Annotated in this window: 353 protein-coding genes, 4 tRNA genes and 1 pseudogene (1 of these 358 only partly in view); 125 read left to right on the plus strand and 233 right to left on the minus strand. The window is 34.6% G+C overall.

The features are described from left to right. Positions 1-2902: SusC/RagA family TonB-linked outer membrane protein (locus tag H7350_RS00005; RefSeq protein WP_204343820.1), on the minus strand; the 2902-nt coding region annotated here is incomplete at its 3' end. Between the two features lie 360 nt (positions 2903-3262). On the opposite strand from H7350_RS00005, the gene H7350_RS00010 reads away from it, so the two are divergent. Then, positions 3263-3940 carry a DUF4386 domain-containing protein gene (locus H7350_RS00010; RefSeq protein WP_204343821.1) on the plus strand — a complete coding sequence of 226 codons (678 nt, stop codon included), beginning with the start codon at positions 3263-3265 and terminating at the stop codon, positions 3938-3940. Positions 3941-4089: 149 nt separating this feature from the next. On the opposite strand, the gene H7350_RS00015 is transcribed toward H7350_RS00010, so the two are convergent. Next, positions 4090-5646: a helix-turn-helix domain-containing protein gene (locus H7350_RS00015; protein ID WP_204343822.1), complete on the minus strand. Its 1557-nt coding sequence runs from the start codon at positions 5644-5646 to the stop codon at positions 4090-4092. A gap of 248 nt (positions 5647-5894) precedes the next feature. Between H7350_RS00015 and H7350_RS00020 the strand changes: the two genes are divergently transcribed. Next, entirely contained in the window at positions 5895-7148 is a 1254-nt protein-coding gene (locus tag H7350_RS00020; RefSeq protein WP_204343823.1) for a type IX secretion system plug protein, read from the plus strand. Here the strand turns inward: H7350_RS00020 and H7350_RS00025 are convergent. Further along, positions 7145-7675: a cysteine dioxygenase gene (locus H7350_RS00025; protein ID WP_204343824.1), complete on the minus strand. Its 531-nt coding sequence runs from the start codon at positions 7673-7675 to the stop codon at positions 7145-7147. The genes H7350_RS00020 and H7350_RS00025 overlap by 4 nt on opposite strands. 94 nt (positions 7676-7769) lie before the next feature. Here H7350_RS00025 and H7350_RS00030 point away from each other — a divergent pair, with 94 nt between their 5' ends. Together H7350_RS00030 and apaG are read left to right on the plus strand one after the other, a co-directional pair. After that, positions 7770-9131 (plus strand): pyridoxal phosphate-dependent decarboxylase family protein, encoded by a 1362-nt coding sequence (locus H7350_RS00030; protein ID WP_204343825.1) that lies wholly within the window; start codon positions 7770-7772, stop codon positions 9129-9131. Between the two features lie 112 nt (positions 9132-9243). Beyond that, a complete protein-coding gene (gene apaG / locus H7350_RS00035) occupies positions 9244-9630 on the plus strand; it encodes a Co2+/Mg2+ efflux protein ApaG (RefSeq protein WP_204343826.1) in 387 nt (128 codons plus the stop codon). On the opposite strand, the gene H7350_RS00040 is transcribed toward apaG, so the two are convergent. Continuing rightward, positions 9627-10631 carry a DUF6695 family protein gene (locus tag H7350_RS00040; RefSeq protein ID WP_204343827.1) on the minus strand — a complete coding sequence of 335 codons (1005 nt, stop codon included), beginning with the start codon at positions 10629-10631 and terminating at the stop codon, positions 9627-9629. The two genes, apaG and H7350_RS00040, sit on opposite strands and share 4 nt — an antisense overlap. 138 nt (positions 10632-10769) lie before the next feature. On the opposite strand from H7350_RS00040, the gene pruA reads away from it, so the two are divergent. The 3 genes from pruA to H7350_RS16990 all read left to right on the plus strand — a co-directional run bounded on the left by pruA (position 10770) and on the right by H7350_RS16990 (position 14863). Beyond that, positions 10770-12395, plus strand: a complete 1626-nt coding sequence (gene pruA / locus H7350_RS00045) for an L-glutamate gamma-semialdehyde dehydrogenase (RefSeq protein WP_204343828.1) — start codon at positions 10770-10772, stop codon at positions 12393-12395. A gap of 142 nt (positions 12396-12537) precedes the next feature. Next, positions 12538-14340 (plus strand): T9SS type A sorting domain-containing protein, encoded by a 1803-nt coding sequence (locus H7350_RS00050; protein ID WP_204343829.1) that lies wholly within the window; start codon positions 12538-12540, stop codon positions 14338-14340. A 235-nt stretch (positions 14341-14575) separates the two neighbouring features. Beyond that, on the plus strand, positions 14576-14863 hold the full coding sequence (locus H7350_RS16990; RefSeq protein ID WP_338105760.1) for a DUF6029 family protein: 288 nt from the start codon (positions 14576-14578) through the stop codon (positions 14861-14863). A gap of 47 nt (positions 14864-14910) precedes the next feature. Here H7350_RS16990 and rsmG read toward each other — a convergent pair whose 3' ends face one another. Beyond that, positions 14911-15540, minus strand: a complete 630-nt coding sequence (gene rsmG, locus H7350_RS00055) for a 16S rRNA (guanine(527)-N(7))-methyltransferase RsmG (protein WP_204343830.1) — start codon at positions 15538-15540, stop codon at positions 14911-14913. A 143-nt stretch (positions 15541-15683) separates the two neighbouring features. On the opposite strand from rsmG, the gene H7350_RS00060 reads away from it, so the two are divergent. Then, the gene (locus H7350_RS00060) at positions 15684-16781 is read left to right on the plus strand and encodes a fatty acid desaturase family protein (protein WP_204343831.1); all 1098 of its coding nucleotides are present in this window, start codon (positions 15684-15686) and stop codon (positions 16779-16781) included. Positions 16782-16799: 18 nt separating this feature from the next. Next, positions 16800-17987: a pyridoxal phosphate-dependent aminotransferase gene (locus tag H7350_RS00065; protein WP_204343832.1), complete on the plus strand. Its 1188-nt coding sequence runs from the start codon at positions 16800-16802 to the stop codon at positions 17985-17987. A 65-nt stretch (positions 17988-18052) separates the two neighbouring features. On the opposite strand, the gene H7350_RS00070 is transcribed toward H7350_RS00065, so the two are convergent. The 4 genes from H7350_RS00070 to trkA form a co-directional block, all read right to left on the minus strand. Continuing rightward, the gene (locus H7350_RS00070) at positions 18053-18319 is read right to left on the minus strand and encodes a hypothetical protein (protein WP_204343833.1); all 267 of its coding nucleotides are present in this window, start codon (positions 18317-18319) and stop codon (positions 18053-18055) included. A gap of 165 nt (positions 18320-18484) precedes the next feature. Continuing rightward, positions 18485-18739: a hypothetical protein gene (locus H7350_RS00075; RefSeq protein ID WP_204343834.1), complete on the minus strand. Its 255-nt coding sequence runs from the start codon at positions 18737-18739 to the stop codon at positions 18485-18487. A gap of 161 nt (positions 18740-18900) precedes the next feature. Then, the gene (locus tag H7350_RS00080) at positions 18901-20394 is read right to left on the minus strand and encodes a TrkH family potassium uptake protein (protein ID WP_204343835.1); all 1494 of its coding nucleotides are present in this window, start codon (positions 20392-20394) and stop codon (positions 18901-18903) included. Positions 20395-20403: 9 nt separating this feature from the next. Next, positions 20404-21753: a Trk system potassium transporter TrkA gene (trkA, locus tag H7350_RS00085; protein ID WP_204343836.1), complete on the minus strand. Its 1350-nt coding sequence runs from the start codon at positions 21751-21753 to the stop codon at positions 20404-20406. A 124-nt stretch (positions 21754-21877) separates the two neighbouring features. Here trkA and ubiE point away from each other — a divergent pair, with 124 nt between their 5' ends. Together ubiE and porT are read left to right on the plus strand one after the other, a co-directional pair. Further along, complete coding sequence (gene ubiE / locus H7350_RS00090) at positions 21878-22606, plus strand: bifunctional demethylmenaquinone methyltransferase/2-methoxy-6-polyprenyl-1,4-benzoquinol methylase UbiE (protein ID WP_204343837.1); 729 nt, start codon at positions 21878-21880, stop codon at positions 22604-22606. Between the two features lie 33 nt (positions 22607-22639). Continuing rightward, entirely contained in the window at positions 22640-23353 is a 714-nt protein-coding gene (gene porT, locus H7350_RS00095) for a type IX secretion/gliding motility protein PorT/SprT (RefSeq protein ID WP_204343838.1), read from the plus strand. Here the strand turns inward: porT and H7350_RS00100 are convergent. Further along, positions 23340-24065 carry a TrmH family RNA methyltransferase gene (locus tag H7350_RS00100; RefSeq protein ID WP_204343839.1) on the minus strand — a complete coding sequence of 242 codons (726 nt, stop codon included), beginning with the start codon at positions 24063-24065 and terminating at the stop codon, positions 23340-23342. The genes porT and H7350_RS00100 overlap by 14 nt on opposite strands. Before the next feature lie 139 nt (positions 24066-24204). On the opposite strand from H7350_RS00100, the gene tamL reads away from it, so the two are divergent. From tamL to accD, 3 genes are all read left to right on the plus strand, one after another. Next, positions 24205-26751: a translocation and assembly module lipoprotein TamL gene (tamL, locus tag H7350_RS00105; protein ID WP_204343840.1), complete on the plus strand. Its 2547-nt coding sequence runs from the start codon at positions 24205-24207 to the stop codon at positions 26749-26751. Between the two features lie 141 nt (positions 26752-26892). After that, positions 26893-27960, plus strand: a complete 1068-nt coding sequence (gene fbaA / locus H7350_RS00110; protein ID WP_204343841.1) for a class II fructose-bisphosphate aldolase — start codon at positions 26893-26895, stop codon at positions 27958-27960. A 36-nt stretch (positions 27961-27996) separates the two neighbouring features. Then, positions 27997-28854 carry an acetyl-CoA carboxylase, carboxyltransferase subunit beta gene (accD, locus tag H7350_RS00115; protein WP_204343842.1) on the plus strand — a complete coding sequence of 286 codons (858 nt, stop codon included), beginning with the start codon at positions 27997-27999 and terminating at the stop codon, positions 28852-28854. A 58-nt stretch (positions 28855-28912) separates the two neighbouring features. Here the strand turns inward: accD and H7350_RS00120 are convergent, their stop codons facing one another. Next, on the minus strand, positions 28913-29752 hold the full coding sequence (locus H7350_RS00120) for a hypothetical protein (protein ID WP_204343843.1): 840 nt from the start codon (positions 29750-29752) through the stop codon (positions 28913-28915). A 171-nt stretch (positions 29753-29923) separates the two neighbouring features. On the opposite strand from H7350_RS00120, the gene rpsO reads away from it, so the two are divergent. From rpsO to H7350_RS00160, 8 genes are all read left to right on the plus strand, one after another. Then, on the plus strand, positions 29924-30193 hold the full coding sequence (rpsO, locus tag H7350_RS00125; RefSeq protein WP_204343844.1) for a 30S ribosomal protein S15: 270 nt from the start codon (positions 29924-29926) through the stop codon (positions 30191-30193). Between the two features lie 229 nt (positions 30194-30422). Beyond that, positions 30423-32672, plus strand: a complete 2250-nt coding sequence (locus H7350_RS00130) for a polyribonucleotide nucleotidyltransferase (RefSeq protein ID WP_204343845.1) — start codon at positions 30423-30425, stop codon at positions 32670-32672. Between the two features lie 178 nt (positions 32673-32850). Continuing rightward, entirely contained in the window at positions 32851-34299 is a 1449-nt protein-coding gene (locus H7350_RS00135) for a glycosyltransferase family 2 protein (RefSeq protein WP_204343846.1), read from the plus strand. A 149-nt stretch (positions 34300-34448) separates the two neighbouring features. Continuing rightward, the gene (locus H7350_RS00140; RefSeq protein ID WP_204343847.1) at positions 34449-35408 is read left to right on the plus strand and encodes a hypothetical protein; all 960 of its coding nucleotides are present in this window, start codon (positions 34449-34451) and stop codon (positions 35406-35408) included. A 12-nt stretch (positions 35409-35420) separates the two neighbouring features. Next, positions 35421-35984 carry an RNA polymerase sigma factor gene (locus H7350_RS00145; protein ID WP_204343848.1) on the plus strand — a complete coding sequence of 188 codons (564 nt, stop codon included), beginning with the start codon at positions 35421-35423 and terminating at the stop codon, positions 35982-35984. Further along, entirely contained in the window at positions 35974-37146 is a 1173-nt protein-coding gene (locus H7350_RS00150; protein WP_204343849.1) for a porin family protein, read from the plus strand. Before H7350_RS00145 ends, H7350_RS00150 begins: the two co-directional genes overlap by 11 nt. 59 nt (positions 37147-37205) lie before the next feature. Further along, a complete protein-coding gene (locus H7350_RS00155; RefSeq protein WP_204343850.1) occupies positions 37206-37580 on the plus strand; it encodes a hypothetical protein in 375 nt (124 codons plus the stop codon). A gap of 92 nt (positions 37581-37672) precedes the next feature. After that, positions 37673-38536 (plus strand): sigma-70 family RNA polymerase sigma factor, encoded by an 864-nt coding sequence (locus H7350_RS00160; RefSeq protein WP_094967995.1) that lies wholly within the window; start codon positions 37673-37675, stop codon positions 38534-38536. 198 nt (positions 38537-38734) lie between these two features. On the opposite strand, the gene H7350_RS00165 is transcribed toward H7350_RS00160, so the two are convergent. Further along, complete coding sequence (locus H7350_RS00165) at positions 38735-39127, minus strand: hypothetical protein (RefSeq protein ID WP_204343851.1); 393 nt, start codon at positions 39125-39127, stop codon at positions 38735-38737. Between the two features lie 73 nt (positions 39128-39200). Between H7350_RS00165 and H7350_RS00170 the strand changes: the two genes are divergently transcribed. After that, on the plus strand, positions 39201-39482 hold the full coding sequence (locus H7350_RS00170) for a hypothetical protein (RefSeq protein ID WP_204343852.1): 282 nt from the start codon (positions 39201-39203) through the stop codon (positions 39480-39482). 204 nt (positions 39483-39686) lie between these two features. After that, positions 39687-39908, plus strand: coding sequence for a hypothetical protein (locus tag H7350_RS00175; RefSeq protein WP_204343853.1), 222 nt, complete (start codon positions 39687-39689; stop codon positions 39906-39908). 65 nt (positions 39909-39973) lie between these two features. On the opposite strand, the gene H7350_RS00180 is transcribed toward H7350_RS00175, so the two are convergent. After that, positions 39974-40393: a hypothetical protein gene (locus tag H7350_RS00180; RefSeq protein WP_204343854.1), complete on the minus strand. Its 420-nt coding sequence runs from the start codon at positions 40391-40393 to the stop codon at positions 39974-39976. Between the two features lie 21 nt (positions 40394-40414). Then, positions 40415-40858 carry a hypothetical protein gene (locus H7350_RS00185; protein ID WP_204343855.1) on the minus strand — a complete coding sequence of 148 codons (444 nt, stop codon included), beginning with the start codon at positions 40856-40858 and terminating at the stop codon, positions 40415-40417. Between the two features lie 353 nt (positions 40859-41211). Between H7350_RS00185 and rpe the strand changes: the two genes are divergently transcribed. Next, positions 41212-41874: a ribulose-phosphate 3-epimerase gene (gene rpe / locus H7350_RS00190; RefSeq protein WP_204343856.1), complete on the plus strand. Its 663-nt coding sequence runs from the start codon at positions 41212-41214 to the stop codon at positions 41872-41874. Here rpe and H7350_RS00195 read toward each other — a convergent pair. From H7350_RS00195 to wecB, 27 genes are all read right to left on the minus strand, one after another. Beyond that, entirely contained in the window at positions 41871-44198 is a 2328-nt protein-coding gene (locus tag H7350_RS00195) for a GumC family protein (RefSeq protein WP_204343857.1), read from the minus strand. The genes rpe and H7350_RS00195 overlap by 4 nt on opposite strands. 3 nt (positions 44199-44201) lie before the next feature. After that, positions 44202-44957 (minus strand): polysaccharide biosynthesis/export family protein, encoded by a 756-nt coding sequence (locus H7350_RS00200; RefSeq protein ID WP_204343858.1) that lies wholly within the window; start codon positions 44955-44957, stop codon positions 44202-44204. Positions 44958-45039: 82 nt separating this feature from the next. Then, positions 45040-46158 carry a glycosyltransferase family 4 protein gene (locus tag H7350_RS00205; RefSeq protein WP_204343859.1) on the minus strand — a complete coding sequence of 373 codons (1119 nt, stop codon included), beginning with the start codon at positions 46156-46158 and terminating at the stop codon, positions 45040-45042. A 172-nt stretch (positions 46159-46330) separates the two neighbouring features. Continuing rightward, the gene (locus tag H7350_RS00210; protein ID WP_235989232.1) at positions 46331-47086 is read right to left on the minus strand and encodes a glycosyltransferase family 2 protein; all 756 of its coding nucleotides are present in this window, start codon (positions 47084-47086) and stop codon (positions 46331-46333) included. A gap of 56 nt (positions 47087-47142) precedes the next feature. Beyond that, positions 47143-47964: a glycosyltransferase family 2 protein gene (locus tag H7350_RS00215; RefSeq protein WP_204343860.1), complete on the minus strand. Its 822-nt coding sequence runs from the start codon at positions 47962-47964 to the stop codon at positions 47143-47145. Then, positions 47957-48517, minus strand: a complete 561-nt coding sequence (locus tag H7350_RS00220; protein WP_204343861.1) for an LbetaH domain-containing protein — start codon at positions 48515-48517, stop codon at positions 47957-47959. Before H7350_RS00220 ends, H7350_RS00215 begins: the two co-directional genes overlap by 8 nt. 3 nt (positions 48518-48520) lie before the next feature. After that, on the minus strand, positions 48521-49669 hold the full coding sequence (locus H7350_RS00225; protein WP_204343862.1) for a glycosyltransferase: 1149 nt from the start codon (positions 49667-49669) through the stop codon (positions 48521-48523). A gap of 36 nt (positions 49670-49705) precedes the next feature. Then, positions 49706-50449 (minus strand): polysaccharide deacetylase family protein, encoded by a 744-nt coding sequence (locus H7350_RS00230; RefSeq protein ID WP_204343863.1) that lies wholly within the window; start codon positions 50447-50449, stop codon positions 49706-49708. Positions 50450-50452: 3 nt separating this feature from the next. Then, complete coding sequence (locus H7350_RS00235) at positions 50453-51610, minus strand: glycosyltransferase (RefSeq protein WP_204343864.1); 1158 nt, start codon at positions 51608-51610, stop codon at positions 50453-50455. 2 nt (positions 51611-51612) lie between these two features. Beyond that, positions 51613-52776: an O-antigen ligase family protein gene (locus H7350_RS00240; protein ID WP_204343865.1), complete on the minus strand. Its 1164-nt coding sequence runs from the start codon at positions 52774-52776 to the stop codon at positions 51613-51615. 3 nt (positions 52777-52779) lie between these two features. After that, complete coding sequence (locus tag H7350_RS00245; RefSeq protein WP_204343866.1) at positions 52780-53922, minus strand: glycosyltransferase family 4 protein; 1143 nt, start codon at positions 53920-53922, stop codon at positions 52780-52782. A 17-nt stretch (positions 53923-53939) separates the two neighbouring features. Then, positions 53940-54647 (minus strand): sulfotransferase family 2 domain-containing protein, encoded by a 708-nt coding sequence (locus H7350_RS00250; protein ID WP_204343867.1) that lies wholly within the window; start codon positions 54645-54647, stop codon positions 53940-53942. Beyond that, on the minus strand, positions 54631-55164 hold the full coding sequence (locus H7350_RS17150; RefSeq protein ID WP_204343868.1) for an acyltransferase: 534 nt from the start codon (positions 55162-55164) through the stop codon (positions 54631-54633). The genes H7350_RS00250 and H7350_RS17150 overlap by 17 nt, the downstream gene beginning before the upstream one ends. Then, positions 55164-56663: an oligosaccharide flippase family protein gene (locus H7350_RS00260; RefSeq protein ID WP_204343869.1), complete on the minus strand. Its 1500-nt coding sequence runs from the start codon at positions 56661-56663 to the stop codon at positions 55164-55166. The genes H7350_RS17150 and H7350_RS00260 overlap by 1 nt, the downstream gene beginning before the upstream one ends. Next, positions 56663-57733 carry a glycosyltransferase family 4 protein gene (locus H7350_RS00265; protein WP_204343870.1) on the minus strand — a complete coding sequence of 357 codons (1071 nt, stop codon included), beginning with the start codon at positions 57731-57733 and terminating at the stop codon, positions 56663-56665. The genes H7350_RS00260 and H7350_RS00265 overlap by 1 nt, the downstream gene beginning before the upstream one ends. 19 nt (positions 57734-57752) lie before the next feature. Then, positions 57753-58625, minus strand: coding sequence for a sulfotransferase (locus H7350_RS00270; protein WP_204343871.1), 873 nt, complete (start codon positions 58623-58625; stop codon positions 57753-57755). Then, on the minus strand, positions 58622-59800 hold the full coding sequence (locus H7350_RS00275; protein WP_204343872.1) for a hypothetical protein: 1179 nt from the start codon (positions 59798-59800) through the stop codon (positions 58622-58624). The genes H7350_RS00270 and H7350_RS00275 overlap by 4 nt, the downstream gene beginning before the upstream one ends. Positions 59801-59847: 47 nt before the next feature. Beyond that, on the minus strand, positions 59848-60591 hold the full coding sequence (locus tag H7350_RS00280) for an SDR family oxidoreductase (protein WP_204343873.1): 744 nt from the start codon (positions 60589-60591) through the stop codon (positions 59848-59850). Continuing rightward, complete coding sequence (locus tag H7350_RS00285; protein ID WP_204343874.1) at positions 60584-61507, minus strand: Gfo/Idh/MocA family protein; 924 nt, start codon at positions 61505-61507, stop codon at positions 60584-60586. The genes H7350_RS00280 and H7350_RS00285 overlap by 8 nt, the downstream gene beginning before the upstream one ends. Further along, positions 61504-62226, minus strand: a complete 723-nt coding sequence (locus H7350_RS00290) for an acylneuraminate cytidylyltransferase family protein (protein WP_204343875.1) — start codon at positions 62224-62226, stop codon at positions 61504-61506. The genes H7350_RS00285 and H7350_RS00290 overlap by 4 nt, the downstream gene beginning before the upstream one ends. Before the next feature lies 1 nt (position 62227). Continuing rightward, positions 62228-63274, minus strand: coding sequence for a nucleotidyltransferase family protein (locus tag H7350_RS00295; RefSeq protein ID WP_204343876.1), 1047 nt, complete (start codon positions 63272-63274; stop codon positions 62228-62230). Then, positions 63267-64370, minus strand: a complete 1104-nt coding sequence (gene neuC / locus H7350_RS00300; RefSeq protein ID WP_204343877.1) for a UDP-N-acetylglucosamine 2-epimerase — start codon at positions 64368-64370, stop codon at positions 63267-63269. The genes H7350_RS00295 and neuC overlap by 8 nt, the downstream gene beginning before the upstream one ends. Further along, on the minus strand, positions 64367-65389 hold the full coding sequence (neuB, locus tag H7350_RS00305; RefSeq protein ID WP_204343878.1) for an N-acetylneuraminate synthase: 1023 nt from the start codon (positions 65387-65389) through the stop codon (positions 64367-64369). Before neuB ends, neuC begins: the two co-directional genes overlap by 4 nt. Before the next feature lies 1 nt (position 65390). Next, the gene (locus H7350_RS00310; protein ID WP_204343879.1) at positions 65391-66014 is read right to left on the minus strand and encodes a NeuD/PglB/VioB family sugar acetyltransferase; all 624 of its coding nucleotides are present in this window, start codon (positions 66012-66014) and stop codon (positions 65391-65393) included. Beyond that, positions 66004-67146 (minus strand): LegC family aminotransferase, encoded by a 1143-nt coding sequence (locus H7350_RS00315; protein WP_204343880.1) that lies wholly within the window; start codon positions 67144-67146, stop codon positions 66004-66006. Before H7350_RS00315 ends, H7350_RS00310 begins: the two co-directional genes overlap by 11 nt. Continuing rightward, on the minus strand, positions 67146-68336 hold the full coding sequence (locus tag H7350_RS00320; RefSeq protein WP_204343881.1) for a UDP-N-acetylglucosamine 4,6-dehydratase: 1191 nt from the start codon (positions 68334-68336) through the stop codon (positions 67146-67148). Before H7350_RS00320 ends, H7350_RS00315 begins: the two co-directional genes overlap by 1 nt. Positions 68337-68478: 142 nt before the next feature. Further along, positions 68479-69582, minus strand: coding sequence for a non-hydrolyzing UDP-N-acetylglucosamine 2-epimerase (gene wecB, locus H7350_RS00325; RefSeq protein WP_204343882.1), 1104 nt, complete (start codon positions 69580-69582; stop codon positions 68479-68481). Positions 69583-69956: 374 nt separating this feature from the next. Between wecB and H7350_RS00330 the strand changes: the two genes are divergently transcribed. The 7 genes from H7350_RS00330 (at position 69957) to H7350_RS00360 (ending at position 86345) form a co-directional block, all read left to right on the plus strand. Next, positions 69957-73499, plus strand: a complete 3543-nt coding sequence (locus tag H7350_RS00330) for a T9SS type A sorting domain-containing protein (RefSeq protein ID WP_204343883.1) — start codon at positions 69957-69959, stop codon at positions 73497-73499. Between the two features lie 205 nt (positions 73500-73704). Further along, positions 73705-80523 (plus strand): T9SS-dependent choice-of-anchor J family protein, encoded by a 6819-nt coding sequence (locus H7350_RS00335; RefSeq protein ID WP_204343884.1) that lies wholly within the window; start codon positions 73705-73707, stop codon positions 80521-80523. A gap of 320 nt (positions 80524-80843) precedes the next feature. Then, positions 80844-83075, plus strand: a complete 2232-nt coding sequence (locus H7350_RS00340; protein ID WP_204343885.1) for a T9SS type A sorting domain-containing protein — start codon at positions 80844-80846, stop codon at positions 83073-83075. 75 nt (positions 83076-83150) lie between these two features. Further along, the gene (locus H7350_RS00345; protein WP_204343886.1) at positions 83151-83312 is read left to right on the plus strand and encodes a hypothetical protein; all 162 of its coding nucleotides are present in this window, start codon (positions 83151-83153) and stop codon (positions 83310-83312) included. Between the two features lie 15 nt (positions 83313-83327). Next, positions 83328-84464 carry a phosphoenolpyruvate carboxykinase (ATP) gene (locus H7350_RS00350; RefSeq protein ID WP_204343887.1) on the plus strand — a complete coding sequence of 379 codons (1137 nt, stop codon included), beginning with the start codon at positions 83328-83330 and terminating at the stop codon, positions 84462-84464. Between the two features lie 41 nt (positions 84465-84505). Next, on the plus strand, positions 84506-85555 hold the full coding sequence (locus H7350_RS00355; RefSeq protein ID WP_204343888.1) for a nucleotidyltransferase family protein: 1050 nt from the start codon (positions 84506-84508) through the stop codon (positions 85553-85555). A 205-nt stretch (positions 85556-85760) separates the two neighbouring features. Then, the gene (locus H7350_RS00360; protein WP_204343889.1) at positions 85761-86345 is read left to right on the plus strand and encodes a hypothetical protein; all 585 of its coding nucleotides are present in this window, start codon (positions 85761-85763) and stop codon (positions 86343-86345) included. Here the strand turns inward: H7350_RS00360 and H7350_RS00365 are convergent, their stop codons facing one another. The 16 genes from H7350_RS00365 to mraZ all read right to left on the minus strand — a co-directional run bounded on the left by H7350_RS00365 (position 86346) and on the right by mraZ (position 103652). Further along, positions 86346-87203, minus strand: a complete 858-nt coding sequence (locus tag H7350_RS00365) for a zinc-dependent peptidase (protein ID WP_204343890.1) — start codon at positions 87201-87203, stop codon at positions 86346-86348. Positions 87204-87501: 298 nt separating this feature from the next. Further along, positions 87502-87575: transfer RNA gene (locus tag H7350_RS00370), tRNA-Arg, on the minus strand. 43 nt (positions 87576-87618) lie between these two features. Then, a complete protein-coding gene (locus H7350_RS00375; RefSeq protein ID WP_204343891.1) occupies positions 87619-88065 on the minus strand; it encodes a GatB/YqeY domain-containing protein in 447 nt (148 codons plus the stop codon). A 150-nt stretch (positions 88066-88215) separates the two neighbouring features. Continuing rightward, complete coding sequence (ftsZ, locus tag H7350_RS00380; RefSeq protein ID WP_204343892.1) at positions 88216-90162, minus strand: cell division protein FtsZ; 1947 nt, start codon at positions 90160-90162, stop codon at positions 88216-88218. An 81-nt stretch (positions 90163-90243) separates the two neighbouring features. Next, complete coding sequence (ftsA, locus tag H7350_RS00385; protein ID WP_204343893.1) at positions 90244-91578, minus strand: cell division protein FtsA; 1335 nt, start codon at positions 91576-91578, stop codon at positions 90244-90246. 3 nt (positions 91579-91581) lie between these two features. Continuing rightward, positions 91582-92301 (minus strand): cell division protein FtsQ/DivIB, encoded by a 720-nt coding sequence (locus H7350_RS00390; protein WP_204343894.1) that lies wholly within the window; start codon positions 92299-92301, stop codon positions 91582-91584. After that, positions 92291-93643, minus strand: coding sequence for a UDP-N-acetylmuramate--L-alanine ligase (gene murC, locus H7350_RS00395; protein ID WP_204343895.1), 1353 nt, complete (start codon positions 93641-93643; stop codon positions 92291-92293). The genes H7350_RS00390 and murC overlap by 11 nt, the downstream gene beginning before the upstream one ends. After that, positions 93644-94738, minus strand: coding sequence for an undecaprenyldiphospho-muramoylpentapeptide beta-N-acetylglucosaminyltransferase (murG, locus tag H7350_RS00400; protein ID WP_204343896.1), 1095 nt, complete (start codon positions 94736-94738; stop codon positions 93644-93646). Continuing rightward, entirely contained in the window at positions 94738-95931 is a 1194-nt protein-coding gene (locus H7350_RS00405; RefSeq protein WP_204343897.1) for an FtsW/RodA/SpoVE family cell cycle protein, read from the minus strand. Before H7350_RS00405 ends, murG begins: the two co-directional genes overlap by 1 nt. A gap of 8 nt (positions 95932-95939) precedes the next feature. After that, positions 95940-97271 carry a UDP-N-acetylmuramoyl-L-alanine--D-glutamate ligase gene (murD, locus tag H7350_RS00410; RefSeq protein WP_204343898.1) on the minus strand — a complete coding sequence of 444 codons (1332 nt, stop codon included), beginning with the start codon at positions 97269-97271 and terminating at the stop codon, positions 95940-95942. Then, positions 97272-98513, minus strand: a complete 1242-nt coding sequence (gene mraY / locus H7350_RS00415) for a phospho-N-acetylmuramoyl-pentapeptide-transferase (RefSeq protein ID WP_204343899.1) — start codon at positions 98511-98513, stop codon at positions 97272-97274. It lies immediately after the preceding gene. 1 nt (position 98514) lies between these two features. After that, a complete protein-coding gene (locus H7350_RS00420) occupies positions 98515-99978 on the minus strand; it encodes a UDP-N-acetylmuramoyl-L-alanyl-D-glutamate--2,6-diaminopimelate ligase (RefSeq protein ID WP_204343900.1) in 1464 nt (487 codons plus the stop codon). Beyond that, complete coding sequence (locus tag H7350_RS00425; protein WP_204344920.1) at positions 99978-101927, minus strand: penicillin-binding protein; 1950 nt, start codon at positions 101925-101927, stop codon at positions 99978-99980. Before H7350_RS00425 ends, H7350_RS00420 begins: the two co-directional genes overlap by 1 nt. Before the next feature lie 57 nt (positions 101928-101984). Beyond that, complete coding sequence (locus H7350_RS00430) at positions 101985-102302, minus strand: FtsL-like putative cell division protein (protein ID WP_204343901.1); 318 nt, start codon at positions 102300-102302, stop codon at positions 101985-101987. Then, entirely contained in the window at positions 102299-103195 is an 897-nt protein-coding gene (gene rsmH / locus H7350_RS00435) for a 16S rRNA (cytosine(1402)-N(4))-methyltransferase RsmH (RefSeq protein ID WP_204343902.1), read from the minus strand. The genes H7350_RS00430 and rsmH overlap by 4 nt, the downstream gene beginning before the upstream one ends. Then, a complete protein-coding gene (mraZ, locus tag H7350_RS00440) occupies positions 103182-103652 on the minus strand; it encodes a division/cell wall cluster transcriptional repressor MraZ (RefSeq protein WP_204343903.1) in 471 nt (156 codons plus the stop codon). The genes rsmH and mraZ overlap by 14 nt, the downstream gene beginning before the upstream one ends. A gap of 299 nt (positions 103653-103951) precedes the next feature. On the opposite strand from mraZ, the gene H7350_RS00445 reads away from it, so the two are divergent. Both H7350_RS00445 and yihA read left to right on the plus strand, forming a co-directional pair. Next, complete coding sequence (locus tag H7350_RS00445; RefSeq protein WP_204343904.1) at positions 103952-104716, plus strand: alpha/beta fold hydrolase; 765 nt, start codon at positions 103952-103954, stop codon at positions 104714-104716. Positions 104717-104746: 30 nt separating this feature from the next. After that, positions 104747-105355, plus strand: coding sequence for a ribosome biogenesis GTP-binding protein YihA/YsxC (gene yihA / locus H7350_RS00450; protein ID WP_204343905.1), 609 nt, complete (start codon positions 104747-104749; stop codon positions 105353-105355). A gap of 3 nt (positions 105356-105358) precedes the next feature. Here the strand turns inward: yihA and H7350_RS00455 are convergent, their stop codons facing one another. Next, positions 105359-106453, minus strand: coding sequence for an ABC transporter permease (locus H7350_RS00455; protein WP_204343906.1), 1095 nt, complete (start codon positions 106451-106453; stop codon positions 105359-105361). Between the two features lies 1 nt (position 106454). After that, positions 106455-108641 carry a carboxy terminal-processing peptidase gene (locus tag H7350_RS00460; protein ID WP_204344921.1) on the minus strand — a complete coding sequence of 729 codons (2187 nt, stop codon included), beginning with the start codon at positions 108639-108641 and terminating at the stop codon, positions 106455-106457. Between the two features lie 214 nt (positions 108642-108855). On the opposite strand from H7350_RS00460, the gene surE reads away from it, so the two are divergent. From surE to lpxB, 3 genes are all read left to right on the plus strand, one after another. Beyond that, on the plus strand, positions 108856-109635 hold the full coding sequence (surE, locus tag H7350_RS00465; protein WP_204344922.1) for a 5'/3'-nucleotidase SurE: 780 nt from the start codon (positions 108856-108858) through the stop codon (positions 109633-109635). After that, complete coding sequence (locus tag H7350_RS00470; protein ID WP_204343907.1) at positions 109625-109909, plus strand: hypothetical protein; 285 nt, start codon at positions 109625-109627, stop codon at positions 109907-109909. The genes surE and H7350_RS00470 overlap by 11 nt, the downstream gene beginning before the upstream one ends. A gap of 62 nt (positions 109910-109971) precedes the next feature. Then, positions 109972-111081, plus strand: coding sequence for a lipid-A-disaccharide synthase (gene lpxB / locus H7350_RS00475; RefSeq protein ID WP_204343908.1), 1110 nt, complete (start codon positions 109972-109974; stop codon positions 111079-111081). On the opposite strand, the gene H7350_RS00480 is transcribed toward lpxB, so the two are convergent. After that, the gene (locus tag H7350_RS00480) at positions 111066-111404 is read right to left on the minus strand and encodes a hypothetical protein (RefSeq protein ID WP_204343909.1); all 339 of its coding nucleotides are present in this window, start codon (positions 111402-111404) and stop codon (positions 111066-111068) included. The genes lpxB and H7350_RS00480 overlap by 16 nt on opposite strands. A 169-nt stretch (positions 111405-111573) precedes the next feature. Here H7350_RS00480 and H7350_RS00485 point away from each other — a divergent pair, with 169 nt between their 5' ends. Further along, positions 111574-112089: a C40 family peptidase gene (locus tag H7350_RS00485; RefSeq protein WP_204343910.1), complete on the plus strand. Its 516-nt coding sequence runs from the start codon at positions 111574-111576 to the stop codon at positions 112087-112089. A gap of 39 nt (positions 112090-112128) precedes the next feature. Beyond that, the gene (locus tag H7350_RS00490; RefSeq protein WP_204343911.1) at positions 112129-114171 is read left to right on the plus strand and encodes a ComEC/Rec2 family competence protein; all 2043 of its coding nucleotides are present in this window, start codon (positions 112129-112131) and stop codon (positions 114169-114171) included. Position 114172: 1 nt separating this feature from the next. Here H7350_RS00490 and H7350_RS00495 read toward each other — a convergent pair whose 3' ends face one another. The 4 genes from H7350_RS00495 to H7350_RS00510 all read right to left on the minus strand — a co-directional run bounded on the left by H7350_RS00495 (position 114173) and on the right by H7350_RS00510 (position 120489). Continuing rightward, entirely contained in the window at positions 114173-114721 is a 549-nt protein-coding gene (locus H7350_RS00495) for a thioredoxin family protein (protein ID WP_235989233.1), read from the minus strand. A gap of 88 nt (positions 114722-114809) precedes the next feature. After that, positions 114810-116594, minus strand: coding sequence for a peptide MFS transporter (locus H7350_RS00500; RefSeq protein WP_204343912.1), 1785 nt, complete (start codon positions 116592-116594; stop codon positions 114810-114812). A 71-nt stretch (positions 116595-116665) separates the two neighbouring features. Then, positions 116666-118237 carry a peptide MFS transporter gene (locus tag H7350_RS00505; protein ID WP_204343913.1) on the minus strand — a complete coding sequence of 524 codons (1572 nt, stop codon included), beginning with the start codon at positions 118235-118237 and terminating at the stop codon, positions 116666-116668. A gap of 41 nt (positions 118238-118278) precedes the next feature. Further along, the gene (locus H7350_RS00510) at positions 118279-120489 is read right to left on the minus strand and encodes a S9 family peptidase (protein WP_204343914.1); all 2211 of its coding nucleotides are present in this window, start codon (positions 120487-120489) and stop codon (positions 118279-118281) included. 179 nt (positions 120490-120668) lie between these two features. Between H7350_RS00510 and H7350_RS00515 the strand changes: the two genes are divergently transcribed. Both H7350_RS00515 and H7350_RS00520 read left to right on the plus strand, forming a co-directional pair. Beyond that, positions 120669-121985 carry a hydroxymethylglutaryl-CoA reductase, degradative gene (locus H7350_RS00515; RefSeq protein ID WP_204343915.1) on the plus strand — a complete coding sequence of 439 codons (1317 nt, stop codon included), beginning with the start codon at positions 120669-120671 and terminating at the stop codon, positions 121983-121985. Then, positions 121986-122960 carry a GYDIA family GHMP kinase gene (locus H7350_RS00520; protein WP_204343916.1) on the plus strand — a complete coding sequence of 325 codons (975 nt, stop codon included), beginning with the start codon at positions 121986-121988 and terminating at the stop codon, positions 122958-122960. It abuts the gene before it with no gap. A 48-nt stretch (positions 122961-123008) separates the two neighbouring features. On the opposite strand, the gene H7350_RS00525 is transcribed toward H7350_RS00520, so the two are convergent. The 6 genes from H7350_RS00525 to H7350_RS00550 all read right to left on the minus strand — a co-directional run bounded on the left by H7350_RS00525 (position 123009) and on the right by H7350_RS00550 (position 130893). Beyond that, positions 123009-125165, minus strand: a complete 2157-nt coding sequence (locus tag H7350_RS00525) for a peptidylprolyl isomerase (RefSeq protein ID WP_204343917.1) — start codon at positions 125163-125165, stop codon at positions 123009-123011. A gap of 177 nt (positions 125166-125342) precedes the next feature. After that, positions 125343-126632: a hemolysin family protein gene (locus H7350_RS00530; RefSeq protein WP_204343918.1), complete on the minus strand. Its 1290-nt coding sequence runs from the start codon at positions 126630-126632 to the stop codon at positions 125343-125345. A gap of 255 nt (positions 126633-126887) precedes the next feature. After that, positions 126888-127457 carry an LPS export ABC transporter periplasmic protein LptC gene (lptC, locus tag H7350_RS00535; RefSeq protein WP_204343919.1) on the minus strand — a complete coding sequence of 190 codons (570 nt, stop codon included), beginning with the start codon at positions 127455-127457 and terminating at the stop codon, positions 126888-126890. Beyond that, complete coding sequence (locus H7350_RS00540) at positions 127458-128840, minus strand: tetratricopeptide repeat protein (protein WP_204343920.1); 1383 nt, start codon at positions 128838-128840, stop codon at positions 127458-127460. Positions 128841-128857: 17 nt separating this feature from the next. Beyond that, the gene (gene bamG, locus H7350_RS00545) at positions 128858-130162 is read right to left on the minus strand and encodes a BamG family beta-barrel-assembly machinery protein (RefSeq protein WP_204343921.1); all 1305 of its coding nucleotides are present in this window, start codon (positions 130160-130162) and stop codon (positions 128858-128860) included. Continuing rightward, positions 130162-130893: a type III pantothenate kinase gene (locus H7350_RS00550; protein WP_204343922.1), complete on the minus strand. Its 732-nt coding sequence runs from the start codon at positions 130891-130893 to the stop codon at positions 130162-130164. Before H7350_RS00550 ends, bamG begins: the two co-directional genes overlap by 1 nt. Positions 130894-131084: 191 nt before the next feature. Between H7350_RS00550 and H7350_RS00555 the strand changes: the two genes are divergently transcribed. The 17 genes from H7350_RS00555 to H7350_RS00635 all read left to right on the plus strand — a co-directional run bounded on the left by H7350_RS00555 (position 131085) and on the right by H7350_RS00635 (position 150963). Next, a tRNA-Phe gene (locus H7350_RS00555) sits at positions 131085-131160 on the plus strand. A 323-nt stretch (positions 131161-131483) separates the two neighbouring features. Further along, complete coding sequence (ilvD, locus tag H7350_RS00560) at positions 131484-133163, plus strand: dihydroxy-acid dehydratase (RefSeq protein WP_204343923.1); 1680 nt, start codon at positions 131484-131486, stop codon at positions 133161-133163. Positions 133164-133173: 10 nt separating this feature from the next. After that, positions 133174-134910, plus strand: coding sequence for a biosynthetic-type acetolactate synthase large subunit (gene ilvB / locus H7350_RS00565; protein ID WP_204343924.1), 1737 nt, complete (start codon positions 133174-133176; stop codon positions 134908-134910). Positions 134911-134929: 19 nt separating this feature from the next. Next, a complete protein-coding gene (gene ilvN / locus H7350_RS00570) occupies positions 134930-135460 on the plus strand; it encodes an acetolactate synthase small subunit (protein ID WP_204343925.1) in 531 nt (176 codons plus the stop codon). 13 nt (positions 135461-135473) lie between these two features. Then, on the plus strand, positions 135474-136973 hold the full coding sequence (gene ilvC / locus H7350_RS00575) for a ketol-acid reductoisomerase (protein ID WP_204343926.1): 1500 nt from the start codon (positions 135474-135476) through the stop codon (positions 136971-136973). 107 nt (positions 136974-137080) lie between these two features. Continuing rightward, positions 137081-138349 carry a threonine ammonia-lyase gene (gene ilvA / locus H7350_RS00580; RefSeq protein WP_204343927.1) on the plus strand — a complete coding sequence of 423 codons (1269 nt, stop codon included), beginning with the start codon at positions 137081-137083 and terminating at the stop codon, positions 138347-138349. Between the two features lie 77 nt (positions 138350-138426). Continuing rightward, positions 138427-140019, plus strand: coding sequence for an NADP-dependent glyceraldehyde-3-phosphate dehydrogenase (locus H7350_RS00585; protein WP_204343928.1), 1593 nt, complete (start codon positions 138427-138429; stop codon positions 140017-140019). Positions 140020-140445: 426 nt separating this feature from the next. Next, positions 140446-141072: a GNAT family N-acetyltransferase gene (locus tag H7350_RS00590; protein WP_204343929.1), complete on the plus strand. Its 627-nt coding sequence runs from the start codon at positions 140446-140448 to the stop codon at positions 141070-141072. Further along, positions 141065-142246 carry an argininosuccinate synthase gene (locus tag H7350_RS00595; protein WP_204343930.1) on the plus strand — a complete coding sequence of 394 codons (1182 nt, stop codon included), beginning with the start codon at positions 141065-141067 and terminating at the stop codon, positions 142244-142246. The genes H7350_RS00590 and H7350_RS00595 overlap by 8 nt, the downstream gene beginning before the upstream one ends. 3 nt (positions 142247-142249) lie before the next feature. After that, complete coding sequence (gene argC, locus H7350_RS00600; RefSeq protein ID WP_204343931.1) at positions 142250-143227, plus strand: N-acetyl-gamma-glutamyl-phosphate reductase; 978 nt, start codon at positions 142250-142252, stop codon at positions 143225-143227. Positions 143228-143243: 16 nt separating this feature from the next. Continuing rightward, entirely contained in the window at positions 143244-144044 is an 801-nt protein-coding gene (gene proC / locus H7350_RS00605; RefSeq protein WP_204343932.1) for a pyrroline-5-carboxylate reductase, read from the plus strand. Further along, positions 144041-145171, plus strand: a complete 1131-nt coding sequence (locus tag H7350_RS00610) for an aspartate aminotransferase family protein (protein ID WP_204343933.1) — start codon at positions 144041-144043, stop codon at positions 145169-145171. Before proC ends, H7350_RS00610 begins: the two co-directional genes overlap by 4 nt. Before the next feature lie 61 nt (positions 145172-145232). Continuing rightward, positions 145233-146168, plus strand: a complete 936-nt coding sequence (locus H7350_RS00615) for a Rossmann-fold NAD(P)-binding domain-containing protein (RefSeq protein WP_204343934.1) — start codon at positions 145233-145235, stop codon at positions 146166-146168. Positions 146169-146367: 199 nt separating this feature from the next. Then, positions 146368-147144, plus strand: a complete 777-nt coding sequence (gene argB, locus H7350_RS00620) for an acetylglutamate kinase (RefSeq protein WP_204343935.1) — start codon at positions 146368-146370, stop codon at positions 147142-147144. After that, a complete protein-coding gene (locus H7350_RS00625) occupies positions 147141-148202 on the plus strand; it encodes a M20 family metallo-hydrolase (protein WP_204343936.1) in 1062 nt (353 codons plus the stop codon). Before argB ends, H7350_RS00625 begins: the two co-directional genes overlap by 4 nt. A 30-nt stretch (positions 148203-148232) precedes the next feature. Then, complete coding sequence (gene argH / locus H7350_RS00630) at positions 148233-149507, plus strand: argininosuccinate lyase (protein ID WP_204343937.1); 1275 nt, start codon at positions 148233-148235, stop codon at positions 149505-149507. A gap of 64 nt (positions 149508-149571) precedes the next feature. Beyond that, entirely contained in the window at positions 149572-150963 is a 1392-nt protein-coding gene (locus tag H7350_RS00635; RefSeq protein ID WP_204343938.1) for a hypothetical protein, read from the plus strand. Here H7350_RS00635 and H7350_RS00640 read toward each other — a convergent pair. Together H7350_RS00640 and gltB are read right to left on the minus strand one after the other, a co-directional pair. Continuing rightward, complete coding sequence (locus H7350_RS00640) at positions 150960-152426, minus strand: glutamate synthase subunit beta (RefSeq protein ID WP_204343939.1); 1467 nt, start codon at positions 152424-152426, stop codon at positions 150960-150962. The genes H7350_RS00635 and H7350_RS00640 overlap by 4 nt on opposite strands. Positions 152427-152429: 3 nt before the next feature. Next, complete coding sequence (gene gltB / locus H7350_RS00645; protein ID WP_204343940.1) at positions 152430-156929, minus strand: glutamate synthase large subunit; 4500 nt, start codon at positions 156927-156929, stop codon at positions 152430-152432. 441 nt (positions 156930-157370) lie between these two features. Here gltB and H7350_RS00650 point away from each other — a divergent pair, with 441 nt between their 5' ends. From H7350_RS00650 to H7350_RS00660, 3 genes are read left to right on the plus strand one after another with little or no spacing between them, the layout of a single operon-like run. After that, positions 157371-158408: an outer membrane beta-barrel protein gene (locus tag H7350_RS00650; RefSeq protein WP_204343941.1), complete on the plus strand. Its 1038-nt coding sequence runs from the start codon at positions 157371-157373 to the stop codon at positions 158406-158408. A gap of 13 nt (positions 158409-158421) precedes the next feature. Further along, positions 158422-158760: a P-II family nitrogen regulator gene (locus H7350_RS00655; protein ID WP_204343942.1), complete on the plus strand. Its 339-nt coding sequence runs from the start codon at positions 158422-158424 to the stop codon at positions 158758-158760. Positions 158761-158765: 5 nt separating this feature from the next. Then, a complete protein-coding gene (locus H7350_RS00660; RefSeq protein WP_204343943.1) occupies positions 158766-160007 on the plus strand; it encodes an ammonium transporter in 1242 nt (413 codons plus the stop codon). A gap of 157 nt (positions 160008-160164) precedes the next feature. On the opposite strand, the gene leuB is transcribed toward H7350_RS00660, so the two are convergent. From leuB to H7350_RS00680, 4 genes are read right to left on the minus strand one after another with little or no spacing between them, the layout of a single operon-like run. After that, positions 160165-161283, minus strand: coding sequence for a 3-isopropylmalate dehydrogenase (gene leuB / locus H7350_RS00665; RefSeq protein WP_204343944.1), 1119 nt, complete (start codon positions 161281-161283; stop codon positions 160165-160167). Between the two features lie 9 nt (positions 161284-161292). Next, positions 161293-161880 (minus strand): 3-isopropylmalate dehydratase small subunit, encoded by a 588-nt coding sequence (gene leuD / locus H7350_RS00670; protein ID WP_204343945.1) that lies wholly within the window; start codon positions 161878-161880, stop codon positions 161293-161295. 1 nt (position 161881) lies between these two features. Then, the gene (gene leuC / locus H7350_RS00675; protein ID WP_204343946.1) at positions 161882-163279 is read right to left on the minus strand and encodes a 3-isopropylmalate dehydratase large subunit; all 1398 of its coding nucleotides are present in this window, start codon (positions 163277-163279) and stop codon (positions 161882-161884) included. Continuing rightward, positions 163279-164454 carry a 2-isopropylmalate synthase gene (locus H7350_RS00680; protein ID WP_204343947.1) on the minus strand — a complete coding sequence of 392 codons (1176 nt, stop codon included), beginning with the start codon at positions 164452-164454 and terminating at the stop codon, positions 163279-163281. The genes leuC and H7350_RS00680 overlap by 1 nt, the downstream gene beginning before the upstream one ends. A gap of 147 nt (positions 164455-164601) precedes the next feature. On the opposite strand from H7350_RS00680, the gene H7350_RS00685 reads away from it, so the two are divergent. From H7350_RS00685 to H7350_RS00705, 5 genes are all read left to right on the plus strand, one after another. Next, positions 164602-166146, plus strand: coding sequence for a hypothetical protein (locus H7350_RS00685; RefSeq protein WP_204344924.1), 1545 nt, complete (start codon positions 164602-164604; stop codon positions 166144-166146). A gap of 86 nt (positions 166147-166232) precedes the next feature. Beyond that, positions 166233-167249 carry an XdhC family protein gene (locus H7350_RS00690; protein WP_204343948.1) on the plus strand — a complete coding sequence of 339 codons (1017 nt, stop codon included), beginning with the start codon at positions 166233-166235 and terminating at the stop codon, positions 167247-167249. Beyond that, positions 167246-167839, plus strand: a complete 594-nt coding sequence (locus H7350_RS00695; protein WP_262891162.1) for a nucleotidyltransferase family protein — start codon at positions 167246-167248, stop codon at positions 167837-167839. Before H7350_RS00690 ends, H7350_RS00695 begins: the two co-directional genes overlap by 4 nt. A 91-nt stretch (positions 167840-167930) precedes the next feature. Next, a complete protein-coding gene (locus H7350_RS00700; RefSeq protein WP_204343950.1) occupies positions 167931-168392 on the plus strand; it encodes a (2Fe-2S)-binding protein in 462 nt (153 codons plus the stop codon). A gap of 11 nt (positions 168393-168403) precedes the next feature. Further along, on the plus strand, positions 168404-170563 hold the full coding sequence (locus H7350_RS00705) for a xanthine dehydrogenase family protein molybdopterin-binding subunit (RefSeq protein WP_204343951.1): 2160 nt from the start codon (positions 168404-168406) through the stop codon (positions 170561-170563). Between the two features lie 13 nt (positions 170564-170576). Here the strand turns inward: H7350_RS00705 and H7350_RS00710 are convergent, their stop codons facing one another. After that, entirely contained in the window at positions 170577-171344 is a 768-nt protein-coding gene (locus H7350_RS00710; RefSeq protein WP_204343952.1) for a M90 family metallopeptidase, read from the minus strand. 105 nt (positions 171345-171449) lie between these two features. Between H7350_RS00710 and H7350_RS00715 the strand changes: the two genes are divergently transcribed. From H7350_RS00715 to H7350_RS00740, 6 genes are all read left to right on the plus strand, one after another. Further along, on the plus strand, positions 171450-172904 hold the full coding sequence (locus H7350_RS00715) for a membrane dipeptidase (RefSeq protein ID WP_204343953.1): 1455 nt from the start codon (positions 171450-171452) through the stop codon (positions 172902-172904). Positions 172905-172931: 27 nt separating this feature from the next. Continuing rightward, a complete protein-coding gene (locus H7350_RS00720; RefSeq protein WP_204343954.1) occupies positions 172932-173405 on the plus strand; it encodes a nucleoside deaminase in 474 nt (157 codons plus the stop codon). Positions 173406-173408: 3 nt separating this feature from the next. Beyond that, on the plus strand, positions 173409-174818 hold the full coding sequence (locus H7350_RS00725) for an FAD binding domain-containing protein (RefSeq protein WP_204343955.1): 1410 nt from the start codon (positions 173409-173411) through the stop codon (positions 174816-174818). Further along, a complete protein-coding gene (locus H7350_RS00730) occupies positions 174811-177144 on the plus strand; it encodes a xanthine dehydrogenase molybdopterin binding subunit (RefSeq protein WP_204343956.1) in 2334 nt (777 codons plus the stop codon). Before H7350_RS00725 ends, H7350_RS00730 begins: the two co-directional genes overlap by 8 nt. A 5-nt stretch (positions 177145-177149) precedes the next feature. Next, on the plus strand, positions 177150-177719 hold the full coding sequence (locus H7350_RS00735; protein ID WP_204343957.1) for a GNAT family N-acetyltransferase: 570 nt from the start codon (positions 177150-177152) through the stop codon (positions 177717-177719). A gap of 85 nt (positions 177720-177804) precedes the next feature. After that, positions 177805-178215, plus strand: a complete 411-nt coding sequence (locus H7350_RS00740) for a hypothetical protein (RefSeq protein ID WP_204343958.1) — start codon at positions 177805-177807, stop codon at positions 178213-178215. 4 nt (positions 178216-178219) lie between these two features. Here H7350_RS00740 and H7350_RS00745 read toward each other — a convergent pair whose 3' ends face one another. Genes H7350_RS00745 through xdhC form a run of 3 tightly spaced genes read right to left on the minus strand, consistent with a single transcriptional unit; the run spans position 178220 to position 180476 of the window. Beyond that, positions 178220-178705 (minus strand): hypothetical protein, encoded by a 486-nt coding sequence (locus H7350_RS00745; RefSeq protein ID WP_204343959.1) that lies wholly within the window; start codon positions 178703-178705, stop codon positions 178220-178222. Further along, on the minus strand, positions 178702-179709 hold the full coding sequence (locus H7350_RS00750; protein WP_204343960.1) for a hypothetical protein: 1008 nt from the start codon (positions 179707-179709) through the stop codon (positions 178702-178704). The genes H7350_RS00745 and H7350_RS00750 overlap by 4 nt, the downstream gene beginning before the upstream one ends. After that, positions 179706-180476 carry a xanthine dehydrogenase accessory protein XdhC gene (gene xdhC, locus H7350_RS00755; RefSeq protein ID WP_204343961.1) on the minus strand — a complete coding sequence of 257 codons (771 nt, stop codon included), beginning with the start codon at positions 180474-180476 and terminating at the stop codon, positions 179706-179708. Before xdhC ends, H7350_RS00750 begins: the two co-directional genes overlap by 4 nt. Before the next feature lie 179 nt (positions 180477-180655). Between xdhC and H7350_RS00760 the strand changes: the two genes are divergently transcribed. The 12 genes from H7350_RS00760 to H7350_RS00815 all read left to right on the plus strand — a co-directional run bounded on the left by H7350_RS00760 (position 180656) and on the right by H7350_RS00815 (position 193442). After that, complete coding sequence (locus H7350_RS00760; protein ID WP_204343962.1) at positions 180656-180991, plus strand: arsenosugar biosynthesis-associated peroxidase-like protein; 336 nt, start codon at positions 180656-180658, stop codon at positions 180989-180991. 116 nt (positions 180992-181107) lie between these two features. Next, on the plus strand, positions 181108-182172 hold the full coding sequence (gene arsS / locus H7350_RS00765; protein ID WP_204343963.1) for an arsenosugar biosynthesis radical SAM (seleno)protein ArsS: 1065 nt from the start codon (positions 181108-181110) through the stop codon (positions 182170-182172). 3 nt (positions 182173-182175) lie between these two features. Next, positions 182176-182859, plus strand: a complete 684-nt coding sequence (locus tag H7350_RS00770) for a TIGR04282 family arsenosugar biosynthesis glycosyltransferase (RefSeq protein WP_204343964.1) — start codon at positions 182176-182178, stop codon at positions 182857-182859. Between the two features lie 57 nt (positions 182860-182916). Next, complete coding sequence (locus tag H7350_RS00775; protein WP_204343965.1) at positions 182917-186111, plus strand: SusC/RagA family TonB-linked outer membrane protein; 3195 nt, start codon at positions 182917-182919, stop codon at positions 186109-186111. 10 nt (positions 186112-186121) lie between these two features. Continuing rightward, positions 186122-187564 (plus strand): SusD/RagB family nutrient-binding outer membrane lipoprotein, encoded by a 1443-nt coding sequence (locus H7350_RS00780; protein WP_204343966.1) that lies wholly within the window; start codon positions 186122-186124, stop codon positions 187562-187564. A gap of 5 nt (positions 187565-187569) precedes the next feature. After that, positions 187570-188904, plus strand: coding sequence for a sodium:solute symporter family transporter (locus tag H7350_RS00785; RefSeq protein WP_204343967.1), 1335 nt, complete (start codon positions 187570-187572; stop codon positions 188902-188904). Further along, on the plus strand, positions 188889-189716 hold the full coding sequence (locus tag H7350_RS00790) for a metallophosphoesterase family protein (RefSeq protein WP_204343968.1): 828 nt from the start codon (positions 188889-188891) through the stop codon (positions 189714-189716). The genes H7350_RS00785 and H7350_RS00790 overlap by 16 nt, the downstream gene beginning before the upstream one ends. Before the next feature lie 4 nt (positions 189717-189720). Next, positions 189721-190242 carry a rhodanese-like domain-containing protein gene (locus H7350_RS00795; protein WP_204343969.1) on the plus strand — a complete coding sequence of 174 codons (522 nt, stop codon included), beginning with the start codon at positions 189721-189723 and terminating at the stop codon, positions 190240-190242. Continuing rightward, complete coding sequence (locus H7350_RS00800) at positions 190239-190847, plus strand: TIGR04282 family arsenosugar biosynthesis glycosyltransferase (protein WP_204343970.1); 609 nt, start codon at positions 190239-190241, stop codon at positions 190845-190847. Before H7350_RS00795 ends, H7350_RS00800 begins: the two co-directional genes overlap by 4 nt. Beyond that, positions 190840-191652 carry a purine-nucleoside phosphorylase gene (locus H7350_RS00805; RefSeq protein WP_204343971.1) on the plus strand — a complete coding sequence of 271 codons (813 nt, stop codon included), beginning with the start codon at positions 190840-190842 and terminating at the stop codon, positions 191650-191652. Before H7350_RS00800 ends, H7350_RS00805 begins: the two co-directional genes overlap by 8 nt. Positions 191653-191924: 272 nt before the next feature. Then, positions 191925-192725, plus strand: a complete 801-nt coding sequence (locus H7350_RS00810; protein ID WP_204343972.1) for a DUF547 domain-containing protein — start codon at positions 191925-191927, stop codon at positions 192723-192725. Positions 192726-192752: 27 nt separating this feature from the next. Next, complete coding sequence (locus H7350_RS00815; RefSeq protein ID WP_204343973.1) at positions 192753-193442, plus strand: TIGR04283 family arsenosugar biosynthesis glycosyltransferase; 690 nt, start codon at positions 192753-192755, stop codon at positions 193440-193442. Positions 193443-193512: 70 nt separating this feature from the next. On the opposite strand, the gene H7350_RS00820 is transcribed toward H7350_RS00815, so the two are convergent. The 9 genes from H7350_RS00820 to H7350_RS00860 form a co-directional block, all read right to left on the minus strand. After that, the gene (locus H7350_RS00820; protein WP_204343974.1) at positions 193513-194964 is read right to left on the minus strand and encodes a nicotinate phosphoribosyltransferase; all 1452 of its coding nucleotides are present in this window, start codon (positions 194962-194964) and stop codon (positions 193513-193515) included. Between the two features lie 49 nt (positions 194965-195013). Then, positions 195014-195772, minus strand: coding sequence for a metallophosphoesterase family protein (locus H7350_RS00825; RefSeq protein ID WP_204343975.1), 759 nt, complete (start codon positions 195770-195772; stop codon positions 195014-195016). 1 nt (position 195773) lies between these two features. After that, positions 195774-197687, minus strand: coding sequence for a TPR end-of-group domain-containing protein (locus H7350_RS00830; protein ID WP_204343976.1), 1914 nt, complete (start codon positions 197685-197687; stop codon positions 195774-195776). Positions 197688-197697: 10 nt separating this feature from the next. Then, complete coding sequence (gene prs / locus H7350_RS00835; RefSeq protein WP_204343977.1) at positions 197698-198534, minus strand: ribose-phosphate diphosphokinase; 837 nt, start codon at positions 198532-198534, stop codon at positions 197698-197700. Positions 198535-198597: 63 nt separating this feature from the next. After that, on the minus strand, positions 198598-199290 hold the full coding sequence (locus tag H7350_RS00840; RefSeq protein ID WP_204343978.1) for an NUDIX hydrolase: 693 nt from the start codon (positions 199288-199290) through the stop codon (positions 198598-198600). Between the two features lie 117 nt (positions 199291-199407). Continuing rightward, positions 199408-200667 carry a POTRA domain-containing protein gene (locus H7350_RS00845; protein WP_204343979.1) on the minus strand — a complete coding sequence of 420 codons (1260 nt, stop codon included), beginning with the start codon at positions 200665-200667 and terminating at the stop codon, positions 199408-199410. Positions 200668-200731: 64 nt separating this feature from the next. Continuing rightward, positions 200732-201727, minus strand: a complete 996-nt coding sequence (locus tag H7350_RS00850) for a glycoside hydrolase family 113 (protein ID WP_204343980.1) — start codon at positions 201725-201727, stop codon at positions 200732-200734. Positions 201728-201764: 37 nt separating this feature from the next. Beyond that, positions 201765-202634 carry a transporter family protein gene (locus H7350_RS00855; protein ID WP_204343981.1) on the minus strand — a complete coding sequence of 290 codons (870 nt, stop codon included), beginning with the start codon at positions 202632-202634 and terminating at the stop codon, positions 201765-201767. 30 nt (positions 202635-202664) lie between these two features. Further along, on the minus strand, positions 202665-203372 hold the full coding sequence (locus H7350_RS00860; RefSeq protein ID WP_204343982.1) for a DUF547 domain-containing protein: 708 nt from the start codon (positions 203370-203372) through the stop codon (positions 202665-202667). A gap of 203 nt (positions 203373-203575) precedes the next feature. Between H7350_RS00860 and H7350_RS00865 the strand changes: the two genes are divergently transcribed. The 6 genes from H7350_RS00865 to H7350_RS00890 are packed head-to-tail and all read left to right on the plus strand — an operon-like array spanning position 203576 to position 210539. Next, positions 203576-204886 (plus strand): NAD(P)/FAD-dependent oxidoreductase, encoded by a 1311-nt coding sequence (locus tag H7350_RS00865; RefSeq protein ID WP_204343983.1) that lies wholly within the window; start codon positions 203576-203578, stop codon positions 204884-204886. After that, positions 204883-206472, plus strand: a complete 1590-nt coding sequence (locus H7350_RS00870) for a 4Fe-4S binding protein (protein WP_204343984.1) — start codon at positions 204883-204885, stop codon at positions 206470-206472. The genes H7350_RS00865 and H7350_RS00870 overlap by 4 nt, the downstream gene beginning before the upstream one ends. A gap of 29 nt (positions 206473-206501) precedes the next feature. Continuing rightward, positions 206502-206978 (plus strand): toxin-antitoxin system YwqK family antitoxin, encoded by a 477-nt coding sequence (locus tag H7350_RS00875; protein ID WP_204343985.1) that lies wholly within the window; start codon positions 206502-206504, stop codon positions 206976-206978. After that, positions 206975-207673 carry a glycosyltransferase family 2 protein gene (locus tag H7350_RS00880; protein ID WP_204343986.1) on the plus strand — a complete coding sequence of 233 codons (699 nt, stop codon included), beginning with the start codon at positions 206975-206977 and terminating at the stop codon, positions 207671-207673. Before H7350_RS00875 ends, H7350_RS00880 begins: the two co-directional genes overlap by 4 nt. After that, the gene (locus H7350_RS00885; protein WP_204343987.1) at positions 207670-209160 is read left to right on the plus strand and encodes a cellulose synthase family protein; all 1491 of its coding nucleotides are present in this window, start codon (positions 207670-207672) and stop codon (positions 209158-209160) included. The genes H7350_RS00880 and H7350_RS00885 overlap by 4 nt, the downstream gene beginning before the upstream one ends. Next, the gene (locus H7350_RS00890; RefSeq protein ID WP_204343988.1) at positions 209160-210539 is read left to right on the plus strand and encodes an MptA/MptB family glycosyltransferase; all 1380 of its coding nucleotides are present in this window, start codon (positions 209160-209162) and stop codon (positions 210537-210539) included. The genes H7350_RS00885 and H7350_RS00890 overlap by 1 nt, the downstream gene beginning before the upstream one ends. A gap of 13 nt (positions 210540-210552) precedes the next feature. On the opposite strand, the gene H7350_RS00895 is transcribed toward H7350_RS00890, so the two are convergent. The 6 genes from H7350_RS00895 to H7350_RS00920 all read right to left on the minus strand — a co-directional run bounded on the left by H7350_RS00895 (position 210553) and on the right by H7350_RS00920 (position 216331). Continuing rightward, entirely contained in the window at positions 210553-210897 is a 345-nt protein-coding gene (locus H7350_RS00895; RefSeq protein WP_204343989.1) for a hypothetical protein, read from the minus strand. A 164-nt stretch (positions 210898-211061) separates the two neighbouring features. Then, the gene (locus tag H7350_RS00900) at positions 211062-211391 is read right to left on the minus strand and encodes a hypothetical protein (RefSeq protein ID WP_204343990.1); all 330 of its coding nucleotides are present in this window, start codon (positions 211389-211391) and stop codon (positions 211062-211064) included. Between the two features lie 42 nt (positions 211392-211433). Beyond that, positions 211434-212963 carry a bifunctional GNAT family N-acetyltransferase/carbon-nitrogen hydrolase family protein gene (locus H7350_RS00905; protein ID WP_204343991.1) on the minus strand — a complete coding sequence of 510 codons (1530 nt, stop codon included), beginning with the start codon at positions 212961-212963 and terminating at the stop codon, positions 211434-211436. Further along, positions 212963-213937 carry a deoxyhypusine synthase family protein gene (locus H7350_RS00910; RefSeq protein WP_204343992.1) on the minus strand — a complete coding sequence of 325 codons (975 nt, stop codon included), beginning with the start codon at positions 213935-213937 and terminating at the stop codon, positions 212963-212965. The genes H7350_RS00905 and H7350_RS00910 overlap by 1 nt, the downstream gene beginning before the upstream one ends. After that, a complete protein-coding gene (gene speB, locus H7350_RS00915; protein ID WP_204343993.1) occupies positions 213927-214868 on the minus strand; it encodes an agmatinase in 942 nt (313 codons plus the stop codon). Before speB ends, H7350_RS00910 begins: the two co-directional genes overlap by 11 nt. Positions 214869-214876: 8 nt before the next feature. Continuing rightward, positions 214877-216331: an arginine decarboxylase gene (locus H7350_RS00920; RefSeq protein ID WP_204343994.1), complete on the minus strand. Its 1455-nt coding sequence runs from the start codon at positions 216329-216331 to the stop codon at positions 214877-214879. Positions 216332-216888: 557 nt separating this feature from the next. Here H7350_RS00920 and H7350_RS00925 point away from each other — a divergent pair. The 3 genes from H7350_RS00925 to H7350_RS00935 are packed head-to-tail and all read left to right on the plus strand — an operon-like array spanning position 216889 to position 219189. Next, entirely contained in the window at positions 216889-217311 is a 423-nt protein-coding gene (locus H7350_RS00925) for a carboxypeptidase-like regulatory domain-containing protein (RefSeq protein WP_204343995.1), read from the plus strand. A 19-nt stretch (positions 217312-217330) separates the two neighbouring features. Further along, complete coding sequence (locus tag H7350_RS00930; RefSeq protein ID WP_204343996.1) at positions 217331-218344, plus strand: transglutaminase domain-containing protein; 1014 nt, start codon at positions 217331-217333, stop codon at positions 218342-218344. A gap of 8 nt (positions 218345-218352) precedes the next feature. Beyond that, positions 218353-219189, plus strand: coding sequence for a peptidylprolyl isomerase (locus tag H7350_RS00935; protein WP_204343997.1), 837 nt, complete (start codon positions 218353-218355; stop codon positions 219187-219189). A gap of 5 nt (positions 219190-219194) precedes the next feature. Here H7350_RS00935 and H7350_RS00940 read toward each other — a convergent pair whose 3' ends face one another. The 9 genes from H7350_RS00940 to H7350_RS00980 form a co-directional block, all read right to left on the minus strand. Continuing rightward, on the minus strand, positions 219195-220073 hold the full coding sequence (locus tag H7350_RS00940; RefSeq protein ID WP_204343998.1) for a pseudouridine synthase: 879 nt from the start codon (positions 220071-220073) through the stop codon (positions 219195-219197). Positions 220074-220112: 39 nt separating this feature from the next. Beyond that, on the minus strand, positions 220113-221063 hold the full coding sequence (locus H7350_RS00945) for a carbon-nitrogen hydrolase family protein (protein WP_204343999.1): 951 nt from the start codon (positions 221061-221063) through the stop codon (positions 220113-220115). Beyond that, positions 221064-221966, minus strand: a complete 903-nt coding sequence (locus H7350_RS00950; RefSeq protein ID WP_204344000.1) for a geranylgeranylglycerol-phosphate geranylgeranyltransferase — start codon at positions 221964-221966, stop codon at positions 221064-221066. Between the two features lie 46 nt (positions 221967-222012). Then, positions 222013-222942 carry a mevalonate kinase family protein gene (locus H7350_RS00955; protein WP_204344001.1) on the minus strand — a complete coding sequence of 310 codons (930 nt, stop codon included), beginning with the start codon at positions 222940-222942 and terminating at the stop codon, positions 222013-222015. A 38-nt stretch (positions 222943-222980) separates the two neighbouring features. Beyond that, positions 222981-224072, minus strand: coding sequence for a diphosphomevalonate decarboxylase (locus H7350_RS00960; protein WP_235989234.1), 1092 nt, complete (start codon positions 224070-224072; stop codon positions 222981-222983). 63 nt (positions 224073-224135) lie between these two features. After that, positions 224136-225638, minus strand: a complete 1503-nt coding sequence (locus H7350_RS00965) for a hypothetical protein (RefSeq protein WP_204344002.1) — start codon at positions 225636-225638, stop codon at positions 224136-224138. Between the two features lie 78 nt (positions 225639-225716). Next, on the minus strand, positions 225717-226247 hold the full coding sequence (locus tag H7350_RS00970; protein WP_204344003.1) for a DUF1697 domain-containing protein: 531 nt from the start codon (positions 226245-226247) through the stop codon (positions 225717-225719). Then, positions 226247-227458: a BaiN/RdsA family NAD(P)/FAD-dependent oxidoreductase gene (locus H7350_RS00975; protein ID WP_204344004.1), complete on the minus strand. Its 1212-nt coding sequence runs from the start codon at positions 227456-227458 to the stop codon at positions 226247-226249. The genes H7350_RS00970 and H7350_RS00975 overlap by 1 nt, the downstream gene beginning before the upstream one ends. Beyond that, on the minus strand, positions 227455-228141 hold the full coding sequence (locus H7350_RS00980; protein WP_204344005.1) for a glycerophosphodiester phosphodiesterase: 687 nt from the start codon (positions 228139-228141) through the stop codon (positions 227455-227457). The genes H7350_RS00975 and H7350_RS00980 overlap by 4 nt, the downstream gene beginning before the upstream one ends. A gap of 125 nt (positions 228142-228266) precedes the next feature. Here H7350_RS00980 and H7350_RS00985 point away from each other — a divergent pair, with 125 nt between their 5' ends. Continuing rightward, entirely contained in the window at positions 228267-229076 is an 810-nt protein-coding gene (locus tag H7350_RS00985) for a hypothetical protein (RefSeq protein WP_204344006.1), read from the plus strand. A gap of 19 nt (positions 229077-229095) precedes the next feature. On the opposite strand, the gene H7350_RS00990 is transcribed toward H7350_RS00985, so the two are convergent. The 8 genes from H7350_RS00990 to H7350_RS01025 form a co-directional block, all read right to left on the minus strand. Continuing rightward, on the minus strand, positions 229096-229695 hold the full coding sequence (locus H7350_RS00990) for a DUF2652 domain-containing protein (protein WP_204344007.1): 600 nt from the start codon (positions 229693-229695) through the stop codon (positions 229096-229098). Positions 229696-229716: 21 nt separating this feature from the next. Then, on the minus strand, positions 229717-230994 hold the full coding sequence (locus H7350_RS00995; protein WP_204344008.1) for a DUF2254 domain-containing protein: 1278 nt from the start codon (positions 230992-230994) through the stop codon (positions 229717-229719). Positions 230995-230999: 5 nt separating this feature from the next. Next, the gene (locus H7350_RS01000; RefSeq protein ID WP_204344009.1) at positions 231000-234707 is read right to left on the minus strand and encodes a metallophosphoesterase; all 3708 of its coding nucleotides are present in this window, start codon (positions 234705-234707) and stop codon (positions 231000-231002) included. A gap of 75 nt (positions 234708-234782) precedes the next feature. Further along, entirely contained in the window at positions 234783-235727 is a 945-nt protein-coding gene (locus H7350_RS01005; RefSeq protein WP_204344010.1) for an L-histidine N(alpha)-methyltransferase, read from the minus strand. 1 nt (position 235728) lies between these two features. Next, positions 235729-236874, minus strand: coding sequence for an ergothioneine biosynthesis protein EgtB (gene egtB / locus H7350_RS01010; RefSeq protein ID WP_204344011.1), 1146 nt, complete (start codon positions 236872-236874; stop codon positions 235729-235731). Between the two features lie 21 nt (positions 236875-236895). After that, a complete protein-coding gene (locus H7350_RS01015) occupies positions 236896-238113 on the minus strand; it encodes a bifunctional alpha/beta hydrolase/OsmC family protein (RefSeq protein ID WP_204344012.1) in 1218 nt (405 codons plus the stop codon). Continuing rightward, positions 238106-238363 (minus strand): peptide methionine sulfoxide reductase, encoded by a 258-nt coding sequence (locus H7350_RS01020; RefSeq protein WP_204344013.1) that lies wholly within the window; start codon positions 238361-238363, stop codon positions 238106-238108. The genes H7350_RS01015 and H7350_RS01020 overlap by 8 nt, the downstream gene beginning before the upstream one ends. After that, on the minus strand, positions 238363-239925 hold the full coding sequence (locus H7350_RS01025) for a protein adenylyltransferase SelO (protein WP_204344014.1): 1563 nt from the start codon (positions 239923-239925) through the stop codon (positions 238363-238365). Before H7350_RS01025 ends, H7350_RS01020 begins: the two co-directional genes overlap by 1 nt. Positions 239926-240068: 143 nt before the next feature. Between H7350_RS01025 and H7350_RS01030 the strand changes: the two genes are divergently transcribed. Next, positions 240069-241343: a Pycsar system effector family protein gene (locus tag H7350_RS01030; RefSeq protein WP_204344015.1), complete on the plus strand. Its 1275-nt coding sequence runs from the start codon at positions 240069-240071 to the stop codon at positions 241341-241343. Here the strand turns inward: H7350_RS01030 and H7350_RS01035 are convergent. From H7350_RS01035 to H7350_RS01090, 12 genes are all read right to left on the minus strand, one after another. Beyond that, positions 241340-243715, minus strand: a complete 2376-nt coding sequence (locus H7350_RS01035) for a GAF domain-containing protein (RefSeq protein ID WP_204344016.1) — start codon at positions 243713-243715, stop codon at positions 241340-241342. The two genes, H7350_RS01030 and H7350_RS01035, sit on opposite strands and share 4 nt — an antisense overlap. A 93-nt stretch (positions 243716-243808) precedes the next feature. Further along, entirely contained in the window at positions 243809-244285 is a 477-nt protein-coding gene (locus H7350_RS01040) for a hypothetical protein (RefSeq protein ID WP_204344017.1), read from the minus strand. A 1-nt stretch (position 244286) separates the two neighbouring features. Then, positions 244287-246404, minus strand: a complete 2118-nt coding sequence (locus H7350_RS01045; RefSeq protein WP_204344018.1) for a glycoside hydrolase family 97 protein — start codon at positions 246402-246404, stop codon at positions 244287-244289. Positions 246405-246411: 7 nt separating this feature from the next. Continuing rightward, positions 246412-248076, minus strand: coding sequence for an alpha-amylase family glycosyl hydrolase (locus H7350_RS01050; RefSeq protein ID WP_204344019.1), 1665 nt, complete (start codon positions 248074-248076; stop codon positions 246412-246414). A 1-nt stretch (position 248077) separates the two neighbouring features. Further along, positions 248078-249976 carry an alpha-amylase family protein gene (locus tag H7350_RS01055; RefSeq protein ID WP_204344020.1) on the minus strand — a complete coding sequence of 633 codons (1899 nt, stop codon included), beginning with the start codon at positions 249974-249976 and terminating at the stop codon, positions 248078-248080. 6 nt (positions 249977-249982) lie between these two features. Beyond that, the gene (locus tag H7350_RS01060; protein ID WP_204344021.1) at positions 249983-252370 is read right to left on the minus strand and encodes a glycoside hydrolase family 31 protein; all 2388 of its coding nucleotides are present in this window, start codon (positions 252368-252370) and stop codon (positions 249983-249985) included. Positions 252371-252399: 29 nt separating this feature from the next. Next, a complete protein-coding gene (locus tag H7350_RS01065) occupies positions 252400-253365 on the minus strand; it encodes an alpha/beta hydrolase (RefSeq protein WP_204344022.1) in 966 nt (321 codons plus the stop codon). Between the two features lies 1 nt (position 253366). After that, on the minus strand, positions 253367-255340 hold the full coding sequence (locus tag H7350_RS01070; protein ID WP_204344023.1) for a glycoside hydrolase family 13 protein: 1974 nt from the start codon (positions 255338-255340) through the stop codon (positions 253367-253369). A gap of 34 nt (positions 255341-255374) precedes the next feature. Continuing rightward, complete coding sequence (locus H7350_RS01075) at positions 255375-257681, minus strand: glycoside hydrolase family 65 protein (protein WP_204344024.1); 2307 nt, start codon at positions 257679-257681, stop codon at positions 255375-255377. A 12-nt stretch (positions 257682-257693) separates the two neighbouring features. Then, on the minus strand, positions 257694-258395 hold the full coding sequence (gene pgmB, locus H7350_RS01080) for a beta-phosphoglucomutase (protein WP_204344025.1): 702 nt from the start codon (positions 258393-258395) through the stop codon (positions 257694-257696). Then, positions 258388-259917: an MFS transporter gene (locus H7350_RS01085; RefSeq protein ID WP_204344026.1), complete on the minus strand. Its 1530-nt coding sequence runs from the start codon at positions 259915-259917 to the stop codon at positions 258388-258390. The genes pgmB and H7350_RS01085 overlap by 8 nt, the downstream gene beginning before the upstream one ends. Positions 259918-260047: 130 nt before the next feature. Beyond that, positions 260048-261100, minus strand: coding sequence for a LacI family DNA-binding transcriptional regulator (locus H7350_RS01090; protein ID WP_204344027.1), 1053 nt, complete (start codon positions 261098-261100; stop codon positions 260048-260050). A gap of 314 nt (positions 261101-261414) precedes the next feature. On the opposite strand from H7350_RS01090, the gene H7350_RS01095 reads away from it, so the two are divergent. The 6 genes and pseudogenes from H7350_RS01095 to H7350_RS01120 all read left to right on the plus strand — a co-directional run bounded on the left by H7350_RS01095 (position 261415) and on the right by H7350_RS01120 (position 272398). Further along, the gene (locus tag H7350_RS01095; RefSeq protein WP_204344028.1) at positions 261415-264318 is read left to right on the plus strand and encodes a SusC/RagA family TonB-linked outer membrane protein; all 2904 of its coding nucleotides are present in this window, start codon (positions 261415-261417) and stop codon (positions 264316-264318) included. Between the two features lie 5 nt (positions 264319-264323). Continuing rightward, positions 264324-265922 carry a RagB/SusD family nutrient uptake outer membrane protein gene (locus tag H7350_RS01100; protein ID WP_204344029.1) on the plus strand — a complete coding sequence of 533 codons (1599 nt, stop codon included), beginning with the start codon at positions 264324-264326 and terminating at the stop codon, positions 265920-265922. 12 nt (positions 265923-265934) lie between these two features. Beyond that, positions 265935-267071: a SusE domain-containing protein gene (locus tag H7350_RS01105; protein ID WP_204344030.1), complete on the plus strand. Its 1137-nt coding sequence runs from the start codon at positions 265935-265937 to the stop codon at positions 267069-267071. Positions 267072-267082: 11 nt separating this feature from the next. Beyond that, a complete protein-coding gene (locus H7350_RS01110; protein ID WP_204344031.1) occupies positions 267083-268879 on the plus strand; it encodes a SusE domain-containing protein in 1797 nt (598 codons plus the stop codon). A 62-nt stretch (positions 268880-268941) separates the two neighbouring features. Next, complete coding sequence (locus H7350_RS01115) at positions 268942-271869, plus strand: alpha-amylase family glycosyl hydrolase (protein ID WP_204344032.1); 2928 nt, start codon at positions 268942-268944, stop codon at positions 271867-271869. Between the two features lie 247 nt (positions 271870-272116). Then, positions 272117-272398: pseudogene (locus H7350_RS01120) on the plus strand (helix-turn-helix domain-containing protein). A gap of 911 nt (positions 272399-273309) precedes the next feature. Here H7350_RS01120 and H7350_RS01125 read toward each other — a convergent pair. The 6 genes from H7350_RS01125 to H7350_RS01150 all read right to left on the minus strand — a co-directional run bounded on the left by H7350_RS01125 (position 273310) and on the right by H7350_RS01150 (position 282049). Then, positions 273310-274437, minus strand: coding sequence for a formylglycine-generating enzyme family protein (locus H7350_RS01125; RefSeq protein ID WP_204344033.1), 1128 nt, complete (start codon positions 274435-274437; stop codon positions 273310-273312). A 108-nt stretch (positions 274438-274545) separates the two neighbouring features. Beyond that, complete coding sequence (locus tag H7350_RS01130; RefSeq protein ID WP_204344034.1) at positions 274546-275955, minus strand: purine-cytosine permease family protein; 1410 nt, start codon at positions 275953-275955, stop codon at positions 274546-274548. Positions 275956-276001: 46 nt separating this feature from the next. Next, a complete protein-coding gene (locus tag H7350_RS01135) occupies positions 276002-277150 on the minus strand; it encodes an alpha-hydroxy acid oxidase (protein WP_204344035.1) in 1149 nt (382 codons plus the stop codon). A 28-nt stretch (positions 277151-277178) separates the two neighbouring features. Continuing rightward, a complete protein-coding gene (locus H7350_RS01140) occupies positions 277179-278552 on the minus strand; it encodes an FGGY-family carbohydrate kinase (RefSeq protein WP_204344036.1) in 1374 nt (457 codons plus the stop codon). Between the two features lie 10 nt (positions 278553-278562). Beyond that, positions 278563-279843, minus strand: a complete 1281-nt coding sequence (locus tag H7350_RS01145; RefSeq protein ID WP_204344037.1) for a sugar isomerase — start codon at positions 279841-279843, stop codon at positions 278563-278565. Positions 279844-279943: 100 nt separating this feature from the next. Continuing rightward, positions 279944-282049: a bifunctional aldolase/short-chain dehydrogenase gene (locus H7350_RS01150; protein ID WP_204344038.1), complete on the minus strand. Its 2106-nt coding sequence runs from the start codon at positions 282047-282049 to the stop codon at positions 279944-279946. Between the two features lie 332 nt (positions 282050-282381). On the opposite strand from H7350_RS01150, the gene H7350_RS01155 reads away from it, so the two are divergent. Next, on the plus strand, positions 282382-283428 hold the full coding sequence (locus H7350_RS01155; protein ID WP_235989235.1) for a GntR family transcriptional regulator: 1047 nt from the start codon (positions 282382-282384) through the stop codon (positions 283426-283428). A gap of 91 nt (positions 283429-283519) precedes the next feature. Here the strand turns inward: H7350_RS01155 and H7350_RS01160 are convergent, their stop codons facing one another. The 26 genes from H7350_RS01160 to H7350_RS01285 form a co-directional block, all read right to left on the minus strand. Then, entirely contained in the window at positions 283520-284674 is a 1155-nt protein-coding gene (locus H7350_RS01160) for a lactonase family protein (protein WP_204344040.1), read from the minus strand. Positions 284675-284683: 9 nt separating this feature from the next. Then, positions 284684-287179 (minus strand): endo-acting ulvan lysase-like protein, encoded by a 2496-nt coding sequence (locus H7350_RS01165; protein WP_204344041.1) that lies wholly within the window; start codon positions 287177-287179, stop codon positions 284684-284686. Positions 287180-287209: 30 nt separating this feature from the next. Continuing rightward, complete coding sequence (locus tag H7350_RS01170; protein WP_338105749.1) at positions 287210-288664, minus strand: sulfatase family protein; 1455 nt, start codon at positions 288662-288664, stop codon at positions 287210-287212. Positions 288665-288700: 36 nt separating this feature from the next. Further along, positions 288701-290107, minus strand: a complete 1407-nt coding sequence (locus tag H7350_RS01175) for a sulfatase (RefSeq protein ID WP_204344043.1) — start codon at positions 290105-290107, stop codon at positions 288701-288703. A gap of 15 nt (positions 290108-290122) precedes the next feature. Further along, the gene (locus H7350_RS01180; RefSeq protein ID WP_204344044.1) at positions 290123-291583 is read right to left on the minus strand and encodes a sulfatase family protein; all 1461 of its coding nucleotides are present in this window, start codon (positions 291581-291583) and stop codon (positions 290123-290125) included. Positions 291584-291613: 30 nt separating this feature from the next. Next, a complete protein-coding gene (locus H7350_RS01185) occupies positions 291614-294169 on the minus strand; it encodes an InlB B-repeat-containing protein (RefSeq protein WP_204344045.1) in 2556 nt (851 codons plus the stop codon). A gap of 124 nt (positions 294170-294293) precedes the next feature. Beyond that, the gene (locus tag H7350_RS01190) at positions 294294-295811 is read right to left on the minus strand and encodes a sulfatase (protein WP_204344046.1); all 1518 of its coding nucleotides are present in this window, start codon (positions 295809-295811) and stop codon (positions 294294-294296) included. 12 nt (positions 295812-295823) lie between these two features. Beyond that, the gene (locus H7350_RS01195; protein ID WP_204344047.1) at positions 295824-297164 is read right to left on the minus strand and encodes a sulfatase-like hydrolase/transferase; all 1341 of its coding nucleotides are present in this window, start codon (positions 297162-297164) and stop codon (positions 295824-295826) included. Between the two features lie 48 nt (positions 297165-297212). After that, a complete protein-coding gene (locus H7350_RS01200; RefSeq protein ID WP_204344048.1) occupies positions 297213-298637 on the minus strand; it encodes a BNR-4 repeat-containing protein in 1425 nt (474 codons plus the stop codon). 7 nt (positions 298638-298644) lie between these two features. Further along, the gene (locus H7350_RS01205; RefSeq protein ID WP_204344049.1) at positions 298645-302136 is read right to left on the minus strand and encodes a glycosyl hydrolase; all 3492 of its coding nucleotides are present in this window, start codon (positions 302134-302136) and stop codon (positions 298645-298647) included. A gap of 6 nt (positions 302137-302142) precedes the next feature. Further along, positions 302143-304260 carry a polysaccharide lyase family 8 super-sandwich domain-containing protein gene (locus tag H7350_RS01210; protein WP_204344050.1) on the minus strand — a complete coding sequence of 706 codons (2118 nt, stop codon included), beginning with the start codon at positions 304258-304260 and terminating at the stop codon, positions 302143-302145. Between the two features lie 38 nt (positions 304261-304298). Then, the gene (locus tag H7350_RS01215; RefSeq protein ID WP_204344051.1) at positions 304299-305486 is read right to left on the minus strand and encodes an alginate lyase family protein; all 1188 of its coding nucleotides are present in this window, start codon (positions 305484-305486) and stop codon (positions 304299-304301) included. Beyond that, positions 305479-307743: a glycoside hydrolase family 78 protein gene (locus H7350_RS01220; RefSeq protein ID WP_204344052.1), complete on the minus strand. Its 2265-nt coding sequence runs from the start codon at positions 307741-307743 to the stop codon at positions 305479-305481. The genes H7350_RS01215 and H7350_RS01220 overlap by 8 nt, the downstream gene beginning before the upstream one ends. Positions 307744-307912: 169 nt before the next feature. Next, entirely contained in the window at positions 307913-310957 is a 3045-nt protein-coding gene (locus H7350_RS01225; protein ID WP_204344053.1) for a glycoside hydrolase family 2 TIM barrel-domain containing protein, read from the minus strand. 127 nt (positions 310958-311084) lie between these two features. Beyond that, positions 311085-312530 (minus strand): sulfatase, encoded by a 1446-nt coding sequence (locus H7350_RS01230; RefSeq protein WP_204344054.1) that lies wholly within the window; start codon positions 312528-312530, stop codon positions 311085-311087. A 36-nt stretch (positions 312531-312566) separates the two neighbouring features. Next, positions 312567-314567 carry a hypothetical protein gene (locus tag H7350_RS01235; RefSeq protein ID WP_204344055.1) on the minus strand — a complete coding sequence of 667 codons (2001 nt, stop codon included), beginning with the start codon at positions 314565-314567 and terminating at the stop codon, positions 312567-312569. A 9-nt stretch (positions 314568-314576) separates the two neighbouring features. Beyond that, a complete protein-coding gene (locus H7350_RS01240) occupies positions 314577-317348 on the minus strand; it encodes an alpha-L-rhamnosidase (protein WP_235989237.1) in 2772 nt (923 codons plus the stop codon). A 3-nt stretch (positions 317349-317351) separates the two neighbouring features. Next, a complete protein-coding gene (locus H7350_RS01245) occupies positions 317352-320153 on the minus strand; it encodes an alpha-L-rhamnosidase (protein ID WP_204344056.1) in 2802 nt (933 codons plus the stop codon). Between the two features lie 196 nt (positions 320154-320349). Next, complete coding sequence (locus H7350_RS01250; protein ID WP_204344057.1) at positions 320350-322803, minus strand: T9SS type A sorting domain-containing protein; 2454 nt, start codon at positions 322801-322803, stop codon at positions 320350-320352. A 236-nt stretch (positions 322804-323039) separates the two neighbouring features. Next, positions 323040-323861 carry a T9SS type A sorting domain-containing protein gene (locus tag H7350_RS01255; protein WP_204344058.1) on the minus strand — a complete coding sequence of 274 codons (822 nt, stop codon included), beginning with the start codon at positions 323859-323861 and terminating at the stop codon, positions 323040-323042. A 177-nt stretch (positions 323862-324038) separates the two neighbouring features. Beyond that, a complete protein-coding gene (rhaM, locus tag H7350_RS01260; protein ID WP_204344059.1) occupies positions 324039-324353 on the minus strand; it encodes an L-rhamnose mutarotase in 315 nt (104 codons plus the stop codon). 92 nt (positions 324354-324445) lie between these two features. Continuing rightward, positions 324446-325375 (minus strand): T9SS type A sorting domain-containing protein, encoded by a 930-nt coding sequence (locus H7350_RS01265; RefSeq protein WP_204344060.1) that lies wholly within the window; start codon positions 325373-325375, stop codon positions 324446-324448. 181 nt (positions 325376-325556) lie between these two features. After that, positions 325557-327143, minus strand: coding sequence for a sulfatase (locus H7350_RS01270; protein ID WP_235989239.1), 1587 nt, complete (start codon positions 327141-327143; stop codon positions 325557-325559). A gap of 17 nt (positions 327144-327160) precedes the next feature. Beyond that, positions 327161-328168: a T9SS type A sorting domain-containing protein gene (locus H7350_RS01275; protein WP_204344061.1), complete on the minus strand. Its 1008-nt coding sequence runs from the start codon at positions 328166-328168 to the stop codon at positions 327161-327163. 34 nt (positions 328169-328202) lie between these two features. Further along, on the minus strand, positions 328203-330374 hold the full coding sequence (locus H7350_RS01280) for a beta-xylosidase (RefSeq protein WP_204344062.1): 2172 nt from the start codon (positions 330372-330374) through the stop codon (positions 328203-328205). A gap of 22 nt (positions 330375-330396) precedes the next feature. Further along, on the minus strand, positions 330397-331788 hold the full coding sequence (locus H7350_RS01285) for a cellulase family glycosylhydrolase (RefSeq protein ID WP_204344063.1): 1392 nt from the start codon (positions 331786-331788) through the stop codon (positions 330397-330399). 280 nt (positions 331789-332068) lie between these two features. On the opposite strand from H7350_RS01285, the gene H7350_RS01290 reads away from it, so the two are divergent. Further along, the gene (locus H7350_RS01290) at positions 332069-333016 is read left to right on the plus strand and encodes a hypothetical protein (RefSeq protein WP_204344064.1); all 948 of its coding nucleotides are present in this window, start codon (positions 332069-332071) and stop codon (positions 333014-333016) included. 79 nt (positions 333017-333095) lie between these two features. Here H7350_RS01290 and H7350_RS01295 read toward each other — a convergent pair whose 3' ends face one another. From H7350_RS01295 to H7350_RS01410, 24 genes are all read right to left on the minus strand, one after another. Next, complete coding sequence (locus H7350_RS01295) at positions 333096-335969, minus strand: alpha-L-rhamnosidase (RefSeq protein WP_204344065.1); 2874 nt, start codon at positions 335967-335969, stop codon at positions 333096-333098. Between the two features lie 31 nt (positions 335970-336000). Next, positions 336001-337101, minus strand: coding sequence for an NHL repeat-containing protein (locus H7350_RS01300; RefSeq protein WP_204344066.1), 1101 nt, complete (start codon positions 337099-337101; stop codon positions 336001-336003). 15 nt (positions 337102-337116) lie between these two features. Then, on the minus strand, positions 337117-338595 hold the full coding sequence (locus H7350_RS01305; RefSeq protein ID WP_204344067.1) for a DUF1501 domain-containing protein: 1479 nt from the start codon (positions 338593-338595) through the stop codon (positions 337117-337119). Between the two features lie 19 nt (positions 338596-338614). Continuing rightward, entirely contained in the window at positions 338615-341452 is a 2838-nt protein-coding gene (locus H7350_RS01310; RefSeq protein ID WP_204344068.1) for a DUF1549 domain-containing protein, read from the minus strand. Between the two features lie 53 nt (positions 341453-341505). Beyond that, positions 341506-343422: an ulvan lysase-like protein gene (locus H7350_RS01315; protein ID WP_204344069.1), complete on the minus strand. Its 1917-nt coding sequence runs from the start codon at positions 343420-343422 to the stop codon at positions 341506-341508. 137 nt (positions 343423-343559) lie between these two features. Then, positions 343560-345563: a T9SS type A sorting domain-containing protein gene (locus H7350_RS01320; protein WP_204344070.1), complete on the minus strand. Its 2004-nt coding sequence runs from the start codon at positions 345561-345563 to the stop codon at positions 343560-343562. A gap of 150 nt (positions 345564-345713) precedes the next feature. Beyond that, positions 345714-349187: a glycosyl hydrolase gene (locus H7350_RS01325; protein ID WP_204344071.1), complete on the minus strand. Its 3474-nt coding sequence runs from the start codon at positions 349185-349187 to the stop codon at positions 345714-345716. A gap of 106 nt (positions 349188-349293) precedes the next feature. Continuing rightward, positions 349294-351039: a sulfatase family protein gene (locus H7350_RS01330; RefSeq protein ID WP_204344072.1), complete on the minus strand. Its 1746-nt coding sequence runs from the start codon at positions 351037-351039 to the stop codon at positions 349294-349296. A 75-nt stretch (positions 351040-351114) separates the two neighbouring features. Next, positions 351115-352257, minus strand: a complete 1143-nt coding sequence (locus H7350_RS01335) for a glycoside hydrolase family 88/105 protein (protein WP_204344073.1) — start codon at positions 352255-352257, stop codon at positions 351115-351117. A gap of 3 nt (positions 352258-352260) precedes the next feature. Further along, positions 352261-354528, minus strand: a complete 2268-nt coding sequence (locus H7350_RS01340) for a glycoside hydrolase family 3 N-terminal domain-containing protein (RefSeq protein ID WP_204344074.1) — start codon at positions 354526-354528, stop codon at positions 352261-352263. A 29-nt stretch (positions 354529-354557) separates the two neighbouring features. Continuing rightward, entirely contained in the window at positions 354558-355901 is a 1344-nt protein-coding gene (locus H7350_RS01345) for a family 43 glycosylhydrolase (RefSeq protein ID WP_204344075.1), read from the minus strand. A 68-nt stretch (positions 355902-355969) separates the two neighbouring features. Continuing rightward, positions 355970-359497, minus strand: coding sequence for a sulfatase-like hydrolase/transferase (locus tag H7350_RS01350; protein WP_235989240.1), 3528 nt, complete (start codon positions 359495-359497; stop codon positions 355970-355972). Positions 359498-359706: 209 nt separating this feature from the next. Further along, positions 359707-360903 (minus strand): Gfo/Idh/MocA family protein, encoded by a 1197-nt coding sequence (locus tag H7350_RS01355; protein ID WP_204344076.1) that lies wholly within the window; start codon positions 360901-360903, stop codon positions 359707-359709. Positions 360904-360906: 3 nt separating this feature from the next. After that, positions 360907-362250 carry a Gfo/Idh/MocA family protein gene (locus H7350_RS01360; RefSeq protein ID WP_204344077.1) on the minus strand — a complete coding sequence of 448 codons (1344 nt, stop codon included), beginning with the start codon at positions 362248-362250 and terminating at the stop codon, positions 360907-360909. 4 nt (positions 362251-362254) lie between these two features. Then, positions 362255-363613: a 3-keto-disaccharide hydrolase gene (locus H7350_RS01365; protein WP_420825361.1), complete on the minus strand. Its 1359-nt coding sequence runs from the start codon at positions 363611-363613 to the stop codon at positions 362255-362257. A 216-nt stretch (positions 363614-363829) separates the two neighbouring features. Further along, complete coding sequence (locus H7350_RS01370) at positions 363830-364990, minus strand: DUF5627 domain-containing protein (protein WP_204344078.1); 1161 nt, start codon at positions 364988-364990, stop codon at positions 363830-363832. 38 nt (positions 364991-365028) lie between these two features. Next, on the minus strand, positions 365029-366753 hold the full coding sequence (locus H7350_RS01375) for a RagB/SusD family nutrient uptake outer membrane protein (protein ID WP_204344079.1): 1725 nt from the start codon (positions 366751-366753) through the stop codon (positions 365029-365031). Positions 366754-366780: 27 nt separating this feature from the next. Further along, complete coding sequence (locus H7350_RS01380) at positions 366781-369852, minus strand: SusC/RagA family TonB-linked outer membrane protein (protein WP_204344080.1); 3072 nt, start codon at positions 369850-369852, stop codon at positions 366781-366783. Between the two features lie 44 nt (positions 369853-369896). Continuing rightward, positions 369897-371807 carry a RagB/SusD family nutrient uptake outer membrane protein gene (locus tag H7350_RS01385; protein ID WP_204344081.1) on the minus strand — a complete coding sequence of 637 codons (1911 nt, stop codon included), beginning with the start codon at positions 371805-371807 and terminating at the stop codon, positions 369897-369899. A 12-nt stretch (positions 371808-371819) separates the two neighbouring features. Continuing rightward, entirely contained in the window at positions 371820-374951 is a 3132-nt protein-coding gene (locus H7350_RS01390) for a SusC/RagA family TonB-linked outer membrane protein (RefSeq protein WP_204344082.1), read from the minus strand. Positions 374952-375395: 444 nt separating this feature from the next. Further along, positions 375396-375518 (minus strand): MFS transporter, encoded by a 123-nt coding sequence (locus H7350_RS17155; RefSeq protein ID WP_420825357.1) that lies wholly within the window; start codon positions 375516-375518, stop codon positions 375396-375398. Between the two features lie 73 nt (positions 375519-375591). Beyond that, positions 375592-377178 carry a solute:sodium symporter family transporter gene (locus tag H7350_RS01400; RefSeq protein WP_204344083.1) on the minus strand — a complete coding sequence of 529 codons (1587 nt, stop codon included), beginning with the start codon at positions 377176-377178 and terminating at the stop codon, positions 375592-375594. A 66-nt stretch (positions 377179-377244) separates the two neighbouring features. After that, positions 377245-378570: a xylose isomerase gene (gene xylA, locus H7350_RS01405; RefSeq protein WP_204344084.1), complete on the minus strand. Its 1326-nt coding sequence runs from the start codon at positions 378568-378570 to the stop codon at positions 377245-377247. Between the two features lie 16 nt (positions 378571-378586). Continuing rightward, positions 378587-380077 (minus strand): xylulokinase, encoded by a 1491-nt coding sequence (locus tag H7350_RS01410; protein WP_204344085.1) that lies wholly within the window; start codon positions 380075-380077, stop codon positions 378587-378589. 302 nt (positions 380078-380379) lie between these two features. Between H7350_RS01410 and uxaC the strand changes: the two genes are divergently transcribed. The 4 genes from uxaC (at position 380380) to H7350_RS01430 (ending at position 385047) form a co-directional block, all read left to right on the plus strand. Then, positions 380380-381786, plus strand: coding sequence for a glucuronate isomerase (gene uxaC / locus H7350_RS01415; protein ID WP_204344086.1), 1407 nt, complete (start codon positions 380380-380382; stop codon positions 381784-381786). 1 nt (position 381787) lies between these two features. Next, positions 381788-382759: a Gfo/Idh/MocA family protein gene (locus H7350_RS01420; RefSeq protein WP_204344087.1), complete on the plus strand. Its 972-nt coding sequence runs from the start codon at positions 381788-381790 to the stop codon at positions 382757-382759. Between the two features lie 108 nt (positions 382760-382867). Next, entirely contained in the window at positions 382868-383995 is a 1128-nt protein-coding gene (gene galK / locus H7350_RS01425) for a galactokinase (protein ID WP_204344088.1), read from the plus strand. Positions 383996-383997: 2 nt separating this feature from the next. After that, positions 383998-385047: a UDP-glucose--hexose-1-phosphate uridylyltransferase gene (locus H7350_RS01430; RefSeq protein ID WP_204344089.1), complete on the plus strand. Its 1050-nt coding sequence runs from the start codon at positions 383998-384000 to the stop codon at positions 385045-385047. A 110-nt stretch (positions 385048-385157) separates the two neighbouring features. On the opposite strand, the gene H7350_RS01435 is transcribed toward H7350_RS01430, so the two are convergent. The 8 genes from H7350_RS01435 to H7350_RS01470 form a co-directional block, all read right to left on the minus strand. After that, positions 385158-386462 (minus strand): TRAP transporter large permease, encoded by a 1305-nt coding sequence (locus tag H7350_RS01435; protein ID WP_204344090.1) that lies wholly within the window; start codon positions 386460-386462, stop codon positions 385158-385160. Between the two features lie 2 nt (positions 386463-386464). Continuing rightward, positions 386465-386956, minus strand: coding sequence for a TRAP transporter small permease (locus H7350_RS01440; RefSeq protein ID WP_204344091.1), 492 nt, complete (start codon positions 386954-386956; stop codon positions 386465-386467). Further along, complete coding sequence (locus H7350_RS01445; protein ID WP_204344092.1) at positions 386956-387945, minus strand: TRAP transporter substrate-binding protein; 990 nt, start codon at positions 387943-387945, stop codon at positions 386956-386958. The genes H7350_RS01440 and H7350_RS01445 overlap by 1 nt, the downstream gene beginning before the upstream one ends. Position 387946: 1 nt before the next feature. Continuing rightward, a complete protein-coding gene (locus H7350_RS01450; RefSeq protein ID WP_204344093.1) occupies positions 387947-389128 on the minus strand; it encodes a DUF4861 family protein in 1182 nt (393 codons plus the stop codon). Between the two features lies 1 nt (position 389129). Beyond that, complete coding sequence (locus H7350_RS01455; RefSeq protein ID WP_204344094.1) at positions 389130-389924, minus strand: gluconate 5-dehydrogenase; 795 nt, start codon at positions 389922-389924, stop codon at positions 389130-389132. 1 nt (position 389925) lies between these two features. After that, positions 389926-390768 (minus strand): 5-dehydro-4-deoxy-D-glucuronate isomerase, encoded by an 843-nt coding sequence (gene kduI / locus H7350_RS01460; protein WP_204344095.1) that lies wholly within the window; start codon positions 390766-390768, stop codon positions 389926-389928. Between the two features lie 73 nt (positions 390769-390841). Beyond that, positions 390842-392029, minus strand: coding sequence for a mannonate dehydratase (gene uxuA / locus H7350_RS01465; protein WP_204344096.1), 1188 nt, complete (start codon positions 392027-392029; stop codon positions 390842-390844). Positions 392030-392039: 10 nt separating this feature from the next. Beyond that, positions 392040-392867 (minus strand): SDR family oxidoreductase, encoded by an 828-nt coding sequence (locus H7350_RS01470; RefSeq protein ID WP_204344097.1) that lies wholly within the window; start codon positions 392865-392867, stop codon positions 392040-392042. Between the two features lie 298 nt (positions 392868-393165). Here H7350_RS01470 and H7350_RS01475 point away from each other — a divergent pair, with 298 nt between their 5' ends. Continuing rightward, positions 393166-394065: an aldose 1-epimerase gene (locus tag H7350_RS01475; RefSeq protein ID WP_204344098.1), complete on the plus strand. Its 900-nt coding sequence runs from the start codon at positions 393166-393168 to the stop codon at positions 394063-394065. Between the two features lie 236 nt (positions 394066-394301). Here H7350_RS01475 and H7350_RS01480 read toward each other — a convergent pair. Next, positions 394302-394383 (minus strand) — tRNA-Leu (locus H7350_RS01480). A 120-nt stretch (positions 394384-394503) separates the two neighbouring features. Between H7350_RS01480 and H7350_RS01485 the strand changes: the two genes are divergently transcribed. Next, positions 394504-395895: a dipeptidase gene (locus H7350_RS01485; RefSeq protein WP_204344099.1), complete on the plus strand. Its 1392-nt coding sequence runs from the start codon at positions 394504-394506 to the stop codon at positions 395893-395895. A gap of 59 nt (positions 395896-395954) precedes the next feature. Here the strand turns inward: H7350_RS01485 and H7350_RS01490 are convergent, their stop codons facing one another. After that, the gene (locus H7350_RS01490) at positions 395955-397319 is read right to left on the minus strand and encodes a M28 family peptidase (protein ID WP_204344100.1); all 1365 of its coding nucleotides are present in this window, start codon (positions 397317-397319) and stop codon (positions 395955-395957) included. Positions 397320-397597: 278 nt separating this feature from the next. Between H7350_RS01490 and H7350_RS01495 the strand changes: the two genes are divergently transcribed. Together H7350_RS01495 and H7350_RS01500 are read left to right on the plus strand one after the other, a co-directional pair. After that, the gene (locus H7350_RS01495) at positions 397598-398413 is read left to right on the plus strand and encodes a hypothetical protein (protein ID WP_204344101.1); all 816 of its coding nucleotides are present in this window, start codon (positions 397598-397600) and stop codon (positions 398411-398413) included. Between the two features lie 133 nt (positions 398414-398546). Next, on the plus strand, positions 398547-399647 hold the full coding sequence (locus H7350_RS01500; RefSeq protein ID WP_204344102.1) for a DUF4407 domain-containing protein: 1101 nt from the start codon (positions 398547-398549) through the stop codon (positions 399645-399647). Positions 399648-399669: 22 nt separating this feature from the next. Here the strand turns inward: H7350_RS01500 and H7350_RS01505 are convergent, their stop codons facing one another. Further along, positions 399670-399951, minus strand: a complete 282-nt coding sequence (locus H7350_RS01505) for an STAS domain-containing protein (RefSeq protein WP_204344103.1) — start codon at positions 399949-399951, stop codon at positions 399670-399672. Between the two features lie 370 nt (positions 399952-400321). Here H7350_RS01505 and H7350_RS01510 point away from each other — a divergent pair, with 370 nt between their 5' ends. After that, positions 400322-401641: a S28 family serine protease gene (locus H7350_RS01510; protein ID WP_204344104.1), complete on the plus strand. Its 1320-nt coding sequence runs from the start codon at positions 400322-400324 to the stop codon at positions 401639-401641. Here H7350_RS01510 and H7350_RS01515 read toward each other — a convergent pair whose 3' ends face one another. The 7 genes from H7350_RS01515 to H7350_RS01545 all read right to left on the minus strand — a co-directional run bounded on the left by H7350_RS01515 (position 401642) and on the right by H7350_RS01545 (position 410843). Further along, on the minus strand, positions 401642-402889 hold the full coding sequence (locus H7350_RS01515; protein ID WP_204344105.1) for an NAD(P)/FAD-dependent oxidoreductase: 1248 nt from the start codon (positions 402887-402889) through the stop codon (positions 401642-401644). Further along, positions 402890-405145: a S9 family peptidase gene (locus tag H7350_RS01520; protein ID WP_204344106.1), complete on the minus strand. Its 2256-nt coding sequence runs from the start codon at positions 405143-405145 to the stop codon at positions 402890-402892. A 53-nt stretch (positions 405146-405198) separates the two neighbouring features. Further along, positions 405199-406209 (minus strand): 4-hydroxyproline epimerase, encoded by a 1011-nt coding sequence (locus H7350_RS01525; protein WP_204344107.1) that lies wholly within the window; start codon positions 406207-406209, stop codon positions 405199-405201. Further along, positions 406202-407932 carry a DUF885 domain-containing protein gene (locus H7350_RS01530; protein ID WP_204344108.1) on the minus strand — a complete coding sequence of 577 codons (1731 nt, stop codon included), beginning with the start codon at positions 407930-407932 and terminating at the stop codon, positions 406202-406204. Before H7350_RS01530 ends, H7350_RS01525 begins: the two co-directional genes overlap by 8 nt. Beyond that, positions 407929-409512 carry an aldehyde dehydrogenase (NADP(+)) gene (locus tag H7350_RS01535; RefSeq protein WP_204344109.1) on the minus strand — a complete coding sequence of 528 codons (1584 nt, stop codon included), beginning with the start codon at positions 409510-409512 and terminating at the stop codon, positions 407929-407931. Before H7350_RS01535 ends, H7350_RS01530 begins: the two co-directional genes overlap by 4 nt. A 19-nt stretch (positions 409513-409531) precedes the next feature. Then, positions 409532-409798, minus strand: a complete 267-nt coding sequence (locus H7350_RS01540) for a DUF1272 domain-containing protein (protein WP_204344110.1) — start codon at positions 409796-409798, stop codon at positions 409532-409534. Between the two features lie 130 nt (positions 409799-409928). Continuing rightward, on the minus strand, positions 409929-410843 hold the full coding sequence (locus H7350_RS01545) for a dihydrodipicolinate synthase family protein (protein ID WP_204344111.1): 915 nt from the start codon (positions 410841-410843) through the stop codon (positions 409929-409931). A 156-nt stretch (positions 410844-410999) separates the two neighbouring features. On the opposite strand from H7350_RS01545, the gene H7350_RS01550 reads away from it, so the two are divergent. Next, positions 411000-411857 carry a helix-turn-helix domain-containing protein gene (locus tag H7350_RS01550; RefSeq protein WP_204344112.1) on the plus strand — a complete coding sequence of 286 codons (858 nt, stop codon included), beginning with the start codon at positions 411000-411002 and terminating at the stop codon, positions 411855-411857. On the opposite strand, the gene H7350_RS01555 is transcribed toward H7350_RS01550, so the two are convergent. From H7350_RS01555 to H7350_RS01570, 4 genes are read right to left on the minus strand one after another with little or no spacing between them, the layout of a single operon-like run. Beyond that, entirely contained in the window at positions 411844-412422 is a 579-nt protein-coding gene (locus H7350_RS01555) for a PhnA domain-containing protein (RefSeq protein ID WP_204344113.1), read from the minus strand. The two genes, H7350_RS01550 and H7350_RS01555, sit on opposite strands and share 14 nt — an antisense overlap. Before the next feature lie 60 nt (positions 412423-412482). Then, positions 412483-413484 (minus strand): type I phosphomannose isomerase catalytic subunit, encoded by a 1002-nt coding sequence (locus tag H7350_RS01560; RefSeq protein WP_204344114.1) that lies wholly within the window; start codon positions 413482-413484, stop codon positions 412483-412485. A 13-nt stretch (positions 413485-413497) separates the two neighbouring features. Next, positions 413498-413992 carry a glycosyltransferase gene (locus H7350_RS01565; RefSeq protein ID WP_204344115.1) on the minus strand — a complete coding sequence of 165 codons (495 nt, stop codon included), beginning with the start codon at positions 413990-413992 and terminating at the stop codon, positions 413498-413500. 15 nt (positions 413993-414007) lie between these two features. Continuing rightward, entirely contained in the window at positions 414008-415195 is a 1188-nt protein-coding gene (locus tag H7350_RS01570; protein WP_204344116.1) for a response regulator, read from the minus strand. A gap of 177 nt (positions 415196-415372) precedes the next feature. Between H7350_RS01570 and H7350_RS01575 the strand changes: the two genes are divergently transcribed. The 3 genes from H7350_RS01575 to H7350_RS01585 are packed head-to-tail and all read left to right on the plus strand — an operon-like array spanning position 415373 to position 421193. Then, positions 415373-418462, plus strand: coding sequence for a hypothetical protein (locus H7350_RS01575; RefSeq protein ID WP_204344117.1), 3090 nt, complete (start codon positions 415373-415375; stop codon positions 418460-418462). After that, positions 418462-419679 (plus strand): hypothetical protein, encoded by a 1218-nt coding sequence (locus H7350_RS01580; protein WP_204344118.1) that lies wholly within the window; start codon positions 418462-418464, stop codon positions 419677-419679. Before H7350_RS01575 ends, H7350_RS01580 begins: the two co-directional genes overlap by 1 nt. Then, positions 419673-421193: a glycoside hydrolase family 2 TIM barrel-domain containing protein gene (locus tag H7350_RS01585; RefSeq protein WP_204344119.1), complete on the plus strand. Its 1521-nt coding sequence runs from the start codon at positions 419673-419675 to the stop codon at positions 421191-421193. The genes H7350_RS01580 and H7350_RS01585 overlap by 7 nt, the downstream gene beginning before the upstream one ends. Here the strand turns inward: H7350_RS01585 and H7350_RS01590 are convergent. From H7350_RS01590 to H7350_RS01600, 3 genes are all read right to left on the minus strand, one after another. Further along, positions 421180-422400 (minus strand): glycosyltransferase, encoded by a 1221-nt coding sequence (locus H7350_RS01590; protein WP_204344120.1) that lies wholly within the window; start codon positions 422398-422400, stop codon positions 421180-421182. The two genes, H7350_RS01585 and H7350_RS01590, sit on opposite strands and share 14 nt — an antisense overlap. A gap of 121 nt (positions 422401-422521) precedes the next feature. Further along, positions 422522-423775 (minus strand): oligosaccharide flippase family protein, encoded by a 1254-nt coding sequence (locus H7350_RS01595; RefSeq protein WP_204344121.1) that lies wholly within the window; start codon positions 423773-423775, stop codon positions 422522-422524. 25 nt (positions 423776-423800) lie between these two features. Beyond that, positions 423801-424079, minus strand: coding sequence for an STAS domain-containing protein (locus H7350_RS01600; protein WP_204344122.1), 279 nt, complete (start codon positions 424077-424079; stop codon positions 423801-423803). Positions 424080-424232: 153 nt separating this feature from the next. On the opposite strand from H7350_RS01600, the gene H7350_RS01605 reads away from it, so the two are divergent. Beyond that, positions 424233-426296 (plus strand): tetratricopeptide repeat protein, encoded by a 2064-nt coding sequence (locus tag H7350_RS01605; protein ID WP_204344123.1) that lies wholly within the window; start codon positions 424233-424235, stop codon positions 426294-426296. Between the two features lie 791 nt (positions 426297-427087). On the opposite strand, the gene H7350_RS01610 is transcribed toward H7350_RS01605, so the two are convergent. The 16 genes from H7350_RS01610 to H7350_RS01685 all read right to left on the minus strand — a co-directional run bounded on the left by H7350_RS01610 (position 427088) and on the right by H7350_RS01685 (position 442053). Beyond that, positions 427088-429685: a DUF6923 family protein gene (locus H7350_RS01610; protein WP_235989241.1), complete on the minus strand. Its 2598-nt coding sequence runs from the start codon at positions 429683-429685 to the stop codon at positions 427088-427090. A gap of 400 nt (positions 429686-430085) precedes the next feature. Next, complete coding sequence (locus H7350_RS01615; RefSeq protein ID WP_204344124.1) at positions 430086-430796, minus strand: LytR/AlgR family response regulator transcription factor; 711 nt, start codon at positions 430794-430796, stop codon at positions 430086-430088. Positions 430797-430811: 15 nt separating this feature from the next. Then, complete coding sequence (locus H7350_RS01620) at positions 430812-431129, minus strand: Hpt domain-containing protein (protein WP_204344125.1); 318 nt, start codon at positions 431127-431129, stop codon at positions 430812-430814. 2 nt (positions 431130-431131) lie between these two features. Beyond that, positions 431132-432178, minus strand: a complete 1047-nt coding sequence (locus H7350_RS01625) for a sensor histidine kinase (RefSeq protein WP_204344126.1) — start codon at positions 432176-432178, stop codon at positions 431132-431134. Further along, a complete protein-coding gene (locus tag H7350_RS01630) occupies positions 432178-433311 on the minus strand; it encodes an FIST signal transduction protein (RefSeq protein ID WP_204344127.1) in 1134 nt (377 codons plus the stop codon). The genes H7350_RS01625 and H7350_RS01630 overlap by 1 nt, the downstream gene beginning before the upstream one ends. A 2-nt stretch (positions 433312-433313) precedes the next feature. Then, complete coding sequence (locus H7350_RS01635; RefSeq protein ID WP_204344128.1) at positions 433314-435272, minus strand: PAS domain-containing sensor histidine kinase; 1959 nt, start codon at positions 435270-435272, stop codon at positions 433314-433316. Then, the gene (locus H7350_RS01640; protein ID WP_204344129.1) at positions 435272-435811 is read right to left on the minus strand and encodes a heme NO-binding domain-containing protein; all 540 of its coding nucleotides are present in this window, start codon (positions 435809-435811) and stop codon (positions 435272-435274) included. Before H7350_RS01640 ends, H7350_RS01635 begins: the two co-directional genes overlap by 1 nt. Beyond that, a complete protein-coding gene (locus H7350_RS01645; RefSeq protein WP_204344130.1) occupies positions 435811-436224 on the minus strand; it encodes a response regulator in 414 nt (137 codons plus the stop codon). Before H7350_RS01645 ends, H7350_RS01640 begins: the two co-directional genes overlap by 1 nt. Before the next feature lie 125 nt (positions 436225-436349). Continuing rightward, on the minus strand, positions 436350-436643 hold the full coding sequence (locus H7350_RS01650; RefSeq protein ID WP_204344131.1) for a hypothetical protein: 294 nt from the start codon (positions 436641-436643) through the stop codon (positions 436350-436352). Positions 436644-436762: 119 nt separating this feature from the next. Next, positions 436763-437128: an MmcQ/YjbR family DNA-binding protein gene (locus tag H7350_RS01655; protein WP_204344132.1), complete on the minus strand. Its 366-nt coding sequence runs from the start codon at positions 437126-437128 to the stop codon at positions 436763-436765. Then, positions 437125-437736, minus strand: a complete 612-nt coding sequence (locus H7350_RS01660) for a DUF4230 domain-containing protein (RefSeq protein ID WP_204344133.1) — start codon at positions 437734-437736, stop codon at positions 437125-437127. Before H7350_RS01660 ends, H7350_RS01655 begins: the two co-directional genes overlap by 4 nt. Before the next feature lie 98 nt (positions 437737-437834). Then, positions 437835-438584, minus strand: coding sequence for a cyclase family protein (locus H7350_RS01665; protein ID WP_204344134.1), 750 nt, complete (start codon positions 438582-438584; stop codon positions 437835-437837). Continuing rightward, positions 438584-439714, minus strand: a complete 1131-nt coding sequence (gene hemW / locus H7350_RS01670; protein WP_204344135.1) for a radical SAM family heme chaperone HemW — start codon at positions 439712-439714, stop codon at positions 438584-438586. The genes H7350_RS01665 and hemW overlap by 1 nt, the downstream gene beginning before the upstream one ends. Then, positions 439714-440859 carry a leucine-rich repeat domain-containing protein gene (locus H7350_RS01675; RefSeq protein WP_204344136.1) on the minus strand — a complete coding sequence of 382 codons (1146 nt, stop codon included), beginning with the start codon at positions 440857-440859 and terminating at the stop codon, positions 439714-439716. The genes hemW and H7350_RS01675 overlap by 1 nt, the downstream gene beginning before the upstream one ends. Before the next feature lie 4 nt (positions 440860-440863). Further along, on the minus strand, positions 440864-441418 hold the full coding sequence (ruvC, locus tag H7350_RS01680; RefSeq protein ID WP_204344137.1) for a crossover junction endodeoxyribonuclease RuvC: 555 nt from the start codon (positions 441416-441418) through the stop codon (positions 440864-440866). Then, complete coding sequence (locus tag H7350_RS01685; RefSeq protein WP_204344138.1) at positions 441418-442053, minus strand: outer membrane beta-barrel protein; 636 nt, start codon at positions 442051-442053, stop codon at positions 441418-441420. Before H7350_RS01685 ends, ruvC begins: the two co-directional genes overlap by 1 nt. 45 nt (positions 442054-442098) lie before the next feature. Between H7350_RS01685 and H7350_RS01690 the strand changes: the two genes are divergently transcribed. From H7350_RS01690 to H7350_RS01705, 4 genes are read left to right on the plus strand one after another with little or no spacing between them, the layout of a single operon-like run. Then, positions 442099-443073, plus strand: coding sequence for a lysylphosphatidylglycerol synthase domain-containing protein (locus H7350_RS01690; RefSeq protein WP_204344931.1), 975 nt, complete (start codon positions 442099-442101; stop codon positions 443071-443073). Then, on the plus strand, positions 443073-444200 hold the full coding sequence (locus H7350_RS01695) for a glycosyltransferase (RefSeq protein WP_204344139.1): 1128 nt from the start codon (positions 443073-443075) through the stop codon (positions 444198-444200). Before H7350_RS01690 ends, H7350_RS01695 begins: the two co-directional genes overlap by 1 nt. Positions 444201-444253: 53 nt before the next feature. Continuing rightward, complete coding sequence (locus H7350_RS01700; protein WP_204344140.1) at positions 444254-445126, plus strand: outer membrane beta-barrel protein; 873 nt, start codon at positions 444254-444256, stop codon at positions 445124-445126. Continuing rightward, the gene (locus tag H7350_RS01705; protein ID WP_204344141.1) at positions 445126-445863 is read left to right on the plus strand and encodes a Bax inhibitor-1/YccA family protein; all 738 of its coding nucleotides are present in this window, start codon (positions 445126-445128) and stop codon (positions 445861-445863) included. Before H7350_RS01700 ends, H7350_RS01705 begins: the two co-directional genes overlap by 1 nt. Here the strand turns inward: H7350_RS01705 and H7350_RS01710 are convergent. Genes H7350_RS01710 through H7350_RS01725 form a run of 4 tightly spaced genes read right to left on the minus strand, consistent with a single transcriptional unit; the run spans position 445860 to position 449637 of the window. Then, a complete protein-coding gene (locus H7350_RS01710; RefSeq protein WP_204344142.1) occupies positions 445860-446336 on the minus strand; it encodes a hypothetical protein in 477 nt (158 codons plus the stop codon). The genes H7350_RS01705 and H7350_RS01710 overlap by 4 nt on opposite strands. A 50-nt stretch (positions 446337-446386) precedes the next feature. Continuing rightward, positions 446387-447523, minus strand: a complete 1137-nt coding sequence (locus tag H7350_RS01715) for a tetratricopeptide repeat protein (protein WP_204344143.1) — start codon at positions 447521-447523, stop codon at positions 446387-446389. After that, on the minus strand, positions 447524-449272 hold the full coding sequence (locus H7350_RS01720; protein ID WP_204344144.1) for an energy transducer TonB: 1749 nt from the start codon (positions 449270-449272) through the stop codon (positions 447524-447526). 2 nt (positions 449273-449274) lie between these two features. Continuing rightward, positions 449275-449637 carry a BlaI/MecI/CopY family transcriptional regulator gene (locus tag H7350_RS01725; protein WP_204344145.1) on the minus strand — a complete coding sequence of 121 codons (363 nt, stop codon included), beginning with the start codon at positions 449635-449637 and terminating at the stop codon, positions 449275-449277. 118 nt (positions 449638-449755) lie between these two features. Here H7350_RS01725 and H7350_RS01730 point away from each other — a divergent pair, with 118 nt between their 5' ends. Then, entirely contained in the window at positions 449756-450253 is a 498-nt protein-coding gene (locus tag H7350_RS01730) for a DUF456 domain-containing protein (protein WP_204344146.1), read from the plus strand. Positions 450254-450506: 253 nt separating this feature from the next. Here H7350_RS01730 and H7350_RS01735 read toward each other — a convergent pair whose 3' ends face one another. The 4 genes from H7350_RS01735 to H7350_RS01750 form a co-directional block, all read right to left on the minus strand. Continuing rightward, positions 450507-451175, minus strand: coding sequence for a response regulator (locus tag H7350_RS01735; RefSeq protein ID WP_204344147.1), 669 nt, complete (start codon positions 451173-451175; stop codon positions 450507-450509). Positions 451176-451179: 4 nt separating this feature from the next. Further along, positions 451180-453198: a tetratricopeptide repeat-containing sensor histidine kinase gene (locus H7350_RS01740; RefSeq protein WP_204344148.1), complete on the minus strand. Its 2019-nt coding sequence runs from the start codon at positions 453196-453198 to the stop codon at positions 451180-451182. A gap of 122 nt (positions 453199-453320) precedes the next feature. Next, positions 453321-453497: a hypothetical protein gene (locus tag H7350_RS01745; RefSeq protein WP_204344149.1), complete on the minus strand. Its 177-nt coding sequence runs from the start codon at positions 453495-453497 to the stop codon at positions 453321-453323. Between the two features lie 304 nt (positions 453498-453801). Then, a complete protein-coding gene (locus H7350_RS01750; protein ID WP_204344150.1) occupies positions 453802-454563 on the minus strand; it encodes a hypothetical protein in 762 nt (253 codons plus the stop codon). A 181-nt stretch (positions 454564-454744) separates the two neighbouring features. Here H7350_RS01750 and H7350_RS01755 point away from each other — a divergent pair, with 181 nt between their 5' ends. Beyond that, a complete protein-coding gene (locus H7350_RS01755) occupies positions 454745-456232 on the plus strand; it encodes a hypothetical protein (RefSeq protein WP_204344151.1) in 1488 nt (495 codons plus the stop codon). Next, the gene (locus tag H7350_RS01760; RefSeq protein WP_204344152.1) at positions 456229-458478 is read left to right on the plus strand and encodes a tetratricopeptide repeat protein; all 2250 of its coding nucleotides are present in this window, start codon (positions 456229-456231) and stop codon (positions 458476-458478) included. Before H7350_RS01755 ends, H7350_RS01760 begins: the two co-directional genes overlap by 4 nt. Positions 458479-458663: 185 nt before the next feature. On the opposite strand, the gene H7350_RS01765 is transcribed toward H7350_RS01760, so the two are convergent. The 4 genes from H7350_RS01765 to trxA all read right to left on the minus strand — a co-directional run bounded on the left by H7350_RS01765 (position 458664) and on the right by trxA (position 460701). Continuing rightward, positions 458664-458737: transfer RNA gene (locus H7350_RS01765), tRNA-Asp, on the minus strand. Between the two features lie 77 nt (positions 458738-458814). After that, positions 458815-459744, minus strand: a complete 930-nt coding sequence (locus H7350_RS01770) for a DUF58 domain-containing protein (RefSeq protein WP_204344153.1) — start codon at positions 459742-459744, stop codon at positions 458815-458817. Positions 459745-459748: 4 nt separating this feature from the next. After that, positions 459749-460294 (minus strand): ClpP family protease, encoded by a 546-nt coding sequence (locus tag H7350_RS01775; protein ID WP_204344154.1) that lies wholly within the window; start codon positions 460292-460294, stop codon positions 459749-459751. A gap of 86 nt (positions 460295-460380) precedes the next feature. Beyond that, positions 460381-460701 carry a thioredoxin gene (gene trxA / locus H7350_RS01780; protein ID WP_476705363.1) on the minus strand — a complete coding sequence of 107 codons (321 nt, stop codon included), beginning with the start codon at positions 460699-460701 and terminating at the stop codon, positions 460381-460383. 308 nt (positions 460702-461009) lie between these two features. Here trxA and H7350_RS01785 point away from each other — a divergent pair, with 308 nt between their 5' ends. Beyond that, positions 461010-461373, plus strand: the 5' portion of a protein-coding gene (locus H7350_RS01785) for an SRPBCC family protein (RefSeq protein WP_204344156.1). Its footprint extends 68 nt past the window's final position; 364 of the gene's 432 nt are visible here — the first part of the coding sequence; it begins with the start codon at positions 461010-461012; its stop codon lies off the right edge, out of view.

Genomic DNA, 461373 nt, shown 5'->3' on the forward strand with positions numbered 1-461373 from the left:
ATCCGATTTTGTCTAATACTTTTTTAGGTACATTGTATCCAAACTGGATAAAACGTAATCTTAAGTAATCTGACTCTCTAATATTTCTATCAGATAAGAATTCATCACTTGCATTTGTTGCATTAAGCGAAGGAATATCAGTAATATCTCCTGGTTGTGACCAAGCTCTTAAGATATCTCTTGAATGTCTAAACTGACCAATAGATGTAGGATCTAAGAAACCTTGCATATCAAAATCTGAACGGTAAACACCTATCGTATAGTTGAACTGTGTTGTAAAGAAGAAATTCTTATAATCAGCATCAAATCCGAAACTACCCTGATAATCTGGGAAGATGTTCTTTCCTGTTGCTCTTTGATCGTTTGTTGTGATATCTTCTGTTAAGTTTCCATCGATATCTAAGAACAATAAGTTACCATTTGCTGGATTAACACCCATATATGGTGCTGCAAAAATTTCTCCGATGACACCTCCTTCTCTAATTGAAAGTGGCACATCGCCTCCAGCACCTAAGCTAACAATTTCTTGCTTGTTGTAGTTCCCTACTAAGTTAAGTGTCACATTTAAACCGTCTTCTTCTTTAGACTTGAAAAGATCATAATGTAATTCTAAATCAAAACCACTGTTTTTTAACTCACCTACGTTTGCACTTAAGTTTGTTACACCACCATTTAATGATGGAGCAATTGGAGTTCCGAAGAATAAATCTTCTGTGGTTCTTTCATACACATCAAAAGCACCTCTTAATCTATTATTGAAAAGCGCGAAATCTAATCCGATATTGGCCTGTACAATAGTTTCCCATTTTAAGTCATTGTTTCCAATCTGACCTACTGTTAAACCATTTACACCACCATACTGTCCTCCTGTGTTAAAGAAGTTCTCTGTTAAATCTGGTGCAGCAAAGTATGCAAACTGTCCTGCTACTGCGATAATTCTCTGGTTACCTGTTGTACCATAAGACGCTCTAAGCTTTAATTGATCGAAGATTGAATCTTCCATAAACGCTTCGTTTGAAATATTCCAACGTCCTGCAACAGACCAGAATGTTCCCCAACGGTTTGACGCTGCAAATCGGTAAGATGCATCTCGACGTAATGTTGCTGAGAATCCATATTTTGAATCGTAATCATAATCCACAAATCCAAAGTATGAGAATAATCCAGCATCTCTTACAGTTGCTCTACCTGTATCTACATAGTTATCATTGTCTGCATTATCATTTACAAACGATGCTCCATCGCCTGGTGAGAATGTTGCTGGATCAAAACCTAATTGTCTAAATCCGAAACTACGTCTGTGTGCTTTAAAGTATTCTGAAAATAATGACACCTCTATAGAGTGCTTATCTGCAAATACTTTACCCCATGTTAATGAGTTATTGAAGTTCATCGCTACAGATCTGAATGAATCCTGATCTGAGAATCCTGGCGTATTATCTCCATCTGCAGCAAATAATGCAGCATTGAATGAGTATGGAGCCTCTACACGTAATAATTGCTCATCTGTAAAATCACCACCAAAAGAAGTTCTAAAAGTTAAGTTATCTGTAATCTTATAACTTGCATTTACGTTTGCGATGATCTTAATCTCATCCTCACGTCTTGTATAAGTATCTCTTCTATCTAATAAGAATAAAGGCGTATTAGCAAATTCTACTGGAATGTTAGCACCTTCTCCTGGCACATAAGATGCAGGTGAAATGTAAGGTACCGACTGGTTTGCTCCTAATACGAAGTTTCTGTTAATTGCTCCTGCAGAAGTTCCTCCAATAGCATTAGGCTCATTAGACTCTGAGTAGTTTAAAGTAAATGATGTTCCGTAGTTAAACTTACCATTACTTGATTTACCAGAAATATTATTTCTGAAGTTAAAACGCTTAAGCGTACTAGCCTTCTTTAAGATACCTTCCTGATCTGTATATCCAAATGATGTGAACGAGTTAATGTTCTCTCCACCTGAAGCTAAATTAAGCGTATGACTCTGTGTTAATCCTGTTCCAAAGAAAATATCTAACCAATCTGTATTGGTCTGTTGCGCTCTTATTTCAAGTTCTGCATCTGATAACGTTGCTCCAAATCCTGATCCAAAATCTTTCTCTAACTGTAACTGCTCTCTCGAGTTCATTAAGTCATAATCGTGATTTTGTAATGTTGAGAACGCTGTTGTTCCGATGTAGTTGATTTTAAGTCCAGAGTTATAAGATCCTCGTCTTGTTTTAATAAGTACAACACCATTTGCACCTCTATTTCCATAAATAGCAGTTGCTCCAGCATCTTTTAAAACAGATAATGACTCAATGTCATTTGGGTTTAAACTCCTAAAGTTATCCTCATCTACTGGCACACCATCTATAATGAATAAGGGCTCAGTATTACCTGATAACGAAGATACACCACGTAAGTTAATGGTACTATCGCCTCCTGGCTGACCACTTCCTGTTGTAATGTTAAGTCCCGCTACCTGACCTTGTAAAGTCTGTGCGAAAGATGCATTTGGTCGGGCTTCAACCGTTTTTGATGTAATCGTTGTAGAAGAAATGTTTGATTTCTCTGCTGTTGAAGTCCTGTAGGCTTCAATGACAACCTCATCTAATGCAGCAACATCTTCTGCCATTGCAACATTAATAGTAGATCTATTCCCTACTAATTCCTCAACGGTTTTGCTTCCTACATAGCTAAATACTAATGTTTCATTAGCACTAGCTTTGATAGAGTAATTACCATCAAAATCTGTTTGAACTCCACGCGTAGTTCCTTTTACGATGACACTAACACCAGGCAATGGCAATGCGTCAATAGCTGATGTAACTGTACCTGTGACCGTTTTCTCCTGAGCCAACATTACTGCTGTATTTAAAAAGAAGAGCACCATCACTAAAGCATAATTTTTTACTTTCATAAATTCTAATTTTAATTATTACGAGTTAGTTATAGTGCAATATGAAAAGGCAGGCCGTGAAGTGGTTTATTTTTGAAGACTAACTCAAAATAATTACTCTTATGAAATTAAAGTTAACATGATTTAATGCATAATAAGTCACACTAGCACCACCATGCCTTTTGCAATTGCTGGCACAAAAAAAGAGAGTTAATGCCTGTAATAGTGTAAGCCCGATAATAATTTCCTTATTTCCGATAGTAATTTACTTCGTCAGTTTTTGAAATATGATTATGTATGCAATTTAAAATTTGTATACATTGTAACATTCAAGAATTTACACCGTCATATACTCAATCAATCAATAAATCAATCAAAAAAATGAAATCCAATAAAAAAACAGGAAGACTTGTAGGACTATTGTTCTTATTCTTATTTATAACAGGAATTATAGTGTATCAATTCTTACAAGGTCCAGTATTATTTTCAGATAATTTTCTATCCATTACTTCTGAAAACTCAAATAAAATTATAGTATCGACATTACTTTTATTTTTTAGTGGAATAATTTCTATTGTTATAGCTGTAATTTTATTACCAATTTTTAAAAAATATAGTATCACTCTGTCTTATTTGTATTTGGCATCAACTATACTAGGATTTATAGCTATATCTATAGACAATATTAGTGTACTATCGATGTTAGAACTGAGTTTAGAGTATACTAAAAATGAATTTGGTAATCCTGATATATTAAGTACATTAGGCAATGTGTTTTACAAAAAGCATTGGTGGACACACTATTTGAGCCTCCTTATGTCTTGCTTCCCTGTATTTATTTTATACTATACACTTTTTGTATCCAAATTAATTCCAAAAGTCATTTCGATTATTGGATTAATAGCTGTATTCCTTATGTTTATTGAAGTAGTATTGTCTCTTTTTGGACATAGCATTAGCATGAATATGCTACTGCCTATTGGACTCATTCAACTGATGCTTCCTTTATGGTTAATTTTCAAAGGATTGAATTCGACAGCTCCAGAAACAAAACTATAAAAACAGCATTTAATTAGAGAAAAACGGTGCACAACAATGTGCATCAGTAATTGACAGGAATTTGCGTACTTGAAAAACATGCTACGGATTTATTATCTACTTACTAATGTAACCAGCTATAACACAACCTCGTTCTGAAGCCAAAAGTTTTAAGCAGAGCTTAGCATATGGTTTTTGTATTGAGTCGGAGTCAACCCAGTACGCTTTTTAAACGCATTATTAAATGAAACTTTATTATTAAACCCAACTTCATATAAAATTTCGGTAATGTTTAAATGGTTATGATCATTAACCAACAATTCTTTTGCCTCTTCAATTCGAAAATCGTTTAAAAACTCAAAGAAGTTCTCCTTAAAATGCTCATTAATAACCTGTGAAGTATTATGTTTTGAAGTCCCTAGCTTTTGAGATAATCGTTCAAGATTTATTGTGTTTTCTTTATATACTTTTTCGTTAATCATTAAGGATAATAATTTTTGTTTGAGTTCTAAGGACAAACTTTCACTCAAACCAGATTTTTTATATTTCACAAATGTGAATACTTGCTCCATACTAAACCCCCAAAACACATCAGGTTGCATATATCCCATAACACTTATTAAGATAATAAAGAAAGAGATCATAAATGATATCATATAAGCCCAATCTAAATTAAAAAACGAAAAATTAATCAAAATAAAATACGATATATAGGACAATATCAAACCGAAAAACGAATAGGTCAAATAGTGTAACCATACTTTAACATTATCGGCTACGTTAGTTTTTTCCTTTTCAACATAAAAATATATTAACACTAAATAGATGAGCATATGTGATACGCGTACCCAGGGATTAAACAACATTGCAATTAAAGGTGCAAAAATTGTATCTGAAATATCAAAAAACAGCCTTGAAGTATATAACAGAAAACAGATTATATATGGAATGAAATGATGGAATATCGTCTTAAAGTTCAACCTTTCCGGGAATAAGGATTGTATGTACATAAACAAAAGCGGACCAAACAAATAACTTATAACTCTAAACAATCCATCAAAGTATGTAAACGGATACACATATATGTAACCACTCCAGTACAAAACAAAAATAGCAAGGGTTATAGCAAATGAAAGTACGAATAACCCTAAAATTATATTAGATCTCTTATTCCCTTTTTTTCTAAAAATTAAAATTGAGAAGACCAAAAGACCTTGAAAGACAATAAATAAAAATACACTTGTCCACCGATTTAAAGACGGCTTGTACTTGGTCATAAGCTGTTGAAACCTTGTATTTCCTTCCAATTCACTAAAATTACCATCTTGAAAAATTGGCGAAGGCACTTTCTTAGGTTGCAGTGCTTTTTCAATATATGCTAGACTTTCATTGGTATTATGGAGTTTTAATTCACTTAATGCCAAATTATAGTAAAGTCGTTCGGAAGTCACCTTACCGGTTTCAACGACATCCAATTGATTTGCTATTAAAAAACTTTGTTTTGCGGCCGAATAATCTTCAACTTGAGTTTCACATAGCCCTTTGTTAAACCAGAATAACGGATTGTCTGAATTTTCTGAAATAACCCCTTCAAGTAATGGTAAAATTTCATAGCAGTTTTCAGATTCGTAGTGCTCCATTAATTCATCTGCAATAGTATTTTCTAAGCCATTCAAATAGAAAAAAGGCAAAAGAAACAATACGGTAAGCAGGCAGTTTAACTTCATGTTTTTTTTAAAAACAAATATATCATTGACGCTCTAAAAATAGTCCAGATTGGGTTAATCCCGATAATAATTTACTCTATTTATGATTTCTATAACATATGAAATACAAATGGAAAATTTCTTAAGTTTTACTTAACAAAATTTTAGTGATTAATTAACAGGTTATTACTTGGTTTAAATAAATGTCAGTAAACAACTACATGTGTAAGGCATAGATTTTGTTTATCTTTACATATCAAATTATCACAATGATCAAGAATATTCATTTTTTCCTGTTAGCAATTTTAACAACAGTTCAAGGATTTAGCCAAGTTGAAGAAATCAATCCGCCAGACTATATTAAAACAATTACCTTTCGAAGTCGAACATCTTCTCAAGGCCAACTTCCTATCATAAGATTAGGAGAATCATTTCATTTAGAGTTTGATGTCCTCACAACTGATGAACCTGACTTTTACTATACTATTGAACACTATAATTATGATTGGACTCGATCAAATTTGGTTAAAATGGAATACATGAATGGCTTTGATAATTTTAGAATAGTGAATTATGAAAATTCATTTAATGCTTATCAACTCTATTCTCATTATGATTTACAAATCCCAAATCAACAAACCAGAGGCCTTACAAAAACCGGCAACTATATCATTACCATCTATAACGAAAATGAAGATATTGTATTTACCAGAAAATTCATGATTTATCAAGAGCAATTAGGTGTTGGCGTTGCTGTAAAACGCTCTCGAGATGTGAGGTTTATAGAAAGTAAACAAAGTTTAGATATCACCATAAATTCTGGAGCATTACATTTAAACAACCCAAAACAAACTGTTAATACTTTAATTATTCAAAACAACAACTTAAATACTGCAATTAAAAATGTAAAGCCTCAGTATACTATCGGTAAAGAATTGATTTATAAATACACCAGTGAGACTGCTTTTTGGGCTAGCAATGAATTTCGTTTTTTTGAGACTAAGGATGTTAGAGGTGCTAATGTTGGAGTACAATTTATTGACTTAAAAGACATTTATAACAGCTATCTCTTTGTTGATGGTCCTCGAGACAACCAACCCTACACCTACAATCCAGATATTAATGGTAATTTTTTGATAACTGCAATTGATCGCGACAATGTTGATATTGAAGCCGATTATACCGATGTTCACTTTTCACTATTATTTCCTGAACTTACCGATGGCAGCTCAATATATATCTACGGAAATTTCAACAATTACGCTCTAGAACCACAAAACAAACTCGTTTATAATGGTGATAGCAAACGATACACTGGAGTCATTAGACTAAAGCAAGGGTTTTATAACTACAAATATGTGATAGTAGATGCTAAGGGAGCTATAGATGAAGGTCGAATTAGCGGAAATTTCTGGCAAACAGAAAACAATTATAAAGTGCTTGTATATTACAGAGACTTAGGTGCACGCTATGATCAACTTTTAGGTTTTGGTGAAGCCAGTTCGGTTGATATCTCCAATTAATCCTTTAGCAATAATTGTTTGTGAGTATCATAACTAAGTTCTCTATTATTAAATACCTGAGAACGTTCATCAAAACACACACAATTATCGATAGGTTTAGCATAAAGATGAAGGCTTAGCGATTTTCCTTTACAAACATTCTTCAGTTTATGAAATCCAAGGCGGTCATTCATAAAAGAGAGTTCATTTGCCTCATATTTTTGTGAATTTACTTGACGCAAAACACTACTGTCATCATAGGCATAATAAACTTCTTCTATTTCACCTTCTAATAGATATACCCAACAGTCTTCACCATCATGACCATGAATAGCAGTAGCTTGGTTTGGATTCCAGCACAACAACAGAAGTTCAAAGTTTGAATCTCTGTAAATACAATTTCGAGTATAGTGTTTTGAAGACCAGCTCTCAAAATCGGTGAAATCAATCAAACTAAAATCAAAATCTTTTAGTACAGCATTGTAATCTTCTATTGGAGACTCCGACAATTGTGTTATAAGCTTTTGAATATGCGTTTGCGGTTTCAATGTCTGAAATAGATATTTAAAGGGATTTATATAATATTCCGAAAAAATAGGAATAAATTTACACAGAGCCAAAATTTTAGAACAATCTCCTAATATGAATAAAGACTTACATTTGTTTAACGAACTTGTTGAGTTTCTAATTTCTGAAGAACAAAATCACCCTGTTGCTTCTCCAATTAACACAAACGAACTTTATCAAACATTAGATCTAAATCTTGACGATAATCCAACTATTGACAATAGCTTTAAAAACACACTTAAAGCTATCATTAAAAGCACTCCAAAAACGGCTTCAACTTCATTTTTCAATCAATTGTTTGGCGGACGAATGAGTAAGGCTACACTTGGCGATTTATTGGCAGTCATGCTTAATAACAGTATGTACACTTATAAGGTTGCTGGACCACAGGTAGGGATTGAAAAAACCATTCTTAAAAAGATTTGTAGCATGATTGGATATCCCGAAACAGCAGATGGCACTTTTGCTCCTGGCGGATCTATGAGCAATCACATGGCTGTTTTAATGGCTAGAGATAATTACAATCCGTCTGTAAGAAATGAAGGTATTTCCACTAAAATGACACTGTATACATCAGACGTTTCTCATTATTCTATTGCAAAAAACGCTTCATTCATAGGTGTTGGAAGAGATCAGGTTAGAGCTATTAAAACTAATGAAAAAGGCGAAATGCTAGCTCATGACCTCGACCATCAAATCATCAAAGATATTGAACTGGGCTATCAACCTTTTTTTGTAAATGCAACAGCAGGAACTACTGTTCTAGGAGCTTTTGACAATATCGAATCGATAAGTAATGTCTGTAAAAAGCATAACCTATGGTTACATCTAGATGGTGCTTATTGTGGCTCGGTTATTTTCAGCAAAGAATATAAACACCTTGTAAAAGGAATAGAACACACTAATTCATTTAGCGTAAACGCCCATAAAATGTTAGGGACACCTTTGAGTTGCTCGATAATTGTTACCAGAGACAAAAAACACCTATACGAATCCTTTTCAAATGAAGCCGAATACCTGTATCAAACTAGTGATGATGGTTTCAATTTAGGAAAAACATCACTTCAATGTGGTAGAAGAAATGATGCCTTAAAACTATGGACACTCTGGAAATCTGTTGGTACCACAGGATTAGAATCTATTGTTAATCATCAATTCAAACTAGCCGAAATTGCCAGACTTTATATTAAAAACAACCCAGACTACACCTTATATAGTTTTGATGATTCTATTTCGGTATGTTTTAACTATAAAGACATTCCTGCAAATACATTATGTACAGCATTATATGAAAATGCACAACTTATGGTTGGCTTCGGAAATTTTAGAGGCCAGGAATTTGTTAGAATGGTGACTATAAATTCTTCACTTCAAGAAGATGATATTCACAACTTTTTTAAAACGCTTGAGAGTTTTGCTATTTCAACTGATTTTTAATTCAGTTTATCGGTTGTTTTTCTAAATTTTGTTAAAAATTTGCATTATTATAAAAAAGTCACCAATTTAGAAAGAAATTACTTATTTTTGTAGGCTATTATTGGGATAATTCATGGTTCAACAAGTTACTAGCGGCATTAAAATTTCTGTCGAAACATCATTTGAGGGTACATTTTATAAAAATTATAAAGTGCACTTTGCTTTTGGATATAAAGTAACTATTGAAAACCAAAGTAAAGATTCTGTACAACTCAATTCTAGATATTGGAGAGTACTAGACGCTCTTAATAATGTAGAAATTATTGAAGGCGAAGGCGTTATTGGAAAAAAGCCTGTTTTAAAACCTGGTGAATCTCACACTTATAATTCGGGATGCTTGTTAACTTCTCCTTTTGGCGCTATGCAAGGTCATTATAACATGATTAACTTTACAAACACTAACAAGTTTAAAGTTATTATTCCAACCTTTAAATTAAGTGCTCCTTTCGCTATTAATTAAGGTCTGTCAAAATTTTCCTGGAACTCAAACCTAAAAGTCATATCATTTTGCTCGATATGAAAAAACTGGCAATTTGAATAATGAATAAACTCATACTTTGATTGGATATCAAAACCTTCTGAACAAACTTTGTAAACACCATCACAATCAATATTTCCGTAAGGAGAAATACGCCGAAATCTAAACTTATCATCTAAATTTAAATCATAAATTTCAAACCAGGCACCAGCAGCAATACCACTTAACCATTGTGCGTGAGACCCCTTTATATTATTATGTTTAGGTTCAATAGTACCATTTAAACTTGGCTTATACCCTTTTAAAACATCTAAAAACAGACGTCTGTTCTCTTTACTTACTGTTGAATTAAATTCTGAAATTTCGCCAGCTTCAGAAACAAGATACACCTGGTTTTCAGTATTAGCAATTACCACATTTCCTATAGTACTGGGAGTAAATGCCTTTGATTTTATAAGCTTTCTAACTATGTCACCATTAGTTACACTTGCAATTAAACTATCGGTTACAAAACGTGCACAATTACAAGCCTTTTTAATAAATGCGGCATAACGAATAAAACCTTTGTTTTGCATTTTATCAATATGTAAACGCGCTTTTTTATAATCTATAGCATTACAAACAGAAGCGTATAAATCACCATCACCATGTGTTAATTTTGGATGGGTTGCTAAAAACTTCAAAATCGTTTCTAAATTTTTTATGTTACCGTTTTCAATTTGGGCTACAACAGGAAAGTTGAGTTCGAAATCAGTTTCTCTACCTCTAACTCTTCCATTTGGCGATGATGTGATGTAGCGACCAAAATCATGATATTCTAAAACCCCTGTAGATTTATCAATTAATACTAATGCTGCATGACCAGCTCTTACATGAGATTTACTTCCAATAAAAAAGAATCTAAGAAATGGAGAATACCATTCTTCGGCATGAGAGACAATAGTTTCAGGGTATGCAAGGGTTAGGATAATTCCGTCGTTCATATAAAAAATATTAGCAGCAACTTACAAAAAAATACTGATTATTTTAACCTCGTTTTAATAGTTGAGAATTCATTAGTCGTCAAAAAATCGTAACTTTGCACCTCAAAATAATAAAGGATTTTAAAAACTAAAATTAAAATGGGAAAAGGATTTTTCAATGTACCAATAGCTATAAATGAACCTGTTAAATCGTATGCTCCTGGCTCTACTGAACGAGAAGCAGTTTTAGCAGCCTATAAAGAGATGTGGAATTCTAAAATTGATGTTCCATTATATATAAATGGTAAAGACGTAACGACTGGAAATACAAAAACCATGTCTGCGCCTCATGATCATCAGCATGTAGTTGGCTCGTATCATTTAGCTGAAAAATCTCATGTAGAAGATGCTATTGCTACAGCTTTAGAGGCAAGAAAAACATGGTCTCAATTACCTTGGGAACATCGTGCTGGAATATTCTTAAAAGCCGCAGAATTAATAGCCGGACCTTATAGAGCTAAAATTAACGCAGCTACAATGATTGCGCAATCTAAAACGGTTCACCAAGCTGAAATTGATGCTGCTTGTGAGTTAATCGACTTTTTACGTTTTAATGTACAGTTTATGACTGATATTTACCATGAACAACCTGAAAGCACAAGCGATGCCTGGAACCGATTAGAATATCGTCCGCTAGAAGGTTTCACTTATGCTGTAACTCCTTTTAACTTTACAGCTATTGCTGGAAATCTTCCAGCCTGTATGGCACTTATGGGAAATGTTGTTGTTTGGAAGCCTAGTGATAGTCAGATATTTTCCGCTAAAGTAATTATGGATGTATTTAAAGAAGCAGGAGTTCCTGCTGGTGTTATCAATGTTGTATTTGGCGACCCGGTTATGATTACGGATACTGTGATGGATAGTCCAGACTTTTCGGGCTTACACTTTACAGGTTCAACATATATTTTTAAAGAACTTTGGAAAAAGATTGGAAATAATATTCACAATTATAAAACATACCCGAGAATTGTAGGTGAAACAGGTGGTAAGGATTTTATCATTGCTCACAAATCGGCAAATCCAATTCAAGTAGCAACAGCTATCACAAGAGGTGCTTTTGAATTCCAAGGACAAAAGTGTAGTGCTGCTTCAAGAGCCTATATCCCATCAAATTTATGGGAAACTGTAAAAGCACGCGTTATTGAAGATGTTACATCGTTTAAAATGGGTTCTCCTGAAGATTTAAACAACTTTATTACTGCTGTAATTCATGAAGGCTCATTTGATAAATTAGCCAAATACATAGACCAAGCTAAACAAGATACTGATGCTGAAATCATCGTTGGAGGAAACTATGACAAAAGTAAGGGGTATTTTATTGAACCAACGGTTATAGTTACAAAAAATGCAAAATATGCAACAATGTGTACTGAATTATTTGGCCCAGTAATTACCATTTATGTCTATGATGAAGAAGCCTATTCTGAAACTTTAAAATTAGTAGATTCAACAAGCGAATATGCATTAACTGGTGCAGTATTAGCAACCGATAGATATGCAATTGATGAAGCCACAAAAACACTTCAAAATTCTGCTGGAAATTTCTACATCAATGACAAACCTACTGGAGCTGTAGTAGGTCAACAACCTTTTGGTGGTGCTAGAGCTTCAGGAACGAATGACAAAGCTGGTAGTGCTTTAAACCTTTTACGTTGGGTTTCTCCGAGAATGATAAAAGAGACATTTGTAACTCCAACAGATTATCGCTATCCATTTTTAGGGTAAAACACATCAATAATTATAAAGAAAGTCCTCAGATTTAACAGTTTGAGGATTTTTTTTGCTTTTAATCCTAAAACATTAACTAACATCTAATTAACTAATTGAAACTTTGTATCTTGTTGCATAATCAATTAATTAGTTAATCATGATAAAAAAATACGCTTTACTTTTTTTAACCCTCCCTTTACTTGTTCAAGCTCAAACTATTGAGTTTGAATCTACACAAGTAGCACCATTGGGAGATTATTCTGGAGCTACAGATTTTGCTGGGCTTGGTGAATACGAAATATTTTTAGATACTGAAACAGGAATCTTAGATAAACCTATCATTTTAGTAGATGGGTTTGATCCTGGAGATACACGAACAATTCCTGGTCTTTATAGTTTATTAGATTTCACTGGGTCAGGTGGTGATCAAAACCTTGCTGATTTAGTTAGAGCTGAAGGCTTTGATGTTGTGATACTAAACTTTCCATCTTATTTCAGATTAAGTGACAATACATTATTAAATATTGATGATGCTACTGACACCAATGCTGATATGGTAATCGATGAACTTGACTATCCTGGAAGCACATTAGTAAATGGTGGCGCAGATTTTATCGAACGTAACGCAATGCTACTTATTGATTTAATCAACACGCTCAATACAGATAAAGTTGGTGAAGAAGAATTAGTAATTATTGGCCCAAGTATGGGCGGATTAATTTCACGATATGCTCTAAACTTCATGGAAAATGCATCAGAAAATCATGAAACCAGATTATGGATTTCTTTTGACTCTCCACACCTTGGTGCTAATGTCCCTTTAGGATTTCAACATCAATTTAATTTCCTTGGTTTTGGCTTAGGTGAAGATTTGAACATTGTAGAACTTCAAGGGGTTGTTAACGGACTTCTTAAATCTCCTGCAGCAAGACAATTATTAATAGATCATTTTGAAACTCATCTTTTAGCTGGTGAAGATGCCCTTTTTGATGATACTAAATTATTACCAGAACCTCATCCATACAGAACAACCTTTGAAACTCATATCAACGGACTAACGACAACGGGTTATCCAGAAAACACACGAAATGTTGCCATAATTAACGGTAGCGGTATTGGAACTCCTTACAAGTCTATTGCAAATACTGATGTTACTCCAGGGTTCTCTGCTTTAGCCATTCAAGATTTAGCACTTCCTGATGTTCCACCATTATCAGATGTGAATGCTGATATCAATATTAATTTAACTCCTGCCACAGCAGATGGTGCTCAATTAATTAGTAAAGTAAATGTTTCTGGATTTTTTATTTTCCCTATTACTTTAATTGATGTTGAAGTTGATGCACAAGCTCCTACGTTTACAGATGGTGTGGACGCTGCCTCAGGTGGATTATTTGATTTAGGCGGATTTACAAGTGGACTTGGTGGTGACCCTCTAATTGATAGCTTTCTTACAGCATTACAACTGGATAAGTTCAGCTTTATTCCTTCCGTTAGCGGAATGGCTCTGTCTTCTTCTCCTCAAGGAGAATCAAACTGGTACCATACGATAGATTTAGGCGATCCAGGAAGCACTGGAGACACATTAAATGAAACACCTTTTGTTAATTGGTATATGCCTGATGACAACGAAAATCATGTACAATTAACTGAACAAAATGTCGCTTTTGCTTTAAGCGAAATTATGCCTGAAACCTTATCAAATTCTGATTTTGAAAATATTGCATCAATAAAAATTGAAAGAAACCCAATTGAAGATGATTTAACCATCTTAAGCAATAAAGTTATAGACGACGCTACTATTTCAGTAATAGACCTTACTGGTAAAAGTGTTTTCTTATTACGTCAAACTTTAGAAAAAAGAACATCATTACCATTACATCTAGATTCTGGAATGTATATTCTTAATATCGAAACTAAAAATAATTACAATTATAGAACTAAGGTTATTGTGAAATAAATCGACATCAAACTATTAAAAAAAGCGGCTATAATTATTGTAGCCGCTTTTTTTTATGCCTGTTCTAGTGTTATCGTAAGTTATCGTAAGTTATCGTAAAGGAATGATAATTGCCTACTAAACAGTTCACAATTGCATAGTTAAATTGATAACTCAATTACATGAATAAAAAAAGACCAGATAAATATCCAGTCTTTTTTATATGTTATAAATGTATATTAGTTACTAAAATCAGATTTCTCACCAACTCTCTGAAAGAGCTGAAGACTGGGCTGGCGGCACTATAGAATATAACTTTAATAGCAGGTTAAGTATTTATGCCAACGACATATGGAATTACGGCAATCCTGATGAAGATAATCAAATACACTATTACACTTTTGGCGGAAGCTATACTAAAGGCGCTACTCGCGTTATGGCTAGTTATGGCAGACAGCGTGGAGGACTTGTTTGTGTTGGTGGTATTTGTAGATTTGTTCCAGAAAATACAGGCTTCTCTTTAAGTTTATCAACCTCATTCTAAATCTTAAATACATAAAAAGAGCTCCATTAAAAAAATGGAGCTTTTTTTTACCCTTTATATTTTAACGGTAAATGCACTACTTTTTTAGTTTCAAAAAAAGGATCATTAAAATAATCACTCAAATTGTATATCGTTGCCGTTTTATAACTGTCTAATTCTTCGGTTAAATCACCACCTTTAAGATATAAAATACCATTTTTAAGTGTGTGGTTTTGTTTTTTAGCTATTTTCCCTTTAACCCAATGTACAAAGGTTGGCATTGCAGCAACTGCGCGACTCACAATAAAATCAAACTGTTCATCAATATCTTCAACACGACTATGAGTCGTTTTAACGTTTGTAAGCCCTAAGCCCTCTACAACTTCATTAACCACTTTAAGTTTTTTTGCAATACTATCTACCAGATGAAATTGACATTCAGGGTGTAAAATTGCCAATGGGATACCAGGAAATCCACCACCTGTTCCAACATCCAAAATGTTAGAATTTGGTTGAAAACGCATCACCTTAGCTATTCCCAACGAATGAAGCACATGCCTAAGATATAATTCGTCAATATCCTTACGAGACACGACATTGATTTTAAGATTCCAATCTTTATATAAATCTTCTAACTTTTTAAATTGAAGGATTTGGTTTTCAGTCAAATCTGGAAAATAATGCTGTACAAACTCCATTTCTTTAAAATTTCCACAAAAGTATACATTTTTATGTGGATATTTTTAGCATTTTATTACCAATACGGCAGCATTTATTAATTATATTTGCTCCGAAATATGAAACCGTCTTTTCAGACGTTAGTATTCAAAAATTAATAGCAATGACTAAACAAACGTTATCTTTCTCTAGAACTGATTCAGCAAAATTCTTCAGAACGTTAAACAAACGTGTTAACGATTACTTCAAAGAAAATAATATAAAGCGTACGGGAAATTGGAAAATATGGCTAAAAACGGTTGTGATGTTTACAATGTTTTTATTGCCTTATTTTTTAATTCTAACACTGGACATTCCGGGCTGGTTGCAATTACTACTTACCGTTGTAATGGGAATTGGTATGGCTGGAGTTGGAATGAACGTCATGCATGATGGTAATCATGGCTCGTATTCAAACAAAGAATGGGTGAACCGCCTTATGGGAAGCAGCATCTACATTCTTGCCGGAAATGTGTACAACTGGAAGGTTCAGCATAATGTATTACACCACACCTATACAAATATTCATGGTCATGACGAAGATTTAGAAGCGGGACGCATTTTACGTTTTTCTAAACATTCTGAATGGAGAAAGCATCATAGATTTCAGCATTACTATTCTGTATTACTTTACGGTTTACTAACAATCAACTGGGCTATCACTACAGATTTTCAACAAATGTATCGATACATGAAGCGAAAACTATCTTATGGTAAATTACCAAATCCGATTGTCAACTGGAGTAAACTGGTAATTTCTAAGATTATTTATATTTCTATATGGATTGTCATTCCAATGCTTGTTTTAGATATTGCCTGGTGGAAAATTTTACTTGGTTTCTTTGTCATGCATTATGTTGCAGGTTTAATCCTAAGTGTTGTATTTCAACTAGCTCATGTTATGGATGAAGCTGAAATGCCATTACCTGAGGAAAGTGGCACAATGAAAAACACCTGGGCAATACATCAGTTAAAAACTACAGTGAATTTTGGAGCTAAAAGTAAAATCATAAACTGGTATACTGGCGGATTAAATCATCAAGTAGAACATCATATTTTTCCACATATTAGTCATATTCACTACGGAAAAATATCTAAAATTGTTAGAGACACAGCAAAAGAATTTAATCTACCGTATAAAGAATACAAAACCACTAGAAAAGCAATTGTAGCCCACTTTAGATTTTTAAAGCAAATGGGAATGAAACCTGCAATGAGCTAACTAATCAACTTATTTTAAATGACACAACTTTCAGATAGAGTTCTCAATATGGCAACATCTGCTACTTTAGCCATGGCTGCCAAGGCTAGAGAACTAAAAGCAGAAGGAAAAGATATTATTGGCTTAAGCTTAGGTGAACCTGATTTTAATACACCTGATTTTATAAAAGATGCTGCCATACAAGCTGTTAACGACAACTATAACTCATACACTCCTGTTGATGGTTATGTTGAGTTAAAAGATGCAATTATCACCAAATTTAAAAGAGATAATAATCTTAACTATGAACGCTCGCAAATTGTAGTATCAACTGGAGCAAAGCAAGCCTTAGCTAACATTGCAGCTGTATTATTAAACAAAGGAGACGAAGTGATCTTACCTTGCCCATATTGGGTGAGTTACAGTGATATTGTAAAACTTAATGAAGGTGTTCCTGTAGAGGTTAAAACATCTATCGACAACGACTTCAAATTAACACCTCAACAATTAGAAGCAGCTATTACTCCTAAAACTAAAATGATTTGGTATAGTTCGCCTTGTAACCCAAGCGGATCTGTATATAGCAAAGATGAGTTAAGAGGCTTGGCAGATGTGTTACAAAAACACCCTGACATAGTCGTCGTATCTGATGAAATCTATGAGCATATCAATTTTGTGGGAGGTCATGCAAGTATGGCTCAATTTGATGATATGTATAACCGAACTGTTACAGTAAATGGTGTTTCTAAAGCTTTTGCAATGACTGGTTGGAGGATTGGTTATATTGGTGCTCCTGAAACTATAGCTAGAGCATGTAATAAAATGCAAGGTCAAATTACCAGTGGCGCAAATTGTATTGCTCAACGTGCCGTGATTACTGCGCTTAACGAATCACCTTCTCGAGTTCAGTATATGATTGATGAGTTTAAAGTAAGACGAGAATTAATTTTAGGCTTATTGAACGAAATTGAAGGTTTTAAAACAAATGTTCCTGAAGGTGCTTTTTATGTCTTCCCTAATATTTCATATTTTTTCGGTAAGACCTTAAAAGGCCATAAAATTGAAAATGCAACCGACTTTTCCTTATACCTTTTAGAACATGCAAATGTTGCTACTGTAACTGGTGTCGCTTTTGGAAATCCTGATTGTATAAGAATATCCTATGCTGCATCTCAAGAGCAAATTATTGAGGCAATAAAAAGAATTAAGGACGCTGTGGGTTCTTAACACAGAACTAAATAACATAAGAAAAGCCGAATCTGTTAAGATTCGGCTTTTTATGTGATACGCACCTAGAAGCTATATAAATAATATAACATTATCAAACTCACAATCAAACCTATAATAACTTGTTTGATTAGTAAACGCTTGTTTTCTCTTCTGGTTTTAATACGTACTCGTCGTAATACATGAGGCGATACTTCTGGCATAACATACCTTTTATAATTCACCTTTTTACCTGAGCCACCATTCATTTTAGTAAAGGGCTCTCGCTTTCCGTTTTTTAATAGCTTTCTGTTATTATTAATAACAGCATTCATTGATCCTATTGAGCTCATAATATCTTTTTTATTCTGAAATAGTTTCAGAAGTCCAACAGTTAACTTTATAGTACATCAAGCCTTTCGGAATACAGTTGTACGCCAAAATTGTGTTGATTGAAAATGTAAAAGATAGTTTGAGTGAGAACTCAATCGTACCAGTTAAAATGTCTATGTTTTAGCTTAGATAATAAAAGCTAATACTATTGCAAAAACAGACAGTTTTAAAAGTGTATCGATATTTGAAGTAAATTGATATTGTCTGCTTTTTACACGCTGCTTAATACCAAAGATTGAAGTTGAATTTGTGTTGCTTAAATTACATCTAACAACAGACTTGTAGTTTGAATTTAATAAACCTTCTGGTCTAACAAATTCTGTTTCTAATCTACGTTTGGGTGAAGGCTCTAATTTTTGTGATGTTAATACTAATTCCATGATTGATTAATTTAATTGGTTATACAAATAAGACGCACATCTGAAATAAATGTTACAGACAATCTGAGCTCTAACCTCTTAAAAATCAACACAAAATTCCCGAAATACCTATAAATATTAATATTTCCGAAGTAAAAAAATTATTAAAAAAAAGTTGAAATTTATCTGTTTCGCCAGAAAAAAGGTGTCAATAATATCAAAACTGTAAACAGTTCTAAACGTCCAATAAGCATCAAAAATGCAGACCACCATTTTCCTAATGCAGGCAATTCGGCATAATTATTTACTGGTCCGTAATTACCTAATGCAGGACCAACATTACCCAAACTAGAAGCCGATAAACCAATAGCCGACTCGAAATCGATTTGAAACATAGAAAAAACTAAGGCACCAACAATAAATGATAACATGTACAATATGAAAAACCCAAGAATATTAAAAACAATACCCTTTGATACCGCCTTTTTATTATAGCGTACAGGAAGAATGGCATTTGGATGTAGCGCTCGTTTAAATTCTAAGAAACTGTTTTTTATCATAATCATATGACGAACCACTTTTACACCTCCTGATGTACTACCAGCTGAGCCACCTAAAAACATTAAGCCAAAGAAGAACACCACTAAAAACGGCGTCCATAATGTATAATCTGCAGTAACAAAACCTGTTGTTGTTACAATAGCGATAACCTGAAAAAGACCATGTCTAAAAGACGCTTCACCTTTACCTAAAACCATAGGATGATCTATAGAGGATATAGAGAAATCTGCTCTAAAATAAATGATTAATGCCGCTATAATTGTAAAAAAAGCTATGAATTTAAAATACAATTTAAACTCCTCATCGCGTATAGCCTTTTGTACTTTACCTTTAAAAGCAAAATAACTTAAAACAAAATTAGTTCCTGCAAGAAACATAAATACGATTATAATATATTGAATTACAGGTTGACCATTCCAGTAAGCTACACTTGCATTTTTAGTAGAAAACCCTCCAGTAGACAAAGTACACAACGAGTGGTTAATTGCATCAAAAAACGACATTCCGGCAACTTGTAACAATATAGTTTCTGCAGCTGTATATCCAAAATAGATGAGCCATAATCGCTTAGCTGTATCTGTAATTCTGGGATGAAGCTTATCGGCATTTGGTCCGGGAGCTTCGGCAGCAAACAGTTGCATGCCTCCAATACCAAGCAAAGGCAATATAGCAATCGCTAAAACAATAATTCCCATACCACCAATCCAATGCGTCATACTTCTCCAAAACAACACACCTTTGGGGATCGATTCAATATCATTTAAAATACTGGCTCCAGTTGTGGTATAACCAGACATTGTTTCAAAAAAGGCATTAGTAAAACTCGGAATAGCGCCAGTAATCACATAAGGTAATGTTCCGGTAAGAGCCATAACAATCCAACCAAAAGCTACTACAATATAACCATCGCGCTTATTGAGTTCTTTTTTATGCTTTCTAGTAAGCAACATTGCAATTCCACCTAGTAAAAGCACAATTAGACCTGCTCCTAATAATTCTAAAGTTACACCGTCTTTATAAATCACACTAATTAGTGTAGACAGTAACATAAAACCACCATTGAAAAGACATAGCAATCCAAAGAAATGAAAAATGATTTTATAATTAAGTTTCATGATTTGGTATTAAAAAAAGAAGCGTTCTACTTGAGTTATCGATCTTGGCAAACAACACACAACAACTTTATCTCCCATTTCTATTTGAAAATCTCCTAAAGGGATAATACCGATATCATTTCTTATAACTCCACCAATAATTGCTGAACGCGGAAAATCTAAATCTTTGATTTTATTTTGAGTGATTTTAGATTTAGAAGTGACTTCAAATTCCAACAACTCAGCATTCATATTACTTAACTTCGTCATTGCCAAAACTTCTCCTCGCCTTATATATCTAAAGATATTATTGGCTGCCAGTAGTTTTTTATTAATTAAGGTATCTATTCCTATAGATTGCGATAATTGGTAATAATCCATATTCTCAACCAGAGCAATTGTTTTCTTAACACCTTTTGATTTGGCTACCAGACATGACATGATATTAGTTTCAGAGTTACCAGTCACAGATATAAAAGCATCCATACCTGAGATATTCTCTTCTTCAAGGAGTTCTACATTTCTACCATCACCATTAATAACTAAAGCTTTGGGTAAATCATCGGCACATTCAAATGCAATTTCTTTATCACTTTCGATGAGTTTCACCTTAAACTTGCTAGCACATAGGTCTTTAGCAGTTTTATATCCTATTTTACTACCACCAAGAATCATGATGTTCTTAAGTTCGGTTTTGACTTTCCCAGATAATTCGAATAGTTCTTCATCACCACCTTTTGATGTCATAAACACCACTTTATCACCTTCTTTAAATTCGGTATCACCTCGCGGAATGATGGTATATTGTGTTCCAAATCGCTGAATCGCAATAGGTACAAAGTGTAACTCTGGAAAAACTTCGGCAGCTTCTCTCACAGTTTTACCTACAAAACTTGCGGTTCTCGATAAGCGTAAACTCAACATGGTTAACTTGCCTTCTTCAAACTCGTAGGTATCGTTAAATCCGTATTGATTGAGTAAAAGTTCAATTTCAGATGCGGCTAATGTTTCAGGAGAAATCAATTCATCAATACCAAACTTGGTAAAACCAATATCATCTTTTTCATCTAAAAACTCCGAATTTGATATTCTGGCAATAGTTTGCTTAGCTCCTAACTGCTTGGCAAGTACACAAGCTGTAATGTTTGTTGTTTCTGAAGACGTTACTGCTATAAATAATTCAGACGTGTTTATTCGTGCTTCATTTAATATGGAAATAGACGTTACATCGCCTTTAATAACCCGAATATCTAAATGGTCGTTAGCATAAGCTAAGCTATTCTTATCCGTATCTATAAGTGTAATCTCCTGAGATTCATAAGACAATAATTTTGCCAAATGAAATCCTACTTCTCCTGCACCTGCAATTATTATTTTCATTGATTATGTATATTCAAAAAAACATACAAATATACTACATTATTATGTGATTGACAGACTTCTAAAAGTAAGCTACAAATTATTTAAAGCTATTAGTTTTGAGTATATTTGCCAAAAAAAAGTAATGTCCTCAAAAGTTACTCCATATAAGGATAGTGATTTGAATAAAAAGCAACAAGTCACTCAAATGTTTGATAATATTTCAAAAGAATACGACGGCTTAAATCGTGTTATTTCTTTTGGAATAGATATAAAATGGCGTAATAAAGTAGTCGATATCGTCTCTAAAACAAAGCCTGAACGTATTTTAGACATTGCTACTGGCACGGGAGATTTAGCTATAAGTCTCGCCAAAACTCAGGCTAAAGAAATTATCGGCCTAGACATTAGTGACGGCATGCTAGAAGTAGGTAGAAAAAAAATTAAACATAAAAACCTCGACAACCTCATTAGTATGGTTATTGGTGATTCTGAAAATTTACCATTTGAAGATAACAGCTTTGATGCCATTACAGTAGCATTTGGAGTTCGAAATTTCGAAACACTAGACAAAGGGCTTGCCGAAATTTACAGAGTCTTAAAACCCAACGGTATTTTTGTTATTCTTGAAACTTCTGTTCCTACCAAAACACCTTTTAAACAGGGCTATAAATTCTACACAAAATATGTATTACCAACCATTGGAAAACTCTTTTCTAAAGACCAATCTGCGTATTCTTACTTGTGTGAATCTGCATCTGTTTTTCCTTATGGTGAGGTTTTAAACAATATTTTACGTAAAATTGGGTTTATTAACGTGCAAGACAAACCTCAAACTTTAGGTGTTGCTACAATTTATACAGCATCAAAATAGTAAAAGTGTTAACACGTCATTATCGTGATATTTATGAAGAACATACTTTTAGTTTTAACCTTATTGATAGCCTCGCAAAGCGTCAATGCTCAGTTATTTAGTAAAGAGAAAATAAAAAATATAGAGAACTTTGATAAGAAAACCTTGTCTTGGGGATTTTATCTCGGACTTAACAGTTATGACTATCAGTTTAATTACGAAGAAGACTTAAAAGATATTTTAGTCGAAACCAATTTAGGATTTAGTGTTGGTTTAATATCAAACCTTCGAATAAATGACCACTTAGACTTAAGATTTGAACCCGGATTATTTATTACAACCCGAAACATACAATACGACCCTAGTTATTTTACAGGAATAGAATTTTCAGATAACGATTTGTTACGTGAGGTAAAATCTACCTATGTTCATTTTCCCTTACTACTAAAAGTTTCTACTAAGCGTTTAAACAACTTCAAACCATTTGTTATTGGTGGTTTATCTATGGCTTTAAACTTGTCGAGTAATGAAGAAAACCCTGATGATAATGCTGCCGGACAATTTAGAACAAAGAAAAATGTCCTCTTCTACGAATTAGGAATTGGTGTCGATTTCTACAACCAGTGGTTTAAATTTACACCATCAATTCGAGGAGTATTTGCTCTTAATGACGAACTTATTAGGGATGAAGATCCTGATAGCCCATGGACCAGCAACATCACGACAATGAAAACTCGTGGTATTTTCTTGAATTTTACATTTCAGTAGAAAAACGCCTAAACTCACTCAATACAATAGCAGCAGCAGTTGCTACATTTAAGCTTTCTGTCGCTTTAAGGCTACCAAATCTTGGGATACTCAATCGTGTAGTTACTAGCTTTTCAGTGGCTGAAGAAATCCCATTAGCTTCATTGCCCATTATAATCACACCTTGCTCTGGTAAAGCTTCAGAATAAATGGAGTTGCCGTCCATAAAGGTTCCGAAGATATCAAACTCATAAGCACTGAGATAATCTTCTAAATCTACATATTGAATCGCCACACGTGTTAAAGATCCCATGGTAGCTTGCACAACTTTGGAGTTATAACAATCGACTGTAGCTTTACTACATATCAATTGCTTAATCCCAAACCAATCACATAATCTGATAATGGTTCCTAAATTCCCTGGATCTCTTACATCGTCTAATGCCAAAATTAATCCGCTAGAATCTGTAGGTTTTACATTCGGAATTCTAAAAATAGCTAAAGCTGTATTTGGCGTTTTTAAACTGCTTATTTTTTGAAGTTCTTCTTCTGAAACCTTTATGATTTCTGCATCAAAAATAGCTTCTGTGGAAAATAACTGATACAACTCAAAACTAGAGCTCAAAAACTCCTGTATGCCTTTAATACCTTCTACCACAAATAACTGATGCTGAACTCTAAACTTTTTTTGACTCAGACTTCTTATTAATTTAATGTGATTTTTTGATAGCATTAAAATGTATTTATGATCGGGATGTGTTAACTAAAATACAAAGTAATACTTTTTTGGTCTATTATTTGTTATCATAAAGAGTTTAGAATATAATAAAACTGTAAATTTGAATTGAATTTAAATGCAAACACCTTCTTTTTTGAAATTACGTTTTTCTAAGATACTCATTTACTGCCTGATATACACCTCATTGTCTTGTGATGTGATGAAGCGCGTCAAAAAAGATGAGCACTTATTGGTGAGCAACACGGTTTTGGTTGATGATAAAAAGAATAATACCGAAACCGTTAACAATTTAATCTATCAAAAACCTAACGGTAAACTTTTAGGCATTCCGCTTCGTGTTCATATTTATAATTTAGCAAGACCTAATATTGATTCTATCCTCAATGCTAAATACAGAAACCCTGAAGATCCTAAAACCGGACTTAAAAATCTGTTATCAATCAAACAATATGAAGCCCTTATAAGATCTAAGAAAAACTTTAATAGCTGGCTCAAAAAAACAGGAGAACCTCCTGCAATTTATGATGAGAGACGTGCTGAAAAAACAGCTCTAGCGCTTAAAAAATATTATTTTAGTAAAGGCTGGTTCAATGTCAAAACCGATTTTGAAACTGAAAAGGACAGTAATCAACGGGCTAAAGTCACCTATAAAGTAACTACTGGTGACCCCTACATTTTAGACTCCATTACATCAAACATACAAACTCCTGTTATTGATTCGCTGTATCAATTACGTCTCAAGAGTAGTTCTTTAATTAAAAAAGGACAGCAATATGATGATGCTAATTTTTCTGCTGAACGTGATCGATTAACTGAGAAACTTAGAAATTCTGGATTTTACCATTTTGGTCAGGATTATATCACTTTTGAAATTGACACCATAGACACTAATAAAAAAGTATTTACCGATTTAATTATTGCTGACAGAGCAATCAGAACTGAAGATTCTGTGCAACGCATTCCATTTAAGATCTATAAAATTAAAGACGTTAATATTTATACCGATTATAAAAACGAAAACCGCAATTCGATAATCACCGATTCGGTTCAGTTTAAAAATTATAATCTCTATAGTTTTGAAAAATTAAAGTTTCGTCCAAAAGCTATAACTGATGCTGTATTTATTAATAAGGACGACGTATTTAAAGATCTTGACCGAACGCGAACCTATCGTTACCTCAGCCAGTTGCAGGCTTTTAGGTACCCGAGAATTGAATATGTAGAAAACGAGAACGATACAACGCTCACTGCAAATGTGTATTTAATTCCGAAGAAAAAATTTGAGCTCACAACCAGTTTTGAAATCTCGCAAAGTAATATTCAAACTGTCGGTTTTGCTTTTAACACAGGTTTACTGATTCGAAATATTTTTAGAGGTGCTGAAACTTTAGAAATTTCCGGACTTGGCGCTATTGGATCGTCTGTAGATGCATCTGATACTAAAGATCAGTTTTTTGACATCAATGAAATTGGTGGTAATCTACGATTAAATATCCCTAGGTTTTTTCTTCCTTTTAATACCGAAAAAATCATTCCGAAATACATGTCTCCAAGTACGCGAATCAATCTTAGTGCTACGAGTCAGCAAAATATCGGATTAGACAAACAAGCCTTTACTGGAACCGTAAATTACAATTGGTATCCTACAACTAAAGTGACTAATAATCTGGATTTGTTTAATGTTCAGTATGTGAAAAATCTAAATACAGCTAACTATTTTGGTGTATACACCACCTCTTTTGACAGGTTAAATACCATCGCTCAAGACGTTGGATATATTGGTAATGATGAGAGTTTGGTTGATTTTAGTCTGGCTAACGAATTTGATCCTGCCGATGATTTTATTGATGATGTTATTAACCAGAATACCTCATTAGTTCCTACAGATGACGATTATATTGATGTAAATAACATCAAACAGCGTAAAGACCGACTAACAGAAGACAACCTTATTTTTTCATCAAGTTTCAATTACATTAAAAACAGAAGAGAAAACATCTTTGATAATGATTTCTCCATTATCAGACTTCGTGCAGAATTTGCCGGAAACCTACTTTCTAACTTGTCGAGTGTTTTAAACTTAGACAAAAATGATGATGGCAGATATGAAATATTTGGCGTTCCGTTTTCTCAATATGTAAAAGCCGAAGTTGATTATATAAAACATTGGGATTTAGGCAGAAAAAATGAATTTGCTATTCGCACGTATTTTGGAATAGCTATTCCTTACGGAAATTCTAATAGTATTCCATTTGCCGAAAGTTTCTTTGCTGGAGGCCCAAATGACATTAGAGCATGGACAGCCTATAATTTAGGGCCAGGGAGTTCATTATCTACAAATGAATTTAATGAAGCCAATCTGAAATTAACATTAAGTGCCGAACAACGTTTTAATCTATTAGGGCGATTTAATGGCGCAGTATTTATTGACGCAGGAAACATCTGGAATGTTTTTGACAATGTTGAAGACGACAAAGCAACTTTTGATGATTTCAGCTCATTAAAAGATATCGCTGTTGGTTCTGGTTTTGGTATTCGCTACGATTTTAGCTTCTTTGTTTTAAGGGGAGATATTGGGTTTAAAACTTATGACCCGTCTAGACCACTTGGCAACCGTTGGTTTAAAGATTATAACTTTGGAAATGCCGTCTACAATATTGGTGTAAACTATCCTTTTTAACCGCTTTAACAAGATTGTATTGCAATTCTTAAACTATAACGTTTTCGTGCGTTTCACCAACTTCAAAGTCTTAAAAAACCTAACATATTAGCCAAATTTTACTTATTTTTGGTTTTTAAATTTTCAACTTAAAACGAAATCATGAGTCACAATATTAAAGCAGGAGTTGCTACAGGTCGCGAAGTTCAAGACATCTTTAATCTAGCTAAAGAAAAAGGCTTTGCCTTACCAGCTGTAAACGTTATTGGGTCTAACACAATTAACGGTGTTTTAGAAACAGCCAAAGCATTAAATGCACCAGTAATTATTCAATTTTCAAATGGAGGCGCTCAATTTAATGCCGGAAAAGGCTTAAGCAATGAAGATCAAAAAGCAGCTATTGCCGGATCAATAGCAGGAGCTAAACACGTACACCTAATGGCTGAAGCTTATGGTGTTCCTGTTATTTTACATACCGATCATTGTGCAAAGAAATTATTACCGTGGATTGACGGTTTGTTAGATGCGAGTGAGCAACATTTTAAAGAAACCGGAAAGCCGCTTTACAGTTCTCATATGATTGATTTATCTGAAGAACCTCTTGAAGAAAACATTGAAATTTGCAAAACTTACCTTGAGCGTATGAGCAAAATGGGAATGACTCTAGAGATTGAATTGGGAATTACTGGTGGTGAAGAAGATGGTGTTGACAATACAGATGTTGATGATTCAAAATTATACACGCAGCCTGAAGAAGTCGCCTATGCTTATGAAGAATTAATTAAAGTTAGTGATCAATTTACAATTGCTGCTGCCTTCGGAAATGTACATGGTGTTTACAAACCAGGAAATGTAAAACTTACTCCTAAAATTCTTAAAAACTCTCAAGAATACTTATCTCAGAAACATAATTTACCACATAATCATATTGATTTTGTATTCCATGGTGGATCAGGTTCTACCGTAGAAGAAATTAGAGAAGCCATAGGGTATGGTGTTATAAAAATGAACATCGATACCGATATGCAATACGCCTTTATGAGTGGTATTCGTGATTATATGGGAGAAAAAGAAGCTTATTTAAAACAACAAATAGGAAATCCTGATGGTGATGATGTCCCAAATAAAAAGTATTATGATCCAAGAGTTTGGCTTAGAAAAGGAGAAAATGCTTTTGTTGAACGCTTAAAAAAGGCATTTGAAGACCTAAATAATGTAAATACTTTATAACTTTGCATAATTAACTATTAATTAAAATCGTTTTTAATGTCTTGGTTTAAAAGGAAAGAAAAAGGAATTACTACCTCTACCGAGGAGAAGAAAGACACACCCAAAGGGCTGTGGTACAAGTCTCCAACAGGTAAAATAATTGATACTGAAGAACTCGAAAAGAACTTTTATGTGAGTCCGGAAGACGGTTATCACGTTAGAATAGGAAGCAAAGAATATTTCGAAATTTTGTTTGATGACAACAAATTTAAAGAGTTAGATGCTAGTTTAACATCTAAAGATCCTTTAAAATTTGAAGACACAAAAAAATATCCAGACCGTTTAAAAGCTGCACAAGAAAAAACCAAACTCAAAGATGCTGTTAGAACTGCAGTTGGAAAATCTAAAGGCAATGATTTAGTCATTGCTTGTATGGATTTCTCTTTTATTGGAGGTTCTATGGGAAGTGTTGTTGGAGAGAAAATTGCCAGAGCTGCTGATTACGCTTTAAAACATAAAGTTCCGTTTATGATTATCTCTAAGTCTGGAGGTGCTCGTATGATGGAAGCTGTACTGTCATTGATGCAGTTAGCCAAAACGTCAGTGAAACTTGCGCAATTAGCAGATGCAGGTATTCCATATATCTCATTATGTACCGATCCAACTACAGGTGGTACTACTGCTTCTTTTGCCATGTTAGGAGATATTAATATTAGTGAGCCAGGTGCTTTAATTGGTTTTGCTGGACCTCGTGTTGTAAAAGATACGACGGGTCAAGAATTACCAGAAGGTTTCCAAACCTCAGAGTTTTTATTAGAACATGGTTTTCTAGATTTCATCACACATCGTAAAGATTTAAAAGACAGAGTGAATTTATATATTGATTTAATTACAAATCAACCGATAAGAGCATAAAAAAAGCGAGCCAGATGGCTCGCTTTTTTTATGGACTTGATTTAAATTAACAATCCAATTAATTTAATAATACATCAATCACATTCCCATTATTTGTAGTAAATGTAGCTTCGTTATCACAATCACCTGATCCATAATCAAACACACCTCCAAAGTTCGTTCGCTGTACATCTACACTTCCGCTTACAAAATAGAAACAAATTACTTCGCGTCGTAAAGGTGTTACAACTTCATACGAGTGCATATTTCCATTAACAAAAGTCGTTGTCCAATACCCTGAAATTTCAAATACATTATCACTCCAAACACCACTTGCAAAACCTTCAACCCATTCTTTTTCTTTAACCCCTTCTCTACTCGCCTGAGCTCCATTTGGCCAGATGACTGTTAAATCTAGAGTATGTGTAAATTGTGGATTACCATTGTCATTAGATAATTGTTTCAGTAGTGTTTTACTTCCAATGATATTTTTTGTATCAAAGAAAAAGTCTACCAAACTGTAGCTTATTAAAATTTCTTGAGCTTCTGGGTCTCTGGTATAAGAAAATACGATTTGACCTTTGAGCACATGTCCATGCACCTCACAGCCTTCGGTACCAAAGTCGACGGTTACTTCTCTAAATCCTTGTTGAACTACAACAGTAATAGTAACACAATCGGGCAAACCAGATTGCTGTCCATCTGTTCGGTTTAGAGCATCAGACTCTTGCCCTTCGTAAGCATCGATAATAATATCACCAATAACACTTGCTGCGGCATCAACTTCTGAAGATAAAGCTACTTCAGAAATATCTACACTTTGTTCTTCTTCTGGTAATGATGAGCCGTCATCACTACAACTTGTAAATGTCAAACCTAAAACCACTAAGGTGAACATTAATTTTGTCATTGCTTTCATAATTTAATTTTTGATGTTAATATAATGTTAAGACCAAACAAAACTGAAAACGTTTAATTTCAGACTAAAAATAAAAGTTTGAGCATCTTGTAAATCATTAAAAATTACTATATTTGCCGCTTGAAAGAAAGACTTTCAACGTACATAACAATCATTTACAACAATATTAGCATGTATTTAGATCAAAAAGAAAAAGAAGCCATCTTTAAAAAACACGGCAAAAGCGCACAAGACACAGGTTCTGCTGAAGGACAAATTGCTTTATTCACTTACAGAATTAACCACTTAACTGAACACTTAAAAAACAATCGTAAAGATTTTAATACTGAGCGTTCATTAGTAAAATTAGTAGGAAAGCGTCGTGCTTTACTTGATTACTTAACGAAGAAAGATATCATGAGATATCGTGCGATAGTTAAAGAATTAGGATTAAGAAAATAATATTAAAGAGGCTTCGTGCCTCTTTTTTTTATATAACAACTCGTACGATAGAGTATAAACATCGTAAATAAGAAGCTAGATTTCGAATCAAGTTCGAGACAAAAGGTTTTTCATTGGTCATGACTTTCGAGTCTTACAACAACAACTACAACACAACGACCATTGTTTAACATTTTTGCTGTGCACTATGACATTGCTCAATGCCCAGCAAAATAGAATTAAAAAATTTATGATTCCAAAAGTTTTTAGAGAGGTCATTGACCTAGGTGACGGTAGAGAAATTTCTATCGAAACCGGAAAATTAGCAAAACAAGCACATGGTAGTGTTGTTGTGCAATCTGGAAAATGTATGTTATTATGTACAGTCGTTTCCAATTACAAACAGGCAGATGTAGACTTTTTACCTTTAACAGTAGATTACAGAGAAAAATTTGCTGCTGCGGGACGTTATCCTGGAGGATTCTTCAAAAGAGAAGCCAGACCAAGTGACGGTGAAGTTTTAACCATGCGTTTGGTAGACCGTGTTTTACGTCCGTTATTCCCAAAAGATTATCATTCTGAAACACAAGTTATGATTCAATTAATGTCTCATGACGACGATGTAATGCCAGATGCTATGGCTGGATTAGCGGCTTCTGCTGCAATTCAGTTATCCGATTTCCCTTTTGAATGCCCAATTTCTGAAGCCAGAGTTGGACGTATCAATGGTGAATTCGTTATCAACCCAACACGAGCACAATTATTAGAATCTGATATCGATATGATGATTGGAGCTTCTGCTGATTCGGTCATGATGGTTGAAGGTGAAATGGATGAAATTTCTGAAGAAGAAATGACTGAAGCAATTAAGTTTGCTCACGAAGCTATCAAAGTGCAATGTGCTGCTCAAGTAAGATTAGCTGAAGCTTTCGGTAAAAAGGAAGTTCGTGAATACGAGCCAGAACGTACCGATGAAGATTTAGCAAAGAAGATTCATGATATGGCATACGATAAAGTATATGCTGTAGCAAAAGCAGGATCTTCAAAACACGAAAGAGGTGCTGCATTTGCAGAAATTAAAGAAGAAATCAAAGCCTCTTTTTCTGAAGAAGAAATAGAAGATTTTGGTGGTTTAATTTCCAAATATTACAGTAAAGCTGAAAAAGCTGCTGTGCGTGATTTAACATTAAATGAAGGCTTGCGTTTAGACGGTCGTAAAACTGATGAAATCAGACCAATCTGGTGTGAAGTAGATTATTTACCATCGACGCATGGATCTTCAATTTTCACACGTGGAGAAACTCAGGCATTAGCGACAGTTACTTTAGGAACTTCTAGAGAAGCCAATCAAATCGATATGCCATCTTTTGAAGGTGAAGAACGTTTCTATTTACACTATAACTTCCCGCCGTTTTCAACTGGAGAAGCACGACCAATTCGTGGAACATCTCGTAGAGAAGTTGGACATGGTAACTTAGCACAACGTGCATTAAAAGGAATGGTTCCTGAAGATTGTCCGTATACAGTACGTGTCGTTTCTGAAGTTTTAGAATCTAACGGTTCGTCTTCTATGGCAACTGTATGTTCAGGAACAATGGCATTAATGGATGCTGGTGTACAATTAAAGAAACCGGTTTCGGGCATTGCAATGGGATTAATTTCTGATGCTGATTCTGGAAAATACGCGGTTTTATCTGATATTTTAGGTGATGAAGATCACTTAGGAGATATGGATTTTAAAGTAACAGGTACTGCTGATGGTATCACTGCTTGCCAAATGGATATCAAAGTCAAAGGATTAAGCTACGAGATTTTAGTGAATGCATTAAAACAAGCACGCGACGGTCGTTTACATATATTAGAAAAACTGACTGATACGATAGCTGTGCCAAATGCAGATGTTAAAGATCATGCACCTACAATGGTAACCAGACGTATTCCTAATGAATTTATTGGTGCGTTAATTGGACCAGGAGGAAAAGTTATTCAGGAACTACAAAAAGAAACTGATACAACTATCGTTATCAACGAAGATCCTGTTACTGAAGAAGGAATCGTTGAAGTTTTAGGTGTTGGTAAAAAAGGAATTGATGCTGTTATGGCAAAAATTGATGCCTTGTTATTTAAGCCTGAAGTTGGTAGTGTTTACGAAGTTAAAGTCATCAAAATGTTGGACTTTGGAGCGGTTGTTGAATATACTGAAGCACCAGGAAATGAAGTTTTATTACACGTTTCTGAATTAGCTTGGGAACGTACTGAAAATGTATCTGATGTCGTTAACATGGGAGACGTTTTTGATGTAAAATACTTCGGAATAGACTCTAGAACTCGTAAAGAGAAAGTATCTCGTAAAGCTATTTTACCGAAGCCTGAAGGTTATGTCGCTAGACCTCCTAGAGACAATAATCGCGGTGGACGTGATAATAACAAAGGAAGAGATAATCGCGGACGTGATAATCGTCGTGATGATCGCAAACCAAGAGAAGACAAAAAAGATTAAGTTCTTTTTATAATAATCGATAAAAAACCTTACTAGCTATTAGTGAGGTTTTTTTTATGCCTTCTTTAAACAAACTCAATAACATCATTTATCATAAAAAAATATTAAAAAAAATCTAAATCCTTACTGCAAACGTAAATCTTGGAAAGTGCAACATTTAAAACATCAAGATTAATTTATGATTTTAAAAAAAATTACTTCAAAACAACCAAAATCAGTTTCAAAAATAAACCACCAAACATTCTCAGAAGCCTACTCCTGCTTTTTTAAACGCTTCAATATAGACATTCGTGATAATGCTCAGCGTCGTAACTTATCTGCAATATTCAGTTCTTTTGTATTGATAAGTATTGGTATTTATTTTTTTAGCGTCTTTCATAACGATTTCAACATAATAAACTCCAATCGCCTTAAGTCATTTTGGGGCGCACTTTTCATTTCAGTAACAACTGGTTTAGTTGCTTTTAGAATAGTATTATTCTTTATCATGCTCTATAACTATTTTAAATACAAACCTGTGGCTTCCGTTTCAGATGATGAGCTGCCAACTTGCACAGTTATTGTTCCAGCTTACAATGAAGGAAAACAAGTTTGGGATACTTTAATGAGTTTAGCAGAGAGTGATTATCCTAAAGATAAGATTGAGTTATTATCAATTGATGATGGAAGTTTAGATGACACATGGGAATGGATGCAAGATGCAAAACAACAGTTAGGTGATCGCTTAGTTATACTCCAGCAACCTGAAAATCAAGGAAAACGTCATGCTTTATATCGTGGGTTTAACCTCGGAAAAGGTGAAATATTTGTAACTGTCGACAGTGATTCTATTGTAAACAAAGACACCTTAAGACATTTAGTTAGTCCCTTTGCTAAGCATGAAGATTGTGGTGCTGTTGCAGGAAACATCAGAGTACTAAACAACAAAAAAGCAATGCTTCCTAAAATGCTGGATGTTAGTTTTGTTTTAAGTTTTGAATTTATTCGCTCTGCCGAAAGCAACTTAAAATCTGTACTATGCACACCAGGAGCTTTAGCGGCATATCGTAGTTCTGCTGTGCATCAGTGCTTACCGGAATGGATCAACCAGACCTTTAGAGGCAAACCTTCAGATATAGGTGAAGATCGCGCAATGACAAACATGATATTAAAGCAAGGTAAACATGTACTGTTTCAAAGAAACGCAGTAGCTTATACCAATGTTCCTGAAGAATATACAGGCTTATACAAGATGTTTATCAGATGGGGACGAAGCAATGTAAGAGAGAACATAGAAATGGGAAAATATGTGTTCACAAATTTTAGAGATGGAAAAAAAGCTGGAACCCGCTTGCTATTTATAAGTCAACTGTTAGAAATCGTTCTAAGCTATCCATTTTTACTCATTATGCTATTTTTCATCATCACACATCCTCTGTTATTTCTGGGCTCTACATTTATGAGCATTTTAGTATTATCAACCTTTTCTGTCATTTTTTATGCGAATCGCTACAAGATATCAGAGTCTATTTGGGCATATACTTACAGTATTCTCTATACCTTTGGCTTGTTCTGGATTACACCTTATGCCATTGCAACGGCGAGCAGAAGAGGATGGTTAACTCGTGGGTTGGTGACCAAAAGCTAACTGTTCCCATCATATACGATAGAATTTTTATTCAATTAAACAACGCCTTTTATCTAAGATGAGAGGCGTTATTTGTAAATAATTTTAAAATAATTGACGATACCACGCAACCTTTTTTGATGTTTTCAGACTATAGGTAAACAATCAATATGAAAACATCAATTTACATTTGCATCCTCTTTTTGACATTAGTTAACCTATCCTGCTCATCTGATGATACAGAACCAGTAGCAGAACCACAACCTATAGTAACAACATTTATTGTTGAGAATTACAACACACAAAACGAGCCCAATACCGTAACTTTAAGAAAAACCTATACTGTTGAAAACAATAAAATCATTGCCTCTCAAAGAGAAAGCCTTGAAACGGGTTCTAGCGGACATAAAATTTATGCCTATGAGAATGATAGAATTTCAGAAATTTCAAACTTTTCTGATGGTTTACTTATAGAAAAAAAGCATTTTACTTATGATGACGATGGCCATCTTATTGAGTATTTCAGAGAAATAACAGAAAATTCCAGTCCGCAAGCCTTATACATCAAAAGCAATTATATTCATACCCAAGACACCATTTATAGCATCGCTAGTCAAAGTACAGACGGCATCACCTATGAAACTAATTACACCAGTAAGATTGTATTAGACAGTAATTTGAATGCTATATTTACTGAATCCACTGGAATTTCTACAGATTATACAAACCGAACAATACATACTTACGACTCTAACAATAATATTATATCTTCAATGGGTTATGAGCTTATAGACAATGGTACTTTTTTTAATACTATTTCAAGCACATACACTTATGAAACTGGTATAAACACGCTTGGTATCATATATGACGCTACGTTTGGTAGAGAAGTTTTAATGTTAAGCAGCCAGCATCAGGATAATTCGAGTGCCTTAAATAATTACAATTCAAAATATAAAACATTTAACACGTTTGATACTTATGATTCATCATTCTTCGGTAATGTTGACATGGCAGCAGAATTCATCAATACATATAACGAACAAAACTATAGTACACTAAGCGATTATCGAATGATAATTGAAGGTGATATATTTAGTAGATTTACAATAGAATACATATTTGAATAGAGCAGCTAATAGTTGGGATTAGAACAGTTAATTAAAGCTTGTAAAAAGCATAACCTAAAGGCACAAAGTCAGTTATACCAAATGTATAAAGATGACCTCTTTACTTTATGCCTAAAATACTGTAGAAACAAAGAAGAAGCTCAAGATAATTTACAAGATGCCTTTCTGGAAATCTTCGGAAAAATAAAAACCTACAAAGGTGTGGGTTCTTTTGAGGGCTGGATAAAACGAATCACGATTAATAAAGCCATAGATAAGTATAAAAAGGATAGTCATTTAAATATTGTGATTAATAACGATATCCTTGAAGATCAGTCCTTGATGGATATGGAGGCACTTGAGCACATTCCGTTAGATCTAATTTTAAAACACATTCAAGACCTCCCGCCCCAATATCGATTGGTATTTAATTTATACGAATTAGATGGCTATTCTCATAAAGAGATATCAAAACTCTTGAACATAAGTATAAGCACCTCAAAATCTAACTTACATAGAGCTAAAACTATATTAAAAACCAAGATGCAAAATTCGACTCGTGTATCTCCTAAAAACCTGACATCTAATGGATACTAAAAAAGATTTCGGAGCTGCTGTTAAACAAAAACTAGACTCCTTTAAGGATAGTCCAGATGATATGGTTTGGACTCATATTGAAGCGCAGCTAAAAAAGAAAAAAAAGAGACGCATATTTATTTTGCTATTTTCAGGCTTAGGGCTATCGGCTCTACTACTTGTACTATGGATAAAGTCTCCTTTACAATCTGATATCCAACATAAAAACAACAATTCAATAATCACAAATCAAACGACTGAAGCATCAACTATTAAGGATATAAAGACTAAAGATATTAGACCTACTCCACTAATACATTCTGAAAACAAGGACTCAATAAACACCTATAAAAGGAGCAATAAAAATGAAGCACCAACTGCTTTAATTTCAAAACAGGATGATTCAAATACCAAAACAAATACGGTTGCTAGACCAACAAACTTTTCGATAGCAGGTCAACATAAGGTTAAATCAAATTCAAACACTCCAAAAGACAATAGTTCACAACTGAATCAAATTTCAAAAACACCTCAAACTAGAAGTCAGTTAAAGCTGCTAAAATCTGCTAATGACAGTCTGATTGCTAAAATCACTACAACACAAGAACAAGACTCCGTATCGCAAACTGATATATTAGATAAGCTTGTCACTGAAGACAAAACCAAGGATAGCCTTATTGAAGACAATGCATCACGATGGAGTGTGACACCACATGGCATGCTAACGTATTATGGTGCTTTGAGCTCAACAAGTAGCGATAATTTTTCATTTGACTACGGACTTCTATTAAGTTATAAAGTGAGCAATCACACCTACTTAAGATTTGGTGTCAGGCCATTAAATCTAAAGCAACGTATTGAGGGTTCTCAAATTAATATCAAGTATTTAGAATTTCCGTTAGACATTAAATATGCGCCATTTAACAATAATTTAAATCCTTATTTTACTGGTGGAATTAACTATTTTGTGCTACAAAGTGCGACCATAAACGGATTTAACAATCCGGATTACAATACCACTTTTGGACTTCATTTAGGAGTAGGTGCAGAATACAAAGTCTTTAAAAAGTTGTATTTGAATATCGAATCAAATTTCAATTATCAAATCAAGCCTATTTCAGATAATTCAAATATTAATCCTTTTATACTTTCAGTAAATACAGGTATTGAGTATCGGTTTTAATCCCAATTAAACACGTCTGAAATTTGCAAATGTCTTAATTTTTCCGTATACTATTAGCTATGATACAAGCAGACAAAGAAAAATACCAAGACATTTTAGAAAGTTCAGTTGAATATCTTGAGCAACGCGGCTATGAAAACATAAAAGCCGATACTGAAGGTTATGAGACACCAAAATCTTTTATAAAAAAAGGAAGTGAAATTACTGTAACACCTGATATCGTTGCCGAAAAAGAAGGCAGAAAATATTACTTTGATATTAGTCTGAAAAGTGTAAAGCCAAAACTATTAAAGTCAAAATGGCTATTTCTCAATACATTAAGCGCTTTAAAATCGCATCGTTTCAGATTAATCACTACAAGAGGTCATTTCAAATTCACAAATGAAATGCTAGATGATATTAACCTCAACGACAAAAAATTAATCAAAATTTAAATTAATTTAATTTTCTTGTAACATTTTATGTACCTATTACGTATAACTATATAGAATTGTACATATACCCAAATTTTAAAGGAGATAATTAAATGAGACAACTAAAAATTACGAAGCAGGTTACCAATAGAGAAACCGCATCGTTAGACAAATATTTACAAGAAATTGGTAAGGTTGATTTAATTACTGCAGACGAAGAGGTTGAATTAGCTCAACGCATCAAAGCAGGAGATCAAATTGCTTTAGAAAAATTAACTAAAGCTAATTTACGTTTCGTAGTTTCTGTAGCTAAACAATATCAAAACCAAGGTTTAACACTTCCTGATTTAATTAACGAAGGTAACTTAGGTTTAATTAAAGCGGCACAACGTTTTGATGAAACTCGTGGATTTAAATTTATATCTTACGCTGTATGGTGGATTCGTCAGTCTATTCTTCAGGCTTTAGCGGAGCAATCTCGTATTGTACGTTTACCTTTGAACAAGATTGGATCGATTAATAAAATCAATAAGACCTTTGCCTTTTTAGAGCAAAGTCACGAACGTCCGCCAAGTGCAGAGGAAATTGCTAAAGAGTTGGATATGACAATCAACGACGTTAAAGAGTCTATGAAAAACTCTGGCCGTCACGTATCCATGGATGCACCTTTAGTTGAAGGAGAAGATTCTAACCTTTACGATGTATTACGTAGTGGAGAGTCTCCTAATCCTGATAAGGATTTATTACATGAATCTTTACGTACGGAAATTGAACGTGCCTTAGAAACATTAACGCCTCGTGAAGCCGATGTAATTCGTCTTTACTTTGGTCTTGGAAATCAACATCCAATGACTTTAGAAGAAATAGGAGAGACATTTGATTTAACTCGAGAACGTGTTAGACAAATTAAAGAAAAAGCGATTCGTAGATTAAAACATACGTCTCGTAGTAAAATATTAAAAACCTATTTAGGATAGTAATTATTTTAGTATAATTACGACTAAATTACCGTAACAAACAGTTACACATAACTGTTCGTTTTTTGATTGATGAAAGAACCCAGAGCTGATTACTTTGGGTTCACTCATTTTATAGGATTAAGTAATTGATTTATAGTGTTTTAAAAAATAAGAAAATACAATTTTAACAACAATTTGTACCCCTTAGCGTATCCCCTAAAAGTTTAGTATAGTCCAGGAGTCAAAGGACTTCGGTACAATTGCGCCAATATCTCTTAGGTACTTTCTAAGAGCAAACTCGATTTTATGTCCTGTCATTTCAATTAATTTAAAAATTGCCTCACGTTCAGTAAGACCCGATTTTATAAGATTTATGTAGATATCTATGGTAATGGTGTGTCTGAAAGAGTACAAGGTGTATTCTTTTCCGTAGCCCAGCTCGTTAAGCACAGCTCTAAATCGGTCACTCATTACACGTTTTTTTCGCTCAATAGTGCTTTTCCAAAGACCTGTCTTACTGGTTTCGTTGTGAATAATGAAGTGTTCATTAGGTGAGCTGGATATGTTCAGGTTATTTACAAGTACATGCCTAACGTTGTCGTGTATCAATTTAAAGGTTAAAAGCTCGTTCTTAGTAGGTATAGATAACAGGTTGTTTTTATATTCACTTAAAATAAATCACATGAAATTATTCGGAAAAGAATTTAACCCTATAAGATCCGATATTGCTACACATATAGTTTTCTTCGGAGTGCCAAGCTGGGCAATTGTGTTATGGGTTCAGGTTGCTGCTAGTATATTGCCAGCTTTAGTTACTTGCGCAGTACTCGCAATTGTATTTGCTCTTTTTGAAATTGCTCAATGGCTATTTAAGTTCGGCACAGGAAGTGTAACTGATTGGTTTGCGAGTTGCTTTGTGGTATTCATAAAGGGTTCAAGCCTACTTATCACTTACACTAAGTAATGTGGATAGGAGAACTATTATAAATATAACTGGATTATCTATAGCTACTTTTGTGGCGTATAACTACGTGCAAAAAAACAACGATAATCCAGCTATTATAGTTCGCAAGAAGCTAATGAGAGGATTTAATGCTCAAACAATACCTCCTTTGGGATATTTGTAACCGAAGCTAAAAAGAATAATATTTCGCTTATTGAGCATGAAATGATGCATTGGAAACAGTATCAAAAAAAAGGTTTGATAGGTTTTTATTATGATTATTACAATGAACTTAAGATTTACGGATATGATAAAATGCCTATGGAGATTGAAGCTCGTTTCTGGGAAAGTGATAATTGTAAATTAAATTACACAGAATGCGTAAGAAGTGGAAAAAGCGTCACGGTTTTTAATCCTGATTTTAGAGATGATTACCTTTCTGCATAAGTTATTGATTTTATTTATTAATAATAAGGGAGAATTATTTTTATAAAATAGGAGAATTAAACCAGTTAAGGAGCTGGTGCTATATAAGCAGTTTGCACCTCGCATATCTCAGCACAGCCACCGTTATCAACACATTGAATAATAGCCTCAGACGCACAATCTTTGTCAGGACATATAGTGTAGCTGGTTTCGTTGCCCTCGTCATCATAACAGGCTACATGGAATCTGTCACCTTGTCTTCTTGATTGGGCTAAATCTGATCGCATCACCTCGATAGTGTTTATGGTATAAAGGTTGTTCTCATGCTTTAATGTGAATGATACGTTAGCGTCGTTGTTATCTTTACTGTATTGTTCGACTTCTAACAAGGCGGCCTCTAATGATTGTTCAGGAGTAATTCCTGAAGATTCCTCTGACTGAGTGCAGTTAAAATTTAAAGTAGCGACAAACGCTATCAAGCATAATTTAATTATTGTGTTTTTCATGTTTAAGTATTTTGGTTTTAGTTATTGTGCAGGTGTAAATGACAGCTCAGCTTTATTGTTACATATGGTAGCGCAGCCTCCTCCTTCAAGACAGTCGTATGTTGCCTGTCCAGCGCAGCCAACATTCTCACCACATTCGGTTACAACAACTTCTCCATCACCATAAGTACAGGTAACTTTGTAGTTGTCTCCTTCTTCTCGGGCTTGAGGGTTAGTGCCATTTGTGAATGCAATAATTTTTTCAGAATTTTCAAGAACATCAAAGTAACTCATGTAGTCATCTTTTTTTAGGTTTTCGAACTTGTACTTTACAATTTTCCCACTCTCATTTCCTATTGCTTTGATTTCGGATAAAATGTTGTCAATCCTGAGTTTAATCTGTTCTTCAGAAAGAGTTTCTTTTGCCGAATCACTGCTATCACATGACGTGAAGCTAAAGGCGGTTGCAAATAAAATAAGTGCCATGTAACACCTAATTTTGTGATTAATTGTTTTTCTCATAATAAATAAATTAAGCCCCATTAAAGGTCTTGGGCGGTTAGTATTGACCTTAATTGCTAATTATCAATAAATTACAATAAACAATGTACAAATTATATTTAATTTTATCGAATAAATCGCTGCTTAATCGATGAAAATTTAACAACAGTCTGTACCCCCTTTTTCGATAAAAAGCAAATTCAAAATCCTTCAAAACCATTGCTACCACTACTCTAAAAGAAAATAATGGTTTAAATTAAAAATCCATTAACTAAATGCTGATTACTCTGGGTTCATTTTTTTATCTACTTTTGCATAAACGTATTTAATATCTATTTATGCCTTCAAAATTAATTGCACCTTCGATGCTAGCAGCCGATTTTGGCAACCTACAACGTGATGTGGAAATGGTAAACAACAGTGAGGCCGACTGGTTTCATATTGATGTAATGGATGGGCATTTTGTGCCTAATATTTCTTATGGAATGCCAGTAATTCAAGCCATTAAAAAACATGCAACCAAACCTCTGGATGTACATTTAATGATTGAAAAACCTGAGCGTTATATTGAAGCATTTGCAAATGTTGGTGCAGACATCATTACTGTGCATCATGAATCTACAGTTCATTTGCACAGAACACTACGCCAAATAAAAGATGCTGGCTGTAAAGCTGGTATAGTACTTAATCTTACTACACCTGTATCGGTTCTTGAAGATATACTACCCGAATGCTACATGATCTTACTCATGTCTATTAATCCTGGCTTTGGTGGACAACAATTTGAAACCATTACCTATAACCGTGTTAAGAAGTTACGTAAAATGATAGACGAACAAGGTTTAGAGACGCGTATAGAAATTGATGGAGGTGTCACTGACAAAAACATCAAACAACTTGTTGAAGCAGGTGCAGATGTGTTTGTTGCTGGTAGCCACGTTTTTAAAAGTGACAACCAAACTGAAACAATCAAGCGCTTAAAAGTATTAGCTAATAGTTAATTTTTACTACCATAACCATAGTTATAGCCATAGTTATAACCATAAGACTTATTACTACCTACACCGTTGATAACATAGGCCATATTTTTTATTTTGCCACTATCAGACAGGTTCTTAGAAAACTCTAACAGATTCTTTTCCGTATGATCAGCTCGTAATAAATAAATAGTGGCATCAGCATGTTTAGAAATTAACAGCGTATCTGTTACTAAGATTGTCGGAGCAGTATCTATAATAATATAATCATACACTTGCTTTGCTTCATTTAGCAAAGTTTCAAACCTACCATTAGTTAATAATTGTGTTGGATTTGGAGGAATATCTCCAGACAATAATATTTCGTGATTAGGATGTTTCTCAAAGCCTCTTACGACAATACGCTTCCAGTCTAAAGTATCATCATGTAAATAATTAGACAAGCCCTGAAGGTTTTTATCTTTAGATATATAAGAATGAATTTGAGGATTTCTTAAATCTGCTCCTACAAGTAAAACCTTTTTATTAATACTCGATAAAGCCAGTGATAAATTGATACCAACATAAGTTTTACCTTCACCTTTAATCGTAGAAGTACAATAGATGACTTTCCCCATGGCATCTTCTCCTGTCGGAATGATGTAATTGACATTTGCGCTTAAAATTCTAAATGCTTCAGATTGCACCGAACGGTCTGTAGGATTATCAAATACCAGGTTTTTATTGTTTTTAATTCTTGGCAATTCAGCTAAAATAGGAATGTTGCCAACGCGAACAGTAACATCATCTTTCCCTTTAATTTTAGTATCTAAAAGATTATATGCATAAATACTTGCGAACGGTAAAAATAATCCAGCAACCAATGCGAATAGATAAATGTTTTTAGAATTAGGTGATATAGGACTTCCGCTAGAAAGTGCATATTCCACAACTTTTATAGAAGGTTCGGTTATCGCTAAGTTAATAGCTGCCTCTTCTCTTTTTTGAAGTAAAAACAAATACAAACTTTGCTTAATTGCCTGTTGACGCTCTCGGGAGCGCAGTAGCTTTTCTTTTAATGGCAAACTAGATACCTGATACGCATACTTCTGGTTTTTTCTGACCAATTGCTGCTTCGTAGCATTTAACTGCAACTCATACGAGTTTAAAGATGTTTTGATATTTGATTTTACACTCGCTAACTTATCATTCAATATTTTAACTGTAGGATTGTTTTCACCAGCACTTGTAACTAGCTTATTACGCTCAAAAACCAAATCATTGTGCTGACTTATGAGTCCGTTAATATTAGCATTATCAATCCCAACATTTGCAGGTAATAAGTCGGAATCAGATTGATTCATTGTATCACTTAATAAATCAGAAATCACCAATTGATTTTCGACTTCAAACACCTGATTTTCAGAAACCGTTCGTTGGGAAAGTCCAAGATCTGCATCCGTTTCAATATTGATTATATTGTTAGACTTTTTGAAATCTTTAATTCCAATTTCGATAGAATCCAATTCAAAAGCTAAATATTTAAAACGTTCGTCAATAAAATCGATTGTGCGTTTAGAGACTTGCTGCCTGTCTGTTACACCATCATTATTAAATACCTCAACAACATTATTAATTGTAGTACTCGCAAGAGATCGACTCTGGCTCGAATAACTCAAAGTTAATAAGTCACTATCCTTTCCTAGTTTATTGACATTAATATTAGACTTTAGCTTCCTTGTCGCAGTAGGTACCGGAATAAATTTCAGTAAATATGTTTTATCAACCGATGCTGAAACTTGCGAAGGATGTTCAAATTGTAACTCAAATGGCAAATTGTGATTTACATTGTAAGAGTTGTGGTTTGGAATAACAATAGCTTTGTCTGACTCACCTCTAAATACCTGAAATTCATTGGCCTTGACCACAATTTTATATGAAGAAAAATTGATGATGCTATCGTTAGATTTGGTCTTTGTAAATTTAAAAGGAAACTGATCTATCTGCGTTGTTAGAATATTTCCCTCTTCATAGTACTCCACTGTCAAGTCTAATTTTTTAACTACATCTTCAATTATACGATAAGACTTTAATATTTCAATTTCATTTTCAAGATTAATATTTGATCGGTTAAACACAAAAGCCGATGAAGGTAATTCTAAGCCTTTAGTTTTATTTAAAATTTTAATCTTAGCAGATGACGAATATATTTTAGGTGTATATCTCAAATAGAGATAGGCACCAATAAATGCCAGAATAATACCTAAAACAAACCAATACCAATAGCTGAGATATTTTTTAATCTCGTGCTTTATAGTTTCACCTTGATCATTCCTTCTAGGAGTCAGGATATTTTGTTCTTGATTCATAATTTATCTTGTAATAAGAACTATAGTCGTTAAAAGAATCGATACTACCGATATTACAGTTGAAGTGTTACCTACAAAACCAGCGCTTTTTACTTTTGGATTATTAGGATTGACAACAATGACATCGTTTGGCTTAATTTGATAAAACTCACTATTTAAAAACTCTCCAGAAGTAATATCAACCGTAGAAATTAATCGGTTTCCATCTACTTCACGAATCACTTTAATATCATCTCGCTTACCATTAATTGTCAAATCTCCTGCATAACCTAAAGCTTGTAATAATGAAATACTATACTCTGTAAAGTTATAGGTTCCTGGTTGTTTTACTTCTCCTAAAATGGTCACTTTAGCATTTAACAATCGTACATTTACTGTTGGGTTTTTTAAATGATTTCCTTCTTCAAGCAAGTTTCTAATATGTGATTCTAACTCAATAACTGTTTTGTTTTCAGTTGAAATCTCACCTAATTCCGGAAAGCTAATCGTATTATCTTTAGATACCAGATAGCCGTCTAACTGCATAATTTCTACAGAAGCACCACCAACTACTGACGGTTTATTATAAGGAATAGCGGTGTCTGCTACCAAAGCACCAACGGTGATTTTTAAAATATCATTTGCTTGAATTTTTGGACTAGAAAAATTTATGGCTGTGTTTGTATAATTTTCAGAGTCTTGAATATACAAGATTTCTTTTTTTGATGCGCATGAACTCACAAGCATTACAACTAGACAAACACCTAAAATATACTTCATTAATATAGAGTTTTAATCGGATACAAATATAGGTTCAAATAAGTGATTGGCAAAAGTTAGGCCAATATTAAGTTAAAAGCCCTTAAGTTCTCATAGAATCTGGCAACCATTTTTTAATGATTAGCCAATTGTAAATAAATAAAGAAGAATAGAGCAAAGTTCCGACCAATGCCATCAACAAAAACTGAACTATAGTATCTAAATGTCCTATTTGATACACAAATGCTATCAGCATTAAATTTAAAACAACAATATAAATTGTGGTTTGCGCATGTGAAAGCCCTAATTTTAAATAGCGATGGTGAATATGGTTTTGATCTGCTGTAAACGGGCTAGTTCTTAAAACAACAAGCCTGATTATGAAAATTCTGAGTGTATCTAACAACGGAAAAAAGGCTATTGACAATGCTAAAATTGGAGCAGATTTAAAAAACTCTGACTTCGGATTAAGCTCTGTGGTGTTTATAAATCTCACAGCACAAAAAGCAATTAAAAACCCTACAATCATTGAGCCTGTATCTCCCATGAATATTTTTTTCCGTTTCGAAAAATTCAATCGTAAAAAAGGAATAATAGCACCTATAGCACCTACAGTTAATGTAGACATCGTTATGTCTCCCGTTTTAATAAATAAGTAAGCAAATGATGCACAACCTGCAACAGCGAGACAGCCTGCCAAACCATCTACACCATCAATAAGATTATAAGCATTGATAAGTAATACATAAACGAAAAGCGTAAACAAAACCGACAACCAATATGGCAAAATGGTAATACCAAAAACTCCTGATAAGCCTAAAATTCGCGTATCTGTAAATATGATTAGTAATGATGCAGCCATGAGCTGACCAAAAAACTTTTTTCGAGGCGATAAAATGAGTAGGTCATCTTTTAAACCCAAAAAGAAAAGAACGGTCATACTCCCTAAAACTAAGAGTAAGATTTTAGTATCCAAAAGAGCGCCAACAGTGGTGATAACCACAGCAAGGCTTATAAATATACCTACACCTCCTAATGTTGGTGTTTTTCTATCGTGAACACTTCTATCATCTGGTTCATCCATTAAATGTTTAGCAATTGCCACATTGAAAATAGCAGGAAAACTAGTTAACGATACAAAAAAAGCAATGAGAAAAGCTAACAAAAGCCATATCTCTAGGTAATCTAGAGGGTTAAAATGTTTGACTAATTCTTGTATCATAGTAATTTAAAAAGTGTTGAATGCTATATGTGTGTTACACATACAAGCATGCAAATATACGTCATACTGATTGCTTTTCAGAAAAAAAATGGCAAAAACCTATCGATGTGATTTAAAATACAATCTAATTTTGTGATGAATAATCTTACAAATAATTGATGTCTTTTAACTTTTATTTACTAAACCATTGTGGGATTTTAGATAAATTTTTCTTTAAGATAACTGCCAAAGGAAACGTCAAACCATTGGTTTTTGCAGCTTTTAAATCTTCTTTTGTTTTTCTAATAAGATTCTTAAGACTTTTGTTACTAGCTCCTCCAACACGCATCTTTACTATAGTTTTTGGTAAATAGTGATAGGTATACTTCGGATTATTGAAGATTCTAAGTATAAAATCATAATCTGCTGCAATTTTATACTCCAAATTGAAGTTTCCTTCAGCTTGATACACCGCATTTTTTAAAAATAATGTAGGATGTGCTGGCATCCAGCCACGCTTGAGCAGTTTAGGATAAAATGGCTGACTGACCCAATTTCTAACGATATGTTCAGGGTTTTCAAAAGACACGTAATGCAAATTTCCGTAGACACCATCAACCTGATGCGTTTTAAATGCTGCTACTATGTCTGAAATGCAATGCGTATCAGCCAAATAGTCGTCAGAATGTACAAAACCTACAATGTCACCTGTTGCTTTTTGAATGCCTTTATTTAAAGCATCATAAATACCTTTATCGTGTTCTGAAACCCAAACAATATGAGGAGCATTTTTAGCCTTTGAAGTAATCAAATCTACTGTGTTGTCTGACGAATTGCCATCAATAACAATATACTCTATATCTGAGTACGTTTGATTCAACACAGAATCCATACAGTATCCGAGTGTTTTTTCGCTGTTATAAGTTGCCGTAATTATTGATACTTTCATTAAAATAAAATATTAAAAATAGCCACACTCAACTCCTTATCTTGTGTTTCCATAAACTACTTACTCTTTTTCAATTGTCTTTTGAGCTCCTTAAATTTGATATCAATCATCCATTCATAGGTTTTTCTCAATTTGCAAAATGCATATCCTGCTTTTCCGTTTAAAAATCCGCCTCTTAAAACATAAAATGCGATAAACACTATAGTAGGCCTAAATGGTAATCGGTAACTGATACGCTTTTGTGTTTTTCGTCTGACAGTTGGGTCTTTAGAAAATAAATTCTTAAAATATACAGGCTCTTTAATCTCATCAATCATTTTTTGAGCCTCCATTTCAGAATAACGATTATGTTTGTCTAACCACCAGGTTAAGCCCTTATTGAAAGGATAATGAATTAAGTGCTCCTGAAGCAAATCTTCGGTTCCTGTAGTTATATATTCTTCATTGATTTCTCTTGCAACTGTAACTGTACCATTTTTGAATAAGCGTGGAAACCAGGTAGGATAGCCACTACTCTGCTTGATCCATTGATCTTGAAACATATCTTTTCGCCTTACACGATACATGGTAGTATCGTTTTGCATTGTAACAACCTTTTCGATTTCTTTTTTTAATTCAGAAGTAACGATTTCATCAGCATCAACCATCAATATCCACGAACTGGAATTGGACACAGCCTGTAATGCTGCATTTCTCTGACTGGCATAGTTATCGAATTTCCGCTGAATTACTTTTGCATCAAAAGATTTTGCAATATCCAGAGTACGATCTGTACTAAAAGAATCAAAGACTATAATTTCATCTACAAAGGTGAGAGCCGACAAACAATCTTTAAGGATATTCTCTTCATTATATGTTAAGATAACAGCGCTAATCATTTATAATACGTTCTTTTATAAATTTAGCTGGATTACCTCCAACGATGGTCCAAGGTTCTACATCACGAAATACGCAGGCTCTGGCTCCTACGACTGCGCCTTGTTTAATTGTTATTCCCATACCGCCTACAAAGGCATCTGTAGCAATCCAAACTTGATCTTCGATAGTTAAAGGCGCACAAATCATAGGGAATTTAGGAGAATTAAAATCATGTGATCCAGGACATAAATAAGCACCTTGCGATACTGTTGTATGCGCACCTATTTTAATCATTCCGGTATTATAGACATTAACTCCAGCAGCGAGCGCAGAATACTCTTCCATTTGAAGATTCCATGGTGCCCAGATTTTCACCGAAGCATACACATGGGCTTTGGGATGTAATTTGGCTCCGAAACAGCGTAATAAAAATAACCTCCACGGATTAAAAACACTTAAAAAAAACGGTTTAAATAATATAAGATTTACCAGAATCCACGCGGCTCTACCCATTTTATTTTTTCTACTTAACCAATTTTCAAATTTGGAAAGATCTACTTTTAAGTCACTCATTGTTTATGATTTTATATCTACAAAAGAAGGTTGTGTTTCAGTATTAGAAAGTAGCCACTGATAAAACTCATACATCATCGCACTTACAGCATCTACCGAATATTTTTCTTCAACTAAAGCACGTCCGTTTTTACCCATTTCTAAACGTTGGGTTTCATCTAAACGCAATGCTTCATTTATGGTTGTACTTAGGGTTTCTAAGTCATTATCAATCCACCAGCCACAAGAATGTGTTTTTAATTCTTCCCAAGGCGTTCCCTTTGAAGCAATGACAGGAATTTGTCTGGCTAATGCTTCTGGTACAACCATTCCGAAGTTTTCACTTTTGCTTGGTAATATCAAATAACTCAGCTGCTGCATGACTTTTTCTTGCGCTTCACCAGATAAGAATCCTGTAAAAGTAATATTTTCAATATTCTTTTTTGTGATTACTGTACGAAGGTGCTCCATATAATGTTCTTCGCCATCTCCAATAATAACTAACTCGGCTTGCCTTGTTAAAGCCTCAGAGGCATGCCATGCTTCAAATAATACCTCAAGGTTTTTAATTGGAGCCAATCGTCCCAAAAACCCAATTTTTATAGGGTCAGACTTTTTATGCGTTGATGCAGTTTGAATCGTATTAACGTCAATTGCATTAGGGATTACAGCAATAGGCTGTTGTAAGCCAAACGCTCTTAAATATTTCATTTCCCTATGGCTTGTTGCATGAAATGCAGTTGCTTTCTTAAGGTCTTTTTTTTGAAATAAAAGCAGGGCTACTTTCTTAAACCATTTAGAGGTATTTAATCCTTCGGGATACAACATACCATGTGGCGAAATGATATAAGGTTTATTATGTTTTTGAGCGAATACGGCTGCTGCATGTGCTGGATATTGCCATAATGCATTGGTATGATACAAATCATAATCGTTATGCTCTTCTAACCATAATTTCAAAGCTTTAGAATAACTAAACCTCGGTTTTTTTGGAGGCGGTAAAATCTTCATAAAAGCTTCTCTACTTATGATTTTGTCGTTTTCAACAGCATCAAATGTTAGAAGATCAACAGCCATAGAGGTATCCTGAAGTCCTTTTAACAAATTATAGGTACAGGTTGTTGGACCTCCAGATTTTAAACTCATCCCTGAAATGACTTGAAGTACTTTCATACCTTATTCTGCTTTGAATTCATGATACACTCTCAATTATTTATATACTTCGGTTTTTACGTATTGTTTTTTTCTGTACCACCATAAAAAAGAATCCATAGCACCTTTGACTATAGCTTTAAATTCTTTAGGTGAAGAAAACTGAACCAGATTTCGATACATCAGTCCATCGGTTCTTTTATTAAAATAGCGTCCAGGTAAAGAACTGTACAATACTGTATAACCAGCCTCTTTACAGAATTTAAGAACACGGTCTGAAAAATAACCTATAGGGAAACAAATTTCATTAACAGGCTTATTAAGTAAGGATTCCAGATAGCTTTTAGAAGCTTCTAACTCATACTTTAATTCGGCATCATTAAACGTTGTTAAGTTTTCATGAGCATAGGCATGCGACTCAAAAATAAACCCTAATGTTTGTAATTCAATAATTTCTTCCTCGTTTAAATAGCCTTCCTGACCAATTAAACTTATAGCCAAGAATACTGTTGGATATATCTGCTGTTCTATAAAATATTGTTTATTATCATAAATGCCTCTAAACCCATCATCAAAACACACCTGAATTTGATACTGCTCTTGTTCTATTTTAGGCACTATGGCATAGCCTTCGGCTTTCAAAATTGCCATATGTTCTTTAAACAAACTCATATCAGTAGACATGTCTGTATATCGCTGTTGTGGCAAATGAACATCATGATAGAACACAATAGCACTTTGGGTACTAGAAGCCAATTTTCCGCTTAAAACAAAAGTTATTTCTTTAATTTTTTGAAGCATGTACTAGTGATTTTGTTTTTGATGTATCGATTTATTCTGCATATCTAATTGAAATTTCTCCCAAGGTGGCAAAGGCCTTTCATTCGTGTTGTGGTAATGAAATGCTAAAATATCAATTAGGTATTGAGCAACATAATCGCCTTTAAGATAATTACTATAGTTTAAAACATAAGCTCGATCCATATCGTCTTTTTCTTCAATAGACTGCTCTAGTGTTTTAGTCAATTCCTTGGTGTTATTTGATGGAAACACATACCCAATCTTTTCATTTACAACTAATATTGATGCACCACAAGTAGAACTGCATATTACTTTTAAACCAGATGCAAGCGCTTCATTAACTACTGCTCCCCAACCATCAAAGCGACTTGGTAAAATTAAAATATCATGCAATGCAACTCGTTGTCTTAGTTCTTTATTTGTGACGACACCATGCATATTTACCTTATCAGTCAGTTTTAAGTCTGTAATCAAACTCGACAATGTCGCTTCGTCCTCGCCTTCCCCATATACATCTAGAGTCCAATTGCTATGCTTCACCTTAGATAGCGATTGTAGCAATACATCTAAACCTTTCCGCTGTATTAATTGTCCGATAAACAAAAAACGCATTGTTGGTGATTTTTCAACCGCATTAGAAGCATTAAGAGTTTCAATACTGTAAAGAAACGGATAAAAATTAGCAGGTTTCACACCACATTCTACATACCAGCTTTTTGTATTAGCTCCAGAACCCAAGACGATATCATAATGTTTAAGATAACGTCGTTCTATAAAAACAGATGCCAGACGTCGTGTTACAGCTCTTGAACCAATCAAATTAAGGGATTCGGTAAGTAGTATTCGACGTATGGGATAGGCTAAGCTTAACTGGAGTACGTTTAAAACCATGGGAATGGCTCTAATTCCTGAAAACACATGATAACTGGTATCGATATCTTCTTGAAGTAAAGCTGTAATACTGTTATTGGATGGATTGATATGCAATTCAAATGTATCAGATTCTTTTACATCATTTTCCCAGCCTTGTTTTTTTAATTTTTCATAGAGTAATTCTTCGACAACCAGTACAAACTTCGAGACCTTAGGAGATGCTGCTAAAGCGTTCCAATAGGGCAATTTATGCTGACTTACGATATTTTCCCAAAAAACAATTCTCATTACTAATATACTATTATGTCTTGACCTCTATTTCTATTTTTTATAACACCAAGCAGCAACCAAATATAAAAAAACATGAAGCTACCAGAGCCTAAAATATAGCCTTCAACAACCATATGAACACTAAAAAACAACAACATTGCAAATAACAGCTTTCCTGTATTAAATTCGTCTTCTTTACGATACAACTTTTTAAAATAAGCTACAAATAAATACAGTATTGGTATGGCGCCTAAAATTCCTAATTGAGAAAATAACACGCCCCAACTCGTACCCGGTTCAATTTGACCATTTACAGTATTGATTTCACCTTTATTAGCCGAAGCAAATCCAATCCCTATCACAGGAGATTGCTGAAATTCTTCATAGCGATAGCCCCATAATTCTCTTCGTGAAGCAAAATCGTCACCTTGTTCTTCAGCATATTGATTTTTACGATCAATATTAGCCGTATAAGCACTCCAATACGGTATTGTTGCTACTACAAGTAAAATAAGGACTGTAACTAATTTAACAATTTTACTAAAAGACGTTCTAAACACAAGAAATAATAATACAAATGATGAGCCAACACCAGCAATAAGGGAGCCTCTTGACCCAGAAATTAAAATGCTATATAAACAGATTAATGCCAATATTATACAAACAGCCAATATGGAATGCTTTGTATTGTTTTGACTACCTTTCCATACCGACATCAACATGACAAGTGCAGCAATAGGTCCGAGAAGCATGGAGTGCGATGTCAAACCCTGATACATTTCTGAGCGTCCCAAACCTGAAAAAACTCCTGAAATATGGCCAAAAAATGAAAGTATTACAACAACAATTAATAACAGATTAGTGTACTTAAAAATAAAAGTTCTCAGTTTGACAAGCGTCATATTAAAAAACCAGGGACTCAATAAACTAAACACCAGCAAAAACGACACAAAGCGGAATTCTGCTTGAAAATACTTAGGAATGTCATTACCTATAAGACTAAAAATAATGGTCAGAACAAAGAAACTCAGAAGTCCGTCAAAACGAGGCTTCCCATTAACAACACCAATAACAAAGACAAGTCCGAAAAGCGCATAATACACTGGCATTGGCACACCTGGAGTGACAGTAATAATATTATTTACTGCCAAAATAGCTATTAATAGTCCTATCTTTTTATACAATTACTACTGTTTTAACTGTTGCAAATATGCCTTAACAAGCACATTGATATCAATAGATTTCACCAGATTTTGCGGTGTTCTCTTATGATAAAATTCTTCGATACATTGTGTTAACTCCTCAACACTTTTAGGTGTAATGAGCCATTTATGTTTTTCATTTTCTGGTATCAATTCTGAAATACCTTGATCTTTAACCGCTATAAATGGCACACCACAAGCATAAGCTTCGGTATACACACAACCAAAAGCCTCGTAAAACGATGGCATGACATACAAGTCTAAGGTATTATAAAATGTATTTAGTTCTTGATGAGAAACTTCTTGCTGAAAACTGATATAAGATTCTAATTGATGAGCCGAAACATACGCCTCACAAGACTCTAAGAGTTGCCCACTTCCTATAAACACTACCCTTAGATTGGTTAATCCTTTATGCACTAAAACTTCGGCTGCTTTAATCAAGGTCATTTGATCTTTTAAAGGCCAGAAATTAGCAATGCAGCCTATTTTAAAAGTCTTAGCGTCTTTTAATCCACTAATTGGGTAAAACTTATTGGGATCCACACCATTATACAACACATACTGTGCTTTCATCGTAATCTCTGGTATTGATGACACGTAACCCAAGGTTTTTGCACTCACTCCTAAATGTAAATCTATTTTATTACAGATGGCAACACCAAAGGCTTTAACCCATTTTTTATGCCATGACTGTTGTCTTAAAACACCATTCTCTAAGCTTAATACATCAAATCCATGATGTTGTAAGACCGTTTTAATTTTAGGGTTTTTAGCTTTCAAACTATTGGCATACATACCATTTTGGGTGACGTGAGCGTGAACCACACTTACCTCATCAGGCTTAATCCCTAAGTGCTTTATTTTTTTAAAAAACAAGTACTTACTTAAGCCTTTACATAAACCAGGCAAGATGTTGGAAGGCAAGACAACGCGTTTAAAATAATGCACGTTAATACCATCAAACTCATAATCCTGCTCGCTAGAAAATAAAGCTTTGGGTTTTAAAACCGTTACTTTATAAGCACTGTTAGTTTCAATCGCTTTGACTTGGTCTAACACATAAGGCCCTCTAAAATTAGCTTCAGAAGGAAAAAATGGTGTTATGACTAAGTAGTTATTACCCATGGTTAGCAGAATTCGGTTTAAAAGTTATATTTAAACAATTCAATATCTGTTTTGTACAACTCAGCAACTCTAGATTTCATCTCATTAGTGTATGCATCTCGATAGCTATGTTGCTTTTTATCCTTTGTTTTATTTAAATGAATTAAAGGTTGATTGACACCAATATGCTTGCTTATGGTTGTAAAATCCTCTTGAAAGTTTTCGAACCGCCCCACGAAATCAACCATAATTTTGTTAGAATCGTTTGTTATAAATGTAAATTGAGGTATAAAATGAATCCAGGAATTCATACGCTCTGGTGTTAACCAATGCATGACGAAATCTTCAAAGGTATCTACTTCAGTCATTACTTCTTTAGAAAATTGAGCATCGAGATGATTCATTCCACCTTTTTTTAAAAAACTATAAGCCGAATATAATCGGTCCCACGGATTTCTAACAAAGGTAAACTTGTAATACGTATTGAAACGACGATTTCCGTATAGCTTTAAAAAACGTCTGTAGGTTGGATGTCCAAAACCACCAGCAGCTTCTCCATATAAACTTTTTATGATTGAAATGCCTCCAGCTTTTGGTATGTGTACAAAAATGCTTTGCGTAGCATCAAACTGCTGATACACATGACCTTCTTGTTGTCGTAACTTTTGATAGCCTTGATACTCCTGATAGGTTTTAACTTTTTCTCTAAAACGTACCGGAACTAGTGCTCTATATAGTTTTTTCATGAGTATCTACTTCAATTGGTTTGATTTTCTTTGCTGGCACACCACCATATACCCAATAAGGCTCTACATTTTTTGTTACCACAGCTCCAGCAGTAATAACAGCGCCTTCGCCAATAGTGACCCCTTGTAAAATAATAGCTCCTGCTCCTATCCAAGCTTTATCATCAACAACAATTGGCTTGTAAAAAGTACCTCTACCTTTATTGTCTTCATAAATCAACCCATGATTTACAGTTTCAAACAACACATTGGGTCCGATAGCAACTTTGTTTCCAATGGTGATTGTTGAACCAGGACATGCAAATCTACAAGACATATTAATAAATGTATTTTCACCAATATAAATATTACCACTTCTACCTGATGGCGCAATAATTACTGGAGGTAAAATCATAGACTTTCCTTTGATATTCACGCCTGCCATTTTGAGTAACACATAACGCCTTTCATTGAAAAACTTAACTCTAGGCAAATGGTTGGCTAACCAAATTATCAGAATACTAAAAAGAGTTTTCATTATGCTTTAACTGATTTATTCATCAACGATTTTATAAACTGTCTGTCTTCTTTAGCGCTAAACACCAGAAACAGACTTACAAAAATAAGATAAGTGACGCACAATCCAACGAATAACCATAAGGGATGTGCCAAATCGTCTAAAGTACCTTCCCCTAAATAGTAATATGCAAAAGCAGAAATCAAAAACACTATAATAATTTTCACATAGGACATGTTAAATGGTTGGATATGCTGTTTTGAATATAACATAAAAACAGCATAGCCACTTTGCACTAAAACGACCACTAGTTTTGTAATACCAATTCCTATTAAACCATATTTAGGTATGAGCAGCAAATACCCAATAATACTCAATACTGCAATAATAATGGCGCTGTTTCTGCTGACGCGTTCAAGACCTGTCATGTTGAGCATCATACCAACCGAACCTGTACTGGTATTAATAACCTGGGCTATTAACAATAAAATCAAAACCTGACCTCCTAGCTTAAATTCTTCACCAAACACATTTAACATAGGTTGATTAAACACTATTAAAAACACAATCAAAGGGATAGTTAATACAAAGATATATTTACAACTGGCTTGGTAGTATTTTTTAAGTTCTTGCATGCGTTTTTCGGTATGCAATTGCGATATAATTGGTGTGAAAATAGCATTAACAGATAATAAAATTGTAGGCACAAAAGCCGTTAAGGTCAAAGCAATAGAATAAATCCCTAAGTCTGTAGTCGTTAAATAAATTGCTAATACAATCTTATCACCTTGTCCCTGAAGTAAGCCAATGGTATTAATCAAGAGCATATTATTACCAAAAGTGCGTTCTTCTTTAGTAATTAAAGTGCTGGGTTTAAGTGTTAATTTAGGCATTTGCTTTGGCAGCAATTTTTTAATTAGCCCAAAAAATAATCCTAAAGCTACGATGGCTCCGATAATTTCTGCCCAGATATACCCTTCTAATTGATATCCAATCGTTATAAAGCCTACAGCTATTGCTATTTTTAAAGGTAAACGAATAAAATGACCAATTAAGGTGCTTTTCCGAACTTCCTGTAAACCTCTAATGGTTTGGTCGCAGAGCGTTATAATAGCGTTGATGAATAGTAACACACCAAAGTAAGGCAAATAAGGCGTGAGTTCAGGAGAATTTAAAAGCGTACCTGCAATGATATCTGGAATTATAAAAAACAACGACGCACTTATCACAGACATCATTACAGTAATGCTAAGCGTCTTTCTCAAATAGGTATGCAACTGGGTGTAATTTTCTTGAGCGATATATTTAGATACAAAACGCACTAAGCCATTACCCAAACCCAAACTTAAAAACACTGAAAGGATAGTGACTACTGTCATCCCAAGCGCATAAATACCCAACATATCGGCACCAAGTTCTTTTGAAATATAGATTTTAAAGAAAAATCCAATAGCCACAGAAAACAGCGTTCCTGCAAAGTAAATTCCTGCTTGTCCTGTTATTTTTTTAGCAATCGACATTAACTATGGTATAGGTTTGAGATTTCTTGTTCCCATTGTTTGATAACAATGTTCCAGTCAAATTGTTTGGCCAAAGCTATGGCGTTTTTAGAGTTTAACTGTAATAACTCTGGTTGCTCTAATAATGATTGAATGGTGTTGCCTATTTCGGTAGGACTTTGAACAATAAATCCATTTTCAAGATGACTTATCCATTCTGAAGCACCATAATCGTTATAAACTATGGAAGGTACTCCAGCTGCAGCCGTCTCTAAGATAACTTTAGGGAAGCCCTCAGAACGCGATGGCAACACGTGTAAATCTATAGTTTTTAAAAGGTCATTCAATACGGAATGATCTATAATGCCGTGAAGTTTTACATTGGCTAATTGCTCCTGAGTAATATGCTTTTTAATAGCTTCTCTTTCCTGACCATCGCCTACGAGATGAAACTGTAACTCTGGAAACGCTTTAGCAGCATCTAAAACGTCATAAACCCCTTTTCTTTCTAGTAATCTTCCGATGTAAATCACATTAGAAAGCTTCGTGATTTGCTTTTCAGTATTTAAAAATGTTTTAGTATTTGTACCTAAATATAGTGGTTTTGACTCTGTCGTTATATGATGCTCTAATTGATTATATGTTTTTAAGAATTTAGTTATAGAGTATAACCTATCAAACATTTGAAAAGAACGAATAACGTTATCATAACTTCCTCTGGCCTGAATAGCCGATTCAAGGTTTTTTTCATCCAGAATTCCCTCAACAGTACTAAAACTTTTTTTATGTAATAATCGTAACCAAAAGGAAGTCCAACCCACAAGTTCTCGTTTTGGTAAATAAGCAACATCACAGTTTAAAATGCCCCAAAAGTAGCCTAGATATTTTGAAATTCTCAGAGGGTTAAAACATCTGAATATTGACACTCCTTTTATAGGTTCAAGTTTTAAATTTCCGCTATAGAGGCTCAAGCCAAATACTTTAAACCTTGACTTATCTAAATGATGAGCCAATGCCAAAGCATTTAAATTTTGAGCATTTGTGCTGTTCAAATACGCTCCTAAGAATATTTTGATTTTTTGGGAACTCAATACGTTTGATTTTAATAGACTATATCTTTAAGCTTGATTTATATTGAAGCGCTGTATCTAAAATATTACGCGATATTTTTGTCTTTAACAAATGAGAATTATCCTTTTCATTAGTCCTAATGGTTTTTAATAATTCGTGGGTTTTAGCTGTTGGATTAACATTTAATCTTTCAAAGTAATCTAATAAGACTTTTGGGTTTTCTACAAACTTATTATAGTCAACTCTTGTATAATTTTTAAGCTGCGACAAATATTTAAATTGTTCATTCATATAAATCATTGCGCGTTCAATCTCATTTAATTGAGACCAATCCTTGTGCCAATCTGATGAAATGACAGTTGGTATTTTAGCACCATCGACTGTGACGTAAGGTGTAATTTTATTTTTGTTATCATCATTAAACCATCCTTTTACCAATATAGAATTTAAGATATCTTCATAGGTTCTAAATACGATAACCAAATGCCAGTTTGAATAATAATCTAATACAGTCTGCAAATAATTGGATACGCCTGGTGTTTTGAAAGCGAAAGTATAGGAATTGAGTTGCTCTTCTAATTCAGCTGCTCGCCAAGATTTTTCTAAACGAGTATCAATTTCAGCTTTAGACTTATAGTTAAAAATGTGACTATCATCATTTGCATTGAAATTTAGTCTTCGCCCTGCAATTGAATTCGCCAATAATTCATTTAAGCAGTAGTCTTCAAATATATCTTGCCATACCGTTTTATCAATATCGTTGACATAGGTAAATAATTTGTTGACCATTGGAGGCTCGAAAAAATATTCTACGCCTTCACATGAACCCAAAATATTGCCAAAAAAAGTTGTTCCTGTTCTGGGTAATCCTGAAATTAATATTTTATCAATTGCGTCTAATCGTTGTTTCATAATATTTTAAGACATTTTTGGTTCACTAATTTTAGAAATAAATTTTCATCATAAGGCGCATAAAATTTTTGATACCAGTTTGTCATGATCGTGTCTATTTCTGTGGAATCAGAACCTTCTATTTTTTCTAACCAATCTGAGATGGTTCGTATTGCTTTATATGGGTATTGATATTCGTCTTCAAAAATAGTCTTTCCTTCTGGAATCAAATCTGAAAACAAAAATAAAGACGGAATTCCTTTCGCTGCATACTCGAAAGCTGTAGTTGAGAAAAATGTTACATGCAATCCTATGCTTTTACTTTCGTCACTTCCATCGTAGGGTTTTACAAATGGAAATTGAAATAATTTAGACATATCAAAGCGTTGTAAACTTCTAGGATGTTGCTTAATAAAAATAATTCGGTTTTTATAGGCCTTATTCTTTTCAAGCAATACAAACTGCTCATGTAATAAATCTACCTGCTCTTGAAACCAGGCTTGAGATCTGTTTTCAGTTTCTATAATTTGCATGGCAACCAAGATATGCGGACCTCTGTTAATTTTTGGCTTGATAATAGAACTCGTTCCTATAGGATGAACTTTCCCTTTATAATATGGAGCATCGACAAGCATAAATGGCTTTACAAACCCAAGACCATGTACAAGTACTTCTTTAGTATTGCAGCGCATTAATTGGGTTGCCTCTCCATTAAAAAAATAACCTGGTTGTTTACTATTGATGATGCCATGTTGATAATCAAATATTCGCGCTTTTTTATTAATACCTCTCAATACACCACCCATAGAGTTTGATATGGTTATGTAAACAGGTGCTCTAAAATGACCTAGAGAACTGAGGTTAATGATTTTCCCAACAAGATGTTCACGTTTCTCGAAATTACTAAAACAGCGTGCAGGAATTAATTTTCTTAGTATCCATATTTTCAAAAAGAACATGTCGAATGCCAGCGCCTTTTTATTTCTAGGGTTTTGACTTTCTATGGAAGGCTCTTCAATTAACAAATAAGATATTTTGTAAGTCTTACAGGTTGCTATAAAATCTAAAAAATAAGGATTTTCTCCGTTGGTTCTATTAAAGTGTTGCGGATAATAAAATATCACATCATAACGCTTCCCCAGTATCCTAAGGAATTGAAACCAAGAGGTTAAAATTTTATAATTAAAAATTTTCATGACAAGCGTTATAGTTAGAATATCAAATTGTGATTAGAGTCTGAGAACTAAATTGCAGTCCAACCACCATCAACAATTAAATTCTGACCTGTGATATATTGCGCGTCTTCAGACAATAAAAACGCGACAGATGGTGCGATATCTTCAGGTGTGCCCAAACGTTTCATAGGGACTTTCTTTTCATAATTCTCAACAAAGGCCTCATGCTGATGGTCAAAAATGCCTCCTGGAGAAACACAATTAGTTCTAATGTTATAACTTCCGAAGTAAGACGCCAGATAACGTGTGAAATTTATAAGTCCGCCTTTTATCGCTGAATACGCAGCTGGTGATGTGCCGCCTGTACCTTCATATACTGTAAAATCATTGCCTACGACACCATAAATAGATGTGATATTGACGATAGATCCGCTTCGTTGTTCTTTCATCTGCTCGAGTACTTTCTGACAAGTATAAAACGAACTATTCATTTGCATATCGACATTATCTTTCCAGGATTGAAATGGAATATCTTCAAATTTAGTACCCCAATCTTTAGTTCTTGGATAAGCATTATTTACTAATCCGTCAATAGTTTTATATGTATCTACCACCAAAGCAATAGCTTTATCAATAGAATCTTGATTTGTAATATCACAATACAATTGAGACAAATCTTCGTTAGTCTCATGATTGATGTCCATATTAACACAAAAAGCACCTTCCGCTTTAATTCGGCTAACCATTGCTTTTCCTAATAAGCCATTGCCTCCAGTAACGATGATGATTTTGTCTTGTAATCTGTTAGTCATGTTGTAAACAAATTTTCAGGTTTTTTATAGATTCGTTAAACGAGTTCATAGGCTGTATGTTCTGTTTCAGCATATCTGTAAAATACTTTAATTGTGATTCATAAGTGCGTTGGATAGAGTAATCTTTAGCTTCAAATAAAGTCTTTCCTAAATCACTTACAACCGTATTGTTAATCAAATCTACAGTTATCGTTTCTGTATCCAGAACCAATTCAATCTCTCGTTTTGCTTTCCGTCTGTAATAATTTAACACGATGTTTGCTGTAAAGGTATCATATTCCAGAATGTAATTCGCATAGTCATATGCATTGATATCTATGGAAGATGCGCTTCGCAACACCGATGAACTTGTATTAGGAAAGCCAAACAACCATGTTGTATAGTCTATTTCATGAAACAGATCTAAATGAACTCCGCCACCCATATCAGCATTGGCACTGTAAATAGATTTATAATCTTTATTAGCACGCCACTCTGGTAAGTAAGAGCCACAGTACACATTAACTTCATTAACACGTAATTGCTCCCTTTGTAATGTATCCCATAAAAATGATAAGCAAGGGTGAAACCTCAAGTTACAGGCAACATAAGTAATAATGTTGTTATCTTTAATTATTTGAGTTAAAGTTTCTGAATTATCCAACGTGTGAACTGCAGGTTTTTCAATAAACAACGGAATATGTTTTAAAGCTAAGCGCTCTATAAACTCAAAATGTAAATGTGTTGGATTAGAAATTATGGCAAAATCAAAGGAAACATCTACAGCTTCTAAATCGAAAACATTAATAACGTTTTCAACTTTTGACGCATTGGCATCAGATCGTAATGCATAAATTGTAGCATCCAAATTTAGATGCTCTAAAGCTTTGATATGCTTTTTTGCAATAGACCCTAAACCAACGATTAAGATATTCATAATTCAAAATCTAATTTATCATTTTTAAGCAAGTATTCCATAAACAAGAAATCAACTGGATGATCCAAATCAAAACACATATGTTTCATCTCATATATAAGTGCTTTATCTGTAAATACACTTTTGGTATCTAAATCAAAAAAACGACGTCTATACCAATAAAACGAGGCATTTAAATCATAAACTTCTGGAGCTGCTTGTCGTGACATTACGGTTCCATTTGGATTCGTTTTCACTAGACCATAGTAGCCTTCACTGTTTATTTCAACCATATTAAAATAGGGATTTCTCGCAGCTTTATTCACTGAAAACAAATTATAAGCTTCAGGATTATCCAGCAATATTTGTAAAGCATTTTGTAAATCTTCGATGGTTCTTAAAGGTGAAGTCACATCCAAGTCTAAGATAAAATCAAAACGTTTATTAGCTTTAGCTTCTTCGTACTTTACAATATCGGCTATGGTTTCTATTTTACCAACAGTATCGGTTGCCAATTCATCTGGTCTTCTATAATCTGAAAAGACACCAAATTCTTCAGCTGTCTTTTTTATCGCAGCATCATCCGTAGATATAGCGATTTTAGCATTGATGCGTTCTGACAGCTTTTTGGCTTGCTCAATCGTGTAACCAATAAGCGGTTTACCTGCTATAGGCTTTATATTTTTTCCAGGAATGCCTTTTGAACCTCCTCGTGCACAAATTGTAATTAAGGTTTCCAAATTAAAATTTTATAGTGTTAATATCCCTTTGCGCTTTTTCAAAATCTTCATGCTTACCAACATCAAGCCAGTAACCTACTAAGGGATAAGATACAACCTTTTTATTTTCTGAAATTAATTTCTCCATCAAATCTGTAGCGTTAAAATGGGTGTTTTTAGGGATATACTCTAACACCGAGCGTTTCATAAGGTAAATTCCGCCATTAGAATAATAGGTATAGGTTGGCTTTTCTTTGAAATCCATAACATGTCCGTTAGACGTTTCTAAAACAGCATAAGGAATGCTCACATTATACGGAATGGTCACCACAGCAAAATCGGCTTCCTTACTTAAAAAATCCAGATAGAAATCTTCATAATCTAAATTGGTCAACACATCAGAATTAGACACCAGCACATGCTCATGTTCAAAATTATCAATTTTGGATACCGAACCAATCGTTCCCATAGGTTCATCTTCCCAAACATAGTGAATAGACCTGTTTTTATCTGTTCCGTCACCAAAATAATCCACAATTTGATCTCCTAAATATTTTACTGAAAACCAAAAATCATCAATCCCATACAGGGCTAAGCGATCTACATTATGCTCCATTATAGATTTATCACCAACTTTTAATAAGGGTTTAGGTGTTGTATCTGTTAACGGTCTTAAACGCTGACCTCTACCTCCAGCCATAATGATGGCATCGATAGGCAAATAGGATCGCATAAATCTGAAATTGACAATATTGACCACTTTATCTTGTGCATCAATCACAGGTATGATTCTGAAATTTTCATTTCTATACGTAATAATCTGACGCACATCTCTGGCACCTTTTCTAATAAATTTAGGATGGTCCTGAATAATTTCACTCACAGGTTCTTCGATAGTGATCCCTTTTAATAAACCACGTCTCACATCACCATCAGTAAGCGAACCTTTTAATCGGCCATCCTCATCAACCACAAACACAATGGCATCCCTTGCCAAAACATCAAGGCGTTTTAAAGCGTCTCGAATAGACGTTCCAGTTGTAATTAAATGATCTCTAAAATTAACCATGCTGTTTAATTGTATTTATAATTGCTTCAGCTGTTGCAGCTTTATAATATATATTACCATCGACAAAATTAGGCATCTTTAAAACTTCATGTGTTTTTTCGACAATCTTTTTTGAATCAAATGCCACATCAAACACATTTGAGCCTTGAGCTCTTCCTTGTTGTCTAGATCCTACATTAATCACATACTTACCAAATGAAGCGGCTTCAATAATACCACTAGATGTGTTTCCAATTAAAACTTCAGCATAATGCATGGCTGTAAAATAATTAGCCTTTCCAAAATTTTCTATTAGTGTCACTTTCTCTGGAATCTCTGAGTGTAGTTGCTCTAATTGCTCACGATAAACACTTCCAAGCGTATCAGCATTAGGCATTGTGACAATAATATGAATCGTGTTTGAAAGTTCAGCTAAAGCCGATTTCATATGCAATGCATAAGTTTTATTTGAATGGACTGCCACCGTTTCCGGGTGAAATGTAACAAGTGCATAAGGTGCATCTTTAAGCTGAAAGGTTTTCAAAAACTTAGACTTTTCAATAGGCTCAAAGTTGTTGATATTATCCAAACTCAAGGCACCTACATTGTATATGTTTTCTGAAGTTCCCGTTAGCGCTGCTACTTTTCTCTTATAATCGACTGTAGAAACAAAGTGCAGTTGTGATGCCAGCGTTATTTGATGGCGATAAATATTATCGATAGCACCTAATGTGGTTTCACCACCATGAATATGTGCTAATTTGACGCCAAAAGGAATACTGGCTTGAACTGCAGCACTCATTTCAAAACGGTCTCCTAAACAAAACACCAAATCGAAACTATGGTTTTGCCAAAAATCAGCAAATTTTAAAACCGTATTGCCATAAGATTTAGCGATCCCTTTTGTACTATCGTCTGCTTCTAAGGATTCAATGCTATGAATCACCTCAAAAGCATCATTTTCAATAGCTGTTAAGGTGTAACCATGAGTTTTAGACAAATGAGTTCCGAAGGCAATAATTTCTAATTGAAAAAAATCGTCTGTTTTCAGTTGCTGAAGTAATGGCAGGTAAATTCCATAATCGGCTCTCGAACTTGTTAACACTCCTATTTTCATGATAAATCTTCCCAAGTTAGTAAATCATGCTTTTTTAAATCTCTGGTTGTGATTTTACCTAAAACCGTATTCCACTGCATAGGAGAAATCCCATGTCCTGGACGCAGTGGAATTAAATCTGCTTCAGAAATCACTGTCCCAGCTTTTAAGTCTTTAGATAAATGAATACTTTTTCGGGCAATAGAAATATTCTTTTGCTCACTTGCTGAAGGTGCTTTAATGCCATCACCAGAAACAGCAGCCTCTATATTTCTAATAGCAAGAACCATAGCCTTTAAAGCGTCTGGCTCTAAGGATGCTTTATGATCTGGACCAGGTAATGTATTATCCAATGTAAAATGCTTTTCAATCACACAAGCTCCTAAAGCAACTGCCGCAATTGGAACTTCAATGCCTAAAGTGTGATCGGAATATCCAATATTGACATCAAACTGCTTTTTTATGCTGTTCATAGCATGTAAGTTCACATCGGTCATTGGCGTTGGATATTCGGTATTACAATGTAATATGGTGAGCTGTTCTTTCACTGTCCCGAAGTTTAAAAGCACCTCAATAGCCGCTTCTATATCATTTAAACTTGCCATTCCTGTCGATAAAATTACAGGTTTTTGGGTTTGGGCAATAGCTCGTAAATACGGAAAATTAGTAATCTCTCCACTTGGCACTTTAAAAAGCTGCAATCCTAAATTATTCAAATAAGTCACGCCTTCAACATCAAAGGCACTAGACAAAAACTTAACGTTTTTGAATTTGCAATACGCCATTAATTCGTCGTGATCATTTTCACTTAACTCCAGCGTTTTAAGCATTTCATATTGCGATTGCTCATGATCTCCAGTATTTTTAGACTGATAATCGGCTTTTTGTGCTGACCGACTTACAATAGTGTCAGCTTTAAAGGTTTGAAACTTCACATAATCAACCTCAGCATAGGCTGCTGCATCAATTAATTGTTTTGCTGTATTTAAATCGCCATTGTGATTGACGCCTGCTTCAGCAATTATAATAACTCTATCCATATTATATAGATCTACCTGGATTTCCTACAATTTTTGAACCTTCAGGAACATCGTTTAACACGACTGCTCCCGCTCCAATAATAACATTTTGCCCTATGGTTACATTTTCTTTTATCACTGCATTTGCGCCAATAAATGACTGCGCCCCAACACTTACATTACCGAGTAAAACAGCACCTGGAGCAATATGCACGCCATTTGAAATACGACATTCATGCTCCACAATACAACCTGTGTTTAAAATGCAATAATCACCAATAGCAGCCAAGGCATTCACTACTACATTTTTAGCAATAAAGTTGCCTTGCCCTAAACTTATCACTTCGGAAATATTAGCACTTGGATCTATCGCATTTAATAGTGTTTTATTCTTACTAAGAATTAATTGTGCTACTTTTTTTCGGATAGCATTGTCTCCTATTCCTAAAATATAATCATAGGATTGGTCCCACTCTGAAAAGGATGCATCACTCTCAAATCCGAGATATGTCAGCCCAAAAGGATTCGTTGTCATTTGTTCTTTTTCAGTATAAAACTGAAGATTCATCAAACCAGCCTTAGCCGTTTCAGCAACAACAAAACCATGACCTGAATATCCTACTAAAACAATTTTATTACTTGACACTACTTGGAATATTTACAATTCGTTCCTCTAAAAATATAGCATTTTTTTGACTATCCCTTTGAAAGTCCTTATACATTGGCAATCTAAACATCAATTGCCAAATAGGTCTGGTCATGACATTTTCGCTGTTTGTATATTTTAAAAAGGCTTCTCTTTCTTGTTTATTTTCAAGCTCAACACACATGAGCCAATAGTTGGCTTCTGTGCCTGGTAACTCGGTTCTAAACTTGATACCCTGAGTTTTAAAAAAGTCGGCATAGACTTGAGCGATGCTTCGCTTTTCAGCTAAAAAAGCATCCAGCTGTTCTAATTGCGCACAAGCTAAGGCTGCATTCACATTAGGCATTCTAAAATTATAGCCCAATTCATCATGAAAATACTCATAAGGATGTGGTTGCTTTGCGGTTGTAGTAAGATACTTTCCGCGTTCGGCAAGAGCAATAGAATTACTCACAATAGCGCCTCCACCTCCTGAAGTGACAATCTTATTACCATTAAATGAAAACACACCTAAGGCTCCAAAACTTCCTGTAGGTTTGCCTTTGTATGTACTTCCCAGAGATTCGGCGGCATCTTCAACGATAGGAATATGCCATGTGTTACAAACTGAAATCAGTTCTTCTAAATGCACAGGGAATCCGAAAGTATGCATAGGCAAACACGCACTGATTTTTCGGCCTGTTTTTTTATTGTAACAGCCATCAGCTCTCAGTTCGCCATTTTCTTCTAAAAAAGCAGCGACAGCCTTTGGCGATAATCCCATCGTATCTAAATCGACATCTAAAAATACTGGATGTGCCTGATTATAAATTATGGCATTTGCAGTAGCAACAAATGTGAGTGCTTGGGTGAGCACCTCATCACCTGGTTTCACACCTGCTAAGCGAAGTGCAACTTGTATTCCGGCTGTACCATTAACAACAGCAACTGCTTTTTTTGTTTTTGAAATTTGCGCCATCTGCTCTTCAAACTGATCTACAAATTTTCCTACGCTAGACACAAAGGTAGTATCGATACACTGTGCCAGGTAGTCTTTTTCTTTGCCTCGGAATTTTGGCACATGAAGCGGAATAAAATCCTGCGTGCCATATAATGATTTAATATATTCTGTGACGGTGTTATAGTTTCCCATTACATTTTTGAATCTAGATATTTACCAGTCTCTTTGTGACCAAAATCGGGTATCATATGATGGAATAAAGCGACTAAATCCTGCTTTTTCCATGATTTCTTAGATTTGAGTTGTTGAATCGTTTCCGAAAAATGATTTAGCTTGTCATTGTCGTAGTTAGGTTCATTTTTAATAATCCCTATGCCGCTAAATCGATTCATATCCAAAACTTCAGCATCTGTAAAAAATTCTTCATAATCCTTCTCTCCTGTGGTATCACTTTTAGTGAATAAACACGGCCATTTTTTATTAGCAATATGGGTTTCAATATCGGCTCTTGCTTCATCTTCACTCTCGCACAAATACGGTTCGTATCCTAAGTTTTTTAAATATTTCACTGCAATATCAGCAAAGGAAATTAAGTGTAAAGACTCTTCAAGTTTCGGGAAAAATATATCTCTATTATCTCCTAACAAACAAGACGACAAGCACAATTCGCCAGCTTCCTGAGGCACTACAAAATAACGTTTGATATCATTTGGCGCTACAATGGGTTGCTTTTTTTGAATACGTTGATTAAAGCCATGCAATAAAGAGCCGTCAGAAAAAGCCACATTAGCAAAACGCGCTGTAGATATCTTGATGTCTTTACTCCTACGCATTAAAAACATTTCCATAATGCGCTTAGAAGCGCCCATCATATTGACAGGATTAGCTGCTTTATCGGTAGAGACACAAAAATATTTTTTAGCCTTATTATCGATAGATTGCTGTATGGTTTTATCGGTATTAAAGATATTTACATTAATCATTCGCATTAATGTATAAGGATCTTTTTCGCTTCTTACATGTTTTAAAGCCGACAAATTTAAGATGTAATCATATTGACCATCAGCTTCAATAAAAGCATCGTATTCTATGGAGCCAATATCTAAAGCAAAGGTTTTAAAATCACCTTTGATGTATCCAAATGAGCTTCGGATATCTCTAACCAATTCGACTAAATTATTCTCACTAATATCAACAACGTGTAACTTTTGAGGATCTCTTTTAAATATTTCTTTAGTAACTGCCTGACCTATAGAGCCTGCGCCTCCTAAAACTAAAAATTTTGACGTAGATACTTTAGTGTATAATTCTTTTTGATTAAACTGAATATCTTTGGTAAACAACATGTTTTCTCTACCAATAAGTCCTAATGGTACACTCATAAATTATTACAATTGTTTTAGAAATTTTAAATCGTTTTTTTACTTGTAATTAATTGGGTACAATGATACGACAATTTGCCAAGGCTTAAAAGGTTAAAGCCATTCTTTCTCTAGTTTGAACCAGTTAACACACCGCTTATAATTAGACAGCCAGATGTTTTGAAATCACTTCTAAAACACGCTGTGTTGCTTTACCATCCCATAGCTGAGGAATTTGACCTTGCTTATACTGTCCTGAAATTATCTGTTGAACACGATCTAAGATTTTATCCTGATCAAAATTCAATAAGGTATTAGACCCGATGTCAATAGTGCTAGGTCTTTCGGTATTTGGGCGAAGCGTTAAACAAGGAATTTGCTTATAGGTCGTTTCCTCCTGAATGCCGCCACTATCGGTTAATACCATAGCACTATTATGAATTAAATTCTGAAAACTAAAATAATCCATTGGTGCAGCAATAGTTAAATGATCTACAGCTTTAAAAGCATCTTCTAAACCGTGAGACTTTATATTTTTAAGCGTTCTGGGATGCATCGGAAACAGGACACGTTTCTCTGAAGGCAAACTTTGAATAAGTGCCAAAAGCTGATCCAAGCCTTTTTTGTTATCAACAGTCGCAGGCCTGTGAATGGTCATTAAAATGTAGTCACCTTTATTTAAATTGTAGGTCGATAACAGTTCCTGATTTTCAATATCATTTTCAAAAGCACATAAGGTATCGATCATCGTATTTCCTACAAAATGAATCTGATCTTTAGATTTGCCTTCATTGATAAGGTTATCAATCCCGCTTTGTTCGGTCACAAAATAAAAATCGGTAATCTCATCTACTAAAATCCGGTTAATTTCTTCAGGCATGGAGCGATCAAAACTGCGTAGTCCGCTTTCCAGATGCCCTAATTTCACGCCCAGTTTGTAAGTTGTCAATGCAGCTGCTAATGTAGAGTTGACATCACCAGGCACCAACACCATATCGGGTTGGAAAGTGTTTATAATATTTTCGAGTTTGATCATGATCTCACCTACTTGCGAATTGGCTGATGCAGGTTTTATATTGAGAAAAAAATCAGGCCAAATATCTAACTGATGAAAAAAGACATCTGCCATTGAAGCATCAAAATGCTGACCAGTATGCACAATTTTAATATCGAATTGATTCGGAAATTGCTTAGCAGCAATCGTCTTAAATTGAGTGATTTTAATATAATTTGGTCTTGTACCAACAACAATTAATAGTTTCTTCATCTATAAATGGATCTAAATCTGCAACAAAGATATTTTAATATTTGAAATCAACTAATAGTCACTACAATAGCTACATAAGACTTTCAACAAACGTCAGTATTTATTTTCATACTGAGCATTAGAATCATGCTATATAATACGGCATTGAATCAGGACTAATGATTATGCAAAAACTACAAAAGTTTTAGCGAATTACCTCAAAAACATCTATTGCGTTCAAAAAAATTGCAAATAAGGCAAGATTTCCTCAGAAAAGCCGATAAATAGATTTAATCGACAAAATCTTTTAGTATCTTTGCCAGACCCTCTGTTTACTCACAATCTCAAACAATATAACAATAGATTGAGATTTTAAAATGACAAATTTAAACGCTATGAAACATTGCTACTTAACAACATTAACTTTACTTGTTTTTGCCTTTGGCTTCAGCCAATCTACAATCGTTACTGTTGACAGACCAAATATCATTGGACCTACAGCTACAGGAAATTCACCTGAAATAGCTTCAACAGGACTCGTTAGAGGCTCTGGAGTGTCACTGGCTAGTTCAGGAGCTAATTTCACATCAAACCAATGGAATGGAACTTCTCAAGCAGAAGCTGTAACTAACAACGACTATATTGAATGGTCGGTTAGTGCTAGTGCAGATAATAGTATTGAAATTACTGAATTTGATATTCGTAATAGAAGAAATGCTAACGGCCCAACTAATTGGCAAGTATTTTACAGTCTGGATAACTTTACTACTCCAGGAATTGCGGCCATTCCTGTACAAACGTCGACTGCTACAGCTTCTAACTTCAATTTTAACGGCTTAAGCATTATTTCAGGTACTGCTGGAACTGTAACCTTCAGGTTATACGCATGGAATTCGGTTACCAATAATGGCTGGTTTAGAATTGCAGCCAGAAATGCCTGGTCAGATTTTGGAATCGCCAGTCCAGGTTTACGTATCATTGGAACCATAACAACAACGACATTAAACAGCACTGAATCAAATATTATTGCTACGGCTTTTGATCCAACAGACAATATTGATTATACATCTTATAATGCGACCTCTGGTTTAACAACGTCTAATGCGATTAAAATAGGTGAATTTACAATTCAGGATGGTGGTAATGATTTAACCGATACCGATGTAGTTTCAACAATTTTAACCGGATTAAGTTTCGACATTACTAATAATGAAAATATTGCTGCATTAGCTCTATTTGATGGTTCGACTAATATTTCTGAAGTCACTTCAATTTCAAGCACAGTAGATTTTAGTGGAATTATAGGTCTTTCTGCTCCAGACGAAAGTTCAAAGACTTTTGATGTTTACGCAACATTCAATTCTGTAGTTACTGATAATGATCAAATCCAACTTACAATCAGTTCAGCATTAGCCGATGCTGTACTTGGTTCAACGTTCAACGATTTTGATGGTGGTGGTGCTCAAACACCAATTGCAGGAGACGACAACCGTATAGAAGTTACGGCGACCGCATTCGAGTTTGAACAACAACCAACCGATACCTACCAATTTGAAATCATGACACCTTTCCCAATTGTTATTGCTGTTGATGGAAATGGTAATCAAGATTTAGATTACAATGGTACTATTTCTGTAGTCGCTGCTGGTTCTTTAGAGCCTTCTCTTATAAATTACACGATGACTAATGGTAGTGCAACATTTGATTCCATTGTATTTACTGAAAAAGAAACTGTGACGACCTTATTAGCATTTGGAGGTGGCTTATCACCTGCAGTAAGTGATCCTTTTGATGTTAATGGCCCTTTAATTTGCATTGCTGTTCAAGATTTTGATGCTTCAACACCAGAATGGAACTACTCTTCAAACGTTGCTACATTTGATAACGGTTGGGGAACCGATGGTTATTATGGTCTCATTGACATTTCAAGTGCTTCTCCTTTAGATAACTCTTCTTTTTCTAATACTATATTTGGTGAAAATGACCTTAACGACGAAGGCGATAATGGCACAACGGGGTTTGCGACCTTATCATTTGACCCAATAGACATTAGCAGTTTTGAGAATGTTAAATTATCATTTGACTGGGATGTTCATGGTTATGTCAATAACAGCGACGATGCACAATACAGACTTGTGTATGATGGTGTTAACCAACCTGTCGTTTTTCTGTTAGACGGAAATGGAGCAATAGATACTGATGAAGGAACAGTTTCGATAGATATTCCTGATGCTGTTTCAACTATAGCTTTACAAATTAGAGTAAGAAATAACGGTATAAACGGTTACTCAGGTTTTGATAACTTTAAATTAGTAAGTGTTTTTGACGGACTTCTTTATGTTGATAATGGCTGGTCACCTAACCCACCTTCAGACACAACAGGAACCGATAATGCCTATGTATTAGATGGCACTTACAATGTCGCAACAAATATCGAGCTTAACAATTTATATGTAAATATTGATGCTGCAACATCAATTAGTGCCGGACAATCGATAACCACTAACTCAGGACTAGTTAACAATGGTACTTTTGAGTTAAACTCAGTTTCAACTTCTTATTCTAGTTTAATTGTTAATGGTGCAGTGGATGGCGATGTCATTTACAAAAGACATGTTAATACAACATCTGATCCTGGTGAAAGTGGTGAAAACGATTTAATATCTGCTCCAGTTTATGGTCAGACCTTTGGAGATTTTGCTGCTGCAAATTCCAATATCGTAGAAAACCCAAGTGATGTATCAGTTAAGCTATTTGGACCTTTTAATAAATTCACAGGACTTTACCAGTCTTATGATCTTGATGTCCCAGCCGATGCCAATGCTATTTTAGATGTAGCTAATGGTTATAGAGCGGCTTCAACAAATTCTGATACATTTACTTTTGAAGGATTGGTTGCAAATACTGTAATATCAAAACCTATAGTTGTTTCTGGTCCAAATTCTCCTGAATGGAATCTTATCGGAAACCCTTATCCATCTTATTTAAAACTATCTGACTTTTTAGCTAGTAATAATTCTGAGTTTGACCCTCCTAGTGCTGGTATTTACGGTTATGACGGAGATGCTTCTGATGGATGGCAAATATGGAATTTAGCCTATTCGGATGCAAACCCTAATGCTAAAATCACACCTGGCCAAGGCTTTTTAGTAGCGTCTAAAGCAGGAGGCGCAACCATAACTTTTACGCCTACCATGCGTACTATTGGTACAACTGATGATTTTATTGCTGGAAGATCGGGCAGCCAAACTTTAGCACATTTAAAACTTCAAATGCGAACTACCGATGCATCATACAATACTGACATTTATTTTAATGATAATGCGTCGCTAGGAATGGACATTGGTTATGATTCATCCCTTTTTAGTAATTATACACCATCATTTTCACTGTATTCTCATTTAGTAAATGATAATACTGGATTAAATCTAGCTGTTCAATCCGTGAATTATGATGCTATAAATGATGTCGTCATTCCATTAGGAGTTCATGCAAATCAAGGTGAACAAATAACAATAAGCATTTTTGAAACGAATATTCAAAGTGATATAGACGTTTACTTAGAAGACACTTTAGCAAATACGTTTACTTTATTAAATGCTTCAGATTATGTATTTACATCTAATACTAGCTTATCTGGAACAGGGCGTTTCTTCTTAAGGTTTTCTGGAGATGCTTTATCAACTCCTGAAACTAACTTTGATACCATTCAAATTTATACGACAAAAACACCTAAAGTTCTTCATATAAATGGTGTATTACAAAATGACACAAAAACTACAATCTTTGATATTCAAGGGCGCTTAATTATGAGCGAAACTTTAAATCAAAATAATAGCGATCATCAAATTGATATTTCGAACATAAAATCTGGTGTATATATTGTAAGACTGGATAATGGTTTACAACAAAAATCTCAGAAGGTAATTATTAGATAAATATTCTTCCCTAATAAAATTTAAAAGCACGCATTTTAATGTGTGCTTTTTTTTGGTCTATAATCAACTTTTATGTTTCGTAACTATTTAATAACAATACCAAATATTGTAATTAAGAAGAATTACTATATTTGCAATCCCTTATTCTCAAAGCGTTTAGGGGATTTTTAAGGTTTTACCGATTAACGACATATTTTATCGATATATGAAACATTTTTACACTTTTTTACTACTTCTTTTATTAGGGAATTTAGGATTTGGACAGACGACAATCTGGGTTGAAGATTTTGAAACAGATGGTGACTCTGGCATTCGTTATAGTTCATCTAACACTTTCAACGACGGAACTAATGACCATTTTGGAAGAACAGACGGCTCTGATATTAGTGGAACTTATAATTTACCAAATAACTCGTTTTTTTGGGCTGGTGAAGATTTAGATGATAATGGTGGAGATGGATCTCCTACAAAAACTATTACTTTCAACTCAATTAATATCTCAGGATATACGGATATTACATTTAAAGGATTATTTGCATCTGGAAATGGTGGTTCTGGTTGGGATGATGGTGACATTCTTTATTTAGAATATAGCCTTGATGGTGGCCCATATCAGAAATTTATACAGTTTGCTTCTCCGAGTGGCGGTTCTAATGTAGGATTGAATCATGATCCTAATTTAGATGGTACTGGCGAAGGAGCAGCAATTACAACAACTTTCACTGAATACTCTTCTTTATTAGGAGTTACAGGAAATTCTATTCAAATAAGATTATTTGTGAGTGCAAACTCAGCAAGTGAAGAATTTGGATTTGACAACTTGATTCTAGAAGGAATTCTTGCATCATCTGGCCCTAACAACCCAGATGCTTTTTCAGCAGCTGTAGTATCCTCATCGCAAATCAATTTAAACTACGACGATAATGCAGATGGTGATGATGTGGTGATTGTATTTAATACCGATAACAATTTTGATACACCATCAGGAACACCAACTGTAGGTAATGATTTTGGTGATGATGAAATCTTATTTATAGGCAATACCTCAGGAACGTTTAACCATACCGGATTAACCGAAAACACCACCTATTACTATAGAGCCTATTCTTATGATGGCACTGATTATTCTGTAGGATTAAGTGCTGATGCTACAACGCCTTGTAATGCTATTGTCGTTACCAATTTAAGTCCGTTTCAAGAAGGATTTGAAGGCGGAACGGTTCCTCCGAGCTGTTGGGCATCTTTTAGAGGTACGAATGGTTTGGGAACTGCTCAAGATTGGGAACTTAGTACTACTCCAAATTCTGGAATCAATGCTGCTTTTGTGAGATACGAGAATGTAAGTGGCGGAAATGCAGAAGACTGGTTAGTAACACCAGCATTAGATCTAAGCACATTGACAAATACAGAATTATCTTTTTTCACTAGAGATGCTGGTTTTGGTGATGATAGTGATTATTCTATTAGAGTTTCTACAACATCACAAACAGATCAAGGGACATTTTCAACAGTGAATTCATATACCGCTTTTGGAAATACTTACATTAATGAAATAGTTGACCTATCTAGTTTTGATGGTCAAACCATTTACATCGCCTTTGTAATGTCCCAAGATAATGGAGATAGTTGGTACCTTGATGATATTGAAGTTAAAGAAGGAACTTCAAAACTATCTGATATCGTTGAAGCAAATTATGACGAACCTAATAATATTGATTATACCTTATTCCCTAACGCAACACCTTTAACAACTAGTAATGCTATTAAAATTGGAGAGTTTACTATTAGAGATGAAGGCGGAGCACCAGATACTGATGGATTAGGAACAACACTTACAGATATTACGTTTACTGTTGATGGATTCGAAAATATAGATGCGATTGCTTTATTTGACGGACCAGCAAATGTAGGAGAAGTGACTAATGTTACTGCAAGCACAACATTCAATAGTTTAAATTCTGGAAGTGGAATTACAGCTACAACTGGCTCAAGTACTACATTTTGGGTATATGCTACATTTAAAACAACAGTTACTGATAATGATCAAATTCAATTAACAATAAGTTCAGCTACGGCAGATTCAAGTGGTTCAACCTTTGCGACATCAGATGCTGGTGGCGCAACAAATGATCTTACTGAAACAGATGATAATAGAATTGAAGTTACAGCTAGTCAATTAGTATTTTCTCAACAACCACCTTCTTCAGTTGCAATCAATGCAGCTATGGCTGACGTCATTGTTGAAGCTCAGGATATCAATAATAATGTTGACAGTGATTTTATTTCTAACATAGATATTACCTCAACAGGTGCATTAAGTGCAAGTCCAGTTTCTGAAACGGCTATAGCAGGTATTGCTACGTTTAGCACGATAACACATACAGCTGCTGATACAAATTTGGAATTAACAGCGACTGACGGTACTTTTCTGGTAACTAGTACTACATTTGATGTTTCTGTTTTACCATCAGTAATTGCAATTCAAGATTTTGAGACGAGCCCACAAACACCTGTATTTAATTACTCAAATACAAATGGAGGGTTTGCCACAGGATCTGGCCCTGTACCTAATGATGATAATTTCGTATCTGGCACCAGAGGATGGGAAGCAAATAATGAGACTTCAACACTTACTTTTGGACCTATTGATGTTTCGGGCTACACTGATATTGAATTAGATTTTAGACTAGCTGCTTTTGCCACATCTACAAATGGACTTGATGTTGGAGATAACGTTCTTGTAGAAGTTAGTTTAGATAATGGAGCTACATTTTCTGATGAAATTGAGATTAATGGTAATGATAATGCCAAGTGGTCTTTTGATACTGGTGAGGCTTCTGCAACTGTTGTTTATGATGGTGATAATAGTCAAGCTAGTTTTGCACCTGCTGGAGGAGGAAATAGAACTACTGATGGCTATTCATTTATTTCAGTTACTGATATTACAAATTCAAGTCAATTAGTCATACGAATAACAATGGCTAATAATAGCAGCAATGAATTTTGGGTTATAGACGATGTAATACTAAGTGGTATTTTACTTCAAACTAATGACAGTGACTCAGAAATTTATGCAGCTACTCCACAAATAGGCAATTCAACAATAATTGCTGCTAACTCAACTACAATTGCAACCGATGCTGAAGTATTTGGTTTCGTTATCGATGACCAAGGTTCTGGTGATGGTTTAGCAACCAACGTAACAAAAATGCGTTTTGTACCTGGCTCAGCCAACACGGCTTTATGGTCAACAGCTATTGAAGGTATTACGCTTTACGATGAAAATTTAGTGGATTATACGCCAGCAGTTACTATTTCTGACACTGAAATTATACTAGATTTTGGTACGCCTATTTCTATTACGGACGGTGGTTCATTAGAGTTTGTATTAGGGTTCTACTTAAAAACTACAGGTATTGTCGATAATAGTATTGTTCAATTTCAAGTCGATGATTCTGCCAATGGATTTACAGCTGATACTTCAGGTTCTGGTTTTATTGACCCATTGACTTCAGGAACCTTCACTGGTCCAGAAACGACAATTAATGTTGTGGCTAGTGATCTCGTATTTGGTCAGCAACCTACAAATACTGAAATCAATATAGCTATTGATCCTGCAGTAATTGTTGATGCTGTTGATACTAATGGCAATCTAGATTTAGACTATACGGACCCTATTGACTTAACTATAACTACGCTTACGTTTGCTGGGAGCGCAACAACATCTGTAAACGCCATCAACGGTAGTTCTACGTTTGATAATTTATTAATAAATTCAACAGGAGTTGGCAACTTAACTGCTAGTTCAACTGGGTTGAATGACAGCTCGTTAAGTGATCCATTTGGTGTGGCTCCAAACCGCTCTAACATTTGGTGTGAAACTTTTACGGATAACTCTTTATACAATGTGACTCTTGGAGGTGAAGGAAAAGGTCCTGATACAATTGAAACCGATTATTTCCATATCACTGACGGTTCAGATATTGACATAGCTTATAATGGAAATAATGGAAACTTTTTCGCTGCTCAGGATATTGATGATGGATCATGGACTGGAAGTGCTAACCCAAGTCAGTTAACATGGACTGGCATTAACATTGAAGGCTATAGTGGCATACGCTTTTCAGGAAAATTTGCTTCTGCTGCTCTAAACTCAATCGATCCTGCTGATGAAGTTTTAGTTGAATACCGAACAAATGGAACTGATCCATGGGTAAGCTTTTTAGCTTTTAAAAACAACGGCATAGATAATAATACTTTTTTCCAAGAAGACACAGATTTTGATGACATAGGAGATGGAATACAGTTAACTGATACATTTCAAACATTCAATAAATTATTATTGACAACGGCTTCAGATACAACAATTGATTTGAGATTAACTGTAAGAGTGAATTCTGGAGCAGAGGATGTCGCTTTTGAAGACTTTAAAATAGAAGGTATTGGAGGAACATATCCAGGAAATGCTGCTACAGGTTTTGATGGCCCATTAGGCACTGGGAGTTTTGAAATTGATGCTAGCTCTGGCTCTACAATAAATTTCATCTATAATAGAGGTGTAGGTGGTACTCTTGGATTGTTTGAAAACCACATCGTAGTATATATAGATAGTAAAGCAGGTGGAATTACTTCAACTACTAACTTAATTGATGCAGGTGACGATGGAAGAAAAGCTATCTCTGGATTTGATGGTAATCTTTTAAGATCTGTTGTGAATTTTCCTCCAGGTTTTGAACCTGATTATGCTATATCACTTCATAAAGATTTTGCAGGCTTATTTGAAATAATTGAAAATGGGTCTCACAACTTTATACAAAGTGCAAACTTAAACCCTTTAGGAAGTAATAACAATGCTAATTATACCTTTAATATCGACTTTTCTAGTATTAATGCATTAGCAGGAGGTGAAAGCTTTAAGTTTTTAGCTACATATATTAATGCTGCTGGAGCATTTAGATCTAATGAATCTATAGGTGATAACACTGCCACAGGCAATCCTGGTACAAATCCAATTGAATTCACAACCTATTATCAAGCATCTAGCAGAAAGAAAGGTGGATTAGCACCATCTACAGCTAATGGATTATGGACAACAAGTGAAACTTGGGTTAATGGTAATGCGCCTTTAGATGGTGATGAAATTATAATCAACAATACGGTTAACCTTAACACAGATTACACCACAAATGACATAGAAATTACTGCTACAGGAATTTTCACTGTTAATTCGGCTTCTGATTTTGAAATCACTGGAGGTGTTGTTGGTAGTGGACTATTTAATGTGAATGGTGATTTAATTATTTCTGAAGGTGGATTCACAAACATAGTACCAACATACACAACAGGTTCTAGTTTAACTTATAATAATATTCTTGCAACATATAATAGATTTAACGAATGGCAACCTGGAACAACAGTTGGATTAGGCGTACCAGACAATGTTATTATTGATAACTCTGATTTAGATCTAAGCAATCCTAGTGCAAATATAACTGTTGAAAATTTCGCTGTCGGTAATAATGTATCTGTATTCAATGGCGGAAACCTAAATATTGACCCAACAAAGTCATTAACTGTAAACGGTGATTTCGCTAATGTGATTTCAACAGTTAATATGAATTCAAATTCGCAGAAATATTCTAGTTTAATAGTTGGTGGAACTTCTATTGGTGAGGTAACATATAAACGTCACGTTAATACATTTAATAATACCACTGGAACTACTACTGGTCAAAACGATTTAATATCAGCCCCAGTTACCAATAGTAGTCAAACATTTTTAGCTTTTAGAACAGTAAACACTAATATTCCTACAGGAACAATTGGTGGTGTTCCATCATTTTTATTCGGTCCTTTTGATAATGACGCTAACACTTATATTAACTATAATGCATCTAATGATAGTGATGTTTTAACTGCTGGAGTTGGATATCGCTCTGCTTCTACTAATACTTCAACATTTACATTTGTTGGAGATGTCGAAACTAATAGTGTTACAGTTGGTATTGATGTTGGTGCATTAAGCGAATGGAATCTTATTGGTAACCCTTATCCATCTTACATCTCAATGTTAGAGTTTTTAACAGAAAACGATGGTGCTTTTAACAGTTCATCTTCTGGAATTTATGGATATGATGGTGATGCTACTGACGGATTTGTTGTTCGTAATTTAGGATACTTTGTGTTAAACCCTGACGAGCTTATAGCACCAGGACAAGGGTTTTTAGTAGCCTCTGTTAATCCTGCAGCTACAGTTAATTTTACACCAGCTATGAGAATGACTGGTTCTTCTGATGATTTTATTATGGGTAGACAAGGCTTTTCTGAAAATGCCTTTATCACTTTAGAAATAAGTAAAGACGATCTAATGTATATGACAGATTTGTATTTCTTAACAGAAAATGTATCTCTAGGGCTTGATCCAGGATATGACACTAGTGTATTTGGAAACGTAGCTCCTGATGATTTTGCAATTTTCTCTCATCTTATTGAAAGCAATGAAGGGATTGACATGGCAATTCAATCATTACCTTCATCTAGTTTGTCTAGTGTAATTGTTCCTTTAGGTGTTAATGTAAATAATGGTGAGCAATTTACTATCAGTATCAAAGCGTCGAGTTTACCTGAAAGTATTGATGTATATTTAGAAGATACTATAAACAATACACTTACACTACTAAACAATAGTGACTATGTGTATACAGCAACTACAGATATTAATGACACAGGGAGATATTTTTTAAGATTTACTGAAAACTCATTATCAACTCAAGAAAACAGTTTTGATAACTTAAACATCTACAATTCGAAAACAACTAAAGAAATTGTAGTTAATGGACAATTATTAGAGAACACTATATGTAACATCTATGATATTCAAGGTAGAATTATATTCTCTACTACTGATTTAGATTACACCTCTCTAGAAAACAGAATAGATGTTTCAACAGTAAGTACAGGAGTTTATATTATTAAGTTACAAAGTAATAACTTAGAAAGAACTCAAAAACTGGTTATTGAGTAAACATTCAAGTTACAAATAACATAAAAGACATATTCTGTATTTTGGAATATGTCTTTTTTTTATCGAATAATTAGTACATCAACATGTGACCTTTTTTCATAAATAGGTCTAAATAATGAATACTTATCAACACGAAAACGTTTTCGTGTTATAAGTATATACAAGTTAATGTATCTTTACATGCCTCTTAATTAGAGGCTAAAGTTTAAAATAAAAAAATGATGAAAAATTACGCATCCCTTAAAGTTAATTATCTTTTATTTATAACGTTTTTGGTTTCTTTATTGACCTTTGGACAAAACACACCAAAGACTGTTAGCATGAGTTCTACCGAAAATAACAGTACTGCTTTTTCTGCCGAAGGAACCATTGCAACATCTATAACAACATTCTACACACATTGGGATACTAATTATTTATACATAGGCTGGTCTGAAGGACAAACAAATTACTCTTCAGATTTATATTATGTAGCCATTGATACCAATCCTAACACAGCATCAGGAACTAGCAATGCTATAGAAGGAGTCGGTTTTGCTACAGGAAACAGCTTACCTGATTATTATGCTGTATTTGAAAACAATTCATCTTTTTATGGCATACCTGCAAGTAATGGTAATGCAATTGAACTCTATGACGGGACTTCTGGCACATGGAATTTTGTAAGCAGAATTGATGGAAATGACAATATCGAATCGAAAATAGATTTTCAAAATTCACCAAATGGCGAAGTACGTATCAGAATAGCTTGGTCTACTATTGGATTTACTCCTGGAAACAACAAACCTTTAGGGATTACTTACTGGACCAACAATAGTAATGGAAATTTTATGTGGTCGAGATTTCCAAACTCAAATCCTGCAACGGGATCAACTTCAAAAACTTTAACTCACCAAATCATCTTTAACTCAACTGGATCTGGTGTGAACCCATCAGCATCTTACTATGAAAATTCATTTTCAGAAAACACCAAATATGCATCTAATAATGATGGAAATTGGAATGATATAAACAACTGGATTTATAATGGAATTCCAACAGATGGTGGAGACATCACTGTAAATAATGACTTAACTTTAGATATCGACGCCTCACTTGATTCAGCTACAATTAACGCTGGTTCTAGTATTACGATTAATTTGGGTACAACATTAGCAACAACTGATGGTTTAACCTTAGAATCTACATCAAATAGTTATTCTAGCTTACTTCCTAACGGTACAATCTCTGGTCCTGTCACCTATAATCGCTATGTAAACAGTAATGCTGAAACTGGAGGAAACGACTTAATTAGTGCTCCTGTTACAGGACAAGCTTTTGATCTGTTTATTGACAATAATCCAAATATTTTAGCAGAACCAGACCCTGGAATTCGTGTCCTATTTGGAGGGTTTAACATCAATGATAATGCTTACGAATTATGGGATGAAACAGACACAACTCCATTAGCCCCTGGAGCTGGTTATAGAAGCGGTATTGACCCTGCTGCCTCTAGTAATATTGTACAATTTCAAGGTACAGTTAACACGTCTACAATCACGACATCTATTAGTGAAGGTACAGGTAGTAAATGGAATTTAATTGGTAACCCTTACCCATCATACCTCAGCGCTCAAGGTTTTTTAGCTCAAAATTCAAGTTTACTAGACCCTGCAGCTACAGCTATTTACGGTTATAATGATGATACCGATGCTTTTGCTGGTGGAAAATATACAATCATCAACAATTTTAGTACTTATAACTTAACTCCTGGACAAGGTTTCTTTGTAGCCTCTAATGCTACTGGAGGTACAGCTGAATTTCAACTTTCTATGCGTTCAATTTCTGGAGGTGATGACTTTATACAAGGAAGGGAAACTAATGTTGTTACGAACTTAAAATTAATGCTTAGCAATACCAGTGATAGTTTTTTAACAGATATTTATTTCTCTGAATTCTCAACGTTAGGCTTAGACCCTGGCTATGACGCCTCACTTTTTGGTGGAGTTGCTCCTGCGTTTTCTATTTATTCTCATTTGGTTGAAGAAAACTCTGGGGTTCCTTATGGTATACAAGCGGTTGGTGAAACCGATTATAATGATGTCACTATACCATTAGGTGTCAATGCTAATCAAGGAGAGCAAATCACATTTACAATAGACTCGTCAACAATACCAAGTTCTGTTGATGTATATCTTGATGATACTGTTGCAAGTACATCCACCTTATTAAATTCGATGGACTATATTTTAACTCCAAGCACAAATCTCTCTGGTACTGGGCGTTTCTTTTTAAGGTTTACTGATTCATCATTATCAACTCAAGAAAACGATTTTGAAAACATTCTAATTTATACATCCAGACCAACTAAAACTATAAATGTTCAAGGTGTGTTTACTCAAGCCACAACACTTCAACTTTATGATATACAAGGTCGATTGGTAAAAACAAGTAAAATAGATAATACATTAACTGAAAACCGAATTGATATTTCTAACGTAAATACAGGTGTATATATAGTAAAACTTGAAAACAGTAATAGAATAGTTACTCAAAAATTAATTATTCAATAGTTTTACATCAAATTAAAGTTAATTAGTGATTTAATAATATAATTTTATTATTTTTGACCCCAATTATATTACGTAATGAACAGAAATAGTCCTCAAAATAAGATTACTCGTAAGGAAGCCATGAAAAAAATGGGCAGGTACGCTGCACTCACTGCAATGGGTACTTTTCTTATACTTAACCCAAAAAAGGCTCATGCATCTTCTCCACCTGATCCAGGAGGAAACCCTTTTGATTAATTATTAAATTTTACTTTGAAAACGGATTTAGCTCCGAAGTACATTAAATCTATTGGAAATGAAACTTCTATTCTATGGTTTCAACATTCTAACAGATATGTTGTGGTGTCTGAAAGTTTGCTTACACTAATACACTTGTTTTTTAGTGCAGAGGATTCCTTATCTTATATTAAAACATTACAAGATTCACTTCATTTGGATGTCACAGAAAGTAAAGCTATCTATGATGACATTTCTAGCTTTATAAAAGAAGCCAACCAATTCAGCACACCTGATGAAGATCTTAATCTGCGTTTAGACATTCCTTTACCAAGTTATACAAAGACTTATATTTTTGGAGACAAAACAATCACTATTAATTTTGAATCAGACATTTTAAAAGATTTAATTCATCCTCAAATTGCGCATCATGCTGTTGCCAACCAAAATGAAGGTGATACTGTTTTTGATATTTTTAAAACTGATGATGATCTACATTTATACAAAGACAAAAATTTAGTTGGATCTTACAAAACTTCAATGTTTCATTTGCTTCAGGGTCGATTTGCTTTAGAACTAACTAACGAGATTCATCACAAATCGATAGACAACTGGATTGCCACATTTCACGCTTCAACAATTACCAACGGAAATGAAGCAATTATGATTATAGGAGACTCTGGAAATGGTAAAAGTACCCTTTCAGCTATATTAATGGCTAATGCTTTTGACCTACTTGCAGATGACTTCACTCCGCTTCATCAAGACACAAATCTATACCGATATCCAGCAGCTGTTTCAATTAAAAAAGGTGCCTTTGAAACTTTGAGTCCGATTATAAAACACTTTGATTCTTTTGAAGTCATAACCAATGGTCCCAAAAAGGTTAATCTTAAATATGTTCCGCCAATTTCAGATTTCAATCAAAGCAAGCCTTTTGTAAAATGCAACAAAGTGGTGTTTGTAAAATATGATTCTGAAAGCCCTTCTTCATTACAAGAAACATCTTTGGATAATATTCTAAACACTTTAATTCCTGAATCATGGGTTTCACCGGAGGAAACTCATGCTCTACAATTTATAAACTGGTTAAAAACGTTACAATGTTACGAGCTTAATTACTCTGATAACGATTTTGCAATCTCTAAATTTAAAGCACTTTTTAATGAGTAAACTTTTGTTTGTTTACTTTTGAAATGTCAAACACCTTTAGATTGTCTTCAACTAAAACCACATATAAAGATACACTGTCATTAATTGCCGAAATTTTAAGTTTCAGCAACTCAACCACCCAGTTAAGACATAAACTTGAATCAGAGCCAATCAATTGGGACAAGTTTGTAGAACTCTCCAGTGGCCAATTGGTTTTAACAACTTGCTATTGCAGGCTAAAAGAAAAGCAGTTGTTAGATCTTATTCCTAATGATTTAGTGTTATATTTAGAAGAACTAACATCAATTAATAGAAACAGGAACTTAACATTAATAAATGAAATTAAAGCTATCACGCAAGCTTTCGATGTACATAATATAAATTATGTATTACTAAAAGGCGCTGCCATATTAATAGGCCATCAATTAAAGGACTTGGGAGAACGTATGGTTGGAGATGTTGACATATTGGTCACTCCCGATCATATTTCAGAAGCATACCAATTGATAAAAGACTTAGGATACAATCAAAGTAAAGGCTTTAATTATGATGTGACAAATTTCAGACACTTACCCAGACAATTTACAGATGATAAAATGGCTGTTATTGAACTCCATAGTTCGATACTCGATTTAAAATTTAAGCATCTTATTGATGAAGACTTAATTTTCAATACTAAAATTAAACATCAGGATGGTATAATCCCGAGTGCTTATGCTATGAATATTATTAATATTATGGGGCTTCAGATCAATTCGAAGGGCTATCAATATAAACATTGGTTTTTACGAAACTTGTATGACAGCTTGGTGTTGAAATTAGATCAGCAAACCGATTTGCTAAATGATTACAAAAACAATAAATATTTCATCGACTACTTATCTAAATATCATGCTGTTTTTAAATGTTTGCCTTTAACTGTTTCCAATAGAAAGTTAAATAGACATATACGCTATTATGATTTCAAGTTTAGGCAGTTTTGGTTGCACCAAATAATCTATAAAACAAGTTATATTTTTTATAGTATTTATGACAGAATCACCTTGTTTTTAAACAACTCCAGTTATAGATCTCACGTATTGAAACGTTATATTTCAACATCAAAGGTGTAAATTTATAACAACTCTGAAGGTAAGATTATCCATATTTTAAGTCATACTGCTTTATGCTTTGTATAAATTACGTGATATTTAGTAAATGAGCTAATTAATTATTAAAAAACGAACGCTCTTTATTTAAAAAATTATAACTTTGGCTTTTTATTTTGAGACTCGAGTTTTAAATAACTGTTTTTAAAATATTTTAATTTTTTTAAATATGAAAAAGATAATTTTGCTGGTATTTTGTTTTGTAGCTATTGGTTTAGACTGCAATTCACAATCTTTAACAAAAAGTCAAATTAGAGGTGAAGACACTTGGGTTGTGAGTGTAGGTGTTAATGCCATAGGTAGTTTAGGAACCAGAAACCCTGTAAAAGACTTAGGTGACTTCCAGTTTAAACGCCCTCTTGCTATTGCTGTTCAACACAGATGGTCTAGAATTTTTTCTATTGAGCAAGATTTCACTATGAATCGCTTTACTGAGAATACTATTATAGATGGTAATCCAGTTCCTGAAGACTATAACTATTACTCAACTAACACGTATCTTAAATATTATATTTCTGATGATTTATTCCGAACAGCGACCTGGTTTGATTTATTTATTGGTGGTGGTTTAGGTGTGTTCTCAATAGATGAGTTTAACACCTCTGCAAATGCTGTTATTGGTGGTACGTTTTGGATTAACGATAAAATTGGTATCCGTTTACAAGGTGTTGGTAAGTTTGCTTTTAATCACAAAGACAATTTATTTGACAATAATCACTTACAATATATGTTACAAGCAGTATTTAGATTATAACTAGTATTGCGCATAATTAAAGTTTAACATTTCCCTAGTTTTATTATATATTCTAGGGAATTGTTGTTTAAAATCATCAGGACTTTCTATAAATGTTTCAATGATAACGGCTATAAATTCAAAATGATTTGTAAACGCGTAAGGCCTGAAATACTTTGAAGCAATTAACTTTTGACGCAATAATGCTTCCGCAGACAATAAATCAGTAAGTTCGCTAAACGCTCTTTTAAATATCAGTGAGCTCACATCGTTATTTTTAAGACTATTAATATGAATGGCGTGAGTGAATTCATGAATCCCCAAGTTTATATTATCATCTTCGATATCATAACCTTCTAAAAAGTCTTCCCAAGATAACACCAAAGCTTTAAGTTTTGGATTCAATTCGCCTTTGTGATGCGTTTCGTTTGAAGTCGAATAGTACTTTCCTGGATAGATAATAATTTTATCTATTAACTCTATTTTATAATTTCTAAACCCAAAAGTTAGCATAATAGCAGTAGCAGATATTAAAACTTCCATTTCTGTCGTCACTTGCAAATTCTCCCTCCCTAAAAACTGTTTGTCTTTTAGGAATGTAGCTAATCTATGCTCAAATTGAATTTTTTGCTTTCTATTTAATCTGTTATAAAAACTGAATTTTCGCTGTAATATATATCGCTCTTTAGCTTTTAGCTGCCTTTTAAACATGTATAAATGCACAAAAAACGGGCGCTTATATTTTATAGCATACTGCTGTTCAAAAAACATATAAAACCTTGAAAACACTACGCCTGCCATACCAGCAAAAAACACAGCTAATCCTAAAATTCGAAATGTAGGTGAAATCTCTTGATCTTGAAATAAGGCTATAATCATTATTTAAATATACTGAATATTTGTTGGCTTGAAAAGAACAAGACTTCCTCAGGTTTCAACTTAAGCAAGCCTGATTTTAGAGGATTGAATCGCCTTGCTCACCTTTCCTCAAAGCTTCGCTTTGAAAATAAAAAACCTAAGCTTATAAATTCAAGCTGTTTGTATTCTGAAATACAAATATTATGGCGGATTGACTCACTTTGTTCGTCATTCCTCAAAGCTCCGCTTTGAAAATAAAAAACCTAAGCTTATAAATTCAAGCAAGCTTGATTTAACACTTAGGTTTTTTATTTATTCGTGACCTCGAGAGGATTCGAACCTCCAACCCTCAGAGCCGAAATCTGATATTCTATCCAGTTGAACTACGAGGCCAAAACTTCCTGCAAAAAAGCAGGATGCTATTTTTTTAGTATGATTACGACAATTTAGCTTTGACTATAGCTGAAATGGTCTTACCATCGGCTTGTCCTGCAAGTTCTTTGCTTACAATTCCCATGACTTTCCCCATATCTTTCATTCCTTCAGCTCCAACCTGATCGATAGTCATTACTACCACTTTCTCAATCTCTTCTTCACTTAAAGCTTCTGGTAAAAATTGACTAATGACTTCTGCCTGGTCTATTTCTGGTAGCGCCAAATCCTTTCTGTCTTGTTCCAAATAAATCGCAGCACTATCTTTACGTTGCTTTACCAGTTTAGATAAAATTTTTATCTCTTGCTCTTCAGATAATGTTCCGCCTTCTCCTGATGTTTGTGCTAATAACAATTCAGATTTTATAGCTCTTAATGCTGCTAAAGCCGTTTGATCCTTCTCTTTCATTGCTGCTTTCATAGCAGTCATTACATCATTTTGTAAACTCATAATAAGTGTTTTTATTTGAATTACGAAGATATGAAAAAACTCAATCCTTTTTGCAGTAATATGCAATAGGAATAAAACATAAAAAACCCGAAAAGTCTATGATAACTTTTCGGGTTTGACAAAGTGTGAAACACTAAACTAAATTTGCTACTAATCTACGTTGTCGTGTAAAAATGAATTGTTACTTCTCAATTGAATATCATCGTTTTCATCTATAGAAACAGATGTTCTGGAAGCGTTGGTTTCTGATGAATGCTGTGCATCCTCTAAATTCACACCTTGTCTTTTATATGCAGGTTCTTTTTCAATTTCATCTATTTTCGCTGTATTGAACTTGTAATTGAAATCTTTCATCTTACGACGCCTTTCATCAGCTCTTTCTTTTAGCAATTCTGAAATCGGACTGTTCATTGGATCAATTTCTTCTCCGACTTGCGCTTCACTAACCTCAGATTCTACCACTTTTTTCTCAAATACTATCTCCTCTTCAACTTCAGGTTGTGACTTAACTTTAGCTTCACTGTCATTCATTGCCGACTCGTAAGTCATAAAATCATCTAAAGCATAACGCTTCTCTCCTTCTTCATTAGCTTCGGTCACCGGAATGACTTCAACATGCTCCTTAACTTCCATATTATTAAGGTCTTCATCTAAAGCAAATACGGTCTTCTCCTCTTCTTCTACTTTATTTTCAGGTGCAGCTTCGTCTTCAGAAGCACCAAAAGATAACGGCAAATCGAATGTTAATGTAATTTGTTCTTCTTCAACCTCTTCTACAACTGGCTTTTTGACCTCCTGAACCGGAGTAATCACAAAGTCTTCCTCCTGAACTTTATGATCTAAAACCTCATCATAAACCACATTTATATTTTTGATAATATCAGTAGTGGCGATTAAATCGGTTTCAAAATTATCAGACACGTCTGAGAGATCATCCTCATCATCTAAAAGTGTATGCACGACAACCTTAGGCTCAGACTCTTCTTTTTCGAGAATAATATCTGGTCTGATGATAGCTGGATCGTTATCTTTTACATGAACATCATCATTTCTGTCATCCTCTAAAGCATGAACAACTTTCTTTTGTTCGGTATTTGAAATTTCATGTTGTTGGTCTAAATCAAAACCCGTAGCAATAATGGTTACCGAAATTGATTCTTGTAAAGACTCATCTTCACCAACACCCATAATGATATTAGCACCATGACCTGCTTCAGTTTGAATATGGTCATTGATTTCACCGATTTCATCAATTGTAATTTCCTGAGAACCTGAAACGATAAGCAACAATACGTTTTTAGCTCCAGTGATTTTATTATCATTTAACAATGGCGAATCTAAGGCTTTCATGATGGCTTCCTGAGCTCTGGTTTTTCCTGAAGCTGTAGATGATCCCATGATAGCAGTTCCACTATTACTCAATACTGTCTTAGCATCGCGTAAATCGATATTTTGAGTATAGTGATGCGTAATAACTTCTGCGATACCTCGAGATGCAGTTGATAATACTTCATCAGCTTTTGAGAAACCTGCTTTAAAACCTAGATTTCCGTATACTTCGCGCAGTTTATTATTATTTATTACAACTAAAGAATCAACATGAGAACGAAGCGTTTCTATACCCTTTTGAGCTTGTTCGTTTCTTGTTTTTCCTTCAAATTGAAATGGCATCGTTACAATACCTACTGTTAAAATATCTAATTCTTTAGCGAGTTTAGCAATGATTGGAGCAGCTCCTGTTCCTGTTCCACCACCCATTCCTGCCGTAATAAATACCATTTTTGTATTGGTATCTAACATACGACGTAAATCTTCTAAACTCTCTACTGCAGCCTGTTCTCCTACTTCTGGATTTGCACCTGCACCTAAACCTTCGGTTAAATTAACTCCTAATTGGATTTTGTTCGGGACACCACTATTTTGTAGTGCTTGGGCATCGGTATTACATATCACAAAATCAACACCTTTAATCCCTTGTAAAAACATGTGATTAATGGCATTACTTCCGCCTCCACCTACTCCAATCACTTTGATGACGTTTGACTGGTTTTTTGGTAAATCAAATGCAATGTTGCCTAACTCATTGTTGTTGCTCATAAAATTTCTTTTACTGTATTTATAATTTATTTTCCCCAAATATCTTCGATAGTCCTACCCAATCGAAGACGTTGATTATATTTATTCTGCGTTATCTAAAAAATCTTTAACGCGCTCTGTTAATTTGTCTAAAAAGGATTTGCGTTCCTTTTTTTGTGCTTCAATCACCTCTTCTTCATGTACAGTAGTTTCTTCAGAATGTTCTGCGACCACATGTTCCATTTCTTCGACTTCTTTCTCAATACGTTTACGTTCCTGACGTTTTAATCCGTCCATCACTAAACCTACTGCTGTTGCAAACAACGGACTCGCAATTTCATTATCGCTATCGCCTGCCAGATGTTCATTTGGATACCCAATTCTGGTGTCCATTCCAGTGATATATTCTACAAGTTGCTTTAAGTGTTTTAACTGACTTCCACCTCCTGTTAATACGATTCCTGCAATTAATTTTTTCTTCTGCTCTTCATGACCATAGTTCTTAATTTCCACATAGACTTGCTCAATAATTTCTACAACTCTAGCATGAATAATCTTAGACAGGTTTTTTAAAGTGATTTCTTTAGGATCACGACCTCTAAGCCCTGGAATAGATACTATCTCATTGTCTTTATTTTCTCCTGGCCATGCAGAACCGAATTTTATTTTAAGCAATTCGGCTTGCTTTTCAATGATTGAGCAACCTTCTTTAATGTCTTCTGTCACGACATTTCCTCCAAAAGGAATAACTGCCGTATGACGAATAATCCCGTCTTTAAAGACCGCTAAATCGGTTGTACCACCTCCTATATCTATCAAAGCAACACCTGCTTCTTTTTCTTCCTGACTCAACACGGCATTTGCTGATGCCAATGGTTCTAAAGTGATCCCTTCAAGTTCTAGACCTGAACTTTTCACACATCGTCCAATATTTCTAATGGATGACACCTGACCGACAACAACATGAAAATTAGCCTCCAGTCGCCCACCATACATTCCGATAGGCTCTTTAATCTCAGCCTGTCCATCGATTTTATATTCCTGAGGCAGCACATGAATAATTTCTTCTCCAGGAAGCATCACTAATTTGTGAACCTGGTTGATTAAGCGATCAATATCTTCTTCATCTATAACCAATTCTGAATTAGCTCTAGTGATATAATCACTATGCTGTAAACTTCTGATATGCTGTCCAGCTATACCAACAGTTACATCTTCAATATGCAATCCAGCCTCTGCCTCAGCTTCTTGAACAGCTTGCTGTATAGACTGAATTGTTTGTGTTATATTATTTACCACACCTCTATGCACTCCCAAACTTTTGGATTTTCCAATCCCTAAAATTTCGGCTTTGCCGTATTCGTTTTTACGACCAATCATCGCCACAATTTTTGTGGTTCCGATATCAAGTCCTACTGAAATTTTATTATTCTCCATCATTTACTTTTTGGTGCAAATCACTTGCTTATCAAATTTTAAATTCACTAGCTCATACGTATCTAGCGTTTTATCTTTCATGGCTTTCTTGTAAAAAGCTTTCAGATTATTTATTTTCTTATCCAATAATTGTAACGTTCCTAAATGGACATTAAAATCATGTGATCTAAATTTCAAGTCAATAGTTTTATCTTGGTTTTGATGAATCTCAACAACATGCTTAAGCAAAAATTCATCGGCTTGAACTTTCGTAGCAATCTCATGTACATTTGCTAAGTCATTCTTATCAATATTACCAGTAACTAAAGGCACGCGTGCAGTATAATTTGTTGATAAAGGCATAAATGAACCTGCTTCATCAATGTAATAAGATGCATTTGTGCTTACTCTTGCAATAGGTTTTTTTTGTTCAATTTCAGCTGTAATTAAGCCATCAACACTCATAAACACTTGTGCCTGCTTAATCATTGGATTAGAGTTTAGGGCAGATTCCAATCCGTTCAAATCTATAATATCTTTAGGCTTATTCGTAACAGTCTCTTGATTTTGTATTAACAATTTACTAACAGTCTCATGAGTCACAAAAAGATGATCATCTCCAATAAATTTTATATCAGGCGCTGCTACTTTTCTTTCCGAATTTCTTACCGAAGAAAAGGCATACAAAAAGCTCACTAAAACCAGTAGCAATCCAACTTTTATGTAGTTATAATTAACTCGCAAGACTCAATCCTTTTTTTATATGTTTTACTTCTTCTCCAATATCTCCTGCTCCAATGGTTAAAACCACTGATGCGTTTTCTGATTTTATTGCTTCAATTAATTCTGATTTTTGAACCAACTTTTTATTTTTATTTTCAATTTTATCTAATAACCATTCAGAATTCACACCGTCAATTGGCAATTCTCTAGCTGGATAGATGTCTAATAAAAAAACGGTATCAAATTGTGATAAACTTTCAGCAAACTCATTAGCAAAATCTTGTGTTCTGCTAAATAAATGTGGTTGAAACACTGCCAGTACTTTTTTATCAGGATACATTTCTCTTACAGCTTGATGTACGGCGTTGATCTCTTCTGGATGATGCGCATAATCATCGATATATACTAAATTATCAGTCTTAACATGATAGGTAAACCTACGTTTTACACCTTTATAAGATGCTAATCCCTTGGCGAGCTGTGGATGAGGGAGTCCGTATTCTACAGACATCGCCAAGGCTATTAATGCATTCGACAGGTTATGTCTACCAGGTAGGCTAAATTTGAAATTTTCTAGTAGTGCATTTGGCGTTTTGACATCAAATACATAACTACCATTTATGATTTTTATATTTTTAACCGAATAATCTGAATCGTCTTCAATGCCATAGGTGATCCCTTTGATTGGCAATCCGTTTTTAACGAACAGTTTTCCGTTAGGTTTTATTTTTTTTGAAAAATCTTCGAACGATTTTACCAGTTCTGAAGCATCGCCATAGATATCCAAATGATCTGCATCCATCGAGGTAATACAAGCAAAATCAGGCGACAAGGTTAAGAACGAACGATCAAATTCATCGGCTTCTACTACTGTGACTTCCGTTCCGTTTAGAATGAGATTAGAATTATAATTTTCGCTTATTCCACCTAAAAAAGCAGTGACTTCTACATTGCACACATTCAACAAATGTCCTAGTATACTTGTTGTAGTTGTTTTTCCGTGGGTACCCGCTACAGCCAAGCAAAAAGTTTGCCTCGTAACCTCACCAAGCAACTCTGAACGCTTAATGACTTTAAATTGATTAGACCTGAAATAATTTAATTCGCTATGTGATTTTGGGATTGCAGGCGTATATACAACTAATGTCGTTTCTGCATCTAAAAACCGATTATCGATATGTGTTACATCATCATCAAAATGAATGGAAACCCCTAAATCTTCAAGCGTATCAGTTAGGTCTGTTTTGGTTTTATCATAACCACCAACATTGAATCCTTTAGCTACAAAGTAACGTGCTAGTGCAGACATACCTATGCCTCCAATCCCAATAAAATAAACGCTATTTGTATGTTCTATATTCATTTAGTGTTGTAACAATTTTTCAACTTCGTCTGCGATATCTTTTGTAGCATTAATTAATGCTAATTTTTTTATGTTTTGCCCTAATTCTTGTCTCTTTTCAAGAGATAACATTAGAGTGTTGAATTGATTTTCAAACACATCATCCAAATCACTTTCTTTAATCATAATAGCTGCATTTTGATCAGCTATGGCTTTGGCGTTTTTGGTTTGATGATCTTCGGCGACATTAGGCGATGGTATAAAAATTACCGGCTTTCCTACGACACAAAGCTCAGACACCGAACTTGCGCCAGCTCTTGATATAATTATATCTGCAGCAGCATAAGCCATATCCATAGCATTTAAAAAGGCATGAACCTGTACATGTTCTAAGTCATCATAATGCTTGTATTGCTGATAATACAACTTACCACATTGCCAAATCACTTGTATGTTTTGTGATTGAAAATAGTCTAATTTCTCCTCTATTAATTGATTGACACGTCTCGCGCCTAAACTTCCGCCCAATACTAAAAGTGTATGCTTACTATGAATTAAGCTAAATGCATCTTTACCTTCAATATGTTTGTTTTCTATATCGAGTAAATCTTTACGAATCGGATTTCCTGTAAGGATGATTTTTTCCTTCGGAAAAAACTGTTCTAAACCTTCATAAGCCACACAAATTTTATCTACTTTTTTTGACAAGAGTTTATTAGTGATTCCTGGATAAGAATTCTGCTCTTGTATCAAAGTAGGCACACCTTTTGACGTTGCTGTTTTTAATAAAGGTCCGCTAGCATATCCTCCCGTTCCAATCACAACATCGGGTTGAAATGTATTGATGATTTTACGCGACTTTAATAAACTAGAAATTAGTTTAAAAGGAAACATGAGGTTTTTAAGTGTTAACTTCCGTTGTATCCCTGAAATCCAAAGCCCTTCAATTTGGTAACCTGCCTGAGGCACCTTTTCCATTTCCATTCGATCTGAAGCACCTACAAATAAAAATTCTGCATCAGGAAAACGAGCTTTTAACTCGTTTGCAATCGCAATCGCAGGATAGATATGTCCACCTGTTCCGCCGCCTGATACTATGATTTTATAATTACTCATTAAATGGTTTCACTTAAAATTTCTAACGGGTTATCTTCATTAAGTTCTTGTTCTTTCATTTGTTCGCGCTTAGCACTTACACTTAAAATAATTCCTATTGCCAGACAGGTCATCCAAATGGATGTTCCGCCACTACTAATTAAGGGTAAGGTTTGTCCGGTAACTGGAAATAATTCTACAGCCACAGCCATGTTTATTAGAGCTTGAAATATAATAGGCAAGCCAACACCTAAAACTAGAAGTTTTCCGAAAACGGTATCCGACTTTTGTGATACGATAACTATTCTAAATAACAGCCAAGAATATAATACCAGTAAAAACAAGCCTCCAATTAAGCCATATTCTTCTATTATAATGGCGAAAATAAAATCTGAAGACGATTGAGGTAACACATTCTTTTGTCGGCTTTTTCCTGGTCCTAAACCCTTTACACCACCAGAGGCTATAGCGATTTTAGCATTTTCAATTTGATAATCGGCTTCGGTATCTTCTCCATTTGCAAAATTTTCTATTCTGCTCATCCAAGTATCGATTCTATTAGGCATAGCATCTGGAAATGCTTTAGCGACCAGTACAAACAGTGCCAACCCTAGTACACCTGTTCCTATAATAACTGCTAAATATTTTAAAGGATAACCTCCAATAAATGAAAGCATCATTACCATTAAAAAGATAATTGCTGTTGTTGATAAATTGGCAGGTAATATCAATATGAGTATAAAAAATACAGGAGCCCAAAGCGGCAATAACGTTTCTACAAATGTTACTTTTTTGTCTTGAATTTTAGACAAATATCGTGCTACATATACCATCAAAACTACAGCTGCTAATGTGGATGTTTGAAAGGACATACCAACAAACGGGATTTGTATCCAGCGACTTGCATTTGCACCTTCAATAGTTGTGCCCTGGAGCATTGTAACAATCAGCAATACAATGACTATTGGAATCATCACCATCGACAAACCTCTGAAATAACGGTATGGAATTTTATGAACGCCATACATAATGGCAAAGCCTAAAAACAAATGCATAAAGTGCTTTACAAAATACCCAAACGTATTTCCTGAGCCACCAACATAAGCTAAATTACTCGCAGCACTATACACAGGAAGAAATGAGAATATTGCCAGTAAAGCAGCAATAGCCCAAATTAACCGATCTCCTTTTATGTTTTTAAATAGTGCTTGCACGTTTTCTTTTATAAATTTCTTACTGCGTCTTTAAATTGACGACCTCTATCTTCATAGTTTTCGAATAAATCAAAACTTGCACAAGCAGGCGACAACAACACATTTTCTCCAGCTTCGGCTATTTTGTAAGCAATCTTAACAGCCTCGCTCATAAATTGAGTTTCAACTATAACATCAACCATACCACCAAAACTTTCGAGTAACTTTTCATTATCTGTACCTAAACAAATGATGGCTTTAACTTTCTCGTTTACAAACTGAAAAAGCTCTTGATAATTATTTCCTTTATCAACACCACCTACAATCCATACTGTTGGAGCATCCATACTTTCCAGAGCGTAATAAGTAGCGTTAACATTGGTCGCTTTAGAATCATTGATATATTGTACTTTATTGATTTTAAGTACATGCTCTAAACGATGTTCTACACCTTGAAAATTCTCTAAACTTTCACGAATCGTCTGCTTTCTAATCTTGAGCAAATGCGCTACTGTAGAAGCAGCCATTGCGTTTTTAATATTGTGTTTTCCCTCTAATGCTAAATTTGCTGTTGGCATAATTATCTGATTGTTATCTATTGTTATTTTTATATTGTTATTGTCTAAATACGCGCCATTTTCAATAGTTTTAGTTAATGAAAATGGTAATAATCTGGATTGAACAGGGTTTGCTTTTAACCAATTAGTAATAACCTCATCATCGGCATCGTAGATGAAGTAATCGTTTTGGGTTTGATTTTCAGCAATCCTAAATTTTGAGGCGATATACCTTTCAAACTGATAGTCATATCGATCTAAATGATCGGGCGTGATGTTGGTTAAAACAGCTATATGTGGTTTAAAATCAATGATATCATCTAACTGAAAACTGCTTATTTCCAGCACATAGTTTGGATAGTCTTGTTCTAAAATTTGCTTTGCAAAACTATCGCCAATATTGCCAGCCAAACCCACTTTTATGTCTTGTTTAAGCAAGTGATGTGTTAGCGTTGCTGTAGTTGTCTTACCGTTGCTTCCGGTAATTCCAACTAATGTTGCATTGGTGTATTGTGCTGCAAACTCTATTTCAGACACCACTGCTATTCCTTGTGCTCTAATTTGTTTTATCAAAGCCACTTTATCAGGAATACCAGGACTTTTCATCACGATATCTGCATTTAGAATTTTTTCTTCGGAATGCTTACCATCCTCAAATTCAATCTCATTATGTATAAGAACGTGTTTGTACTTTTCTTTTATTGGTCCTTTATCTGAAACAAAAACTTCAAACCCTTTTGCCTTTCCTAAGAGTGCCGTACCAACACCACTTTCCCCTCCTCCAAGAACCACTAATCGTTTCATTTATCTAATTTTCAATGTCACAATCGAAATGATAGCCAGAAGGATGCCTATAATCCAAAACCTTGTGACTATTTTACTTTCATGATATCCAGATTTCTGATAATGATGGTGCAAAGGCGACATCTTAAAAATGCGTCGTCCTTCACCATATTTTTTTCTTGTGTATTTGAAATAGCTCACTTGCATCATGACTGATAAATTTTCAGCCAGAAAAATTCCGCACAACACTGGAATAAGCCATTCTTTTCGAACTGCAATTGCTATGACAGCTATAATCCCACCTATAGTCAAACTTCCGGTATCACCCATAAACACTTGAGCTGGATATGCGTTATACCATAAAAAACCAATGAGAGCACCAACAAAGGCAGCGATATAAATTGTGATCTCTTCAACTCTTGGGATATACATGATATCTAAGTAATCTGAGAAAATTATGTTACCCGAAACCCATGCAAAAATGCCCAGCGTAAGGACAATTATAGCCGATGTACCAGCAGCCAATCCATCAATACCATCGGTAAGGTTTGCACCGTTTGAAACTGCTGTAATAATAAAAATGGAAGCCAGAATAAAAATAATCCAGGCATATTTTGACATTTCCGGACTGATCCATGTGATTAAATCTGCATAGTCAAACTCATTACCTTTTACGAATGGAATGGTCGTTTTAGTTGATTTCCCTTCAACCTCAAAAAGTTTTGAAGGCGAAATATCTGGATCTTCAGCTAAAAGCACACTTTGTTGTTCTTCAGGTAATTTTTCTTTGATTGTTACATCGTCATGAAAGTACATTGTTGCTCCAATTATAATACCCAACCCAACCTGACCGAGCACTTTAAAGCGTCCTTTTAAACCTTCTTTATTATTCTTAAACTTTTTGATGTAATCATCAATAAATCCAATGGTACCCATCCATATTGTTGTGACAACAAGTAATATGATGTAAATGTTTTCTAGCTTAGCAAGTAAAAGCACAGGAATTAATGTCGCTAAAATGATAATGATACCACCCATTGTTGGCGTACCTGCCTTTTCAACTTGACCTTCGAGACCTAAATCTCTAATAGTCTCACCTACTTGTTGTTTTTGGAGAAACCGAATGATACGCTTTCCAAAAATTGTAGAAATCAATAAAGACAGAATAATAGCTACAGCAGCTCTAAAGGTTAAAAAACCAAAAAGAGATGCTCCAGGAAACTGAAACTGCTGTTCTAAATATTCAAATAGGTAATACAACATATTATTTTTGCAACTGTTTTAAAAATTCTTCTACTATTTTATAATCATCAAAATCTGTACGTTTTCCATTCACCTCCTGATAGGTTTCATGACCTTTTCCTGCTATGAGAATGATATCGTTGGAATTGGCTAACTGACAAGCCGTTTTAATGGCTTGTCTTCTATCGACTATAGCCATTGTCTTTTTAAAATTTTGAGGCTCGACACCCTTTTCAATATCTTCAATAATTGCTTCAGGAACTTCACTTCTTGGGTTATCACTAGTAAAAATCACTTTTGTACTCAAAACCGATGCGATGTGTCCCATTTTAGGTCGTTTGGTTTTATCTCTATCGCCTCCGCAACCAACAACAGTTATCAATTCTTCATTATTAGTGCGAATACTGTTTATGGTTTCTAGTACATTTTTAAGAGCATCAGGTGTATGCGCATAATCAATAATAGCTGTCACTTTTTCTTCGGAAATGAAATACTGAAAACGACCACTAACACTCTCCAATTCACTAATTAATCTGAGTATCTCAACTTTTTCAAGACCTAATAATTCAGAAGCACCATAAATAGCTGTCACATTGTAAGCATTGAAACTTCCGATGAGCTTAGTCCACAATTCACTATCATTTAACTTTAAAAGCAAACCACTGAGTTCATTTTCTAATACTTGTGCTTTATAGTCTGCATAGGTTTTAAGTGCGTAGGTGTACTTTTTAGCTTGGGTGTTTTGCAGCATTACCAAACCATTTTTATCATCGATATTGACTAATGCAAAAGCGCTTTTTGGCAACTGATCAAAGAATACTTTTTTCACATCACGATACTCAGCAAAGGTGTCGTGATAGTCCAAATGATCGTGCGACAGGTTTGTGAAAATACCACCTTGAAAATGCAAACCATCTGTACGATGCTGATGTATGCCATGCGAGCTCACTTCCATAAAGCAGAATTCTACACCTTCATCATTCATCAACTTTAAATACTTATTAATTGTTAACGAATCTGGAGTTGTATGTGTGGCTTTATACTCTTTATTATCTACCATAATTTTCACAGTAGACAAGAGTCCAACCTTATAACCTGCTTTTTTAAACAGCTGATATAACAATGTTACGATTGTTGTTTTTCCGTTAGTTCCTGTCACACCAACAAGTTGGAGGTTTTCTGAAGGATTTTCATAAAAATTAGCTGCCATAAAAGCCAGTGCCTGACTTGCGCTTTCAACTTCTATATATGTAACACTATCTTTTAATACTGAAGGCAATGACTCGCACACAATGGCAGTCGCACCATTTTCAATAGCCGTTTCAATAAAATCATGACCATCTACAACGGTTCCTTTTATCGCAACAAAAACATCGCCTTTTGACACTTGGCGAGAATCAAAATGCAGCGCATTACAGTCTATGCTCGTGCTTCCTGCAACAGCATTAATGGTAACCTTGTATAATATGTCTTTTAATTGTTTCACTAAGTTCCTAATACTATGATTTGGTTTGGCTTGACTTTATTTCCTTTATTTACAGATTGAGACTTTACAGTTCCTACACCTTGCATTTTAACTTTAAGTCCCATATTTTCTAACAGCGCCAAAGCATCCATTGCAGGAAGCCCAATGACGTTTGGCATAATGGTTTTATACGTTTGAGCAGTTTTATAGAAGGATTCAAACTCTTTTTCAACCTCAGCATTAACCACTTCTAAAGATTCTATCTCATCAATAAGCGGAGTTTCGGTATAAATTTTTTGAGCAATGCGTTTAAAAACAGGCCCAGAAACATCTGCTCCATAATACCCAACACTTGTGCTAGGACGATGAATAACTACAATACAAGAGTACTTCGGATTATCTGCTGGAAAATAACCTGCAAACGAAGAGATATACCTCGGATTCTCTTCCCAATCTTTCATCCAGTATTCAATTCTAGCCGTACCAGTCTTACCTGCCATAGAAAAGTTTTCAGAATACATACGCTGTCCTGTACCTCGAATAACTACATTCTTTAAGATCTCACGAATTTCATTTAACGTTTTATCAGAACATATTTTTTGATTGGTTACTTCTTTTTCAAATACTTCAATCTCTCTATCAAACTCTTTAACCGCTTTTATAAACCTAGGCTTAACCATTTCGCCATTGTTAGCAATAGCATTATAGAACGTCAAGGTTTGTAGTGGCGTAATATTCAATCCGTAACCATAAGCTAAAGACGGCAATGCATTTTTACTCCATTTTGTATCTCCTGGCTCAGGAATATCAGGCTCACCTTCACCAATAATTGAAACACCAAGAGCTTCATGAAGTTTCCATCCTTTAATTCGGTTAAGAAACTTTTTGGGTTGTGCTGCATAATTATCATCAATCAATGTTGCCAAACCAATATTTGACGACACTTCTAATGCACGAGCAGCAGAAATCTTACCATACCCTCCTCTACGAGAATCATGAACATTGTATTTGTAAAATCGCTTCCTTCCATTTTTTGTATCAACTATTGTAGACGTATCGATTACCTTATCTTCCAGAGCTGCCATTAATGCCATAACCTTAAATGTAGATCCTGGTTCATGACTTTCTCCTACAGCGTAATTAAGGCGTTCGTAATAATTTCCATTCTTATTACGTCCTAAATTAGAGATTGCCTTTATCTCACCTGTTGCAACATCCATCACCACAGCGCAGCCATGTTCCGCCTCATACTTTTCTAATTGTCCTAAAAGCGAGTGATGCGCGATATCCTGAATATTAACATCAATAGTCGTATAGACATCATAACCATCTTGTGGTTCTACCTGATTATAATCCACAATAGGCTTCCACTGCCCATTTCCAATTTTTTGTTTTAAACGTTTTCCATTCGTACCTCGTAAATATTTAACTCCAAAAGCACCATCAATTCCAGGTCTGGTCACATTTCCATCGTCATCAATTTTTTCATACCCGATAGTTCGTTCGGCAATCCCTCCCATTGGATGCTCACGTCTGGTTGTTTGCTCTACAATGAGTCCGCCTCGTATCGCACCAAGTTCCAGCATAGGAAAATTGCGTATTCTTATATAATCTGAATAACTAATATTACGCGCTAGGAGGAAATAGCGGTTCTTATCGAGACGCGCTTCTTTAATTGTATTTTGATGATAACTTGATGGCTTTCCTGTGTACTTAGAAAGTGAATCTGCCAAAGGCTTTATCAACTCATTAAAAACTTCCTGCTTAGGCTGCATGGCATCGATACGAATATCATACTTAGGAATAGAGGTCGCTAATAAGCTACCATCGGCAGAGTATACATTACCTCTGTTTGCAGGAATCTCAACATTTTTTACCGTACGTTGTTGTGCCAAACTCCTGTATTCATCGCCTTGAATAAACTGAATACTGCACAATTTGAATACCACAGCAAGCGCGAAGACAAACATACTGCCAGCTACGAAATACAATCTGTTTAATATGTTAGTTTCGGTTGTTGCCACTTATTAATTTTGTGTTTTTACTTTTATTTTTTTTGGCGGAATCTCTGAAATTTTGAGCCCCTTTTCTGCTACTTTTTTTATTATTGAAGACTCCATCTTGAGCCTCATAAGTTTTGATCGTCCGTCCACAAAAGCAGACCGATACTCTTTAGCTTCATTTTTAAGTCTTGCAATCTCATAGACTTTTTGATCTGCACTATGCGAGCTTGCAATCATTACAATGGCTAATACTGAAATAAAAATGATGACTCTCCAGTTTTTAAAGGAATCATCACTGACCAAAAACTTACCTCTTAATATGCTGTAAATGTTTTTTTTCATAGCTTTTCAGCAATACGAAGCTTAGCACTTCTAGCCCTATTGTTTAATTTTATTTCTTCTTTTGTTGGAACAATTAAACCGCCTACTTTTTTTAGAGGCACTTCAAAATTCCCAAAAACATCACGCTCAGGCTCTCCTTCAAACAGCCCATTTCTTATAAAACGCTTCACCAATCTATCTTCTAACGAATGGTAGGATATCAAACTTAATCGACCACCTTCCACTAGTACTTCTGGTGTTTGCTGCAAAAATTCTTTAAGCGCTTCAATCTCCTGATTAACTTCTATTCGAATTGCCTGATAGATTTGCGCTAACACTTTATTTTCTTTTTTATGATTAAGAAACTTTCGCAATGTTTCTTTAAGCTGTTCGCTTGTTTTTATCTCACCGTCTCGTCTTGCATCAACAATTGCTCTAGCCATAGCTGGTGCTTGCCTCAACTCTCCATACTGAAACAAAACCTTACGAATTTGTTCTTCTTCATATTCATTAATGACATGGTAAGCAGACAAATTACTATCCTGATTCATTCGCATATCTAAATCGGCTTCAAAACGCGTTGAAAAACCACGCTCTGCAACATCAAACTGATGCGAGGACACCCCAAAATCTGCCAGAATACCATCCACTTGTTTGGTGCCATAAAATCTTAGAAAACGCTTGATGTATCTAAAATTTTCATTAATCAATGTGAATCGCTCATCATCAATTGTATTTAAAAGAGCATCTTTATCCTGATCAAAAGCATATAACTTCCCATTAGGTCCTAAATGTTTCAATATGGCTTTACTATGACCACCACCTCCAAAGGTTACATCGACATAGACGCCATCTGGTTTTATACTCAAACCTTCAACAGTTTCCTTAAGTAATACTGGGTTATGATATTCCATTGTCATCATCATCTTGTCCCATTACTTCTTCAGCTAAATCAGCAAAATCACCAGTTGCATCATCAATAGCTTTCTCATAACTATCTTTATCCCAGATTTCAATAATATTGATTGCCGAAGCCACCACGATGTCTTTTGTGATTCCAGAAAAAGCAACTAAATCTTTCGGAATCAATAATCGACCAGCAGCATCAATTTCAACATGTTTTAATCCAGCAGTAAATCGGCGTATAAAATCATTATTCTTCTTTTTGAAACGGTTGAGTTTGTTCACTTTTTGCATTAAAACCTCCCATTCGGTCATTGGATACAGTTCTAAACACGGTTGAAAAACGGCACGCTTTAAAACAAACCCATTTTGCAATGCAGGCAACAACTGCTTTTTAATAGCAGCAGGCAGCATCAGCCTTCCTTTGGCATCCACTTTACACTCGTATGTTCCGATTAAAGGGTTCAAAATGATTGATTTACTATAAATAACGATTAAGATTCAAATATATTGAAAATTTTACCACTATTTACCACTCTATCCCACTTTTGTTGATAAATTTATAATTTCATAAAAATCAGATACTGTCTAAGCCCACAAAAACCTACTGTAAAAACTTTATTATCAGTACAGTAAAATCAAAAATCAAAATCCCATTTCCATTGTTAACATCTCAAGTTTCAAATTAAATTGAAGGCTTAAATAATATGCGAATGTTTTAACGGAAATACCTATATTTGTTTTTGACGAAAATCACTAACTAGTACATGGCGCACCGTTTAAAGAAAGAGAAAGACTACAGGTATATTGAGGTTGGAGAAGGCACACCAATAATTGTGCTTCATGGGTTAATGGGCGGACTGAGTAACTTTGACGCTGTTACTGATTATTTTAGTCAGAAAGGCTATAAGGTTTTAATTCCGGAGCTTCCAATTTACACAATGTCACTACTTAAAACCAATGTAAAAAACTTTGCAAAATACCTTCATGATTTTATAGAATTTAAAGGATTTGACGAGGTTATTTTATTAGGAAACTCGCTAGGCGGACATATTGGTTTGTACCATACCAAATTATATCCTGAAAAAGTTAAAGCACTTATCATTACCGGAAGTTCTGGCTTATACGAAAGTGCTATGGGAGGCGGTTATACCAAGCGTGGTGATTATGAAGTTATAAAGAAAAAAGCTCAAGAGGTATTTTACGATCCTGCTGTAGCTACAAAAGCTATTGTTGATGAAGTTTATGAAACTGTAAATGACAGAAATAAGCTTATAAAAACACTTGCCATTGCTAAAAGTGCTATTAGACATAATATGGCAAAAGATTTGCCCAACATGAAACTTCCTGTATGTATCATTTGGGGTAAAAACGATACGGTTACACCTCCAGAGGTCGCAACAGAATTTAATGAGCTTTTACCAGATTCTGATTTATTTTGGATTGACAAATGTGGTCATGCGGCAATGATGGAACATCCAGATGAATTCAATACAATTCTCGATGCCTGGTTAACAGATAAAAAATTATAGTTCTATCAACTACTAATTTAAAGAACTATCATGATTATAAAAACTGCTGAATTTATTATAAGTAATTCTGATGTGGACAAATGTCCGTCAAATCAGATTCCAGAATATGCTTTTATAGGCAGGAGTAATGTTGGGAAGTCATCATTAATCAATATGCTCACAAATCACAAAAACCTTGCTAAAACTTCAGGAAGACCAGGAAAAACACAGCTTATAAATCATTTTTTAATTAATAAAGAATGGTTTTTGGTTGATTTACCAGGCTATGGTTATGCACGTGTTTCAAAAACTGCAAAGAAGAAATTTCAGAAGTTTATTACTAATTATTTTGAGAGAAGACGACAGCTGGTTTCAGCTTTTGTATTAGTTGACATCAGACATGAGCCTCAAAAAATCGATTTGGAGTTTATGGAATATTTAGGCATTAATCAAATACCGTTTTCTATCATTTTTACAAAGGCAGACAAATTAAAACCTATGGCTATAGAACGCCATGTTGAGACCTACTGTAAAGAGCTGCTAAAAACCTGGGAAGAAGTTCCTAATTACTTTGTGACTTCCTCTTCAAAAGCTATAGGAAGAGATGATGTTCTGGCATTTATTTCGGATACTAACGCTGAAATCGAAGCATTGCGATAATCATCAAGATTTTACATCTAAAGCATCTCTTAACGCGTTACCAATTAACATAAATGCCATGACTAAAATCATGATGCACACACCTGGAATTAACGCCAGATAAGGTTTTCCTAAGATAATATAATTATAATGATCTTTTATCATTGCGCCCCAACTAGCCATTGGTGGCTGTGCTCCTATACCCAAGAAACTCAATCCGCTTTCTATAAGAATGGCTGCAGCAAAATTAGCAGCAGAAATCACAATAATCGGAGCCATGATATTTGGCAAAATATGCTTGGTGATAATTCGGTAATCATTAAATCCTAAAGCTCTGGCCGCTGTAACATATTGCATTTCTTTAGCACTTATAATTTGCCCTCTAACAACTCTTGCAACTTCAACCCACATGGTTAGGCCAACTGCTATAAAAACCTGCCAAAATCCTTTACCTAAAGCCAATGTAATTGCTATAACCAACAAGAGGGTTGGAATAGACCAGGTGACATTTATAATCCACATAATAATCGCATCAACCTTTCCACCATAATATCCTGCGATGCTCCCCATGCATATTCCAATAACTAAAGAAATAAATACCGCAATAAAGCCAATTGAAAAAGAGATTCTTGAACCAATCAGTATACGACTTAACAAATCTCTTCCGTATTTATCGGTTCCGAAGAGAAAGGTTTTCTTTTTAATGAAAGCACTATGATCTTTATTTGGGAAACGATTTAAATCTATAGTTTTTTCTACGCCTATGAGTCCGTCTGATGCATATTCAGTATAAGTTAAAACTTCCTTATCAATACTATAAGATGAGATTGGAATCTCTATATCAGCATTAGCATTACCAAAAAACACTCTAGAAAAACCATTCTGTTGCGTTTCAATTCCTGAAGGTAAATATAGCATTTGCACTTCAAAACCTGGTCGTTGAGAGTGAATAGACAAATGCATTTGATTTGCATTTTGAGAATTATCGGGAGCAATCGCATAGGCAAACAATGCCAAGAATCCAATCGCTACAATAAGCCAAAAACTTAAAACGCCCCAAAAGTTCTTTTTAAACTTTTGGAGCGCTAATTGTGTTAATGAGCCTTTTGTATTACTCATTTTAGTTTTTTACTGATGTTGCTACTTTTTTAATTTCGTAAGTCATTTTAAGGTCATTCAATACATTTAATGCCTCTTCAATATAAACATCCTTACTTAAACTTGCATGCCAACGTTCACGCTTCTCTTTAAGCACAGAATCTTTGTCCATTAATTTCATTTCATAAGGTAAGGACTGAAATGATAAGTTTGTTTTATAATCTGACAGTTTTTCGAAACGCTTAGATTCTTCTTCATTATTCTGCAAAGCCTTTTTATAGTCATCATAGTTTAATGAGTACACTTCTCTATCTCTGATTTTTTTAACCCATTGCGCATTGGCATCTATCAACTTTAACTGTTCATTGTTTGCCATTCGCTTTTTGCTTTTTGCTATCGTTGTATCATAATCATAATAGCTACTCCACAGTGTATAATCTACAGCACCAATCTTATCCCACTCTAATGGGTTTTCTTGATCTTTCTCTCCGATATCAATATAACTATAACGATCTGGAACAACAACATCACTTTTAACACCTTCTAACTGTGTAGAACCTCCATTAATTCTATAGAATTTTTGAGTTGTAAATTTTAAAGCACCCATATCTCCATTATTATTTTGCCTAACCATTCGGTTTAGGTCCAAAACGTTTTGTACTGTTCCTTTTCCGTAGGTTTGCTTACTACCAATAACAATAGCACGCTTGTAATCTTGCATAGCAGCTGCTAAAATTTCAGAAGCAGAAGCTGATAATTCGTTTACAAGAATAACCAAAGGACCATCCCATACAATAGACTTGTCTCTATCTTTTAAGACTTCTTTAGGCTCTCCTGCTGTTTTGACCTGAACGATCGGACCTTCATCAATAAACAATCCTCCCATATCAACAACAGTTTGCAGAGAACCACCACCATTGTTTCTTAAATCTAAAACTAAACCTTCGACACCTTCAGCCTTTAATCTTTCGATTTCCAATTTAATATCTGAAGCTGCATTACGCTTGTTATAATCTTCAAAGTCGACATAAAATTTTGGAAGGTTAATAACTCCGAATTTTTTATCGTCTTTAATTACTGTAGAAGACTTCGCATAAGTTTCTTCTAATTCTACAATATCTCTAGTGATTGTGATATCTTCGATTGTTCCGTCTACTTTTTTCAAGGTTAAAGTCACATCTGTTCCTTTAGGACCTTTAATAAATTTTATAGCATCATCGAGACGCATACCTACAATGTTAACAGGTTTTTCTTCACCTTCCTGGCGCACCTTCATAATCTGATCACCAACTTCTAATTCATTCTGTCTCCAAGCTGGTCCACCACTTATAATTTCATTTACGGTAATGGCATCCATTTTTTTCTGGAGTCTTGCACCAATACCTTCAAAATTACCAGACATAGCTACATCAAAACGATCTTTATCTTCTGGAGCAAAGTAAAATGTATGTGGATCAAACTCTTCAACAATCGCATTGATATAAACTGAGAACCAGTCTTTGCGTTGTCTGTCATCAATAAAGTCATAGAGTTCATCAAGAGATCTCATGGTAACCGCTCTTGCTTCTTCTTCTAATTCTTTAAGTGATTTCTTTTCTTTTTTTGCGTTTTGTTTATCAAGTTTTTCTTTATCTGCATCACTCATTCCATCAATTGAAGCAGTTTTAGAATTCATGAGTTCTTGATCTGTAAGCAAATCATCATAATTAGCTATTGTAGAAAATTTGAGTTGTTTTCTCCAACGCTCTTTCATATCTTTTTTATTCGTTACATAGCCTAACTTATCATAATCTGTAGAAAACTCTTCAGGTATCGAAAAATCGAAAGGTTCAGACAATACTTCCTTATAAACCGCTTTAGACTCTTCAATTCGTTTTAGTAAACGGTCATGTGTTAAATTGAAAAAGCTGATATCATAAGCATTGATTTGATCATCTAACTGAAGCTTATAATTTTCAAACTCTTTAATGTCTGAAGCATAAAAATAACGTTTGAATGGATCTAATTGTTCTAGGTAATCACTAAAAACCTCTTCAGAGAAATGGTCATTAATCTCTTGAGGGTTAAAATGTCCTTGCTCAAGCACATAGGTAATCAACTGAATTAACAGTTTATCTTTATTAGGATCTTCAAATTTTTTTGTCGTAAAACTGCATGAGGCAAAAGCTAATAGTAATACTAACAGCAGCAGTTTATAATTCCTCTTCATCATATTTATCATATTTTTTAATGTAAAATGAGAATGACAGCACACTAATACGCTGCTAAAACTCACAGTAGATAATTTACATAATTTCTACTAAAATAAAAGAAAAAACCATGCCATAAAAAAAGCAAGCTAATAAATTTTTGTTAAACCTTTATTTATAGGAATTTCGAGCGTGTTTGCGTACTTTTGTAACTCTATGAATTTAGATCTTTCTATGTCAAAAAAACCACTTATTTTAGTTACTAATGACGACGGAATTACCGCACCAGGAATTAGAGCTCTAATCACAGTGATGAACACCATTGGTGATGTTGTCGTTGTAGCTCCAGATAGTCCTCAAAGCGGAATGGGTCATGCGATTACAATCAACTCAACACTTCACATTGAAAAAATTACTGTTGACGATGGACCACAGGAGGAATACAGTTGCTCTGGAACTCCTGCAGACTGCGTAAAACTTGGTGTTAGAGAAATACTAAAACGACGACCAGACTTATGCGTCTCAGGAATTAACCATGGTTCTAACTCATCAATAAATGTGATTTATTCTGGAACTATGAGTGCAGCTATTGAAGCTGGTATTGAAGATATTCCTGCTATAGGCTTTTCACTTTGTGACTACAATTGGAGTGCCAATTTTGAGCATTGCAAATCTTATGTAAAGACCATTTCTGAACATGTACTTAAACATGGTCTAGATAGAAGAACTGTTCTAAACGTTAACTTTCCAAATTTAGAGAAAAGCGCTATTAAAGGTATAAAGATTTGCAGACAGGCATTAGCAAACTGGGAAGAAGAGTTTGACAAACGCCAAAATCCCTATGGAAAAGATTATTACTGGCTTACAGGAAAATTTGTAAACCTTGATCTTGGCGAAGACACAGACGAATGGGCTTTAGCAAATGGTTATGTTTCTGTGGTACCTATTCAATTTGATTTGACAGCGCATCACAGTATTCAAAAATTAAACACATGGAATTTTAATGAAAAATAAAGAACTAATTATTGGAATCCTAGTAGGCTTACTTGCAAGTGCTATAGGATTATTACTTACCTTATTTATTTTCGGAAAAGGAAATTCGGTAGGCGACTCACTTCATATTGCTATTCGTAATGGCGTATTAACCAAATTAGTAAGTATGGGAGCCATATTAAATCTTGGTGCTTTTTTTCTTTTTCTCAAGCAAAAGAAAGATTTAAGAGCCAGAGGTGTACTTATTGCAACTATTGTCGTTGCGGTTATCACCTTAATTATTAGATTTGTTTAAACGAAATAACTGATTACCATTAATTTCGAAATTTGAAATTTGGATTTTGAAATTTTAAATCTATGAAATACTATATCATTGCTGGCGAAGCCTCTGGAGATTTACACGGTTCCAATTTAATGAAAGCACTATTACGACAAGATGTAAATGCTGAATTTAGATTTTGGGGTGGCGATTTAATGCAAGCAGTTGGAGGCACATTAGTAAAACATTACAAAGAGCGTTCTTTTATGGGTTTTGCTGAAGTGATTCTCAATCTGAAAAAGATATTAGGACTCATTAAGTTTTGCAAACAGGATATAGATGCTTTTAAGCCTGATGTCATTATTTTTATAGATAATTCTGGATTTAACCTTCGCATTGCGAAATGGGCAAAAGCCCAGAACTACAGTACTCATTATTATATTTCGCCTCAAGTTTGGGCATCTAGAGCTAGTCGCGTTGAAAAAATCAAACGTGATATTGATGCTATGTATGTGATTCTTCCTTTTGAAAAGAAGTTTTATGATTCTTATGGTTATGATGTTCATTTTGTAGGTCATCCGCTTATCGATGCCATTGCTGATAGAACCCAAATTAGTGAATATAAATTTAGAGCCGAACATAGTTTATCTGACAAACCGATAATAGCTTTACTCCCAGGAAGCCGAAAACAAGAAATCACAAAAATGCTAGGCGTCATGCTGAGTTTGGTTAACGATTTTCCAGATTATCAGTTTGTCATAGCTGGAGCTCCAAGTCAGGAATATAGTTTTTACAAACCTTTTATCAAACAAGACAATGTTGCATACATTGCTAATAAAACCTACGATTTATTAAGTGTATCTACTGCTGCCTTGGTAACTTCTGGTACTGCGACTTTAGAAACAGCACTATTTAAAGTCCCACAAGTGGTTTGCTATAAAGCCAACGCTATTTCTTATCAAATTGCTAAACGTATCATTACCCTTAAATTTATATCACTCGTTAATTTAATTATGGATCGTGAAGTAGTGACTGAGTTAATTCAAGGTGATTTAAATAAAAAGCGCCTCAAAAAAGAACTAGAGCGTATTTTGGATGAGGATAGTCGTATTACGTTTTTTATAGACTATTACGATTTAGAGAAAAAGCTAGGTGGAAAAGGTGCCAGCGACAAGGTTGCTAAATTAATTTTTCAAGGTAACAAATAAGTCCAATAATAATCATAAAAGCCTATTCTCAACAATTCTTTCAAAGGTGAGAATAGTAATATAACTATTAATACAAATAACACAATCTTAGTTGGTAAAGACACTGTCTTTATTTGTGTATGTGTTTCTTCAAAACCGAAAGTATAGTGCTCTAACTCTAAGTTTTTTGCTTTAGGAAACTGTAAAGGGTCTTTTCGCATTAGTTTTCCTATCAACAATAAAAACCCTAAGGCTAACAACATCATGGTAACGCCTTTGAGTGACATAGATTCAAATCTATTACCATAAAGTCTACCAATAATATTATAGGCTAATAAACTCATAAGTTTTGTCTTTAACTCTAATTTACAAAAAAAATGGCGAATGCTTTAGTATAATTACATCCTAACTAAAACATTTTTTTAGTGCTGTAAATAAGATTGTTGAAAACACATACATTATCCTATAGCAAAACTCACAGAAATCTATATTTTTAAACTTTATTTGCTATCTATGAGAAAAATTATCCTACTTCTAATTTTAATTATTGGTTTTACGAGTTGTAAATCTTCGAAACGTGTGGTCACCAAAAAAAGTAAAACAACTACAACCAAGCGTCCAGCTGCTCCAACCACAGTATCCTCAAAAGAAATTAAAAATATTATTGACTATGCCAAAACCTTTGAAGGTACACGTTATAAATATGGAGGCACTACAAAACGAGGCATGGATTGTTCTGGACTTGTAGTCACTGCATTTAAGAAAGAACACATTGTTTTACCACGAACAACTGCCGATTTATCTAAACGCGGTGAATGGATAGATGTTAAAGATGTTCAAGAAGGTGATTTGCTATTTTTTGCAACCAAAAAAAATAGCCGAAAAGTGAATCACGTAGGTATTGTAACTAAAACCAGACCAGGACATGTGGAGTTTATTCACTCAACAACCAGCAGAGGAGTGATTACTTCTAAATTATCTGAACGTTATTGGTACCTAGCCTACGTACAAGCTAGACGTATGTTGTAGATTATTTTCTACATATAGAATATTTACTATATTTGAGGTGTGAAGCCTCTAAACTATACCATAATAAAGCTAACAGGCTGTCTTAGTCTGGGCATACTCCTTTCTCATATATTTTCCATATCATTAATACTTTCACTGTATGCAATCGCATTAGCTTTGACAGGTTTCATTCTAACCTACTTATTAGCTAATAAACAATTTAAAAAAACGCTATGGTTTGGCATTACAACTTATATGGTCATGTTCTGTCTCGGCATTCTGACTTTAAACCTACACGATCATAAAAATTTTGAAAAACACTATTCTAACCATATTGAATTTAATTCTTCAGAAATACTAACAATTACTTTTAGAATAAAAGAACGTCTAAAACCGAGCATGTATCACAATAAATATGTCGTAAATATTATTAAGATAAATGAGACACCTACTAGTGGTAAGTTATTATTAAATGTAGAAAAAGACAGCATAAATCCAGACTATCAAACTGATGATATGCTAGTCACTTTTTCAAATCTGGAATCTATTCGAGAAGCATTAAATCCGAATCAATTTGATTATAAATCGTATCTAGAAAAGCAATACATCTATCATCAAATTTTTACGTCATCATCTTATTTACTAAAGCTAAAATCAAATCAAAAGACATTATCTGGCTATGCAGCATCATTTCGTGAGCTTATCAATAAAAGATTAAGCACCTATAATTTCAAAGCTTCAGAATTAGCCATAATCAATGCTATACTACTCGGTCAACGACAAGACATGAGCAAAGACATCTACAACAGTTATGCAAACGCTGGAGCCATTCATATTCTAGCTGTATCAGGATTACACGTAGGTCTTATTTTATTATTATTAAACGCTTTCTTAAAACCTATTGAACATCTAAAATTTGGCAAACCTATAAAAGTTGGCTTAATCATTTTCTTATTATGGACTTTTGCTATTGTTGCTGGACTTTCTGCGTCGGTAACAAGAGCGGTAACAATGTTTAGCATTGTTGCTATAGCTATGCATTTAAAGCGTCAAACCAATATATATAATACCTTATCAATTTCAGTGTTTATATTACTTTTATGTAAACCGATGTTTTTATTTGATGTTGGTTTTCAAATGAGTTATCTGGCTGTTTTTGCCATAGTTTCTATTCAACCATTATTATATAAATTATGGATACCCAAATGGAAAGCCCTAGACTATTTATGGCAGATTTTTACCGTAACTATTGCAGCTCAATTTGGTGTAGTACCCATAAGCCTATACTATTTTCATCAATTTCCAGGTTTATTTTTTGTATCCAATCTGGCTATCATTCCTTTTTTAGGTCTTATACTGGGTTTAGGAATAGTAGTCATTGTATTAGCAATATTCAATATACTACCCAATATATTAGCAAATATCTACGGAAGTATTATAAGTTTAATGAATACGATTGTTGATTGGGTAGCCCGACAAGAAACCTTTTTACTACAATCAATAGCTTTTGATATTGAACATGTCCTGGTTTGTTACCTCTTAATAGTATCTTCAGTATTATTCTGGAAAAAGCAAACTTTCAGAACTATTATGTTTTTGTTATGCTCAGTGTTGGCTATTCAAGGGGTTTGGATTTATTCAAATTATAAAAATGCCAACCACACCTTTACTGTTTTTCATAAAAGCAGATACAGTCTTATAGCAGAAAAGGAGCATTCTAAACTGAAAACTTATCATAATCTTGATAGTTTAACAGCATCCAAAGACCGAGCAATTGACAATTACATCATCGGAAATTTTATTACAAGTAGTTCTACAGACAGTTTGACTTCGGTATATCAATTTCAGAATAATATCATACTCGTCATAGATAGTTTAGGTGTTTACAACGTTAAATCCTTTGGAGTCGATTATGTATTACTTCGAAATTCGCCAAGAATAAATCTAGAGCGCATGATCGATTCCATTAATCCAAAACTAATCATAGCCGACGGCAGCAATTACAAGTCTTACGTTAAGCGATGGGAAGCTACCTGTTTAAAACGAAAACTCCCTTTCCACCATACAGGTACAAAGGGAGCATTTATATTAAAAAATGACTGAATTATTCGCTAAACTCAGGCTTAAATGCTTTGTAATAGGCATTAAACTGTTCTTGAGTTTTGATGGCTTTATAATCATCGGTATGAAATAGCTTTAAATACAATTCAATTTGTTGTGGCTTCATATAACCACTTATAGGTTGAATTTTCTCACCTTGTTCGTCAAAATACACTATAGTTGGATAGGCTCTAATTCCTAGAACATTAGACAACTCGTGATTCCCATTTCTACGGTTTTTTAATTCTTCTTTATAATTAGGATTCGTATACGTAATCCCTTTATATTTTACCGTTGAATTCCCTTCGGCATTAAATTTTACAGCATAATAATTTTTGTTAACATAGTCAACAACATCCTTATTATGGAAGGTGTTTTTATCGAGCATTTTACAAGGACCACACCAGTTGGTATAGACATCCATCATAATTTTTTTAGGTTTTTTCTTTTGAGCCTCTAGAGCCTCTTCAAAAGTCATCCAGTTAATTTCTTGTGCTGATGCAGTGATTGATGTCATCAATGCGACTGCAAATATTAAAACTATTTTCTTCATAATCTGATTCGTTGCAAAAGTTATTCCGAACTTACAAAAAATGCTCCTAATGAGGAGCATTTTGCGTTATTTTAACGATTTTATTCGATTATCGTACACCATGCATTAATCTTTTCAGTACGGGATTAAGCACCATTGAAATAAGACCAACGGCTGCCGGAACTAATGTAAAGATTAAAAAGAATGTACTTAGTGAATGCTCTTCAGTGATTTTATCAATCATTCCTCCCATTTTTCCTGCAGACTTTTGTCCAATAGCAATCGCTAGATACCAGATACCAAACATAAATCCAATCATACGACCAGGAACCAATTTACTAAGGTAAGATAAGCCTACTGGTGAAATACATAGTTCGCCCATGGTATGAAATAAGTAAGCTAATATTAAAAATATCATACTAACAGAGGCTGTTTTTGCACCTTGCGGAATGCCCATAGTACCAAACACTAATATTCCAAATCCTAAACCTAAGAGAATCAATCCGATACCATATTTCATGGCAGCACTCGGGTTATATTTGCTTTCCCACCACCTTGAAAAGAATGGTGCTAGCGTAATGATAAAGAAGGAATTTAATATTCCAAACCATGATGCTGGTACTTCGGTAGCATCTTTACTGAATTCGTTATTCACTTTATAAAACACAACGTACCATAAAAACACAAAAGTAAGTGCTAATACTATATTTGAGTAAGGAATTTTTTTATACGTCTTTTTGAATAGTAAATACAACACCCAAGTAATGATTGCAAGTGGTACAACCGTTAGAATCAAATCTATAATTTTGAAAATTGTTGCAGAACTACCTGTAAGTGCACGTTCAGTATAATCACGAGCAAATAAGGTCATCGACCCTAGTGATTGCTCGAAAGCAGCAAAAAAGAACACAGTAAAAACACCAAAAACAGACACGGCTATAATTCGATCTCTAACAATTTTTGAATACCTCGAAATTCTTGAAATTATTAAATACAGAAACAAAGCTAATGAGGCTAGGATAGTAACATTTGAACCATTCATATCTCCAATAGAAAATGGTAAAAGATCGACATCTCCTATAATTGACAAGGGGTCATTGAAAAGATAGAGTAAGCCGCCCAATGAAGATAAAGCAATTAGAACCTTATCTAAGGTCGTAAATGGATTTAACTTTTCAGCATCATCGTCTCTAACATGTGCTTTCGGACTCTCTTCAGTAATGTTTTGAGGTAGCTCAACTTCATGTATTTTAGTAGGTCTTTCCCCAATTTGACCAAATAAGTCTTTAGCCAACCAAAACTGAATTAATCCCAATAACATAAATATCCCAGCCAAACCAAAACCATAACTCCAACCTATATTTTCGGCTAAATAACCACAAAGCATCATTCCAAAAAAGGCTCCTGCGTTTACACCCATATAATAAATGGTGTAAGCTCCATCTTTTTTAGATTCTTTGCCTTTATACATTTCAGATATCATCGATGTCATATTAGGCTTAAAAAAACCAGTTCCTATGATTAATAAAGCAAGACCTAAATACAAAGACCAAGGTGTTTCAAATACCATTGCTGCATGCCCTAGCATCATGATAAAGCAACCAATAATTACTGCCCATTTATAGCCTGTAAATTTATCAGCAAGCCAGCCGCCAACTATTGGTGTTAAATATAATAAAGCACCGTAAGTACCAATGAGTGACAAGGCATGTTCTCGCGGCCATTCCCATCCAGGGTTATCACTTATAATTGGAGCTGTAAGGAAAAGCACCAAAAGAATTCGCATTCCATAGAATGAAAAACGTTCCCACATTTCGGTAAAAAATATCACAAACAATCCAGCAGGATGCCCAATAACTTTGTCTTTAAATAGATTTTCAATATCAGTATTCATAGGAAGAATATTTAGTTAGAATAGTAAAACCCTAGCACTTAGATATAGGCTAGGGTTTAAAGAATTTATGTTTAGTTATTAATCTCTGGGTCTGCTAATTCAAACCCTTCTGTCTCATCATTATGCATGATACGCTCATTGTCTTCAGCACCATGAGTTAAACGCTTAAGTGGTTTCAGAATTAAAATAAATAACGTACCTACTATTACAGTAAATATCAATATGCCTAGAAAAATAGTATACTCGCCAAAATCACTTGCAGCTTCTCCAACGATACCAGCAACTTTACTTCCTAATCCGGTCGCAGCAAAGTATACACCCATCATTAAAGAGGCATATTTTACTGGTGTTAGTTTTGTAATAAACGATAACGCAACAGGCGACAAGCATAATTCACCAATGGTATGAAATAAATAAGCTAGTACTAACCAAATCATACTTGATGTTCCTGATTTTTCATATTCCATAGCTGCAAATACCATAAACAGAAAACCAAAGCCCATAATTATAATTCCTAAAGCCATTTTAAAGAGTGAAGATCCTTCTTTTCCTTTTAGCTTTCTTTTCGCCCAAAATGATGCTACGGCTGTTGCAAAAAGTATAATAAATCCTGCATTCAAACTTTGAAACATGACCGTAGGTATTGTCCAACCAAATAATTCGCGATCAATTTTTGTATCTGTATATAAGTTCATAAGGCCTCCTGCTTGTTCAAAAGCGCCCCAAAAGACAATTACCATTATAAAAGACAACAGCAATACCATAAATCGATCTTTATAAATTTGCGAGTCTAATTCTTTATAAATCATCATTAATAAACTTACTACAGCCGTTAGAAATATAAATAACAAGCCATAACCCCATTCTAGAGTATACCAGCCCCAAACAGATGCAATTAATAAGATAATTGTAAATACCAACTGTGTTGGTGACTTAAATAGTTTCCCATACAATTTCCCATAAGAAATCTCATTTGGATCATCTTTTTTAGGTGGTACAAAGTTTCCTACTTGTGTTAAGTATTTTTGACCGTATAAGTAGTTCATCAATCCTAAAAGCATTACGATTCCTGCAAGACCAAATCCTGCATGCCATCCCCATTTTAAAACAACTAAACCTACAATCATTGTTGCCAATAAAGACCCTAAGTTAATGCCTATATAAAATATACTAAAGCCTTTATCTCTTCGGATATCTCCTTCTTTATAGAGTCCACCAACCATAGTAGAAATGTTTGGCTTTAACAATCCAACTCCCAAAATTACCAGACCCAAACCTGTATAAAACGCCCAGATATCTGTCATCACCAAAACACCATGTCCTAGGCACAGAATAATTGCGCCATATAAAACCGCTTTCTTTTGTCCGATTAATTTATCTGCTATCATTCCGCCAGGAATTGACATCACATAAACCAACATTGTATACCATCCGTAAAGTGCTAATGCTTCTTTACTTGTCCATCCCAATCCTGCTCCCCTTGGATCTGTTCCGAGCGTTGAAGATGTCATATAAAGTACTAAAAGTGCACGCATTCCATAATAAGAGAAACGCTCCCACATTTCAGTAAGGAATAAAATATAAAGACCTATTGGCTGTCCAAATAGCTCTTTTTGATGTGGTTTGAGTTCAGTTGCTGACATAATTTATAATATTAGTTAGTTATTTTATGAATTTATTTCGACTAGTTATTTTCTGACTCCTTTTGGCTTTTTCTATCTTTTCCCAAAGTTTCATGAATAAAACGGGTCATTTTTTTATATAAATGTGTTTTAGTATTTGCACCTGTATTGATACTGTGTTTTTTATCAGGGTAAATCATCCATTCAAACTGTTTATCAGCCTGAACAAGCGCTTCTACCATTCGCATCGTATTTTGTACATGTACATTATCGTCGCCAGAGCCATGAATTAATAAAAATGCTCCTTCCAATTTATCAACGTGATTAATTGGTGAATTTTCATCATAGCCTGAAGGATTTTCCTCAGGTGTCATCATATAGCGCTCTGTATAAATAGTATCGTAAAATCTCCAGCTTGTTACAGGAGCAACTGCTATTGCCATAGAAAAGGTATCATTTCCTTTAAGCAAGGCATTACTACTCATAAAACCACCATAACTCCAACCCCAAATACCTATATTATGCTCATCAATATACGGTAATTTTGCCAATTGCTTAGCGGTTGCAATCTGGTCTTCTACTTCGTATTTTCCTAATTCATTTTGAGTCACCTTTTTAAAGGCAGCACCTTTAAAGCCAGTTCCTCTACCATCTACACAAGCTATAATATAACCTTGCTGGGCCAAATGCTGATGCCAGTAGTCTTTATCGCCATTCCATGAATTGGCTACTTTCTGAGATCCTGGACCCGAATATTGAAACATCAGTAAAGGATAAGTTTTAGACGCATTAAAACTTGAAGGCTTGATTGTCCACATATTTAAATCATACCCATTAATCTTTATCGTACTAAATTCCTTAGCTGAAATGTCATAATCAGATAATTTCTGCACTAATTTATCATTGTCTATGATAAGTTTTATCACATCACCTGTCTTGGCGTTGTTTAAGGTATAAACTGGTGGAGTTTCAGCACTCGAATAGGTATTGATAAAGTATGTGAAATCTGTACTAAATGCAGCAGAATTTGTTCCAACGTCTTTTGTAAGACGCTTTTTTTGTTTCCCGTTAAGTTTAACTGAGTACACACTTCTATTGATAGAACCATCTTCGGTAGATTGATAAAATATACGCTCAGTATCAGTATCGTACCCATAATAACTGGTCACTTCCCAATTACCTGAAGTGACTTGGTTGATGAGCGTTCCACTTTTATCGTAGTGGTAAATATGATTATAACCATCTGTTTCGCTGGTCCAGATAAAACTATTATCCTTTAAAAAAGTTAAATTAGAAGTCACATCAATATATGCTGTATCGGTTTCAGCTAAAACCAAATTACCTTTTAAATTTTCAGCATTAATCAACCATAAATCCAATTCATTTTGATGCCTGTTCATAAATTGAGCACTTAATACATTGGCATCATTAGTCCATTTAAATCGTGGAATATAATAATCGGCATAAGCTTTAGTTAAAACCACTTCCTTAGCTTCATCACTAGCCAGGTCATAAACATGTAAGGACACTTCCGAATTTACCTCTCCAGCTTTTGGATACTTAAACACTTGCTGTGTTGGATATAATTCTTGCCCGTAAATATCCATTGAAAATTCTGGTACATCTTCCTCATTAAATCGTAAAAATGCAATTTTTGAACCTGTAGCATTCCATTCAAAAGCTTTCACAAAGGCAAATTCTTCTTCATACACCCAATCTGTAATACCATTTATAATTTTATTTTTCTCACCATCATAAGTCAACTGAGTGGTTTTTCCTGAGTCTAAATCTTTATAATAGATATTATTATTGAGACCGTAAGCAACTTTAGTTCCATCAGGGGAAAATGTAGGTTCTTGTATTTTTGCTTCTGAAATTAGCATTAGTTTTTCAGACACAGTATCATAAACGTAGTAATAACCCAGTTTAGAATGTCTGTATATTGATTCTACATCAGTTGCTAACAACACTTTTTTTTCATCATCACTAAATTTATAATCAGAAAACATCTCAATCCCTTCAAGTTGTTCTGAACTGACCAAAGTTGCAACCTTAGTTAAGGTTTTATAATCGTAAATATCGATTTGTGAATTGTGTTTTCCTGAATTTAAAACAGAATATTGTTTTCCGTTTTTCATCGAGTGCAAGGCCGTTAATTTTTCCGTTTTAAAGGCATCATTCCAAATCTCTTCGAGTGCTATTTCTTTTTGTTGTGCTGACACTAAAGTCGTTACAAAAAAAACAATATACATGAAGGATTTCAATATATTCATAGAGGCTATTTTTTTGACAAAATAATGTCAAGTTTACTAAAAATAATGCAAAAAACAGTAACTACACTGTGTTAAATATGCAATATTCATTTAATGCATCAAAAATAATACCGAGAATAGTATCTTTGTATTTTGTATTTCACCAGATGCAAAGGGTTGTAAATTATAAATTTCAGCAAATGAGCAAAACTATTAAGGGCTTTTCAAAATTATCAAAATTAGAAAAAATAGATTGGATTCTTAGCACCTATTTTACAGATTCAAAATCAGCAAAAGCGCTCATAAAACAATATTGGAATACTGACCAAAAATTACAACAACTCCATGACGAGTTTATTGAAAATACTATAACAAACTACTACCTTCCTTTAGGCGTTGCGCCTAATTTTTTAATCAATGATCAGGTGTATGCTATCCCAATGGCGATTGAAGAAAGTTCGGTGGTTGCTGCAGCAAGTAAAGCTGCAAAATTTTGGTTTGATCGTGGCGGTTTTAAAGCCAAAGTCATTTCAACTCAAAAAATTGGACAAGTTCATTTTATATATCATGGCAATCCAGAAACGCTAAAAACGTTTTTCAAAACCATAAAACCCAAATTAATTGACGATGCCAAACCCATTACCAAAAACATGGAACAACGTGGTGGTGGTATTACATCTGTCGAATTAAGAGATAAAACAGATGATATAAAAGGCTACTATCAATTGCATGCCACTTTTGAAACGTTAGATGCTATGGGAGCTAACTTTATTAACTCCTGCTTAGAGCAGTTTGCTAAGACCTTAGAAAACGAAGCACAGCAGTTCGAGTTGTTTTCTGCGGAAGAAAAGGACATCGAAACTATCATGTCGATTCTTTCTAATTATGTTCCTAATTGTTTAGTTCGTGCTGAAGTGAGTTGTGCTGTTGAGCAATTAAATGAAAACCAAAATATTTCGGCTCAGGAATTCGCTGAAAAATTCGTTCAAGCAGTTAATATTGCTGAAATTGAGCCTTACCGAGCTGTTACACATAACAAAGGAATAATGAACGGTATTGATGCGGTAGTTTTGGCTACAGGCAATGATTTTAGAGCCGTCGAAGCAGGTATTCATGCTTATGCCTCAAGAAAGGGAAGCTATAGCAGCCTAACTCATGCAAAAATTGAAGATGGCATATTTACGTTCTGGATGGAAATTCCTTTAGCCTTAGGAACTGTTGGAGGCCTCACAAAATTACATCCGTTGGTTAAACTTTCTTTAGAATTACTGGGCGAACCATCTGCAAAAGAACTCATGCAAATTGTAGCTGTCGCTGGATTAGCTCAAAATTTTGCTGCATTACGTTCATTAACTACAACAGGAATTCAAGAAGGTCATATGAAAATGCATTTGATGAATATTTTAAATCAGTTTGAAGCCTCTTCAGAAGAAAAAACTAAACTCATAGCACATTTTAAAACCAATACAGTGACTCACAATGCTGTTGTTGAAGCTATTGAAAACCTAAGACGCTAAATGAAACGCTTCTACAGTCATGGAAAATTATTAATTACCGGAGAATATGTCGTACTTGATGGCGCTAAGGCATTAGCGGTTCCTACAGTATACGGACAGTCCTTAATCGTGGAAAAAGGAGATAAAGGAAAACTAAAGTGGCAGAGTTTAGATGACAACAATACCATTTGGTTTGAAGCAGCTTTTGATATCCAAAGTCATAACATTTTAGAATCAATAGCATTCAAGTCTGAACAACAAACAGAAGTCAATCATTCAGTCGTTGAGCGTCTCTTACAAATACTAAATACTGCAAAACACCTAAATCCAGAATTTTTAACCACTGGAGGTTACAGTGTAACAACAGCATTAGAATTTCCAAAGTTTTGGGGACTTGGTACATCGTCTACATTAATCAATAATATTGCTAATTGGGCAAACGTAAATCCGTATCAGCTCTTAGAAGCGACTTTTGGTGGTAGTGGTTACGACATCGCTTGTGCAAGTGCTAATTCTAGTCTGACATATCAATTACATACAATCCACTCAGATGAGACCCTGAAACCAGTTCAGGGTGACGAGCAACGATCAATAAAAGCTGTAGATTTTAATCCATCCTTCAAAAATCACATCTACTTTGTACATCTTAACCAAAAACAAGATAGCAGAGAAGGCATAGCGCAATACAGAGCAAATCATTCCAATGTATCTACTTCAGTGACGGCAATCAATGCTATAACTGAGCAAATGCTCTCTTGCAATTCTCTAACGGCTTTCCAAAAGCTAATGAACATCCATGAACGGCTCATTTCAGACCTCATCAAAATCCCACCTATTAAAACGTTACTGTTTAATGATTTTAAAGGCAGCATTAAAAGTTTAGGTGCTTGGGGAGGTGATTTTGTAATGGTGGCTTGTCATGAGAACCCATCTCCTTATTTTGTCTCTAAAGGCTACCACACTATTCTTACCTATTCTGAAATGGTTAAAAACTAAAAAGCCTCACATAATGCAAGGCTTTTTTAAATATAGTATCAAGCAAGATTAGTAAAATCTAGCTCTATTATCTTCGATATCTGCAGTTTCTTTTAAAGCGTTATACACTTTAGTTTGTGCTGATGACGTTCGTGTAGTACTTAGTCGATTTGCAATAGCTTGGTAATTATCAAGTTTTGTTGCATCCTCTACTTTCGTTACTGTTACCATAAAGACACCTCTATTACCATCAATTAATCCAGATGTTTCACCTTCATTTAATGAAAAGGCAACTCCGACAACTTTAGGCTCTAAACCAGCACCAGAAATTGTTGGATTTTTCATGTTTACAGCTGCAGCAGTACCTGTTGGTCTATTTTGGTTTTTAGACACTTCATCAATTGTGGTTCCTGTGATTTTTGCACGAATCATTTCAGCTTTCTTCTTGTTTCTTATTTCAGTTAAAGCTGTCGCTGATGCATTCTCAGGATCCATCAACCCTTTTTTACTAGACTTAACCAATTGAACAACAGCATATCCACCTCCAGGCACTGTAAAACGCTTGTAGTCTCCCACTTTAGTACCATCTTCAAAAGCCCAACGTACAATTGGTCGTTGTGAATTTAATCCTGGGATATTTTCATCTAATATTTTAATACCGTTTACTGGTTTAACTTCTAGGTTACGTTCTTTAGCAACATCTTGAAAATCACCTTTACCAAGAGCGATTTCAAACTTTGATGCCTCTGTAAATATATTATCTATAGTTTCAGTTGATGGCTCAATTTTTCTAGCTATTGTTGCCACTTTAACAGCTTTAGACGATCCTTTTTGATCTAATATTTCAATCACGTGGAAACCAAATTGTGTTTTAACAACACCAATATCTCCAACCTTATTTTGGAATTCGAAATCACTAAATGGTTTTACCATTTGAGTACTTGGGTGAAAATCATAAACACCTCCATTTGGTACACTAGCCACATCTGAAGATAACGCCGTTACCAATTCAGGGAATTTAGAAGGATTAGCTCTTACAACAGCAGCAACACTATCGGCAAGTTGTTTAGCCTGAGCTTCAGTTCTTGTAACATCAGCAGCTGCTCTATTAGTTCCTACATGAGGAATTAATATGTGACGCACCTTTGCAGAATCTGGAACTGTAGTTTCAGCGACTAATTTAGTCAACTTCATCATCCCGTTATCTTTGTAAGGTCCATATACGGCTCCAACATTTAAATTAAATAAGGTATCAGCTGCGACAGCTGGTAAAGCAGATTTCTTTACAAAAGAATCATTATAATTTTCATCAGATCCAGCTCTAAAATTCACATAATCTTCGAGGTTTTGAGCTTTAACCTGTGCAAATGCTTTAATCGTATCATTTTGTCCATTTTCAAAAACGACCTTTCCGTCAATAAATGCATTAAAACTTGCCTTTAAGTCTTCTTCATCTTTTAAACTAGGAGCTTCTTTAAATTCGACATAAACAATATCACGAGAAGCTTCAACTTCAAACTTCTTTTTATTTTCATTAATATAAGCTTTGATATCTGCTTTAGACACTTCTACTAAACTATCTGCTATTGTAGAGTAAGGAATTTGAACATATCTTAAATCTCTGGTTGAGTTTTCAAGAAGGTAGTCAACTTCTGCTTCATTTAGCGTTGCATTGACACTCGCCTGAATCATATTGAAATACGTTCTCTCTTTAGCACCAATAGCAATAGAGTTTTCATTGTTTACCCAATCATCATAATTTAACTGAAAGTTTCCTAGTAAAGCTCTTTCAGGATAAATTGCTTTTAAGTTAGCAATGAACTCTGTTAATTTATTTTCATCAAAAAGTCCAGCTTCATTTTGAAATTCAGGATATGCTGAAAAATTTTGTTTTAACAAATCTTTCATTTGATCTTGTTCTACGGTAAGTCCAAGCTCATTAAACTGAGTATTCATAATTGCACGACGTACTTCTTGATCATAAACTCTATTCATGGTTTGTGTAGAAGTTGAGTTCGGAAGTTGTCTTTGCATGTTCTCAACTCTATTCATAAAGTCGATTCTGTTAATGTTTTTACCATTAACTGTTGCAACTACATCTTGTGATCCACCAAATAATGCATCACTATTTCTGAATAAATCTGTAAGTACAAATGCGAATAACGCCATTGCTATGATAAAAATCAAAAACAAAGAACGTTGTCTAATTTTATTTAAAACTGCCATTTTAGTGTATAATTTATCTAATAATAAGTGGGCGAAAATACCATTTTCTATCAAATAATGAAAGTAGATTTATGTTTTTATTCCCGATTTTTAATAGCTTTCATCGAATGTTTGTAAGGGAAACGCTATTTCCTGCATTCAGATTAAAAAACAAACACATCAATTTTATTAAATTTCTTAATCTTCTTCAATGATATCAAGAGATACGATATCAATTTTAGTTGAAGACACTTCGAGTATCGTAAATTTAAACTCACCTATTGTAACCACATCTTTTTCCTGAGGAATGCCTTCAGTTTCATTTACAATTAAACCTCCTATCGTTTCATAGGTTTCGTCTTTAGGTAAATCGAGTTTATAGGTTTCATTGATGTAATTCACTTCTAAACGTGCAGAAAATTTATAACTGGTATCACTTAACTTCTCTTCAATAAGTTCGACACTATCGTGTTCATCTTCTATCTCTCCAACCAGTTCTTCTACAATATCCTCAATAGTCATAATTCCAGCAGTACCTCCATATTCGTCGATAACTACAGCCATACTTTTACGTTTTTTTGTTAAGATATTTAAAACATCTTTAACTAACATTGTTGCTGGCACATAGACGACCGGTTTAGTGACAGATTTGATGGATTTAGGTTTTTTAAATAAATCAAACGAATGTACATAACCTAAAATATCATCAATACTTTCTTTATACACCAAAATTTTAGACAAACCAGAATCTATGAACATCTCACTAATATTCTGGATGGTATCATTAACTTCTACAGCAGTAATTTCGGTACGTGGCACCATAACTTCACGCGCTTTCACTTCGGAAAATTCTAATGCATTTTGAAAAATCTGAATTTCACTATCTACCTCATCATGCTCTTCTATAGACTGCATTTGCTCACTGATGTAATTTCCAAGTTCTACTTTAGTCATTGCAAGTTGCACATCATCACCTTCGGTTTTAAAAAAGCGCTTTAAAATGATATCAGATACCCAAATTATGAACGACGACAAGAACCAGAACAGCAAGAAAAACAAATAGGCTGGAAAAGCAAAAATCTTCAAAAACGAATTGGCGTAGATTTGAAAGAAGACTTTGGGTAAAAACTCTGCTGTAATTAAAATAATTATAGTAGAAATTATTGTTTGTGTCAGGAGACTTAAATCGGTTAAAAGATAAGTGACAACCTGATATTGTGATGGCAACATGGTTTGAAACCAATTGACCAGCACATCTCCCATTACAAATCCATAAATTACCAAGGCAATATTATTACCAATAAGCATGGTTGCTATAAACTTGGATGGTTTTTCGGTAAGCTTGGTTAAAATTCGAGCTAAAAAATCATCTTGTTTTTTCTCAATTTCAATGTGAATTTTGTTGGAAGACACGTAAGCGATTTCCATTCCGGAGAAAAAAGCCGAAAGCAATAGCATAACAATAATGATTACAATGCTAAAGTCCATAATGGTTATTTGTTTCTATTTTCGAATTTTTTTCGAAACTTCTTTCTGAAGAAAAACATAAATATAGCTAACGCTGCAAATATAAAAGAGATAATAACTCTATTGCGATCTACACCTATATTAGATACTGCATCATAAATAAAAAGTACAGCAAAGAAAAGATAGATGTATTGAAAAAACTGAAGGATTTTCATTTTAATTTTTAAGTATTACGATACAAAGATAACCATGTTTTGTTAACTATCTTATTTGGTTTTAATCTTTTAGTAACATATCACCTCTTCCTTCTAAAATGGTATAATTTTTAAACTTTGTATCTGAATCGAAAATATCACCATGACCATTATTAGCTGTAGCCGATTTGAGCTGTACAGGCAAATTTGTAAATAGCCATTCATTTTTTTGGTCATAGTATAATTGCTCCGCAAATAAGCTATCCTTTTGTGGTGTAATTAAAATTACGTTACCCTGAAGATCTATCAAATCGGTCGCATTATAAACGATGCCATAATCGGCAAGTACAATATTTTTTTGATTGTTTTCATCATAGAGTGACAAACGCAGGCCGTCTGGAAATTCTGAAAACGAAAAATCACGATTAGAATAATCCAGCATTTTCGGACTCTCTAAATTAGCGATTACGCGACCTATGGAATCTTCGGCTTCGGTATATTTTAAATTGATATTCTTAGCCTCACCAATAGGTTGATTTTGAAGCACACCTATTTGTTGTACTTCTTTAAAGTTGTTTTTACATGAAAAAAACATAGTCACAACAATTGCTGTGACTATGTATATATTAGTATGTAAAACTTTCGTTTGCATTTATAGGTTTGGAACTTTTACGCTTCCACCAATCCAGCATCCAATGCTTATAGTTGATCCTGCATTACCTTCTGTAAAAATTTCAGATTTAGTAGGAGCATTAGCGTTATACGATGTAGCCGCTTGATTTGCTGCTCCTTTTAAACTAGGATCCACTCTTCCCGCTTTTAAAGCTTCTTGGGCAGCATACCAGAATACAGCTCTTTTGTTAAAGTTTGTGTCTCCACAGCTATTAGCACTCTTAGCGTACATTGCTGCAATTTGCAAGTGAGGTGTACCGTCTGAAGGGTTTAACTTCAATACTTCTCTATAATATTGTCTTGCTGCACCATAGCTTCCTCTCTTCTTGAAACCGTTTGCGATTTTCTTAGCTAATCTTGATTTCTTAAAAGCATCTGTCTCTAAATCATAAGCTTGCTTGATATAGCTGTCACCTTCTTTATTTTTTCCTTCTTTGTACAAAATGGTAGCGACAAAATATTTGGTATCTGCAGATGGTGCTGTTGCATCATAAGCTTTTACTAAATCAATATAAAGCGGGTCATCAGTACATTCTTTATTATACATTCTGCTTACAGCTCTTTTTAACCAAACTGCATCGTTTTTGTATGTAGGAAAATCTTTTTGGTACAGTGGAATTAAATTCTCACAGTTTGCTAACTGTCCTAAATACGTATCTAAACTTCCAGCAATCTTATCATTAGCTTCAAGCTTTGCCTGGTAATAATCTTTGTACTTACCTTCTTTTTTACTTAACGTTGTTCCTGCTTCTTCTTTTTCGATTAATTTATTCAAAGACTTAGTATAACCTTCGTTTAAGTTTTCAAGTAATTCGTTAACATCATCATACTTATCAAATACTTTTTGAAGTTCAAACTTACCAGCTTTAAATAAATCTACTGTTTTAGTAAAATACACATACAATCCTTTTGTGCTTGTAAAATCTTTTGGGTATTGTTTGTACACCATATCAAAAGCCTCATAGATTTGCATATCTGTTAAACCTAAATCTTTTTGATTTTCGTATTTTAACAATGCTTTTTGCTCTGCGACTTCTCCAGCACTATATTTACTTGAAAAATGTTCGGCTCCTTTATCTAAAAGCACCATGTAATCTTCAATAAAACCTACCTTTTCAGCACCTGATGAATTTTCGATTTTATGATCTAATATTTTCTCTCCATACTTGTAGATAGACAAGTTAAACTTTGGGCACTTGTTTCTTACTTTCATCCAAGGCTCGAAAGCTTCATCGTATTTCTTACTCTTAACAAAGTCATTCATCAAGGTTAAGTTAAGCATACATTCTTCGTCTTGTTGTGCAAACCCAAAGTTAGTTGCTAAGAACAAAGCCGCTATGATTAATGTAATTCTCGTTTTCATCTTCTGTTTATTTTACGTTAGTTATATTTTCTTTTTTGGAACCATCTATCATTAAGTGATAGACTTATGTTCACGTTGAAAAAGTTTTCTTGAATTAAATTCTGCTTATTAGTTCCTCGTCTTCCGAACTCAAAACCAATATTCGCATTTGAGAATACTTGTCCAATCGGTAATCCTACTCCAAAAGATATGCCAAACTCATTAATAGCCTCATTATTAATTTCTAAGCCTGTATTTTCAAAATGAAGTCCAGCCCTATAGGTTGCTCGCTTCCAGTAACTTGAAAACGATGTATAATCTGGAATATAAAAACCTCCAACTGAAAAATTTGAAGCGTTTACAAAATTAGCATTTTCTATTGAAACAATCGGATTTGAAAACTCACTTGTGGTTTGACTAGTAAATTCGGCTCCAATAAACCAATGTCTAGGCTTTCCTATTCCAGCTCCAAATGAAAGTCTAGAAGGCAATCTAAGATCGGTTTCATCAAGACCTTCTGATTCTAAATCGGCATCAAATTCATTAACAACAAATTCTTCTCCTGTAGATTGATTGATTAAAATTGTGGCAAAGGAACGCTCATTAATTGAAGACAAATCACTAACTGGCGAATATGTTGCTCCGGCTTGAAGTTCTAATTTGTCACTAATCATGGTTTTATAGGTTAAACCTATATTGAAGTTTAAACCACTTAAATCTGAACGATTACTTTCTCTGGATTGATATTGAACAGGGTTACCATCTTCATCATACACGAATTCAATAACACTGTTTTGGATGTTTCCGAAGTTATAATTGGCATCAACACCAATGCTTAACTCATCTGTAATTCTGTAGCCGAGCCCTAAAAACGCTCTGTTAAGTCCTCCTTCTCCTCTATATCTATTTTGAATAATATCATCATCTGAATCTTCAAGTTTGTAACCTACAGATGTATAAGGCAGAAGTCCGAAACCAAAACCAAATTTTCCCATCGGCATAGACAATGCTAAATAATCAAATGTAGTTGCATTAACTTTAGCTTCACCTGAATTAGTTTTTAAGTTTGAACTGCTATGACTAGCACCTACTGAAAATTTTACTGGTCGACTTTCTTCATTATAGAACTTTAAATTAGGTCCAGCATAAGCTGCAGGGTTTCTCAAATTTACATGAATACTATCAGTAAAAATGCTTAAACCACCCATACTTCTATTTTCGACTGTTCCTTTAAATTTTAAGCTTCCAATTCCGTAGAACGAATATGGAGACGCTGTCCCTTCTTGCCCATAAGATTGTAGTGCAAAAAAAGCGATGAAAACTATAACAAGTTTCTTTATCATTATTGTGAGTTATATTCTAAAATAAAATTCAAACCTTCTAAAAGAAAATTTGAGTTGGCAAATATGCTATTTTTTAATTGGTTTGACAAGAATTTGGTATCTCCTCCTGTTAAAATAACTGTTAAATCTGAATATTTTTTAACATATTCATCAATTACACCATCAATTTCTTTCAAAACTCCAAACACTACACCAGAATGAATTGAATTTTGTGTAGAGTCTCCCAAAATGTCTTGTGGCATTTCTGTATCCAATAACGGCAAATTAGCGGTTAAATTATTGAGTGTTCTATATCGCAATCTAATTCCTGGAGAAATGGCTCCACCTAAATATTCATTTTTTGTATTGATAAAATCATAAGTAATACAAGTTCCGGCATCAATAACTAATACGTTATGATCTGGAAACTGTTCTACAGAAGCGCTTACCAGAGCAATACGGTCAACACCTAAAGTTGTAGGAGTAGCATATAAATTTTTAAAAGGCAATTTAATATTATGAGATAATTCTATGACTGGAACCCTTTTTTTGAGTGCATTAATAGAAGTTGATTTCAACTTTCCAACGGAAGACACTATTGCTTTATCAATATAATTAAGGTCACTGTTAAAGATATCAGACAGCATATTTTCAAAGTCATCTAGCTTTCCAACCACCTTCTCTTTGAGTTTATTTTGATTGTAAACCGCAAACTTGACAAATGTATTACCAACGTCAATAATTAAATTCATAAGTTGTATAAAAGTGTTAAAACTACAAAATGAAGATTCATTTTCAGCTAGTAATTAACCAAATTATAACATTATTTTGAGCAAAACTCACGATTTGAGTAAAGAATAAAATTTTTACATTAAATTTTTATTGTTTCTTTTTGTGAATATTAAAAATGAGTCTATATTTGCACTCGCATTTTTATGCAACTGGTGCCTTAGCTCAGTTGGTAGAGCAAAGGACTGAAAATCCTTGTGTCCCTGGTTCGATTCCTGGAGGCACCACCATCAAAAACCCGATTCAGATGAATCGGGTTTTTTGGTTATTACACTTATTTTTATGGCTGGATTAGAAATATCACTTCAATTTCGAACAGCCATTTACCTCACACTTCTGCATAAAATGGATAAACCCTCACTAGCCTTATAAATTTATTAATCAAAATTTCTACACTTGAACATCATAATAATACATTGTTAAAAAACTGATTATCAATATTATAAATAAATGTTCCCACAATTGAATTTAGCTTAATAGGCAAAAGTTAATCAACAAAATGTACCGCAAAAATTAATTTTAGTGCTGCAAATGATTTTGCCAAAATAAAACTATGAGTCAATTAAACAAATTTAGTAAGACAGTTACCCAGGATCCAACCCAACCAGCAGCTCAAGCCATGTTGCATGCCATTGGATTATCTAAAGAAGATTTTTTTAAACCTATTGTAGGCATTGCCAGTACAGGCTACGAAGGCAATCCTTGTAACATGCATTTAAATGATCTTGCAAAAAAGGTAAAAGAAGGCACTAAAAATGAAGATGTTGTAGGCTTAATTTTTAACACTATTGGCGTTAGTGATGGGATATCTATGGGAACACCAGGAATGCGTTACTCATTACCATCTCGTGATATTATTGCCGACTCTATGGAAACCGTTGTTCAGGCAATGAGCTATGATGGACTGATAACGGTTGTGGGTTGCGATAAAAATATGCCTGGAGCTCTAATGGCTATGATTCGTTTAAATCGTCCTTCAATACTAGTGTATGGAGGCACAATTGATTCAGGGTGTCACAATGGAAAAAAACTAGATGTAGTTTCAGCTTTTGAAGCTTGGGGAAGTAAAGTTGCAGGCACCATGACTGAAAACGAATATCAAAGTATTGTCGAGAAAGCCTGTCCTGGCGCAGGTGCTTGTGGCGGTATGTATACAGCAAATACAATGGCTTCAGCAATTGAAGCTTTAGGCATGGCTTTACCATTCAATTCTTCAAACCCTGCATTGAGCAATGCTAAACAACAAGAATCGACAAAAGCAGGAGAAGCAATAAGAACTTTACTAGAGAAGGACATAAAACCTTCAGATATCATCACAAGAAAATCTCTTGAAAATGCTGTTAGATTAGTGACAATTCTAGGTGGCTCAACAAATGCAGTACTTCACTTTTTAGCCATTGCAAGAGCTGCTCAAATTGACTTTACACTCAAAGATTTCCAAGACATTAGTGATAACACACCGTTTTTGGCCGATTTAAAACCTAGTGGAAAATACCTTATGGAGGATGTGCATGCTGTAGGAGGAATTCCCGCAGTATTAAAATACCTGTTAAAGAAAGGACTCATTCATGGTGATTGCTTAACGGTTACAGGAAAAACAATTGCTGAAAACTTATTAGATGTTGAGGATTTAAAAGAAGGTCAGGATGTAATAAAACCTATCGAAAAGCCAATTAAAGTTTCCGGACATTTAAGAATGCTCTACGGAAATTTAGCAACCGAAGGAAGTGTTGCCAAAATCACTGGTAAGGAAGGTTTAAATTTCAGAGGAAAAGCTAAAGTTTTTGAAGGAGAATATGCTGCTAATGATGGTATTCGAAAAGGTAAAGTTGAAAAAGGAGATGTGGTGGTCATCCGATATGAAGGCCCTAAAGGTGGCCCAGGTATGCCTGAAATGCTAAAACCTACAGCTGCCATTATGGGTGCAGGTTTAGGGAAGGATGTAGCACTAATCACCGACGGAAGATTCTCTGGCGGAACACACGGGTTTGTTGTAGGACATATCACACCTGAAGCTCAAGAAGGCGGAACGATAGCTTTAGTTAAAGATGGTGATATCATCAGTATTGATGCTGAAACCAATTCTATTTCATTAGAAGTTTCTGAAGTTGTCCTCCAAAAAAGACGTCAAAAATGGAAAGCACCAGAGTTAAAATTTGAACGTGGTGTGTTATATAAATATGCAAAAACAGTTTCATCAGCGTCAAAGGGCTGTGTTACTGATGAATTTTAAAAGAGAGCTAATGAAAGAAATTCAAACCATACAAAGTCAAACTAAAACTATAAAAACAACTGAGCGTATCTCAGGAAGTGAAGCCATCATAAAATGTTTATTAGCCGAAGGCGTTGATATTATTTATGGTTATCCAGGTGGCGCGATTATGCCAGTTTATGACGAATTATACAAGTATCAAGATGACATTCATCATGTATTAACCCGTCATGAACAAGGTGCAACACATTCTGCTCAAGGCTACGCAAGAATCTCTGGAAAAGTTGGTGTTGCAATAGCTACTTCTGGTCCTGGAGCAACAAACTTAATTACTGGTATTGCTGATGCTCAAATTGACTCTACCCCAATGGTTTGCATAACAGGTCAGGTTGGCTCTCATTTACTTGGAAGCGATGCTTTTCAAGAAACAGATATTGTTGGAATTTCAACTCCAGTGACAAAATGGAATCATCAGATCACAAAAGCATCTGAAATTCCTGAGGTATTTGCCAAAGCATTTTATATCGCTAAAAGCGGAAGACCTGGTCCGGTTCTAATAGACATTACTAAAGATGCTCAATTTGAAGAGTTTGATTATTCATATGAAAAATGCACAGGAATTAGAAGCTACAAACCAGTTCCTGAAACCGATATAACAACTCTTGAAACAGCAGCAGACTTAATTAACACAGCTAAAAAACCAATGGTAGTTTGGGGACAAGGTGTTATTTTAGGTGAAGCAGAAAACGAATTCAAAGCTGTGATTGAAAAAGCAGGATTACCTTCAGCTTGGACGATATTAGGTGCTTCTGCAATTCCGACGTCCCATCCCTTAAACGTAGGAATGGTAGGTATGCATGGTAATTATGCACCAAATGTATTAACAAATGAATGTGATGTTCTGATAGCTATCGGAATGCGCTTTGATGATCGTGTAACTGGAAATTTAGCCACCTATGCCAAACAAGCCAAGATCATTCATTTTGAAATCGATCCAGCCGAAGTTGATAAAAACGTAAAAACTGATGTCGCCGTATTAGGAGACGCTAAAACCAGTCTAAAAGCTTTACTGCCATTATTGAATGAAAATTCTCATACAGAGTGGCATCAAAAATTCAAAGATTTATATCAAATAGAATTTGATAAGGTTATCAAAAATGATCTTTACCCAACCAAAGAAGGTTTGACCATGGGAGAAGTATTGAAAGAAATCAATATTCAAACTAAAGGTGAAGCTGCTATTGTTAGTGATGTCGGACAGCATCAAATGATTGCTTGTCGCTATGCCGATTTTAATGTTTCTAAAAGCAATATTACATCTGGTGGCTTAGGAACTATGGGGTTCGCTTTACCTGCCGCAATAGGTGCTAAAATGGCTGCACCAGAACGAGAAGTCGTCATGATTGCTGGAGATGGCGGTTATCAAATGACCATACAGGAATTAGGTACGTTATTTCAACAGCGAGTTCCTGTAAAAATTGTCGTTTTAAACAATGAATTTTTAGGAATGGTTAGACAATGGCAACAGTTATTCTTTGATAAACGCTACGCCTCTACCGAAATGGTAAATCCTGATTTTGTAGCCATTGCAAAAGGCTATCATATTGATGCAAAAAAAGTAACACAAAGAGATGATTTAAAAAGTGCTGTAACAGAAATGATTGATTGTCAAGGCCCATATTTCCTGGAAGTATGCGTAGAAAAGGAAGACAACGTGTTTCCTATGATTCCAACGGGAGCAAGTGTTTCTGATATCAGACTAGAATAGTTTTAATAAGACAAAGAGAATGAGCATAGAAAAAAACTTATATACTGTTTCCATTTATACCGAAAACAACATCGGATTACTAAATCGTATTTCGGCAATATTTCAACGCAGGCATATTAATATAGAAAGCTTAAACACATCTGTTTCGGAAATTGAAGGTGTTTCAAAGTTTACCATTTTGGTTCGAATGCACGAAGAACAGATTAAAAAAATTATCGGTCAGATTGAGAAACAGGTCGAAGTAATAAAAGCATATTACCATTCTGAAGAAGACACCATATACCAAGAGTCTTGTTTGTTTAAAATCAAATCAGATTTATTGTTTGATGAACGCCAAATTCAGAATATCATTAAAGAAAGTAATGCCAGAATTGTCACCGTTAATAAAGAATTCTTTGTTCTAGAAAAATCGGGCAGAACACAAGAAATAGAATTATTATACAGAGAATTAAGTGCCTTTGGCATCATGCAATTTACACGTTCTGGTCGTATTGCAGTTACCAAAGACGAGATGAAAATTTCAACAATGCTAAAAACATTTCAACATTAAAAAAGAAAAGAAAATGTCAAATTATTTTAACACATTACCATTAAGAAACCAACTTGATCAATTAGGAAAATGTCGTTTTATGAATGCTTCAGAATTTGAAGATGGCGTCAACGCATTAAAAGGAAAGAAAATCGTCATTGTTGGTTGTGGTGCTCAAGGTTTAAATCAAGGACTAAATATGCGTGATTCTGGTTTAGATATCTCATATGCTTTACGTCAAGTAGCCATAGATGAGCAACGTGATTCATACAAAAATGCAATTTCAAATGATTTTAATGTTGGGACTTATGAGGAATTAATTCCGACAGCAGATTTAGTATTAAACTTAACTCCAGACAAACAACACACCAATGTTGTGAAGGCTGTCATGCCATTAATGAAAAAAGGAGCAACCTTAAGTTATTCTCATGGCTTTAATATTGTTGAAGAAGGCACTAAAATTCGTGAGGATTTAACCGTAATCATGGTCGCGCCAAAATGTCCTGGCACCGAAGTTCGTGAAGAATACAAACGTGGATTTGGTGTACCAACTCTTATTGCTGTTCACCCTGAAAATGACCCGGAAAATAAAGGTTGGGCTCAAGCTAAAGCTTATGCAGCTGCGACTGGCGGACATAGAGCTGGCGTTTTAGAATCGTCTTTTATTGCTGAAGTCAAATCTGACTTAATGGGTGAGCAAACCATTCTTTGCGGCTTATTGCAAACAGGAGCTATCCTATCGTTTGATAAAATGGTTGAAGAAGGTATTGAACCTGGCTATGCAGCAAAATTAATTCAGTTTGGATGGGAAACCATAACCGAAGCGTTAAAACATGGTGGTATTACTAACATGATGGATCGTTTATCAAATCCGGCAAAACTTAAAGCCTACCAATTATCTGAAGAATTAAAAGATATTATGCGTCCTCTATTTGAAAAACATATGGACGATATTATTTCTGGTCATTTCTCAAAAACCATGATGGAAGATTGGGCTAATGACGATGTCAACCTCTTAAAATGGCGAGCAGAAACAGGTGAAACTGCTTTCGAAAAAACAGCTTTAACGTCTGATCATATAAGCGAGCAAGAATATTTTGATCATGGTGTTTTATTAGTTGCTTTTGTCAAGTCTGGTGTAGAACTAGCTTTCGAAACCATGGTAAGCGCTGGTATTATTGAAGATTCTGCTTATTACGAATCGCTTCACGAATTACCATTGATTGCAAACACCATTGCTAGAAAAAAATTATTTGAAATGAACCGTGTCATTTCTGATACAGCTGAATACGGTTGTTACTTATTTGATCATGCCTGTAAACCTTTATTGACAGATTTTATGAAAACTGTTGACACATCGATTATTGGAACATCTTTTTCAAAATCAAATGGGGTTGATAATGTTGAATTAATTGCTGTAAATGATGCTATTAGAAATCATCCAATAGAAGCGGTTGGAAAGCGCTTACGTGCAGCTATGACAGCCATGAAGGTCATTAAATCAACAACCGTTGAAGACAGTGTATTAGCATAAACAGAAATAGACTTAATGTCCTACTCTTGTAAGAAGTTGAAACCAGTTTCGACAGGATTAATCAGACAGTAAGTATAATTTGATTCTCATAATCATGAGACATAATTATGGAAAACACTACAACCACATACAAACCAGCCTTAAAAGCGATTGAAGCTGCTGCTGAAAAATTAAAAGGAATAGCTTCGATCACGCCTTTAATTAAAAACGCACATTATTCTAAGCAGTTTGGTGCTAATATTTTCTTTAAAAGAGAAGATTTACAAGAGGTGCGTTCGTATAAAATACGTGGTGCATATAATAAAATCTCATCCTTAACAGCCTCCCAAATAGAAAATGAAATTGTATGTGCTAGTGCTGGAAACCATGCTCAAGGTGTGGCTATTTCATGTAAACTATTAAAAATCAAGGGCACTATTTTTATGCCTTCACCAACACCAAACCAAAAAATTGAACAGGTCAAAATGTTTGGTGAAGACTACATCGATGTGATTTTGGTTGGCGATACCTTTGATGATGCCTATCATGCTGCTATGGAGACATCTGAACGTTTAAACAAAACGTTTATCCATCCGTTTAATGATGAAAAAGTTATTGAAGGACAAGCAACTGTTGGCTTAGAGATTATTGACCAAGCAAAAACACATCCTATTCATTATGTGTTTGTTCCTATTGGTGGTGGAGGTTTATCCGCAGGACTATCGAGTGTTTTTAAAATCTTATCACCTCAAACAAAAATCATTGGCGTCGAACCTAAAGGTGCACCATCCATGTTGACCTCCTTAAAAAACAATCGAAACACCGAACTTAAATCTATCGAAAACTTTGTAGATGGCGCAGCCGTAAAACGTGTTGGTGATTTAAATTTTGCTATCTGTAAAGAGACCTTAAGCGATGTGGTTACTGTTGATGAAGGTAAAATTTGTCAGACTATTTTAGATTTATATAATAAAGATGCCATTGTAGTAGAGCCTGCAGGTGCTTTGAGTATTTCTGCACTTGAGCAATTTTCAGATGACATTAAAGATAAAAATGTCGTATGTGTAATTAGCGGCAGCAACAATGATATCACACGTACTGCAGAAATTAAAGAACGCGCTCTACTCTATGCAAATCTGAAACATTATTTCATTATAAAATTCCCGCAACGTGCCGGAGCTTTACGTGAATTTGTGGTCGATATCTTAGGCCCAACAGACGACATTACCCATTTTGAATATACTAAAAAGGTAAATCGCGAAAATGATGTTGCTGTTGTTGGTTTAGAACTCAAGTCTCCTTCAGATTTAGAACCTTTAATTACTAAAATGAAACTTCATAATTTTTATGGTGATTATCTAAACGATAAACCCGATTTATTTCAATTCTTAGTATAACTTAACATTGACGTAAACCATTCAATAGATACATTTGGTACATTTATTTTTTAATGAAAACGTAAAAACAAGTGATTATGACTTCAACATTTGTAGACATTCCTGAACAGTTTCAAATCAAAGACTTAACCCATCAATCCACCTATTTAGTTGATGGAAATCTAATAAAATGGGAAGGCGAAACGTCTGAAGTCTATTCCACAATTTCTTCAACTAAAGATTATAAACCAACCGTATTAGGAAGCATTCCTACACTTACTGAAAAGGAAGCATTGAGCGCTTTAGATGCTGCTGTAAATGCTTACGACAAAGGGCAAGGCTTATGGCCAACAATGAAGGTAGCCGATAGGATTGCTTGCATGGAAACGTTTGTCGAACAAATGAAATCCAAACGCGAAGAAGTCGTTAAATTATTAATGTGGGAAATCGGAAAAAACTTACCAGATTCTCAAAAAGAATTTGATAGAACTGTCGAATACATCTATGACACCATTGAAGATTATAAACAAATGGATCGCGATAGTGCCAAGTTTGAAAAACATGATGGTGTTCGAGCGCATATCAGAAGAGGTCCTTTAGGTGTTGTATTGTGCTTAGGTCCTTATAATTATCCTTTAAATGAAACCTTTGCCTTATTAATACCTGCCATCATGATGGGTAACACAACTATCTTTAAACCTGCTAAACACGGTGTTTTATTATTAACACCATTGTTAGAGGCTTTTAGAAATAGCTTTCCTAAAGGTGTGGTTAATATTATCTACGGACGAGGACGTACTGTTGCATCTCCAATTATGCAATCTGGTAAAGTTGATGTATTAGCCTTAATAGGAAACAGCAAATCTGCAAATGCCTTGCAAAACCAACATCCTAAAAGTAACAGATTGCGTCTAGTACTTGGTCTGGAAGCTAAAAACCCAGCCATTGTATTAAAAGATGCAGATCTGGATTTAGCTATCGACGAATGCATTGCTGGAGCGACCTCGTTTAACGGACAACGTTGTACCGCTTTAAAAGTGTTATATGTACATGAAGCCATTGTAGATGAGTTTAATAAGCGTTTTTCTGAAAAAGTAGATGCACTTAAATTTGGAAACCCATGGGAAAATGGTGCCAAACTAACGCCGTTACCTGAACCAGATAAACCCGCTTATATTCAAGAGTTGATTGATGATGCTCTGGCAAAAGGAGCTAAAATCATTAATAAAAAAGGTGGAAAAACTACCGAAAACTATATTTTCCCAGCTGTATTATATCCCGTTTCAAAAGACATGCGTGTTTATGAAGAAGAACAATTTGGGCCAGTAATACCTGTTATTCCGTTTTCAGATATTGAAGAGCCTTTAGACGACATGGCTGCTTCAAATTATGGTCAGCAAGTGAGTTTATTCGGAAAAGACATTAAAACCTTAGCACCTTTAATTGATACCTTGGTCAATCTAGTTTGCAGAGTTAATTTAAATAGTTCTTGCCAACGCGGACCAGATGTGTATCCGTTTACAGGAAGAAAAGATTCAGCAGTTGCAACACTGAGTGTGCACGATGCTTTACGATCATTTTCTATTAGAACTTTTGTCGCATCAAAAGACAATGACTATAACAATGCTATTTTAAAAGATTTATTAGACTCCAGAGCTTCAAATTTTGTAAGCACTGATTATATACTTTAATGAAAAACAGTCTAATTATGAGATATTTATAATATTTAAGTCAATTATTTAGAATATCGTAAATCTTATAAGAAACTCGTTTTTAGGTATTGTTGTTAAAAATTTAATATGTAGTTTAGCCATATGTTTACACTAAGACACAAATATAGAGTACCCAGACCCACAGGTCTTGATTTGACAAAACGCCGTCGCTAATTCTTCTATTTAGCAAACTCTATATTCATTTTTATTTTTTTACTGTGTACAACTCAACATTTAAATATCAAACTCAATCCTTAATTATCTCAACAGATAATCATAGCGTATTGCGTCCCATTTTGCGTCGTCGCCCTTAAGGGTGTACATCTATTTATGGAGCTTAGGTGAGTCCGGCTCTGCTTTCAAAAAACCAAAATCTTTACATATTTAACAAACACATCAATTACAATGGAAATTGTTATTGCTAATAAATCGCATAGTATTTATGCAGACATTATTTGCCAAACTATTGCAGATGCCGCTTTAGTTAGAGGAACAGGAATTGCAAAACGCAAACCTGAATATATCATTACCAAACTGGAAAATGGCAATGCTGTGATTGCGTTAGATGGTGATAAGTTTGCAGGTTTTTGCTATATCGAACAATGGAGTCATGGGAAATTCGTAGCTAATTCTGGATTAATCGTTCATCCCGATTACAGAAATCTAGGCTTAGCCAAGCAAATTAAACAAGTCATTTTTGAGCATTCCAGATCAAAGTTTCCTGAGGCAAAAATATTCAGTATTACGACCGGACTTGCGGTTATGAAAATGAATAGCGATTTAGGTTACAAACCTGTTACGTTTTCAGAGTTGACCACAGATCAAACTTTCTGGAATGGCTGTCAGACTTGTAAAAACTACGATGTTCTTCAACGAACAGAGCAAAAAATGTGCTTGTGTACAGGGATGCTATATGACCCTTCAAAAGAAACTAGTAACACACCCAAACATACTTATGACAAAAAGGTATGGACCAGATTGAAAAACATTAAACAAACAAGATTCCTTAAAAAAGAAAAGAAAAATGAATAACAAATTAGTCATCGCCTATAGTGGCGGTTTAGATACGTCTTACTGTGCCGTAAGTCTGAGTAAAGCTGGATATGATGTACATGCTGTAAGCGTAAATACAGGTGGATTTTCTGAGGAAGAAATTGCTTCAATAGAAAAAAACGCCTACAAAATGGGTGTGTCGACCTATAAAAACATAGACGCCATTTCATCGTATTACCATAAGGTTATTAAGTTTTTAATCTTCGGAAATGTGCTAAAAAACAACACCTACCCACTATCTGTTAGTGCCGAACGTATTATTCAAGCCATTGAAATTATTGAATATGCAAAAAGTATCGACGCTCAATATATTGCTCACGGAAGCACAGGTGCCGGCAACGATCAGGTACGCTTTGACATGATTTTCCAAACCTTAGCGCCAAACATCAATATCATCACGCCAATTAGAGATGGTCAATTAACGAGACAACAAGAGATTGATTACCTCAAAGAAAACGGCATTGATATGTCTTGGGAAAAAGCGAAATATTCAATTAACAAAGGACTTTGGGGCACAAGCGTTGGCGGTTCTGAAACTTTAACATCGGAACAACCATTACCTGAATCAGCATTTCCTTCGCAATTAAAACATGTCGAAGACGAAAAAGTTACGCTTACATTTTCTAAAGGTGAATTGGTTGCTGTAAACGGAATAAAAAACAATCCAGAAGTCAATATTGAAGTGCTTAGCAATTTAGCTTCGGCTTATGCTATTGGCAGAGACATTCATGTTGGAGACACTATTGTTGGTATTAAAGGACGTGTTGGTTTCGAAGCTGCAGCAGCCATCATTACAATTAAGGCACATCATTTATTAGAAAAACATACGCTCACCAAATGGCAATTACAACACAAAGAGTACTTGGCTAGTTTCTACGGAATGCATCTTCATGAAGGTCAATATCTGGATCCCGTAATGCGAGACATGGAGGCCTTTTTACAAAGCAGTCAAGCAAAGGTTTCAGGCGATGTTTTTATCACACTTAAACCTTATCATTTTAATTTAGATGGCATAGACTCTAAGCACGATTTAATGAATGCCCAATTTGGAAGTTATGGTGAAGAAAATAAAGGCTGGTCAGCTGATGAAGCGAAAGGGTTTATAAAAATTATAGGCAATCAAAACAAAATCTATCAACAAGTAAATTCTTAAAGCATGTTAGACATAGGAATCATTGGAGGCGCAGGTTACACCGCAGGAGAACTCATTAGATTGTTGCTGAATCACCCAAAAGTCAACATCAATTTTATTTACAGCACCTCAAATGCTGGCAATAAAATATCAAAAGTGCATCAGGATTTGATAGGTAGCACAGATGTAGAGTTTACTAATAAAATTAATCCTAAAGTAGATGTGCTATTCTTATGTTTAGGACACGGAAATTCAAAAGCATTTTTAGAAAATAATTCGTTTGCTGCAGACACTAAAATCATTGATTTAAGTAACGATTTCAGATTAACCAAAGACAATGTTTTTAAAAACAAAACTTTTATTTATGGCTTACCTGAATTGAATAAAGAAGCAATCACAAAAGCAAATTATATTGCCAATCCGGGATGTTTTGCTACGGCAATTCAATTAGCATTATTGCCATTAGCTAACGCCAAAATTTTACATGACGACATACATGTGAATGCCGTTACAGGAGCCACAGGCGCTGGCACTTCCTTATCGTCAACAACTCACTTTACATGGCGAGATAATAACGTTTCACATTACAAAGCATTTATGCATCAGCATTTGGGTGAGATTAATCAGTCGGTGACATCATTGCAATCAACTTTTAATTCAGATATCAACTTTTTACCAAACCGAGGAAATTTTTCCAGAGGAATTTTCGCCACATTATATACCAAATATGAAGGCAGCTTAAGTGAGGCCAAACAACTGTATTCAGAATTTTATAAAGCTGCAGCATTTACTGTAGTTTCAGACGAAGAGATTCATTTAAAACAAGTGGTAAACACAAACAAATGCATTCTTCATCTACACAAGCATGACAACAAATTACTGGTAACCAGCATCATTGATAATTTGTTAAAAGGTGCTTCAGGACAAGCCATTCAAAACATGAATTTGATGTTTGGTTTTGAAGAAACTGAAGGCTTACAATTAAAGGCCAATTATTTTTAAAGACAACAAGAAAAACATGAAAATAGCAATCATAGGAACAGGAAACTTAGGAAAATCTATCGCCAAAGGATTAATCACCAATAACGCAATCACCAGCTTGTATTTAACCAAGCGGAATCTAGACGCTATTCAAGAGTTTGATGGGTATAAAAATGTATATTTAACCACAGATAACCTTGAAGCTGTTAAACATTCAGATATTCTGATTTTTGCAGTTCAGCCTGCCCATTTTGAGCATATTTTAAATGACATCAAACCGCATCTCACCGAAAATCATGTGTTGATTTCAACCATTACCGGTTATGTGATTTCTAAAATCGAAAGTCAGCTTGGCACAAATCAATTTATCATTCGCGCTATGCCAAATACCGCCATTGCCGTAGGCAAATCGATGACTTGTTTGTGTAGCAATACCAAAGGTGAAAAGCGCATTAAAATTGCTGAAGCTATTTTTAACCGATTAGGACATACACTCGCCATTCCGGAATCTCAAATGCAAGCAGCAACTGTAGTGTGCGCTAGCGGAATCGCCTTTTGGATGCGTCTAATCAGAGCGACAACACAAGCTGCCATTCAACTGGGATTTGATGCCAAAGAAGCTCAGGAATTAGCCATGTACACTTCCGAAGGTGCTGCCAATTTATTAATCACTAACGGAAATCATCCTGAGGAAGAAATTGACAGAGTCACCACTCCTAAAGGTTGCACAATTGAAGGCTTAAACGAAATGGAGCACAAAGGCTTAAGCTCATCTTTAATACAAGGCATGGTGGCATCGTTTCAGAAAATAAACAATATTAAAAAAGAACAGATATGAGTTTATTTAATGTTTACCCGCTTTTCGACATTACACCTGTAAAGGCTAAGGACGTGTATGTTTACGATGAAAACGGTGTTGAATACTTAGACTTATATGGTGGTCATGCTGTGATTTCTATTGGACATTCACATCCTAAATATGTCAAAAACATCAGCGATCAGGTTGCCAAACTAGGGTTTTACAGCAATTCGATTCAGAATCCGTTGCAAGTTAATTTAGCCGAAAAACTCGTACAATTATCTGGCTGTAAAGATTACGAATTGTTTTTATGCAATTCTGGTGCTGAAGCCAATGAAAATGCCTTAAAATTGGCATCCTTTCACAACGGAAAGAAAAAAGTCATAGCCTTTAAAAACGGATTCCACGGTCGAACCTCAGCAGCCGTGGCTGCAACAGATAATGCAAAAATCATTGCACCAATTAACGCTCAGCAAGAGGTAGAACTATTAGACTTAGGTGATTTGGACGCTTTGGAAAAAGCATTAGCCAACAATGATGTTTGCGCTGTAATTATTGAATGTATTCAAGGTGTTGGTGGTTTGGATGAAAGTACTGCCGAATTCTACGAAGGCATCGACAAACTTTGTAAAACCTACAATACCTGTTTTATAGCCGACGAAGTCCAATCTGGTTTTGGAAGAACTGGTGACTTTTTCGCCTTTCAGCAGTACAATGTCACTCCAGATATAATTGCTATGGCGAAAGGCATGGGTAACGGATTTCCGATTGGTGGAATTTTAATTCATCCGAATATAAAAGCGTCTTTTGGTTTATTAGGCACCACTTTTGGCGGTAATCACCTAGCATGTGTTGCCTCGTCTACCGTTTTGGAAGTCATTGAATCAGAACAATTGCTGCAAAATGCAAAAGACATTTCTGCATATTTCATAGAGAAAGCACAAGGTATTTCAGCAATAAAACATCTAAAAGGACGTGGTTTAATGTTAGGTTTAGAATTCGATTTTCCTATTGCTGAACTTCGGAAAAAGTTAATCTTTAAGCATCAGATCTTTACCGGAAGCGCTAAAAACCCAAATCTAATTCGCATACTTCCGCCTTTAACCATTCAGAAAAAACATATTGACCAACTTTTTGAAGCTCTAAAAACTGAATTAGAAACGTGATTCAGAAGCATGCCATTTCAATTGAAAAAGGATTCAAATTCAGCTTGACCAAAATTAAACCATGAAACATTACACCAACATAAAAGACATTAGCAACCTCACCGACACGATAAAGGAAGCTATTTTATTAAAAATGAATCCCTATGAGTTTTCAGATTTAGGACAACATAAAACGCTCGTTATGCTGTTTTTTAATGCCAGTTTACGTACGCGATTAAGTACTGAAAAAGCAGCTAAAAACTTAGGTATGAATGTTATGATTTTAAATGTAAATGACGCCTGGAATTTAGAGTTTGAGGATGGTACCATCATGAATGCAAATACTTCGGAACACATTAAAGAAGCCGCTCAGGTGATTTCACAATATGCCGATGTGATTGCTGTAAGAGCATTTCCGAGTTTAACAGACAAACAAAAAGATGAAAGCGAATTGGTGATGAATAGCTTCATGACACACGCAACGGTTCCTATAGTAAATATGGAAAGTGCCACTGCACATCCTTTGCAAGCTTTAGCCGATGCGATTACTATTTCAGAATTGACCGAAAAGGCGAAACCAAAGGTCGTTCTATCCTGGGCACCTCATCCTAAAGCATTACCTCAGGCTGTTGCTAATTCGTTTGTGGAAATGATGCAAAACATGGCTATTGACTTAACCATTACACACCCTGAAGGTTACGAATTGAGTGAAGCAATCACAAAAAACACACCCATTATTTACGATCAAAATGAAGCCTTAAAAGATGCCGATTTTGTCTATGTAAAAAACTGGAGCAGCTATAAAGACTATGGAAAAGTTCTAAATCAAGATGAAAACTGGATGATGACCAAAGTAAAATTAGGCCACGCAAAATTTATGCATTGTTTACCTGTAAGGCGTAATGTTGTGGTTGAAGATGCGGTTTTAGACAGTGAGCAATCTGTAGTGATTCAACAAGCAAATAACAGAACCTTTGCTGCACAAATTGTATTGAAGCAAATTTTAGAAGAATTATAAGATATGATAATGACACACAGTAACGTCATTCTGAATTCATTTATTCATAGATATCTAATTTAAATAAAAGTATTCATGAATCTTTGATTTCAGAATCACATCAAAAAATAAAACACCGTCATTCTGAACTTGTTTCAGAATCACACACGAAAAACAAATAATGAAAAGCTATAACTAATTCAGCTTGACGAGTAAAAGCATGGAAACATTAAAAATCATAAAAATAGGCGGAAACATTATCGATGACGATACTGCGCTACACTTATTTCTGAAAGATTTCGCCACCCTAAAATCGCCTAAAATTCTGGTACATGGCGGCGGAAAATTAGCGACAAAACTAGCACAGCAAATGCAAGTTGAAGTTAAAATGGTGGATGGACGACGCATAACTGACGCTGAGACTTTAGATATCATCACCATGGTGTATGCAGGAAAAATCAACAAGTCCATTGTAGCACAATTACAAGCTCACCAATGTAATGCTATTGGGTTTTCTGGAGCCGATGGCAACACCATAGTTTCCCAAAAAAGACCTGTCACAACTATTGACTATGGTTTTGCTGGAGATGTAAAACAAGTCAATACAAAACCTTTAGAGTTACTGTTAAAAAACGATTTAACACCTGTATTTTGTGCGATGACTCACGATGAAAACGGACAATTATTAAATACCAATGCTGATACCATAGCTTCTGAATTAGCCATAGGCTTATCCGAAATTTTCAATGTAGAATTGTATTACTGCTTCGAGAAAAATGGCGTTTTAAACGATGTAAATAACGACGACTCTGTTATCGAATTAATTACACCTGATACTATTCAGCAATTAATAGATGACCACATTATTTTTGAAGGTATGCTACCAAAAATTAAAAACTGTTTACATGCTGTTTCGAATCGAGTTTCAAAAGTTTGTATTGGCAAATCGGATATGCTTTTCAATAAAAATAACAAACACACAACCATTACAAGATGATAGATAAATTAACAACAAGAGCAATTCAGCTGTTAAAAGCGCTCATTGAAACACCGTCCTTTTCTTCGGAAGAAGACAAAACTGCGCAACATATCGAGCAATGGTTTAGCCATCAAAACATCGCGTTTAAACGAACAAAAAATAACATTTGGGCAACGAACAAATATTTTGACGACAGCAAACCCACACTATTATTAAACTCGCATCACGATACGGTAAAACCTAACAGCGGCTACACCAAAGACCCTTTTAAAGCTATTGTAGAAGACGGCAAATTATACGGCTTAGGGAGCAATGATGCTGGAGGTTGTCTGGTGAGTTTGTTGGCGGCTTTTGGGTATTTTTATAATAAAAAGAACCTAAATTACAATCTGGTGATAGTCGCTTCCGCGGAAGAAGAAAGTAGCGGAAACAATGGCTTAAACAGCATGTTAAGTGTCATTCCAAAAGTTGATGTCGCTATTGTAGGCGAACCTACTTTAATGAATTTAGCAGTGGCCGAAAAAGGCCTGGTGGTTTTTGATGCTGTTGTAAAAGGAACACCAAGTCATGCCGCACATCCTAATGATGACAATGCAATTTACAATACGATTTCAGTTTTAGAATGGTTTAAAAATTATACGTTTGATAAATCATCTGAAGCGTTGGGCGATGTAAAATTAACCGTTACACAAATCAATGCCGGACAACAACATAATGCGGTTCCTGCAGATGTAAAATTAGTAGTTGACGTTCGAGTTAATGACAAGTACACAAACCAAGAAATCGTTGCAATTTTACAAAAAGAAGCGCCTTGTGACCATATTATTCCGAGAAGCACAAAACTTAATTCGTCATCCATTCCTATCGATCATCCATTAGTGATTGCAGGAATAGAAATTGGAAGGAGCACTTATGGTTCACCAACTCTATCAGACCAGGCTGTATTAAGTTGTCCATCTTTAAAATTAGGACCTGGTGATAGTACACGATCTCATTCTGCAGATGAATTTATTCATATCAATGAAATAGAAGAAGGCATTAAAATTTATATTAAATTATTAGAAAAGGTATTGTAAAAAAGAGTCCAAAACAAAAAAAATCAAATTATGAAACTCTGGGATAAAGGCATAAGTATCGACAAAAAAATTGAACAATTCACAGTTGGAAACGATAGAGAAATTGACTTACATATTGCAAAATACGATGTACAGGCATCCTTAGCACATGCCATCATGCTGGCGTCTATAGGGATTATTTCTTCGGAAGAATTACAGCAACTCAAAAACGGACTACACCTCCTTTCTGAAGCGATTGAAAATGGCACGTTTAGTATTGAGGCAGCATTTGAAGATGTACATTCAAAAATTGAATATGAACTAACACAATCCCTTGGTGAAGTTGGTAAAAAAATCCATACAGCACGCTCCAGAAACGATCAAGTTTTAGTGGCGCTTCACTTGTACTACAAAGACAATTTAAATGAGATTCACCAAAAAACCAAAACACTTTTTGACACACTTCTTAGTTTAGCAGACACACATAAAAAGGCTTTACTTCCAGGATATACGCATTTGCAGGTTGCCATGCCTTCTTCTTTTGGATTATGGTTTTCGGCTTATGCAGAGTTACTGATTGATGATCTTTACGTTCTTAAGTCTGTTTCAAAAATTGTAGACCAAAACCCTTTAGGTTCTGCAGCTGGTTATGGCAGCTCATTTCCTATTGACAGAACCATTACTACCAGAGAATTAGGCTTTGCTACCTTAAAATACAATGTGGTTGCTGCACAATTGAGCAGAGGCAAAAGTGAACGTGCTATAGCAAGTGCTTTAGGAGGTTTGTGTAATACAATGTCTCGATTTGCTATGGATATTTGCCTATATATGAGTCAGAATTTTGGGTTTATCAGTTTCCCAGATGAACTAACTACAGGAAGTAGTATTATGCCTCACAAAAAGAATCCTGATGTATTTGAACTCATCAGAGGTAAAGCTAATAAGATTCAAGCTTTACATACTGAAATGCTCTTAATTACTAATAATCTTCCGAGTGGTTACCATAGAGATTTTCAGTTACTGAAAGAAAACATCATTAATGCTTTTGAAGATGTAAAAGATATTTTAGACATTTTTAATTATGCCATTCAGCAAATTATAGTGCAAAATATTGACCTCAACGATGACAAATACAAATATTTATTTACAGTAGACAGCATCAATAATCTTGTTGTTGATGGAATGAGCTTTAGAGAGGCTTATCAAAACATAGGCAAGCAAGTACAAGATAACACCTATCAGCCAGACTTAGGAAAAGAGCATTCGCACATTGGCAGTATACATAATTTATGCTTAGATGACATTCGGAATAAGTTTCCAGAATAAAATTGTATTGAGATAGATTTCATTAATTTTATAAAATTTTTCTCATAAATAACCTATCATTTTAATGAGCTACATTCAGCATTTAAAGTATATTCAAGAGACAACTACGACTGACTTAAGATCACTTTCAAAGGTTGACATCATTAAGATAGAAAAGATTTTAAAAGCGCAACAACAGTTAAATCATGATTCAAAAAACACAGAAATAAAGCCATTCATTGACTCACTGTACAAAGAGCAAAAGGGATTGCTTTTTTTGTTAGACAATCCCAATTTAATAGCGATTTTATCAAATAGTGCAAGCTTTAAAAAAGTCCATAAGATTAACTATAACCCAGAAGATGAAACACCTATACAACTATTTTTTAGCACCTATTTGGAACAGGATTTAATTGGATGTTGCAATTTGGCTTTTTCTGAAGATCAATATGGAGTGGTTACCGAATTATTGTATTACCGAAACTTTCTTCCAGAATCTGTCATCCATCTCATTGAATCAAAAACAGAAACAAAACTCGACTACTTTTTAACTATTGCCGATAAGGTTGTTGAAAACCCTTCAATTTTAAGTGATTCATTTGTTGCCTTAGTCAAAACTCTGAATCTCGAACGACTAAACAGTAAAAAAAGACAGCTAATGTCTACAACGACATCTTATGCTTTTAAAGCATTAAATCGCTCAGGGTTAAGTCATTTTTTTTATGTTATGACAACTGGATTAACTTGGATAGGTAGAGACGCTGAAACAGTTGAAGAAAAAATAGAAAAAAGTGAAGTTCTGAAAGACTTCAAATTTATGTCGAAAATTCTGGCTGTAATCGGTATTCTGTTTATCTCAGTAGTCATTTATAAAAATGTAAAAGACAACGAGCGACAACAAGCCAAACAAACCTTAGAAGTAGATGCTTTTAAAAAAAGCATCTATGGCTATCTAACGCATTACGATTCAACTCAGATTAACAACCTAACACCATGGAAACTTAATACTTCAGGCCAACTGAATATCAATTATTTTAAACCCTCATTAAAGACAAACGCACTGACGAGGCAAGTCATGGTTGTTAACAATTCGGATTATGAATTGATTATTTTTCCAGATAGTGACTTGATGTCTCAATTTGGCCTGCCCTTAAACAGTTATTATATAAAGCCAAACGACTCTACACAAGCCAGCTTAATGTTCAGTAGAATATATGTTGGGAAACAACTCGCGTTATTTAAAACGACATCTTCTGATTTGGAATTAGACAAATTTTACAACACCTATTATTTAAGGCATTTACCTCGTTTTTCAGAACTACTTCCATCATCTGAAACTCTGATAAAAAAACGTTTTGAATTTGGAAAACGAATTGAACTATCTCAACGCAACGACAGTCTGCTTCTCGAAACCAATGGCCGATTTAGAATTGATGGTGCATCATACAACACTTTCCCTCTATGGGTCAAGAATTAAACTCGAGGCAAATCACTATCATCTTTCAATGGTAAGTGTGATTCTCCCATCAAATACGCATCTACATGATGCGCTGCCTGACGACCTTCTGAAATCGCCCAGACAATTAATGATTGTCCGCGACGCATATCACCAGCAACAAAAATCCCAGAAACATTAGTTGCATAGTCTTTAGTTGAAGCTTCAATATTGGTTCTAAAATCCATTTGTAAGCCAAACTGTTCGGCTAATGTTTTTTCGGCACCTGTAAAACCTAGCGCTAATAATGCTAAATCGCATTTCCACTCCTTTTCAGTACCTTCAATTTCCTTTAGTTGCGGACGCTCACCAGACGCAAATATCCATTCGACTTCAACAGTTTTTAAGCCTGTTAAATTTCCATTCTTATCCCCTAAAAATTCTTTAGTCGAAATACTAAAAAAACGCTCTACTCCTTCTTGATGCGAAGATGTCGTTTTTAACTTCATAGGCCAATATGGCCAAGGTTGATGTGCTGGTCGCCCTTCAGTTGGTTTACTTAAAATTTCAAAATTTGTAACCGATGTGGCACCATGACGGTTGGAGGTTCCTATGCAATCTGAACCTGTATCTCCTCCTCCAATAACTATAACGTTTTTCCCTTCAGCTGAAATCACATCTTTAAAATCTACCAACCCATCAACATATTGATTGTTGAGTTTTAAAAAATCCATAGCCTGAGTGACACCTTTTAAATCTGATCCAGGAATAGGGATATGTCGTCTTACTGTAGCACCTCCACATAAAACAACAGCATCAAACTCGTCTTTAAGTGCATGTGCATCTATGTTTTTTCCGACATGTGCATTGGTTTTAAATAGAATGCCCTCGTCTTCTAAGATTTTAATCCGTCTATCGATGACATGTTTTTCCATTTTAAAATCTGGAATCCCATAGCGTAATAAACCGCCAACTTTTTCGTCACGCTCAAAAACCGTTACCTTATGCCCTGCACGATTTAACTGTTGTGCAGCTGCCAAACCTGCAGGACCTGAACCTATAATTGCAACCGTTTTACCTGTTCGCGCTTGTGGAGGCTGAGCAGCAATCCAACCTTCTTTAAAAGCAGTTTCTACAATATTTTTTTCAATATTTTCAATAGTAACCGGATCTTCATTGATACCTAGCACACAAGCTTCTTCACATGGCGCAGGACATAAGCGACCTGTGAATTCAGGGAAATTATTGGTTTTATGTAAAATTTCGGCTGCTTCTTTCCATTTTCCCTTGTAAACTTTATCGTTAAAATCTGGAATAAAATTTCCTAGCGGACAACCACTATGACAAAATGGAATTCCACAATCCATACATCGTGCACCTTGATCTTTTAACTTTTGCTCATCTAAAGGAATGGTAAATTCTTTATAGTGCTTGATACGCTTCTCTGGCGTTATATAGCTTTCATTTTGACGCTTATATTCTAAAAATCCTGTTGTCTTTCCCATGGCTTAAGCTATTTCTAATTCTTCTTGTTCTAATCTTAATAAGGCTTGCTTATACTCTTCTGGAAGTACTTTTTTGAACTTCGGAAGATAGGTTTCCCAATCTGCAAGTAAGCGTTTAGCTAGCGGACTTGTAGTCGCGATATAGTGATTTTCTATCAGCTGCTTTAACTGATTGACATCCTCTTCGGAAGTTATAGGGTCAATATTTAAATCGGCCGAATTACAATGATCTTGAAAACTATTATCCTTATCCAAAACGTATGCAATGCCACCACTCATTCCTGCTCCAAAATTTCGACCAACCTGGCCTAATATCACTGCAATGCCACCAGTCATATATTCACAACCATGATCTCCAATTCCTTCAACAACTGCTTTAGCACCTGAATTTCTTACACAAAAACGTTCGCCTGCTTTTCCGTTGATATAAACTTCACCTGCTGTAGCACCATATAAGGTTACATTACCTGTGATAATATTATCTTCAGGAGTTATAGTACTTTTTGCCGGAACTTTAATAATCAATTTTCCGCCAGACAAGCCTTTTCCGAGGTAATCGTTTGTATTTCCATGTACAGTCATACTTACACCTCGCGTAGTAAAAGCACCAAAACTTTGACCTGCCGAACCACTAAAGTCGATATTAATTGTATCTTCTGGTAAGCCCTGAGCACCGTAAATTTTAGATATTTCATTACTCACAATCGCACCAACAGCTCTATCAATATTAGTAATAGGCAAATCTAAATGCGTTTGCTGTCTTCTAAATAAGGCTTGATGCGCTTGTTTGATAATTTTGAAATCTAAATGTGTTTCTAGATTATGATCCTGCTGCTTGGTGTTATACAATTTCACCATTTCGGAAACTTCAACTTTATGAAGAATCGGCGTTAAATCGATACCTGAAGCTTTATAATGTTCTATGGCTTTATTACGGTTTAATTTTTGAACCTGGCCAACCATTTCATTGATTGTTCTAAATCCGAGTTTTGCCATAATTTCTCGTAACTCCTGAGCCACGAAATACATGTAGTTAACGACGTGTTCTGGTTTTCCTTTGAATTTTTTTCGCAGTTCTGGATTTTGAGTTGCGATACCAACAGGACAGGTATTTAAATGACAAACTCGCATCATAATACATCCAGAAGCGACTAATGGCGCTGTTGCAAATCCGAATTCTTCCGCACCAAGCAAACATGCTATAGCAACATCACGACCCGTTTTTAATTGTCCGTCGCATTCTAAAACAATACGATTTCTAAGGTCATTCATTACTAAGGTTTGCTGTGCTTCGGCAATACCAAGTTCCCAAGGCAAACCAGCATGACGTAAAGATGTTAAAGGTGACGCACCTGTTCCGCCATCAAAACCAGAAATTAAAATCACATCAGCTTTAGCTTTAGCGACACCAGCTGCAACGGTTCCTACGCCAACTTCGGAAACAAGCTTTACATTAATTCGCGCTTCTCTATTGGCCGATTTCACATCATATATAAGTTGAGATAAATCTTCAATAGAATAAATATCATGATGTGGTGGCGGAGAAATTAAGCCAACATAAGGTGTTGAGTTTCTAGTTTTAGCAATTTCCGGATTCACTTTAGCGCCAGGTAATTGTCCGCCTTCTCCTGGTTTTGCACCTTGAGCAATTTTAATTTGAATTTCGTTAGCATTTGTCAAATAATTTGAGGTCACACCAAAACGACCAGAAGCCACTTGTTTTATTGCCGAATTTCGCCAATCACCTTGCGAACTTTTATAGAACCGCTCCTGATCTTCACCACCTTCTCCGGAATTAGATTTTCCACCAATCCTGTTCATCGCTACAGCTAAATTTTCATGAGCCTCTTTACTTATCGATCCATAAGACATTGCTCCCGTTTTAAAACGCTTAACGATTTCGGTCCAAGGCTCGACTTCCTCTAAAGGAATAGGATCAAATTGATCAAATTCAAACAAACCTCTTATGGTCATTAAGTGTTTTGATTGGTTATTCACCAACTCTGAATACTCCTTAAATGTAGATGCTTTATTGGTTCTTACAGACTCCTGGAGCTTTGCCACAGTTAGTGGATTAAACATGTGTTTTTCTTGTCCGCGTCGCCATCTGTAATCACCACCAATTTCAATATCAACATTGGTATCATTAACGTGAAAAGCTTTTTTATGACGTTTTACAATCTCTTGTTCGATTTCTCTTAAACCAATACCTTGAATACGTGTTGGCGTGTTTGGAAAATATTTTTCTACCGTTGCTGTATTAATTCCAATACATTCAAACAACTGTGAACCACGATAGGAATTTAATGTCGAAATTCCGATCTTATTCATCACTTTTAAAATCCCTTTTCCTATAGCTTTATTGTAATTTTTAATTGCTGTGAGGTATTCTAAATCGGTGACATCATTACTATTAATTTGTTCTTGAACAATTTCGTTGACGATATATGGATTTACCGCACTGGCACCAAATCCAAATAACAGCGCAAAATGATGTACTTCACGAGGTTCGGCAGATTCAATGATAAGACTTATTTTGGAGCGCTTTTTTAATTTATGTAAAGCATGGTTCAAGTAAGAACAGGCTAAAAGTGCTGGAATAGGTGCATGATTTTCATCGACATACCTATCAGATAGAATGATAATATTCGCACCTTCATCAATAGCTTTTGACGCCTTAGTCACTAAGTTTTCCAATGCAACTTCCAGTTCATTCAAACCTCTGTTAACTTCATATAACATAGATATAGATTCGACCTTAAAATCTGGATTAGCATCGTAGTTTCTAATTTTATCTAAGTCATGCTTTGAGATAACTGGATTTTGAATTTTCAGCTTTTTACAATGCTCTGCATTAATATCAAATAAATTTACATCACTACCCAATGTAAGACTGATATCGGTTATCAATTCTTCACGAATTCCATCTAATGGCGGATTGGTAACCTGAGCGAATAATTGCTTGAAATAGTTATAGATTAATTGCGGACGTTCAGATAAAATTGCAATTGGTGCATCGCTTCCCATAGACCCAATAGGTTCTTTGCCTAATTGAGCCATTGGTCTAATAATAGTATTTAAATCTTCTTGTGTATATCCAAAAACAATTTCTCGCTTTTTTAAATCTATTTCATCATAATGTATAGGTCCTTTTTTTGCTGAAATATCTCTTAAATGAATCAAATTATCATCGAGCCATTGTCGGTAAGGATGCCTTGAAGCAATTTCTTCTTTTATTTCTTCATCATTAACGATTCGACCTTCATTCATATCTACCAAGAACATTTTCCCTGGCTCTAAACGTCCATGAAACTCTACATTTTCAGGCTTAATATCAACCACTCCTGTTTCAGAAGACATGATTACATTTCCTTTTTTAGTTACAGTATAGCGCGATGGACGCAGTCCATTTCTATCTAAAACAGCACCAATATAATTACCATCTGTAAACGGAATAGATGCAGGTCCGTCCCAAGGCTCCATCAAACACGAATTATATTCGTAAAAGGCTTTTTTTGCATCAGACATATTAGGGTTTTTCTCCCAAGCTTCAGGTACTAACATCATCATGGCTTCAGGAAGCGAACGACCTGACATCAATAACAATTCAACAACCATATCCAATGTTGCAGAATCTGATTTTCCTTTTAAAATTGTTGGAATGATTTTTTTGATATCATCACCAAAAGCATCGCTCTTCATGATTTCTTCACGAGAAAACATACGAGACACATTTCCTCTTAAGGTATTGATTTCACCATTATGACAGATATATCTAAATGGCTGAGCCAAATCCCAGGTTGGGAATGTATTGGTAGAAAAACGTTGATGTACTAAAGCTAATCTCGTATCTAAAGCCGAATTGAACAAATCGAGATAATACTCATTAATATGCTCAGGTTTTAGTAATCCTTTATAAATGATAATTTTTGTAGATAAACTCGGTACATAAAAGAACTTAGATTCTGATAATTTAGAATCATATATAATATGCTCAGTAATTTTACGAGCAGCAAATAATTTTAAATTAAATTCCTTATCAGATTGGTCAGCATCAGATTTTCCTATAAAGATTTGCTTTACAAATGGCTCAGTTTCTTTAGCAATTTCACCTAAGATATCACTATTAACCGGGACATCTCTCCAACCTATGAGTTTAAGACCTTGATTAGCGATTTCTTTTTCAAATACATCTATACAGAATTGTCGTTGATTATCCTTTCTGGGAAGAAACACATTACTCACAGCATATTCACCTGGGTTTGGCAATTCAAAATCGCAAAATATTTTAAAAAACTTATGAGGAATATCAATTAAAATCCCTGCACCATCACCTGTAACACCATCAGAACTCACAGCACCTCGATGCTCTAATTTCACTAAAATCTCAAGTGCTTTATGAATGATATCATTAGACCGTTTTCCTGTTAAACTACATATAAATCCTGCACCACAATTATCGTGTTCAAATTCTGGCAAATAAAGTCCTTGTTTCTTCAGCATATTTCAGAAAATTTAATGGTTTTTCAAACCTTATTAAACAACTAAGATATACCCTTGAATTCGATTAAAAAAAAAGCTGAAACACTTTTCATGAATTCACAAAACACCTCTGTTTAATTACACTATTTACAATTTGAAATGCTTTTAACTGAAAAATCAATAATGAAAAGAAATCAAAAAAAACACACTTTTATTGCGAAAACGTTTTCGCAAAACAACAAAAATTAAACATTAATCAAATAATTAACCAATTCACCTATTTTTTTTCAAAAACAATATTGTTGATTTTTTAAAAAAATACGTTTAAATCATTTCAACCCCTAAATTTTAGGGGTATAAAATTTCATATTCATAAAAATGAAATATTAACCCCTATTTTTTAATAGGTATAAATGCTTTTTATATAGTTTTATCGTTTTCAAACTATAAATACTAACTTTTATGAAACATTTATTTACCCTCACATTACTGTTAACATCCATACTGTTAACTGCACAAGAATCTCAAGAAGAGACTTCTGAAAAAAAATTCTCAATATCTGGAAGTGTAGATGCATATTTTAGAACCAATCTCACTGGTCCTAATGAAGCTTTTGAAGATGGTGATGATACTTTTTTCCTTAACCCAGGAACATCTTTTGCAGACAGAAGTGGTTTTAGTCTTGGTATGGCTAACGCTATTATTTCTTACGATGGCGATAAAGTAGGTTTTGTAGCAGACTTAGTATTTGGACCCAGAGGTGAAGACGCAGTATTCTTATCAGCAGGATCATCAAATATTGTCAACCAATTATACATGTATTACAATGTAAGTGAAAGTGTCACTTTAACCCTCGGAAACTTTAATACGTTTTTAGGTTATGAAGTAATTTCTCCAACTGGAAACTTTAACTACAGCACATCTTACATGTTTTCAAACGGACCATTTTCACACACAGGTCTAAAAGCTGACATAGCTTTATCTGATGACTTTTCATTAATGCTTGCCGTTATGAATAGTACTGATTTTACCGAAATTAACCTTGACGGAAGCTATACAGGTGGTCTTCAGTTAGGTTACAAAGATCAATACTTAAATTTTGTTTATGGCGACCAAACAGGATCAAGCGGTTCTACGTTTCAGGTTGATTATACAGGTGGAAGCAATTTAAGTGACGACTTTTTCTTAGGAATTAACGCGACATATAACGATACTGACGGAAGCGGTTTTTATGGTGCTGCATTATACCCACAGTATACCGTTTCAGAAACATTTGCCTTAGGCTTAAGAGGAGAATACTTTGGCGTTCATGCTGAGGATTTTGATGACGAAACTGTATTTGCCGCTACGCTATCTGCTAACTATAGTATAGACGACTTAACAATTATTCCAGAAATACGACTCGATAGCTGGTCGGAAGAATTCTATTTTGACAACGATTTAGAGCCAAGTAAAAGCCTGGCATCTTTCTTAGTAGCTGCCGTATACAAATTTAACTAACACTAATAAAATTATGAAAAAAGTTGAAGCAATCATCCGGAAATCAAAATTTTCCGCAGTAAAAAAAGCATTACATGAAGTAGGTGTGAATTTTTTCTCCTACTGGGATGTTACAGGATTAGGCAATGAAAAAGAAGGCCATGTTTACAGAGGTGTTTCGTATAGCACAAGTGACATTCAACGCCGCTACCTTTCTATAGTTGTGAATGACGATTTTGAAGACGTTACCATAAAAGCCATACTCGAAGCAGGTTCAACAGGAGATGTTGGCGATGGTAAAATATTCGTCTCAAACATAGAGGAAGTATACAGAATACGAACAGGAGAAAAAGGAGGAAACACTTTAAAATAAAACACATGGAATTACTTACTACAAATAATGTATGGATGATGATCTGTACAGCACTCGTTTTCTTTATGCATTTAGGATTTGCATTCTTAGAAATCGGATTGACTCGTCAAAAAAACACTATTAATATCCTATTTAAAAACATCTTTATAATCACTATCGGACTTTTACTTTACTGTCTGGTCGGATTTAACTTAATGTATCCTGGTTTTGCTGATGGCGACATAGGCCTCTTTGGTTTTGCAGGTTTTGGATTAGATGCACCATTAACTGATGCTGGTGCATTAGATTTGGCTTATAACGAAGGCTACACGTATTGGACCGATTTCTTATTTCAAGGTATGTTTGCAGCTACAGCAGCTACTATTGTATCTGGAGCTGTTGCTGAACGTATGAAAATTGGACCTTTTATGGTATTCACGATACTATATGTTGGTCTCATTTATCCAATTGCTGGGTCCTGGAAATGGGGAGGCGGTTTTTTACAAACATTAGAAACACCTTTTTATGATTTTGCTGGTTCAACATTAGTACACTCAGTTGGCGGATGGGCAGCTTTAGTTGCTGTTTGCTTATTAGGTTCTAGAATTGGAAAGTTTAAAGACGGAAAACTACAAGCAATACCTGGACATAATATTCCTTTAGCAACCGCTGGTGTCATCATTTTATGGTTAGGCTGGTTTGGATTTAATGGCGGCTCGGTATTATCTGCCGATCCAGGTCTAACCTCTTTAACCTTAGTTACAACTTGCTTGGCCGCTGCTTCAGGTGGTGTTATTGCTGCACTAGTATCATTCATAAAATATAAAAATATGGATTTAACCATGTTTTTAAACGGAATTTTAGGTGGCCTTGTCGGAATCACAGCTGGTGCAGATCAAATGAGTCCAACAGATGCTATCATCATTGGAGCTGTTGCCGGAGCAATTATTGTATTTGCAGTATCCTTAATTGATCGATTAAAATTAGATGATCCTGTTGGAGCTATTGCTGTACATTTAGTTTGTGGTATCTGGGGAACATTAGCTGTTGGAATCTTCGGAGAACTTGCCAGTGGTTCACAATTTGTTAGTCAGCTTATTGGTGTTGCCTCTTATGCAGGAATATGTATTATCTCTTCCTTCCTTATCATTTTTGTCATGAAGAAAACAGTAGGAATAAGAGTTTCAGAACGTGAAGAATTAGAAGGTCTTGATGCTCATGAACATGGTATGGATGCTTATCCAGACTTTAGATTAAATGAGCACTAAGTTTGTTATTTTTATTAGTTAGGGAATAAACCCTCTAATACTACATTAGAGGGTTTGTTAGTATTGACATTTAATAAAGTAAATTGTGACATAAAAAAAATGCTTGGTAATTAATTGCCAAGCATTTTTTTATCACTTATTACAATTCGAATATACCTCAAATAATTGTCGATTGCCCTAAGTGAATATTCTTAAAATTTCGATTACTATCGTTTGGATTAAAAATAAAATCTTCAATGAAATCTCCAACATTAGATGTTGTTATAGAATCAAATTCAGAATTAATATCAGGCGTTGTTATTTTTAGTTTAAGTGACTTATCAACGGCTAATCTAACCAGTTCAGCTTCGTTATAAAGTTCAAAATGATCCAATAACATTGCCGCAGATAAAATTGACGCTATCGGATTGGCAATCCCTTTACCTTCAGCTTGCGGATACGAGCCATGAATTGGTTCAAACATCGCATGAGTTTCACCTACTGAAGCTGATGCCAGCAAACCTATTGAGCCACCAATTACACTTGCTTCATCACTAATAATATCACCAAACATATTTTCAGTCAAAATGACATCAAACTGTTTAGGGTTAAGTATCATTTGCATTGCAGCATTATCAACAAATAAAAAATCTAAATCGACATCTTTATAATCAGCAGCAACTTCGGTAACAATTTTACGCCAGAGTCTTGAACTTTCCAAAACATTAGCCTTATCAACCAAAGTTACTTTTTGCTTACGGGCTCTTGCTGCTTTAAATGCTAAATGTGCAATTCGTTCAATTTCTATACGCGAATACTCACATAAATCTGATGCTGTATTTCCATCTTCACTCAATTCCTTTTTTCCAAAGTAAATTCCGCCAGTTAATTCGCGATAAATACTAATATCTGTGCCATCAATAATTGCCTTTTTTAAAGGTGACTTATCTAATAATGGCTTATAAGCTTTAACCGGTCTAATATTTGCAAATAACCCTAATTCCTTTCTCAATTTAAGCAATCCTTGTTCTGGTCGCACTTTTGCAGATGGATCGTTGTCATATTTAGGATGTCCGATAGAACCAAACAGAATAGCATCTGTCGATTTACATAAATCTAAGGTTTTATCTGGTAGTGGATCACCATATTTATCGATTGCTATAGCACCAACATCTGCAGTTTTAAAACTGAATGTATGATCAAATTCTGAAGCTATAGCTTTTAAAACCTTTACAGCTTGATTAGTGACCTCAGGACCAATTCCATCTCCTGGCAATACGGCTATTTTTAATTTCATTTGTACTATTTAATATGTTTTTTGAACTTCAAAAGCTTTAATTAATTCTGTTTTGCTCAACAAATAGTCAATATCATCATAACCATTAATTAAGCATGTTTTTTTATAAGGATCTATTTCAAATGTTTCTGAAATAGCCCCTTCAATTCCTATAGTTTGCATTTCCAAGTTAACACTAATTTGTGTACCTGGATGTTTCTTAATGATACTCATAAGTTCTGCCAAAAATTGCTCAGACACCTGAATAGGTAACAAACCATTATTTAATGCATTTCCTTTAAAAATGTCAGCAAAGAAACTTGAAACAATAACTTTAAATCCATATCCAACCAGAGCCCACGCTGCGTGTTCTCGACTTGAGCCACAACCAAAATTATCGCCAGCAACTAAAATACTACCCGAATACTTAGGGTCGTTTAATATAAAGGTACTGTTTTTTGACTGGTCTTCGTTGAAGCGCCAATCTCTAAAAACATTGTTACCAAAGCCTTTCTTATCAGTTGCTTTTAAAAAACGCGCAGGAATGATTTGATCGGTATCCACATTAGCGATATCTAATGGAATTGCAGTAGATGTAAGTGTTGTAAATTTTTCCATATTATACAGCTTCTAATGTTTCTATTGCTTTAGTAACATCAATAATTTTTCCAGCAACAGCAGTTGCAGCTGCCACTAACGGACTAGCTAAAATAGTTCTTGCCCCTTGCCCTTGACGACCTTCAAAATTTCTATTGGAAGTAGATACACAATATTCACCTTGAGGTATTTTATCATCGTTCATTGCCAAACAAGCTGAACAGCCTGGCTGTCGCAGTTCAAAACCTGCAGCATCAAAAATGGTTTTTAAACCTTCATCTATAATTTGAGCCTCGACTTGCTTACTTCCTGGCACTAACCACGCTGTAACGTTATCGGCTTTTTGCTTGCCTTTAATATAGCTTGCCGCAACTCTAAAGTCTTCTATTCTGGAGTTAGTACAGCTTCCAATAAACACATAATTAATGGGCTTATTTATCAAACTTTCACCTGATTGAAAATTCATATAATCAAGTGACTTTTTAAACGAAGCGTCTGTTTCCTGTGGAATAGATTCTGAAATTTTAATACCCATTCCAGGATTTGTTCCGTAGGTAATCATTGGCTCAATATCTTCAGCATCAAAAACATATTCTTTATCAAACTGAGCATCTTTATCTGTAGCCAAAGTTTTCCAATACGCTACCTTTTTATCAAATTCGCTTCCTTTGGGTGCAAATTCTCTTCCTTTAATATAATCATAAGTAGTTTCATCTGGCGCAATCATTCCGCCACGAGCGCCCATTTCAATACTCATATTACACACAGTCATTCGGCCTTCCATGCTCATATTTTCAAAAACGTCACCAGCGTATTCACAGAAGTAACCTGTTCCAGAGTTAGTTCCTAATTTTGAAATAATATAAAGAATGACATCTTTAGGCAAGACACCATTCTTTAACTTGCCATTAACCGTGACTCGTAAACTTTTTGGTTTAGTAAGCAACAAGCACTGACTTGCAAAAACCTGTGCAACCTGACTCGTTCCAATCCCAAAAGCAATAGCACCAAAAGCACCATGTGTTGAAGTGTGACTATCTCCACAAACCATGGTCATTCCAGGTTGTGTAATACCTAATTCAGGCGCCATCACATGAACTATTCCATTATATTTATGACCTAACTCGTATAAGGTTATATTATTAGCTTTACAATTTTCTGAAAGCTGAGCTAGTTGTTTTCTTGATAATTCATCCTTAACAGGTAAATGTTGATTCTGCGTTGGCGTATTATGGTCTGCAGTTGCTACTATTTGATCTGGTCGGAGGACAGGAATATTTCGTGCTTTTAATTCGTTAAATGCCTGAGGACTTGTAACCTCATGAATTAAATGCTTATCGATGTATAAAATTTGTGGACCATTTGTAATAGAATCTACCACATGCGCATCCCATACTTTGTCAAATAAGGTCTTTCCCATTAGGCTGAAATTATTTGTTGATACACATTGCTTGTCTCAATAATTTGATGAATATCATTATCATTAATTTCTTTCTTTTTATCTGCAAAACTCAAAAAATTAGCATAGACCTCATCCAGTTGAATTTTAGTTAATTCATAACCAACATGCTTTGCGCGATACGCTAATGCCGCTCGACCACTTCTTGCTGTAAGAACAATAGCCGATTCGGTAACACCTACATCTTTAGGGTCAATAATTTCATAGGTTTCACGATTTTTAATAACACCATCTTGATGAATTCCAGAACTATGAGCAAATGCATTAGCACCAACAATTGCCTTATTTGGCTGCGTATAAATACCCATGCTATCACTCACCAACTGACTCATACCATACAACATTGAAGTATTGATATTGGTATCTAAATTAAGGTAAGGATGTTGCTTTAATACCATCACAACTTCTTCTAAAGCTGTGTTTCCGGCACGCTCACCAATACCATTGATTGTACATTCAATTTGTCGGGCACCATTGATAACGCCTTCTATCGAATTTGCAGTGGCTAAACCAAGATCATTATGACAATGACATGATAATATTGCTTTATCAATACCTTTTACGTTTTCTTTTAAGTATTTAATTTTTGCACCATATTCACTAGGCAAACAGTAACCTGTAGTATCAGGAATATTTAAAACTGTTGCTCCAGCTTTTATCGCAGCTTCACACACTCTTGCTAAATAATCGTTATCTGTTCTGCCAGCATCTTCAGCATAAAACTCAACATCTTCAACAAAAGATTTTGCATATTTAACAGCGCTCACTGCACGCTCGATAATTGCATCTCTGTTGCTTTTAAACTTGTGTTTGATATGTGAATCAGACGTCCCTATTCCTGTGTGGATTCTAGCATTTTTAGCATAAGTCAGGGCCTGTGCAGCCACTTTAATATCATTTTCTACTGAACGGGTTAAACCACAAACCGTAGCATGTTTTACGATTTTTGAAATCGCTTCTACCGATTTAAAATCACCTGGACTCGACACAGGAAAACCAGCCTCAATAACATCTACACCCAGTAAATCTAACTGTTTGGCGATAATGACTTTTTGATCGGTATTCAGTTTACAACCTGGTACTTGTTCGCCATCGCGAAGTGTGGTATCGAAAATTTTTACGTTGGAATCAGACATTTATCAAAATATATTTTTCTTTTGTCTTACGAATGTATATTTTGGATTTGTTTTAACACATACAACTCTATTTAGTTTTACGATGTTCAAACAAAATTTAATTTATTATTAATCTGATTTTCAATATATTAAAACAACATTTGTTTGATGACTAAGGACCAAAAAGATAATTTGTTTTTACTAATTAAATCGCTTTCAAAATCTGAAAAGCGACAATTTAAATTATATGTTGGTCGACTTGGCGTCAATTCGGATTCTAAATTCCTGAATCTTTTCAATCTCCTTGACAAATCAAATGTGTATGATGAGACTGTAATTTTAAAAAGCGGAATTGTAAAAAAACAGCAACTGGCTAATGTAAAGTCACATTTATACAAACAAATATTAATCAGTTTAAAACTCAATCCGTCACATCAAAATATCAGATCTCAAATTAGAGAACAATTAGACTTTGCATCGATCTTATACCACAAAGGACTGTATAAACAAAGCTTGAAAATCCTAGATAAAGCCAAAGATGTTGCCATTCAGAATGAAGAAAAAAACCTGGCTTTTGAAATTGTAGAACTCGAAAAAATTATTGAAGCTCAATACATTACGCGAAGCATCAGTACCAGAGCCGATGAATTAGCTATTCAGGCTAAAGAATTAAGTTCACTTAATGTTATTGCCAGTAAACTTTCAAATTTATCACTTCAGCTTTACAGCATCATATTAAAAACAGGCTACGTAAAAAATGAAAAAGAAAGCGAGGAGGTAACTAAATATTTTAATGACCGACTTCCAAAAATCAAATTAGCACAACTCGGATTCAGAGAAAAACTCTGGCTTTACAAAGCACATTTATGGTATAGTTTTTTATTACAGGATTTTTTAAACTGCTATAGATATGCAGCAAAATGTGTCGATTTGTTTTCGCAATATCCTAAGATGGTGAATCTGAATCCCGTGTTTTTCTTAAAAGCAAACAACTATTTACTGGAGTCTATTTTTTTTATCAAAAACAAACCTAAGTTTACAGAGGTTCTTTCTAACCTAAAATCGAAAGTCGAAGGTAAATCCTTCCCAAAAGACGAAAACGTTCAGGCTTTAACCTTTTTGTATTTCAATTTTCACGACATCAACAAACATTTTATTGATGGGAGTTTTCATGAAGGTTTGAAATTAATTCCGAGTATAGAAAAAAACTTAACACAGTACCAAAATCGTATTGACGAACATCATAAAATGATTTTTTATTACAAGTTTGCAAGTATGCATTTTGGAGCTGGAAACAATAAAGAATGCATCAAATATTTAGATAAAATTATTTCCAACAAATCCCTTTCTATGCGCGAAGATTTACTTTGCTTTTCGAGAGTTCTAAACCTTGTGGCACATTATGAGGCTGGACTAGACTACCATTTAGACACCTTATTGAGAACGACTTATAAGTTCTTAATCAAGATGAATGAACTTCATGAGGTTCAAAAAGAAATGATCAAATTCATTAAAGGCTTACAAGATATTTATCCGCATGAACTTAAAAATGCTTTCATCGAGCTACATGCCACACTAAAACAATATGAAGATCATCCTTTTGAAAGACGTGCTTTTTTATATTTAGATATTATTTCGTGGCTAGAAAGCAAAATCACAAATACACCTGTCGATCAAATTATAAAGACTAAATATCTAGAAAACTACGCCTAGAACACCACAGTATTTCAATTTCTTTAATTTCAGCAAAATAGTAGCCATAAAAACAGTAATTTAGTAAGCGTTGACTTATCAAGACAATGACTCACGAATTTAAAAATATCGTATATCAGGCAAAACTCAATCAGCAAAACGGATTGAAAAACGTACTCGCTACTGTAGTTCACCTCGAAGGATCATCTTACAGAAAACCTGGTGTGAGAATGCTTATTTCTGAAAACGGAACCATGGTTGGTGCTGTTAGTGGTGGCTGTGTTGAAAATGATATCAATACACGCGCGCAATCTGTGTTTGAAACCAACACGTCAAAAGTCATGACTTATGATGGTCGTTACCGTTTGGGATGCGAAGGCATTTTGTACATTTTAATTGAACCCTTTTATATTTCTGATGTGTTCTTAAAAGCCTTCCAGCATATTTTAGAGTCACGTCAAGAGTTTCAAATCCAGTCATATTATCAAAAAAAGGATGATGCTATCGGTGCTTTTGGAAGTTGCTTTTTAGTAGATAATAATCAAAGTTTTACCTTTTCCGAAGCTATACATCCAAAAAATAATGGCTTAGATGTCTTTTCTCAAAGCCTAAAACCAAGTCTCAAACTGCTTATTATTGGTGGCGAACATGATGCTGTAAAACTTTGTGTTATGGCGAATTTACTGGGTTGGGAAGTAGATATCATCACATCGATTAAGGATCCAAAATCTCTTTCCGATTTTCCTGGAGCCAAATCGGTTACGGCTTTAACGCCCGAAATCGCCGATTTACATATAGATTCGGAAACGATCGTTGTACTCATGACACATAATTATGTTCAGGATTTAAAATACCTTTTAAAACTAGAGCCTTTTCAACTTAAATACATAGGTATAATCGGATCTTCGAAACGGCGAAACCAATTGGAAAGCGAACTCTTAAATTATAATCCGGATATAAAGGAAGACTTCCTCAATTCTATTTACAGTCCGGCAGGATTACACATAGGCGCCATTACACCAGAGGAAATCGCACTAGCAATAGTTTCTGAAATTTTAATGGTCATCAGACAAACCAAGCCTATGTCCTTACGCTCTATAACTGTAAAATCAGTGAAAAAATGAGAATTGCTACATTGATTCTTAGCGCTGGAAAATCCACCCGAATGGAAACTGCTAAACAGATATTAAAAGTTGGTGACACAACGCTTTTGGGACGAAGTATTGAACAAGCTTTACAATCGAAAGCTAACAATGTCTTTTGTGTGCTCGGTTCAAATTATGAGGTTATAAGTGATGCTATCAAATCATATGACGTGACACCTATTATCAATACAAACTACAACAAAGGTTTAAGCACTAGTATTTATGCTGGAATTGACCACATCAAAGACAAAAATTTCGATGCTGTTTTAATCCTTCTTGGAGATCAACCTAAAGTAGATGCAGATTTCATCAACGTACTCATTGATTCATTTGAAACCAGTCCTAATCAGATTTCAGCTTCGGGTTATTCGGGTAGCATCGGTGTTCCGGCGATATTTCCGAAGACTTATTACACACAGCTTCAAGACTTAAAAGGCGATAAAGGCGCAAAAGAACTCCTCAACAAATCGTACACTAAAGTAATTCCGATTAGCAATGACCAATTAATAGATATTGACACCAAAGAAGACTACCATCAGTTCTTAAAATCTCTTGGCAAAACATCGTAATCAAAAAGCGTTAAGTTCAAACATAAAAATATCATTATCAGTTATTTTAAGGGAAATATTCTTTAACTTTAGCTGAATAATTCTAAGTTCTATGGCAAGTTATAATTTAAAGATTAACGGAAAGGCGGTTGCTGTAACTGTCGATGACGATACACCGCTACTTTGGGTGCTTCGTGACGAACTCAATTTAGTAGGTACCAAATTTGGCTGTGGCATTGCGCAATGTGGTGCTTGTACTGTACATCTCGATGGCACTGCTGTACGAAGTTGTTCTATTCCTATGGCGAGTTTAGAAGGCGCAAATATCACAACTATTGAAGGATTATCAGATGACAAATTACATCCGGTTCAAGAAGCCTGGAAAGAGCTTGATGTTCCACAATGCGGATATTGTCAAGCCGGTCAAATTATGACGGCAACCTCATTTTTAAAACAAAATCCTAATCCTAATTCCGAACAAATCAGAACTGCCATGAACGGCAATTTATGCAGATGCGCAAGTTATAATCGAATTGAAAAAGCAGTGGCTTTAGCTGCTAAAAAAATGTCTTAAGCTAAGAAATCATGGAAAATCAAAACAAATTTACCTTAAGCAGACGAAACTTTATTCGTACATCTGCCCTGGCTTCTGGAGGCTTATTAATTGGATTCAATTTCTTAACATCTTGTGGGGAAACGGCTGCACCTCCTGTCGATATTTCAAAATTAGATTTTAAAGATTTTAATGCCTTTATTAAAATTGCTGAAAACGGCTATGTCACTATTTTTTCACCAAACCCTGAAATCGGTCAAGGCGTCAAAACATCTATGCCTATGATTATTGCTGAAGAACTAGACGTCCCATGGGATCATGTTTCAGTTGAACAAGGCGCTTTAGATACTACCAATTTTTCCAGACAAGTGGCTGGCGGAAGTCAATCCATACGTTTTGGATGGGATGCTCTGCGTCAAACTGGAGCTACTGCAAAACAAATGCTCATTAATGCTGCTGCTGCAAAATGGGGTGTTGAAGCTTCTACGTGTTCGGCTTCTAACGGCATTATTAAAAATTCGAATGGTGATGAATTAGGCTATGGCGATGTGGTTAATGAAGCAGCACATCTTGAAATTCCTGAAGATGTAGCATTGAAAACAACTAAAGACTATAAAATTATCGGGAAAGATGCGATTAATGTTGACATCGATGCAATCATAACAGGAAAACCACTTTTTGGTTTAGATTATGTCGCCGAAAACATGTCCTATGTTTCCGTAATTAGACCTCCGGCTTTTGGTCAAAAAATAAACACATTTGATGATACTGCAGCTAAAGCTGTTAATGGTGTTTCTGAGGTTGTTCAGTTTGGTGATAAGATTGCCGTTTTAGCCTCAAACACTTGGGCTGCCATGAAAGGAAAAAAAACATTGAAAGTGCAATGGACCAACGACAGTAATTTGGAAAATACGGCTGATCATGATGCTGAATTATTTAAAATATTAGACGGAAAAAATCTTGAAATACGTCGAGAAGATGGCAATGTAAAACAGGCTTTTGCAGAAGCAGATAAGGTGTTAGAACGGACTTACGAGTCGCCTTTTTTACCACACAACTGTATGGAACCTATGAATTTTTATGCCAATGTCACTGCTGATAAAGTGCATTTGGTTGGTCCTATTCAAACACCTGCAGGAACCGCAAGACGAATTGCTGATCTAATTAATCGCAGTGAAGAAGATATTCATCTGGAGATGACTAGAATGGGTGGCGGATTTGGCCGACGACTCTATGGTGATTTTGCACTAGAAGCTGCCGAAATATCCAACCTCACAAAACAGCCTGTAAAAGTAATTTTCTCCAGAGAAGATGATATGGCTGCAGGTATTTACAGACCTGCGATAAAATATCGAATTGCAGCCTCTATTAAAGACGGAAACGTGACAGGCTACCATTTAAAAGAAGCCGCCATCAACTCTAATATGTATGGACTTATTCCGCATTTCTTTCCAGCTGGTGCGATAAAAAACTACAAAGTTGAATCTGGAAATTACCAAAGCAATATTACCACAGGAGCCTGGCGCGCCCCTTATACCAACTTTCTCGCATTTGCCGAACAAAGCTTCTTTGATGAGCTTGCCGAACTTCTGGAAACAGACCCAATTCAATTGCGTTTAGACTTGTTGAAAAACGTCAAGGATGGTGAAGATCCGAATATTCAATACTCTGCTAAACGAATGACAGACACTATAAATCTAGTGGCTAAAAAAAGTAATTGGGGCAATACAAAAGACGGCATTTACCAAGGCTTTGCAGCGTATTACAGTCATAATACTCATGTTGCCGAAGTTGTTGATATCACCCTAAAAAATGGCTTACCTTTGGTTGAAAAAGTGACCGTTGCAGTCGATTGTGGTATCGTAGTGAATCCAACAGGTGCAAAAAATCAAGTTGAAGGTGGTGTTATTGACGGAATTGGACACGCCATGTATGGTGATTTTTCATTTGAAAATGGCCAGCCTCAGCATGTTAATTTTAACACCTATCGTTTAATCCGAATGAAAGAAACACCTATTATAGAAACGTATTTTGTTGACAACAACTTATCACCAACTGGTTTGGGAGAACCTGGATTACCGCCTGCTGGAGGCGCTTTGGCAAATGCTATTAAAGCAGCTACAGGACAATTATTAACGAAACAACCTTTTGTAAAATCCATACAGAAATACGAAGCGAATCTTAAGGTATAATAAGAAAAGTAAATCAAATTTTAATTCTGAAACAATCCGCCATCATCTTGTAAAGTTCTGGGTGCTTTCGTTTCATGAGTTTAGGGTTTTCAAAAAAATATTCTGATGCCACCGCAAAAAACTCCGCTTGTTTGGTACCACCATAAGCTCTGATATCAGATGTATCTTTATTAATGGCTTCCATTTCATCATGAACTAATTTCAACCACGGAATTGTATACGCATTCTGCATTAATACTTCAGGAATTCCATCGACATTATCATCCATTTTATCAATTAAATGTACAAATTCGTGAATGGCGGTATTGCGTTTATCATTAGCATTTTTAAATCCGTGATACAACGCTTTTCTAGATAAAATCATCTTCTTTTCTAAACGCCCTGTACCTACAACACCTGCTATTCGTTTAGATTTACTTTGATCTGAAAACTGAAAATCTTCATTAAAATTGTCTGGATAAAGTATTATACCACTAAGCGTTGGGTAATGCCATTCAGCAAACGAAAACACAGGAATTACAGCACTCGATGCAATTAAAATCTTATCTAATTCTTCTATTTCAAATCCGACACTATCTATATAAACTTCGCTCAAAAATTGCATCATCCTAGTTTGAAAACGCTTCTGTTCACTTGGTTCTAAGTTTTTATAATACCTGACTTCTTTAAGCAATATAGCATGCCAATGACTAGGAAATTGCTCGATATTTCTGGAGTATTTCTTATAAAAGACATACACAACAAAAACTAAAAGCAAAATAAAAACAAGAATATACAGCATAAAAACAGTCAATTAAATAAGACTTCTAAACTAATGATTTTCACTCGTATTAAGCTTAAATCTAACAAAAAATGAATATCTTTTCAGTACCATAATCGACCAACAATGAAAAAGTCATATATTGATATTCACTGCCATCCTTCTTTAAAACCTTACGGAAAGAGCTTTAAGTACACGCCTACAAAACAAAACAATTTAAATGCTGGCAGAAAAAATTCCATTTGGCATTATAGTCCGCCAAACTTTATAGAGCGACAATTCAATAAATTACTCACGCTAACAAAATTCACACAAACCGATTTAACCGCGTTAGCCAAAGCCGATTGTAATATTGTGGTAATTTCCCTGTATCCTTTTGAAAAACATTTCCTCAAAGACAAAATGCTCGGTGTAAAATTTATTCCAGATTTGCTCGTTAATCTCGCTGCTGGTGTAAGCCAGAAACGCATTGACAACCTAAGAAATCACAACAGCTATTTTCAAGATTTAAATGATGAATATAACTTTTATAAGCAGCTTAACAATTTCGCTCAGGTTATCGATGGGATTACGTTTACCTATCGCTTGGTAAGCAATTATACTGACATATCCACAAACATTACTACCTCGACCAATAACAGAAAAATCATCAGTCTCGTCCCAACTATAGAAGGAGCTCACGCTTTTGAAACTGGGCTACACAAAGACAAAGACACTGCTGATGAAACTACTGTTTTAAAACATATAGACACTGTAAAAAACTGGGAACACAAACCCTTTTTTATCACTTTAGCGCATCACTTTTACAATGAAATTTGTGGCCATGCTAGAAGCATCAGTATTGGATTGATTAAGGACAATCAAAATCGCGGACTTAATAAAGACATCACTCCTTTGGGCTTTAAAGTCATAGATAAATTATTAGATGATTCTGATAATAAACGCATCCTTATTGATATTAAACACATGAGTACTGCTTCCAGAAAAACGTACTATCATCTATTAGAAACTACTTATGCAAATCAGAACATTCCAATTATAGTCAGCCATGGCGCAGCAAACGGCAGAAGGTCCATTGTTGAATGGGATGTTTCAGATTCTAAATTTAGCAAGCATTTTAGACAAGATGATATTAACATTTATGATTCAGAAATCTTGCGTATTGCAAAATCAAAAGGTATTTTTGGTTTGCAATTAGATGAAAGACGCATTGCGAGCAGAAAAGCAATTGCAAGTTCGAGAATATACTGGCCAAGCAAAAAAAGACGCTATAAAAATAAATCCAATTTAATCTGGAGGCAAATTCGGCACATTGCTGAATTACTAGATAAAAACGGCTTGTTTTGTTGGGAAACTGTAGCAATAGGCTCAGATTTTGACGGTATCGTTAATCCGATAAAAGGACTTTGGACAGCCGAAAATCTTGAGGACATTAAACCTTATCTCATCAAAAAAGCTGAAGAATACCTTAATGCGTATCAATCGAACTTGCAACCACAAAATCAAATTTCTGCAACCGAAATTATAGATCGCGTGCTATTTATAAATGCTAACGAATTCTTGAAAACAAACTTCAAATAAAACATCAAATTTCAGAAGAGAACAACTATGACTGATAAAGAACAATTTATGAAAGAAGCTGTAAATGCAGCATTAAAAGGAATGAACAACAACGAAGGCGGCCCATTTGGTTGTATCGTTGTTAAAGATGGAAAAATTGTAGGACGTGGCAATAATAAGGTAACCTCAACAAACGACCCAACAGCACATGCCGAAGTAACCGCGATAAGAGATGCCTGTAAAAACCTGGATTCTTTTCAATTAGATGGTTGCGAAATTTACACCTCATGCGAACCTTGCCCAATGTGCTTAGGTGCTATTTACTGGGCACGACCAGACAAAGTATATTACGGCAGTAATCAGGTAGATGCCGCAAATATTGGTTTTGATGACGAATTTATCTACAAGGAAATTCCGCTACCATACGACAAAAGAAGTATACCCTTTGAGCAACTGGCACGTGACATTGCTTTAGAACCCTTTCAGGAATGGACAAAAAAAGAAGATAAAACGGAGTACTAATCTATGATTACATTCATCCTAAATAACAAAACCATAAGAACTACAGAGCATTCAGGGATGACCTTATTGGATTTTGTACGCTATGAGCAACGTCTAACTGGTACCAAAATTGGCTGTCGTGAAGGTGATTGTGGTGCTTGCACTGTTTTGGTTGGCACACTAAGTCAAAACTCAATGACCTATCAAAGTATAACGTCTTGTATTTCGCCTTTAGGAAATGCGCATGGCAAGCATATTGTAACGGTTGAAGGTACCAATCTAAAAGACAAATTAACTAAGGCTCAAGAGGCCATGAAAGCAAATTACGCGACACAATGCGGATTTTGCACACCTGGCTTTGTGGTTGCGCTTACGGGTTTTGCATTGTCAAATTCTGAACATAATTACAACACTGCTCTGGATGCTATTAGCGGAAACATTTGTAGGTGTACTGGTTATAAAGCGATTGAAAAAGCAGCGTATCAGCTTGTTGACAACTTAGAAAATCAAGACAAACACACTGTCAATTGGCTGATTAATAATGAATTTATTCCAGACTATTTTGAAACTATTCCGCAGCGTATAAAAGATATTGAGGCTAAAGACTTCAACCAACCACAAGGCAAATTTGTGTCTGGCGGAACCGATCTCTATGTACAACAAGCGGACCATCTAGCAGATAATGAAGTACATCTTATTGCAGCTAAGGATAAATTAAAAGGCATCACGATTGAAGATAAGAACTGTACCATTGGCGCAAACTCTACAGTGTCTGATTTATGGAATCATGCTGAAATTAACAGCTACTTTCCAAAACTAAAACAACATCTTAAACTCGTGTCATCTGAGCAAATTAGAAATATGGCTTCATTTGGTGGCAACCTCGTAAACGCCTCTCCTATTGGTGATATGACTATTTTCTTTTTAGCTTTAAATAGTGACGTCACCATTTCAAATGACCATGGAAATGAGCGCACAATGCCACTTAAACATTTCTATCAAGGCTACAAAACCTATGATTTAAACGACGGTGAACTCATCAAAAGCATTCATTTTAAATTACCAACGAATAGTACATTTTTCAATTTTGAAAAAGTCTGCAAACGAACCCATTTAGATATTGCAAGTGTCAATTCTGCAATACACCTCACCATTGAAAATAATAACATTTCAGAAGCCCATGTATCTATTGGTGGTGTTGCAGCTATTCCAAAGTATTTACATGAAACTTCAACATTTTTAATTGGCAAACCCTTGACTTCAGAAACAGTAATAAATGCCAATGCTGTACTTCAGGATGAAATCGCACCTATCAGTGATGTTCGAGGAACAAGTGACTACAAACGACTGTTAGGTCGGCAATTATTTTTTGCTCATTTTACGGCTTTATTTCCGAAGCAATTCACCTTAAACGATTTTGTTCAGCATGCATAAACACAACTCAAATAAGGCCTTAGACTCAAAACTGAATGCGGTTTCCATGTCGATTAAACAAAGTATTAAAAACTTAGATTCGTATACGCATGTTCGCGGCAAATCCTTATATGTTGATGATGTGAACATTAGACAAGGCACTTTTCATGCTGTTGTTTTTGATTCGCCAAAAGCTCACGGACATATAAAACATATCGATTATTCTAAAGCCGAAGCACTTGAAGGTGTTGTCCGTATTTTTACTTATAAAGATATTCCTGGTAAAAATCAGATTGGCGGCATCATTCCTGACGAACCTTTATTTGCAGAAGACGAAGTTCATTTTTGGGGCATGCCCATTGCTTTAATCGTTGCTGAAACTGAATTTATTGCACGAAAAGCCCGAAGTTTAATCGACATCGATATTGAAGAATTACCTGTTATTACTAGAGCTAAACAAGCCAAAGCGAAAGGAAGTTTTATCAACGCGCCACGATCATTTAGCTTAGGCGATACCGAAAAAGGATTTGCAGCTTGTGATTATATTTTTGAAGGCGAAACCTTCTCTAACGGCCAAGAGCATTTATATATCGAAGCTCAAGGTGCCTATGCCGAACCTTTAGAAAACGGAAACATAAAAATCACCTCATCAACACAAGGCCCAACAGCTGTTCAAAAAACAACGGCTCAGGTTTTGGGTGTTGCCATGCATAAAATTGAAGTGGATGTCACGCGCCTTGGTGGTGGATTTGGCGGCAAAGAAGATCAGGCTACTCCTTGGGCTGTCATGGCGGCTTTAGCGACGTATCACCTTAATCAGTCGGTAAAACTAATACTGAATCGTCATGACGATTTACGAATGACAGGCAAGCGTCATCCTTATGAAAGTACTTATAAAATTGGCCTATCCAAAGATTTGAAAATCCTGGCTTACGAGGCTGAGTTTCTCCAAAACTCTGGTGCTGCTGCCGATTTATCACCTGCTATTGCTGAGCGCACCTTATTTCATGCGACCAATAGTTATTTTGTTCCTAATGTAGAAACCACTGTCATTAGCTGTAAAACAAATTTACCACCTAACACTGCCTTCCGAGGTTTTGGTGGTCCGCAAGGTATGTTCGTCATCGAATCTGCCATCGCCAAAGCGGCTCATGAAATTGGCGTAACGCCCAGACAAATTCAGGAAGCGAATCTTTTAGATGAAAATGACACCTTTTCCTATGGTCAAATTGCAAAACAGGTCGAGGCAAAAAACACATGGAATTCTGCAACAGCCATATATAATATTGAAGCTTTAGAGCAAGAGGTTGAAGACTTTAACAAACAGCATTCAGACTTTAAAAAAGGCCTGGCGTTGATGCCTATTACTTTCGGAATTTCATTCACCAACACACCCATGAATCATGCACGTGCTTTGGTTCATATTTATCTCGACGGAAGTGTTGGTATTAGCACAGCTGCTGTCGAAATGGGACAAGGCGTAAATACCAAAATGATGCAAATTGCAGCACAAGTATTTTCGATTCCTATAGAACACATAAAAATTGAAACCACCAATACAACACGAGTTGCAAACACCTCGCCTTCTGCTGCAAGTTCTACGGCCGATCTTAACGGAAAGGCAACTTTAAAAGCTTGTAACGCACTACTCCAACGATTAATACAAGTCGCTTCAGAAGATCTGGATGTTTCCGAAGATACAATTGAACTAAAAGATGGATTTGTTTATTGCAATGGTAAAAAATCAGAATTATCATGGACAACACTCATCAGTAAAACTATGCTAAAACGTGTTGCACTGACTGAAAATGCCCATTATGCAACTCCTGAAATTCATTTCGATAAAACTAAAGAAAAAGGCCATCCGTTTGCCTATCATGTTTACGGAACCGCCATCATTACAACCACAGTAGATTGTACACGTGGCACCTATGAATTTGATTCGGTTAAAATTGTACACGACTACGGAAAAAGCATGAGTGAAGGTATTGATTTGGGACAGGTTGAAGGCGCTTTAGCTCAAGGAATTGGCTGGATGACCATGGAAGAAATTGCCTATAACGATGATGGTAAGTTACTTTCAAATGCGTTGTCTACTTATAAAATTCCGGATATTTTTTCGGTACCAAAAGAGGTTGAAGTGATTCCCGTTGAAACTAAAGGTCACGACTTGGCGATTTTAAAATCGAAAGCTGTTGGTGAACCGCCTCTAATGTATGGCATTGGTGCTTATTTTGCGATTCAAAATGCTATCAAAGCTTTTAATCCCAATTATAATTTAAAGTTTCATGCACCTATGACACCCGAAAAAGTATTACTAAGTTTATACGACAATCAGCCAATATAATACTTATGAGCACACAAGTTAACGAGTTGGTTTTTGAGACGTTTCCAGAGTTAGAAAGTGAACGCCTGCAATTTAGAGCTTATAACTTAAATGATGCAAAAACATTGTTAGACCTTAGAAGTCATCAGGCAGTTTCCAAATATATGGATACTGCAATTCCGACTTGTACCGAAGATACCGAAAAACGCATCAAAGGCTATCATACAGCATTTGAAGAACGCCAAGGTATTACTTGGGCAATCATCGAAAAAAACAGTGGGAAACACATTGGCGATTTTGGTATTTGGCGTATTGATAAACAAAATTCCAGAGGTGAAATTGGATACATTTTACATCCCGAGTATTGGGGAAAGGGATTTATGACTGAGACGCTAAACACTTTAATCCGTTTTGGATTTCGCAAACTAAACCTTCATAGCTATGCAGCCAATGTCAATACTGAAAATGAAAACTCTAAAGCGTTGTTACTTAAATTCGGTTTTAAATTAGAAGCGTATTTTAGAGAAAATTTTTATTATGATGGTCGCTTTTTAGATAGCGAAATTTATTGCTTACTAGAATCCGACTTAAACTAAAACTGCTATCGCACTATACTATAAAAAATCCAACATTCTTAAAGGCGCATTAATTTATAGTGCTGGAGATACAATTGCAGCTTTATTGCTGAATGAATTTTCATGGTATCGTCTCTTGGGAATGATGTGTATTGGCGCTACAATTTACGCCTTTGAAATCCCAAACTACTTTGATTGGATTGTCAAAAAAACGCATTTTTTAAAGGGGATTAAGGCGACTTTAAGCAAAACGCTTTTGGCAATCTTGTATTTTAATCCGCTGTGGATAGCCAGACATTTAGTATTTATTAAATTATTTTCTGGTCAATTTGAGTCTATTGGCTGGTCGCTTTTAGAGATTGCCTTTTGGTCGTTTTTGGCTAATATTCTGATTTCATTTGTGGCCAATTACATCATTCAGAATCGCTTTAAACTCAAATGGCGTTTTTTGGGATCTGCGATATTTTCGGCTTTAATGGCGATTTATTACGCCTTAAGTGAAACGCTGTTTAGCTAACACATCACTTCAATAGCTTTAAATCGGTTGTATTTAAAAGTGAATATTCGGTAATGTCATAATGCTTTATAATATCATCAATTAAATAATCACGTACAACCAGAATGAGATGTTGCGTTTGATCCTGCTTATATGTTGTAATTAATGTTTGAGCTGCAGCATGCAAACCTTCATTCTTTAACTCCAGCTTTCCTAATTCATCAAGGATGAGATATTGAAATACTCTAGATTTCGCAGCTTCTAGCAGGTATTCATTGGCAGTCTTAAAAGCAGATTTTAAAAACTTAAAACTTCCTATGGCAATGACCTCTTCAGTTTTAAGTTCAGTTTCAAATTCAAATTTGGTTTTAGACTTTAGTTCTAAAAAATAGCGTTTTCCATCACTTCCATCAGGACAAAGCAATCCGTCAACATCAGTTCTAGAGGCACACCAATCTAATAAGGCTGTTGTTTTTCCTGAACGAATGGCTCCTTTGAGAATATAAATCATTCCGAAGGGATTTTAAAATGAATACAATTTGAAATACTATTTGCCATAAAATGTTTAAATCGGGTATAGCCCTTTAAATGCTTGGTATCACGCCAAGAGTACGAAATAATTTGCCTGAAATACGGAAATAGATCCATCGCATTACTGATATCTTCTTTATACTGTGACTCTTTTTTGCTGAGATATTTTTGAACCAGTTTCAATAAAAAAGGTCCGATAACCAGATACCAAAGCAATAATATTAAGAAGCTACGCAACATCAGATACACGCCTTTTTTCCAACCCAATAAATCGCCTCCAAAAAAAGGAAAAGCTAACACCATACCAGCAATGGTTATCAACCACACCCAAATCACTTTGGTTTTAAATTTTACTTTTGAAGGGCTGGCATTTTGAGTCAAATCTTCGGGTTCAATATAAAAATCACCGTCTTTATGTTGCGCTATAATTTCAATTAAACTCTTTATAAACAATCCGGCAAGAATACCACAAATACCATACACCAAAAGATAAAGTGTCACTAATAATGAAGTGGTAGACGTTTCTGAAACAAAATTCATCTTGCTCTGAACCCAGGCACCATAAATATTGATAGCATCCCAGAGTGCCGTTCCGTAGACAATGGTAAGTATTAATAACTTCTGAAGTGCCGATTCTAAAAATGTCACCATTCCTAAAATCACTAAGGTAACCCCTTTCCATGAAAATTTAGAAAACAAAAATGCGCCAAATATAGCCTGAAAACTCACAGCAACATAGGCACCAAATGGTGAATACGGACTTACAGCCATCTTTATAATTAAAACAATAAGCAATGCTTTTAATATAGCTTGCCATTTATTTTCGGCATAGTAAGCAATTAAACTAATGAGCAAAATAGCAATGCCGCCAACAATTAAACCCGTAAAAGGCGTATTGAACACATGCAAAAATCCACCAAGACCCGACTCGTTTAAAGCCCAGAGCGCTGTTAATTTATCAATGATAGATTTGTTGTTCTTCATTTCTTATAATGCACTTCAAGCAACTGCGCAGCAACATCAATCGCTATTTCTTTAGGAGAATCACCACCAACTTGTAAGCCTATCGGACAAACAACAGTGTTCATACCGTCCTCAATATTCATATCTTTCACCAACATATTATGAAAACGTACACGTTTGGTTTTACTCCCAATCAATCCTAAAAATTTGGTTTCATTTTGGAGTGCCATAGCAATAATTTCAAAGTCGATCGAATGATCATGAGTCAAGACCAACACATAGCAATTCTTTCCCCAATATACTGCGTCTCTAAAGGTTTTAAAATCGTTCACAGATACTTGATTCAAAATAATACTTTCGTCTAATGTCAGTTGTTCAAACCAGTCTTCCCGCGAATCTATAAGATGAACGCGAAAAGGCGTATCTACTAAAATTTTGGCGATTTCTTGTCCGATATGTCCAGCACCAAATAAAAATAATTCAGGAGATTGATTCATAGGTTCTATAATAAATTCAACTTTTCCGCCACAGCATTGTTCAAACTCAGGACCCAATGTATAACTCGATTCTATAATTTGATTCTCACGAAGTGCCTTTATCGCTTCATCGGTCGCTAAAAACTCGAGTTTTCCACCACCAATGGTTCCATAAAGTGTTTGGTCTTTTGTAATCAGCATTCGAGACCCAACCACGCAAGGTGTTGAACCTAAGCACTTCGTAACCGTCACCAAAGCAACAGGTTCGCGTTTGCGTTTAAATTCAGATAATAAATCAATCCAGTTCTTCATGCTAAGCCTAAACAGGTTTTAAAAGTAAGACTTTTTTACTGCAAACCATATTTCGTTTTTGTGATAAAAAATAAATTAGCTTTCTGCTAAATTTTCTGTTAAGTTTGATAATTAATAGCGACAAAAACTCGACATCTCTTTTTTACGTAAATAATAATAACCACTGAAATTTTAAAACCATGTCAAAAACATATTACGATCCTGCCGACCTTAGAAAGTTTAGCAAAATCACCGAATGGAGTGAAGAATTAGGCAACAAATTCTTTGAATATTACGGAAAAGTTTTTGAAGATGGCGCACTTACAGCTCGTGAAAAATCCTTAATCGCCTTAGCTGTAGCGCATACAGAGCAGTGCCCTTATTGCATTGACGCCTACACCAAAGACGGTTTGCAAAGAGGTGTGACCAAAAACGAAATGATGGAAGCCATTCATGTTGGTGCTGCGATAAAAAGCGGAGCAACCTTGGTGCATGGCGTTCAAATGATGAATAAAGTAAATAAATTAGACGGTTAATAGTTTAGCGTTACCACAAGGGTCAGGCTCTCGGCAGTCGCTCTCTTCGAGGAGCTCCAACAAAGCCTCCATCCTTAACGCAAATGGTAATACTTAAGCTTAACCTTAGCATAGCTATGACAAAAGTAAAAACCCAATCCCTACAAAAAAAAGGAAGCGATTTAGCGCAAAGTAACAGGCAGCTTGAAATTTTATCTAACGGTATTTTCCAAAATGGCGAACTCCCGACGTTTAAAGCTAAAATTTCTGAAACGAGCCAGTTTCCACTTAAAGCTAAAAAGCTTGAAATTCTGCAAATTAATGTAGGTTACATGTGCAACCAAGTCTGCGAGCATTGTCACGTCGATGCTGGTCCAGACCGAAAAGAAATCATGACGCGAGACACGATGAGACAGTGCTTAGAGGTCATTAAAAATTCTGGTGCACATACCCTAGATTTAACTGGAGGCGCACCCGAAATGAATCCAGATTTTAGATGGTTTGTCGAAGAAGCGGCCAAAGTTGGGATTAAAGATTTTATTGTACGCTCTAATTTAACCATTATCAGAGCCAATAAAAAATATTACGATTTACCCGAATTTTTCAAAAAACACAATGTTCATGTCGTGAGTTCAATGCCACACTGGACACGTGGTAAAACCGACAAACAACGTGGTGATGGTGTTTTTGACAAATCGATAAAAGCCTTGCAAGAACTCAATGCAGTAGGCTACGGAATGCCCGATAGCAATTCGAGATTAGATCTGGTATATAATCCGTCAGGTGCCTTTTTACCAGGTGATCAAATGTCTATGGAAAAAGATTTTAAAAAGGCTTTGATGGAAGATTTCGGCATCCAATTTCACAATCTTTTTGCGATTACCAATCTTCCTATCGCACGTTTTCTGGATTATTTAATTGCTTCAGAAAACTATGAAGATTATATGTATCAACTGGTTGATGCCTACAATCCTGCTGCTGTAAAAAATGTAATGTGTACCAATACCTTATCTATAAGTTGGGATGGTTATTTATTTGATTGTGATTTTAATCAAATGTTAGAACTGCCTGTAAACAGTAAGGCCAAGCATATATCAGAATTTAACGAAGAATTATTAGAAGGACGTAATATCGTCATTTCACAACATTGTTACGGTTGTACTGCTGGTGCAGGCAGTAGCTGCCAAGGTGTTGTTGCTTAATCTATGAATAACAAAACAGCCATATTAATCTTTGCAAATTCTGCCAGATTTGAAGCGCAGCAAAAACCGTTTCAATCGTCAGAGGTATTGTTCAATGCACTTAATGCACACACCTTAAAGATTGCAAAAAAAACAGGGCTGCCTTATTTTTTATCTTCTGAAACCAACCAGATTGGATCAACCTTTGCCGAACGATTTACAAATGCGATTCAAGCAGTATACAACCAAGGTTTTACATCGGTGATTAGTATTGGAAATGACACACCACACTTACAGTCTGAACACATTTTAAAAGCCGCACATCGCTTACAAGACAAGGCTATTGTTTTGGGGCCATCAAAAGATGGCGGTTTCTATTTAATGGGATTACAGCAATCGTATTTTAATTCTGAGACCTTCTTAACGTTACCATGGCAAACCTCGGGATTGCGTCAAAGTTTTTCGAGAGCAATGGCGTCGCAACAGTTAGACGTTTCATATCTAGAGCAACTTTCAGATATTGATACCATTTCAGATATACGACCAATTCTTGAGAGTTTCCGAAGGCTTTCAGCAACCCTAAAACAACTTTTACAACATTATATTTCAGTAGTAAAAAAGAGGATTAACTCATTTTTTATTGCTATTGAATCGCCTTTACAAACCCTTCAGTTTAATAAAGGTTCTCCACAATTACTTCATTTATAAAAGCCATAAATTTCTGATTCTTTCAGAATAATTTTCACCCTTTACTAATCTAATTAAATGAAGCAAATCTATGTTTGCATCTTGCTATTACTGTCTGGTTTTAGCTATGCACAAATCACAATCACAGGCACAATCACAAGTGAACTTGACGGGAAACCTCTGGCCTATGTAAATATTAGTTCCACCTCTGGAAGCGGCACCATCTCTGATGAATTTGGCAAGTATGAAATCGAGGTAGCATCTCCTGAAGATCAAATCCGCTATTCGTATTTAGGATACCATCTCATTATTGCTGTGGTTGGCAATCAAACAGTCATAAATATCACGATGACCGAAGACACCTCATCTTTAGATGAAGTAGTCATTACGGCACTTGGTCTCGAACGCGAAACTAAAGAATTAGGTTATGTTGTTCAAGAACTAAATTCTGAACGCTTGACCGAAGTTAAAACCGTAAATTTCTTAGATAATATTGCCGGTAAACTTGCAGGTGTTACCATTTCACAAGGTGCCACAGGTGTTGGTTCTTCTTCAAAAATTACGATTCGTGGTGAATCATCGTTTTCTAATAATAATCCGTTATTTGTAGTTGACGGTACACCAATTAATAATGAAACTGTTTTCAATTTTACCAACGAAGCTGCTGCTGGTTTTCAGGAAGTTGACTTCGGAAATGGTGCTATGGAAGTTAATGCAGACGATATCGAATCGGTGACTGTTTTAAAAGGTGCTAATGCTGCAGCACTTTATGGCACAAGAGCTTCAAACGGTGTTATCGTCATAAAAACGAAAGATGGGCAAAACACAAAAGGTCTTGGTATTAGTTTTAACACCTCACTTTTTGTAGATACGGCTTTTCGACTGCCTGATTTTCAAAATCGATATGGTCAAGGGCAATCTGGAGCTTTTGAATATGTTGACGGTTTAGGAGGTGGTATCAGTGACAACATCACCTACTCATGGGGACCAGAACTGGATGCTGGAATATTAATTCCGCAGTTTGACAGTCCGGTACAACTCGCCAACGGCACTTTTGTTCGTGGTGGTGATACGGCATTATATTCTGGATTACCTATAACGGCCACGCCTTTTCAATCCCATCCAGACAACCTTAGAGATTTCTATCAAACTGGTGTGACTACTATTAATAATGTATCCATTTCCAACGGATTTGAAACTGGAAATTACCGCTTATCCTTTACCGATTTACGTAGCGAATCTATCATTCCGGGAGTGAATCTCGACCGACAAACTGTGGCAGCAAAGTTGAACTTTGAACCGTCTAAAAACACGACGATAAACACTTCAATAAACTACACCAATTCTAATAGTGATAATCGACCTTCAAATGGTTATGGAAGTGAAAACGTCAACTATTCGCTAGTAGCCTGGGGACCACGCTCCTTAAATATTAATAGTCTGAAAAACTACTGGCAACCTGGTTTAGAAGGTGTTCAGCAATACTCGTTTAACTATACCTTTTTTGACAATCCGTATTTTATTCTGTTAGAAAACAGAAATGCTTTTGAACGTGATCGTATCTTCGGAAACATTAATGTTAAGCATCAAATCACCGAACATCTAAGCCTCTCGCTACGTTCGGGAATGGACTATAGTAGTGAAACGCGACAGTTCAGGCGTAATTTCAGCAGCAACCGATTTCAAAATGGTGCGTATGCTGAACACGATGTTAAGTTTAGAGAAATTAATACCGATTTTTTAATTAATTATAACAATCAATTTGGAGCTATTTCTTTTGATGCTTCTCTTGGCGGAAATCGTCTCGATCAAAATGCTTCAACCAAACAATTACAAACCGTAAATTTAGCACAACCCGGAATATTTAGCTTAAACAACGCAGCATCTCCAATTGAAGCTTTTGAATTTGAAAGCAAAAAACGTATCAATTCACTTTATGGACTCATCAAACTAGGCTATAAAGACTTTCTCTTTTTAGATATAACAGGACGAAATGATTGGTCTAGTGCTTTGGCAACGCCATTTTCGGTTGATGGAACATCTTTCTTTTACCCTTCGGTATCTACAAGTTTTATAGTCTCAAATGTGACTGAATTGCCAAAAGCTATATCATTTGCAAAATTAAGAGCCAGTATTGCTCAGGTTGGTAACGACACTGGCGCCTATCAAACGTCAGGAGCGTTTGTGGCTCAAACCCCTTTTAATGGGCAACCAACTTTTAGCGATCAAAATTTTATTCCGAATGCTAACTTAAAACCCGAACAAACCACCTCGTTTGAAATTGGTACAGATTTACGATTCTTTAAAGACCGTTTAAAATTTGACCTAAGCTATTACAATGCAACGACTAAAGATCAAATCATCTCCTTACCTATTGCAATTTCTTCTGGATACAACCAACAAGTCGTAAACGGCGGAAAAGTAAATACGCAAGGTGTCGAAATCATAATGGGAATTACGCCTGTAAAAACTCAAAAATTTAGATGGAACAGTCTCTTCAACTTTGCCACAAGTCGTGCTACGATTAAAGATCTACCGCAGGCGGATGGCCGTTTGACACTAGCTTACAGCCGAATTTATGACAGTGCCAACCAAACGGTATGGTTCCAGGTTGAAGAAGGCGGACGCCTTGGTGACATCTACGGAACAGGATATCTAAAAAATGAAAATGGCGATTTTATAATTGATGATAACGGTCGCTTTATAGCTGATAATGACCTTAAAAAATTAGGAAATTATAATCCTGATTTCACCTTAGGATGGTCAAATAATTTCACTTATAAAAACTGGAATTTGAGTTTCCTGTTCGACTGGAGACAAGGCGGCGAAATAGTGTCACGAACCCGAGCACTCGGCAATGTTGGTGGCCAGTTAGCCGAAACCGCTTTTAGACCAGAAGATGGCATTATCGCCCAAGGCGTTAACCAAACGACGGGATTACCTAATACGGTTTCGGTTTCTGCTGAAAGTTATTACCGCCAGTTTTATGATAGAAACCATGAAGAAAACAATATTTATGACGCCTCTTTTTTAAAACTTCGACAGTTTTCAATTGGTTATGATTTTAAGCTGAAAGAGGGATTTTTGGGACTTAAAGAAGGTGCCGATTTAAGTTTATCGATCATCGGAAACAACCTTTTTGTCATTACTGAGAATCCACATTTCGACCCAGAGCAACTTGCCGTTCAAGGCAATAATTTTGTGAGTGGCGTTGAAGATATGAGTTATGCGACGTCACGTAGTATCGGATTTAAAGCTGGGTTTAATTTCTAAAAAAAAGATTATGAAAAACATTAAATATATATTCATTTTACTAAGTTTTTTCGCAACCCTAAGTTGTACTAAAGACTTCGAAGACATTAATACCAATCCGAATGCTCCAGGAATAGTACAACCCAGTTTACTACTTCGTCAGGTCATTTACGATTTTGGTGAAAATATGAGTTACGAAGGCTTTGTGGCTGGCGATTTACTTTCACAACATCGAACCGCTTTAGATTTCAACCTGTTTGATCGGCATGCTTTAAAATCACCACAATTGGGTGGTAATCCGTGGCCAGTTTTTTACACAAATCTTCGGGATAATGAGATTATATTAAACCAAGCCAGAACCGTTGAAACCTTTTCGGTTTATGAGGGTCCAGCACTCATTTTAAAAGCCTATATGGCTGCAGGTTTAACCGATTTATTTGGTGATGTTCCTTATTTTGAAGCTTTTAATGGCGTCAATGGAACTGTAACACCTGCTTACGATTTACAAGAAGACATTTACTTGGACGACAACGGGATTTTAGATAATCTCGACAAAGGCATTACAGCCATCGAAAATTACACCGATGTTATTCCGCTGGAAGGTGATATATTATTTGATGGTGATTTAAACGCCTGGATACGGTTTGCTAATTCATTAAAAATAAAACACCTACTTCGTATATCTCAGCAAGTGGATGTTTCCGAAGCGCTTCAAACTATTTTTAACGACGGAAACTATATTATTTCTAACGATCAAAATGCCATTTTTAATTTCACCAATACAGATCCTAACAGTTTTCGGTTAGCGCAGTTGCGCATTGGCGACTTTAATAATTTTGTCTTGTCTGAAACTATGGAAGACCTTTTAACCGATTTAAATGACACAAGAATTGAAACACTTTTCAGACCCTTTTCAAATTCGGATGCAAATGAGTTTAACGGATTACTAAACGGAATTGACCCTTCGGAAACTACGGTAGCTTTAGCCGATTATTCCTTAGCTGGAACTATGTTTCGCGAAGACACATCGACACTAGATGCTAATTTTATAACCGCTTGGGAAGTTCAATTTGCACTGGCCGAAGCGGCTGCTAGAAATCTCATTGCAGCAGATGCTCAAGCACTTTATGAACAAGGTGTGGTACTCGCCTTCGATTACTGGAATACCGAAATGCCTTCAAATTATTTAACAGGAAATGCGGCCTTCAATGCTCCTGATACTACACCTGTACAGCAAATCATCACACAAAAATGGATTGCCAATGTGATTAATGGTTATGAAGGCTGGATTGAATATCGCAGAACAGGATTTCCAGCATTGCGAACTATTTCAGCAAGTTTCAATAATGATATTATTCCGACTCGTATGCCTTATCCCGCTGAAGAAGAAGCTTTAAATAACGAAAATTATACAGTTGCTGCGGCTGCAACCAATGATAACAGTATTAATGTTCCCGTTTGGTGGAATGAATAAATAATATGGAAACACTACACTGGCAATGGACCTTAATAATCGTATCAAGTTTGATACTGTTCTTGGTGTCGCCTTTAGCAAAAACCAGAGATCAGTTTTTTAAAGCTGTAAACAACCGAAAAGCACCCAATACGTTAGTACTTACTGGTAGTTTAATTATCTCATGGATTTTTGCTAAAAGTATCACCAATGCAGCAAATCTCGGACTCGATTTTGGGATAGTTGGTGGTGTGGCTTATGCTGGTTATTATTTGTCGTTTGCGGTTGCCGGACTTCTTATTTACCAGATGCGAACTAAAGGTGGTTTTGAAAGTATTCATCAGTTTTTAAGTTCGAAATTTGGAAAAGGTGCAATGGCCATTTTTTCTATTCTTATTGCTATTCGGTTGTTTAATGAAGTATGGAGTAACACCATGGTTATTGGAAGTTATTTTGGTAATACCGGAAGCCTGCCTTACTACACAGCCATTATTGTATTTACCGTTCTCACATTGGCTTATGCCATTAAAGGCGGATTGAGTAGTTCGATATTTACAGATGTCATACAAATGGTCCTGTTTTCGGTATTATTGATTGTCATATTATGGAATGTCTTCTCTGCCGATGATTTTTCAGTGCAGACAGTAGTTTCCTCCGGAACCTGGAGTTTTGAACTAGGACTCAATTTATTTTTTGCCGCTATTATTCAGTCATTTAGCTATCCGTTTCACGATCCCGTTTTAACTGATCGCGCGTTTATTAGCTCCCCAAAAGTAACCCGTCGAAGCTTTATATTGGCTAGCATTTTGGGCGCTTTATGTATTGTCTTATTTAGTCTTATTGGTGTTTATGCACAGTCACAAGGCATGAATGGTCAGGCAGCTGTTGAAGTTGGAAAAGCCTTTGGTGTTGTTATTTTACTGGTGATTAATTTCATCATGATTACCTCAGCAGCATCCACCTTAGATTCTACATTTTCATCATTTTCCAAATTGCTGGCTATCGATTTAAATATGGGAAAAGATCTCTCGTTTGGTCGTGCCAGTATGGCTGCCATTGCCATTTTAGGAACACTACCTGTTTTTCTAGATGCTGAAATCTTATCGGCAACGACCATTTCTGGAACCATGGTTATAGGCTTAACACCTGTATTTGTGTTTTGGAATATGAAAGTACCGAAAGTTAGTTTTTACTTGAGTGTTATCTGCGGATTGCTATTTGGGTTTGTACTAGTATTTGAGTTATTTCCTAAAGCTTTAATCCTTACTGAAGGTAAATACGCCGATTTACTTTGGGTTAATGTTTGGGGCATTTTAAGTTGTATCATTTTATATATCATACCAAAATGGATAAAAAAATAGACGATATAGGAACACTTTCGGGTAAAGTATTGCTCTTTGGAGGTGTGTATAGTAATCTTCAAGCACTAGAGGCTTTAAAACAAGTTGCAGAACGCGAGCATATCTCACCCGAAAACTGCATTTGTACTGGAGATATTGTAGGCTATTGCGCGCAACCTGAAGAAACTGTTCAGTTGTTAAAACTATGGCGTGTAAAAAGTATTGCTGGAAATGTTGAAATTCAATTGCGAGAAGGAGCCGAAGATTGTGCTTGTGATTTTAGAAAAGGTTCACGTTGTGACGGATTTTCACAGCAGTGGTACCCGTTTGCACAAAGTAAACTATCTAAAAATTCTCTGGCGTTTATGAAAACTCTTCCAGATCACATCACCTTTAGATATGCTGAAAAACAAGTTACTGTGGTTCATGGCTCCTATTTTAATACTTCCGAATTTATCTTCAAATCAACAGACTGGAAACGTAAGCAACCTAACTTTGAAACGACTAAAAGTGATGTGATTGTTGCCGGACACTGCGGACTCCCATTTCAGCAAAAAAACAATGGGAAACTCTGGCTAAATCCTGGAGTTATTGGAATGCCAGCTAATGACGGAAATCCTAGTGTTTGGTATGCTATTTTAGAGGATGCTTCAGGAGAATTTAAGGCCAAACATCACACCTTAGACTACAACTATAAACTCACAAGCCAATTGATGGATAACGGATTACTGCCAAAAGAATATGCTCGAACCATCGTCACTGGCATTTGGGATAATACCGAAATTTTACCTGAAGTTGAAAGTGGTTTGCAAGGCTTCGGGATTCAATTATAAAACAATGAAAATACAACTCATCTTTCTATTAGGACTATTCACGTTTACGCTTCAGGCGCAAGAATCGTTAGACGATTTACTGAAACGTTATAATAAAAATGATATTCCTTACATTTCGGTTCAGGAACTCGCCATGCCTAAAACTAAGTGCATAATATTAGATGCTCGCGAACCTGAAGAATACGAAGTAAGCCACCTTAAAGACGCTGTTTTTATTGGTTACACGCATTTTAAACTGAATGATTTTATGACTAAATTCCCTAATAAAGATGAAGCAATCGTTGTATATTGCTCTCTGGGAATTAGATCTGAAACTATTGCTAATCAACTTAAAAAAGCAGGCTATACCAATGTCCAAAATCTATATGGCGGTATTTTTGAATGGAAAAACCATGATTTTAGCATTTATAATTCCGAAGACAAAGAAACCGATAGTATTCACACCTATTCTAAAGCCTGGAGTAAATGGTTAAAAAAAGGACAAAAAGTATACCCTAAACTCTCAACTAAAAGCAACCAAAATTGAAAAACGCCTTAATTATATTTACGAGAAATCCTGAACTCGGTAAATGCAAAACACGCTTAGCCCAAACTCTTGGCGATGTATCAGCACTTCATATCTATAAATATTTGCTTCAGCATACTGCAAATGTAGCTAAGACTGTAAAGTCAGATCGCTATGTATTCTATTCTGAAACTATCAATCCTAATGATATTTGGAGCGGTGACTATTTCAGCAAAAAACAGCAAAAGGGTGAGGATTTAGGAGAACGCATGCATCATGCTTTTAACGAATTATTAGATTCGGGTTACGAAAAAGTCATCATCATTGGCAGTGATTTATTAGATCTAAACGCAGCCATCATTGAACAAGCCTTTTCAGAATTAGAGGCTAATGATGTGGTTATTGGTCCTGCTGTAGATGGTGGTTATTACCTGTTAGGAATGAAAACCTTACATCCTGAATTATTTAAAAACAAAGCCTGGGGCACAGAAACAGTTCGTCGTGACACTTTAAAAAATTTACAAAATAGTAAAGTCTTTTTACTGAAAGAATTGAATGATATTGATACATTTGAAGACATGAAACATTATGACCAACTCAAACAATTTTACACCACCAATGATTAAATTTATTACTGAAACAGCCGATTATTTAAAATCTAAAGGTTTTGACAATCCTGAAATTGGTATTATTCTGGGCACAGGTTTAGGCCAGTTAACCAATGACATTGATATAATTCAGGAAGTGAGCTACAATCACATTCCAAACTTCCCAACAGCTACTGTAGAGTTTCATAAAGGCAAACTCATTTATGGAACCTTAGGCGATAAAAAGGTCATAGTTATGCAAGGTCGATTTCATGTTTATGAAGGCTATACGCTTCAAGATGTGACTTATCCTGTTCGCGTCATGAAAGCTTTAGGTATTTCAACTTTATTGGTTTCTAATGCATCTGGAGCCATTAATTTAAACTTTAAAAAGGGTGAATTGATGCTTATTGACGATCATATTAATCTACAAGGTAGTTCGCCTCTTGCGTTTAAAGGCGTTGCCGAATTAGGTGAACGTTTTGCCGATATGAGTGCACCTTATAACCTCGAGATTAATGCTAAATTTAAAGCGATTGCTAAGACGCATAATATCAAACTTCATGAAGGTGTTTATGCCAGTGTTGTTGGTCCGCAATTAGAAACCCGAGCCGAGTACCGCATGCTTAAAATTATTGGTGCCGATGCAGTTGGCATGAGTACAGTCCCTGAGATTATCGTTGCCAATCATTTAAATCTTAAAGCTGCAGCGATTTCGGTGCTAACCGACGAGTGTGATCCCGACAACTTAAAGCCTGTTGATATTGGAGAAATTATTGCTATGGCTGGAAAAGCCGAACCAGACATGATTACCTTATTTACCGAATTGATAAAGATCTTATAATGATTCGAAATTGTTATTACAATTGAAAATCTAATAGCAAAAGGAGCTTAATTAAGTTCCTTTTTTTTATTACTTCTGACTAACTTTTCTTGATATCATAGCATAGTGGTCTTATAATAATTTCCATACCTGTTAGGTTTGAAATAAATTACAGACTAACCTTACATAACCTATTTATAGTTGTATTTTCAAAAATAACACCAAAAATTATATCCGCTTAAAACCAAAAGTTAAAGATTTCCGTAAGTGTTTATAATTGAAAACCTTATAAAATGAGATATTTACTTGCGGTATTACTTTTAGTGTGTACATATAGTTGCTTTTCTGCAAAAGGGCTTCCTATAAAAGAAGTTAAAGCGCCAAAGACTACAGAAACTGAAACCGAAAACATTAACTCTACATCTAACACCTCAACTACTGAGGCTTTGTTAGATCATTCATCTTGGGATGCTTTGTTAAAAATTTACGTAGCTAAAAATGGAGATGTTGACTATAAAGGCTTTCAAAGCGATGCTCAAAAATTAGATGAATACATCAACTATTTAGCCTCAAAAGTTCCTACAAACAACTGGAGTTTGAATGAACAATTAGCCTATTTTATTAATGTATATAACGCCAATACAATTAAGTTAATTATTGATAATTATCCTACAAAAAGCATCAAAGACATTAGTAATCCGTGGATGAAAAACCGACTTAAAATTGGAGACGAAGACTACTCCTTAGCAGATATTGAAAACGGTATTCTTCGGAAAATGAACGAACCAAGAATTCATTTTGCTATTAATTGCGCCTCTTATTCTTGTCCAAAATTACTAAACACCGCCTACACTACCGACAATGTGCAAGAGCTCATGGAGCGTGCGACAAAAGAGTTTATTAATAATTCTGAAAAAAATAAACTATCGGCAATGCAACCTAAATTATCCGAAATCTTTAAATGGTATAAAAGTGATTTTACTGAAAATGGTTCGTTAATTGATTATATCAATCAATATGCTGAGACTAAAATTTCAGCATATGCTAACATTGATTATATCGATTACGACTGGAATTTGAATGAACAAAACTAAACCTCCATTTTTTTCGTATAGATTTATATGATAAGCATTATTATTCCCATTTTAAACGAAGCTGAAACTATTGAAAATTTACTTTTTCATTTGATTGACCATGCGTCTTTAGATCATATTTCAGAAATTATTGTTGTTGATGGTGGTAGTACTGATGGATCTCAAGCTATTGTTCAAAACAGCGGTTTAAAAATCAAATTATTACATGCACCAAAAGGTCGCGCTAAACAGATGAATTTTGGTGCCAAACATGCAACAGGACGCATTTTGTATTTTCTGCATGCCGATTCTTTTCCGCCAAATCGCTACGATCAACTCATTATTGACGAAGTAAAAAAAGGGCATCAAGCGGGTTGTTTTCGTCTAAAATTTGACAGCAATCATTGGTGGTTGCGACTCGCTAGCTGGCTCACTCAATTTAGCTGGAGAGCCTGTCGTGGTGGTGATCAGAGTCAGTTTATCACCCGAGAATTATTTGATGACATTGGTGGCTATGATGAACGTTTTATCATTTATGAAGACAATGTGCTAATTAATGAGTTATATGCCAGACAGCAATTTGTGGTCATCAACAAACAACTAAAAACTTCGGCACGTTTATATCGCAAACATGGGATTTGGAAACTTCAGTACCACTTTTGGACCATTTATGTCAAGAAATGGTTTGGTGCTTCGGCTGATGATTTATTTGTGTATTATAAAAAGCATATTTGCTAAAAACTAACACTGCAAAAATCTCTATTATGGTTAAATTTCTTAACCATCTTCCGAAAGAATAATATCAGATTTAAGATTTTATACGCTGTCTAATATGCTTCAAATCTTCATCAATCACTAATTGCCCATCACGAAAGACCTCTTTTAACGCACCACGTTGCTCTTCTTCCCAGGACACCTGATCCTTGAGCTGATAACTTCCATCGCGTTTTTCAATCGTAATTAAGCCTTTCGCAGATTTTTTTGTGCCATCATCAGTAATCGGATCTTTATAAATTGCGCGACCTTCACCATTCACTTCGCCATAAGTTGCTTTCATCGCAAACCCAAAAGTATCACGCGTATTATACTGATAGGTAAAAGACCCAATACCTAAAACCACATTAGTCGACGCAAAGCCTTTTTCTTTCAGACGTTCACAAATTTGAGTGGCTCTGTATAGAGTGATACTATCGCCATAAATAGCACCAATATGTGAGTCGAGTTCTTTATAACCTTTTGCATTTGTGGCACCACCAAAAATGTCCCAAAGGAGTTCAATAACCCCTTTTTTCTCTTCGGAAGTTGTTCCGTGTTTATTTCCACAGATAATATCCACAGGATCACCAGAATCTGGTCTTATTACTACTTTTCCGTCACGCGCTAAGACTTCATTTTTTAAATTCGGAAGGTATTCTGTGAGTACTTTCCAGAGGTCCCATGTATCAGAAACAATCGAAACAATGCCGTGAGGATAGACTTCAGTAATCAAACGCTTGAAGGTTTCTTCTTCGCCAGAATTAGTTCCCATACACATTACAGAATGTTCGGTCGCAGCGACAGAACCGCCTACCAATTCGGTATCCGAATTAGCATTATAATAAGTTTCCAGAAAATCGATCGTAGGAATTGTATCGGTTCCTGTAAAACTCAATAAGTGACCAGCAGCAGAAAGCATAGCGGCTTCTAAACCTGCCATACCACGCATTGAAAAATCGTGACCTTGCCAATCGACAAACTCTGGAATCGATGACGTTTCATTAGCATAAGCATCTAAAATTTTTCGGTATTGTTTAGCTATGGTTGCCGAATTACAAGGCATCCAAAGTGTCGTTGACAATAGCGTTTCAAAATAATTAGTGAGCCAGAAAAACTCAGCTTTGGTATTATACATTGTTACCATTGGCACACGAATAGGTACTTGAGCACCTTCGGGTAAGGCTTTGATCACCATTGGCAAATAGCCTAAATCGTGGAGTGCTTCGATATGGGAAATCCCAACTTGATTCGGACCTAAATAATTATTGATGCGTCTAGTGTAGCGTTTACAAATTTCGGCTTTGGGCTGACTGAAAAAGTTGGTATTAAAATCTTCTATCATGTATTTTTTGATGAAGTATTGCAATCCGAAAAACACCACCTCGTCAACGCCTTCGATACGGCTTTTTCGTGGTGTCCAGTTAGAATATACAAGTGTTGTGCCTTCTGGATATTGTCTTCTGTGGTCAACTTTGTAACCGTCGGTATATAGGAGTGGGTTCATAGGTTTTTTATAATTTCTACAGTAGTAGTTCCGAAACTTCGGAATGGTTTTAGTTGGTCTTTAATTCATTATAGGTTTGGCTATTTCGTCCTGTTTCATCAGGATAGAATGACATGACAGCATCACTTTGAAATACGGTTTTTGTTGCTAAATCTAATGCCGACAATTTTCCTGTAAATGCAGCGCCAGTATCGACATTCCACACATTAATTGCATTCATGGGTTGATCTTGATTGAAATTAATAGTTGGTGTGTGGCCAATATAGATTTCATGGTAATGTTTTAATCGGTTTGGATACAATTCAGAGTGCTTTTCAATGCGCTTATCCATCGTTAAAGCCATTTCCCATAGCGTACGGTCAAAATAAAAATTTTCTTTATGCACTTCACGTTCTACACCATGCATCGATGTAAATCCTGCGTGAAGGAATAATCGGTTTTGAGCATCGATATGGTACAAATTCATATCCTCAAAAAAGTACAAATGTTGTTTTTTATCGGCTTTGGAAAAGGTTTCATAACTTTCAATCGTCTCTTTACCGCCATGATTAAACCAAACACCATTGATATCGCCAGTGCGTAACCATTGCTCACACCACACATCGTGATTGCCTTTGATAAAAACACAATCGTTGGTCTTTGAAAGTTCGATGATATACTGAATTACTTGAGCAGATTCGCTCCAACCATCTACATAATCGCCCATAAAAATGAGTTCATCATCTTTGGTAAGTTGCAGTCGTTCAAGCAGTTGTTTTAAGGCTTTTAATCCGCCATGAATATCGCCTATGGCTAGTGTTCTTTTCATATTAAAACTGAGCTATTAATGACTTAAAGTCTTTATCTGTCATATAACCAGCCCAATCATTATCGTTGAGTACATAATCTGTTTTTACAAATTTACGCTCTAATGATTCAGACAAATGTATCAATGCTTCTCTTTTTTTCTTAAGTCTTGCATACACACAAGATAAATTATATGGATTCCCTCCATTCTCATAAACTTGGATAGCTTTATTTTTGGATTCATTTAGAATTAATCTTTTTTCTTTTTCTGAAAGATTAGTACAGTAATGTAAATAATTAAGGTTAGTACCTACCCAATTATTTAGTACCCTATCATTTTTTGGGTTGATTTCAAAAGCTTTCTCAAATTTATCAAAACACTCTATATAAAGTTTTTCATTTTTAATAAGTTCTGCATATTCTGATAATGCAATAGCCCAATTACTATATGCACTGTCATTATCAGGAAATAATTGAATTGCTTTCTCATAAAGTTTAAAACTCTTTTCGTATAAACCCTTATCTTTTTTCATTTTTGCTAGATCTTTAGTAGCAACAGCATAGTTATTATAGACCGGAGCGTAACTAGAGTTAAATATTATAGATTTTTCATATTTCTCAAAACTTTCTTCATATAATGACCAACTAGTTTTATTATTCCCCTTATTTCTAGCTTTTTTAGCTAATATATTTCCCCATGAAAAGTAAGCAAATGCATTTTCAGGATTTATATCAATAGCTCTTTTAAACTTATCGAAGCAATTTTTATAATAATTATCAATATTTTCCAATTTAGCAGACTTTATTATATGATTCCCCCAACTTGTAAAGAAATTTGACAGTTCTTCTTTTGCATCCCTAAAAGGGGGTTTATTAAACTTTCTCAAAAACTTTGTTGAATTATCAATATATTCTTCCTTTACTGTAGCTTCAATGATTAGCTGCTTAAATTTTTCAACAGAGTCTTCTTGTTCAATACTATATATAGCCCTATCAATCCAATTATTATTAATTTCCATACGCTCAGTAAGGCTATTATATAAATCTTCATGATCTTCAATATATTCGTCCTTATCAGGAAACTTTACTTCATCAACCATAGTTTTCAAAAAAGAAAATGGTTTGTCAAAAATTTGTGGAGTTGGTAATCCTAATTTTGAATGTAAATCTAAGAAGAATGTATCTGCATCATATCCAGAAATTAAATGAGCATTCTTAGTCGGAATTTTCAGCATGTTTTTGTCTACTATTGGATTTGGTTTACTATCTAAATAACTAACCCAGTACAAATCATTATCAAAACTTGAAAAAGTATTTAACTCTTCAAAAACCTCATCCTGACCACTGTAACCGACAACAATCCAAGTCCTATTATGGCATATTTTATGTAAAAGCTTTGGAATTTGTTCTCTTACTTTATCTAACTCTCCTTTTGCATTCAATAACCATTCGCCATAATGTTGACCATGTAAATAAACTATTGACTGTTTATGAAATGTAGTTGTTGTAAAGTCTTGAATGTTAGATATATCATAAGTAGGCATAGTATAATTAAACAACCCGCAGGCTCTTAACAATAAGTCATCAAAATTTACAGTTAACACATAGTCCACATATCCTTTTTTCACTAACTGGGCTAAGTAAATATGTGCAACATTAACTTTTGCCTTTTTGATATAGTCCTGAAATAATTTCTTACGTTCTTTAGAAGTTAAAGCAGACATCAGCTCATAATAATCTTCCTTTTTATTTTTAGGTAAATTATCAATAGCTGGTTTATCTTTAAATCTTTCTAAAATATCTTTTATTATTCCACTTGCTTGTGGTATTCCCCCTGAAACTGAAACACCTGCCCCTAAAATAACAATTGGTTTTGGTTCTCCGCTTTTCTTAGCTTCATTAATCAAATAAGCTAAATCATGTATCCCTTTTTCCATAATTAATTTTTTATATTAATTCTTTTAATATTATCTGCACAATACCATCTTCTTGTAAATCTTTAAAACTATCGGTCGTATACATTGTAGTGAAATATTTATTTAACACACTAACGCCTTTACTAAAAATACCATGACTTACTGCAAGATATAAACGACCTGCATTTTTCGTTTTGAGTTCTTCAGCTAAACCGATAAATGTTCCGCCGCCATCACAAATATCATCAACAATAAGACAATCTTTTCCGAAGAGATCATCTTCATAAACTTTAAAGCCTTCAAGTTTTCCGTTTTTGACATTGCGTTTTTTAGAGCATTCGACAACAGACAAACCGCCTAATAATTCAGACACCTTATAAATCTTTTTTAAAGCACCTCCATCTGGTGAAATGAGAATAACTTCAGAATTGATATCTTTTATCACCTGCTCAATAAACTTAAAATTTGAAATCACTTTACAGTTGTTAAGTAAAGCTGGTGCGACTTCAGAATGCGGATCAAAAATGGTAACCGATTCTAAATTCAGGCTATTAATTATGTCAGCGTACACCTTAACCGATAAACTTTCTCCTGGAATCATGACACGATCCTGACGTGCAGCTGGCATATATGGCAACAGCAAATGAATGCGCTTGATAGTCATTCTGCGTAGAGCATCAATAGCTATTACTAGTAATCCCATATCATTAAACGATTGGATTCTTGTAGTTACCGAAACCTCATCAATGTCATTTAAATTGGAAAGGATTTTGATATGTGGCTCACCTCCCGAAAAGGTAAAATTTTTAAACTGAATCGTGTGCTCTTGTCCTAAAGGCTGAAACGAAGGATCTAAATTTAAAATCATTTGCGTTAATTTTACACAAATGTAAATCGAATAAATGTATTGACAAAATATTTTGCGTAAAATTTACACAAACTTAATATCGAAGTAAAAGCCGTCGTCTAATAACGCATCATATTTTTGCTTATTAAACTTGAAGAGCTTTGCAGGTCTTCCGCTACCTACCTGTTGAATTTTATCGGTTGCTTCTACAAAGCCGAAGCTCATAATTTTTTTTCTAAAATTACGGCGGTCGATGTCTTGACCTAAAATAGTAGTGTACAGATGTTCTAAATCTGAAAACGGAAACTCTTTACTCAGTAAATCAAACCCAATAGGCTGATATAATAATTTGCTTTTGAGGCGTTTTTCTGCTGTTTGAAAAATGGTATTATGATCAAAGGCCAATTTTGGTAAGTCATTTACAGGAAACCATTGGGCTTCATCGGCATCGGTATCAGCTTTGATTTTAAAATGGTTGGGACGTACTAAGCCAAAATAACTCACAGAAATTACTCGGTTTCTGGGGTCACGCTTCGGTTTTCCAAAGGTATACAACTGTTCTAAGTAATCTATGGTAACACCTGTTTCTTCTTTTAACTCGCGTTTTACAGCAGTTTCTAATGCTTCATTTTCCAATACCAAACCGCCTGGTAAAGCCCAAGTATTCTTGTAAGGTTCAACACCTCTTTTGATTAATAAAACCGATAAGTTTCCTTTAGATTCGTAACCAAAAACGACGGCATCGACTGCCACTTTGATTTCTTGTTGTAAGGTCATTTTATTTTGTGTACTATGAACACAAATGTAGTAATTTTAAAAGAGACGAGATTGACCAAAAAGATATTTACAAGTAAAATAAAATTCGAGCATAGCTCTCGTTTGTTTTGGGTCTTATTAAAAGTACTGACCAATGCCAAACACCAACCCTTGGGTAGAATTATCTGTAATTCCTATTCCGTAATCGATTCTAAAAATAGCATTAAAGATTCTTTTATGAATAAACCGGAGTCCGATACCAGGATACACACGAATATTTTGGGATTCACTAAAATCACCAAAATCGCCACCTGGATTTCGCCAGCTTCCAGCATCAACAAAGGCATTACCTTGCAAGGAAAACCACCCTTTTTCATATAAAGTCTGACGGTATTCGGTATTTAAAACGATTGCAGCAGTACCACGATCGATGGTATTACCAACACCTCGTATATTCAAATTATTATCTACGGAAAATGGTGCAAATGGTGTGTCGTTATTTGTAGCAACGCCTAATCGCAAACGGTTGGCCCAATTGCCTTTAGAGCCAAAGCGTTTGAAATATTGAAAGTCATTCCATCCAATTAAAAAATCTGGCAACTGTGTTTCATTTCTAGACGTAACATATTGAAAATTTAAGATACTTCTAAAGCCTTCTACATATTGAAAATCATAATCTAAGGTATTGTATTCATAAATCAATTTATAGAGTAATTTATGAACACGTAACTCCTGAGGAATATCTGGACTGATAGCTCCAAACTTGTATTCGTAATCTTCAGTAAAATAATTAACACCTATTTCAAAACGATTATTAAAATTAAGCTGAAATAAAGCCAGCACTTCGGTAGAGTTATTATTATATTTATAATCTGCGGTTGTATTATCAAAAAACACAGGTTCTTGTGTGGTTAAATCCTGGTAATTAATGGCCAGACCCAATTGTCTTGAAAATAAGTATGGTGCTCTAAAATTTAAGGCATAGGAACTGTAAATATCTTTCTGATAAAATCCTCCAAAGGTCATATTTTGACCAAAAAGATTAAACTCATACAAGCCTAAACGGTATGCAAATTCGTCGTCATTGGTAGTATACACATTCGCTGAAGGAATAATGGTAAAATTTTCTTCTATATTATAAAATACATTGTAGCTATTGTCTCCTGCCGGAAAGACCTGATAATATGCATGCGCAATTGATGGCAGTCGTTTAAGGAGTTTGATATCGGCTTCAATAACTGAAGAGTCGAGAACAACGCCTGCCTTTATATTTGATATTTTTTTTACAAAAGAAGTTTTAAGTTTCTTATTCCCTTGTACTTTTAAATCGGCTACTTTATATTCTTGGGCGTGTGCAAAAGTAAGGCACAAAAGTGTGATAGTGATAAGTTGTTTCATGTGACTGATTATTACGGTAATTGGTCGGTCACATCCTATTTCCTTACGTAAAAAATAGTAAAATTTACTGTCTTGAATAATAGGTTTGAATAACTGTCTCTGCAGGTTTATTTTGCGGTGTAAATTGATTGTCATTTTTACCACCAACCCTATCATGAGCGTGAAACCATTTCCAAACAAATCCTCCTGCGAACCAGTCTTCATCCCAAAATTCTTCAAATAAAGCTTGCGTGGCATTCGCTTGAGCCTCAAAATTTAAAGATTCAATTTTGTGGTCACTAACCCAAGGTTCTTTTCCTGTAAAATCCATACTACGATAGCCATATTCGGTAAACAAAATGGGTTTATTATGTTTTTCTGAAAGGGATTTAATAATGGCTTTATGGTCTTTCCATCCGGTTTTACAATCTTCAACACTTGGCGTTTGTTTGTCACTTACTGGAAAGTAGGCGTCAACACCTATAAAATCGACAGCACTCCAAAATGGCGTGCGTTTAAATTCGTCCCAGTTGGCGGCATAAGTTAGTTTTCCTTTATAAACAGTTTTTATTTTTTTAATGAGATTGTGCCAGTAATCGGGACGCTCTTTAATGAAGTTTTCTAATTCGGTTCCAATACATAAAATTTCGGCCTTGGTTTCCTGAGCTAATTCGGCATATTCTAAAATAAAACTCGTATAGGAATCCTCAAATACTTTCCAATCGGCTTCACTCGTCATTTTAATAAAACCTGTAAATTCGCCATGTCGAATCCAAATTTGAGGTTTCACCATGATTTTAATCTGTTTTTTTCTGAGCTCTTCAATGTACTGTTTCCCTCCAGGTCGTGTTTCACCAAACCATTGGCGATTGGTATTATGAACAATTTCGGGATGATCTATACTTTTAACAAAGCCAAAAGGCATAATTGCAGCATAATTAGCGCCTACCTCAACTACTGGATTGGTATGCACATCGGAAACCGCATCACGAGAAGCCACAAAACTTACACCATTAATTTTCTCTTGCTGAGCAGCGCATGATGAGAGGATACAGCATAAAAAAAGGAGTCTAAAAATCATATATAAAACGTTTAGACTCCTAATTTACTACTAATCACTAAAACAAGGCTCTTAAGCCTATGTTAAATGTTTGTCCGAGACCTGTATTATTCCCGCGAACAAAGTTGGTATATAAGGTTTCAATATTGAGTACTTTGGTTAACTGATACTTTGCACCACCACCAACTGCTGTAAAATCCTGTTCAAAATCATTTCCAGTATCAATACGTTGCGAGTGTTGTACTAATCCTAAAATGGTAAATTTCTGACTTGGGAAATAGCTCAAGAACACACCAGGTGTTAACGATAAGCTATTATTAGCAAAGCTATCTTCTTTTTTTCCGAAGTTATATTCGGTATTTAACTCGGTAAACACTTGCCATTTGTCTCCTGGAAAAGTATAATCATAGAAAAATCGGTTTTGAAAAATGAATCCTTTTTGATCAAGAAACACTCCATTTTCAGTTTCGTTATCGACCAGCGGAATATGAAAAGCCGTTTGAATTGTAAAATTGCTTATACTTTTAATCGGGTTAAATTTTACTGCAGGAGCAAAGGATGTAAATCCCGAACGCGCTGTTCCGCTTTCGCCATCAAAAGCAAATACATCTAGGGCATTTCGGTCATTTATCACATTAGATCGAAATTCTAAAAGCAGACCTATATTAAAGTTGCTTGAATTTGAAATCCCTGTAAAAATATCTACAGTCGAGGTAAAAAATGTTTGTCGTGGCTCTGTGCCTTCAGAAAATGTGCTTTCGGTTTGGGTGTATAAATTGTTAAACCATTTGATATCCCATTGGCCTTTATTTAATAATTTAGATGGTGTATACTCTTGAATAACGCTCTTTTCCTGATTAGATTCTTCTTGTGAAAACCCTGAAAAGCTAAGACTAAGTGTAACTAAAAATGTGATTATTTTTTTCATTTCAATTTTGTTTGGTTCTTTTAATATGATTTATTGTTGGTTTAAATTCCAGTTATAGGCGTAGTAAGAAATTTTAGTTTTCGGAGCAATTTTTTCGGTTCTAAATCTGTTGATATAATCAATTTCATTACCTTTTTTTACAAAATCCTCCTTATACCATTTAAAAATTTCTGAGAGCTCGACTTTAGATTTCTTGACCTTTATAAAATTTGGATTGTTTAAGGCTAGTTCTGTTTGCTGCTGCAGTTGCGTTTCTAAAGTATCTGGCAAATAGGCTTTGTTAATTAAGGGCGGACAACCCACAGCGCCACAAACCAATACAAAATGAAATCGTGCATCAGAAAATTGAGCTCTTAATTTTTTGTTTTCAATGGTATTTAGCGTTAGAGATTCGCCCGCAATTTTGTAAACTGTTTTATCAAAAAAGCCGACTTTATCCAGTGGTGAATTGATAGGATAATGATCTATAATTCCTTTTATGACAGAAATATTATAAGCGTTAATCCAAAACGCCTGATAAGTTTTTGCATCTGATATTGGTACTGAAATCGTTTCAGCTAAGTTTACTAATTTGTCTAATACTTCTGGGTTTTCATGTAGTTGTGCATAAGCGACTTTTCCGTTGGAAACATGAGCTTTGAAGAAGGCATCTGCGGTTTTAAAAAATTCGGCAGTGCTTTGAGAAAATACAGCACTATTAATTCCGAAAATTGCGATTAAGATGATTATTTTTTTCATTATTACTGAGTCTTAAATTAATAATTTCATAATCGCTAAGTCGTTCAAAACACCTTTACTTACAAGGTTTTTAAAAAAATTTGAGTGTCTTATTTCCGAAGAAAACCTTACAAAAAATTTTAATTTAAAATTGATATAAATTAGAAAGCGTAATTAAGTTCTTACCTTTAGTTTCGACAGAAGCGTCATAACAACCAAACTTTATGGAACACATCGTTATAATAGGAAACGGAATTTCTGGTGTCACACTTGCGAGACATATTAGAAAACTTTCTGATAAAAAAATCACAATCATATCTGCAGAAACCGATTACTTCTTTTCTCGTACAGCATTGATGTATGTGTATATGGGTCATATGAAATTTGAACACACACAGCCTTATGAAAACTGGTTTTGGAAGAAAAACAGAATTGAACTTCGTAAAGCCTATGTTGAACAGGTTGACACCGACAACAAAGCGTTACAGTTTGCAAACGGTGAAACGCTCAACTATGACAAACTTATCATTGCCACTGGAAGTAAGCCCAATAAATTTGGCTGGCCAGGTCAGGATTTAAACGGTGTTATGGGCATGTATCATAAACAGGATTTAGAAAATCTTGAGAAATATGCTCCAAATAATAAGGTTTGTAAACGTGCTCTTATTGTTGGTGGTGGATTGATTGGAATTGAGCTGGCTGAAATGCTAAACTCCAGAAATATTCCTGTAACCTTTTTAGTAAGAGAATCCAGCTTCTGGAATGGCGTATTACCTGAAGGGGAAAGTCAAATGATTAACAGACATATTAAAAATCATCATATAGACTTACGTTTATCTACCAATTTAAAAGAAATCAAATCTGATGAACACGGAAACGTTAAATCGGTAGTCATAGAGGAAACAGGTGAAGAAATTCCTTGTACTGTTGTAGGACTCACGGCTGGTGTTTCTCCAAATATTGACTTTTTAAAGTCTTCAAAAATTGAAACAGATCGCGGTGTGAAAGTCAATCGTTACCTTGAAACAAACATTCCAGATGTCTATGCTATTGGCGATTGTGCAGAGCAACATGAAGCTATTGGAAACCGCAGACCTATTGAAGCTGTTTGGTACACAGGTCGTATGATGGGAGAAACATTAGCGCAAACCATTTGCGGAAATCGTATCGCATATAAACCAGGTCATTGGTTTAATTCGGCTAAATTTTTAGACATCGAATATCAAACCTACGGATGGGTTTTTGGTGAACGTGGTCGTCCAGATTACGAATCTCATTTTCACTGGAAACATGATGATGACACCAAGTGCATTACTGTAGCTTATAACAAAAACAACAATGAGTTTTTAGGAATTAACACCTTCGGAATACGGATGCGTCACGAAACTTTTGACAGATGGCTTACCGAAAAACGAGATGTAGATTATGTGATGACGCATCTCTCTGACGCAAATTTTGATCCTGAATTTTACACACATTTTGAAAAAGACATTTTAAACGCTTACAACAACCAACTACAAACCGCATCATCATGAGTAATAAATTAAATCCAAGTATGTCTTTAGCAAAACCTGATGCTCAAGATCTATCTCTAAAACAAAAAGTAGCTGTAGGAATGGGAGTTATCGGACTCTTTATTCTGGTGTTGGCATTGTTCAATTTAGACTTACCTAATAAAGCTATCTTTTTAACCATTTCATTATCCTTGATTACCATTGGAACTATTATTTATGCAAATGATGCTTATCTCACCAAATTAAAAGGGATTAAAAATGATGGTGTATGGTTTAAATCGATATCGTCAAGAGGGACTTTAGGCTGGATTACGGGTCTCGTATTAACCTCATTTTACGTTGTACTCTATTTTTATGAAGGTCTCTTAGGTGCTGGAGCTGATGGCGCAGAAAACACAGGCTTAATTGCTTTATTTGATCCTTTGAGCAAACTACTTAGTGGCAGACCTGCAAGTCAGTGGTTTGTATATGGCACCTTATATACAGTAGCCATTCTAGCCTTTGGTTATAAATTTATATTAAAATATCGTCACAATCGCTATGAGCAAATTAGAACCATTTCGGTGATGTTTTTTCAATTAGCTTTTGCATTTCTAATTCCGGAATTTATGTATGTTATGAATTCTGATTTACCCTATAACGACCTTAAAAACGTATGGCCTCTTAACTACTATAACTTTGAGCAGTATCGTGTAGATTCATTTATTAATGGTGGAACTATAGGAATGGTGATGCTTATTTTTGGAATCCTTTCCATTTTTGTAATTACACCTATTCTTACCTTTAAATATGGTAAACGCTGGTACTGTTCATGGGTTTGTGGATGTGGTGGTTTAGCCGAAACTGCTGGAGATTCGTTTAGACAATTAAGCGATAAAAGCCAGAATGCTTGGAAAATAGAACGTTGGGTGATTCACAGTGTTCTTGTTTTTGTTGTATTAATGACCACAGCCGTAATTTATACTTATCTAGGCTATGACCCAAATAAATACTGGCTCACAAGAGATGTTTTCTTGTTTTCTGTTGCTGGGTTTTTAACCTTGGTTTTCGCACTCACTATGATTTTTAAACGTCAGGAATTAGGGAAAGATGCCAAATATGGTGCTATTGGTTATTTTGTTATCATCATTGCACTTATAGGGATTCATGTATTTAGTTCGGAAACGAAACTATTCCTTTTTAAAGCTGAAACGCTAAGATCTACTTACGGCTTTTTAATTGGCGCCATTTTTTCTGGTGTTATTGGAACCGGCTTCTATCCTATCTTCGGAAATCGCGTTTGGTGTCGTTTTGGTTGTCCGATGGCAGCAATTTTAGGATTTCAACAGCGCATGTTTTCGCGTTTCAGAATAACAACTAATGGCGGACAATGTATTTCATGTGGAAATTGTTCGACCTACTGCGAGATGGGAATCGACGTACGTGCTTATGCTCAAAAAGGTGAAAATATTGTACGTTCTAGTTGTGTTGGCTGTGGCATTTGTTCGGCTGTTTGCCCAAGAGGTGTGTTAAAATTAGAAAATGACAGTATGAAAGGGCGAATTAATCCGACTGAAGTTTTATTAGGTAACGATGTTGACTTAATGGATTTAGTCAATCAAAAATAAGCCTCAACTCATTTTAATCAAAAAAAAATATGAAGTTCATTGCTAGTATATGTCTACTGTTACTAAGTTTTAACAGTACGGCACAAAAAACATATCAAAAAAATTATTTTGATGATGGCACCTTAGCGTCCGAAGGATGGCTACTTAATTCTAAAAAGACTGACTATTGGAAATTTTATCATGCTAATGGAACCATTCAACGCGAGGGACATTTTGCTTTAGGAAAAGAAACCAAATACTGGACATACTATAGACATGATGGCACTAAAGAAAGTGAAGGTCATTTTGAACATGGTAAAAAACATAAATGGTGGCTTTTTTATGATTCCAATGGAAAAATAAATCATAAGTGTCAGCTAAAAAACAATCAAAAAAACGGATATTGCCTCATGTATAAAAATGAAAAGTTGGTTGCAGCTGTAAAATTTTCCGAAGGAAAGAAGATTAAAACATGGACCGATTATCGTTCATTTAAAAAAGAGAATAGCTTAAAAGACCTTCAATGACCAACATAAAAGTCATCATTCCGGCTTATAACGAAGCCGATTCTATTGCACATGTGATTAAGGATATTCCAGACATTGTTAGCGAAATTATCGTGGTGAGCAATAACTCTAACGATGATACCGAAATTAATGCTAAACATGCTGGAGCCACAGTTCTTAAAGAAACCAATAGAGGTTATGGTTATGCCTGTTTAAAAGGCATGGATTATATAGCAAATTTAAATACTGAACAGCAACCAGACATCATCGTTTTTTTAGATGGTGATTACAGTGATTACCCTGAAGAACTCACAAAAATTGTACAACCTATAATAGCAAATAATACCGATTTTGTTATTGGCGCTCGTGTGAAAGCCTTACGAGAAAAAGGTGCGATGACTGTACCTCAAATCTTCGGAAACTGGCTTGCAACAACGCTTATGTCGATTTTATTTAGAGCAAAATTTACAGATTTGGGTCCATTTAGAGCAATTAAATATGATAAGCTGCTTCAGTTAAAAATGGAAGACAAAACCTATGGCTGGACGGTTGAGATGCAACTTAAAGTCTTACGCCAAAAACTGACCTATGTTGAGGTCCCAGTAAACTACCGAAATAGAATAGGTGTCTCAAAAGTTTCAGGTACGGTAAAAGGTGCTATATTTGCAGGCGTAAAAATCTTAGGTTGGATTTTTAAATACAGTTTTAAAAAATGATTCTTGAAACTATCATAATTGCTATATATACCGTAGCTATTCTGCTCATATTTTTATATGCATTAGCTCAGTTAAATTTGCTCTATAATTATCTGTCTTCAAAAAAATCAGATACAACCTGTGAGACATTTGACTTTTCTAATCCAGATGAAGTGCCTTTGGTAACAATTCAACTTCCTGTATTTAATGAAATGTATGTTATGGAGCGTTTGCTCGATAATATTGCCTGTATCGATTATCCCAAAGACAAACTTGAAATTCAGGTGCTTGATGATTCTACAGATGAAACTGTTGAAACGACCAGAAAGCATATAGAAACACTTCAGGCTTCAGGTCTAGACATACATCATATTACCAGAACTGACCGAAGTGGTTTTAAAGCAGGAGCACTTAAAGAAGGACTTAAAATTGCTAAAGGCGAATTTATTGCCATATTTGATGCCGATTTTCTTCCGCAGAAAAGCTGGTTAAAACGTACAATTCCTTATTTTAAAGATGCTAAAATTGGCGTGGTTCAAACCCGATGGGGACATATCAACAGAAACTATTCGATACTTACAAAAATTCAAGCCTTTGCTTTAGATGCGCATTTCACACTCGAACAGGTCGGAAGAAATAGCAAAGGTCACTTTATAAATTTTAATGGTACAGCAGGCGTTTGGCGTAAAGCATGTATTATTGATGCCGGAAACTGGGAAGGCGACACCTTAACCGAAGATTTAGATTTAAGTTACAGAGCACAACTTAAAAACTGGAAATTTAAGTATTTAGAACATGTTGAAACACCTGCCGAATTACCTGTGGTGATTAGTGCTGCGCGTTCGCAACAATTTAGATGGAACAAAGGTGGAGCTGAAAACTTTAGAAAAATGCTTTGGCGCGTATTAAAATCTAATAATATTTCGACCAAAACGAAAATTCATGGCTTGCTTCATTTGCTTAACAGTACTATGTTTTTAAATGTATTTATCGTTGCGATATTAAGCATCCCGATGTTATACATCAAAAATGAATATGCACATTTACGGTTTTACTTTTACTTTATGAGTTTCTTCGTTATGAGCACTGTTATTTTCTTTATCTGTTACTGGTTTATGTATAAGCAGATTTATGGAAGCGGGTTTAAGAAATTCTTTGGATATATTGGTATGTTCTTTACTTTTTTCTCAATTGCCATGGGCTTTTCTTTGCATAATTCGATTGCGGTTATAGAAGGTCATGTTGGTAAACGCAGTGAGTTTGTTAGAACACCCAAATTTAATATCAGTTCAATTAAAGACTCCTGGAAAGGCAATAAATATTTAAGAAAAAAACTCTCCTTAAACGTTGCTATTGAAGGACTTCTGATGTTGTATTTTGGATTTGGGTTGTACTATGCTTTTGTTGTTGGTGATCAAGGTGGAGATTTTGGATTATTTCCTTTCCATTTGATGCTCTTTTTAGGCTTTGGCTATGTGTTTTTTAAATCTATATCTTCTAAAGTGTAATGCAGTTCTGGAAACTTTATAAAGTTCCTCTATTGCTCACCTGTGTTAGCTTTTTTCTCTATGGTTTATTTGCTTATGATTTAGTAAGAACCGATTACACAAAACTGATTGTTCTCTACAGCTTACTTTGGGTTGTCTTTCTTTTACTACTGAAATATGCCAAAAACAATATTAAGTTTTTAAGTATTGTTGCGTTTATAAGTCGTGCTATTTTTATTCTAGCCATTCCGAATCTGTCCCAGGATTTCTACCGATTTATATGGGATGGACGCATGATTTTAGAAGGATTAAATCCGTATTTATACCTACCACAATCGTTCATAGAAGCAGGTGGTGAGTTACCCGTGGCTGAAGCTGAAGCGCTTTATGCTGGCATGGGAGAACTCAACGGAAGCCACTACACGAATTATCCGCCAATTAATCAATTGTGTTTTGTCATTGCTGGTTTGTTTTCGGGGCACACAATTTTAGGTGCTGCCATTGTGTTGCGTCTATTAATCATTGCTGCAGATTTTGGAACATTAGTCTTTGGAAAGCGATTACTCAAACATTTAAATCTATCTGAAAAAAACATTTTTTGGTATATTCTCAATCCGTTTATTATTATAGAATTAACCGGAAACCTTCATTTTGAAGCTGTAATGATTTTCTTTTTAGTGTGGAGTTTATACCTTCTACATATAGGCAAATGGAAATGGGCAGCCGTGGTATTTGCCATATCCATTTCGGTAAAATTAATTCCGCTACTGTTTTTACCTTTATACCTTTTCTGGTTCAAAAAGACTTCAAATACGAGGTCTATTGATTTCAAAAAACTGCTTTCTTTTTATATCATAGTTGGAAGTATTACTCTTGTATTATTTGCTCCGTTTTTCTCTTTAGAATTTGTAAATAATTATGCGCAAACCGTCGGACTCTGGTTTCAGAATTTCGAATTTAATGCCAGTGTATATTATGTTGCTCGTGAAATTGGGTATCTATTTAGAGGCTATAATGAAATAGCTGTGATAGGAAAAGTATTAGCTATTTTGGTGTTTTTAATTGTGATAGGCTTAGCCTTTTTCCGAAGAAAAACAGAGACCCAACACCTCATCATAACGATGCTATTTGCATTTACGATTTACCTGTTTTTAAGTACCACTGTTCATCCATGGTATATTGCCACGCTTTTGATATTAAGTGTTTTTACTAATTACAAGTTTCCTTTGGTTTGGAGTTTTGTTATTATATTAAGTTATCTGGCGTACATCCACCTCAACAAAGCTGACAAGTCTGAAAACTTATGGATTATAGCTTTAGAATATATCGTTGTGTATTCTGTTTTTATATGGGAAGTGTTCATAAAAAAGCCAACTCAAAAAGAGTTGGCTCCATCATAAATTGATATTAAAACTAGAGTTTTTTTAGGGCTACAATTGTAAGTATTTCAGTTTCATCATCCATACCATACTCATCCTTTTCTATTTCTATTTTAGTAGTATAAGTCACTTGAAACTTTGTCCCAATCTGATTAGCAGAGTTAAGATCAAACGTTTTTAAAACAGAAGCTTCTACGTTATGAAATGACATATTATACTCCTCACCTGCTGCATTGATTCCAGTAAAACTGTAACCATATTCTTCGCGACCATCGTACTTTCCTTCAAAAGTAGATGAATCTTGTAATGTATTCATTGAAGTTAATGCAATAAAAGACATTACTAAAAAACTAATTAAAACTACTGATTTTGTTTTCATGTTACACGTTAGTTTGTGTTGTTAATATTATGTTTTTTTATAAAAATTTGCCGTTTGTATCTAAAGTCATTTTTAATTCTATCGCATATCGATTCGTGTACGGTATATTAGATATACGTTTTTATGGTACGTTTAGATGTTAAAATTTCAAGGATGCCTTACAATTAATCCATGTCATCTAAATCATCATCATCTCCTGCTAAATCTGGATCTTGAACTGCATCTGGATCATCGTTATCAAAATCTTCATAATCATCTTCATCATAATTTTCCATAGTCACTTCTAATTTTGTACTTACTTTAACTAGGTACTTTGTATCCTCGGTTGTGACTTCAACAGCTTCAACAATTTCATTATTGGCATTTCTAAATGATATGATATGATCATCATCATATCCATCGGGATATTTATCAACCAATAGTGCTAAGATTTCAGGTGTTAACTTTTTAAAATCTACAATAACTCGTTTTAAGTTTGCGTCTTTGTGTTTCATTTTTTTATAATAATTGGAGCTAATTTATGATAAATATACTATTTATTCTTTTACACGTATAACGTCATAAACATCTTTTCTTCGGTCTTTTAAATTTTTCACCGCACCAAAAGAGTGTAATTCTCTCAATAAGCTCAAATCGACATCTGCAACCAGTATCATTTCAGTATTAGTTGTGGCTTCAGCTTTGATTCCATTACTTGGAAATGAGAAATCACAAGGTGTAAATACTGCAGATTGCGCATACTGGATATCCATATTATTTACGTTTGGTAAATTACCAACGCTACCAGCAATAGCAACATAACACTCATTTTCTATGGCTCTTGCCTGCGCACACAAACGTACTCGAGAATATCCGTTTTGAGTATCGGTTAGGAAAGGCACAAACAGAATATCCATACCTTCATCAGCTAATAATCTTGATAATTCTGGAAACTCAGAATCATAACATATTAAAATGCCTATTTTACCAGCATCTGTTTCAAAAGTATTTAATTTATGACCTCTTTGCATGCCCCAAACTTTAGCTTCATCTGGAGTGACATGAATTTTTTCATAGCGTTCTAAACTACCATCTCTACGACATAAGTAACCAACATTAAACAACTTATCTTCTATAAGTTCTGGCATGCTTCCAGTAATGATATTGATATTGTACGAAATAGATAATTGTTGCATTTTTTCAACAATAACCTGAGTATATTTAGCTAATTCTCTGATAGCATCTGGTTCGTGCATGTGATTATACTTCGCCATCAATGGTGCATTGAAAAACTCTGGAAACAACGCAAAATCAGATCTGTATGCTGCTACGCTATCCACAAAATATTCGACTTGCTGCATCAACTCCTCTAAGCTGTTATAGGTTCGCATTTGCCATTGAATAAGACCCAATCTCACGACTGTTTTTACAGTACTAGCAACTTTTGTTTTTTTTGTGTAATAGATATTATCCCATTCCATTAATACCGCATACTCATTAGAAGCTGTATCACCTTCCAGATAGCCTTTTAAAATGCGAACCGGATGAAAATCATTAGAAATTTGAAAATTCAAAACAGGATCATGTATTTCCTTTCGTTTTACTTTTTCAATATATTCTTTAGGTGTTAATGCTTTATGTTTATGGTAATTAGGCATTCTTCCTCCAAATACAATACCTTTCAAATTTAAGTTTTCGCAGATTTCCTTTCGGTAATCATACAAACGACGACCTAAACGCAAACCTCTGTATTCGGGTTTGATAAACACATCTATTCCGTATAAAATATCACCATCAGGATCATGATTTTTGAAAGAATCCCCTTTAATAATATCGGCATAGGTATGATTATCGTCAATACTATCGTAATCTACAATTAATGACAATGCGCATCCTGCAATATTTCCATCTATTTTGATAACGACTTGTCCTTCAGGAAATATTGATGTTAATTGTTGGATATGCTGTTTTTTCCAATAGGAATTCAATACACCTCCATAGGATTCGAGTGTTGCAGATTTCAATTCTTCGAAATCATCAACAGTCAAATATTTCAGCTCTATATTTTCAATTTTATGGTCTTCCATTACAGTCCTAGAAGGTAAGCAAATATTAATGGTGCTACAATTGTGGCGTCACTTTCGATGATAAATTTTGGTGTATCAATATCAAGTTTACCCCAAGTTATTTTTTCATTAGGAACAGCTCCAGAGTACGATCCATAACTGGTTGTAGAATCACTTATCTGGCAAAAATAACTCCAGAAAGGTGTGTCTGTACGCTCCATATCCTGATACAACATTGGCACTACACAAATAGGGAAATCTCCTGCAATGCCACCTCCAATCTGAAAGAACCCTATCCCATTATCTGAATTATCGGTATACCAATCTGCCAAAAACGTCATGTATTCAATTCCTGATTTCATGGTACTGGCTTTTAATTCGCCTTTAAGTACATAACTGGCAAAGATATTCCCCATCGTGCTGTCTTCCCATCCTGGACAAACAATAGGCAGGTTTTTTTCAGCAGCTGCATACATCCAAGAATCTTTTAAGTCGATTTCATAATGCTCTTCTAACACACCAGAAAGTAATAGTTTATACATGTACTCATGAGGCAAATAACGCTCACCTTTAGCTTCGGCATCTTTCCATATTTTCACGATATGCTCTTGTATTCTTCGGAATGCTTCTTCTTCAGGAATACAAGTATCGGTAACTCTGTTTAAGCCTTTTTCTAATAAATCCCATTCATCTTGAGCTGTTAAATCACGATAATGAGGCACGCGCTTATAGTGTGAATGTGCGACTAAATTCATGATATCCTCTTCTAAGTTGGCTCCAGTACAGGATACAATATGTACTTTATCCTGACGAATCATTTCTGCAAATATCTTTCCTAATTCGGCTGTACTCATGGCACCAGCAAGAGACACTAACATTTTTGACCCTGAATTTAACTGGGCTTCATATCCTTTTGCTGCATCTACTAAAGCTGCTGCATTAAAGTGTAAATAATACTTTTCTATAAATTGTGAAATACTTCCTTTAGTTGTCATCGTCGTCATTAAATTTAGAAACCTTGTTATTAGCTATTTTAGATGCGTTAAAATTGTTATCAAAATCATCATCTGCATCATCATTCAAAAATTTATAAGTAAGCATTTTATAATACAATTTAGCCGCTAAAAAATCTGAAGATTTTTCTTTTGGATTAGGACATAATTCTACAATATCAAAACCTACTACATTTTTTTCTTCAAACACCTGACGTAAAAACTCTATCGTTTCATACCACAATAATCCTCCAGGCTCTGGAGTTCCTGTTGATGGCATAATTGAAGGATCAAAAGCATCGAGATCAAAAGTGATATACACATTATCGGTCATTTGATCAATTGCAGAATCCATCCAGCTATCATCTTCAGCCATTTCGTGAGCAAAGTATGCTTTTTCAGTATCCATTACTGTTGTTTCCATAACATCCATACTACGAATTCCAACCTGAATCAAATTTGTTGTTTGACTTGCTTCATATACAGCACAAGCATGATTACATCGACTTCCCTGATATTCTTTTCTGAGATCGGCATGTGCATCAATTTGTAAAACCGTTAGATTATCGAAACATTCGTTAAAAGCTCTAATGGTTCCGATAGATATAGAATGCTCACCTCCAAAAGTCGTAACAAATTTGTTCTTTTTAATATAAGTTTTAGCTGTTTTATGAACAGCATCAACCATCTGTTCTGGCGATGAATTTTCAGTCACAGGTTCGGCTAAATACACACCTTGCTTATACACTTCTGTTTCAGTCTCAATGTCGTAAAGCTCCATGTTTTCGGAAGCATTCAAAAAAGCTTCAGGTCCTTGATCTGCTCCTTTTTGCCAGGTACTTGTACCATCATAAGGTACTGGAATTAATACAATTTTAGAACTGTCTAATTTAGAATACTGGTCTTCTATTCCTGCGTAAGTTTTAGTTTTCATTTTTTTAATTATTGAGTATTTAAGGATGTTTCTAATATTTTGGATGTAGGTTCTGAAGTCTCCATATTATTTTCATATCCTAGTATTTTAAGTAAGTCTTCACTTTTTTGTTGTTCATTAAATAGTTTTGTGGTGATGTTACCTTCATCATCCTTATCAATTAAAATATGCTTTGGTGATGGAATTAAACAGTGTTGTAATCCTCCAAATCCTCCAATAGTTTCCTGGTAAGCTCCTGTATTGAAAAATCCAATATATAAGGGTTTGTCTTTATTGTACTTTGGAAGGTAAATAGCATTCATATGCTGTTCGCTATTGTAATAATCATCACTATCACAAGTTAAACCACCTAAGAGGACACGTTCGTAACTATCATGCCATCGGTTGATTGGAAGCATGATAAAACGCTTGTTGATGGCCCAAGTATCTGGTAATGTTGTGATGAATGACGAGTTAATCATATTCCACTTTTCACGATCGTTTTGTTGTTTTTGATATAATATTTCATAGATCGCTCCGCCACTTTCACCTACTGTAAAGCTTCCAAATTCTGTAAAAATATGAGGCACATCAACACCTTCTTCTTCACAAACTAGTTTGATTTGATTTACAATTTCATCAACCATATATGCATAATCAAAATCAAATGCTAAAGAGTTTTTAATCGGAAATCCGCCACCAATGTTTAAACTGTCTAATGAAGGACAAATTTTCTTCAGGCTGGTATACACCTTTAAACACTTGGACAATTCGTTCCAGTAATATGCATTATCACGAATTCCTGTGTTGATAAAAAAGTGAAGCATTTTAAGTTCTACGTTCTCATTATTCTGAATTTGATTCTTATAAAAAGGCACAATGTTTTTATAACCAATACCAAGTCTAGACGTATAGAATTCAAATTTAGGTTCTTCTTCCGAAGCTATTCTAATTCCAACATTAAACTTCCCGTTGATTTCAGCTGATAAGAGTTCAATTTCTTCGTAATTATCAATAATAGGAATTGCATTTTTATGACCATTATTAATCAATCTTGCAATATTGGTCACATACTGAGCACGTTTAAATCCGTTGCTAATCACAAAAGTGTCGTTAGTTATCTTTCCTTCTGCTTTTAAACGTTCAACAATATCAATATCAAAAGCTGATGACGTTTCGATATGAATATTATTTTTTAAAGCCTCATCTAAAACATGCTTAAAATGTGAACTTTTGGTACAATAACAATAGTTGTATTTACCCTTATAATTGTTCTTTTCTATAGCATCGGCAAACCATTGTTTAGCACGATTTATATTATTAGATATTTGAGGTAAATAGGTGAACTTTAATGGAGCGCCATACTGTTCAACCAATTGCATAAGGTTGACGTCATGAAATTCTAAAGTTTTATTTTCAAGTTTAAATTCTGGTTGTGGAAAATCAAAAGTTTGATTTACCAAATCAATATATTTTGTATTCATTATATGTTTAAAAAAGTTAAATGTAAAAGGTAAAGGTTAACACGAGGTTAAGCTAAAATGAAATTGATATCAAAAACTAACGACATGTAGCCCTTTTGAAATCAAAACATTAAACACAAATAGATATCATACCTGCAGTTGAGGATGAGTAGTAGGAATAAAGCCATACAAGTGTTGGCTCATAAAAATGTAGTAAGCGGAAGTTAGCTCTAAAATTCGGTTACTTAATCTATAAGCAGCTTTTGAATATGACTTCCTGATGTTCAAAAACCCGAACGTAAAAACACGTTTCAATTTGTTCAGCTAAATGCTATGATCTTTTGTAATATTATTTCAAAAGATGGCGCAAATTTAATTTATTTTTTGACACACAACATTTTTTTATGTTTTTTTTGATTTTATTTTTAACTATTATTTTCTGTGTATTAGTGATTTAATCTTTAATTTTATAAATCACTCAGTGAAAAGTGGTTTTCACTAACCCAAGTCTTGCATTACCTAAAAGGTATTTTAATACTATAACAAGAGTTATTAGATTTGATTAAAACACTATAATTATGAAAACACAATTTAATTTTCCAATGAAAAGCTTTGGCTTAATTGCTATGATGATGATAGCAATATTAGCATACAACCCTATGTATGCGCAAACCCAAACAACAGCCACTTCAACACAATCTAATCAAGAGGTTACTGTTAAAGGAACTGTCAATGATGAAAACGGACCTTTACTAGGTGCGAGTATTACGTTAAAGAATAGTAAAATTGGAACTGTTTCTGATGAGAACGGAGCATTTACTTTTCCTAAAGCTTTACAACCTGGTGATGTATTAGTATTTAGTTTCTTAGGCTATGAAATGAAAGAAATTAAAATTCAGAAAAACACAAGCTTTTTAAAAGTCGTATTAGAAACAGACATTGTAGAAATCTTAGGAGCTTTAGAGTCTAATAAGCCTTACAAATCTAAACGCTCAAATTAACACCTATAACCTTATTTAAATGACATTGATAAGGTACATAGCACTCTTCATTATTGCATTCCAATCTAATGCTCAAATTTCTGATTTTGATCATATAGATTTTCGAAAAGCAGATAGCATTGCATTGGCATGCAAAAGTGAAGGGCTAGATAATTTACCTCAACTTTCCTATAAACTGACATCGAATTTACATACAGATGTAGAACGGTTTAGAGCGATTTATATGTGGGTGTGTACGAATCTTACAAATGACTACGGGCTTTATGCTAAGAACATGAAAAATCGAGACAAGTATCGCAATGATAGTCTTAGTCTTCAAGCATGGAATGACGAGGTTACAAAAGATATTTTTCGTAAGCTAGTAAAACATAAAAAAACCATATGTACTGGATATGCCTATATTCTGAAAGAGTTATCTAAATTAGCCGATATACAATGTGAAATCATCCATGGTTATGGCCGTACAAGTACCATTAATGTAGCTAAACTTCATGCACCTAACCATTCCTGGAATGCTGTTATGCTGAATAACAAATGGTATCTCTGTGATCCAACTTGGGCCAGCGGACTAGAAAATCCTGTTTCCGATAGTTTAAAATATGAATACATCAAAGGCTTCTTTTTAGTAAACCCAAAATTTTTTGCAGTAAACCACTATCCTATTGACCAAAACTGGACACTTTTAGGTGATCAAGCGCCTTCTTTTGAGAGTTTTATGGAAGCGCCAATTATCTATGGCAAGGCTTACAGAAACCTCACAATGCATAGTACTCCCAAAAAATTTCATAACTTCATCAATAGATATCAAACGGTTAGGTTTCAATATCAACTTCAAAAATCTGTAACTCAACAACACATCAGATTGGAAATTGACGATGGATTTAACAGTAAAAAAATACGACCTGAAATCATTTCAACACATGACCAGTCATTAACCTTTGATTATACATTTAATTATGATGGTTTTTATGATGTACATTTGTTTATAGGTGATGATTTGGTATCAACATATACCTTTAAAGTTAAAAGTTAATCAAGCTTATGAAAACACACTATAGACTAGTACTGATTTTATCTGTATTTGCACTATTATGCAATTGTAAACCTAAATCAGAATCTGTTAACATACCTATTGATGAACGGCAAAAAGTAGAGATGATTACCAGTCATGGTACAATGACATTAGAGTTATATAATGAAACCCCATTGCATCGCGATAATTTTATAACGCTTATTTCTGAAAAAGCATATGACAGTTTACTGTTTCATAGGGTCATTGAAAATTTCATGATTCAAGGTGGTGATCCTGATAGCAAGTATGCAGCATCAGACAATTTGCTAGGTGAAGGTGATTTAAACTATAGAGTAAATGCTGAATTTAATCCTGATTTATTTCACAAAAAAGGTGCACTCGCTACTGCACGGGAAGAAAGTCCTAATAGAGCTTCAAGCGCTATGCAATTTTTTATTGTACAAGGAAAAATTTTTAACGATAGCCTTTTAGATAGTGCACAGTCAAGAATTAATAAAATGCTTGCCAGACACTATGTAATCAATGATTCGGCATACAAAACACTTTGGGATAGTTTTTCAAAGGTCATAGATACAGATGATGATGCTCAAATACAAAAACTGAATGATAGTATTAATGTTCTCGCGGAAGACTATACTAACTTTGAGCCTTATACAATTCCAGAATCACATCGTAAGGTGTACAAAACCATTGGAGGCACACCTCATCTGGATCAAAATTATACTGTTTTCGGACAAGTTATTGATGGAATGGAAGTAATTGATTCTGTTGCTAAAACTAAAACTGGAGCGTATGATCGTCCGATTTCAGATGTCAGAATTCTTTCTGTACGTTTAAAACATTAAAACAATTACAGCATCTGTAAGGTATTCGCCTCTTGTTGCGTTAAATGTTTCCAGTGACCTCGTGGTAAATCTTTTTTAGTTAGATGTGCTATTTGAACACAATCAACACGAATAATATCGTATTTAAAATAGTCGAAAATAGTATGCAAAATGGTATTACCTGTGTTTTTGATTTTTAGACCAATTTTATTTTTTGGTTCTCCATCAATATAACTCACTTCTTCTACAGACACGAGTTTACCTTCAATTTTAAAACCTTCTTGAATCTTCTTAAAGTCATCATGCTTTAAGTTTTTATCCAACTCAATTTCAAATAAACGGCTCACACCATTTTTAGAGTTTGTAAACTTTTTTACAACTGCATCATCATTAGTAAATAAAAGTAACCCTGTTGAATTTCGGCCTAATCGACCTATAGGTTTAATACGTGCATTGGTAGCATTGGCAACCAAATCCATAACTGTACGTCCTTTACTTTCACTGGTTGTGGTAGCGAATCCTTTAGGCTTATTTAATAGTATGTATTCTTTCCTTTCTGGGTTAATTCGAGCACCATCAAAGCGCACTTCATCATCTAATTTTACTTTATAACCCATTTCAGTGATCACTTTTCCGTTAACGGTTACACTACCTACGGAAATGTGCATATCAGCATCTCTACGCGAGCAAATTCCAGAATTAGCAATGTATTTATTCAATCGGATTTCATCTGGATTAGATGACTTTGATGCAGAAGCAGGTTTCTTTTTCACTGGCGCATTTCCACGAGCAAAGCTTTTACCTTTGACATGTTCTCCTCCTCTACCTGATCGCTTATTGGTAGGCTTACTTTGTCCTCTCCCTGAAGATTTTCCCTTTTCACTACGTCCTTGCTGTCTGCTCATGATAACTAAATTTTGCGCAAAGGTAGTATATTAGTTGAACTAATCTACAAATTTAATTGTAGATTGTCGTTCACGATGTACTGTTAATTGAGTAACATCTGGTCTGGAATAATGACCTACAGGATCAAAATTTTGACGTTCTTCTAATACACGATTAAAATCAATGGTGTGATAAATCAATCCTTCTGTATGTAAAACAGGAGCTACAAGCCACTCACCATCTGGACCAGCAATACAGCTACCTCCATTAGCCAAAACTTGTGGTGCATTTTCTAATATTCGATTTAAATGAGGCGTATCCTTCGGAAAATCTTCAACAGTCATTAGGCTCGATACTGAAATCACAAACGAACGTGATTCCCGAGCTATAAAACGTGTAATATCCTTAGTATTATGCTCACTGCCTGGCCATACAGCTACATGTAAATTTTCACCCAAACCATAAAGTGCCGCTCTGGGCAAAGGCATCCAGTTTTCCCAACAATTCAATCCACCAACAGTAAATGCTTTTAAATTGTGAACTTGCAATCCGTTACCATCTCCAGGAGCCCAGGTTAAACGTTCATCATAAGTAGGCTGAAGTTTTCGATGTACAGATTGAATAGTTCCTTCCTGATTAATATAAACCAATGACGCATAAACACTGTGACCTCCGCGATCTTGAGGACGTTCAATAACACCCAAATATACTGCCATTTCATAGTGCTTTGCCAGTTTACAAATGGCATCTAAATCTCCTTTTTCTATGGTAATAGCATTATTTACATAATGAGCATGTAATTCTTTATTGACCTTTGTATTCCATTCTGCTCCTCCAGTTAAAGCTAACCAAAATGGATATCCAGGCACTAAGCCTTCGCCAAAAACAATAAGTTCAGCCTGCTCTTGAGAAGCCTCAACAATAGAACGCTCAACTTTTAAAAGTGTTTCCGATTTATTCAGCCAAACTGGTGCAATTTGAGCTAAGGCAACTTTAAGTTTATGATTCATTTAAATACGATTTAAAACAACATTGACATTTATTAAGACAATACAAAATACACCTGCGACAATAATAAATTTTAAGATATTATGTAATATCAGGTAGTGTGTTTTGGTTTTTGACTTCCAGAGTAGTAGTAGAAAAATAAGAAGTAAAATTACAGAGAGGTAAAAAAATAAATCCATGTGCCCAACATCAAAACGACGAAGTAATAGATACACCGGCACACTTGTTAATACGATTAAAAGTGTCAACATGATTTTTGAGGCTTTCTCTCCGTAAACAATAGGGATGGTTTTATAGTTTAGTAATAAATCACCCTTCATATTTTCTAAATCTTTGGTTAACTCTCGCATTGAAATCATTAGAAACAAGAATACTGCATGAACAAAAATGACCGTTTCGAAGTTTTTATAATAAAGAAAAATGGCAAAAAATGGTAATATGGTCAATACAGCAGAGGTCAGGTTTCCAATGAAAGGCAGCTTTTTCAACTTATGTGAGTAGAACCAAATGCTAAAAATGTAAAACGAAAAAAATAATACGGCATTAAATGAGACATAACTTGCCATGATGACAGCCGCAAAATTGAGCACAAAATAGAACGAGAGTTTTGTGTTTTGACTAATGAGTCGATCTAACTTTGACTTATTAGGTCGGTTGATTAAATCTTTTTCAGAATCATAAAAATTATTAATAATATAACCTGCTGCTATGGTTGCTGCAGAAGCCAAAACCAACATCAATAAATTGACATCAAACAGTACTTTTTTTAGTGGTTTATCATGGGCTAAAATATAAACCGACGTCAAGTATTGTGCAATTACGACAATAAGAATATTGTACCCACGAACGACAGAAAACATGCTAAAAAACTTAAGTAGAATATGTTTTTGTCTTCGGTTAAACATAAAAAAGGTTGATGAAATTCTGAAATAGTTTCAGAATGATAAGCGATTAGAAGTTATAAACGACTTCTAATTTATAATCTTTAAGTGATTGCTTAGCTCTTTCAATATCTTGTGTAAATCCTAAGATATAACCTCCTCCTCCAGAACCACAAAGTTTAAGATAATATTCATTAGTTTCAATTCCCTTTTTCCAAAGTTCATGAAATTGTTTAGGAATCATAGGTTTAAAATGGTTAAGAACCACTTTTGATAATTGCTTCGTATTTTTAAACAATGACTTTACATCACCTTTTAAGAAATCATCTACACAGGCATCGGTATGTTTAATGAACTGATCTTTAAGCATACTTCTAAAGCCTTCTTGCTTCATGTTTTCCATAAAAATACGAACCATAGGAGCCGTTTCTCCAATAATTCCTGAATCTAATAAAAACACAGCACCTTTACCATCCGTTTGTTGCGCTGGGATTCCTGTGGCTTCAATATGATCTTTTGAATTGATTAAAATCGGAATACTTAAATAACTATTTAAAGGATCTAATCCAGATGATTTCCCGTGGAAAAATGATTCCATTTCAGAAAAAATAGCTTTTAATTTGAGTAATTTTTCTCGTGTTAGATTTTCTAAAACTGTGATTTTATCAAAGGCATATTTATCATAAATCGCAGCGACCAATGCACCACTACTACCAACACCATAACCTTGAGGTATAGAAGAGTCAAAATACATACCAGCATTGACATGCTGAGTTAAAGTCTCAATATCAAAGGTTACCAACTCAGCATCGATATCTTTTAAATAAGCGACAAAGCGTTGTAAACTTTCATTAGATCTAATAGCCTCTTGAGACGGATTTTCATCTGTCTTTAAAGCACCTTTATAAAAGTTATATGGAATCGATAAACCTTTAGAATCTTTAATGATTCCGTACTCACCAAAGAGTAAAATTTTTGAATAAAATAATGGTCCTTTCATGTATTTAGAGCAATTTCCTTTAACAAATATACGTATTATTATTGTATTTGGTTTGCACCAAAACCAATTTGGTCGCTAATATAATGCCTGTTTTGACAATAGACAACTAATTCATTATTAATGAATTCCATAACCGCATCCTTTTCATTTTCCGGATATAATACATGAACATTGGCTCCTGCATCTAAAGTGAAACAAATTTTGGACTTGGTTCTATTTCGATAAGCCCAAATAGCATTAATGATTTCTAAAGTATTGGGTTTCATTAAAATAAAATAAGGCAAGCTTGTCATCATCATGGCGTGCAAAGTAAGTGCCTCGCTTTCAACAATTTCAATAAAAGCATCTAAGTCTCCTGTTTTTAATATCGCTATTAACTTAGACATATGTTCATGCGCTTGCTCAAAACGACGCTTGGCAAACGGATGGTTATGCATTAAATTATGACCTACAGTGCTACTTACTTGCTTTTCGCCTTTATCGACCAGCAAAATTGTATCCTGATAGTTTTTAAAATGGTCATGAACTTCGTAAGGATATACGATACCATAAGCATCAGAACTCCCTTTAATTTCTTTATGTTCGCCCCAAACGATTAAGTCGCCTTCAATACTGCGACAAGCACTTCCGGAACCTAAGCGCGCTAAAAATGAAGCTTTTTTGTTGAAATAACTTTGAGACATCTGATCCTCACTTGAAGACGTCTCAGACAAGGCTTTCTCAATACTCATGATACATAATGCTAAAGCACTCATTCCAGAGGCTGAAGACGCAATTCCTGAACTGTGCGGAAATGTATTAGAGGTTTCAATTGTAAAATGATACTCTTTTAAAAAAGGGACGTAATGTTCAATACGCTTAAAAAACGTTTCGATTTTTGGTTTAAAATCATCTTTTTGTTCTCCATCTAAATAGATTTCAAATGAAAAATGATTGACATCCTCTTTTTTAGCATATTTAAGAGTTGTTGTCGTTTTACAATCATTTAATGTAAAACTAATAGACGGATTCTCAGGAATTTGACTTTCCTTTTTTCCCCAATACTTAATGAGAGCGATGTTACTTGGAGAAGACCAAGTGACAACACCCTCATTTATGTGATTTATTGCTGACTTAAAATTGAAATCCAATATATTTTTTTTTCAAAGATAAGTCTTTCCTGTTATATGTAAAGACAAATATAAGTTTGCAAATTACTTTTTGTCTTCAACTTTTTCTTCTTTAATTGCTTCAGCAGACTCAGCTTTACGATCTTCTAATTGTTTGGTATTAGAGTTTCTTACTTTCGTAAGTTCTTGCTTCTCTTTATTTGCATTATAAAACATCCCTTTTTCCTTTGGCTGATTGTACAATTCTGGATTGAAATACTTACCATTTCTAGATCCTTCTTTAGTTACAACATCCTGTTTTTTTTCAGGGTTTTGCTGGAAATACGGGTCATTACGTTCTGCCGTAATTTGCCATGATACTTTTTTGTTAGGCACACCGCCTGCAATTACAAACTGCCCGTTAGCAATTTCAGACTCTATATAGAGATTAGGCATTGCTGCTCCAATTGGTGTTAATTGATATGAAGGGTTTATATTGATACTGTCATAATAATCTGGTAAACTCACAATAGCTTTTCCACTGGCATCAAACGCCTCAACACCTCTGTACATATTTAAAACCTCATTAGATTCAACCGAAAAATGTTTTAACATCATATTGGCTGGATCTTGCGGATGATCTATGGTAAAAGCCTTAGCTCCAGTTGCTGTAAAATCTCCTATAGAAGCAACTCCATACCAATTTCCTGTCCCAAGCATACCTATTCCCCATCCTGCTGCTGGAGTTGAAGCACCTTCTATTCCTATATGATCATCTATATCTGTACCTGTATAGGCAAAATCTGCAACCGTAATTGTTCCTGTAATCGCATTATTTTGGTTTTGAGCTACAATAGCAGAGCCTTGTCCTAAATGAACCGAAAAAATTGCGGCATCTGCATTAGCAGCGTTAGTGATATTAAACTCGGCATTACGACCAGCAGTACCAGAATGTGTAATAATGGTTCCATGACCTACACCAAATTGTTGTCCTGCTAAAACGCCTCCATTAACAAAAGCTCCTGTTGCCGTATTTGTTCGAACTATACCATTAAATGCAAATACATCACCTCCACTCGTTGGCGCTGCACCATTATCTACACCATAAACTAATACTCCGGTTCCATCATTATCATCTAAATCTACAAAATCACCAATACCACCATGGTCTGATAAATCATTGTAAACACCAACAATACCTGAACCATTAATTTGGTTGTAAATACCATCACCAGCTCCATTTTGAAAAACAGCTAATGCATAGGCTCCAGTTGTAGCATCCATATTTATATCAAGTCCACGAGAAATGGCACCTGTACCAAATTGAGTAATGCCCAAACTAGGAAAATTACTTCCAGTATTTAAGGTTTGTAAATTAATACCATAACCTAAACCTGAATTTCTTACCCAGACCGATGAACTAGCATTAGTAGTATTGTCATCGTTAACTTGCAGTGCATTTCCTGTTGCAGCAGGAGCAACAATATCTAATTGTGCATCAGGTGTTGTAGTCCCAACACCAACTTGTGCATTAAGACTAAAACTAGAGAATAAAAAAACCATACAAATGGTTAATGTAAGAGCTAATGAATTGTAACTTTTCTTCATAATATTCTATTTTAAAGACTAAAGATAATTAATCCACTAGTAATCAAACAAATAATTCGTCAAAAGATGAGTTTTTATCTATAAACTCAATTCTAACAACTTAACAGTAGTTTTAAAATTTCTTGAAGTTGCTCTGACTTTCAGTTTGTTTTCAAACGTAGTCATATTAAACTTAGAGTTACCATATCCTGCAGCTGAAAACAGATAAAGGCAATCATTTACTATATGAAATTCTTCATTAAGGTAGTTTATCGTATGTACCTCATCAACTAAAGTTTTAAGTGGAATTTCGCTTAACAAAATAAAATAACTGGCCTGCTTTTTTTCAAGCGGAAATGGGCAAGCATCAAATATTTGCTGCAATTCACTTCTTGTTTTAGCGATAACAGGAACATCAAATCCGAAATGAGATTGAATGACTTTATGGATTTTAGTTTCAACCGCATCTGTCGTCTCATCTAAAGATTGTAAAATGATATTTCCTGTTTGAATATATGTTTTAACAGCTTCAAATCCCGATTTTGAGAGTATTTCGCGTAATTGAGCCATTGGGATTTTTTTATGACCTCCAACATTAATGCCTCTTAAAAGTACAATATACGTGTTCATTATTTTGACATATTACAAGCGGCAATATAGGCTCCAGACCAGGCATTTTGAAAATTAAATCCTCCAGTAATGGCATCTATATTTAAGATTTCTCCAGCAAAATAGAGGTTGTTGTGGTGTTTACTTTCAAAGGTTTTGAAATTAACCTCTTTTAAATTAACACCTCCAGCAGTGACAAATTCTTCTTTAAATGTGCTTTTACCTGTCACCTGAAATATTGCTTTTGTTAGCTGAGATGCTAAGGCTTCTAACTGAGATTTGTTAAGGTCTGCCCATCTGACATCATCATTCACATGAGACGCTAACACCAATTTTTGCCATAAGCGTTTTGGCAATTCAAATTGTGCCGATTTGAGCACTAATTTTTTTGCTAAATCTTGTTTTAAGGCTTTTAAATGCTCAAAACAATCGTCATAAGATTGCTTTATGAAATTGATTTCTATTTGAAAATTATAGTTTCGCTTGGCTAATTCGATAGCTCCAAAAGCTGATAATTTTAAAATAGCTGGTGCACTCATTCCAACATGAGTAATTAGCAGAGGTCCTTCACTGTATAAATTTGTACCAAGTACCTTTACCTCAACATCTAATGCTACAACTCCTGGGATACCAGCAATACGTTTGTCTTTGATATCAAAGGTGAAAAGCGAAGGAACGGGCTGACTAATAGTATGCCCGAGATTTTCTAAGAGTTTCCATATTTTAGGATTACTCCCTGTTGCCATCAGTACTTTTTCAGTAAAAAAATCACCTTGAGATGTTTCTAAAAGCCATTGATTCTCAATTGGAGACAAGGATTTTAAAGCATGATTATACAAGATATCCACCTGATGTTTTTTAGCTTCACTAAGAAAACAATCAATAATAGTTTGAGAACTGTTACTAACAGGGAACATACGACCATCATCTTCAATTTTTAGTGCTACGTCTCTATCTTCAAACCATTGAATGGTATCTCCGGTCATAAACTGATGGAAAGGACCAAGCAATTCCTTTTCGCCTCTGGGATAGTTTTGCACTAACTCTGAAGGGATAAACTCGGCATGTGTCACATTACAGCGTCCTCCTCCAGATACTTTCACTTTTTGAAGTCCTTCTTTTCCTCGTTCGAGAATGGCAACTTTTAAATTTGGGTTTTGCTCAGCACAGTTAATCGCGGCAAAAAATCCAGCAGCGCCTCCACCAACTATTATAATATCGTATTGGGTCATAGGTTTTCAGGGTTATCAGAAATTATAGCATCTACTCCATAAGACTTCATTCGTTTGATGGTATTCACGTCGTTTACGGTCCATGTAATTACTTTACACCCCTCTTTTTGAGCTTGTTGCACATTGTCTCTAGATACTAAAGCAAAATTAGGATGTACAGCATAAGCGTTTATCGTCTTTGCAAATTCTAAAGCATCAGAAACGCTAGCTTTTGTGAGTACTCCTAAGCGTAAATTTTTATTATAATTATATACATCTTCAAGTTCATGATGTTGAAAGCTCGATATGATAAAATCATGGGCAGACCAGCCTTTTACATTCATATAATGACTGATAATTTCACAAGTATCAAGTGCTGTGTGTTTACCTTTGAGTTCAATATTGACTAAACATTGGCGATCAACACAATCTAAAACCTCTTCTAAAGTAGGTATTGAAAACTGACCATTTACTTTAAGCTCCTTTAATTGGGGTAATGTCGCTTTTGATAGTTCTCCAGTACCATTTGTCATACGATCTAAGGTAAAATCATGAAAGACAACCAGTTCTCCTGACGCACATTTATGCACATCAATTTCGATACCATCAACACCAATGTCAAGTGCTTTTTTAATAGACTCAATAGTATTTTCGGCTAGGTGGTTTTTAGCACCTCGATGACCTATTTTAAGTGGTTTTTGCATAGGATATAAAAGTATTAATTTCAGATAAGAAATTGTATCAAATCTATTTTTATAAAACCTTTAAGAGTTTAGATTTTTAATTGTAATGAAAAACCTATTTATTTAATGGCTCATAAATACATGATATGCAATTTAATACAACACTTTTATTTATAATCTTTTTTTTAACAAACTCCTGTTATTCAGGAAAGCTCACACCTCTTGCCGATTTACCTTCTGGATTGAAAGAAATTTCAGCGATTGAAAAAACGTCAAAATCAGATATATTATGGGTTATTGAAGATGCTGGTAATAACAATCATTTGTACGGACTGGATGCAAAAGTTAAGATTACTAAGGATATTGAAATAGAAAATGTACAAAATATAGACTGGGAAGATTTAACTTCAGATACTGACGGAAACATCTACATAGGTGACTTTGGTAACAACTCAAAAAAACGAAAGAATTTTGCCATATATAAAGTTTCACATCCTGAAAATGCTGAGTCTTCAGCTAAGGCTGAAGTTATTAGTTTTAAACTTCCAAAGGATATGAAATCTGAAGATTTTGAATCTTTTTTCCTTTATAATGATGCCTTTTATATGTTCAGCAAAGACCATAAAAAATGTGAACTTATAAAAGTTCCAAATCAGGTTGGAGATCATGTAGCCGAGTACATTTCCGAAGTAAAACTTAAAGGAAAAAAAACAAAAGTAACTTCAGCAGATATAAGTCAAGATGGTAAAACTGTTGTCTTGCTAAATCATGATAAACTGTGGAAACTTAGTGATTTTGCTTCTGATGATTTTTTTAGTGGAACCATTGAAGCCATGGCGTTTGAACATGAGTCTCAAAAAGAAGGCATCAATATATTAGACTCTAATGAAGTCCTTATAACAGATGAAAAAACGAAACATGAAGGCGGAAAACTTTACCTGTTTGGCCTAGATTGATTGCAATCGAAACTTCGAATCATTCTAAAAGTTTACGCATTTTTACATAACTATAATTGATATCGCCTAAATGCTTATAGCGTTCGCCTTCATCTTGTAAATCTCCCCAACCAAAATTGCGTTTTATTACTTCATCTTTGTATTGATTTAATACCTGTTCTGAAATGAGCAAGTATTCGTCTTCTTTGATATCGTTTTTGAGCAAACGATGAGCAATAATCACATCTTCACCCATAAGTTTAATACGGTTTCCTATTTGAACAGACTCCACATTTTTTCCAAAGTGAAGAATAATTTTCAACCCAAGTTTTGGTACTTGATCAATACCACGCTCGTCACTGTATTGCTGAGACAACACCTCTAATTGCTGATAAAATTGAGTGAAAAACGATTTACATTGATTTATTAAATCCTGAAAAGGAGGTAGTGGCCCTTTTTTAAAGAACAAAATCGCATCGCCTTCAATTTCGGAGACTCGTAACCCAATTTCGTTGGCATAGATAATTTTATTTAAGAGTGCTGGAATAACTTTAGCACTTAGTTCGATATTGGTATCACTCATAAAACGCGTAAATCCGCTGATATCAGGAATACAAATTAATGTTGGATTAGAAGCCATAATGGTCTTTTATAATAAGGTTTAAGTATGTATAAGCATTTGCTTAACTAGTTTTATATCGGCTTCATTTTTCAAACTTTCAGTAGCATCTTCAACAAGGTTATTTAGCTCTTGCTCAATAGCAGTTTTATAGCTTTCTATTTTAAACTCTTCACGGGTTTTAAGAAAATTTAGCATCAAAACGAGTCTTTGTACGATAATCACATCATGTTTACAGTAGGTTCTCAAAGCTGCCATGACCTGAAATAACAGATCTTTAAAATCAACCGAATTGATTTTTAAAACAGGTACTTCATCAGAATCACAAACGATATTAGTGTCATACTTTTGAAGCCTAATTGCAAATAACTCAGTTAAATAATCAATGGCATTAATTGCCGTTCCAGGATCATTTATTCCTGGAGACATCGCTTTTACTGCAATTTCTGAAATCTGTTTAAAGGCGAGTAAATAATTATCTTCAACCAGTTCACTTCTTGAAAAATGAAATGCGCTACAAACTTCTTCTATCACATCATCATCCAATTTCTCACTCGATTTAGCTAAAGGTAAGCCTTTTAATACGTACCTACCTTTAATAGGCATAATTTCTAATTTGAAATTTTTAGAATGGGAAATATCCTTAAGTGCATTGATATTTAAATCTTGAAAATAGCCTGACGTGTTTGAATAAATGACGTTCCAATCAGAAGTATCTTCAAAATCTGTATTTGATTGCGACTCGATAAGAATTTGCAATCTACATTTAGCGGTTTCAAAGATGCGGTCCATGATGTTATTAACCTGGATTTCCTGAGATATAGAATGTATAAAATATATAAAAGCTGCCAGGCAGCATGTCATTGCAAAAATAGCCAAGAGTACAGAAAATCCAGGCAACTGGTATTTATTACCATCGGGTTCTATTGACACCAAAGTAAAAATGCAATACAGTAAGGTAAAATTATAGACACCAAGTATAATTTGATGTCTTCTATTGGAAATTAAACCGGGTAGGATTCTCGGAGAAAAATTACTTGAGGCCTGATTGAGTAATATCATTACCATTGAAAAACTAAAGACCATTATTGAAATCAAACCTGCTATAAACGTAGTGAGCAGGTTTCTTGCGGTTTCGGTATCATTTACCACCAAAACAGGTGCATTTTCAAGTAAGTATTTAGAAATTCCTTTACTTTCTAAATAAAACATTATAAAGGCGAATAGCAGTCCGACAAGACTCAATACCGAAGGATAGAACGCTATTTTGCTTTCGAGTTTAAAGATGTATGATAATGTCGAACTAATATAGCGTTTCATCAGACTTAGAAATTAAGTCCAAATCCAAACGAGAATCGCAGACCTTCGGTACTGTTAAAGAGGTTAAATGTTCCTGAAAGGCTATCGGCAGCTGTTATCCAAAATCCACCACCATAATCGTTGTGCCATTTATCTGAAAAATCGCCTTTTATCCAAACACGACCAACATCAAATCCACCAAAGACTCCAATTTGAAGTGGTAAGGTTTTCGTTTTGAACGACTCAAAACTATAGCGTAAATCAGCACTACCTACAAAAGAATTTTTTCCTGTAAAACGTTCGGTTCTGTAACCTCGCAATCCATTTCTACCTCCAATATTTGCCGCCTGGTAGAACACCAAATCATCTCCTACTCTAACTTGTAATCTTGCGTCAGTTTTTAAAACCAGTTTTCGGTTTCGGCTTAATGCGTTGTAAAAACCTAAATTTGAATTTAAATAACCATAGGTATTTTTAGTATCCTTAAATTCGGTTTTACCACCAACATTAATTAAAAATGTCATACCTCTAGTAGGATTGAGTTTATTATCAAAACTTGCATATTTATACTCGGCTTCTAAGGCACCAAAGAGACGTCTTTCATAAAATTCTTCAAATGACGACGGCACTAAATCGGTTATAAATCGATTGTCAGTATCTTCTATTTCAATGGCTTCAAAAATGGCTCTAAATCCATAATCACTACCAAAATTTCCTTTTTTCAGAATTCCGGCTTTAGCCATATAAATACTTGTTTTGACTCGGTTATAATCGAGATCTAATTCATCGTCTAAATTTTCAGTTTCATTTCCGTAGCCAAAAAAGTTATTGGTGAAATTTTCAGATGTAAACTGACCACCTACATGCAAGTTCCAATCATTCATGATATTAGCAAACTCACCATCATACAAAAGTGAAAACCCGCTGGTAGCAAAAAAATAGCCTCCTCTAAAACGGTGTTGCTGAGAATAAGGATTGCGCTGAAATCCTTTTTTAGTTTTTACAAATTGTAAGCCCAGAGACACACCATCGTCAGGATTGAATCCAATGGCAGGTGTAATGACACCAGTATTTACAATATTTTTTTGATAATCAAAAAGATTGAGTTTATAGATATCGGTTAGCCTGATTGTTCCGCCTTTATTTTCTTTAATAGTATTAGGTTTACTTTCGTGATCATAGACTTTAACTCTTCGACCAGATGTAATGATATAGGTGTCATTTTCCTGTCCGCCAATAAGTCTTGTAAAAATGAGATTATTCGCTTTTCCGGTAACTTCAAAAATATCTTTGTCGTCTAAACCGTAAATCCAAAGCTCTTTAGTGACATCTTTGTTAAACGTTTTATCAACGATAACTTCCCCTTTTTCGCCATCTATAATCCTCGATATTTTAACATGGGTTTCGTTATCGCCAATTCTGGTAACTTCGATATAATCATCTTTATCAGTACCTGTCAGAATAACCAGTTCGTTTAATACTTGATAATATCTGGCAGCGATATCCAGTAAATTAGCACGTCTTCCTCTAAGCTTCTTTTTTATATCTTCTAAGGTTTCATCCTGTACAGCTTCAGGAACTTTTGAGAAGGCTTTTTCAATGACTTCATCTGTTATATGTTCCTGTAAAAACTTAGCATGTTCTAACCATTTTTCTTTGGTTGACTGCTGAACCATGACTCGGTCTAGTTTTATTCCGGCAGCATTCATCCACTCAATATCTTTTAACTCTTCATCATAAACCTGCAATTGTTTAGTAGAACCTGAAATAATTCGCATCACATCTAATAAGGCACCATCAAAATTAGAGAATACCTGATCTCTGTCTCTAGGTATTGGGCGATACCACTTATCGCCATTTTCCTGATCAAATTGTGCCCAACGCCATTGGTCCTGATGTCGATCCCAGTCACCAATAAGCATATCAAATAAACGAGCTCTTACATAGGCATTTTCATCAATTTTATATTTTTCATCCTCTCTAACTTTTTCAATAATATCGTGAGTGCTTTCAATATCATCGGCATAACCAAAGTTACGCTCATCTGTATAATTTTCTTCAGGACGCTCTTCAATCATATACAATTCATCACCATAGTCATTATTGTATTTTCCTAGATGCTTATGCTTTGGTATATAATAAATTTTTGGGTTAGTGTGATATATTTGTGCAGCATCTGATAAATCAGGAACAGCCATAAATGCATAAGGATGAGCAGCAGTATAAAAATCTTGTATTAATCCTTCAACGGCAGTTTTTTCAAATTCATCTTCAATATAAGTATCTTTAAACACTACGGCTTGCAGATATTGCGTTGCACTCTTTTTTAAGGCACGCATATTGAGTTCTCGCCCATCTTTGGTTTTTAAACGTATAGATCGTGTTTGATGACCTCCACCTGCTCTAACGACTTCAAGTCCGCCATATAGAGTATCTAATGTTGCAACTTTGGCTGTAACTGTCGTACTGTATATATCACGATAATGGTCACCCCAAACAGATTCAAAAAATCTCGATTTATCGGTAGCTTCTTTAGTATAAATCGATGTTTCTATTTCCTGCGGAAATGTATCTGGCAGTTTAGATACATCATAGTTTTTTGTAGGTTCATAAATTTCTTTAGCGAAAAGTCGTTTAGGCTGCCCGTTTTCTTCACCATAGATGCTTACCCAACTACTACCATCTTTAAAAACAGTTAACTCAGCAAATCCTTGTTTTCCGTAAGAAAAGAGTCCGTTATGACTTAATTGAGCAAAGGATTCTTTTGCTCCAGAACCTGATACAATTTGCTTGATCTGTTCGTTTTCAATATACTGAAGTGTATGCTCATGTCCTGAAACGAAAATTAGATTATTGGCATCAAAAGCTAAAGTTTCAAGACGCTTCATTAGCTTGTTATATCGTTCATTAAATCGATCTTGAATAGACACGCCACCTTGTGTTCTAATTTGTGCAATTAGAGATGCAAAAATCGGCACTGGAATTTTACTTTGAGTTGGATACAAGTGCTTTTTAGCAGCATAGTAACCACCATGAACACCATTAGTGTACATAGGATGGTGCATTGCAAATACGATTGTTTTGTTTTGAGCTTTTTTTATCTCGCCTTCAATCTCTTCGAAAAAACGTTCTCTGGTTTTGATTTCACACTCATCATTTATCGTGGGATTCTTATTCCAGTTTTCAAGATACCATTGGGTATCTATTGCTATTAACTGAATTGTTTCACCAACATCGATACTTTCTAAAGGACAACCATTTTCTGGTTGAAACGTGTTTTTACCGAGAGCATCTTCAATATATTTTTCTTGTCGCTTAAGCCCTTTTAGTTTATCGGCATACCAATCGTGATTTCCCGGAATAAATAATACCTCTCCTTTAAAGTCTTTAACAGCTTTTATTTGACCGTTGAGCGCATTTTCGGCCTCGCTTCTTCCCGCTGAATTCTTAGATGGCAAACCATCTGGATAAATGTTGTCTCCCAGAAAAATAGCATAATCATCTTCTGTATTTTTGTTAACAATATGGTTTTGTAAAGCAGTTAAAGCTTTAGACATACCGCCTTGAGGTGATTTTCCAGCATCTCCAATGAGATAAAATGTTCTATCTATCTCTTTATCTGGCATGGTTGCCTCTGCGCTACCTTCTTCTTTATATTGCGCTTTATAGGTTGCACAGGCGTTTATAAAAAAACTGATGATAAAAAGTGTGATTAATTTCTTAAAGTTGGTCATTTTAGTTTAGTTTGAGTTACAAAAAAAAGTATTCTATTTAATACTTATTATCTGTATCCCTAAAGATATTGATTCTTAAGCTAATTTTTCCCAAAGACTATCTGTAAAATAATGCTTACAATCTAAAAAATGATGTTTGACGCTAAAATTGGCTTTATGAGCTAAAATCTCAATTTCAGAAAGCGCATACTTTTTTGAAAGTTCTGTCCATATCAATTCATTTTGCTTAAAATGTATTGAAGTGTTCAAAGTGTTGATATGAACTGTTTGCGCTTTTAAACTTACAATATAACTTTTCACCTCGCCATTTAAGGGGTTATAATGACAATAAAAATCAAAATCATCAATTTTAAAATCGGCATCAAACTCTCTGTTAATTCTAATTAATAAGTTTAGATTAAATCGTTTTGTAATACCCAATGAATCATAATAAGCATTGTGAATAGTGATTGGGTTTTTCTTTAAATCCAAACCAATAAGTAGCTTATCATTACTATTCATATTATCATTAAAAAGTTGTAGAAGCTGACTCGCTTTTTCTTCAGAGTAGTTTCCAATATTACTTCCTAAAAACAATAACAGACTTGGTATTTTATGCTCTGAAGTTTCACGTAATATCTCAAAATAATCACCAACCTTTGGCTGTAGAGATAATTTAGGTAAACGCTCTTTTAACTTTTCAGAAAGTAAGGTGATGGCTTCTTGAGAAATATCGATAGGCACATAATTAAATGGTATGTCTTTATTCACTAAATACTCTAGCAGTTTAAACGTTTTTAAACCATCTCCAGCTCCGAGTTCAATGATATTAAAAGCTTGATTAAATCCTAGAGCCTCAACAATTTGCTGAGCCTGGAGTGAAAGAATTTCAAATTCTGAATCGGTAAGATAATATTCAGGCATTTGCATTATTTCCTGAAAAATACGGCTTCCATTATCATCATAAAAATACTTTGAAGATAGATACTTGTTTTTGGCCGTTAAACCTTCTATAATGTCTTTTGCAAATGTATTGTTCATATTATTTTACGAGTCTGATTCCTGAAAATTGCCATCTCATTTCTGGATGAAAAAAATTGCGATATGTTGGTCTGCTATGACCTTCGGCTGTAGCTACTGAAGCTCCTCTAAGCACCATTTGGTTAATCATAAACTTGCCATTGTATTCGCCTAAAGCACCTGGTGCTTTTGAAAAATTCGGGTAAGGCAAATAGGCGCTATTGGTCCATTCCCAAAGTTGTCCGTAAGGAAATTGCTTTGAGGCTACTTCCCATTCAAATTCTGTAGGTAATCTCATGTGTTTCCATTCGGCAAAAGCATAAGCTTCATAAAAGCTAATGTGACTAACAAGTTGGTTAGGTTTAACTTCCTGAAAACCCTGAAGCGTATAATAATGCCACTTACCTTCGATTTGATGCCAATATTCGGGAGCCTTAATATCGTTTTGCTGTATAAAGTCCCAACCTTCAGCATGCCATAAATTGAAATTTTTATATCCACCTGCATCAATAAACTCCATATACGCTTTGTTGGTTACGAGTTGATCTGAAATCTCAAATTCGTGTAAAAACACCTTGTGATATCCCATTTCATTATCATAACAAAAGGCATTGTTATCATGACCAATAGGATAAACCCCTTCAGAAATTTTTAACCATTTTGAAGGTTGTTCAATTTCAGTTAATTCTATCTTATTTTCTATGGTAGGAAACGTTGGTTGATGTCCTAAAATATATTTGATGTCGTAGTAAAACAATTCTTGATGTTGCTGTTCGTGCTGAATCCCGAGTGTGATAATATCTTTTATAGTTTCTGAAGGCTGAGTGTCTAAAAACAGAAGCATTTGTTCATCAACATACTTTCGGTAAGCGTACACCTCATCTACTGTTGGTCTTGTCATCAAGCCTCTGTTTGGCCGCAATACCCGAGTTCCTGCATTGTTGTAATAGCTATTAAATAAATAGGCGAAATCTTCATCAAAGACCTTATAATCAGGCATGAATTCGGAAAGTACGAATTGCTCAAAAAACCAGGTGCTATGTGCTAAATGCCATTTTGGCGGCGACACAAATACTTCAGGTTGCACCGAATAGTCTTCAGTTTTAAGGGTTTTACAAATAGTTACAAACCGTTTCCGAGTGTATATATACGAATCTTTTAATGTCATTGATATTTCTGAAACTATAAATTAAATAAGTTCTGTGTCGATAATAACTTCACTTTGCAATGTTTTATGAACAGGACATTTGGAAGCAATTTCTTTTAAGCGTTGTTTTTGAGACTCGTCTAAGTTACCAATAAAAGTCAACTTTTTTGATAAATGATCTAATCGTGTTGGTTTTTCAAGATCTAACATTAAATCGTCACTGTGCTTTTTAGAATACGTAATATAGGCATACACTTCTTGTAAATCCCATTGTTTACGTTCTGCATATAATTTTAAGGTCATTACTGTACAAGCTGCCAAACCTGCACTAAGAAAATCATAAGGCGAAGGTCCAAAATCATCACCTCCAACCGAACTAGGCTCATCGGCAATGAAGCTATGCTTAGCCGTTTGAATGGTTGTTGTAAAATGATTTTCCTTTAAATCTAAATGTGCCACCAACTGTTCACCAGAGGTATCGAGCATGGTATTGTCTTGTTCTGGAAAATAGCGATTGACCCAACTTCCAATCATATCGCCTACATACAAACTATCTTGAGTATTACTCAATAAATGATCGGCATTATCTAAACTTATAAAGCTCTTAGGGTGATGTGCGTTAACGTATAACTTTTCGGCATTTTTAATTCCTACAATGGTATCAATTGGAGAATGTAAAATGAGTAATGGCTTTCGTAAGGATTTGACAATAGAAGGTAAATCAGTTTTATCAAAATCGGACACAAAGGCTTCATCAATCTTAAATGGGCGTCCGCCAATATTAACTTCTACTCTTCCTTTATCTTTAATTTCCTCTATACCATGAGAAAACAAATGTTTCACATGGCTCACACTTGCTGGAGCACCAACAGTCGCGACGGCTTTTACATTATCTAATTTAGATGCTGCAACTAAAACAGCTGCACCTCCCAGGGAATGTCCAACTAAAAGCGAAGGCGCTTGATACTCTGCTTTTAAAAAGTCGTTTACCGCTATTAAATCCTCAACATTAGCTGAAAAATGACTTTCGGCAAACTCACCTTCACTACGTCCTAATCCCGTAAAATCAAAACGTACAACACCAAAACCATGTTGCGTTAATGCTCTGCTTATATTTTTCACAGCATTTAAGGAACTGCTACAAGTGAAACAATGCGCAAAAATGGCAAAGTGTTTTGGCTTTTGGTTTGCAGGTAATTCTAAATAAGCTTGAAGTTTAAGCCCTTTTTTATTTTCTATTTTAAGTCGTTCGTTATTCATAAATCTTTTGGTAATTATTTAAAAATTGAATTACTTTTTCTTCTGGCATTTCACAAGGTTTTAATACTTGTTTATTCGACGTTATGTAATAATTAAAACTAATAACGTTGTTTCCAGATAATGCTTCGGCATAAATTTTTATACTTTTCCCCTCATTAAAATTGGTTCTGGTGACGCCATATTTTGTATTCTGAAATATCACTTCACTATAACCTTCTGGCAATGCTTGAATTTGCTTTAACACAGACATTAGGAACTACAAGATAACATCGAACAACCTACCTTATGTTTTGCCCAATCTGGTCGTTTAGCAAACCACTTCTCATATTCAGGTTGTTCGGCATAAGGTTGTTTTAAAAGCTGAAACAGCTCATCAATGCGTTTGTAATCTCCTTTATTGGCATCGTCTATGGCTAATTGCGCCATGTAATTTCGGAGCACATATTTAGGATTGGTTGCATTCATATTGACTTTCCGTTCTTCATCTGACAGCAGCTCATTTTCTAATCTCGAGTCATAGGCCTTAAACCAATCGCGCCATTGTTGCGCTACATTATCTGCAATATCATTAGGTATATAAAAGGCGTCTTTTACAATATCTAAACCTTTTGCGCCATCTCCTTTTTTGAAGTTGCTCAAATTTCTGAAGAACAAAGTCATATCCGTTTCCGTTAACAACAAGGCATCTTCTAAATCCTGAATCAACATAGAATCTTGGTCGTCATTTTGTGCTAAACCTAATTTGGAACGCATCATTTCCAGAGATTTTTTTTCAAAATCGTCTTTATAAGTCTCCAATATATCTTCTAAAGGCTCAGTATCTTCTATGAGCGGATATAAGGCATTGGCGAGTTGATACAAATTCCAGAGCCCTATATTAGGCTGATTCCCATAACGGTAGCGCTTATGCTGGCTATCTGTAGTATTTGGCGTCCACCCAAAATCAAAACCTTCCAGCCATCCATAAGGTCCATAGTCAATAGTTAATCCGAGAATAGACATATTATCAGTATTCATCACACCATGAACAAAGCCAACACGTTGCCAGTGGATAATCATTTCTAACGTACGTTGAGACACTTCAGCAAAAAACTGAATATAAGTTGCTTTTGAGGGTAATCCTAAATGTGGGAAGTGATGCTTAACGGTGTAATCAACTAACGTCTTTAAGGTCTTATGATCTTGTCTCGCGGCGAAAATTTCAAAACTTCCAAAGCGTAAAAAGGAAGGTGCAACACGGGTTACAATAGCTCCTTTTTCATATGCTGCATTACCATCATACATCATATCTCTCAAAACGTCATCTCCCGTCAAAGCCAGAGATAATGCTCTTGTTGTTGGTACTCCCAGATAAAACATAGCTTCACTGCATAAATACTCCCGAATGGATGAACGCAACACCGCTAATCCATCGGCTGTTCTGGAGTAAGGTGTTTCACCAGCACCTTTAAGTTGTACTGCCCAATGTTTATTGTCATGTTCAACTTCAAACAAATTGATAGCTCTTCCATCACCTAATTGGCCTGCCCAATTTCCAAATTGATGACCTCCATAACACATCGCATAAGGTCTTGTATTCTCTAAAACTTGTTGTCCTGAAAAAACATTTAAAAAGGCTTTAGTGGAAATATCAGCCTCTGTAATTCCCAAGTTCTTAGCCATATCTCTCGACACATGGAGTATTTCAGGCTGACTCGGTGACTTAGGAATAACGTATGAAAAGCAAGCCGACTTAACTTGGCGTCTGGAGTTCTCTAAAACAGGATCTGCAGGCAGGTTTTGAGTAAAAGATTTTTTTGTGTTTAGTTGCATTTTATTGCTTTAATCGATAAGATTAATATTTTTAGTCATAAAGACATAATTTACGAATTATTTTGTCGTTTTTGCTGATTGGAAATTACATATTATGTTAATTCTTAATTTCGTAATTTTACTTTAATCTATAATTGATGTTTATGGCTACTGACCTTATTAAAAAGACTGAAGAATTTGTATTTGATTTATTAAAAAAAGAATTAGATCCTATATTTCTTTATCACAATTTCAAACACACCGAACGTGTTTTAAAAAGCACTCGAGAGATTATCGAAAATACAGATGTCACTAAAGACGAGGCGCAAATTCTTGAAATAGCAGCTTTATTACATGATACGGGCTATACACAAGGCGCAGAAAATCACGAAGAAAAGGGGGTTAAAATTGCTACAGATTTTTTAACTAAGCATGATGCAGACCAAACCTTAATTGATGCTGTAAACACCTGTATCATGGAAACTAAATTTAAGGAGGTCCCAAACACAAAACTTGGCAAAATCATAAGAGATGCTGATGCGTCCCATTTTGGAAAAAAGTATTTTGAAGAAGCGAGTGAGTTTCTAAGAAAAGAACTCGAATTAAGAGGTGTTGCTACGTATTCGCCAACAGAATGGCGTAACGAAAACATCAAAGTACTTGCTAAAAAACATCAATATTATACAGATTATGCTTTAAAAAACTGGCAATCCAGGAAAGATAAAAATCTTGCCAATTTAATGAAAGCCAAGAAAAAGCAAAAAGCAAAATTTAAAAAAGAGGAAATAAAAGCTAAATACAAAGCACAATACAAAAATGAAAGTCCGGAACGTGGTGTCCAAACATTTTACAGAGTTGCATTAAGAAACCATATCAAACTCAGTGATATTGCCGATACCAAAGCCAATATTTTACTGTCGGTTAATGCCATTATCATTTCAGTAGTTTTAGCTAATTTGATTTCTAAATTAGACACCAATCCATATCTAACCTGGCCAACAGTAATCTTTACTTTATTTAGTGTAATCTCAATGGTGATGTCTATTATCGCTACTCGACCAAATGTAACCAGTGGACAATTCACAAAAGAAGATGTAAAAAACCAAAAAGTGAACTTGAGTTTCTTCGGTAATTTTCATAAAATGGAACTTGAAGATTTTGAGTGGGCTATACGAGAATTGGTAAACGATAAGGATTACATCTACAAAGCTTTAACCAAAGATTTATATTTTCTAGGCAAAGTTTTAGAACGTAAATATCGATTATTACGTATCACCTATACGGTCTTCATGGTTGGGATTATTGTGTCACTAATTGCCTTTGGTATTGCTGTAAAAAATAACCCTGGAATTGATATCCAAGAAGTATTGGATCCTGAAAATCAAAGTCAACTTTTAAAGCCTGAACTAGATGACAAAGATCTATATGTTGTCAATTAGGCTTTAATTTCTTTCATCAAGTCCTCGTAGGTATAAAATGATTTGTCATCTGGATCTTTATGATATAGTACGCTTACTCTGATCGCTTTTAAACCAGTTACTGCTTGTAAATCCTGAAGCTCTACGATTTCAACATCATCATCCAGATATTTTTTAGACTGTAAAAATCTAATATATCTCATGTATTCTATTTCATCTTGCTTTTGAGAATAGACAATACTAATCTTCCCTTTTTGTGTAACTCGCTCTTTCGTACCTTTAATATAGGCTTTGTCTACACGTTTTTTTACAATTTCATATCTGGCGTTGTAAGTACCATCAACATCAAATTGCTTTTCATCCATTCTAAAACTAATCGATAAAGGCTGATTAAATACCAAGATCATCGAAGCAACATCAAGTTTGACAGGGAAATTTGACTGCATTAAATAGAATGAATTTTCCATTTCGCACATCACCTGTAACTGCCATAATCTTAAATTATATAAATAAATGGGATTAAACGATTCTTCTTTGGTGATAGACTCTCCAATGTACATATTATGCTCAACACCATCGGTTTTAAAACGCTCAAAATAGTGCGGATACATCGCTTGGGCGTCGACTTGCTTTTTATCTAAAAGCGCAGCCATTTCTTTATTAACCAAAGCTATAGTATCATCATAATCTTTTCGGTGTTTATATAATACATCTACTTTTTCATCGATACTTTTAAAATAAGTATAGACCTCATCTTTTAAAGACGGAATCACTTTTAAATGCTCAAATAACGGGTCAATATCTTGTTTAATAAACGATGAAATTTGTTGTTCACTATCGACTTGAAAATGTTCATCTAAGCCTTCAAGATATTCATTTATCTGATATAAAAACTGTTCGTATATTGGTAACTTTTCCAATTCAAAAGCATTTAATATGATAGACTTTATCATATTTAGCTGAATTTGTAAATCCTTTTGAGTTGCCGAATTTCTGGCTTCAGAAGATCCTTTTATATCAATTTGACCGTAAAGCGGATAAATATTTTCGAACGCAATTTTATTAAAATTAGGTTCATTACCGTTCATTTCATCTTTAATAAATTGTCGCGCTTCTTTTTCAAAACGCCAGTTGACACTCGGATGAATTGATGTACACTCTTGTTGAATAATAGCTTCAATTAAGTTTTGCTCTTGGTTTTTAGAACGTTCAACAGCCGTGACGATAAACGGCATTACATCCACCAATTTATTAGCATTGATACTGTTTAAAACCTTAGGTTGTTCTGAAACAATTTCTAGAATACCCATGAGACCTTCATCATTAGCTATAGGAGCTAAGATTGCACTTTGTATGTTCTGGTCTTTGAGTGATTTATATTGTGGTGCTTTACCTTTAGAAAGGTCGTAAAACTTATTAACATCAGAAATGGTATAAAACTTCTTTTCTTTGAGTAAGGTATTATAGGACATTTCACAAAGTGCGCCACAACATGATTTAGACTCAGAATCATTCAATAAAAAGCTATTCATTCCGACGCCATATACACGCTCAAAACTATCTTCTTCTTTATTATAAATAGAAAATCCTACTTTGATATCTTCAAGGCCTAGGAGTGATTGGAAAATTTTATGAAAATCTTTCATAAACCCTTCATCTTTCCGTTTTTCCTCACCAATTAAACTCGACTTGATATTTGAAATAGCCTGATCTGCAGTGACATTAAAAATATTAGAAATTACAAACCCTTTAAACGTATAACTGTTTGGTGGAAATTTCTCTTTCCATAAGGCCATGTTTTCATAATTATCTAATAATTCATCAACATCTTCCTGCGTGATCTTTGGTGCATTTTCAGAAGGTACAATTTCAGTAAAATCGGCATTATATAGGATTTTATAAAATTGAATAATCCCATTTTTATCAGGGATTTCATAATAAAACGGACGTTTAAAATTAATGGTATAACCGTAACAAAAATCTAAGATAATGGTACATGCAATGATATATGTATCATCCTTTGGCATGTTTTTTATTTGCAATTCAAAATCTTCTCCAGCAGTTTCAATTATAGATTTAAAACGCTCAGATGAATTAAAAATGAGATTATGAAACGGTACAGAAGCCGTTTTAATTTCATTTTTTGTGAGCACAGGACTAAATGAATCCTGAAGTATGGTACTGATTTCTTTTTCTCGTTCTTTTAAAATAGATACATCACTAAACCCTTCGCGAAGAATAGGGTAAGCATCAGCAGTTTTAATTACACGACGTGCCTTTGCAGCAATAAACTCATCGTCACTTTGAGAAAGCTCCTCATAGTGTTTTAAGAGTTTATCGAAACTCACTTTTAAACTAAAAGGAGATTCAATATTTTCATTAATATCAGTCATTGTAACACTTAGTAACATGCAAAGTTACGAATTAAAAGATTAGTCGTTTAAAGTAAGACTATCTTACAGACATAATGTTACAATTGTAATATGTTAAAAACCGATATGACCATAGGTCCAATTAGATCCATCACTAATAAACATTAGAGTTTTGGTGCGATCGCCTCCATCATTTCCAACATCGGCAGTCATGGTCACAGATTTTGAACTTACCCGACTATCTCCTGGAAAGAATTCCACACCATTTCCTGGTCCGGCTACAAATCCAAACGAATAAATCACAGCATCTACAGCATTAGAGATATTACGTACAATATAAACTCTACCTGGAACCGTTGTGGCATCTGGTAATATAAATTCTACATTACCAGCTGTAGGTGTGAAATTAAGATATATACCATCATCAATTACAGTTGCACTACCGCCAGGACCGCCATTATAATCAACAACTTTCAATGATAAATTCCCATTGATATCTAATGTACTCCTAGGGTCTGTAGTACCTATTCCAACTTGAGAAAAGCTCATTCCTGAACATAATAAAATCACTAATACCACTATCCTATTCATCCTATTCCTTTTTAATTATACTTATAGCACAACCGCCACCTTCAGCAAGAACTAATGTTAATTTGGAGCTATTATTAACTGTCTTTTTTTCTATATCTATGGCCAAAGGATTGTTATTCCAATGGGCATCTTTTCCATCTCTATAAATGGTTGCTTCATACTCTTGATTGGCATCCAAAAAATTTAAATCTATTTCAAATGTTCTGGCATGTTCATCAGTAATACTTCCTAAAAACCAGTTATTTGTTAGACGCTCTTTACGAGCAATAGTCACATAGTCGCCTACTTCACCATTTAAAACTTTGGTAGTCTGCCAATCGACTCCTACATCTTTAATAAATTGTAAAGGCTCGGGATTAGCTTCATAATGTTCTACCAGATCAGCAGCCATTTGTACAGGGCTATAAATCACAACATACAAAGCTAATTGCTGAGCTAATGTGGTATTAACCTGATTGTCTTTTTTATATTCGTCGAATTTGATATTGAAAATTCCAGGTGTAAAATCGATTGGTCCAGCTAACATTCGTGTAAAAGCAACGATTGGCAGATGCTCTGGAGGATTGCCACCATCTTCAGCCCAAGCATTAAATTCTTGTCCGCGTAAACCTTCTCTAGATATAATATTTGGATATGTTCTGCGTAACCCAGTCGCTTTAATAGGTTCATGTGCATTGACTGCCACCTGATAGTTTGCCGCTTTAATCGCCGCATTATTATATTGATTCACCATATATTGTCCATGATGGTATTCGCCTTTAGGCAAAATTTTTCCAACATAGCCTGATTTCACAGCATGCATGCCGTATTTCTGCATGAGAGCATAAGCTGTGTCTTGTTGTTGTTCGTAGGTTTCGGTTGCGGCAGAAGTTTCATGATGCATAATAATATCTACACCTTTCTCTTTTCCATAGCGTACAACCTCATCAATATCATAATCAGGATACGTAGTCACAAAATCGAAGACACCTTCGCGATCTTCAAAACCAATCCATCGTTCCCAGCCTGTATTCCAGCCTTCTACTAAAACTCCACCGATGTTATTTTCAGCTGAAAAATCAATAAAGCGTTTTACATTTTCGGTCGTTGCGCCATGTCTGCCATGTGCTTTACCAGTGTCTTTCCATTGGCCATCGACCATTTCCATACCGTAATCCCAAGATGATTTTCCAAGATGCATTTCCCACCAAACCCCTGTATATTTCATCGGTTTAAACCATGACACATCTCCTAGTTTATTAGGCGCATTCAAATTAACGATTAACTTCGATTCAATTAAATCTGGTGCGTTATCTGTAATTTGAATTGTTCGCCATGGCGTATGAAAGGGCAAGCTGCGTTTGACTTTAAAATCTGTGTTTTCTGAACCCACTAAGTGACTTTCAAGATTGAGATTTTTAGTGTCTACTTTTAAGGTCATCCCAGAATAGTCCACTAATGCAGCTTCATGAAAACTTAAATGCAGCCCATCTTCACCAACCATTGTGACAGGTGTATTTACTGCATTTTCGGGAATATACGTTTGTGCTAAATTCACATGACCAACATATTTTAAAGCATCGATTTCTGAAAGTTTTGTCGTGCTATATAAATGCTCATAAATATCCCAATCACCAGGAATCCAGAAGGTATTGTAATCTTGAGTCAGGTTAAACTGTGTATGTTCTTCGGTAATTTCAACCTCACTTAAACGGGCTTGTTTAGGGAATTCATAACGTAAGCCTACACCATCATCGTAAACTCTGAATATGATATTAAGAAAACGTTCAGGAGTCACCTTTTCTTGAAGCATCACCCTAAGTTCTCTGTAATTGTTCTCAACAGTTTCTTGTTCGCCCCAAGGCATTTCCCAACTTTCAATATGGGTTTCTGTCTCGGATTTTTTAATGATAAAGTGTTTATCAAATGCAGGTGCATTTTTAAATTCAAATCCCAAATAGGAGGTATCTATCACCACTTTATTATTTCGAGTCACCAGATAGTAAGGTTTACCGTCTTCGGAAAGATTAAAATTAAGTTTTAACAATCCGTTAGATGACACAGCTTCAAAAACCCGATCTTCGGATGAGTTACAACTCCATAAACTAAAGGCTAATACGACTAATACGAGGACTCTCATAGGTATATTATTTTTGTTCTAAAAGCACGATATCAAATTCGGAATCAATAGTTACTTTTCCGTCTTTAACAGTAACATTCTGGTTTGAATAGGCATCGTGTAACACCAGACCATCTTTGAAAATTTTGGCAACCTCAAGTGTTTTTTCTCCAGACTGTAAATCTAAACCAACAACCACGACATCTTTAAAATTTCCATCAGAAAAACGTCTAGAAAATGTATACGGTTGTTGTGAGATCATTTGATGCTTTCCTGCTCCTATTGCCGGGTGATTCGCTCTAAATTGTCCGAGTTTTTTCCAATGCGCTAAAACCAATGTCGTTTTCTCTTTATTTTTAAGCGCATCCCAATTCATTTTGGAACGCAAATTCGCATCTCCAACGGCACTATCTACTACTAAAATTCGAGCCGATTCATCACCATAATACACCTGAGATGTTCCCGGACCTAATAACAATTTGGTTCCGGTTTCAAAAGGCTTATCTCTTAGCGGGTCAAAAGGTTGTCCGTCATCATGCGAACTTAAATAGTTAAGTATTCCAAAGCCTTTCAATTGGTGATGTAAAATACTGTCGTACTTTGAAAACATTGCTTCAACTTCCATTTGCTTGACATTCCATTTGTATTCAAAATTGATTTGACTTGTAAATTTATCATCGTAATAATTCACTTCTTTATCTCCAAAATTGAAAAGTTTTCCGCTACTAATTCCGTAGTTATACACTTCACCAACCAGATAAAAATTGTTATCGTCTAAAACCTTATCAGGATGGTTCTTTTTATATTCTGAAAACGCATAATCACATTCGGTTTTGAATTCTTCCCAAACAAATTCTTCGGTGTGCTTAACTGTATCACATCTGTAGCCATCTATACCGAATTCTGTGATATAATCGGTTAACCATTTCATGATATAAAAGCGTGGTGCTCTTGGGTGACCAGTACGTTCAAAAAAGGCATCCAACTCTGCAACTTCTTGTTCATAGCGTCCTTCGGTTTTCCACTTTTCAACGAGTTGTGGCGGTAACTCTACGGCTTCGTTACTTTCGGTTTTAATATCTGGTAAATTCTTTACCAGTGTACAAGTAATGGTGTTTTCGTAATTATTATATTGGCATTGAGGCTCTGTTCGTACCCAATCGCTAGGCCATACAGGGTCTTTATCGGTTACTGGTCCTGTATGGTTAATTACAGCATCCAATACCACTCGAATTCCTTTAGAATGTGCCGCTTCTACCAACTGTTTTAAATCTTCTTTTGTACCATAATTGGGATCGATAGCGGTCCAATCTTTAGCCCAATAGCCGTGAAACCCATAGGTGACTCCTGTGCCTTCATCGGTTCCACCATGGATTTGCTCTACAATTGGTGTCATCCAAATTGCATTAATTCCCAGGTCTGTAAAGTAACCCTCTTCAATTTTTTGAGTGATTCCTTTTAAATCACCACCTTCAAAACCACGAAGTTTTCCTGTTTTTTTAGTTCTGTCAAAATTAATATCATTAGAAGGGTCACCATTATTAAAACGATCGGTTAGCAAAAAGTATAGATTTGCAGCTTCCCAGACGAAAGGTGTTTCTGGAGTTTCAATAGGATGATCAGCTTTGCTGACTTTAGTTTGACAACTAAAGCATACTGCAATTATTAGAATTAAAACGAAACTTCTTTTCATGTTACTTTTTTAATTTAAGTATCAACGATTGCAATGGCTTTAAGGATATCTTAGCCAAACCTTCGCCATTGGCAACCGTTAATTCTGTTGAGTATGAATCATTCAGTTGATCTGATAACTCATACGATTGATTGTTTAATTCCCAAGTTTCTGTAATACCTTCCGGAATTTTGAGTTCAAAATCACGTCCGTTTTCGGCATCAAAATTGGACATTATAATTAAGTGTTCTTTGTCACTCCATCGAACAAACGACAAGACTTTATCATCATAATTTGGAGTATTTTCTCGGTTATAGTGATGGATATCCTGATAGTTTCCAGCCAACGCAGAGCTTTGAATTGTAAAATTTAATAAGCGTTTGTAAAACTCACGAAGTTCTTTTTCTTCAGTGGTTGATTGTCCGCCATCAAACTGTTTATTATTAACCCATCTTACGAGGCTTGGCACACTTCCGTAGTCAAAAATTGAAGTCCGCGTCGGATCCCCAAAACCTAAATCTTCGGCGCCTGGCTCTCCAAATTCTTGTCCGAAATACACCATCGTTGGCGATGTACTTATAGTTGCAGATACAACCATTGCAGGCTTTCCTTTTTCGGCACTTCCAGCAAAATCGGGACTCGCTATTCGTTGCTCATCATGATTTTCAAGGAAATGAAGCATATGATGTTCAATATCTTTTAAATCGTCTTGAATTGGCGGAATATTATCCGTTTTCCCGTGACCTTGCATGACATGTTTGATTGTATCATACAATTGTACTTTGTCGTAGAGGTAATCCATTTTTCCTTTTTTGATATAGTCTCTATACAAGCTTGGATTATAGACTTCAGCTAACAAGAAAGCATCAGAATTTTTCATTTTGATATGTGAATTCATATAGCTCCAGAATTCGACAGGCACCATTTCGGCCATATCGTAGCGAAATCCATCAACTCCTTTTGCTGTCCAATACAAGGTAATATCTTTAAATTTCTTCCAGGAACTCGGAACGGTTTTAGCTTTCCAAAACTCGAAATGGGCTTTATAATCTTCGTTGTCAAACCCTTCTGGCAATTCATCAAAATCTTTATGACCATCAGGAGACACACCATAATTCACCTTTACAGTTTCATACCAATCGTACATATCTGGTTGTGATGCGCGTGAGCCATTGCCTGTCCATTTTGCTGGGTTTTCCTCAAATTTACCGTCGGCCATAGGATGATGTTCACCACCTAAAGGCTGATAACCATTTTTCCATTCTGGCACTTTAAAAGCCTCTCCAGGATTGTAATAAAAGTTATTGTTAACAGCGTAAGCTACTGTTGTATCATCTTCGGCACCAAAATCGGAAGCACCTTCAGGATTTGATGCACTTTGATAATTTCGAGCCACATGATTTGGAACGATATCAATGATCACTTTCAGACCAGCATTGTGCGAGCGCGCTATCAAGGCTTCAAACTCTTCTAAGCGATTGTCAACATCATCGGCTAAATCGGGATTTACATTATAGTAATCTTTAACCGCATAAGGTGAACCAGCACGTCCTTTAACGATATCTGGATCGTCATTAGAAATGCCATATTGCGTATAATCGGTAATGACATCATGATGCGGCACACCTGTATACCAAATATGAGTCACACCTAAATCTTTAATTTCTTTTAAAGCTTTATCGGTAAAATCGCTAAACTTTCCAACGCCATTTTCTTCGAGAGTACCCCAAGGTTTATTTGTAGTATTTGTATTTCCAAAGAGTCTTGTAAAGACTTGATAAACGACTTCTTTTTTCTTCATGCTTTGTTTGGCCTCATTAACCGTTTGTTGGTGTTCAATATCCATTTGTTTGGGTTCATTCTTACATCCAAAGAAACCAATCCATACTAGTGTAATTAAGATAAATTTTGTGTGTTTCATTTGGGGTTAGTTTTTAAGTTTAAGTTTAATTGTTTTTGCTTCGGAAGTATGCCACGGAAACGTAACAATGAGATTTTTTAAAGCCTCACTGTAAAAGAATTCTACTTTTTTTTCGTCGATTTTCACATACTTAGGACGCTTTGAAATATTATGAATGGTGAAATCTATACTTCTACTTTTTGCCGTAAACATTTTTCCTGTTTCGGCCTCAAAGTCAAACTGAAGGTTACGACCTTTGTAATTAGCTTCAAAGTTTAAGATTTGATAGTTTCCATTCTCATAAGCAGCAACTGTTTTGCCATCATCGTTGTAAAATTCTCGTCGACTTTGGGTCACAGAATTGTGATGCCCATAACTTAAATATAAGGTCTTATTCTCAACGAGTTTTGTGCTTTGTTGTGGCCTTAGCATTGGAATAAAAGCACCAGCTCTTATAAATGTTGGGATGGATTGTTCTTTAGTTGAAATTGTTTTTGTTTGTCCGCCTTCAAACACTTCAGCAGTATCAAAATCAAACCAAGCGCTATGCTTCGGAAAATAAATCGTTTGCTCTTTTTGTCCCGCTTTTAAAATTGGAGCAACCAAGATATCTTTTCCCCAGAGATACGCATCAGAATAGGCATATAAATCTGGGTTATTAGGTTCTTCAAAAAACAGAGGTCGCATTAATGGCGTTCCCGTCTGGCTATTTTGAAACATCAAATTGTAATTATATGGCAAAAGTGCGTAGCGTAATTCAATAGCTTGTTTGGCCAGTTCTTTTGCCTTTTCACTTCTAAAAACAGGTTCACTAGCGACGTCTTCTTGCGCATGCGGACGATAAATAGGCTGAAATACGCCATATTGTAACCAACGTACATACAGCTCATCATCGAGATTCGCTCCAGCAAAACCACCTAAATCACTATGCATATATGCCAAACCTTGCAGTCCCATTTGGAGTGCAATTTCGGGTTGAGACTGTAAACCTCCCCAAGTACGATTGACATCTCCTGACCAAGGTACCATACCATAACGTTGTGATCCAGAATATCCAGCACGCATTAAAATAAAAGGTCGTTTATCTGGGCTTACCTCCAAGCTGGATTCATACACCAATTTTGCCCAATCGTGTCCATATATATTGTGGACTTCATCTGCAGTTCCAGCCTCAAATTTAACCCAAGATGGTAGCACTTCAGGTTCACCAAGGTCTCCCCAAAATCCGTTAACGCCAAGCTGTACCAAGTCTTTGTAGATGGTTTTAAACCATTGTTTTCCTGTATTGCTATAAATATCAATAATTCCTGTGTTTCCGAAGTAAAAATCGTAGGTAGCAGGATTTCCGATAGTATCTTTCGCTAAAATATCTTTTTCAACAGCTTCATCCCAACGTTTAGACGTGGTAAGCATAAAAGGCTCTGTGATTAGAATGGTTTCTACATTTTTAGACTTTAAGTCTTTTACCATTTGTTGCGGATTAGGAAAAGAATCTCTATCGAAAGCCAAGTTTCCCATAGTGCCTTTAATATCTTTTCCAAACCAGTACAAATCCAGAATTATGGCATCAACCGGAATCTCTTCAGCTCTAAATGCATCGATAGTTTCTAGCACTTCCTTTTGAGAATGGTATCCAAAACGGCTTGAAAAATTACCTAAAGTCCAACGCGGCAACATGGGTTGCTTTCCAGTTAAATCGGTATAATTATCCACGATGTCATACCAGGATTCACCTACTATCACCTGATAAGTTTTACGACCAGAAATTGTCTCATAAGCTAAGGTATTATCACCTTTACTATCTAGGTCTAAAAAGCCTATTGGCGCATTATCAAAATGTACCATATACTGGTTGGACGACATCACAATTGGTAATGTGAAATTCATCAATTCGGAATGCGTTTCATAACCATAATGTGCACGATTATACAGCTGTAATCGATGTCCACGACGATTCATTCCAAGAGCTCTTGCACCTCCTCCATATAGCACTTCATCTTTAGAAATTTCAAATTGAATGGTTTCCAGGCTATCATTTTTTGCATAACCTGCTTTTTCAGAAATGACGTGCTTGTCTTTATAATAATATGAGATTTGAAACGGAGATTTTGTAATAGTAATATAAAGTCCGTTAGTTTTCAATAGTATATCCTCAGCCCGTTCTGTCACCTGAACATTTATAGCGTTTGGTTCTAAAACAACTGCATGAGAAGCAGCCATAGCGGTTTCTCCGATAGGCAAAAAGGACGTTTCAGCAATTTCTGGAGTATACATTTGAATTGTATAAACACCATCATTAACATGTACCTCAAGACCATTAGATATTTCGTTTACACTTATAAACTTTCTGTCAGCGTTTTGAGACGTCAGTAAAGCTGTTACTAACAGAAATATATATGTTATATAGTGTTTCATTGCTATAAATTATGTGGTTTAATGACGTCTTATTTTTTCAATAAAAAGGTTAATGGCTTATCGAGTCGCTTATTCCAAGAGTTTTCTGAATGATCTTCACCTTCAAAAAATAAATTAACTGAATTAGCATCAGTGTATCCCTTTTGTTTTAATATTGAGTCAACTCTAGGCGCATATTGTGGGTAATGTGCATCTAAGGTTTTATCTCCATAATCGAAATAAAGTTTATGGTTTTCTGGTGAAGGAAGATGTTCTTCCATATACTCAAAAATAGCATTAGGCAATGGATTAAAATCTGCTGGTGTAGCACCAACCCAATGCGTAGAGATACAAGCTGCTCCTCCAAATACTTCTGGGTATTCAGAAATAGCATACATTGACATGAGTCCGCCCATACTTGAGCCTATAACAAATGTATTCTCAGAGTCTGTTAAGGTTGAAAAGGATTTGTCTATAACAGGTTTCAACTCTTCAACAATAAACTTAAGGTACTTATCTCCTGATAATGCAATCGATTTATCGGCATTAATTGTTTTCACATATAACTCATCAATAACTTGTTTATCAAAACTTTCGAAAGCTTTCTGCGGAAATAAATCTTGCCATCTAATGTCAGCAATATTATGAATCGCGACGACTATAAAGTTTTTAGTTTTATTTTCACTCATCAGCTTTGAAGCCCATTCATCGACTTTCCACTCTTGTTTATTCCATGTTGTACTAGCATCGAATAGCATTTGTCCGTCATGCATATAAAGCACTGCATAAGCATTTTGGTCAGAATAATTTTCAGGCAACCATACGTCAACAGGTCTTGGTGTGATGTATGATGATGGAAAGCTATCAACTCTTTTTAAAGTTCCTCCATATAATTTAACGTCCTCAACTTGATGAAATGTTAGCTGGTTTTTGTCTTCGGAAACGTTAACTTCTTGTGTTTTGTCTTTACATGAAAGCATTAAAATCATTGCTAAAATTAGACTACAATGTTTCATCTCAATTGGTTTTAGTTGTAAGTAAAATTGGTCCTTTGGTTGTTAGCTCAATAGCATTATTCCAAATAAATTTATCTCCTGAAATAATGTTGTGTAAGGTTTTACCATCCAATCCTATTTCGGAGTAACGCTTTAAATCAATTGTAATGGGCTTATCATTTTTATTAACTATTAAGACCACTGTTTCGTCACCTAATGTTCTAAATAAGAAATAGGTTCCCATAAAAGGTGCAAAGTGTACTGTTTTACCTTCATGGATTGCTTTACTGTTTTTTCGATAGTTGAGTAAGGTTTTTACAAATGCTTGCATGTCCTTTTGTTGCGGAGTTAAACCTTCTCCAGTAAATGCATTAACGGTATCACCTTCCCATCCTCCAGGATAATCGGTTCTAATCAATCCGTGATCTCCTGGCTTATCAAAATCATCCATTAAGATTTCGGTACCATAATACATTTGCAAAATTCGAGGCATGGTCGCATAGGTCGCCAATGCCATTTTTGTATTCGGAATATCGCCCTTTAATTGTGTAAAAATGCGACTCATATCGTGATTTCCTGGAAATATTAGGATGTCTTTCGGACTAGCATAATGGAAATCGTTAGCCAGGCCTTCGTAAATTTTCACAAGACCTCTGTCCCAGGATTCTTCTTCATTAAAAGCTTCAACAACTTTACTTTGCATTGCGAAGTCCATTGGTGATTTTAAATTAGAATCATAACCATCTCTATTGTTAGCACCTTCCTGCCAATAACCGATAAGTAAAGGATTATAGCTCCACTCTTCACCTACAATACTAAAGTTAGGATACTCTGTCATAATTGCACCAGCCCAGTCACTCATAAAATGTTTATCAGGATAGGGATAGGTGTCTTGACGTATTCCATCCAGCTGTGCCGTTTCAATCCACCAAATACTATTTTGAATAATGTATTTAGCCATAAATGGATTTCTCTGATTTAAATCAGGCATTGCTGATACAAACCACCCGTTAGAATTTCCGTCGCTATCATATTTAGAGGCATAAATATCTTGATTGGTAGTTCGTATATGATTAGAATTAATCGTCACATCATTATTCCAGTTATCAATGTTTTTTTCGTAATTATCTTGAAGATTCACCCAGTCTTTAAATGGTAAATCTTTCATCCACCAGTGTTCTAATCCGCAATGATTCGCAACCTGATCCATCACGAGCTTCATTCCTCTTTGCTTAGCCTTTTGAGACAATTCTTGATATTCTGCTAGCGTTCCGAATCGCGGATCAATTTGATATAGGTCTGTGATGGCATAACCATGATACGACCCCCTTTTCATATTATTGGTTAGTAAAGGTTGTGGCCAAACTGCTGTGAAACCTAAATCTTTAATATAATCTAAATGGTTAATTATACCTTCAATATCACCTCCGTGACGTGCATAATTATTAGTTCTATCAATTGTTTTTTCTAGCAAACCTTCCTGACCTTCCATAGCAATTGGAGTATCATTATCAGGATTAGCATTTGCGAAACGGTCTGGAGTTATGAGGTAAATAGCATCGCTACTATTAAAACCTTTATAGTCTTCGGCAGGTTTCGAACGTGTTTTTAATTCGTAAACATCAATGAGTTCATCTCCATTATCATTTTTAAACTTGATATTAAATCGTCCTGCAGGTGTTCCATCAGTAATGATTACATCAATAAACAGGTAATTATTACTATTGTCGCCTTTACTCACCTTATTTATTGACACACCATTGTAAGAAATACTCGGTGTAAAATCTCCAATATTATCATGTTTGACCAATAATTGAAGGGTGTCATTTTTAAAACCTGTCCACCAGTTTGGAGGCTCTATGCGTTCAATATCACTTTTATCAATAACATCTGATGGTGAGCTACTATCTACTGCGCTTTCAGACGTATTTCCATCTTTACAAGACACACTTAAAGCAATTATGAATGAGAAAAATAAAAAAGCTAGTTTTTTCATAGAATAAAGTTTTTAAGTCTGAATTATTAATTAGTTATACTGTCACCAAATTATTAGCGCTTATTGTTACTGCTTTACCATTTACCAAAATCTCTAAATCGCGATGACCTTCGAGTTCAAATTTGGTTTCACTTTTAGTGACATGTATCTTTAAAATTAGATTTCTAAAGTTGACTTTGAAGGAATAACCATTCCATTCCGCTGGAATTTTTGGCTCAAACGACAACGTATCGTTGACGATACGCATTCCGCCAAAACCTTCAACAATACTCATCCAAGTACCCGCCATTGAAGTTATATGTAGTCCTTCTTCAACTTCGTGATTATAATCATCCAAATCTAATCGTGATGTACGTAAATAGAATTCATAAGCCTGATCCATACGTCCGAGTTTTGCTGCTTGAATACTATGTACACATGGGGACAACGAACTTTCATGAACAGTAAATGGCTCATAAAAATCAAAATGACGCTCCAGCTCTTCTATAGTAAAATGATCTTCAAAGAAATAAAACCCTTGTAAGGTATCTGCTTGTTTGATATAAGGTGAACGTAAGATTCTGTCCCAAGACCATTTTTGATTAATAGGTCGCTGGGATTTAGGTAAATTCTCAACGGTAATCAATTCTTTATCTAAAAAGCCATCCTGTTGTAAATAGACGTTTTTAGTTTCAGAAAATGGAAAATACATGTTATTGGCAACTTCTTTCCAAAGATCTAACTCATTATCTGTCAATTTTGTTTTACCAATAATTCGTGAATAATCATCACTGTAACCCTCTTTAACTTTTGCCAGTGTTTCAATTGTATAATCGATGCACCATTTAGCTATATAGTTCGTATACCAGTTGTTATTGACATTATTTTCATATTCATTTGGACCAGTAACTCCAAGAATCATGTATTTGTTTTTGGCTTCAGAAAAATTAGCCCGTTGTTGCCAGAATCTTGCAATTCCGATTAAGACTTCCAAACCTTTTTCAGGAATATAACTAAAATCACCCGTATATCTGAAATAATTAAAAATCGCAAAAGCAATGGCACCATTACGATGAATCTCCTCAAAGGTAATTTCCCATTCATTATGGCATTCTTCTCCATTCATCGTTACCATAGGATATAAAGCAGCGCCATTGGTAAAGCCTAATTTTTCGGCATTTTCAATAGCTTTCTCTAAATGGTGATAACGGTATTCTAATAAGCTCTTAGCAACTTGTTGATCTTTAGTTGCCATATAAAACGGGATACAATACGCTTCGGTATCCCAATAGGTACTACCGCCATATTTTTCACCTGTAAAACCTTTTGGCCCAATATTTAATCGAGCATCCTTACCTAAATACGTTTGGTTTAACTGAAAAATATTAAAACGAATTCCCTGTTGTGCTGCCACATCACCTTCGATAGTGATATCTGCCATGTCCCAAATTTTTGCCCAAGCTTGTTTTTGTTGTTCTAGCAACGTATTAAAGCCAAGTTCTGTAACCTGATTGAGCGTCTTTTTAGCGACAGTAATCAGTTCGTTTTTATCATGATTTCTATCAGATGTATAACCACCAAATTTTGTAAGTGTAATGGTATCTCCTTTAGTTACCTGGTTTTGATAAGTAAATGCAATTGTATCAATAGCATCATTTACTGTTTTATCCTGTTCTAAAATTTTACCATTTAAAGACACTTGTGTTTGCATTGCTGTACACACATAAAAATTAGTTTTCATGGTACGAGACACAATAAATGCTTGTTCATCTTCATGATTAACACTCAAAACGTCCCAAAACTTATCATCCCAGTTAGAATCTTCATTGGTAATCCCATTATCTAAGTAAGGTGAAAAATTAATTTGAGCATCGTTATTTAATGGCGTTACATGATATTCTATAGCTCCTATTTCATCAATTTCCAGACTGAGAAAACGTTTGGTTTCTACCTTAACTTCAATAAAGTTTTGAAGTGTCGCTGTGAAACTTCGAGACAACCAACCTTCTTTCATATTAAGTTCTCTTCGGAAATTTTCTACTTTATTACATTTGGCTAAATCTAACGACTCACCATTAATAGTGACGTTAATACCAATCCAATTCGGTGCGTTTAAAACTTTAGCAAAATACTCTGGGTAGCCATTTTTCCACCAACCTACTCTGGTTTTATCTGGATAATACACTCCTGCCACATAGCTTCCCTGAAAGGTTTCTCCTGAGTAGTGCTCTTCAAAATTGGCACGTTGTCCCATGGCACCATTTCCTAAGCTCATTAAACTTTCTGAAGATTTTACACGCTTTGCTTCAAAACCTTCTTCAATGATTGACCAGTTATCTGGTTGTATATATATATTATTCATTGTCTTTAAAAATCAATTATTGATTGATAAATTATTTTCTTTATTATTTTTCTTTACAGTTCCAGATATAAGTCCTTCTAAAAAGGCTGGAGACATTTCAGTAAAGTCTTTAAAAATATAATCTGCTTCACGAAGCACATCCTTTTCTCCTATACCTATAGAAATCATATTTGCTACGTTAGCCGCTTGAACACCAGCAACAGAATCTTCAAAAACAATACAATCTTCAGGCTTTAAGTCTAAGAGCTTGGCTCCTATTAAAAATACTTCTGGATCTGGTTTAGCTTTCGACACATCATTGCCATCAACTATAGCTTGAAATTTATGAAACAGGTTTACTTTCTGTAAAATTGGAGTTGCATTTTTACTTGCTGAACCTAGAGCAATCGCTTGCTTTTTTTCAATTAAAAAGTCTAGTGTTTTTGATACATCTGGAAGAATCTCAGATGCGTCCATTTTATTTATATAACTTAGATAGTCATCATTTTTTAAACCCATGAGTTTCATGAATTCATCTTCAGACAGGGTTTTATTTCCCCATGCTAATATTTTTTCTAATGAACGTACGCGGCTTACTCCTTTAAGTTGTTCATTTTGTACTTCGGAAAAATCTACACCAATACTATTGGCTAATTTTTTCCAAGCTAAAAAGTGATACTTTGCGGTATCGACGATGACACCATCGAGGTCAAATATGAATCCTTTTTTATGCATTTGTTTTAATTGTTGTTTTGTCATTTACTGTTAATGATAGTATGCCTGCAATAATCATGGAAACTCCACCTATTAATAATGCATAAATGGGTTGGTTATCGAAAAATTTAGAGACTAAAAATCCTAAGATAGATGCAGCTACCAATTGAGGTATAACTATAAAAAAGTTAAACACTCCCATATAATAGCCCATTTTATTTGCTGGCAAAGATCCTGATAACATCGCATAAGGAATAGACAAAATACTAGCCCAAGCAATACCAACACCAATCATTGGCAACCATTCAATTGTAAAAACAGAAGGTTCAGTTATAAAATAAAGTGACATTAGCCCTAATCCTCCGGCAACTAGTGCCAAAAAATGAGTGAATTTACGACTCGTCATTTTTGCAAGTAGTGGTAATAAAAATGCAACTGCTGCTGCAATAATATTGTAATTAGCAAACATTGCACCTACCTGATTTGCACCCAAATTGTATGCACTTGATGTAGTGTCTGTAGTTTTGTAAATATGTTCTGTTACAGCAGGTGTCATGTAAATCCACATAGAGAACAAAGCAAACCAAGAGAAAAACTGAACCCAAGCTAACTGCTTCATTACTTTTGGCATGGATTGAAAATCGTTCATGATATTAACAAATCCGCTTTCAGTATTATTATTCTTTTGAAGAATTCCTGAGATGAGCATTGCAATTCCACCTAAAGTAATAAGCCCTAACGTTAGGACGAATAAATCCTTTTTTAGTTCAAAATGATAAACGACATATGTAGACATCAAACCAATAATGGTTGTAATTATTCCAGTGATAAAATGAGATTTTCCATTATTTCGAAACCAATCTGCTGAAGGTTTTTCTGTAGTAGATATTTCTTTTTCTTGTTCAAAAGCAAGCATCTCTTCTGGTGAATATTCTTTCGATTTCAACACTGTCCATAAAACAGCAATTAAAAAAGCTGCGCCTCCAATGTAGAAAGAGTATTTTACCGAATCAGGAATTACACCTTCAGGAGCCGTATTAGAAATACCAATGTAAGTCATAAATTCTGGTAAGCGAGATGCAACATAAGCACCAACACCTATAAAGAAACTTTGCATTGCAAAACCTTTAGTTAACTGATGTTCAGGAAGATTGTCTCCAACAAAAGCTCTAAACGGTTCCATAGACACATTAATAGAGGCATCCATAATCCACAGCATACCAGCTGCGAACCACAATACAGGAGAATTAGGCATTATAAACAATGCCAATGAGGCCAAAATTGCTCCAATTAAAAAGTATGGTCGACGACGCCCTAATTTTGGATGCCAAGTACGATCACTAAAATAACCAATGATAGGCTGAACAATTAATCCTGTTAGAGGTGCGGCAACCCAAAGAATAGGTATATCTTCGACTTCGGCTCCAAGAGTTTGAAAAATTCGACTAACGTTGGCATTTTGAAGGGCAAAACCCATTTGTATCCCTAAGAAACCGAAACTCATGTTCCAGATTTCCCAAAAACCTAGCGTGCGCTTTTGCATAATAGTATGTTTAAATTAATACTATTGACAAGCGATAAAACTTATCAAAACTTAAATGTAGAAGTGAAAATATAAGTTTTGATTTGGCTGTAAATATAGTAAAGTTTTTAATTAATCAATGATAAATCTATTATTTGGTTGATTCTCTTTCGATTAATTCGGTCTCAATTATGACCGTTTCATAGATGTCTTCTTCCTCTTCAGCGCTTTCATCTAATTCTAATCTGTTGATTAATAAATCGGCCGCTTTTTCCCCGATTTTTTGTCCGTGCTGACTCACTGTCGTTAGGCTTGGTGTAGAATGTTTTGACAAGACACCATCAGTAAAACTAATGACCTGAAGCGATTTAGGAATTTCTAACCCTAGCTTTCTGGCGACCTTCATTGCTGTAACAGCATACAGCTCGTTTACGGCAAAAACACCATCAATATTTTTGTTCGATTTGAATAATTGTTCGATTTCTTTTTCGAGCGCTTCCAAATGATTTTCAGATAACAACTTATCATCAACTTTTAAAATTAATGATGATTTCGGACTTATCTTATGGTCTTCTAAAGCTTCTAAATACCCTTGAGTTCTTAATTTTCCGACGCTCACATAATCCTTAGTAGTAATAATTGCAATATGTTTACAACCGTTACCTATTAGCTTTTCAACAGCTTGTTTGGCGCCTTTCACATCATCAACAATAACTTTATCGCAAGGTATTTCATTCACCACACGATCAAACATCACGATAGGCATACCTTGATTAATGGTTTCGGTAAAGTGATGATAATCCTGCTGTTGCAATGTCTCTTTTGAAATTGAAAGAATAAAACCATCTATACTTCCATTAGCCAGCATTTGCATATTGATTACCTCTTTATCAAACGATTCATTTGACAAACCAACAATCACATTATAACCTCTACTGTTTGCAACCAGTTCTATACCTGTAATCACTTTAGAAAAAAAGTGATGCACAATTTCAGGTATAATAATACCAATTGTCTTGGTTTTTCTGTTTTTTAAACTCAGAGCAATATTATTAGGCCTGTAGTTGTATAGTTTTGCAAATGCCTGAACTTTCTGTCTAGTATCTTCACTTATTTCAACACTATTTCGAAGTGCTTTTGACACTGTTGAGATAGACACATCGAGTTCTTTAGCTATTTGTTTTAGGGTTACTTTTCGTCTCATTTATAGGGATTATAATCAACAGATTTTTTATTTCTGAAAGGTTAAAACTAAACAATAATTTGCGATTTTAATTAAAAAATGATATTTTAAAATTCCGAAGATGACAATAATTTCATGTTTTTATTACTAAAACAATAATTCTCACCCATTTGAACTACGGTACTGTTAAAATTTAAAAAGTTTTTAACACGAAAACGTTTGCGTTGCTGAAATACAAAGGGACAACAGTAAATACACATAAATTTTACATAGATTTAACCCAGAAGTGAAAATATAGTCAATTTAACTAAAGCAACTAACTTTAAAAATATTTTATGAAGACATTTTTAAATAGCTTATTGTTACTAACATTTTTAATACCTGCTACCATCTTTGGTCAAACCAATGTAACAGGTGTAGTAACTGATGAAGCTAACGCACTACCGCTTCCTGGAGTTAATATCCTTGTAAAAGGAACAACCACAGGAGCATCAACTGATTTTGATGGAAATTATTCTATTACAGCAAACGAAGGAGATATTCTCATATTTTCTTACTTAGGGTATGCTACCAAAGAAATCACATTCACTGGGCAATCGCCTCTTAATGTAAGTTTAAGTGAAGACATTGGTCAATTAAACGAAATTGTGTTAATTGGTTATGGTACGACAACAAAAAAGGATGCTACAGGTTCATTAGAATCGGTTACATCTGAAGATTTCACAAAAGGTAACATAGTAACACCAGAGAACTTATTACAAGGTCGTGTTGCGGGTGTAACCATAAACACAAGTGGAGCTCCTGGTTCTGGTTCTGAAATTAAAATTAGAGGAGGATCTTCAATTAATGCATCTAATAATCCTTTAATTGTTATTGATGGATTACCAATTACAAATGATGGTGTTGGAGGTTCTAGAGGTATTCTAGCAAGTATCAACCCTAATGACATTGAGTCGTTTACCGTTTTAAAAGATGCTTCTGCAACTGCAATTTACGGATCTCGTGCATCTAATGGTGTTATCATTATTGTAACTAAAAAAGGAAAGGCTAAGTTTAGTGCAGATTACGACGTACAATTCACATTTGGTGACATTGACGAGCAAGTTGATGTGTTTTCTGCTGATGACTTTAGAGCGCTTGTAAACTCTCAACCAATTAACGGAACAACCTTAAACACCGACTTATTGGGTGATACAAGTACAGACTGGCAAGATGCAATCTTTAGACAAACTGTATCAGCTGTACATAATGCAACTTTAAGAGGTTCATTATTTAACGTATTGCCTGCACGTTTATCTTTTGGTGTAACAAATCAAGAAGGTGCGCTTTTAACGTCTAAGTTTAACCGACGTAATTTATCGGTTGCATTGAACCCTTCAATGTTTGACAATCATTTAAAAATAAATGTGAATGCTAATTTAGCATTTGAAGATAGCCGATTTGCTGATTCTGGACAAATTGGTGCTGCATTACGTTATGATCCAACACAGCCAATTTACGATCCAACCTCTCCATTTGGAGGTTTCTACCAACACAGAAATGGTAATACATTATTATTAGGTACTACAAACCCTGTAGCATCGTTATTACAAACGAATAACCAAGGTGACGCCAATAGATTTTTTGGAAATATCAACTTTGATTATAAATTCCATTTCTTACCAGAATTAAGAGCAGTCCTTAATTTAGGATTTGATCAAACCGATGGTAACACAGATAACTTTTCTGTTTTTGCTACAAATGATGATGTAACTGCAAATATTTCAAGAAGTTTTCAAACAAGAAAAAACCAATCTCTTGATGGGTTTTTAAACTATAAGAAAACTTTTGGTGATATTGAAACAGATCTAACAGCAGGATATTCTTATCAAAGATTTACTAATGATGGTTCATTTTCTGGAAACAGATTAGACCCATTAAGTGTTGGTGATACTTTCGCCGATCCAGATATCGTTTTAATTGGTTTCTTTGGTAGAGCTAATTTAACCTTCTTTGAAAAATACCTAGCAACATTTACATACAGACGTGATGGAACATCACGTTTTAGTGAACAAAACCAATGGGGTAACTTTTATGCAGGTGCAGTAGCATGGCAATTAAGTGAGGAAGATTTTCTTAAAGATTCTGAAACCATCTCTAACTTAAAGTTAAGAGCGAGTTATGGTATTACAGGACAACAAGAAATTGGTGAACGTGATTTATTTTTAAGTCGCTATAGAGCAGGTAATGAAAACTCTCAATTTCAGTTTGGCAATACAGTGATACGATCTTTAATCCCTTCTGAAATTAACCCAGACCTAAAATGGGAAGAGACTAAAACACTAGAATTTGGTATTGATTACGGTTTATTTAATGATAGAATTTCTGGTAGTTTAAATGTATTCCAAAAAGACTCTGAAGACTTATTATTTAATGCACCTGTTCCTGATGGAAGTAACTTTTCAAATAGTATTGTACAAAACATTGGTAACTTAAGAATTCAAGGTATCGAATTTACAACCAATGTAGATGCTGTTAGAAGTGAAGATTTTAATTTAAACTTTAACTTCAATGCTACATTCCTTGATAGAGAGATTACTGAACTAGCCTTTGGTCAAGATGTTACTACTGGAGGTATTGCTGGTGGAACTGGAAACTTCATACAATTATTTAGAGAAGGTGAAGCTCCAAATTCGTTTTACGTATTTAAGCAACTTAAAGATGCTCAAGGTAATTATATAGAAGGTGCGTATGTAGATTTAAATGGAGACAATATCATTAATGATGAAGATCGTTACCTTAAAGCTAACCCTGATCCAGATGTAATTCTTGGATTTCAAACCAACTTAGAATATAGAAATTTTGACTTTGCGTTCAACCTAAGAGCCAACATAGGAAACTACGTTTATAATAACGTAAACTCTTCAAGAGCTCAGTATGAATTATTACAAGATAATGCTGTATTAGGAAATATTCCTACTTCAGTAACTCAAACTAATTTCCAAAGAACATCAGATGTAATCATTTCTGACGTCTATGTTGAAAATGCTTCATTTTTGAAAATGGATAATATTACTTTAGGATATACATTTAGAAACCTTTCTAACGTTATTAAGTCTGTTAGACTTTGGGGAGGTATCCAAAATGTATTTACAATAACAGAATATAGTGGTTTAGACCCAGAAGTATTTAACGGTATCGATAATACAATCTACCCTAGACCTCGCAATATATTAATTGGTGCTAATATCAAATTTTAAAGACTATGAAAAAAAGAATTAAAAACATTAGTGTCCTTTCATTATTAATGATATTTACATTATTCTCTTGTACAGATGATTTAAATATCACTCCAAATGACGATGACACATTATTAGGCGAAGACCTTTTTGAAAATGAAGGGGCTTACAGACAAGTTATTGCTGGTGTGTATGCTAATCTGGCCTTGACAGGAACAGATGGTGCTGGTACGTCAAACATCGAAGGTATTGATGCAGGTACTAGCCAATTTGGACGTGTACTTTTATACATGCAAACCTTATCAGCAGACCAGATGATCTGGTCGTATGAAAATGACCCTGGAACACGTGAAATCCAACGTAATATTTGGACAGCACAAAATCCACTTATCTTAGGAATGTTTAGTAGAACGCATTTAACTATTGCACTTGCTAATAACTTCTTGAGAGAAACTACAGATGAAAAGTTAAACAGTCGAGGTGTCTCTGATGCTGTTCGCGCTGATATTGTTGAGTATCGTGCCGAAGCAAGATTATTAAGAGCATTATCATACTATTATATGATGGATCTCTTCGGAAAAGCAAACTTCGGAACAGAAACTGATCCTTTAAATTCAGTTTTACCTGTTGCTGAAACTCCTCAACTTTTTGAGTTTATAGAAAGTGAATTATTAGATATTGAAGCTGATTTAGTACCAGCAGGAGAAAATGAATATGGTAGAGCAGACAGAGGTGTTGCTCATATGATTCTTGCTAAAATATATCTAAATGCGGAAGTATATATCCAAACAGATAGATACAGCGATTGTTTAAACTATTGCCAGCAATTATTATCATCAGGATATAGCTTAGCCGATGACTACAGACATAATTTCTTAGCTGACAACAACACAAACTCAGCTTTAAATGAAATCATTTTCCCTATTGTATCTGACGGATTTACTACACAAAACTTCGGACCAACTACTGTTATGATTAACGGTTCTGTTGGAAGTATTGAAGTCAATGGTACTGAAGTTGGCGTTAGTGAAGGTGGCTGGGGAGGCGCTCTAAGAGTGCGTCGTGAGTTTGCCGAACTATGGCAAGGTGGTGATTTTATTGATGATGATAGAAACACTATCATTTCTGATAACAGACCTATTGGTATTGTTGACATTTCAGATAGAGATTCTGGATATATTATCCAAAAATATGCTAATGTCACTTCAACAGGAGCCAATGGTATCGATCAAACTTTTGTTGATACAGATTTCCCTTTATTTAGATTAGCTGATGTACATTTAATGTATGCTGAAGCTCATCTTAGAGGTGGAGGTGGTTCAACACCTACTGCAGTTGAGTTAATAAATGATTTAAGAATACGAGCTAATAACCCTAATTTAATTTCTAGTGACGAGCTTACTTTAGATTTTATCTTAGATGAAAGATCAAGAGAACTACACTGGGAAGCTCATAGAAGACAGGATTTAATTCGTTATGGATTATTCACTGGTGGAAACTATAACTGGGCTTGGAAAGGTAACGGAAGTAATGGTATTGCAATACCATCTCACCTTAAACTATATCCAATACCAAGTTTAAGTTTATCATCAAATCCAAACCTAACTCAAAATTCTGGATACTAAAAAAATAACACAATGAAAAAAATATTAAAATTTAAAGTTGTATTGTTTGCTGTATTATCACTTGGATTCTTAATGAATTCATGTGAAGATGATACATCTGAGTTTACAGCAACTCCAACACAAGCTATAACGCTTGCCGATCTTCCAATTACGATGATTGAGTTAGATGCTACTAATCCTGGTAATCCAGCAATAACATTTAACTGGAACGAAGCAGATTACAATCAACAAGCATCAGAAAATTATACAGTACTTGTATCATCTGATGAAGCATTCACAAACCCTATAACTGCTACTTCTGTAGTAGGAACAACGTCTGCGACATTATCTGTAAACGAATTGAATTCTGCTGCAGGTGCTGCTGGCTTACCTCCTTTTACTTTTAGCACATTATATGCTAAAGTTGAAAGTTCTATAGGAACTCAAAACGGACTTCCAGTAAGTTCTAATACTATTAATTTCCAAGTGCAGCCCTATTTCAACTATGTATTTGATGATTACTACTTAGTAGGAAATGGAACGTCTGCAGATTGGAATAACAATAACAATAACCCACCATTATTTAGAGATGCCGAAAACGGTAATTTATATACCTATACTGGTTTCTTCACTAAAGGTGGAGGTGGTTTTGATGATGGTCGTTTTAAAATCCTGGAAGTAAGAGGTCAATGGCAACCACAATGGGGTGTTGCTGCCGATGAAGGTAGCGATACAATCGAAGCTTCAGGTGACATCGCTGGAAACCCTGCTACACAGGATAATGATCCTGGACGATTTGGTGTAGCTTCTGATGGTTACTATACATTTACCATCAACTTTTCATCAAACACATATACTATGAACCCTTTTAATGATGCTGGTGCAACTACATTTACTAGCATGACATTACAAGGATCTGGTGTAGGATCTGATACTGCATTTACACAATCTAGTTTTGATAGCCATTTATGGTATATCTCAAGTGTAAACCTTCAACCTGGAGACTTACAAATTATGACAAATGCAGGAACGACATGGGCTGGATCAACTTCTTTTTCTGGAGTTGCTACCGAAGGTGGAGATAGCATACCTGTTGTTGTTCAAGATGATTATGAAGTTTGGTTTAACGACTTAACTGGGGATTATATTATGATTCCACTTAACTTATAAAAAATAACACTATGAAAATCAATAAAATTAGTGCGTTCATACTAAGTCTCTTCTTAGTCCTTGTAGCGTGCGAAACGGAAGAAAGTATTGATATTACATCTCCTGATGCTTCATTTACATTATTAGAACCATCAATATCTAATATCAACTTAAACTACAACTTACCAAACAATGAAGCATTTACTATTGTATGGAATGATCAATTGACATCTGGAGACAGTTATATGATTGAATTATCTCCTGATGCTTTATTTGAAAGTCCAACAGTAATTGGATCATCTACAACAGATCGATTTACAATGACGGTTGCCGATTTCAATAGTACAGTTCTTGGTGAAGGTGCTGCTGCATTTGAACCATTTACCGTATTTATGAGAGTAACTTCTGGATCTGAAATATCTAATAGCGTAAGCTTTAGTGTATCTTCTTATTCTGAAGCTGAACCAGTAATTACAACTCCTGACAGTTCATTTTCACTTGTTCTGTTAGAAACAACTCCAAATGATGAGGCTATAAGTGTTACTTGGGAGGATCCAGATTTTGGTGAAAACAGTTCTGTCGATGTTATTTACGAAGTTCAGTTTGCCGAAGCTGGGACAGATTTTGCTGGTGCCGTAACTGAAACTGCAACCGACATGTCTTTTTCAAGTACTCATGAATTATTTAACGAAACTGTTCTTAATGCCGGACTTGCTGCTGAAGAAGCTGGAAGTTTAGATATTAGAGTAAAAGCTACTATAGAAATGGATGCAGGAAACATGGAACGTTTCTCTGAAGCTGTAACTATTACAGTAACGGCATATAGTGTTGAGCTTGCTCCTGTTTTATACGTAGTTGGTGCTGGTGCTGCTGACGCTGGATGGTCTTGGGATACACCTGTTGAACTGCCTTTACAAGGCACTAAATACTCAGGAAATATTAACTTGGTAAATGATGCATTCAGATTTTTTACAGTTAATAACGATTGGGGATCTGGTCTTAATTACCCGTACTATGAGTCTGTTGGTTATACAATTGATAGTAATTTAGCCAATGCAATGGATGGTGATAGTAATTTCCAGTTTGTTGGTACGCCTGGTGAATACTTTATTGAAATAGATACCGATGCAAAAACAATTACCTTAGGTCCTCCAGTAGTTGGACCAAACTGTAACTTTGACCAATTATGGTTAGTTGGTGCAGGTATTGTTGATACTGGATGGTCTTGGGATACACCTGTAGCTTTACCTTGTACTGGAAACGGAACTTATTCTGGAAATGTAGCTTTAACTAATGATGCATTTAGATTTTTCTCAGTAAACAATGACTGGGGAACTGGAACTAACTATCCAACTTATGAAGGAAATGGATACACTATCGATTCTAACTTTAATAATGCAATGGATGGTGACAGTAACTTCTTCTTCAACGGAACTCCTGGAACGTATTTCCTAACCGTTGACGACATCAATAAAACAATCACCTTAGGCCCTGAACAGTTACAATGTGATTTTGAGCAATTGTGGATGGTAGGCGCTGGTGTTGTTGACGCTGGATGGTCTTGGGATACGCCTGTAGCTTTACCTTGTACTGGTGCTGGTGTGTATTCTGGATCTGTAGCTTTAACTAATGATGCATTTAGATTTTTCACGGTAAATAATGACTGGGGAACTGGAATTAATTATCCAACTTACGAAGCTGATGGATATACTATAGATTCTGATCTCATCAATGCGATGGATGGAGATAGTAACTTCTTCTTCAACGGAACTCCTGGAACTTACACTGTAACAGTAGATACTGGTAATTTAACAATCACAGTAGAGTAACTTATATTATATAAAAAAAAGCTATGTGTAATGCATAGCTTTTTTTTTAAAAATCAATTACTATGAAAAAAATTTTATGCTCTTTAATAACTTTAATTTCTTTAAACACATTTGCTCAGGTAACATTAGATGTTGGTGCTATTGAAGTTGATCAGCCTGTCACGATAACAGTAGATATTAATAGTACAGATTCAAATTGCAATGGTTTTAACAATCCGGCAAAAGTATATATGCACTCTGGTATTGGTGACAATTCTAATGCATTCGGTTTTAGTGTAGTTGGAAACTGGGGACAAGATGATGGTGTTGGTGAAATGTCTTCAAATAATGATGGGACTTTCAGCATCACTATTACGCCAGAAAGTTATTACAGTCTTACAGCACAACAAGCAGAAGACGCTACCCAAATAGGTATGGTATTCAGAAACGCTGATGGTACGGAAGAATTAAAAGACGATGGTTGCAATGATTTTATATTTCCTATTGGAAGTGTTCAAATTGACATTACTCAACCTACTACTGACTTGGTAGTCGTGAATTCAGGAAGTAACCTCTCGGTAAGTGCCGAAATCGTTTTCCAAGGTGGTACAACCGTCATGGGAAGTTTTGAAGTATTTTATAATAATGTTTCTGTGGCTACTGGGAACTGCGGATTTCCAGCATGTAACGCTACAATTAATAATATCACAGAAAATGGCACTGTAAGATTTGTTGGAACGCCTCCAGGGTCTTCAGAAACTGGTGAAGCCAGCTTTGAAGTGGTCGTTGCTCCAACTGTTGTTGAAGAAGCACTACCTTCTGGAGCCAAGGATGGAATTAACTACGGAACAGATCCAACTAAAGCTATATTGGTGTTAAATGCTCCTAAAAAAGACTTCGTTCAGGTAGCTGGAAGTTTCAATAACTATACACCTACTAATGCAGATGTTATGAAACGTGACCCATCAACAGGAAAATACTGGATAGAAGTATCAGGTCTAACATCAGGTCAGATAGAAACTTATCAGTATTGGGTATTTGACACAAATCCAATAGCAAACTCGCCTACGTTGGTAAAAACAGCTGACCCATATTCGACATTGGTATTATCGCCTTTTGATGATCCGTTTATTCCTGCTAATACATACCCAAACTTACCTGCATACCCTTCAGGGCAAGAACGTGAGGTCACTGTATTGCAAACTGGGCAAACACCTTATAACTGGCAAGTTCCAAATTTTAATAAGCCTAAGAAGGAAGATTTAATTGTTTATGAAGTTCTAGTAAGAGATTTTGATACCGATAGAAACTATCAAGATTTAATTGATAAAATCGATTACTTTAAAAATTTGAATGTTAATGCCATACAATTAATGCCAGTAATGGAATTTGAAGGCAATGAAAGTTGGGGTTATAATACGTCATTTCATTTAGCCTTAGATAAATATTATGGTACTGAAGATAAATTTAAAGAATTCATCGATGTATGCCATCAAAATGGGATAGCCGTGATTCTTGATGTTGCTTTAAATCACGCTTTTGGAAGAAACCCTATGGTACGCATGTGGATGGATGATCCTGATGGTGATGGTTGGGGTGGACCAAGTAGTGAAAACCCATATTTTAACCAAACGGCACAACACAGTTATAGTGTTGGTTCAGATTTTAGTCATACTGCCGAAGAGCCTAATGATCCTGGCGCCAGCTCTAATGATACTACAAACCCTATTACCAATCAATATGTTGAACGAGTAATTGAACACTGGATTACCGAATTTAAAATTGATGGTTTCCGATGGGATTTAACTAAAGGGTTTACTCAAAACTGTCAGAATGATGAAGGCTGTACTAATGGCTATAATCAAGACCGAGTTGATATTTTAAAAGCCTATGCAGACTACTCATGGTCATTAGATCCAGATCACTATGTTATTTTTGAACATTTAGGTCAAGAAAATGAAGAAAAAGAATGGGCAAACTATCGTTTTAACGAAGGTAAAGGTGTTATAATGTGGGGCATTATGAACAGTCAATACAACCAGTTAACAATGGGCTTTAATTCGGATAATAACATTAATAACATGGGTCATAAATCACGTCCGCAATTTAATGGTCCTAGAGTTATAGGGTATGCTGAAAGTCATGATGAAGAACGTTTAATGTATAGAAATGTGACATTTGGAAATAATTCTAATGGATCACACAACGTTAGAGATTTAAACACAGCCTTATCTAGAATGTCTGCTTTAGGTGCAGTAAGCTTAACAATTCCTGGTCCTAAAATGATTTGGCACTTTGGAGCTTTAGGTATGGACAACTCTATATTTACCTGTAATAACGGAACTGTTAATGACCCTTCAGGCACTGATGGTGATTGTAAATTAGACACCAAACCTCAACCGCAATGGTCTGAAAACTGGTTGGCAGATGCTAACAGAAGACAGATATATGATGATTGGGCACGATTGAACGCCTTAAAAATTAACGAACCCGTTTTTGAAGGTGATTATGCTATTACCTCTGGAAACTTAACCCCTAGAATTGATGTATTTGATACCTCAATCCCGACTTCAGAATTAAGAAATGTTATTGTACTTGCTAATTTTGATGTTGTTTCTCAAACTATAAATACAAGTTTCCCTACTGGTGGAAATTGGTATGACTTAATGGATAATACAGGTAATACAACCTATAGTGCATCTACTGTTACTATTCCTGCAGGTCAATTTAGAATTTTTGGAAATCAACCTGTAACATTAAGTACAGATGAATTTGAAGCTAATGATACCTTTAGCATTTATCCAAATCCTGTAAATTCATCATTTAAAACGAATAAAGTTTTAAATCGATTAGACATTTATGATATTACAGGTAAGTTGGTAAAGTCTTTCAATGGAGATTTTACTGAAACAGACTCTTATGATATTTCAGATTTAACACAAAGTATTTACTTGGTTAAGATTGAAAATTCTAATGGTCAGTCTTTAACCGCAAAGCTTATTAAACTTTAATATAGATTAATTAGTGATTTTGAATTAGCCTAAAACCTCCAAGTTAACTCTTGGAGGTTTTTTTAGTAGTAAAAACAAAAAAAGCTAACCCGTTAGAGTTAGCTTTTCCATTTAAGTACAGGCGGAGAGACTCGAACTCTCACACCTTGCGGCACTAGATCCTAAGTCTAGCGTATATTGCACCAAAAAAACACAAATAAAATCATTTTCAATGATTTAAGTGTTTGTCAATTTTCTTTAAAGTCAAATCAGGTCAACGGTATCAGCAACAATTATTACTACAGATGATCTCAGGGATTTTAAACTTGAATTGCTCCACGACATTCAAAACCTATTAAGCAAACAAGCGCAAGGCAAACTGAGAAATATCTAAAATATTCAGAACTCATGGACTTACTTCAAATTAGTCTTGGTACTCTACAAAATCTTCGAATTAAAGGCACACTACCCTATACAAAGGTTGGTGGCATCATTTTTTATGATTCAGAAGGTTATGGACAATAATCGAGTGCATCATAAAACGGAATAAGTATGCATGAATTATTTAAAACATCTCAATGCTGTATTTCAAAAATTCTATGCAGACAAAAGGCTAAACACAACTCATGTCAGCTTGTATATGGCTTTGTTTAGTTTTGGAATTTAAACCGATTTCGAGAAGAATTTTACATAGTCAGACAAGAAGTTATGAAACTCTCAAAAATTGGTTCTACAGCAACTTATCATCGCTGTTTAAAACAAATGGATCATGGGATTATTTAAAATATTCCCTTTCATAAAGTCCATATGAAGGCAGTAAAATTAAGTTGTTCAATTTCGGTACAACCTCTGAACAAGTTGTGAATGAGTTTGAAACAAGTATTGAACAAGCATTGATACGTAATACAAACATTAATAAACAAATAGAAAACATAAATAAAACTAAGCTACCAAAAAATGAATTTGAAGTGATTGATTTTTTTTAAAAAGAAAAAATGGCCTGAAAATGAAGCCAAGAAATTCTACAACCACTACCAGGGCATCGGATGGAAAATTGGTGGCAAAATAAAAATTGAAGATTGGCATGCTACAGCGAGTAATTGAGTGTGAGGGTAGCCTGGAAGTGAGCCTGATTATGCTGTTGCTCAAAGCTGAATGTTGTTATTTTGCTGTCAAAAAAAAGGTATGTCGGTGTTGGGTTACGGAATTGATTCTAAAGTCTTTGTGAAATACAAAATCATAGGAAGTGAATAAAAATGCAGATATATTTTCCTTCTCTAGCAGACTTGATTCACAATTTTTAGTTGGAAATAAAATGTTCCTTTCCAGAGCAACGGAAAGGGTTAACGGAATGAAGAGTCAGAAGTGGGGATTAGGTCCAAGAATATTGTTAAAGAAGCTATTTTGCTGGAATGTAGCTTTTACGGAATGGAAGGAAATGTGCTGAATGACTTCTAAACGTTACTTTCCCAATAACATTTCGGGCGTAACAACAGTCCTAAAACCAATATGTTCTGCAGAAGAATCATTAGCATTTCCCATTCTTGAAGATACCCTGTAACTCGCACAGTAAGAATCGCTACATAAAAAAGAACCTCCCTTAATTACTCTTTCTTGAGAATAGGGGTTGCTTTGGTTAAAAGGATTAATTGCTCCTTTAGGATTTATAGATGTTTCATTTTTAGAAGCTAACTCACTATAATAGTTAACGTTGTAATAATCTGTTGTGATCTCCCAAACATTACCTGCCATATCAAATAAACCAAAGGTATTTGGTGGGTATGATTTTACAGGTGCTGTTCTTTCAAACCCATCTTCTAAGGTATTACTCACAGGAAATTCTCCTTCCCAACTATTTGCATTTTGAGATAAAACATCCTGAGTATCTCCCCAAAAAAAGATAGTATTTTCCTTACCGCCTCTCGCCGCGTATTCCCATTCTGCCTCTGTTGGCAATCTTCTTCCAGACCATTTGCAGTAGGCTTGAGCATCTGCATATGTAATGTGAACTACAGGATGATTATCTTTTCCAATTATATCTGATTCTGGTCCATTTGGATGTCTCCAATTTGCTCCTATTTTCCATTTCCACCATTGTGAAAAATCATATAAATTAGGAACAGGCTCTTTCGTTTTCTTAAAAACAAGAGATCCGGGTTGCATAATAGAATCATGAGGTTTCGGTGTTCCTTCTGGTAATTGTTTTTTCATTTCTCCCCAATCAATTTCACGTTCGGCAACTGTTATGTATCCTGTTTCATTTACAAATTCAGAAAATTGAGCATTAGTAACTTCTGTTATATCCATAAAAAAACCATCAACCATTACCTGATGTTGTGGTTTTTCATGTTGCATCGCCATCTTGTCGTGAGACACAGCACCTTGCATAAATGTTCCTTCGGGAATCCATACAAGACCTTCAGGAGGATTGCTTATGAGGCTATCTAGTGTTTTTTGTGAGATTACAACTTCTTTTTTAGGTATTGTTAATTCTGAATTGTTTTTAGATTCAATTTTAGGTTCATTCTTACAACCTAAAGTCGTAAAAAAACAAATAGCAAATATAAATACGTGTTTAACAGTTATCATTATGTATATCGTAACAAAGGTTTACCTAACTATCAAAACTAATATATTGTCAACGATTAGTGAGAAAAAAACATGAAATTATAACAACTTTATAATTACTTCAATTTATTAAGTCTGTTTTTGAAAATACTTACTTAAAATCAAAAATAAAATACCACATAGCAACCAAGCTGGTAATGTAACAAAAGATAAAAACACATCAAATTGTATAGATATAAAGTAAAACAACCCAAAACTAATGGCCCACGCCCAAAACACTGATTTGTTAAACGAAATATTTGCAGATTCTGCGTAATTCTTTACAATGCCTGCCTTTTTATGGAAAAAGTGCTCAAACACTATGATCGCTCCAAAAGGGGCTAAAATAAACCCATACAATGCCACAAAACCTAGTAATTTCATTGCGAATGCAGGGAATAATCCTGCAATTGTTGCTATTGTTCCAGCTATTATAGTAACCCAAAAGGTTGACACTTTCGGGATAATAGCTTGAAATGCCAAACCTGCTCTATAAATAGTTGGGTTAGCTGTAGTCCATCCTGCCAATACAACAGCAATAATTCCGAAAACACCAATAGCATTGTGAGCCAATGGCCCTGGTGCAACAGGAGGTGCCTCGCCATTGCTTAGAAAAGCTTGCGCCTCTGGTGATTTTAAATACACTGCATATAATAATGCAGCTGCAATCCATGCCATATAATGCCCTACATACATACCTGCAGCAGTCGTCCATCCAGAACTTTTCTTCTTAGCAAATCTAAATACAGATAGATCCGACATACCCACATGCATGGCTGCATTGGCAAACCAAGACCAGATTACAACATGCCAGAATGTAAATTTAATTTGTCCAGGAAAAGGCTCCGATCCTTCACCCCAAATATCCCAAAATTCAGCAAAACTATTAACGCCTAATTGACCCAAAGCTACAACTCCACAAGCTACAAATGCCAATACTATTAGTGGTGACATCCAGTTGGCAGCTTTTGATACGGTGTCATATCCTTTTGAAGCAATTAGTGAAATAACAGCTCCTATAATTATAACAATTATTATCCATGTAAGACCATTGGGTGTAGTATCCGTAAGTTTGGGCATTTCCATATCAAAAGGAATACCTACTGCCGTTGCAGAGACCGTGATCATAGCTCCAGCCAGGAAACAAAATAATATACCATTGGCTAAATTATAACCAATGACTAATTTTTTACCACAAATCTTTTCTAATTGGTAGTAAAGCGTTAATCTATTCTTTACGGCTATTTCTGCTGTTAGAAATCTCCAACTTAAGACCGCTAATAAATTACCTAATAACAATCCAATAATTAAATCAAAAGCACTTACACCTGCTGTTAAAAACAGAGGCCCTATCATAAATTCCGTCCCAGCTGCATGTTCTCCTGCATACATACCTAAAAAACTTTTCCAACTTTTAAGTTTAGATTGTGGCACTGGTGTTCTTTCAAATTCACCTCCTGCTATTTCTTCGATGTCTTCTTCTATATTGAATTGGCTCATATAATTTATTTTTAGTTAGTTAGATGTTTGTTTGTTTGGGTATAAATTATTTAATTAAGTGATTCGGAAAATCCGTAGTTTTCTCGCAACACAATTGCTCCATAACTTGTTGTAATTCTGTTTTTAATAATGAAATCGTATGTTCTCCACCTTTTTTACCCAGAGCTGATACTCCGTACATGAATGAACGTCCCATAAATGTAAATTTTGCTCCACTGGCCATTGCTCTAGCCACATCAGGACCAGAACGTATACCACTGTCCATCATCACTTCAATTTGGTCGCCATATTTTTCGGCAATAGTCGTTAGTGGTTTTATGGTAGATTGACCTGCATCTAATTGACGACCACCATGATTAGATACTATAATACCATCAATTCCTAATCGTATTGCTTCTTCTGCATCATACTCTGAAGCTACTCCTTTAAGAACTAATTTCCCTTTCCACATATCGCGAATTGGTTTTATCTTATCAGCGTTGAGTCTACCACTAAAAGTATCATCCATAAATTTACCAAGTTGTTTTAAGTCTAAACCTTTTGGCATATATGGTTTTAAAACTTCAAAATTAGGTATACCATGTTTTAAAGTTTGTAAACTCCAATCTGGCCTCCCAATGGCTTGCAAAATATTAGTTAAGTTCATTTTAGGTGGCATCGCCAGCCCATTTCTGATGTCTCTTGGTCTAAATCCAAATGAAGGAACATCACAAAGAATAACTAAGACAGGACATTCCGCTGCCTCTGCGCGTTTTATGATATCATCTCGCAATCTATTTTCGGTTGGATGATATAATTGAAACCAAGCTTTTCCTTCTGTTAATTCGCTTGCACGCTCAATACTTGTTGTAGTCACCGTACTAAGAATAAATGGAATATTATGCTCAAAAGCGGCTTTTGCTAAAATTTCTGGTGAGTTTGGCCACATTAGTCCTTGAAGACCAACTGGTGCTATGCCAAATGGTGCATCGTATTCAATTCCAAATAATTTAGTTTTCAGTGAAGATCCATGGTGCTTTCTTAAATAATTTGGTTTAAGTTGTACATCTCTAATCTCTGTTGTATTTCTCTTTAAATTGACATCTTCATTACAGCCTCCATCCAAATATTCGAAAGCAAATTTTGGAATTTTCTGTTTAGCTCTCGTACGCAAATCGTCGATTGAAGGGTATCTTGTATCAAACTTTATAGCCATAAACTAGTCATTTTAATTACTCAAACTTCTAAGTTACTATAAAAGGAACATGCTTTTTTAAAGCATAATTCTTTTTCAAGAATTTTGAGTTTAATTTGGTATCTGAAATTGATATCGCAGCTCCTAAGGCAGAGCCTAAAGAAGCTTTAGTAGTTCTTAATTTTTTATCTCTAAAATGATGCGATAACAACTTAATATAGATATCGTTATTGCTAAAGCCACCATCCACATATATTTTAGCGATGTCATTATTGCCAAGAGCCTCTCTAATACAACGTATTTGAAGTAGTACAAGCTCTATCATTAACTGATGATACGCATGCTCATATTTATCATAAGATATTTTCGTTTTATTTGGCATATCTTTATCAACGATACTATCCCATTTAAAACAATGTTCAAAATCTTGCATAATTTCAAAATAGGTGTCATAATCAAACTTTACTTTTCGGTGATAATTATCATCGACTCCAAATTTTTCATCGAGTTTAGCCACTTGTACTTTGTATTCGTTCCCCAAAAACATTCGCGTCGCTTTAACAGGTTTTCCGTTAATACGCATGTAATTTAAAGCATCTTTATTATCTTCAACATCCGAGATAGGATTCTCTGTAAATGGATTAAAAACAATACTCCAAGTTCCTGTAGATACTAAAACAAATTTATTTTTTATACTTCTTACATAAGGTAATAGTGCAGCAGAACTATCGTGAATGCCAACACCAATTTTAATACGATTACCATTGTAATTCATATTAATACTTGTTTCTGTTGAAACTATTGGCGGTAAAATGTTATCAAACCCTTCTTTGTAAACCCAAGAATGATAATCCTTTTTACTATAATCCCATAAGGCTGTGTGACAACCTATACTAGTATATTCACTTAAAGGGATACCAGTAAAAATATAGCTTAGATATTGCGGTAAGTGCAGAGAATATTTAATTTGCTTAAAAATTTCTGGCTTTGTTTTCTTTAACCAATAGAGCTGCAAACCAGAATTTAACATACTTAAATCCCCACAGCCTGTTGTTTTAAGAAACTCATCTTTTGGACCATAGGATTCAAAAAAAGAGGTGACGATCTCATCTGGTAAAGGTTTTGTATAATTATATAGAGGTGTTAATGGCTCTCCATTGGCATCTATATGCACTAAGCTTGCACCATAGGTTGAAAAGTTGATTGCTGTGATATGGAATTCTTTTGTCTCTAAAATACGATCAAAAACATCTTTTAACCATTTTTGTAATGCTGGTAGATTTTCTGTAGGATGATTATCCTCATCTACTATTTCATCAAAAGTGATATACTCTTTATGAACTTCTTTAAAGTCTTTATCGAATAAAAAGAATTTTTTATTGGTTTTACCAATATCAAAAACAGCCGTAACTTTTTGTCTCATAGGGATAATATTATAGTCCTGTAGCTACAGTATGCTTACCTCTTTCTTTAATAAGTTGACCTCTTACATCTAAAACTCTATAGGCATTTATTGGACTTATAACTCCGCCAGCGTCAAGGCGCGCCTTTTCAATTAAAGGTCTCACATCTGTTCTGTAAGCATTTTGTAAAATTTCTTGGCATTTTACAACGTCATTATCATTCTGTGCTGCCTTTAGTAGATCTTGATCTACTAAGAGTGCTTTTGCATAGGCTTCTTGAATAGCTTCTAACGACTGAATTAAATCTTCTAATGGATCTTTTATATTATGACTGGCATCAATCATCCAAGCTAAATCAGGGTTTTGTGGATTGTTTTCAATGCCATAAACCAATTCATTAAAAATTAAGAATAAAGCATAAGGCTTTATACTACCAACCGTTAAATCATCATCACCATACTTACTATCATTAAAGTGAAAACCACCTAGTTTCCCTTTTAATTGTAAAATAGCAACGATTTGCTCAATGTTACTGTTTGGTAAATGATGACCTAAATCTACAAGTGTGTATGCTTTATCTCCACAACCGTTGGCCAACATTAAAGATGCTCCCCAATCTTGGATTACAGTACTGTAGAAATTAGGTTCGTATGGTTTGTATTCTACCAACAGTTTCCAATCATCTGGTAAACCTTTGTAAATATCAATTAAACTGTCTTGTGTATTTTGAAAAGCTGTTTGGAAGTTGTTTTGTCCAGGAAAACTAGAACCATCGGCCAACCAAACGGTTAAGGCTTTAGATCCTAATTTATCTCCAATTTTAATAACATCGAGATTATGTTGTATCGCTTGATCTCTTATCGCTTTACTTGTATTACTTAAAGAGCCAAACTTATAACTTTCCTTTGCATTTTGCTGATCCTGAAATGTATTAGAGTTTACAGCATCAAATTTTATATGTAAAGCATCTGCTTTTTCTTTGATGGCTTTATAATCTGAAGGGATATCCCAAGGTATATGGAGTGAAACGGCTCCTGCTGTTTGCGTTAAACTGTGCAGCACACCTATATCGTCTAATTTCTGTTCTAAGTCTGAAGGTTCACCGTAAAATGAAAAACGTCCAAAACGTGTGCCTCCTGCACCTAAAGCCCAACTCGGAATTGCGACTTGAAAATCAGCTAATTTAGACACAATATCCGAAACATCATAACCTTGTTTATTTAGCTTATGTGCCAAAAAATCAAAATTTTCACTGTGGTTCTGTAATCCGTTTTTATTAAAATCGGTAATCTGCTCTTTTTGTATTTTCATATTATAAAATTCTTTAAAAAAAATAAACTTCCAATACTTCGGTTAGAATTTTTGGAAGTTTTCTTTAACTAAACTAAACAAATATGTTCTTTTAATATTATTATCTAACAAAGGCATTTGCCATACCACCATCTACATTCAAAATATTTCCTGTGGATTTATCGAGTAACCCAACAAACGAAAAAACACCATTGGCAATATCATCTGGCGTAATAATTTCGTTCAATAAGTTTCTCTTGGCGTAAAATGCTGGTAATTCTTCAACTGTAATACCATTTGCTTTTGCACGACCTTCAGCCCAAGCTCCTTCCCATATTTTACTTCCTACAATAACGCCATCTGGATTTACTGTGTTGACTCTTACTTTATCTTGTGCTAATTCGGCAGCTAATAAACGTACCATGTGTTGTTGCGCTGCTTTCGCAGTACCATAAGCCACATTATTAGGACCTGCAACTAAGCCATTTTTGCTTGCTATTGCAATATAATCTCCTCCAAGACCTTGTTTGCGTGTAATGGCTGAAAATTGTTTTGCTAAGTCAAACTGACCCTTCACTAAAATACTTTGTAAAATATTCCAATCTTTATCAGTAGTATCTAATAAGGGTTTAGAAATTGCTAGTCCTGCACTATGCACCACAATATCAACACCTCCAAATTCAACACACGCCTTTTTGTAGGCATTTGCTATAGATTCTGTGCTAGTGACATCACAAACAGCATAAGTTGATACATCTCTTTTATAGGTGGCATTTGCCATGATAAGACTTTCTTCGTTAATATCTGTTAAAACAACGTTAGCTCCTTCTGCAGCTAATTTATCTGCAATCGCTTTACCTATTCCACCTCCTGCACCTGTTATAAGCGCTACTTTTCGAGATAAGGATTGCTCTTTTGGCATACGTTGTAGTTTTGCTTCTTCTAACAACCAGTATTCAATATCAAAAGCTTCTTGTCTTGGTAAAGAGGTGTATTCTGTAATTGCTTCTGCACCTCGCATTACGTTAATGGCATTAATGTAGAATTCATTCGCAACACGAGTTGTTTGCTTATTTTTTGCGAAACTAAACATTCCAACTCCTGGGTAAATTATAATAACAGGATTCGCATCTCGCATTGCAGGACTATTATCCTTTTTACACGTATTGTAGTATTCTGCATATTCTTGTCTATATGCTTCAAAAGCTGGTTCTAATTTCTTTAAGATAGCATCAGCATCTGATAAATCTTCATTCTTATCTAATGTTAATACTAACGGCTGAATTTTTGTTCTTAAAAAATGATCTGGGCACGATGTTCCCATAGGAGCCAATCTTTCTAAGTCATTACTATTTATATATTCCAATACCACATCTGTATCAGAGAAGTGACCTATCATTCTATTTTCAGAAGAACATAATCCTCGCAATAATGGCATGATTTGAGCCGCTTTTTCTGAACGTTCTTCTTTTGGAAGACTTTCTATTTTTTGACCACCAAAAACGGAACCTTTTTCTTTGATTTTTTTAGAAATATACTCAGAAGCCATTTCAATAACTTCTAAGCTATTCATGTAACACTCGTAAGACGTGTCTCCCCATGTAAATAGACCATGACTTCCTAACACTATACCTCTAATACCTGGATTATCTGCTAAACATTTTTCTAGCTGCAACCCTAAATCAAAACCTGGTCGTTGCCAAGGGACCCAACCCATTGTATCTCCCCAAATCTCTTTGGTAACTTTCTCGCTATCCTTGGCTGCAGCCACAGCAATTAATGCATCTGGGTGTAAGTGATCTATATGAGCAAAAGGTAACAAGCCATGCAATGGTGTATCAATTGAAGGTGCTTTACTATCTAAATCATAAATACAGTGATTAAAAAGCCCAACCATTCGATCTTCATCGTGTAAACCTTTATAAACATTTTTTAAATCGCGCAATCTTTTAGTATATAAACCTGCAATTCCCGATCTAGTTAAAGTTCCAATATCACCACCAGAGCCTTTAACCCACATTACCTCAACCTCTTCGTTGGTTAGTGGATCGGTTTCGATGGTCTTACAACTTGTATTTCCACCACCATAATTGGTTATTCTTAAATCGGCTCCTAAAATATTTGAACGGTATAAAAATAAATCGACTTGGTTATCACCAAGTGAAGAAGCTTTATCTTCATCCCATAAATAATCTACGTACTTAAATTTCTTCGTAATTGTCTCCATAAATAGTGTTAAATAAATTCTTAACCCAAATATATATTTGATTAAAAACTTTTGTATCCTGTACTGTACCGTATGGATAGGATTAGTTTAAAAATACGATTTTCGAGTCATTATACATAAGTGAAAGCCATTATAAAGTATTTACATTAGTTCTTATTCTCAAACATACTATTAAACACTACTCGAATAATGTAAAGTCTAATCGAAAATTTGAGTTAATTCTAGACTTAGATTTATCGTCAAAAATGAATATTTGCACCCTAAAAAACCTATTAATTCGTAATATTTGTTTATACTTGAATAAGTTTTATTTTTTTAAATTCTGTTATATTTTGGAACTAATTAAATTTATAAATATCGATGAAGAATCAAGGGTACCTAAGTACCAGCAGATTATAGATTCGATAATTCATAATATTTCTGAGGAAAACTTAAAGATGGGAGAAAAAATCCCTTCGATAAACAGGTTTAGTGAAGAGTTTTATTTATCGAGGGATACTGTTGAAAAAGCTTACAGTATTTTAAAGGAACGTAATATTATAAACGCCATACGCGGTAAAGGTTATTATATCAATCGAACTAAATTAATCTCCAAAACCAACATTTTGTTTTTGGTGAACAAATTAAGCTCTTATAAGTTGAGAACTTATAATTCCTTTATAAATAGTATTGGGGCAAATTCGCACACAGACTTAATGATTTATCACTGTGACGAATCTTTATTTCTAAACCTATTAGATAAACATAAATCTTCCTACAACTATTATGTGATTATGCCTCATTTTAAAACAGACGATTTAAAGCACGTCAGTTTTACTGATAAAACCATTAAAGCTTTAAAAAAACTACCACAAGAGAAGTTAGTCATATTAGATAATGTTAAATCAGAAATGATTGGTAATCATATATCTGTTTATCAAGATTTTGAAAATGATATTTATAATGCCTTAAAAGGAGGCATTTCTAAAATCAAGAAGTATGAGAAAATAATGTTATTCTACCCTGAAAATGCAGTCTATCCTTATCCACGAAGAATTTTACATGGCTTTAGAAAGTTCTGTGTAGAGTTTAAACTCGATTTTGAAATTCTTGAAGAGGTGTTTGACGATATGATTATTAAAAAGGGGGATTTATTTATTACGATAGAAGAATCTGACTTAGTTAATTTAGTAAAACAAGCTAAAGAAGATGAATTTGTATTAGGGAAAGACATCGGTATAATTTCTTATAACGATACACCTTTAAAAGATTTATTGGGAATTACGGTCATATCTACAGATTTTAAAATTATGGGCGAAACTACCGCAGACATGATTTTAAATAATAAAAAAGGTCGGGTTAAAGTTCCTTTTAACTTAATTGAAAGAGATTCACTGTAAACATCTGAAGGCCTCAAGCTAATTTAACAGAGAATAGTTAGGGTTTCGACTGCGTTCAACCAGACACTAGTTGAATTTATATCTTATCAAATTACAAACCATTCTTATAGGTTCGCATTTGCAAACTCGACGGATTGTTAACAGCTATATCATTAGGTAGCTTACTCAGCTTTCCCGTTTTAATATCGCGGCGAAAAACTACTATATTATCAGAAAATTGATTCGCAACTAACAAAAATTTACCTGAAGGGTCAATGGCAAAGTTTCTTGGATGTTGACCATAAGTTGGTTCATGGCCAATTAAATTAAGCGTTCCATTGTCTTGATTGACAGAAAATATGGAAATGCTATCTTCTTCTGGATCACGATTGGAAGCGTACAAAAATTTTCCATCATGTGAAATGTGAATATCTGCCGCTCTATATATATCTTGTTGTTTTTGATAAGATTGATAATCTTCAATAAATTCTAATTGACCATCTTTATAATTGAAAGCGGTTATTTTACCACTTAATTCGGCAATACTATAGCCGAATTTACCATTTGGGTGAAACGTAAAATGCCTTGGTCCACTTCTTGGTTTCATTTTAATTTGGTCCTCGTTCAAAAGAATTGAATCCTGATTATTCATATCAAAATTAAATCTTCTTATTTTATCAGCACCAAGGTCATGCGCAAATAAAAATCTATTATCAGGTGAAAAATTTGATGAATGAATATGTGATGCTTCCTGTCGACTTTTAATGATACTACTATCCTTAAATTTTAAAACTTGGGGATGCGGATTAAGACTTCCATCCTTATTAATTTTAAACATACTCAAACTACCATCAGAATATTGAGAACTTGCTAAAAACTTTCCTGTTTTATCTATGTCGATATGAGCTGGATTTAAGCCTCCACAATCTTGTACATTTATCAGGTCTAGTTTTCCTTGAATGGAATTTATAGCAAAAGCGGCTATTTTCCCATGATATGGCATTTGACTATCCATCACCGAATACAAATGCTTCCCATTATTAGATACTTTTAAAAACGAAGTATTGGTCACACTATTTAGCGTGAATTTCAAAGAAACTTCACCTATTTCATTGTTAAACTCATACACATGGATCCCTTCTCCTAGTTTTTTATCCGTAAAACTACCTACAAATAGTAATGTTGTTTCTTTTTTTGACTGACAACCAACAAGTAATAACGAGACTAAGATTAGCGATAAGCATTTCGATATTTTATTTAGTTGCATAAACTTGAGTTAATAGGCCTTGTAATAGGTTTTACTGGCATCCGTTTGTATGGTTTCGTTTTTATAAACGAGTTGGTCTCCTTGTCCAATGTAAATACTGTGCAAACTTTTATTTTTATTCAATGAAATTACAGCAAAAGTACCTTTAAAGTAAATACCTAGTGCTTCATCTTGAAATATGTCATTTTTCGATTGGGTTATCACATATTGTGTCAACTTTTCGGTTGGTGTATTACTAATAATCTTTAATCCTTTATAAACACCACTCTCTTCTAATTTTTCAACCGATTGTATTGTAGCCGTTTCATTTTCATTAAAAGGTTCAAAGACCACAACAAAAGGATTTTTCCAAGCTTCGCCTTTATTGCGAATAACCAATGTTGGTGTTGACAAATCGTCGTAAGGTTTTGGCGATTCAAAAGTTGTTGGCGCTTTTGCTTTGGTATATTCCCTGTTTTCAAAACCTGGAATATGCAATTGCATAAACACGCTTCCTGCACTTAACTTTTTCGTATTAAATGTGGCCTTAACATCCTTGCTGTAGGCTTGGGATGATTTTACATTTTTAAAAAAATGCCACCCTGGGTTTCTATAGACTTTATTATGCCTCCACTCCGCATTGGCATTCGCCATATAGCGATTTGGTGTTTTTTTGAAATTCAGATCTTTAGTTTCAAACACCAATTTATCACCAATATTATGATATAAATAGTCGTGATATTCATCTAGAAGCTTAGATCTTGAACGAAACACATCCACATAATAGCCCGTTGTAGGTGATGTTCGAATTAAGGCTAAAGTCCTTTCTTGAGTCGCTTCGGCTTTATCACCCTCGTTGTCTTCAAAACTAGTGTGACTAAAAGAATGGTAAGGCGAGACCGCTTCTTCGCCTACTTTAGGTTCCATAGAAATAAGTTCAACAGTATTTATCCCTAAATTCACCCATCCACCTTCACCTTGAGAGCTTCCATTTACGATAACCGTATTGTGTGCCGCAAATAGTCTTGAATAATTTTCATGCAGGTCTTTTCCATAGCTTTTTCGTCCATTATCTGCACCTAAAACTTGACCTTCTCCATACAATTCAATATTCATACCTTCGGCATGACCGTGAACCATATGTGCTCCACCTACAAAACACATTAAACCATCTTTTGGATTATTTGTACTACTCAGGTTCCGCTGTAATATAATACCTGCGTGATACACTCTATCGGTTCTTGGTAAATCTATCTTAGCGACATTTTGACTCATATCATCCTTGTACCAAAACAAAGCTTCTGGGTTTTTTCTACGATATTTACCTCTACTCATGGCACGCTTAATAAGTGGTCCAAATTTATCTTCCAACTCTTGTAATCCGTCCATTTGAGCTAATACAAAAGAATTTTCATAAGCTTCGTATGGTACATGAGCTTTTCTATGTCCATCTCCCCATCTTACAATCTCATTATTTGGATACACAAAATAGTCTAGTCTTGGTAAGGCATATAATATGTTTTGATATTTTTTTCCTAACTTTAATGATGGATTATACTTATTCACCACCAACAACAATTTAGCTAAAATCGCTGTAGAATGATTTAAATACTGTGAGGTTTCGGGCCAAATATCACCTTTGTTTTTATACTTTTTATACATGACGTTGAGTGCGTCTTGATTGTCTGTATTTTCAGTTAGAAAATAGGATAATAATGTTTCACGCTCTTTTTCGTCATCCATAGCTAAGGCATTATAGACTAAACTTGGCGACTCTAAAATCGAATGGTTAGAGCCCGTATGACCGTAATTAATAGAAATATCGGCATAGGTTCTGCAAACGTCTTGAAGCTCATTTATTGGGAAATCTACTTTTTTGTTTTTGATGATATCAAATGGTTTTCCACCGCTTTTTAGGTAAGATGCGGTAAAATCGTAAATCAAAGGGACTTTATAACCTAGAACACGTACTTCTCTAAAGCCATCATACGGAAACAGCCAACCGCCTCTGCCGTGCCAATCTGAAAGTTCAGATTTTTGAACCGATTTTGTAAAAGCATATAAAATACTGCTTGCCACATAAGCGTAGTTTTCATCTTGGGTTAAATAATACATCATGCCACAATCCATAGCGATTTGCAGATATTTGTCCAATAACTCCATATGTTTCGACTCGGCACCTGTGGCATTATCAAGATTTTTTTGAACACCATTTTCTACATGGTAGGTTTTATAGAATGGTGGAAAGCTATTCTTTTCGCCTTCAGACCAATTGAATGGTAGTTTTTCTAAATAGGTTTTCGGATTTTTAATAAAGGATTTAACTTGAAAATCTGCTTTTCCTTTTAATTCAGTAAAGATGGCTTTTGCCCAATCTTGAGCCTCTATTTTTTCTAGTACTTGATTGTGCTCCTGAGCAGTTACTAAAATAAATGGACGTTCTTTAACCTGACTACTCATTTTAAAAGTAACGAGTAATAATAATCCAATAAGTATTATGTTTTGATTTAAACAATTAAATTTCATAGACATCATTTTTTATAATGTGGTCCAGCCCTAGTTACTAAACCATTCCGTATGGTATATATTTCGTAACCTTTTTAAATCATCTTTAAATTCCTCGTCATTGGTAAAGTGTGTAGTTTCAAAAGGGTCTTTCTCTAAGTTTAATAACTGTTCTTCAATGCCATCAACATCATAGCGCACATATTTTAAACCGTTTTTATCAACTACCATTTTACCAATTTCACTTTCTACACCAAGGGTTTCTCTCCATATCACATCTTCACCTTGAAAAAGTGGTCTCAAGCTTTTACCTCTATGGTCAGAAACCCCTTCTATATTGGCATAATCACATAACGTAGGAAGTAAATCCAGTCCGTTTGAGATTAAATCCTTCTCGTTGACCTGACCTTTTGGAATATGACCTTTCCACATCGCCATAAATGGAACATTTGCAGATTCCTCATATAATGTCGACTTATGCTCCATACGATGGCTCGCGCTCATATCACCATGGTCGCTTGAAAAAATTATAAGCGTATTCTCTTCTTGTTCGCTGTTTTTTATAGCATCTAAAAGTACTTGTACTTCCTGATCCATAACCTCTGTTAAGCGATGGTAAGCATATCTATGATGTTTCCAATCCTTATCGGTAAAATGCTCTCTAGCGTTTTTACGAAATGGTCTGTTATTAATTAAACGCTTTACTGCTCGAGGTTCATCGTTTTGAGGTTCGTAATTTTTTGGTAATGGCGGACAATAACTTGCATAAAATTCTTCTTCGCTAACGCCTTCTGGAATTTTCATGGCTTCATCTAATGCTGCCAATTCAACTTTTGCACGTTTTAAAAGAACTGCATCATTTTTACTAGTCGCCTTTTCTCGTAAAGCCATGTAGCAAATGTCATGTGGGTTTATTAATGAAACCACCATGAAATATGGGTTTTCATGCTTTTTCTCAATAATATCTGCTGCTTTGTTTACTAGCTCACCTCTTTCGTCGTCACTAAATTTATTAAAACCAAGTGCTGCTGGTGTTAAGTACTCTGGTAAATGTTCTTTACCTCCAAAATACAAGTCATAATTTGCCTTTTTAAGGTACGACGCAATGGTTGTATTCTTTACGTCTTCAGTAACAGTTGGAATCTTCATGGACCCTCTATTTTCTCTAACCTCATTCCCTTTATCATCTTTGAAATAACCTGGAAAGCGACCTGTCATTAAACTCACTCTTGCCGGTGAACACACAGGATTGGTGGTATAGGCTCTTGTAAAGCGGATACCATTATTGGCAATGTAATCTAACGCAGGTGTCTTTAAATAGGTATTACCAGCATTACTCATCATATTTGCGCTCATTTGGTCTACATACACATATATAATATTCGGTTGTGTTTCTTTTTTAGTAGTTATCTTTTTTTCTTCGTTTTTACAACTAATTATTACTAAGAAAAGGATGAAAAGACATATATAATTCAAATTTGTTGCTATTTTTCTCATATCTAGCATTTGATTAAGTTCCAATTCATTTTATAACGAGCTACTTTATTTATAACTACTTGCTTGTTCTTGCTTTATTTTGAGAGTATTTCGCATGTCTTCAAGCACATCTCTATAAGTATCATCTTCTACGACATTCTTATTCTCCTTTGGATCTAATTTACGGTTGTATAACATCTCATCACCATTTTCGTATAATGAATAGGTAAAATCTTCCGTTACAATAGCATCAGCCTTTTTAAAACGCGCATAAGCGTTTTCTCTAAACGATTGTTTAGGATTATCTAAAACGGATTTAAAACTCTTGCCCATAATATATTCAGGTGTATCTAAATTGGCTAAATCACAAAGTGTCGGGTAAATATCAACACTCTCCACCAAAGCTTTGGTTTGCTGTCCTTTGGATTTTCCTGGTACTTTTACAATTAGCGGTACTTGCAACGCATTATGCAAGGTATTGTGCTTTCCCCAAAACTCGTGCTCACCTAGATGCCAACCGTGGTCTCCCCATAATACGACAATCGTATTCTCTGCTAAACCAAGGGTTTCAAGCTCACCAAGCACCTCACCTACCAATTCATCTACATAACTAACACAGGCATAATAGCCATGACGCATCATTTTGTGAAATTCGTCGGTATTAGGTTTATATTCTCCAAAACTATAAGATTTGAATTCGCCACTTCCACGTAATAACTTAGGTGCATTTTCTGGTAAATGACGGTTGTCTGCTATCTCTATTGAATCTCTATCATATAAATCCCAATACTTTTTTGGTGCATAAAAAGGCATATGTGGACGAAAAAATCCACAAGCCATAAAAAAGGGTTCTCCCGATGCTTTGAAATTTCGTAAATCATTAATGGTTTTTTGCGCTATTTTATAATCAGGATACGCACTATTATCTACTTCTGGCGCCTCGTACACACGACCATTCCCTGATTTCAATAATACTTTAGTGGTCTCAGGGTCATAACTCACTCTGTGTCCTCCATCTGGCATCCAAGGGTTTCGACTCCAACTGGCTTCCTGAACGTCTTTATTGTAATGAAAAATCTTTCCGTTAGAAATACTGGTGTAGCCAGCGTCTTTAAAAATGCCTGGTAATGTTTTGGCATTCGGCACGTCTTCTTCGGCCTTTGCTCTATAATCTATAAAACGTGTTTTAGTAGGCAGAATACCGGTAAGCAAACTTGCTCTTGAAGCGCCACAAACCGGAATATTACAATAGGCGCGGTTAAAAACGATAGCTTCTTGTGCCAGTTTATCTATGCTTGGCGACTTTATTTGTGGCGCATCATAGCAACCTAGTTCAGGTCTCAAATCATCAATGGCAATAAAGAGAACGTTCACTGGTTTTTGATCTTGTTTCTCAACGGTTTCCTCTTTTTCATTTTTGCATGACATAAAAAGGATTACTAAACCAAATATGTATGTGAAGAATTTATTCATTTCATGATGTTTTTTTTACCAATGTTCAATTACCATATAATCGTCTTTTGTAAGTATATTTTTTATGGAATCTGGTATTTTTCGTCTTGGTGTGTCTTGGTCTAACTTAAACCCCTTTTTTCCTTTAGGTGTAATTATTGGCATATTGCCAGGTTCTTCATTCAAAATATCACCTTGCTCATTCATCCACACAAACAAGTCTTTTACCAACCTTTCTTTAACAGCTTTTAATTCTGAATTATTAGCCAAATTCTGTTGCTCAAAAGGGTCATTCTCTAAATCATATAATTCCTCGAATGGTTCGTTTTTGAATGCTTTAGCACCTCTTTTGATAAAGTAGTCCACATTTGGTTTTCCTGTCAAATTTTGTTCTACAACTTCCAATGAATTGAAATTCCTAATGTATTTATATCGCTTATCTCGAATCATACGAGATGGAAAAATTTCAGAATTTAAAATGTTTTGATTGGTTCTTACACCATAAACATACGTGTTGATTTCATCATCTTTTCCTATAAGTAACGGTATCAAACTTTTACCATCCATATCCTCGGTTATCTTACCACCTGCAACCTCTAAAAAAGTTGGTAAGATATCTGTATAATGAATTAATTGATTTGATGTTGAACCTGCTTCTATAACTTCTGGCCAACGTACCACAAACGGAACTTTTAACCCAATATCTTTTACGGTAAACTTACCTGAAACGCCGTGATCTGCACTGTATATAAAAAGTGTGTTTTTATCTAAATGAATGTCGACAAATTTTAAAACGTTCTCCAGTTGCTTGTTGTCTTCCTCGATACTTCGATAATAACCAGCTCTACTTTTAATATATGCTTTGTTATTTTTTTTATGTGCATTAAAAGGATAAAATTTAAGGTCTTCTGCATTTGGGTTTTCAACATCAAAATATTTTCCGTGAGGATATTTTGACGTAATAAACATGCAAAACGGTTTTTTAGCTGTTTTAAAATAATCTTCTATACTGTCCAATGGAATATATTCTCTTGGCACATTCTTTTTAGGAACAGGTTCCCATTCCTTGTCCCATTGATATACGCTATTTGGTGTTACGTGACTTTTTCCAGCTAAAACGACTTCATAGCCTAATCTTTTCATGTGTGCAGTCACGCTTTTAATGTCTTGTTTCGTCGCCGTATGATTTGCAAAACAGCCGTTTTTTAGCGGATATTGTCCTGTGAAAATTTGAGATCGACTTGGCGCGCAAATGGCTTGTGCTGTAAATGCATTTGTAAAGCGTAGGCCTTCTTTTGCCAATCGATCTACTGCTGCCGTATTTACTTTTTCATTACCATAGCATCCGTAATCGTAAACATCTTGGTCGTCTGCCAGATAGAAGATGATATTTGGTTTTTGATTATCATTATTTTTTTTTTGTGTAGATGATGTATTGCAACTTAAAAAAACAATTGCTAAAAAAACAAATATTGAAATCTTTGAAAATATCTTCATATTAACGAATCTTCTAGTTGTCAAACGCTCTTAGTAAAACAATATTTTTTTGTAAGAATTATTTAATTTTATAATATACATTCCATGTGAAAAATTAGAGATATCTATTGTCTTTCCTTTTCCAGACAGAACTTTAACTCCTGTTAGGCTATACACTTCCCAAAGCTCTGTTGTATTACTTTTTATTGTAAATAAACCATTAGAACTTGGATTTGGAAAGACAGTAAAAGTATTGTCTAAATTATTTTCATCTACAGATAATCCATCTTGAACAAATGTTGCTGTGATATTTAAGTTAGAATTTACGGTAATTGTTAACGGATTTTCTGTGCTTACTATATCACCAGACCAACCTTGAAATACCCAACCTTGATCTGCAATGGCATTCAAATCAAATGTTTGTCCGCCTAAAGAAGTTCCGCTTTGATAATTTAATAAGCCATTGCCTACTTTAGTAATTGTTACATCAAAAATATTATTATCAATAGGCATAAACTCAATTCTATCAAATACAATACTACCTGTATTCACACTTTCATATACCTTAAATTCGTTAATAATACCTTCCCAATGAGACCAGTTTGTTAAATCTACATCTATAGTATGCCACTGATTATCATTAGGAATGGTAATTTTTTTTCTTCCTGAAGAAAATTCTGTACCTGGAATATTTGCAGCCATTTGAAGAAAAATATCTTCTGTGCTATTTTTAACAACTAACTGTAAAGTGTCATACAAATCAGAATTAATATTTAGCCCTGTAATAGCAGCCATTGGAAATGCAAATCCATTTGAATAATTTAAAGTTAATTTATCATTATCTGTATTTACATTCATTCCAGCACTAACTGCTGTCCAAGGCGCAAAATCTTCTGAAGTTGTCCAAACAACGGTAGCAGGTGTAATAGGGATTGCAAAATAATCTTCGGTTCTAAATTCAAACTTTTCGAACGCAAATGAAGGAACTTCTGTTTGTACGCTTATTACTGAGCCAGATTCACCATCATTTGGTGCAGTAGTTACTATACTTTCCCAATTACTATATTGGTGTGGGTTTGGATTTTCATAAGCTTCATATGCAGCTAATCCAACTTCAGTTAAAATTCTCTCTGGATCTCCTTTATCATCAAATCCATTCATTACATAACCTTGTCCGGAATTTTCTTCTAAGAAATTCTGAAGTTTATTATTGGTTTTATCATAAGAAATGCTTCTATAATATAAGGTTGTACCTTCTGGTAATTCGGACGTTATAGACACGTTTACGGCTTCATTATCCACATAGTTTAAAGAATTATTATTGTAATTAAATATTAACGCATCATATTCTGTAGCGCTATCATTTTTTGAAAAAATAGCATCAATATCATTTGTTGGAGTTTCAGGTGTACCAGAAATATCTGTTGTGTAATGCACTTTATCATTCATAGAATTTAAAATACTAATTCCGGGAGGATCTTGCGAACCAGTTCTATTACCCCATCTGTATATTAAATCTAAGCCATTGTCTTTGTTCTTGTAAAAAATATTAGAAAAATATAATTCTACAACTTCTGCATGAGATGTTTCTGCATTGATAAACCCATTGCCATCAGCACCATTCATTGTGGTTACTGTTGCATACTCCATTAAATCAATGGTTGCATTGACGTTCCATTTTGGATGACTTACCAAATCTGCAAATAAATGATCGTACTTAATGCTCATATTACGTAAATTGCCATTACCTAAAACTACGTAATCTGAAATCCCCCAAAAATCATATTGCACATTATTATCAAAACAATATTCAATTAAATCCTCAGCAAAAGAAGCAAAAGGTTCTCCTTTGTAATTTAATACAGTGCCATTTTGAAAGAGAAAATCTGGAGCTCTTGTATGTAAACCAATAATTGCATCTGGTAAAACTGACCTAACTGCACTTTCTGTATTTTCAAAATGCTCTATAAAATCTTGTTTGGTACCAAACCAATGGTCTGGTGTTTCGATTTCAGAACCAACTCTAAAACGCCAAGACAACACCATTTCTTCTCCATAGTTTGCAACTAACTCGGTCATCAATGCTACGATATAATCATGGTATGCAACTTGGTCTGCAGGAGGTAAAGAATTTCCATAAATAGATATTTGTTCGTTCTCTCGAAAATTAACGTTATCTATCGTCCCTTCTGGAATAAACGTATAGCCGTGTTGAAAAGCCCAAGGCGGTTGATCTAACACAATTTGATGGATTTCTGTTTGAGAATTAATAATATTATCTAACCTTTCTATTAGTGGCTCAAATCTATATACGTATTGATTAGTAATAGAATCATACAAACAGGTATCAAAATCTAGATCTTTCATTCGTACTCCATTTACAATTTTATTGATTCCGCCAATCATTCTAACGGTATTCATTTTAAGTCCTGGACGTACATTTGAACCATTTTGAGGACTAATTCTATTGGCTATAGACCATATATTATGTAAAGGTGCGCGTTCATTAGCTTCATCTGTAAAATCTGTTGATAAAGTTACTTGTGCATTAAAGTTGTAAAAACTAAAAATGCATAATACAAGAACAAGTTTATTTTTAGAAAACATCGGTTATATTATATATTAAAAAAATTATTATAAAATTTAACGTAAGATAATTCTATTAATAACGCTAACTATCCTGCTCTGTCTTGAAAAACGATTCAATATCATTTTTGAAGATTTATATGAATTACCTATCAGCTCCAATAGCCCGCACTGGTTTATTTTCTTCTCCATTTACACGAGTCTTTTGCTCTACAAAATAAGGTTGAAATGTATAGTTAGATTCTGAATCCCATTTTGAATTCACCTTTGGTAAGAGTACTTTTAATGCTTCTATCTCACTTTTATACTTGGGATTATCAGCTTCATTATGCCATTCATTCGGGTCTACGCTGTGGTCGTAAAATTCTTCTTTACCATCTTCATAGCGAATGTATCTGTAACCATCTTTTTTAATGGCATGATTGTTCATCCCAAAGGTTGTAATGGCATAACTTTCATTTACCCCTTCATTTTTTTGCATCAGACGTGCTAAACTTGTTCCTTCATTTTTAGAATAGGCTGGCAATCCGCTTAATTCCAAGAGTGTTGGATAGATGGAAAGCATCTCTACTGGAGCATCTATCTTTTTCCCTTTAGGTAAATTAGGTCCTGCAAACAATAAAGGTGCTTGAGTAGCAGTTTCCCAAAGGGCATGTTTTGCAAAAGTACCTTTTTCGCCCAATCTGTAGCCATGGTCTGACCATAATACAATCAGCGTATTATCGGCATATTTACTTTGTTTTAAAGCATCTAAAATACGACCTAGTTCATAATCAACATAACTCATACACGCTAAATACGCTTGAATAATTTTTTTCCATTCGCCATTGTCTTTGGCCCATTCTGTGGATGGCATCATTGGTAAGTCGTTGATTTTCAAACCTACTGGTGGAATATCATTTAAATCGCCTGCTAAATATGGTGGTGTTTCTATACTTTCTAAAGGATGCATATCAAACCATTTTTGAGGCACATAAAGCGGCACATGCACACGTAAAAACCCAAGTCCTAAAAAGAATGGTCTATCATAATTTCTGTGTAATCGTTCTATTGCCCAATTTGCTGAAGCATGGTCTGGCATTAATGAATCTTGTTCAGGAAAAGCGCCCCAATCAGTGTTTGTTCTTCCATGAATGCCTTTTATTCCATTACCTCTACCGTCCCAAACAAAACGCTTTTTAGGATGTGGTCCAAAACCTTTTACGCGTCCTCCAGATTCATTAAACATACTATCTGGTGCATGTACATGAAATAATTTGCCAATACCCATCGTATGGTAGCCATTTTCTTCGAAATATTCTGGAAGGAAGGTAATATCCTTGGTTGCTGGATTGCCATTACGACGTATTTTATTATCAGGCGTCATCCCATAAATACCTGTTGTTGATGGACGTAAACCTGTCATAACTGATGCCCTGGATGGTCCACAAAGTGGTGCTTGCACATGCGCATTAGTAAAGGTTACACCCATTTTTGCCAACCTCTCAAAATTTGGGGTTATAACGTTCGAAAAATTATCAATAGGACTAATCCAATTGTTTAAGTCGTCAACAGAAATAAACAATACGTTTGGCTTTTCATTTTCTGTTTCAGCAGGCGTTGATTTTTCATTTTTACATGAAAACATCAGTAGTATCAAAAATATGAAGCCTATGTTTTTCATAATTACCAATTACTATTCTGTTCTAAATGCTTCAATTTTTTGATTCAGTTTTTCGACCAATTCAGGATTACTGCTCGCAATATTTTGTTTCTCAAAAGGGTCTTCATCAATATTAAATAATTGAATTTTTTCGTTTGGTTTTCTAACCGCATCAGGCACAATCAATTTATATGGTGGCGCAATTACTATAGTGTAAAACAAACTAGACTCTATAGTCGTAAAATCGTGTGCGTAGATTTCTCCAAAAATCTCTTCTCTATTCTGAAGTGTTTTTTTGTCTAAAACATTGATGCCTGGTAAGTTTTTAGGTTTATCAATATTCAAAATATCTAGAACTGTTGGCACCATATCAATACTACTTACAACAGTCGTCGTATCCATCTTAGGCTTAATTTCTCCTGCCCATTTATACATAATAGGCGTACGCATTCCCAAGTCGAAAGGCGAGCGCTTTGATATTTCATTATACTTGCTATCATTTAAATTTTGCACCCAACCATTATCACATACATAAACAAAAAGGGTGTTTTCAGTTAACCCTTTTTCTTCAATAATATCGAATAATTCGCCACAAGTTTCATCAAACCATTCGCACATGGCCCAATACTTGGCAACATATTCTGTAGGTGCTTTTGGAAGATATTTATCTAACAAACGTTTTGGCGGTGTATGTGGTGCGTGTGGTAAAAAAGGTGCATACCATAAAAAGAACGGCTTTTTTTCTTTAATAGCTAAATCCACGTAACTGGTTAAAGTATCCATTCCTTTTCGTCCAATTTCTAAACCATAATCACCATGACGACCTCCACGATTTGGATCTCCATGAGTCATTCCATAATCAAATCCACCAACTTTATGATTACCATGCCACCATTTACCAGTTTGAAACGATAAATACCCTTTTTCTTTCAGTAAATCAGGCAATGTCGTTAAACGCTCAAAATGAGTAATCATAGGCTTATAGGCCTCACTTCTATTCTTTCTCTTAACTGCTCTATCTTTAGCCCTTTCATAAGCCACATCGTTTCCAAGGATGCCATGGTCTTTTGGATACATTCCTGTGATTATGGTTGCTAAGGATGGTGAACATAAGGAAGTTGGCACATAACCTCTGGTGAATGTTAGACTTTCTGAAGCAAATTGATCTAGCCTAGGTGTTTCAATATTGTCATCTCCCATAAAACTGTAATCGGTCCATGATTGGTCATCTGAAAGGATGAATACAATGTTAGGCAATTGCGACTCTTCAGCCTCTTTTTCGTCTTTATCTATCTTGTTTTTCGTCTCATTTCCGCAAGAAAAACAAATGGCTGCAAGTATTATTAAACAACTTATATGGCTTAATCTCTTCATGATAATTATTCTATTTATTTATCTGTTTTCTATTTTATTTATTATTTGCTACTCATCTTCATTTTTTAAAACCTGTGCTTCATTTTCATTACGCATCACAGCTCCATTATCTCCTAAGAGGTACATCTTTCTGAAATCTGATCCTTCATCTTTTTCTCCAACAATCAGTCTAGCATCAGGATGCGGATTATCAATTAGAGAAGATATCACAAATCCTGAGTTCTTTCGACTTAAAAGGACAGGTCCTTTATTAAAGGTTTTTCCAGCATCAGAACTGTCCCATCGACTTATTTCTCCCACACCATCGTTGGTCTGGCTTTCTAGATATAGGCTTACTTCTGTGTCTGATTTTACGTCGAAAACACCATCCCCTTTCGGAAGATTAGAAGTGTCGCTTTTTAACCAGACCTGTCCATCCCATCTAAAATGTTGCATACGTTTTGGGCCACTTCTGTTGGCTCCTACGTCTGGACCAACCAAGACCCCTACATTTGGATTACCATCTGGGTCTACGTCTGTTATCGCCTGAAACGTCCAATCATCAGCGATAATACTCACTAAGGCTTTTTCATCTGCCAATTCCTTGGTTAAAGGCATTGCTAAAGGTTCGTTTTTTACGTTTTTCCATTGATTGGTTTTGGTATCAAAAACCATGTAATAAAGGTTATGCCGTTCTGGAATATGCCCTCGTTCGTCCTGAGTGTTATTTCTATCTCTACAAATATGATAATCGAATGCCACAATAATATCGTCTCCATTACCTCTAGTCACCCAAGGATACCAAGAATCTTCAGCTAATATATCTATTCTGCGTTTGTGTTTTAGAAATGAAACGGGTTCGCCGAAAGTGACACCATTGTCGGTTGATTTTTGATACACCCAATTACTTCGATGTGCTCCGTGACGATAAAATAAATACATATCGCCATTATCCATTTTTATAAACTGACTGTAGGTGCCAAATACAGAAATATTATCCAGTGTTTCCCATTCAGAAATATCTAAAGGTGTTTTAGAAACGGCATGCAAGTTTTTACCGTAATGGTAATTGCCTAAAGGGTTATCACCATCATCAGGTGTCCCACCATGACCTCCAAAAGCAATATGAATATAGTCCGCATCATCAATAAGGATAGCCGGTTTACCGTGATTATCTATTCGTTTTTTTCGATTTGGGTCTTTACCCATTTCGCTAATTCCCGCTTTATATGGGCCTTTCCATTCTTTAGTTTTATGGTTATATGACGCCACATAAGGGTCTTCTAAAGCACCTTGGTAAGCCACATAAGTAATGCCTTTATGGTAAATACCAGATGGATGTTGCACAATGGCCACCGCATTTCCAAAACCATTATCGGCAAAATAGTCCACCATTTGATGTTCTTCTGAGGTTGCTTTGGCATCTTTGGTTTTTGATGCACATCCTAAAAAGCAAAAACAAATCAAAAGAGTTTTAAAAACGTGTTTATTCATAACCATTTTAAAGTTTAATGCTTTTATAAAATTGAATCTGTACAGGTCCCAAAAGTCCGGATGTTTTGAGTTCATCATTTTCGCTCCAATGTTTCCATGACGGAAACGTGGTTCTTTTACTAGGTCTTTCTGTATTATTGAGCAACCAATCGGGTAAATGTTTTATTTTATTGCCTTTACGTTCAAAATCTAATTCCAATTTTTCATCGCCAATTAATCGGTTTGGCCATAGGTTGGCTACTTTAATTTCAAGGGTGTTTTCTCCAGCTTTTACAACATCAGTAATGTCTATTGTGAATGGTGCTTTCCAGAGTATTCCTAATGTCTTACCGTTTATAATCACTTCGGCCATAACGGCTACACTTCCTAAATCCAGTTCCAGTTTATTATCAGATTTTAAGTGTTTTTTAGACAATTTGAACGTCTTTTGATAATTCGCTGTCCCTGAAAAATACTGAATATCTTCATTTGAAGATTCTGACCAGGACATCAATTCATCGAACTTTAATTTAGTTTCTGAATTAGATGCCGATGGAAATGAAACGTCCCAAGCACCTGATAACGTAATTGGCTCAGGCACAGATTTGACCTTAACAGTTTTGGTTTTTCCAGACGCACTTGTGCACATAAGATTGCCTGGATAAGGTGTCAACCATTGCCCTTTTCCTTTATTTAAAACTAACTCAGGTTTGCTGATGTTTTTTGAAAGATTTAAATATCTTCCCTTTGGAATGAACAACGTTTGTTCTTCACTATCTGTTATAAAGGTTATTTTTATAGCCGTATTATCGCCTTCAGGTGTTTGCCCATCAATCAACTGATTGTTTACAGGAATACTGTATTCTTTTGAAGCTATCTTTTCTTTGATTTTATTGGTAACATCATAAACTGGAAAATATTTTGGTACGCCTTTAGTTTCTGGCTTAAATTTTCCAAAAACAGCTTTTAATACTTTTAGTTGTTTATCGCCTCCATCAATGTCAACAAACTCTTTTTCGCGAACATATTTGGTTTTTATCTCATTGCCAATTTGATATTCCATTCTGAATTCTTTTACATAACCCATTGCAGGGTCGCAATCACAAAAATGCCGTGTGGCTTGTATATGCAACTGATTGTCTTTTACCTCAGCAGCTACTTTATCTGTAATATCCACCACACCTTCTTGTAGAAATGTACCATATTCAGCTTTTATAATTTCTAAATTTGAAAGCGGTTCCAATTGAGGGTTTTCAATATCCATTTGTGCAGAAACCAAATGGTGTTTTGCTTTTGAAGCGTTCTTAAACACCACGAATACTGCTTCTTCTAAACCTAATTGAATTGGCAAACTTGTGGTACCATCTGTATGATTTTGCCATAAGGCTGGTTTTTTAATTTCGCCCGTTTGAGCATTCCAAAGTTCTGGCTGCTTTCCTGACACTCGAAAACGAACATCTATTTCCTGGCTTTCTTTTCTAGCATTCGCGATAAAATAAATATCGGCTTCTTCGGTTTTTCTGTGCACGAAACTGATATCTGAAGCATCATCGCTTTCAATTTTAAAGTCAGGGGGTAATTGGCTTTGTTTTAAAAAATCTACTATCGAAATATCCTTTACTAATTCTTTAGTCCATAGTGAATTCGTTAGTTTTTCAACTTCCATATCGCATAAAGGGAAGTTTTCCAAACTTGGTGATTTTTCGGGCTTAGAGCCTATGACTTTTCCTCCATTCGTGACTAATTCTTGAATTTTTCGTAGTGTTTCAGGTTTAATCCAATCAGATTCAGGTAAGACTAAAACCTTATATTTTCCGCCAACAGGTGTACATATTTTTCCGTCTTTTACGAATACATCCGACAATTTATTAGAACCGATTAAATCATAATCGTATCCCAAGTTCTTGATTTCGGGTAATAAAAAAGCGATATTGGGTGAAGATTCTCCCGTAAACACCAAAACATCGGCTACATTTCGACCTTGTTGAAGTAAAAACTGAGAACGTGCGATGTAATCCATAAAGCCTTTAGCTTGGCTCCACCAGGTATTTAATCGATTGAAATCAGTACCATGATAACTTAAGGCCAATCCTGGTGCCACGTCCCAAGGTTGGTGCACATAGGTGTGAAAAATAAAACGTGTGATGCCTTCTGCCCAAGCCTTATCGCCAATAGATTTGAGTTGCGCAGGATGATCATCCCAACCACCAATACCTGTAAACGATTCGGCTCCAACGATGGAACTTCCATTTAAATGTGCAATAGAGGATACGAACTTAGGCGAATCAAAAAACGGATAGCCTCCACTCCAAAACTCACACATTACAATATCTCCAGTCGCACCAACTTGCATATTATCAAACGGTCCCCAATAGGGTTCTACTGAAAATTTCAATCCATTTTTATGGCATAACGCTCCAAAATGTGCGTAATAATTTTCAGCTATTAAATCACCAATAGTTCTCCTAAAATCCCAGAGAAAGCGTTCTGTAACTTCGCCACTTTCAACATAATAACCTGCTAAAGTTGGCAAATATGTGGTTAAATCATAACCTCTTAATTTTTCGAATTCAGCATCAAAACCAGTAGTCCAATTTGTGGTTCCAACTTCATAACTATCAATCAAACAATTATTTACTGTAGTACCTACTAAATCTCCTAATGTATTAAGAATGGGTTGAATACCACCTTCCCAGAAGACATCTACAGCCTTTTTACTCATTTTATCTACTTCAAGACCGCGTCCACTTTCTGGTGCTGGATGATTTGTTTTTCCTTTAGCTGTATGTCCTATTCTTAAAACAATCCATTCGCCTTGAGGCACATTCCATTCTATAAAACCGTCTTTGCTTAGTTTTGACGTTAAATCAACGATTTCTTCTTTATTAATAAAAGCCGAAGTAGGAATGCCTTTTGTATCTGGTAATAAATGATTGCGAATACGTCCTGTAAGATTTTTATAATCTAATCCATCAATTTTTATATCCACGTTTGGTTTAGGAAATGCTAGTACTGCAATATCTCTGTAATAGTTTAATTTGGTTTCGGGTTGTGGTAATTGGTCTTTAAATAATTTTCCACCTCGAACCATAACTTCGCTAAAAACCGTAGTTTGCATGGCATATTCTGGTGTCATCCAAGGTCCTCCAGACGATGACCAACCTGCGCTATTATGAAACGTCAATTCTAAACCTAATCGTTTGGCTTCCTGTGCCGAAAATAAAAACAGGTCTAACCATTCTTCACTTAAATATTTTATTGAACCTTCTGGAAAACCTAAATGCACATTAAACAATTGGGCTTCTTGAATGCCCACGTCTTTCATCGCCTCCAAATCTTTTGTGATTCCGGATTTAGAGACGTTACCACTAATCCAATGCCACCAAGTTCTTGCTTTGGCTTCGTTTGGTGGATTTTGAAATCCAGATTCTAATTCATCCATTATAGGTGAGTTTTGACCATGTACTGCTATGCTCAGCATAGCTAGGAAGAAAAAATTAAATATGATTATTTTTTTCATTGCTTTTTATTCCTGTTTTTGTAATTCCAGTTGAACTGTTTTTCCTGCTTCATCACCTGTCGGTAACTGTAATGTTATCTGAGTTTTTCCGTTGACATATTGACTGCCATTTGCTTTATATTTACCAGAAATAGTTATGGTTATTTTAGTCAATTTGTGCGTTGGGTCACTTACTAATATTATGAGTTGATTTGCTTTTTCTTCTAACATCATCATGCAAGGTTGATTCACCGAAACACCTCCTTTTATACTTGATATTCCTTTTGAATAAAACACCATACCTGCCAATGTTCCATCCATGCTTTCAACAGATTGTAGCGCTTCATTATTCACGATTTTAAAAGGCTTATTTTTATTAAAATCCTTCAGTTTTGCTTCTGTTGCATTAGGCACCAAAATGTAATTGTATTTTTTATTTTTAGGTTGTTTACCATGAGTAAACCATAGTTTAAAAATATGTTCCGTTAGTATCACCGGACGATAACGTTTTGCAACTTTAGTCCAACTGCCTTCTAAAATATTTGTTGATAGATTTATGGTTCCTCCATTTGGAAATAAATAGCCTATGTTATCGTGTAGCAACCAATCGGGATTTATCTCTTTGTGTTTTCTTACATTAGTTTCTACTTCATCATCTTTTCCTATAACAACTCCTCCCCTCGCAAAGGCTTGATTTATGGCTGTCGTAACTGGATATTCTGTATTTGCTGAAATTCCACTTCCCAAACACACAATTTTATCATCAAACATAAACCATGATTTTTTAGCCTTTAAACCATCACGATTATAGTCCATTGCAGCAATTCCATTTTCTCCATTACTAACACCACCAACAAAAACACTATTGGTTTTAAAGTCACTAAATTTTATAATTGGTAAAGGTTTGTTATCTTGAATAATTGTAGTTCCTGGTAATTTTTTCCAATCCCAAAACGGAAAGATATTTTCATATTCCTTTCCACTAATGGATAGCAGCGATACACCATCACCCAAATAATAACCTTGAATATTTTCTTGATTAACCGATTCAGTTCCAACCACGCGTGTCGAACTCATTTTAACGGAAAAGTAAAAATCTTTTGTTCTGTGTACTTGAAAATCGGATTTCCAGAAATGTTTGTTTCCTGATAGAATTTTTGAAACTAAAGCATCATCATATACTTTTGAATGTGCTTTATCCAAGACCTTCATTTTATGAATACATGCTTTTAAACGTGATGCTTTTTTAGCTTGTTCGTTTTCAAAAAGTTGTCTGCCAGATGCGCTTATATCATAGGTGTCATCCCATAATATCCATTGCTGACCTTTAAGGATAATGTTTCTTAAAAATTCAATTTTGTTGGCTTCAAAATGATATGGTGTGTCGTGAACAAATGAGTAACACTTTATCATATCTTCTAAATACGACAGACCGTAATTACCAAATTGCAGTTGTGCGCCATGTTCGTGATACGACCAATCTGGTTTTACGCCAACACCTTTTGCTATTTGTAATTCGTTTTGAATGGCTTTACTTGCAATAGCCACAGAATCTGGTTTTCTTAACAACAGTGAACGCAACATGACGTTGGTAGATAACCATACTTTATTCTGCCCAGACATTTTTATTTTAGCACGATCAAGCAATACTTTAGCTTTTTTAAACTGCTTTTCACTTAACTCTGCTTCCATTAAAAAAAGTGTCGGCAATAATAGCTCTGGCACTCCAATATGTTGATCGTGCCAATTGGTGCTTAAAAAATCATTATCTAACCAATAATTTAAACTTTTATGGATTTTTTTTGAGAGATTATTATTCAGATAATATTTAGAATCTTTGTTCTTGTAATTGATAGCTAAGGATTGAACATGCTTTAAATGATTTTTCACAGGCCATCCACCTCTAATTTTATTAGAATAATCTATGGTTGCCCATGAGCCATCTTCCTGAAAATTTTGCAATAATTCTTCAATAGTATCATCATCATTTTCTTGATTCAAATAATATTCTATAACGTTATTATGAAGTTGTTTTAATTCCTTTGGATACAGAAATTCTGAACCATTACTTGTACCTGAATTATCACAACTACATATTATAACTGAAATAAACGCAATACAAAAATGGATAAGATTTGACTTCATATTATTGTGTTTTCTAAAACAATTTTAAATTCAATAATTTAGTTTTTAACCTCATTTTTTTGGTTTAATAAATGAAGTGCTTCATCAAAAGATGTTTCTTTCAATGTTTTACTCACATAATTTAAATCAGCGACTAATTTCTCTTCGGAACTCTTTATACTGGCAATTTGCTTGTACTCCCATTCTTTTTCTTTAGTGAGATAAGGTACCATATATTGATAGCCCTTCTTTATACTTCTGCCATCTTCTGACTCAATATTCCATAAATCAATTCCTACTTTTTGTCCTATACGCACCAATTCCATAAACCCATGTAAATTCATAGTTGAATATGAAAAGGATTTGGTTCTTTTGAGTTCTCTTGGTTGACTTCCATCTGGTTCAATTTGACTAAAGATTCTTGCCTTTGTTACGGTAGACAGATGGTTTTTGACCTCATCTGCTCTATTGAGATATAATAGTATATTAAGCAATTGAATATCATAATGCGTTCCGTGATTATTTTCTCTTGTGGCTTCTTCCTTACCTAATTCACTGTTTTGCAACCAATCGGCGTATTCTGACAACCATGACTCCATACCTTTCTTCGTTTCATCGTCAAGTTGATTTCTATCTTCTAATACCTCTAAGCATTTAAGGACTTCAACTAAACCACCAAACTCAATAATGCCAAAACATCGTCCATCATTTTTCCCTGGTATAGATTGGCCATAATTAAGATTGGGATTCATTTTGGTATCCGCATCTAAAAACCAAATATTAATTAATTCTACAGCTCTATTTGCATAGCTTATATTATCGCTTAAATAATAAGCATTACTTAAGTCTCTAATTGCTCGTAGAAAGTTTTCGTTCTCAACAAAATCAGTATAATTGTTTCTTGTCTCCGGATTTATTTCACCGTCTTTTCTTATATATGGTAATCCGTCTGCTGTCTCAGGATTAGGCCACCAATAAGGCCCAATACTCATATAATCGTGTTTGCTTTTACTTGGTGGAATACCTACTTTATTTACAACAGAAAACGTTTTACCTTTCAGTAAATTATCTGCTTTCTTGATTAGTTTCTTATAATTATCAACGGCTTTCTTATTGCCCTTGTTAATCAGATTGTTTTGACTCTCTAGTTTCTGATAGTCTATGACTCTTACTTTCTTTGAAGTTTCTTGCGCAAAATTACAACCCAAAAAGCCTATTAGGCATAAGACTAATATTTTTTTAATCATTGTCTATTATTTCTAAATTATCAAAAAGATTCCCGTGATATGAACTAGCAAAAGCAACGTAACCATTACTAACGATATGAGTTGCTTGGGTAATAGATTTGTTATCAACAAAAACTTCGACGTCTTTATCTTGAAACCTTATTTTTAATTGGTGCCAAATATTTCCATCAAAACCGTTAATATTTCCTTTGGTCAACGTTTTTTTATTATACATTAACTTCCAATTTCCACTTCTTTCAATCAAAAATCGATAACCGTTCAAAAAACTTCCTTTTACACGTCCGCCTAATTCCACATTTCCATTTTCAATATAAATGTCTGCACTACAGGTGAAATTTTTCCAATTAACGTCTCCTATTAAAGTGTGCGGTTTTATATTAGTTCTTCGGTAAATTCGCATCCAGTCATAACCTGGTTCTGGCGCAATTTGTTTTAAGCAATTGGTGCCATCTTCTTTTAAAGCGATTTCAAAACTTCCTTTTTGATCTGAATGATACTTTGGTAAGTCACCAACTTTTCTATCCTCGTAATCTTCTTTATATGGAAATGGAAATGCTTTAGATTCAGGAATCTCATAAGCTCCTTTTTGTTGACCAGTTGTTGTGGTTAAGGAATAAATGCTTTTGGCATCAAGTTGTATCGCAAATGAACTTCTTTCTGGGATGATACTTGCTAACTCTACAAATTGATTTTCTGCATCCGATTTCCAAACATAAATCTTGTCGTCTGCTAAGCCCTTTTTAATTTTCACCTCTAAAGTTTCTGCATTTTCAGTACAAATAATCATACTCCAGTTTGTACTGTTCTTATCTTTCAAAGTAACAACACTTCCTTTATATGTTGATGCATCAAACAATCCACAGGCTTTGTCTAAATATTGCCATTTGTGTGGCGTTGCAAATTGTGTAGTATGCGCTGTTGCCCAAATTGTTGGCCAAACCTTATAATATCCACTCCAAGGTTCATTGGCTTTCATTGCGCCTGCCTTATCCCATGTTACAGATTTATATACTGAGCCAATAGGCGCCCAAATCATTGATTTTGTAATTTCATCTCTAATGTAAAATTTATTGTATAGTCGTGCTAAGTTGAGTGCTCCAGCACCATCCCAATCTTTGCCTGTCCAGCTCCAATCTTCGCTTGCCCAAAGTGGTTTTCCCGATTGTTTTGCTTTCTCTGTGGTTGGGCGTCCACGACCATCTACCATATTTTCAGTAAATTCTCTACCGGAAACATAGTGATAACCTACTGCTTCAATGACGTCATCAAACTCACTATCTTTTTCTAAGTCGTCAAATATTTTCCAGTCACCACTGTTATCATCAGGGCCTTGAATTTTTACGTTTTGATAACCACTGGCATCTAAAGTTGGTCTCATATGGTTTACTAACCAATCACGATCAGTATCATTTTCATTTTCTGCGGCTGCCACCCAATCTATATCTAAATCCCACTGTTTTTTTGCCACATCTAAAAAGGCTACAAAATACTCAGCGGATTCTTGCGTGTAAATGTTTGGTTTTAACCACCCAGGAAAACTCCAAGGCAGATACTCAAGAATCATATCTGGATTTCGATTTTTGGCTTCTCTCATCAACCAGAACTCATATCCTCGAGAAACTGGATTTTTCAATTCTTCTCTCGTAAAAGCATGTGAGGGTTCTGATCCACAAGTAGAATTTTCTCCTCCACCCATTTCAACTTTTAAATGTTGAAAACCAGCACCAAATTTAGGCTTGAATAAAAGGTCTAAAATTTCACCTCTTATCGGGTCTTTATAATCATATAATAAGTCTGTTGAAGCACCTGCACTAACCGCTCCAACACCTTCAAAAGTTCTCCCTTTATCTTTACTGTTTATATGGATTTTTATGACACCTTTTCTAGATTTAGAAAACACATAAGGTTGAAATGCTTTTTCAGGATTTTCTATTTCTCCCATTTCAAACCAAGACACTTCACTATGCACTGCGCCTCGGTTATTTCCCCAAATGGTAACTTTCCAGTACACGCGTTGTCCGTTTTTTAAAGGTGCTCCTGAATACTGTATGACACTAGATTGTGATGAACTGGTTGGTCCTGAATCCCAAAGATCTGGATATTTTAATTTTTCGGATGAAGTTGCCATTACAATTCTATAACCTCCTTGTTTAGGACTTTTTGCATCACCTATAAAAGTCCAACTAAAATGGGGTTTATTAATAGTTATACCTATTGGATTAGTTTTTGATTCACATTTCAAATCTTTTACCTCCATAGCATAGGTATTTGAACACATAAAAAATATAAAACATACTATTTTGTTCATCACACCAATACTTTTTTACAATTCAATCTTTATTACAACTATAGAACAACAATACTGCGTTAAAAACCACTAGTCCACTAATAATAAATACTATTGTTATCATCTTTAATATACTATTTTAATCTACAAACAACTCGTCAATAAAAGGACCACTTTTACCTGTCGTTTCTAATTTTATACTATTAGCACCTGCTTTTAATGTGATTATAGCGGGCACAAATTTCCACTCTTTTTCCCAACCACCAGTTGTCTTAAATTCTAATGTTCTGATGTATTCGTCATTGACGTACAATTTCATAGGATGTAATTCTCCTTCATTGTTATGCATGTAGCGAAAACGAATACTATAATCGCCTCCTTCGCCGTCATTTTCTTGATAAAACTCTAAAGAACCTTCTTTTCCATCAAAGCGTACAAATCCTGTTCCCTTGTAACGTCGCGCTTCTGTACTTGCCTTTGCTCCACCTTCTAAGATGCCTTCTTCTGCAGAAATATTGATTCCTCTACCAATCCACATATCTTTAGAATGTTCGTCGCCCCAAAACAAACCTCCATTTTTTCCGAAAGCTTCTTCCATTTTTAAAACAGTCTTACCATTTTGTATAACAACAGCTTTTACTGTGGTGCCATCTGAAACCTCAAACTGACCTTTGTAAACGGCACCATTTGTTTCAGGATTATCGCCATTGACTGTATATAGAATTTCTAAATTATCAACATTTGAATTTCCTAAAACTTGAATCTGTTTGGCGTCAATGGTGATTATATTTGAAGTATATAATGCTTTATCACCTAAAATTGATGCCCTGATAATCGAAGCCGCTTTAGCACTGGGTAATTCTCTTAGGAATAGTCTTGTTTTTCCAAAAAATAAGGCTCTATAATCTGATTTTGTTCGACTAGTAGAATCAATAGGATTTCCATTTTCCATGGAAATCTTCTTCACATCACCTTGAATATTATAATAAACTCTGTTTTCTCCGTAAGGGTATAAATTATTGTTTTCGTCTAAACTTTCTGAGGTGATAATATGACTTGTGGTAAAACTATCTTCAGCTTCTAATTTCTGAATTGTTGTTTTTAATTTTGAAGGTTGTTTACTTGTTGAAAAAGAGGTGCGTTTGACTTCCTTGCCATCGTTATAAGCTACGGCTTCTAGTTTTCCTTCTTCATAAGGCACTAGCCATTCGCATTGCATTTCGTTCCAAATGATTCCTGATTGGTCTTTTCCTAATGATTTTCCATTTAAAAACAACTCTACTTCATCAGCATTAGAATACACCCAAACCGGAATAACCGTTCCCTTTTTCATTCTTGGATGCGTCCAATGTGGTAACATATGAATCATTGGTTCTTTGGTCCATTGACTTTGATAGAAATAGAATAAATCTTTTTTGAATCCAGCAACATCTAAAGCACCACCCATAAATAAATTGAACGGTAAACCTCCATGTACTAAACCAGCTTCTCCATAATAGTCAAAACCTGTCCAACGAAAATGACCACTATGCCATGGGTTATCTCTCATGACTTCCCAATATTTTCTTGCCGACACTCTTACCGTTGCATTATCATATGACGAATTGAAACTTTGCTTTCTGTTTCTCCAGTTTTTAGGATTAATGCCTTCATAAAAGAAAATCTCTTTTTCTGTTAGATTTGGCAAATCATACGTACCAGGCAACTCATTATCACGCCACCAAGTTTGGGTGCGGTAATAACCTCTAGTTTGCCAGGTATGTGGTGCTTCCGTTGAAATAAATGGTTTCTCTAATTTTTTGCCATTCATCCCATCTATAAACGATTTGGTTTCAGAACCTCCATTAACGCCTAAAATATCCATGTCTTCTGGATTTCCTGCGCCTGAGGTAAATAATCGTGTTGGGTCTAATCGTTTACCAAATTTCACCAATTCCGGCGCCACATCGCTATGTGTTTCATTGCCTAAACTCCAGACAAAAATACTTGGGTGATTTCTATCTCTGGTTATCCACTCTGTTACATCACGTTGCCACCATTCATCAAAAGCTTGCTTGCCATAATCTTGAGGTGCTTTTTTATGCCAACCATCAAATATTTCGTCCATAACGAGCAAACCGATTTCGTCGCAGATATCATAAAACATTGGTGGTGTTGGATTGTGTGATGGACGAATGGCATTGATTCCCATATCTTTTAAGGATTGAAGTTTCCAACGCAACATCGGTTTTGTCCAAGCTCCTCCAACTGGACCACCTTCCCAATGTTCGCAAACCCCTTTTAATTTTACATTTTCACCATTCAACCAAAAACCAGTCTCAGTCTTCCATTCTACGGTTTTGAAACCAAAAGTCGTTTCTACCTCATCTATAATTTTTTTTCCATTTAAAATTTGAGTCACAGCCATGTACAAACTTGGACTTTCTGGACTCCAAAGTTTTGGGTTCTCTATTTCGAATTGATAAGTTGGATTGAATACTTTTAATTGTTCACTTTTACGAGTTAATTCGTTTCCTTCTGGTGACAATAATTTTACCTCATAATTAAGGTTCTTTATGTTGCCGTTAATTTCTGCATCAATGTTCACAATTGCATTTTTATTGGAAATTGAAGGTGTTTTAATAAAAATACTGTTTGGTTTAAAATGTGTTGGGTTAACTTCTATTAGTTTTACTTGTGCATACATTCCACATGGATGATACCAACGAGCTGAAGGCTCTAAACTATTATCAACTCTTACGGCAATTGTATTTCTTCCTGCTTTTAAATGCTTAGAAATATCGTATCTAAAACTGATGTAGCCATATGGTCGTTTTCCTAAATGGTTGCCATTGACCCAAACATCGCTGTTCATATAAACGCCATCAAAATTGATGTAGGTGATGCTAGAAAGACTTGTTTTGTTGACATCAAAAGATTTACGATACCAACCAATACCACCATCGTGATAACCACCACCTTGACCTTGGTCTCCACCTTTCCGCACGCCTTTTTCAAAGGACCAATCGTGTGGTACGTTTAATGTTGTCCAAGATGAATCGTCGATGTTTTCTTGTGAAAAATTGGCGTTATCCTCTAAAATAAATTGCCAATTATTATTGAAATTTGTTACAGACCGCTGCGTATAAACAAGATTTACACCTATGAATAAAAATAGAAGTAATAGCGGTTTTTTTCTTTTCATTTGATTGACCTTGACGCGTCACTCAAACTTAATTTTAAAAATTATGAATATAATCCTGTAGTGTCATGCTTTGACTAAGTTAATTTTAATGCTAAAAATGTGAATTAAATTAGGTTATAAATATGTATTATCTTCTTGGCTGATCATTTTGCGAAAACGGTTGACCCCTAGGAAACTGTTCTTCTAATAGTTTTTTCAGTTTCTTTTCTATTTTTTGATGCGTTTTATTTCCTGATAAATTAACATAAGCTAACAAACTATTTTGATGCTCATAGAGTTCTGCTTCTAATATTTCATTCGTTACAGAATCTCTCCATTCGGTATATCTCCAGTTACCATCAGTAACTGTACAACCCATTATTTTTTTACCTCTCGCATAAACACTAAATGCTGCTTCATCCCATTTTTTATTGGGTTTATCAATAACCGAAAGAAAACTTTTGCCGTCAGAATCTGGTCCTTCCAAACCGCAATACTCAACTAGCGTAGAAAAGATATCCACATTTTCTATTAAAGCATCAGAAGTTTTACCAGTTACTCTTTTTTTATAGCTCGTTTCTCTACTAACAATTAAAGGCACTCTAACATCTATTTCTAAATTAGATTGCTTACACCATAACGCGTATTCCCCAATTTTATAACCATGATCGCTCATAAAAATCACCATCGTATTTTTTCTTAAATCTAGCTTTTCTAAGGTTTCCATGACTTTCCCTACTTGTGCATCTATGTAACTGATTGAAGCATGATAACCATGTATTAACTCTCGCGTTAAATTATCATCTAAATCACCTTCTTTAGGAATTCCGTGATAGCTTTTTAATTCTCCCCATTTCGGAAGTGCCAACCTGTAAGCGCCTTCTGGTTTTTGCCTTGATGGAATTTTAAAATCATTTTTATCATATAAATCCCAGTATTTCTTAGGTGCATTATAAGGCAAATGTGGTTTACTTAAACCTACAAACATTATAAAATTATCGTCTTTTACCTTGTTTAAAGTTTCGATGGCATAATTAGCTGCACGTCCGTCTTTATAGGCGTCGTCTGGTACATCTGCATCTTCAAAAGCAGGTCCTTTTAAGGGTTTTACGCCTTCGGATTTTAGGCGTTCCATTAATGCTATATTTTCAGGTTTATGGTAACTGTTTGCTTCTTTTTCGAAATAGGTTGTCCATTGGTTTTTATCATCACTACCATGATGATATACTTTACCAATACTTACCGTTTTGTATCCATTGTCTTTGAATAATTGCGGCATTGAAACCACCTCTTTATGCACTTTACGTAGTGGTGTGAAAATACTATAAATACCAAGTGTTTCTGGACGTAAACCTGTTAAAGTGCTCATTCTGGAAGGTGCACAAATAGCTTGTTGTACATAAGCTTTGTTAAACATAACACCTTCTGAGGCTAGTTTGTCTATGTTTGGTGTCATTGCGGTTTCGCTTCCATAACAACCTAATTCTGCTCTTAAATCATCTACATAAAAAATTAATACATTAGGTTTTTCTTTTTGAGCAGAAACTGATGTGTATGCACATAGTATGAGAAGTAAACCTATAATTTTTTTCATTTTTATAACCATTGTATTATGCGATATTGATTCGTACTACTTTTCTATATAGTTTAATAAGATATTTTTGACATCGTCGACGTTTCCTTGTTCTAATCCACCATTAGTAGCTCCTGTAATCCAATACAATACCATACCAGCATCTGAACAATCCCACTTTCCTTTTTGGAACTTTACGATATTATCTAGTTCTGCCAGCTTTCCTTGAATCCATATGCCTTGAATTCTAGGGTCCGAATGATTTTTTGCCCAATCCCAATCTTCAAGATTAACTTTTAGCTTAATATTCTGGTCAGGAATCCGAACTTCTTCTACTCCAAAATCTAATATATCTTGCCATTCGTAGAAATCGCCTGCATCATCGTTTGCGGAATGATGGGTTACGACCTTGACAAATTGATGCTTTTCTTTTGGCGAAGCTTTTAGAGCAAATCCGATGATATCTGGTTCACCTGCTTCGATAATCCAAAGTGGGTCCTCTGCAGTAGAAATGCTTATGGCATGTGCTAAATCTTTAATCGTCTTTTCCATTTGCCATTTCGCATCTAAAAATGTAAGTGACTCAAAACCGCCCCATCGTCTTGCAGTCACGTCACAGGAACTTTGCATTAAGGCGTGACGCTCTTTTTCGGCGGACTCTGAGATTCTTTGGTTTCTCATCAAATCACAACTGTGTGAGTAATGCACCAATCTGTCCTGTAGTCCTGATGCTCGTAACAAAGCAATAGAAACTGCCGTTCCGCCAAGGTCATCAGGATCTGGTGAATTACCATCTGCTACAATGGCAATACGACCTGCAGGTGCTTTAATTATAGGTGCCGTATGTTGCACCACTTCTATGTTGCTTTCGAATGGTGTTTTTATAATCGCTTTACCTTTACCTACTGGTGCAAAAATGATTCCCGACCAACGTGCTCTAGCCCATTCTTTTCCATCGGCACTGGCTATTTTTGCTACGACTGTAATTTTATCACCTTTTTTAAGTTTTACATTTTCCCAAAGCGCATTATTATTTTCGCCTTCTTCAAAAACATCTTTTGATAATGGCGGTTTAAACGTGCCTAATTTTTTACCATTAATTAATATTTTAAACTCCGATTGCCCATCATTTTCTCCCACACCAACAAATACCAAATCATAGGTTCCATTTTTAAATGTAAAAGTTGTCGATGTTTCGGCTTCTTTTTGTTTATTTGGATTAATACCAAGCCATTTGCCACCTGCATGCTTGTAAAATCCTGTACCTTTTATTGGAAAATCATCAATAGGCAAGGTTTTATTTTCAATATTGGAAGCTGCAATTTGTTTGTAATAGGATTGCATAGGCCAAAGCGTAGTGACCTTTAACCCTTCATCTATTGGAATATATGAGCTGTCCTTTGTTAGAATAAATTTATCAAACTCAAAACCATCCTCGCGCATACTAAATTGTATGTCATGAACTCCCGCTTTTTCAATATCTAAATAGATTTCTTTTGGAACACCACAATGCACTTCTTTTGTACGTTGCTTGTTTTCCCATGTCCATTTATTTTTTCCTTCGCACCATTGCATACGTTGACCATGTTCTGGCCACTCACCATTTAACCCAACATGTACGCCATTATCTTCGCTTCCAGTACTAAAAGCACGTACCCATACATAATAGCGTCCTGGATTATTTATTCTGACTTTATAATGTAAAACACCAATTTCACCAGCTTTATTAGAGAAATTTTCTCCTTGAATGAGCTTATCGGAATGCGTGACTCTAGTATCTGGTAATATTTCAATATAAGCAGCATTACTTGCTCCTGAATGATGTTGCGAATCTACATCTCGACTTACATGAGACACAGCGTCTTTTGAGGCGATATACCATTGTCTAACTTCTGATTTACTTTGCTTATTAAAGTATTCGGCTTCAACGGCTACCATGCCATTATTTTCCATAAAAATAATAGCGTCATCAACAATCGGCCTATTGAAAATTGTCGATTGGGCATTCAAAAATAAACTTGATACTAGAAGTAAACATATTATAAATTTTAGCTTCATTTTTTCAACTTATTTAAGTTTTGATTGAAATGTGTATGTCCCAGGCTGCACTTCTAATTCAAAAGTATCGTTTCCTGTGGCAATCAACTTCATATTTGAATTATCTTCAAACGTTTTTCCATCAATTTCGAGTGCTTGGTTTGTGTCAGCAGGAATAATGACTTTAGCCGTTGTATTTGGTGGAATTACGACTTCCAAATCGAACTTCCCTTCCACAATTTCCCATGAAGACGATACTTTTCCGAAAGGTGTGTTTAAACTTACCGAAGCAGATGTTAAGGGCTCTTTGGCTTGAGGCGCAATTTTAATGACTTTATATCCTGCTTCCAAAGGTGCAATGCCTGCAATACGTTCATACATCCATTCACCAATGGCACCATAGGCGTAATGATTTAAACTATTCATGCTCATAGGATTGTAACCTTCGGTTTTGCTGTAGCTATTCCAACGTTCCCAAATGGTTGTCGCTCCTTGATTGATAGAATAAAACCATGATGGATAGGTTTCATTGAATAATAATTTATAGACCAAATCTACCTCACCCATATCGTCTAAAACTCTTGACAACAATGGTGTTCCTAAAAAACCTGTTCTTAGATGATAATCTGCATCTTTAAGCTTGCGCAATAAATTAGTCTGCGCGTTCTTGATTTTAGATTCAGGCAATAAATCGAATGCTAATGCCAACAAATAAGAGGTTTGCGTTTCAGTAACACCTTTTACTTTTCCTCCATCATCAAAAAACTCATCATCAAAGGCTTTTGCTACGGTTTGGTATAGTGCTTCGTATTTAGCTTGCTCTGCTGTTTTACCAAGAACTTCGGCAGTAAGAGCCGTTAATTTTGCAGAATGCGCAAAAAACGCCGTACCAATTAAATTTCTAGAGGTGTCTCCTCTATTATCACCACTTTCAGGAAAAGGTTGCAACCAATCTGAAAACGACATCATATTAGAAATATGTTTATTTGATTTTTTTTGATGATACCCAACCCAATTCTTCATCATCTCAAAATTATCTTCTAAAAAACCTACATCGCCAGTACGCCTATAAATTTTCCACGGAATAATTGTACACACATCTCCCCAACCTGAGCTTCCAATTTTATTGCCACGCGAATCTGGAACCGTCCACGGAATTGCACCATCTTCTAACTGTGCTTCCCTAACACTTTGCAACCAACTCGCCCAAAATTTATACACATCTGCATTGAACATGGAAGTTGGCCCGAATACCTGCGCATCTCCTGTCCAGCCTAAACGTTCATCACGTTGCGGACAATCTGTAGGGATATCTAAAAAATTACCTCGTAAACCCCAAACAATATTGCTTTGTAGTTGATTCAATTTATCATGCGAAGAGGTAAACGTACCGTTATCATCAAAATCAGAATATAATACTAGACCTTTAATCCAATCTTTTGAGGGCTCTTTCGACGTATCAAATCCGCTAAGTTCTACATACCTGAATCCGTGAAACGTAAACTTAGGTTGGTATTCAATAACTCCATCTTTAGAAGCAATATAATAGTCGGTAGAATGCGCACTTCTATAATTTTTAGTATAAAACGTACCATCTGGCGATAGCATTTCAGCGAATCTAATTTGAAGCGTATCACCTTTTTTCATCGGAACATTGACAACAGGAATACCTACCATATTTTGTTTTAAATCAAATACAGCCGTTCCGTGGTTACTAATTATCTCTTGAGGCTCTAACTCTATTTTACCTTTTACAGCAGTGTGTCGCTTTGGCTCTAACCTAACATTATCATCAATAGCTGCAACTTCAACAGATGTCCATTCTTTATCATCAAAATTGTTAGTCGTCCAATTAGCCATTTCTAAATTCGCATTATAAATTTCGCCATCATAGATTTCTGCGAACTGTAACGGACCATTAGTCATTGCTTTCCAACTACTATCAGAAACTATAATTTCTTTGCTACCATCACTCATCCTCATTTCTAACTGTGTTAATACTTTTGGCGAAATGGTATTATCCCATGGTGTTGTTCCCCAAAGTAAACGACCAGAATACCAACCAGAAGCCAGCTCAACACCAATGGTGTTTTGCCCAGATTCGATTAAATCCGTAACATCATAGGTTAAGGTTTCAATACGTTTGTCATACGTTGTAAAACCAGGTGACATCGCATCGTCTGAAACGTTTTCACCGTTGATTGACACATCGAACACACCTTTAGCTGTAATGTATAAGCGTGCTGAAGTGACATCGTCGGATAATTCAAATCCTTTTCTTAAATACTGTGGTTTATGTATAAGTACTTTTCCTTTTCCACGAATGCTATCCTTAGCGGTATCTAAACCAATCCATTGAGCTTTCCAATCACTATTGTTTAATAAACCCAATTCGAAATGATTGGTTTCACTCCACTTTGAAGCTCCATTATCTTGATTCCAATATTTAACTTGCCAATAAACTTTTTGACGAGATTCGAGGGGTTTTCCTTTGTATGTAATCCAAGTTGATTGCTCAGAAGTTTGCTTTTCTGAATCCCATAAATCGGCATTATCAGGTAATAAATTTGGGCTACTAGCTGCTACAATGTGATACGCAGACTGATTTTTATTGCTTTCTGACACAGGTAATTTCCAAGAAAACGTTGGGTTAGCATCATAAAACCCTAATGGATTTTCAAACCCTTCGGACACTGTTAAATCTTGTGCATTTTCTAATGAGCCTTTAGAGTCACAAGACATTAGGACACTCAAAAAGACCAAAGCGTATGCTAAATATTTGAAATTGGATTTTTTAAACATGATTTAAAGTTTAGTTTGAAAGTTATATGTTCCTGGTGCTGCTAAAATCTCTATTGAATCACTATCAGAACTGATTAATTTTAAATTTGAAGTTTCTTTGAAAGCTCTTCCATTTACGATTAAATTATCTTGTGTTCCATAAGGAATTTGAATTTCAGCAGTTGTATTTGGTGGAATAACAACATCAAGGTTAAAAATACTATTTTCTATTTTCCATGACGATGATGCTTTTCCATAAGGCGTTTTTACACTTGCAGAAGCCGATGTTAAAAACTCGGTATTCGGTAAAGGTGCAATTCTAATTTTCTTATATCCTGATTCTAATGATGCTAAACCAGCTATGCGTTCGTACATCCATTGGCCAATGGCTCCGTATGCATAATGGTTAAGGCTGTTCATGCTTTGAGGATTATAGCCTTCAGCTTTACTGTAGCTGTTCCAACGTTCCCACATGGTGGTTGCTCCTTGATTTATGGAATAAAACCAAGAAGGATAGCTTTCCTTAAAGAGAATTTTATACATAACATCTATCTTGCCCATATCATCTAATACCTTGGGTAAAATAGGTGTTCCTAAAAACCCTGTTCCTAAATGATAATCGGCTTTCTTAATTTCTTCAAGCAAGTGTTTTTGTGCTTTTAGTTTGGTTTCTGCTTTAAATAAGTCAAAATTTATGCCTAACAAATAACTTGTTTGAGTTTGTCTGTCTTGTTTAAACCTAGCATTTTCGTCAAAAAATTCATTTTCAAAAGCGTCGGCAACGGCTTTATATAAGGCTGCATATTTTTTTTCGTCCTCAGTTTTACCTAAAACACCAGCAATTTTAGACAACAAATTAGAAGAATGTGCAAAAAATGCTGTATTAATTAATTCTTTTGGTGTATCTCCTCTATTTGCTTTTTTAAGCGTTTCAGATGGGTATGGTTGCAACCAATCTCCAAACGAATGCATTATCGGTATATATGACTTCTTTTTAACTTTAGATTGATAGTACCCAACCCATTTTTGAGCCGATTCATAACTTTCTTCAAGTACTGTAATATCTCCTGTTATATTGTAAATATCCCAAGGAACCATAACACAGGTATCGCCCCAACCAGAACCTCCGTTTTTGTTTTGAAGCACATCTGGCACTATAAAAGGCACTAAACCGTTTTTGTGTTCAGACTGATTTTCTCGAAGACTTTGCAACCAAGCTGTCCAAAACGCATGGGTATCATAATTAAACAATGCCGTTGGCGCAATGACCTGAGCATCTCCTGTCCACCCCAAACGTTCATCGCGTTGCGGGCAATCTGTAGGAATATCGAAAAAATTACCTCGCAAACCCCAAGTAATATTCTCTTGAAGTTGATTTAGCTTATCATGTGATGATGTAAATGTTCCTTTAGCCTCAAAATCTGAATATTGTACTAAACCTTGCACCCAATTTGATTCTGGTTTTACTTCTTCATCATAACCACTTAATTCTAAATATTGAAAACCGTGAAAGGTGAATTTAGGCGTATATTCTATAATGCCGTCTTTAGATGCTATATAATAATCTGTGGAATGCGCGGAACGGTAATTTTTGGTGTAGAATGTATTATCTGCTAATAGCATTTCAGAAAAACGAATTTTTAAGGTGTCCCCTTTTTTCATCGGCACTGTTACTTTTGGAACACCTACCATGTTCTGTTTCAAATTAAAAACAGCCGAATTATCATGTACTGAAATTATTTCCACATCGTCAATAATGGTTTTATTTTTTACAGTATAATGCCTTTTTGGTTCAAGTTTTACGTCAGAAGATATTGATTCTGCTTCTATAGTTTCCCAAGACGTATCATCAAATTCTGCATTTCTCCAATTTGAAATTTCAAGATTTGAGTCGTAAACCTCACCATCATAAATACTTGCTAATCGTATTGGTCCGTTAGTAGTACCTTTCCAAGATTCGTCTGATATAATCGTTTGTTTAGAACCGTCTTTCATCGTTATTTCTAACTGACATAGAATTTTGGGTGAAGCAAAATTTTCGTATAATGCTTTCCCTCTGCTAATTCTTCCTGCATGCCATCCAGAGGCTAACTCAACAGCGATTACATTATTACCTGATTCTAAACATCTTGTAACATCATATGTTAATGTTTCTATGCGATGATTGTATGGCGTCCAACCTGGTGGCATGACATCATCACTTACATTTTTTCCATTTAAATGCACATCAAAAACACCTTTTGCCGTAATGTATAATCTTGCAAAAACAACATCCGAAGACAACTCAAAACTTTTTCGTAAATATTGAGGTCTGTGCATTAAAAATTTTCTAACACCTTTTATGCTATCCTTTGCAGTATCTAATCCTGACCATTTGGCTTTCCAATCACTATTATTTAACAAGCCTAATTCAAAAGAATTTATGTCGCTCCAATCAGATACCTTTTCATCTTGATTCCAATACCTCATTTGCCAAAATACTTTTTGTCGAGATTGTAATTCTGAACCTTCATACTTTACAAAAGTAGATTGAGAACTTTTTTGCTTTTTAGAATCCCACAAATCAGGATTATTTGGTAGTAAATCTTTAGAAGATGCCACAACTATTTGGTATGCCGATTGCGATTTAATCTCTTCAGAAACCGGTAATTGCCATGAAAATGTTGGATTGGCATTGTAAAATCCCATAGGATTTTTGAAATTCTGAGAAATCGTTAAATTTTCTGCTGAACTACTATAATCTCGATTGCAGGATGGACAGAAAAAAAATGATACAATACAGCACCAAAATAATAAGGGAAATTTTGATTTTTTTGATTGTTTCATTTTACAAACACTGAGCTATATTTTTAAAGCTCTTCTAAGATTGACATAGTAATTACCAAAGTCTTATTTTTTTACATAAAAACTATCCTGTACTGTCTCGATATTTCATTATTTAGAAGCGTATCGTTTTAAAACTAAAAAAACCAGAGATATTAAAATCTCTAGCTTCTTTAATTGATTAAGTGTTATTTATAATTTATCTAATCATAAGCTTTGTATGGAAAACCCTTTGATTTTCATCAACAACTTTTATAAGGTACAATCCTGATTTAAATTGCCCATTATTTGCAATATCAATTCTATCAGAATTCATAGTATCTTGATAAACAATTTTACCAAGCATATTGTAAATTATAACATTGGCTTTATTGACACTATTTAACTGAATTGTAAACGCATCGTCAGCTGGATTTGGAAAAATATTTGCCGTAAAGACATCAGCTTCAACCTCAGGAGTACTGAGCGTTGTTGATTCTACGATCCATTTTGATCTATCGTCTGTGTTTCCGACATGTTCAATAACACCATTTGCATTGTGATAGATATAGTTTGAACCGTTTCGAGTTTCGAACTGATACGAACCATCAGTGCTATTATAAATTACTGTAAATTGTTTGTCGGAATCTTCTCTTGGTGCCGCAAAACCAGTATTAATGATATCATTTGCAGGATTTCCTGCAGCTCTTAAAATACCACGATCAGGCCTTTTACTTTCTATATTATAATAAGCACCAGCCAGTACAAACTCCCATTCTTTATCGCCAGGAGCGACATTGGTACCATCATCAGCCTCAACCACATCAGCACCTACGGAATGTAAGTACTTTCCTGTGACGAAATTCTTGATGCGGTAAATATCACCTGTTAAATCAGTAGGATCAAAAACTTGAATATTAACTGTAATTTCAGTAGAATTCACAGTTGCATTACTCGCGTTATAGGCTACAGCTTGAATATCATAAGCACCTTCCGTAGTTGGTGTCCAATCTAAAGCGTAAGGTTCTGTGGTATCTTCACCAAATACTGCTCCATTAAGTAAAAACTCTACTTTAGAAATACTCCCATTTTCATCTACAGCATCTGCGGAAATTGGTGTTGTTTCTCCTATGTTATAAGTTTCACCATCGAACGGAGAGGTTAACGACACTCTAAAAGGTTCTTGTATAATATCTAAATCAATAATTTGAAGATATAATGGTTGGGCGCTACCAGATGCATTTTCCATCATATAATAGTACAGTTTGCCATTGGCAATGTGTACCCGACCATGATCAAAGGTTTTTCCTGATGTAGCTTGATATACTGTAGTAAAATTATTAGTACCACCTTCCGTTTTTTCAACTTTAACTCTACCATTACTTAAACCAATAATAAAGACATCATCTCCAGCAGTGTAAATAGCATCCGCACCAGAAAAGTTTTCTGAGGTTATAAAATCGGTAGCACCAGCCGGTTTATAAGTATGTAAATTCTTAGTAACATTAAATTCGTTATCTCTTACTCTGCTAATGATATGTACATCACCATTATCTGTAACCGTCCAATCGAAACCTTGTACGATGTAAACTTGATCAGTCTGGGTTGTTTGCACATAATCTCCAGGCTCCATTACTTTAATTAAGTCGGCATCGTATAGTGGCAAGCTGAAACTAGTACCTTCATGATTTTTCCAATTAGAAGCACCAGTTTGATCGTCAGAATACGCATAATATACACCGTTTTGATATTGGTACCTATCATTATTATCTGCAGAGCGTCGTTGAAAGCCGATTCTCATTTTACCGTTGACGTACTTTATGCTACCATAAAGTCCCCAATTATGAGATACACCAGATTGATTACCAGCATTTAAAGCATTAAAATCAATAAAATTTGACCATGTAGCAGTTGTTGCATCGTACTTAGTGAACTTATACTTGCCATTATTATTACCACCTTCACGCATATTCATCAAAAGTTCTCCTGCATCATTTAGAAAGAAAGATGGATAAGTTAATCCATCAAATTCATTTTGATTTTCATTACCTGTTAATTTTAAATGCTTGTATCCACCACTTCCATTTTGAACGAATTTATCTAAAGTAAATTCGACATCAGAAAGGGTTGCCGTATTTGCAATTGAATAAGAATATCTGAAATAATCATTGGCTAAACTCCCATCTGATGGTCTTGTTGCACTATAGGCATGCATATCGTACAATAAGTGTATGGTTCCGTCTAAAGGACTTACACCAACAGCAATAGTATTGTGAGATTCTCCGAGCCACCACTTATTTTGAAAACCCGTGTGTGTATGCGGAAACTCTATAGTTGCCATGGTACCAGTAACGGTGTTGTAACGCGTTAACATGACATGTCTATCTGTTTTTCCACCACGATACCAAGTCATAAACACATAATCTCCGTAAGTCTTTATACAATCGCCATGTGCAGAAATGTTTCGTCCGAAAACATAGTCGTAAGTAGTGGTACTTCCATTATCAGCTGATGTATTTGGCACTTTGCTTCCATTAAAGTGTAAACCAAAATCTGTAATATGTACTTCATTTTCTAAAACGACTTGTCCAAACTGAAGTTGAACAAAGCACAACATGAGAAGAAGGCCTAAATTTTTTCTTAAAAGCTTAATGCCTAGTGTATTTTTTTTCATGCTTTTTCTTTTTTCTTAGCTATAAAAATTCAAAGAATTTTGTAAAATTAGTTGAAAAAACGATTGAATGCATCCTGTACAATACTGAGGAATCTCTAAATCAATTCTATTTCATGTAGAAGATCTCTTATAAAGGAGCAGAAATTGGTGAATTTTCTAGATTAACAAAAAATCCCACCTTTTATATTTTATAAAAGGTAGTATAAACTAAAAGTGTTATAAATAAGTTGTATTAATTATTCTTTTATTATTTTTTCACTGAAATTACTAAAGTTTTCTCCTTTTAGTTTTACGATATACATACCACTACTAAATGAACTTATATCTAATTTTAATGATGATGTGTTATTTTCTATGTTACTTAACAATACACGTTGTCCAAGTAAGTTGTAAATAGAAATTTGCTTCACATTTGCAGTTAAACCATCTATTGTTAATTCTTCTTTTACAGGATTGGAGATAAAGATAGAGTTTGTGTCAAACTCATCAATACTTAATGTAACAGAAGGCTCATAGTCTAGTTTTAATGCACTTCCACCACTACATTTAACCTCTGTACCTGAAAGACCACTAAGCGGTCCACCAGTAGTATTTTGCACTCTTCTTTTAGCTGCACCCCAAGGTGCTGGTGAAAGATTGTTTTCACTAAAAAGTTGAGTCCCTGTACCTCTTGTAGGATTCCACCAATGCAATTGATTTGGCACATCTGCAGCATCACGACCTTTGACTACCACTTTAGGATTCGCTTCTGTATCATCAATTTCTACCACTCCTTTGCCAGTAATAACAGATGTGATAGTATAATTATTTCCTGATATCTGTTGAATGTCAAATATTTGTCTATTATTTGTCATATCTAATGGCTGATATGTAAGAACCTGAGATGATCCTGGTGCTAGTGGTGCATCATCTGGTAGTGTCAAATATAGGTCTTGAGTATTTACTTTAATTCTATACGTTCCTGCAGCGCCTGAGCCACCCCAAGCTTGTCCGTTAACTTGAATAGCAAATAATGCTAAAACTAATAGCAATAGTGTTTTTTGTAATTTTGTTTTCATATGGATTAATTTTAGTCGTTCAATATTTAGTATATAGACTCTATTTATCTCAATATTAAACAGTTAGTTTTCCCTAAATTATTGTAGGAAGCCAGAGGAACTATCCTGTACTATACTGCAAAACCCATGAACTTCTGTAATCTTCGATAAATAACATACATTCGTATGTCTATGCTTTCATTCTAAATAAAAAACTTCTTCTAACGGAATTGAAACTGGTGAATTATCTGGATTTACTTCCATAATATCTGCCATAAAATCCCACCATTTTTTTACGATAGTATTTGATGTTAAATCTTGAGAACCTCCAGAGCCTGACACTTTTTGAAAAGCGAACAACGTATGTGTCTCTTCATCTAAAAAAATAGAATACTCTCTAACACCATTAGCTTTTAAAAGTATTTTAAGTTCTAGCCACAACTCGTCATGACGTTTTTTGTACAGCTCTTTTTGGCCTTTATTGAGTTTCATTTTAAACGCAAGTCTTTGCATAATATTTAAATTCTATATCAACAAAAAATCCCATCTTTTATTAAGTATAAAAGATGGGATAAATTAAAAGTGTTATAAATAAGTTGTATTAATTACTCTTTTATTATTTTTTTAGCAACACTAACACCATTCTCACCTTGTAGTTTTACAATATAGATACCACTAGTGAGTATACTTACATCTAATATTGAAGATGACGCGTCATCTTCAATATTACTAGAAATTACTTGTTTTCCTAGTAAGTCGTAAACAGAAATTTGCTTAATGCTTTGATTTAAGCCCTCTATTGTCAACTGATCTTTCACAGGATTTGTAATAACAACAGAACTCGTATCAAATTCTTCAACGCTCAATGGTAAATCCTCTACATAAATCCAACGCATCTCTTGAATTGTACCACCACTTTGCATCAAAACTGGGTCACCTGCCATCGATGGGACTGTACTATATCTTAAGTTTCCTTGTGCGTTTCCTCCTGTTGGTGACGGTTTAGCGAATAAGGCATTGTTTCCAGGTCCACCCCAGCCACTTTCTCTTCTTCTTTGAAACTGGTCAAAACCGTATGCTTCAGGATTAGGAGCTACAACAGTTGTATCATCTTGTGGAGTGCCAGGTCTAGCATCAATTTGAACTTCAGAATCACCTCCAGATCCATCATAACTTGCTTGATTTACAACCATAGTCCATTCTCCAGCACCAAGAGAAGTAAGGTCTGCTGTAATTTGTATAAAACCAGAACCAGCTGGAGCTACATGATCCTGTATAGCCCAATTTTGTGTTACTGCAGCAGCTCCTGTTAATTCAGTTTGCCATATTAAAAGAGGATCACCTTCACCAGCAGAAGCATTAATAGTTAAATAAAGTTCTGGAGACAAACCACAAGTTGCAAGCTTATAAACAGCATCACCATTACCACCATCTTCTACACCGAGATATATCTCAGGGCATGTCTGACCCTGTACTTGAAGTGCAGACAGAGCAAATAGTAAAAATGCACTAATTTTTAAAGTAATTTTTTTCATAATTGTTGTTTTTAGTTAATTAAAATATTTAATATGCTTTATGTTAAAATATTAATTATGGATTAATATACGTTCAATATTAGTCCTAAAAATCAAAAAATCCATCCTGCACTATCCTGTTAAAATTCGGTATAGATTATTTTGTTTTAATTATTCTTTCGTGTACTATAATTTGCAGTTTTTAATCAATCTTAAGCTTGCTTTTCCACCAGATTTCGTTAGGTTGAAAATCTTTGGACAATACTTTTAGTCTATCCTCTTCTAAGGATGGCCACTTATGGTTTATGGTATTAAGTTTTCTCTTTTCGGCTTTAGCTTTAACGTATTCAGCGTCTTCAGTTGGAAACTTAGCATTTGCGTTTTTTAACCATAACATTAAGTTATCACTAAGATTTGTGGCTAATTCTGAATGTTTGGAAATTACATTTAATGAGTCATGTTCAGCTGATGGTAATTTATAGAGTTCTTGATGTCCATCTTCCCAATAGTGAATCAGCTTCCATCCATTTTGCTGAATAACCGAAGAAGGTTCTCCTCCTTGATTCCCATAATGTGGGTAATGCCAATATATTGGTCTGTTTAGGTTTAATTTTTCACCTTTTAATAAAAGCTTAAGGCTTATGCCATCTATATGTTGCTTTTGATTTAAAGGTAAATCTGCTAAATCTAAAAGTGTTGGGTAAAAATCAGTTCCACTAACCGGAAAATCTGTTTTAATTCCGCTAGTATTTAACCAAGGGACTTTTATAAAAAAAGGAACTTTTATACCTCCTTCCCATTGGTAGCCTTTGCCTCCTCTTAAAGGTAAATTACTCGTCGCATAATGGTCACCAGAAGCTACCCCTCCGTTATCTGATGTAAATACAACAATGGTGTTATCTGAAAGTCCGTTGGCCTCAAGCGCTTTTATCACAATTCCAACGGCAGCATCCATGGTTTCTACTAAACCAGCATAAATAGGATTGTCTTGAACTTGACGAATAGGTAAGACACGTTCCATTGCATAACCATTTTCTGTAATCCCTATGCTATCAGCTTTATCTCTGTATTTACGCCATTTTCCTTCGGTAGTTTGAATTGGTGCATGTACCGCATAAAATGATAAAAAGGCAAAAAATGAAGAATCTTTATGCTTGCCAATAAAATCTGCTGTTTCCTCAGCCAATCTTATCGTTAAGTTCTCTCCTTTATTCCTGTTCTGAATTTTAGGGTTGTTCCAAGGCGAAAAATAACCTCCTCTCGGCGAGCCAGCATCAATACCTGCAATATTTAAATCAAAGCCATGATTTTCTGGATAAGAGCCTTCACCACCCAAATGCCACTTCCCTGAAAAAAAAGTCTTGTAACCTTCTTGTTGAAAAGCTTCTGCAATTGTAATATCGTCTTTTGGCAATTGCATCACATATTCGGCTGGTAATAATTTATCATTACGATTTCGTTTGCGCCAATCAGTACCTGCCTTTGCGCCAATCCAGTCTGTAATACCATGCCTTGCTGTAAATTTCCCTGTCATAATACTCGCTCGTGATGGACTGCAAACGCGACTTGAGGCATAGCCATTAATGAATTGTATGGATTGGGTTCCTAACCGATCTATGTTTGGTGTTTCATATAATTTACTTCCTGTAATACCTAAATCATGATAACCTAGATCATCAACTAGAATGAAGAGGATATTAGGTTTACTATGTTTATTTACCTCCTCTTTTCTACAATTAAAAAAAAGAATTACACTTATTAACAGTAAACTTCTAAAAATCTTAATCAACTTACAATTTAAGGATGTTATATCTTAATAATTTTTTTTACAAAATAATTATTTTTATCAGAATTGGATATAAAATAAATACCACTTTCTAAATTACTAATATCAATAATTTCTGATGAATTTGTTGTGTTTATTTTTCGGATGACGGCTCCAGAAATATTAAAAATAGTTAAACTAGAATTAATAGATAGGTTACTAATTTCTATTTCCCCCATTGTTGGGTTTGGGTAAATTTTTGTTTCTCGTTTGTTTACATCATTTACAGATAGCACGTCATAACAGGAAGATTCTTGATTATTTAAATTAAACGCTGTACTATCAGAAACATCCGTTCTGCGCAATACCATTTTATCCATAAAAAAGAAACTAGACCTAGCATCTACAATTACGGAATAGTTACCTGGAGCATTAAAAGTGGCCCATATAAACCTAAATGAATTACCATCGTTTGTATTAGTAACGAAACCCCAACGCTCATCGATAGGGAGGTTTACAGGGTGTCTATTCATAAAGGCTTTGAAATATCCATTAGTACTAGAACCTACTGGACAGTCTCTATTTGGATTACTATTACAACTAGGTCTTGGCTCTAACTGAGGAGTAGCTGTTGAATTGTTTTGACTAGTAGCATAAAAGTCATCAGCTACTATACGAAGCCACGCATCATTGTGTTCTCCTGCTGAAGTACCTGTACCAATTCGTCCTCGCCATGCAAGTCTGTAAGTACCAGGATTATTAATTTTTATATTGTAAGTAATTGGAGCTCCAGTTAAATCATTGAAAGACTGTGCTCCATCCCAATATATATAATTTATGGTCGATCCAGATAAATTAGGATCAGCTTCACTGCCAGTTTGCCAATCTGACCCAGAAGGTAAGACACCAGATTCCATCTCTATTGTTAACAAGCCGTTCTGTTCTTCAAAAGGTAGAGTTCCATCACAAGTTGCTGTTTGAGAAAACGTTTTATTAAAAACTAATAACAGGATAAATAGAGCTGTAATCTTTATCGTATTATTTTTCATAACTCTTTGATATTCAAAATTAATTATTTTCACATTATTTGACATTTATTCTCACTTTTTGTAAATCCTTTTCTAAGGATGATGTCCCAACAGAAATTGTAAAAGTTCCAGGTTCCACAACTTTTTTCATGTCTTGATTTAAAATATTAAGCTCATCAAAACCTAACTTAAAAGTTACGGTTTTAGTTTCTCCTGGTTTTAAGGTCACACGTTCAAAACCTTTAAGCATTTTTAAATAACGACCAACAGACGCATAATCATCTCTAACATACATTTGAATCACTTCATCTCCTTCTCTTTGCCCAGTATTTGTGATATCTATAGAAACCGTAGTTGAACCATCTGCATTAATAGTTGATCTTTCTAGTTTTGGTGAACCATATTTAAAAGTGGTATAACTTAAACCATATCCAAAAGGAAATAAAGGTGACTTATCTGCATCTTTATATAAACCTTTACCAGAACCTATAAAATCTGGTCGTTCTAAATACGTTACAGGCAACTGCCCTACATCGCGAGGAAAGGACACCGTAAGCTTACCTCCAGGATTTGTATCTCCAAAGATAGCATCGGCAATAGCATCACCAGAACGCATACCTAGATACCAAGTTTCTAGAATGGAAGGGATATTTTCTGCTATATAGTTAATCGTTAATGGACGACCATTAATTAAAACAACAATTACTGGTTTTCCTGTTTTGTGGATGGCTTCCACCAATTCATTTTGAACACCATACAAATCTAAATTTGAACGGTCTGCACCTTCACCACCTGTCTTTCGCGAACCACCAACGACAAGCACTACAGCATCTGATTTATTGGCTGCCGCAATAGCATCCGAAAATCCTTTTTTAGAATTACTCATCAAATCACAACCTTTAGCATAGTTTATTTTCACTTTGCCTTCGGTTTTACTTGTTAATCCATCTAGTACTGATGTATAGTATGGTGGCAATCCTGAATATCCACCTAACAAAGAATAGGTGCCTTTACTTGGTCGCTCTTCATGTGCATTTGGACCAATGACTGCCAAGGATTTAATGTTATTGATATCTAGGGGTAATAAATTATTTTCATTTTTCAATAAAATCATAGCTTTTTTTGCCATTTCGTATGAAAACTCTTGATGTTCTTTTGTACTAGCATATGCAGTTTCAGGATCAATCTCTTTTGGTTCTGCATCAAATAAACCCAATTTATATTTTGCGGTTAAAATACGCAATGTTGCTTTATCGATATACTTCATTAATTCAGGATTCTGCCTTATTGTATCCTTCAATACAGTTGTATGATAGGCAGATAGATCAACACTCTTTCCTATAACTAAGTCCATATCAACACCAGCCTTTAACCCTAAAATAGCTGACTTGGCTCTAGTTTCAGAAATAAAATGCATGGTCCCTAATCTCGCAACATCATTATTATCAGAAACTATAAAACCGTCGAAACCTAGTTCATCTCTTAATATATCCTTTAGTAACCAAGTATTCATATGGTTTGGAACTCCATTAAAATCTTGATGTCCTGGCATAACCGAACCTACCTTTGCTTCCTTTACGGCAGCCTCGAAAGGTGGAAGATAAACCTCTCGCAATCGACGCTCAGACATATCACTAAAACCTCCATTAATACCACGTCGATTTTCGGGATATCCAATAAAATGCTTAGCTGTTGCCATCACATGATTTTCATCAAATTGTTCATCACCTGTACCTTGTAAACCTTCGATGAATGCAACACCCATTCTAGACACCAAAAATGGGTCTTCACCATAAGATTCTTCAACACGTCCATATCTTGGATCACCAGAAATGACATCTAAATTAGGTGAATAGCAATGTGTAACCCCTAAAGCACGCGCTTCTATTGCCGTTTGCGAAGCCATTGTCTTTATTAGTTCAGGTTCCCAAGTAGAGCCAGCGGCAATAGCTTGAGGATACACAGTTGTATTACCATAGTAATCTAGAACAAGCCATAAGCCATGCAATGCTTCTCCATATTTCATATACGGAATACCGAGTCTATCATTAGCAGGTGCATCTTGAGTCATTTCGGCAATTTTTTCTTCTAATGTCATTTTACTGAGAAGTGTTTCTACCTTTTCAGCGATATTTGAATCGTCCTGACGTTGATCTTGTGCAATCACTTTGCTAGAATTACATCCTAAAATCAAGGCAACAAAACTTCCTAATACTAACTTCTTCATAAATACACTTTTAATTTTTAATCTATTCATAATTTCTTAAACCTGGTACAATTTTAATATTTACTTCTTCTTTATTTTTAGGCCATTTTAGTACAATTAATTTTTGACTGTTGGCATCCCATATAAAATCTGTTGGGTCAATGTCTTTGGCTATTTTATAAATTTCAAGACCAGTATTTTTTAATGGGTTAAAATACAATATTGATTGCTCATCAATAATTATAGAAAAACCATCTGGATAATGTCTGTTAGCACCAATAAAAACTTTCGATGCTCCTTTACTATTATCTGGCTTAATTTTGATATCTAAAGTTCTGGTGGCATGATTAAAGAAAAAAGATTGAATGTCTCCTGCTATAGCTTGAGGAAAGGGTCTTGATATAACGTCCGTAATATATTTGCGTTCTACTGTCCCAGCATCTGTACTATCACTAAAAATAGACCAAGTTGATGATCCACCAGGTAAAAAATGCTGCATGGATCGGTTACCTAAAAACCAAGCCTTAATGGAACCAACTCCCATACGGTCAAAAACCTCAGCAGTTCTTATATAGAGTTCACGGTATTTTAATTGACCTAATTTACCATCAATCAAAGTATCAGTAGTGGCAAAGGTTGGAAAACCCCATTCACCAATCAAAATTGGTGTATTCAACATGTCTGATTCCTTATCGAAACGATCCATATTTCGTTTTATGAGATCAATATTATTTTGATATATGTGTGGTGCAAAAATGATGTTCTTTCTATTAATTGGTGCCTTTATTTCTGAATATTGATTATTGTCTATTTTCTCACCTTTATTCATAAAAATAGATTGAAACAATATCATTTTGTTCGCATTAATTTTTTGGCTTTCATCAATTATTTTTTGATATAGCGGAATAAGATATTTGCGTGTTAAATCATCATATGAAATATCCATTGTTAGCTTTCTAGGTTCGTTTACTACATCATAACCAAGTACAGAATTATTTTTAGAATAGCGATTCCATATCACTTTCCAAGCATCAATATAGGTTTTGTATTCTCCTTTATTATTTAGCCAAAATTCTTCCCATATAAACTTATCCACACCATATACCGTCATCTTAAAGACCGTTTTTATGCCATGCTGTCGTCCTAAATCAACTAAAGTATCGAGTTTTTTAAGATAATTTGGTTCAAGTTGGCCACCAGGAAAGTTACTTAGTTTGCCCAATTCTAAACGAATAACTTGGGTATTAGCTCCCATTCGTACCATTCTGGCGTAATCATCACTATCAAAAAACACTTCACCTTTGTGGTCGTTTGTATTGACAACAAATCCTCTTGGAATAATATGACGTCCTGTATAATCTCTTAGGCCGTGCTTAATTTGTGCAAAAAAAATGAACGGTATGCATAAGAAAAATAAAAAAAAACGCAGTTTCATATTTATTCGTTTGTGTTTAATAATGAATACTTTCTACTCATCTCCCGCTACTTAAAATATTCAATTAGGTCGAAAAATCACTCTTCCGACCTAATTAAATAAGTGACTAACTCAAATAAAAAATTATCTCTTTAAAGGTATTCATATATGGTAATACCAGCATCCTGTTGTATCCTGTTGAGATTATTAACACAACACATATACTTTAGATCAGTAATCAGTATAGTTCAGGATGGTTCGTTTATTTTTATTATTTATTTTTGAGAAAAATAGACGATATATGAAAAATTTCAATTTTAAAATCAAACTGGGATTGATTGCCTTATTACTTGTTTTTGTAGCCTTCTCTTCTTGTACAAAAGATGGGCTTGGGTTATCTGAAGACATAATTGTTTATGAAATCCCAGACCCTGACTCTGACCCAGATCCAGATCCTGTTGTTATAGCTGCTGATGAAGATACAAGCACAGATTTAGCTTGTCCAGTTTCAGGTGAATTCCAGAACGATACTACTAGAAATGTAGATGTACCAAACCCTGCTAATGATGGTGAGGTAGATGATAGAAGTTGCTACTCGGATTACTCAGAAAGTATTATTGAAGGTACTACTTGGGGAATATATAATATTACTGAGGGATCTAATCACTGGGATGCACCAGGAACTTTACAACCTCGAATAGAACGGGCATCAACCATAGCAAACGCTAATGTAGGGTCATTTGTAAAATTTACAGCAGACTTAAGAATCCTTGAAGCAGCGGATGCAGGATCTTTTGGTCAAGATGGAACTTACATAGCGCAAGCTAAAGGGCAACATACAGGCGGAGGCGGTTCTCCAGATCCTGCTATATGCTTATATAGAGCACATCCTGTTTATGGTACAGGTATTAATGCTGACAAACAAGTGGCGTTCGACATTTATGCAGAGCGTATCTTAGAACGCGGAGGAGAAGGAAGTGATGGTAGAGAAGTTGTTTTTCTAACACGCGTAGATAAAAACGAAATAGTTTCATTTGAACTAGAAGTAGGATTTAGAGAAGACCCTAGTGATCCTACTTTAAAAATACATTATTGCAATGCTGTAATTGGAGGAGAAGCATTTAATTGGAATATCCCAGAACCAGAAAGAGGTACGCAATCAAAAATGAGATATGGTGCTTACCGTGTTAGAGGAGGTAGAGCACAAATTAGATGGGCCAATACCACAATTGAAAGTGTTAATAATTAAATATAATTTCTAATTTTAAAATAAAAAAGGTTGGGAAAATTCCAACCTTTTTTATTTGTTCAAAAACCTATCATAAAGATTAATGTTTAGATTGACTTTTTAAGTATTCTATTTTATAAGATCCAGAACCTAATAATAAGGTAAAATCAGATTCTATTTCAACATCATAACTCGTCTCAAATTCTTTTAAAGTCTTACCGTTTAGCGTAACGAATTTGAATTCATTTTCATTTAAAATAAGTTTTGCTTTTGTGTTAAAGGGCACGTTCAAATCCAGAGTAATTTCTGAATTGTTAGTAGTCCAATTATTCATAATATCACCATAAGGTGTTGGGACAGATACTTTTGTATTAGTGATGGTACTCGGAAATTCTGGATTTACCGCAAACATCTTATATCCAGGGTTTGATTCCAAAGACTTTATACCTCCTAAAGATTCGTAAAAGTAAGCTGCAAAACCACTATGCATAGGATGATTTAATGAATTGGTCGGTCCTTCCATTTTCTCCCATTCAAACTGTCGCTCTGGCCATGTGGTGAATCCTGAATTCATCACATATGTCTGACTAGGAAAATCAGGTGTGGTCAATATCTGATAGGCTAAATCTGCCTTTCCGAATTTGGATAGAACCGTATATATGTATCTGTTTCCATGAATTCCTGTAGAATGATGCCCTCCTTTAACGTCTACAATATCATGTACTAATCCGTTAACCACATTTTCTATTTCATATTCAGGAACCATATTAAACTGCAATGCTTGAACCGTTGCGGTTTGACTTTGATACCATTTGTGTTTTGTATTCGGAATTTCAACTAAAAATTCGTTATTAAATGCGTCTAACAAGGCTTCTTTTTCTTTTTTCATTTGTGCTTCATATGCCTTATCCTTATTCATCTTTGCGAAGGTTTCCATAATGCCCAAAACATCATAGAAATACGCATTAGCAGAGATAATTGGGTCACATTCCATGGCTGATGGATTTTTACGTCTGTCCCAAAGTGGTGGACACCAATCTCCCATACCATCTTGCATGATGCCGTTTTCGCCTTTAAAATTGAGATAGAAATTGGTCAAACCCTTCATTTCTGGGTAGTACTCCTTGACAATGGCCTCATCGCCATAGTACCTGTAATTATACCATGGTAAATACATCGTTGCCACTCCCCAATCTATTTTTGCATAAGTTGATGTGCGCTTTCCAGGCGCAATCATAGTAGGTACTTGAAACTTAATTTCTGGATTATTATGACCCTTGGTTGGACGCATTTGCGTGCGTATGTCTTCCATATATTTCTTATAGAAATCGTACATGTCATAATTATACAGCGCATACTCACAAAAGGCATGTGCATCTCCTAACCATCCACATTTTTCGCGATGTGGACAATCTTCTGGAATACCATGCAGATTATCCACTATGGTCCATTTACTGATGCTGTGCATTTTGTTTAATAATTCGTCTGAAGAACTAAAACTTCCAGTTTCTTGTATATCAGTAGCCACTAAAACTGCTTTAATCATATTGGTATCTGGCTTATTGGAAACACCTTTGATCTTTGCATATCTAAATCCATGATAACTGAACTTTGGTTCCCAAGATTCTAAACCATCACCTTTACAGACGTACTTATATATTTGAGGCATCCCATTGGCTCCACCACCTGTTGAACCTTGGAAAATGTCTTTACCGTTAGTTAGCAAAGCTTCCGTGGTAATGACTTCAATCAATTGCCCTTCTTTTTCTTTAACATTGAGTTTTACCCAACCTGCAATGTTTTGTCCGAAATCAACAATCCATTCTCCATCTACACCTTTAAAGACATGTTGAGGTTCAAACTCTTTAAGCTTTTTAATAGGTGTAATTTGCTGAGCACTTATTCTTTTTAGTTTAGGTGACGTTTCTTTGGCATTTCCCCATGTTTTATCATCATAATCAGCAGTAGTCCAATCACCTAGTTCGAAACGCGCATCATAAGTATCACCACCATAAATATTATTAAACACAATAGGACCTGTAGCTTCTTTCCATGTTTCATCCGTGTAGAAATCGGCTTCAGTACCATCATTATATTGCAATTTCACTAAAAACTTTACTGTTGGTGCACCATAAGACACCCCTTTTTTATTTGATTCTGGGTCTCGGTTCCATGAAATATTTTGTCCATAGAACCCGTTTCCTAAAATAATTCCAAAGGCATTTTTTCCTGATTTTAGTTGTTCAGTAATATCATAATTGACATAATAAGCTTGCTTATCGTAGTTTGAAGGCGCAGGATCCAATACATGATCACCTACTTTTTCGCCATTTAAATACAACTCGTAATAGCCTAATCCGCAGATATACGCTTGGGCATTTTTAATGGTTTTATCAATAGTAATCTCATTTCTAAAATAACTAGCCGCAAATCCATCAACAGGTTCTGGTTTTTCCATTCTTCCTGTTTTATAATCTCTGAAACGGTGTTCTGAAGTTCGTGTATCATTATTTAAGGTAATCCATTTTGAATTGCCCCAATTTTCAGAAGTCATCAATCCGGTTTGGAATGTCTGAACTTCAGACCAATTTGAAGCGACATCATTTTCATCCCAAATTTTTACTTTCCAATAGTAGCTTTTCATTGGTTCTATTGCTTTGCCTTCATATTTTACAAAAGTGGACTGCTCACTATTTACTTTATTTGAATTCCATATATATGCATCATCTTCATTTAATCTTTCTTCTGATGATGCTACCAAAATATGATAGGCTGATTGTGACTTATTATAACCTTCTGCAGTAACAATCCATGAAAGAAGCGGTTGTTCACTTTCTATGGTTGATGGGTTTTCTTTGGAATTGACTAACAATTTTTCAAAAGCTATTGACGAATTTGAAGTTGTTTCTTCACTACATGACATAAAAAGTAATGCAATGAAAACTATAGAAAATATAAATGGCTTCTTTCTCATTTTAATGGGTGTGGTTTTATTTTTAAATTAATTAAACACGTTCTAATTTTATAGGATAGGCCTTGTTTGCATTCCATTGACAGACGTATAAATTTTCATCATTGTCTATACATACATCGTGGCAATGGCGAAAAATGGGTTGGTCTTGAACCATGCGTTGTAGTTTTCCCTTCTTATACTTGGGCTTTGTTCCGCCAGGATTAGACACTACTTTTCCTTTTTCATCTAAAATAGTTACAAAACCTGATTTTGGACTCGTCTTAAAGGGATGTGTACTTTGGTCGCCTTCTACATAATCGATATCTGAAGACCAACACACGCCTGCGTATAAGTTTTTATCATGAATGACAGGTCGGCACACAAAGGCTCCAGGTACTTCTATTTGCTCAATATATGTACCATCTAGTGTAAACCGTTTAAAGCAATTTGCAGCTCTCGATGTGATTAGTAAAGTGGGCTCGCCATCACCTCTGTAATCGATACAAACACCATGTGCCGTTTGAAATTGGTCTTTTTCCGTACCTCTACCACTTCCAATTTTTCTAATAAATTCTCCATCTTTTGTAAATTGAAGAATATAATTTGAGCCATAGCCATCTGCTATATAAATATCGCCATTAGGACCAATGGCGCTCTCCGTTGGCTTAAACGCATCTTTTTTTTCATAAGCGCCATATTGAGATGGATGTTCAATTAGCATGAGTTCTCTACCATCAGTTGTTGTTTTTATTAAGCTTTCACCTTTGGCATCACAGATAAATAAAAAATCTTCGGAACCGTCATTCCATAGGGACAAACCATGACCACCTTTGTAACGTATTCCCCAAGAATCGAGAAGCTTTCCTGATTTATCATAAATTAAAATATTATTCTTGGTGTTGTCACCTACCATAATCAAACGGCCTTTAGAGTCCATAACCATTTCATGACAATTTTTTACAGGTGTTACAGCCCTATCTAAATCTCCCCATGATTTATGTACTTTATATTTAAAATCTCCATGACCGATAATGGTGTGATACATTTTCGGCTTGGATTTTAAAATATTAAAATGGGGAACAATCGCTAAACCTATACCAGCTATGGCTGTAGTATTAATAAATGTTCTACGACTGATTTTAGATTTTGTCATGATTGTAATACCTTTTTAAGCGACATTTTCTTTTGATGATTTTATTTCTTTTCCGAACAAATCCAATATTGGCTGACCCTTTCCGTCTGGTGTGGTGTAAAATGGTCTGCCTTCTATTTCATAATGGGTTTGAGAATCGATACCCAAAGCATGATAAATAGATTGATGCACCTGATCTATTACTACTTTATTTTCTATAGAAACACATGGTCTTTCATCTGCTGTTTTTCCGTAAACTAATCCTTTTTTAACACCGCCTCCCCACATTAATATGGAACCGCCATCTGTAAAATGACGATGCATCCCATAATGTCGAATATGCTCAATTTTATCTGGTTGTCTGCTTGCTTGATCCTTAACTTCTTCTCCTGGTCTTCCTTCCATTATGGCATCTCTACTAAATTCACTCGCCAAAATAACTAAGGTTCTATCTAAATGTCCAGATTCGTCTAAATCTTTTATTAATTGCGCTACAGGTCTGTCTATTAAAGCTTTCATTTGTTTCGCTCTTGTATGTCCGTTAGCATGTGTATCCCAACCTAAAAATGGTTCATATTCTGTTGACACACTAATAAATCTACCTCCATTTTCAACCAAACGTTTTGCTAATAAACACCCTAACCCAAAACGACTTGTGTTGTAGGTATCATATTTTTCTTTAGGTTCTTGAGATAAATCAAATACTTTGGCTTCTGGCGAATTTAAAAGTCGGAACGACTGTTCCATAGAACGCATTAACGATTCTCTTTGATAGTCACTAGCTTGCTCCATCACCTCACTTTTATTGGCCAGTTCTTTATAAAGTTTGTAGCGTGCTTCAAAACGTTTTAAGGACATGCCTTGCGGTGGACGCACACTATCCAAGCCTTCTGATGGATCTGGAATTAAAAATGGACCATATTCACTTCCTAAAAATCCGGCTGTATGGAACGCTTTTAATTCTTCAGCTTCTCCCATAGTAAAACGTTGTCCCATTGAAATAAAAGGTGGAATTACAGGATTTGCTGGTCCTAATTCTTTTGCAATCCATGCTCCAATATGAGGTGCTTGAACCGATTGCGGTGGTTCATAACAAGTGTGCCAATGAAATTGATGTCTTGTATGTAAAATATGTCCTAAATCGGCGGCTTTATAGGATCTTATAATAGCACCTTTATCCATTACATTTCCAATAGATTGTAACCCTTCGGAAAACTCTAGTCCATCAACTACTGTGGGATGTTTTGGAAATGTACTTAATACTCTATTGGTCTCTAAACCTTTTTTGAAAGGTGCATACGCTTTAGGGTCAAATGTTTCGGTATGCGCCATGCCGCCTGCCATCCAGAGTAAAATAACACTATCTGCTGTAGCGGCACTTTTCTGAACTTCGGACGAACAGGAACTTAAAAAACTCGCTAAAGGAATGCTTGTAGCAGAAGCTGCCAAACTTGCTGCGGTCATTTTTTTTATAAATTCTCTACGCGAATTAACTTTGCTATTATTATCCTTCATAACTCAAAAGCGATTCTTACTAGTTTATAAATTGAAATTCAGGCGACATCAAAACCGACCAAATCACATCCTGAACTTGTTCTGAACTTGGTTCATTCCCTAAAGCTTCAATTAAAATCTTTTGTTCGTCAGAAGATGGATGCCTTCCTAATAATTTCTGATACAGCGCATCTACCATTGCATTGCTATCGTTTCCATAAGTACCGAACCATTGTTTTGCTCCTTCTTCTAAAATACCATTGAAAAAAGCACCATTTGTAAGTTCCAAAGCTTGCAACAATGTTGCTTGTTCTTCTCTTGTCGTAGCCACAATTTCTCTATTAGGTCTTCCTAAAGCTTTTAAAAACGGATGTTGTTTTACCAAACTAGCTCTTGCAAAGGTCTCCTTAGGCTCATTAAATGTAAATTCTAATAGCTTACTCCAATTATTTGTTCCGTAATCACGTACTTCCATCCATTTACTATCATCAAAATTTAAATTTACCCAGTTACTTTGAGGTGTTTTCTTTGTACTGACCCAAGTATTATCTGAAAATACCTTAAACGTTTTACCATCCTTAAAATCTACTTTCATCGCAAATAATATACTGGCAGGATTATCAATCTTTCCTAAGTTATTGCCCTCTATCGCAATCACGTTATTTCCCTTAGTCAAGAGTTTTGTGATATCGAATTTTCCAACATCTGCCCAATTATTGCCTTCTCCTACTGGCTTTCCGTTAATGAATAATTTATAAGCATCATCCACAGAAATTAAAACGGAAGCTTGTTTTATATCATCTTTTAATAGCTTGAATTCCTTTCTAAAATACCGCTTACCAGGTAATGGTAATACCGTGTTTGTTAAATCTTTTTCATGATGCCAAATACGTAACGCTTGCATTTTTTCTTCATTAGGATTAAATTCTACCGCTACATAAACTGGTGCAATTGTCTGACTAATTGCATCAGAAAATTGTTCTGCACTTAAACGTCTTAAAACAGGTCCTTCAAATACATAATCTTGCTTTAGATGTTCTGATGATTTATAATTGACTGTAGGCAATTGGTATGCCTTAGAAGTTATAATGCGTTTAATTAGGTGCTTTAAGTCTGTACCTGAATCAATAAAATCAGCTGCTAACCAATCGAGCAATTCAGCATTCCAAGGTTCATTGTCCATTTCGTCAACAGGTTCAATAATGCCTCTTCCTATTAAACGTTCCCAAATACGGTTAGTGATGGTTCTGTATAAGCGTCCATTCTTTTTGTCAATCATTATTTTAGAAAGCTTAAAAAGACGTTCTTTTAGAGTTGCACCTTCAACACTGCCAAGTTCGGGATATAAAAAATTAACTTTTGCTATTTTACCAATAGGCTTATCACATCTATTGAGTTCTAAAGGCTCTTCAGCAAAAATTGAAGCAAAACCATAAGCTTGTTCTAAGGTTAGATTACTTACAAAGCTATTATGACAAGACGCACATTTTACATTGACACCCATTAAAGATTGACCTATATTTTGAGCAGCTTGCATTTCTGTACGTTGACTGGAATTAACCACACCTCTCCATTGAATTCCTTTTATAAACCCCTCTGCTTCTTTGTCTGGATTTAATAATTCACTCACCATTTGGTCATAAGATTTATTATGCTTTAATGCCTCATACAACCATCCTGTAATTTGCGATCTACCTTTGGTAATAAAACCTGTCCCACTATAATCGTTTCGTAATAAATCGTTCCAAAAGCTTAACCAATGTTGTGTATAATTGTCGGAATCATTTAATAAGTCATCTATTAAACCTTCTCGTTTATTAGGATTATTATCCGCTACAAACGCATCTATAACTTCTGGTTCTGGCAGTAAACCAACAACATCCATATAGGCTCTTTTAATAAACTTGCGATCATCAACAACAGATTGCCATGGCACATTTTTAGAATTAAAATAAGTACTTACGATTTTATCTATAGGATGGAATTCGTCTAGAACTTCTGGTAATTCTGGCTTTACTAAAGCCAATTCAGCTTCTGGAAATATTTTAACAGCTTGATCCGACCAATGTGCCCCTTCTTCTATCCAAAGTTTTACGAGTGCTATTTCATCTGATGTTAGCAATTTACCTTTTGTTGGCATCACGTCCTTATGATTGGCTGGAAGCGAAATACGTTTGTAAATTTCGCTTTCTTCAGGCTTACCTGCAACAACGGCTAATCCTGATTTTCCTCCTTTAAAAACACCAGCTTTTGTTACGAGAATGAGTTCACCTTTTTGTTTATTTTCACTATGGCATTGATAGCATCTATGTGCAAAAAGCCCCCTTACTTCTAGGTTTAATTTATCTTTTTGTAATTCTGATAATGTATCTAACGATTTAAGTTCGGCTAGTAAAGCTCCGGATTCCTTACTTGTATAATTATCTTTATTTCCAGGTAAAATTGAAGAAAGGTAATCTTCTCCATGCGTTAAATTCGCACCTAAATGTCCTGCAATAGTCAATAAAATTACTGTCATGAAAAATACAATGCGATAGGCTTTTAAATTTATAGGTGATTTTTTTAAGCTTGATTTCAAAACTAAGGCTGTAATCAAAGCTAAAATTGCCGTGGCAATTCCTGTGTATTGATGATTATCTACTAAGATGCCTGTATAGTCTTCTTGAATTTTTAAGAACCAGCCAAACAGTGCCGAAAACACAGCAAAACCTGCACCAATATATACCATAAAACTGATGCCATCTCTAAGTCCTTTTCGGTTTCCTTTTAAAGTCAGTAATTCTAAAATAAAACCTATGAATAAAAGCCCAATAGGAAAATGTACCAATAAAGGATGTAAGCGTCCAAGAAATTGAAGAATCCAATTTGTGTTTTCCATAAGTCAAGTATAATTAACTTATGATTATTTTGTATCCTGTACCTTACTGTATTTTAACTAACAGCTATTGATATAAGTAATTCGTTGACATCTTTTTCAAAGAATATTTCAAAAGGAATAGCTTCAACACCAGGCACCATATTAAAGGTTCTAGCGCCTTCAATGTCTTTTATTTTGATAGGTGAATTTGCTTTAATAGTGACTAAACCCTCTGGCTTTTGAATGGTGATTTCTGTATCGCTTACGTTCGTCACAACTTCATTATTTGGTGAAATTATAGGTAAAACAAATGCTGTTGGCTCACTAATGTCTTGTTTTGTACTGACGCTTATTTGTGTTTTATCCGCAGAGCACTTGTATGTAATATCAAAAGCTGAGGCAGTTTCTGTTACTTCTTCTCGATCTACATTTTTCAACTTAACTTCAGCTAATAATTGAATAGAACCATTTTGGTCTTTAGTTGTTACTGTTGCTGGCAAATCGTATAAGTTTGTGTACCAAACGTCATCTTTAACGGTTTCAATTCTTGGTGTTAAACAGATGTCTTTATTGGGCTGTACCTGTTGGTTGTTTTTTTCAACCAAAGCATATTCCGCCATACTCGCTGCACATAAAAGTCCTACTTTATTATGATATAACACACCTAATGCTCCACCTGAGGCTTGGCGAAAATCCTCTTTGTAATGATACTCTGCATCATAAGCACTTACAGTCCCTCTCCAATCACCTCTTGCGAATAGAAAAACATCTAAATCTTTAAAATGTTTTACACCATCTGCGGTCATTCTTGGTAAACTCGTACTTGAATTAATTTCTGGTAAATGCTCCCAATGGTCTAACAATGCTGCTAAAGGTTTTGCATGTGTAAATGTGTGGTGCACACAAGGTGGAATACCAGCTTTTATAAAACCAGGACCACCATGAATTAAACCATCTGCTGTACAACTTTGTAATAATTCGGTGTTTTTTACGGCTGCAGTTCCAAATGCAGGGTTGATGTGCGACATCATACCAAAGGCTGGTTGGCTGCCATCACAAGTTCTACTTCCCCAATACGTCCATTTATACATTCTATTGCCCCAACTATTATCCCAACCACCATCTGGCAACATAAATTCTAAATGGCTATTTAAAGATTTGGTTAGAATTTCAAGAAGCTCTTTATCATTTTTTTTAAGTGCATACATTACCAAACTATTTAAGGTTTCTTCTACATTATACCCTAAATCAACACCGTTTAACCCTTTGTCACTCAGCTTGCTAGAACTCTTTTTACACTCTCCAAATAACAACCCTTCATTTGGTGTAAAATAATCTTTTACTTGTTGCGCTAGTTTATTACTCTTTGCTTTAAAATCATCTCTTTTAACGACTTCTCCTACTAAATCTAAACCATAAACTGCTGTCCCTGGATAATTAATATTAGTGAAATCAATGGTGAACGTATCGTAAATGTACTGCCCTGCTTTTTCTAGTCGTTTTGTCCAAGCTGTACGCGTAGCTTCATCTAAAACATGACCATGATAGTGTAATGCTTCTGCTAATGCTATAGCTCCAAAAACGGTTATGCCTTTCCAAGATTTCGGGTTTTTAATAACCGTCCAAGCACCATTGTCTTGAGATATATTATTTTCTGCCCAAAGCATAACTAACTTAGCCCCTTCAACATATTTTTTATCTCCTGTTTTGTCTGCCATGTATAAAAACGGATATACCGCATCCATACAACGACCATGGATATGCGAACAAGACGGACAACCTAATGCTCCATGTTCATCTAAATTTGATGGATTATTGATTTGTACTTTCAACATTCCATCTGACCAATCTTTTAATAAACTTGAAATTAAGTTTTTAAATTCTAAAGAATGTTCTGGATGACTTTCGCAAGCATTAAATAATCCTGCTATGGACAGCGACAAACCTACACCTGCAAGTGTTGATAGTTGAATAAAGTTGCGTCTTTTCATTGTAGAATGTTATATGGTGATATGGGAAAATTAACACTACTTCAAAGAAAAACTGTCCTGTTTTGTCCTGTTGTAGTTATAAAAACAAAAGAGGCTATCTTTTAAGACAGCCTCTTTTAATTACTCATATCGTTTTATTAATTTATTATCAATTTGGTCTGAACAGTTTTATTATCATCCTTTGCAGCACTTACTATGTACAAACCAGGAGTTAAATTTCCATTATTACTAATTTCAATTTTTCCGTTAGTTGTTGAACCCTTAAAGACCACTTTTCCTAGCATATTGTAAATTGTTACATCTGCATCTAAACTATTGTTTAATGCAATGGTAAAATTTGTATTTGCTGGATTAGGATATACTTTAAGAGACGATACTGCTAATTCATTATCCTCAACACTTAAAGTTTCACTTGTTGGTATGGCTTCCCATACGCTTCTCATATCTGACTCAGCAGCTGGAATATGTGTTACGGTTCCATCCACTTCATGATACATAAATCTGCCACTAGTACCAGATTCAAATCTATAGGTATCCTCAGTATCGCTATAATGTAAGGTCCACACTTTATCACCGGAACTTGTTGTCGTACCTGTGCTTAAAACTACATAAGGACCTCCTGGACCTCCGGAACCTGGCGCACGTAATATGCCGTTGACTTCACTGTCTATATTAACTAATGCGCCTTGTTGCACAAAAGTCCAATGAGTGTTTAGCGGTTCACCTGAATCGGTCATCGTAACTGGCGTAGCTGATGCCTCAGCATCGGTTAAGAATTGACCAGTAGCTACATTTCTAAATCTAAAAACGTCATCACTAGGTGGTGGACCTGAGTTGTCAACAACTTCAACTTTCTCATAAGTTGTATTTGCCCATCTCATTTGAGCTCTACCACCTCTCACACGATAAGCACCATATCTTATACCTGATTCCGTACCTCTTTCTGGTTCAGGTATATCCCAGTTAAAAGCTTCCCCACCAATTACCGCGTCACAATAATGAATTTTTAAGGCTGGGTCATTAGTGTCTTCTCTAAAACCTATCTCTAGCTCAAAATCAATTTCTTCATTTTTATTGACTCGCTTTAGAAAAACAACTTCTCTATCGCTACCTGATCCACCACGGACTAATATACGTTCGGCATAAATATCGAACGCCACCTGTTTGTCCGCATTGATACCTGTACCGTAAACAGGATGCGCTCTATATAAACAAATTGCAGGATCTGGCGGCCCTCCGCCACCAGTATGCTTACCTTTCGCTTGTATTAAATAACTACCATCTTGGCCAAATGAGCCTCCGTCTCCTACTTCAAGAATTCTAAAAATTCCAGTGAATCTGGCATAACTTCCCACACCTGATTCTCCAGATCTAGGTAAAGAACGTTCTATTCTAGGTTGTAAGGTGCCTGGAGCATCCCAATGGTTTGACCCATCGGTAATATTATAAACACCCCAAGTTTTTCCATATAAATCAACTTCTGAGTAATCGGAATAGCAACTTCTGTCGTCTACAGTTCCAACATTAACAGAATTTGGTATATCTACATTTCTAGTATTATCGTTTTGAAATTCACCTGAAGCAGGACAAGTTAGATCTGGATTTGTATCTTCATCTGGAGCTGTTTCTAAAGGGGTTTCTGTAAAAGGAATGAGTTCCCAATTACTTCTATCATCAGTCTCTGGAACTACTATATGTGTTACAGTACCATTTGCATCATGATACATAAATCTTCCACTATTACCCGATTGAAATCTATATGTATCATTCGTTTGATTATGTTGTATGCTCCATACTTTATCAGAATCAGTTGCTGGTGCAGATGTAGCCGTACTAACAACTACAAAAGGACCTCCTGGTCCACCAGCACCTGGTCCGCGTAATATTCCTAAAATTTCACTATCTATATTATAAAATGCACCACTTTCTACAAACGTAAAATGGGTGCTTTGATCTTCTTCACTCAAATTTGTCATGGTAACTGCTGTTGCACTTACTCCTGCATCTGTTAAATATTGCCCAGTCTCTACATTTCTTAATCTAAAAATATCATCAGAAGGTGGTGCGTCTTGCGCAGTTATGCCTAGTGAGCATAACATAAAAACCAAAAATAACATGGCCTTAAACGTAATTTTTTTCATAGCTTTTTTAAATTTTGTTTAATGATATTAAATGTAGCTAAAAAAAGTATCCTGAACTATGCTGAATTGAACGATAATTACCTTTTATTTTGTTAAAAGTAAATTTTTAAAGATTAATAAAATATCTAAAAGTATAGAACAAAGAGCCAATTAATTAAGTGTTTTTATTACCACTGGCCCAATTAAACCCGAATCTTCTAGTTCCGTCTCATTTTTTTTTGGTGGATTGGTTGTCCAAGTTTTCTTTTGGTCTTTTGGTCTTTGATTATCAAAAATGAGCTGATTTCTCCAGGTATTGGTCACTTTTATCTCTAATTGATTTTCACCATTTGTCACAAATTCACTAATATCAAAAGTAAAAGGAGGTGCCCATTTTACACCGACTTTCTTATCATTACACCAAAGCTCTGCGATATCTGAGACCGCTCCTAAGTCGATAATAGTTTGTTTCCCTGAATATTGTAAATTGAAGGTTTTGGAATATGTTGTGGTTCCTGAATAATGCTTAACAGCATCATTCTCCAATTCGGTAAGTGATTTTAATTCTGAAATTTGAATAGACTTCGGAGTATCCCAACGGTCATTAAATGATAATTTCCAATCTGTTTGTAGGGATTGCTCATTGAATGTAATGGTTTTAGATGTTTTCTTACCATTTTGATAAAAAGTATATACTCCTGCTTTTGAAGCAAGCAAATTATCGCCTTTCCAAGATATGCTCGGAAAGCCTTCTGTATCATGAATGTTACACCACCCAGTTTCAGCATTTAAAATAACGGCATTGTCATAAGTTACTTTTGAAGCAAAAGGCAATTTATCACCTTTTGAAAACACTACAATTGCACTTCCACTTGGTGCAAAAGATAAGGCCACGTTGGTTCTATCATCTGATGTACTCCAAACTTTAGCATCTTGTTGTTCTCCGTTAAAAGCATTCCATAGTTGTGGATACACATCTTTAATTCTGAAACTCAATGAAGCATTAACTGGTTTATAATGATTTGAAGCCACAAAATAAATATGGGCATCGGCTGTTTCTCGGTGAATCCATTTTATATTTAAATCATCTGGAACAATGACATCTTGTGTAATACGTTCCGCTTCTAAAACAGCATCAAGTGATTTTCCCCAATATACTTTTCCTTTTCCTACTTGCTTAAAACCTTCGCTTGTATTTCCCCATAACTCATCGGCTATTGCGGCTAATTCTTTTAAATCATTCTCATCATCCATTAAACTAGGTGAACCTAATGGCTTATCACCAAGAATTACGGCTCCTGCCAGCACTAATTCTTTTAGTTTCTTTACCGTAGACAATAACATTTCTTTTGAATCTCTAAGCGTAATGATACGGTAATCTCCAGCATTCTCTACATGAATTTTACCATTTTCAACACTCAACTTATCGTGTAATATTTCAGCATTTAAATAGTCAAAACGATAGCCTTTAGGAAATTCATCTAAGTCAAAAGGTGGACGCTCAAAATGGTCTCCATAGTATCTCAATACATCGGCAACATATTCACCTTGTTGCAAAACATATTGGTTTCGCGCTAAATAGTCCGTCCAATCTTTCATGTATGGCCACCAAGTTTGTTGACGCACTAATGGAAAACCGATGTTACCTCCAAAACTAGATCCTGGAAACACATCAGTTTGTGGTGTATGTGAAAAGGTATGAAACACCAAATGATTGACTCCCTTGGTAAAATTATAGTCGATTAAATATTTTACAGAAAACGGATGTTCATTCCATTTCACACCTAACTGTGTACAGGCTTCGGCAGCTAAAACTGGCTTATTATATAGGTGAACCGCAGACGCTGCATTAAATATTGGTTTTGCATATTCTCTTTGGGCAGATGGTTCCTTAGGATACCAAAACTCGGTCATTGGAATATCACTAACACCATAATAGCGCATAGGATCAATAGGTAAAACTTCGCCTCCTGCACCTTCGGTATATACTTCCGCTCCCATATCGTGCGCCACCGTTGCAAAATGTGTGAAGAAATTATCAATAAATACTTCATCCATGGTATGACGTAAATCTCTTAAAAACTTAGTTGTTACTTCAGGGCTTTCAACGATATAACCCATGGTTGCAGGCAAATAGGTTTTCATGCTATAACCTCTACGGTTTTCGAACTCGGCAAACATATCTTCAGAATTCATGGTCCAAGTAGGCACATGGCTTTCCCAGCTATCAATTAACAAACCGTGTAATTTTCCATCACCAATTGGACCTCCATCTTTAATTAAGTTTCCAATCATACCGTTTCTTAAATGGTTTTCAATGGCAACTTTATCTAACTTACTAGATTCCCAACCCGTAGCTTCGGGCACTGCAGGTTTATTGGTTAATCGCATGTTGATATGACCAAAACGTACAATGGTCCAATTGCCCTCGGGAACGTCCCAAATTAATTGCCCTTCGGAAGTCATTTTATCAGAAAGATTAATAATTGCATTAGATTTAATAATAGTGTTTTGGGCATACTCTATTTGTGCATCGTCTTTAAGACGACGCAATACTTTAGCTGCTTTAGCTTGGTGATTATGTAGTTTCGGATTTGAACTTAATCGAATAAATTCTGGTGCAATATTATGATTACCTTGAAACGTGAACACGAATGAATTTGATGTAGTTTCAGGAATCGCCAATGTGAGATGCTTACGACGATCATTCCAATTAGCATCAGGTAGTTTTACCGTTGTAATTGTTTTTAGTTCGCCATCAACTAAAGCTTCAACTTTAAGAGCTACATCTACTTTTGGATATTGCGTACCTACAATGATATGACGCAATTGCGGAAACGTAATTGTGCGCAGTGTAACAGGGTTTCTAAAGGTTATTTTTGTCCAAGCATCTTGACCATTTACTTTTGAAATACCTTTGGCTCTATATTGTTTTAAAGGTTGATCTAAATACGTATTTTTCCGTGTAACGATGAGTTTAGAACTTGGGTTAAAGATGGCTTTCCATGGGACTGCGCTATTATTGGTTTCAATTTTTGAAGGATTTAAGGGTTCTAAATCATCTCCTTCTGGTGTTGGAAAAGCCAATACTTGAATATCTTGATAGTCATAATCTGGTATTGTATATAACGCATCTAATTCTAAAACCTCATTATAGGTTTGTCCACCTGAAACTCTGTAAACTGACTCAACCACCTCGCGTTGTGCCTCTTCCACAGGCACCCAAGGACCACCTGTCATAGACCAACCAGGACAATTTTGCATGGTAAATTTTAAGCCTAATCGCTTACATTCGTCTGCTGCATGCCTAATCATATCTTCCCATTCTGGTGATAGAATTTTAATAGGATCTACATTTGGAAATGGTCGTCCGTTTTTATTAAAAAGATGAATACCCTGTAAACCAGCAGCTTTTATAGCTTCTAAATCTAAAGTTAAACCTTCTTTACTAATGTTATTTCCGCTAATATGAAACCAAGTTTCAGGATAATATTTTTTAGATGGTGATTTAAATTCGTCACTTAATTCTGTCAATGCTATTGACAATTGCGGATTGTCATCCTTATGATTTTGTTCATGGGATTCACAACAAATCAGGCAAAGCGAAACTAGTAAACATAAAAAAATAGAGTACGAGATTTTCATTTTAAAAGACTAATTACTAGCGATTTTTAAGGTAAAAAGATGCCTATGAAAAACTATCCTGTTTCATCCTGTACCGATTTATCAATGTGATTTGATTTAGAACTATTTATTGGATTTCAACAACTGAACTAGGCTTAAACCCAATACGATGTGCTTGTACTAATAATGTTGCACCTTCGGGTAAGTCTATTGCACTTTGATAAACTTCCCAAGATTTGGGAGTCTTTTCGCCTGTTTTGACCACCTTAAAACCTATAGAAGCACCTTTGGTTTCACAATTGATTGTCACTTTCCCATTATCATTAGTAATGATAGGATCTAAAGTTACAGGTTGAGCATTATTCCCATTCCACAGTTTTTTAATTAATTCTCCTTCAGGTAGATCAGGATTATCTTTTATGGATTCAAGCCAAATATCCATTTCGGCACTCAGCTCATTGAGTTTGTCATGATATTCGGGATTGTCAGCAAGATTATTCAGTTCAAATGGATCAACCGAACAATCAAATAATTCCTCTTTTGGTTTACTTTCTCTAAACCATTGTCTTTGAGCTTCATTAAGTTTACCTACATCACGCAATCGCAATAATTCTTGCATAGTTGGAATGCGTTCTCTATATGTTATTGGCAGATAATAGCCTTGTTTTGGTCTGTAGTTTCTAATGTATTTATATTGTTTATCTCGTACTGCTCTGATTGCATCAGTCTCTGCATCAAAACGATCTGCTGCTGCATGAATATAATTGCGCTCTTCAGCTTTATAGTCACCTAAAAAAGCCTGCCCTTGCATGTATGGTTTTGGTTCTTCGCCAATAAGCGACAACAAAGTTGGTGCGAAATCTACAAAACTAATTAACTGCTTGTCTTTAGTACCTGCTTGCAATTTTTGAGGAAATCGAATAATCATAGGTGTGTTTAAACCTGAATCGTAAATTAATCGCTTTTCTCTAGGTAAGGGGCCACCATGGTCTCCGTAGAAAAATACAATCGTATTCTCTAGTAAACCATCGTCTTCCAACTGCTTCAATACTGCTCCCACTTGCCTATCCATTTCCGCAATATTATTGTAGAGTTTCCACATGTCACGTTGGGTTACCTCATTATCTACTAGATAAGGTGGAACTTTAAACTTAGTATCCTTAGGAATATGCACAGGTGTTTCTTCTTCGGTCATTCGATTATTGGCATGAGACGCTCCTTTATTTTTCCAATTATATAAGCTATCTCCTGCATGATATAATCGTGTTTCAATTTCTCTAAAACCGTAGGGTTCAAACAAACCAGATTCATGTGTTTCGGTGAAGTTTATTACTGAAAAGAAGGGTTGATCGCCTTTTCTATTTCGCCAATGTGCGTAAGGACTACTCTCGTCCCAAGCTGTAACTGGTGCTTTAAATTGGTAGTCGGTTTTATAATTATTGGTGCAATAGTAGTCTGCTTGTCGCAACCATTCGCTTATCATTTTTACGTTAGGCGGCGGCACTGCTTCATAAGCTGGCAGACCTGTTTGATCCATATTAGAGTTTGTCCGCATATGGTTTGCTCCAATACTTGATGGATACATACCTGTGGCTATCGCAGCTCTGCTTGGTGCACAAACGCCGGACGTTGAATATAAATTTGGATATATGACACCCTCTTCAGCCAATTTACTCAAATTAGGAGTTGCAACCGTAGTATCTCCAAAAGGTGGAATATAAGCTCCCATATCTTCGGTGACTAACCAAAGTATATTTGGGCGTTTGGGTAACTCCAAAGAGACTTCATCCTTAACTTGTGTATTGGATCTTTCATTTGATTGACACCCTACCAAACAGACAACAATCATAAGTAATGCTTGAAAAAATTTCATATCCTAGCAATTATAAAAAACAAAAAAGGATAATTATTAATTCAATATCCTTTTTTACTTTTTTTTAATTTCAATTTATTCTAACTTCAAAATTTCACTTCCTGCCAATAAAAATGCTCCGGTTCCAAAATTTTGCCATGAATCTACTGAGGCTGGTTCTGGAAAAGCACCAATATTTTGTACCCAACCAACGCGACCATCCTCATGTTGGCAAGCCGCTATAGCGTTCCAAGCTTTAAGCACGGAAGGTGTATGTTTTTTATCGACTAAACCATTGTTAATTCCCCAAGCTAAAGCAAACGTGTGGAATCCACTACCACTAACCTCGCCATGATTATAAGATTCTGGACTTAATAAACTTGTGCGCCATAAGCCGTCTTCTGGTTGAATTTCTAGAATTTTTTCCGCCATTTCTTTGTATAAATTCTCATAAAACGGACGGTGTTCATAGTCCTCTGGCATATCTTCTAGAAGTAAAGCTAAACCTGCAATTACCCAACCATTGCCTCTAGACCAAAACACTTTTTTACCATTTGGCTCTTTACTATCCGCTTCCGAACCTGTCCATACAAAGCGCATATCTCTGGCAAATAATTGCTCTTCTTTGTCATAAAGCTGGTTATAAGTTTCCATATAAAACTTATGCATCTCATCTAAGTATTTTTGCTGTTTTGCATGTTTTGCATATAAATTAATCACTGGAGGTGCCATAAACAAGGCATCACACCACCACCATAAAATGGTTCGACCGTATTTACTTTTATCGGTTCCAGCTTTCCAATTATCATCTTCAAATAAATGAGCATCGAGAAACTTTTTTGTTGGTTCTAAATCCACAAAATTCTTTCTGCCATCGGTCATATCGACATATAAATAGCTGTAAGAAATAGCGACATCATCGGCATGATGCACACGATTAAACGTATTCCAATTATTCCAATACCCTTGATTTTTCAACGCAGCCATATACATCATGTCTTTTGTTGCCTTATGAGCTCTCGCAACACCTGTATAGTAAGCTCCGTTTGTCCAATCGGTTGGTGCTATTGCTATTATTGGGTGTGCTTCTTGCCATTCTAAAGCCTTAATCATGGATGCTTTAATTTGTGCTTTATCTACCGTTTTATCTTCTGTAGTTTTCTGTTCAGTAGCTTTTTGAGCGACCGAACAATTAAAAAGCGTAACAACTGCTATAAGTGTTAATAACGACTTCTTCATTTTTTATTTTTTTAGTTTGAATGTTGTTTCTAAATAGTCTTGAGACGACGTTCCGATTTTAACGGTATAATCGCCAGGCTCCAAAACTTTATCCATTTTAAGCCCTGTAAATTCTAACATTTTTGGCAGAATCTTAAATGATACCGTTTTACTTTCACCAGCGTTTAATTCAATTTTTTCAAAGCCTTTTAATTCTTTATCTGGTCTTACAACGGAACCAATTTCGTCCTTGATGTACATTTGCACCACTTCTTTAGCTTTTACATCTCCAGTATTTTTTACGGTTACGCTCACTTCAATTTCAGTATCAGGCGTCATATCTTCACTTGATATTTTTATATCTGAATACTCAAAATTACCATAACTCAATCCATGACCGAATGGATAAATTGGACCGTCCTCTAAAAATAAATATTCTTTTTTATAATTGATTTCTTTCATACTGTAATGAAATGGTAATTGCCCAATAGATCTCGGAATAGTAACAGGTGATTTACCAGATGGTGACACTTCACCAAATATAATTTTAGCCGTGGACTCATCTCCAAATTCACTTAAATCCCAAGTATCTAAAATGGCATCGGCTTCCTTAGCTATTGTATTAATAGATAAGGTGCGTCGGTGTTTTAAAACCACGATAACAGGTTTTCCTAATGCTTTGATTTTTTCAACAAGTTCATCTTGTGGGCCAACTGGGTCGATAGTTGCGCGATCACCTTTAGTACTGTTACTAAAATATGCTTCCTTGGCAGTAAACTGATCTCCACCTAAAAATAAAATAGATATATCGGCATTTTTAGCTGCGTTTACTAGTTTATCTATAGCTTTTGGATCTCTCTCCAATAGTTTTGGCGCGCCTCCTTTCTCGTTGGTTAAACTAAAACCCTTTTCTGCTACATATCTAATATTCGGTCCAGAAACCGATTCGAACATATTTTTAGTATTATCTTTTAACAATGGTCCCAGAAGTGCAATTCTAGTCGACTTTTCTTTATTTAAAGGCAATGCGTTATTTTCATTTTTTAATAAGATAATCGATTCTAAATCGGATTCTTTTGCTAATTCTAATGACGATTCTGCCCTTACACCTTTCTTTACGGCTTCTATATCTATGTATGGATTATCAAACAATCCTAAGATAAATTTTGTTCGCAACACACGTCTTACAGAACGGTCAATTAATTTTTCCAATTCAGGATTTTTCTTCACCATTTCAGATAAATATGAATAAGAATCTTCGGCATATAAATCGATATCAATTCCTGCTTCTAGTCCCATTTGTGCTGCAGCCTCTGGTGACTCAGCTACATTCATGAAATAAAATAAACGAGCAATATCATTAGAATCTGAAACGACATACCCTTCAAATCCCCATTGGTCGCGAAGTACACCTGTGAGCAATTCGGGATTTCCATGGCTTGCAATGCCATTAATGTCACCATGAGACGCCATTATCCCGATAGTTTTTGCCTCTTTTACAGCCGCTTCAAATGGTGGGTAAATTTCATCAATTAATGTTCTTGGTGAGATCTCAATCGCTGCAAAATTTGAACCACCCAAAACCTGACCATAGCCTGCAAAATGCTTGGCCACCGCACCTATATGAGTACCATTTCCTAATCCTTCATAATCACCCTGTACACCTATTATTGCATTTTTAACCATTTGAGTAGTTAAGTAAGTATCTTCTCCAAAAGCTTCACTCATACGACCAAAACGAGGATCGCGAACAATATCTGCCTCAGGTGAATGGCACATGTGCATTCCTCTTAATCGTGCTTCTCTGCCGACCACATCCCATTGACGTCTTACTAATTCAGGGTTAAATGAAGCAGCAGACGTTATTGGGCGACCGAATTTGGTACAACCTTCGGCATCCACTCCATTGTAAGATTCTGTGACAAACAGTGCTGGAATTCCCCAACGATTGTTTTCAATAATATATTTTTGAAGTTCGTTATTGAGTTTAGCTGCAGCTACAGCATCAATATGTTCTCCTGGGTTTTTGATTCCTGCAATCCCTAATTTTAGTTTTTCAATGACTTTCTCGGAAAGTTTTAAGTTGCCGTTCTCATCTGGTTTAGTCCCTATATTGGCATGAAAAATTCGCATTTGTGCTACTTTTTCTTCAAGAGATAATTTAGGCAATAAGGCTTCAACGCGTTCATCTATTGATAAGGACGCATCTTTATAATCTTTTTCAATTGGTTCAGAGCAAGATAATATCGCTATTGCTAGAACTGTAAATATTATGAGTGACTTTCTTTTCATTATTGTTATACTAATTTTAGTGTCTATTTTTATTTAAACTTAAATCTATTAATTTTTAAATTTCCAATTGCAGACGATTTAAAAACTAAACTTATGGTTTGACCATTGTACAATGCTTCCGTATTGAAACTTTTAGTTTTAAAGGCTTTTGTTTTGTTTGAATCAAACTTACAGGTTACTAGAAGTTTTCCATTTTTATCACCTTCTCTGACTTCTATCTCTGTATCTGTTTGTGATAGAAATTCAAATTCTATGGTGCTTTTTTTATTTAAATTCTGAATGTTTGGATAGGTTACAAAACCATTAGTTACCTTTGCATTTATGGAAAACCCACCCATTACGTTTTCTGTTTTATCTACATTTTTTGCCTTAAAATAATCTTCAGCTTCTATGGAACCATTATTGGCATCATACTGACCAACACCAATACCATCGACTCTTATCGTTGCCATTTCACCATTGTCTTTATAATGCACATAACTTATAAAAGCATCTCTAAAATAACGATTACCGGTTTGACTGATGTCGCAATACACAAAATATGATTGATTATGCCACTCGAAAAAACTACCGTGACGTCCTTGTAAAAAACCATTTGGCCATGTTGGACTATCATAGCCTTCAGCGAAACTGCTTTCTTTTATGATGGTGTCGACATAATCATATGGTCCGTATAAATTATCGGACATGGCATAAAAACAGCCCCAAGACAAATAATATTTTCCATTGTACTTATGCACAAACGGTTTATCATCTGTTGGCATATCATTATCTTTTCCGTCTCTATTATATGGCCCTCTTGGATTATTAATGATAATCTTTTTTGGTTTCTCAGCCAAACTTATCATATCGTCATTGAGCTTAGCCACATAATAATCCCAAACTCCAAAAAAGATATAGTGCTCTCCTTTGTCTTCGAAAATAGACATGTCGTACTCGTGTGTTGGTGTTAAATCTGAAGTTAGCAACGGTTTTCCAAGTGGGTCTTTCCATGGACCAACAGGTGAGTCACCAACCACAACTCCGGTTTGCTCGTTACCTTCGGAAAAATACCAATAGTACTTTCCATTATTATAAGTAGCATCTGTTGCCCAACATCTTGAATAATCCTTTCCAATATACGTGTCTTTTGGATGAAGGATACTTCTTTTGGTCCAATTGACTAAATCTGGTGACGACCATATCCACCAATCCTCCATGATGAATTTATCATTGGTTATGGATTTATCATGTGAGGCATAAACGTAAGCTGTATCATTAAAAACATGAATATGAGGATCGTTTAAGCCTTGGTTTGGCACAATTGGATTTTGAGCGTAAAGTGAAAAACCACACAGAAATAAGAAGACAACATATGGAAACTTTATATGCATGCCCTATGACTTTAATTCTGGATGATTATTCCATTTTTTCATATTGTCCCTTTAGACTTTAATTTTTATTAAAACGAGTTAATTTTTAGCTGTATGGTATGTTTTCCAGGTGTTAATCTTATAGATTCAAAAGCAGAAGGTACTTTTTCTCCATTATGGATTAAGTCCTTTCCGTCCAAACCGTTTAACGTAAACTCAGCCACCATATTCCCTGGAATTTCGATTTCATACGTTTGCAATCTAGCTCCATTATAAGTGTACTTAGCTTTAATTGTTCCTCTCACGGTTGGTACTTCAATCTCGCTCGATTTTAACTTACTCATCTGAGGTTTAATCGTTGCTATACCAAATCCTGGTGTTTTAGGTTTTATTCCCCATAATCCGCGAGGAATTACATTTGCAGGAACAGCTCCCCAAGCATGGTTCCAGTCTAGATTATTCTTGTATTTATTGTCCCAAGCCTCCAGAGTAATAGTAGAACCGATTTTTATCATGTTATACCAACTTCTATCTGAAGTATCCGTTAATAAATCTAGTGCATAATCAGCTTCACCAGCATTGTATAAACCATCCATTAAAAATTGTGCTCCGTAAACACTACACGCCATTCCTCTAGATTTTACGTAATTTACAACAGATTCAAAATGTTCTTCTGGCACTAAACCAAAGGCTAAAGGCATCATATTAGCATGAAGCGATGCATGGTCTGTACCAATACCATCTACGTAGATACCACGTTCTGCATCGAACATCTGTTCGTTAACCGCTTTTTTAGCTTTAGCCGCTCTATATTCAAAGTCCATAGCTTCTTGCGTTTTACCAAGAATCTTTGCAAACTCTGCCATAATCTTCATGTTCTCATAAAAAAATGAGTTAATCACAGTACTGTATGGTTTAAATACAAAGCCGTCGCGTTCTCCTTTTGTTTTACTACCGTTAAAGTTTGGTCCAGGCCAATCAACGATATCTGTTAATGGCTTTTTATAACCCTCTGGGAAACCTAATTTTTTCATGAATTCCGCATCAACTTTAGTCGATGTTATGAGACCATCTTCATTAGATAATTCGAATAAAGATTTATGTTTTAACGCCTCGTAATAACGCTCAATAAGTTCGGTATTACCTGTGTACATGTAGTCGGCATAAATTAATAAAGGTACATGTTGTTGCCACTCTGTTGGCCATGTAGGATTTTTCATAAAATACTCAATGGTACGTCTTCCTATTGCATATTCTCTATCTGTAGTATAATGACTTAATTGATTTAAATAGGCATCTGCTTCATAAGGAATACGCTCTCTATCACCATCTACGTATAAGCCATTAAAGGTTGTTGCTTTAATTGAGTATTTACATAAATCCCAAACTTGATTTAAAATTTCATTATTACTCTCAAAACTACTAGCTTCTTCATCCCAATAGGTATGAAATGCTAATTGTGTAAAGTCTTCAGCTTTAACATCATTTTGAGCACCTTCTATCTCTGCATACCTGAAAGGTACTAAGGGTGGAAAACCATTTGGTAAAGGCACAGCTTTGTTTGCTCTTGTGTTGCGTTCGTCTTCATGCACTTTAATCTGATATTTTGTTTGACCCGGTTTTACATCCACCTTAATTTCTTGATAACGAATATTACTTTTTTTAGGTGGCGTTCTATTTAAATTCCCTTTATCATTAGCCATTTCGCCTACATGTATGGTTAAGGTATGTGGTGTTTTGGCGTTATAGCTAAAATCCATGGTTGCAAAAGCCGCTTTTCCGAAATCAATGAAATAGAAGTCACCTCTTTTTTCAAACTTTACTGGTTTAACTTCTGTGGTAACAAATTTATTTTCTGTTGAAATGATGTAACTATCACTCTTTCCAGTAGTAAACTTTTGTGCATCTGCATAGTCAACTAGTCGGTTGGCTTCATCCCAAATTCTAACTTTCCAATAATAGGTTTTTCCAACTTCTAAGGCTTTACCTTCATACTCAACATTCGTTGATTTTATAGATGCGACTCTTCCACTATCCCAAACATCTCCGTTATTATTATCAATATGAGTCTTATTTGATGAAACTAGAATTTGATAAGCACCTTGGTATTTTGCACCTAATGGGACTGTCCATCCAAATTCTGGTTTTAAATCGAAAATCTTAACATCCTTGCTTGGTTCTCTTATCAATTCTACTGTTAAATCTGTTGGCGCAGCTCTATATTCGTTACTATTTTTCTTAATTAGCTCATCAGTTTTTGCTCTTAAATTATCTAATATGTCTCTATATTTCTTCTTGCCAACAAGATTTTTAATTTCTTGTGGATCTTTCTCTAAATCGTAAAGTTCTTCAATAGATTTATCATTAACATATCTGAAGTATTTCCATTTTTTAGTCCTCACACCTTCACTTGGAGGTATTTCTTCAAAATCCCATAAATGCTCAATTAAAATAGTATCTCTTGCGATTGTATTTGCTTCCTTATTAACTATTGGCATTAAACTTTTTCCTTGCCATGATTCTGGTGCTTTAACACCTGCCAAATCTGCAATAGTTTGAGGTACATCAATATTTAACACCATATCATTAATATCTTGATGCGTATTTACTCTAGGATCAAAAACTATTAATGGTACTCTAATAGAGTTATCGTACATTAACCATTTTCCTGCTAGTTTACGTTCACCTAAAAAATAACCGTTATCTCCCATAACTATGATAACCGTATTTTTATCAAGTCCCTTTTCCTTTAATTTTGCTCTAATTTTAGCGATTTCTAAATCAATACCAGAAATCATTCGGTAGTACCCTTTTAAACTATGTTGGTATTTTTCTGGAGTATCGTAACGCCATGTCCAACGTAACCAGTTAAATCCTTTCTTTACAATTTCAGGTTGTGCGTTAAAGTATTTATCATCGCCAAGTTCTGGTCCTGGAATGGTGGTATTTTCTAAAAGCTTATCTGTAGTATTTTGCCAGAAGTATTGTTCTGGAGCTCCATCATGAGCATGAGGTGCACTAAAACTTAAAGATAAACAGAATGGTTTTTCGTTTGTTGCATTATTATCGATAAAATCGAGTGCTTTTTGACCTGTATAACGCGTTAAGTGGACTGTGTCGTTATCAAGTGTTTTATAATAATAACCTCTTCTATCCTTATAACGGTTATTTCTGTCGTAAGATTCAAACTCATCAAATTGCTTATCTAAATCATCATAACGCACACCATACTTACCATAAAACCCTGTGTGATATCCATTATTTTTAAGAACCGTTGGGTACGATTCATCCATATATTCGCTTCTAATATTTCCTGTTTGAAAATTGAAGTTATGAGCACGTTCTTGCAAACCCGTTAAAATACTTGCTCTACTTGCCGCACAAATAGGAGTTGTTACAATAGCAGAATTAAAGTAAGTCCCTGATTCAGCTAGTTTGTCCATTTCTGGAGTCTCAACGTACTTGTTTCCAGCATAACCGATAGCATCAAAGCGTTGATCGTCTGTAAGAATGAAAATGATATTAGGCTTTTCAGTTTTGGTTTGTTGTTGAGCATTAGCCATATTCAAACTACACACTACACCTAAAAGCACTAATAAATAACTATTTTTAAACATATATAAACGTCTTAATTGTTTGTTTTAATTTAGATAACTTTGGACTATTATCATAATTTTTAAAAATAAGTTTTAATCCTCCGCCTTCTATCCTGTTCTATCCTGAAAACATAAATGTTATCAATCTATTTGTTTCAGAAACAAGAATTAAAAAAAAATCTCACTAAAAAATTTACTTAGTGAGATTTAGTTTTTATTTCAATTTTACTTTAAAAATCTAAAACGGAAGAGTTCCACTTTACAATTTGGTTATTATACATAGCATCAAGTCCCATTTGCACGCATATTGCAGTTTTTGCACCAGTAATAATATCCGATTTAGGATGTTTATTATTTAAAATGCCTTCTCTAAAATCTAGTAAGGCTTGTTTTGTTGGATTTAGATGTTCCACATTTATTTGGTAGCCTTTCTCTTTATCCCATTGAACTGTTGCACCGCTAACGCCATCGACATCTCCAAGAACTCTATTCTTCTTTTGGCCTTCAGGATAAAACCAAGCATTTTTCATATCAATAATTATAGTGCCTTTATCTCCAATGACCTTTATTTGGTAACCATCTTTAGCATTATTCGTTAAGTAGGTAAATTTTGCTTTAACTCCGTTTGGATAGCTATAAGTTAAATGTACATTATCATAAGTTTCTCTTCCATCTTTCCAGTAATCCACACCTCCAATACCCATCACTTGGTTTGGGGTTTCGTTTAGCACCCAATTCACAAAATCGATTTGGTGCGATGCTAATTCGGCCGTCAATCCTCCTGAGAATTCTCGGTACATTCTCCAATTAATAGCCTTTTCAAATTGAGGTTCAGGAACTGAACGTCTCCAATTGCCGTGTCTGTTCCACTGGCATTCAAACGCAGTGATATTTCCCACTTTCCCTTCTTTAATAAGGTCAACCACATGTGTGTAAAGTCTCGAACTATGATACTGATGACCCGTTTGAAATATGTTTTTAGATTGGTTTGCTTTATTGACGAGTTGCTTTACACCATCATAGCCTTTTGCTAATGTCTTTTCGCAAAACACATGCTTACCAGCATCAAGTGCATCAACCGCAATTTTTGAATGTAAATGAAAAGGTACTGCGATGATAACAGCATCGATATCCTTATTATCTAATAATTTTCGGTAATCTGAATAGCCTTTGGGATTCGAATTAGCTCTGGCTAAACCTTTGTTTAGTCTAAATGGTAAAACGTCGCAACCAGCAACTACATTTACATGGTCAATTTCGTTAATCATTGACATGAGCCCACCTCCACGAACTCCTGTTCCAATGGTACCAATATTAATCGTTTCATTAGCATTTATATGAGATAATACATTACCATATAAGTATGAAGACCCAGCTACTACTGCTGTAGCTGCGGCGGTTTTCTTAATAAATGAACGTCTTTTCAAATTTTATAGTTTTATTTCCCAACCAGGTTCGTAAGTTCTAGACCACAATTTCATAGCTTCTCTGTTGTACATCTTACCAGTTTTGTCATCGACATCAAAACCATTTTTAATTCTAAATGCAATGTTGGCATAATGTACCATAGCCATACTTTTACTAGCATCATCAATTGGTGCTGTTAGTTTGGCTTTACCTCTAATAGTATCAAACAAATTTTGAACATGTTGTGTTGACGTATCTCCGCCACCACCTAAAGCGTTTCCTGCTTCTTTTGATGCCGAATTGTACTCTTTTACGACTTTACCTCTACGGTCATATAATATATATTTACCTCTATCTACAAATACAGAGCCTTCTGTACCATAAATTACAGTACCTCTTCCTCCTCCATAGGTACTATAGCTATTTCTAGATTTTCCATCCCACTTAATGACTTTATTATCTGCAAATTTAAACGTTGCTTCCATATCATCATACATTTCCCAACCATCATCTAAAAAGTGACGCTTTTCTGCTTCAACATATACATGCTGCGGAAAATCTACTTGCAAAGCCCAACGTGCCACATCCAACTCGTGTGTTCCATTATTACCAGCCTCAGCTGTTCCATAATCCCAACCATACCAATGCCAATTGTAATTCCATGTTTCGGAAGTATAATTGCGTCTTGGTGCTGGTCCTTGCCATAAATCCCAGTCTAAACCTTCTGGTATAGCCGCACTATTTTGAACAGGCACTTTACCTCGTCCATTATTATAAAATGCAACTGCCTTGTATGGTTTACCTATGACGCCATTATGGATTTCTTTTATAATTTCAATCGTATGACCTGAGGAACGTTGTTGATTACCCATTTGAACCACTTTACTAAAATGCTTGGCTGCTAGCACAAGCTGTTCATTCTCGTGCATGTTATGACTACAAGGTTTTTCAACATATACATGCTTCCCTGCTTTCATTGCCATAATCGAACCTGGCGTATGCCAATGGTCTGGTGTGGCATTAATTAATACGTCAACATTTTTATCGTCTAATACTTTTCTAATGTCATTCTCTAACTTTGGGCTGTAGTCAATATGCTCTCTAAATCCTTTTAAGGCTTTTAGGCGCTGGCTTTCCATCACATCACACAAGTAACTTAATCTGACATTGCTCGCTTTGGATCCAATAGGTGATTTAAAAGCATTTAAGCGCCTCCCTAAACCAGCAATAGCAACATTTAAACGATCGTTGGCTCCAATAATATTATTATAGCTTTTTGCGGACATGACATTAATTCCACCTGTTAAACTGACTCCAATAGCCGCTGCTGTTGTCTTTTTTATAAAATCTCTACGATTGTTTCCCATTTTACTAATTCTTTATTTTTGGAACTTTGATTTTTATATTTCTGAAGGATACTTTATCACCATGATCTTGTAACAATATCTGCCCTTTTTCTAATAGTCCAAAATTCGGCCATTTCTCATATTTACTTTCAGAAACTAATTTTAGAAATTCTTCACTTCCTCTTTCGTACTCTAAAACCTTAACATCGTTAATCCAATGCTCAACATGATTGTCTATGGATTTTATGTATGCTGTGTTCCATTCACCAATTGGTTTGATTGGTTTGTCAGGATTAGCTTGAATTAAATCGTATAATGAACATACGGTTCTACTACCTTCATGAGAACCTAATTTAGCATCTTCATGAAGCTCATCATCTAGGATTTGATACTCCAAACCAATTGATGAGCCTGGTCCTTTATTAATTTCGGTATCGACGTAATATTTAATACCACTATTGGCTCCTGGTGTTAATTTAAAATCTACCAACAGTTCGAAACTCGCGTAATCTTCAGTAGTAACGATATCACCACCAGCAGCAGATTCTGCTCCTCCTGTAGATAAGACAATCAGTTCTCCATTTTCAATTACCCAACCTTTATCTGGGAATGCATCTAATTTAGCACCTCGCCAGCCATCAGTAGTTTTACCATCCCAAAGCAATTGCCAACCTTCCTTCTTTTCTTGAAATGTTAAGGTGTTTTTAGTAACTACAGGCTCTAAAGATGATTTTTTTGAATATTTAGAAAGATTCTCCGTCAAGATTTTAGCATTCTTCCACATCACTTGCTTGCCAAGCTTATCCTTGTTTTTTCCTATAGAGTGGACTTGTAACCCAAAAAAACCACTTGCTGTTTTATCATCAATTAAATAAGACGCAGGTATATTGTTTATCCAAGTTTTTATGGTATCTCCTATGGCTTCAACTCTGTAGTGATTCCATTCATTTTGTTTAAAGGCCTTTTGCGCTTCAGGATTATTTTCTAGAGTGTGTAGCCATTTACGTCTTTTTTCATCATAAATTCCACCACTCCATGCACGTTTTGATGGATCTATTTCTACTTGATAGCCATGCACCATTCCATCTCTATAATATGGTAAGCTATTACTACGAATCTGGATTCCTGAATTCATGGTAGAATCGACTTTAAAATCAATTTCAAAAATAAAATCTCCATACATTTTATTAGTAGTTAAAAATGTATTTGGTGTATTCGCAGCCGTTGTTCCAATAATGACTCCGTCTTCAACTATATATTTTGCTTCACCACCTTTAATATTCCAACCCTCTAAAGAATTGTTATTGATAAGATCTACCCACGGTATTTTATCTTGTTTATTGTTACAAGAAAATAAAAAAACTATAATTAGAATACTAAATATTACTGATGTAATGGATTGTAATTGTTTCACTTGAATTTATTTTTTAATTAATACCATTTTAAATTACTGTGTGAGATATTGATGCTTGATCTAAGATAAAGATTATTAATTTTTAATAAGAAACCCTCCATTATTTTACTTATAATGAAGGGTTTGAATTATACTTAAAACTATTTAGTTATAATTAAAGCCTGACTGACCAAATACAAAGTACTTTTAGTCCACTGTTAAATCAACAACAAACTCTTCGAATCTCACGTTTCTGTCTCTTATAACTAAGGTATCATTTACCTGATGATTTAATTCAAATGTTGCTGTTGTTGTTGAAACTAATGAACCAAAAAAGAATTCCTGAGTGACTTCAACATCTTGTTCTACGTATTGAAAATCTAAGTAAATTACGTCTCGAGGTTCTCCTCCCCATTCATCACCATCTTCTACAAAGCTTCCTGTGCCGGTTACGGTAATATTGCTATTTGGATCAGCATTAGAAACAGTAATTTCTTCATTCTCGTTAAATGTCAATAGTAAAGATAACTGAACGTCGGTAGGAATACCAGGTCGTCTGACATCAATAGTCGTAGTTACTTCACTTCTTCCCGAAGTTGCTAATGGAATAAGTTCATCTTGCACAACAAATTCTGCTCTATACACTGTAGAGCCATCAATGACCTCAGATACTGTTTCTGTGGGATCTCCATTTGCATAAACCGTAACCGATTCGTTAAACCCTGTAGCTGCATCCTCACCGCGCCTTAAATAGATGGCATCATATTTATTCATATATTTAATACCGAAAAGCGTATAATCTTTTGGCAACGGATCCCAATCTTCATCTCTAATTTTTATAGGATCATCAACTAAAGGAACACCTGTTAAAAGCGAATCTAGTTCTTCAAAATCTGTAATCCTTAAAGGAATTACATAATGCACTTCTTCAAACTCTGCAAATGACAGTGGATCGTCAAAGAAGGCATCTGAAAGCTGCACTGGAATGCGCCCACTTATAGAACCCGAAGGAATTGTTACAGGGCTTTCCTGTTCAATAGTATAGTAAGAAGCTGGTAAGATCTTAACATTTACAGTATCTACACCTAAGGCAGCAGCATCTATTAAGTCCGGAGCTAACTCAAAATGTACTCTTCGGTCTATATCATTATTATAAACTCCTGACATGACTACACCAATTTCAAATCGTCCATTATTATCGTTTTCGTTAAAACCCAAATCATACTCACCCTGAATTATGGTTCTTACGGGTGTTTGAAATGGAAAATACACTGAAGTTGAGCCAAAGTCGTCAAAATCATTTTCCTGATTTTCGCAAGCTATGAAGCTAAAGACAATTGCGCATATTATTAAATATTTTATTTTCATGTCTATTTTTTTTATCTTTTTAAATATACAAATTTATTCTACCAGCCCATGTTTTGCTCAAGTTCAGAAAATTTTAAAATCTCAGAATTTGGAATAGGCATATAAGTTGCAAATGGTTGGAAATTTCTAATTTCCACAGACGGCAACTCAATATAATTATTTCCGTCAAAAAAGTAACCTCTAGCTGGTTCATCTAAAGGTAATCCCCATCTTCTAATATCCCAAAATCTATGCCCCTCAAAACTTAGCTCTATACGACGTTCATTTCTAATAAGATCTCGCATTTCCTCTATAGTTGAAATAGATGCTAGGTAATTATCTGGTTGTGAAATTCCTGCTCTATTACGTATTGCTGCAATCACATCACGAACGGAAATACCATCAACCTGATGGTCAGGACCTCCAATTTCATTAGCAGCTTCAGCTAATATTAAAAACAATTCAGTATATCTAAAATACACATTAGCATGACTTTTACCTTGAGCAGTTCCATTATTATTAATAAGAACATCTGGACGTAATAATTTTTTAAGGTAATACCCAGTAGTTGTAGACTGCCCAGGAATAGAATCTAATCTATCATTTCCTCCTCCAAAACCAGTATTAATTATACCTCCTCCAAATTCAGCGCCATTAACAACGACATATTTTTCTAGCCTAGGGTCTCGATTAGCATAAGGGTTTTGAGGATCAAAACCATTAGCCGCGGTTGCAGGAAAGCCGTCTTGCATTGGAAATGCCATTACAAAATTATGTGTTGGATTAATTTCACCGTTTCCATTCACTGAAGGGGGAAACATTCGTTCTTCATAATTAAAAGTGTTCCCTCCAATAGATCCACGCCAGAGTGATTCACTACTAAATATATTGTCATCAGATGTATAAAATTCATTACCATTTGGATCTAATCCAGCAACACCTCCAATAGTATTTAAAACTTGAGCCGCGTTAGTTGCTGCCATATCATAATAGCTTTGACTATCTAAAAACGAAGGACTCGCCGCAAAAAGTGCCAAACGTGCTTTTAATGCTCTTACTATTTTGCCTGAAATACGTAAATCAAAAAAGTTATCATTTACTATTCCATATTTATCAAAGTCAAAATTTTCTAAATCTGAATACCATGGATCTACTTGACCTTCGCCCAATCCATAATCTGTTGGCAATAAATTAAGTGCTTCATCAAAATCTGTCATAATAGCCTGAACAGAAGCTTCAAATGACAAACGTGGTACATTAAAGTTACCATCTGCTTCAATAAATTCAGTATAGTATGGAATACCTAGCAGTTCTCCAGATTCTCCAATACCTGCATGCGCTTGAAGCACATAAAAATGATGTAATCCTCTCAATGCCAACGCTTCTCCCTTCATGCGCATTTCAAACATTGTGTTAGTTAATGTGTCTCTACTCCATTGTGTAACTCCTGTTTCAATTACTTCTAAAAATCTGTTTACCCAGAATACACGTTCAAAACTACCCCAACGGGCTGCAGGATTAAATTGAGCATTTAACTCACCAAGCGCCATTCGCTTATAGTTGTTATTTAAAATATTATTAACAGCATCATCGGTAGCTGCTTCAGAAAATGAATATTGATTAACTAAACCCGTATATCCATTTAATAATACACCTTCAGCTGCATTTGGATTCGTGAGAATATCATCAAAGTCCAACCTATTTTCTTCAATAGGATCTAAATCACAAGAAATCATAGCGGCAAAAACCGACATGAGTATTAAATATTTTATTAAATTCTTCATTTTATTTATTTCAATTTTCTAATTCTATTAAAATGATGCTCTTATACCTAAGGTAAAAGATCTAGATAGTGGTGTACTACCTATTCTTAATCTACGAATATCTTTATTTTTTCCTATTTCAAATAAATTAGTTCCAGAAATATTTAGACTAAAATCCTGCATACCTATTTTTTTATTAAAAGCATCCTCAAATTCATATGTTATCTGTGCACGGTTAATGTTAAAGTAACTCGTGTCGAATAGCCAAAACGTAGATTGTCTAAAATTATTTTGATTTGTTTGTGATGATAACCTTGGGAATGTTGCCGTACTTGCAGTTTCTGGTGTCCATCGTCCTAGAACGACTTCTGAATATTTATCTGCTCCATCTACTGAATAATATTCGTTAAAACTATTATTTAACTTATTACCGTCAGCTCCTGATTGACCTACAGCCAAAACAAAAAAGTTGAACCTTTTATAATTTAAGTTAAGGTTGAGGGCATAAGTCCATGGGCTACTAGATTGCCCGATTGCTCTTCTGTCATCATTATCTATAATATTATCACCATTTAAATCCTGGTATTTTATATCTCCTGGTTGTACGATACCAAATTGTGGAACAGGTAAACCAGCATTTAAATTACCATTTGTATCAAAATCTGCTTGAGAATAAAAACCTTGATCAACTAATCCAAAAATTGTAGAAATCTCTCTTCCTTGTGTTTGTAGATAATCTTCAGTAAACAATTCAGATCTTACAACTCTTTCAGTTTGACTATATAGCACGTTTGCACCTACAGTAAATGAAAAATCTCCATAAGTTTTATTGAAATTCATACCGATTTCAAAACCAGTGTATACATTTTTATTGAAATTATTATACGGTCTAAACGTATCATAAAAAGACGGGAATTGGTCTTGTAAGAATGTTATTTGCTTGTCTAGTTCTGTTTTAAAATAATTAGCTTCTATCCAAAAAGAATTCATTAAATACGTTTCGAAACCTAAATTTAAGTCTATACGTTCTTCAAATGTTAAATCAAGATTTTCTGCTTGTGAAAGATCTATTCTTCGATTAGTATTACCATCAGCCCAACTAATATTGTTACCAAAAGAATAGTTTGCATCATATAAATAGTAAGCGCTAGCATCATCATCAACACTACCATTAGCATTAAGCGCAGTAATACCACGATCTGACTTTAAAATACCTCCAGAAGCCTTTAACTTAAGGTAATTAATAAATTTACTGTTCTTCAAAAAAGGTTCTTCACTTATAATGTAAGCTATACCCGACGTTGGTGAAAATGCTCCTCTATTTCCTTTCGCTAGTTTTATTGAATTAATATAGGTTCCTGTAAAATCAAAAAATAGTTTCTTTTTGTAATCATATGCCATTTGAAAGCCTACGTGTGCATCAACATCAGTTTGAATAACATCATTTCGTCTTTGTGAATTATAAAAACCTAATAAAGTAGTATTTATAGAATGGTTCTTAGCAATAGTCCTATCATAATTTATAAGTCCATAAAAACCAAATCGAGATAAAAACCCATTGGTACTAATATTTTCTCTCTGATCTTTTAAATCTTCACCAAAAACATTAAGACCTATTATGCTATCACCCTCCCAAATTGGTTCATAGGTTTTAAATTGGTTCTCTATAGATAAATTATAAGAATCAAAATAATCAAAACTCACATAGGTTTTAGCCGACAAGCCTTTTGTTATCCTACCTAAATCAAAATTGATTGTGTTGTTAAACTGCGTAGAACGAAACACGGTGTCTAGATAGCCACCTGCAATAGCTAAAGCTATGGGTGCATCTGACCCAAACTGTTGAGTTGACCCTAAAAGAAACCCATCAAAGGTATTTGCATCTTGTAATATTCCTGCAACTGTAGGGTCACTAACATCTACTAAATCAACGGGTAAAAATGGTGAATAAGCATTTGGTCTTAAAGTAGTACCAGCGCTTAATAAATCGGCTCTAGACCCTCTATTTGTGCTTATAACTGCAATTCCATCAAGACTGCTTGAAATCCAATCGTTTATTTTAAAATCTAGGTTACCTCTTACATTAAAACGGTTAGTTCCTGCATTTATATCTTCATTAATATCCACCCATGCATCCTCACGATTCCATCCAACGTTAACATAATATTGATTTTTATCATTACCACCTGAAAACTCAGCTATAACATTTGTAAAATTGATAAAAGGTTGAACATATTCATTTGAATATAAGTCTACATCGGGATATTTAAACTTATTAGAACTTGTTCTAAATTCCTGGATAAGTGCTGGATCATAAAAATTATCTAACCCGTCATTATTTCTGGCTTCATTAAAAAGTGTCATATACGCCGCTGAACCTAAATAATTTGGCAAGGAGATAGGCGTTCTAATACCAGAACGAATATTAACGTTTACTTCTTTTTTATTAGCATTTCCACGTTTGGTATTAATAACAATCACACCATTTCTTCCTTGACTACCATAGAGGGCAACAGAATTAGCATCTTTAAGTACAGTTATCTGCTCAACCTCTTCCATATTTAGGATATTGGGATCACGGCCAATGACGCCATCAATAACAAAAACCGCATCGCCTACACCGCCTATACCTCTAATATTATCAGAACCTCTAACCCCTAAGACGAGTCCGTTAATATAATCTCTAACCACTTGGGTATTGTCATAAGTTAATCGGTCTTTTGTGTTAATTGAGGATATTGCCCCAACAATATTACGTCTATATTTAGTGGCTACTCCCATCTTTATTTCGTCATCTTCCGAGGCGAGGAAAGGAGATTTTTTCATTGTAATATTACCTAATATATCAGAAATAGCAATAATGACTGATATATAGCCCTTTTTTTCAAGTACAAGGGACTCATCATCTAGTAATTTGATTTTAAACTGTCCGTTAACATCCGAAGATGTCTTATTTCCACTTTGGCTAAAAATATCAACTCCATCTATTGGGTTACCTTGCTCATCAACCACAGTTACTGTTACCTCCGTACCATTTGTTTGAGCCATTGCAATATTACAAATGCAAAACAGCATTAAGATAAATAGAGTGAATAACCTATATATATTTTTTATCTTCATTTTTTTCTTTGGATTAGTTATAACGAATTTGTAAAAGACTACCTCTACCATCCCGGGTTTTGAGGGAAGCCTTCGTAAATTAGAGTTTGCTCAACTGGAAATGGCAACCAATAATGCTGAGGGAACTCACAAATTCTATCTACAAGAAGTGTTTCTGTGAAATTACTTCTGTCTTGCGGAAAATCTAAGGCTAATTTTCTTCTATATTTATCTAAATGGGCTAATCCCCATCGTCTAATATCTAACCATCTGTGCGCTTCATAACTTAACTCAACAGATCTTTCTCTTCTTAATTCATCCATAAACTTGTTGTTATCTCCAACTATATTTGGATGTACATTAGGAATACCAGCTCTATTACGTAATAAATTAATAGCGCTCTCTGCTGATAATCCATAAGAACTAGGTGTAGCCATTGCCCCCATTGAAGCATGTAATGCTTCAGCATACATTAAATAAACATCTGTAAGTCTCATATGCATTCGTACCCCTACGTATTGATTTATTATAGGATTCCATCTACTATGATACGTACCGTCAACTTTAGGGTAAAATTTTGTCCACATATACCCTGTATTATTTTTTATTTTGATGTTTTCAGCACCAGTGCTGCGGTGGAAACCTTTTTGACTTGAATTTTCAAACCAAAGTTGAGCAGCTACATGCTCTGGTTCCTCAGCTCCTGCATCTATAATATCTCCATCAATAATATGCCATTTGTAAAAACGTGGATCACGGTTTGCAAAAGGCTGAGTGGGATCGTAAGTTGTTTGTCCATAATTACCACTAAGATCATCTTCTATAGATAGTCCATTAGCCATCCCAAAATTGTTATGAATAAAATTGTGTGTAGGACTAATAACCTCATATCCAGCAGAATTGGTATGGATAGCTCTATTTACTCCTGATGCCATAAATCTTGTGGCTTGCCCAGTACTGCCACCAGTTGCAGAGAATATAAACTCTGTACTTCCTGGCCATGTACCAGGAGCTGGTGATCTCCAAAACACATCATCGTAGTTTTCCCAAGAAGCTAATGCATAACGTCCTTGGTCGGCTAATTGAAGAATTTTTGAAAAAGCCTCAACAGCCATATCACATAACTCTGTATCATAGTCATATGTATTTATACTTACATTGTTACCTTTCATTAATGGACTTGCTGCTAAAAGCAAGTTTTTACCTTGAAAAGCATATGCCGTACCTTTAGTAAGCCTACCTCTATTTTCGCCTTCTGTTAATTGTCCATATGGTTCAAAGTCCCAATTTACTGGCAATAATTCAGCGGCTATTATGTAATCTTCATTAGCTCGTAAAGCAACTTCTTTGTAGGTCTCTGGACGTGGTAATTCAAAATCATCTACTATAACTCTATCAATATATGGATAACGTCCCCAAAATTTCATAATCTCATTATGGAAAAATGCTCTAAAAAAATAAGCTTGTCCAAGAATAACATCTTTTTCTGCTTGCGTTGCATTTACCATTAAATCCCTATTCTCAACATTCTCAATTACAATATTAGCTTTACGGATACCACGTAAGCTTCCATCATATAACCCAGGTCTTTGTCTATTAAATGAGTTATTGTTTTCGACATTAGCAGAGTTAGTACCTGTTGATCCATAATCTGCATTGTAGTGATTATTTAAGTAACAAAAATTATCTCTTATCACATCATAGAATCTTCCAGCATCAATATCTCCACTTGCCTTTGTTGGCCTGTCAACAAATCCATCATCTCCCAAAAGAAAATCTTGAAAAGTATGCGTTTGCTGTTCATAAGATACTACTAAGGCATACATTTCTTCAACAAAACCTTGTGCATTATTAAAGCTAGAAAATATCTCCTCTTCATCTATGATGGCATCTGGTGCTACATCTAAATAATCCTCGCATGAAAACGAGAATACAAATCCTAAGATTATGAATATTTTTATCTTATTATTTTTCATTATTTCTCTTGTTTAAAAATTCATATTAAAACCAAAGTTAAATCTTTTTAAGGTAGGATAATCACCTCTTGACTGTGCTGTTCCAGATGTATTAAACTCTCTATCATCGGGCAAATTAGACCATAAAAACAGGTTATTTCCATTTGCGAAAATTTGAAGCTTCTTCAACCCAAGTTTTTCACAGGTCGCTCTGGGTATATCATAAGCTATAGAAACTGTTCTAAGTCTTGTTAATGATGCATCCAACCAATTATCTCTAGGATTAGTTCCTCCCGGAACTCCAAATGATGGTTGGGTATCTGTATTATTTGGCGTATCTACGGTCCAATAATCTAAATCTTGCTCAAAGATTAACGGTGTTGAATTACTAAAAGTTTGGTTACTGAACAATCTAGACGCATTTTGTGTACCATACAACTGCGCTGAAATACTAAACCCTTTGTATTGTGCGCCTAGAGTAAAGCCCCAAGTTCTTTGAGGTTGATTTGGATAACCGAAGGGTGCATTATCAAATTCAGAATTATAAATGCCGTCTCCATCAAAATCTACAAGACCATAATATCCAGGACGCACTGTACTTTGATTTTCATTTAGAGGTGTTGAACTGTAAATATCGTCCCAACTTGTCAATATACCTGCAGGAATGCCTGAACTTCCTTGCCCAATACTGTAACCAGCTTCATTTAGATGAGCAGCCCGTAAAGCTGGGTCATCTCTTACTATTACTTTATCTATAGCTTGCGTAAAATTAAAATCACCAGATAGAGTTAAACCGTTATCAAAAGTATATCTGGAACCTAAAACAATCTCATAACCTCTTACCTCAACGACACCTCTATTAACATATGGATTTGCTGCCACAAAATCTGGTGTAGTTTGACTATTAGCAATTACAATTTTACTACGATCTTCTGCAAAATAGTCTAACTCTCCAGTTAACAAACCATTAAATAAATTAAACTCAGCACCTATGTTATACTTAACAGCTTCCTCCCACTGAAGGTCTGGATTTCCAACGAGAGTTTCTCTGTAAAACGTGTAGGGTGAATTTCCTTGATAATCACTTGGCACTAAAAATGCAGAATCACCAGACTCCCATTGCGTAATGTAAGTCCATCTTGCTGCTTCATCAGTCGTGATAAAAGTATCATCACCAATAAGACCGTAAGACCCTCTAAACTTAAGTAAATTTAACCAATCTACATTTTCCATAAAAGCTTCGTTTGAGACTGTCCAACCCAGTGCTATAGATGGAAATAAGTCGAAACGATATCCTGGACCAAATTGTTCAGAGCCATTGTATGCACCGTTAATATCTAAAAAGTATCTTGAGTCGTAATTATAAGTGGCTCTTCCTACCCAGTCTTCACGATATGTTGGAAAAGCGAAAATCCCAGTACCGCTTGCAGCCTCCTGTCTTCTCACTAAAAATAGACCTGTTATGTTATGCTTTTCATCAAAAGTTTTATTATAATTAAATGAAACATCATAAACCATTCTTCGTCTTCGTCGGTTTTCCTCTACTTGAATATCTTCTAAAGTCCATGGTGGTTGAACATAACCAAATTGTGTATTATTATCTGGAATAAGTAAAATCTCTTCATCACCATCAAAAACCCTACTAATTACACCTCCATCAATTAAACGTTGCCTACTTCTCTGTGTATTATCTAGAGAAAATCGTCCTTGAAACGACAATCCTTCAGTAATAAAGTCTAAATTTTGTTTTAATATAAAATCAGTATTGATTTGAAATTCTCTAAAAGTGTCATAACCCGAACCCGCTAAAGTAATAAATGGGTTGTTATATACATTAAAGGGACTAAAAGGGGCTCCATACACACCATCTGGATACACAGGAGTGTAAAGCGTTGGTGCTATTAAGTAAAGTCCATTAGTTACATTACCTAAGTTACCAGGATTCTCTCTAATACCATAAAAACCAGCTAGATTAACTGACAACTCAGTAGTTTTTGTAATGTTAAAATCAATATTACTTCTAAAGTTAAATCTATCATATCGATACTCACCTAAATAGCCTCTTCCATTATCGTATCGTCCTCCATCAAAAATATCTTCTACTGTTTGAAAAGCTAAACTACCAAAATATTTAGCCGTTTTATTACCACCTCGCACAGACAAGTTAACTCTATAATCTTGTGCGTAATCTTTTAACAATTCATCTTCCCAATCAACATTAGGATAAATATAACTTTCTTGTAAACTGGAAGGGTTACGATATCTATCTATAATAGCTATTGGCGTATAATTATTCCATGTGTTTGGAGCTTGAGCTATTCCTCTTAAAATAGAACTATTTGCTTCTAATAAAGCATTGTAAGCATCTAATTTATTTGGCAATTGAGAAACGGTTTTAATGGTTGTATTAACACTAAGCGACAGTTGCGCTTTTCCTGTTTGACCTCGCTTAGTGGTAATTAAAATTACCCCATTAGCGCCTTCTACACCAAAAACTGCCGTTGCAGAAGCATCTTTAAGCACTGATAAATTTTCAATATCGTTCATATCTATGTCGGACATTGACCTCTTAACACCATCCACAAGCACAAGAGGATCACCATTACCATTCCATGAACTTCGACCACGAATAAAAATCCTAATATTGTCTTCACCAGGAACACCACTACCTTGTATAGCCGTAACACCTGGTAAATTTCCTTGTAATGCTTGTTCAACATTAGATGTACCAAGTGTCCTTTCCATCAAATCCTTACCTTTTATCTGCGTAATAGCAGCTACTACGCTTTCTTTTTTCTGAGTACCATAACCAACAATGACTACCTCATCTAGACTTGCAACATCCTCTTCTAGGACTACATCGATGGTCGTTCTACCATTAACTTGAATCTCCTGAGTTTTAAAACCTAAATAAGAAAACACTAAAATTTCTTCACCCAAGGTTAATTCAAAAGAATATTTTCCATCAAAATCTGTTGATGCACCAGTAGAAGTTCCTTTTTGTATTACACTTACTCCTGGTATTGGTATTCCTTCAGCATCTGTCACAACACCAGAAACCCTATTTTGAGCCTCCAAATTAATTGTTGTAAAGCTGGAAAACACTATTGCCAGTAATAATGCTAACCCAGAAACAGGAAATTGTTTTTTTAATTTTTGTTTCATATTCAGTTTAAGTTTCAACATATAGTTAGTAATAAATTTATCAAAATACTTAAACTTTAGTGCGTCAAAGTCAAATCATAATGATATGTTAACAATATTAAAAATAACATTATATAACTGTATCCTGTACTATGCTGCCAAGCGTATTTTTTATATAGGTTCTGATTAAATTTAACATTTTTATGCTTTAGATTATTTTGATTGACCAGGTGAGTTTCTAAAATTTACGCTACAACTGCTATTTTTAATTATTTTACACTAAAATTTAAATCATTTTTCAGGGTTTTTAGTATCATTATTAACACTAAAAATTAACAACACCATGTTCTAAGATTAAAAAAATGCTATGATTAATATTGTTGTCATTTTAATCTATTACAGAAATTAATTTAAAATAGATTTATATCATTTGAATAATTTATGATCTGATTTCTCCCAGAGAATTTACATTTCTTCTAGAGTTTTCTCTTTTATTTCAGGTACAAATTTCCAAACAAAAATTATAGCAAATAAAGACATCAAACCATAAGTCCAATAGGTAAATCCATAATTAAACTGCTCAGTCAAGTAGCTTTTCGTCCATCATTGGGAATATTAACTACCTAATAACTCGAGGAAAACTCACAATTCATTATATAAATTAGCTAAAAATAAAATAGGTAGATATTACAATAGCACATATTATTAAACCTACTACTTTAACATGTTTCCAAGGGGTTACATCAACTTGCTGTGTATATTCTTGCACATAATCTGTTCCTCTTGGTTTTAATTTACCAATAATCAGCATCAATATTACAGTTAAAACAAATGCTGCGAATTGAAAATGTAGAAAGTGAGGTAAATCCATTTCTAAACCTTTTGATAAAATAATATAGGTAACGTAAAATGTAAAAGCGAATATAATACCTGCCTTCGCAGCAATTGCCGGCACTCTTTTTGTTAAGACACCAACAATAATAACTGTTAAAATTGGCACACTATAAGCACCGTTTACAGTTTGTAAATATCCGAAAAGTCCGTCTGAAGCATAGTATAAAAAAGGCGCTACAAACATAGAAAATACTGCCAAAAATATTCCAAAACGTTTTCCTACAGTAACTACTTTTTTATCTTTAGCTTCTTTATTAATATATTGTTTATAAATATCAACACCGAATAAAGTGACACAACTATTTAAAGCAGAATTAAATGAACTTAAAATAGCCCCAAACATTACTGCTGCAAAAAAACCGATTAAATATGTAGGTAACACCTCTGCAACCAACCTTGGATACGCCACATCATTATTCGCCAATACTTCTCCTCCCCATTTATGGTAAGCAATAATACCAGGAAGCACTACTATTATTGGCCCTAATATTTTTATAACTGCGGCTAAGGTCAAACCTTTTTGTCCTTCTGCTAAATTTTTAGCACCTAAAGCGCGTTGTATAATTTGTTGATTAGTTCCCCAATAAAATAGTTGAACTAGCATCATTCCTGTAAAAATGGTTACAAAAGGAATTGAAGACTCTGCACCTCCAATTGCGTCTAATTTTTCCGGATATTCGCTTGTTAATTTTGATAAACCTCCAAAAAAACTACCATCATCACTAATAGACATCAATCCGAAAAAAGGAATTAGCAATCCACCAATCAATAAACCAATAGCATTTATAGTATCCGATACTGCGACGGCTTTTAGTCCACCAAAAATGGCATAAATAGAACCTATGACACCAATACTTATGACACAAATCCAAATAGATTGCCATTCAGTTACTCCCAATAATTCTGGAAGGTTAAACATGCCACTAATACCTAAAGAACCAGAGTATAAAACGATTGGCAACAGAACAATTGCATAACCAGATAAAAATAAACCAGATGTCATTGCTTTTGTAGTGACATCAAAACGCCGTTCTAAATATGTTGGTATGGTAGAAATACCACCTTTTAAATAGCGAGGTAATAGATATATAGCTGTAATTACCATAGCAATTGCAGCTAAAGTTTCCCAAGCCATTACTAAAATACCATCTGCATATGCGCTACCGTTAAGCCCAACAATTTGTTCTGTAGATAAATTTGTAAGCAGTAATGAACCTGCTATAACGGTTGCTGTTAAACTTCTCCCTCCAAGAAAATAACCATCTGAAGTATTTTCGTTTGTTTTTCGTGTAGATAAATAAGCAATAATAGCTACAAGTAAGGTAAAGCCTACAAATGAAATAATTCCTAACATATTTCGTTTAGTTTTAGTTGATATGAAAATTCCATGGCGTAATGATTACCATAAAGGAATTATTTTTTATATATATTGATTAATGATATTCTCAAACAATTCTTGCTTACCACTTTGTAAACTTAATTCTCCGTTTTCTTGAGCAACTTTGTATAAGTCTTGTAGTGATAATTTACCATTTTCAAAATCTTTTCCTTTACCAGAATCAAAAGACGCATAGCGTTCTGTTCTTAATTTCTCATAAGGAGAAGATGTGATAATCTTATCGGCAATTAACAAAGCTCTTGCAAAGGTATCTGCTCCACCAATATGCGCAAGGAATACATCTTCCATATCAGTTGAATTTCTCCTGATTTTTGCATCAAAATTAATTCCTCCTCCTTGTAGTCCGCCAGCTTTTAAGAATACCAACATGGCTTCAGTTGTTTCTTGGATATTGTTAGGGAATTGATCTGTGTCCCAACCATTTTGGTAATCACCTCTGTTAGCATCTATACTTCCTAACATGCCTGCTTTAGCAGCAACTGCTAATTCGTGCTGCATTGTATGTTGTGCCAAAGTAGCATGATTGACTTCAATATTCATTTTGAAATCTTTATCTAAACCATATTCTTTTAAGAAACCAATTGCTGTGGCTGAATCAAAATCGTATTGATGCTTCATTGGTTCCATTGGTTTAGGCTCGATAAAGAAAGTTCCTTTAAAACCTTGTGCTCTTGCATAATCTCTTGCCATTGTTAAAAATTGAGCCATATGATCTAACTCACGCCCCATGTCTGTATTTAAGAGCGACATATAACCTTCACGTCCTCCCCAAAACACATAGTTTTCACCACCTAATTTAATGGTGGCATCTAAGGCTAATTTTACTTGACCTCCTGCTCTTGCAACCACATCAAAATCAGGATTGGTTGACGCACCATTCATATAACGTGGATTAGAAAAACAGTTGGCTGTTCCCCAAAGTAATTTAATGCCAGATTCTTCCTGTTTATATTTTATGTAATCTGTAATTGCAGCCAATCTTTCTTCAGATTCTGTAAATGTTGATCCTTCTTGAATTAAATCAAAATCATGAAAACAGAAATAATCAAATCCCATTTTGCTTATAAATTCAAAAGCAGCATCTGCTTTGTCTTTAGCTGCTTGCACTGGGTCTGATGATTGATCCCAAGCAAAATTTTGTGTTCCTGGACCAAATGGGTCTCCTCCTTGCCCACAGAAGGTGTGCCAATAGGCTATGGCGAATTTAAAATGCTCACGCATCGTTTTGCCAGCAACAACTTGTTCTGGATTATAATATTTAAACGCCAAAGGATTGTCGGATGCTTTACCTTCAAATTTAACTTCTCCTATTCCTTTATAATATTCTTTTTGTCCTATAATTGCCATTATTACTTGTTATGTGTTATACTTTATTTAATATGAGTTCTAATTCTTTTTTCCAGTTATTGTAAGCTTCCTGATAAGGTGTCTTGTCTTTTAAAGGCGTAAATGTCATTACATAGTCATTATCCATAATTACTTTTCCGAAGGCTTCAAAATCATCGTTATGTAAATTTACTGCTCTAGCTGCTCCAATAGCACCTGTTGTATTGTAAATTTCTATGTCTTGCGTTATTAAAGTCGCTACAGTATTTGAAAATATTTCTGAACGAAATAAATTATCGTTTCCGGCTCTAATGACACTTGGTTCAATCCCATCTGATATCATTATTTCCATACCATACACAAATGAAAACGCTATCCCTTCTAAAGCCGCTCTACATAAATGACTTTTATGATGGTTGTTTAAATTCATATTTACAATACGTGTCCCTATGTCTTTATTGTTAAGCATGCGCTCTGCACCATTTCCAAAGGGAATTAAACACACGCCGTCTGAACCTATTGAAATTTCTGATGCCAAATTATTCATCTCTTCATACGAACTAACCGACAGATTATTTAAAAGCCAACGGTACTGAATACCTGCACCATTGACACATAAAAGTTTCCCTATTCTTGCCTCACCATCTTTTTTATAATTGACATGTGCAAAGTTGTTAACACGTGCACTTTCTTTCACCGACAAACTATTTGTAACCGCATAAACAACGCCAGAAGTTCCACCAGTTGCTGCTACTTCGCCAGGATAAAATACGTTTAGCGATAAGGCGTTATTGGGCTGGTCGCCAGCTCTGTAATAAATTGGTGTACCTGCTTCCAATCCGCTTTCGGTTTCACCTTTTTCATCTACAACAGATTGTATACCAAAAGTTTCAACAATATCTGGAACTAATGCTTTGTCTACACCGTAATAATCTATTAGAAAATCTGCTATACTATCATTTTTAAAATCCCAGAAGATACCTTCTGATAATCCTGATATGGTTGTGTTAATTGTATTAGAAAATTTATAGGCGATATAATCGCCAGGTAGCATAAATTTATAAATGCGCTTGTAAATATCTGGTTCATTATCTTTTACCCATTTTAATTTTGAGGCGGTAAAATTTGCTGGTGAGTTTAATAATTGGGATGAACATTTGTCACTACCTATTTCATTAAATGCTTTGTTTCCAATTTCCACAGCTCTACTATCGCACCATATAATACTTTGACGTAAAGGATTGCCAGCTTTATCAATTAAAACGAGTCCATGCATTTGATAAGATATTCCAATGCCTTTAATTTGTGTTCTACTAATATTATGTTGCTTTTTTAGACGCTTAATAGCATTACATATATGAAACCACCATTCGTCTGGATTTTGTTCTGCCCAACCATTTTTTTGAGCAAACATGCCCATTTCTTTCTCAGGTTCTTGCACAACACCTATACTTTTACCTGATTCAACTTCTACTAATGCTGCTTTAATTGAGGAACTTCCAATATCTAATCCTAAGTTATAATTCATTTATAATTAACCTCTTAATATCATTTATTAGTTTTTTAAACGCTTTACAAACCCAATATATGGCTTCACTATTCGCCAAAATATTTTGAAGAACAATGTACTTTTGTTAGTACGATATCATATCCTGTACTGTGCTGTATTTTGAATATTACTTGTATTCTACTTTGCGAAACCCCTTAAAATTAATTAAAATCTAACACTAATCAGTATAGCACAGGACGGATAATATTTAAAACTAAATTATTTTGGTTCATTAAACGATTTCTTTTTAAAACACAGTAAATTGGTTAAAAATATATAAAATGAAAACTTTTATAAACGACGATTTTCTATTACAAAGTGACTTTGCAAAAACACTTTACCATAATTATGCAAAACCACTTCCAATAATCGATTATCACAACCATTTATCACCACAACAAATTGCCGAAAACACTAAGTTTGAAAATATAACACAAGTTTGGTTATACGGCGACCATTATAAATGGCGCGCTATGCGAGCTTATGGAGTCAATGAAAAATACATTACAGGAAATGCTTCAGATAAAGATAAATTTCTAAAATGGTCAGAAGTAGTACCTTACACTTTAAGGAACCCTTTGTATCACTGGACACATTTAGAACTACAACGTTATTTTGGAATAAAAGATCTGTTAACACCCGAAAATGCTGAAAGTATTTACAATACAACTTCAGAACTACTAAAAAAATCGAGCCATACAACTTGCGGATTATTAGAACAACAAAATATTGAATCGCTCTGCACGACAGATGATCCTGTAGATGATTTAAAGCATCATGAAGATATAGCAAATAGTGATGAGAAGATTAATGTATTTCCTACGTTTAGACCAGATAAGGCTTATGCTGTAGAAGATGAAAAAGCTTATGCAGAATACATTAAAAAATTAGAAAAAGAAATCGGTTTTTCTATTAAAACCTATGATGACTTATTAACTGCCCTAGAAAACAGAATAAACTATTTTGATTTACGTGGTTGTAAACTTTCTGACCATGGTTTGGAACAATTACATTTCTTTTCAAACAAAAAGTATAACATTTCAACCTTATTTACGTCTGTTATATCTGGTAAAAAATTAACTAAAGAAGAAGCGCAGTTTTTTAGAGCAGAAACACTACTTGCCTTAGGTAAATTCTATCATAAAAAAGGTTGGACGCAACAATTACATTTGGGTCCGATTAGAAATAACAATAAACGATTATTAAAAGAATTAGGACCAGATACTGGCTTTGATTCGATTGGCGATTTTTCGCAAGCTGTTGGCTTAAGTGGTTTTTTAAATGCTTTAGATAGTTCAAATCAGCTTACAAAAACTATTGTGTACAATTTAAATCCTGCAGATAATGAAGTGTTTGCCACCATGGTTGGTAACTTTAACGATGGAAGTGTAAAAGGTAAAGTTCAGTTTGGTGCCGCTTGGTGGTTTTTAGACCAAAAAGATGGTATGGAAAAACAATTAAATACGCTTTCTAACCAAGGTCTATTAAGTTGTTTTGTAGGTATGCTGACCGATTCTCGTAGTTTCTTATCCTTCCCAAGGCACGAATATTTTAGACGAATTTTATGTGATTTAATTGCGACTGATGTGGTTAACGGAGAATTACCAAATGACGAAAAATGGTTAGGAAAAATAGTCAGTGATATTTGCTATTACAATGCAAAAACATATTTCAATTTTAAAGGTTAAAATGAATACAATTAATTGGGGAATTATAGGTTGTGGAGACGTTACAGAAGTAAAAAGCGGACCTGCATTTAATAAGGTTGAAAACTCGAGTTTAGTTGCTGTTATGCGTCGAAATGCAGAGAAAGCTGAAGATTATGCCAAAAGACATAAAGTTCCTTTTTGGTATAGTAATGCTGATGATTTACTTCATCACAAAGATATAAATTCAATATACATTGCCACACCACCATCTAACCATTTAGAATATACTTTAAAAGCTCTAAAGTTCAATAAGAATGTTTATTTAGAAAAACCAATGGCACTAAATGCTCATGAAGCCAAACAAATTTATGAAGCGCTTAAATCTAGTAAAGCCAAGCTAACGGTTGCACACTACAGAAGACAGCTACCTATGTTCTTAAAAGTAAAACAGCTTGTTGATGATAATGAAATTGGAGCGATTCGTTGTGCAGACATACAGTTATTACAACCCTTAAACACGGACATGATAACCGTTACAGAAGATAATTGGCGTACAAATAAAAGCATTTCTGGAGGAGGATTTTTTCATGATTTAGCACCACATCAATTAGATTTAATCTATTATTTTTTAGGAGACTATAAAGATGCACATGGTTTTGCTGTTAATCAGAGTAAAACTTACAACGCGGAAGATGTCGTAAACGGTATAATTGAACTTAAAAATGGTGTTCAATGCAGAGGATTGTGGGCATTTAATGTCAATGATTCTTCAAGCAAGGATGAACTAACCATATATGGAAGTTTAGGGAAAATTAAACTATCAATTTTTGGAAATGAAATTGAAATTACAAAAAAGGGAAACGTAAAAAATTTAAGTTTTAAACATCCCGAAAACATTCAACAGCCTATGATTGAAGCTACTGTAAATTATTTTCTTAGTAAGCAGGATAATCCGTGCTCTGCTTATGAAGGCATAAGAATTATGGAAATCATTGACAGATTTAGCACCTAATATGTATTTGTTCTAAAGCCCCCCTTTAAATAATGCATAAATGGATTACAAATAATAGAACTAAGTCAAATGTAAAGTATTGATTGGAAACTTAATTTAAACATATCAATGTTAGACAAAAAGGCATTTAAAAGTGAAGTCGTAATTGAATCACCTGGAAGAATAAACTTAATCGGTGAGCATATTGACTATAACGGCGGTTATGTGCTTCCTGCTGCAATAGATAAAAAAATAACATTACATTTTAGAAAAAATAATTCTAATTCCTGTGAAATCTATTCTAGTAATTTTAAAAATAGTTTCACCATTAGTCTTAACAAATTAGAAAAAAGTGAAGTTGAGTGGCACAACTTTATTTTAGGAGTTCTTTTTCATATTGATGTTATTAAACCTAATTCAGTTAAAGGTTTTGATTGCATTATCGAAAGTGATCTTCCTCTCGGTTCAGGAATTAGCTCTTCTGCAGCTCTGGAATGTGGTATAGCAAAAGGTATAAATGAATTATTTGATATTGGGTTGAGCGATTTAGAAATCATTAAATTATCTAGAGATGCTGAACATACTTTTGTTGGCACAAAGTGTGGTATCATGGATCAATTTGCAGTTGTAAAAGGAGAGAAAGACCATTTAATTCTTTTAAACTGTGAAACTTTAGATTACGACTTAATTGAAGCCGATTTTAATCCTTATGTAATAGTATTGCTAAACTCTAATGTGTCTCATAACTTAGCGAGTAGTGCATATAACGTGAGGCGAGATGAGTGTAAAAAAGCATTAGTCGCTATTCAAAAAAAAAATCCAAAGTATCAGTTTTTAACAGAAGTTCCAGCTCAGATTGTTGAAGAATTTAAAGTGATTTTACCAGAAAAAATATATAATCGTGCTTTATACGTCACTCAAGAAAACCAACGAACTTTAAAAGCAGTTAAATATTTAAAAAAGAAAGATTTATATAGTTTTGGACAATGCTTATACCAATCTCATCATGGTTTGCAAAACCTATATGAAGTGAGCTGTAAAGAATTAGATTTTTTAGTTGAACATACTAAAGATTTAGACTATGTGCTTGGAGCTAGAATGATTGGAGGCGGATTTGGTGGTTGCACCATTAATATCGTTTACAAATATAAAGTCGAATCATTAATAAAAAATATATCAGCTGCTTATGAAGAACATTTTAATATAAAACTATCTGCAATACATACAACTATAAGTCATGGTGTAAAAAATATATAAACATGGAATCTACATTAAACGCACAGCCACATAGAAGATATAATATATTAACAGATGAGTGGGTCTTAGTGTCACCACAAAGAAATAAACGTCCATGGCAAGGGAAAACAAATAAATCTATAACCTTAAAAAAGACGTCATACGACGAAAACTGTTTTTTGTGTCCTAAAAATAAAAGAGCAAGTGGAGACATTAATCCAGACTATAAAAGTACTTATAGTTTTAAAAATGATTTTTCTGCTTTGCTACCAGACACACAACAGAACACCTTTGAAAATGGACTTTTAAAAGCAACTTCAGAATCTGGAATATGCAGAGTTATCTGTTTTTCTCCATACCATTCCATGACCTTACCATTAATGTCTGTTTCTGAGATTAGTGATATCATTAGCTTATGGCTACAGGAATATGTAGAACTTAGAGCGAATCCTAATATAAATTATGTGCAGATTTTTGAAAACAAAGGTGATATTATGGGCTGTAGCAATCCACATCCTCATGGTCAGATTTGGGCACAACGCTCTATTCCAGAAGTGGTTTTAAAAAAGCAAGCACAACAACATCACTATTGGGAAGCTCATAACAAAAGTTTGTTATCTACTTACATCCAACAAGAAATTAATTTAGACAAACGCATTATTTTAAAAAATGAACACTTCGTTGCATTGGTACCATACTGGGCAGTTTGGCCTTATGAAACTATGATAGTTCCAATAAAACATTATCCGCACATTGGACAATTAAACACTGAGGAACAACAAGCTTTTGCTGAAATAATTAAGGATTTGACAACAAAATATGACAATTTATTTGAGACATCTTTTCCGTATTCTTCAGGAATACATCAAAGCCCAACTGATAAAGAACATCCAGAATGGCATTTTCACATGTCATTCTATCCACCTCTATTGCGTTCAGCAGAAGTAAAAAAATTCATGGTTGGATATGAAATGTTTGCAAATCCTCAAAGAGATATAACGGCAGAACAAGCAGCAGATATATTAAAAAAGTTGAGCACAAAACATTACAGTGTGACTACTAGAACCAACTAACGCCTATTAAATGACTTAAAATAATTGGAAAAAAGATTAAGCTTAATAGAAGTCGTAGAAGTCATTCCGAAAGCTTTTATTAGTAAGCAGTTTAAAACTTCAATATTTATCTAAAGACCAAACAATCTTGGTAAAAACATAGATATTTCAGGTATAAAGCTGATAAGCATTAATACAATTACCATAATTAATAAAAATGGTAACAATGGCCTTATTACCTGAGTAACCGAAACTTTGGCGACTCCACTACCTACAAATAGCAGCGTTCCTACAGGAGGTGTACAAATTCCTATACATAAGTTAAGAACAATCACAATTCCGAAATGAACAGGATCCATGCCTAAAGCCGTTACAACCGGTAGAAAAATTGGTGTAAAAATTAAAACGGCAGGAGTCATATCCATAAATGTTCCTATAACTAATAAGATAAGGTTAATAGCCAAAAAGATCGCGAACTTATTGTTTAATGACTCTAGTAAAAAGGTGCTGATCATTTCAGGAATACCTTCAAAAGAAAATAACCACGACATGGCCATAGACGTACAAATTAAAAACATAACGACAGCTGTGGTTTTTGCACTGGACAATAATACTCCAGAGAAATCTTTCATCTTCATATCACCATAAGCCAAGGATAATATTGCTGCATATAGCACAGCAATTACAGAAGCTTCAGTTGCAGTAAAAATTCCTGCGACAATGCCACCAACCACAATAACTAACAACATTAAACTGAAGAATGCCTTTCTAAAAAACGTCCAAATTTCAAAAAACGATGCACGCTTACCTTTTGGAAAGCCTTTACTGATAGCAATAAAAGCCACATAACCCATAATAGCAAAACCCAATAATATGCCTGGAAGATAACCAGCAATAAACAAGGCTGCCACTGAAGCCGATCCTCCACTAGCTAAAGCATATACAATTAGAATGTTACTTGGTGGTATTAAAAGTCCAGTGGTTGAAGCTGTAATATTTACAGATGCACTTAAGGTTCTCGGGTAGCCTTCTTCTTCCATTCTATCCGTCATTATACTTCCTATGGCAGATGCAGCCGCAAGTGCCGAACCAGAAATTGCTCCAAATAACATAGAGGCTAAAATGTTGACATAAGCTAATCCTCCTGGAAGGCTAGACACTAATGATTTCGCAAAATTAATGAGTCTGTTCGCAATGCCACCACGTTTCATTATATCACCAGCCAGAATAAAAAACGGAATAGCCAATAAGGCAAAACTATCAATACCAGTAGTCATTCGTTGAGCGATAGTTGTTAAACCTGGTAATTTATCAATATTTAATAACAGACTTAATGTAGTTGCTATACCTATACTGTAAGCGACAGGCACTTTGAGTAACAATAACGTAAAGAAACTCACAAACAAAACGATGATACTTATAACTTCTATACTCATAATTAATAATCGTTTTTGTTATTAAATATTTTTGAAATGTGGTATATAGAAAAGCACATAATTAGAAAACCACTGAATGGCATTATGGCATATACATAGCCTAAAGGAATTCGTAATGTTCCTGAAAGTTGTTCTAAATGCAAAGTCGTATATACTAAATTTAAGCCACCAATAACCATGACAATAAGCGCAAATAAAAATATCAATACCTCTATAAGAACAGAGGCTTTTCTTTTATTAGACTCTGAGAATTTCTGATATAAAAAATCCATAGATAAATGCTCTTTTTTTCCATTGAGATAGGCAGCTCCTAAAATAGTCATCCAAATTAATGCGAATCGCGCAAACTCTTCGGTCCATGTAAAGGATGTTCCTAAAAGATATCTTGAAAACACCTGGAACAAAACATCCAGAACTAAAAGCGCAAAAATGACGATCATAAACCATTCGAGAATTCTAAGAACTTTATTAAAAATAAGGTCAGATTTAGCCATTACTTTTTATTTTTAATTTGATTTACGATGGGTTCCATTTCCGGAAATTCCTTCACAAACTCCTCTACAACAGATTTTGATTTTTCGGCAAATAAGGATTTTTCTGGAATGATAATTTCCACGCCAGCATCTTTTGCAATTTTCATGGATTCATCAACAGAATCACTCCAAAACTTCTTCTGAGCCTGAGCAGATTCGTCTGCAGCTTCTTGCACCCATATTTTTTCTTCTTCCGATAATTTATCCCAAAACTTAGTGCCAATTAAGAGGACGTCTGGAACCGAAGAATGCTGGTCTAAAGTGTAGTATTTACTGATTTCGTAGTGATTAGAAGATACAAATGAAGGTGGATTATTTTCGGCACCATCCACAACACCTTGTTGAATTGCCGTATATAATTCACCATAGGCAAGAGGCGTTGCCGATCCTCCCATAGAATTGACCATATTAATAGCCATTTGATTGTTCATTACTCTAATTTTGAGCCCTTTTAAATCATCTGGTGTTCTAATGGCTTTTTTACTGGTATAAAAACTTCTGCTTCCTGCATCGTAATAACACAATCCGCGCAACCAAAATTTAGAACCTTTTTCTAAAATCGATTTGCCTATATCTCCTTCTAAAACATTAAATTGATGTTGCTTATCTCTAAATAAATACGGAATACCTAAGAGGTGATATTCTGGTACAAAATTAGATAAGGTTGCCGCACTTACTTTGGTAGCAGCTACACTTCCAATTTGCAATAATTCCAAAACTTCTCTCTCTGAGCCCAATTGTGCATCAGGAAAAATCTTCACCTTTAATGTTCCATTAGATTTCTTTTCTAATGCCTTTTGAAATTCTACAATGCCCTTATGTACAGGGTGAGTTTGTGGCAACGTATGACCAAGGTACATTACTTTTGTCCCTGTTGCCTTATCGCAAGAAAAAGTATTTATAGAAATAATAGCAAGAAATATAATTGATGTTATCGGGAAATCTTTCATACTATTTTAATGGTTTTATAATATTGACTTGTAAAGGATTATCTAAACATTTTGAAAAACGAGACAGGTATTTATTCCAGTCATCTTTAGATTGAAATTGACCACTCTTTTTCCAACCAAAACCAGCATAATACTCAATGACTCCAGATACGTTAGCTTGGACATACAAATTACTCTCATCTTTTTTATCAGTAACATAGTTGTCAAAACCTATGATACTTTGTGGATTAGCATGCACTACTCCTTGACCTAATTCTGAATCATCAAATGGTTCCCAATAGCTCATCCATCCTTCAGCTGTATTTGTCGTTACTTCACCATCATTTTTGTGAAGCGTTAAACCTATTGAGACTTTATCTGTACCTTTTAATTCAACAATATGTCGCGTAAGATTTTGTCCATAATCGAGCATAATGTGTTTTCTTTCTTTAATTTCTTTACCATTAGCATCCCAATTGGCATAATCTAGAATAAAACTCGTTCTTATTGGTCCATTAGTAATTGTTTTATAGTTGGTGAAGTTTTTAGACACTGCATAAGCAGAATCTGTTTTTACAGCAACACCACCAACACCACGACTAACTCCAACATGAAAATTATCTAAACCTTCACCTGTATCTTTATGATATGCTCCTTTTTCGACAGCATCTTTTGCATACCATTTATTAATTATTGGATATTCTACACGTTTCAACCATGCATCCATACCACTTGTCAACGTACCTCCTTTGACACCATCTTCAATCATTTTTTGAGCTACTGGTCCAAAGGTTCTAAATGCTACTCTATTATTTTCCCAAGCATAATCATCTGTACGCTCTGGCACAAAACGCGAGTAGCATCTTATTAAGGTGCTATCAAGCTCTTCTTTAGATTGAATTAAGTTTATTTTAAAAGTGGCTTCTGATTTTGCCGAAATTTCTGGTTGAAAAAGTAACACTTTACCTACAGCACCTTTTCCATCATAATCTACAATTTGTGAAATTAAAATCTCACTAGTTTTAGAGTTTACAACTTCTAAGGATTGTCCGTTAAGCTCAATGTCAGTAATATCAACTTCAATCGTTTCAAAAGCTCTATCTATATCTAATGTGTTTTTGACTGTTACTGATAGCACTTCTGAAGAATTATCGGCACATGAGAAACAGAATAAAACTAAAACAAAAAAGATACTTTTTTTCATATTATAATTCGTTTGAAGGTTTACCTATAGTCGCTAAAATACCACCATCCACATACAAAATATGGCCATTTACAAAGTCACTTGCTTTTGAACTTAAAAATATGGCAGCACCTGCTAAATCATTAGGGTCTCCCCATTTTGCAGCAGGAGTTCTATTGACAATAAAATCATTAAATGGATGACCATCAATTCTAATCGGTGCTGTTTGAGATGTGGCAAAATAACCTGGTCCAATACCATTCACTTGAATGTTGAATCTTGCCCATTCTGTTGCCATATTTTTAGTCAACATTACCAAACCGCCTTTTGCCGCAGCATAAGCTCCAACCGTGTTCCGACCTAACTGACTCATCATAGAACAGATGTTAATAATTTTGCCGGCTTTACGTTGCATCATGCCCTTTACAACATGTTTTGATACAATAAAAGGGCTTACCAAATCGATATCTAAGACTTGTTTAAAATCTTCAACTTCCATTTCTGCTAATGGTGTTCGCTTAATAATTCCTGCGTTATTAACCAGAATATCGATATTTCCGACTTCGGTTTCAATCTTTTTTATAGCTTCAATAACGTCACTTTCGTTTGCAACATTAAATTTATAACCAACAGCGTTGATGCCTTCTTTTTTGTATTCAGCAACAGCCTTATCAATTTTTTCTTGAGACGAGTTACCATTTACAACAATCGTTGCACCTGCCTTACCTAATCCCATTGCCATAGCCATTCCTAGTCCATGCGTACTACCAGTAACTAAGGCTACTTTTCCTTTTATGTTGAATAATTCTTGAGACATATTATCTTAAATCTGTAATTTTTGCAACGTCCATATCGTTGTAATCTAAATTCTCACCTGCCATTCCCCAAATAAAGGTATAGTTTGAAGTCCCAGAACCAGAGTGAATAGACCAAGGTGGCGAAATTACAGCTTGGTGATTATGCATCCATATATGACGTGTTTCTTGTGGTTGTCCCATAAAATGGCAAACCGCTTGCTCTTCTGGTACATCTAAATAGAAATAGATTTCCATTCTACGATCATGAACGTGAGCTGGCATGGTATTCCAAACGCTTCCTGTTTTTAGTTCTGTCATTCCCATTTGTAATTGACATGTGGCAACTATACCACCAATTATCATTTGGCTAACCGTTCTGTGGTTGGCTGTTTCCAAACTTCCCAATTCAATTTTATTAGCTTCCGCAAGACTTGTCTTTTTAGTTGGATAAGTTTTGTGAGCAGGTGCAGAATTCATATAGAATTTTGCAGGATTGTTAGCGTCATTACTTTTAAATATAACATCTCTTACCTCTTTGCCAATATATAAGGCATCCTTATGATTCATTTCATAAGTTTCGCCGTCTACATAGATAGTGCCTTCTCCACCAACATTAATAATTCCTAATTCACGACGCTCAAGAAAATATTCTGATTTTAAAGGGTCAATCGTTTCTAATTTCAAATTAGAATCAGTAGGTACAGCACCACCAGCCATATATCGGTCGTAGTGCGTGTAAACGAATTTTACTTTTCCAGTTTGCATTAAATCTGGAATTAAAAATTCATCTCTTAATTGTTGTGTATCGTATTGTTTAACTGCTTTTGGACTAGAGGCGTAACGTGTTTCGAATGTAGTTGACATATATTATTTGTTTTATTTTCTGTTTTAAATATTTTTTCAGACCTGCAAGGTTTTGAAAACCTGCTAGGTCATTTTATAATGAACGACGGATTCCAAGTTCTAACCCTCTAAGTTCTGCTAAACCTCTCAGACGTCCTATTCCTGAATATCCAGGATTTGTTTTCTTTTTTAAATCATCGAGCATTTTATGACCATGGTCTGGTCTAAATGGCATGCGTAAATCTTTACGACCTGCTTTAGCACGCTTTTGCTGTTCTAAAATTAAGGCTTTCATCACGGCATACATATCTACATCTCCTTCTAAATGGTCGGCTTCATGAAAGTTGCCTTCAGCATCACGTTTGGTGGCTCTTAAATGAATAAAATGAATACGATCACCTAAGCGTTCTACCATACCTGCTAAATCATTATCTGCTCGCACTCCAAATGAACCTGTACAGAATGTGAGTCCGTTATTAGGACTTTTAACCGCGTTGTATAAATCGACAATATCTTGTTCTGTACTCACCACTCTTGGTAATCCCAAAATCGGAAAAGGTGGATCATCTGGATGTATGCACATTAAAACTTCAGCTTTTTCCGCTGCAGGAATAATTTCAGATAGAAAAGAAAACAGATTTGCTTTCAGTTCTTTTGGTCCGATATCATTATAAGTTGCAAGAATAGCATTAAACTCTTCTAGTGTATAACCCTCTTCAGCACCAGGTAAACCAGCGATGATATTTCTTACTAAGGTTTTTTGATCGTCATCGGATGCATTTTCTAAATAACGTTTTGCGTTTTCTTTTTGTGCATCAGTATAATCATGTTCTGCTCCTGGACGTTTCAATAAAAACAATTCGAAAGCAGCAAAAGCAGCAGCTTCAAAACGAAGCGCTGTTGATTTATCATCCACTTCGTAATCTAAATTGGTTCGTGTCCAATCCAAAACTGGCATAAAGTTGTAACATACGATATCAATTCCGCATGCACCTAAATTAAGTAGTGTTTGCTTATAATTCTTAATATAGCTTTCAAACTGACCAGTTCTTGTCTTTATGTTTTCGTGAACAGGAACACTTTCTACTACAGACCAAGTTAAGCCAACACTTTCAATTTCAGATATACGTTTTTTAATTTCATCTGTTGTCCAGACTTCTCCATTGGGAATATGATGTAATGCAGAGACTATACCTATTGCACCAGATTGTTTTATATCTAATAATGAGACTGGGTCGTTAGGACCGTACCATCTCCATGTTTGTTCTAATTTCAAATTCATTTATTATTTTTTAAACTCCACTGTAAGCTGCAAATCCACCATCGATTGGCACAACCACACCAGTTACAAATTTTGATCCTTCACCACATAACCAGAGTGTTGTGCCCACTAAATCTTCAGGTTCACCATAGCGATTCATTGGTGTTTGATCAATAATTTGTTGTCCACGTTGTGTTAAACTTCCATCTTCATTGGTTAATAGCGTCCGATTTTGATCTGTTAAGAAAAAACCAGGTGCTAAAGCATTAACACGAATCCCTACTTTTGAAAAATGAACAGCCAACCATTGTGTAAAATTAGATACTGCAGCTTTTGCGCCACTGTAAGCTGGAATTTTAGTTAAAGGTGTAAAGGCATTCATTGAAGATATATTCAATACACTGCAACCTTCTCGACCAACCATATCCTCTGCGAATACTTGTGTAGGTATTAAGGTCCCTAAAAAATTTAAGTTGAATGTAAACTCAATCCCTTTTGGATCTAAATCAAAAAACGTTTTGAAACCTTCGGTTGTATTTTTAAGATCTTCCATTTCAAAAAATGGATTACTTGTTGTGCCTAAAGGGTGATTCCCACCAGCTCCATTGATTAAAATATCGCATTTGCCAAAAGCTTCATTTACTTCTTCTTTTGCCTGAATTAGTGACTCTTTTTCTAATACATTTGCTTCAACACCTATAGCATTTCCTCCATTTTTATTTATGGTTTCAGCGACCTTATCTGCAGCTTCTTTTCTTAAATCCAGGACAGCAATATTATGTCCTTTTTTAGCTAAAGCTTTTGCTATGGTGCTACATAATACACCTCCTGCTCCTGTTAGTACAATGGTTTTGTTCATTTATAGTTAGTTGTTAGTCTTTTTTAAATTTCTATTCTAGTGCTAAGATTAGCAATTAATAGGTATTTAGTATCCTGTTCTGTTATGCTTTTTTAGCTAACTTAAATTTACTTTATACCTATCATTAAAACTAAAAAAAAGAATCTATCTTCACATAAATTACAATTTAAAACGGCATCCAGTTACATTTAGAGAAATATAAGTAGGATGGCACAGGATAATAAAAAGTTGAAAGTGAATTAACTTTGATCTTTGACAGCTAGTTACTATCAAAACCTTTTTAATTAAAGACTTAAAAATGTACAAAATAGAACGTAATAAAGACGATAGATTTAGCGAGATTATATTGACAAATACTCAGAATACGTCTTATGCTAAAATAGCTTTAAACAAAGGTGCGAATCTGCAAGAACTATGTTTAAATAACATGTTAGTTATTGAAAGTTTAGCCCCTTTAAAATATTCTGAAACCTATGCTTCTTCTATTTTATTTCCATTTGCAAACAGGATCAAAGATGGAACTTATGCTTTTAAAGGAGAATGTTATCAGTTTGAAATAAATCGAAAAGAAGAAAACAACGCATTACATGGTTTGGTTTATGACAAAACCTTTATAGTTTTAGATAAACATGCCTCTGAAACTGAAGCTATAATAACACTCGAATATGAGGAATTAAATGAATCTAAAGGTTTTCCTTTTACATATATTATTCAGTTAAAATATACTTTGAATAACCATGGATTAAAATTAAATGTTTTAGTGAAAAACACAGACTCAAAAGCTTTTCCTTTCACATTAGGTTGGCATCCCTATTTTAAAAGCGATAATTTATATGAAAGCACATTGCAGTTCGACTGTAACAAAAAACTGGTTTTGGATGAAAGAATGATTACTACAGGTATTGAAGACTATAAAAATAATAACACATTTGAAGTTAAAGACAAAAAACTAGATGACTGTTTCATTTTAAATACCAATACTATAAAATTCTCAACTCCAAGTTATGATATGGAAATGACCACATCATCAAACGAAACTTTTTTACAACTCTATACTCCTCCTAAAAGTAATACAATTGCGATTGAACCTACTACAGGCGTGTCTGATAGTTTTAATAATAAAATGGGATTGCAAGTTTTAGAACCTGAAAAAACCTATAGTATTGATTGGGAAATTAAATGCAATACAAAAGAGTAACAAAATATTGCAACTAAACAAAAATAAAAGTTTATTAATCAAAAAAACAGATTTCTCATCTGCTTTTGTACTACCGACGATATTTAAACATGGTAAGAAATAGTTTTTAATATTAAATATACTTAAAACTTAATATTGTAAATTAAATCAAATAAAACATCAAAATGTTGTACTCAAACAAAAAAACCTCTCAAAATTGAGAGGTTTTTTTAACTACATATTTGTAGTTAAACAAGTACAGGCGGAGAGACTCGAACTCTCACACCTTGCGGCACTAGATCCTAAGTCTAGCGTGTCTACCAATTCCACCACGCCTGCAACTTTCCATTAATAATGGGATGCAAATATAAACAATACTTTCAATATTCAAATAACTTTAATTAGGAAAAAATAGTCTTCATTTTTGTACTTTTGGAAGAATCAAAAAAACAAACACCTATGCAACATATTCAATCTTATATTGAAGACCATAAAGATCGCTTTCTTAACGAACTTATTGACCTGCTTAAAATCCCGTCAGTAAGTGCCGATCCTGCATATAAAGAGCATGTTTTTAAAACAGCTGAAGTGATTAAAGCTAGTTTACTTAAAGCTGGATGTGACCATGTTGAAATTTGCGAAACAGAAGGGTTTCCAATCGTGTATGGCGAAAAAATTATAGATGCTAATTTACCAACAGTATTAGTCTACGGACACTATGACGTCCAACCAGCCGATCCTTTAGAACTATGGGACTCTCCGCCTTACGAACCTGTAATCAAGAAAACCGATATTCATCCTGAAGGTGCCATATTTGCACGAGGAGCTTGTGATGATAAAGGTCAAATGTACATGCATGTGAAAGCCATGGAGTTTATGACAGAAACAAATCAACTCCCATGTAATGTCAAATTTATGATTGAAGGGGAAGAAGAAGTTGGCAGTGTAAATCTGTCTAAGTTTGTAAAAAACAATCAGGAGAAGCTTAAAAATGATGTCATTTTAATTTCTGATACTGGCATGATTGCTCAAGATGTACCTTCAATTACAACTGGTCTACGCGGATTAAGTTATGTTGAAGTTGAAGTCACAGGACCAAATAGAGATTTGCATTCTGGTTTATATGGTGGTGCAGTGGCAAACCCAATAAACATACTAACAAAAATGATTGCCTCTCTTCATGACGACAATAACCATATCACTATTCCAGGGTTTTATGATAAGGTTGAAGAGCTTTCCGAAGCTGAAAGGGCAGAAATGGCTAAAGCTCCATTTTCGCTAGATGATTATAAAAAAGCTCTAGATATTGATGCTGTATATGGTGAAAAAGGATACACTACTAACGAACGTAACTCTATACGACCAACTTTAGATGTCAACGGAATCTGGGGAGGTTATATCGGTGAAGGTGCAAAAACCGTTATTGCCAGTAAAGCTTTTGCTAAAATATCGATGCGACTTGTTCCTCATCAGGATTGGGAAGAAATTACAGACTTATTTAAAACTCATTTCGAAAGTATTGCTCCGGCTGGTGTAAAAGTAAAGGTTAAGCCTCATCATGGCGGACAAGGTTATGTCACACCAATAGACAGTATTGGCTACCAGGCCGCTTCAAAAGCATATCATGATACTTTTGGCAAAAACCCAATTCCGCAACGAAGTGGTGGGAGTATTCCTATTGTATCTCTTTTTGAACAAGAATTAAAAAGCAAAACTATTTTAATGGGATTTGGATTAAACAGTGATGCGATCCACTCTCCTAACGAACATTTTGGGGTCTGGAATTACTTTAAAGGTATAGAAACCATCCCTTTATTTTATAAGTATTTTACTGAGTTGAGTCAATCATAAAATTTACCATAAAAAAACCTTCAAGTAACATTGAAGGTTTTTTTATATTTTGAAATTAATTATTCTTTTACGATTTTATAAGTTCCGGTTTTTTCAGAAGACGAGATATTTAAGAAATAAATTCCCTGTGGAAACGCTTTTAAATTTAAGGTTGTTAATGATTCCGAAGTTCTTAAATTATAAATTAATTTTCCAGAGATATCATACAAATTAATATCTAAATCACTCATATCATCACTTAGCCCGATATTGAGGTATGATGTAACAGGATTTGGATATATAGAAATGTCTTCTTCTAAAAAAGTATCAAACCCTAACGTATTAAAAAACAAACAACCACTGCGCTCTGTACAATTTCCTGAAGAAACTTCAACAGCATAACTTCCATTCGACGAAGGCATAAAAGTTTGATTTGTAGCTCCCGAAATGGCTAAATTTGTATCGCAATCGTACCATTGGTAAGATGCCGATGATTGATTGGATGTGATGGAGGTTGATGTCACAGTAAGGGTATTATCAATGGCGACTAAGCTTGCTTTTGTTGCCATATAAGCCGCTGATAACTTAACCATTTCAAGATAAAAAGGTAAATCTAAATTACTTACAACATCTCCAGTAGTGTGATATTGGTCATTTTCATCACCTTCAGACCAAGCTTCTCCAACCAATACTGCAGGAAAGCCTCTATTCCAAAAACTAGAATGATCACTTAATTCGGTTCCTGGATTAATAATATTAGCATTCAAATTAAATGTATAAGAATTTAGAACCGTATTAATTTCATTTCCCATATTGATTGAAGCTGTATCACCTTGTCTAACATCTATATCAAAACTATTATCACCATCACCATCGTATGCCATCATATCAATATTATAAACACCTATAATATTATCATTGTTATTTACGGCGTCAATAGCATAATCTCTGGAGCCTCGTAGTCCAATTTCTTCTTCATCCCAAAGTGCATATACAATTGTATTATCTAGACATTGTGTCGATAAAATTCGTGCAATTTCTAAAATAGCCGCAACTCCACTTACATTATCGTCGGCACAAAAGTCGGCTACCGAATCATAATGAGCACAAATGATGTAAATATTATCAGGATTTGTTTTTCCTTCTTGGGTAGCATAAATATTACGTCCATTAGTATTAAAAGACTGATCTGTAACCGTTACGTTATCTAGCGCTTCAAATCGCTCAACCAAATAATCTGCTGCCAAATCATTATTGGCTTGCTGTCTGCTTAAAATAGTTACAGTACTACCATTAACTATGGTTGACTGTTCTCCGGAAAACTCATTGAGTGTTAAAGTTAAATTTGCTAAATCGACCTGATTAATAATTTCCTGTACTGTCTGTCCATAAGAAAATATGGTGCATAGAAAGACACCTATCAAAGTAGTTTTAATCGTTTTCATTTTGGGCAATTTTCTATTTATTTTTTATCAAATATAGTTGATTTTATATAAAACACTTATTAAAACGATTAGCCAGCTCTTGTGTTTATTAAGTTTATACCTCTAAATGACATTGTTTCAAAAGGAAAAATTATAAGCTGTGGACTTAATTTGACATAAACATGCCCTTCAACATCTATTTCCACGTAGTTTTACGTGGTTTAGGTTTAGGGTAGAACACAGCTAAAATTGCAATGCATATGATCCTATTTTTAAGCATCATCTTTAAACCATACGTAATGAAAAGATCTGACAATCCTAAAGCTAGAATTTTACAATCCTTGATTTTTTTCGTAGTTCTAGCTATAAACTTGACCATGTGCCAAAAGGCAGAAGCGCAGCAAAAAGCAGTAGAAAAGACTCCGATGTTACCGCTTATTCATGACAAAATAGAATATTTAGATTCGCTTTTTACAGCTGCCATGAAAGATGCTCAAAATCCGGAGCCTCATGAAATAAGCAATAAACTCATAAACTTAGAAACTAATAAAAATCTTTTGGATACAATCATTAATGGTGAACGCTATATTAAAATGGTTTCGTGGAAAGCTAAACCAGAATGGTTTCCTAAACACGGTAAATACAACACTAAAACATTTGATATCTGGGTAACAGTAGCACCAATTATTCAGGATAGCTGCAGAAATTATTACAAAACACAAAAAGACCCTAATATGCGACTTCGTCAGTTATTAGGACTACAACCTTTAACTGTTGAAACGTTTTTTTTAGAACTCTGGGTTAAACCTGCAGATTTATACAGACCGGCTCCTGACAATGAAACCAATGATAGCACAAGTGGTCTTAACTTACCCAACAATGTATCGCCAGCCTACCGCAAATGGTTTAATCAAACCAGAGCATTTCAGTATAGAGACTGTAACGACAGCTTATTTCAACAATATGGATACCCTTGGACCCAGTTAGGTTACACTTACGACTGGAGTCCAGACAACCCATCACACCATGGCTTATCAGAGTTTGTAATTAACCAAAAAACTATCGTGTATGTAAGCGGGAAATACAGTAATAAAGTGTATTGCACTAAAGATTAAAGAGACATTATTACACAATATTATAATTGACCTTTTATTACTATAATTAGTATAAAAGGTCTTTTTCTGTTAAAAAATGTAACAAACTTAAGCATCTTACGTTCTAATAGGTAATCAATCAAAATCAATCATCATGTTAAAAAAATTCTTCATTATCTGCTCTGGAGCAGACACAGACATTCTCGATACTTGTGCTATAGGTGAACAAAATAAATATGCTGGCATTGGAGCCACAGTATTTTTTACGGCTGTAATGGCTTTTATCGCTTGTAGTTATGCTTTATATTCGGTTTTTGATAACCTCTTTGCTTCTATAGGTTTTGGGTTTATTTGGGGTTTGCTCATTTTTAACCTCGACCGCTTTATTGTATCAACCATCAAAAAAAGAAACAATATCATAGATGAAATTATTCAGGCATCTCCTAGGTTAATTTTAGCAGTTATCATTGCTGTGGTCATTTCAAAACCTTTAGAGCTTAAAATTTTTGAAAAAGAAATTAACCAGGTACTCCTTGAACAAAAAAATGAATTGACACTAGCCAATCAAAGTCAAATTGCAGAACAGTTTACTCCAAATGTTAAGGCTTTAGAAACCAATATTTCTATATTAGAATCACAAATTACAGCCAAAGAAAAAGAAGTTAACGCTTTGTATGACGTCTATATTTCAGAAGCCGAAGGAACTGCTGGCACGCAACTTTTGGGCAAAGGTCCTGTTTATAAAGAAAAACGTGAAAAACATGATGCTGCACTGGCTGAATTACAGCAATTAAAAGCCGATAATAAAGCGAAAATTGCAGATATTGAAGCACAAATCGCACAGTTAAATACAGATTACAAAACTCAGGTCAGTTCAACACAACCAATTATTGACGGTTTTGACGGACTGATGGCTAGAGTTAATGCTTTAGGTGAATTGCCATGGCTCCCTTCATTTTTTATTCTATTACTGTTTTTAGCCATTGAAACCTCTCCTATTTTTGCCAAATTATTATCTCCAAAAGGAGAATATGATTATAAATTAGAAGATGCTGAAACTGCAGTGAAAACTTGGGTAGAACAAAAAGTGAGTGAACGTCAAGTTTTATTACATACCGATCAGGTTTTAAATAATAAAATTTATAATGATATTGCCGAAGAAGACGAACTCTACACCTACAAGCGCAAAAAAGCACGCGAATTGATGCAATTACAAGCTGATGCCTTTTTTAAGCATCAAAAGAATGCATTATAAATAATTATAGTAGCAATAATAACTAGGCTGCAGCTTCCTCAGTCTTAAAATGATTATAAAGACTACTGTGCCCAAGACCAATAATTGAAAGACGTTTGTTTTTAACCAAAGCTTCATTATGTAATTGTGCAATAGCACTCACACCATAACGATCAATGCTTGTCAAATGTTCTATACTAACAGTAATTACGTTAGCACTTTCAAATACATTTCTAAATTGCTTTTTAAACACATGTATGTTGTGTCTGTCTAAAGCTCCTTTAACTTTGAAGAAGTTGTTTGCGTGGGTAATTTCTAGGTTCATAATAAATTGATTTAGGTTAATGTTGTAAAAAACTCTACTTTGCTATTAATCAATATCATGATTCATGCCATTTACTATTTTCTTACATTTATATAGTAACTAGCTTTGTAAATATCAGAAATTAAACAAGGTTTCTATGATATTTTCGATTAAATGTATATTTGGTTGGTTTTGGATTATTAACGGGATACTTTACCCGATAAACTACACATAACGAACAGATTGCGCTATCTCTTTTTTAAGATTTTTGTAATTATTTTCTGTAATATTTCACCTCAAAAAGACTTTTTTGTAAAACTTAGTTTTAATTATTAGCTATTTTTACCTTCAATTTGACCCTAATTTTAATCTAAAAAGGAAATTAATTACAATGAAACTACGCAATTATTTATACGCCTTACTCATATCATTAAGTATTGTTGGTTGTAAATCGACTAAAGACGTACAGAGTACATCGATTCAAAACGAGATCTCCACGTTTGAAAAACTATCAAACATAAAGAACGTTGTTACTGTTGAACTCAAAACCCCAACAAGTCATTTTGATGAATTTTATGAAATTTGGTTCGAGCAACCTATTGATCATAACGATACCTCAAAAGGCAGCTTCAAACAACGCGTACTTTTAGGTTTTGAAAATTCAAATTTACCTGTCATTGTAGAATTAGAAGGTTATGGTATTAACTCTGAAAAAGCAGGCGAACTTACAACGCATTATAAGGCAAATGAAATTATTATTGAACACCGTTATTTTAATAATTCCCGTCCTGAAGAAATCGATTGGAATACTCTAACATTAGAAAATGCAGCAAAAGATCAAAATATGATCATTAAAAGCATCAAAGATGCAGTATTTCCTAAAGCCAAATTTATAACTACCGGAATTTCTAAAGGATGCCAAACCACTATGGCACATCGCCGATTTTTTCCAAATGCAGTTGATGCCAGTGTATGCTATGTTGGACCACTAAATTACAAACGTGAAGACCCTAGAGTTTACAGTTTTTTAAAAACAGTTGCTACTCAAGATGAAAGAGACAAAGTAATGGCGTTTCAAAATTTATGTTTTAAAAATAAGTCTGCATTGCTAGAAAAAATGAAAGCAGCAGCAATAGCTAAAAACATGTCCTGGGAATTTGGGGTTGAAAAAGCTATCGAATATACCATCCTTGAATACTCATTTGCATTTTGGCAATGGGGAACATCTACTGATGACATTCCTTCACAAAATGCCTCAATCGATGCAATTTATAAGCACTTGATTGATGTTGTTGGCTATGGCTTTTTTGAAGAAAGCTCTGTTAATAAACTTCAGCCCTATTTTTGGGCAGCTCTAACGCAACAAGGCATTTATGGCTATGAAACTGCGCCTTTTAAAACCTATTTAAACACTGAAGATATTTATAAATTTGATTGGGCATTTCCTGAAGGCATTTCCAAGACCTATGATCTTAAACCTATGCAAGACATCAAATGGTTTTTAGACACTACAGCCGAGGACATGTTATTCATTTATGGTGAATATGATGCTTGGAGTGCTACAGCTGTTGAATTAAATGATACGTCTAAAGACAGAGAAATATACAAATATGTAAAGCCTAAAGGAGATCACACCACTCGTATTAAAAGTTTTTCAGAAGATACTCAGCAATCTATTTATTCTATCATAGATGGATGGCTAAATGACTAATTAAAAGCGTCTGTCGGGATGAAACATCTGTGTTGGAATAGATGTGCTTTTATCATTAATAATTTCTGAAACTAATTTACCTGTTGCTGTTGCCATACTCCAACCCATCATAGCGTGGCCAGTTGCAATAGTTAGATTTTCACATTTTGAAGATTTACCAATATAAGGCAATCCGTCTGGTGATACAGGACGTAAACCGGAAGCTGCATTATTTTTCTCTTCGGAATTTAAAGTCACTTCAGGATAATAACGTGACGCAGCCTCTGCTATAGCTTCAACGCGTATGTGATTGATATTATGGTTAATTCCTGCTATTTCCATAGTGCCTGCAAATCGAGTAAATCCGTTCATAGGTGTGACTGCTACTTTAGCTTCGGCTAAAATTGCAGGAAGCGTAATTCCTGTGATTTGAGTGGTATTAATTCGGTATCCTTTTCCCGCTTGAAGCAATAGTCTTAATCCTAATTTTTTACTTAACATATGAGACCATGAGCCTGCTGCAAGTACAAATTCGTCGGCTTTCAACACTTGTTTATCTGTAGTAATAGATTGTATTCTCTTATCTGAAACCTCTAAATCTTCAACTTTTTCATTTTTAAAAAACTGAACACCTGCAGCTTTTAAATGTGCTTTCATTTCATCCATAAACTCATGCGGTGTTGTATGTGAATCACATTGGTAAAATGCAGCGCCTTTTGCTTCTATTTTGGCATTGGGCTCTAAAATTTTTAATTCTTCAGGAGCAATCATTTTTGCAGCTAAACCTTCTCGTTTTGCAAGTTGAACAGTGTGAACCTCTTCTTCAAGCATTTTTTCAGTTTGACACAACATCAATAAGCCCTTTTTCTCATACTGAAATGTAAAATGTTCATCTTTTTTGATATCATCGTATAAATCTTGACTCCATACAGCAATTGACTTTATAGCAGGAATAGCCTTATTTACATGACTCAAATTACAAGATTTATTAAACGCCCAAACCCATTTTAAAAAGTCTGATTCTAATCTGGGTTTTATATACAAAGGACTCGAAGCATTAAACATCCATTTGAGCCCTTTTTTCATAACTCCGGGAGCAGATAGTGGTATAATATGACTTGGTGATAAATATCCAGCATTCACATAAGAAGCTCCAGCATCTAAATTAGACTGATCGACAATGGTCACCTGATGCCCTTCTTTTTGCAGGTAATATGCAGAACACAATCCTATTATTCCGCCTCCTATCACGATAACTCTTTTACTCATTTATTCCCATTCAAAGTTCCAAATTGGTGTTTCATCACGTAAATGTTCCACAAAGTAATTCCATCGTTTTTTGATAAAATACTTACGATGTTGGTCTCTATATCCATGACGCTGACTTGGTAAAATCAGTAAGTCAAACTCCTTATCTGCTTTTACTAAGGCTTCAGCAAGTTTAAACGTTGCCGAAGGGTTTACATTATCGTCTAAGCCTCCATGAACTAACAATAATTTTCCTTTTAAATTTTTAGCATTAGTAATATTTGAAACAGCCTCATAAGAGTCATCTACAGGCCAACCTTGATACATTTCTGGCCACCAAGCTTTCTCCATTCTGAAATCATGATCTGCTGAACTTGCCACACCAACTTTGTAGAAATCAGGAAAAGCTAGCATCGCCCTTCCTGTATCATAACCTCCTGCCGAATGACCAAAAACTCCAACACGATTCGTATCAATCCAACTAAATTTTTTACCTAGATATGTAATAGCCAGCACATGATCTTCTAAATTATTCCCCATGTTTTTATACGAATGCTCTCGAAATTCTTTTGAGCGGCCTGAAGTACCTAGCCCATCTATTTGAACCACTATAAAACCTAATTCTGCTAAGGATTGATTATCAAAACCACGATTAAACGATTTAGGAAAACGTTGTGTGTGTGGTCCTGTATAGGTAGCATCAATTATGGGATATGCTTTGGAAGCATCAAAATTTGTAGGTTTCCAAAGTGCGCCATAAATGGTCGTTTTTCCATCTTTTGCTGTAAGTTCAAAAACTTCTGGAGGAGTCCACCCTTTTGACTTTACAATTGAAACATCAGCTTGGGTCAAATGGGCCACTATCATTCCTGATTTAGCCTCTCTTAAAACTGTTGTTGTAGGCATATTAATCGTTGAATAATTATCTACAAAGTAGTTTCCATCTTCAGAAAATTGAAGAATATGATGTGCATTTTCAGGTGTTAGCAGTGTTTCTTGTCCGTTAAAATCTACTCTATAAAGTTGCTGATGATAACAATTATTTGCGCGTTCTTTTCCTGAAGCTAAAAAATAAATTATACCATGGTCTTCATCTATATATTCAATATTATTGATATAATACCCATTACTGGTAAGCAATCGTGTTTCGTTTGTTTTAAGGTCGACAATATGAAGTTGTCTCCAACCTGTTCGTTCGGATAAGAAGACGATTTTTTGTTGGTCCTCTAAAACGCGATACTCAAAACTATCAATTCCTGAATTACTAGTTTCTTCAATTAGAATTTCCTCTGTATCAGAATTTAAATCCACACGTTTTACATATTCTTTCAAATAACCACGCTCTGGATACCTTGCATAAAATACACCTGACGCCTTAGACCAATGCCCAGAAACAGAATTAATATGAGTTCCGGTAGGCAATTTTGTTTTCACTTCTTTTTTTGTGTCAACATTATAAAATACTGGTGTGATTTTTACCATGGTGGTATCTCCTGGTGAACCGCGGAAATAAGACAGCAATTTAGGTTTATACAAAGAATCAATACTATAGTCCAAAAGGTACATTTTTTCAGCAGTTCTAAAATCGACTATAGAGGTAGATATCCATTTAGAATCTTCAGACCAATTCACATAAAAGTGCTTTTCACGCTCGCCATTTTCACCTTCCATTTTATCGAACCATCCATACCAAGTTGCGTATTCATAATCTTTTTGACCCTTAAAACTTAATTGATGTTCCTCCTCATTTTCTGTAGATTTTATGAATAAGTTATAATCTTTCGTGTAAGCAATCCATTTACCATCTGGTGATGTAGACTCTAATGGGTTCTCTTCTTCTTCTTTTTCAGGAGGTTTAATTTTGAGTTCGTAGGTTTTTAAATTTAATTCGTACTGTATTTCTTCTGAAGAGAATAAAAGCATTTTTGAATCTTTTTTGATCTGACTTAATTCCAACTGATTCGGACTAACAGTTTTATTAGTCACCTTTGTTATGGCTTCTGCTAATTTTTGATGATCAAAGAGTAATTCTACCGTATTGCTTTTAAACGCTACAGTTTTATAGGTTTTGCCTTGTTTATCATAATCAATAAACCAAAGTCCGGAGTTATCTTCAAACCAATTAACCTGAGTATAAAGGTTGAACGCTGTTTTATTGTTATAGTTATCATACATAAAACTTACAGCACTTTTGTAATGATCTTGTGATGGACTTTGAGCTTGAATAGTTCCTACATAACAACTAAATGCAATAAAACTTAAGAGTAGTGTCTTCATTTGTTTATTTTTTACAATTTCGAAACCAATTCGAGATCATTTTCAACTTTGTACTAAATCACCTGAAATCCATACGCATATGGATCATCTTCAGGGTCTATTGTTATGGTGTTATAGCCATATATTTTTGCCCAACCTTGAATGCTCGGAATTATAGCTTTTATGCCATTTAAAGTGGTCTCTTCTTGTACTCGACCTATAAATTTTGAACCTATAAAACTTTCATGAATAAATGGTTCATCTAATTTTAATTTCCCTTTGGCATATAACTGCGCTAAACGAGCTGACGTACCTGTGCCACACGGACTCCTATCGATAGCTTTATCACCATAAAATACGGCATTTCTTCCAGAAGATGTTTCGTCTATTGGAGAACCTGTCCATAAAATATGTGACACGTCTCGTATGGTTTCATTCTCAGGGTGTACAAATGCATTGGGATATCTGGTATTAATTAATGTTCTTAGTGTTTGAGAATACTGGATAATTTGACCTGCTGAAAATTGATGCACTCCTGAAAAATTCTCTTGCGGATCGATAATGGCGTAAAAATTTCCACCGTAAGCTACATCAAAAGTAAGTACACCTAATTGCGGACATTCTATAGTTAAGCCTTCGGCTGCCAAATAACTTTTGACATTCGTCAATTTCACCCAATCTACTTTACCTTTAGTTTGCTGATAGTCGATTTCAACCAAACCCGCTGGCGTTTCCATTCTAATTTTTCCAGGAATTTTTGGTATAATTAGTCCTTCTTCAATTGCGATGGTAATGGTTCCTATTGTACCATGACCACACATGGGCAGACAGCCAGAAGTTTCAATAAATAAAATGGCAAAATCATTGTCTGAGTGATGTGGTGGATACAAAATACTGCCACTCATCATATCATGCCCACGAGGTTCAAACATCAAACCTTTACGAATCCAATCGTAATGTTCTAAGAAGTACTGACGCTTCTCGCTCATGGTATTTCCTAGTAATTCCGGACCACCTTCTTTGATGAGTCTTACAGGATTACCACAAGTGTGCGCATCAATGCAAACAAAGGTTGATTTACTCATTTTTAAGTCGATCAATATAATTATTTACGCGTCTTTCAAGTATTGATAAAGTCACAGTACCTTGCTCTAAAACAATTTCATGAAATGCTCTGATATCAAATTTAGCTCCTAATTCTTTTTCAGCTTTTTGTCTAAGCTCTCTTATTTTAAGTTCTCCTATTTTATAGGATAATGCTTGACCTGGCCATGAGATATATCGGTCTGTTTCGGTATTAATCTCATGCAACGATAAAGCAGTATTAGAGGCCATATACGTAACAACCTGATCTCGCGTCCAGCCTTTTGCATGAATTCCTGTATCGACAACTAATCGGCATGCACGCCACATTTCATAGGTTAATTTACCAAACTCTTCATATGGAGTGGTGTACATTCCCATTTCATTGGCTAAAAACTCAGAATACAAACCCCATCCTTCACCATATGCAGACAAGTATAAATTCTTTCTAAACTGCGGAATACTATCACCTAATTCATTATTTAAACTGCCTTGTAAATGATGACCTGGAACCGCTTCATGAACCGTTAAAGCTGGTAAAGTATATAGAGTTCGGCTAGGTAAATCATACGTATTTACCCAATAATAACCAGGTTCTGTGCTTTCTTTTGTAGTTCCTACATAACGTCCGCTAGTGTATTTTGGAGCAATTGCATCTGGAACTGGTGCAACACCATATGGCTTTCTGGGTAAAGTCTTGAAAAATTTTGGCAGTTGCGCATCGGCACGTTTTGCCATACCTCTTGCAATCATTAAAAGTTGTTCGGGTGTCTTGGCATAGAACTGTTCGTCTGTTCTTAAAAAATGAAAAAAATCTGCAAAGCTTCCTTTAAAGTTTAAATCTGAAATGATTTGTTCCATTTCCGCTTTAATACGAGCCACTTCACTTAGTCCGATTTGATGAATATCTTCGGCTGTATAAGCATCACTAGTTGTATAAAAATTGATTCGGTTTTGGTAATAGGCTTTACCATTCGGAGTTTCAGACACACCTAAAGTTGTTCTAGTTTTAGGAAAATACTCGGTTTCAAAAAATGTCTTTATACGTTTAAATTGCGGTATAACATGCTTTTCAATACTAATTTTAGCTGCAATTAATACTGAGTCTTTTTGAGCTTGAGTTATATCTGATGGTAAATTTTTAAACGGAGAATAGTAATGGCTATCTTCAAAATTCTCAACAATATTAGTATCGTAAGTTGACTCATAACCTTTAAAAATCACAAGTGGTTGAGAAACTCCTTTTTCTAAACCCTCACGAAGGTTATCAAAATGCTGATCTACAAATTCGGGAATGGCATTTAAGGTATTCAGGTAATTTTTAACCTGATTATAATCATTTAACGGTCTGACTTCATACGTTAAATTGCTATGAAAACCTGTATCAGAAAGTAATGGATTTAAATACTGCTCAAATTCATAAAAATGTATCTGATCTTCCAATACAAACTTTAAAAGCTCTGCTGAAATCTGTTCGGTTTCGTTTAATTCATCGAAATTAATATGAGATAACTCTTCTAATTTGGTTTTTGCAAATTCTGCTTCCGATTTATAATAGTCTTTTGTAAAAAGACCCAAAGGATATGCATTTTTATCATATCCTTCATGGTCTTGATAGCTATTAATTATTTGGGTTAAATCTTTTGTAATTGGTGTCGATTTTTCTTTTTCACAACCAAAAATTAATAGCAGTATTATTAGTGAAATTATAGTATAGTGTTTCATATAGCATCACGTGTTTGTGTGTTATTTAACAATCTTGAAATCTCTAAAGGATTTTCATTTTTGAGTTCATCAGGTAGTAAGTTATTAGGCCAGTCTTGATAACTAAACGGTCTCACCCAACGTTTAATCGAATGAATCCCAACTGCCGTAAAACGACTATCTGTAGAAGCTGGATAAGGTCCGCCATGCACCATTGACGGACAAACCTCAACACCCGTTGGAACACCATTATAAATGATTCGACCAACGCGATTTTGTAGTGCCGAAATGACTTTAGAGTAATTAGAAACCTCGTTCGTTTCGGCAATCACTGTTCCTGTAAGTTGCCCTTCTAACTTAGTAATGACAGTCTCCAGCTCTTTAGCATCTTTGCATTGAACCACCATTGAAAATGGACCAAAAACCTCTTCATGTAAGTCTGAATTTTTGATAAACGACGCCCCTTTTACAGTTGTTACTGCTTGCCTGGCATAATTGGTTTGCACCTCCATATTATAATCGGCTGATATCTCAAGTTCAGAGTGCGCCAAAGCTTTAGCCTTTTTAGAGTTATACGCACCCATAATATTAGGATGCAACATACAAGCAGGTTCTATGTTTATAATTTCTGCGGAAAGTTGCGTGATAAAGTGAGATAAGGCTTCACTTTCAATCCCTAAGATCAAACCTGGATTGGTACAAAACTGACCTGTTCCTAAAGTAATAGAACTCGCATAGGTTTTTGCCAAAGCTTCACCTCTATTTTTTAAGGCTTCCGGAAGCATCACTACGGGATTGACACTTCCCATTTCAGCAAATACAGGAATAGGTTCTTCGCGTTGGGAAGCTAAATCATACAGCGCTCGACCTCCTTTTATACTTCCAGTAAAACCAACGGCTTTAACTCGAGAATCCTTAACTAATTGCGTTCCTACCTCAATGCCGCTACTATTTAAATTTGAAAACACACCCTTAGGCATACCCGTTTTTTTTGCAGCTTTTACAATAGCAGAGGCCACCAATTCGCCAGTTCCAGCATGCATAGGATGTGATTTTACAATCACAGGGCAACCCGCAGCCAAAGCAGCAGCAGTATCACCTCCTGCTGTAGAGTATGCTAAAGGAAAATTACTCGCACCAAACACCACAACAGGTCCCAAAGGCACCATCATTTTACGAATATCAGATTTTGGCATCGGTTCTCTATCAGGTTGCGCTGTATCAATTGTGGCTTCAACCCATGATCCTTCTGCAACTAATTCGGCAAAGGATCGTAATTGACCGATAGTTCGTCCACGCTCTCCTTTGGCGCGACCTTCAGGCAATCCTGTTTCAGAGCAATAAGTCTGAATCAGTTCGTCGTCTAGAGCTAAAATTTCATCAGCAATAGCATTCAAAAAAGCGGCTTTATCTTTTCCTGAAAACGTTTTATAACTATGAAATGCGCTTTCAGCTAAGAGACACGCCGTTTCAATTTCGGCAGGTGTCGCTTCAATAAACGTTGTTTGGTTTTCAATATTTAATTGCGGATTGAAGGTTTTGTAGCTCAAATTTCCTTTCGCTGACAATTCAAATCCGATGTAGTTTTTTCCTGTAATCATAATCAATCTTCCCTATGTGTTATGTTTTATTGATGCGCTCTAAATGCGTTTTTAAATCTACGGGTTTATGTATCACTTTTGTCGATACGGGATATTTTTTTAATAAATTTTCTGGTCGGATAGGTCGTTTTTCAAATCCGCCACCACAATTAGGACACACTTGTTGTAATATGTTTTCGACACAATCTATACAATACGTGCATTCGAAAGTGCAAATCATAGCCTCTTGTGAATCGAAAGCCAATTTCTTATTGCAATGCTCGCATGTTGGTCTTATTTCTAACATTGTATCATTTGTTTATCTAATTGCTAGTTATCCAAAATTCGTGTTAAGGATTGCAGCGACATCCTTTTGTTTTACAAAAGATATAGCGGAAAGCCTGACCTCGCCAAAGCGAGGTAACACCCAAATTATATTATAAATTTTTATAATCTGGAAGCGTTGGTCGTCTTTTCAAACCATTTTCAATAACGTTTAGAACATGTTTGCGTTCTTCTCCATGTAAAGGCAAACGTGGCTCACGAACGGTTTCTGTTCCTAAACCAGTTGCGACTTCAGCTAACTTTATGTTTTGTACTAATTTAGGGTTTATATCTAACTCTAGCAATGGTAAAAACCAGCGATAGATTTCAATAGCTTCTTGAATACGTCCTGCTTTTTGAAGTTCATAAATGGCAACCGTTTCGGCTGGAAAGGCACAGACCAAACCTGCAATCCATCCCTCTGCTCCCATAAGTAAACTCTCTAAGGCGACTGTATCAACACCAGTCATAATTTTGAGTCGGTCACCAAAACGATTTTTAATCCTTGTGACATTAGAGACATCTCTGGTGGATTCTTTAACCGCTTCGATAGTATCACATTTGAGTAGCTCCTCAAACATATCTAGCGTTACTTCGATGTTATAATCAACTGGGTTATTATACACCATAATTGGAAGTGAAGTGTTATTTGCCACGGTTTTAAAATAGGTCACAGTTTCCCGATCGCCAGATTTATAGCGCATTGGTGGCAACATCATTAAGGCAGAGGCACCATCATCTTCGGCATGTTGAGCCGCTTGAATGGCCGATTTTGTAGATTGCTCGGCAATATTTATAAGCACAGGTACTTTATTATCTACATGACTGACCGTTGCTCGTGTTAAAATGCGCTTTTCATCATGACTCAAAGTACTCGCTTCTCCTAATGTTCCACCGAGAACAATGCCATGAACACCAGCTTCTAATTGCGCTGTAATATTATGTTCAAACATCTGTAAATCTAAGGTGTCAGAATCTGTAAATTTTGTCGTGACTGCAGGCATAACGCCTTTCCATTGGATACTCATATGTTTACTTTTTTACGATGTAAAACTACTGTAGTCTTGCAGAATTAAATAATGGCTATTTATCCAATATTGATATTATATTATCCAATAAATGTTTTAAAATTAATAATAAGAATAGTATTTGCGTATATTAGTACATCAAATGCATTTTATTTCGTGAAAGTTTTACCCTTTAAAATACCAAAACCCGACTTTGAAGCTTTAGTTTTTCAAGAAGATAAAGGTCCCTTATTTTTTGATAAGTTGCATCAGCACGAGGAAATTCAGGTGAGTTTAATTGTTGAAGGTGAAGGCACATTAATTGTTGGAGATACTATAAACTATTACAGTTCTGGTGATATTTTGGTGATAGGAAGTAAGCTTCCGCATGTATTTAAAAGTGATGTTTCCGCAGAAAAAGAGGCTTACATGATAAGTTTGTTTTTTACGGAATCTTCGTTTGGATTACATTTTTTTAACCTTGAAGAATTAAAAGAATTACAACCTTTTTTCAAACGTGCAAAACATGGGTTTAAAGCGACATCTCATAAAACACTAATGCGTGATTATTTCAAACAATTAGAATCAGCATCAAAACTAAAACGGTTTATCGTGCTACTTGAATTACTTCAGTTATTATCGAAATCTGCATATACGAGTTTATCAGCTTTCATTTATAATAAAACCTTTACAACGGTTGAAGGCAATCGTATGCGTGATGTGTTTGAATATACGATGAACAATTATGACCAACCGATTTCATTAGAACACATTTCGAGTGTCGCCAATATGACAAAAACAGCGTTTTGTAAGTACTTTAAAAAGCGTACAAACAAAACCTATATAACCTTTTTAAATGAATTGCGTGTGGAGCATGCCTGTCGATTATTGCAATCGTCACAAGATTTGTCAATAGCAGCCATTGCTGAACTTTCAGGCTTTCAGAATATTTCAAATTTCAATCGACAATTTAAAGCTGTGAAGCTGGTAAATCCGTCAAAATTTAAAGCTTCAAAAACTGCTACGATTTTTTAACGTACTGTGTAATGATGACAATCTGCTGACCATCGACTCTACCTTCAATATACTCGGCATTTTCGTGATCTAATCGAATGTTTCTAACCGCAGTACCTTGTTTGGCAACCATACTTGAGCCTTTCACCTTTAAATCTTTAATGAGTACCACAGAATCTCCAGATTCCAAAATTACACCATTAGAATCGCGGTGAATGATTTTGTTTGCTTCATCTTCATGCTCTCCAGTTGCTCTTGCTAAAGCTAAAGCATCATCGTCAAGGTACATCATGTCTAATAAATCTTGCGGCCAACCTTCGTTACGAAGTCTTTGCAACATTCGCCAGGCCATAATCTGCACTGCAACGTGCTCACTCCACATACTGTCGTTAAGACTTCTCCAATGGTTAGGATCCATGTCGGTTTTACTCTCAATCTGATCTAAACAGGTATTACAAACTAAGACATCATTAGCGACATTTTCATTTAGAGAAGGCGGAATTGTATATTGCTTTAAACCATTAGTAGATGCGCATAATTCACAGGTATTGTTGCTGCGTTCTTGTAGAGTTTGTAGTACGCTCATATTGACTATTTTTAAAAGGCAAATATATGAATTGTTCACTTTTAAAATTAAAAAAAGAGTTTATGATGCATAGGATGTTTTATGATTAAGATTTCTATCGATATAAACTTCTAATAATTTGGCATTTGAAGCTTCGAAAGTTACAGTATCAGTGACTGCTGGCAGTAATATTGTATCTCCCATTTTTAATGTTTCTTTCACCTCACCTGCAGTAATGTCTACCTGCCCCTCAACACACATAGAAATGATAAATGAATCTAATAGCTGATAGTTTTTGACAAATCTGTTTTTGACCTTTATAATATTCGTAGTAAAAAAATCACAATCAACAAGATTAGCACTGTCATTTGATTTTAATTGGTATTGCGCTTTACTATTAAATGAAAATTGTTTTGTTGCTTGTTCTGCTAACTGCGTATGTAACTCTCTTTTATCACCATTATCATCGGTACGATCCCAATCGTAAACACGATAAGTTATATCTGAAGTTTGCTGAATTTCGGCTGCCAAAACACCAGCTCCAATAGCATGAATCTTTCCTGCTGGAATAAAAAAACTTTCACCCTTTACAACAGCTTCCCTATTAAAAACAGTATTTACATTCTCTGAAGTGATGTGATTTAAAACTTTAGGATTGGTAATGTCATCTTTTAATCCCAAAATAATATTAGCGTCATCATCGCTATCCATGATATACCACATTTCAGTTTTACCAAAAGAATTATGGTACTTTTTAGCCATTGTATCATCTGGATGTACTTGCACAGACAAATCAGTTTTAGCATCTAAAAACTTAATCAATAATGGAAAGTTATGACCAAATTGTTTAAAATTATGAGTTCCTAAAAATTGTGATTCATGATTTAACATGAGTTCTTTTAGACTTAGGCCTGAATAAATTCCGTTTTCTACTATAGAAACATTATCATTTACATCAGATATTTCCCAACTTTCCCCTATGTTATCCTTATCGGTGTCTTTTGATAACAGGGAACTTAATTTATGGCCTCCCCAAATCTTTTCTTTAAGTATGGGATTAAATTTTATAGGATATACTTTCATTTTTGATTTGGTTTTAAAATTTACTTTGATAATGTAAATTATCAACTTGCTTTTCTAGTTCGATTTTTTTCAAATAATCAACCACTGAGAATAGCTTTTGAAATAGTGTTTGTTTTTTATTTTGATCTCTTAAAATCTTTTTATCATACCTGATAATCTCATCTTGATATTCATTAATCATTACCATGACAGTATTTAGACCATGATGTCTTGTATTTAATGAATTCGCATTGACATATCCTAAGTGTTTCAATTTAAATGCATTGAACATATACCTTGCGCCACATTTAACTGCTGAAATATCTGATTTAAATCGTTTGATATTAACTACTGAAACATTCTTAAAGTGTTCTTTTAGGTCTTTTAGAATTAAATATGTATCATCCTTACTATCGTTATTTACTAAGCAGAATTCTATGTGCTTTAATTCTCTACAGTAACTCTTAAAAAAATCAATATCAATTTCATTTTCATAGTTATGAAAAACAATGATGATTCCAGTTTTCATAAAATCAGTTTAATATTAATTGACAATTGTAAACGTAGGTTTGACGGCTTCTTGCGTTATTGGTTTTTTACTTCGATACACCCAAGCGATTTGCGCCAACTGACCTATAATTTTAAAGGAATCTTTCATAGATAACTTAGATCCATCGGCATGAATCCATCGTTTCAAAGGCTGTTCACATAACATCGATTTAGCTTTCGTTAAGCCAAAATGTAGTGTGATTCTTTTAAAGATTTCCACATCAAAAATCCATTGTGTGACAAACTTTTTATCAAAGGCAACGGCTATAACATCTTTATGAAAAATTTTAGCACCACACTGCGTGTCTTTGAAATCCATTGACAAAATCTTTCTGATGATAAAATTGATTGTTAAACTAATAATTTTTCTAGCAGATTCTTTAGTTATATTGGCTCCCATTCTAGAAATCCTAGATCCACTAACAATTTTAAAATCTGATTGTTCAATGGTTTTTACCAAGTCATCAAAATCAGATAAATCTGTAGATAAATCTGCATCCAGAAAGCCGATATAATCCAAATCTTCCTTTTTGGACATATGAAGCATTCCTAAACGAACCGCTTCAGCTTTGCCTCCATTTTTTTCACAATCATAAACCGTAATAAAATCTTCTCTACCCTCTTGTAATTCTTTTAAAACGTTTAAGGTATTGTCTTTACTACCATCGTTTACAAAACATAAGTGATATCCTGTATTTTTATCGATATAGTCTATAAATTCTTTACTTAACAAGCGTTCTTCTTCATTATAGCAAGGAATTACTACACCAACACAACGCTGTTGAATCATGACATTACTATTCGTGTTAGCTTCTGACAGGTTTGGTACACCTATTAATCGCTTAACTCTTGCACAAATTTCATTTAGGCTTAAAGGCTTTTTCATATAATCATCAATTCCTAAGTCAAAACCTTTGGTAATAGTTTCATCATTAGTATTTCCTGAAAGAATCATTATTGGAGTTGAATGCTTTTTAGTACGTCTTATATATTTAACGACATCCAATCCTGATACACCTGGCATATTAATATCTACAATGACCAAATCTGGTTGAATTGAATCGTATATTTCTAATCCTTTAGCAGAATTAGTTTCTATATTCACCTCATAACCGAGTTCTAATAAACGCTTCTGTAAAGGAAGTAAAACAAGTTGTTGATCATCGATTGCTAAAACTTTCATAATAGTATATTTTTATTGTTTTGTTAGGTCAAAAGTAGTCTCATTGACGTTTGAAAATTGTTTATTTAGTTTATCTAACACTTAGTGTAGACGAATGGTAGATTGCTGTAGACGACCGATAAATGCCTCACTGTTATAATTATATATATTTACAATATCTAATTAGCTTAAGCTTAAATGAAAGAAACCACAAATAAATATTTAATCGCAGCACTGCTTTTAGGGTTAACATTTCATGGGACTTCCATCTTTTTTACTTTGGAATCTACCTACGATGCACTAATCCATTTGTTTTTCGCTGATCATTATGCCAACAGCTGGTTTGAGCCATGGAATTATAAGTGGTATACCGGATTTACTGTTATGAGTTATCCACCTTTAGTACACCAAAGTATTGCCTTATTCTCTATTATTGGAGGTCTGAAATTTGGCTTGTTTTCGGTTGCATTAATAAGCATTATCTTATTTATTACTGGTGTATACCGATTTTCATTACTTCTAACTGGACACAAAACAGTAGCAGGATATGCTGCCTTACTTGCTGTATTTTCTTCATCATTTGTTGAAACATTACATGTATTTGGACAATTGCCTAGTATTATCGGTATTTCTATTTTAATGCATGCATTACCTGAAATATACCTTTGGTTAAAAACAGGTAAATATTGGTATTTGGCTACATCATTATCTCTTATTTCGGTAACAGTAACATCCCATCATGTCACTCCTATATTTGGAATGGTCTTTTTCATTTTTCCACTTATTGGAATGGTGATAATGGATGTCGCAAAAGAAACATCCGGATCGATTAAAAGTGTAAATTTCAAAGTGTTTTTAAATAGTTTTCTCAAACTTTTTAAACGTATTATTAGCTTCGGGATTCTATCACTAATCATTATCATTGGTTGTATTCTTCCTTATTGGATTAACTCTAAAAACAACCCAATAACTCAAGTTCCAATTCCGCATGGTTCACGAGACAACTTTCTTGAGGTTACATCATCAGGACTGGTTTTTTTCTTAATTCCTTGGGGCGTCTTGCTTATTCTTTTACCTTATATTTTTTATAGATACTATAGTAAACGCTATCTCTTTTTTGGTCTGTCCATAACAATTCTGACTGTTTTGGGTACAGGAGGCAGCACTCCAATTCCGCGAATCGTTTTAGGTGAAACGGCTTTTAACATATTAACCCTAGATCGATTTACGCTTTGGGCATCCATTATGTCATTGCCTTTATTAGGAGAATTTGCTTATCGTTTCATCCAAGGGGATTTAAAAACTCTAATTCAAACAAAATTTGGTGCAGTTTACCATAGAATCTCAGGTGGCATCCTAGCGGGACTTTTTATATTCATGACCATTTTCACCATGAGTTTAGGATACTTTAGACCTTCGCAACCTCAACAAATTAAAATGCTACCGATAGTTAATTTCTTAAATCAGGATGATCATGATAAATGGCGTTTTTTAACCTTAGGTTTTGGAGATCAAATGGCTTGGCTAAGTGCACAAACGAATGCAATGACTGTAGATGGAAATTATCATTCTGCAAGACGCCTTCCAGAATTAACCACAAGACCTATTGAGCGCTTAGAAAACTCAAAATTTAAAGGTGTCGCAGGTATTGGATCTTTGCAACAATTTTTAACTACACCTGAAAAATATAATCTCAAATACATATTTTCTAACGACAAATTCTATGATCCAATTCTTTATTTCTGTGGGTGGCAACGTTTACAGCAATTGGAAAACGGGATTATGGTTTGGGAACGATTAAATGTGCCTCCAGTGTCATCCATTTTACCAAAAGAAGATGTTTCAAAATGGCAAAAATTACTTTGGGGAATTGTACCACTCCTCACTGTTTTAATTGCTTTTATATTAAATATTCAAATGCTTTGGGTACATGCTTTAAAAACTAAAATTAAGAAAGCTCCAGTATTTTTCAGCTTTAAAAAAGAGTATTCAAAATTCTCAAATACCATTCTTAAACTTACACATCTTTGGTCAGTTATACTGGCTATTTTACTTTGTTTTTGCGTCTATCAGTTTTACATAAAGAATGACTCACAACGCAGTCCGGAAAATGCAATTATGGCCTACTATGACGCCTTAGATTTTAAAGAATTTGAAAGTGCTTACAATTTAATTAATCCAAAAAGCAATAAGACCATCAGGCAGTATATGCTGGAGGTTTCGGTTACCGACGGACTCTTAAGCAGCTATGCCAAATTGGATGCTATAAGTTCTGAAATTATCAACCAGAATGACAGTTTAGCACAAGCCAAAGTCATAACCCATTGGATTACACCTCTTGAAAAAATACAAAGAATAGATTATAAATCGCTGACAAAGCAAAACGGGAAATGGTTTTTAGAACCTGATGATATTGACACCGACTTACCGCCAGACCAGCTTTACTCAAATGCTACGACTAGCTATTTTAATCAAGGACGCAGAAGGATTACAACCGAACAAACTCATCATGAAGATGTTTTAAAACAACCCGTTTTAGAAGTCCTTTCTGCCAAACTCGTCAAATACAATACACACTACGCTATTATAGGCGAAGTACAAAATATAGATAATGTTCCAGCAGATATTGTTTTAAAAGGCACCTTATATGATGCTAATCATAAAGAACTGGCCACTTATAATGCCAAATATCATATGAAACATAAACTGATGCCGAAAGAAACCACCAGTTTTAAAATCAATTTTGAAGGCATCGCCTGGTCTAAAACTAAAGACTCGATACCACATACATTCAACCCAGATGAGTTTACACCTGTAGAATTAGAACATCAACCTATTACATTTAATATTCAGGCTGCTGGCAATGTTTCTGGATCTGATTTATATAAAAACGTAGTATTGAGTGATATTAATTTTAGTGAAGATTATATGTATGGTACTTTATTTAATAGTGGTCTCCAAGAAATCACTGTACCTCAACTTCTGATAAGTTATTATGACGAAAATAAATCCATAGTATGGGTGGATCACTTGTTTATTAAGGAAGGTATAAGACAGCAAAGGCAACAAGGATTTCAATATGATTTGATATCTAATACTACCATCAAAATCATTAATGAAAGTATGGAAAACATTTATGTTAATGGGTTACCAAATGAGCCCATTTCCAATAAAATAGTTCCTGATAGAATTGAAAAACATCTCAATTTAGAATTACAACAAATCAATCATCCAGATTTTAGCTACATAAAAGTTGAAACAAACACTTATATTGGAAACCCAAACTAATGCAATTAAAACATATATACATAGGATTTTTAGGTTTGATAGTATTGTCATCATTTGCTATGATTCAAGACGACAACATAATCCTTGACCTCAAACTATTAACGACACAAACAGAATTCGAATCTGGAAGTTCGATTACCTTAAAATTCTCAACTTCTAAAATGTCAGACCTCATACTGTATTGTTCTTCTAGTTACGGAACAACTTTATTGTCTCCTAAAGTTGAAAAATCTACGATTACATATACTATTCCTGATCATATTAGCAATAAAAGTGGACAAGTACAATGGCAACTTATAAATGGTAATAACAGTTTATCCGGACAATTTAATATCATTCCTAAATCAGATGTTGCCACCATGGAAACATATATTGGTCCGCCAAGCATTGAAGCTGGAGGAACAGATTATACGATGTTAGTCGTGATACCTACAGATCGTCTGGATAATCCTTTACCTAAAAACACCTTAGTCAATGCAAAGCATCAGTTTTTATCATCTCAATTTTCTGACAGTATTACAACGAATCATATCATTGCTTATAAAACTATTTATTCCAAAAATGAAAGTGGACGAATACTTGTTTCGTCAGAAAGTTCAAACACCAATTCTAAAGAATATTCAATTACAGTATTTCCGGCCATACCGACTCATTTCAAAATTTCAGCAAAGCAACCTCATAATTATGCAGATGGCAATCAAGTGACAACTTTTGAAACATCTGTTATAAGAGATAAACTAAACAATATTGTAAGTGATGGGACTTATGTTTCATTTTTTATTACCAATAGTAAAGGAAATAAATTAAAAACCTCTGGAACAACCATAAATGGTGTTGCAAAAGCAATGATGATTCATCCAGATCACCAAACTCAATGGACTGTTAAAGGTTATGTTGATGGCATCTCAGAAAGTGATCCTATTTCAGTAAATTTCAAGCAGGTTATTGAAGATTTTGATGTAACATTTTCTAATAACAATAGATTAATATCTATCGGACCGCTTCAGAGTTTTATGAATCAACTCATTCCTGATGGCTTTAAAGTAGAGTTGCTCTTATATAAAAACGACAAGCTCTTAAATATACTCACCAAAACATCAATTGATGGTTATGTGAATTTCAATTTAACATCTAATATCGCAACAAACGACACTTATACTATTGTAATTAAATCTGCTGGATTGGAGAAAGCATTTAATACTATAAACGTATGGTAAATCTCAACAGAACCATAATTCGAACAGTTTTAATCGTATCATACATATTGATTATCTCACTTGTTGTCTATGCTATTAGTGCATTATTTGGTTACCTCAATACTGGTGCTGACAGAAGTACAATTCTTCATACCGAACTAAAGAAGATAGAACAGTACAAACCAAAAGTCATTTGGATGCCTCTAACTAATGAAGGCCGACCGATAGATAATGAAAGTCTCAAGGCAATTGAAACTGATTATTTAGATGCATGGTATGTAAAACAAGTGGCCTACAAAACCAATACCACAGCTGGTATAAACGATTATTATACAGATAATGCCCGAAAGAATATTTTTGATTTTATAACACTAAATTCAAATGAAAATATTAGCATAGAATCTACAACTCTTGAACATCATCCCAAGCTAGAATTTTTTAGTGAAGACGGACAATTAGCAGTAATTACCGACAATGATGTCATTGAATATAAGCGTGTTTATAAAGACAATAAATTGGTAATAGAAACTAATGAAATTTCCACATATAAAGTGGTGCTTTTATTAGAAGATGGGTTTTGGAGAATTCGTCATTTGATAAAAGAAAGTACTGAAGACTATATAGTAGAACTCCATCAAATCGCTACCAATCATCTCAATATAAAAGGCATTAATTACTATCCACAAGCCACGCCCTGGGACATGTTTGGCGACTCATTTTCTAAAGATACGATTGCAAAAGATTTTAAAATAATTAAAGAGGCAGGATTAAATTCTGTACGCCTTTTTGTACAATATGATGACTTCGGAAAAGCTAATGTTAACAAAGAAAAACTCGACAAATTAAAATTAACTTTGGATGCTGCTGAAACGGTAAACCTCGGAGTAGTTATAACCCTTTTTGATTTTTATGGTAACTATGATGTTCTTGATTGGACACTAAACATGCGTCATGCAGAAACCATAGTCTCTGAGTTAAAAAACCATAAAGCCATTATAGCCTGGGACATTAAAAATGAGCCTAATTTAGATTTTGAAACCCGAGGTAAAGCTAAGGTCATAGCCTGGTTGGAGCATATGATTGCTCATGTGAAATCTATAGACAAAGTTCATCCTATCACAATAGGTTGGTCAAATACGCAAAGTGCTTCTTTACTCAATGAGCAAGTCGATTTTATATCATTTCATTACTATGAAGATTTAGACAAATTAGGCACATCACTGGAAGCTTTAAAAAATGAAATCCCGAATAAAACTCTGGTAATGGGCGAATTTGGCTTATCATCTTATGATGGCATTTGGAAACCTTTTGGCGATAGCGAAAAAGATCAAGCGAATTACCATAAAAAAGCCCAAGACATTATTGCGCAACACAATTTGCAATATTTATCATGGACTTTATATGACTTTACTGAAATACCAAAGGAAGTCGTAGGTGGACTTCCTTGGCGTAAAAATGCTCAAAAAAATTTTGGTTTTATAGACGAAAATGGGGCAAAAAAGCCTGCGTTCACTTATATTTCTAAGCCGCAGTAGAATCAAATTCTACTTTGTTTTTAATCGCTTTATCAGCTATTATTGTTGAAAATGTATTGACATACATATTTGAAATTTTTGACATTGGATAAGCTGTAGCGGCTTGATAATTTGTTTTTCCTAAAGCTATTCTGTAAGCTTCATTAGTTACAATGTTTTCTATAGCCAAGGCTAAACTCGATACAGAGTTAGGGTCAAAAAATTCACCTAAATATCCCTCATCTTTAACTAGTAAAGCTAAATCTCCTAAGTCTGGCATCACAACTGCTTTGCCATAACTTCCTGCCTGATGCAAAACTCCTGAGCTTCCTGTTGTTGACGTATACGGAAACACAACCACTGCGCTTTCATGAAATAAAGTTGGTACTTCATGTTCTTCAACATAACCTGTAAAACGAACTTTAGGCACATGCTTATAATTTTCTTCAACTTGAGCTAAATATCCAGGCACATTTGGATTATCAGTTCCTGCAATAACAACTTCCAAATCTAATCCTGTCGATGCTCTAACCATCTCTACAGCCTCGATCATAGCTTCTACTTTTTTATAAGTTCCAAACTTTCCAAAAGTCATGACTTGCATTGGTCCTTCTGGAATGGTGTAATCTGGTTGTGTATTTGAAATTTCAAAAGTTCCGTGTGGAATTAATTTCACATTGTTAGCTTTATATTTTTCTTCTAAAATCGTTACATATTTTTGCATGGTTACTGCAACTGTATCAGACTGTAGTATTAATTTGGTTAAGCTTGTTCCTATAAAACCATATACTTTTTGCATTAGTCTATTTGTTGTAAATCCTGCAGATCCTAAATCGACTTCCTCTAAAATATTATGAAGTAATACAATGTTTGGAATCCCTTTTAATTTACAAACTAATGGTAACATTAACCCTAAAGCTGCAGCAATTTTTTTATCGCCAAACTTCATAAACTGCATATTAAATAAGACAGCGTCTGGTTGCGTAGCATTAATCGCTTTGGTAACATTTATAATGTTTGTATAACTATTAAATGACCAACACTCATTAACTGTTACTGTACAACCGTCTTCAGTAAAAGCGATGTCTTTTGCGCCTTCAGTTTTATCAGTTAATAAAATAATTTCGGTAATAGACTGGTGTTGTCTAAAATGCTTAACTAAGTGATAAGCATATTCATTTAATGTCACTTTACTTGGTGGATATGCTGTTACAATTGCTAGTTTCATGGGAATAAATTTTTAAAGTATTTATTAATTATACTACAAATTTGCACTATAATATCTAGTAAAATAGATGTCTATAGATAAGGCGCTGTTTACTGTAGGTGAATGGAATAAAAGTTTCGATTTAGATTTTGTTAGCTTTTGATTTTGAATCAAAAAAGAAATAGATTATTTGGAATATGAGAAGTAGTAGCATGGCTATAATTTGTACATGTACCACTTGCTCTAAATTCTTATGAAAGAACACGACTAGAGCCATTTGCAGCATTCCGAAGAGCCCTGAGAAAATAACAGGAATATAGCGATCTAACGACAAATAATAATATGCAAAAATGTTTGAGATTGCAAAGAGTCCGGTTGCCAAAGCATATTTCCAAAGAAACGGAGCCATGGCTAAATAATGTTCTCCAAATAATAAAGTGATTCCTGTTTCAGGAAATAAAGCGCAGATAAAAATAATTACTGATGCTATCACAGCAATATATCCAACATACTTAAATAATATCGGAGTTGTTGCTTTTCCTTCCTTTTTCAATCGAACAACTGTTGGTAATAATAACATTACAAACATCCAGGCAATAAAATAAACGATACGGCCAATAAGTGCCAAGGACGCATATAAACCTGCCTCATAAGATTCAAAATAGTGCTTTACTAATAGAATATCACTGTTGTTGATAATGATTTGTGTGAGCTCATAAAAAGCTGTAATGATAAAAAAGCTACGGACTTGTTTCGATTGATTTGCTTTTAAACGTATTGAGGTTTTGAAGCGTAAATTTTTAAACTTAAATGGAATTAACCCAAAACCAAAAGAGATTAAAATCCCTAAAGCAATCACTACAGAAGACTGTATATTAAAAAGATAAATCAACCCAATTGTTACCAGTAATCGGGTTATCATTTCTGATTGATAAGTCACTGATAATAGTTTATAGGCTTTTTGACCTTGAAACACGCCACGATTTACACTCATGATAAAGTATATTGGAACTCCAATACCAAATATGACAAACATAAGTGATGATGAAGTGTAAAAAACCTGTTGTAATTGTTTTGAAAACAGTATAATTAATACACCTAAAATTACACCTGTACCTATCGCGTTTTTATAAAGCTGTGAAATAAAACGCGTTAATATTTTATGTTCAAACAGTACTGAGAATTTTGCTGTTACTAGCTGAAAGGTCATCGCTATAAAGGATAAAACCAATAAAAAGGTGATTAAAACTGCAGCATCAGCAAATTGCTCTGGACCTAAAAGTCGACCCAAAACCAAATTATATAAATAATTACCTCCATTAACTAATAATACACTAAGCATAAATAGCTGTTCTGGAGTTAATGTTTTTGATTTAATAGCTGAAATAACTTGCATGTTTTTTATGTTTTGATTTTTAAAATTATGCTGCGACTGAACTCTTATACTCATCATAAATATCTTTACACCCGTTTCCTATAACTGAAAATATATGATTAGAGCGCAAAGCATTAGTCATTACCATTTTTAAAGCCTCAACACCTGTTGCATCAATTGTGTTTACATTATCAATATTTATAGTAATATTTTTCACCGTATTGATCATGTGCTCAAAGTGCATAATAAAGGATTTTGTTGTTGCTGTGGTTAAACTTCCATGTAGTTCAAATGTTCCGTTTTCTTCTAAAATTTGTAAAGCCATAATTGTAATTTTTTAATGGTTATGTGTTTAAATCTGACGCTAATATCTTAACAACTTCTGTGTAAACCCTTTTGATTTCGACGGATGACATTTTACTGTAGATGAATGAAGCGGTATTCATCCGTAACTTGCAATTAAGCAAATCAAACAGATATGAAGACTTTAAAATCATTGATATTAGCCTCCTTTTTATTACTTGTAGTTACGAGTAATGCTCAAAATATGCAGGAAGGTTTTAACCACTTAGAAACTGGTGAATATGCATTAGCAGAAACATTTTTCGATACCGTATTAAAATCATATCCTAAAAACAAAACAGCTCGTTTATGCTACGGAAGAGCTGTGGGTTTAAATGGTGATCCAGAAAAAGCAAATCATATTTTTTTAGAACTGCTGAAAGAGTATCCAACCGATTTTGAAGTCAAACTCAATTATGGTGAGTCTTTATTATGGAAAAATGAATTTAGTGATGCCAAAAGCTACTATGAAGCATTAGTTTTTGAAGCACCTGAAAGTTTTCCTGCTCTATTAGGATTAGCAAATACTTTGTCTAACCTAAAAGACTATAATAATGCATTGATCTATGTGAATAAAGCTTTAGAGGTCTCTCCGGGAAATCCTAACGCTTTGATTTCTAAAAAATATATTTATTTAGGATTTGCTTATCAAAAGCAGCTCGCACAACTTTATGATGAAGCTGAAATATTATTAATTAAAAATTTAGAATTATTTGGTGAAGACAAAGAAACTTTAATGAATCTCGCGAATCTCTACTTAATTAACAATCAGTTAGATTTTGCAAAAGGCACATACAAGCGATTGGCTGAAAACCCTTTACACACAATAGAGGCTTTAAACGGATTAGCTTTAGTTGCTCATTTAAACGGAAAAGAAAAACATGCTTTACAATTGAGTCATGATGCTTATACTAGCATAGATACCAAAACATCTGAAGTTTTGATACAACAAACCACTGAGCGTTACATTCAAGCCTTAATCTGGAATAAAAAATACAAACAAGCCGAACACAGTATTGATGAGTTAATAGCTAATAGTCCAAATGCAAATTGGGTTTTAGCATTAAGAGCAACATTAAATATTTATAAGAGTAACTTTAAAAAAAGTCTTAGTGACTACAATAGAATATTAGAAAACGACAGTACATCATTTGATGGCAATCTAGGAAAAGCGAATGCCTTAAAAGCATTGGGATACTATGATGACGCTTATATTTCAGCAGAAAACACTTTGAAATTTTATGACAATCAAAAGGATGCTTTAAATTTCATCAACATCTTAAATACTAGTTTTATACCTGTTTCAGATTCTAAAGCAGCATACACTTTTGATAATGGCAATAACAGAGCGTTTACATTTAATACTAATGTATCGTTTCCGCTTTCAACAAAATTTAAGCTTTTAGGACGTTACAATTACAGAACAACAAATAATTCGGTTACAAATAACGAAGCAAATTCTAATGATATTTCATTGGGTTTATCTTACCAGTTAATAAATAATATCACCTTTAATGGCACTACTGGATTAACCACAGCAAACACTGAAAGTAATAACTATACCCAACTTTTAACAGATGTATCCTTCAATATTAAACCCTTGAAACTACAAACTTTAGATATTGGCTACAAGAGAGACATTCAAAGTTTTAACGCCGACTTATTAGATCGTGAGATTGTACAAAATAACTACTATGCAAATTATAACCTAAATACAAATTTTAATTTAGGCTGGTTTACTCAATTTATGCACACTTCTCAAAATGATGGTAATAAAAGAAACTTACTATTTACATCTCTATACTATAATCTATTCTCAAAGCCCTCTTTAAAAATGGGGTTAAATTACCAATATATCACTTTTGCAGACCAAGTGCCAACCGTATACTTTAGTCCAGAATCTTTTCAAGCAGGAGAAGTATTTTTAAATTTAATTAAAGATGAAAACATCACTAAATCCAAACAGTGGTTTTACGAGTTAACAGCTGCAACTGGGTTTCAATTTATTGAAGATGGAGAGCGCCAGAGCACCTATCGCGTTCAAGGAAAAATAGGTTATAAATTTTCTGAACGTTGTATGGCAAATGTCTTTGGAACAAGAAGTAATATTGCTTCTGCAACTGCTGCAGGTTTTACCTTTACCGAAATAGGCTTACGTTTTAAATGGCACTTATTTGATGCACCTGTATTTAGAAAGTAAATATTTGGATCAAGGCTAATAGATGGATGATTGTTTGAAGTTTATCTTCATATCTCCTCACTATAAAAGCCAAAATCAAGAATAATGAAGGTGTTCGTTCTTTAACTAACACCTTTTTATCGTTATCTCTGAGGTTATCAAAATAAAACAATGCGCTACTCTAATTAAAGTCATTAGATAAATGTCTATAAATCGTCATTTCTCATGACAACACAAATTTGCATTATAAGATTCAGTGATTTCCATTTGCGGTTAAACACCATTCTAAATTATTAGATCAACCACATCATTACTAAAGGATCTTCCACAAGACAAATCCATTTGATTCAAAGTTAAGTTAGTGATAATCATCAATACCAGTCTCACCTATTGGTGATTGTATTCATTTTATTCAATTCAAAATCATTAGCAATAACTTAATACCATAGTGTTCTTGGGTTTAAGCATCTACTACTTTCAGAGTAAGGTTTTTGTGTCTCTTAAATACAATTATAGACTTAACTAAAATCTTGCTCAACTCCAGCATTACAGTCTTTCATTTCCAGGCAGTATTATCACTATATACTATGTATTTAACGTATACCAGAACGAGATTATAATACCATTTGTAGGTACGTTTTGTAAATACTGGTTCATAAGTTATAAAACAGCGACAACTCTATTGATTAATTAATTGACAGTCAATCTTTCCTGTACTAAATAAAAAAAGGCAAAAGTTTTCACTTTTGCCTTTACTAAATTCAACTTTGCTGCAAATCTCAATGCTCAGTTGAATTAAGATTAGTCTAGGGTTATCTAATAATTAATTTTAATGGGGTATATAAGGTGTCGTGACTTAGTATCTTACAGAAATACAAACCTGCACTCAAGTTATTTCTATCTAAAGTCATTTCATTTGTTCCAGGAGTAGTTTTGTGAGTGGTTTGATACACAATCTTTCCTAATTGGTCATAGACTACAAATTGTACAGTCTCTGTGTGTTTTGCTGAAAACTGAATACTTGTTGATGACGTCATTGGGTTTGGCACAGCAGATAGCTTCGATGTTTCGTCAGCTATATCTTCAACTGATAAAGTATCTTGAGACAAACGTAAGTTTTCTAATGTCAATTCTTTTGTAGTTGTAATACCATCTTCACTTACCATAGTAAATACTACAGTCACAACGTCATCTAAAACGGCATCAAACCCGCTTTCAGACTCAAAACCAGATATTGGTAATACATAATCCTGAATAACATTGTCTAATGTGATATTAGCGTGATATTGTTCTTCCCAGTTAGAAATACTTTCTTTTACAAAGGTAATTTGTAATTCACCTGTACCTCTAGCACTAAATTTCAGACTATTATAATCGCTAAGATCAACCGCCTTAAATCTTGGTGTTAATGCTCTATAAGCAGCAACATAGCTACTTGTAGTTGCTTTTAATACAACGTTTCGTTCTATTGGGAAGTCTAAAACGTCATAGGTATAGTTGTTAGGAATAACAGCATACGTATCAACTGTTGTATCTTGTTGAGAATCGTCGATTCCCCATGGTCCATCAGACATGAATAAATCGTCTGGTGTTGCGATGCCATCACCAATTCTAAATCCGATATCAAATAGATTTCCGGTTTCTAACTGTAGGTTTGTAATGTAATCTTGGTTAAGGTTTATGGTAGAGTTTAGGGCTCCAAATTCGCTTGTTTCAGTCGTTCTAAAACCTGCGTCAAAGGTGACGTTTTCGGTAGCATTGGTATTAATGATTTGTAGGTTAAGGGAACCATTAATATATTTTCCTTTTCTAACGAAAACCGTCGGAGGGATTGAATTATCATAACTTGAGATAGGCTTTTGAACCTCTAGTAGATTTAAGACTTCTTGACCCAGAGCATGTAAATCGTCTATAGCGTTGGTCCAAATTTGAAAGTTGTAAAATGTAACATTTTGTTCGTATTGATCTAGATTCCAATGGCTTTCGATGGCAAAATTTTCGTCATTATTTACCACTTTAGCAGATAAACTCAATACAAACTCATAAGTGCCATCAACATTCTTGATAATAGATTTGATAAATGAATGTCCGTTGATATCAATGGTGTTGACTGAGATTAATTCGGCACCCAGCAGTCTATCACAAATATATTTTGTGTGTTCATAAACGCCATTTTCAGTTTTTAGTGCCATGATTGAAGCTACAGGAGTATTGCTTTCTATATAATCAACTGCATAAATTTCGGTAGCATTGGTAATTGCTAATAAATCACTTGGCGTAGACTCGATAACTTCATCTTCATTAATCACGTCTAATGGAATAAAATCTTCGAGTGTAAATTCAGAATTAGCATTTCTCTGAAAATAGCTATCTAATTTTGTCAAGCGCTTAGCTTTACTTCTATCGAATGTATAACCTGTTTTTGCACGATTAAAGTTTCGTGTATTTATTTGCTCTGAAAGTCTGTTATTACTTTCCAGTCCGCCATCATTTCCACCAGATGTCGGAGGTACAATGACTGCACAATCACCAAAACCTGAACATGAAGGATCCTCACAATCTATAAGTCCGTCGCCATCATCATCAATTCCATTATCGCAAATTTCTTGTAAAACCGGAGCAGTAGGACAACGTGCACCATCATTACTTGAACTAGAAGGACCGAAAGCAAATAAATTAGAGTCCATTATACTATTCACAGCCAAATTTTGAACATTTTGAATGACATAAATCGTCCCTGTTTGATTAGCCGACACATAAAAACGACCGTCAGCATCAAAATAGACAGCACCATAAGTGTAGTTTAACCCAGACAAAATTGGCACTTCGCCTAGAGCTAGTACATTTCCATTAGAAGGATCAATGCGATATAAAATATTACTGTTTTTTTCTACAGAATATAAGTATCCATCAACAGCATTAAATGCCCAATCATGAATATTTATATTTTGAGACAACGTTGTTGTTTCTTGATGTTGCGTGTAGTTTTCAGATTCGGGATTAAGATTAATTTTATAATACGTTGTTCCTCCTCCTTTTAAATAATAAACTCCTGTACTACTTATATCGCCAACATATCTGTTATTTGTTGGTAACTCATCTACATAAAATGTTGTTGTGGTAAAATTTCTACCAATACGAACAATTGATTTTGCAGGTGAAGTTAACGATCCCCAAATAAAACCATCAGCAGGATTGTATGCTGCTGCATTGATATTACCCGACGTGACATCTTGTGCAACTTGATAAGAATTACCTGAAGCCAAATCTACTGCGTAGACATCATTGTATTGAAATAGATAGGCGTTATAGTCACAATCGAATGGAATATCTTGCGCTTTTGTGATGAAACACATCAAGATTGTACTTAATAGGACTAGTTGATTTTTTAAAGTGTAAAGTTTACTCATTATCTGTTTTATTTGAGATTCTGAAGCAAATATATTCTGTTATACACTCTGTTTTTCTGATTTTCGATAGACGTATCTTAGACTAGGTTGGATTGTCTTTTTGTATCGATGAATGGTTTTTAATTATAAAATATATCGACTGTGTTTCATAATCAGAATCACACATGTTTAGAACACTATAATCTGACAACTATAGACATATGACATCAAAGGTGAGTTGTGAAAATAAAAAAGGCAAAAGAATAAAATCCTTTTGCCTCTTAAGTTGCCATTAATCAAACAAACTACTTATCTCGTATTTGTTACAACAAAAGTAAAAGGAATATTATGATACCTATAACAATTTCGACTGTTAGAACCGAAGGCTAGGTAGAATACCAAAAAGTGTCGATTAATGGTTTTATAGCAAGTTTAGACGCTTCATTAATTCTGGTCTGTTAGAACGACTAACAGGAATCACATCCTTTTTAATTAGTACACTGTTATCTTCAATATCAATAATTTTATCAACGTTGATGATATAAGAACGATGTACTTTTAAGAATAAGTCGTTTGGTAATTTCTCTTCGATTTTCTTCAAAGTAGAATGCACTGTATAATTTTGATTTTCGGTTTTTACATGAATATAATCACCTTTAGCTTCGACCAAATAAATGCTTGGAATGTCAATTTTTATGAGTCGGCGGTCAATATTCACATACAAATCATTTCCTGATGTAGATTCTACTTTTTCAGAAGCAGACGCCTCTATTGGCTTATTCGTTTTAGCTTCAGCTTTTAGGATTGCTTTTTGAAAACGATCTAGTGCAATAGGTTTCACCAAATAATCTACAATACAATCGTACTCAAAAGCCTGAATAGCAAAATTAGAATCGGAAGTTGTTAGAATAATTTTTGGTGGATTTTTAAGCGTTTCTATGAAATCAAAGCCTGTAAAATCTGGCATATGAATATCTAAGAAGATTAGATCAATTTCATTTTGATTTAAATATTTTATAGCTTGAATGGCATTTGGAAATTCCTCTAAAACATTTAAACTTTTTACATTAGAACATAACTGACCAATAATTGCTCTGGCTGTTGCTTCATCATCAATAATAATACAATTCATAAAAATTTTACCTCATTATAACTCTTGTAAATAATTAGTCATGATTTGTAAAATAGCTTCAAACTCATCCTGAAGTAATGTTTTATCTTCAAGCAAATTAGTTTCATAATTTACGGCAACATCATAACTTTTCTCAAGGCCTAAAATACTAATTTTATGTTTAAGTTTGTGAACAATCTCAGCAGTAAGTTTATAGTCTTTTGCTGAAATGTTATCAAAATAGACTTGCTTTTCTATAGGAAATTCTGTTTTTATGATGTGGATTAACTTTTGTTCAAAAGCTTGATCTCCTCCAGACATACTATGTATATATGACAAATTAGGTTGTTCCATAACTATTTTTTTAGTGTAAAATAAAATATTGTGCCTTCGTTAACTTTAGAGGTCAACCATATTTCACCACCATAAAGTTCTACAATTTTTCTAACGATTGACAACCCAATACCTGTTGATTGATTTCCACTATCTAGGGTTTCAAAGGTTTTAAAAATCTTTTCAAAATAAGCGTCGGGAATACCTTTACCATTATCTTTTACGTAAAATTGCCAAAGGCTTCCTTTATCTTCCGCTCCAATTTCAATTCGTCCTTTATCTTTATCATTATAATTAATTGCGTTTCCGATTAAGTTTTGGAAAAGCTGCTGAAGTCTGTATTTATCTCCTTTTACAACTGGTAATTTAGATCTAGAAATCTGAATGTGTTCTGGAACTTGAATAATCTTTAATATATCATCAATAAGCGTATTTAAATTGACATCATAAACCTCTATTTGATTTTTACCAATGGTTGAATATTCAAGAATTCCATTAATCAAGGTATCCATCTTTTCGACATTATTCCTAATAAGACGTATCGTTTTCTGACCATTCTCGTCAAAAGCATCACTATAATCTTCTTTTAACCAGGCTGTTAAAGCATCGATACTTCGTAATGGTGATTTTAAATCGTGAGATACCATATGAGCATAATCACTAAGCTCCTGATTTTGATGTGCTAATTCATTTAAAAGCGATTCTTTCTGTTTATTTATTTCTATAATCTCTTTGGTTTGATTGTCAATAAAGTCAACCAGTTTTGACCCATTCAAATCTAAATGTTCAGTGGGTTTATTATCCTCAAGATTATAAAATTTGAGCGTATCAATAACATTTTTGAGTTTATCTATTAACTCTTTCTGCTCGTTTGCCTCTTTTTGTAGTTGCCTGTTAGCCTTATACAATTCATCTGAACTTATAGACATTGCTCTTTGAATCATGGCAGATTGCTCGTCAAAATTATTGTAAGACCTATCAACAGCATTGATGAACTCCTCTAAAGATGTATCATGCTTAAGCTCTTCACTTAAATATTTTCGTATTTGACGTTTGAGCAACGAATTCATTATTCACTTATTAACGTTATCGTCATTGTTTGATTATGTAACTGGCAAGCTATTTCTCCATGAAAAGGTGCAATTTCACCATAGGAATAAAAACCGCTTACTGTAGTATCATCGCCTAAAACTTCTATTACTTCTTCAATTTCTTCTTCTACGCGTTGATCTAACACCAATTTACGACCAATACAACTGACTAAAAAGGCAACTTCTGGTTTGTGTTCTCTATATTCTAAAGCCTGTTTTGCTGCTCGTTCTGATGCGTTAGCAATATGATCGACATTAGTCATCATCAATTGTACTTTTGAGTTTTCAGGAATATCTCCTGCAAGAATTACTGCGTTTTCAGCTTCATTTATATTTAAAATAGACCTTACTATCGATTGACTTTCGTCTTTTGAAGTGACATTTAAAGGATAGAGCAAAGCTGCTCCTGGTAAATCTTTAGCTTTATCACCTAAATAGGTTTTGTATAAATCTAAAGCAGGTTGACCATCTAGTTCGTATAGCGTATTATCTTTAGATTTGGTGACAATTCGTTCTGGACCAAAAGGTGTCCAGCCTCCATGAATTGAAAATGTAATTTCTAGAGATTCGCCATAAAATCCAACAGCTACAATTTCGCCTTCTTTTGGGTTTTCATTATACGAAGCTAATGTTTTTTCAAAGCGTGTATCATCACCACATAAACCTCCTGTAATTAACAGGTTATTTTGAGTAGAAGCAGTCATTCCTTTTGTAAGTTGACTTCCGTTAATAAAACTTCCTTCAGATACGACAAAGACATATTTTAAATCTTTTTCAGGAAATTGTTTTATCAAATCATTTCCTGTTTTAAAACTGTCTAAATCTGCATTTAAAACGTTACTTGTTTTAATAAGAAAGCGGCTTTTTTCAAACTCCATTGCAGTTATGGTGATGCTGTCTTCATTTACTGTACTTGAAGAAATTTCAGCACATGCTGATCCAAATACGATGTGACCATCTGGAAATATAGCTTTTATTTCCTCATAGATAGAATGCTCTTCAAGCAAATATCTATTACCGAACACAAGAACTAATGGTTCATTTAATTTTTGATTTTCACCAACATATGTCCACTGTTGATCTTTATGTTTTACTAATTGTACTGTTTTCATTGTTATTTTTTTAATGTAAAGTAGAAGGTTGTTCCTTTCCCTAATTCACTCTCTAACCATATGTTACCTTCATGCTGATTTACAATTTTTTTCACTATTGACAAGCCAATACCAGTAGAGTCTTTACTTTTATTTAGAGCATGGAATATCTTAAATATTTTATCATAAAACTGTTTTTCAATCCCTATCCCATTGTCTGAAATCGAAAATTCATAACAATCGCTTTTAGATGTAACGTCTATGGTGATTATACCTTCAGGTTTATCTATAAATTTAATAGCATTGCTTATTAGATTTTGAAATAATTGCTGGAGTTTGACCTTATCTCCTTTTAGACTTGGGAGCTTATTGCTAACTGAAATTGAAACATGTTCTGGAACGTACAAAATTTTAATTAAATCATCGACCAAAACAGCAATGTCTACATTGGTTTTTTCATCATTCATTGCACCAATACTGGAGTAATCTAAAATATCTGAAATAAGCAATTCCATTTTCTCTAAAGTACGCTCTATATGATTAAAATTTTGTAAACTGACATCATCTAACTTACCTTTATTATCTTCTTTTATCCAGTTTATTAAAGCATCAATACTTCGCAATGGCGATTTTAAATCGTGAGAAACAATATGAGCATATTCTTGAAGTTCGTTATTACTCTTTTCCAGTTCTAAAAGCAATTTTTCTTTTTGATACTCTAAAGTTTTTAAATCTGTAATGTCTAAATGAATCCCTATAGAGCCGACGACTTCACCATTTAAATCATAGTTTGGAGCACCACTAATTAACCAATAGCGAATATGACCTTGTTTGGTTTTCACTTTTAGTTCATATGAATTAGATTGTCCTTGTTGCCGTTTTTTATTTTCTTCTGAAATAATATCAGACCCACCTTCAATTGGGAATAATAGCCCTGCCTTTTTTCCTAAAACTTCATCTTGAGTATAACCTGACATCTCAGAAAAACTCTGATTAATCATTAAAATTTCATCATCGTTATTGACTTCGACTAATCCCAAATGCATATTAGCAATTATGCCATAATACTTTTGCTTTTGTGTTTCTAAACTTTTACGATATGTTCTTTTCAAAGTGACATCAGTAAAGGTCCATAAAAACCCTTTCGATTTTTCTCCAATGGTTATTGGCATATAGTTACGCTCAAGGATTTTACCATCTAACATCTCTAATTCATCACCAATGACTAATTGCTTATCCTTATCTATAGCTTTCATTCTTTCAATAAAAGCTTCAGGGTCTTTAAATAGCATTTTGTTTTGTTCAGAAGCCGAGGTACAATCTATACCGATTAAATCATCAGGTTGTGCATTGATATTAAACAGGTTACAAAATTTCTTATTAGTTAATACAATGTTTCGGTTTTCATCTTCTAAAACAATACCACTATCAAGATTAAGTATGAGTGCCGCTAATCGGTTTTCAGATTCGATAAGTTTTTCTTCAGAAGCTTTTTGGTCTGTGATATCACGAACAATACCTTGTGCTGCAATGGGTCTTTTCTTTTTATCAAAAACGACACTGGCATTGATATGTACCCATTTAACTTCCTTAGATTTTGTATAAACTCTGGCTTCGTAATCTTTAAAAAAACCATTGGTTTTGAGCTGATGAAACGAATTCATAGCGTAGTCGTAATCATCCTTATAAATCAGATTTTGAACATTCAAGGATTCTTTACTTATATCATAGCCAAATAATTTTGTTGCAGCTTCATTGAGTTTGAGAACCTTTCCTTCGAGATCCATTACCACATATGCATCGACAATATTTTCGAATATACCTTGGAGTTGAGAAGATTTCTCTTCTAATAAAAGTTCTAATTTTTGAGATGTTAGAAATAGCTCTCTTGATTTTTCTTCAAGAATTTTTTCGGCAGCTTTTCTGGCAGCCTTTTCCCGCTCTAGAGCTCGTTTTAATATGTCAAGCTGATCTTGACTCATTAATTTTGTTCAATTATAAAACGTACTTCTGTTCCATCGTCCTTAATCTTTTCTAAAACGATACTTGCAGAAGAATTAAAATACTCAAATGTTTTATTCATTAAGCCCAATCCAAAATGATGCATCGCTCTACTCGATTTATAATCCATTATTAATGAATTTTCGGTTTTTTCAATAACTTCAAAAGTAGGTAATTCGGCATCAGGATAAATTTTCCTCACCTCCACATGAATATGGTTTTCTATAGACGATATCATTTCGATAGGATCTTTGTAGGTCGCTAAAAGCCCAGGATAACTATCTTCTAAGACACCAAAAAAATGTTCGGCATATACCAGTAATAAATCATCAATGCTCATTTTTGTCCTAGTACTTAAATGCTGTAATAATTGAAGCATCTCTGAGAACTTATATGTTCCTACTGCAGTATAAACACCTTGAGATTCTAAATCAGAATTAGTTATGATATGATCTACCATTTCTAAACCAAACTTATCTTCTACTAAATCTAAAAATTCTGTAAATACAATACCTTTCATTATGCTTTTATTAATTCGTTAATACTCCAATAGGCAAATATCTTTTCTATTTTTTTAACATAGTCCTCATACTTCAAAGGCTTTAAAACATATCCTGCTACACCAATTTTGTAACACTCTAATAAGTCTTTTTGATTATTAGACGTTGTTAATATGATTGTTGGTATGTATCTCAACGTTTCATCGCTTTTTAAAATACCTAAAAATTCTATTCCATTTATTTTAGGCATATTTAAATCTAATAAAATTATGTCTGGTAACACTTCTTTTTTCTTTAAAATATCTAAAGCATCTTCGCCATTGTTGGCTTCAACAATTTGATGTTTAAGGTTCAAAGACTTAATTACTCTGTTTAATTTCATGACTTCAATAGTGTCATCTTCAATTAAAAGAACTTTTAGTACATTACTCATAAGGGAGGACATTGATTATTTAAATGGCAAAATATGTCAATTACAACTGTTGTAAAGTATATTTCGCTTAATCTAAATTAAGTGTCGGTGAATAACCTTTAAGTGTCGACGAATGGAAATGATGTTTATGATTTCTGATACTCAATTAACTTAATCGTATTGATTTGAGAATCGTATTTAATTCTTTCAAGTTCAAGTAAAAAATTCAAAGAATAGCTATCTGCTTTACGAACATCAATATGAGTTTCAAAAAAACTTATAAACTCTAGATGTTTTAAACTTGCTTGTAATTGTTTTCCTGTTGACATGGTTTCTTTTGAAATTAACATCAAATTATCGTTCTCTTCATATGTTACTGAAATGTCTTCAGAGAATAAGTTCTTTAATTTGAATACTAGTTTGGGTACAAAAGGGAGCATGGATCTTTATCATTAATTAATCTGTAGACAAATTTATAATGACAAGCCTTTGAAAATTAAAAATTTCTGTAGTATAACCGTCTCGTTAGACGGATGGTTGTTTTCTGTAGATAAACGAATTATGATTCCAGTTCTTGACGCTTTTTCTTGGTCATTCCTTTGACGACCATATCGTAAGAATGATCGATAAGCTCGCAAACCAATTGAGGCGACAAATCGCCATTATGGAGATAAACGCTGTTCCATAGGTTTTTATGCATGTGATAACCTGGTTGAATGCTATCATAAGTTTCTCTAAGCTCAATGGCATATTCTGGATCACATTTTAAGTTGATAAAAGCATTGCCTTCCTCCCACTTTTTTAAAGAGACCAAAGCGAACATCTTATCCAAGACCTTAAACACAAGCGTATCTTCATCAAACGGAAAATGCTCGGTTACAGCTTTTTTATCTAAGCAATAAGCTCTTAGTTGTTCTATATTCACTCTTGAAGTTTTTTAGGCGTTTTATCTTCTATTTTTAATGCTGAATAATCGAGTTTCCAGCCAATGGTTTCTACGATACTTTCGATAAGTAGAACCGAATCTAAAGCTTCTCGTTTTGCAATGTCGTAGAGTCCGCTTTCTGGAACCTTATTCATAATATGTAGTTTGGCTTCGTTATGAAGCTCTGTTAAATCGGAAGCTTCAAATTTGTTAAACATGCCATCAGACTTATCATAGTAATTTAAATCGGTTTCTATGCTTAGCACTTCAGGTTGCGGAAAATGAAATAACCTGACCGTTTTCGTTTTGACATCTGAATCCATTTTTATTTTAGACAAATCAAAACCTACATGCGCTTTGGCATTAATCACAACTAAAGCTTTTTTCCGACTAGAAATAAGTTTTAAGAACCGTTCTTTAACATCTTCGTAATGATAAATCTCAGCAAAATCACCTTCCACAGAGATTAATTTGCAAACTCTTTTAATTTTATCCAGCAAGATTAATGATTGTGAATTGGTTTGTTTTTTTAATCTGAATTGTTTTACAAGGGTTACAATTCCGAGTGTCACAAGGATGCTTAAGATGATTATAAAAAATGTGTCCATAGGTGGTTTTTCTATACAATGTTATCGTTCAGAACTTTACTTTCAAATTTTAAGCCATAATTTGAATCGGATATATTTCCGAATAAAAATAACATCTGTTACTCTAATACTTTATACAAAATAGGTTTACTTGGTGAGGCATCATTTTCAAAAGGCGCAATTTGTAAGTTTAAAAAATACTCGCCATCTTCGACCTGATTAGGCACATATATAAGTTCTGTAATTGTGGCATCTTTACGCAATTTTCCGTGGTAATTCCAGAAGGCTTTATGAGCTTTTAATTCGCCACCATCTTCTTCGCGATCCACGCTAGGCAAATCGATAAGTAGATGTTTGATGCCTTTTTTTACTAAAAATTTAACAGCCTCTTCTTCCAAATAGGTCCAATTGGTATGCGAATACTGTTGTGATAATTTTTCGTTGGTATTAGGCATTGTTCGTATAACAATCGCATCTCTTTTTTTATTTCCCAAGGCAAACTGCAACTGCGCTTTAGAAATAACTGTATCTTTTTTTATATGTTCTGGCGCCACTGTAATGACTTCTGCTAAAAAGAAAAACTGCTTTAAATGCTGATTTATAGAATGCACTTTTTTGGTGATATGCCCAACACATTCGGTATGCGTACCATGTGCATGCGGATTAAACTGAATCGAATTAAAATTAACAACAGCACCTTCGGCAACGCTAATAATATCGTCATCAAATTTAACCGGTTCGATTTTGGGTTCGTCAATATACCAGGCATTGACATTGGATGTCGAAGCACGCAAGGGCATAGATATATCTAAAGGTTGTGATAAATCGATTTGAAGTTTTCGGGAGTTGTATTGAATTGTGGCTAACATTATAAATTAATTTTAAACAAATCTGAAGCTATACCGTCACTCAAAAATTTTCCTTTTTTGGTCACTAATAGCTTTTCATTATCAATATACAATAATTGTTGATTTATAAAAGATTCGGCTTGAAGTAAAAGATAATCTTTGTAGTTTTTTCCAAAATCCTGAGCAACTTTATCTAACGAAACACCCCAAATAGTGCGCAAACCTGTCATGATATACTCGTTGTATTTATCGGTTGTTGTTAAAGTTTCTGTTTCCTTCGGAAGTATATCATTCTCAATATTTTGAATATATATTGAATTGTTACGAACATTCCAACTACGCTCGTTTCCGTTAAACGAATGTGCTGATGGCCCAATTCCTAAATAAGGTTTGCCTTGCCAATACGCCGAATTATTCCTGCTGAAGTAATTGGCTTTGCCAAAATTAGACAGTTCATAATGTACAAAATCATGTGCTTCTAAAGTATCGATTAATATATGAAACTGTTCTTGTGCAGCATCATCGTCAACGTTTTCAATGATTCCTTTTTTTATAAATCGCTCCAGAGCCGTTTTGGGCTCGACAGTTAATGCATAACTTGAAATATGCGGAATATTATAGCTCAAGGCGGTCTCAATATTCTCTTGCCATTTCGCATTAGTCAAACCTGGAATTCCGTAGATTAAATCGATTGAAATATTATCAAAATGCTTCGTTGCTTCCTCCAAACATTCGATAGCTTCGGTACTGTTATGGGCTCGATTCATCAGTTTTAAATCGGCTTCAAAAAAAGATTGAATTCCAATGCTCAAACGGTTGATTGGGCTCTGCGCCAGCATTTCAACTTTAGAGACTGACAAGTCATCAGGATTAGCTTCAAGCGTAATTTCTGGGGCTTCGGAAACTGTAAAATGTTGATGAATTGTATCTATTAAAAACTGAATTTCACTAATGCTTAACAAACTTGGTGTGCCTCCACCAAAATAAATGGTATCAACCGTTGAATGTTTAAATTCTGTTTTACGCATTAGCAATTCTTTGGCTAAGGCATGTATAAGCTCGTCTTTCTTTTTTAATGAGGTCGAAAAATGAAAATCACAGTAATGACAAGCCTGTTTGCAAAATGGGATATGGATGTAGATGCCAGACATTAGTTTTTGCGTTTTTTACCACCTTTTACATAGCGTCTTGAATCTTGCCTGATGATTCTTAATTTAGAATTAACATGTTTAATGGCAGCTATATTATCATCGGTAATTATCTCATGATCAACTAATAGATGCGTTAATGTTTTCATGTTTCCAACTTCAGATGGAATGCTCTTAAAGCTATTATTATTCAACCATAAATTATGAATTTTGTGTAATTCTAAAACTTCCTCAGGAAAATCTTTAAAGCGGTTGTAAGCTAAAGCTAAAAATTCGAGGTTCTTTAAATTTGAAAATTCCGTAGGTAATGTGACTATATCATTTCCACTTAAACTTAAATGTTCTAAGTTATTAAGTTGGCCCATTGACTTAGGTAACTCACTAATATTATTATATGCTAAATTAATACTCTTAAGCTTTGTAAGATTTCCAATAGCATGAGGAAGGGATTCAATTTTAGCAGCATTTCCTTTAATTATAATGAGTTCTGTGCATTGCAAAACTTCATCTCTTAAACGAGATAGTCGTGTTCCTGACACATCTAAAAGTTGCAAGCATGTTAAGTTTTTGATGGTTTCAGGTAACGTTTTTAAACTTTTATTATTGGTCAAATCTAAAAGTTTGAGTTTTGTTAACTTCCCAATGGTTTCAGGAAGAAAGCTAATACGGTTACTTGCTAAACATAAAACTTCTAAGTTTGATAATAATTCAATATTATCTGGAAGGCTCGTAATTTTAGACCAGTTTAGGCGTAGTACTTTTAAGTTTGAAAATCTAGATAAATCTTTGAAAAGCTGTTTTTTATCTGTAAAATTATTACTCGAAATATTTAAACCTACTAAGTTTTTAAACTCAAAAAGCTCTTGTGGTAGCTTAGTCAATTTCATCGCAGACAAATCTAAATAGGTGACCTTTTCTTTATCAGGTAATTCTCGAAAATTTTCATTTCTCGGTTGTCCTGCTAATTGCTCTAAGAATCCTGATCTGCTAAAAAGAATTTCAAGTTTTAAATCGATTCCTGTACATGAATCTACCAGTTCTGTTTTAGGAGTAGGTGTAATTTCCGAACGATCTGAATTTGATTCTTCCTTTACATCTTTACAAGCTATTACACATAAAAACAGAAAGAAACAGATTAGGTTTTTCATTCGATTATTTCTTAACGCGATCCTCATTTTGCTTTACAAAAGCACTCCAACCCGAATAGCTTTTACCAATCTCTACGCGACCTTGATTATAAAAATGACACACCGCTGCTGCAAGTCCATCGGTAGCATCTAAATTTTTTGGTAAGGTTTTGAGGTCTAATAAACTCTGTAACATTTTAGCCACTTGCTCTTTACTTGCGTTACCACTTCCTGTGATAGCCATTTTAATTTTTTTTGGAGAATATTCAGTAATAGGCACTTCGCGAGACAAACCTGCAGCCATAGCAACACCTTGAGCACGTCCAAGTTTAAGCATACTTTGTACATTTTTTCCAAAGAAAGGCGCTTCGATGGCAATTTCATCTGGATGATGCGTATCGATGAGCTCAATAGTGCGCTCAAAAATGAGTTTTAGTTTGAGATAATGGTCGGAGTATTTTTTTAAATCCAACTCATTCAATTGCAAAAAAGACATCTTTTTACCGACAACTTTTATGAGTCCGAAACCCATTATTGTCGTTCCTGGGTCAATGCCTAATATAATTTTTTCGTTACTCATTAATCGCAGTATTGACAGCCACTTATAGAGAATGTAACTCCAAAGCTTACCGTTAAAAGGTTTCCGTTAAACGAACCAAAACCTTCTGTTTCTGGGTCAAAATCTTTTCCGAAGCCTAAAATATAAGACGTATCGGCAAAAACAGAAATCTCTTGGGTCAAGCCATAATGAAGTTCAAAACCACCCATCACATTAAAAAACGACGTTTTGTTACTCCCAAAATCACCTAATGGTTTCACAAAACTATAACCCGGTCCAGCATGCAAAACTACTCCCATACGCTGAGGCAAAAAAGTAATAGACTCTGTTGGATCATACACCAATTGTGCATTGAGTCTTGTGTAATTGGTTTTAAATTCTACTGAATTATCATCACTCGAAAAACGATTAAAGCCAAAATCTAACTTGGCACCTAACTGTCGCTTAAACATGTGTTGTAACCCTAAGTTTACCGTTGGAAAATTAACAGATTTCGCTTGAAAATTGTCGACAAAACCTGATTGTGACGGACTATTAACTCCCAAAGAGATTTGGGCTTTCCATTTATTTGTATCCTTTTGCGCATAGGTATTTACAAAACATACCAGCACCATGACTAGAATACTCCATTTTTGAAGTCTATAATTTGAGGTCATATCATTATAAAGGTTTATTTTGTGCCAAGAACTCATTTTGGTTTTATGTTTTTTGGCAGCCTTCCTTACAAAACTAAACAATTCTTTTTTGTACTTATTAAATTAAGTATCGTAGTTGGTGCTTTTTATTTTATCTACAAGAAATTAGCGACTAATGAAAATTTAGATTTTTACGAATTTTGGGCATTTTTAAAAGAAAACGACTCGTTTTCGGGTAAAAACATTCTTTTTTTATTCGTTTTAACCCTTTTTAATTGGTTTTTCGAAATTTTAAAATGGAAAACTTTAGTCAGTTATATCAAAGCTATTTCATTCAAAAATGCATTAGAGCAAAGTTTAGGTGCTTTAACCGCTTCATTATTTACTCCAAACCGCATCGGAGAATATGGAGCAAAAGCGATTTACTTTACCTCATCAAAACGCAAACAGATTATGCTACTTAACTTGATAAGTAATATGATGCAAATGAGCGTAACCGTCCTATTGGGCTGTATTGGGTTATGGCTCATGCATTCTAAATATCACATAGAGATCAATTACTTTAAAATATCGAGGGCTTTAGCGATTATAGCTGTTGCAGGTGCATTCACTGTTTTTGGATTAAAGCAAAATAAATTTAGAATTAAGGGGTTTTCGATTGACAAATTAAAATCATTCATTAAAAATGTACCTGTTAGTATTCATATCATCACTTTCGGAATGTCTGTACTTAGGTATCTTATATTCTCATTTCAGTTTTACTACTTATTACAATTATTTGGTGTTAATGTGAGTTATTATAATGCAATGGTAGTGATTACCAGTATGTATTTACTAGCTTCGATAATTCCGTCGATTTTCATCTTTGATGTTGTCATTAAAGGTAGTGTTGCGGTGTATTTATTTTCATTGGTTGGTGTAAATGAGTTTACAACTCTTAGTATTGTAACCCTTATGTGGCTGTTAAATTTTGTACTCCCAAGCGTGTTTGGTAGTTATTATGTGCTTAATTTTAATCTTCCAAAAACAAACGATGACTAATGCTTATTTTAATCTTACTTATTACAATAGCTTACCTTTTTTTAATAGGAAGTTTCGTCTATGGCTTTGATAAAATCAGTGATTTCAAACTTACTGATACCAGTCCTAAAACAAAATTTTCGGTTGTGATTCCGTTTAGAAATGAATCGAAGAATTTGCCACAGCTTTTAGCATCGGTTGTTGCTTTAAATTATCCGAAATCATTATTTGAAATTCTTTTTATAGATGATGAATCGACTGATAATTCTGTAGACTTAATCCGCACAACACTTAGCAATTTTGATCAATTAGATGTTTCTGTTGTACCTAACACCAGAACTACAAAATCTCCAAAAAAAGATGCCATAACGACTGCTATCGCTCTTGCAAAATACGATTGGATTGTTACTACAGATGCCGATTGTGAACTACCTAAATACTGGTTAGATACTTTTGACAATTATAGCCATACTCGTCAATTAAACATGTTGGTTGCACCTGTTACTTTTAAGGCACCCGATTCTTTTTTTCAACGATTTCAATTGTTGGATATCTTAAGTCTTCAGGGTGCTACTATTGGAAGCTTCGGAATTCATAAACCCTTTTTATGTAATGGTGCTAATCTTGCTTATACGAAGGACTTTTTTTATACGGTTAATGGTTTTGAAGGCAATACTAAAATAGCCAGTGGAGACGATATCTTTCTGCTAGAAAAAGCAGTAAAACATGATACATCTAGTGTTCAGTATATTAAAAGTAGTCACAGCATAGTCACAACACAAGCACAACCAAACTTTAGTACTTTGAAAGCACAACGAGTGCGATGGGCTTCAAAAACCTCAAGTTATAAAAACGGTTTTGGAAAACTTACCGGATTTATAGTGTTGCTCATGAATGCGTTACTTGTTTGTTTACCGTTGTTATATGTTTTACAAATCATAAGCCTAAAAACATTGATGTACACCTTTAGCATTAAGTTGTTAATTGATTTTTTATTGATTTTTAAAACAGCACGGTTTTTTAATCAGGAACAGTACCTGGCATCTTATTTGTTTTCGAGTTTAATTTATCCTTTTTTTAGTGTTTACATTGCTTTTGCTTCTATGTTTAAAGGCTACAAATGGAAAGACAGAGCCTATAGTAAATAGTGCTATTATCATTTATTTTTGTTAGATTTACCTAAACTGAAACCCATATCGAAATGCGAAAAATTGTATGTTTAATCTGTTTTGTCTTAAGCTTTTCATTCTTAGAAGCACAAGACACCTATATAGTTAATGGTGAGCAATTAGAATTAAAAAAAGAAGTCGATGGTAAACTCGATTTATTTTGGAATATCATCGATGGCAATTACAGGTACTTTGTTAAAAGTGAATCTAGTGCCATAATGGAACTCACTAATACCAAAAAAGACGGTAAGTTTCAGGAGGAGTATAAAACCTTACTCAATGAGTTAACCAATGCTACAATGTCGACTAAACGGTTAAATTTGACCCTTTTCAGTTTAAAAGAGTTTGTTGACTCCTATAATAGTTCCGTTGATTCCAGCTATCAATCTACAGTAAAAAGAAATAAACTTATGTTTAGACTGGGTGTTTTTGGCGGAATTACAAACAGTCCTTTTGTTAGCAATCCAGATAACTTAACAACACCTTTTTTTGGAGGTGAACTAGAAGTGCTGGACGTGAATCAAATTTCTAGGCATGCTGCATTTTTACAAGTAAAACATGTTCTTGAACAAGATGAATTACAATATTCAACAACAGAATTAGCCTTAGGGTATCGTTTTAGATTTATTAATAAAGCTAAATTTAGTCTCTACGGAAATGTAAAATTTGCAACTCTTAATTTTTCAAATGTTACAATTGCTACCGAAGACAACGGGACTATAACTACCGAAAGTTTTAATGACACCTCATTTGATGCGCCATTAATTTTTGGTGTTGGTGCAGACATTAGAGTAAGTGAAAACAGTTTTATTACTTTAGGCTACAATGAATTGTTTGCCTTATTCTTAGATAATCAAGGTAATTTTTCAACCGATTTCTCTATTGGCTACAAGTTTAATTTATAATGTCACTCACAAACTATAAAACAAATAACCCCGTTTTCTCTGGCTACTTTTGGGACAGCCCAAAAACAAGTTCAAAAAAAATGACGGTTAGTGGGATTTTTATCAAATCTCTAGGATCAATTTTAGTCATTGCAGGAATTACTGCCTATATATGGAAGCTCAACGAAGAAGGTATGTCGGTAAAATGGTTTACTCTTGGAGGTATGCTGGCGGCACTCATTATTAGTGTGATTATTTCAGTGAGGTATCATTGGGCTCCTGTTTTAGTTCCCTTGTACACCATCGCCAAAGGCTTTTTTTTAGGAGGTTTTTCTGCGTATGCACATCGTAATTTTCCAGAGTTGCCCTATCAGGCTATCGGTGTGACTATCATTACGTTTTTTGTAATGCTTCTACTCTACCAAACCCGAATTATTAAAGTAACTAAAAAACTCCGAAGTGTTATCATCACGTCTGCAGTCAGTATTTTTGTCGTGTATATCATATCATGGATTTTAGGATTTTTCGGCATTGAAACCTATATATGGGGAACCTCATGGTTTGCAATAATATTTAACTGCATCGCTGCTATAGTAGCTTCATTTTCATTACTATTAGATTTCGACTACATCGAACGTTATAAAAACAGAGCTCCAAAATGGAAAGAATGGCTGGCAACCTGGGGACTTCTGGCAACCCTTATCTGGCTATATGTAGAAACATTACGATTGATGCAAAAATTAGCTATTAGATTTTAATCAATAGCTATAATCACAGGAAGTACAAATTTTGTAGTTACTTGCTGGCTTCGCTTTATCGCTGGGTAAATTTTAGGTAAACTGTCCAGACTTCTTCTCAATAAACTATCAAGTTCAGGGATTTCGGTTTTAGTGAGGGCACTACTTACAATATCATCAATAAAAAACTGACCTTGTTTGTCAATTGTAATTTTAAGTTGAATAGTATCGTTTATATCTTCGGAAACGATAATTTGATGTCGAGCCAGACTTGTGTTAAGAATACTTCGTAAGGTATTTTCAAAGCATATTTTTTTGTTTTCCTTTCCTGTTGCAGAATCACACGATTCAAAAGAAGGGTATTCATCAACATCTTTCCAATTAAACGTTTGCAACTCTTCTTCAAGAAGATCTTCTGGATAGACCTTTTTCTTGTCGAAATAATCGCAAGAACAAATACAAAAGAAAACAACTAAAATAAAGAAGCGGTTCATTATGATGTAACTGAAACCGAAAAGTACAATTTTTTTGGATATTAAAAGCTTTAGTCTTCAGCCTTTAAAAATTTCTCTTTTTTTAATTCGGAAATACGCCGATCTGCAAATTGCGCATAAAAGGTATCGCTGTGCTGATTTCTAAAGTTTTCATAGAGTTTTATTTTGGTATCTATATCCTCGTAATACTTATCCTTAGACAAAAGAATATAAAACTCTGAACTTACATTTTTCGGATTTTCTTTTAAGGATTTATTAAATGCTGCAATAGCATCTTTATACTTTTCTTGCCTATTTAATACAACACCTAGTTTTTGATATTCATAATCTAAAGGCACATCTTTTAAAAGTAAAGCCTGTTTGATATAAGTTTCGGCTTTGGCGTAATCTTGTAAACTCTCATAATATGTACCAATAAGAAACAGAGCATTAGAATCAATAGGATTATATTTCAAAACCAATTTCAGTTGTTCAATAGCCAGTTTATAATCGGAAAATTCTGCATGAATTTGACTTAGTTTTTCATGAATAAACTCTGAAGACTCACCTAAGCTCACTAATGTTTCAAACCAGGTTCTGGCATTTTTAAAATCATCCTGATAGTAATAATTTTGAGCCTTTAAGCTAATGAGTTCGAGATTGTTTTGATAACTTTCTAATCCCTTATCTATGTATTTGTGAGATAACTCGTGTTTTCGTTTTATTAAAAAATGCTTGGCAACTTTAAAAATAGCTTTTTGATGGGTCTGATCTAAATCATAAGCAGATCTAAATCTGTTCATCGCTGTAGAATCTCCGAGTTTTTCGAGAACCACGCCTAATTCATAATGATAGTTAGGATTTTTATAATCTTCATATACCAAATCATTAAATAAAATGGCTGCCTTGTCAAACTTTTTAGCTCTGGACAATAGTTTAGCATATTGATATTTGATAAGTGCGTTTTGAGGGTTCGATTTGATACTCGCTTCATAATTATCTATGGCCAGGTCATAATTCCCAATAGCGACATACGCTTTAGCTATTTTATCATAAACATCAGGTGGTGTATCATGAGTTTTATAAACTGTAATGGCTTTACTGAAATTTCCATTAGCATAAAGGCTATCCGCTTGATTTAAAACTGAAGGTTGAGCTAAGGTTTTATGAAAACTCACCAAAACCAAAAGAATACAGAGAAAACGCATTTAATTTTTTTGATTATGTACTTCAAATATAATAGGCAATGAATAATTCGCAGTAACAACTTTGCCATTTAATTCTCCCGGAGCAAACTGAGGTAAACTATTAATTACTCGAATAGCTTCGGCCTCTAAATCTGGATGTGCTGCCCTTGCTCTTGCACCTTGAACACTTCCATTTTTATCAACTTTAAAAAGCACGTTAATTCGTTGCTTTCCTACCAAACCTATTTTCGATGCTAATTTGACATTAAAATTTTCATTTACAAATCCAGAAATGAAACCACTAAAACAAGATTTACTCTCTTTTTCAGATATAAAATCCTTACAACCTTCACTTACTGGTGCTTTATCTAACGCTACAAATGGTACTTCATCAGCATCTTTAAACTTTTCTTTAAGTGTCTTTACTCTGGCTTCATCAATTGGTGCTGCTACAGTCTTTTTATTTGATTTACCTTCAATTTGAAACAAAATTGGCAAACTATAAGGTACAATTACTGTTTTGCCTTTATGCTTTCCAGGAATCAGTTGTGGTAAGGTTTGTACAACTCTCTTAGCTTCTTCCTCTAATTGAGGATGAGGCGCTCTTGCTTTTACATCGGTTACGAAACCTTCCTTATTAATTTTAAACATAACATTTATGCGTTGCCTGCCTACGAGACCCAAACTATCACCAATACTGGTATTGAAGTTTAAATTAACATGCCTAGCAATGTTTTGACTCATACATTTTTTTCGTTCGTCATTCGTTTTTAAGTCTTCACAAGATTGATAAATGGGTACTTCATCGACAACTGCAAATGGAATTTCAGCGCTATCGATAACTTTAGTCTCCGTTTTAACTACAGTTTGATTCGTTTTCTTCTGAAAAATTGAACATGAAGAATACACTAACATTCCGGTTAAAATCGGAACTATTAATAAGTACTTAGAAAGATTGATTTGTTTTGATTTTGACTTACCTAACATAAGAATTCGTTTTTTGATTAATGAGTGTTTAAAAAATGGATTGACAAATGAAAATTGCTGTGTTTCAAAAACTTGAGCCAACAAACTGTTATAGTAATCGGCTTTATTGTGCTGCTCCACAGCTTGAGAATCTGCAATGTATTCATGTAAGGTCGCCATCCTGCTTTGATAGATATAGACGAATGGATTAAACCAAAACGCAATGCGCAAGATTTCAAAAAATAGCAAATCTAAAGTATGTCGTTGGTTGACATGCACCAGCTCATGTTGCAAAACTGAAGCCTTTTCCTGCGCGTTTAATTTTTCGCCTAAAAAAATATAGTTGAAAAATGAAAATGCTTTGGTACTGTTAGTCAAATTAACAATAACCAATTTACCTTTTGATTGCTTGGAATGTTTAGAAAGTAAGGAGACAAATTTTAGAATCTTTAAGAGTAAAACACAGGTAGCAATGACCATTCCGGAAATCAAAATAATCATCCAAATAGAAACCGAATCTGAACTAAAATCACCACCTGCCTGCGTTAGAGCTTCAGGATTAACACTATAGATACTCGTAGTTGCATTTCCGATAAAAACCTCAGGTAAACTAATAACAAGGTCTTTATCAATAAGTGCTCGTATTTGATCTATTTTAATAAATGGAATACTTAGTGAGAGTACTGTTGTTCCTAATAAATACAATCGGTTTAGGTTAAAAAAAGTTTCTTTACGAAGACATACATCGTAAACAATTAAGAACAGAAATTGAAACGCAATAACTTGTAGATAATAGTGCAACATATTTATGATTGTTTTTTGTTGATCTCTTTTAGAATGGCTTCCATGTCTTTTAAATCCACATCATTTTTTTTAACAAAAAACGATACCATACTTTTAAACGACCCTTGAAAATAATTATCTACAAGATTATTTATAGACTGATTGCTATAGTCTTGTTTTTTAACTATTGGAAAATAGATATGTCCTTTTCCTTGTTTTTCATAATCTACAAAACCTTTTGTTTCAAGGATTCTCACGATAGTTGAAACCGTATTATAAGCTGGTTTTGGTTCTGGAAGTTCTGCAATAATTCCTTTGACATTGGTTTTTTTTAATTGCCAAAGTAGATGCATGATCTCTTCTTCTGCTTTTGTAAGTTGCTTCATTTGTATGGATTGAATACACAAATATAACTAAAAATTTAGTTTCAACTAAAGATTTAGTTTAAAAATGTAACAATCTTAACTTTTTATCGTCTAATCATTAGAATTTTAAACATTTTTGATGGACATCTTTTTAGTTATTTTGGCTGCCTTTTTAATGATTTTAGGAATCATTGGAAGTTTTCTCCCTGTTTTACCGGGACCACTTACCAGTTGGGTAGGCTTACTTGTATTTCATTTAGCCGATGTGGTACCTATGAACTGGACTTTTTTAATTATCACATTTATCTTCGCTCTTGGTATTTGGATACTAGATTATATTATTCCTGCCATGGGAACCAAACGCTTTGGAGGAACAAAAGCAGGAATGATTGGAACTTCAGTCGGACTCATCATTGGCTTACTTTCTCCTATACCTGGCGGAATTATAATTGGCCCTTTTTTTGGCGCTTTAATTGGAGAACTCATTAATAAAAGTGAATTTGACAAAGCCCTAAAAGCTGCCTTTGGTTCTTTCCTTGGGTTTGTAGCATCAACCTTTATAAAGTTTATTGTTGCAATGGTCTTTTTAGGCTTCTATATTGTAAAATTCTTTGAATACAAGGATTTTTTATTTTAAAAGAAAAACCCATTATAAAAAGAAAAACCTAAAGCCTGTTGAGAAGCTTTAGGTTTTAGATCTTTGCTATTAATTCAACAAATTACTTAGAGGGATTAATTAATTTTGTTGACTTTTCAAATATATCTATTGTTATTAACTTTTTGTTACGGAAAAACCGTAAACTTGATGCGGAAAAACCGTACTTTATAGCATTGACAAGGCATTCAAGAGAATTCAAAAGTGTAAAAAACCATAATTTTAACAGTTATTTTTATAGAAACCCCTTTTTTCGAGCCTCAATAATCAACGATTCATCCTTTCCGTCATTAATTGAGAACAATATTTTGAGTTGTTTTTTGCGTTTTTCAATAGCGCTCATTGACAAATCAATGTACTCTGTTAAGCTTCTTGTTTTTATGCCTTGAGATAATAAATGAAGAATTTTACGATTAATCTCATCGACATATATTTCGTTAATTACCGATTTATTAAGAAAATTACTAACTGTGCTACTATAATAAGGTGGATCAATTAATATATGATGAAAGGCTTCGGCGAGCTCACTTGAGGTTAAGTCACTTTTTATTAAAAAGCCATCTGGATTTATTTCTTTAACGATGCTATGAATACGGTAAGATTCATTAAACATTGTTAAAATAATCACTTTAGCATTAGGTAGAATATTACGAGAAATTTTTGCCAAATCTTCTCCAGAGGTAATTTTTCCATCGGATGAAGCAGGTAAGCTAATATCAAAAAAACAAACATCATAAGGTCGTTCTTTAGCAGCTCTTTGCATTAATAAATTTGCGGCATCACAAGTATTAGCTGTATCAATGACTAAGGTTTGATTTTCCTTTTTAGTAGCCATTAATGTGTTTTGATATCCTTCAATAATGATTGGGTGATCATCAACCATTAAGATATGAATATGTTGCATGATTTTAATTTTTGTAAGGTATAGTAATACTAACCTCGGTCCCTTCTTTTAATGTAGAGTTAAAATCGGCTTTTCCATTGACCTCTTTTACTCTAGAGTTTATGTTTTTGAGGCCAATTCCTTTTTTACTTTTATTGACATCAAACCCATCTCCATCATCAACTATCGATAAGCAAATTACATTATTTTTTAATTGAATGCTAATTTTTACGTCGTTTGCATTAGCATGTTTATAAATATTTTGAAGTGATTCTTGTATAATCCTGTAAATGTTGATTTTAGTTTTGTTGGGTACACCTTCCCAATTTATATCATCGGTGTAATTAAACGATGATTTGAGTTGATATGCTGCAGTTTGCTTTTCAATTAATTCTGAAACAATATCCATAAAACCAGAACCGGATACAAAATCGGTATTCAAATCATGAGAAACTTTACGAATATCATTCTCAATACTCATAAGTTCTTTTATATATGTTGCTCTATTATTTATTGCTTCTTTCCCTTCTGAAAAATTCAAACTATCTAAGCTCAGTCTGGTTCCGAAAAGTCGGCCTAAAATACCGTCGTGTAATTCTTCAGATATTCTTTTTTTCTCATTTGCTCGTGCTTCATCTACCTTATCTTGTTGTGATAACATGAGATTATAAATTTCCTCATTCGCTTTTTGCTGATCCTTTTCAAACTGTAGCTCTTTGTTTTTGGCACGTTGAGTTAAAATGATATAAAGGAATAAAAAAGTACCCAACAAGGCTGCCGAAATAATTAACAACCACATTCGTTGCTGAGAAATTTTTTCGTTTTCTTCCTCTAATTCCTCAGTCTCTAATTCGATTCTGGCAAACTTATTTCTAACATTTCGCTCTACATTAAGTAAACTGTCACTGAGTCGGATATATTCATTTAAATACGCTTTTCCTTCTTCACCTTCTTTTAATTTTGAAAGCACTTTAAGGGCATCTAACAAGATTTCATTAGAAGAGGTTTCTTTAGCAATTTTATAGGAAATGTTCACGTATTTTAAAGCCGAATCACTTTTCTTTTGCTGTAGATAAAACTTTGAAAGATCAATACTTATTGGAAGCTTTGTTAAATCATCATCAATACTATCACTTATGCGATACGCTTTTTTGAATAAGTTTTCAATAGCTTCATGATCTGAATGATTTGCAACAAATTTTGTGTAAGCTAAATTATCAATAACAAGCGGAAAAAACGTAGGATCAGCATCATTATACTCATCTTTTATATCAACTAAACCCTGATACAATTCTAAAGCTTTATCGTAATTGTTCTGCTTACGATACACAAATGCTTTATTGTTAATCGTATAGATTTCATTGAAAAACCCATTATTGATATCTGCATTTATAGATTCTGCTCTATTATGATATTCAAGAGATTCGTCATAATGACCAAGTTTTAATGATATAATACCCAGGAGATTATTAAGCATATATAATTGTTGCAAATTATATTGGCTTTTAGGAAATGTTTCAAATAATTTTAAAGCAGCAATAGCATTTTCTTCACTACTTATATAATCTTTTTCAGTTTCTTGTATATCTGAAATGGTCATTAAAATGTAAGCTTTGCTTTCTTCTGAACTGAGTTTATCGTATATTTTTATGGCTTTAGAATAATAAAAATAAGCACTATCATTGATGTTTTCATAATAGTAAGATTGTGCAATATTTTGGTAAGCTGAAGCAATTTCTAAAGAATCCTTCAAACGAGATGCTAATTCTAAATTAGTTCGGTTTAATGATTTAAATGCATCATAATCGTCTACCTCAAAACTGAGCAAAGACAAGTTCTTTCTTGCTTTAAGTATTAAAGAATTAGCTTTTAATTGTTCTGCCAGCTCTAAAGAAGATTTGGCATAATGCATTCTATCATTAAATGGAATGCTATGGTCTTTCGACAATTGAATTAAGCTATCTATTTTAGATATATTACGACCTGATTGCCCATTGCTATAAATTGAAAATAGAATAAAGGAATAAAAAAATAGAACTCTCATTCAAATAATGCATCATTTAAGTAATTTCAAATTTAGCTTAAATAAATTGAATTCTAGACAGAAAAAGAAAAGCACTATCCCAAATTGAGATAGTGCTTTTCTAAATTATTGTTAGAGTTGACTTATAAGCCTGCTGGAGGCAAAGTTTTAGATTTTTTAGCATGAGCCATTAAATCATAAGTCGATGTGTTTTTCTTAATAGTAGTTACTTCTTCTTTAATAACCTCAGAACTAGATTGTCCAGAGACTGTTAATAATAGTACAGCAAGTAGTAGGAAAGTAATTTTTAGAGCTTTCATGTTAATCATTTTAGGGATTTATATTCAATTTAATTATGTTAATACCAAAACAGCATCAAAAATGCCAGTTCGAGGGAAGAATGGATTATTAACTTTAAAGCATAAATATGCCTGTAAAAATTGAGGGAAATATAAAATGGATAATTAAAAGTACCTTAATAAGAGATTTTAGGGGCTTAAGAAGGACTTCAAACATACTACTTTTTAGAAGATAAACAAAAATAAATCCGATTAAATGTATATTTATACCGTTAAAATGCTAAATAACGAAGTTTTATTGTTAATTACTTGTTGATAACTATCACTATTGTACGTTTGGATTGAAAGGTGCAGCATCTTGATTATCTGGTGTGCCATCTAAATCTGAGTCTCTAACATCATCAGAAATTACTAATAATTGCCAATGTAATGGCAAATAGGTTTCCATGATTAGATTGTCATACTCTGTTGTTGGACCAGATGCTAAGGTTACAGAAACAAATGTATTGCCAAGGCTAGGCATAAAATGAGTTTGAACAATAAGCAAAGCTGTAAAATTTCCGAAGCGAATCAAACGTGCGCCAAACGTTGTTGGAAAACCAAACTCATTGGTTTGTTGTGTTGTGGTACAAAGTACTTCTGGAGTTCCATTAAATCCATGAAATTGCATGATCTGATTCAACTCAAAAGCAACGACATCATTAATTGGTATTTGTCCAATTAACGGACTTGAGGGAATATACCTCCAAACCACATTATTATCAGTTCTAAATACATTAACACCTATAGTCCCAGTTTGTTGGTCTGTAATTTCTTGAGCAACATAACCTTGAGGCATGGTAAAACCTAAAGCCGGATACTGTGGATGAATAAATTGCTGACCAGGATTTGCAATAGTTGGTATTTGAGCCAAAGGCGTAGGTAAACTATGACCACTATCCCAGTACACTGCTGTAGGTCCTGAAATACCATTACATATTTGAGAGTTGAACTGATTTAACTGTTGATTGCCTCCATCATCATTAATGCTACAGGCACACAAAAAGGAAACAATGGCTAGTAAAATAATATATCTAAATGCTTTCATGATGTCATAGTTTTTAATCACATCGAAAGGCTATAGAAATGTCATCACTTATTTAAATCAAAAATGTGCTACTAGAAATTTAAAAAAACTACGTTTTTAAGCATTATTTAAATGTCGAGTTCTAATACCTGATTCACAATAGTTTACTAAATTTGAGTGATCAAGACTTTGAATTTTAAAAATGAATACATCAGATACCTTCAAAAACATTATTGGATTAGCTGCTAGTGCTGGACTAACATTAGCTACAACATCGGGTTCAAATGTTTTAATGAGTCTTGTAAATACTGTTGCTGGAGGAATCTTAGGCAACTATGTAAACGATCTTAATTATAACAAAGTAAAAGGGTTAATCCAAGGCATAGATCCAGAAGATCTTAATCATGATATTAAAAAGTTAATTATTAAAGCAATAGAAAACACTATAAAATTAATAGCGTTTTCCTATAACAAAAAGTATTTCTTAGCGGATTACCAAAAATTAAAATTAGATAATTTTGAAAAAAAATTACTTAATGAGTTAAAAGCTTTAAAAAGTACCATTTACAATCATGAAGATTCCATTTATCAAAAAATAGAAAACCCTGAAAATGCAGAAGATCTTTTCAATTTATTTAAAATTTCAACAGAAGATTTTCCAAGCATCCATTCAAAATATCCTTTTGGAGTGTACTTTAAAGAACAATTCATTCCAATGCTACAATTATGTTTTGGAGAATTATTAAAGGATGAGAAAAATAGACCTGCACTCATAGCATATCAACGCGAAATTTATCAAACTTTAGATAGTAAACTAAACCAAACTATTGCTCAAAACGATTTAATTTTAGCAAAGCTAGAATCTCCTAATGATAATTCTCAATTAGAGAAATATAATGAATCATTAACCCTTGCTAGAGCAGAAATATCTTCTAAAAAAAATACAGACATACTTCTTCCAGAATTTGAAGAAGAAATTAAACGATATTTTGAAACTTTAACTACTGATATCTCTTATATAAAAGATGGCATAGAAGATATTCGGGTTAATATAAAAGATAATTGGTTATCAAAACATAAAGTATATGTAGCTTTTATAAGTATAATTGTTTTAGCAATCTTTGGATTTATAGGCCATACTTATTACTCTCAACCCATAAATACATCTGTTATTTTACATCAAAACCCAAAGTATGTCATTAATGATAATTACCCAATGTTAGGGAAAGAAAAAAACCCAGAAGTCCTATTCTATTTTGATAATGAAAAAAAGCTTAGAAAATATACTGAAGATGGCATAGCATTAACTGAAATAGATAAAAAATACTTGAGTAAGCCTATCAAAATAGAACTGATTGACCCTTATTGGAAGTTTTCTAAAGACAGTTGTTTGTTGCAGGATAATACCACTACTATATATGTGGAGCCAAATAGTAAATTGTCACAATTAAAAGGCACCATAATATCATATATAAACAATGAAAGAGTTATTATTGATAGCGCATTAGTGAAACTAGATGGTCATAATATTTCTACATATACAGACCAGAATGGAAAATTTTTAATTGAGATCCCAATAGACTTAAGAAAGCCATTTCAGAATATTACAATAAAAAAAGAAGCATTTGAGACTTTGCCAATTAATTGGTTTCCAAATGTTGACAAGCCTATTAGAATTTATAAAAGATGAAAGTATTGTTTAAAATCCTTCTTCTGCTTCATATTAATTTTATAATTGGTCAAAGTGTTTTAGGGGAAAAAGTATATTTAAAAGGACATGTGTATTTAATTAATAGTGGATCTTCTGTGATTGAAGGTATAACTGTTAATTCTTCCGATACAAATGCTGATATTACTGACGGGCTTGGTGAATTTATTTTAGAGTTTAACAAACTTAATCCTGGAGATACAACCTCTGTATTTATTGGAGATTCAATAAAAACCAATGTTGCATTAGACAAATATAATGACGAATACGAATTAGTAAATCCTAATACATATAAAATAGTTGTATTATCGAAAAGCACTATTGAAGTTCCTTTAAAACTAACTGTTGCAAGGAAAGGATATATTGAAAGAGAAGCGCAAAAGGTATATTTAACTCTAAAAAAGCATGTTGATAAAAAGCTAGAAATTGAACAACAAAAAATCTTGAAACTCGAAGCTGAAAATATCGTTTCTCAAGATTCAATTTTAAAGTTAAATCATCAATTACAGAATTTTAAAACCATTAACGATTCAATAGCGCTCCACAATACATCACTTAAAATAGCAAGTTTTAACCGAGATGGTGCAGAAGAATCTGTCAAAAAAGCTTTAACACAGCTAAGAGCAAATAGAGACATTGAAGCGGCATTAAAAGAGCTTAATCCTCATTTGTCAAACTCTCAAATAAAGCAAAATTTGAAGAGTAATGAACAAGCTTTTGAGGCGCTTGAACTCAGATCTAGATTACTGTTATCTGATTTAAAAGTCAATCAAGCAATAGACCAATATAAACTGATGATAGAAACTCTATCAGCAGACGAAAGTGCTTATACCTATAAACTTATTGATTACATTTCTATGTTAGGAATTTTACTAAACCGAAATTTAAAACATGCCGAAGCAGAAGAATACTTAAAATATGGCCTTAGTTTATTTGACAAACACAATCTTTCTAAAACCCAAGAGTCTAGATTAAGTATCCTTCTAGACTTGGGTAAAAGTCTTTGTGAACAATCCAAAAAACAAGAAACGATTAAAACCTACAATGAGGGCATTAGAACTATACAGTCTAAATCGAAACCAGATGAATTTGATGACTTTAACATGGTACGATTTGAAATTGGTTTAGCCGAAGTTAGTCTCAATCAAGATGCTACATCCGTTAAAATGATGAAAAAAATCAGAAAAACGATTTCAAGTTATGATGATGAATTGAACGACATGTTTGGTGAGGATATACATAAAATAACAAACAAAATGCTATTAGCTATGCAATTAGCTGTGAAAGATAATCGAAAAAAAGCTGAAAGCCTTTTACTAGAAATACTTTATGATCTTAAGATTATTATAGAACTAGAAAAAAAGAACCCAACAAAATACAACCCTTTGGGAGTAAGTCTTGAGCCTCTGGCAAGTTCTATACTCGTTTCTCTAGCCAGACTTAAAATAGAAGAAAAGAAAACATTTGAAGCTATTGATTTATATGAAGAATCGATTCCTTATTTTCAAACTCAAATAAATAAAGCCAATCGACCTAAGGACTATATGGATTTATCAGAAGTTTATGGCCAATTGGCATACATCAACTACAGTTTACTTGAAAGAAATTTAGCTTTAGAATTTTTAACTAAAGCAGAAAGCTATGCCTTTAAATGTTCTGAAATTTTAAATTATCTTAAATCAGAACAAATAAATGTAGGTTACCGTTCCGTAAGATTAAATATTATAGATAAAAATATTAGCGACTTTAAAACTAATAATACAGATTTAATTGAATCTTTAAACCAATTAGAACAACTTGAGACCAGTATCAATAGTAGTGATGATCTAGTTTTTAAGTTAAATGCTCAGCAAAACAAGGTTCAAATTAGAATTACACTTGATGAAAATTATAAGACAGAAAGATTTAAAAACCTTTTAGCGTCTGAGTATGGAGGATTATCTTGGCATGCACTTGAAGCTAAAGAATTTGAATTAGCCGAAACTAGTGCAAAAAAAGGCTTAGCAATCAATAGTACTGAACAATGGATTTACACCAATTTAGCTTTAGCTTACCTCTTCCAAGGAAAAATTAAAGATGCAAAACAAATTTATAAATCCTTAAAAAACGAAATATATGATGGGGAGACGACTTATAAAGATATATTTCTTCAAGATTTAGAAGATTTAAAGCACTTAGGCATTAAAAAGAAACATCTATCTGAGGTTTATAAAATACTTTCTAATTAAAAAGTTTTTAAAACAAAAAAGCATCCCGATTTTCAATTAAGAAAAAAGGAAAGCTTCTCATCGGTAAGAACTCAACAACATTGAGTATCTCACAACTCTCAGGTTGCCCTGAGAACAACACAACATCTTGTCATTGCTAAAAAAAAGCCCTAATGTATTAGAGCTTCCTTTTTTGCAATTTTTAGCGGTCTGGACGGGACTCGAACCCGCGACCTTCGCCGTGACAGGGCGACATTCTAACCAACTGAACTACCAGACCGTTGCTTTATTGCGAGGGCAAATATACATTCGATTTTTAATATCACAAACATTTTGTAAAGAATTTTGACAAAAAATTTAAATAAACTTTTGTCGCTCTACCATGTAAGTCGTTAAGATTTTATCAAAGGGTTTATTGATATCGGCTTCCACGTATTTAATTTGGTATTGACCACATTTTAACCGTATGCTCTTAAAGTAATCATCTACAGCACTTTCGTAACCCTCTTTTACTGTATCTGGATATAAATTAATATACTCATTAGTCTCTACATCAATAAACCGTTTGGGTGTATTATCAAAGTCAAACTTGAGCTCTTTGTTTTTATCTATCACATGAAATAAAACCACTTCATGCTTGTTGTACTTTAAATGTCGTAACGCTTCAAATAATTTCACCTCATCGGTTGCCGTTTGAAACATATCTGTAAAAAAGAAAATTAACGAACGTCTATGAATATTTTCAGCAATTTGATGTAAATAAGTATACGTTTCTGTTTGCTTATTCACTTGCTTTGACATCACCATATTACTCAATTCAGCTAATAACATCTGATGGTGACGTTCGCTTCCCTTTTCTGGTGCGTAATAATCATAAGCATCACTATAAATACTTAAGCCTACAGCATCACGCTGTTTCTTTAAAATATGCATTAATGAGGCAGATGCTAAAGCAGAAAAACCAATCTTATTTAACTTAGAAATACTAAAATCCTTGAGCTCTGGATAATGCATCGAACTACTGTTGTCTATAATTAAATGACAACGTAAGTTGGTTTCATCATCATAGCGTTTGGTATAAAGTTTATCGGTTTTAGCGTATAACTTCCAGTCAATATGTCGCGTGCTTTCGCCTTGATTATAAATTTTGTGTTCGGCAAACTCTGCAGAGAATCCGTGAAACGGACTCTTATGCATTCCAGCAATAAACCCTTCCACGACTTGCTTGGCAAGTAGCTCTAAGTTTTTAAAGCCGCCTGCTTTATTAAGTTCTGCCTGTAAATTCATTTGATTATTTTAAAATCCCATCTACGATGCCATAGGCTTTAGATTCTTCAGCACCCATCCAATGGTCACGATTAAAATCTTTCATTACCTTTTCAACATCTTGCCCACAGTTGTCTGCTAAAATTTGAGCACTTAATTCTTTTGTCTTTAAAATTTCCTGAGCTGTAATTTCTATATCACTTGCTTGTCCGCGAGCACCACCACTTGGTTGATGAATCATCACTCTGGCATGTGGCTGAATAAATCGTTTGCCTTTGGTTCCAACAGATAACAAAATAGAACCCATCGAAGCTGCCAAACCTGTGCAAATGGTAGACACATCACTATTTAACGACTTGATACAGTCATACATCGCAAATCCTGAAGTGACATAACCTCCCGGACTATTGATATACAAATGAATATCTTTCGTTTCTAACGCGTCTAAATACAATAAACGATCAATCACATGTTTAGCCGATTTATCATCTACCATACCCCAAAGAAACACCTTTCGGTCTTCTAATAATTTACTATCTATTAAGTCTTGTGCTTTTGTTTGCTTACTCATACATTATAATTTTAGTTAAAAATAAAAAAAGGTTCACCATAATGGCAAACCTTTTATCATTTCTTTTAGATTATATCTAATAATTCTTATAATAAAGAATCAATCGCGTCTGTATATGCATTTTTAGGAGCAACACCAACCTGACGACCAACAACCTCTCCGTTTTGGAATACCAAAACTGTCGGAATATTACGTACGCCATACTTAGCAGCAAACTCTTGATTCGCATCAACATCTACTTTACCTACTACAGCTTTACCGTCGTATTCTGTGCTAATTTCATCAATGATAGGTCCAACCATTCTACATGGTCCACACCAAGCAGCCCAAAAATCAACCATTACAGGTTTATCACTCTTTAATACTGTTTCTTCAAACGTTGCATCTGTTATTTCTAATGCCATAATTATAATATCTATATGTTTAACTTCGTTTTTATTTAATACACAAAATTAGTCAAAAATTTTGCCAAACCTTACATTGTCAGTATTTGTTTTGATTATGAGCATATTGAACAATTGTATCATAGCCTTTTGGGCGCATAAACCAGGCTCTCACTACTCGCTTCCCAACTAAAAAGTTGGGAGAGCTCAAACATACCGTTCCATCCTTTGCGCAAAATTAATTCTAAATGCAACTAAAAAGTTGCGTGTTAATAATTTTCTTTATAATTTAGCAACCACAAAGTTGCATATTAATCAAAAAACAAACAGTCATGAACGATGTCATTACAAAAGAAAAAGTATTTAATCATCCCATAAATAAGGTATGGGATGCCATTTCTAAAGCTGAAGAAATTTCAACGTGGTTTATTCAGGCCGATTTTAAAGCGCAAAAAGGCTATCAGTACACCTTCACTTCTGAACCTAACGAAAAAGGCTGCACAACCATTAGCGGAACCGTTAAAGAAGCGCATCCTTATGTTTTAGTATATACATGGATTGTCGCCGACACAAACGTAGAAACAACCGTAACCTGGAAACTAGAATCTGTTGCCGATGGTACTAAACTACATTTAGAACACTCTGGAATTTCCAATTATGAAGGCGACACAGCTATTGCCATGTTTGAAAGTTTTA

This window comes from Psychroserpens algicola, from assembly GCF_014526325.1.
Classification (GTDB): domain Bacteria; phylum Bacteroidota; class Bacteroidia; order Flavobacteriales; family Flavobacteriaceae; genus Psychroserpens; species Psychroserpens algicola.

Bases quoted from the DNA above. Each gene is read 5' to 3' on its own strand.
- H7350_RS00010 (WP_204343821.1), top strand. From the start codon at position 3,263: ATGAAATCCAATAAAAAAACAGGAAGACTTGTAGGACTATTGTTCTTA.
- H7350_RS00015 (WP_204343822.1), bottom strand. From the start codon at position 5,646: ATGAAGTTAAACTGCCTGCTTACCGTATTGTTTCTTTTGCCTTTTTTC.
- H7350_RS00020 (WP_204343823.1), top strand. From the start codon at position 5,895: ATGATCAAGAATATTCATTTTTTCCTGTTAGCAATTTTAACAACAGTT.
- H7350_RS00030 (WP_204343825.1), top strand. From the start codon at position 7,770: ATGAATAAAGACTTACATTTGTTTAACGAACTTGTTGAGTTTCTAATT.
- apaG (WP_204343826.1), top strand. From the start codon at position 9,244: ATGGTTCAACAAGTTACTAGCGGCATTAAAATTTCTGTCGAAACATCA.
- H7350_RS00040 (WP_204343827.1), bottom strand. From the start codon at position 10,631: ATGAACGACGGAATTATCCTAACCCTTGCATACCCTGAAACTATTGTC.
- pruA (WP_204343828.1), top strand. From the start codon at position 10,770: ATGGGAAAAGGATTTTTCAATGTACCAATAGCTATAAATGAACCTGTT.
- H7350_RS00050 (WP_204343829.1), top strand. From the start codon at position 12,538: ATGATAAAAAAATACGCTTTACTTTTTTTAACCCTCCCTTTACTTGTT.
- rsmG (WP_204343830.1), bottom strand. From the start codon at position 15,540: ATGGAGTTTGTACAGCATTATTTTCCAGATTTGACTGAAAACCAAATC.
- H7350_RS00060 (WP_204343831.1), top strand. From the start codon at position 15,684: ATGACTAAACAAACGTTATCTTTCTCTAGAACTGATTCAGCAAAATTC.
- H7350_RS00065 (WP_204343832.1), top strand. From the start codon at position 16,800: ATGACACAACTTTCAGATAGAGTTCTCAATATGGCAACATCTGCTACT.
- H7350_RS00070 (WP_204343833.1), bottom strand. From the start codon at position 18,319: ATGAGCTCAATAGGATCAATGAATGCTGTTATTAATAATAACAGAAAG.
- H7350_RS00075 (WP_204343834.1), bottom strand. From the start codon at position 18,739: ATGGAATTAGTATTAACATCACAAAAATTAGAGCCTTCACCCAAACGT.
- H7350_RS00080 (WP_204343835.1), bottom strand. From the start codon at position 20,394: ATGAAACTTAATTATAAAATCATTTTTCATTTCTTTGGATTGCTATGT.
- trkA (WP_204343836.1), bottom strand. From the start codon at position 21,753: ATGAAAATAATAATTGCAGGTGCAGGAGAAGTAGGATTTCATTTGGCA.
- ubiE (WP_204343837.1), top strand. From the start codon at position 21,878: ATGTCCTCAAAAGTTACTCCATATAAGGATAGTGATTTGAATAAAAAG.
- porT (WP_204343838.1), top strand. From the start codon at position 22,640: ATGAAGAACATACTTTTAGTTTTAACCTTATTGATAGCCTCGCAAAGC.
- H7350_RS00100 (WP_204343839.1), bottom strand. From the start codon at position 24,065: ATGCTATCAAAAAATCACATTAAATTAATAAGAAGTCTGAGTCAAAAA.
- fbaA (WP_204343841.1), top strand. From the start codon at position 26,893: ATGAGTCACAATATTAAAGCAGGAGTTGCTACAGGTCGCGAAGTTCAA.
- accD (WP_204343842.1), top strand. From the start codon at position 27,997: ATGTCTTGGTTTAAAAGGAAAGAAAAAGGAATTACTACCTCTACCGAG.
- H7350_RS00120 (WP_204343843.1), bottom strand. From the start codon at position 29,752: ATGAAAGCAATGACAAAATTAATGTTCACCTTAGTGGTTTTAGGTTTG.
- rpsO (WP_204343844.1), top strand. From the start codon at position 29,924: ATGTATTTAGATCAAAAAGAAAAAGAAGCCATCTTTAAAAAACACGGC.
- H7350_RS00130 (WP_204343845.1), top strand. From the start codon at position 30,423: ATGATTCCAAAAGTTTTTAGAGAGGTCATTGACCTAGGTGACGGTAGA.
- H7350_RS00135 (WP_204343846.1), top strand. From the start codon at position 32,851: ATGATTTTAAAAAAAATTACTTCAAAACAACCAAAATCAGTTTCAAAA.
- H7350_RS00140 (WP_204343847.1), top strand. From the start codon at position 34,449: ATGAAAACATCAATTTACATTTGCATCCTCTTTTTGACATTAGTTAAC.
- H7350_RS00150 (WP_204343849.1), top strand. From the start codon at position 35,974: ATGGATACTAAAAAAGATTTCGGAGCTGCTGTTAAACAAAAACTAGAC.
- H7350_RS00155 (WP_204343850.1), top strand. From the start codon at position 37,206: ATGATACAAGCAGACAAAGAAAAATACCAAGACATTTTAGAAAGTTCA.
- H7350_RS00160 (WP_094967995.1), top strand. From the start codon at position 37,673: ATGAGACAACTAAAAATTACGAAGCAGGTTACCAATAGAGAAACCGCA.
- H7350_RS00170 (WP_204343852.1), top strand. From the start codon at position 39,201: ATGAAATTATTCGGAAAAGAATTTAACCCTATAAGATCCGATATTGCT.
- H7350_RS00175 (WP_204343853.1), top strand. From the start codon at position 39,687: ATGATGCATTGGAAACAGTATCAAAAAAAAGGTTTGATAGGTTTTTAT.
- H7350_RS00180 (WP_204343854.1), bottom strand. From the start codon at position 40,393: ATGAAAAACACAATAATTAAATTATGCTTGATAGCGTTTGTCGCTACT.
- H7350_RS00185 (WP_204343855.1), bottom strand. From the start codon at position 40,858: ATGGCACTTATTTTATTTGCAACCGCCTTTAGCTTCACGTCATGTGAT.
- rpe (WP_204343856.1), top strand. From the start codon at position 41,212: ATGCCTTCAAAATTAATTGCACCTTCGATGCTAGCAGCCGATTTTGGC.
- H7350_RS00195 (WP_204343857.1), bottom strand. From the start codon at position 44,198: ATGAATCAAGAACAAAATATCCTGACTCCTAGAAGGAATGATCAAGGT.
- H7350_RS00200 (WP_204343858.1), bottom strand. From the start codon at position 44,957: ATGAAGTATATTTTAGGTGTTTGTCTAGTTGTAATGCTTGTGAGTTCA.
- H7350_RS00205 (WP_204343859.1), bottom strand. From the start codon at position 46,158: ATGATACAAGAATTAGTCAAACATTTTAACCCTCTAGATTACCTAGAG.
- H7350_RS00210 (WP_235989232.1), bottom strand. From the start codon at position 47,086: ATGAAAGTATCAATAATTACGGCAACTTATAACAGCGAAAAAACACTC.
- H7350_RS00215 (WP_204343860.1), bottom strand. From the start codon at position 47,964: ATGATTAGCGCTGTTATCTTAACATATAATGAAGAGAATATCCTTAAA.
- H7350_RS00220 (WP_204343861.1), bottom strand. From the start codon at position 48,517: ATGAGTGACTTAAAAGTAGATCTTTCCAAATTTGAAAATTGGTTAAGT.
- H7350_RS00225 (WP_204343862.1), bottom strand. From the start codon at position 49,669: ATGAAAGTACTTCAAGTCATTTCAGGGATGAGTTTAAAATCTGGAGGT.
- H7350_RS00230 (WP_204343863.1), bottom strand. From the start codon at position 50,449: ATGCTTCAAAAAATTAAAGAAATAACTTTTGTTTTAAGCGGAAAATTG.
- H7350_RS00235 (WP_204343864.1), bottom strand. From the start codon at position 51,610: ATGAGAATTGTTTTTTGGGAAAATATCGTAAGTCAGCATAAATTGCCC.
- H7350_RS00245 (WP_204343866.1), bottom strand. From the start codon at position 53,922: ATGGGTAATAACTACTTAGTCATAACACCATTTTTTCCTTCTGAAGCT.
- H7350_RS00250 (WP_204343867.1), bottom strand. From the start codon at position 54,647: ATGAAAAAACTATATAGAGCACTAGTTCCGGTACGTTTTAGAGAAAAA.
- H7350_RS17150 (WP_204343868.1), bottom strand. From the start codon at position 55,164: ATGAAAACTCTTTTTAGTATTCTGATAATTTGGTTAGCCAACCATTTG.
- H7350_RS00260 (WP_204343869.1), bottom strand. From the start codon at position 56,663: ATGTCGATTGCTAAAAAAATAACAGGACAAGCAGGAATTTACTTTGCA.
- H7350_RS00270 (WP_204343871.1), bottom strand. From the start codon at position 58,625: ATGAAACAACGATTAGACGCAATTGATAAAATATTAATTTCAGGATTA.
- H7350_RS00275 (WP_204343872.1), bottom strand. From the start codon at position 59,800: ATGAAAATTTTTAATTATAAAATTTTAACCTCTTGGTTTCAATTCCTT.
- H7350_RS00280 (WP_204343873.1), bottom strand. From the start codon at position 60,591: ATGACTAACAGATTACAAGACAAAATCATCATCGTTACTGGAGGCAAT.
- H7350_RS00285 (WP_204343874.1), bottom strand. From the start codon at position 61,507: ATGAATATCTTAATCGTTGGTTTAGGGTCTATTGCAAAAAAGCATATC.
- H7350_RS00295 (WP_204343876.1), bottom strand. From the start codon at position 63,274: ATGGTTAATTTTAGAGATCATTTAATTACAACTGGAACGTCTATTCGA.
- neuC (WP_204343877.1), bottom strand. From the start codon at position 64,370: ATGAAAATAGGAGTGTTAACAAGTTCGAGAGCCGATTATGGAATTTAC.
- neuB (WP_204343878.1), bottom strand. From the start codon at position 65,389: ATGGATAGAGTTATTATAATTGCTGAAGCAGGCGTCAATCACAATGGC.
- H7350_RS00315 (WP_204343880.1), bottom strand. From the start codon at position 67,146: ATGGGAAACTATAACACCGTCACAGAATATATTAAATCATTATATGGC.
- H7350_RS00320 (WP_204343881.1), bottom strand. From the start codon at position 68,336: ATGAGTGTACCATTAGGACTTATTGGTAGAGAAAACATGTTGTTTACC.
- wecB (WP_204343882.1), bottom strand. From the start codon at position 69,582: ATGAAGAAACTATTAATTGTTGTTGGTACAAGACCAAATTATATTAAA.
- H7350_RS00330 (WP_204343883.1), top strand. From the start codon at position 69,957: ATGAAACATTGCTACTTAACAACATTAACTTTACTTGTTTTTGCCTTT.
- H7350_RS00335 (WP_204343884.1), top strand. From the start codon at position 73,705: ATGAAACATTTTTACACTTTTTTACTACTTCTTTTATTAGGGAATTTA.
- H7350_RS00340 (WP_204343885.1), top strand. From the start codon at position 80,844: ATGAGTTCTACCGAAAATAACAGTACTGCTTTTTCTGCCGAAGGAACC.
- H7350_RS00345 (WP_204343886.1), top strand. From the start codon at position 83,151: ATGAACAGAAATAGTCCTCAAAATAAGATTACTCGTAAGGAAGCCATG.
- H7350_RS00360 (WP_204343889.1), top strand. From the start codon at position 85,761: ATGAAAAAGATAATTTTGCTGGTATTTTGTTTTGTAGCTATTGGTTTA.
- H7350_RS00365 (WP_204343890.1), bottom strand. From the start codon at position 87,203: ATGATTATAGCCTTATTTCAAGATCAAGAGATTTCACCTACATTTCGA.
- H7350_RS00375 (WP_204343891.1), bottom strand. From the start codon at position 88,065: ATGAGTTTACAAAATGATGTAATGACTGCTATGAAAGCAGCAATGAAA.
- ftsZ (WP_204343892.1), bottom strand. From the start codon at position 90,162: ATGAGCAACAACAATGAGTTAGGCAACATTGCATTTGATTTACCAAAA.
- ftsA (WP_204343893.1), bottom strand. From the start codon at position 91,578: ATGGAGAATAATAAAATTTCAGTAGGACTTGATATCGGAACCACAAAA.
- murC (WP_204343895.1), bottom strand. From the start codon at position 93,643: ATGAATATAGAACATACAAATAGCGTTTATTTTATTGGGATTGGAGGC.
- murG (WP_204343896.1), bottom strand. From the start codon at position 94,738: ATGAGTAATTATAAAATCATAGTATCAGGCGGCGGAACAGGTGGACAT.
- murD (WP_204343898.1), bottom strand. From the start codon at position 97,271: ATGAAACGATTAGTGGTTCTTGGAGGAGGGGAAAGTGGTGTTGGTACG.
- mraY (WP_204343899.1), bottom strand. From the start codon at position 98,513: ATGTTGTATTACCTATTTGAATATTTAGAACAGCAGTTTCAGTTTCCT.
- H7350_RS00425 (WP_204344920.1), bottom strand. From the start codon at position 101,927: ATGTTTGTCTTCGCGCTTGCTGTGGTATTCAAATTGTGCAGTATTCAG.
- H7350_RS00430 (WP_204343901.1), bottom strand. From the start codon at position 102,302: ATGAAAAAAAACATTTACAGCATATTAAGAGGTAAGTTTTTGGTCAGT.
- rsmH (WP_204343902.1), bottom strand. From the start codon at position 103,195: ATGGAATATCATAACCCAGTATTACTTAAGGAAACTGTTGAAGGTTTG.
- H7350_RS00445 (WP_204343904.1), top strand. From the start codon at position 103,952: ATGGCGCACCGTTTAAAGAAAGAGAAAGACTACAGGTATATTGAGGTT.
- yihA (WP_204343905.1), top strand. From the start codon at position 104,747: ATGATTATAAAAACTGCTGAATTTATTATAAGTAATTCTGATGTGGAC.
- H7350_RS00455 (WP_204343906.1), bottom strand. From the start codon at position 106,453: ATGAGTAATACAAAAGGCTCATTAACACAATTAGCGCTCCAAAAGTTT.
- H7350_RS00460 (WP_204344921.1), bottom strand. From the start codon at position 108,641: ATGAAGAGGAATTATAAACTGCTGCTGTTAGTATTACTATTAGCTTTT.
- surE (WP_204344922.1), top strand. From the start codon at position 108,856: ATGTCAAAAAAACCACTTATTTTAGTTACTAATGACGACGGAATTACC.
- H7350_RS00470 (WP_204343907.1), top strand. From the start codon at position 109,625: ATGAAAAATAAAGAACTAATTATTGGAATCCTAGTAGGCTTACTTGCA.
- lpxB (WP_204343908.1), top strand. From the start codon at position 109,972: ATGAAATACTATATCATTGCTGGCGAAGCCTCTGGAGATTTACACGGT.
- H7350_RS00480 (WP_204343909.1), bottom strand. From the start codon at position 111,404: ATGAGTTTATTAGCCTATAATATTATTGGTAGACTTTATGGTAATAGA.
- H7350_RS00485 (WP_204343910.1), top strand. From the start codon at position 111,574: ATGAGAAAAATTATCCTACTTCTAATTTTAATTATTGGTTTTACGAGT.
- H7350_RS00495 (WP_235989233.1), bottom strand. From the start codon at position 114,721: ATGAAGAAAATAGTTTTAATATTTGCAGTCGCATTGATGACATCAATC.
- H7350_RS00500 (WP_204343912.1), bottom strand. From the start codon at position 116,594: ATGAATACTGATATTGAAAATCTATTTAAAGACAAAGTTATTGGGCAT.
- H7350_RS00505 (WP_204343913.1), bottom strand. From the start codon at position 118,237: ATGTCAGCAACTGAACTCAAACCACATCAAAAAGAGCTATTTGGACAG.
- H7350_RS00510 (WP_204343914.1), bottom strand. From the start codon at position 120,489: ATGAATATATTGAAATCCTTCATGTATATTGTTTTTTTTGTAACGACT.
- H7350_RS00515 (WP_204343915.1), top strand. From the start codon at position 120,669: ATGAGCAAAACTATTAAGGGCTTTTCAAAATTATCAAAATTAGAAAAA.
- H7350_RS00520 (WP_204343916.1), top strand. From the start codon at position 121,986: ATGAAACGCTTCTACAGTCATGGAAAATTATTAATTACCGGAGAATAT.
- H7350_RS00525 (WP_204343917.1), bottom strand. From the start codon at position 125,165: ATGGCAGTTTTAAATAAAATTAGACAACGTTCTTTGTTTTTGATTTTT.
- H7350_RS00530 (WP_204343918.1), bottom strand. From the start codon at position 126,632: ATGGACTTTAGCATTGTAATCATTATTGTTATGCTATTGCTTTCGGCT.
- lptC (WP_204343919.1), bottom strand. From the start codon at position 127,457: ATGCAAACGAAAGTTTTACATACTAATATATACATAGTCACAGCAATT.
- H7350_RS00540 (WP_204343920.1), bottom strand. From the start codon at position 128,840: ATGAAAACGAGAATTACATTAATCATAGCGGCTTTGTTCTTAGCAACT.
- bamG (WP_204343921.1), bottom strand. From the start codon at position 130,162: ATGATAAAGAAACTTGTTATAGTTTTCATCGCTTTTTTTGCACTACAA.
- H7350_RS00550 (WP_204343922.1), bottom strand. From the start codon at position 130,893: ATGAATTTAATTATTGACGTTGGTAATACATTTGTCAAGTTTGCGGTT.
- ilvD (WP_204343923.1), top strand. From the start codon at position 131,484: ATGAGTCAATTAAACAAATTTAGTAAGACAGTTACCCAGGATCCAACC.
- ilvB (WP_204343924.1), top strand. From the start codon at position 133,174: ATGAAAGAAATTCAAACCATACAAAGTCAAACTAAAACTATAAAAACA.
- ilvN (WP_204343925.1), top strand. From the start codon at position 134,930: ATGAGCATAGAAAAAAACTTATATACTGTTTCCATTTATACCGAAAAC.
- ilvC (WP_204343926.1), top strand. From the start codon at position 135,474: ATGTCAAATTATTTTAACACATTACCATTAAGAAACCAACTTGATCAA.
- ilvA (WP_204343927.1), top strand. From the start codon at position 137,081: ATGGAAAACACTACAACCACATACAAACCAGCCTTAAAAGCGATTGAA.
- H7350_RS00585 (WP_204343928.1), top strand. From the start codon at position 138,427: ATGACTTCAACATTTGTAGACATTCCTGAACAGTTTCAAATCAAAGAC.
- H7350_RS00590 (WP_204343929.1), top strand. From the start codon at position 140,446: ATGGAAATTGTTATTGCTAATAAATCGCATAGTATTTATGCAGACATT.
- H7350_RS00595 (WP_204343930.1), top strand. From the start codon at position 141,065: ATGAATAACAAATTAGTCATCGCCTATAGTGGCGGTTTAGATACGTCT.
- argC (WP_204343931.1), top strand. From the start codon at position 142,250: ATGTTAGACATAGGAATCATTGGAGGCGCAGGTTACACCGCAGGAGAA.
- proC (WP_204343932.1), top strand. From the start codon at position 143,244: ATGAAAATAGCAATCATAGGAACAGGAAACTTAGGAAAATCTATCGCC.
- H7350_RS00610 (WP_204343933.1), top strand. From the start codon at position 144,041: ATGAGTTTATTTAATGTTTACCCGCTTTTCGACATTACACCTGTAAAG.
- H7350_RS00615 (WP_204343934.1), top strand. From the start codon at position 145,233: ATGAAACATTACACCAACATAAAAGACATTAGCAACCTCACCGACACG.
- argB (WP_204343935.1), top strand. From the start codon at position 146,368: ATGGAAACATTAAAAATCATAAAAATAGGCGGAAACATTATCGATGAC.
- H7350_RS00625 (WP_204343936.1), top strand. From the start codon at position 147,141: ATGATAGATAAATTAACAACAAGAGCAATTCAGCTGTTAAAAGCGCTC.
- argH (WP_204343937.1), top strand. From the start codon at position 148,233: ATGAAACTCTGGGATAAAGGCATAAGTATCGACAAAAAAATTGAACAA.
- H7350_RS00635 (WP_204343938.1), top strand. From the start codon at position 149,572: ATGAGCTACATTCAGCATTTAAAGTATATTCAAGAGACAACTACGACT.
- H7350_RS00640 (WP_204343939.1), bottom strand. From the start codon at position 152,426: ATGGGAAAGACAACAGGATTTTTAGAATATAAGCGTCAAAATGAAAGC.
- gltB (WP_204343940.1), bottom strand. From the start codon at position 156,929: ATGCTGAAGAAACAAGGACTTTATTTGCCAGAATTTGAACACGATAAT.
- H7350_RS00650 (WP_204343941.1), top strand. From the start codon at position 157,371: ATGAAACATTTATTTACCCTCACATTACTGTTAACATCCATACTGTTA.
- H7350_RS00655 (WP_204343942.1), top strand. From the start codon at position 158,422: ATGAAAAAAGTTGAAGCAATCATCCGGAAATCAAAATTTTCCGCAGTA.
- H7350_RS00660 (WP_204343943.1), top strand. From the start codon at position 158,766: ATGGAATTACTTACTACAAATAATGTATGGATGATGATCTGTACAGCA.
- leuB (WP_204343944.1), bottom strand. From the start codon at position 161,283: ATGAAATTAAAAATAGCCGTATTGCCAGGAGATGGAATTGGTCCTGAG.
- leuD (WP_204343945.1), bottom strand. From the start codon at position 161,880: ATGGAAAAATTTACAACACTTACATCTACTGCAATTCCATTAGATATC.
- leuC (WP_204343946.1), bottom strand. From the start codon at position 163,279: ATGGGAAAGACCTTATTTGACAAAGTATGGGATGCGCATGTGGTAGAT.
- H7350_RS00680 (WP_204343947.1), bottom strand. From the start codon at position 164,454: ATGTCTGATTCCAACGTAAAAATTTTCGATACCACACTTCGCGATGGC.
- H7350_RS00685 (WP_204344924.1), top strand. From the start codon at position 164,602: ATGACTAAGGACCAAAAAGATAATTTGTTTTTACTAATTAAATCGCTT.
- H7350_RS00690 (WP_204343948.1), top strand. From the start codon at position 166,233: ATGACTCACGAATTTAAAAATATCGTATATCAGGCAAAACTCAATCAG.
- H7350_RS00695 (WP_262891162.1), top strand. From the start codon at position 167,246: ATGAGAATTGCTACATTGATTCTTAGCGCTGGAAAATCCACCCGAATG.
- H7350_RS00700 (WP_204343950.1), top strand. From the start codon at position 167,931: ATGGCAAGTTATAATTTAAAGATTAACGGAAAGGCGGTTGCTGTAACT.
- H7350_RS00705 (WP_204343951.1), top strand. From the start codon at position 168,404: ATGGAAAATCAAAACAAATTTACCTTAAGCAGACGAAACTTTATTCGT.
- H7350_RS00710 (WP_204343952.1), bottom strand. From the start codon at position 171,344: ATGCTGTATATTCTTGTTTTTATTTTGCTTTTAGTTTTTGTTGTGTAT.
- H7350_RS00715 (WP_204343953.1), top strand. From the start codon at position 171,450: ATGAAAAAGTCATATATTGATATTCACTGCCATCCTTCTTTAAAACCT.
- H7350_RS00720 (WP_204343954.1), top strand. From the start codon at position 172,932: ATGACTGATAAAGAACAATTTATGAAAGAAGCTGTAAATGCAGCATTA.
- H7350_RS00725 (WP_204343955.1), top strand. From the start codon at position 173,409: ATGATTACATTCATCCTAAATAACAAAACCATAAGAACTACAGAGCAT.
- H7350_RS00730 (WP_204343956.1), top strand. From the start codon at position 174,811: ATGCATAAACACAACTCAAATAAGGCCTTAGACTCAAAACTGAATGCG.
- H7350_RS00735 (WP_204343957.1), top strand. From the start codon at position 177,150: ATGAGCACACAAGTTAACGAGTTGGTTTTTGAGACGTTTCCAGAGTTA.
- H7350_RS00745 (WP_204343959.1), bottom strand. From the start codon at position 178,705: ATGATTTATATTCTCAAAGGAGCCATTCGTTCAGGAAAAACAACAGCC.
- H7350_RS00750 (WP_204343960.1), bottom strand. From the start codon at position 179,709: ATGAAGAACAACAAATCTATCATTGATAAATTAACAGCGCTCTGGGCT.
- xdhC (WP_204343961.1), bottom strand. From the start codon at position 180,476: ATGAAGAACTGGATTGATTTATTATCTGAATTTAAACGCAAACGCGAA.
- H7350_RS00760 (WP_204343962.1), top strand. From the start codon at position 180,656: ATGTCAAAAACATATTACGATCCTGCCGACCTTAGAAAGTTTAGCAAA.
- arsS (WP_204343963.1), top strand. From the start codon at position 181,108: ATGACAAAAGTAAAAACCCAATCCCTACAAAAAAAAGGAAGCGATTTA.
- H7350_RS00770 (WP_204343964.1), top strand. From the start codon at position 182,176: ATGAATAACAAAACAGCCATATTAATCTTTGCAAATTCTGCCAGATTT.
- H7350_RS00775 (WP_204343965.1), top strand. From the start codon at position 182,917: ATGAAGCAAATCTATGTTTGCATCTTGCTATTACTGTCTGGTTTTAGC.
- H7350_RS00780 (WP_204343966.1), top strand. From the start codon at position 186,122: ATGAAAAACATTAAATATATATTCATTTTACTAAGTTTTTTCGCAACC.
- H7350_RS00785 (WP_204343967.1), top strand. From the start codon at position 187,570: ATGGAAACACTACACTGGCAATGGACCTTAATAATCGTATCAAGTTTG.
- H7350_RS00790 (WP_204343968.1), top strand. From the start codon at position 188,889: ATGGATAAAAAAATAGACGATATAGGAACACTTTCGGGTAAAGTATTG.
- H7350_RS00795 (WP_204343969.1), top strand. From the start codon at position 189,721: ATGAAAATACAACTCATCTTTCTATTAGGACTATTCACGTTTACGCTT.
- H7350_RS00805 (WP_204343971.1), top strand. From the start codon at position 190,840: ATGATTAAATTTATTACTGAAACAGCCGATTATTTAAAATCTAAAGGT.
- H7350_RS00810 (WP_204343972.1), top strand. From the start codon at position 191,925: ATGAGATATTTACTTGCGGTATTACTTTTAGTGTGTACATATAGTTGC.
- H7350_RS00815 (WP_204343973.1), top strand. From the start codon at position 192,753: ATGATAAGCATTATTATTCCCATTTTAAACGAAGCTGAAACTATTGAA.
- H7350_RS00820 (WP_204343974.1), bottom strand. From the start codon at position 194,964: ATGAACCCACTCCTATATACCGACGGTTACAAAGTTGACCACAGAAGA.
- H7350_RS00825 (WP_204343975.1), bottom strand. From the start codon at position 195,772: ATGAAAAGAACACTAGCCATAGGCGATATTCATGGCGGATTAAAAGCC.
- H7350_RS00830 (WP_204343976.1), bottom strand. From the start codon at position 197,687: ATGGAAAAAGGGATACATGATTTAGCTTATTTGATTAATGAAGCTAAG.
- prs (WP_204343977.1), bottom strand. From the start codon at position 198,534: ATGATTTTAAATTTAGATCCTTCGTTTCAGCCTTTAGGACAAGAGCAC.
- H7350_RS00840 (WP_204343978.1), bottom strand. From the start codon at position 199,290: ATGACCTTACAACAAGAAATCAAAGTGGCAGTCGATGCCGTCGTTTTT.
- H7350_RS00845 (WP_204343979.1), bottom strand. From the start codon at position 200,667: ATGAAACAACTTATCACTATCACACTTTTGTGCCTTACTTTTGCACAC.
- H7350_RS00850 (WP_204343980.1), bottom strand. From the start codon at position 201,727: ATGATTTTTAGACTCCTTTTTTTATGCTGTATCCTCTCATCATGCGCT.
- H7350_RS00855 (WP_204343981.1), bottom strand. From the start codon at position 202,634: ATGAAAAAAATAATCACATTTTTAGTTACACTTAGTCTTAGCTTTTCA.
- H7350_RS00860 (WP_204343982.1), bottom strand. From the start codon at position 203,372: ATGAAAAAAATAATCATCTTAATCGCAATTTTCGGAATTAATAGTGCT.
- H7350_RS00865 (WP_204343983.1), top strand. From the start codon at position 203,576: ATGGAACACATCGTTATAATAGGAAACGGAATTTCTGGTGTCACACTT.
- H7350_RS00870 (WP_204343984.1), top strand. From the start codon at position 204,883: ATGAGTAATAAATTAAATCCAAGTATGTCTTTAGCAAAACCTGATGCT.
- H7350_RS00875 (WP_204343985.1), top strand. From the start codon at position 206,502: ATGAAGTTCATTGCTAGTATATGTCTACTGTTACTAAGTTTTAACAGT.
- H7350_RS00880 (WP_204343986.1), top strand. From the start codon at position 206,975: ATGACCAACATAAAAGTCATCATTCCGGCTTATAACGAAGCCGATTCT.
- H7350_RS00885 (WP_204343987.1), top strand. From the start codon at position 207,670: ATGATTCTTGAAACTATCATAATTGCTATATATACCGTAGCTATTCTG.
- H7350_RS00890 (WP_204343988.1), top strand. From the start codon at position 209,160: ATGCAGTTCTGGAAACTTTATAAAGTTCCTCTATTGCTCACCTGTGTT.
- H7350_RS00895 (WP_204343989.1), bottom strand. From the start codon at position 210,897: ATGAAAACAAAATCAGTAGTTTTAATTAGTTTTTTAGTAATGTCTTTT.
- H7350_RS00900 (WP_204343990.1), bottom strand. From the start codon at position 211,391: ATGAAACACAAAGACGCAAACTTAAAACGAGTTATTGTAGATTTTAAA.
- H7350_RS00905 (WP_204343991.1), bottom strand. From the start codon at position 212,963: ATGGAAGACCATAAAATTGAAAATATAGAGCTGAAATATTTGACTGTT.
- H7350_RS00910 (WP_204343992.1), bottom strand. From the start codon at position 213,937: ATGACAACTAAAGGAAGTATTTCACAATTTATAGAAAAGTATTATTTA.
- speB (WP_204343993.1), bottom strand. From the start codon at position 214,868: ATGAAAACTAAAACTTACGCAGGAATAGAAGACCAGTATTCTAAATTA.
- H7350_RS00920 (WP_204343994.1), bottom strand. From the start codon at position 216,331: ATGAATACAAAATATATTGATTTGGTAAATCAAACTTTTGATTTTCCA.
- H7350_RS00925 (WP_204343995.1), top strand. From the start codon at position 216,889: ATGAAAACACAATTTAATTTTCCAATGAAAAGCTTTGGCTTAATTGCT.
- H7350_RS00930 (WP_204343996.1), top strand. From the start codon at position 217,331: ATGACATTGATAAGGTACATAGCACTCTTCATTATTGCATTCCAATCT.
- H7350_RS00935 (WP_204343997.1), top strand. From the start codon at position 218,353: ATGAAAACACACTATAGACTAGTACTGATTTTATCTGTATTTGCACTA.
- H7350_RS00940 (WP_204343998.1), bottom strand. From the start codon at position 220,073: ATGAGCAGACAGCAAGGACGTAGTGAAAAGGGAAAATCTTCAGGGAGA.
- H7350_RS00945 (WP_204343999.1), bottom strand. From the start codon at position 221,063: ATGAATCATAAACTTAAAGTTGCCTTAGCTCAAATTGCACCAGTTTGG.
- H7350_RS00950 (WP_204344000.1), bottom strand. From the start codon at position 221,966: ATGTTTAACCGAAGACAAAAACATATTCTACTTAAGTTTTTTAGCATG.
- H7350_RS00955 (WP_204344001.1), bottom strand. From the start codon at position 222,942: ATGAAAGGACCATTATTTTATTCAAAAATTTTACTCTTTGGTGAGTAC.
- H7350_RS00965 (WP_204344002.1), bottom strand. From the start codon at position 225,638: ATGAAGAAAAGTTACAATTCATTAGCTCTTACATTAACCATTTGTATG.
- H7350_RS00970 (WP_204344003.1), bottom strand. From the start codon at position 226,247: ATGAACACGTATATTGTACTTTTAAGAGGCATTAATGTTGGAGGTCAT.
- H7350_RS00975 (WP_204344004.1), bottom strand. From the start codon at position 227,458: ATGACCCAATACGATATTATAATAGTTGGTGGAGGCGCTGCTGGATTT.
- H7350_RS00980 (WP_204344005.1), bottom strand. From the start codon at position 228,141: ATGCAAAAACCACTTAAAATAGGTCATCGAGGTGCTAAAAACCACCTA.
- H7350_RS00985 (WP_204344006.1), top strand. From the start codon at position 228,267: ATGCAATTTAATACAACACTTTTATTTATAATCTTTTTTTTAACAAAC.
- H7350_RS00990 (WP_204344007.1), bottom strand. From the start codon at position 229,695: ATGGCTTCTAATCCAACATTAATTTGTATTCCTGATATCAGCGGATTT.
- H7350_RS00995 (WP_204344008.1), bottom strand. From the start codon at position 230,994: ATGAAACGCTATATTAGTTCGACATTATCATACATCTTTAAACTCGAA.
- H7350_RS01000 (WP_204344009.1), bottom strand. From the start codon at position 234,707: ATGACCAACTTTAAGAAATTAATCACACTTTTTATCATCAGTTTTTTT.
- H7350_RS01005 (WP_204344010.1), bottom strand. From the start codon at position 235,727: ATGAACAATACATTTGCAAAAGACATTATAGAAGGTTTAACGGCCAAA.
- egtB (WP_204344011.1), bottom strand. From the start codon at position 236,874: ATGACATTAAAAGATTCGTATATATACACTCGGAAACGGTTTGTAACT.
- H7350_RS01015 (WP_204344012.1), bottom strand. From the start codon at position 238,113: ATGAATAACGAACGACTTAAAATAGAAAATAAAAAAGGGCTTAAACTT.
- H7350_RS01020 (WP_204344013.1), bottom strand. From the start codon at position 238,363: ATGTCTGTGTTAAAGCAAATTCAAGCATTGCCAGAAGGTTATAGTGAA.
- H7350_RS01025 (WP_204344014.1), bottom strand. From the start codon at position 239,925: ATGCAACTAAACACAAAAAAATCTTTTACTCAAAACCTGCCTGCAGAT.
- H7350_RS01030 (WP_204344015.1), top strand. From the start codon at position 240,069: ATGGCTACTGACCTTATTAAAAAGACTGAAGAATTTGTATTTGATTTA.
- H7350_RS01035 (WP_204344016.1), bottom strand. From the start codon at position 243,715: ATGACTGATATTAATGAAAATATTGAATCTCCTTTTAGTTTAAAAGTG.
- H7350_RS01040 (WP_204344017.1), bottom strand. From the start codon at position 244,285: ATGAATAGGATAGTGGTATTAGTGATTTTATTATGTTCAGGAATGAGC.
- H7350_RS01045 (WP_204344018.1), bottom strand. From the start codon at position 246,404: ATGAGAGTCCTCGTATTAGTCGTATTAGCCTTTAGTTTATGGAGTTGT.
- H7350_RS01050 (WP_204344019.1), bottom strand. From the start codon at position 248,076: ATGAAAAGAAGTTTCGTTTTAATTCTAATAATTGCAGTATGCTTTAGT.
- H7350_RS01055 (WP_204344020.1), bottom strand. From the start codon at position 249,976: ATGAAACACACAAAATTTATCTTAATTACACTAGTATGGATTGGTTTC.
- H7350_RS01060 (WP_204344021.1), bottom strand. From the start codon at position 252,370: ATGAAACACTATATAACATATATATTTCTGTTAGTAACAGCTTTACTG.
- H7350_RS01065 (WP_204344022.1), bottom strand. From the start codon at position 253,365: ATGAAACATTGTAGTCTAATTTTAGCAATGATTTTAATGCTTTCATGT.
- H7350_RS01070 (WP_204344023.1), bottom strand. From the start codon at position 255,340: ATGAAAAAACTAGCTTTTTTATTTTTCTCATTCATAATTGCTTTAAGT.
- H7350_RS01075 (WP_204344024.1), bottom strand. From the start codon at position 257,681: ATGAATAATATATATATACAACCAGATAACTGGTCAATCATTGAAGAA.
- pgmB (WP_204344025.1), bottom strand. From the start codon at position 258,395: ATGCATAAAAAAGGATTCATATTTGACCTCGATGGTGTCATCGTCGAT.
- H7350_RS01085 (WP_204344026.1), bottom strand. From the start codon at position 259,917: ATGCAAAAGCGCACGCTAGGTTTTTGGGAAATCTGGAACATGAGTTTC.
- H7350_RS01090 (WP_204344027.1), bottom strand. From the start codon at position 261,100: ATGAGACGAAAAGTAACCCTAAAACAAATAGCTAAAGAACTCGATGTG.
- H7350_RS01095 (WP_204344028.1), top strand. From the start codon at position 261,415: ATGAAGACATTTTTAAATAGCTTATTGTTACTAACATTTTTAATACCT.
- H7350_RS01100 (WP_204344029.1), top strand. From the start codon at position 264,324: ATGAAAAAAAGAATTAAAAACATTAGTGTCCTTTCATTATTAATGATA.
- H7350_RS01105 (WP_204344030.1), top strand. From the start codon at position 265,935: ATGAAAAAAATATTAAAATTTAAAGTTGTATTGTTTGCTGTATTATCA.
- H7350_RS01110 (WP_204344031.1), top strand. From the start codon at position 267,083: ATGAAAATCAATAAAATTAGTGCGTTCATACTAAGTCTCTTCTTAGTC.
- H7350_RS01115 (WP_204344032.1), top strand. From the start codon at position 268,942: ATGAAAAAAATTTTATGCTCTTTAATAACTTTAATTTCTTTAAACACA.
- H7350_RS01125 (WP_204344033.1), bottom strand. From the start codon at position 274,437: ATGATAACTGTTAAACACGTATTTATATTTGCTATTTGTTTTTTTACG.
- H7350_RS01130 (WP_204344034.1), bottom strand. From the start codon at position 275,955: ATGAGCCAATTCAATATAGAAGAAGACATCGAAGAAATAGCAGGAGGT.
- H7350_RS01135 (WP_204344035.1), bottom strand. From the start codon at position 277,150: ATGGCTATAAAGTTTGATACAAGATACCCTTCAATCGACGATTTGCGT.
- H7350_RS01140 (WP_204344036.1), bottom strand. From the start codon at position 278,552: ATGAGACAAAAAGTTACGGCTGTTTTTGATATTGGTAAAACCAATAAA.
- H7350_RS01145 (WP_204344037.1), bottom strand. From the start codon at position 279,843: ATGAAAATACAAAAAGAGCAGATTACCGATTTTAATAAAAACGGATTA.
- H7350_RS01150 (WP_204344038.1), bottom strand. From the start codon at position 282,049: ATGGAGACAATTACGAAGAAATTTAAGTACGTAGATTATTTATGGGAT.
- H7350_RS01160 (WP_204344040.1), bottom strand. From the start codon at position 284,674: ATGCAACTAAATAAAATATCGAAATGCTTATCGCTAATCTTAGTCTCG.
- H7350_RS01165 (WP_204344041.1), bottom strand. From the start codon at position 287,179: ATGAAATTTAATTGTTTAAATCAAAACATAATACTTATTGGATTATTA.
- H7350_RS01170 (WP_338105749.1), bottom strand. From the start codon at position 288,664: ATGCTAGATATGAGAAAAATAGCAACAAATTTGAATTATATATGTCTT.
- H7350_RS01175 (WP_204344043.1), bottom strand. From the start codon at position 290,107: ATGAATAAATTCTTCACATACATATTTGGTTTAGTAATCCTTTTTATG.
- H7350_RS01180 (WP_204344044.1), bottom strand. From the start codon at position 291,583: ATGAAGATATTTTCAAAGATTTCAATATTTGTTTTTTTAGCAATTGTT.
- H7350_RS01185 (WP_204344045.1), bottom strand. From the start codon at position 294,169: ATGTTTTCTAAAAATAAACTTGTTCTTGTATTATGCATTTTTAGTTTT.
- H7350_RS01190 (WP_204344046.1), bottom strand. From the start codon at position 295,811: ATGAAAAACATAGGCTTCATATTTTTGATACTACTGATGTTTTCATGT.
- H7350_RS01195 (WP_204344047.1), bottom strand. From the start codon at position 297,164: ATGAAGAGATTAAGCCATATAAGTTGTTTAATAATACTTGCAGCCATT.
- H7350_RS01200 (WP_204344048.1), bottom strand. From the start codon at position 298,637: ATGAATAAACACGTTTTTAAAACTCTTTTGATTTGTTTTTGCTTTTTA.
- H7350_RS01205 (WP_204344049.1), bottom strand. From the start codon at position 302,136: ATGAAAAAAATAATCATATTTAATTTTTTCTTCCTAGCTATGCTGAGC.
- H7350_RS01210 (WP_204344050.1), bottom strand. From the start codon at position 304,260: ATGAAGTCAAATCTTATCCATTTTTGTATTGCGTTTATTTCAGTTATA.
- H7350_RS01215 (WP_204344051.1), bottom strand. From the start codon at position 305,486: ATGATTAAAAAAATATTAGTCTTATGCCTAATAGGCTTTTTGGGTTGT.
- H7350_RS01220 (WP_204344052.1), bottom strand. From the start codon at position 307,743: ATGGAGGTAAAAGATTTGAAATGTGAATCAAAAACTAATCCAATAGGT.
- H7350_RS01225 (WP_204344053.1), bottom strand. From the start codon at position 310,957: ATGAAAAGAAAAAAACCGCTATTACTTCTATTTTTATTCATAGGTGTA.
- H7350_RS01230 (WP_204344054.1), bottom strand. From the start codon at position 312,530: ATGAAAAAAATTATAGGTTTACTTCTCATACTATGTGCATACACATCA.
- H7350_RS01235 (WP_204344055.1), bottom strand. From the start codon at position 314,567: ATGAAGCTAAAATTTATAATATGTTTACTTCTAGTATCAAGTTTATTT.
- H7350_RS01240 (WP_235989237.1), bottom strand. From the start codon at position 317,348: ATGTTTAAAAAATCCAATTTCAAATATTTAGCATACGCTTTGGTCTTT.
- H7350_RS01245 (WP_204344056.1), bottom strand. From the start codon at position 320,153: ATGAAACAATCAAAAAAATCAAAATTTCCCTTATTATTTTGGTGCTGT.
- H7350_RS01250 (WP_204344057.1), bottom strand. From the start codon at position 322,803: ATGAAAAAAAATACACTAGGCATTAAGCTTTTAAGAAAAAATTTAGGC.
- H7350_RS01255 (WP_204344058.1), bottom strand. From the start codon at position 323,861: ATGAAAACAAAATTACAAAAAACACTATTGCTATTAGTTTTAGCATTA.
- rhaM (WP_204344059.1), bottom strand. From the start codon at position 324,353: ATGCAAAGACTTGCGTTTAAAATGAAACTCAATAAAGGCCAAAAAGAG.
- H7350_RS01265 (WP_204344060.1), bottom strand. From the start codon at position 325,375: ATGAAAAAAATTACTTTAAAAATTAGTGCATTTTTACTATTTGCTCTG.
- H7350_RS01275 (WP_204344061.1), bottom strand. From the start codon at position 328,168: ATGAAAAATAATACGATAAAGATTACAGCTCTATTTATCCTGTTATTA.
- H7350_RS01280 (WP_204344062.1), bottom strand. From the start codon at position 330,374: ATGAAGAAGTTAGTATTAGGAAGTTTTGTTGCCTTGATTTTAGGATGT.
- H7350_RS01285 (WP_204344063.1), bottom strand. From the start codon at position 331,788: ATGAAACTGCGTTTTTTTTTATTTTTCTTATGCATACCGTTCATTTTT.
- H7350_RS01290 (WP_204344064.1), top strand. From the start codon at position 332,069: ATGAAAAATTTCAATTTTAAAATCAAACTGGGATTGATTGCCTTATTA.
- H7350_RS01295 (WP_204344065.1), bottom strand. From the start codon at position 335,969: ATGAGAAAGAAGCCATTTATATTTTCTATAGTTTTCATTGCATTACTT.
- H7350_RS01300 (WP_204344066.1), bottom strand. From the start codon at position 337,101: ATGACAAAATCTAAAATCAGTCGTAGAACATTTATTAATACTACAGCC.
- H7350_RS01305 (WP_204344067.1), bottom strand. From the start codon at position 338,595: ATGAAGGATAATAATAGCAAAGTTAATTCGCGTAGAGAATTTATAAAA.
- H7350_RS01310 (WP_204344068.1), bottom strand. From the start codon at position 341,452: ATGGAAAACACAAATTGGATTCTTCAATTTCTTGGACGCTTACATCCT.
- H7350_RS01315 (WP_204344069.1), bottom strand. From the start codon at position 343,422: ATGAAAAGACGCAACTTTATTCAACTATCAACACTTGCAGGTGTAGGT.
- H7350_RS01320 (WP_204344070.1), bottom strand. From the start codon at position 345,563: ATGAAAAAAATTACGTTTAAGGCCATGTTATTTTTGGTTTTTATGTTA.
- H7350_RS01325 (WP_204344071.1), bottom strand. From the start codon at position 349,187: ATGAAAATCTCGTACTCTATTTTTTTATGTTTACTAGTTTCGCTTTGC.
- H7350_RS01330 (WP_204344072.1), bottom strand. From the start codon at position 351,039: ATGAAATTTTTTCAAGCATTACTTATGATTGTTGTCTGTTTGGTAGGG.
- H7350_RS01335 (WP_204344073.1), bottom strand. From the start codon at position 352,257: ATGAAGAAGTCGTTATTAACACTTATAGCAGTTGTTACGCTTTTTAAT.
- H7350_RS01340 (WP_204344074.1), bottom strand. From the start codon at position 354,528: ATGAAAAGAAAGTCACTCATAATATTTACAGTTCTAGCAATAGCGATA.
- H7350_RS01345 (WP_204344075.1), bottom strand. From the start codon at position 355,901: ATGCATATAAAGTTTCCATATGTTGTCTTCTTATTTCTGTGTGGTTTT.
- H7350_RS01350 (WP_235989240.1), bottom strand. From the start codon at position 359,497: ATGTTTAAAAATAGTTATTTATTAGTGCTTTTAGGTGTAGTGTGTAGT.
- H7350_RS01360 (WP_204344077.1), bottom strand. From the start codon at position 362,250: ATGGGAAACAATCGTAGAGATTTTATAAAAAAGACAACAGCAGCGGCT.
- H7350_RS01370 (WP_204344078.1), bottom strand. From the start codon at position 364,990: ATGAAAATAAAATATTTAATAATATGCGCAATTGTCTTTAGCTTCATA.
- H7350_RS01375 (WP_204344079.1), bottom strand. From the start codon at position 366,753: ATGAAGAATTTAATAAAATATTTAATACTCATGTCGGTTTTTGCCGCT.
- H7350_RS01380 (WP_204344080.1), bottom strand. From the start codon at position 369,852: ATGAAGATAAAAAATATATATAGGTTATTCACTCTATTTATCTTAATG.
- H7350_RS01385 (WP_204344081.1), bottom strand. From the start codon at position 371,807: ATGAAAAATAATAAGATAAAAATATTCATAATCTTAGGATTTGTATTC.
- H7350_RS01390 (WP_204344082.1), bottom strand. From the start codon at position 374,951: ATGAAACAAAAATTAAAAAAACAATTTCCTGTTTCTGGGTTAGCATTA.
- H7350_RS01400 (WP_204344083.1), bottom strand. From the start codon at position 377,178: ATGTTAGGAATTATTTCATTTGTAGGCTTTACCTTACTTGTAGCTATT.
- xylA (WP_204344084.1), bottom strand. From the start codon at position 378,570: ATGGCAATTATAGGACAAAAAGAATATTATAAAGGAATAGGAGAAGTT.
- H7350_RS01410 (WP_204344085.1), bottom strand. From the start codon at position 380,077: ATGAATTATAACTTAGGATTAGATATTGGAAGTTCCTCAATTAAAGCA.
- uxaC (WP_204344086.1), top strand. From the start codon at position 380,380: ATGAAAACTTTTATAAACGACGATTTTCTATTACAAAGTGACTTTGCA.
- H7350_RS01420 (WP_204344087.1), top strand. From the start codon at position 381,788: ATGAATACAATTAATTGGGGAATTATAGGTTGTGGAGACGTTACAGAA.
- galK (WP_204344088.1), top strand. From the start codon at position 382,868: ATGTTAGACAAAAAGGCATTTAAAAGTGAAGTCGTAATTGAATCACCT.
- H7350_RS01430 (WP_204344089.1), top strand. From the start codon at position 383,998: ATGGAATCTACATTAAACGCACAGCCACATAGAAGATATAATATATTA.
- H7350_RS01435 (WP_204344090.1), bottom strand. From the start codon at position 386,462: ATGAGTATAGAAGTTATAAGTATCATCGTTTTGTTTGTGAGTTTCTTT.
- H7350_RS01440 (WP_204344091.1), bottom strand. From the start codon at position 386,956: ATGGCTAAATCTGACCTTATTTTTAATAAAGTTCTTAGAATTCTCGAA.
- H7350_RS01445 (WP_204344092.1), bottom strand. From the start codon at position 387,945: ATGAAAGATTTCCCGATAACATCAATTATATTTCTTGCTATTATTTCT.
- H7350_RS01450 (WP_204344093.1), bottom strand. From the start codon at position 389,128: ATGAAAAAAAGTATCTTTTTTGTTTTAGTTTTATTCTGTTTCTCATGT.
- H7350_RS01455 (WP_204344094.1), bottom strand. From the start codon at position 389,924: ATGTCTCAAGAATTATTCAACATAAAAGGAAAAGTAGCCTTAGTTACT.
- kduI (WP_204344095.1), bottom strand. From the start codon at position 390,768: ATGTCAACTACATTCGAAACACGTTACGCCTCTAGTCCAAAAGCAGTT.
- uxuA (WP_204344096.1), bottom strand. From the start codon at position 392,029: ATGAATTTGAAATTAGAACAAACATGGAGATGGTACGGTCCTAACGAC.
- H7350_RS01470 (WP_204344097.1), bottom strand. From the start codon at position 392,867: ATGAACAAAACCATTGTACTAACAGGAGCAGGAGGTGTATTATGTAGC.
- H7350_RS01475 (WP_204344098.1), top strand. From the start codon at position 393,166: ATGTACAAAATAGAACGTAATAAAGACGATAGATTTAGCGAGATTATA.
- H7350_RS01485 (WP_204344099.1), top strand. From the start codon at position 394,504: ATGCAACATATTCAATCTTATATTGAAGACCATAAAGATCGCTTTCTT.
- H7350_RS01490 (WP_204344100.1), bottom strand. From the start codon at position 397,319: ATGAAAACGATTAAAACTACTTTGATAGGTGTCTTTCTATGCACCATA.
- H7350_RS01495 (WP_204344101.1), top strand. From the start codon at position 397,598: ATGAAAAGATCTGACAATCCTAAAGCTAGAATTTTACAATCCTTGATT.
- H7350_RS01500 (WP_204344102.1), top strand. From the start codon at position 398,547: ATGTTAAAAAAATTCTTCATTATCTGCTCTGGAGCAGACACAGACATT.
- H7350_RS01505 (WP_204344103.1), bottom strand. From the start codon at position 399,951: ATGAACCTAGAAATTACCCACGCAAACAACTTCTTCAAAGTTAAAGGA.
- H7350_RS01510 (WP_204344104.1), top strand. From the start codon at position 400,322: ATGAAACTACGCAATTATTTATACGCCTTACTCATATCATTAAGTATT.
- H7350_RS01515 (WP_204344105.1), bottom strand. From the start codon at position 402,889: ATGAGTAAAAGAGTTATCGTGATAGGAGGCGGAATAATAGGATTGTGT.
- H7350_RS01520 (WP_204344106.1), bottom strand. From the start codon at position 405,145: ATGAAGACACTACTCTTAAGTTTTATTGCATTTAGTTGTTATGTAGGA.
- H7350_RS01525 (WP_204344107.1), bottom strand. From the start codon at position 406,209: ATGAGTAAATCAACCTTTGTTTGCATTGATGCGCACACTTGTGGTAAT.
- H7350_RS01530 (WP_204344108.1), bottom strand. From the start codon at position 407,932: ATGAAACACTATACTATAATTTCACTAATAATACTGCTATTAATTTTT.
- H7350_RS01535 (WP_204344109.1), bottom strand. From the start codon at position 409,512: ATGATTACAGGAAAAAACTACATCGGATTTGAATTGTCAGCGAAAGGA.
- H7350_RS01540 (WP_204344110.1), bottom strand. From the start codon at position 409,798: ATGTTAGAAATAAGACCAACATGCGAGCATTGCAATAAGAAATTGGCT.
- H7350_RS01545 (WP_204344111.1), bottom strand. From the start codon at position 410,843: ATGAGTATCCAATGGAAAGGCGTTATGCCTGCAGTCACGACAAAATTT.
- H7350_RS01555 (WP_204344113.1), bottom strand. From the start codon at position 412,422: ATGAGCGTACTACAAACTCTACAAGAACGCAGCAACAATACCTGTGAA.
- H7350_RS01560 (WP_204344114.1), bottom strand. From the start codon at position 413,484: ATGAAAGTATATCCTATAAAATTTAATCCCATACTTAAAGAAAAGATT.
- H7350_RS01565 (WP_204344115.1), bottom strand. From the start codon at position 413,992: ATGAAAACTGGAATCATCATTGTTTTTCATAACTATGAAAATGAAATT.
- H7350_RS01570 (WP_204344116.1), bottom strand. From the start codon at position 415,195: ATGAAAGTTTTAGCAATCGATGATCAACAACTTGTTTTACTTCCTTTA.
- H7350_RS01575 (WP_204344117.1), top strand. From the start codon at position 415,373: ATGAAAGAAACCACAAATAAATATTTAATCGCAGCACTGCTTTTAGGG.
- H7350_RS01580 (WP_204344118.1), top strand. From the start codon at position 418,462: ATGCAATTAAAACATATATACATAGGATTTTTAGGTTTGATAGTATTG.
- H7350_RS01585 (WP_204344119.1), top strand. From the start codon at position 419,673: ATGGTAAATCTCAACAGAACCATAATTCGAACAGTTTTAATCGTATCA.
- H7350_RS01590 (WP_204344120.1), bottom strand. From the start codon at position 422,400: ATGAAACTAGCAATTGTAACAGCATATCCACCAAGTAAAGTGACATTA.
- H7350_RS01595 (WP_204344121.1), bottom strand. From the start codon at position 423,775: ATGCAAGTTATTTCAGCTATTAAATCAAAAACATTAACTCCAGAACAG.
- H7350_RS01600 (WP_204344122.1), bottom strand. From the start codon at position 424,079: ATGGCTTTACAAATTTTAGAAGAAAACGGAACATTTGAACTACATGGA.
- H7350_RS01605 (WP_204344123.1), top strand. From the start codon at position 424,233: ATGAAGACTTTAAAATCATTGATATTAGCCTCCTTTTTATTACTTGTA.
- H7350_RS01610 (WP_235989241.1), bottom strand. From the start codon at position 429,685: ATGAGTAAACTTTACACTTTAAAAAATCAACTAGTCCTATTAAGTACA.
- H7350_RS01615 (WP_204344124.1), bottom strand. From the start codon at position 430,796: ATGAATTGTATTATTATTGATGATGAAGCAACAGCCAGAGCAATTATT.
- H7350_RS01620 (WP_204344125.1), bottom strand. From the start codon at position 431,129: ATGGAACAACCTAATTTGTCATATATACATAGTATGTCTGGAGGAGAT.
- H7350_RS01625 (WP_204344126.1), bottom strand. From the start codon at position 432,178: ATGAATTCGTTGCTCAAACGTCAAATACGAAAATATTTAAGTGAAGAG.
- H7350_RS01630 (WP_204344127.1), bottom strand. From the start codon at position 433,311: ATGAAAACAGTACAATTAGTAAAACATAAAGATCAACAGTGGACATAT.
- H7350_RS01635 (WP_204344128.1), bottom strand. From the start codon at position 435,272: ATGAGTCAAGATCAGCTTGACATATTAAAACGAGCTCTAGAGCGGGAA.
- H7350_RS01640 (WP_204344129.1), bottom strand. From the start codon at position 435,811: ATGAAAGGTATTGTATTTACAGAATTTTTAGATTTAGTAGAAGATAAG.
- H7350_RS01645 (WP_204344130.1), bottom strand. From the start codon at position 436,224: ATGAGTAATGTACTAAAAGTTCTTTTAATTGAAGATGACACTATTGAA.
- H7350_RS01650 (WP_204344131.1), bottom strand. From the start codon at position 436,643: ATGCTCCCTTTTGTACCCAAACTAGTATTCAAATTAAAGAACTTATTC.
- H7350_RS01660 (WP_204344133.1), bottom strand. From the start codon at position 437,736: ATGGACACATTTTTTATAATCATCTTAAGCATCCTTGTGACACTCGGA.
- H7350_RS01665 (WP_204344134.1), bottom strand. From the start codon at position 438,584: ATGTTAGCCACAATTCAATACAACTCCCGAAAACTTCAAATCGATTTA.
- hemW (WP_204344135.1), bottom strand. From the start codon at position 439,714: ATGTCTGGCATCTACATCCATATCCCATTTTGCAAACAGGCTTGTCAT.
- H7350_RS01675 (WP_204344136.1), bottom strand. From the start codon at position 440,859: ATGAAAAACCTAATCTGTTTCTTTCTGTTTTTATGTGTAATAGCTTGT.
- ruvC (WP_204344137.1), bottom strand. From the start codon at position 441,418: ATGAGTAACGAAAAAATTATATTAGGCATTGACCCAGGAACGACAATA.
- H7350_RS01685 (WP_204344138.1), bottom strand. From the start codon at position 442,053: ATGACCTCAAATTATAGACTTCAAAAATGGAGTATTCTAGTCATGGTG.
- H7350_RS01690 (WP_204344931.1), top strand. From the start codon at position 442,099: ATGTTTTTTGGCAGCCTTCCTTACAAAACTAAACAATTCTTTTTTGTA.
- H7350_RS01695 (WP_204344139.1), top strand. From the start codon at position 443,073: ATGCTTATTTTAATCTTACTTATTACAATAGCTTACCTTTTTTTAATA.
- H7350_RS01700 (WP_204344140.1), top strand. From the start codon at position 444,254: ATGCGAAAAATTGTATGTTTAATCTGTTTTGTCTTAAGCTTTTCATTC.
- H7350_RS01705 (WP_204344141.1), top strand. From the start codon at position 445,126: ATGTCACTCACAAACTATAAAACAAATAACCCCGTTTTCTCTGGCTAC.
- H7350_RS01710 (WP_204344142.1), bottom strand. From the start codon at position 446,336: ATGAACCGCTTCTTTATTTTAGTTGTTTTCTTTTGTATTTGTTCTTGC.
- H7350_RS01715 (WP_204344143.1), bottom strand. From the start codon at position 447,523: ATGCGTTTTCTCTGTATTCTTTTGGTTTTGGTGAGTTTTCATAAAACC.
- H7350_RS01720 (WP_204344144.1), bottom strand. From the start codon at position 449,272: ATGTTGCACTATTATCTACAAGTTATTGCGTTTCAATTTCTGTTCTTA.
- H7350_RS01725 (WP_204344145.1), bottom strand. From the start codon at position 449,637: ATGAAGCAACTTACAAAAGCAGAAGAAGAGATCATGCATCTACTTTGG.
- H7350_RS01730 (WP_204344146.1), top strand. From the start codon at position 449,756: ATGGACATCTTTTTAGTTATTTTGGCTGCCTTTTTAATGATTTTAGGA.
- H7350_RS01735 (WP_204344147.1), bottom strand. From the start codon at position 451,175: ATGCAACATATTCATATCTTAATGGTTGATGATCACCCAATCATTATT.
- H7350_RS01740 (WP_204344148.1), bottom strand. From the start codon at position 453,198: ATGAGAGTTCTATTTTTTTATTCCTTTATTCTATTTTCAATTTATAGC.
- H7350_RS01745 (WP_204344149.1), bottom strand. From the start codon at position 453,497: ATGAAAGCTCTAAAAATTACTTTCCTACTACTTGCTGTACTATTATTA.
- H7350_RS01750 (WP_204344150.1), bottom strand. From the start codon at position 454,563: ATGAAAGCATTTAGATATATTATTTTACTAGCCATTGTTTCCTTTTTG.
- H7350_RS01755 (WP_204344151.1), top strand. From the start codon at position 454,745: ATGAATACATCAGATACCTTCAAAAACATTATTGGATTAGCTGCTAGT.
- H7350_RS01760 (WP_204344152.1), top strand. From the start codon at position 456,229: ATGAAAGTATTGTTTAAAATCCTTCTTCTGCTTCATATTAATTTTATA.
- H7350_RS01770 (WP_204344153.1), bottom strand. From the start codon at position 459,744: ATGAATTTACAGGCAGAACTTAATAAAGCAGGCGGCTTTAAAAACTTA.
- H7350_RS01775 (WP_204344154.1), bottom strand. From the start codon at position 460,294: ATGAGTAAGCAAACAAAAGCACAAGACTTAATAGATAGTAAATTATTA.